The sequence below is a fragment of the Micromonospora violae genome, from assembly GCF_004217135.1.
Classification (GTDB): Bacteria; Actinomycetota; Actinomycetes; order Mycobacteriales; family Micromonosporaceae; genus Micromonospora; species Micromonospora violae.
Genome location: NZ_SHKK01000001.1, coordinates 5,378,016 through 5,835,016, shown reverse-complemented (window position 1 = coordinate 5,835,016; position 457,001 = coordinate 5,378,016). Strand labels below are relative to the sequence as shown.

Below are 457,001 nucleotides of genomic sequence, written 5' to 3'. Positions count from 1 at the left end.
AGCTTCGACAACGTGGTGGCCACCAAGACCATCAACGCCGCCGCCGGGCAGGCCGTCACCGGGCAACGGATCAGCCTCGCGCTCAGGGTCGAGGTGACGCCCAGCGCCACCCCGTCCGCCACTCCCGAGGCCACTCCCAGCGACGAGGTGACCGACGAGGAGGGCACCGAGGAGGAGCCCACCGAGGCGGCCAGCGAGGGCGCTCCGGCGAACGCGGCGAACACCGAGGACGGTGGCGGTCTCGGCAACTACATCATCATCCTGCTCGGTGGTCTTCTGGTCGCTGCCGGTGTCGGCACGATCGTGCTGCTCTGGATGAAGCGCAAGGAGAACGACGACGAGGACGGCGCTCCCGCGGCTGCCGGTGGTGGCGGCGTGGTGCCGCCCGCACGGGGCGGGTACCGCGGTGCCGACGACCAGACCCGGGTGGTCGGTGGTCGTCCCGGCGGAGCAGACCCGACGATGGTCGGCGGCGCGGCGCTGAGCGAGGCACCGACGATGATGCACCGCCCGGTGGTCGACGACGTTCCGCCGGACCCGTACGGGGCGCCTGCCCCGACGTACGGCGGCGCGGGTCAGCAGGGCTGGGGCGCTGCCGGCTACGGCGACGAGCCGGCGCCCGGTGGCTACGGTGCCGGCGGCTACGGCAACGCGCCCGCGTCGGGTGGCGGCTACGGCGCTCCGGCCGGCGCGGACGGTGGCTACGGCGCCGGTGCGGCTGGTGACGGTTACGGTACCGCACCCGGTTCCGGTGCCGGTTACGGCAACGCACCCGGTTCCGGTGCCGGTTACGGCAACGCACCCGGTTCCGGCGCCGGTTACGGCGGCGCGCCCGCGTCCGGTGGCGGTTACGGCAACGCGCCGGCCTCCGGTGGCGGCTACGGCGGTCGTGACTACGACGCCCCGGGCGGGACCACCGCCTACCCGCCGGCCCCCGCCGGCGGAGCGGCCTACGGCGAGCGGTTCGACGAGCCGACCGGCCGGTACTCCGGCGACAGCACCCAGTACCCGGCTCCGGCCGACCCGTACGCCACCGGCGTCTACCAGCCGGAGCAGGGGCAGGGGTACGGTCAGCCCGATCCCGCCCCGTACGGCGGGCGTGCTGCCGAGCCGACCGCGGGGTACGGCGGTGCCGAGGCCGGCGGCTACGACCAGGGCGGCTACGGCCAACCGGCCGGCGGGTACGACCAGGGTGGCGGCTACGGCCAGGAGCCCCCGCAGCAACGCGGCGGCTACGACGACCGGGGCTACGACCAGGGCAACTACGGCCAGCCCGCTGGCGGGTACGACCAGGGCGGCGGCTACGGCCAGGAGCCCCCGCAACAGCGCGGCGGCTACGACGACCGGGGCTACGACCAGGGCAACTACGGCCAGCCCGCCGGGCGGAACCGGTCGGACACCCCGCCGCCGACCGAGCGCGGCGGTCGCCGCCTCGACTGGCTCGACGACTAACCCACCACAACGCACGACGAAACGGCCACCCGGAGATCCGGGTGGCCGTTTCGTCGTGGCAGGTCCACTCGCGTTTCAGGAAGTCGGGGGTATCCCCCAGACCTGGACACCCCGATTTCTTGAAAGCCGAGTCGATCACAGCGCGCCGGGCGGGGGCGTGGGGTCAGGCGGCGGAGAAGACGCCCTGGTGGAGCACCGGCACGACGTCCGACACGCCGATCCGCACGGCGACGTCCACGTCCGCGGCGAAGCCGGTCTCGGTCAACTCCCGGCCGGAGACGCTGCCGCGCACGGCGGCGGGCACATCGGGGGTGCTCGCCAGCGCGGCGAGCGCCATGGCCGCCTCCACCGAGAGCCCACCCGGTACGCCGGAGAGGGCGTCCAGGACTGAGGCGGCGCCGAGCTGGTCCTCCACCGACGGGCGCAGCGACCCGTCCGGCCAGCGCTCCCCGGAGGCGATCACGCCGATCGGGGCGTTCACCGTGCCGTACCCCTGGCGGCGCAGCCAACCCCCGACGGCGCGTGCGTTGCGCAGGCACGCCGCGACCACCGGCAGGCCGGTGGCGCTGGCGGCGGCGCTGATGGCGGAGCCGTTCGGCGAGGGCAGCACCAGGTCCGCCACCACGGGGGCGCGGCTCAGGGCGGCGGGCGACAGCGACCACGGATGCTCCGGGGTCGTCTGCCGCCGCCCGACGGCGGCGGTCGCGCCGACCCGGACGGCGTACTCGGCGGCCTGCTCACCCCAGGGGAACGGGTGCACCCGCATGCCCCGGGCGACCGCCACCTCCACGGCGGTGGTGAACGACAGGACGTCCACCACCACCAACGCCGCGCAGACCCGACCGAGCTCGGCCGCCCCGGTCAGCCCCCAGTCGAACCGGGCACCGGATCCGGGTTGGCCGTAGACAGCGGCCGCCAACGCCTCAGCGCTCGTCAGCCGACGGCTCGGTGACACCGGGGCCGGACTCGGACGCCCCGTCGGGCTGCGCTGACCCGATCGGCTCGACCGCGCCGGTCTCCGGGGAAGGACCCGAGGAAGCGATCGGCTCGGAGACCACCTCGGCCGCGTCGACCGGCTCGGCCGGCTCCCCCGGCATCGGGACGGCCTCGACCGCACCCGCCACGCCAGCAGCCGGCGCCGGCACCTCGACGGCCGCCGAGCCGCCGAAGAGGCGCGGCAACGTCTCGGTGTGCGCGGCGCGCAGCTCGTCCAGGCCGATCCGGAACTGGCCGTGCACCTCGAGCGCCCCGCCGGACGGGTCGGTGACGCCGATCAACTCGAACGGCACGCCCCGCTCGGCGCAGAGCGCCGCGAACGCCTTGTCGTGACCGCGCGGCACCGAGACCAGCGCCCGCGTGGCGGACTCGCTGAACAGGTAGACGAACGGCATCGAGCCCTCGGCGAACTGCTCCGGCACTGCGACCCGGGCACCGACCCCGCGACGCAGGCAGGACTCGACCAGGCCCTGGGCAAGACCCCCGTCGGAGAGGTCGTGCGCCGAGCTGAGGTGACCGACGCGGGCGGCCTCGGCCAGCAGCTCGGCGAGCGCCTTCTCCCGTCCGAGGTCGACCTGCGGCGGAATACCGCCGAGGTGCTCGTGCGTCACCCAGGCCCACTCCGAGCCGGACAGCTCCACGTTCGTCTCACCGAGCAGGTAGAGCTGGTCGTTGTCGCCACCGGCACGCGGCACGAAGCCCATCGGCACCCGGTCGGCGACGTTGTCCAGCACACCCAGCACGCCGACCACCGGGGTCGGGTGGATCGCCGCGGCACCGGTCTGGTTGTAAAAGCTGACGTTGCCACCGGTGACCGGGATGCCCAGCTCCACGCAGCCGTCCGCCAGGCCGCGCACGGCCTCGGCGAACTGCCACATCACGCCCGGGTCCTCCGGGGAGCCGAAGTTGAGGCAGTTGGTCACGGCGATCGGCTTCGCGCCGGTCACCGCCACGTTCCGGTACGCCTCGGCCAGGGCCAGCTTCGTGCCGTTGTACGGGTCGAGCCGGGCGTACCGACCGTTGCCGTCCACCGACAGCGCCACGCCGAGACCGGTCCGCTCGTCGATCCGGATCACGCCGCCGTCCTCCGGCTGGGCGAGCACTGTGTTGCCCAGCACGTAGCGGTCGTACTGCTCGGTGACCCAGGTCTTGTCGGCCAGGTTGGGCGACGCGATCATGCGCAGCACGGTCTCCCGCAGCGCCTCCGGGTCGGCCGGGCGGGGCAGCGTCTCGGCCCGGTCGGCCTGGAGCAGGATCAGGTCGGCCGGCTCGCGCATCGGCCGGGCGTAGACCGGGCCGTCATCGACCAGCGAACCCGGCGGCACGTCGACGACCAGGTGGTCCCGCCAGGTGATCAGCAGTCGACCGGGGCTGCCGTCCGGCTCCGGTGCGGTGACCTCACCGATCGCGGTGGCGAGGACGCCCCACTTCTCGCAGGTCTTGAGCACGGTGTCGAGCTTGTCCGGCTCGACGACCAGCAGCATCCGCTCCTGCGACTCGCTGGCCAGGATCTCGTGCGGGTCCATCGACGGTTCGCGCAGCGGCACCCGCTCCAGCCAGACCCGCATGCCGGTGCCGGCGGCGGCGGCGGTCTCGGTGAGCGCGCAGGTCAGGCCGGCGCCGCCGAGGTCCTGGATGCCGACGACCAGCTGGCCGTCGTACAGCTCGAGGCACGCCTCGATCAGCAGCTTCTCGGTGAACGGGTCACCGACCTGCACGGCGGGGCGGCGAGCCTCGCTGCCCTCGTCGAAGGTGGCGCTGGCGAGCACCGAGACGCCGCCGATGCCGTCGCGGCCGGTCTTGGCGCCCATCAGCACGACAACGTTGCCCGGGCCAGCGGCGGCCTTGTTCTGCAGCCGGCTGACCGGCAGCACACCCAGGCAGAGCGCGTTGAGCAGCGGGTTGCCCTGGTAGGAGGGGTCGAAGACCAGCTCGCCACCGATGTTGGGCAGGCCCAGGCAGTTGCCGTAGCCGCCCACCCCGGCGACCACGCCGGTGAGCACCCGGGCGGTGTCCGGGTGGTCCGCGGCACCGAAGCGCAGCGGGTCCATCACCGCGACCGGGCGGGCGCCCATGGCGAGGATGTCCCGGACGATGCCGCCGACACCGGTCGCCGCGCCCTGGTACGGCTCGACGAAGCTCGGGTGGTTGTGCGACTCGACCTTGAAGGTCACCGCCAGCTCGTCGGAGACCTGCACGACGCCGGCGTTCTCACCGATGCCGGCGAGCAGCCGGTCGCTGTGCACGGCCTTCTCACCGAACTGGCGCAGGTGCACCTTGCTCGACTTGTAGGAGCAGTGCTCGCTCCACATGATCGAATACATGGCCAGCTCGGACTGCGTGGGCCGGCGGTCGAGGATCTGCCGGATCCGCTCGTACTCGTCATCGCGCAGGCCCAGCTCGGTGTACGGCTGAAGCTCGCCCGGGGTGGCACCGGCACGCGGCACGGTGTCCACGCCCTCGGTCCAGACGGCGGCGGCCGGCTGGGCGGGAGCGGCCGCCGGTGCGACCGGCTGCGCCGGGCTCGGCTCGGCCGGCTGCGCCGGGGCGGAGTACGCCTCCGGTGTGTCCCGTACCGGGTCCGGATGGGTGGTCATGACCTCTCCTCGCTGCGCTCGTGCCCGCCAGACCGGCGGTTGAGCTGACCGATGATCGTGCCGCCGGTCATGCCGGCGCCCCCACCAGGTGCTTGAGGGCCGACGTGAAGAAGCCGAGGCCGTCCAGCGAAGGGCCGGTGAGCGCCTCCACCGCGTGCTCGGGGTGCGGCATGATGCCGACCACGTTGCCGGCGGCGTTGGTGATCGCGGCGATGTCGCGCTGGGACCCGTTGGGGTTGCCGCCGACGTAGCGTGCGACCACCCGGCCCTCGGCTTCGAGCTGGTCCAGCGTCGCGGTGTCCGCGACGTAGCAGCCCTCACCGTTCTTGACCGGGATGAGCACCTCCTGGCCGGGCTGGAACACGTTGGTCCACGCGGTCCCGACCGACTCGATGCGCAGGACCTGGTCCCGGTTGCGGAAGTGCAGGTGCTGGTTGCGGGTGAGCGCGCCCGGCAGCAGGTGCGCCTCACACAGGATCTGGAAGCCGTTGCAGATGCCGAGCACCGGCAGACCACCCTGGGCGGCGTCCACGATCGTCTCCATCACCGGGGCGAACCGGGCGATGGCACCACACCGCAGGTAGTCACCGTAGGAGAACCCGCCGGGCAGGACGACCGCGTCGACGCCGTGCAGGTCCGGGTCGCCGTGCCAGAGCCGGACCGGCTCAGCGCCGGCGATCCGGACGGCCCGGGCCGCGTCCCCGTCGTCGAGCGAGCCGGGGAAGGTGACCACACCGACCCGGGCGGTCACGAGCGGGCGTCCGCGGTCTCGTCGGCCTCGACCAGGCGGATGGTGAAGTCCTCGATGACCGGGTTGGCGAGCAGTTTGTCGGCAATTTCCCGAGCGCGGTCGAGATCCGGTTCACCGGTGAACTCGATCTCGATCCGCCTGCCGATCCGAACCGAGGCGACATCACTGACGCCGAGCCGGGGCAGCGCGTTTGCGACGGCCTGGCCCTGCGGATCGAGGATCTCGGGCTTGAGCATGACGTCGACGACGACGCGAGGCACTGGGCACTCCTGACTGTGTACGCAGTTGGGTGCCGACCCACAATGGGCGAGCGCAGCCAGCGTACCTGGCAGATATCGCCGCGGACGCACCGGCCGGCCGCAGTTCAGACAGTGATCGACACTGCCGCCGCCCAGGATGACCCGTCAGGCGCGACAGGTGGCCTCAGCAGGACATATACGGCGTTGCTGGTAGCTGAATCGTTACATTGTCGAACCTCGATCAGGTTCTTGATAATGATCACTTCGGGCCTTACTCTACATCGATGTAAGTCGATTGAGGCGTCCACGGGAACCCCCGCTGCCGCCGCACCCGCACCCGGCGACCCCGGGCCCGCCCCCGTCCAAGGAGTCCACCCGATGCGCATCCGCTCCCTGCTCGCCGTCCTCAGCACCGCGCTGGTCGGCGCCCTCGGCGTCACGTCCGCCGCGTCCGCCGCACCCGCCGGCCCGCAACCCATCATCGGCGGCGGCACCGTCTCGTCCGCCCCCTGGGCCGCCGCCGTGCTCAGCAACGGTTCGTTCACCTGCTCCGGCAGCGTCATCGCCGCGCAGTGGGTGCTCACCGCCCGACACTGCCTCAACGGCACCATGTCGGTGCGCATCGGAAGCGTGAACCGCACCTCCGGCGGGGTCACCCGCACGGTCAGCGCCACCTACACCCGCTACGACCTCGCGCTCATGCGGCTCTCGAGCACCGTCAGCACCTCCGCGGTGAGCCTGGCCAGCAGCAACCCGCCGATCAACTCGACGAACTCGATCTACGGCTGGGGCATGACCTGCTACAGCGGCTGCTCCGCGTCCACCCAGCTGAAGACCGCCACCGTCCGGGTGACCAGCAACAGCGTCACCGACGCGTACGGCGGCCAGGCGATCCGCAGCACCCGGATCAACGGCAACGCCTGGCGCGGCGACTCCGGCGGCCCGCAGTTCTACAACGGTCAGCAGGTCGGTGTCGCCTCCACCGCCGACGGGTCGAGCATCCAGAACTACGGCAGCGTTGCGTACAACCGGGCCTGGATCACCTCGGTGGCCGGTGTCTGACGGTTAACGCCCGACGCGGCGCGGATGGCCGGCACCGTGCCGACCGTCCGCGCCGCGCTGTTTTGCAGCATCCGATCAGGTGAACAATGCACCCGATCGGGTCGCGCCACTCCTGACAGCATCGGAACCGTGCTGGTCGTGACGACAGAGCAACTGCCCGGCTACGAGATCCGCCAGATTCTCGGTGAGGTGGTGTCATCGATGGCCAGGACGCGCAACCCGTACCGCGAGGGTGTCAAGAACCTGCGCGGTGGCGCGTACGACCCGATGGCCCCGGACAACCTGACCCGGTGGCGTACCGACTCGGTGGCCCGCCTCGGCGAGGAGGCCCTGCGGCTCGGCGCGAACGCGGTGATCGGCATGCGGTTCGACAGTCGGGACTGCGGCGAGATGTGGATGGAGATCTGCGCGTACGGGACGGCCGTGGTCGCCGTACCCACGATGCCCGAGGTCATGCCGGCCGACCAGCCGGCGGTGGCGGCGGAGACCGCGGAGGTCGCGGGCTTCACCGGCTCTCCCGGTGGCATCGCCGAACCCGCCAGCGCCCCCAACCTCAGCTCCGCCGCCGAAACCCCGAACCCGTGACCGCACCTGTCAGCGGGCGACCGGAGGTGCGAACTTCACCTGGACGGCGTCCGGCAGGTTCGGCAGTCGCCGAACTCCGTTGAGCACCGGGTCGTACTGCCGCTGCCCCTGGAGGTGACGCAGGAAGAAGGCGGAGGCGTACGCGGTGGCGATCCGGCGCTGCTGCTCCTCGGTCAGGGCCTTCTGGTCCCGGTGCGAGTCGTCGCCGGGAAACTGGGACCGGCAGTAGCCGGGCCGCGACCCGGGTTCCGCGTCGTCCCGGCTGCCGACCTGCCCACTGCTCGGCGACCACTGGGTGTTGAAGGAGTCATGGTTGCCGCCGGTCAGGGTGTACTTGTAGATCGGCACCCGGTTGGCACCCACGTTGTCCTCGAAGTAGCTTCCGCTGTTGTCGCTGTCGCAGGTGCCCCACATCACGGCGAACGGCGTCCTGGTCACCGCCTCCCCGTTCCAGTTGAACACGGGCGCCAGGCCGAAGACGGCCTTGACCTGCACGCCGGCCGGCCACTGGTCGCGGCGGACATCCGCGGCCTGCTGCATGACCCCACCGCCGCCCCGGGAGTGGCCGATGGTGCCGACCCGGGTCAGGTCGACGTGCCCCCGGAAGTCGACATCGCGGTGCCGCCCGCTCTGCGGGTCGACGAAGCTGCCGCGCAGCGGCCCACGCCCGGTGGTGGAGAGTTGCTGCCACATCTCCAACTGCTTGTTGATCAGGGCAGCCCGGTTGTAGAACGTCGTGTCGGCCTGCCCGGGGTCGTTGGCGTTGATGCCGTTGGTGCCGATGGAGACCACGACGAAACCGGCGGCGGCGAGCTGCCGACCGAGGTACTCGTAGCCCACCAGGCTCGGCAGCTGCGGCACGCCGGACCGGCAGGGCCAGCCCCAGAGCCGGGCGGCCATTTCATTGATGATCTTTTCCTGCCGCTCGACCTCGGCGGTGTTGCCGGCCGCCGTCGCGGCGTCCCGGGCCCGGATCGCCGCGTTCTGACGTCGCTCGGCGTCCCGGTCGGCGCAGGTGCCCCAGTAGCCGTGCTCGATCATGATGAGCGGGTGGGTGCCCCGCCCCAGATCCTTGGGGTAGTAGACGACGCCGTTCAGCTCGTTGTCCCCGACGTAACCGATCTCCGCGGGCGGCTTGAACGCCTGGTCACCCAGGTTGTACCGGACCGACTCCACCCGTTGCGCGGCCCCCGGGGGCACACCGATGGAGACGGAGGAGGTCGAGGCGGCGCTGGCCGCCGCCGAGATCGGGTTCAACAGCGCCGCCGCTACCGCTGCGGTGGCGAGCGCCGCCAAGGTCATTTTTGGTCGCATGCGATGACGCTATGGACCGGATGTTCGGAAGCTGTCAGATCACCATGAGCGACCCAACAGCATCCAAGCTCAGAGGATCGGGGGCGGGCTGTAGGTGGCCGCCTCCGGGTGTGCCGTCACCACGTCGGTGATGCGACGGGTCACCGACGCCACCTGCGCCGGGGCGGCGCCGACGAAGGCGCTGCGATCGGCGACCAGGGTGTCGATGTCGGCGCGGGACAGGCCGAGCCGGCCGTCCGCCGCCAACCGGTCGAAGAGGTCGTTCTCCGGTGAGCCCTTCTCCCGCATCGCCAGCGCCACCGCGACCGCGTGCTCCTTGATCACCTCGTGGGCGACCTCCCGGCCGACGCCCCGGCGGACCGCCGCGACCAGGATCTTCGTGGTGGCCAGGAACGGCAGGAAGCGCTCCAACTCCCGGTTGATCACCGCCGGGTACGCGCCGAACTCGTCGAGCACGGTGAGGAACGTCTGGAACAGCCCGTCGGCGGCGAAGAACGCGTCCGGCAGCGCCACCCGTCGGACCACCGAGCAGGACACGTCCCCCTCGTTCCACTGGTCACCGGCCAACTCGCCGACCATCGACAGGTAACCCCGGATGATCACGGCGAAGCCGTTCACGCGCTCCGACGAGCGGGTGTTCATCTTGTGCGGCATCGCGCTGGAGCCGACCTGACCCGGCTTGAAGCCCTCCGTCGCCAACTCCTGGCCGACCATCAACCGGATCGTGGTGGCCAGCGACGACGGCGCGGCGGCGGTCTGCGCCAACGCGGCCAGCACGTCGAAGTCGAGCGAGCGCGGGTAGACCTGCCCGACGCTGTCCAGCACCCGCGAGAAGCCCAGGTGCTGGGCGACCCGCCGCTCCAACTCGGCCACCTTGTCGGCGTCCCCGTCGAAGAGGTCGAGCTGATCGGCGGCCGTGCCGACCGGTCCCTTGATCCCCCGCAGCGGGTACCGGGCGATCAGCTCCTCCAGCCGCTCGTACGCGATCAGCAGCTCCTCCGCGGCCGACGCGAAGCGCTTGCCCAGCGTGGTGGCCTGCGCCGCGACGTTGTGCGAACGGCCGGTCATCACCAGCTCGGAGTGCTCGTGTGCCAGCCAGGCCAACCGGGCCAGGGTGGCCACCACCCGGTCGCGGATCAGCTCCAGCGAGGCGCGCACCTGAAGCTGCTCGACGTTCTCGGTGAGATCCCGGGAGGTCATCCCCTTGTGCACGTGCTCGTACCCGGCGAGCGCGCTGAACTCCTCGATCCGGGCCTTCACGTCGTGCCGGGTGACCCGCTCCCGCTCCGCGATCGACGCCAGGTCGACCTGGTCGAGCACCCGCTCGTACGCCTCGACCACGCCATCGGGCACCGGCACGCCCAGGTCGCGCTGAGCGCGGAGCACCGCGAGCCAGAGCCGCCGCTCCATCCGGACCTTCTCCTCCGGGGACCAGAGGGCGACCAGTTCGGGCGAGGCGTAGCGGTTGGCGAGCACGTTCGGGATCGTCGTCACGTACCTCATTGTCCCGCACCCGCTGGTCGGGGCCGGGACCGGGCCGGGGTCGTCACGGCCGTCCGGGCCGGGTCAGCTCGTAGACGGTGACCGGGCCGGCGACCAGCCGTACCTGCGCCAACCCGGCCAGCTCCGCCGACACCGCGCCCGCCCTGCTGTCGGCGAAGAGCCACCGGACCCCGTGCTCGGTGCGGAGCCGGTCCAGGTTCGCCTGGGTCGGCGTGCTGAACACCCCGTCGTTGAGCGCGAGCAGCGCCTGGTCGGGGAAGTTCTGTCGGGCGTACCCGAGGTTCTCGACGCCGTGCGCGGCCACGACCGCGTCCGTGTAGCCCCAGCTCTCCACCACCGCGCGGTGCCCACCCAGGCCCGTCACCCAGAACGCACGGGCATCGCAGTGCGGGGTGGTCCGCACCGGCCGGCAGTGCACGTTGGTCGCGACCACGTCGTCGTCGGCGGCGTTGTCGTCCAGCCACAGCGCCGCGCGCATCTCGTCGACGGTCAGCGCGTACGGCTGCGGCCCGGTCACCGGCACCGGCTCGGTCAGCACCGAGCGGACAGTGCCGCCCACCACGACGGCCGCGCTGGCCCCGAGCATCGCCGCGGTGACCCCGGCCAGGGCGATCGTAGCCACCCGCCGACGACCTACCGGGGCGACCTGCACCGGGGGCGACGACCGGACGCGACCCCGCCACAGGGCGGCCACCCCGACGGCGAGCGCGGCGGCCACCGCCACGAACAGCACGTACCGGGCCGCCGAGAGACCCAGCACCCGCAGCCAACCCTCGATCGTCGAGGTGATGGGGGTGCCGGGACGGCTGATCCTCGGCACGGCGAAGCCCACCACCGTGCCTGCCGTGGCGAGCCCCGCCAGAGCGCCGGCCACGGCGGGCACCACCAGCACCGGCCAGGGCGCTCGGGCCTCGGCGAGGGACCAGGTGGTCAGTACGACACCGACCGGGATGACACCCATCCAGAAGTAGATCTGACTGATCGACGGGTGCTGGAACACCCAGGTGGCGCCCGCACCGGCCAGGACCGTGCCGGCGAGCAGCCAGACGGCCGGGTCGGCCCGGTGCCCCCTGTCGACGAGCAGGCTCATGCCCACCCATCGGGGCGCCTGACCCAGCACCCACCAGACGACCACGGCGAACGCCAGCAGCCAACCGAGAGCACCAGCGTCGTTGATCCCCGGCGGCAGCGGCGCACTCGGCCAGATGCCGTCACCCGGTCCGAGGGTCTCGGCGTACGGGGCGATGAAGTGCAGCAACGCCAACGCCTGCACGCGCAACGTACCCGCCCCGCCACCGGCGAACAGCCGGAAACCGAGCGCCATCGCCGCCACCAGGCAGGCCAGCGCCACCAGGGCGGGCCGCGGGACCTGCCGCTTGCGCCACCAGAACACGACGGCGGTGAGACCCAGGCCGGCGATCAGCGGAGGCAACGCGCTGGACTTCGCCCCGGCACAGACCAGCCCGAGCACCGGAACCAACGGCCAGGCCGCGCCGAGGGCACGCCCCCGGGCCACGTCGACGATGAGCCCGGCGAGCAGCAGCAACGGCACCAGCGCGTACGTCTGGGAAGGGCTCGCGTACGACAGCGGCATCTCGCCGGACACGCCGACCGGCGACCCGAGCGTGACGGTGGCCCCGGTGAAGGCGGCGAGGGCGGCCACCGGGCCGGCCCAGACGGCTCCACTCAGGTCCCGGGCGAGCCCGGCCGCGAGCAGCACGGCGGTTCCGATCACCGGCACCAGCCAGAGTCGCAGCAGCACCACCGCCGGCGAAATTCCGGTGATCATGCTGCCGCTGGCGATGTGCGCGTCGGACAGGTAGTGGTAGCGCAGGGCCTCCCCGGCGACGTGCGGCAACTCGAACGGCATCGCCCGGGTCAGCTCCTGCACCAGACCCAGGTGGTAGAGGATGTCCTGGTAGTAGCCGCCGTACACCGGGGGCAGCGGGACCGTCCGCCACTGGGTGTATCCCCAGGCCAGCACCACCAACAGCGCCGCGCCCATCGCCCAGTGCCAGGCCAGCGGCAGCGGACGGCGCTCCCCGACCCGCCAATGCCGGCGCAGCCCGGGAACGGCGGCGAACACGACGAGAACGGGCAGGGCCCACCACCGCAGCAGGGACTGCTGACCGGTCGCCGCAGCCAACGCCCACGCGATGATCTCCAGCAGCAGGCCGGTGGCCGCGCCGTAGCCGAGATCCTCCGGCAGGTTGCCCCGGCTGCCGCGCAACGCGCGGTACACCAAGGCCCCGGGGAGCACCAGTGCGAGGACCCAGTACGCGGAGAACCGCGCAATCACCGGGGCGGGCACGCTGCCGCGGGACCAGACCACGAGCAGCGCGACGATCACGAGCACCCACGGGAGCGTGCTGAGAACCGGCACGAGAGCACCCCGACGCGGGGCCGGGGTTGGGGTGTTGACCCGCTCGGCCAGCAGGGTGTCAGCCACGGAGGCCGACAACTTTGTCACCGACATGAGCACCTGCACCTGTCTCAGCGCCCGGGACCCCGTCCCGGGAGTCGAACCCGATGTGGAACGCGGGCCGGTTCTGCACGGTGGCGTAGATCCGGCCGACGTACTCGCCCAGCAGGCCGAGGCAGACCAACTGCACCCCGCTGAGCAACAGCACCGCGACGAACATCGAGGTCCAGCCGGGGATGGTGGCGCCGGAGACGTGCACGACCATGCCGAACACGATCAGGGCCAGGCAGAGCAGGAAGCTCGACATCCCCATCCAGGTGGCCAGGCGCAGCGGCGCGGCGGAGAAGTTCGCCGTGCTCTCCCAGGCCAGGGCCACCATCCGGCGCAGCGGATACTTCGTCTCGCCGGCCGCGCGGGCCTCGCGGTCGTAGCGCACCTCGGCGCTGGGGAAGCCGAGCGACGGCACCAGCAGCCGGTAGACCGGGGCGCGTTCGGGCAACCGGCGCAGCACCTCGATCACGTCCCGGCTGAGCAACCGGAAGTCGCCGGCCTGGGCGGGCAGGTCGACGCCGACGAGCCGGCGCATCGCCCAGTAGTAGCCACGGGCGGTGTTGCGCTTGAAAACCGTGTCGGTGCTGCGGTCGGCGCGAACGCCGTAGACGACATCCACCCCGTCCTCGCGGGCCACCCGGAGCATCTCGGCGATGGTCTCCGGCGGATCCTGGAGATCGGCGTCCAGGCTGACCACCCACTGGCCGACGGCCCGGTGCAGGCCGGCGGTCAACGCCGCCTGGTGGCCGCTGTTGCGTCGCAGCCGGAGCACCCGCAGCTGCGGCCAGGCCCGGCCGTGGTCAAAGAGCACCGACACGGTGTCGTCCCGGCTACCGTCGTCGACGGCGACCACCTCGTAGTCGACGCCGAGCGCGTCGAGCACCGGTCGCAGCCGGGCGACCAGCGCCGGAATGACCGCAGCCTCATTGAACATCGGAATGACCACCGAGAGGATGGTCGTCCGAGGAGAGATGGACTCCATGGTGATACGGCCCCGTTCCGCACGCAGGAGTGATCGAGGCGCGCCGAGGCGCGGTGACGATCACCGTCGCGTGTGAAACCCACCACCAGCGGACCAACTCCTGAACGGTCCGTTAACGCCTACCGGCGGTCGGCCCAGTAAGGGACGATCGCGCGTTCAACGCTCCAGGATGGCGGTCACGCCCTGACCACCGGCGGCGCAGATGGAGATCAACCCGCGCCCGCTGCCCCGCTCGGCCAACAGCTTGGCCAGGGTCGCCACGATCCGCCCGCCGGTGGCGGCGAACGGGTGCCCGGCGGCCAGCGACGAGCCGTTGACGTTGAGCCGGTCGGTGTCGATCGCGCCCAGCGGCGCGTCCAGGCCGAGCCGGTCCTTGGCGAACTCCGGCGACTCCCAGGCGGCGAGGGTGGCCAGCACCTGCGACGCGAACGCCTCGTGGATCTCGTAGTAGTCGAAGTCCTGCAACGTCAGCCCGGCCCGGGCCAGCATCCGGGGCACCGCGTACGCGGGTGCCATCAGCAGCCCTTCGTCGCCGTGCACGAAGTCCACCGCCGCCGTCTCCGACCAGCTGAACCAGGCCAGCACGGGCAGGTGGTGGGCCGCCGCCCACTCCTCGCTGGCCAGCAGCACGGTGGACGCGCCGTCGGTGAGGGGCGACGAGTTGCCGGCGGTCATGGTGGCCTGCTCGGCGTCCGGGCCGCGGGTGCCGAAGGCCGGCTTCAACGCGCCGAGCTTCTCCAGACTGCTGTCCGGGCGGAGGTTCTGGTCGCGGGTGAGGCCCAGGTACGGCGTCATCAGGTCGTCGAAGAAGCCCCGGTCGTACGCGGCGGCGAGTCGCTGGTGGGAGCGCAGCGCCAGCTCGTCCTGGGATCGCCGGTCGATCTGCCAGCGCAGGGCGGTGCGGGCGGCGTGATCGCCCATGGACAGGCCGGTACGCGGCTCGGCGTTGCGCGGGATCTCCGGCTTGAACGGCTGGAGTGGGCGCAACTTCGCCGCGATCTTGAGCCGTTCGCCCAGCGTGCGGGCCGAGTTGAGCTTGAGCAGCGTGCGCCGCATTTCCTCGTTGACGGCGAGCGGGGCGTCGGAGGTGGTGTCGACACCGCCGGCGATGCCCACGTCGAGCTGACCGAGGGCGATCTTGTTGGCGACCAGGATCGTCGCCTCCAGGCCGGTGCCGCACGCCTGCTGAATGTCGTAGGCGGGGGTGTGTGGGTCGAGCCGGGAGCCGAGGACCACCTCACGGGTGAGGTTGAAGTCGCGGGAGTGCTTGAGCACCGCGCCGGTCACCACCTCGCCGATCCGCTGGCCGGCCAGCCCGTACCGGGCGATCAGGCCGTCGAGCGCCGCGCCGAGCAGGTCGGCGTTGGACGCGTCCGCGTAGCGGGAGTTGGAACGGGCGAAGGGGATGCGGTTGCCCCCGATGACCGCGACCCGCCGGATGCTCTGCACGATCCGCCTCCTCGACATGTGTTGCTCGAACCCTACTCGCCAGTAGGCTACGCCCATGACCGACAGGTACGCGAGCTTCGTCCAATCGGCCGCCGGCCGCGCGCTGGTCAAGCGCCTCGGGCTGCCCGACCCGCCCCGACTGCGCCGGCACCGCCCCGGCGACCCGCTGCTGCCCGGGCCGGCCCTGCTCGGCGCGGCCACCGGCGGCCGGCTCGCCGAGCCGGTCACCACGATCCTGACCGCCGCCGGGGTTGAGCTGGCCGACCCGGCCGCCGCCACCGCGCCTGGCGACACCCCGCAGCGGTACGGGGCACTGCTCTTCGACGCCACCGGGATCACCGACTCGACCGAGCTGCGCCAGCTCTACGACTTCTTCCACCCGCAGGCCAGGTCGGTGCTGCCCAGTGGTCGGGTGATCGTGCTGGGCACGCCGCCGCAGGAGTGCGCGACACCCCGCGAGGCGACCGCGCAACGTGCCCTCGAAGGGCTGGTCCGCAGCATCGGCAAGGAATTCGGGCGGGGCAGCACCGCGCAACTCGTCTACGTGAGCGGTAACGCGGCCCACTCCGCCGGCACCATCACGAGCCTCGAATCGACCATCCGGTTCCTGCTGTCCGGCCGGTCGGCGTACGTGTCGGGGCAGGTCATCCGGGTCGGCGGCGGCGCGGCGGCGAGCGCCCCGGCCGACTGGGACCGCCCGCTGGACGGGCAGGTCGTGCTGGTCACCGGTGCCGCGCGGGGTATCGGCGCGGCACTGGCGAAGGTGCTGGCCCGGGACGGCGCGCGGGTGGTGGCCCTGGACATTCCGGCCGCCGGCGACGCGCTCGCCGCGGTGGCGAACGACATCGGCGGCACCGCCGTCCAACTCGACCTGACCGCGCCGGACGCGCCGACCCGTCTCGCCGAGCACCTGGCCAGCCGGCACGGCCGGGTCGATGTGGTGGTGCACAACGCCGGCATCACCCGGGACAAGACGCTCGGCCGGATGGACGCCGACCGGTGGGACCAGGTCATCGACGTCAACCTGTCCAGCCAGGAACGGATCAACGACGTGCTACTGGAGCGGGAGCTGATCCCGGCCGGCGGGCGGATCATCTCGGTCTCCTCGATCGCCGGGATCGCCGGCAACCGGGGGCAGACCAACTACGCCACCAGCAAGGCCGGCGTGATCGGGTTGGTCGACTCGCTCGCCCCGGCGCTGCGGGAGCGGGGGATCAGCGTCAACGCGGTGGCCCCCGGCTTCATCGAGACCCGGCTGACCGCGCGCATCCCGCTGGTGGTCCGCGAGGCGGGCCGGCGGATGAACAGCCTGGCCCAGGGCGGGTTGCCGGTGGACGTGGCCGAGACGATCGGTTGGCTGGCGTGGCCGGCCAGCGGCGCGGTCAGCGGCAACGTGGTCCGCGTCTGCGGCCAGAGCCTGCTGGGGGCGTGATGGGCGCGCAGCCGGAGTCGGGCGGTCGCACCCGGGTCGACCTGCCCCGGATGCCGGCGGTCGGGGCGCTGCACCGACGGGCGCTGCTCGGCGCGCTACCGGGCCTCGGCGGTGGGCGACGCGGGCCCGAACTGCCGGCGGTCGAGTTGACCGTGGGCGGGGTGACCGTCGACCGGGCGCAGCTGGCCGACTACGACCGGGTCTGCGGGTTCCGCCTCACCGATCGGCTGCCCGCGACGTTTCCGCATGTCATGGGCTTTCCGCTGGCCCTGCGCCTGATGACCGCGCCGGATTTCCCCCTTCCGCTGGTCGGTCTGGTGCACGTCGGCAACCGGATCACCGTGCACCGCCCGATCACCGCCGACCAGGCCCTCGACGTCACCACGTACGCGGAGAACCTGCGCCCGCACGACCGGGGGCGGCAGGTGGACGTGGTGCTGGTCGGTTCGGTGGACGGGGAGGAGGTGTGGCGCGGTGTCTCGACGTACCTCGGTCGGGAGCGCACGCCGGGCGGGCGCGAGCGGGGCGAACGCCCCGAGGCACCGGCCGCCACCGCCCGCTGGCGGGTGGAACCGCGCGTCGGCACGGAGTACGCGCGGGTCTCCGGCGACCACAACCCGATCCACACCTCCCGGCTCGGGGCGCGGTTGTTCGGCTTCCGCCGGCCGATCGCGCACGGCATGTGGAGCAAGGCCCGCTGCCTGGCCGCGGTGGAGGCCCGGCTGCCGGACGCGTACACCGTCGAGGTCGCCTTCAAGCTGCCCGTACCGCTGCCGAGCACGGTGAACTTCGCGCTCCTGCCGGACGGCGGGTTCGCCCTGCACGACTCCCACGGCCGACCCCACCTCACAGGTCTCGTGCGCTGAATCGCCGCTTGGCAGGCGCACACTTCTGCGCTAAGTTGTTCTCACAGCGAGATGTTCTCAAAGTGAGAGAGACATGATGAACGAGCAGGAGTTCCTGGCCTCGTACGACCCCCGGGCCTACCCGTCGGTCGCCGTGACCACCGACGTGGTGGCGCTGACCATCCGCGACGACGCACTGCACCTGCTGCTGATCCGGCGCGGCGAGGCACCCTTCGCGGGGCACTGGGCGCTGCCCGGCGGCTTCGTCCGTCCCGACGAGGACCTGACCGCCGGCGCCCGACGGGAGCTGGCCGAGGAGACCGGGATCGGCGGCGAGACGCTGGGCCGCGTACACCTGGAGCAGTTGGGCAGCTACGGCGCTCCCGACCGCGACCCGCGCATGCGTGTCGTCTCGATCGCCCACCTCGCGTTCGCCCCCGACCTGCCGGACCCGGCCGCCGGCAGCGACGCCGACGAGGCGATCTGGCTGCCGGTGGCCGCGTTGAGCAGCCGACAGCTCGCCTTCGACCACGGCCGGATCATCGACGACGCGCTGGAACGGGCCCGGTCCAAGCTGGAATACACGCCGCTCGCCACCCGCTTCCTCGCCGCCGAGTTCACCATCAGCGAGCTGCGCGCCGTCTACGAAACGGTCTGGGGGCACCCGCTGCACGCCGGCAACTTCCACCGCAAGGTGCTCTCCGTGCCGGGCTTCGTGGAGAGCACCGGCGGCAGCACCGAGCGCGGTGGCGCCCGCGGCGGCCCGCGCGCCCGGCTCTACCGGGCCGGCGACGCCCGGCTGCTGCACCCGGCGCTGCTGCGCCCCGCCCGCGAGGAGACGATCCGGTGAGGGCCGCGGAGGCCATCCGCCTGGTCGCGACCGCCCGCACCGACGCCGACCTGTTCGGCGCCGACGAGCCGGCCCGCCGCTACCGCGAGCTGGTCGCGGCCCTGCACCCCGACCGCCTGCCGACCGACCCGGCGGTACGCGCCGAAGCCCTCGACGCGTTCATCCGCGTCACCACCCGCTGGCAGGCACGGCGGGTCACCGTCCTCGGCGACTACCGGCTCGGCGCGCCGGTCTACCCGGGTGACCTGGCCGACCTCTACGACGTCGGCGACGACCGGCTGCTCAAGCTCCCCCGCCGGCCCACCGACAACGACCTGATGGCCCGCGAGGCGCACGCCCTGCGCACCATCGCCGAACGCGGCGACCCGCGCTACCTGCCGTACGTGCCCCGGCTCGTCGACGAGTTCCGGCACCGCGACGCCGAGACCGGGGCGGAGCGGCGGATCAACGTGCTCGCCACCGCACCCGGCCTGCACGACCTCGACGAGGTGCGGCGCGCGTACCCCGACGGGTTGGACCCCCGGGATGTGGCCTGGATGTGGCGGCGGCTGCTGGTGGTGCTCGGCCTGGCCCACCGGGCGGGCGTGGTGCACGGCGCGGTCCTGCCGCGACACGTGCTGATCGAGCCGGACGCCCACGGCGTGGTGCTCGTCGACTGGTGCTTCTCGGCGGCGGTCGGGGCCACGATCCCGGCGGTCGTGCCCGGCCACGGCTGGGACCCGGAGGAAGTTGTCACGAAACAGCCCTGCGGCCCGGGCACCGACATCGCGATGGCCAGCCACTGCATGAGCTGGCTGATGGGGCCACGCGCACCCCGCGAGCTGCACACCTTCGCGCAGGGCTGCCGGCAACGGTCGCTGCACTCCCGGCCGGACGACGCCTGGGGCCTGCTCCGCGAACTCGACCAGGTGCTGGACCGCCTCTACGGGCCACGCACCTTCCGACCCTTCACCCTCACCCCCTAAGGAGCTGTCATGGGCAGTGGAATCTGGTCCACCGACGTGTACGACGCCGCCGACCGCTACCGCCGGTCCACCGGCAAGAGCGCCTTCTCCTACAGCGACAGCGGAGCGCGCACCGTGCACCCCGCGCTCGACCCCCGGGGCGCGACCCGGGAGAGCCGCGACTCCGCCGAGCACCCCCGGTCGACGCCCGTCGCGGTGCTCTTCGACGTGACCGGCTCGATGCGCTCGGTGCCGCGGACCCTGCAGACCAAGCTGCCGCAGCTGCTCGGGCTGCTGCAACGGCAGGGCTACGCCAGCGACCCGCAGATCATGTTCGGTGCCATCGGCGACGCCACCTGCGACCGGGTGCCGTTGCAGGTGGGCCAGTTCGAGTCGGACAACCGGATGGACGACGACCTCGGCCGGATCGTCCTCGAAGGCGGTGGCGGCGGGCAGATGAGCGAGTCGTACGAGCTGGCCATGTACTTCATGGCCCGGCACACCGTCACCGACAACTGGGACAAGCGCGGTCGACGCGGCTACCTCTTCATCATCGGCGACGAGCTGGCGTACCAGCGGGTGAAGGCCCGGGAGGTGGCCAGCCTGATCGGCGACGGCCTGAGCGAGGACGTGCCGCTGCGGCAGGTCGTCGACGAGGTGACCCGCCGCTGGGACACCTACTACCTGCTCCCCGCCGGCAGCCACTACGCCCGGAACAGCAAGGTGCTCGACTTCTGGCGGGACCTGCTCGGGCAGAACGCCGTCGTGCTCGACGACCTCGACGCGGTCTGCGAGACCATCGCGCTCACCATCGGCCTCGGCGAACAGGCCATCGACCTGGACCAGGGCCTTCGCGACCTGGACCGCGCCGGCTCCGCCGCCACCGGCACCGTGTCGAAGGCGCTGGCCCGGCTCGGCCGGGAACGGCGGGCCGAGGTGTCGACGCTGCCGGCGTTCCGCGACACCACCAGCGGGGTGACCCGGCTGTGAGGCACGTGGCGGTGGTCGACCTCGGCTACGGCGACGCCGGCAAGGGCACGGTGGTGGACTGGCTCTGCGCCACCCGTCCCGTGCAGACGGTGGTCCGCTTCAACGGGGGCGCGCAGGCGGCGCACAACGTCGTGCTGCGCGACGGGCGGCACCACACGTTCGCGCAGTTCGGCGCCGGTACGTTCCATCCCGGTGTCGGCACGCACCTGTCCCGGCACGTGGTGGTGGACCCGTTGGCGCTGGTCGCCGAGGCCGACCATCTCGCCACGGTCGGGGTGCCCGACGCGCTCGACCGGCTGACCGTCGACGGGGACGCGCTGCTCGCCACCCCGTACCACCGGGCCGCGAACCGGGCCCGGGAGAACGCCCGGGGAGCCGACCGGCACGGCTCCTGCGGGCTGGGGGTGGGCGAGGCCGTCGCGTACGGCCTCGCCCACCCGGACGACGCGCCCCGGGTCGCCGACTGCCACCACCCCGCGCTGCTGCGCCGGCGGTTGACCACCCTGCGGGACCGGTTGACCGCCGAGCTGGGCCCGCTGGACGCGCCACCGATCGAGGGCTGCCTGCCCGCGTTCACCGCCTTCGCCGGTCGGGTCGACATCGTCGACGGCAACTGGCTCGCCACGGCGCTGCGTACCGGGACCTGCGTCTTCGAGGGCGCGCAGGGGGTGCTGCTCGACGAGTGGCACGGCTTCCACCCGTACACCACCTGGAGCACCACCACGTTCGCCAACGTCGACAGCCTGCTCGCCGAGGCGGGCCAGCCCGGCGAGGTGACCCGGATCGGGGTGCTCCGGCTGGTCACCACCCGGCACGGCCCCGGCCCGCTGGTGACCGAGGACCCCGCCCTGCCCTTCGCCGACCCGCACAACCCGACGAACCCGTGGCAGGGCCGGTTCCGGTTCGGTCACTTCGACGCGGTCGCCCACCGGTACGCCCTCGCCGCGGCCGGCGGCGTCGACGGCCTGGCGCTGACCCACCTCGACCTGGCCGGCCCCGGGCTGCGGATCTGCCGCCGCTACGACAGCACCGACCGGCTCACCCCGGGCCCGCCCGGCGACCTGGGCCGGCAGGCCGCGCTCACCGCCCGCCTGCTGCGCTCCCGCCCGGTGTACGACGACCCGCCGACGAACTGGGCCGAGGCGGTCCGCGCGGAGTTGGGAGCACCCGTGGTGCTGACCTCGCACGGCCCCACCGCCGACGACAAGAGGACGCACGGCCCGCTGCTCGCCCCACCGGCCCTCGTGCACGCCGACTGACAACCCCGGGGGATCTGGCGACTCGCCCACCGGGTCCGTCACGCCCGGCAAGCATGAGGGGCATGGACGCCCTGCTCGACCTCCTCCGTGGGACGGTGACGTCGCCGTGGGTCTACCTGGTGATCTTCGCGCTCACCGCGGTCGACGCGTTCTTCCCCGCGGTGCCGGGCGAGGCCGCCGTGATCACCGCCGGGGTGCTCGCGGCGGACGGCGGGCATCCCAACCTGACCCTGGTGATCGTGAGTGCCGCCCTCGGCGCGCTGGTCGGCGACCACATCTCGTACGCCATCGGGCAGGGCGGAGGCGCCCGCCGGCTGGCCCGCCTCCCGGACGGCAGCCGCCGGCGGGCCAGCTCCGAGTGGGCCCGCCGGGCCGTGGACCGGCGCGGCGGAATCATCCTGACCACCAGCCGGTACGTGCCCGGCGGGCGGACCGCCGTCACCCTCACCATGGGCGCGGTGCGCTATCCACGCCGGGCGTTCCTGCTGTACGACAGCATCGGCGCGGGCACTTGGGCGCTGTACTGCGGGCTGCTCGGCTACTTCGGCGGGCTGGCCTTCGAACGTGACCCGGTGAAGGGCGTACTGGTCGGTGTGGGGCTCTCGCTGATCGTCACGTTCGGCCTGGAGGGGATCAGGTGGCTACGCCGTCGGGCGCACCGCCGCGCCGCCGCCCGACGGTGACGGCCGCATCCGTCACAGCAGGTCGGCGTCGTGCACGATGATCGCCACCTGCACCCGGTTGCCCGCCTGGAGCTTCGCCAACGCCCGGCTGACGTGCGCCTTCACGGTGGCCTCGCTCATCGTCAACCGCCGGGCGATCTCCGCGTTGCCGTGCCCGCGCGCCACCTCCCGGACGATCGCCAACTCCCGCTCGGTCAACGGTGCGAGCCGCGCCCGAGCCGCATCTCGGCGGGCCGGACCCCGCTCGGCGAACGAGCTGATCAGACGCCGGGTGACCGTCGGGGCGAGCATCGCGTTCCCGGCGGCCACCGTGCGGACGGCCGCCGCCAACTCGCGGGGCGGGGTGTCCTTGAGCAGGAAGCCGACAGCGCCGGCCCGCAGCGCCCGGTGCACATAGTCGTCCAGGTCGAAGGTGGTCAACATGATCACCTTGGGTCCGGCGGCGACCACGTCGGGCGCGACGGTCAGCCCGTCGACTCCCGGCATCCGCACGTCGAGCAGGACCACGTCGGGGCGTAACCGCTGGGCCTGTTCCAGCGCGCCGGCGCCGTCCGCCGCCTCACCCACCACCGTGATGTCCTCGGTCGCCTCCAGGATCAACCGCAGCCCGGCGCGGACCAGTTGCTCATCGTCGACCACCACCACCCGGATCACGCCGCACCCGCCACCGGGATCAGGGCCCGCACCAGGAAGCCACCGTCCACGGGCGTCGCCTCCAGCCGGCCGCCGAGCACCTCCACCCGCTCGCGCAGCCCGAGCAGCCCCTGCCCGGCACCGGGCAGGGGCTGGCCGCCTCCGGATGGGCCGTTGCGGACCACCACCTCCAGCCCGTCGGACAGGTAGCGCAGGCAGACCGTCGTCTCGGCGTCGCCCGCATGCTTGCGCACGTTGGTCAGCGCCTCCCGGACCACCCGGTACGCCGTACGCCCCACCGTCGCCGGTAGGGCCGACGGAACACCCTCGTCCCGCCGGCACACCCGCAGCCCGGCGGCACGGGACTCCCCGATCAGCTCGTCCAGCGCGTCGAGCCCTCGCTCCGGCACCACCGCCGGACCGGCCTGTCGCAGCACGCCCAGCACCTCGCGCAGGTCGGTGAGCGCCTGCCGGCCGGTGGTGCGGATCAACGCGGCGGCCTCAACGGTCGCCGGGTCGGCCGCGGTCACCTCCAGCGCCCCGGCGTGCACCACCATCAGCGAGACCCGGTGCGCGACCACGTCGTGCATCTCCCGGGCGATCCGGGTCCGCTCCTCGGCGCGAACCCGATCGGCACGGGCCGCCTGCTCGCGTTCCAGTCGCTCGGCCCGGTCCCGCAGGGCGGCAAGGGTGTCCCGGCGCGCCCGCACCCAGAGGCCGAAGACCAACGGAAGCCCGACCAGACAGGCGGCGAGAAGCAGCACGTTGCCGGTGGAGGCGGTGGTCATCCGGCGTACGCCACCCACCGCCAGCCCGACCAGCACCCCGCCGGCCAGCACCACTGCCGCGCCGGCGAGGAAGCCGGCGAGCCGCCGACCACGCAGCCGCAGGCCCGCCTGGTACGAGGCGACCACCCCGGCCGCCGCGGCGGCGAGCACCCACCAGCCGACCGCCGCTACCAGGAACAACGGCCAGCGGCGGGTCCGGAGCATGCCGGCGGTCCAACCGGAGAGCAGCGCGAGCACCAGTGGGACGGCAGCCGGGAGCGGCGAGCGGACCCCGATGTCACCGGTCGCGCTGGCCCAGACCGCTGCCCCGACCGTGACGGCGAGCAGCAGCGGGCCGTACCGCTGAACGACCCGCCGGAGGGCGACGGCGCTGGAGGCCACAGAGCGAGCCTAGGGCTCGGCCGACGGATCGGCCCACCGCGCGCCGCCGGACCCGGGTGAGGTGGGGGATGACCCCGACCCGCGCTCCGGGCCGGACGCTACCTAAGTAGTGCCGCCCACCTGACCACTGGCCGATGTCGGCAGCCACCGCCCCGACGAGCATCAGGATCATGGAACTGCTCGACCTGCTGCACGAGACGATGTCCTCGCCCTGGGTGTACCTGGCGATCTTCGCGATCGCGGTGCTCGACGGCTTCTTCCCCGTGGTGCCGAGCGAGACGGCAGTGATCACCGCCGGGGTGTTCGCGGCCTCCGGGGCGCCGTACCTGCCCGCGGTGATTCTGGTGGCCGCCGCCGGGGCGCTGGTCGGTGACCACATCTCGTACGCCATCGGACGCGGCGGCGGCACCCGACTGCTCGACCGGCTGCCGCCCGACGGTCGACGTCGGGCCGCCGCCGACTGGGCCCGCCGGGGGATCGCGACGCGCGGCGGCCTGATCCTCACCGTGGCCCGCTACGTTCCGGGCGGCCGCACCGCCGTCACCCTCACCATGGGCGCGGTGCGTTATCCCCGGCGACGGTTCCTCGCCTTCGACGCGCTGGCCGCCGGCTCCTGGGGGATCTACTCGGCGCTGGTCGGCTACCTCGGTGGGCTGGCCTTCGAGCAGGACCCGCTGCGGGGTCTCCTGCTCGGTCTGGGTCTCGCCCTGACGGTGACGGTGGTCGTCGAGGTGGTCCGCTGGCTCCGCGACCGCCGCCGGTCGACTCTGCCGACGGCCGAGCCGGTGGATCGGCTGCCGGTGGGGTGAGGTCAGTCGGCCGGCGGACGCCAGGTGACGCCGTGTAGGAGTTGGGCGGCACCGAGCCAGGCCACGTTCATCATCCGGGTGGCCGTCTTCTCCGGGTCGGCCTCCGGGTGGTCGGCCAGCCAGTCGGCCAGCGACTCGGACGCGCCGACCAGGGCGTACGCGACGACCTCCAGGTCGAGGGCGGCGATCTCGCGGCCCTCGGCGCGCAGCGCGTGGTCGAGCATTCCGGCAACCACCTCGACCAGCCGGGTCCGCATGGTGGCCAGCTCGCCGGCGAACGGCTGCTCGCCCCGGGCCTGCCGGTAGAGCACCGCCCAGCCGTCCCGGTGGGCGCCCACGAAGCCGAAGAACGCCTTCAACCCGCGCCAGAGCCGCTCGTCGGCCGGTAGGTCGGGGGCCGTCGCAGCCCCGGCGATGGCCTGCATCATCCGGGTGCCCTCCCGGTGCAGGCAGGCGACGAAGAGCTCCTCCTTGGTGCCGAGGTACGCGTAGACCATGGGCTTGGAGATGCCGGCGTCCTCCGCGATCTCGTCCATGCTGGCGGCGTGGAAGCCGCGCCGGGAGAAGACCTTCACGGCCGCGTCGAGCATCTGCTGCTCGCGGACGGCGCGGGGCAGTCGCTTGAAGGCGGGAACGGTGGACACCTTGCGAGCATACCTACTCGTGCGTAGGGTTACGCGCGAGTAGCCAAATCTTCCGGAAGGCGCACCTGATGACTGACTTCGACCCGGCCACCTTCGCCAACGTCGGCCCCAAGGAGTTCGCCCAGCTGGTCAAGTCCACCCCGGACGACAAGATCGCCCAGGTGATGTCCGGCGACCTGCGCGGCAAGATCCTGGCAGAGGTGTTCGGCCGGATGCCGTCGCTGTTCCGCGCGGACCGGGCCGGCTCCACCAACGCGGTCATCCACTGGGTCATCACCGGTCGCCCCGACGGCGGCAGCGACACCTACGAGGTGGTCATCGCCGACGGCACGTGCGTGGTGAACGAGACCCCGCAGCACGACCCGAAGCTGAGCCTCACCATGGGCCCGGTCGAGTTCCTGAAGATCGTCTCCGGTGGCGCCAACCCGGTGATGATGTTCATGACCGGCAAGTTGAAGGCGAAGGGCGACCTGGGCCTCGCCGCCAACATCGCCAACCTGTTCGACATCCCCAAGGCCTGACATGGCTGAGTTCTCGCTCGACCTGAACGAGGAACAGCGGGACCTCCGCGACTGGGTGCACGGCTTCGCCGCCGAGGTCGTGCGCCCGGCCGCCGCCGAGTGGGACGAGCGCGAGGACACCCCGTGGCCGGTGATCCAGGAAGCCGCCAAGGTCGGCCTCTACGGCTTCGAATTCCTCGCCACCTGCTGGGCCGACCCGACCGGGCTCTCCCTGCCGATCGCCAGCGAGGAACTCTTCTGGGGTGACGCCGGCATCGGCCTGAGCATCTTCGGCACCTCACTCGCCGTCGCCGCCATCTACGGCGCCGGCACCCCCGATCAGATGGTCGAATGGGTGCCGCAGTGCTTCGGCGACGTCGACTCGCCGGCCGTCGCCGCCTTCTGCACCACCGAACCGGAAGCCGGCTCCGACGTCGGCGCGATGCGCACCCGGGCCGTCTACGACGAGGCCACCGACGAATGGGTGCTCACCGGCCAGAAGGCGTACGCCACCAACGGCGGCATCGCCGGAGTGCACGTGGTCACCGCCTCCGTCGACCCCACGCTCGGCTCCCGTGGCCAGGCGGCGTTCGTCGTACCACCGGGCACCCCCGGCCTGGCCGCCACCCGCAAGCTGCGCAAACTCGGCCTCCGCGCGTCCCACACCGCCGACGTCTTCCTCGACGGGGTACGCGTACCCGGCCGCTGTCTGCTCGGCGGACGTGACGCCCTGCTGGAACGCCTCGACCGGGCCCGCTCCGGTCAGCGGGCCACCGGACAGGCCGCGATGCGCACCTTCGAACTGTCCCGACCCACGGTCGGCGCCCAGGCGCTCGGCGTTGCCCGGGCCGCCTACGAGTACGCGCTGGACTACGCCAGGGACCGCGTCCAGTTCGGACGTCCGATCATCGAGAACCAGGCGGTCGCGTTCACGCTGGCCGACATGCGGATGGAGATCGACGCGGCACGACTGCTGGTCTGGCGGGCCTCCTGGATGGGCCGCAACAACCGCCCGTTCACCGCCGGCGAGGGGTCGATGTCCAAGCTCAAGGCCGGCGAGGTGGCGGTGTCGGTCACCGAGAAGGCGGTGCAACTGCTCGGCGGGGCCGGCTTCCTGCGTGACCACCCGGTCGAGCGCTGGTACCGGGACGCCAAGATCTACACCATCTTCGAGGGCACCTCGGAAATCCAACGACTGGTGATCTCCCGGGCGATCTCCGGGATGCAGATCCGCTGACCGCCTTTGCGGTCCGGCCCGGCACCACGGTCCGGCCCGGCGCCACGGTCCGGCCCTGCGCCACGGCCCGACCCTCCGCCACGGGTCGGGCCGCGGCCGCATTCCACGATCTGTGCCGTCTTCGTCACCCCACGCCGCCGCCAACTGGGCCTCCAGCCGCGCCCAGTGCATGATCAAGGAAAGAAGCCCTGATGGACGGGTGGGCCACCGCCCCGTCCGCGCACCACCCCGAGGAGGTCTGCGGCATGGACCTGCCGTTCTTCGTTGCCACGCTGACCCGACGCGGGCTACTCGCCCCCGGCGGCCCGATCCGGGTCGCCGCGCAGCTCAACGCGTTGCGAACGTGGGGGTGGAGCCTGGCCGGCGAGCTACGCCAAGCAGCCGCCCGCGACCCGGGCCGCCCCGCCGTCATCGACGAGGACGGCGTCGAGCTGACCTACCACGACCTGCTCGACCGGGCCGAACGGATGGCCCGATCGATGCGGGCCGGCCTCGGCGTACAGGCCGGCGACCGGATCGGCGTGCTCTGCCGCAACCACCACGGGCTGATCGAGACGATCGTCGCCGCCACCCTGCTCGGCGTCGACGCGGTGCTGGTCAACACCGGGCTCAGCGCCGCCCAACTGGGCACCGTCGCCGACGAACAGCGGCTTCGGCTGCTGGTGCACGACGACGAGTTCGCCGAGCGGGTCCTCGGCCTCCCCGCCGACCTGCCCCGGCTCGACGAACGCGCCCGCGAGGAGTTGGTGGCCGGCGCGCTGCCAGGTGACCTGCACCCGCCCGAACGCGACGGCCGGATCATCGTGCTCACCTCCGGCACCACCGGCACGCCCAAGGGCGCTCGCCGGCCGACACCCAGCGGCTTCGGCCCCCTGGTGTCCATCACCGACCGCATCCCCCTGCACGCCCGGGACCGGGTGATGATCGCCGCGCCGATCTTCCACACCTGGGGATTCGCCGCCCTCCAGGTCTGCCTCGCCCTGCGAGCCACAATCGTGCTGCACCGCCGCTTCGACCCGAGCGCCACGCTCGCCGCCCTGACCACGCACCGCTGCGACGCCCTCTTCGCCGTACCGGTGATGGTGCAGCGGCTGCTGGAGGTGCCCCCGCCAGACCCGCGCCCCCCGCTCAAGGTCGTCGCCGTCAGCGGCTCCGCCCTACCCGGCGGGCTGGCACCGAAGTTCATGGACGTCTACGGAGACGTCCTCTACAACCTCTACGGGTCCACCGAGGTCTCCTGGGCCTCCATCGCCGGCCCGCAGGACCTGCGTCAGGCGCCCACCACCGCCGGTCGTCCACCGCACGGCACCCGACTTGAGCTGCTCGGCGACGACGGCCAGCCCGTACCGGACGGACGGGTCGGGCGGATCTTCGTCGGCAACGAGATGCTCTTCGAGGGCTACACCTCCGGTGCCAGCCGGGAAACCCACGACGGCCTGCTCGACACCGGCGACCTCGGCCGGCTCAACGCCGACGGACTGCTCTTCGTCGACGGTCGGGCCGACGACATGATCGTCTCCGGCGGCGAGAACGTCTTCCCGTCCGAGGTCGAGGACCTGCTCGCGCAACTGCCGCAGGTCCGCGAAGCCGCCGTGATCGGCGTCCCCGACCCCGAGTACGGCCAACGCCTGTCCGCGTTCCTCGCTCTGCACCCCGGCGAGACGCTCGACCCCGAGGCGGTACGCGAATACGTCCGGCGCTTCCTGGCCCGATTCAGCGTCCCCCGGGACGTGATCTTCGTGAAGTACCTGCCCCGCAACGCCACCGGCAAGGTGCTCGCCCGCGAACTGCGCCGCTACTACGGCTGACCGCCGTTCAGGGATAGAGGGTCAGGCCCGGCGCCCGCGCCAGCTCGACCAGCTCCTGCGAGGTCAACAGCGCCTCCCGGGCAGCCAGATCGGCTGAACCGGTGTCCCCGTAGAGAAGATTACCTACGGTGATGGTTACCGACGTGCCGTCAACCCGCATGAGCTGCACCCAGCGAAGCGTGCCCCCGGCCGGGTCCGTACTGGTGCTGAGCATCGCCACCCCGTCGTCGCCCAGCCCCCACACCTCGCAGTTGCGGCCGTCAGGCGCGTTCGCACAGTCCGCATTCGCGTCGGCCGGCGTGGGATACACGGTCACCCTCAGATGGCTGCGCCGCCCGTCGCGGCTGAGGGTCGCGATCGTCTCGTACTGCCGGTAAGGAGGTTCGTACGCGAACTGCGGCCGATCGCACTCGGGCACCGCCCCGGTCACTGTGAGGTTCGTGGGCACGGTGCCGGCCAGAGCCGCCCGCAGGGCTGCGGTCAGCCGAGGTACGCCCGCCTCCGAAGGCTCCGTCGGGCGCACGCGCACCGTGTCGTACGTCTGCGACGACGGCTCCGGTCCACTGACCAACGGGATCGGTGCCGCGCAGAGCAACGTGTCGCCTGACCCGGAGCTCATCGGCGGCAGCGCCATCCCGCCTGGTCCCGGCCCGGCGACCAGGGTCGGAACCGCGACGGCGGCGACGGCCGCAGCCATCCCGGCACCGGTCAACGTCCACGCCCGCTGTCGACGGCGCTGCCGGTCGACGGCGATCAACCCGTCCAGATCGATCCGGCTCGGCGGCGACCCCGCCACGGCTTCCCGGAAGTACTTCGTCAGCTCATCCATCGGTCCGTACCTCCTCGATTCGAGTCGGCACGTCAACGAGGCGACCGCGCAGCGCCTCGATCGCGCGAGCCGACTGGCTCTTCACGGTGCCGACGGTGCAGCCCAACTCGCGGGCGGTCTCCTCCACGGACAGGTCACAGAAGTAACGCAGCACCAGGACCGCCCGACGACGCGGAGGCAACTCGGCCAGCAGAGCGAGGATGGTCAGTCGGTCGGCGGCGCCGTCCGTGCCGCCTGCCGCAGCCGGCCCTTCCGGCACCTCGGCCCAGGCGGCCTCGCGTCGCCACGGCCGGCGCCGCTCGTCCAGCCAGACCCGCAACAGGGTCCGCCGGACGTACGCGTCCGGGCTGTCCATCGCGGACACCCGCGGCCAATGCCTGAGCAGCTTGACCAACGCCATCGACACCAGATCGTCAGCCGTGTGCCAGTCACCGCACAACAGGTACGCCGTGCGACGCAACGGCTCCAGCCGCGCGCCGACGTAGTCGCGGTAGCCCTCGACATCGACCGGCATCCGCCACCCCCTCGCCTCACGGAACAAACGGAGTCGAGGCGGGCGAGGGTTGCCCGGCATCAGCCCGGAATCGTGATGTGCCCCTCGATCGCGGCGGCGGCGATGTCGGTGCGGTGCTGCGAACCGGCCAACTCCACCCCGTTGACCAGCGCGTACGCGGAATCCCGCGCGGCGGCCAGGTCGGAGCCGGTGGCCGTACCGCAGAGGACCCGACCGCCGGCGGAGAGCAACGCGCCGTCGTCGGCCCGCCGGGCGGTGCCCGCGTGGATGATGCCCGGACCCTCCGCGCCGGTAATCACGTCGCCGGTGCGCGGCGCGGCCGGGTAACCCGCGGAGGCGAGCACCACCGTGACGGCGCTGCCGTCCCGCCACCGCAGCGGCGGGTGCTCGGCCAACGTGCCGGTGGCCGCCGCGTTCAGCAGCCCACCCAGCGGGGTCTCCAACAGCGCGAGCACCACCTGCGTCTCCGGATCACCGAAGCGCGCGTTGAACTCGATCACCCGAGGGCCGGCCGCCGTGATCGCAAGCCCGACGTAGAGCAGGCCGGCGAACGGGGTGCCCCGGCGACGCATCTCCGCGAGCGTCGGGTGGACCACATCGCGCATGACCTCGTCGACCAGGCCGGACGGGGCCCAGGGCAGTGGCGCGTACGCCCCCATGCCGCCGGTGTTCGGCCCGGTGTCACCGTCGCCGAGCCGCTTGAAGTCCTGTGCCGGCAACAACGGCAGCGCGGCCTCACCGTCGGTGACCACGAAGAGGCTCACCTCCGGGCCGTCGAGGAACTCCTCGACCACGACCCGTCCACACTCCCGGGCGTGCGCCAACGCGGCGGACCGGTCGTCGGTCACCACCACGCCCTTGCCGGCGGCGAGCCCGTCGTCCTTCACCACGTACGGCGCGCCGAACTCGTCCAGCGCCTGGGCGGTGCTCTGCTCGTCGGTGCAGACGTACGCCCGCGCGGTCGGCACGCCAGCGGCGGTCATCACGTCCTTGGCGAACGCCTTGGAGCCCTCCAACTGGGCGGCCGCGCCGGACGGACCGAACACGGCGATGCCCTTGGCGCGTACCGCGTCGGCGACCCCGGCGACCAGCGGCGCCTCAGGCCCGATCACCACCAGGTCAGCCGCCGTCTCCACGGCCAACGCCGCCACTGCGGCCGGATCTGTCGCGGTGACCGTCCGCAGCTCAGCCACGTTGGCGATCCCCGGATTACCCGGCGCCGCAATCAGGGCGGAGACCGCCGAGTCCGCCGCCAACCCGAGCGCGAGCGCATGCTCCCGCCCACCACCACCCACCAAAAGAACCCGCACAACCCGGCATCCTACTGTCCCCCCCAGACGCTCCCGTTGATCATGAGGTTGGCGGGTCGTTTGATGATCCATCCGCCCGCTAACCTCATGATCAACCGGCTCACGATCAACGGGCACGGAGGGCTGCGATCGCTTGCCGGACCGTGTGCGGGATGTAGGCCGGGTGGAGGGTGTCCTGCCAGGTGAAACGGAGAATGGTCCAGCCAGCGTTGACCAGGAGATTCTGGCGACGGCGGTCGGCGTAGGCGGCCTCCGGGGTGCCGTGCGCGTCTCGGCCGTCCGCTTCGGCGATCAGCCTCGGGCCGCGCCAACCCAGGTCGCCGACGCCCAGCAGATAGCCGTCGTCGTCGCGCACTTCCAGCTGCAAAGCGTCCGGCGGCACCCTGCCGTCCACACACCGGAGCCGGGTGCGCGTCTCCAGCGGCGACTGCGCCCGGCCATCCGCCTCAGCAAGGTAGCGGCGGGCTGCGACGGCACCTCGTCGACCCCGAATCAGCGCCGGAACGGTTGCTAGACACTCGGCCGTGAGTAGTCCTCGGTTGAGAGCCGAATCGAGCACCGAGACCGCTGCGTACCGGTGCTCCCGCAGAATGATTTCGGCGACAGTCAACCGTGGCTCGCTCGCCGCGATCCCGCTCACCTGCACCACCGTGCCCGGCTGGTGTTCGAGCTGGTGCAGCACGATCGCCGGATCCGACACCCGCGCCAGCTTCGCCGCCCTGCCCGGCAACGCCACATGAATCTCGTCGCGACGCGGCAGCCCGGCGATGCCGAGCAACTCAGCGGCGGTGCCGAACACCACATGAGCCCCCGGGCCCAGGGAGAGCACTGCGGCGCGAATGCGGCACCGCCGAGGAGGTGGCTCACCGCGCGAGCCGTCCGTCAGATAGACCGCTCGAGCAAGTGGCCGCCAACGGCCCACCGCCACCAGGTGATCGATGTCGTGCCGGCTGAAGCCGGCTGCCAGCGCCTGCGCCCGGGTGATCAGGTCATCCTGGGCGGCAGCAATCGAGCGAACAAGCCCTGCGCGATCCACAAAGCCCACGCTGACCGCTCTTCCACCCAACCACCACCCCTGTGGATAACCCTGTGGACAACAAATGCCCCATCTCGTGATCATGAGGTTGACGGGACCTTTGTAGATCAAATACTCCGTCAACCTCATGATCACCGAAGAGGGCGGGGCCGGAGGGGGCCGAAGAGGGGGAGGGCCTGGGGTGGGGTTTAGGGGAGGAGGGGGTGGAGGTGGACGTTTTCTTCTCGGCCTGGGCCTACGCCTACGACGCTCACTCGGGTGTTGCAGAGTTCTTCGATCCTCGCGATGTAGCGACGGGCGTTCTCCGGGAGGTCGTCGATGCTGCGGGCCTTGGTGATGTCCTCCGACCAGCCGTCGAGCTCCTCGAAGACGGGCTTGGCGTGGTGGAAGTCCGTCTGGCTCATCGGCATGTCGTCGACCCGGACGCCGTTGATCTCGTAGCCGACGCAGATCGGCACGGTGGGCAGGCCGGTGAGCACGTCCAGCTTGGTGATCACCAGGTCGGTGACACCGTTGAGGCGGCACGCGTACCGGGCGACGACCGCGTCGAACCACCCGCACCGGCGTTCCCGCCCGGTGGTGGTGCCGTACTCCGCACCGATCTTGCGCAGGTGGTCGCCGTTGGCGTCGAACAGCTCGGTCGGGAACGGCCCTGCGCCGACCCGGGTGGTGTACGCCTTGCTCACCGCGATGACCTTGTTGATCGCGGTGGGCGGGATGCCCGCGCCCACGCAGGCCCCACCGGCGGTCGGGTTGGACGAGGTCACGAACGGGTAGGTGCCGTGGTCCATGTCGAGCATGGTGGCCTGGGCACCCTCGAGCAGCACCGTCTCGCCCCGGTCCAGCGCGTCCCAGAGCATCGCCCGGGTCTCCGCGATGTACGGCTTGAGCCGCTCCGCGTACTCCAGGTACTCCTCGACGGTCGCCTCAAGGTCGATCGCCTTGCGGTTGTAGACCTTGAACAGGATCTGGTTCTTCTCGCGCAGCGCGAGTTCCAGCTTCTTCCGCAGGATGCCCGGGTCGAGCAGGTCCTGGAGGCGGATGCCGATCCGGGCGACCTTGTCCCCGTACGCCGGGCCGATGCCGCGGCCGGTGGTGCCGATCCGGGACGAGCCGAGGTAGCGCTCGATGACCCGGTCCAGCGCCCGGTGGTGCGGCATGATCAGGTGCGCGTCACCGGAGATCCGCAGCCGGGACACGTCGACGCCGCGCTCGGCCAGGCCGTCGATCTCGGCGAGCAGCACCTTCGGGTCGACCACCACACCGTTACCGATGATGATCATCGCGTCCGGTGAGAGCGCGCCGGACGGCATCAGGTGCAGCGCGTACTTCTGCCCGTCCGGGGTGATCACCGTGTGTCCGGCGTTGTTGCCGCCGGAGTAGCGCACGACGTAGTCGACCCGCTCACCCAGCAGGTCGGTAACCTTGCCCTTGCCCTCGTCGCCCCACTGAGCGCCGATGAGCACGATCGCTGGCATCTTTTCCGCCTCCAGAAGGCTCGGGTGCCAGGTGGCGACCGCTCGGCGAGCCCGGGGTGTCAGGTTAACAAGTAGTGACGGCGTGCCCGGCAGGGGTCGCGCCGAGAGGCAGGAGGCTCCTTCCGTGTACGACGTGGTGCTGCTCACCCTCGGTTCGGAGCGGGACGCTCCCGGGGGCTGTGGCAACGGCGGGGCCTGCTGCGGCGGGGCGACCGGGGCCGACACCGACCCGACGAGCCAGACGACCGCTGGTCAGGCCGACACCGACCTGACGAACACCGGCCACACGGACACCGGCCGGACCGACGTTGAGCAGTGCGCGACGGAACGGCCACGGGTGCCGGTGCTGGCCTGCGCCGATGCGCTGAACGCCCGGGGCGCTCGGGTGGAGACGGTCACCGCCCGCTCCGACGCGGAGATCGACGCGGTGTTGGCCCGGTTTGACGGCCCAGCCCGCCCGGACGGCCTCACCTGGCCGGACTCGGACAGCAAGACCCGGCTGGTCGTGGCCACGGCCAGCGACGGACAGTTGCGCGCCGTGCTGCGCCGGCTGGTCCGGCGGTACGCCCCGGCGCCGAGCCGCCGCCCGGCGGACCTGCCCGCCAACCGGACCCTGCCCGACCTGCCACCGGTGGCCGTACTCCCGCTTGATCCGGCCCGCGGTGGCACCCACCGGGACCTGGCCGCGCAGCTCGGGCTGCCCCGGGACCCGGCGGCGGTGGCCGCGGCGGTGCTGGACGGCAAGCCACGCCGGCTGGACCTGCTCCGCAACGACGGCGGCTCGGTGACCCTGGACGGCGCGCTTCTCGGCGCCGCTGACGACGCCGGTCGGCCGCTGCACTGGCGCGCCCGGGTGGAGGTCGACGACGCGATTCTCACCGACGGTGCGGAACCGCTGCTGGCCTGCGCGGTCGGCAACGCCGGCGGGTACGCGACGCTCGACGACGTGACGCTGCTGACCGCGCCGGACCCGGCGGACGGGAAGGTCGAGGTCGCGGTGGCCGTTCCGGTGGTCGTCCGCTCGGCGTGGGGGCGCAAGCGGGTACGCCTCGAAGTTCGGCGGGCCCGTGGCCGGGCGGTCTCGGTGCTGCCCCGGGAGGGCAAGGTGCCGTACCTCGACGATGGTGTCGAGGGCGAGCTGACCCGCAAGCGTTCGTGGTGGATCGAGCCGGGTGCGTGGGCGGTCTGGTCGATCTGACCCGGACCACGCCGACCGCCCGACCTGCCTGCGTCGATCGGCCCTGCCCGGCGAATGGGCCTATCCTCGCAGGAGGACTGGGGAGGGCCGTAATGGACGAGAACGCCGACCGGGCGCAGGTGCCCGGCCAGCAGCCGGTGCCGGAGCGGGACATCGAACCACCCTGGCCGCCAGATTCGGGCGACCGGGGCGCGGTGCCACCCTGGGCTGCGGTCTCCGAGCAACGGGGCGGGCCGTCCTCGGTCACGTCGCCCGTCACGCCACCGGTGGCCGCGCCTCCGATCGGACGACCGCCGGTCCCCGGCCAACCCGGCTCTGCGGCGCTGCCGCCGCCCTCTCCCTCGGACTACCCGTCACTCAGCGACGCGGTCCCCGCGCCTGGGGGGTGGGGGCCGAACGGCCCGTCCGGGTCGGGTTGGGCCCCGGCGCAGCCAAGTTGGCCGCCACCGACCGACCCGGCCGTGTCATCACCGCCCGGACCGCCCGCAACCGGCGCGCAGCCGACCCCACCGGCAACCGGCCCCGACAGCAACGGCGGGCCAGTTGGTGCCGGCACCCCCGCCGCCACGGCGACACCGAACACCACCTCCGCGCCGAGGGACGGCCAACCAGCGGCGAGCGCCGCAAGCGCTCCGGCCGATGCCGCACCCGACGCGACCAGCAGGGCCGGCGCGGCGACGCCGGCACCTCCCGGCGACCGGGGTCCGACCGCCGTGCCGACCACCCCGGGTGGCGTGGACCTGGACCTACCGTTCACCTTGGATCGCCCCAGCGCCGCCACCGACCGCCCCGCCGCAGCGGTAGCCGCCGACCGCCCGACGGCGGCCGGACCGCCGCCGCAACCTGATGGGCCGGCGCCGCGGCCAACCACGCCCGGACCCCAGCCCGGCACGCCCGCGCCGCAGGCTGACGGGCCGTCCCCGCAGCCCGATGGGCCGGCGCCGCAGGCCGGTGGGCCGGCACCGCAGGCCGGTGGGCCGGCACCGCAGGCTGGTGGGCCGGTGCCGCAGGCTGGTGAGCCGGCACCGCGACCGACTGGTGGGGCCGGTGAAGACGGGCCGGCGCGGCCGATCGCCGAGTCGCCGTGGGCGTATCCGCCGCAACGCCCGGCCGGCGCGGCACCCGCCCAGGACGAGGTCAGCGCGACACCTCCGGTTCCACCGCCCCCGGTCGTCCCACACACCGGCCCCGCACAGGCACACCCCGGACAGGCACACAACGCACAGGCACAGGCCGCACAGGCACACCCCGGGCAGGCACACCCCGGGCAGTCGTTCACGCCGGCCATCCCCGGTCAGGCCGGCCCGGCGCAGATTCCGCCTCCTCCCGACCTGACGCAGTTCAGCACCCCGCCGCACATCCCTCCCGCAGCGCAGCATGCGCCCACGCAGGCCGGGCCGGCGACCCCACCACCCGGGCCGTTCCCGCCCTCGCCGGGTTGGTACCCCCCGCCCTGGCAGCAGGGCTCGCCCGGCGGCACGCCTGGGCAGCCGTACCAGGAGGCCGACGGGGTGGCCCGGGTGCCGGCTCCGCCGTACCCGGATGCGACCGCGTATCCGGATGCGAGCTGGACACCGGAGGAGACCGCCGCGCCGACCGCCGAGGACTTCGCCCGACGCCGCCAGGTCCGACCCGCCGAGCCGGTGGCGACCATGGGTGTACGCGCGGTGGTCAACAAGATGGGCCTGCTCCGGCTCTCTCCGGGGCGGCACGAGCAGGAGCTCAAGCGGGACATCGAGATGGTCCGCCGCAACTTCGGCGGTCTGCGGCAGGTGACCGTGGTCAACCCGAAGGGCGGCGCCGGTAAGACGGTGGCCATCCTGCTGCTCGCGATGACGTTCGGTCAGAAACGCGGCGGCTACGTGCTGGCCTGGGACAACAACGAGACCCAGGGCACCCTGGGGATGCGCGCCCAACAGGACTTCCACTCCCGCACCGTGCGGGACATGTTGCGCGACCTCGGGCAGTTCCAGGGCGCGCACGGGCGGGTCGGTGACCTGTCGCAGTACGTCCGTTCGCAGGGCGAGGGGATGTTCGACGTCCTGGCCTCGGACGAGTCGGCCACCGGTGGCGAGATGTTGACCGCCGCCGCGTTCGCCGAGATCCGTGAGGTGGTCAGCCGGTTCTACAAATTGATCTTTGTGGACACCGGGAACAACGTCCGGGCGCAGAACTGGCAGGCGTCGATGGACGCCACCGACCAGTTGGTGGTCACCATGTCGGCCCGTAACGACTCCGCTGAGACCGCCGCCCGGATGCTCGACCACCTGGAGCAGAGCGGCCGGCAACGGCTGGTCCGGCAGGCTGTGACGGTGGTGTCGATGCCGCCGTCCCGTAAGGAGATCGACCTGCCGGCCATCCAGGAGCACTTCGCGGCCCGCACCCGGGCGGTGCTGCTGGCCCCGTACGAGCGGCTCATCGACAGTGGTGAGCCGATCCGGTACGGCGGGCTCTCCTCGGCCACCCGGGACGCCTGGCTGAAGATCGCCGCCGCGGTCGCCGAAGGGTTGTAGCCCGCCGACGGCCGGCCCGGGGTCGGGCCGGCCGTCGGGGCGGGGTCAGTTACTCGCGAGCGCGTCCGCGGCTTCCGGGTCGCAGTCGCGCAGAAACTGGGCGCAGCGGGCCGCTTCGTCGGCCTCGCCGATCTCGTCGGCGGCGCGGGACAGCACGTACAGGCAGCGGAGGAAGCCCCGGTTGGGCTCGTGTGACCACGGCACCGGGCCGTGCCCCTTCCACCCACTGCGGCGCAGCTGGTCGAGGCCCCGGTGGTAGCCGGTGCGGGCGTACGCGTACGCCATCACCACCTGGCCCTCGGCGAACGCCCGGGCCGCGAGCTCCGCCCAGGCCGCGCTGTAGGTCGGGAAACCGGCCGCCACGTTGGCGTACGCCTCATCGGTGCCGGCCTCGGCGGCGGCGGCCAGGGCGGCGTCGGCCTCGTCGTTCACGGGCAGGCGGGTGGCCGGTGGCTCTGGCAAAAGGTTCTGCATCGCCCCATTCAACCCGCTGGACAGGGCGACACGCGAGCGGGTCGGCCAACGTGTTCCGCTGAACGGCTGAGGAGTTGGTCACGCCTGCGGCCTATGCCGCTGCCTGGTGTTTTCCACTACAACTAATGGTCCGGAGCCTCCCCAGGAACCGGTAATGCAGGAGCCCGGTGGCCACGACCGCCGGGCTCCTGTCCGTGCCACCCCCGGGCCCGAGGTTTGGCCGGCCCCGGCGCACGGGCAGGATGGCCGGGTGCCGACCCCACCTCCCGCGGACGTCATCGAGCCGCACCTGCATGCCGGTGAGATCCAGACCCGGGCCGAGTTCGACCAACAGTTGGCCACCGGCCGGTTGACCGGGCTGACCGTGCAGGGCCTGCGGCTCGATCTCGCGCCGGCGCCCGACCTGACCGGCGTCGACGTCGTCGGCACCCTCTTCGTGGGCTGCCGGTTCGCGTCCCGGGACGTGGGCGCCGACCTGGTTCGGCGGGGCGCGAACGTGGTGCCGCCGTTCTCGGGGTTGCCGTACCCGACCCAGCCGACCCACCTCTACACCCCGGAGGACCTGGCCGCCGGGTTCGCCGAGGGCGGGTTCACCGGGATGTACGACACCCGGGTGTACGACCACTACCGGGCGCACGGCGGCGCGCTTCCGGACGTGAAGGAGGCGCTGGGTCAGCGGCTGCACGACCACGGCGTGGACAACGCGCTGGGCGACGCCACCCGGGCGTGGCTGGCCGCGTACGGGCCGCAGTCGGTGGTGGGCATCATGGGCGGGCACGCGGTGCGGCGCGGCAGTCCCGCGTACCGGATGGCGGCCGTGCTGGGTTGGGAGCTGGCGCGGGCCGACCGGCTGGTGGTGACCGGCGGTGGTCCCGGGGTGATGGAGGCCGCGAACCTCGGTGCCTACCTGGCGGACCGGCCGGCCACCGATGTGACGGCGGCGATCGACCTGCTGGCCACCGCCCCCGACTTCACCGACCACCACCGGTACACGGCCACCGCGCTGACGGTCCGGCAGCGGTACGCGGGGGTTCCCCGGCAACGTGGTGACGAGTTGGGCTGGGCGCGGGCGGGTGGTCTGGCCATCCCGACCTGGCTGTACGGGCACGAGCCGGCGAACCTGTTCGCCGGGCGGATCGCGAAGTACTTCTCGAACGCGATCCGGGAGGACACCATCCTGCGCCTCGCCCGGGGCGGCATCGTCTTCGCGCCGGGGCGGGCGGGCACGGTGCAGGAGGTGTTCCAGGCGGCCACCAAGACCTACTACGGCACTGACGGCGCCAGCGGGGCGTACATCTTCCTGGACCGCGCCTACTGGACGCAGGAGTTGCCGGTGGAGGCGCTGTTGCGACCGTTGTTGGCCGCGTCCCCGATCGGTGACCTGTCGTCGACGATCCACCTCACCGACGACGTTCGCGAGGCGGTACGCCTGCTGACGACGTGACGACGACGGCCGGCTCCCCGGGTGGGGGGCCGGCCGTCGGGTGGGACGTCGTTACTTGGTCATCGTGGTGCCGGTCGAGCGCAGGTGCTCGCAGGCCTCGACGACCCGGGCGGCCAGGCCGGCCTCGGCGGCCTTGCCCCAGGCGCGCGGGTCGTACTGCTTCTTGTTGCCGACCTCGCCGTCGATCTTCAGCACGCCGTCGTAGTTGCGCAGCATGTGGTCGGCGACGGGGCGGGTGAAGGCGTACTGGGTGTCGGTGTCGATGTTCATCTTCACCACGCCGTAGTCCAGAGCCTCACGGATCTCGCTCAGCAGGGAGCCCGAGCCACCGTGGAAGACCAGGCTGAGCGGCTTGTCCTTGCCGTACTTGGCGCCGACCGCCTCCTGGATCTGGTTGAGGATCTCCGGACGGAGCTTGACGTTGCCCGGCTTGTAGACGCCGTGCACGTTGCCGAAGGTCAGCGCCGCCATGTAGCGGCCCTTCTCGCCGAGGCCGAGCGCCTCGACCATGGCCAGGCCGTCCTCGGTGGTGGTGTAGAGCTTGTCGTTGATGGCGTTCTCGACGCCGTCCTCCTCGCCACCGACGACGCCGACCTCGATCTCAAGGACGATCTTGGCCTTGGCGGCCTCGTCGAGGAGCTGCGCGGCGATCTCCAGGTTCTCCGCGACCGGCACGGCCGAGCCGTCCCACATGTGCGACTGGTACAGCGGCTCCTCGCCGCGCTTCACCCGCTCCTGCGAGATGCCCATCAGCGGACGGACGAACTTGTCCAGCTTGTCCTTCGGGCAGTGGTCGGTGTGCAGGGCGATGTTGACCGAGTACTTCTTGGCCACCTCGTGCGCGTACGCGGCGAACGCCACCGCGCCGGTGACCATGTCCTTGATCGACGGGCCGGAGAGGTATTCGGCGCCACCGGTCGAGACCTGGATGATGCCGTCGCTCTCCGCGTCGGCGAAGCCCTTGAGCGCCGCGTTCAGCGTCTGGGAGGAGGTCACGTTGATCGCGGGGTACGCGTACCGGCCAGCCTTGGCGCGGTCCAGCATCTCCGCGTAAGCCTCGGGGGAAGCGATGGGCATGTGATGTGCTCCTTACTTACCACTCTCGGCCGTGCTGGCCGCTGTTCTTCATTTGTGCGCCGGACCGCGCTGTCCTCCGCCCGGAAGTATCCCGTAGGTGAGGTGCGCCGGAACAACCGACCCGGGTGCTAGCCGTTCACCGCCGGTCCAGGTTGTCCGGCACGATGACGCTGATCAACCAGGTCACCACGGTCATCACGATGGCTCCCCAGAACGCCGCCCAGAAACCGTCCACCTGGAACGGCAGGTCGAGCCCGCGGGCGATCCGGTCGGTGAGCAGGAACAGCAACGCGTTGACGACCAGCGCGAACAGCCCCAGGGTCAGGAGGTAGAACACGCAGCCGACAACTCGGATCACCGGCTTGAGCACCGCGTTGATCACGCCGAAGATCAGCGCCACCACGATCAGGGTGAGGACGGTGTTGCCACCCGATCGGGCGTGCACGTCCACCCCGGGCACGATCAGCGTGGTTATCCACAACGCGACCGCGGTGATCGCCAGCCTGATGAGGAAGCCCACGGCACCATCCTGGCATCGGGCCGCGTCATCGAGGGCTGATTCCGCCTACTCCGCTTCCGGGCGGCACGCCCGCCGAGCCCGTACGGTGGGTGGGAACCGTGCTCCGAGACCCCGGGAGGGACGATGGGTCAGCCCGATGAGGACTTCACCCCCGGCGATCACCTCGCGCCCAACGAGCGCGACCCGGAGGCAAATCCGGCGGACGCGGTCGAGCAGGCCACCGTCGCCGGCCCCGCCGACGTCGACACCGAGCCACACCGCGGTCTGGAGGTCGACGACTGGGACGCGATGGAGCAGGCCCGGGTGGTCACCGGGGACGAGGACGACTATCGCTGACCCCGCCGCCGGGTCGGTTGCCCGTTGCGACAGGGGTGTTCAGCCGTTCGGCCCGTACGACAAATATCGATCCCAGAGGGTTACGGCGGGGCCGGACTCTCCCTAGGTTGGACGGGCGCCACGCGTACGCCCACGGGAGGACCCCCATGCTCAAACACTCGCTCCGCTGGCTGACCGGGCTCGGCGCCGCCGGCGCACTGGTCGCCGCCTCCGCCACCCCCGCCGTCGCCGCGGCCACCATCGAGCCCTACTTCCAGGACGCCACCCTGGCGGTCGGCGCGGCGGCAACCACCCGCGCGGTGTTCCTGTACGCCGACGAGCCGATGGTCCTCACCGACGTCTCCGTGCGGTACGACTACCGCTCCCTGTCCGGCACGATCACGGTGGCCCCGGCCGACGGGCAGGAGTGCGACGCACCGGAGCCGGGCGTTCTGGTCTGCACGGAGCCCGGCGAGGTCGCCCTCACCGAGATGCCACCTCTGGGCAGCGGGGTCTACCGCAACGCGGCCAAGCAGGTTCGCCTCGGCCTCACCGACGATGCGCAGCTCGGTGACTCCGGCGACGTCGTCGTCAGCTTCCAGGCCGCCGGCGGGCGACGGGGCAGCTACACCTCGCAGGTCCGGGTCGGCGAGGCGGTGGATCTCGCCGGCGGGCCGTACACCACCGTCTCCGCCAAACCGGGCGGGAAGTTCACCGTGCCGCTGGCCGTGGCGAACGCCGGCGACACGGCCGTCAGCGGATTCGTCGCGGTCTTCGACCTCGCCTACGCGATCCGGACCAAGGACCGGTTCAGCAACTGCCGCTACTCCGACGACCACCTGGTCTCCTGCCAGTTCGACGAGGAGATCCCGGTGGGCACCGCGCTCGTCGCCACGCTGAACCTCGAACTCGGCAAGGACACCTACGCGCCGACCAACCAGTCCGGCCACGCCCAGTTCATGACCACGGCCGACTTCGAGGACCTGACCCGGGTGCGGGAAGCCGTCGGCGCACAGACGGCCACCCCGGGTAGCGGCCCGAAACTGACGCTGACCGAGGTGCCCGGCAGGCTGCGACAGGCCGCCCAGACCGATGTCGGCCCGGGCAACGACCACACCGGCTGGATCGTCAAGGCCACCGGCACGAACGGCACCGACCTCGCGGCGATCGGCGCCACGCTCAAGGGCGGAGTCGGCGCCGTCGTCGCGGCCACCGTCGGATTCCGGAACAACGGCCCGGCGACGCTCGACAAGGTGAACGACGACTACGAGGCCGCCACCCACAGCACCGTCGAGTTGCCGCCGGGCACCACCGCCGTGGAGGTCCCCGACAGCTGCCAGTTGCGGCCGGGCACCCGCACGTACCAGTGCGCCTCGGAGATGCTCCTGGTGGCCGGGCGGAGCTACACCGTGACGTTCCGGCTCCGCATCGACAAGGTCGTTCCCAACGCCCGGGGCACGGTGTGGGTCAACGCGCCGTGTGAGTGCCCCGGCGGCGGCAGCTTCGAGGACGACACCAAACCGGCCAACGACCGGGCCACCATCGTGGTCAACGCGGCCCAGGGCGGCGGTGGCCACGATGATGGCGACGGTGGTGATGGCGACGGTGGTGGCGGTGGTGGTTCGCTGCCCATCACCGGCACCCCCACCACCCTGATCGCCGGCATCGGCGTCCTGCTGCTCGTCACCGGTGTGGCCGGCTACCTGTTCGGCCGACGCCGCCCCACCCGCCTCGGCGCCTGACCCCACCCCGTCCGACCGGTGCCCCGCCGCCCGAACCTGGCCGGCGGGGCACCGTCGCAAACTCCTCGGATCACCGGGTGCGGTTGACCTGCCCCGGGTGCTGCTCCACCCACTGCGCCAACCGGTCCTCGGCCAGCGCGGCGAGGAACGCCGGGCCCTGCTTCGGGTCCAGCGACAGCCGCGCGGCGTTGTCCCCGGACGGGCCGGCCGGGAGGCTGAGCCCCACCGGGTCGACGCTCTTCAGCTCGGGTAGCACCGCCGCCAGCTTGGTCAGCGGCAGGCCGTCGTCGTCGACCGTCACGTTCTTGCCGGCGGCCGACAGCAGCGCGGCGAGCCGGGCCGGATTGGTCAGCACGTCCTGCGCGACCACCCGGCGGATCAGCCCGTCGACGTAGCGCTGGGCGTTACGGTCCCGATCGAACGCGCCGTCGGGCAGGTACCGCCGCTGCCGCAGCAGGTCGACCGAGGCGGCACCGTCGAGCTGCTGACAGCCGGCCGGGAAGACCCGTCGCGTGTGCCAGGACCGCACCTCCTTCGGTAGGCAGACCTCCACCCCGTCGACCGCCTCAGTGATCTTGCGTAGCCCCGCGAAGGTCAGCACCACGCCGGCGTCGACGCGTACCCCGGTCAGATCGGCGACCACCTGGCGGGTCAGGTCGTAGCCGGCGTCCAGGTCGGGCCGGGGCGCACCGGCACCGTGGTAGAACGCGCTGTTGAGCTTGTCGGTTCCCCGGCCGGGGATCGACACCTCCAGGTCGCGCGGCAACGAGATGAGGTACGGCCGACTCCGGTCGGCCGGAATGTGCACCAGCAGAACGGAATCCGCCAATCGGTACGACGGTGCCTCGCCGAAGCCGTCCACACCGAGCAGCAGGACATTCAGCGCCTCGGAGCGCTCGCCCGCCGACTGCCCCGGCAACAACGGGTCCGCCGCCGGCCGATCGGGGCGCAGTTGCGGCACGCCGACTCCGAGCGCGGCCAGCAGCGCGAGCGCGACGCCAGCGGCCTGGAACCGCTGCCGGCGGCGACGGCGAACGGCGGCGAGCCGGTCGATCGCGGCTCGCAGCGGGCCGGTCGACGGGGTCAACGGCTCGTGCCGGGCGAACGCGGCACGCAGGTCATCTTCGATCATGTTCACGCCTCCACGTACTCGGCCCGGAGCGTGGCCAGGGCCCGGGAGATGGACGAACGGACGGTGCCGACGGCGCAGTCGAGGATGTCGGCGATCTCGACGTCGGGCAGGTCTTCGTAGTAGCGCAGCACCAGGGCGGCCCGCTGCCGACGCGGCAGCCGGGACAGCCAGGACCAGATCTGATCCCGGTCCACGGCAGACTGGGCATGGTCGGTGGGCGCCGGCACCGACGCGTCCGGCTCCCCACGCAACAGCACCCGGCGCACCCACGAGCCGCGCCGCCAGTCGACGTACTGATTGGTGAGCATTCGGCGTACGTACCGCTCGGGTGAGTCGGCGCGGGCGACCCGACGCCAGTTGACCTGGACCCGGACCATGGTGTCCTGGACCAGATCCTGGGCCTGGTGCGGATCGCCGGTCAGCATCACCGCGTATCTCAGTAGCGGGGCCAGCCGCGTGTCCGCGAACTCCTCGTACGTCACTGCACCTCCCGGGGGCTTCTGCCAGAGATGACGGAAGCGGACCGCCTGAACATTGCGGTGAGTCTGATCCACCCGGCACTGTCGTTGCGCCCCACGGCGCGGGCGGGTGGTGCCGGGCCGGTCCGGCGCGGCCGGGGCCCCGGGCTTCGGTACCCTTTGTGGCCGTGGACACAGCTGAGAAGACCCGCGCCCTCGTGGAGAGCGTCGCCCTGAACCCGCTCGATCCCAAGGAACTGTTGCAGACCTTCGGGCTGATCGGCGTGTGGGTGATCCTCTTCGCCGAGACCGGCCTGCTGGTGGGCTTCTTCTTCCCGGGCGACTCGCTGCTGTTCCTCGCCGGGGTGGCCTCGTCACCGGTGGCGGACGCGATCTTCGGCGACGGCACCCGGCTCTCCCTCGCCGGCCTGCTGATCGGTGGGCCGATCTGCGCGATCGTCGGCGCCCAGCTGGGGCACTGGCTCGGCGCGCGGTACGGCCGGCCGATGTTCGAGCGGCCGAACTCCCGACTCTTCAAGAAGGAGTACGTGGAGAAGGCCGAGTACTACTTCGAGAAGTTCGGCCCGGCGAAGGCCGTCGTGCTGGCCCGCTTCATTCCGATCGTCCGGACGTTCCTCAACCCGGTCGCGGGCGCGCTCGGCATGCCGGCCCGGAAGTTCCTGCTCTGGAACATCGTCGGCGCGGTGCTCTGGGTGGACGGCATCCTGCTGATCGGCTACCTGCTGGCCGAACAGATCTACCAGGCCATCGGCGACAAGATCGACCATTACATCCTGCCGGTGGTCGCCCTGATCATTCTGATCTCGGTGCTGCCGATCTTCTTCGAGTTCCTCCGGGACCGGCGGGCTCGTAAGCGCGGCGAGGCGGTCGCGGTGGTCGCGGCGGCCAGCGCCGCCGGCGCGGTGGAGGCGGCCCGCGAGGCGTTCGACCACGACCGGCACCCGCACGGCCACCAGCGCCCGGAGCACGGCCAGGACCGTTGAGGGGTACGACGACGGCCGGCCCCCTGGTGAGGGGGTCGGCCGTCAGCATGTCGAACCCGGCCTCCGGTGGTGCGACCGGGGACGAGCAGGTGTCACCCACCGGTGGCGCCACCCCTGGCTCGCCACCGGACGCCGTCCCGACTCAGGACGGCGTGTAGTGCCTACGTCAGCGGGCCTTCTTGGTGGCCCGCTTACGCGGCGGGGTCAGCAGGTCCGCGATCGTCGCGATCGCACTCGGGACCAGGCTGTAGTACGCCCAGACACCGCGCTTCTCCCGCTGCAACAAGCCGGCCTCGGTGAGGATACGCAGGTGATGACTGACCGTCGGCTGAGAGAGGCCGAGCGGCGCCGTCAGGTCACAGACGCACGCCTCGCCCTCGGGGGCCGACTGGATCAGGCTGAGCAGCCGCAACCGAGCAGGATCAGCAAGGGCCTTGAGGACCCCGGCGAGACGCTCGGCATCGGCACGTTCGATCGGCTCGCCGTTTAGCGGCGAGATCTGAGGCATAGTCATTTCGGCCAACGCAGTTCCCACGTATTCCATCCTTCCACCAGCAGCATCGATCCGCCTGCATATCAGCAGATCCGAATCGGCAGACTTTTACGCCACAAGGCCGAGGTCAGCCAACGTATAGGCCGCCCGGTACGGCAATCCGGCGGCTCGCACCGCGTCGCCGGCGCCTCGATCAACAATAACCACCACGCCCACGACTTCCGCTCCGGCCTCGCGAAGCGCCTCGACAGCGGTCAAAACACTTCCGCCCGTCGTGGATGTGTCCTCCACCGCCAACACCCGGCGGCCGGCCACCTCCGGTCCCTCGATCCGCCGCTGAAGACCGTGGGCCTTGCCCGCCTTGCGCACCACAAAGGCGTCCAGGGCCCGGCCGGTCGGAGCGGCGGCGTGCAGCATCGAGAGCGCCACAGGGTCTGCGCCCAGGGTGAGGCCCCCAACGGCGTCGAACTCCCAGTCGGCGGTGAGGTCCAGCAACACCCGGCCGACCAGAGGAGCGGCCCGGTGATGGAGCGTGACGCGCCGCAGATCCACATACCAGTCTGCTTCGCGCCCCGACGAGAGGACGACCCGGCCGTGGACCACAGCCAGGTCGGTAATGAATTTACGCAGGTCGTCGTGGTCCCCCATGGCGATAGAGGTTACTGCGCAAGTCTGAACGCCGCGTGCGGGGTCCACCCTGATCAGCCCCGGAGGGAACCGATGACTGGCGATGCTCGACTACGCTCAGCGACTGGCCTGACAGCGGCGCGCCAACGTTGTCCCGCCACTGCCTCGGGGTCGACGGGCCTGTCGAAGCTCAGCGCTCGTCGCGACCGATCCGGCCGCGGGTGTCCCGGGCGACCGCCTGGAGGAGTCGGCGCGGCGCGTGTCGCATACCGGCGACGACCACCTTGTACTTCCACGCCGGGATGCTGACCATCTTGCCTTTTCGCAGGTCACGCAGGGCTTCGTCGACCACATCCTCGGCCCGCAGCCACAGCCACTCCGGCGTCTTGGACATGTTGATGCCGGCCCGCTGGTGGAATTCCGTGCGGGTGTAGCCGGGGCAGAGAGCCATCACCTGAACGCCGAACGGCCGTGTCGACTGGCCCACGGACTCGCTGAAGTTGGTCACCCACGCCTTGCTGGCGGAGTACGTCGATCCGGGCATCGCCGTGCCGAAACCGGCAACGGAAGAGACATTTATCACTGCCCCATTTCGCCGTTCGGTCATCGGCCGCAGCGCCGCCAGGGTCAACCGCATGACTGCGTGCACGTTGAGCCGCAGCAGCCGCGCCTCGTCCTCCGCCGTGGAGCGCAGGAACGGTTTGTTCAGGCTGATCCCCGCATTGTTGACCAGCAGGTGTACCGGGCTGCCGTCGGCGAGCCGCTGCTCCACGGTGGCGCAGCCGTCGTCGGTGGACAGATCCGCTGGGATTGTCTCCACCTCGCGGCCGTACGTGGAACCCAACTCGGTGGCCAACTCGGTCAGCCGCGCCGCGTCGCGGGCAACCAGCACCAGGTGCCAGCCGTCGGCGGCCAGTCGCCGGGTGAACGCCGCGCCGATGCCGGCGGTGGCCCCGGTGATCAGGGCACGGCGCTCGGCGGCGGTGGGGTCGAGCGTCACGGGGGCGGTCCTCACCTGGGCGGGTACGGGGGCGGGTACGGGGGCTGGTGCGCGGCGGGCGGGAACATTGGCGGTGCGGTTGGCGTGGTCGAGCGGTGGCGACCGAACCAGTTGTTCGCCGCCGGCAACGCCAGCAGCAAAGCTACTACAAGGTAACCGAGCCCCTGCGCGACGGAAAGCCCGGCATTGAGTGGGATCCACCAGGACGGGTACGCGTCGCCGAGCAGACCCAGCACTTCGGCGAGGGCCTGCTCGTCGGAGCCCAGTTGCAGCGGGGCGGCGCGTTCCCCGACGACCACCGCCGCGCTGCAACAGCCGGCGAGCAGGCCAAGCCCGCTGACCACCCAGGTCGCCACCCGGACGCCGTTGCGACCGGTCAGCAGCCCGAGGGCCAGGCCGGCGAGCAGTGGCGCGGAGAGCGCCGCCACCACCGCCGCCAGCACCGCGGACGCGCGGAGCAGCGTCACCACGTCGTTGATCTGCTCCGGGCTGGCCGAGGTGTCCCGGGCGGCGGAGCGGAACGCGTCGACCGTCCCGCCCAGCACCACCAGGTCGACCACCGCGTACGCGAGCGCGGCGACCGCCATCACCAGCAGCACGGTCGTGGCCGACAGGACGGCGGCGGGCCGGCGGACCGGTGCCGATTCGGGGTACGACACGACGAATCCCTCCGGTAGGCGTCGGGTTGCAACCTACTCGGAGGGATCGTCGGCGTCGTGCTTATCGGGCCGTCAGCTCGACGGCGGAGTCGACCCGGGCCGGTCCGTCGGCGGCGTGTCGTCCGGCCGGTTCGTGGCCGGCGGCGGCGGGTAGCTGGGCTCCCCAGTCGACGGATAGCCCGGCTCGCCGGTTGCCTGCGGGTAGCCGGGCTGACCCGGCGCCTGCGGTTGACCCGGGTAGCTGGCGCCCGGAGTCGGCGGCTCCCAGGCTGCGGCCTGCTTGCGGAAGAACGGGTTCGCCTTCGGCAGCGCCAGCAGGATCAGCGCCGTGATCAGCGCGATCAGGCTGAGCACGCCGAGCAGGAGGCTGACCGGGGTGACCCAGTCGGGCAGGGCGTCCTCCAGGCGGCGCTGGACCTCCTCAGGGGTCGGCCCGTCGCCGCCGGTCCCGCCACCACCGGCGTTGAGACCGCCGGCCGCGTTGCTGAGCAGGCCACCGCCGACGCAGCAGACCATGATGCCGCCGACGATCCAGGTGGTGATCCGGGCACCGTTGCGGCCCTGGTTGTTGAACAGCGCGAGGACGCCCAGCACGACCGCGAGCAGCAGCAGGACGATGCTGCCGCCGATGCCGACGACGGCGAAGACGTCGGCCACCTGGTCGGCGCCCTCCACCGTGCTGTCCGCGTACGCGTCACGGAGCGCGTCGCGCGTCTTGCCGAAGGTGCTGAGCGTGATGATCAGACTGATCACCTGGAGCGCCACGAACAGGAAGAGCAGGTAACTGGAAATCGACACAATGGATGGCCGCTGACGGGCCGGCGTGCTCTGGGAATCGACCACGATTCTCCTTCCCTAAGATCGCGCCCACACCGTATCGACATCCGGCCAATTCGGCATGCCTCGACCAGCCTGGCGCGCCCGCCCGGTCCGGCTCAGGTGGCCTCAGGCGTGGGGGCGGATCGTCAGGTCGGCGGGGTCGAGCAGGTGACCGAGGGCCACCCTCCAACCCTCTTCGCCGTACGCCTCGAAGGAGAGCCGGGCGGCGCCACCGGACTGGTAGTCGTGGTAGCGCATCGTTCCGGTCGACGGCAGTCCGGTCTCGCCGGTGGCGGTGTAGCGGGCCTGCCCGGTCTCGGCCCAGGTGTAGCGCCGCCCGCCGAGTTCGATGGTCGGGGCGCCCGGGGTGACGGCGGCACCCGGTTCGGCGGTCCAGAGCACCAGTTCGAGTTCGGTGCCGTTCTCCACGGAGAGCCGGTGGCGGGTCCCGGAGTCGTCGTCGAGCAGGTGCTGCGCCCAACTCCAGTCGCCCTCGACGAGGCGGATCGTGCCGGTCACCGCGTACTCCTGCTCGCGAATCCGCACGCGGTCACCCGGGGCCAGACGCAGCGGGCCGCCGCGCGGCGACTCCGCCGGCCGGCCGTCCGCCCGGCTCGCCGCCCATCGGCGCGCCTGCACGACGATCACGGCCACCGCGACCACGGCAACAGCCGCCAGCAGGCACGTCACCAGCGTGTCCACCCGACCACCTCCCCAGGTACGTCGGCGCAGACGGTAACAACGCTCGGCACCAGGAAGACCCGTGCTGTGGCCGACAGCTCAGCTAGCGAAGGTGGTCGGGCGCGTCCTCCGGGGGCGCCGTCGGCGGTCCGGTCGGCCCGGGCGAGGTACCCGGGACGCCCGGCGTCAGGTGCGCGGCCGGGTCGGGGCAGATCAGGTAGCCGGGTGGGAGCGGCTGGTTCGGCGGCAGGAAGCCCGGCACGAACGGAGTCGTCGGGTATCCGTAACCGATCGGGGCGTAGGTGGGAATGGGCATCGCCCAGGTCGGGCCGGGCAACGTCTCGTTCGCGGTACGCGGCACGAACCAGCGGTTCGCGGGCGGCAACGCCAACAGCAGGACCACGGCCGCGGAGAGCATCAGAACGGTGAGCACGCCCACCCCTGCCGCGGGAAAGATCAGATCGTCCCAGGGGTCGGTGCCGGCGTAGAGCGTGTCGAAGAACGTCGACGTCTCCCACTCGTCGTCCCACTCCGGTGGCGGCTCGCCCCCGATCTCCGGGGCGGCCAGCAGTGGCACCACAAACGCTCCGGAACAGCACTGCGTGAAGCAGACGAGCAGCTGCGCGCCACTGGCGACGAAGACCAGGATCCGCGCGACGTTGGCGCCCCGCCGGACCGGCACGACGGTGGCCGCCAGCCAGACCGCGAGCAGCACCGCCGGTACGCCGAGGATCAGCGCCATCGCGATGTTGCCCTGCCGCTCGCCTGTCACCTCGTCCGGGTCGGCGTCCGGCACCAGTCGCACCGCGCGGTCGATCTGGCCGTCGAAGTGCACCGCCTGGACCACGGTCAGCGCGGCCAGACCGAGCAGCACCAGCACCACCGTCAGTTGCAGCCAGAAGGCGATGGTCACGGTAACCGGGCGGGGCGGACGCGGCGCGGTGGCGGGCGGGCTCATGGCTCGCAACGTACGGCGCGTTGTCGGCGACCGGCAGAACCAATCGGGCAGCACCGACCGGCGAATGGATCACGTCGCGGTGAGCCGCCCACTGGCGTACGTGCCAAGGGTTTCGCGGTCCATCACGCACCCGACGAAGGTGGTGAACTCACTCGGGTCGTCCCGCAGCGACGTCCAGGCCGCTCGGGCCGCTGCCGGGTCGACGCGCTCCAGCAGCGTGGCCGCGTACGCCCGGCCGGCGGGTGTGCCGTCGGCCAGCACCCGGTCGAGTTGGCGGCGTACCTCCTCGGGGTGGTCGTCGAGAGCGGCCGAGACCCGCTCGTACGCCTCGGTCACCGGCAGCAGTTTCCCGGCGATGCCGACTCCTCCGAAGGCGAGCGTGTCGGCCGTCAGCAATGTGTCAACGGCCGCACGGAGTTCCCGTTCCCACTTGTCTTTCCCAATCCCGAACATGTCCCAACTCTTTCCCCGCCCACCCCCGCCCCACCCTGTTGATCAAGAGGTTTGCGTCATGAGAAGACGCGGATCTGACGCAAACCTCTTGATCACCGCCTTAAGGGGTGGGTTTTAGGCGGGGGTTACTGAGAGGGTTTTGGGGTCGGGGGTGCGGTCCACCTTTACCGTGTCGCCGTCGCGGATCTGGCCGGCCAGGAGGGCCTTGGCCAACTGGTCTCCGATCGCGGTCTGGACCAGACGGCGCAGCGGACGGGCACCGTAGATCGGGTCGTAGCCGTGCTCGGCGAGCCACTGCCGGGCGGACTCGGTGATCTCCAGTGCCAATCGGCGGTCCGCAAGACGGTTCCGCATCCGATCCAGCTGAATGTCGACGATGGAGCGCAGGTCGTCCCCGCGCAGCGAGGCGAAGACGACGATGTCGTCGAGCCGGTTGAGGAACTCCGGCTTGAAGTGCGATCGGACCACGGCCAGCACGCCCTCGCGGCGCTGCTCGTCGGCGAGCGTCAGGTCGCTGATCACCGACGACCCGAGGTTGGACGTGAGGATCAGAATCGCGTTGCGGAAGTCCACCGTGCGGCCCTGGCCGTCGGTGAGCCGGCCGTCGTCGAGGACCTGCAACAGCACGTCGAAGACGTCCGGGTGGGCCTTCTCCACCTCGTCCAGCAGCACCACCGAGTACGGCCGTCGGCGCACCGCCTCGGTGAGCTGACCACCCTCGTTGTAGCCGACGTAGCCGGGTGGCGCACCCACCAGGCGAGCGACCGAGTGCTTCTCGCCGTACTCGCTCATGTCGATGCGGACCATGGCCCGTTCGTCGTCGAAGAGGAACTCGGCGAGGGCCTTGGCCAGCTCCGTCTTACCGACACCGGTGGGGCCGAGGAAGAGGAAGCTGCCGGTCGGCCGATCGGGGTCGGCGATTCCGGCCCGGGCACGGCGTACCGCGTCGGAGACCGCGCCGACCGCTTCGGCCTGGCCGACCACCCGGCCGCCCAGCGACTCCTCCATCCGCAGCAGCTTGGCCGTCTCACCCTCCAGCAGACGGCCGGCGGGGATGCCGGTCCAGGAGGCGACCACCGCGGCGATGTCGTCCGCGCCGACCTCCTCCTTGAGCATCGCGCCATCGGCCTGGAGCTGCGCCAGCTCCTCCTCGGCCTGCGTCAGCTCGACCTTGAGGGCGGGGATCCGGCCGTAGCGCAGCTCGGCGGCGCGTTCCAACTCGCCGTCCCGCTCGGCCCGCTCGGCCTCGCCGCCGAGGCGTTCCAACTCCTCCTTGGCGGTGGAGAGCTTGGTGATGTGGCTCTTCTCCGTCTGCCAGCGCTCGGAGAGCACGGTGAGCTGCTCGCGCTTGTCGGCCAGCTCCTGGCGGAGCCGCTCCAACCGCTCGGCCGAGGCGGCGTCCGGCTCCTTGGCCAGCGCCATCTCCTCGATCTCCAACCGGCGGACCGCCCGCTCGATCTCGTCCACCTCGACCGGACGGGAGTCGATCTCCATCCGGAGCCGGGACGCGGACTCGTCGACCAGGTCGATCGCCTTGTCCGGCAGGAACCGGTCGGTGATGTAACGGTCGGACAGTGTGGCGGCGGCGACCAGCGCGGCGTCGGTGATCCGTACGCCGTGGTGCACCTCGTAGCGCTCCTTGAGCCCCCGCAGGATGCCGATGGTGTCCTCGATGGTCGGCTCACCAACCAGGACCGGCTGGAAGCGGCGCTCCAGCGCTGGGTCCTTCTCAATGTGCTCGCGGTACTCGTCCAGCGTGGTGGCGCCCACCATCCGCAGCTCGCCCCGGGCCAGCATCGGCTTGAGCATGTTGCCGGCGTCCATCGAGCCCTCGCCCTTGCCGGCGCCGACGACGGTGTGCAGCTCGTCGAGGAACGTGATGACCTGCCCGTTGGAGTTCTTGATCTCCTCCAGGACGGACTTCAACCGCTCCTCGAACTGCCCGCGGTACTGCGCGCCGGCGACCATCGCGCCAAGGTCCAGCGAGATCAGCTTCTTGTCGCGCAGTGACTCGGGCACGTCGCCGGTGACGATCCGCTGGGCCAGGCCCTCGACGATCGCGGTCTTGCCGACGCCGGGCTCGCCGATCAGCACCGGGTTGTTCTTGGTACGCCGGGAGAGCACCTGGATGACCCGACGGATCTCGGAGTCCCGACCGATGACCGGGTCGATCTTGCCGTCCCGGGCGCTGCCGGTGAGGTCGACGCCGTACTTGGTCAGGGCCTGGTAGGTCTGCTCGGGGTCGGCGGTGGTGACCCGACGGTCCCCACCGCGCACGGTCGGGAAGGCACCGACCAGGGCTTCCTCGGTGGCACCGACGGTCTTCAGCGCGCCGGACACCGCCCCGCCCACCCGGGCCAGGCCGGCGAGCAGATGCTCGGTGGAGGTGTATTCGTCGCCCAACGGCCGGGCGATCTGCTCCGCGGCGCCGATGGCGTTGACGAACTCCCGGGCCAACGTCGGCTCGGCGATGCTGGAGCCGCGCGCGGCCGGCAGGTTGTCGACCGCGCGCTGGGCGGTCTGGCGCAGCTCGGTCGGGTCGGCCCCGACGGCGCGCAGCAGACCGGTGGCGGTCGAGCCGTCGGTGTCCAGGAGTGACAGGAGCAGGTGCCACGGCTCCACGGTGGCGTGCCCACGCTGGTTGGCCAGCGCGACAGCGCCCGTGATGGCTTCGCGGCTCTTGGTGGTGAGTTTCTCGGTGTTCATGGGCTCCCCCGGATCGGCGTTGTCCACTGGGTTGGACACAACCAGAGTTGAGCGTATTCCGCTCAACCTTAGCGCGTGACGCCCATCACTCCCGACGTCGCCACCGCCAGTCGAACTCGCCAGCCGCCGGGGGTGGGCCGGGCAGCGGGTCCGCGTCCGACCCCGTCGACAGGCCGGCCAGCAGGACCGCGAGTTGCCGGCGGCGCAGTTCGCGGGTCCGTTCCGGATCAGGGACCCGGACCGCGGCGCACGCCTCCAACACCAACCCCAGATCCGGTACGACCGCGTCGGCGCGCAGCCGTCCGCTGGCCCGGGCCCGCTCGAAGAGCAGCACGGCCAGGTCGTTGGCGCGCACCGCGTCCCGACCCATCTCCTCGGTCGGGGTGAAGGTGCCGGCGAGGTGGACGGTGAGCGAGTGCACGTCGGCGTCGACCACCCGGGCCAGGAAACCGGTGAACGCGGCCCAGTCGTCCGGCTCGGCGAGGGCGGTCTCGGCCTCCGCGACGTACCGGCGCAACCCGTCGTGGCAGAGCTGACGCAGCAGGTCCTCCTTGCCCGCGTACCGCCGGTAGAGCGCACTGATGCCGACGCCCGCGCGTTCGGCGACGGCGGCGATCGGGGCCTTCGGATCGTCGAGGAAGACGGCGCGGGCGGCGGCGAGGATGACCTCGTCGTTGCGGGCGGCCTGGGCGCGGCGACCGCCCAGCGCCTGACGGGAAGTCGGTGACATGTCGCCAGCCTAACAGTGGAACGGATCGTTCCGCTCTGCTACGGTGGTAGCAGAACGAAACATTCCGTTCCGAAGGAGTTCCGGCATGAGCGACACCGCGATCCGCCCGTTCCGCGTCGAGATCCCGCAGACCGCCCTCGACGACCTGGCCGCCCGGCTCGGCCGCACCATCTGGCCCGCCGACCTGCCCGGCACGGGCGACTCGTACGGGATGAGCACCGACCGGGTGCGCGCCCTCGCCGACCGGTGGCGGGGCGAGTTCGACTGGCGTGCCGTCGAGGCCCGCCTGAACGCCCACCCGCAGTTCGTCACCGAGATCGACGGCGAGCAGATCCACTTCCTGCACGTCCGGTCGTCCCGGCCGGACGCCACCGCGCTGGTGCTCACCCACGGCTGGCCCGGCTCGGTGCTGGAGTACCTCGACGTGATCGCCCCGCTCACCGAACCGACCGACCCGGACGCGCCGGCCTTCCACCTGGTCATCCCGTCACTGCCCGGCTACGGCTTCTCCGGCCCGACCCGCAGCGCCGGCTGGAACCGGTTCCGCACCGCCCGCGCCTGGGCCGAGCTCATGAACCGCCTGGGGTACGACAGCTACGGCGCGGTCGGCAACGACGCCGGCTCGATGATCGCGCCGGAGCTGGGCCGGGTCGCTCCGGAGCGCGTGCTCGGCGTACACGTCACCCAACTCTTCTCGTTCCCCTCGGGTGACCCGGCCGAGTTCGCCGGGCTCTCCGAGGCGGACCAGGCGGCGCTCGGGCACCTCCAGTGGTTCTACGAGAACAAGTTCTCCTTCAACCAGGTGCACAGCCAGCAGCCGCAGACCCTGGCGTTCGCGCTGGCCGACTCGCCGGTGGGGCTGCTCGCCTGGAACGCTCAGCTCTTCGACGAGAGCCTGGATGCCGACTTCATCCTGGGCAACGTGGCGCTCTACTGGTTCACCGGCACGGCCGCCTCGGCCATCCGGTTCTACTGGGAGGACGCGCACGCCGGCGAGCCGCCGACCGAGCCGACCACCGTTCCGACCGCGCTGGCCATGTTCCCCGGCGACTTCCAGTCCATCCGCCGCTTCGCCGAGCGCGACCACGCGAACATTGTCCGCTGGACGGCGTACGAGAGCGACGTCGACGGCCGCGGCGACGTCGGTGGCCACTACGCCGCCCACCAGGCCACCGATGTCCTGGTCGCCGACATCCGCGAGTTCTTCGCCAGCCTCCGCTGACCTCGAGGTCCGGTGCGACTGATCGGTGCCCGCTCCGCTCGACCGGGGCGGGCGCCGACGCTTGATCCACTCGACATCCACTCGACTTTCAGAAAGTCGGCGCGAGATGATCTCGCACTATGGCGTGTCCGCCGAGCCAGTCCGCTCAGCCCTGTTGATCCTGCAGGCCGAGGGCTTGATCGAGGGCCACCAAGGCAGGGCCACCAAGGCAAGGGCACGTACGTGGCCGAGAAGTAGATCTAGGCGCGAAAGCGCCCCCGGCGGGGCCGGATTCATCCAAGATCTCTCTCGGTGATCAAGTACTACACCGCTGCGTCCGGCGGAGTGGCCGTAGTCCGCCCCGCCCTTCGATCATGGAGTTGTGGCGGGTGACAAGTGCCAGCAAAAACCCAAACCAGGCACCAAAACTCCATGATCGACCGAACTCGGCCGCGATCTTGCGCCTTCTGTCCCGCGTAAGGGGGCATTCCGCGCAGGTCGGATCGTCGGTGGGGTCGTCAGGAGTTGTCGAGGATGATCTTCGTCCAGCGGCGCTCGGCCACCCGGCCGACGCCGAGCAGGATTCCACCGTCCCCGCCGACGGCCACGATCGTGCCGTCGGCCAGCACGGACAGGCTGCGCTCGGGGCCGATCGGCCAGAGCAACGTCGTGTAATGACCGTCCCCGACAGCCCCGGCGCCCCCAGGGCCGGTCACCGCGAGCAGCCCGCCGCCGATCGGCGCGACGGATTGGATATGCGGCGGATGCCCGTCGGCGCTGATCGGATCCCACCCTCGGCGCAGTCGCCAGAGCGCCGGGAAGGAATTGCGGTCCGGCCGCTCCCCGACCAGCCAGGCCGTCCCGTCCCGCTCGACCACGGCCCGCAGGACACCGACGCGCCCGTCGGGTGCCGGCACCGGGGTCTGCTGCCAGCTCCGCCCCCGGTCGAATGAGACCGCCGCGTACGGCTTCCCGTCCTTCTCCCCGGCCGCGACCACCAGCGGGCCGTCGCCCGCATCGACCGTGTTCAACCCGGGTACGCGCGGCTGCGCGGCCAGCGGGCGCAGCCGTTGGCCGTCCCACTCGCCGACCTGACCGCTGTCCTCGATCAACTGGACTCGACTCTGGGCGCCGACCCACTGCGGCGGTGGCCCGTCCAGCGCGTGCGTGAACGAGGTGCCACCGTCGGTCGAGGTCCACCAGCCGTGCGGCTCGCTCCACAACGTCAGAACCCCCGGCGCGGCATAGAGCTGGTGGTTCTCCGCCGCCGGGTGGGGATGTGGCACCTCCCGCCAGGACCGTCCGCCATCATCCGTGGCGAAGAGCCGCGCCGGACAGTCGTCGCCGGGCGGCGGCTCGCCGCAGTTGGCGAAGAGGGCGTAGCCGTGCTCGGCGTCGACGAACTCGACGTACGGCGGGGCGTACCGCTGTGCAACGGCGACCCGGACGCGGCGCACCTCAGCGACGGCGGCCGATGGAGGCGGCGCGGTGACGGTTGCTCGGGGCGACGCGGTCGGCGGTTCACGGCGGACATCGCCGATCGAACACCCAGCCAACAGGGGTACGAGCAGCAGCACCACCGCCCGACCCGACATCCGGCCGATCATCGGCGTCTCCAAGGGGGTAGCCTTGCCCGGGTGCGAGTACGTGTGGAACAGACTGCCTTACCGGGCATCGGCGTGCGTCACGATCTGGTGACCGAATCCGGGCGGCGGCTCGGCGTGGTTTCCCACCGCAACGGCCGACGTGATCTCGTCCTCTACGATCCCGACGACCCTGATGCCTGCCAGTCGGACATCCCGCTGACCGACGACGAGGCTGAGGCTCTGGCCGACATCCTCGGCGCCTCGCTGATGCTCGGTCAGCTGTCCGGGCTCCGCGAGCAGGCCGCCGGGCTCCTCACCGAGCAGATCGCCATCACGGCCGGTTCGCCGTACGTGAACCGGAAGCTCGGCGACACCAAGGCGCGTACCCGCACCAGCGCCTCCATCGTGGCGGTGCTGCGCGAAGGCGAAGTGATCGTTTCGCCACTCCCCTCCTTCCGCTTCGCCGCCGGCGACGTGGTGGTCGTTGTCGGGACCCGCAGGGGTCTCGACGGCGTGTCCGCCATCCTTGCCGACAGTGACCCGGACGGCTGAGGCGGATGCACGATTTCACCACGCTGCTCATCGAAGTCGGTGCGCTGCTGCTGCTGCTTGGGCTGCTCAGCCGGCTGAGCCGGCGCTTCGGCCTCTCTCCCATCCCCCTCTACCTGCTCGCCGGGTTGGCGTTCGGGCACGGCGGGCTGCTGCCGCTGGACGCCAGCGAGGAGTTCTTCGCGGTCGGCGCCGAGATCGGCGTCATCCTGCTGCTGGTGATGCTCGGCCTGGAATACTCGGCCAACGAACTGGTCGGCAACCTCCGGTCGGCGGCCCCCGCAGGGCTGATCGACGGCGTCCTCAATGCGCTGCCCGGGGCGGGGTTCGCCCTGCTGCTCGGCTGGGATTGGGTCGCCGCCCTGGTACTCGGCGGCATCACCTGGGTCTCCTCGTCCGGCGTGATCGCCAAGGTCCTCGCCGACCTGGGCCGGGTCGGTAACCGGGAAACCCCGGTGATCCTCTCGGTCCTGGTGATCGAGGACCTGGCGATGGCGCTCTACCTGCCGCTCGTCACCGCCGTCCTGGCCGGTACCGGCCTGCTCGGCGGCGGGATCGCGCTCACCGTCGCGGTGGGTACGGTGCTGCTCGTGCTGGTCCTCGCCATCCGGTACGGCCACCTCATCTCCGCCGCCCTGTCGGCGAAGGACCCGGAGGCGCTGCTCCTCGGCGTACTCGGTCTGACGTTGCTGATCGCGGGCATCGCCGCGTCGCTCCAGGTGTCGGCGGCGGTCGGCGCGTTCCTGGTCGGCATCGCCCTCTCCGGCCCGGTGGCGCACCACGCCACCGAGCTGCTCTCGCCGCTGCGGGACCTGTTCGCCGCGGTGTTCTTCGTCTTCTTCGGTCTGACCACCAGCCCGCAGGACATTCCGCCGGTGCTGCTGCCGGCTCTGGCCCTGGCCGTGGTCACCATGGCGACGAAGACGCTCACCGGTTACCTCGCCGCCCGCCGGGTCGGCATCGCGGAGCCCGGTCGATGGCGGACCGGCCTGGCACTCGTACCGCGAGGTGAGTTCTCCATCGTCATCGCCGGGCTCGCGGTGGCCGCCGGGAGCGTCGAACCACGGTTGGCAGCGCTGGCCGCGACGTACGTCCTGATCACCGTGGTGACCGGGCCGATCCTGGCTCGGCTGCCCGACTTCCCGTGGTTCAAGCGCTGGCTGCGCAACCGTGCGGCGGCCCAGCGGCCAGCCTCGATCCCGATCCACGACTGACGGTCGGTAACCCGCCCAACGGTTGCTGAATTGCTCCCCACGGGGACTACCGCAGCACCCGACGGCGGGTTACCGTTTCGCCCCAGCAGCCAGGGTCCGCAGGCAGCGTTGCCAGACGCGGGCGAGAGCGGAAGGTTGGCCGGTGAGCGTGCAGGAATCGACGTTCCACGGCTTCGCCAACCCCGTCGATCCGACTCCGGCGGAGTTGCGAGCTTGGGCCTACAAGCCCGATTCGGTGCCGTTGGCCTCGATGCCACCCGACTGGGACCTGTTGGTCTCCGGCGACCGGCTGGTGTTGACGCTCTTCGAGTTAGCGATGGATTCCACCTGCCCGGCCCGACGGTTCGCGCTGCACTGCCTCTACATCTACGCGGCCGACGGCATCCGGACGAACTTCCGCGCCCACCCCAAGCGTCGCTTCCGCAAGCTCGTCGAACAGGCCGAGCGTGACGGCGACGAGCTGATGAAGATCTGGGCGCACAACGGTCGGGTGCTGTTGGCGCGACCGGATCTCTTCGTCTACCGCGACTGGTGCGAGGGCGGCCTGGTCCGCGAGAACCGCCGCCTCGGCTGAGACCGAACTGATCGCCAGCGGGGTGTGGGTTCCTACGCCGCTGCGCTCCCCGCGTCCCGGCCGGCACCTGACGACAGGCGAACGGGCCGGGACCCCCCGTGGCTCCCGGCCCGCACGTCAGTCACCGATCAGTCCCGCTGGCGTTCCGGCTCGGCCCGGCTCCGCTCGTCGGCGTGGTCGCCGTCCTCAGCGAACCGGCCCGCGATGATCCGGTCCCGGTAGGTCCCCTCGGTCACCTTGTCGAACTTCTTGCGGATGGTCTCGGCCAGGTTCTCCAACCGGTCCTCCGTCTGCTGGGCCACCTTCTTCGCCGGCTCCGCCATCGCTCCCCCTCGCCATGCCGGTAGGTCCGGATTGAGCCGATTGGACCCTTATTGACAGGCTAACCGAGGCGGCCCGGGCCGCGCCGGGGAATCCCAGCGCGGCCCGGGCCGAGGAGACAGATCCGGGTGTGTGGCAGGTCAGCGATCGGGCGTGCGGCGAGGCCGCCACACCACCAGTGCGGTGGATGTACGGTTGGTCGGCACCAGGTCCCGGCCCGGGAAGCGGGCCAACGACTCCAACTCCGCCACCCGGCGGTACGCGGCGTCCAGCTCCGCCTCCAGTCGGGCCACCCGCTGCTGCGCCTGCTCCAACAGCCGTTCCAGCCCGATGATCCGCTTGACGCCGGCCAGGTTGATCCCGTCATCCTGGCTGAGCCGCTGCACCTCGCGCAGCAGCACCACGTCACGGACGCTGTAGCGACGCCCGCCACCAGCGGCCCGGCCGGGCTGCACCAGCCCCAGCCGGTCGTACTGGCGCAGGGTCTGTGGGTGCATCCCCGCCATCCGCGCCGCAACCGAGATCATCAGAACCTTGGCCTCGTAGCCAGGGTCGCCCGAACCGAGGAACTCGCCGGACATCCCGCTCACCTCCGCGTCCATTCCACCGGACTAACTGACTCGACGCACCCGTGCGTCCAGATGTTCCCGGCCCGCCGGCGGGGTCTGCTCGGCGAACGACTCCAGCGCCGTACGCGCCTCGTCCGACAACCGGGCCGGCACCACCACGTCCAGCGTGACCAGCAGGTCACCGGCCTGCCCATCGCGTCGAACCACACCCTTGCCCCGGGCCCGCAGCACCCGCCCGCTCGGCGTCCCCGGCGGAACCCGGAGGGTCACCGCCCCGTCGAGCGTGGGCACCCGCAGGTCCGTGCCGAGCACGGCCTCCGCGAAGGTGACCGGCACGGTCAGCGTCAGGTCGTCTCCGGTACGCCCAAACAGCTCATCCGGCCGAACCTTGACCTGCACGAAGAGGTCACCCGCCGGGCCACCGCGCTCGCCCGGCTCGCCGCGCCCGGCCAGCCGGATGCGTTGACCGTCGGCCACCCCGGCCGGGAAGCGCACGTTCATGGTGCGGGTCTTGGTGACACCGCCGCTGCCGTGGCACTCCGGGCACTTCTCCTCCACCACGGTGCCGACGCCCTGGCAGTTGCGGCACGGCTCGGAGAAGCTGAACGACCCCTGGTTGCGGGTGGTCACCCCGGCACCATGACAGACCGGGCAGGTACGCGGCTGGGTGCCGGGCTTGGCCCCGTTGCCATGGCAGGTGTCACAGACTCCGGGCGCGCGCAGCGTCAGGGGCAGCGTCACCCCGCGTACCGCGTCGCCGAAGTCCAGTGCCACCTCGGTCTCCACGTCCCGGCCACGGGCCGGACCGCGTGGCGCCGCCTGCCCGCCGGCCTGGCCGCCAGTGAAGATCGAACTGAACAGGTCCTGGAAGCCGGCGCCTCCGAAGCGGCGATCACCGCCTCCGCCGCCACCACCGAACATGTCGGAGACGTCGAACGGCATGCCGCCCGGCTGACCCCCACCCCGGGCGTTGCGGCGGAACGCGCCCGAGCCGAAGAGCGAGCGCATCTCGTCGTACTCGCGGCGACGGCCGCTGTCCGACAACACGTTGTACGCCTCGGACGCGGCCTTGAACCGCTCCTCGGCCTTCGGGTCGCCCGGGTTGTGGTCCGGGTGCGACTCCCGGGCCACCCTGCGGTACGCCTTCTTGATGTCATCCGCGGAGGCGGCCTTGTCCACGCCGAGCACGGCGTAGAAGTCCTTCTCGATCCAGTCCTTCGAACTCACCGGTCCACCTCCTTCCGACCCTGGTGGCCCGGCCGTCCCGCCCACCGCTGCGCGGCAGACGGGACGGCCCGGTCACTGTCTGGCACTATTCCGGATCCGCGACCGCGACCAGCGCGGGGCGCAGCAGCCGCTCACCGAGCTGGTAGCCGCGTCGCATGACCTGCACGCAGGTCGGCTCGCTGACGTCGGCCGAGGTCTGGTGCGCGACGGCCTCGTGCCGGGTCGGGTCGAACGGGTCGCCCTGCTCGCCGAAGGCGTTCAGGCCGAACTTGCCCAGCGCGGTGGTGAGCTGTTCCGCCACCGTGCCGAACGGCCCGACCAGGTCGCCATGTTCCCGAGCCCGGTCCAGGTCGTCCAGGATCGGCAGCAGCGCGGCGAGCACCGAACCGGTCGCCTGCTCCTGCACGAGGCTGCGGTCACGGTCGACCCGCTTGCGGTAGTTGGCGTACTCCGCCGACACCCGCTGCAGGTCCCTGGTCCGCTCGTCGAGCTCGGCCCGGAGCGCCTCCAGCTCGACGCCGAGCGGGGTGCCCGTGCCGCCGTCCACCGGCTGCGCCGGGGCGTCGACCACCGCCGGGCCGGACGGTTCCGGCCCGTCGGTGGAGTTGACCTCGACCTCGATCTCGTCGACCACGACCTCGGCGTCCTCGACCAGACCCTCGGCGGGCACCCCGGTCTCCGCGTCGGCGGCGGTCCCCTCCGGCTCGGCGGTGTCGACGAGCTTGCGGTTGTTGCGGATGACGACCCGCTCCCCGTCGCCGGTGGTCGGCTCCGTGGGCGCGGAGCCACCCGGCGTCGACCCGGTGTCGTCCGGGTCGGCGGCTCGTGGCTTCTGCGTCATGCGGCTACCTCATCCCCTTCGCGGTGGACACGTGTCGGAGACCGACGGTCACTTCTTGCCGTCCTCGTCCACGATTTCCGCGTCGACCACGTCGTCGGCGCCGCCGGCCTGCGCACCGGCCGCACCGGCCGCACCGGTCGCGCCGGCCGCCCCCGGGCCGGGCTCGCCACCCGGCTGCTGACCCTGCTCGGCCTGAGACGAGTAGAGCAGCGAGCCGGCCTGCTGGGAGACCTGCGCCAACTTCTCGTGCGCGGACTTGATCTTCTCAATGTCCTGACCGCCGAGGGCGCCACGCAGCTCGCCGAGCGCCTCGTTGAGCTGCTCACGGTTCTCACCGGGCAGCTTGTCGCCGCTCTCGGCGAGGAACTTCTCGGTCTGCCACTGGAGCGCCTCGGCCACGTTGCGGGTCTCGGCGTCGTCGCGGCGGCGCTTGTCCTCCTCCGCGTGCTCCTCGGCGTCCCGGCGCATCCGCTCGATGTCGTCCTTCGGCAGCGAGGAGCCGCCAGTGATCGTCATCTTCTGTTCCTTGCCGGTGCCCAGGTCCTTGGCGTGCACGTTGACGATGCCGTTGGCGTCGATGTCGAAGGCGACCTCGATCTGCGGCACGCCACGCGGCGCCGGCGGCAGGCCGGTCAGCTCGAACGTGCCGAGCTTCTTGTTGTAGGCCGCGATCTCGCGCTCACCCTGGAAGACCTGGATCAGCACCGACGGCTGGTTGTCGTCCGCCGTAGTGAAGACCTCGGAGCGCTTGGTCGGGATGGTGGTGTTGCGCTCGATCAGCTTGGTGAAGATGCCGCCCTTGGTCTCGATGCCCAGGCTCAGCGGGGTCACGTCGAGCAGCAGGACGTCCTTGACCTCACCCTTGAGCACACCGGCCTGGAGGGCGGCGCCGACGGCGACCACCTCGTCCGGGTTGACGCCCTTGTTGGGGTCGCGGCCGGTGAGCTGCTTGACCAGGTCGGTCACGGCGGGCATCCGGGTCGAACCGCCGACCAGGATGACGTGCTCGACGTCGGAGATCTTGATCCCGGCGTCCTTCACGGCCTGCTCGAACGGGCCCTTGCACCGGTCCAGCAGGTCCTGCGTCATCCGCTGGAACTCGGCGCGGCTGAGCGTCACGTCGAGGTGCAGCGGGCCGGCCGCGCCGGCGGTGATGTACGGCAGGTTGATGTTGGTGGTGGTGGCGGCGGACAGCTCGATCTTGGCCTTCTCGGCGGCCTCACGGAGGCGCTGGAGGGCCATCTTGTCCTGCGACAGGTCGATGCCGTGCTCACCACGGAACGTCTTGACCAGGTGGTCGATGATCCGCTGGTCCCAGTCGTCGCCACCGAGCTGGTTGTCACCGCTGGTCGACTTGACCTCGACGACGCCCTCGGCCAGCTCCAGCAGCGACACGTCGAAGGTGCCGCCGCCGAGGTCGAAGACCAGGACGGTCTGCTCCTTGGAGCCCTTGTCCAGCCCGTACGCCAGGGCGGCCGCGGTCGGCTCGTTGACGATCCGCAGCACGTTGAAGCCGGCGATCTCACCGGCCTCCTTGGTGGCCTGGCGCTGGCTGTCGTTGAAGTAGGCCGGGACGGTGATCACCGCGTCGGTGATCTGCTCGCCCAGGTACGCCTCGGCGTCCCGCTTGAGCTTCATCAGCGTCCGGGCCGAGATCTCCTGCGGGGTGTACTTCTTGCCGTCGATGTCGACGGACCAGTTCGTGCCGACCTCGCGCTTGACCGACCGGATCGTCCGGTCCGGGTTCGTCACCGCTTGGCGCTTGGCGACCTCACCGACGAGCACCTCGCCGTTGCGGGCGAACGCGACGATCGACGGAGTCGTCCGCGACCCCTCAGCGTTGGCGATGACGGTGGGCTCACCGCCCTCGAGAACGCTGACGCAGGAGTTCGTCGTGCCGAGGTCGATACCGACCGCACGTGCCATCTTCGCTTCCTCGCTTCGTAAGGTTGTGCAGGTGACGGGCGTCGCCCGTGGGCTGCTGGCGAGCACCGCCCGCAGCGGGCCCCACCACAAGTTGAGTGAACTTGGCTCAATAGTGCCACGCGTCAGCCAATCGTCAAGTTGACTTGAGCCAACCCGACGCAACCCAGCCGTTACTACCGTCCGGTTGTCTTCCCTTGCATCGGTCGGGCACGCTTTAGCGGTGACGACGCACGGCGATCCCGCCACCCGTTCCGGCGCGCCCGCCGTCGCAGCCCGCACCGACCCGCCGGACCCAGCGGGGGAGCCGCCCGCCCCGACCGGGGACGACAGCCTCCCCGGCGCGCTGTCGGGCCTCCGGGAGGCGATCGGCGCGACCCGGTATCCCCTCGCGCTGCCGTCGGCCAGCTCCGCCCGGCACACCGCCACCGCCCTCACCGACCAGCTCGACGACTACCTGCTGCCCCGGCTCGCCCGGCTCGACGCCCCGCTGCTCGTGGTGGTCGGCGGCTCCACCGGCGCGGGTAAGTCGACCCTGGTCAACAGCCTGGTCAAGGCCCGGGTCAGCGCCGCCGGCGTGCTCCGGCCGACCACCCGCTCCCCGGTGCTGGTCTGCAACCCGTCCGACGCGGCCTGGTTCCGGCAGGGTGACCTCCTACCCGGGCTGACCCGCACCACCGAGCCGAGCGAAGATCCACGCTCCCTGCACCTCGTCACCGCCCCCGCCCTGCCCGCCGGGCTGGCCTTCCTCGACGCCCCCGACATCGACTCGGTCGTCGACGCCAACCGGGCACTCGCCAGCCAACTGCTGGCCGCCGCCGACCTCTGGCTCTTCGTCACCACCGCCGCCCGGTACGCCGACGCGGTGCCCTGGGAGCTGCTGCGCAGCGCCCGGGCGCGCGGCACGGTGATCGCCATGGTGCTGGACCGGGTGCCCGCCGAGGCCACCGACGAGATCGCCGCACACCTGGCCGAGATGCTCGCCGAGCAGGACCTCGACCGGGCGCCACTGTTCGTGTTGCCCGAGACCTGGGTCGACGGTCAGGGGCTGCTGCCCGAGGGGGTGACCGCGCCGCTGGCCGACTGGTTCGCCCGGCTGGCCGCCGACGCGGACGCGCGGGCGGCGGTGGTCCGCCAGACCCTCGACGGGGCGCTGGCCGCGCTCCACCCCATCGTGGAAGATCTGGCCGACGCCGCCGACGAGCAGCTCGCCGCCGCCGACGGGCTGGACGAACGGGTCCGGGCCGCGTACCGGGGTGCCGAACGCACCGTCGAGCAGGGGCTCCAGGACGGCCGGCTGCTCCGAGGTGAGGTGCTCGCCCGCTGGCAGGAGTTCATCGGCACCGGCGAGCTGTTCCGCACGTTGGAGGCGCGGATCGGCCACCTCCGGGACCGGGTCGTGGCCGCCGTCACCGGTCGGCCGGCACCCGCCGTCGAGCTGCGCAACGCCATCGAATCACAGCTGGTGACGCTGCTGCGCGGGGTGGCTTCCGAGGCCGCCGAGTCGGCGTACACCGGGTGGAAGGCCCACCCGGCCGGTGCCGGGCTGCTCGACCCGGCGCTCGCCCACCCCAGCGACGACCTACCCGAACGCGCCGAGCGCATGGTTCGGGACTGGCAGCGCGGAGTGCTGGAGCTCGTCCGGGTCGAGGGCGGCGACAAACGGTTCGTGGCCCGCACCGCCGCGTACGCGGTGAACGCCACCGGGCTGGCCGTGATGATCGCCGTCTTCGCCTCCACCGCGTTCATCCCGACCGGGCTGGAGGTGGCCACCGGCGCCGGCACCACGGTTGCCGCGCAGGCCGTCCTCCAGGCGATCTTCGGCGACCAGGCGGTGCGTACCCTCGCCGCCAAGGCCCGCACCGACCTGCTGGCCCGGGTACGGACGCTGCTGGACGCGGAGGCCGACCGGTTCCTGAACCGCACCGCCGACGCCCGACCCGCCGTGGACGCCGGCGACGAGCTGCGCCGCGCCGCCGCCCGGGTCGAGCTGGCCCGGCACCGCAGTGGCCTGTCCGTCGGCGACGAGGAGGGCCTCCGGTGAGCAACATCGCCGGCCGGGTACGCGAGGTGTTCCGCGGCGACCAGCGGGTCGACCCGGACGCGCTGATCGCCCGGCTGGAGGCGGTACGCCGGTTCCTGACCGTGGTGGACGGTCTGCTCCCGGATTCCGACCTGGTGCCCGCGCACACCCTGGTCGAGCGGGCCGGCACCCGACTCGCGCTGTCCCGGGACCACACCGTGGTCGCCCTGGCCGGTGCCACGGGCAGCGGCAAGTCCAGCCTCTTCAACGCCCTGGCTCAGCTGGAACTCTCGCCGGTCGGGGTCCGCCGGCCGACCACCGGCGTCACCCACGCCTGCGTGTGGGGGCCGTTGGAGGGCGCCAACCATCTGCTCGACTGGATCGGCGTCCTGCCCCGACACCGCTTCGTCCGGGAGAGCGCCCTGGACGGGGACGACGAGACGGCCCTGCACGGGCTGATCCTGCTCGACCTTCCCGACTTCGACTCGGTGCAGCGATCGCACCGGCTTGAGGTGGACCGCCTCCTCGGCCTGGTCGACCAGGTGGTCTGGGTGGTCGACCCGCAGAAGTACGCGGACCGGGTCATCCATGACAGCTACCTGCGCGAGTTCCACCGGCACCGCGACGTCACAGTTGTCGTGCTCAACCAGGCCGACCGGCTGCCCCCGGCCGAGGTGCCCCGGGTCCTGGACGACCTGCGTCGGCTCCTCGACGCGGACGGGCTGACCGGTGTGCCACTGCTGGCCACCGCCGCCATCGATCCGGCCGGGATGGTCGGGCTGCGCGCCGCCCTGGAACGCACCGTCGCCGAGCGGCAGGCCGCGTTGCGCCGGCTCGCGGGTGACGTCGACACGGTCGTCGGCGGCCTGGACGCGCTGGTCGGTTCGGCCCGGCCGGCGGGTGGGCCGGACGACGCCGCCGTCGACGGGCTGAACCGGGCGTTGGCCGGGGCGGCCGGGGTGCCCGCGGTGACCGCGGCCGTGGAACGGGCGTACCGGCATCGGGCCGGCGCGGCCACCGGTTGGCCGGTGGTCCGGGGTTGGCGGCGGTTGCGACCCGACCCGCTGCGTCGGCTGCACCTGCACGGCCCGGCCGGCGACCAGGCCGACCCGGCGGAGAGCCTGGTCGCCGCCACCTCGGTACCGGACCCGACGGCCGCCCAGCGCTCGGCGCTCGGCCTCGCCATCCGCGCGGTGGCCGACCGGGCCGCCGCCGACCTGCCGGCCGCCTGGCCCGGCGCGGTGACCTCCGCCGCCCGGTCCCGCCTCGGCGACCTGCCGGACGCCCTGGACCGCACCATCGCCGGCACCGACCTCGGCCTCGACCGTCGGCCGCTGTGGTGGCGGTTCGTCGGCGGTACGCAGTGGTTGGTCACCCTCGCCGCCGTGGTCGGGCTGGGCTGGCTGGTGCTCGGCTACGCACTGCGGGCGCTCGGCCTGCCCGCGCTGGACAACCCGATGGTGGGTCAGGTGCCGCTGCCGACCCTACTGCTGCTCGGTGGCCTGCTGGCCGGCCTGCTGCTGGCGGCGGCGACCCGCCCGGCGGTGCGGTGGGCGGCGCGGCGCGCCCGGGTCCGCGCCGAACAGCGGCTGACGGCCCGGGTCGGCCAGGTGGGCGACGAGTACGTGCTGACACCGGTACGGATCGTGCTCGGCTCGTACGCGCAGGCCCGCGACGCGCTGCGGGACGCCGCGCGCCGCTGACGCTCCGCACGGCCCGCTACCGCTCTCGGTACGCCCACAGCGGCGTAGGGTCGGAGCATGGCCACGCCTCAGACCCCCTACGACGCGGTGCTGCACGCCGCACGCGACGTGACCAAGCTGGAGTCCGCCCTCGACGCCGAGATGCTCGGCAGTGCTCTGCTGGGCAGTGTCTACGCGATCGCGGAGACCGACCGCGACGCCGCCGTACGGGAGTTCGTCACCGGCTTCCTCGCCGCCACCTCCCGCCGCCGGATCGCGGCGGCCACCACCATCCGACAGGTCTTCGCCACCCTCGTGCCGACCGCCGGGGGCACCGAGCGGGTGCGGCCGGGCAGCCAGGCGCCCACCTGGACGACCCAGCTCGGCCGGGTGCACCTCACCGGCAGTTGGGCGTACGGCGACGTGTACGGCGATCAGACCTCCTACCTCGCGACCTTCGCCTACGACGATGAGTCCGGCGGCTCGGAGCACGCGTTGGTCGCCCTGGTGGACCACAACATCGGGATCACCAAGGACATCTTCGTGGGCGGGCCGGCCGAACGGATCCTGGAGCAGGTCCGGCAGATGTGCGCCGACGACGAGTTGACCTGGTTCCGTAGCGAAGATCCGTCCCGGCTCCGGGGTGAGGTGACCCGTCACCTGGCGGTCACCGACGACCTGGGCGAGTTGCCCGGCGAGGGGTCACTCGCCACCGACCGGGCGTTGGTCGGGGCCCGGCTGGCGATGCTGCCCACCGCGGCCGGTCCGATCGGCCTGGCGGAGGTCGAGCCGCTCTCCGCGGCCGAGCGCACCGACCTGGTCCGACGGTTCCTCGCCGCGCCGGAGGCCGTCCGCTTCGGTCTGGATGCCGTCGACGGCCCCGAGTTGGCCTCTCTGCACTTCTGCCTGAGCCTGCTGCTGGACCACTCGGCGAGCTTCCCGGACGCCGACCCGATGCGGTGGAGCCCTGCGGTGTCCGGGCTGTTCCTGCTCGACTGGGTGCACCGCCGCGCTGTGCTGGACATGGACGACGCGGCGATGCTGCCCCGGGTGCTGCGGGCCTGGGCGCGGTACGCGTCGCGCCAACGCGGGCTGCCCGAGGCGGCGGCGACGCGTACCGACGAGGCGATCGAGGAGATGGTGCCGGAGTTCGCCCGGCTCTACTCGACCGGTGAGCGGCGCAGCGCGGCCACCGCCGCAGTGGCGCAACTGATGGCCGACGGGGTGGACCCGGACGACCCGGCCGCACTGGACGCGTGGATCGAGGCGAACCGGCACCGCCTCGCCGACGACGGCACCTGACGTAGGCCGAGGGTGGGCGGCGGTCACGTCGCCCACCCCGGGCCGCGCCTGGCCCGCGCAGCGCCGCCTGCCCCAAGCAGTACAGCTAGCGCAGCGGGCCGAAGACCCCTGCGGCGATCAGCGCGCCGAGGGCGGCGCCGGCCACCACCTGTGCCACCGTGTGGTCCCTCAGCCGCACCCGCGACCAGCCGACCACCGCCAGCAGCGGTGCGGCGACGACAAGTCGCGTCCCGAAGGTCAGCGTCAGGATGACGAGCGTGCCGGCGGCCACCGCCGAGTGGATCGACATCTTCCACCAGTGGCTGACCGACACGGCCACGACGAGGCCGACCAGTCCGGCCACCGCGAGGGCCAGCACCGGGCGGGGCGCGCCGAACACGGCGAGCAGGGCGAGCCCGGCCGCGACGGAGCCGAGGCCGACCAGCAGCGGCGCCCGGCGCTGTTCCCGGCGGCCGACGTGGTGGTCGGTGAGCCGGCCACGGCGTACCCCGCCGACGATGTAGGCGAACGGGATGCCGGTGACGAAGAGGGTGGCGAGCAGACCCCAGGCCAGGCCCTGACCGGGGCGGCGGGCGCTGTGCCAGCTCACCGTGAGGATCAGCAGTGAGACCAGCACCGCCGGTGCGGTCAGCTCGGTGACCAGTCGGGCGAGCCGCGCCCCCGGGCCGGGTCGGGTGGTGACCGGGCGGAGTTCCGCACCGCCGCCCACGCCACCCCCTCCGGTACGTGCCTACCGCCGAACACCGCCGACGACGGACGGGCCGCGCCTGATCGTCACCGTACCGCCGGTGACGCCGTGGGGGGCGTCGGTCCGGCCAGCGGCGCCGGCCTGACGGTGGGCGTCGAGGCGACGGCCGACGGCGACGGGATCGCCGGGCTGGACCGGGGGGTCGGTACCGCGGGCGGGGTGGGTGTGGGAGCCGGCACGGACCGGGTGCTGGTCGGCACAGCGGTCGCGGTCGCGTCGCCGGTCGGCGCGGGTGTCGGGGCCGGCGTGGTTGTCGCGGCCGGCGTGGTTGTCGGGTCCAGGGTCGTGGTCGGATCGGGGTCGGCCGATCCGGTCGGGTCCGGGTCGGTGGCGTCCGGGTCGGTGGCGTCGGTGGGATCCGGGTCCGCCGGGTTGGTCGGGTCGGCCGAGTTGGTCGGGTCCGGGTCCGGCGGGTTGGTCGGGTCGGTGGGATCCGGGTCCGGCGGATTGGTCGGGTCCGGGTCGCTCGGCGTCGGCGACGGTGCTGGCGACGGCGGAACGGCCGGCGGGGGTACGGGCGGCGAGGTGCCCCGCGGGGGTTTCGGCGGCGTCGGCGGGGCGGTCGTCCGCCGGGTCGGATCGGGATCGGCCGCGGCGGGCCCGTCCAGTGGACGTCGTGGGGCGGCGGGCAGCCAGCCGCTGGTCGGGCCGACGCTGGGTGTGCCGAGGGGCGACGGCGGTAGTTGGCTGGTCATCGGCAGCGGGATCACCACCGGCCCGACGGACGGGGTCGGGATGAACGGGGTGCTGCTGTCCGGCAGGGCGGTGCTGCCCGGGGTGGCCGAGCCGGCGCTGATCGCGGCGAGGATCGGCATCGACGCGGTGCCGGCCAGCAGCGCGACGGTGAGCAGGTAACCGCGGGTGGGGCCACCGGCACCGGGGGCGCGGTGGACGCCGACCACCCGGCGGTAGCCGGGTGCCGACCGGTGCCGCCCAAGCGCTGGTGGGCCGGGACCGTCACCTGGCTCGTACACCGCACACCCCTTGTGGTCGACCGTCGAAGGACATGGATGGATGCGCCGGGAGCAGAAACCCGACGAATAGCCTGATAGGCGCGATCCAGTGGGAATTAGCCTGGCGCAATCACGCTGGGTCAGCAAACCTCCACCGCGTGTCGACACGCAGTGCTGCCCGAACGGTGACGAATCCCGTCGGAAGGCATGGTAAACGCGGGCCGGCATGATGGCGACAAACAGCGTCAAAGCATGAGCGGTCGGAATGCGGAGGCAGGCGTACTGTGGGCGCCCTCACCTGCTCTGCAAATATGGAGCACGACGGCAACGCAGCCGTGACCTCCGCGCACCCTCGCGGCAGGCGCGGTTGAGCGCCGGCGCTCCCGATCCGGGTTCGGCCAGAACCCGGTTCACGCCGTGCGGCAACCCCCACCGGGGCTAGGCGCGGCCGCCAGGAACCGGCCCGGCAGCAGCCGGGCAGGCGCACGAGTTGCGCGGCCGGGTGACCCCCCGGTGCCGACGCAGACACGACAGGGAGAGACCGATGGCAAAGGGCGACCCCGGGGGCACCACCCGCAGCAGGCGGGCCGCACCCCGCTCCAGGAAGGGCGCGACCGGCGACCCCGAGCTGGTGCAGCTACTCACCCCCGAAGGCGAGCGGATCGACAGCGTCACCGGGCCCGACGGCACCGAGTACCGCGTCGACTTCACCGACGAGGAGTACCGCGGGCTCTACCGCGACCTGGTGCTGGTCCGGAAGCTGGACGCCGAGGCGACCGCTCTCCAGCGCCAGGGCGAGCTGGGCATCTGGGCCAGCCTGCTCGGCCAGGAGGCCGCCCAGGTCGGGTCCGGCCGGGCTCTGCGTACCCAGGACATGGCCTTCCCGACCTACCGGGAGCACGGCGTCCTCTACTGCCGGGGCATCGACCCGATCATGCCGCTCGGCCTGTTCCGTGGCGTCGACCAGGGCGGCTGGGACCCGAACGAGTTCAAGTTCAACATGTACACGATCGTGATCGGGGCGCAGACCCTGCACGCCACCGGTTACGCCATGGGCATCACCATGGACGGCAAGACCGGCACCGACGACGGCGAAGCCGTGATCGCGTACTTCGGTGACGGGGCCACCAGCCAGGGCGACGTCAACGAGGCGTTCGTCTGGGCCGGCGTGTTCAACGCCCCGATGGTCTTCTTCTGCCAGAACAACCAGTACGCGATCTCCGAGCCGCTGGAGCGGCAGACCCGGATCCCGCTCTACCAGCGGGCCGCCGGCTTCGGCTTCCCCGGCGTACGGGTCGACGGCAACGACGTGCTCGCCACGTACGCGGTCACCCGCACCGCGCTGGACAACGCCCGGCACGGGCAGGGGCCGAGCCTCATCGAGGCGTACACGTACCGGATGGGCGCGCACACCACCTCCGACGACCCGACCCGCTACCGGATCGCCAGCGAGGTCGAGGCGTGGCAGGCCAAGGACCCGATCGCCCGGGTCAAGACCTTCCTGGAGAAGCAGAAGATCGCCGACGCGGACTTCTTCGCCGAGATCGACGAGCAGGCCCGCCGCGAGTCGGTGGACCTGCGCGAGCGGGTGCTCGCCATGCCCGACCCGGAGCCGGTGACGATGTTCGACCACGTCTACCCCAACGGGTCCCCGCTGCTCGACGAGCAGCGCGCGCAGTTCAGCCGCTACATGGAATCGTTCGAGGGGAGCGCCCACTGATGGCCACGGAGACGCTCACCATCGGCAAGGCCCTCAACACCGGTCTGCGCCGCGCCCTGGAGAACGACCCCAAGGTCATCATCATGGGCGAGGACGTCGGCAAGCTCGGCGGCGTCTTCCGGATCACCGACGGGCTCCAGAAGGACTTCGGCGACCAGCGGGTGATCGACACCCCGCTGGCCGAGTCCGGCATCATCGGCACCGCGGTCGGCCTGGCCATCCGCGGCTACCGGCCGGTCTGCGAAATCCAGTTCGACGGCTTCGTCTACCCCGCCTACGACCAGATCGTGTCGCAGGTGGCGAAGATGCACTACCGCTCCCGGGGCAAGCTCAGCATCCCCATGGTGATCCGGATTCCGTTCGGCGGCGGCATCGGCGCGGTCGAGCACCACTCCGAGTCGCCGGAGGCGTACTTCGCGCACACCGCCGGCCTGAAGGTGGTGTCCTGCGCCAACCCGCAGGACGCGTACGTGATGATCCAGCAGGCCATCGCCTCGGACGACCCGATCGTCTTCCTGGAGCCCAAGCGGCGCTACTGGGAGAAGGGGCAGGTGGACCTGGATGCGCCGCTGTCCGACGCGTACCCCCTGCATTCGGCCCGGGTCGTGCGGCCCGGCACCGACGTCACCGTGCTGGCCTACGGCCCAATGGTGCGGACCTGCCTGGAGGCGGCGACCGCCGCCGCCGAGGACGGCCGGGAGCTGGAGGTCATCGACCTGCGCTCGCTCTCGCCGCTGGACCTGTCCGCGGCGTACGAGTCGGTGAAGCGCACCGGCCGCGCGGTCGTGGTGCACGAGGCACCGTCCAACATCGGCCTCGGCGCCGAGTTGGCCGCCCGGATCACCGAGGAGTGCTTCTACTCGCTGGAGTCGCCCGTGCTGCGGGTGACCGGCTTCGACACCCCCTACCCGGCCGCCCGGGTGGAGGAGGAGTACCTGCCCGACCTCGATCGGGTGCTCGACGCCGTCGACCGCACCTTCGGTTGGTGAGCGACATGTCCCGGATCAAGACTTTCAACCTGCCCGACCTGGGCGAAGGGCTGACCGAGGGCGAGATCCTGGCCTGGCTCGTCAAGGTCGGCGACACCATCGAGCTGAACCAGCCGATCGTCGAGGTCGAGACGGCGAAGGCGGCCGTGGAGATCCCGGCGAAGTGGGCCGGGCAGGTGCAGGCGATCCACCACCCGGAGGGCACCACGGTCGAGGTCGGTGCGCCGATCATCGCCATTGACACCGACCCGGGGGCCGGCCCGCTGGAGACGACAGCCGGTTCCGGCGGCGACCTGCCCGCCCCGTCGGCGGCCTCGCTGGCGGCGGTGGAGGTGGCACCGGCCGAGGGCATGGTCGAGCCCGGTCTGATCGGTGGTCCGGCCCCTGGTGGGCGGACGGCGGTGCTGGTCGGCTACGGCCCGCGCACGACCACCGCCAAGCGCCGCCCCCGCAAGGGCGCCGTCCCCGCACAGCCCGCCGCCCCTACTGGCGTCGATCATGGAGTTGTGGTGGGTGACAAACCCACCGAGACCTCCACGATTCCGGCACCACAAGTCCATGATCGACGGGGCGAGGCGGGGCGGGGCGAGGCGGGGCGAGGCGGGGCGAGCCTCGGCGGGGGAGCTGTGCTGGCTAAGCCGCCGGTGCGCAAGCTCGCCAAGGATCTCGGGGTTGACCTGCGGACGTTGACCGGGTCGGGGCCGCTGGGCTCGATCACCCGGGAGGACGTGCAGCAGGCCGCGAGCGGCGCCGTGGCCGAGCCGATCGGAGCTACGGCGGTGGCGACGACCGCACCGAGCTTCGGCGCGGACCGGGAGCAGCGCATCCCGGTCAAGGGCGTCCGCAAGCTCACCGCCGAGAACATGTCCCGCTCGGCGTTCACCGCCCCGCACGTGACGGAGTTCCTGACCGTCGACGTGACCCGGGCGATGAAGGCCCTGGACCGGCTGCGCGGCCGGCGGGAGTGGCGCGACGTACGGGTCTCGCCGCTGCTGCTGGTGGCGAAGGCGGTGCTGCTGGCGGTGCAACGTCATCCGATGGTCAACTCGACCTGGGCGGGCGACGAGATCGTGGTCAAGGAGTACGTCAACCTGGGCATCGCGGCCGCCACCGAGCGCGGGCTGATCGTGCCGAACGTCAAGGACGCCGGCCGGCTCTCGCTGCGGGAGTTGGCGGACGCGTTGACCGATCTGGTGCAGACGGCGAAGTCCGGCCGCACCTCGCCGGCGGCCATGTCCGGCGGCACCCTGACCATCACCAACGTCGGCGTGTTCGGGGTGGACACCGGCACACCGATCCTGCCGCCGGGTGAGTCCGCGATCCTGGCGTTCGGCGCGGTGCGGGAGATGCCCTGGGTGCACAAGGGCAAGGTAAAGGTTCGCCAGGTCACCACGCTGGGGCTGAGCTTCGACCACCGGATCATCGACGGTGAGCTGGGCTCGAAGTTCCTGCGCGACATCGGCGACTTCCTCACGGATCCGGAGGCGGCGCTGCTCGCCTGGACCTGATCTGTCGAAACGCCAGCCACGGCCGGTGTGCCACGGGTTAACGCCCGGCACACCGGCCGTGTCCGTGGGGCGACAGAACCGTCAGCCAGACAGCTAGTTGACCTTTGATTGTTAGGCAGGTGTCTCAGCTCACCTAATAATCGATGGAAGTTCGCCGGCTTCTGCTGTTGAATAGATGCATCAAGGGCTGACAACCGAATAGCTAGGGAGACCCACCAATGAGCATGATCGAGCGAATCCGCAACCATCGCGACGCCACCCGCCGCGCCCGTGCCATCGAGCACGCGCTGCGCTCGGCGAACTCGCCGGCGGTCCGCGAGGAGATCCTCGTCATCGCCCAGCGTCACATGAGCTGATGCTCCACGACATTCCTCACCTCCTCCAGATCGATGGCCCACCCGGCCCACCGGGTGGGCCATCGGCGTTTCCGGACCACCCACCACCGGGATTCCGCCCTGCCGCAGCGCCCGGTACGGTGGGCTTCGGTCGCCGCCCGCCGACCCGGCAGAGGCCGAGCCGACAGAAGCTGCTCGACACCAACCGGCCACGGTGAGTGACGGCCAGTGCTCCTTGGACGTGTCGTGCCATCACCCGATACCGTGCGGGGAGCCGGCACAGCGGTACGCCGGTGACGCCGGCAGCCACGCCGAGGAGACCGATCGGCACCGGCGAGCCGACATGTGATGGAGGAGGCGCACCCATGACGTCCGAGGGCCCGCACCGCCCCGGCCAAGAGCCGGACGAGGTGTCACCGGGCGCCGGCGGACCGGCGCCGTACGGCGACCGCCCGGCGCAGCCGGACAACGGCCAGAACGCCGCCGGCCCCGACCTGGGCTGGGCACCCCCGCCCCCGACGCGGCCCAACCCGTCGGCGCCGGCATGGGCGGCCCAGCCCGAGCAGCCACCGGCCCCCGCCTGGGGTGCCGCCGCTGCCCCGCAGCCCAACGACCCGGCGCAGCCCGCGTGGGCCACCGGCGGTGGCACCACCGAGCCGCCACAGCAGCAGGCCGGCGCGTGGCCCGGCAACGATGGCGCGTCGGCTCCGCCGCAGCCCGACCCCTGGGCGGCGCAGCAGCAGGGCTGGACGCCCGCCGAGCAGAGCGCGCCCGCGCCATCCTGGACTCCGAACGCCCCCGCCGAGCAGCCGGACTGGGTGCAGGCCCAGCCAGCCGCGCGGGGTGCCGCACAGGTTCCCCCGGCCACCGCCGCCTGGCCCGCCCAGGAGAACCAGGCCGACGCCAACGCGAGCAGCTGGGGCGGCGCGGCGCAGGCCAGCCCGGCCGCCGGTGACTGGCGCGGGGCCGAGTCTCCGCAATCCGACGCACCGCAGGCCGCTGGCTGGTCCGGCGGCGCTGGGCAGGACCAGGCCGCTGGCAACGGCGGTTGGCCCGCCGGCGCCCGGGACGACCAGCCGGTGTGGACTCCGGCAGAGCAGTCGCCACCCGCCTGGGGTCAGCCCGCCGAAGCGACCGAGCAGGCCGCCCCCGGCTGGGGCCAGGCCGCTCCGCCGACCGCAGCTCGTGGCGCTGCCCAGGTCCCGGCCCCGACGACGAACTGGCCCGCGCAGGACGACCCGGCCAACTCCGGCGGGTGGGCCGCGCAGCAGCAGGCGCAGCCCGCTGGCTGGAGCGACGGCAACGACGCCCGACAGGACCAGCCCGCGCAGCCGGCCGCCTGGGGCGGCGGCGAGGGCCACCCGCAGCAGCCCGACTGGGTGCTCTCCCAGCCGGAGCAGCCGACCGAGCGGCCGGAGCAGACGGGGTGGACCCCGGTCGAGCAGAACAGCCTCCCCGCCCGGGCCAGCGCCAGCGTGCCCACCAGCGACGGCGCGCCCAACTGGACCGCCAGCCCGGACAACGCCGCCCAGGGCAACGCCGCCCAGGGCAACGCCGGCGGCCTGCCGGAGGCCGAGCCGTGGGCAGCCGGTGAGGTGTGGGGTCGCGCGGAGGCCGAGGCTTCCGCCCAGTCCCGTGGCGGCTGGGAGGCGGACCGGGCCGACGAGGCACCGGCCTACCAGCCCGCGCCCGCCCCGGGCATCTCGCCGGCGAACGCGGTGCCGCTGCCCCCGCAGGAGCAGCGCGTCCCGGGTGCCAGCCTGGCCGCCGCACCGCCGGCCGACTACGCGCCCCAGGCCCAGTTCGCTCCGATCCCCGAGCAGCCCGCCTACGCCGAGAAGGAGACCCCGGACGCCGCCGCGCAGTACGGTGGCCGCGCCGAGGACGTCTCCGCGAGCGGCGCGGTGGTGCCCGCCCCGCGTACCTCTCCGGAGTCCGGAGCGGGCCGTGCGGTCGTACCGGTGTCGTCGGAGGCCGAGTCGGCAGCCGGCGCGGCGGCCCGCGCCACGGCGAGCGCTTCGGTGCCGCTGGCCAGCCGGGTGATGCCCCCGACCGACCAGGACTTCCGGCCGGCCGGCACGGCCACACCGCAACCCCGGGTGTACGGCCGCCCGGCTCGACCGGAGCCGGAGGCCGAGCCGGAGCCGGAGGCGTTCCAGGGCGACCCGGCCACCGACCGCCAGGCCGCTCCGGAGTGGCAGAACGAGGGGCAGCGGCAGATCGCCCCCGACTGGCAGAACGACGTGCAGCGGCAGGCTGGGCCCGGCTGGGGCGGCGAGTCTCAGCCCGATCCGCGCTTCGACGACCGGCAGCCCGCACCGAACGCCTTCCACGAGGCCCCGGCGGCACCGCCGGCGTTCCCACCCGGCGTGCCGTCCTTCGTCGACGCGCCGGGCGACAGCAGGCCGGTGAACGGCGTTCGGCCGCACTCCGGTGCCGAGCCGACCTCGGTTGAGCAGTTCGGCGGCCCGGTGTCGCCAGCCGCCGGTGCCGCGACGGTGAACGGGACGTCGACCTTCGGCGCGCCGAACTTCGGTGGCCCGAGCTCCCCGCCGAACTTCGGCGGGCCGACCTTCGGCGCACCGGCCGAGCCGGTGCCGGGCGGCGGCTTCCCGCCGTCGTTCCCGCCACCGGCACAGCCCGCGCCGACCTGGGGCCAGGAGCCCGCCCAGGCGGACCAGGGCCGGTTCGACGCGTTCAAGCCGGACGCCGACGAGCCGAAGACGGAGGCCCCGGCCCCGAAGGTACGCAACGGCCGGGTGCTGGCCGCCGTGCTGATCGCCGCGGTGCTCATCCTGGCGGTGCCGCTCGGCCTGTTGCTGCTGCTCGGCAAGGTCGGCGGCGACGACGCGCCGGCGGCCTTCGACCCGCCGGTCGGCACCTGCGTGAAGCAGGCCGGGCAGGGCGGCGCGGCAGCGGCGGACTGCGGCGAGGCAGGTGCCTTCACGATCGTCTCGAAGGTGGACGCCAAGGAGAAGTGCGCCGACCCGACGCAGCCCCACGTGGTGCTGCCGGGTGACGGCGCCAACCGGGTGCTCTGCCTGAAGCCGGCCACGAAGTAGCTCGACCGACGGCGGGGTCACGGGCAACCGTGGCCCCGCCGTCGTGCTCACACGGCCCCTTGATCGCTGGCAGCTGAGCGATTCGACACGCCGAGCAATGCACCGCGGAGCTGCCAACGATCGTTGCGGTGGCACGCCCCCGTGCTGTTGTCGTCCGGGTCACGGCGATCGGGCCGCCGGGGCGTGGCAGGCTGGCAGGCATGGGATCGACAGCGCGTGTACGTGCCCCCGAGCTGCGGGGCCGGCAGTGGCTCAATACCGGCGGCCGGAATCTGACCTTGCAGGACCTTCGCGGCAAGATCGTAATCGCGGATTTTTGGACCTTCTGCTGCATCAACTGCCTGCACGTGCTCGACGAGCTGCGCCCGCTGGAGGAGAAGTACGGCGACGTGCTCGTCGTGATCGGCGTGCACTCGCCGAAGTTCGAGCACGAGAAGGACGCTGACGCGCTCGTCGCCGCCGTGGAGCGGTACGGGGTGCACCACCCCGTGCTCGACGATCCCGAGATGGACATGTGGCAGCAGTACGCGGCCCGGGCCTGGCCGACCCTGTCGGTGATCGACCCCGAGGGTTACGTGGTGGCCACCATGGCCGGCGAGGGGCACGCCGAGGGGCTGGCCCGCCTGATCGACGAGTTGGTCGCCACCCATGAGGCCAAGGGCACCCTGCACCGGGGGGACGGCCCGTACGTCCCGCCGCCGGCACCGGAGACCGCGCTGCGCTTCCCGGGTAAGGCGGCGTTGCTGCCGAACGGCAACCTGCTGGTCTCGGACTCGGCCCGGCACTCGTTGGTCGAGGTCGACTCGGACGGCGAGACGCCGGTGCGGCGGATCGGCTCGGGTGAGCGGGGCCGGGCGGACGGGCCGGCCGCCGCGGCGACGTTCTCCGAGCCGCAGGGGGTGTGCCTGCTACCGACGCAGGTCGCCGAGGTGGTCGGCTACGACCTGGTGGTGGCCGACACGGTCAACCACCTGCTGCGCGGCGTACGGCTGGAGTCCGGCGAGGTGGTCACCGTGGCCGGCAGCGGCCGTCAGTGGCGTGCCGAGGTCGACGACCATGCCCACGACGCGCTCGCCGTCGACCTCTCCTCCCCGTGGGACCTGGCCTGGTACGACGACAAGCTGATCATCGCGATGGCCGGCATCCACCAGCTCTGGTGGTTCGACCCGATCAAGCGGACCGCGGGCATGTACGCGGGCACCACCGTGGAGGCGCTGCGCGACGGCCCCCTGGCCGAGGCGTGGATGGCCCAGCCGTCGGGGCTCTCCGTCTCGGCTGACGGCACCCGGCTCTGGGTGGCCGACAGCGAGACCAGTGCCGTCCGGTACGTCGAGAACGGGGTGCTGGGCACGGCCGTCGGGCAGGGCCTGTTCGACTTCGGGCACGTGGACGGGCCGGCGGAGTCGGCGCTGCTCCAGCACCCGCTGGGCGTGTGCGCGCTGCCGGACGGCTCGGTGCTGATCGCGGACACGTACAACGGCGCGGTGCGCCGCTTCGACCCGGCCAGCAACCAGGTCTCCACGGTCGCCGACGGGTTGGCGGAGCCGAGCGATCTGGTGCTCACCCCGTCCGGTGAGGTGCTGGTGGTGGAGTCCGCCGCGCACCGGTTGACCCGACTCGCTCCGGGTGCCCTGTCGGCGGCGGGGGCCAGCACGGTGGACGGTCCTCGGCACCGTACCGAGCGCAAGCCGACCGACGTCGCGGCCGGCGAGGTCACCCTGGACATCGTCTTCACCCCGGCGCCGGGGCAGAAGCTGGACGAGACGTACGGGCCGTCGACCCGGTTGGTGGTCTCCGCCACCCCACCGGAGCTGCTGGTGGACGGGGCCGGCACGGGCACCGAGTTGTCCCGCCGTCTGGTGCTCAATGGCGAGGTCACCGCGGGGGTGCTTCAGGTGACCGCCCAGGCGGCCACGTGTGACGCCGACGTCGAGCACGCGGCGTGCCACCTGACCCGGCAGGACTGGGGCGTACCGGTCCGGGTGGTCGACGGTGCCGTGACCCGACTGCCGCTGGTGCTTCGCGGCCTGGACGCCTGACCTGACGTGCTCGGAGGGGCCCGCTGGGGCCCCTCCGATCAGGCGAACGGGGCCAGGGTGATGCCGGCGTCGATCAGGGTGGCGCGGACGAGTTCGGCGGCGGAGACCGCGCCCGGGGTGTCGCCGTGCAGGCAGATCGAGTCGACCGAGCAGGGGATGATGGTGCCGTCGACCGCCACCACGCTGCGTTGGGTGGCCATCCGCACCGCCCGTTCGGCCACCTGCTCCGGGTCGCTGATCACCGCGCCGGGGGTGCCGCGCGGCACCAGCGCCCCGGTGGGCAGGTAGGCCCGGTCGGCGAAGGCTTCGGCCACCACCGGCAGGCCCGCGCCGACGGCGAGTTGGGCGAGCGTCGAGCCGGGCAGGCAGAGCACGGGCAGTTCGGGGTCGTAGCCGCTGACGGCGGCGACCACGGCCGCCGCCTGCGATTCGTCGATGCTGGCCGCGTGGTAGAGCGCGCCGTGCGGCTTGAGGTAGCGAACGCGGGTGCGGAACAGCCGGCAGAACGCGTCCAACGCCCCCAACTGGTAGGTCACCTCGTCGCGTAGCTCGGCGAAGCCGTACGCGATGTGCCGCCGGCCGAAGCCGGCCAGGTCCCGGTAGCCGACCTGCGCGCCCACCGCGACCCCGCGGCGCGCCGCGCCCTCGCAGACCCGCCGCATGGTGGACGGGTCGCCGCCGTGGAAGCCGCAGGCGACGTTGGCGGAGGTGATGAGGCTCAACAGCGCCTCGTCGTCGCCGAGTCGCCAGATGCCGAATCCCTCGCCCAGGTCAGCGTTGAGGTCCATGGAATCTGACGGTAGTACCTGGCCGGGCCTGCGCGAGCGCTGTCACGTCGGTGACCACCCCGATGACGGGGTATCCGCCGGTGGTGGGGTGATCCGCGAGGAAGATCAGGGGTTGTCCGTCCGCCGGCACCTGCACCGCGCCGAGCACGATGCCCTCGCTGGGGAGTTCGCCGGCGACCGCGCGGGGCAGCGCCGGGCCGGCGAGGCGCGCGCCGACCCGGTTGCTCACCGGGCTGACGGTGTACGCGCTGCCGAAGAGCCGGGCCAGCGCGGTCGGCGTGAACCAGTCCTCGCGCGGGCCGGGGCGCACCGTCAGGTGCAGCTCCGACGCGGGGCTGGCGCAGCTGGTCGAGTCCACCGCCCCGGGTGGGTCGACCGGTTCGCCGAGCGGCAGCCGGTCACCGTCGCGCAACGGCTGTGGGCCGAGCCCGGAGAGGGTGTCGGTGGCCCGGCTACCGAGCACCGGTGGCACGTCGATGCCGCCCGCCACGGCCAGCCAGGTCCGTACGCCCCGTCGGGCGGGACCGATCCGCAGCACCGTGCCGGCCGGCACGCTGAGCGGGCGTCCGGTGTCACCGGGCCGGACGCCGGCCTGGACCGGTACCTCCGCGCCGGTGACCGCCACCGTGGTGGCCCGGGTCAGCCGCAGGGTGCAGCCGGTCAGGGTGATCTCCAGGCCGGCGGCGTGCTCCGGATTGCCGACCAGCCGGTTGGCCAGCCGCAGCGCGGCCGGGTCGAGCGCGCCGGATCGGGGTACGCCCAGGTGCGCCCAGCCGGGCCGGCCCAGGTCCTGCACAGTGGTGAGCGCGCCGGCGCGGAGCACCTCGATGGCAGCCGGGTCTGTCACGCCGCCACCATCCGGACGGTGGTGCCGGGACCGAGTCGGGCCGGCGGCTCGGCGGTCACGTCGAACAACACCAGGTCGGTTCGGCCGACGAGCAGCCAGCCGCCGGGGGACGCGCTCGGATAGATGCCGGCGTACGGGCCGGCCAGCGCGACCGAGCCGGCCGGCACCCGGGGCCGGGGGGTGTCCAGCCGGGGCAGCGCCAGCTCGGCGGGCAGCCCGGTCAGGTAGGGGAATCCGGGGGCGAAGCCGCAGAACGCGACCCGGAACCGGGTGTTGGTCAACCGGTGCCGTACCGCCGCGACGTCCACGCCCCAGTGCTGCGCCACCGCCGGCAGGTCCGGCCCGTCGAAGCGGACCGGTACGACCACGCCGTGGTCGGCGTCGTCGTGGACGGTAGTGAGGGTGGCCTGGTCGCGGGTGGTCGCTGCGACGACGGCGGGTGCCCAGGTGGACAGCTGCTGGGCGGTGGCGCTCGGGTCGGGCAGGCCGTCGAGCAGCACGGTCCGGGCCGCCGGCACGATCTCGACGGCGGTCAGGTCGCCAAGCTCCCGACGCCGCCACAGTTCGGCCCGCCACGCTTCGACGAGCGCGGCCTCGGGGAGGTCGGTGGGGGCGGTGCAGTCGAGGAGGAGGGCGTGCGCCCCGACGGGTCGGATCCGCATCCGTTCATCCTCGCCGATGTTGTGCCGATCCGGTGTTCACGGTGACGGTGCCGGGTGTCACCAACGCCACTACTTCCAAGTAACCTACGGTGTCGTAACCTGATGGGGTGAGCACCTCCGCCCCGCTTCGCCTGAAGCCGGTCGACATCGGCAAGCCCCGGATGCGCGGCTGGCTACACACGTACGCCTTCTTCGTCGCCCTGGTCTGCGGCATCGTGCTCTGCTCGATCGCCGCCACCCGACCGGGGTGGGCACCCCTGGTGAGCTGCCTCATCTACAGCCTCACGGTCTGCGGGCTGTTCGGCACGAGCGCGCTGTACCACCGTCGAGTGTGGTCGGAGCGCGGCTACCAGGTGATGCGCCGGATGGACCATTCGATGATCTTCGTGTTCATCGCCGGCACGTACACACCGCTCTGCGTGATGCTCCTCGCGCCCCGGCCGGCAACCGTGATGCTGGCCCTGGTCTGGGGTGGCGCGCTGGCCGGCGTGGCGGTCAAGGTGATCTGGCCGCACGCGCCGCGCTGGGTGTCTGCGCCGCTCTACCTGGCGCTGGGGTGGGTGGCGGTGGCGATGCTGCCGGAGATCCTGCACGGCGGCGGCGTCGCGGCGCTGGTGCTGCTGATCATCGGTGGTGCGATCTACAGCGTCGGGGCGGTCTTCTATGCGCTGCGCCGACCCAACCCGTGGCCGACCGTCTTCGGCCACCACGAGTTCTTCCACGCCTGCACCCTGCTCGCGGCGCTCTGCCACCACATCGCGATCTACTTCGCGCTGTTCGCCTGAGCGGCGGCCCTCGGGCCGACGCCGCGCGAGGTGGCGACCCCTGAGCATGCGCGAGCCGGGGCCCCGCCACGCTGCGGGACCCCGGAGTATGTGCGCGAGGGTCAGACCGGTCGGCCCGGCCGACGCACCTCGCGGTACTCCCGCGTGACCCGGTCGTCCTGGACCGGCACGACCCGGTCGGCCACCACGCGCTCCTCGCGTACCGGCGCGGCGACCACCGTGCTGCGGCGGCGGCTGCTCCAGAAGTAGAGGGTGGCGAGCAGGCCGGCGACGCCGGCCAGCATCAGCACCCAGCCGACCACGGCCAGGTCCAGCCAGCCCAGATCGGCCTCCACGGCGAACGCGAAGATCGCGCCTAACGCGATCAGGAAGATGCTGCCACCAATGCCCATGTCTCGCTCCTCGGCTCTAACCTGGCGTACCTCGCGCCGCGGCCGTCGGTAGGGGTGCGGCATCCATCGACTTACCCCGGCACGGAGATCGCCAATCGGGCAAGCTGAGGGCATGACGGACGCCGACCCCGACACGCGGACACTGGTGTTGCTGCGGCACGCGAAGGCTGAGCAGGGCAACGACGCGGCGGACGACGCCGAACGCCCACTCAGCGCACGCGGAAACGCCGACGCGGCCACGGCGGGCGCCTGGTTGGCGCACCACGGGCTGCTGCCCGACGTGGTGATCTGCTCGACGGCCCGACGCACCCGGCAGACCTGGCACGGGGTGGCGATGGGGATGACCGGTTCACCGCCGGAGGGTGGCCCGACCGGTCCGCGTCCGACCGTCCGTTATGAGCCGGGCGCGTACGACGCGCACCCGGAGGAGTTGTTGTCGTTGGTGCGCACGGTGGACCCGGCGGCCCGCACCGCGCTGCTCATCGCCCACAATCCGGGCATCTCGCTGCTCTCCGCGCTCCTTGACCCGGAGGGTGCGGACGAGGAGGGGTTGCGCACCGCCGAGTTGGCGGTGCACCGCTGCCCGCTGGGCTGGGCGGAGGTGAGCCGGGCGGGGGCACCGCTCACCGCCCGACACATCGCACGCGGCTGAGCCACCCACCGATGATCGGCAGGTGGCTCAGGGGTACGCGTCCAGGTCGCGCCGGGATCAGGACGGCGGCGCTGTCGGCGGCGGCGGGTCCGGCGGTGGCGGCATCATCGCGGTCGGATGAGACAGCCGGTTCTCCTCCACGATGAGGGTCCGGGCCCGCTTGCGCCGGTCCTGCCAGAACCAGAGCGTGGTCAGCAGTACGGCCAGCCCGGCCAGGATGAACACCCAACCGACCGCCCGTACGTCGATCCACCAGACGTTGGCTCTCAGCGCGAAGGTCAGAATCGCGCCGATCGCGATGAGAAAAATGCCGCTTCCTACACCCATGTGCGCTGCACTCCCCCGTGCGGTGGCTCTGGGCGTTCCCTTTCGAGGTCACGCGACGGTTACCCGCCACGCCACCGGCATACCCGACCGGGCTCGGCCAATACGTGCCAGCCGCCGGGGTGGGACGACCACGGCCGGCGGGGCGTGAGCCCCACCGGCCGTGGCCGTTCCGGGTGGTGCGACCCGGAACGGTCAGACGTGCCGTGGCGCGCTCAGAAGGCCTCCTCCGGGAGGTCCATGATGTCGAGGTCGGCACCCTCGATGATCCGCCGGTCGGCGCCGATGCGGGGCAGCACCTCGCGGGCGAAGAACCGGGCAGCGGCCACCTTGCCGGTGTAGAACGCCTTGTCGCTGGCGGAGACCTCACCGGCGAGCGCCTTCAGCGCCACGTCGGCCTGCCGCTGAAGCAGCCAGCCGACCACCAGGTCGCCGATCGCCAACAGGAACCGCCGGCTGCTCAGCCCGACCTTGTAGAGCGCGCGGGCGTCGCCGCCCTGCGCCTCGCCCAGCCAACCGGTCAGCACGCCGAGGATGTTCTGGATCTCGGCCAGCGCCTTGCCGAGCGCCTGCCGCTCCTCCTTGAGCTGGCCGTTGCCCGCCTCGGAGGTGATGAACTCCTGGATCTCGCCGGAGACCGCCAGCATCGCCTTGCCGTTGTCCCGAACGATCTTGCGGAAGATCAGGTCGAGACTCTGGATGGCGGTGGTGCCCTCGTACAGGGTGTCGATCTTGGCGTCGCGGACGTACTGCTCCAGCGGGTAGTCCTGGAGGAACCCGGAGCCGCCGAAGGTCTGCAGGGCCTCGTGCCCGAGCAGCTCGTACGCCCGCTCCGAGCCGACGCCCTTGACCAGCGGCAGCAGCAGGTCGTTGACGCGCTTGGCCAGCTTGGTGGCCTTCTCGTCGCCGGCGGCCTCGGCCAGCGCGACCTTGTCCTGCCAGGTGGCGGTGTAGAGGACCAGAGCGCGAAGGCCCTCGGCGTACGACTTCTGCAGCAGCAGCGAGCGCCGCACGTCCGGGTGGTGGGTGATGGTGACCCGGGGGGCCGTCTTGTCCGCCTGCTGGATCAGGTCGGCGCCCTGCACCCGGTTCTTCGCGTACTCGAGCGCGTTGAGGTAACCGGTGGAGAGGGTGGCGATGGCCTTGGTGCCGACCATCATCCGGGCGTACTCGATGATCATGAACATCTGCCGGATGCCGTCGTGCCGGTCACCCAGCAGCCAACCCTTGGCCGGCACGCCGTGCTCGCCGAAGGTCACCTCGCAGGTGTTGGAGACCTTCAGGCCCATCTTGTGCTCGACGTTGGTGGCGTAGACGCCGTTGCGCTCGCCCAACTCGCCGGTGGTCTCGTCGAAGTGGAACTTCGGCACCACGAAGAGCGACAGGCCCTTGGTGCCGGGGCCACCGACGCCCTCCACGCCGACCGGGCGGGCCAGCACGTAGTGCACGATGTTGTCGCTCAGGTCGTGCTCACCCGAGGTGATGAAGCGCTTCACGCCCTCGATGTGCCAGCTGCCGTCGGGCTGCTGGATCGCCCGGGTGCGGCCCGCGCCCACGTCCGAGCCGGCATCCGGCTCGGTGAGCACCATCGTGGAACCCCACTGCTTGTCGATGAAGAGCTTGGCCCACCGCTTCTGCCGCTCGTTGCCCTCGACGTGCAGCACGTGCGCGAAGGACGGGCCGGAGGCGTACATCCAGACCGGCGCGTTCGAGCCGAGCACCAGTTCGGCGAGCGCCCACCAGAGGGCACGCGGCGCGTTGGTGCCGCCCAGCGCCGGCGGCAGGTCCAGGCGCCAGAACTCGGATTCCATGAACGCCTGGTAGGACTTCTTGAACGACTCCGGCAGCGGCGCGGTGTGCGTGGCTGGGTCGAAGACCGGCGGATTGCGGTCACTGTCCGTGTAGCTGGCGGCCAGGTCCTCGCGGGCGAGGCGGTCCACCTCAGCGAGGAAGCTGCGGGCGGTGTCGGTGTCGAGATCCGAGTACGGATCCTGGCCGAACGCCCGGTCCGCCCCGAAGACCTCGAACAGGTTGAACTCGAGATCCCGCAGGTTGCTCTTGTAGTGGGTCATGCTCGCTGGCCCCGCTTCCGGACAGGTGTTACCGATCAGTAACCCCGACTGTATTACTCGTGGGTAGGCAGCGACAAGCGGATCACCCAAGTGACGGCGATTACACACTCCTGGGTACGCCGGCCGAGCTCAGCCGTCGGCGGCCCCGACCTCCCAGCTCGGGACGGCCACGGCCGCGCCGGTACGCGCACCGACATACTCCATGAGGACCAGCGCGATGTCGTCATCGAGCCGACCATGGACCCACTCGACCAGGGCGGTCTCCAGCGACGCCAGCCCGTCGGCGACCGTGCCGTGGCCGAGCAGTCGCCAGGCCCGGTCGGCGGTGGGGAAGAACTCGCCGTCGCGCCGCGCCTCGCCGAGGCCGTCCGTGAACAGCAGCAGCCGATCCCCGGGCTCCAGGCGTTCGACCCGGGGACGGACCACCGGCATGAACCCCAGCGGAGGTGCCGGAGCCGGCGGTTCCAGCGGGATCACCGCGCCCCGGCGCAGCAGCAGCGGCGGCGGATGCCCGCAGTTGACGATCGTGAGGGTGCCGCCGCGCTCCTCGACCAACGCCGCGGTGACGAAGTCCTCGTCGCCGACGTTGCGCGCCACCGCGCGGTCCAGGTCGGCGACGACGGCCCGCAGGTCGGACCGCTCGTACGCCACGTGCCGGTAGGAACCGAGCACGATGCTGGCCAACCGAACCGCGTCCAGGCCCTTGCCCCGCACGTCACCGATGATCATCCGTACGCCGTAGGGCGTGTCGATCGCCTCGTACAGGTCGCCACCGATCTCGGCCGTCGCGGTCGACGAGATGTAGCGTCCCGCGACCGAGAGGGTGCCCACCTGCGGCCCGAGCGGGCGCAACACCGCCTGCTGGGCCACCGCGGCGAGCTTGGTCAGCTCGACGATCCGCTCGGCCTGCCGCTGCCGAACCCACGCCACCGCCACCGCCAACCCGGTGACGAGCACGACCGCGACAACGTTGACCGAGGTGGCCAGCGAGACCTTCGGCGCGATCAGCGCGAAGCCGACGCCGATCACTGTCGCCGCGACACCCACCCCCAGGACCACCAGCCACGACGCCAGGGCGGCGGCGAGAACCGGCGCGGCCGCCAGGAGCGCGACGTAGTGCACCTTGCGGCCGTCAGCCGCCTCCATCGCCGACACGATCGCGAGCAGAACGAGGGCCGCGCCGAGGCCGGCGCGGGATCCGGGGCTCAGCGGGCGACGGCCCGACTGGAGGAGTCGCGTGGGTACGAGGGACAGTTTGCCTGATCCGGGTGAACCCGTGAATGAACCTGACCCGTCGTCCGAGCAGGTTCTGTCCGGCCGGCCCAGTCGGCCGGCCGAATCGACGTCGCCAGTCCCGGTCAGCCGAGGACCTCGTAGCGGACGGTGAGCGCGCCCACGTCGACCGAGGCGATGGTGGCGAAGGCGGCCCGGGAGAGGTCCAGGCAGCGGCCGTCGATGAACGGGCCGCGGTCGTTGATCCGCACCGTCACCGACTTGCCGTTGGCCGGGTTGGTCACCCGAACCTTGGTGTTGAACGGCAGCGTCTTGTGCGCGGCGGTCAGCGCGTTGGGGTTGAACGACTCGCCGTTCGCGGTGAGCTGCCCGTCAGAGTAGAACGAGGCGCCGCACGAGCCGCTCTCCAGCACCTTCACCGAGGCCGTGGTCTTCTTGATGGTCGGCTTCGGTTTCGGCTTGGGCGACGCGGTCCGGTCCCGGCCCCGGGAGGCGGCCTGCTGCGACCGGGTCGCCGACGGGCTGGCGGTCGCGCTGGGCGAGGCGCTGACGCTCGGTGAGCTGGGGGTGAGGCTGCTCGCGGCGGTGGTCGGGGTGAGTTCGAGAGCCGTCTGCCCCGACTGGTCGGAGCCGGAGGTCAGCTGCACGGCACCGACAGTGCCCCCGACGGCGAGGGCGACGCCGACCGCCGCGGTGGCCACGATGCCCGCCGGGGAGGAGAAGATGCGGGTACGGGAGTGCCTGCCTGCCACCGGCCCGGTCCTTTCGTCGTCTGAACAAACCGGGTCGGACCGTAACGAGAGAAGTACTTCGGACGTCAACCTGATCATTGTGGTATGCCCGTATTTGCCCAGGTACGTGTAGCCGATCATACGACCCCGGGTGGGCCAGCTGGCCCGGGTGCCGCCACGCCCACCGCCCGTGCCCCAGGATGAGCAGATGCCCGCTGAGCTGACCGAACGCCTGGCCGCCCTGTTCCAGTGGATCGACCCCGGCCCGGGCACCAGTCACCTGGTCAGCGACATCTCCGGTTGGTGGCGGGACCCGACGGTGCTGGCCGAACTGGGGCCGGCCCTGGTGGCGCCGTACCGGGCCGCCCGGCCCACGGTGGTGCTCGCGCCCGCCGTCACCGGGCTGCTGCTCGGGCCGTTGGCCGCCACCGCCCTCGGGGTCGGCTTCGTGGCCGCCCACAAACCCGGCGACGGGCGACTGCCGGCCGGGCCGCTGACCTGGGCGCAGAGCCCACCCGACTACCGGGGCCGACGGGTCGACCTCGCCGTACGCGACCGGCACCTCGGCCCCGACGACCGGGTGCTGGTGGTCGACGACTGGGTGCGTACCGGCGCGCAGCTACACGCCCTCTACGACATCTGCGCCGCGCGGGGCGCCGAGGTGCTGGGCACCGCCGTGGTGGCCGTGGACTGCCCGCCCGACGTCGCCACCGACCTACGGATCACCGGCCTGATCGACGCGGCGGATCTGCCGACTTGACCTGAAGCAAGGTTCAACACCGACGATCGGCGAATGAGCGACGGGATCCTCGAAGAGGCGTACGAGCGGCTGCACCGCACCGGACCGGAATATCAGGGCTGGCTCTCCAACCACGGACCGATGGCCGTCGAAGCGTTGGTCCGACACGGGCACCCGCACCGGGTGCACCGCTGGCTCGACGAGTACCTCGACCGCCTCGACGAGGTGCCCCGCGGTCTGCACCCGATCGACGACTGGCGGTCAGCGCTGGGTGATCCGAAGCGCGCCGGTGACTGGCTGACCTACTTCGACCGGCAACTGCGCGAACATCCGTGGCGCCAGGTGCTCGGCACCTGGTGGCCCCGGCTGCTGCCGGGCATCGCCGCTGGCGCCACACACGGTGTGATCAGGGTCGGGCACGCCGTCCGCGCGCTCGACCGGGACAGCGAGAACCGGCAGCGGCTCACCGAGCTGGGTCAGGCCCTCGGCTACTGGGCGGCCCGCTGGCAGCCGATCCCCGGCACCGACCAACTGTTCGCCGCGGAGACGCACCGGCCGGGCACCGACGACATCGACGTGGCGGCCGCGCTGGCCGGGCTGCCCCGGATCGACGACCAGACCGGGGGCGTCCGGGATCGGTTGGGCCGGCTTCCCGGCGTACCCCGGTGGGAGCCGGCACTCGCGACGCTGCGCCCCGCGCGCAGCCCGGCCGAGACGGAGCGCGGGCTCGCCACGCTGGTGCACCGCGCCAGCCTGGACTACCTGCGCTTCGGGCACGCCGCGCCGGTCATGCTGGTGCACGCGGTCACCGCGCCGACCGCCGTGCTGCGTACCCTGCCGGCACTGGACCAGGATCTGTGGGCGCCGAGCCTCGCCGCGGCCTGGGCCGCGACGGCCGCCATGACCTCCGTGTACGCCCCGATCGACGGCATCGCGCCACCGACCGTGGCCCCCGCGACGCCGGCCGAGGTCTTCGCCCGCGCGGCCCGGCACGGCGACGAGCACGTGGTGAAGCTTGCCGACGCGATCCTCGACGTGCACGCGGCCAGTGGTGACGACCGACTCCTCACCGCACCCGGCTACGCCGGCCAGCTGATCTGAGCGGGGAGACGCGTATTGCGACGGCGGTCCGGGTCGCACTGGCCTAGCCTCGGCAGGATGTGGCCACGGATCGGTGAACTGCGCGCCCTCGCCCTCGGCACCCCCGGCGAGCTGCGGGCAACCCTCAACACCCTGGTGCTGGCCGGCGTGAAGACCGCGACGGCCGGCCGGCTCGCCGAGTACGCGGAAGAGGGCGAGGAGCTGGAGCACGTCGGCGAACGCCTGGCCCTGGTCGACGACAACAACGCACTGGCCGGCGTCGTGGAGATCGCCGGAGTCGAGGTGGTCCGCTTCGCCGACGTGCCCTGGGACTTCGCCCGCGCCGAGGGCGAGGGCGACCGCTCGATCGAGGAGTGGCGGGCCGGGCACTCGGCCTACTGGGCGAGGCTCGGCACCCCGGTCGACGACGACACCCCCATCGTCTGCCTCCGCTTCCGGCTGGTCTCCGGCGGCGAGGGCGGTGTGGCCAGCGGCGACCTCGGCACCTGACCCGGCAGCCCGAGCCGGGTAGGTGCGGCGGACGCGGCGCGGCTGCGGCGGGTGGGGCGGCGTCAGCCGCGCAGTTGTGGCAGCAGCCGCGTCGCCACGTCCACCAGGACGGCCTCGTCACCGGCGTACCAACTGCTGGCGCGCGGCCAGTGCGTCACCACGTCGGTGAAGCCCAACTCGATTGCCCGGCCCACCTGATCGGCGAAGAAATCGGCGCTGCTCAACGAGAAGACCGGTGCCGCGTCCAGCGAGAGGTAACGGTCCAGGCTGGCCGGATCGCGGCCCGCCTCGTCGAGGGTGCGGTCCATCCGCAGAGACAACGCCGCCACGCTGGCCCACCAACCCGACAGGTCGGTGTCGTCCCCGGTGCCGGTGGTCACCCACCCCTGCCCGAAGCGGGCCACCAACCGCATCGACCGGGGCCCGTTGGCCGCCACCACGAACGGCACCCGGGGCTGCTGCACGCAGCCGGGGTTGTTGCGGGCGTCCACGGCGGAGAACCAGTCACCCCGCCAGGTGGTGCCGTCCTCCCGCAGGATCAGGTCCAGCAGTTCGGTGAACTCAGCGAACCGGTCGACCCGCTGCCGCGGGGGCAGCGTCTCACCGCCCAGCACCGCCGAGTCGAAGCCGATGCCGCCCGCGCCCAGGCCGAGCAGCAGCCGACCGGCCGAGACGTCGTCCACCGTGGTGATCTGCCGGGCGAACGCGGCCGGGTGCCGGAAGTTCGGCGACGCCACCAGGGTGCCCAACCGAATTCGCGAGGTCACCGTGGCGGCGACGGTCAACGTGGCCATCGAGTCGAACCACGGGCCGTCGACCAGGTCCCGCCAACCCAGGTGGTCGTACGTCCAGGCATGGTCGAAGCCCCACTCGTCGACCTGCCGCCAGCGACGCTGCGCCTCCGACCACCGCTGGTCCGGCAGGATCACGATGCCAATCCGCATGATCGTCAGCCTAGTCGGGCGGGACCCCGGAACCGCCCGACGTTGGCTACCGTTTCATCGTGGACACACGGCCTCGACGGACCGACACGGTACGAGCGTTCGGCACCCTGTCCCTGGTGGCGGGTTTCATGACCTCGCTCTTCAGCATCTCGGCCGACGGCATAGGGCTCAGACCGCAGATCCTGGCCGCGTTCCTCATCCTGACCGGCCTCGGCCTCCGGATCGAAGCGGCGATCGACGACCGAACGTCGTAGGTCCACCGCTGCCGCCAGCCCGTACCCTCCGGGCATGTCCACCGAAGCAGCTGCTGCCCGCGTATCCCCGGATCGCCGGACGCGCCGGGTCCGCATGCTCCGCACGGTGGCGTTGGTGGTCGGGGTGATGGCCCCGTCGATCGTCCTCCGCGAGCTGATCGAGACCCGGTTCGGCCCCGGGCCGGCGGCCGACCTCAGCACGGTCGCGGTGCCGATGGCGGCGACCGCGTGGCTCGCGCCGTACGCCTCCTACCGGCGACGCGACGCCCTGCTGTGGCTGGTCGGGCCGGGCCTCTACATCTTCGCGGTGATCGCCTGGCGGGTGGCCCTCGCGCCCTACCGGGACTGGCGGCCCCGCCCGGAGGAGAAGCCCCGGATGCGGTGGTCACGCGACCCGGAACGCGCCGGGACGTGGTACCTCGCCAAGCCGACAGGTGACGCGCGTCACACCGCAGCACGGTAGGGACATCGCATTCGGCTCCGACTCCTCGGGGAGCGGCACCCAGACGGGGTGTCGCCCGAGGAGAGGACCAAGCCCGATGACGAAGGTGACCGCACAGCTGTCGGTGTCGATGGACGGCTTCTACGCCGGCCCACAGTTCGACGGCAACGGCGACTGGATGAACTCGACGGAGAGCGCGAAGTTCTTCCGCATCACCCGCTGGGCGACCGAAGCGGCCGCCTGGCGTGAACGGCAGGGCTTCGCCGGCGGGGAGCAGGACACCAACTCCGAGGTGATCGCCGAGTCGTTCGGGGCGGCCGGCGCGTACGTGATGGGACGCCGGATGGCCGACGGCGGTGAGATTCCCTGGGGTGCGGAGCCGCCGTTCCGCGCACCGGTCTTCGTCGTCACCCACCGACCCCGCCAGCCGCTGCTGAGAGAAGGGGGCACCAGCTTCACCTACGTCACCGATGGCGTGGCCAGCGCCGTCGAGCAGGCGCGCGCCGTGGCCGGGGGCAAGAACGTCGCCGTGGCCGGAGGCGGCAGCCTGGTGCGGCAGGTACTCAAGGCCGGTCTGCTCGACGAACTGGAGCTGCACGTCGTACCGGTGGTGCTCGGCACCGGCCTGCGGCTCTTCGACGCGGACCTCGACCTGGGCGACCGGGAGGGGATCGAGCTGACGCCGACCCGCGTGCTGGCCACCCCACAGGTGACCCACATCCGGTACGCGGTGCGCGGTCGCGCCCCGCTCGTGCTCGACGACCGGGGCCGCGGCGGCGGCCCGACGGTCATCGCGAACTGAACCCCGACCCATCGACGGAAGGAAGAAGAGATCATGCCGCAACTACTGCGGGTGCAGTGCTTCAACGTCTCGCGCGACGGGTTCGGCACCGGCGAGGGGCAGAGCCTGGAACGGCCCTTCGGCCACGCCGACCCCACCCCGCTGTTCTCCTGGCGTGCCGCCACCGCCAGCTTCGTGTACCGCACCGAGCCGGGCGGCAGCCGCGGTCTGGACGACTACCTGACCCGCGACGCCGAGTGCAACATCGGCGCGGAGATCATGGGTCGCAACAAGTTCGGCCCCCAGCGTGGCCCCTGGGAGGACCATGAGTGGCAGGGGTGGTGGGGGGACAACCCACCGTTCCACACGCCGGTCTTCGTGCTCACCCACCACGAACGTCCGTCGTTCACCCTGGCCGACACCACGTTCCACTTCCTCAACGCCAGCCCGGCCGAGGCACTGGCCCAGGCGAAGCAGGCAGCCGCCGGTCGGGACGTACGCCTCGGGGGTGGGGTGGCGACGATCCGCGAGTTCCTCGACGCCGATCTGGTCGACACGATGCACTTCGCTGTCGCGCCCGTCGACCTCGAACGAGGTGAGCGCTTGTGGGACAGCCCCGACGAGCTGCTCGACCGCTTCCACCTCGAGTCGGTGCCCAGCACCAGCGGGATCACCCATCTGCTGTTCTGGCGACGATGACCATCCTGCACCGAGAGTTTCCGTTGGGAGGGCCCGACCTCAACCATTGCCGTGCCGGGTGGCGTTCTACCTGTCGAGGGGGTGGGGATGACCGAGACGTTCCACGAATTCGTGGTGCACCGCACGCCGGCGCTGTCCCGGACGGCCTACCTGCTCACCGGCGACCACCAGCTCGCCGAGGATCTGTTGCAGAGCGCCCTCGCCCGCACCTACCGGCACTGGCGGCGGATCCGCGACGGCGACCCCGAGGCGTACGTGCGGCGGGCGATGTACCACCAGCAGGTCTCCTGGTGGCGGCGCCGCCGGCTGACTGAGCGCCCGGAGGCACAGCCCACCGAACGGCCCGGTGACGACCACTCCGAGGCGACCGTGCTGCGGCTGAGCCTCATGGACGCGCTGCGCGGGCTCACCCCTCGTCAGCGCGCCGTGATCGTTCTGCGGTTCTACGAGGACCTGACCGAGGCCCAGGCGGCCGAGGTGCTGGGCTGCTCGGTGGGCACCGTCAAGCGGCACGGCCACGACGCCATCCGTCGGCTGCGTGCCACCACCCTCGACCTGGTCGACCCGACGGTGGAGAGGAGCCAGCGGTGACCGCCCGACTCCGCGAGACGTTGCACGCCGCCGTGGCCGACGTTCCCACCTACCCGGTCTACGAACGAGCGCTCACCACGGCCCGCCGTTCCCGCCGCCGGGCCGTTGTCGCCGCCGTCGTGGCGCTCGTGCTCGTCGCGCTGACCGGGGCTGTGCTCCCGCTGACGCGTACACCTGCCGTGGATCCGGCGGCCGGCGCGGACGCCGCGCTGCCCGACCGGATCGCGCTGCCGCCGCTCGGGACGTTGCACGCCACCGACCGACCCCGGCTCGGGCCCGCGTCGGTCATCTTCAGCGGTCAGGCGCCACGCCTTCAAGGCTGGGACGAGGACGGCATCGTCGGCGTGGTCAGCGCCAACTCCGACCGCTACCGGATCTTCTCGATGGGTTACGAGGCACCCGTCGGCGAGCAGGTGATCCTCTCGCCGGACGGCCGGTACGTGGCCCGGCCCGCCGGCCTCTCCGACAACGGTCGGGTCGACGTCATCGACCTCGTCACCGGTCGTACCCGGCGACTGCACAGCAAGGTCACCGACAGCGTGGGGACGAGCCCCAGGGCCTGGTCCCCGGACGGCAGGCAACTGGTGGTCGACGACACCGTGCCGACCGACCCGACGCGCAGCGGCTACCGGCGGGTGCTGAGCATCGTCACGCTCGACGGCGAACGCTGGACCCAGCTGGCTGACGCCGCTCAACAGCCGATCTTCGGCTCGTCGGTGGCCTTCGCCCCCGGAGGTGGACGTCTCGCGTACCAGATCGGTCGGACCGTGACGGTCGTCGACCCGGACGGCCGGACGGTGTCCACCTTCGAACTGCCCGACGAGAGCTGGTTGGCCGGCAAGGGGGCGTGGACGACGGACGGAGCGCTGACGCTGATCAGCCGGAAGGCCGGCAGCACCGACTGGAGTCTGCGCCGGGTCGACAGCGCCACCGGCCGGGACACCGCACCGCTGCCGGTGCCCGGCGTCACCGGCGTGACCGCCATCCGGCTGCTCGGCTGGGGCCCGGACGGGTCCGCGCTGGTGGTCGCCTACCAGCCCGAACCCCTCAGCCCGGACCGGTTCGACCAGCCGCTGGAGCTGGACCAACGCACCGCCTACCCCAACGTGCGCAGCGTACGGGTGTTGGCGCTGACACCCCACGCCACCGCACCCCGAACCCTGCTGACCGCCCCGGAACAGATCCTCGCCGTCGACGTCGCCGACACCGTGATCAGCGCTGGTCGGACCCGCGACGCGTACCCGCCCGGCGGGGTCGGTGGTCGATTCTGGGGCTGGGGGGTTCTGATCACCCTCGTGATCGCTGGCATCGCCGTCTTCCTCGGTCGCGACAGGCTGGCGCTCTGCCTCGACGACAGGCGCGTCAAGCGGAGGCGCTGACACTGCCGAGGGGGGCCTGACGGGGTTGAACCCGGTGTCAGTGGCCGTGTCAGGGCCATGGCAGTGGGGTGACAGGCCGGCCGCCGATGGTGGACCGCATGACGAGTTCAGCGATTGCAGTCTCCGGTCTGCGAAAGGCATACAAGGACAAGGTCGTGCTCGATGGCATCGACCTGGATGTCCGGACGGGCACGATCTTCTCCCTACTCGGCCCGAACGGGGCCGGCAAGACGACCACGGTGAACGTGCTGACCACGTTGGTGAAGGCCGACGGTGGATCGGTACGCGTCGCCGGACATGACGCCGCCACCCAGGCCAAGGCCGTCCGCGCGGCGATCGGAGTCACCGGCCAGTTCGCAGCGGTGGACGAGTTGCTGACCGGTCGGGAGAACCTCCAGCTGATGGTGGATCTCAGCCCAGTACCGGCCAGGGACGGCAAGCGGGTCGTCACGGAACTGCTGGAGCGGTTCGATCTGGTGGCGTCGGCACAGAAGCCGGTGTCGACCTACTCCGGGGGGATGCGCCGCAAGCTGGATCTGGCGATGACCCTCGTCGGCGACCCGCGGATCATCTTCCTCGACGAGCCGACGACGGGGCTGGACCCGCGCAGCCGCCGCACGATGTGGTCGATCATCCGTGACCTGGTTGCCGACGGGGTGACGATCTTCCTCACCACGCAGTACCTCGAAGAGGCCGATCAGCTCGCCGACCGGATCGCCGTACTCGACCAGGGGCGTCTGGTCGCCCAGGGCACTCCCGAAGAGCTCAAGCGCCAGATCCCCGGCACCCACGTCCGGCTCCGGTTCACCACCGTCGCCGAACTCGATGCGGCCGCCCGGGTGCTCACCGACTCCACGCGAGACGACGAGGCACTCGCCCTGCGGGTGCCGAGCGACGGCGGCACGGCCTCGCTGCGGGCCCTGCTGGACCGGCTCGACGAGTACGCGATCAGCGCCGAAGGGTTCTCCGTGCAGACGCCGGACCTCGACGACGTCTTCCTTGCCCTGACGGGCACCCGCACCCAGGAGGTTTCCGCGAAATGAGCGCCAAGTCCCACTCGATCGTCATGCTGCGCCGCAACTTCAAGCACATCGCCCGCAACCCGACCTCGGTGTTCAACGCGGTGCTGATGCCGATCGTGATCATGTTGATGTTCGTGTACATGTTCGGCGACGCCTTCAGCGTCGGTGTCGACTACATCGACTACGCGACTCCCGGCCTGATGCTGCTGGCCGTCTGCTACGGGCTGGGGGCCACCGCAACGGCGGTGAACTCCGACATGACGAAGGGCATCATCAACCGCTTCAAAGTCATGCACGTCTCCCGCGGTGCGGTGCTGACCGGTCACGTCGTCGCCAGCGTGCTGACCAACCTGGTCGCCATCGCAGCCCTCGTCGGGGTGGCGTTCCTGCTCGGATTCAGCCCGTCGGCGACCCTCTTCGGCTGGCTCGGCGCGATCGGCATCATCGTGCTGCTCGGCTTCGCCGCAGGCTGGCTCACCGTCGCGCTGGGCCTGTCGGCGAAGTCGCCGGAGACCGCCGGGCTGGCCTCCGTACCGCTGGTCATGCTGCCGTTCTTCAGCAGCGCGATCGTGCCGGCGGACAAGATGGGGCCGGGGCTCCGGGAGTTCGCTGAATACCAGCCCTTCACGCCGATCATCGAGACCCTGCGCGGGTTCCTGAACGGCACGCCGTCCGCCGGCGACGTGATCCCCGCTCTCGTCTGGTGCGTCGCCATCGCGCTCGTCGGCTACCTGTGGGCACGGTCCACGTTCACGAAGCGAGCGTGACCGCGACCAACTCCCTCCAGTTCTTCCCAGTGCCCTCCAGCGCCGCCTCTGCGAATTTCCCATCGCCGAGGCGGCGCCGCACTGTCTGCTCGATCCGGTCCACGTCCGGGTGCGAACGATCCGGCCGTCCGCGGACGGCGGTGCTCGCCGCGAGCAGCCGCGCGGCCTGATCGAACTGGTCACAGCGTAGGGCGAGGTCCGCGACCCCGACGAGCACCTGCGCGATCGTCGGCGCGTGCCCCGTCTCGGCCGCCGCCGCACACGCCGAGGAGCGGTGCCGACGGGCCTCGTCGAGATCATCGGCGAGATACCCGAGGAGGTCGTGCGTCACCGCGACGATGTGCGCCTCTTCGGCCTCGTCGCGCAACAGGCCGGCCGCGACACCGATCTGCCGGGCCACCTCCTCCGCGTCGCCACGCCAGCGGGCGAGTTCCGCCTGCGACAGCGCCAGGACGGCCAACGCACCCGGCCAGGTGACCCGACTCGCGTACCGCCGCGCCTCGGCCAGCGCGGAAGCGCTGGACTCCTCGTCGCCCAACAACCAGTACAGCTGAGCCTGCCGCGAGAGCATCCGGATGATGTCCTCGACGGTGCCGACCTCGGTCACCACCGCGATCGCCTCGTCGTAGTACGCGCAGGCACGGGCGAACTCGCCGCGTACGGCGATCAACTCCGACAACTCACCCAGGGCGAACGAGATCCCGAACCGCTCACCGAGGGCCCGGAACTCGGCGAGCGCCGACTCGAGATACGCATCCACCTCCGGCCCGTGCTGGCCGAGAAGGGTCCGCATCTTCCCGAGTTGCAGCCGCGCCAGCGCGCGTACCCAGGGATCCTGGTCGTCGAGCAGCGGCTCCCACGCGGCCAGGATCGCGGCCGGATCCCGCAGCATGCGTTCCAGCGGTACGACGAGCGCCACACCCGGGTGGCTGCCGCGACTGCGCCGGCTGACCTCGTATGCCTTGTGGATCCACTCCGCCGCCTGGCGCTCGTCGCCCGGCCCGGAGTTGAGGAAGAGCACGACGAGTGCGTACACAGTGGCCCGGACCTCGTCGTTCACCTCGCCGGGCACCTCGGTGGCCGCCGTGATCAGCTCCATGCCCTCAGTCCGGTGACCGCCGAGCCACCAGTACCAGCCAGCGCACGCAGCCAACCGCATCGCGGCGTCCGCCTCGCCGGCGGTGAGCGCGCCGCGCATCGCGGCACCGATGTTGTCGTGTTCGAGTGCGAGGGTGGCGAGCCACCTCACCTGGTCGGCGCGGCGAAGGTGCGGCTCCGCCGTCTCGGTGAGATCGGTGAAGTAGGCCAGGTGCGCGTGGCGCGCGAGATCCGACTCGCCCGCCTCGGCGAGCCGCTGCGCGGCGTACTCCTTGATCGTGCCGAGCATCCGGTAGCGCGGGGCGTCGTCGCCCTCGGCGACCAGCAGTGACTTCTCGGCGAGCGCGGTGAGCAGTTCGAGCATCTCCTCCCGCTCGACCACGTCGTCGGCGCAGACCCGTTCGGCAGCTTCCAGACTGACCCCGCCGGAGAAAACCGAGAGCCGACGCAGGACCGTCCGTTCGGCGTCGGTCAGCAGCTCCCAACTCCAGTCGACGACGGCGCGCAGCGTCCGATGCCGGGGCAACGCGGTACGGCTGCCGCCGGTCAACAGGCGGAAGCGGTCATCCAGCCGCCTGGCGAGCTGGTCGACGGACATGGTGCGCAACCGGGCCGCGGCCAGTTCGATCGCCAGGGGCATCCCGTCCAGCGCCCGACACACCCGCGCCATCGTCGACGACGTGTGGGCGTCGACCGCCAGATCCCTACGCACCGCACCCGCCCGGTCCCGCAGCAACCGGACCGCGGGGGACGATTCGATCTCAGCGGGGTCGGCGCCGAGGGCCGGCAGGGCCAGCGGCGCGACCGGCCACAGCGCCTCACCGGTGATGCCCAGCGGCTCCCTGCTCGTCGCCAGGATCCGCAGCCGCCGACACTCCCCGAGAAGCCGATGGGCGACCACCGCCGCCGACTCGATCACGTGCTCGCAGTTGTCCAGGATCAGCAGCGCCTCCCGCTCTCGGATCGCGGCGACGAGCCGGTCGATCAGCTCCATGCTCGGCGCCTCGCCGAGCAGAGCATCCCGGAGCCCGAGCCCGGCGAGCGTCGCCTGCACCACGTCACCGCCAGCGCCGATCGCGGCGAGCTCGACCAGCCAGACCCCGTCCGGCAGGTCGCCGAGCATCTGTCGCGCGGTCTCCGTGGCCAGCCGGGTCTTCCCCGAGCCGCCCGGTCCGATCAGTGTCGTGAGCCGGTGTTGGGCGACGAGCGCACCCACCTCGGCGACGGCGTCGTCCTTGCCGACGAAACTGCTCAACTCGGCCCGGAGGTTGGTCTTGCGGTTCTCCTCCCGCCGCCCCAACTCGCCCCGCAGCAACGCGACGTGCAACGCCGAAAGCTCCGGCGAGGGATCGACGCCCAACGTGTCGGCCAGAGCCTCGCTGGTGCGTTGATAAACCAGCAGGGCCTCGTTGTCCCGACCGCCTGCGGCGAGCGCACGCATCAACAACATGACGAGTCGTTCCCGCACCGGGTGCGCGGCCACCAGGTCGGTCAGCTCCTCGACCACCTCCGGACCGTGACCGAGGCTGATCTCCACGTCGAAGCGATCCTCCACGGCGGTCAGGCGCAGCCTCTCCAGCCGGGTGACCACCGCCTCGAACGCCGCGCTGTCGGTCACGCCGACGTCCTGCATGGCCGCACCCCGCCACAGGGAGAGGGCCTCGCGGAGCCGTCGGACCCGCTGCGGACCCTCGTCATCGCGCGCCTGACCGACGAGGCGCTCGAACCGTACGGCGTCGACGGAATCGGGCACCACCGTCAACTGGTAGCCGTCGGTCTGCCCCTCGATCGCGCCTTCCGGCAGCAGCTTCCGCAGCCGGGACACCAGGCGGTGCAGGGCGTTCGCCGCATCGGTGGGTGGGTTCTCAGCCCAGATCCAGTCCACGAGAGTCGCCTTCGGGACCACGTGCCCCGGGTTGAGCGCGAGGACTGTCAACAGCCCGCGCAGGCGAGCGCCCGGTACGTCGGTGAGGGTTCCGTCGCCCGTGCGAACTTCGAATGGACCGAGTAACCCGACCTGCACCTGGCAGATCTTGCCATGAAGATGAGACGCATTTGTGTTGCCCGTACCTGCACCACAGCCAGCCAGCCGCCGAGTCGTTCCGCTTGGTCGACGCCGCCGTGGTTCTCCTGGAACCTGTCACAAATGAGATGCGCACCGGCTGGCAGACCTGTTGGATCTCGACATGGTGCATGAGCTTGTTCGTCCCCGGAAGGCGCAACCCGGTGACCACCTCGCGGTCCTTTCGCCGTCCTTCGCTGCGGCTGGTGCCTATCCAGCGATTCACGAGCAGGCCATGCGACGCCTCGCCGACCTGACCGGCCTCGTTCCGGTCGAATACCCCACCACCCGCCAGGTGGGTGCGAGCGCGGCAGCGCGTGCGGCGGACATCAACGCCGCCTTCGCAGACCCCCAGGTACGCGGCATCCTCGCCGTCGTCGGGGGCGAGGACCAGATCACTGTCATCCCCCACCTGGACGCCGACCTGGCCCGAGCCGACCCGAAGCCGTTCCTCGGCACCAGCGACAACACCAACCTGCACCACTGGCTCTGGGGCCACGGCATCGCCAGCTTCTACGGCGGATCCTCCCAGGTGCACCTCGGCCCCGGGCCGGCCGTGGACGACGTTCACGTCCGGTCGCTGCGGGCCGCACTGCTCACCGGGGAACGACTGGAGATCACCGATCCGGGTGAGTCCGAGGACGTCGGGATCGACTGGGCAGACCCGCAGGCGTTGAAGTCCTTCGGAGAGCGCGAACCAACCGAGCCGTGGAGCTGGCACGGGCCCTCCCGCACCGTTACCGGCCCCAGTTGGGGCGGCTGCCTGGAGGTCATTCAGTGGGTCCTGACGGCAGGGCGCTTCCCGTTCCCCCCGGAGGTACTGCACGGCGGGGTGCTGATCATCGAAACGTCGGAGAAGCTCCTCCCCGCCCGCGAGGTCGGCTGGATCGTCCGCGCACTGGGCGAACGCGGCCTGCTCAGCGCCGTCGACGCGGTCCTGGTCGCCCGTCCGCCGGTCTCCGACCACACCCGTCGCCCCCCGGCTGCTGATCGGGCACGGCTACGCGAGCAGCAGCGGGACACCGTCGTCGACGTGGTGACCCGCTACAACCCGGAAGCCGTCGTCTGCGTCGGCGTCCCGTTCGGCCACACCAGACCGCAGTGGATCCTTCCCCACGGCGGCCCGGTCACCGTCGATGGCGTGGAGCGTCGGATCTACGCCGACTACCGATAGGGGCCGCAGCGCTCGCAGGTGCGAGCGCTGTCTCCGTCCGGGGATGCAGGCCGCCGCAACGTCGAAGGCCCCGGCTCGGGACTGTCGTCCTGGCCAGGGCCTTCGCGGTGGAGCGGGTGACGGGAATCGAACCCGCACTGTCAGCTTGGGAAGCTGATGTTCTGCCATTGAACTACACCCGCAAGCGGCACCACTGTACCCGAGTCGTCGTGCCCGTGCACCCAGGTACCCCTGCCGGCTGGAGGTGTCCACATACCGCACGACCCGGGGCGGCCCGGGTTGGTCCACTCGACTTTCTGAAAGTCGGGGTGTCCGGAGCGCTGGGACACCCCGACTTCACGGAAACCGAGTGGATCATGGCGTGGTCAGGCGGCTGTGCACTGGACGTCGCGGCTGAGGCGGGTCGGGCGCGCCTGCGGGACGGCGAGTGGGGCGGCGGACGCCGACGGGGCGTGGGGGTCGAGCCAGACCCGAACGGCCGGTCGACCCGGCGCGCGGCCCGGAATGCCCGTGATCTGCTGCTCACGGCGGGTGAGCATCGCCACGTCGACGGTGAACTCGAAGAGCCGCCAGTCGGCCTGCGGCTCGGCCCGGGCGCTCTGCGCCAACTGTGCCACCCGGACCGGATCGGTCACCGGACGGGCGCGCCCCGCCACGTACGCCTCGTCGTCGCTCTCCTCCGGGGGGAACGAGTGCAGCGCGTAACGGCCGTCACGTTCGAGGTCGCGGCGCTTGGGAGAGTCGATGATGAAGCAGAACAGCCCCTCGGCGGTGATGACCGGGGAGACCGGATGGACGCGGGGCCCGCCGTCGGCACGGACCGTGGCCAGGTAGCCAAAGCCCGGCCCGTACTGCTGGAGGAGAACGCGGATCCCGTCGGCGAGTCGGGGCTCGTCGGCGGCGAATTCGGACCAGGAAGCCATGTGGGCATTCTATCGAACAAATGTACGACCAGCGACCTCGACGCGCTGGTCACCGGCACCGAATCTGGCGACTTTTGGCAACGCGGCTATGGTGGTCCGATGCTGCTCTCCGACCGCGACCTGGTCTCCGAGATCAAGGCCGGCACGCTGGGCCTGGAGCCGTTCGAGCCCACCCTGGTTCAACCGTCCAGCATCGACGTCCGACTCGACCGGCTGTTCCGGGTCTTCAACAACCACCTCTACACCCACATCGATCCCGCCATGCAGCAGGACGACCTGACGTCGGTGGTCGAGGTCCCCGACGGCGAGCCGTTCGTGCTGCACCCGGGGGAGTTCGTGCTCGCCTCGACACTGGAGGTCATCTCGCTGGGTGACCAGCTCGCCGGCCGCCTGGAGGGCAAGAGCTCCCTGGGTCGGCTCGGGCTGCTCACCCACTCCACCGCCGGCTTCATCGACCCGGGCTTCTCCGGCCACGTGACGCTGGAGCTCTCGAACGTGGCGAACCTTCCGATCACCCTGTGGCCGGGCATGAAGATCGGGCAGCTCTGCATTTTCCGGCTCTCCTCGCCGGCCGAGCACCCGTACGGCTCGGTGGTCTACGGCTCGCGCTACCAGGGTCAGCGGGGGCCGACCCCCAGCCGCGCCTGGCAGCACTGGCGCACCTGGCCAACGCGCTGAGGCCCACCCGCTGAGGCCCACCCGCTGACACACCAGAACGACGAGGGCCCGCCGCGACGGATCGCGACGGGCCCTCCGGTCATCCGGGGTCAGCCTGGACGGCCGTAGCTGTGGATCGGGCCGTCGTCGACCTTCTTCATCTTGACCGGCTGCCCGGCCTGCGAGGCGTGCACCACCCAGCCGCCGCCGACGTACATGCCGACGTGGTGGATGTCGCTGTAGTAGAAGACCAGGTCGCCGGGGCGTAGGTCGCCCCTGCTGACGTTCTTCGTGACCCGGCTCTGCGCGGCGGCGTTGTGCGGCAGGGACACGCCGGCCTTCGCCCAGGCGGCCAGCATCAGCCCGGAGCAGTCGTACGAGTTCGGGCCCTCGGCACCCCAGACGTAGGGCTTGCCGATCTGCGCGCAGGCGAACTTGACCGCGGTGCCTGCGGCGCCGCCGGGGTAGCTACCCGGGCAGGGTGCCGGGCGCAGCGGACCGCCGCCGCCGTTGCCGTACACCTTGAGGCGCAGCTTCTGCAGGCGGTCGATCTCCTCGTTGATCTGCTTCTTCTTCGCCGCCAACTGAGCTTCGGTACGGGCCAGCTGGGTCACCATCTCGTCCAACGGCGCCTTCTGCGCGGCCAGCTGGTCGCGCAGGTCGGCCACCTGGCGTACGTCCTTCTGCTGGTTGTGCGCGAAGCGGTCGAGCATTTCGAGCTGGCCGACCACCTCGCTGGGCGACCGACTGCCCAGCACGGCGTTGACGGTCGAGACGTTCTCACCCATGTAGGCGCGGGCGGCCAGGGCACCGACCTTGTCCATCGCGGCGTCGACCTGGCGCTCCAGCGGAGCGATCCGGGCGGCCAGCGCGTCGGCCTGCTTGCGCTTCGCGGCGAGGTCGGTGCGGGTGGCGTTGTGCCGTTCGATGATCGGTTCGAGCTTGTTCCAGTCGGCGTCGATCTGGCGTTCGATCTCGGCGACCGACGGGTCGGCGTGGGCCGCCGTGGCACTGCCGGTCAGGACGACGGCGACGCCGGCCAGCGCGGCGAGAGCGGTGGTGAAGCGGGACCAGCGTGGGCGCGGCGCGATCGACGACGGGCCGGCTGATGCCGGCCGCTCGGACGACGGCCGCGGGGCATGGAGTGCCACCGGGGTTCCGTACTCCTTCTTCCTGACCGCCTACCGGGTTAGCTGACGGGTTCGGGCGGGAAGTCGGCGCCCTACCGCAGTGGCTGCGGATTCACCCCGAGGGACGTGGGTCCCCGGTTCGTTCGGAAACGACTCGGCGGTGTCGGTCCGTTACCGCCCGGGCTGGGCGGAGCTGCTGTCGGGCCGACGAATGACCAGAGTAGAGACGCTCGTTACCGATCCGCAACCCGTGCGGCCGTGACACTCCGTACCGATTGGGCGAGGTCACCGACCGTGTGTGAAGAATTCTTTCCGCAAACTTCGATAAATAGAAAGGTATTGACCTGAGCTCCCGGGCGGCGCGATGGTGACCTGACCGCACTCCGCGAGAATCTAGGGGGTTCGATGCACCATCCCACCCTGTCGACGGGTTGGCGCGCACTGCTCGCCGCCACCGTGGTCGCCGCCGCGACCACGGTGCCACTCTCCGTCGGCCCGGCCACCGCCGCGCCCACCATCGGCCGCCAACAGCAGTACGCCGACGCGGCCACCGAGTACGGCGTGCCCAGCGTCGTCCTGCTCGGCGTCTCCTACCTGGAGTCCCGCTGGGACACCAACGCCGGCACACCCAGCACGAGTGGCGGCTACGGCCCGATGCACCTGACCGACGCGCGGCACGTGACCGCCCTGCCCGGGCGTGGTCACCACGACGCCGGTGCCGAGGACCCCCGCGGCGACGACTCCCGTCCCGCCCGGGTGCCCGCACCCCGGCCCGTGGCCGCCCCCGGGCCGTCCACCGCCGCGTTGCAGACCGTGGATGCCGCCGCCACGCTGACCGGCGTCGCCCCTGAGGCGCTGCGCGCCGACGCGGGCCTCAACATCCGGGGTGGAGCCGCGCTGCTGGCCGCGTACCAGAGGGATCTGGGCGCGCCGGTCGGTGCCGACACCGACCCGGCGACCTGGTACGGCGCGGTGGCCCGGTACTCCGGCGCGGACAGCGCCGACGCGGCCGCGGCCTTCGCCGACGAGGTCTTCACCACCATCGGCGCGGGCGAGTCCCGGGTGACCGACGACGGCCAGCGGATCACCCTGCCGGCCCGTACGGTGCGGCCCGAGCGTTCCTGGTTGGACCGGCTGGGCCTGCGCCGGCTGGCCCGCCCGGACGGGGTGGAGTGCCCACGCACCATCTCCTGCGAGTGGATCCCGGCACCTTACGAGGCGTTCGGCGACGGGGACTACGGCAACCACGACCTCTCCGACCGGCCCGCCCGGCAGAAGATCGAGTACATCGTCATCCACGACACCGAGGCGAGTTGGGCGACGACCCTGCAACTCGTCCAGGACCCGACCTACGTGAGCTGGCACTACTCGCTGCGCTCGGTCGACGGGCACATCGCCCAGCACGTGAAGACCAAGGACGTCGGCTGGCACGCCGGCAACTGGTACGTGAACGCGAAGTCGATCGGGCTGGAACACGAGGGCTTCGCGGCGCAGGGGACCTGGTACACGGAGGCGATGTACCGGACCTCGGCGAAGCTGGTCCGGCACCTGGCGCTGCGGCTGGGCATCCCACTGGACCGCCAACACATCATCGGCCACGACAACGTGCCCGGCACCATCGCCTCGACCGTACGGGGAATGCACTGGGATCCGGGGCCGTACTGGGACTGGACGCACTACTTCGACCTGCTGCACGCACCTCGACTGGACACCGGCACCCCGGCCACCGGGCTGGTCCGGATCGACCCGGACTTCGCCACCAACCAGCCGGCGTTCACCGGCTGCGTCACCGCGGGTGTGCCGTGCGCGCCGCGGGGCTCCTCAGCGGTGGTGCTCCGCAGCGCGCCGTCCGCGGACGCACCGCTGGTCAACGACATCGCGCTACGCCCGGACGGCAGCCCGAACACGATGGTCGTGTCGGACCACGGGGCCCGGGCATCCGCCGGGCAGACGTACGCGCTGGCCGGGCGGCAGGGCGACTGGACGGCGATCTGGTATCTCGGGCAACGGGCCTGGTTCCACAACCCGGCGTCCGCCCCGACCGCCAGCTGGACCGTCGGCGTCGTGGCCACGCCGAAACCCGGACGGGCCACCGTCCCGGTCTACGGACGGGCGTATCCCGAGCAGTCGGCGTACCCGGACGGGGTTCCCTACCAGACGATCTCGCCGTTGCAGTACACCCTGGCCGCCGGGCAGCGGTACGCCGTCGGCGCGGTGCTGGCCGGCGAGTACTACCGGGCCACCACGTTCGACGGCTCCTCGCCCGGTGACTGGACGGTGATTCGCGGCAAGAACCGTTACGCGCAGATCCAGTTCGGCCACCGGATCATGTACGTCGACCTCGCCGACGTGCAGCTGTTGCCGTCGCCGGTGGGCGCGCCCCGCTGAGAAACCGCGACGGCCCCCGGTCGGTGACCGGGGGCCGTCGTGATGCGCGGGGTGGATCAGCCGGGTCTACGGAACCCGGCGACGGGCATGGTGTTGATGCTGGACACCTGCACCGGTTTGCCGGCGCGTGGCGCGTGCACCATCTGGTTGTTACCCAGATACAGCCCGACATGACTCAGGCCGGAGAAGAAGAAGACCAGGTCACCGGGGCGAGCATCGGCTCGCGCGATGGCCTTGCCCTCGTTCCACTGGTCACCGGTGTGGTGGGTGAGGTAGATCCCGGCCGCCTTGTAGGCGAACTGGGTCAGCCCCGAGCAGTCGAACGAGTTCGGACCGGTGGCGCCCCAGACGTACGGCTTGCCGACCTTCCCGCAGGCGGTCTTGATCGCGGTACGGGCCGCCTCGCTGACCACTCCGTTGATGGTCGGGCAGGACGCCGTCTTGACCGTGGTCTTGGGCATCGCCGCCTCGAGCTGCTTGATCTCGGCGTCGATCTGCTTCTTCTTGGCCGCCAGCTCGTTCTGCTGCCGGGTCTGGGTGACGATCAGCGTGTCCAGCTTCTGCTTCTCGCCGTCGTACTTGGCCCGCACGGCCAGCACACCCTCGACCTCCTTGCGCTCCTGCGCGGCGAGCCGGTCGAGAATGGTGAGCTGCTCGGTGAGCGTGTCCGGCTTGGCGCTGACCAGCAGCGCGCCGATGTCGTGCGACGGGCCCGAGATGTAGTAACGGGAGGCGAGGTCGCCGACCCGGTTGAGCGCCAGCTCGCTCTGCAGGGCCAGCGGCTCGATCTTCTTCTGCAGGTCCGCCGACTTCTTCCGGTTTGTCTTCAGCTGCGCCCGGACCTTGTTGTACTGCTCGATGGTGGGCTCCAACTGCTCCCACTTCTTGTCGATCTGCGCCTCGATCTCGTCGACCGTGGGCGCGGCATGCGCCGGTGCGGTCAACAAACCGGCGCCCACCGCCGCGGCGGCGACCAGGACAAGCACCCGGTGGGCGGCACGACGCAGGCCACCGGAGCGAGCAGACGCAGACAGGTCGTGACGATGAGGGGGCATGGTTGCCACCGGCACCGACTCCTTTGCAACCGACCGCCGGGCGCCTCGCGTGAGGGAAGGGCCGAGGCAGACGACCCACAGCGGTCGGTGCCCCACATTAGGGAAGCTCGAGGCGGTAATCAAGGCGAGCGCGGTAACCATCACTGTCGTGCAACCGCTTGCACACCAAGGGTATTGACCCATCACCCAACGATTGCGGTCAATACATCGTCAAGGGTGACCACACCGAGCGGCCGACGCCCGTCGCTGACCAGCACCATGTGCCGCCGCTCGCGACGCATGGCCAGCAGCAGATCGGCCAGCGTACGCTCCGGCGGCACCACCGCCAGCGGCCGGTAGACATCAGCCGGTACGGGGGACCGGCGACCCTGCCCGGCGTACCCGAGCACGTCCTTGACGTGCACAAAGCCGAGCACCCGACGGGTCGACCGCTGCACCACCGGGAAGCGGGACCGGCCGGTCCGGGTCGCCAGCACCTCCAGTGACGCCGGCGAGACGTCCTCGGCCACCGTCACCACCGTCGACCACGGTTGCAGCGCGTCCGCCGCCGTCCGGCTGTGCAGGGCCAGCGCGCCGGTGATCCGGGCGTGCTGCTCCGCGTCGAGCAGTCCCTCGGTCCGCGCCTGTGAGACCAGCCCGGCCAATTCCTCGGCGGTGAACACCGTCTTCACCGCCTCGGACGCCTCGATCCGCCAGAACGCGAGCACCCGCCGGGCCGCCCATTTCATCGCGAGCAACAACGGTTTGGTGGCCACACAGAACGCCAGCATCGCCGGGCCGAGCCAGAGGGCGGAGACCTCCGGACCGGCCAACGTGATGTTCTTCGGCACCATCTCCCCGACGACCGTGTGCAGAAAGACCACCACGCCCAGCGCCAGCACGAACGCCACCGGGTGCACCGCCCGCTCCGGCAGGCCGGCCGCGTGGAACGGCGGCTCCAGCAGGTGCGCCAGCGCCGGCTCGGCGATCGCGCCCAGGCCCAGCGAGCAGACCGTGATGCCGAGCTGCGCGCCGGCGATCATCAACGGGATCTGGTTCATCGCCGACAACGCCCAGCGGGCCCGCTTCGAGCCGGTGGCCAACGGCTCGATCACCGTCCGGCGGGACGCGATGAGCGCGAACTCGCTGCCCACGAAGAACCCGTTGCCGAGCAGGAGCAGCACGGTCACCAGCAGCTCAGTCATCGTCGTCCGGATCCGCCGGGCGCAGCACCCGGACCTGCTCGATCCGGTGCCGCTCCACCTCGACCACGGTGAACTCCCAGCCGTCCGCCTCCACCGTCTCGCCGGCGACCGGGATGTGCCCGAGCTGGGCCATCAGGAAGCCGGCCAGCGTCTCGTACGGGCCGTCCGGCAGCCGGAAGCCGGTCTGCTCGGCCAACTCGTCGGAGCGGAGCACACCGTCGACCAGCACGGTGCGCTCACCGCCCGGCACGGTCAGCTCCACCGGCCCGTTCTCGTCCACGTTCGCCGGGTCGAACTCGTCGGCGATCTCTCCGACCAACTCCTCGACGAGGTCCTCGACCGTCACCACGCCGTCCGTGCCGCCGTACTCGTCGACCACGATGGCCAGGTCGGCCCCGGCCGCCTTCAGCGCGGCCAGGACGCCGTCCAGGTTCAGGCTCTCCGGCACGTACACCGGCTCGCGGGCCACCGAGCCGACCCTCGTCGACGCCCGGTCGGCCAGCGGCACGCCCAGCGCGTCGGGCACCGCGGCCACACCGGTCACCAGGTCCAGGGTCTCCTCGTACACGGGGAACCGGGTTCGCCCGGTCCGCCGCGACTCCTCCAGCAGCTCGGCCACGGTGGCCGTGACGCGCAGCGCGACCACGTCCACCCGGGGAGTCATCGCCTCCGCTGCCCGTTTGTCACCGAAGCGGATGGTACGACGCAGCAGCATCGCGGTGTCCGTGGGCAGCGCGCCGGCCCGCGCCGAGATGCCCGCCAGCAGACCCAGCTCCTCGGGCGAGCGGGCGCTGGCCAACTCCTCCTGCGGCTCGACGCCGAGCGCCCGGACCAGTCGGTTCGCCGAGCCGTTCAACCCCCGGATCAGCCAGCCGAAGGTTCGGGAGAACGTGTGCATCGGGCCGGCCGTGGCCAACGCCGCCGGCATGGGCCGGGCCAACGCCGCGTTCTTCGGCACCAACTCGCCGAAGAGCATGGAGATCAGCGTGGCCAGGGCCAACGCGAAGAACGGGGTGATCCGCTCGGTGCTGTCACCGACCAGCGGGCGCAGCAGCGGGGTGAAGAGGCGAGCCAGCGCCGGCTCCGCCAGGTAGCCGGTGAGCAGCGCGGTGATGGTGATGCCGAGCTGCGCCCCGGAGAGCTGGAAGGAGAGTTCGCGCAACGCTGTGCGTACCGTCAGGGCGGCCTGGTCGCCCGCGCCGGCCCGCCGGTTGATCTCCGCGCGGTCGACGGTGACCAGGGCGAACTCGGCCGCGACGAAGAACGCGTTGCCCGCGGTCAGGGCTACGAAGCCGACCAGGGGCAACAGCGTCGTCAAGAGTAGGCCGTCGATGTCGCCTCACCTCGGCGAGATTCTTGCACGACGACGGCGGCCCGCAGGGGGCCGCCGTCGTCGATGAACAGATCCCAGGAGTACGCGTCTCAGCCGCCGATCGGCGCGGTCTCCTTGCCGCCCTGCGGCTGCTCGGGCTTGACCGAACGGAGCAGCACACTCGCCACGTCGATCACCTCGACCTGCTCGCCGGCACCCTTGCCGTTGACCCCGTCGTTGAGCATGGTCGAGCAGAACGGGCAGCCGACCGCCACCGTCTTCGCCCCGGTGGCCATGGCCTCCTCGACCCGGTCCACGTTGATCCGCTTGCCGATCTTCTCTTCCATCCACATCCGGGCGCCGCCCGCACCGCAGCAGAAGGAGCGCTCGCTGTTGCGCGGCATCTCGATCAGGCCGCTGTCGCGGCCTGCACCGGACCCGATGGCTGCGTCACCCCGGCCATCTCCGGCTCCGCCTCCGATGGCGTTACCGAGGACCTCGCGGGGGGCCGCGAAGATCCGGTTGTGCCGGCCCAGGTAGCACGGGTCGTGGTAGGTGACGCCGCCGTCGACCGGCTGGACGGGCGTGAGCTTGCCGGTGGCGACCAGGTGCGCGAGCAGCTGGGTGTGGTGGACCACCTCGAACTCGCCGCCGAGCTGCCCGTACTCGTTGCCCAGGGTGTTGAAGCAGTGCGGGCAGGTCGCGACGATCTTGCGCTTGGCCTTGTCCCGGCCCTCGAACGCCTCGTTCAGCGTCTCCACGTTCTGCTGGGCGAGCATCTGGAAGACGAACTCGTTGCCGATCCGTCGCGCCGGGTCGCCGGAGCAGGTCTCGCCCTCGCCCAGGATCGCGAACTTCACGCCCGCCTCGTTGAGCAGCGTGGCGACCGCGCGGGTGGTCTTCTTGGCCCGGTCCTCGAACGCGCCGGCGCAGCCGACCCAGAACAGGTACTCGAAGTCGTCCACCTCGCCGACCCGGGGCACCTCGAAGTCCAGACCCTTGGTCCAGTCCTCGCGGGTGTTCTGCGGAGCGCCCCACGGGTTGCCCTTGTTCTCCAGGTTGCGCAGCATCACCCCGGCCTCGGAGGGGAAGCTCGACTCGATCAGCACCTGGTACCGACGCATGTCGACGATGTGGTCCACGTGCTCGATGTCCACCGGGCACTGCTCGACGCACGCGCCGCAGGTGGTGCAGGACCAGAGCACGTCCGGGTCGATGACACCGCCCTCCTCGGCGGTGCCGATCAACGGCTTGTCCGCCTCGGCGAGGGCCAGCACGTCCAGGTGGGCGAGCTGCGCCTGGGTGGCCTTCTCCTCACCGGTCAGGTCCTTGCCGCCGCCGGCCAGCAGGTAGGGCGCCTTCGCGTACGCGTGGTCGCGCAGGCTCAGCACGAGCAGCTTCGGCGACAGCGGCTTGCCGGTGTTCCAGGCCGGGCACTGCGACTGGCAGCGGCCGCACTCGGTGCAGGTGCTGAAGTCCAGGAGGCCCTTCCAGCTGAACTGCTCGACGTGGGCCACGCCGAACTGGTCCTTCTCCGGGTCCGCCTCCTCGAAGTCGAGCGGCTTGCCCTGGCTCGTCATCGGGCGCAGCGCGCCGAGGCCGGAGCCGGCCGGCTTGGCCGGCTCCCGCTTGAAGAAGATGTTGGGGAACGCCAGGAAGCGGTGCCAGGCGACGCCCATGGTGACGTTCAGGGAGATGACGATCAGCCACGTCATCGAAATGATGATCTTGATGACGGCCGCCACGCTGACGCCGTCCGCCCAGTCGGGCAGCACCGCGCCGACCGCGTGGCTGACCGGGGTGGCCCAGAACGGGAACTCGAAGTGGTCGGTGGCGACCTTGAAGCCCCGGATCACGAAGCCGAAGATCAGGACCAGCAGGACGATCCACTCGACGAAGTAGCCCTGCCACATGGTCGAACCGGTGAACCGGGACCGCCCACCCGGGCGGGTCGGCCGGTTGCGCAGCCGGATCGCCATCAGCACCAGGATGCCGACCAGACCCAGCACCCCGATGATCTCGGTGACCAGACCGAAGATCGTCCAGTGCCCGATGATCGGCAGACCACCGTCGGTGGTGACCACCTCGAAGTACGCCTCGAGCACCAGCAGCGACAGCACGATGAAGCCGACCATCACGAACCAGTGCGCGGCGCCCACCACGCCCCACTTGAACATCCGGGTGTGGCCGGCCGTCTCCACCAGCATCGTCCTGGTGCGCGCGACCTTGTCCGTGAACCGCTCCGGCGCGGGTTGCCCGAGCCGAATGACTGCCACCATCTTCAGGACCGCACGCACCGCAAGCCACACCGCCACGGCGGTGATGGCGGCCGCGAGGATCGTGGTGACGATCTGGACGCTGCCCATCGAGTTGGCCTCCCCGGTCTGCTGCCTGATGACCTCGCTGCGCTCGGTCATGCAGTGCAGCCTACGCGAAGGTTACCCAGCGGTAACGTGAGTCATCTCGCAGTAGGCCACGCTGCCTGCGCACACCATAGGGGGCCCCACCCGATCCTGCCGGGCAGGGGCTCGACGGGGTGACGTGAGACCGCCGACGTGGCGGTCGAGGCGGGTCAGCGCCAGCGGGAGAGCAACGCCAGGGAGGCGACCATCGCGCCGAACCCGACGGCGAGGTTCCAGTAACCCCACGCCATGACCGGGTACTCCTGCTCGGACAGGTAGTAGAGCACCAGCCAGCCGATGCCGACGACGATCAAGGCGACCGCGGTGATCGGCAGCCACACCGGGCTAGGCTTGCGCGACGCCGCCGTCGTCGTCGGACGGACGTCCGTCGGCGGGGTGTACACCTTCTTCTTACGGACCTGAGACTTGGGCACGGCGCTCTCCAGAGGGGTGACGACCTCGTCCGGCCTGACAACCGGGCACGGGGGCGACGGTCCATGGCCAATAATGTTCGAGAGCTAGCGTAGTCCCGATTGCCCGCCCGGACCACGAATGGGGTCAGGCCGGTGCACGGAGTGACCGAAAGAGGCGGGACTGTTCGCACCACCGGCCCGGCCGGCGCGCACCGATCCCCGACACGTGGAAGGAACGCTCGGTGGAGTACACATCCGGCGCAACCTCCTGGCAGAAGGTCCTCCGACGGGCCGCCGCCGGGCTGCTGCCCCGGCGACCACGGCAACGTCGTCCCGGCTGGTCGATCGGGGTGCCCCTGATCGCCGCAGCCGCCGGATTACTCTTCACCACCTCCGCGACCACCGCCGACGGCACCGCTCTCCGGGAAGACCGGCGACCCCAGCTCAACCAGCTCATCGAGGACCGACGCGAGCAGGTGGCAGCCAGCGAACGCCGCGCCGCCACGCTCCGCAGCGAGGTCGAGCAGCGCACCAACACCCTCGCCGGCTCGGACGCCCCGATCAAGGAGCAACAGAATCGCGCCCAGGGCAGCCTCCAGGACGCCGGCTTCACCGCCCTCGCCGGGCCCGGGGTCACGGTCGAACTGAACGACGCGCCGCAACTCGACCAGACGCACCCGGACGCCAGCAACGACGACCTGGTGGTGCATCAGGGGGACGTGCAGGCGGTGGTCAACGCGCTCTGGGCCGGCGGCGCCGAGGCCATGTCAATCATGAACGTCCGCGTGCTCACCACCAGCGCGGTACGCTGCGTCGGTAACACCCTGCTACTGCATGGCCGGGTGTACTCCCCACCGTTCAAGATCGTAGCAATCGGCGATCCCGCTGCCCTCCAGCAGGCCCTCGCCAGCTCTGAGGGAGTCCGGTTGTTCAAGGACGCGGTCGACGACTACCAGCTCGGCTACAACGAGAAAGTCTCCACGGTGCGAGTTCCCGCATTCGAGGATTCCACCGCCCTGCGCTCGGCGACGGTGCCCAGATGAGCGGGCCGGACGAGCGACGCGACGGGCGACACCGGGACCAGACCGACGAGCCCACCGCCTTCCTGCCGAAGGTCAACCGGCCCGAGTCGGCACCCGACCGACCGACCCCGGCCAGCAAGTGGCCCGAGCCGGTGCTGCACGCCCCGCGAACCGAGCAACCGCAACCGAGCGCCAGCCGAGCCGAACCGCCCGAGACCCCGGTCCGCCGGCCCGTCGAGCCTCCACCGCCCTGGCCGGGCACCGCAGCTCCCGCGCCGGGCCCGCACGCCGGTGCCGGAGCTCCCCCCACGAGCACCCCCAACCAGGGCCCGGTTCGGCCAGCCGCCCCCGGCAACGCCCCGACCCGACCCGCCGCACCCGCCGGGCCGCCCGCGCCCGCACCCGCACCCACCCGACCGGCCGCACCCACCACCGGGCCCTCCCAACCGGCCGCGCCCGGTGCCGCGCCGAGTCGACCGGGCTCTTCCGGCCCTTCGACGCCGCCGCTGGCCGACTCGCCGACCGCGTACATTCCGCAGGTCACCCCACGGCCCACCGGCTCGCCAGCCACCCCGGTCTCCCCGGCCGCCCCCGACCGCGTCGCAGCGGCCGGGCCGAGCCGGATGCCAGCGAGCGGTCCCAGCCCGGTCCCGCCGACCGGTCCGAGCCCGGTCCCGCCGACCGGTCCGAGCCGGGTGCCGCCGAGCGCTGGCGGGGATCGCGTCGCGGACCCGGCCGCCACCGCGCTGATTCCGGCAGTGCCCGCCACGCCGGCCGCCAGGCCGCCGACAATTGACTCCACCGCGCTGATGGGTGCCGTCCCCCGCACGGCGGTCCCCGATGAGCCGACCGGCGGCAACCCCGCCGACCCTCCCCAACCCCGACGCGGCGAGCGGGTGGTCCAACTCCGCCCGCACCAGACCGGCGAGGGCTACAAGAGCGTCTACTCCGAGCTCACCCGTCCGTCGTTCGCCTCGCGACTGCGCACCGGCGTCCGCGTCACCGGCGAGGTCCTGATCACCTTCGGCCTGGTGGTCCTGCTCTTCGCCGGCTACGAGGTCTGGGGCAAGTCGGCCATCGTCGACGCCCACCAGAACGACCTCAACAACGAGCTGACGCAGGCGTGGGCACCCACCGACGACCCGACGGTCGCCCCGTCGGCGGGCCCGAGCGTCAAACCATCGCCACCGGTACGCGGCAAGCCGCTCGCCGGCCTCTACATCCCCACGCTCGACAAGAACTGGGTCGTCGTCGAGGGCGTCACCCAGCAGGACATCCGCTTCGCCCCGGGCCACTACCCGACCAGCGCGCTCCCCGGTCAGGTCGGCAACTTCTCCGTCGCCGGGCACCGCAACCGGGCCACCTTCTGGCGGCTGGACGAGCTGAACGAGGGCGACCCGATCGTGGTCGAGAGCAAGACCGACTGGTACGTCTACCGGGTGTCCCAGACCCGCATCGTGAAGCCGACGCAGGTCGAAGTGGTGGCGCCGGTGCCCGGCGAGCCGGACAAGAAGCCGACCAAGCGGATGCTCACCCTCACCACGTGCAACCCGAAGTTCGACAACTACCAGCGCCTGATCATCCACGCCGAACTGGACCGCACCCAACCCAAGTCCGCGGGCCGCCCGGCGGAGCTGGGAGGCTGACCCGATGTACGCGTTCATCTGGCGCAAGCTGCCGTTCGGCCTGGTCGGAAAGCTGACCGGCTCCGTCCTGCTGGTGGCCGCCACGGTGGCCCTGCTCTGGTACGTCGCCTTCCCGTGGGCTGAGCCCCTGCTGCCCTTCGACGACGTGCAGGTCGAGTCCGGCGTACCCGCCGAGACGGGTGGCGGCGACCCGGTGACCGGGGAGACCCCGGCCGGCGACGAGCACGAGTTGCCGTACGACACCGACCAGAACAACCCCGCTCCCCCCTCCCCGAGCAGGTGACCATGCGCGTCCTGGTGATCGACAACTACGACTCGTTCGTCTTCAACCTCGTGCAGTACCTGGGCCAGCTCGGCGTGGAGTGCGAGGTCCGCCGCAACAACGAGATCGACGTCGCCGAGGTGGGCACCGTCGGCGCGGACGGCATCCTGCTGTCACCCGGGCCGGGCAGCCCGGACCGCGCCGGCATCTGCCTGGACGTCATCCGGGAGTACGCGGGCAAACTGCCGATCTTCGGTGTCTGCCTCGGTCACCAGGCGATCGGCGAGGCGTTCGGGGCGACCGTGACGCGCGCTCCCGAGCTGCTGCACGGAAAGACCTCCGAGGTGCGGCACCAGTCGGTCGGCGTACTCGCCGGCCTGCCCGACCCGTTCACCGCCACCCGGTACCACTCACTCGCCGTGCTGCCCGAGACGCTCCCCGACGAGCTGGAGGTGACCGGCTGGACCGGCTCCGGCGTGGTGATGGCGATGCGACACCGGACGCTGCCCATCGAGGGTGTCCAGTTCCACCCGGAGTCGGTGCTCACCGAGGGCGGTCACCTGATGCTGGCCAACTGGCTGGCCAACTGCGGTCACCCCGAGGCGTTGGAACGCGCGCCCGCGCTCGCCGCCGAGGTCGATGCCCGTCGTCGCGCGGCCTTCGCCACCGCCTGAGCGCGCCGGACCGTCCGGACCGTCCGGGCGCACCCGCCGGTCGGGTCAGCCCCGCAGCGCCTCCTGGATCGCGGGATCCGCGGGCGAGCGCACCGCCGGCGGTCGGCCCCGGACCGTGTCCCACGCCGCCTTGCCGCTGGCGAAGTAGTCCCGGATCGACTTCTCGGCGAGCAGGGCCGGGCCGCAGCCGTCGCAGCGGGCGGCCACCCCGTCGACGTCGAGGCCGAGCTGCCGGCACAGCGTCACCGCCCGGGACAGGTGGTACGACTGGGTGACGATCAGGGCCCGCTCGACGCCGTACACGTCCCGCGCTCTCGCGCAGCTGTCGTAGGTGTCCAGGCCGAACGGGTCGGCCACCACCCGGCGCCTGTCGACACCCCGCTCGGCGAGGTAGGTCGTCATCACCGTCGGCTCGTCGCCCGACGCGCCGCCGCCGTCGCCGGACACGAGGACGACAGTGGCCCGACCGCGGGCCACCAGCTCTGCGGCGGTGTCCAGGCGGCCAGCGAGGCGGTCCCCGGGGCGCTGCCGATCAGCTGCCACCTCGGTGCCGAGCACGATCACCACGTCGGCGGCCGGCGCGTCGGCCTCGTCGTAGAGGTGGCCGCGGGCGGCGAGCGTCGTCCACAGCCACGGCAGGCTGGCGAGCAGCAGCGCGGCGATGCCCGCGACGGCCAGGAGGCGGACGCGTCGGGGCCACCGCCGCACCGGCGTGATCGGAGACGTTCCCGGCTCAGTCATGCCGATGCCCCAGGGCCGGGCTAATCCTCGGTTAGCCGGCCCGGGGGATTGAGCGGCAGACCGATGCCACCCCCGTTGCCGGGGGTCGGCGTGCCGGTGGGCGTACCTGTCGGCGTGCCGGTGGGCGTCTCATCGACCTCCGGCTCAGGCTGACTCACCTTGATGACCACCTTCGTGCCGGTGGGCTTCTTCTCCTTGCCGTTCGGGCTCTGGTCGGTGACCTTCCCCGCCTCGTCGGCCGGCACCTCCGGCCCGTTCTGTACGACGGGGATGAAGCCGCGGTCCTTGATGAGCCGGCTGGCGACGTCCTGGCTCAACCCAACCACGTCCGGCACCTCGCGGACCTTGCCGTTCGAGACCGTGAGCGTCACCTTCGTGTTCTCCGGGACACTCTCGCCCTCCGGCGGCTCGACTTTGAGAACCTCATCCTGGCTCGCTTCGTCGTCCACCGTTTTGATGTCGTACCTGAGCTTCGCCTCGTTGAGCCGGGCGATGGCGCTCTCCCGCTTGCTGCCCTTGAGCCCAACCGGTACGAGCACCTCGGGCGCGCCTCCACAGACCTGGATGGTCACCTGGCTGTTCTGCGCCAGCCGGGTGGTCGGTGCGGGGCTCTGCTTGACGACGGTGCCCTTCGTGCAGTCGCTCGCCAGGAATGGCTCGCCCACCTGCGGGGAGAGCCCGGCGTTGCGGATCTCGTCGATCGCGGCGGCCTGGCTCTTGCCGGTGAGGGTGGGCACCGACTTCAGGGCCTTGTCCTGCTGCTGACTCCAGAGCAGGGCGGCGACCAGGGCGATCACCGCCAGCACGCCGACCGCGCTGAACGTCGCGATCAGCCAGGAGGACGCCTTGCGCTGACGCGGGTCACCCACCCGGGCCGGGATCTGCCGGGTCTGCCCACCGGTGGGAGCCGGGTAGCCGCCTCCACCCCCGGCCGGGGCCATCGCCACCGTCTCCGCCTCGCGCAGCACCGGGGTGGCCAGCACGGGCCGGCCGGCGGCGGCGCGGAGCAGGTCGGCCCGCATCTCGCCGGCGCTCTGGTAGCGGTTGAGCGGGTTCTTCGACAGCGCCTTGAGCACGATCGCGTCGACGGCCGGGTTGACGTCCGGGTTGATGTCGCTCGGGGTCGGCGGCGTCTCCCGTACGTGCTGGTACGCGACGCTGACCGGGCTGTCCCCGACGAACGGCGGGTGCCCGCAGACCAGCTCGAAGAGCACACAGCCGGCCGCGTACACGTCGGAGCGCGCGTCGACGGCCTCGCCACGGGCCTGCTCCGGGGACAGGTACTGGGCCGTGCCGATCACCGCGCTGGTCTGCGTCATGGTGGTCGCGCCGCTGGCCAACGCCCGGGCGATGCCGAAGTCCATCACCTTGACCTGGCCGGTCTGGGTGAGCATCACGTTGCCGGGCTTGATGTCCCGGTGGATGATGCCGTGCCGGTGGCTGAACTCCAGTGCGGCGCACATGTCGGCGCAGATCTCCAGCGCCCGACGTGGCTGCAGCCGCCCCTCGGCGCCGAGGACCTCCTTCAAGGTCCGTCCGTTGACGAACTCCATGACGATGAACGGCAGCGTCTCGCCGGTCGGCGCGGTCTCCTCGCCGGTGTCGTAGACCGCCACGATGGCCGGGTGGTTGAGCGAGGCGGCGTTCTGCGCCTCCCGGCGGAACCGCATCTGGAACGTCGCGTCCCGGGCGAGGTCGGTGCGGAGCATCTTGATCGCGACGTCCCGACCGAGCCGGAGGTCGCGACCACGGTGCACCTCGGCCATGCCGCCATAGCCGAGCAGCTCGCCGACCTGGTACCTGCCACCGAGCAGGCGGGCCTGCGCTGTCATCGCGTCTGTCGTCCTTCGCTCGTCGTCGTCCCGCCGTCGCCCGGCTGGAGTCGTACCTCCCGACGGTACGACGTCCGGGTCGGATCGTCGCGCCCGTCGAGTCGTAGCGCGCCGGACGCCACGGTGCGCGGCGCCAGCTCGGCGGATGCACCGTCCTGCTGCAGCTTCCGCAGTTTGTAGGAAATCACGCCGGAACAGAGCAGGACCAGTACGGCCAGCAGGACGGCGAGAAGCACCATCCCGGGCCGGGACCGCTGGGGCTGGGGTGACGGCATCGCCGGGCCGGCCGGCCGGGCGTACGCCGGTGGGTGTTCCTGCCGGGGCGGCGCGGACGGCACCGCCGCGGCACCGCGCGGGTAGCCGTTCGGTGCGCCCTGCGGCCGGGTGGGCTGGACGGCCGGCGCGACGGCGGTGGGGCGGGGCTGTTGGGCGGGCGCGACCGCGGTCGGTCTCGGTGCCGCCACCGGAGGGCGGGCGGCCGGCGGTCGCACCTGGTGCGCCTGCGGCACCTGGGCCCGGCCGGGCGCGGCGGGTGAGGCGGGCGCGGCGGAGACCGGCCCGGGGTTGTTGCCGCCGGCCCGCGCCTGCTGGGAGAGCACGGCCTTGAGCTGACGGGCGACCCCGGCGAGGGCTGCGGCGCTCGGCCAGCGGGCGGCCGGGTCCTTGGCCAACGCCCGTTCCACCAGGGCGCGCACCTGCGGGGGGATGTCGGACGGCAGTGGCCGGGGTGTCTCCCGGACGTGCCGCATCGCGATGTCGAGGGGGTTGTCGCCCTCGAACGGCCGGCGGCCGGCCAGGCACTGGTAGGCGACCACGCCGAGGGCGTACACGTCGGATGCCGGGGTGGCCACGCCACCGGTGGCCTGCTCCGGGGAGATGTACGAGGCGGTGCCGAGCACCGAACCGGCGGCGGTGAGTTGGCCGACCAGGTCGGAGCGGGCGATGCCGAAGTCGGTCAGCACCAGCGTGCCGTTCGGCCGGACCAGCAGGTTGCCCGGCTTCACGTCGCGGTGCACGATGCCCTTCTCGTGCGCGGCGTGCAGCGCGTCGGCGGCCTGCGCGACGAGGGCCATCGTCCGGGCCGGCGTGAGCCGGCCGACCCGGCTCAGCGTGGACGACAGGGCGTCACCCTCGATGTACTCCATGACCAGGAAGGCGATCTGCTGGTCGTTGCCGAAGTCGTAGACGTCCACCACACCGGGGTGATTGATGGTGGCCATGGTGCGGGCCTCGCCGCGGAACCGCTCGCCGAAGTCCGGGTCGTCGAGCAGGGCGGGGAGCAGGCTCTTCACCGCGACCGTCCGGCCGAGCACCTGGTCGGTGCCGCGCCAGACGTCGCCCATGCCGCCGCTGGCGATCCGCTCGTCGAGACGGTAGCGGTTGCCGAGCTGCACGCCGGGGCTGAGCATGTCAGCGGCCCCCTGGGTCGTTGATGGCGGCCTTCATGATCTGACCGGCGATCCGGGCGGCCTCGCTGCTGCCACCGGGGCCGGCCTGCTCCAACATGACGCAGACCGCGGAGACCGGGTTGCCGTTCTTGTCCATGGCGAAGCCGATGAACCAGCCGTGGTCGGGCCGGTCCGGAGCGGATTGGGCGGTGCCGGTCTTGCCGCCGACCGTGTACCCGTTGATCGCGGCCTTTCGCCCGGTGCCGTTCTGGACCACGCTGACCATCATCTCGCGCAGGTCGGTGGCGACCTGCGGCTCGACGGGTTGGCGCAGCTCCCGTGCCTTGGCGGTGTAGTAGCTGGTGGTCCGGTCCGGAGCGAGCAGCTGCCGGACCAGGTACGGCCGCATCTGGCTGCCGTTGTTGGCGATCGAGGCGGCGATCATGGCGCCCTCGAGGGGCGTCATCCGGACGTTGTTCTGGCCGATCGAGGACTGGGCCAGTGCGGCCTGGTCGGTGCTGCCGTCCGGGTTCTGGATGTCCCCGGTCCGGCTCGCCGCCGTGGGCAGGCCACCCTCGCCGAGTTGGCCGACGGTCAGGTCCTCCTGCTCGAAGCCGAACTGACGGGCCTTCTCCTTGATCGTCTCAGCACCGAGGCGCACGCCGAGCTGGGCGAAACCGGTGTTGCACGACTCGGTGACCGCCTCCAGCAGGGTGACCTGCCGCCCCGGGCAGATCGACGGGTCGGCGTTCTTGATCGGGGTGCCCGAGGTCGGCGCGGTGTAGCTGGGACCGGCCGGGATCTGGGTCGTCTTGGTGACGCCGTTCTCCAGCGCCGCCGCTGCCACCACGATCTTGAAGGTCGAGCCCGGCGGCAGCGTCTCGGCGAGCGCGCGGTTCTTCAACGGTTCGGCCGGGTCCTGTTCCAGCCTGTTGTACGCCGCCGCCGCCTCGTTCGTGTTGTGGCTGGCCAGCGGGTTCGGGTCGAAGCTGGGCATGGAGACCAGCGCCTGGATGGCGCCGGTACGCGGGTCGATGGCGATCGCCGCGCCCCGCTTCGCGCCCACCTCGTTGTTGCGCAGCTGGTCGTACGCCGTGTCCTGCGCCCGCTTGGAGAGCGTGAGCAGCACGTTGCCGCCGCCGGTGTCGTCGCCGGTGAACATGTCCTTCAACCGGTCGCCGATCAGCTGGTCGCTGGTCCCGGCCAGGAAGTCGTTCTCCACGCGTTCGATGCCGGTTTCGGCCAGGTTGACCGGCTTGTAGCCGAGCACGTGCGCGTACTTGGCGCCACCCGGGTAGGTGCGCAGGAACTTCAGCTTGCCGGTGGTCTCCTTGCTGGTGGCCACGGCGGTGCCGCCGGCCTCGATGTTGCCGCGCTTGCGCTTGTAGTCGGCAACCTGGACCCGGCCGTTGTAGTCGCTGGTGCGGTACTCGTCGGCCTTCTGGAACTGAATCCAGTTGAGGTTGGCGAAGAGCAGGCCGAACAGGACCATGACAACGACGCCGACGCGGCGCAACGGTGCGTTCACGGCTTGATCACCTCCGTGGGAGCACCGTGCAGCTGCTCGGGCGGGCCACCGCTGGGACGAACCGCCTTGCCGCCGCCCCCGCCGGTCACCGGTCGGCGGGCGCCGTCGGAGACCCGCAGCAGCACCGCGATGAGCAGCCAGTTGGCCATCAGCGACGACCCACCGGCGGAGAGGAACGGGGTGGTCTGACCGGTCAGCGGGATGAGCTTGCTGATCCCGCCGACGATCACGAAGACCTGAAGGCCGAGGGTGAACGCCAGACCACCGGCGAGCAGCTTGCCGAACGAATCCCGTACCGCCAGCGCGGCCCGCAGCCCGCGCTCCACGATCAGCAGGTAGACGACCAGCAGCGCGGAGAGACCGAAGAGGCCGATCTCCTCACCGATGCCGGCGAAGATGAAGTCGTTCTGCACCTCGGGCAGGATGTCCGGTTGGCCGCCGCCCGGCCCGGCACCGAAGAGCCCGCCCGTGCCCAGGGCGAGGAGGCCCTGCACGAGTTGGTAGCCCTTGTCGGTCGGGTCGGCGAACGGGTCGAGCCAGATCTCCGCCCGGACGTAGAAGTTGGCGAACGGCCCACCGACCGTCGAGCCGAGGAAGTAGGCCAGGAACGCCCCGCCGAAGAAGAGCACCAGGCCGATCAGCAGCCAGCTGACCCGTTCGGTGGCGATGTAGAGCGTCACCACGAACATGCCGAAGTAGAGCAGCGAGGTGCCCAGGTCCTTCTCGAAGACCAGCACCAGAACGCTGATCACCCAGACGCCGACCACCGGGCCGAGGTCCCGGCCGCGCGGGAAGTCGATGCCGAGGAAGCGCCGGCTGGCCAGCGACAACACCTCACGCTTGCGCACCAGGTAGTAGGCGAAGAAGACCAGCAGCGCCAACTTGGCGAACTCACCCGGCTGGATGGAGAAGCTGCCGACCCGGATCCACAGCTTCGCGCCGTTGATCTCGGAGATGCTGGACGGCAGCACCGCCGGGATCATCACCAGCACGATGCCGGCCAGGCCCAGGGTGTACGCGTACCGCGAGATCGACCGGTGGTCGCGCATGATGACGAGCAGGCCGGCGGCGAGGATCACCGCACCCAGCGTCCAGGCCAGCTGCCGCCCGCCCTGCCCGGCGAAGACGGCCAGGCTCTCCCGCTCGGCCACCGGGGCCTCGCCCAGGTCGATCCGGCGGAGGAAGCCCACCCCGAGCCCGTTGAGCAATGCCACCGCCGGCAACAGCGCCGGGTCGGCGAACGGGGCGAGGAACCGGATCACCAGGTGCAGGCCGAGGAAGACCGCACCGAGCGCGGCGGCCGGCATCCAGAAGTCCGAGGTGACCGTGTCCAGCAGGCTCGCCTCGACGGTCGCCCCGTACGCGGCAACCAGCACCATCGCGAGCAGCAACAGGGACAGCTCGGCGTTGCGGCGCGACCGCGCCAGGCGTACGCCGGACTGCTCGCCCGCGGTGGCGGGCGAGGATGCCGGTGTGGCCGCTACGGTCACGGGTGGGGTCCTCAGAATCTCAGCCGACGCTCACTCGGGAGACCGGCAACCGGCCGGGTCGAGCGCCGGCGGGGCCGAGTCGGAGGGCGTGACGTCGGGTGTGGTGGTCGCACCGGCCCCACCGAGAGCGGTGGTGGCACCGGCGGTCGGGCTTGCGCTGCCAACCCCGTTGGGGGGCGGCGACGCGTCGAGGCTCGGGCTGCCGTTCGGGGTCGGCGTCGAACCGATCGCCGGCGGCGTGGGGGTGGGCGTGCTGCTCGCGATGATGCTCGGGTCGAGCGGGCAGAGCGGCTTCAGGTTGGGGTTGTTCGGCGTGTCGCTGGTCAGCTCGGCGAGCTGACGCTCGGCGTCCGGCTCACTCTTGGCGCGGATGCCGACCTTGACGGTGTCCTGCGCGGCGACCGTGAGGTCGTCCAGGCGGGTGCCGCTGCGGCGGTGCACGCTGGACAGGTCCATCCCGGCGATCTGACCCTGGACGCCACGGAAGACGGCGACCTGGCCTTCTTCGGTGGCTCCCACGTAGTACTGCCGCTGGGTGTACGTCCAACCGCCGAACGCCGCACCGCCGACGATCACCAGCAGGGCCAACGCCATGGCGGCGGTCCGGACCGGGCGTCGCTTCGGCCGGTCCGCGTCGTCGTCGTCGGAGGCCACCGGCTCCTCCGGCGCGGCCGGGCGCGGCGCGGAGAGCGCGGAGGCTCGGGCGGCCGGGGTCGAGTCGTCGGCGGAGGTCGCCATGCCCCGGTCCCGGGCGGCGGCGCCGCCCACGATCGGGGTCGCCTCGACGATGTCCTGATCCGTGGCGTCGGCGATGATCACCGTGATGTTGTCCGGCCCACCGCCGCGCAGCGCGAGCTGCACCAGCCGCTCGACGCACTGCTGCGGGTCGGTGTACTCCCGCATGGTCTCACCGATGGTCTCGGCGCTGACCACGCCCGAGAGGCCGTCGCTGCAGATCAGGTACCGGTCGCCGGGCATGACCTGGCGCACCGAGTATTCCGGGTCGATGTCCCGGCCGTCGAGGGCGCGGGTGAGCAGCGACCGCTGCGGGTGACTGCTCGCCTCCTCGGCGCTGATCCGACCTTCGTCGACGAGCATCTGGACGTACGTGTCGTCCTTGGTGATCTGCGCGAACTCGCCGTTGCGCAGCAGATAGGCCCGCGAGTCGCCAATGTGGACCATTCCCAGCTTGGTGCCGGTGAAGAGGGTCGCCGTCAGCGTGGTGCCCATCCCCTCCAGCTGTGGGTTGGCGTCCACCGTGTCGCGGAGTTGTTGGTTGGCGGTGCCCACGGCCGAACGCAGCGCATCGACGAGAGCGTCCCCCGGGACGTCCTCGTCGAGCGGCGCCATGGCACCGATGACGATGTTGCTGGCGACGTCACCGGCGGCCATACCGCCCATGCCGTCGGCAACGGCGAGTAACCGCGGCCCGGCGTAGACGGAGTCTTGATTGCCGTCTCGGATCAGACCGCGGTCGCTGTGGGCCGCATAGCGCAGGGTCAGAGTCATGGCCGTAATTCGAGGGAAGTGCGGCCGATCCGGATCGGCACGCCGAGGGGGACGGGGGTTGGTCCGGAGACCTTAGCGCGATCGAGGTATGTGCCGTTAGTCGAACCAAGGTCCTCGACGTACCACTGCCCGTCACGCGGCACGAGCCGGGCGTGTCGCGCGGAGGCGTAGTCGTCGGTGATGACCAGGGTGGAGTCCTCAGCCCGACCGATGGTGATCTGCGCTTCACCGAGAGTGATCCTGGTGCCGGCCAGTTGACCGGCAGTCACCACCAGCTGGTGCGCCGCCCTGCCCCGCTTCACCTTCGCCGGCTTGGCCGCCTGCCCCGTCGAGGCGCCCACCGCGCGCGGCGCGGCCACCAGGCGACCGGACCGGGCGCCCGCGAAGAGGTCCCGGCGGATCACACCGACCACCGTGAACACGAAGATCCACAGCAGGATCAGGAATCCGAACCGGGCAACGGTGATGACCAGTTCCGGCAAGGCGGGTCAGCCGTCCACGCGGAAGGTCAGCGTCGTCGTGCCGAGCTGGACCATGTCACCGGGGTTGAGCGCGACCGCGGAGACCCGCTGCCCGTTCACCATGGTGCCGTTGGTCGAACCCAGATCGGTCAGCACGACCTGGCCCCCGTCGAAATCCAGCCGGGCGTGTCGCCGGGAGATGCCGACGTCGGGCAGGCGCAGGTTGGCCTGGTCGCCGCGACCGATCACCGTCGACCCCATCTGGAGGGGGTAGGTGCGACCGTCGCCGGAGACCAGCCGCACGTTGCGACCGCCACCGTGCCCGGGCGGCGGGCCGTAGCCACCACCCTGGTCGTACGCGGGGTAGGCGGGCGGGCCGGCGTCGTAGCCGGGTGCCGACACCGGGGCGACCTCGCCGCCGGTGTAGACCTCGGCCGTGACACGGAACATGCCCGTGTCCAGACCCTCGCCTCGCTCGATCTCGACGATCACGTCGCCGTAGACCGTCCACGCCTGCTCGCCGATGAACTCCGCCTGCGACTGGGCCAACTCCTGGGCCAGCGCGGCGGCGTACGGCGCCAGCCGACTGTGGTCGAACGGCGAGAGATCGATCACGTAGCGGTTGGGCACCAACGTGCGCCCACCGGCCAGGATCGCCTTGTGCGCCTCGGCCTCCCGCTGCATGGCGTTGAGGATCTCCACGGGGTGGACCACCCCTTTGAAGACCTTGGCGAAGGCCCCTTCGACCAGGCCTTCCAGACGCTTCTCGAAGCGTTGCAGCACGCTCACCGGCTCCTCCTCGGGTCCCGAGGACATGATGGTATCCGGCCGGCGCGCGCGCAGCTCACACGCCGCTCGGCCGGCTGCTCTCGGCCCGTTCGGAAGGGCCGGGACTGTCGTGCTAATCTTTCGTCCGCCACGAACGGTAATCGCTCGTGGCGAGCGCCAGGGACAGCGTAGTATTCCCGGGGCCCGTTGGAGACAGCGGGGCCGGGGCGGCTACAGTGTTCCGGGTCGTGCCACGGGGATGTGGCGGAATGGCAGACGCGCACGGTTCAGGTCCGTGTGCCCGAAAGGGCGTGGGGGTTCAACTCCCCCCATCCCCACCACCGACGAGGGCTCCGCTTTGCGGGGCCCTTCCGTCATATGGGGCTGTGCCGGACGTCACGCTATGCTCCGATGGATTCTGCCTCCGATGGACCAGGAGTGGCGTGTGAGTGTCGCGTTGGTGACAGGGTCGGGTGGCCTGATCGGCTCCGAGGCGGTCCGGCATTTCGCCGGCCTCGGTCTGGATGTCGTCGGCATCGACAACGACATGCGCCGGTACTTCTTCGGCGAGGACGGCTCCACCTCGTGGAGCCTGGAACGCCTCAGCCGTGACCTGGGTAGCGCGTACACCCACTTCGCGGTCGACATCCGGGACCGCGACGGCCTGGAGCAGGTGTTCAAGAAGTACGGCTCGGACATCGCCGTGGTGATCCACAGCGCTGCGCAGCCGAGCCACGACTGGGCGGCCAAGGAGCCGTACACGGACTTCGACGTGAACGCCGGCGGCACGCTCAACATGCTGGAGAACACCCGCCGCCACGCGATCGACGCACCGTTCATCCACTGCTCGACCAACAAGGTCTACGGTGACCGGCCCAACGGCCTGCCGCTCAGGGAGCTGGAGACCCGGTACGAGCTGCCCGAGGATCACCACTGGTACCAGGGCATCACCGAAGAGATGTCGATCGACCACTCGCTGCACTCGGTCTTCGGCGCCTCCAAGGTCGCCGCGGACGTGATGGTCCAGGAGTACGGGCGCTACTTCGACATGAAGACCGCCTGCTTCCGGGGCGGCACGCTGACCGGTCCGGCGCACTCCGCGGCTGAGCTGCACGGGTTCCTGGCCTATCTGATGCGCTGCGTCATGGAGGGCCGGACGTACAACCTGTTCGGCTACAAGGGCAAGATGGTCCGGGACGCGATCCACTCGCACGACGTGCTGACCGCGTTCGAGGCGTTCTTCCGGGCCCCGCGATCCGCCGAGGTCTACAACCTCGGCGGCGGCCGGCACTCCAACACCTCGCACATCGAGGCGTTCCGGATCGCGGAGGAGATCACCGGCCGCGAGGCGCGGATCAACTACGTCGAGCAGAACCGCACCGGCGACCACCAGTGGTACGTCAGCAGCATGGCCCGGTTCGAGGCGCAGTACCCGGACTGGAAGATCACCTACGACGTGCCGATGATCCTGCGCGAGATCTACGAGGCCAACGTGGACAAGTGGGTTGCCCAGTCATGAGCGCCCGGACCAAGCGCAACGTGCTCGGCGTCCTGGTCGACGCGACCGACTACGCCACGGCGACCGACGCCGTGGTCACCGCGGCGCACGAGCGGCGTCCCCTGGCGTTGACCGCGCTTGCCGTGCACGGGGTGATGACCGGGGTGCTCGACCCGGCACACAACGCCCGGCTCAACTCCTTCGACGTGGTCACCCCGGACGGGCAGCCGGTGCGGTGGGCGCTCAACCTGCTGCACCACGCCGGGCTCAGCGACCGGGTGTACGGGCCGACCCTGACCCTGCACGTGCTGTCGCGCTTCGCCGACGAGGGGCTGCCGGTCTACCTGTACGGCTCGACCGAGGAGACCCTCGCCCGGTTGATCCCGGCCCTGGAACGGATGTTCCCCGCGCTGAAGATCGCCGGGGTGGAGCCGTCCAAGTTCCGTGCCGTCCAGCCCGGCGAGGACGCCGAGATCGCCGACCGGATCCGGTCCAGCGGTGCCCGGCTGGTCCTGGTCGGGCTCGGCTGCCCGCGCCAGGAGGTCTTCGCGTACGCCATGCGGCCACTGCTCGACATGCCGCTGATGGCGGTCGGCGCGGCCTTCGACTACCACGCCGGGCTGCTGCGCCAGCCTCCACCGTGGATGCAGCGTGCCGGCCTGGAGTGGTTCTGGCGTCTCGGTCTGGAGCCGAAGCGGCTCTGGCGTCGCTACGTCATCCTCAACCCGGCCTACCTGAGCCGGCTCGCCGCGCAGAAGATCGGCCTGTGGAAGGCCACCCCGCCGGCACCGGCCAGCGAGCGGCCGGCCACCTTCTCGGTCTGAGCCCGATCCGTACGACGCGAGGCCCCACCCGGCGCACCGGGGTGGGGCCTCGGTCGTGCGAGGCCGGTCAGACGGTCAGGGTCCAGGTGTTGAGGTAGCCGGTGTCGGCCGCGTAGACGTCCCGCACCTGAAGTCGCCAGATGCCGTCGGCCGCCTCACCGGAGACGTTGACCGTGTACGTGGTGTTCACGTTGTCGGCGCTGTCCGAGCTGCTGTTGTTCTTCAACCGGTACGAGCTGCCGTCCGGGGCGAGCAGATCGATGACCAGGTCACCGCGGTAGGTGTGCACGATGTTCACCGCCACGGTGGAGGCCGAGGAGGCGTTGCGACCGCAGCCGGAGATGGTGATCGAGCTGGTCACCGCCGAGCCGGCGTCCGGGATCGACACGTCGGTGCCGTTGGTGCCGGTGCAGCCGGTGGGCGGCGGCGGGGTGCTGCCGGTGCCCACGTAGAGCAGCAGGTTCGGCGAGCCCGAGCCAGGGCTGCCCACCACGTTGGGGGTCGCGTTGGCCACCAACTGGTTGCGGACCTGAGCCGGGGTCCAGCTCGGGTTGGCGCTGGCCACCAGGGCCGCCGCTCCGACCACGTGCGGCGTGGCCATCGAGGTGCCGCTGATCGTGTTGGTCGCGGTGTTGCTGGTGTACCAGGCCGAGGTGATCGACGAGCCGGGCGCGAAGATGTCCAGGCAGGTGCCGATGTTGGAGAACGACGACCGGGCGTCCGAGCTGGTCGTCGAGCCCACCGTGATGGCTTCCGTGGTCCGCGCCGGCGAGGTGTTGCAGGCGTTCGCGCCGTAGTCGTTGCCGGCCGCCAGGCCGTACGTGACGCCCGAGGCGATCGAGTTGCGGACGGCGTTGTCCAGTGAGCTGTTCGCGCCACCGCCGAGGCTCATGTTCGCCACCGCCGGCTTGATCGCGTTCTGGGTGACCCAGTCGACGCCGGCGATCACGCCAGCGTTGGTGCCGCTGCCGGAGCAGTTCAGCACCCGTACGCCGACGAGTTGGACGCCCTTGGCCACCCCGTACGCGGACCCACCGACGGTGCCGGCCACGTGCGTGCCGTGTCCGTTGCAGTCGTCGGCCGATCCGCCGTCCACCGCGTCGTAGCCGGAGGTGGCCCGGCCGCCGAAGTCGTTGTGGGAGAACCGGATGCCGGTGTCGATGATGTAGGCGTGCACGTTGCTCGCCGTGTTCGGGTAGGTGTAGGAGCTGTCCAACGGCAGGTTGCGCTGGTCGATCCGGTCGAGGCCCCAGGAGGGCGGGTTGGTCTGCGTTCCGGAGATCGAGACGGTGTGGTTCTGCTCGACGTACGCCACCGCCGGGTCGGCCGCGATGCGGGCGGCCGCGCTCGCGCTCACCTTGACCTCGAAGCCGCGCAGCGCCGCACCGTAGGTGCGGGCCACCGTGCCGCCGTGGCGGCCGGAGAGCCGCTTCGCGGTGTCGCCGACCCGGTCCCGGGCCACGGCGCTGTCCTTGAGTACGACGATGTAGCTGTCCGGCACGGCGGTGGCGCCGCCGGCGGCCCGAACCACACCCACGGGTTCGGCGGCCAGGGCTGGGGTGCCGACGGCCAGCACGGTGGCCGCGGCCACCCCGATCAGCACGGACCTTCGTGGAAGACCCATCTCCTACCTCCCTCTGACCGGTGGTGGAACGTGACCACCGGTCCCAACATCAATCGACACTCGCCGATCTAGCTGAGGGTAAATCAGCCGTCGTGCAGTTGGACATGCCGAAACGTCCATACCTTCAAGTGATGACCCCTACGGGCCCAGCGTCCGGGGCGAGCGGGGGACGGGCCCGGATTCGCCTCGCCGGGATTCGGGAAAGACTTTCGAACATGGAGAGTCAGCTCACCATCCTGCTCCCGGTCGCCGCCGTCTGGCTGGCCGCCGGTGTCGTCGCAGACGGGCTTCCCCGACTGGGCAACACCCGCACGCTGCGTCGGCGTACCGGAGGGTTGCTGGCATTGGTCCTCACCGGCGTGGCGCTCACCGCGGCCGTACTCGGCGGGGGGCTGCTCAGCGCCGGCACCGCGCCGGTGGACCGGGCCGCCGCCGGGCTCACCCTGGCCGCCGCTCCGGCGCTCGTGGCGACGATCTGTTCCGTACGACGGATCCGCCGGCTGCGGGCCGGTGCGGGCGCGTTCGCCAGCGCCCCCGCCACACCCGCACCGCACGGGCTGCGCGCCGCCGCGGCCCACCCGCTCGTCGGGCTGCCACTCCAGGTCACCGCCCTGGCCACGGTGCCGGCGGTGATCGCGGCGGCCGGCACCGACCTCGGAGCCGACCCCGGTGTCACCGGGCCGGCGATCACCGTGGGCGCGCTCGCGGTGCTCGCCATCGGGGTCCGGCACGCACTCCGCCACAACCGCCTCGCCGAGCAGGCTCAGCCCACCCCACCGTCAACGCGGACGGTTGGCGCTCTGCACGTATAGCAACTCCAGGATCGACCTGGTCGCCTCGAACCAGCGGTCCAGCCAGTCCTGTGAGGGCACGGTGCCCTTCGGTGGCAACTCCATCAGCAGGCCACGCAGCAACGGGTGGTCAGCCAGGGACTCCGGCGGCTCCATCGGCCAGCCCGTCGGCGGGAACGACGGTTCGATCAGCGGGTTCGGGTCCAGTGACGGCAGCGAGAGCGGATGATCCGTCGTCTCGGCAGCACCCTCCCGCCCGCTCGACTCCTGGTCGGTCGAGACCACCTCGGTCAGAACCGTGTCCCGACGAGCGCCGCGGTACTTGCCACCGAACCGCTCCGGCTTGCCCGGACCGGTGGTGAGATTGTCTGAACCGATCGTCGTCATCCGTCTCGCCTACTCGCTCGGTTGCGGGTCGGTGCGGCGGGTCGTCGACCAGCGCCGTACCGACCGGTTCAACGAGACGGGGGCGCTGTGGCGACGGGAATCCCGACGGAACCTCGCCGACCACCGGCGCGGCGCGACCGCCGGCCGCGCCTTCCGTCCGGGTGACACGACGAAGTCCCCGTCCGGCGAACCGGACGGGGACTCCACTGACCACTCGGTCAGACCGCGCCGAACACACCACCCCGGGTGCCGGCGACGAAGGCGTGCCAGTCACCCGGTGCGAAGACCAGGGCGGGGCCCGCCTTGTCCTTCGAGTCCCGCACTCCGACCGCCCCCGTCACGTACGCCACCTCCACGCAGTTGTCACAGTTCGGCCCGCTCTTCGAGCTCTTGAACCATGCTGCCTGCGTCAGGTCCACGGGGAACCTTTTGGTCGCCATTTCCACAACGGCTCCTCTGCCAGTTTTGCGATGTGTGCGACGGACTCCTCCGGACGTATGGCCGCAGCGCGGATGTGATCGAAGATGAAGCTGTACTTCTGTAGTTCGTCGCTCTTCTCCAGGAAGAGCCCACCCGTGGCGTTCTCCGCGTACACAACATCCGGATCACCGGGCTCAGGGAAGCTGAGGATCGTGAACGTGCCGTCCATGCCGGCGTGCGCACCCACCTCGAAAGGCAGGATCTGCAGCGTCACGTTCGGCAACTCGGCCACCTCGACCAACCTCCTGAGTTGGCCGCGCATCACCTCGTCCCCGCCCACCGGCCGACTTACCACCGCCTCATCGAGCACCACCCACAGATCGACCGGATCGTCCTGGGTCAATAACGACTGACGGCCCAGACGGACACGCACTCTCTGGTGCACCTGATCGGCGGTGAAGTCCGGCCGCGCGGCGCGGATCATGGCACCGGCGTACTCCTCGGTCTCCAGAAGGCCCGGAACGACCTGCTGTTCGTACGCCCGGATCGAGCTCGCCGCCGCCTCCAGCCCGACGTACGCGCCGACGAGCACCGTGCTGTAGGGGTGCCACCAGCCTTTCTGGCGGGCCTCCCGGGCGATCTGCACGAGCTCGTCGCTCTCGGCGCCGACCACGCCGTAGATCCGCAACATGTCCCGCACGTCGCGGGGGGTGGCCGTGGTGTGGCCGGTCTCGATCCGGGACACCTTCGACGCCGAGCACTCCAACTGTTCGGCGACCACTTCGATGGTGATGCCGGCGGACTCCCGCTGGCGGCGTAGCTCGGCCCCGAGCCGCCGCCGTCTGATGGTGGGACTGCGCCGTTCACTCATCGCGCAACCCGTGAGTCACTGGTCCCCGCCGCTGGCTGCTCGACCCCACTCGGGCTACCTCCGGTAACGCGCCACTGGGTGACACCCGCCGGGGGCGCGATCGTCGACCGGCGAGCGTTCGCGACAAGGGATGGTCCCGGTCCTCGGCCGGCCGCGACGGGCGAAACCGGCCCTCAGTGTGCCGTCCGTACGCGGATGGCTTCAATAGGCCTTTCGCGCGACACGCTCACGTATCGGCAAAAGTCGACGTGCAACTTGCATGAAGCACGTCCCTGATGCACTCTGTCCGTATGGCACGGATCACTCAGCGTCTTCGCTTGATCCCTCGGAGTGGTGACCCCACCGATCCGGGGCGGCCGGGCAGGACGCGGGCCCGGCCGGCGACAACGAGACCTGCTCCGGGGTAAGGACCCCGCCGCTGCAAGCCGGCAAGCTGCGGCGGCGGGCGCGGTTCCCGGAAGCAACCGGGTGGTGGTCGGGTGGCGGCACGCCACCAGCGGGGTACGGCCCGACCACCGCCATCCGCACCACCGGTTCACGAGGCACGACCCCGTCGCCGGCCGAGACGTCCCCCGTTCAGGCACCGCCGGCGCACGCCGGCCGACCCTCCCCAGGAGCCCATGTGCTTCCCCGCACCGGTGACGTACTGCACGTGACTCGCGCGGCGAGTGTCCAGTTCCTCAGGCCGATCAAGTTCCGGGTGATCCGGGTGCTCGACTGGCCGACCTATGACGGCTGGCTCTGGCTCGACGGCTACGAGTTGAACGCCGCGGGCGACGCGGTCACCCGACGGTCGATCTTCGTCCAGCGGGAAGGGCTGCAACAGCTGCAGGCCGCCCCCGAACCCCGCCCACACACCGTGCGGGCCCGCCGCCCGGTCGCGCGTACCCCGGTCCGGGTGGGCTGACCGACCCGATCCGCCGCCGGTGGGCGTGCCGTCGCCATAGAATTGGTACGCCCACCCCGGCACCGTTCCACCCGCTCGTCCAGGACCCTGACCCTGGGATGGTCATGGTCAATCAGCCCGCCCTGCGGCGGCACCACCGCTCCCGTATCGCCTACGCCTTCGGACTCCTCGCCCTCCTCGGGGCGATGACGACACTCCTGGTCCTCGTCCGCGACCCGGCAATGTCGTCCACCCGGCTGACCACACCGGTGCCCGCACCGGAGATCACCGTGCTCGACCCTGACTCACCGACAGGCGACGGCCAGTCGGTGTACGACGGGCCCGACTGGATCGACACCTACGCCCCGACCGACCAGGCCGGCGGCACCGACCCGACCGACGCGGTATCCGGCCTGGGTGCCGGCGGCCAGGCCGCCGGCCGTCAGGAACTCACCGAAGCAGCCCCGACCGGGCAGAGCGACGCGGACATCCGCCGCTCCCTGTTCTGGTCCGGCATCTTCGGCCTCGCCATCTCGCTGGCCGGCGTCGGCCTCGTCAGCACCCGCCGCAGAATGTGGTGACCGGCGGTCACGACGTGCTGGTCACCGTGGGGCTCGGCGTGGTCGGGCTCGTCCCGGCCGGCGGCTGGGCCTGCGCGATGATCAGCAACACCTCGTCGTCGGTCGACACCGATGTGCCCGCCTCCGGCTCGGTGCCCACCACGGTCCCCGGCGGCAGCTCCGACGGGCGGTACACCACCCGGTAGGTCAGGCCGAGCCGCGCCAACAGCCCTTCGGCGGTCGCCTGCGGCAGGCCGGTGAGCGGTGGCACCGGCACCTCGTCCGGCGTACTCGTGGTCGCCGGGCTGCTGGGCGACTCACTGGTGGGCGACGCCGACGTGGGGGCTGCGCTGGTCGGCGGGGCGGTGGGGGCACTGGTCGGCGGAAGTGACGGGGTGGGCCCCGGGTCGTCCCGGTCGTCATCCTGCTGGCCGCGCAGAACCCAGAGCGCGCCCCCGAGCAGACCGGCGAGGAGCAACGCCAGTACGCCCCACAGAATCGGCAACCACCACCGCCGACCACCCTGCTCCTCGATGTACCACTCGCTGGAGGGGTCATCCGGTCGGGGCGAGCGCACCTCGGCCCGCCCGGACCACGGCGGCGGTATCGGTGCCGTGTCATCCGGGTCGGTGCCGGCTGGCGTCGACCCCGGCCGGTCCGCAGCGGGTTCCGTCGGCTCCGGCCGATCGCCAGCGGGGGGCGGCAGGGGGCGGGTCCGGTCGTCGTCGTGCTCGCCGGCGGGAGGCTCCTGGCGGTCGTCGCTCATCGCACGTCCTTTCCCGAACCCGGACGGGCGTCATGGCCCTCGACCGCCAACCTAGTCGCCCACCCGGCCATCGCTGGGGATCAGCGTGTCGAGCCGCGCCGGTTGTCGGCGAGCCAGAGCGGCGGGGTACGACGCGGATGGCCGCGCGGCTGCCGACGGCGCCGGCAGGCCCGAACCGGCCGGCGAGGAATCAGGGCGTGGGCTTCGTGGTCGGCTGCTCGACGGAATCCGCCCCACACCAGATGCTGACCTGGTCGTTCCACCGGGCCGGGCCGTCCTCGGCGGGCTCCTGTCGGCTGACCTTCCCACTGCGCCCGCTGGCGTAGCGCGGGTAGAGGCCCTCGTCGACCAACTCGTCGGCGGCGTCGGCGCAGCTCTTGCCCACCACGTCCGGCACCTCGGCGGCCGGTGCCGGCCCGGCGACCTGTAGTTGGACAGTCGTCCCCCGGACGACCTCGGTGCCCACCTCCGGGGTGGTGCCCTCGACCGTACGCCCGACCCCGCCACCGAAGACCAGCCGCCAACCCAACCGCTGCTTACGCAGCATCTCCCGGGCCTGCTCGAAGTCGGTGCCGATCACCGGCGGCACGGTCAGGCCGGCCCCCTTGGTCGAGGTGACGGAGGGCTGGACGGCCGACGGCGTCGGTCGTCCACTGCTCGGTCGGGGGGCGGTGGCCCGGCTGGTCGGCACGCCAGTCGTGGTCGCGATGGCCAGCGGATCAGCAGAGGGTGTGTCGTCCTCGCCGGCCAGCACCCAGCCGCTGGTCGCACCGACGGCGGCGAGCAGCACCGCCGCCAACCCGCCACCGAGCACGACGCTGGCCCGGCTCGCACCACCACCGGCGGCATTCTGCTGCCCCGTGTCCGTGTCCGTCATAACGCCCACCGCCTCATCACCGGCGACCGTACCGCCCGCCGCCCAATCCGCCGCACTGCGGGCCGTTACGACTCGCCGCGCCGACGACGGGACGCTACGCTGCCCGGCATGGCCAGACAGGGCTGGGGAGTATCGATCGCGACGGCGATCGGGATCGCCGCCGGCGCGGGTGCCGCACAACTGGGCTTCGGCTACGGGCTCGGCGTCATCACGTGGACGCCCACCGATGCCGGTGTGACCGACGCAGCCTGGGCGGACGGCCTCGCCTGGGCCACCTGGCTCGCCGCCAGCTCGACCGTCCTCGGCGCGGTCTGCGCGCAGCGGCTCCACCAACGGAGCGCCCCAACCACGACCGTGGTCCCGCCGGAGCACGACCCCCAGGTTGATGGGCGGCCACCGACGACCGACACCGCACCGCCGAAGGTGACGGACACCTCACCGCGAGTGGCCGAGGTGCCACTTCCCGACCGGGGTGGCCTGCTGCGGCGGGTGGCCCTGGCGCTCGCCGCCGGGGTGGGCGGGCTGGTCACGGTGTTGCTGATCGCCGTACCCGCGCGGGTCGCGACCGGCGCGGACACCGGCGCACCGCAGCGGACGGCCGCCATCCAGGCGACGCTGGGCATCCTGATCGGCGTCCTCATCGCGATCTGGGCGCTTCGCTCCCGAGCCGCCGCGGTCAACGTGACCGCGACAGCCGCCTGGCTCTGGTTGCTCGCGGTGATTTCGGTGATCGACGGGGTACGCGTCGGACGAGGGCTGACCGGCGCGCAACTCGGTACCTGGCAGTTCGAGCCGGACCACGCCCGGTACTGGATCGGAGGCCAGCTCTACTGGCCCGGCGCGCTGCTGGCACTGGTTCCCGCGCTGCTGATCGGTGTCCTGGCCGCCCGGAGGGCCGCCCGTTCGGGTGGGCACCGGGTGGGTGCGGCGGCCTCCGGCGCGGTCGGCCCGCTGCTCGTCGCGCTCGCCTACCTGACCACCCTGCCGCACTGGTCGACGTTGGGCCCCGCGCAGCTCTCCACCCAGCTGATCGCCCCGTACGCGGTGATCGCCGGCATCGGCGGCTCGGTGCTGGCCGCCCTCCTCGGCGCGCGAGCCGAGCGGAACCGTTCGGGCAAGTGGGACCGTTCGGGCGAGCGGGAGGTGGTTGCTCGGGACACCGCAGCCGACCCGGCCGCCGCGACCGAACCCGAGTCGCCGATCACCGGCTCGACGACCGGAACCACAGCCGCGACGGCCGGAACCGCCGCCGCGACGGCCGGAACCGCCGCGCGCCGCCGCAGGACCGAGTCCCCGGCGCAGACACCCGGGCCGGGCTCCTCGTCGGGCGAGACCGCCGCCGCACCGCAGGTGCCCGCACCGCGTACCGACCCGGACCGCACGGTTCCGCCCCGCCCCACCGAGGCCGCGACGGAGGCCCCAACTCCAGCCACCCGACGCGCCCGACCACCCCGCCGCACCCCCACCACCGACTAAACCCGCCCCTCTCCCTCTCCGACTCCGGGGCGTGCGGGGACCGGGGGTCCGGGGTGGGGTTAGGGGATCGGCCAGGTGTGGACGGGTTGGTTGGTGCACTGGAGTTCGGCGTAGCGCTGGACCATGTGGTGCAGCGCCGCCGTCCGGCCCATGCCGTGGTGCCGTTCCGCCGCCCAGACCGCCTCGGTCTGCCAGACGGCACCGTTGCGGCCGGTACGGCAGCGCTGCTCGATGATGCCGAGCAGCCGATCCCGCTGCGCCGGGGCGACACCGAACCCGTCCAGACCGGCGGCGGCGATGGGCAGCAGTCGGTCCAGGACCAGCTTCGTCACCGGCACGTCGCCGAGCCCGGGCCAGTGCAGCACGGCGTCGAGACCACGTCGGGCGGCGGCGTGGAAGTTCTCCTCGGCCGAGCTGAAGGTGAGTTGGCTCCAGATCGGACGGTCCGCCTCGGCCAGACCGCGTACCAGACCGAAGTAGAAGGCCGCGTTGGCCAGCATGTCCGCCACGGTCGGGCCGGCCGGCAACACCCGGTTCTCCACCCGCAGATGCGGGCGGCCGTTCATGATGTCGTAGACGGGACGGTTCCACCGGTAGACCGTGCCGTTGTGCAGCCGCAACTCCCCGAGCTGTGGCACACCACCGGCGTGCAGGACCTCCACCGGGTCCTCGTCCTCGCAGATCGGCAGCAACGGCGGGAAGTACCGGACGTTCTCCTCGAACAGGTCGAATATCGACGTGATCCACCGTTCGCCGAACCACACCCGCGGTCGTACGCCCTGGGCCTTGAGTTCGTCCGGACGCGTGTCGGTGGCCTGCTGGAACAGGGCGATCCGCGTCTCGGCCCAGAGTTGGCGGCCGTACAGGAAGGGGCTGTTCGCTCCGACCGCCACCTGCGCGCCGGCGATGGCCTGGGAGGCGTTCCAGTAGTCGGCGAAGCTGTCCGGGGCGACCTGGAGGTGGAACTGGAGGCTCGTGCAGGCGGCCTCGGGGGCGATCGAGTCGGTGTGCGTCCGCAACTGTTCGACGCCGCGGATGTCCAGTTCGATGTCCTCGCCCCGGGCGCCGACGATCTGGTCGTTGAGGACCCGGTAGCGCTCGTTGGTGGAGAGGTTGTCCTCGACCAGGTGACCCTCGGTGAGGGTGGGCAGGATGCCGACCAGGACGATCTTCGCGTCGGATCTGGCGGCCCGCTCGTCGGCCCTGGAGAGGCTGCCGCGCAGGTCGTGCTCGTAGTCGGCGAAGCCGGCGCCCTCGATCAGTCGAGGCTCGGCGTTGAGTTCCAGGTTGAACTGCCCCAACTCGGTCTGGAAGAGGGGGTCAGCGATGTCGGCGAGGATCTCCTCGTTGCGCATCGCCGGCTCGGCGGCGGAGTCGACCAGGTTGAGTTCGATCTCGAGGCCGGTCATCGGCCGGTCGGCGTCGAAGCCGAAGTCGTCCAGCATCAGGGCGAAGACGTCCAGGCATCGCCGCACCTTCTGTCGATACCGGACCCGATCATCCCGGGTGAAGGCGCCCTCTGAGACGTCCCTGCCCATGTGTCCTCCCGACGGCCGGCGCGGTCGGGATCATGCCGTCCCGGAAGCGCTTTGTGAAGCATCCACGGTAAGAGCGCCCACCTGACCGGGGCCAGAGGCCGACGGCGGTGATCCGACGTCGACCGGCGCGGACGCGCTCGTGGCGCCCTCTGTACCCCGTCGCCGGCCAGCTGGACCCGAAGGCGGTGCGAACAAAGTCGTGACGATCACCACCACCGGCGGAGACGACGCGGGGCCCGCGCCGATGAACGGCGCGGGCCCCGCGTTCCGGATCACCGGGAGGATTCCCCCTGGCCCTCCGGCGATCCCAGGGAATCAGGCCTGACGGACGGCCTCGCCCTCGATCTCAATCTTGATCTTGCGGCTGACCAGCACGCCCCCGGTCTCCAGGGCGACGTTCCAGGTCAGGCCGAACTCCTCGCGGTCGATCTCGGTGCTCGCGGAGAAACCGAAGATGTCCTGGCCGAACGGGCTGCGGCCGACGCCCTCGAACTCCACTGCCAGCTCGACCGGGCGGGTGACGTCCTTGATGGTCAGCTCACCGGTGAGCACGAACTCGTTGCCGCTACGGGACTTGACCCCGGTGCTGCGGAACTCGAGCGTCGGGAACTTCTCGGCGTCCAGGAACTCGGCGCTGCGCAGGTGCGCGTCCCGGTCGGCCTGGGTGGTGTCGACGCTGGCGGCCTGAATGGTGGCGACGACCGACGACTGCAGCGGGTCCTCGGCGATGGTGATGGTGGCGGTCGCCTCGTTGAACTCACCGCGAACCTTGCTCACCATCATGTGCCGGGCAACGAAGCCGACCCGCTTGTGCGCCACGTCCAGCGCGTAGGTGCCGGCCGCCGGGATGGTGAGGCCGTCCCAGTCGCGGGTAACCGCATCGATGCTGCTGGTCATGCTGCTGTCCTCCAGAAGATTGTTGAGTAGCCCAACGACTGCTTGAGCAACTATAACTTCAACAATATTCCGCGTGTCAAGCACTGGTATGATGAACAGGTGACCAACGTCTTCGACGATCCCCGGATCACCGCCGTCGGCCTGCTCTTCGAGGCACACGCCGGGCTGTCCGCCCGGTTCAACGCCCAACTCGAGGAGCATGGCCTCTCCGCGGTCGAGTTCGAGGTCATCACCCGACTGGCCCGCTCGCCGGGCAACCAACTACGCATGACCGACCTCGCCGCCCAGACCTCCCTGTCGACCAGCGGAGTGACCCGGGTGGTGGACCGGATGGAGCGCGACGGGTTACTCACCCGCCGGGCCTGCCCGAACGACCGCCGCAGCTCGTACGCGGTGGTCACCGCCGCTGGGATGCAACGCCTCAACGAAACGCTACCCGGGCACCTGCAGATGATCGAACAGTGGTTCACCGGGCAGCTCGACCCCGAGGCGCTTGCGGCCCTCCTGGACGGGTTGCGCCGGGTCCGCGACGCCGCGCACCCGTGCGCCACCGCAGGTAGCGACGACGTCGACCCGGAGCAGCCCGCCCCCACCGACAGCGGCGGCCGACGGCACTGAGTGGCCCCCGCTGCCGGCGGCGACAGCGGCAGAAAGACCGGCAGAACTGACCCAGCCAAGCTGGAGGATTCGGGTCAAGCCGACTTTCTGCCACCGCGCCGGTGGCAGGCTTCCTGCACCGGGGATCACCGGGGGGTGACGGCGCGGGCGATCAGCGAGGGGTAGCACCAAAGGGGGCTCTTCGCCCGCGCCACTCTCCCGAGGCACCGCGCGGGCACTCGATGTGTCGCGGCTATCGCGCCGGTCCACCCCGGACGGCGATCAGCGCGTAGAGCAGGCCCGACTCCTGCGGCAACAGCCGGATGCCGCTCTCCGCACAGACCCGGTCCAGTCGATCGAGCACGGCCGGGTCCGCCGTACTCGCCGCCAGCCCCACCAACGCCTCCACCACGTCGCGGCGCTCCTGCCCCGGATGGTCGGCGGCGGCGGCGAACCACTCGGCGGCCAACTCCCGGTCACCCCGGTGCAGCGCCAGATTCCCCTCGATCAGCGCACAGAGCCCGACCTCCGGCCCGCCCCAGGCCAGCGCCGCGTCGCCCGAGCGTGGTCGCGGCACGGTCGGACGCGCCGGCATCGCCTCCACGCCTCCGGCGCGTAACTCCCTCAGCACCTCGGTCGCCTCGGCGACCCGCCCGTCCTGGGCGAGCGCCAGCCCGACGGTCCCGAGCACCCGACGACGACGCCCGGGATCACCCAGCTCGGACAGGGCCGCGATCACCCTTCGGCCACGATCGATGGCGTCCGCGTACCAGCCCTCCAGGCGGGCCACCTCGGCACGATTGGCCCAGCCCAGCACCCGCAGTCGCTGCTCCCCGCTCTCGGCGGCGAGTCGGTCCACCGCAGCGAGCCGGCGGCGGGCCGCAGCCAGGTCACCCCCGCGGATCTCGTGCCAGGCGAGGCTGTTCTGGGCCACCGCCAGATCGCGGGTCCGACCGTTGCGGGCGGCCAACCGCAGCAGCGCCTCGGCCTGCTCGCGAGCCTCGTCCTGCCGCCCGACGGCGAGCAGCAGCGTGCCGAGGACGTTCCGCGCCTCCAGCTCCCCGGTGACGTCGCCGGCCTGCCGGAAGGTGTCCAACGCCGCGTGGGCCGTCGACAGCTCCTCGGCGCCCGCGCCGTGCTCGGCCGCGAGCCGGGCGACGCCGAGCGCGGCCCAGGCCCGCAGGACCGGATCGGCGTCGGCGGTCCGCGGGTCCGCGAGCAGCCGCCGCAGCCACTGCCGCCCGGCGACATCGCGTCCGCGGAACCGCCACCAACGGGTCAGGCAGGCCGCCAGCCGCAGCGCGGTCAACGGGTCGTCGGTGGCCGCGTGGGCCAAGGACGAGCTGATGTCACTGCTCATCTCGTCCAGCCGGTGCACCGCGTCGGGTAGCCGTGGGCCGACCAGGTCGCTGGCGGTCCGTGCCACCAGGCGCGCGATGACCTCCGCATGTCGACGCCGGATGCAGGTCAGCTCACCCTCACCGGCCGCCTGCTCGACGGCGTAGTCGCGGACCGCGTCGAGCAGCCGGAACCGGAACGGTCTGCTGCCGCGTACGCTCAGCAGCCCCAGTTCGACGAAGCGGTCCAACAGCGGCACCGGGTCGATCGCCACCGTGCCGTCCCGGTCGGCCTCGTCGGCGAGCATCTCCTCGGCCAACTCCACCGACCAGCGGTTGCCGAAGACCGCCAACTGCCGCAGCGCGGCCCGCTCGTCCGGTGCCAACAGGCGATAGCTGAACGCCACCGCCTCGCGCAGGGTGACCGCGACCGAGGCCACCGCACGGGTGTCCGGTCCGCTGGTGCGGGGGGTGAGCGGATCCGGTGCGTCCCAGCCCGGATGGGCGGTCGGCTCGGCGGGGGTGGCCAGGTCGAGCACCCGGTCGCCGTACCGGTGCAGCAGTTCGGTCAGGTCGAGGAGTCGCCCCCGGGCGGCCATCAGCTCGATGGCCAACGGTAGCCCTCCCAACCGGCGCACCAGCGCGGCGAGCGCCGGCAGCTCAGCCGGGGTGGGCGGCTCCCGGCGGACCTGAGCGAGCCGGGCGGTGAACAGCGCGACCGCCGGCCATGATTCGAGCTCGGAGTGCTCGGCCTCCGGCGGTGGCACGTCGAGCGGCGCGACCGGCCAGACCCGCTCGCCGGGCAGCCCGACCGGGTGCCTCCCGGTGACCAGCACCCGCAGCGAGGGCAGTGCGCCGATCAACCGGTGCAGGGTCGCGGCCACCGGGCCCGGGGAGCGTTCCACCGCGTCCATCACCAGCAGCGCCGGCCGCCCGGCGAGCAGGGCCACGAGTTCGGGCAGACGCGCCACGCCGAGCACGGACATCGAGGCGGCGAGCACGTCCGGGCCGTCCGCGCCCTCGCCGACCAGCACCCCGGCGACACCGGCCGGGTGGGCGGCGGCCACCAGGTGCGCCACCGACGTCGCCAGGGCGGTCTTGCCGACGCCGGCCAACCCGACGAGGCTCACCAACCGGGGCCCTCGCTCCGCGGTCAACATCCCGGCCAACTCGGTGAGGTCGCGCTCCCGGCCGATCAACGCGACCGGCGGCGGAAGCGCGACCGGCGGGTCGGCGGGTGCGGCCGTCGACCCGGTGTTGCCGCTGACCACGAACGTCGTCGAGGCGGCGTCCGGCGGGGCCGGTTCGGCACCGGTGCCACGGGCCGCGGCCAGGAACGCCGTTCGGCTCGTGCCGGTCAGCCCCAACGCCCCGGCGAGCAACTCGACAGTGGTGCGCTGCGGCCGGATCGACCGACCGCGCTCCAGGTCACGCACCGTCCGCACACCCACCCCGGCCCGGGACGCCAACTCGGCCTGGGTCAGGCCGGCGGCGCGCCGATGCCCGCGGAGCAGCTCCGGCAGAGTGGTACGTCCAGCCGGGCTCCGCGACCGGTCATGATCCGGAGTCATGGGCACGAAGAGTACGGATCGACTCCGACCATCGGCAGTCGAACGTCGGGCTACTGACGCCCGCTCGCCGATATCCGACAGCCGTACGGACAGCCCATCCGCAACGACTGGCCGATCAGGTGGATGGGGCCACTCAGAGACCCAGATCCCGGGCGATGATCATGCGCTGCACCTCGCTGGTGCCCTCGCCGATCTCCAGGATCTTGGAGTCCCGCCAGAACCGGGCCACCGGGTACTCATTCATGAAGCCGTACCCGCCGTGGATCTGGGTGGCCTCCCGGGCGTTGTCCACCGCGATCGTGCTGGCGTGCAGTTTCGCGATGGCGGCCTGCCGCTTGAACGGCTCGCCGGCCAGCATCCGGGCGGCGGCGTCGTAGTAGGCCAACCGAGCGGTGTGCGCCTTCAGCTCCATGTCGGCGATCTTGAACTGGATGGCCTGGTTCGCGCCGATCGGCTGACCGAAGGCGTGCCGCTCCTTCGCGTACTTGATCGACTCGTCGACGCAGCCCTGGGCGAGGCCGACGGCGAGCGCGGCGATGGCGATCCGGCCCTCGTCGAGGATGCGCAGGAACTGCGCGAAGCCTCGACCCCGCGCGCCGAGCAGGTTGGCCGCCGGCACCCGGCAGTCGTCGAAGGTCAGCTCGTGGGTGTCCGAGGCGGTCCACCCCACCTTGGAGTAGCCGGGCGCGACGGCGAACCCGGGCGTGCCGGTCGGCACGATGATCGTCGACAACTCCTTGGAGCCGTCCGGGTTCGTGCCGGTCACCGCGGTGACCGTGACCATCGCCGTGATGTCGGTCCCCGAGTTGGTGATGAACGCCTTCGAACCGTTGATCACCCACTCGTCGCCGTCCAGCACCGCGCGCGTCTGCGTGCCGGCGGCGTCCGACCCGGTGCCCGGCTCGGTCAGGCCGAAGCCGGCCAGCGCCTCGCCGCTGAGCAGTCGCGGCAGCCAGGTCGCCTTCTGCTCCTCGGTGCCGAAGCGGTAGATCGGCATCGCGCCCAGCGAGACCGCCGCCTCCAGCGTGATGGCCACACTGGAGTCGACCCGGGCCAACTCCTCCAACGCCAGGCAGAGCGCGAAGTAGTCGCCGCCCATACCGCCGTGCTCCTCGTCGAAGGGCAGGCCGAAGAGGCCCATCTTGCCCATCTGCCGGATCACCTCGTACGGGAAGGTGTGCTGCTCGTAGTGCTCGGCGATGACCGGGGCGACCACCTCGCGGGCGAATTCCCGCACGCTCTCGCGCAGCGCCGTTTGTTCGTCGGTGAGCCGGAAGTCCATCTCATCCTCCTGTAAGGACGGTCCGCCGCGCGGCGCTCGTGACGCCGGAGGCGGGTCGCTGTGCGCGCCTGAGTCGGTGCTCAGACCGGGGTGACGCCGTGCCGGCGGCGGGAGAAGTGCCGATCCTTGGTACGCGCCGCCGCGAACCGGCGGACCAGCTCGCCGCGCAGGTCAGGTGGCTCGACGATGGCGTCCACCACCAGTTCGCTGGCGAGCCGGACGACGTCGATGTCCTGCTCGTACTCGGCTCGCTTGGCGGCGACGAAGGCGGCTCGCTCGTCCTCGTCCGCAATGGCGGCGATCTTGTTGGCGTAGACCGCGTTCACGGCCGCCTCCGCGCCCATCACGGCGATCTTCGCGGTCGGTAGTGCGATCGTGGCGTCCGGCTCGAACCCGGGGCCGGCCATCGCGTAGAGACCGGCGCCGTACGCCTTGCGGACCACCACGCAGATCTTCGGCACGGTCGCCTCCGAGATCGCGGTGATCATCTTGGCGCCGTGCCGGATGATGCCCTGCTTCTCCACCGCGCTGCCGACCATGAAGCCGGGTACGTCGCTGAGGAACAGCAGCGGCACGTTGAAGGCGTCGCAGAGCTGCACGAAGCGGGTGGCCTTGTCGGCCGAGTCGACGAAGAGCACGCCGCCCTTGAACATCGAGTTGTTGCCGACCACGCCGACGACCTGGCCGTCGAGACGGCCGAACCCGATGGTCAACTCCTTGGCCCAGAGCGCCTGGATCTCGAAGAACGAACCCTCGTCGAGCAGGCCCTTGACGTACCGCCGCATGTCGAACGCCTGCCGCTCGCTGGCCGGCACCAGCGCGGCCAGGTCGGCCTTCGCGGGCGCGGGAACCGCCGGCACGGTCGGCGGCGCCTGGGTCCAGTTCGCCGGCAGGTACGACAGGTAGGTCTTCACGACGTCGAGCGCGTCGGCCTCGGTCTTGCAGAGGAAGTGGCCCACGCCGGATTCGGTGGTGTGCACCTTGGCCCCACCCATCGCCTCCAGGGTGGTCTTCTCACCGGTGACCATCTCGACCATCCGGTCGGAGCCGAGATACATGCTCGCGTTGCCGTCGACCAGCGCCACCACGTCGCAGAACGCCGGGATGTACGCCCCACCGGCGGCGCTCGGGCCGAACAGCGCGCAGACCTGCGGGATCGAGCCCGAGGCGCGAACCTGGTTCCAGAAAATCTTGCCGGCACCCCGCCGGCCGGGGAAGAGGTCGACCTGGTCGGTGATCCGGGCGCCGGCCGAGTCGACCAGGTAGACCATCGGCACACCGGCGCCGTACGCCCGCTCGATGATCCTGATGATCTTCTCGACGGTGCGGGCACCCCAGCTGCCGGCCTTGACGGTGGAGTCGTTGGCCATCAGGCAGACCTGCCGGCCGTCGATGGTGGCGGTGCCGGTCACCACGCCGTCGGCGGGCAGCCCTTCGGCGAGCGCGTTGGCGTAGAGGCCGTCCTCGACGAACGAGCCCTCGTCGACCAGGAGCGCTACCCGCTCACGGGCGAAGAGCTTGCCCTTGGCCGCGTTGGCCGCGTGGTACTTGTCCGCGCCGCCGGACCGGGCCCGCTTGCGCAGCTGCTCCAGTGCCTCACCGTCGAGCGTCACGCCGACTCCTCCGCCCTGCTGACCTGAACGATCGTTAGGCTAGCGCATCGGCGGCGCTGTCGGCGACCTACGAGCGAACCAGACAGTCGCGCCGCCAAACAAGACATTGAATAACTTGAATGGATGTCGCTAGGCTCCTGGCACCCCTCCTCCCGGATTGGAGTCAGCGATGACCTCACGACTCAATCGGCTCGCGGTCGCGTTCCTCGCGACGGCACTCGCCACCGTCGGCGTCACGGTCGCCAACCCCGCGCCCGCGTCCGCCGCAATGACCATCTGCTACAACACCAGCCAGGCGGGCAGCTACGCCAGCGTCGCCAACCAGGCCGCCACGATCTGGAACAACGCCACCGTCAACCTGACGCTCTCGGCGAACTGCGGCTCGAACCTGCGGATCTACCGGATCACCGGCGGCGGCTCGTACGCCGTCCGGACCAGCCTCGGCAACGGCCGGGTCTACATCGACACCCAGCAGGCCGCCCAGTACAGCGTGCTGCGGATCATGACGCACGAGATCGGGCACATCCTCGGCCTCCCGGACAACTACAACGGGAACTGCTCGCTGCTGATGTCCGGCGGCAGCGCCGGCACCAGCTGCACCAACCCGTACCCGAGCAGCGCCGAGGCGAACCGGGTCAGCAACCTCTTCGCCGGCACGTTCAGCGCCACCGACCGCAGCGCGGACATCTTCCGCGACAGCTGGCCGAGCGTGCTCACCCCGGTGGGCTGATCGACCTGGCAGATGGAAGGGGCCGGCGCACGCGCCGGCCCCTTCGTCGTCCCCGAACGCTCAGCTCGGCAGCGGCGTCAGCCGGGTACGCGGGCCTGCCCGCAACACACCCGACGGCAGCTTCTTGCCGAGCAATTCCTCGGCCAACTCCGCCACCTCGATGAGGGCCGCAAGGTCGATGCCCGTGTCGATGCCCATGTCGTGCAACATGTGCACGGCCTCCTCGGTGGCCAGGTTACCGCTCGCCCCCGGCGCGTACGGGCAGCCACCCAGCCCACCGACGCTGGCGTCGAACTCCGTCACCCCCAGCTCCAGCGCGGTCAACAGGTTGGCCAACGCCGTACCCCGGGTGTTGTGGAAGTGCAGCAGGACCGGCACGTGCGCGTTGCGGTCGCGTACCGCGGTCAGCAGTTCGCGGACCCGGCGCGGCGTGCCCATGCCGGTGGTGTCGCCGAACGCCACCCGATCCGCGCCGTCGCGGACGACCCGGTCCACGATCCCGGCCACCCGCTGCGGGTCGATGTCCCCCTCGTACGGGCAGCCGAAGCTCGTCGCCACGATCACCTCGACCCGCGCCGAAGCGCCGTGCAGCAGGTCGATCAGCTCGGCGATGTCGTCCAACGACTCGTCGGTGGACCGGTTGACGTTGCGCCGGTTGTGCGTGTCGCTGGCCGAGACCACCACCTCGATCTCGGTGAACCCGGCCGCGAGGGCCCGCTGGGCGCCCCGGGTGTTCGGCACCAGCGCGGAGTACCGCACCCCGTCGGCGTGCGCCGCGCGTCGCCACACCTCGTCGGCGTCGGCCATCTGCGGGATCGCCCTGGGGTGTACGAACGACACCGCCTCGATTCGCCGTACGCCGGTGCCGGAGAGGGCGTCGAGCAGCCGCACCTTGGCGTCGGTCGGGATCGGGTCCTCGTTCTGCAACCCGTCCCGTGGCCCGACCTCGCGAATCGAGACGAAATCTGGCAGTTGGCTCATCAGTCACCTCACTGTGACGTCGGATCGGGACAGGGTGTCGGCCCCTTTGCTCTGCTGCCGAATATGCACCAGTCACTGTCCGTCATCCAGACGACCGCTGGCGCATATAGGGCAGCAGAGCAAAGGGCGGGTGAACCAGTCTGCCTTGCCAGACCGCGGGGCCGCCGGGGCGGCGGGCCGCCGGATCACCAGGCCGCGGGGCCGCCGGGCCACCAGGCCGCGGGGCCGCCAGGCCGACGGGGCGGCGGGACGCCGGAGCGGCGGTCTGGCCGGTCAGCGCATCCGGGAGACGATGCCCGTGTCGTAGGCGCCGGAGCGGAACTCCTCGTTCTCCAACAGCTCGGCGAAGAAGGGGACGTTGTTCTTCGGGCCGGCGATCTGGAAGGCGGCGACCGCATCCCGAGCGCGTTCGAGCACCTCGTCGCGGGTCGCGCCGCTGACGATCAGCTTGGCGAGCAGGCTGTCGTAGAACGGGGTGACCGTGTTGCCCTCGGTGTAGCCGGAGTCCACCCGGACACCCTCGCCCGTCGGCTCCACCCACGTCTTGATCACCCCGGGGCCGGGCAGGAACCGCTTCGGGTCCTCCGCGTTGATCCGCATCTCGATGGCGTGGCCACGCGGGGTCAGCGCGTCCGGGTCGAACGTCGGAGCCAGCCCGGAGGCCACCCGTAGCTGCTCCTCCACCAGGTCGACGCCGTACACGTACTCGGTCACCGGATGCTCCACCTGCAACCGCGTGTTCATCTCCAGGAAGAAGAAGTCCTCGGAGCCGGGGACGTCACCCTTGGCGTCCTGCTGACGCGGGACCAAAAGGCACTCCACCGTGCCGGCGTTGCGATAGCCGACCGCCTCACCGGCGCGGACCGCCGCGGCCAGGAGACGGGAGCGCAGCTCCGGCGAGACCGCCGGCGACGGCGACTCCTCGACCAGTTTCTGGTTGCGCCGCTGCACCGAGCACTCCCGCTCACCGAGCGCCACCACCCGGCCATCGGCCAGGCCGAGGATCTGCACCTCGACGTGCCGCACCCGAGGAAAGTACCGCTCGATCAACACCGAACCGTCGCCGAACATCCGCTCGGCGAACGCGCGTACCTTGTCGTACTCGATGCGCAGCGCGGCCTCGTCGATGGCCACACCCATGCCCATGCCGCCACCGCCGGCGGCGGCCTTGACCATCACCGGGTAGCCGACCTCGGCGGCGGCCGTCACCGCCGCGTCCAGGTCGGCGGCCGGCTCGGTGGTGCCGGGCGCGACCGGAACACCGGCCACCGCCATCAGGTTCCGGGCATTGATCTTGTCGCCCATCGCGGTGATCGCGTCCGCGTCCGGTCCGACCCAGATCAGGCCGCTCGCCTCGACGGTACGGGCGAACTCGGCGTTCTCCGACAGGAAGCCGTAGCCGGGGTGGATGGCCTGCGCACCCGTCGACTTCGCGGCGGCGAGGATCGCCTCGGTGTTGCGGTAACTCAGTGCCGGGTTCGGTGGGCCGATGAGGACCGCCTCGTCCGCCTCCACGACGAACGGCAGATCCGCGTCGGCCTCCGAGTGCACCGCGATCGCGCGGATGCCGAGCCGCTTGGCGGTCCGGATGATCCGGCGTGCGATCTCGCCCCGATTGGCGACCAGCAGTGACTCGATCATGTTTCCTCCCGGCGTCCGGATGGTGGGACGATGTCAGGGAATCATGACCGGCACGCTCTTGACGAGTCCGCTCAGGCGAGCAGCGCGGCCAGGGTCGCGCCGCGCAGCAGTTCGGCGCGGCGTCGCCGGTCCACCTCACCGCCGAGGAACGGTGTCGAGTTCATCAGGCCGAACGCGGCGTGCGCGAGCACCCGCGCCTCACCGTCGGGCATGCCCGGGTGCAGCGCGGTGAGCACCGTCACCCACTCCTCGACGTAGAGCCGTTGCAGGCGACGAATCCGCCGCCGCGGCTCCTCGGGCAGGCGGTCCAGCTCGTGCAGGTGCAACGCGATCACCGCCGGGTTGGCCAGCGCGAACTCGACGTGGAAGTCGATCAGCGACTCCAGCACGCCGCGCGGGTCGTCCGAGCGGCCGGCGGCGCGTTCCCGCCCACCGGCCAGCAGCCCCTCACTGACCGGAATCAGCGCGGCGGCCAGCATGGCCTCCTTGCCGGCGAAGTGGTGGTAGAGAGCCGGACCGGTCACCCCGGCGGCCGCGCCGATGTCGTCCATCGACACGCCGTGGTAGCCGCGCGCCGCGAACAGACCTACCGCGATCTCCAGGATCTCGTCCTTGCGGGACCTGCGCCGGCCCGCACCCGCCGCACCCCGTGCCTGCTGCTCCACCGTCACCAGTCAAGCCTAGACCGCGTGCAGCCCGCGATGGTTACCGGTCAGTTCCGTCCGCCGCCGAGCTGGGCCGCCCCTGACCAGGTCAGGGGCGGCCCGCGACGGTCAGTCGTCCTCGTCCAGGTTGTGCTCCACGCGCAGTGCAGCCGCCTCCGCTGGCCGATCGAGCAGGTTCAGCACCCGAACCAGCAGCCAGGCCGTCTGGCGGACCTGCCGCGAGCCGGCCGGCAACCCACCGAGTACGCGGCGCAGCAGCGGCTCCGCCTCGGCCGGCCGTTCCAGGTACAGCAGCAGCTCACCGACGAGGATCTCCACCTGGGCGGCCTCACCGAACGCCTCGATCGACCGCAACCGGTCCGGCACCCCGGTAAGCCGGCCCAACGCCTCGTCCAGCCGGTTCTCCCCGGTGAGCACCCGCGCCCCGGCCTCGGCCGCCATCGCCAGCTCGTACGTCACCGCCGGTTCGGCCTGCCCGGCCAACTTCGCCGCCAACCCGTCCATCACCTCGACGGCGCGCAACGCCGCGTCCCGGTCCTCGGCCCAGAACCAGGCGTAAACCTCCCGCCGGCGGGCGCGCAGTTCGTCCAGCGGCAGGTCGCCGAGCCGGTACGCCTCAGCCGCGGCGGCGAACCGCTCGCCCGCCGCCGCGTCCCGGTCGGCGTCATAGAGGACGCCGCCCGCCTCCTCCAGCACCTGTGCCCGGTGCGGGAGGTTGTCCGGTCCATCCAGGTTGCTTGCCAACTGCTCCAGCAGGGCCAACGCCGGGTCGATCTCGCCGAGCCCCGCGTAGACCCCGGCCAGCAGATGCCGGCAACGGTCGGCCTCCGCCTGGGCGCCCAGCCGGTCCAGGCCGAGCACCGCCTCCTCGGCGACCTCGGCGGCTTCGGCGAGCCGGCCCACCACCCGGTACGCGTTCGCCAGCTCCCACCGCAGGAACGCGTCCCCCTCGGCGCCCCGCTCCACGCACAGCGTCACCGCCTCGACGAAGTCGTCCACGGCGTCGACGGCCTGTCCGGCCGACAGCAACGCCCGGGCGCGGGCGACCCGGACCGGCAGTTCCGCGTCCGCCGGTGCCCACTCCAACGCCTCGTCGCAGGCGGCCACGGCATCCGCCGGATCGTCGACCAGCCGCGCGTACGCCAGGCAGGCGCCCGTGACCACCTCGCCGACGCCCAGCTCCCGGCCGATCCGGCGAGCCTCGTCGACGGCGACGCGGGCCTCTTCGAACCGGTTCAGCTGCTCCAACAGGTGCCCTCGGTGCAGCGCGACCCGGGCCGCCAGGTGCCGATCGCCGCCCGCGTCGGCCGGTATCCGGTCGAGCGCGGCGAGGGCGTCCGCCCACCGCTCGCGGTGCAGCAGCGCCAACGCCACCCGGTCGTGTCCGGCCGCCCGCTGCCGAGCATCGCCGAGCCGGTCCAGCACCTCGGCCGCCTCGCGGACCAGCAGCAGCCCTTCCTCGCTGTCCTCGTCGGACCGGGTCAACAGCACGCCGAGCCGCCCGGCGACCGTCTGGGCGGCTACCTCCTCGCCCGCCTCCCGGTACAGCTCAAGCGCCGCCCGACCCAGCTTGATCGCACCACCGATGTCGTCCTCGTCGCCGCGCTCCGCCGCGCGCAGCGCCAGCCGGTGTGCGGACGTGCGGGCGGGCAGCTCGGCGGAGGCGAACCGGTCGTCGAAGGCGGTCAGCGCCGCCCGGAAGGTGGCCCGGTCGTGCCGGCCCCAGCTCTGCTCGGCGAGGTCCAGCAGGTCGTCCGGGCTGGCGTCGGCCGGCATCGTCACGGTGGGTCGTTCACGCGGGTCGACTCGCACTCGCGGGGCCCGGCCCGGCTCGACGACCGGCTCGTCCCCGGCCGGACGGGTCGGGCGGGTCGCCCGGCGGCGCACGCTCGCCGACAACGGCACGTGCTCCCCGCTCGCCTGCACCGCCAACCGGCGGCCGATCCGCTCCGACTGGTGGGTGGTGCCGTTACGCGCGTCGAAGCGGGCGGCCAGAGCGGTAGCGGTCTCCGTCAACTCGTCCGCCAACGACGCCGCCGCCACCTCGGCCGCCGGCCGGCCCTCCGCCGCCCGACGATAGAGAGTCGACTCGCCGGCCTGGCGCAGCGCTGCCGCGGCGGCCGCCGCGAAGTGCATGGCGGCGGCCGGCGACGGCGGCCGGTCCAGCCAGTCCAGGTGCCGCTCGACCAGCTCGACGGCCCGCGCCTCGTTGCCGGTCAGCGTGCAGAACTCGATGTGGTCCCCGATGTCCCACAGGTCGGCGAGGTTGCCCCGCAGCCGGCGGTACGCCTCCCGGTGCGCGTCCCGCGCCTCCTCGGCCCGGCCGGTGCGCAGGTACGGCAGGAGCAGCGCGGTGAGGATCGCCTGCGGCTGCTCGGTGCAGGTGAGGCGACCGGCGAGCACCGGCTCGGCCAGCGCCACCGCCTCGGCGTCCCGCCCGGTGTCGGCGAGGTAGCCCACCTGGCTCGTCGGATCACAGCCGGCGCAGTCGGACAGTTCGTCGCGTGGGGTGGTCTGCCAGAGCCGGTACCAGTGCGCGGCGGCTTCGACGTCACCCACGTGCTTGGCAACCCGGAACCGGTGCTTGTGCACGGTCTGCAGGCTGTGCCCGCCGGCCCGGTAGCGCCGCTCCATGTCGTCGAGCACCGCGTACGTGCGGTCCAGCGGCACCTCGGGAAACTTCAACAGGCCGGACACCATGTACTTGAAGTGCCACAGCAGGTGGTGCAGGTGGCGCTGATGGTAGGGCTGCGGGTCCCGGTCGAACTCGGAGAGGCACCAGGAGAAGGTCACGAAGGACTTCGCCGGCTCACCGCCGTAGATGTAGCCGGTGGTGGCCTGCATCCGGGTGACGAACGCGAGGTGCCTGTCGTCGGAGGCGTCCACCCTGCGCAGCAGCTGCTCCAGCGCGGCGATCTGCCCCGCCCCGTACGGCATGTCGGTGACGCCGCGCAGCACCCGCCACAGATCCTCGTCGCTCATGCTCACTCCCGTCCCGGGACAGCCCGGCCGAGCAGGCCGAGGAAGGAATCGTTCAGAAGCGCGGCGTCGGCCGCGCGGATCGGATGGTGGCCGAGCAGCAGCGCCTGCCCGTACAGCGCCTCGACGGCGAGGCCGACCAGCTCCGGGTCGCTGAGCATGGCCACTCGTCGTACCAGCGGGTTGCGGTGGTTGAGCACCAACTGCGGACGGTCTGGCGGGGCGGTTGCGGCGAGCGCGTCGAGCACTCCACCCCACAGCTCGTCGGCCCGGTCCCGGCTGGCCGCCAACTGGTCGTTGAACGCCGCCGACCGGCTGACCAGGTAGAGCGCGGGCAGCGAAACCGGGTCGTACGCCCGGATGACCACCTCGCAGCCGGACCGCTCGACGGCCCGCTGCGCCGCCGCGAGGAACGGTCGCAGCGCCAACTCCACCTGCGGGTCGAGCGCGTCGAAGCGGGTGGTGAGGTCGCTCGGCTCCAACCGTTCGATCAGCACGGAGCGGTCCACCGCCGGCAGCCGCTCGATCAGCTCGGTGTCGTACGTGTAACCGGCGTTGACCACCGCCAGGTCCTGCGCGGCGGCCACCGCGGCGAGCTGGCGGAACTCGTCGAGGCTCGCCGCGTAGCGGACCACGCCGTAGCGCTCGCGGAACTCGGCGAGGGTGAGCGTGCCGACGTTGGTGTCCATGGGCCACCACCTGTCGACAAGTCGGAGCATCTCGTCGTCGTGCAGCGCCAGGGCCTTCACGCCGAGGTGGTGCACCTGGAGGAACTCGGCCAGGCGGTGCGGGTCGTGCCGCGCCAACCGGACCAGCCAGCCGCGCACCTGGTCGCCGAGTGCTTCCCGGGTCGCGGTCAGCAGAGTGTCCTCGTAGAGGGCCTCCCGGCTGGCGGTCGGGCGCAGCTCGGTCGCGTCCACCACGCAGTGCGCGAAGAACGCCCACTCCGGCAGCAGCCCATCGGCGTTCTCGGTGAGCAGCATCCGCTTGAGGTAGACGCGGTGCCCGGCTCGGGCCGCCGGGTTCACCGGGGTCGGCAGGATGACGGCCACGCCGGTCAGCCCGGCCTCCGGCACGGCCAGCGGCAGGACGTCGAACGGGTCCACGCCGAGGGTTTCCCGGGCGTACCGGATCAACGCCGCGCGGTCCAGCGGCGCACCTGGCGTGGTCGGCCAGGGCGGTTCCCCGGTGGTGGTGACGACGTCGCCGACGCGGACGGTGACCGGCAGCAGCGCGCCGAAGATCCGGGCCAGGTCGGTGACGGTCGGGGTGGTGAACCACTGGTCCGCGTCGCGGCGGGGCACCAACGTGACGGTGGTGCCCGGCTCGGCGCGGGCTGCCTCGGGTGGGGCCACGGTCACCGCGTAGCGGCCGTCGGCGTACCCGGTCCAGCGCACGGTGGGGTGGTCGCCGTGCCGGGTGAGCACCTGGATCTCGTCGGCCACCAGGAAGCAGGAGAGCAGGCCGATGCCGAACTGGCCGAGGAATTCGTGCCGGGAGAAGCCCAGCTCGTCGCGCTTCGAGCTGCGACCGATGGTGGCCAGCAGCTCGTGCACCTGCGCCTCGGTCAGGCCGATGCCGGTGTCGTGCACCCGCAGCGTGCCGTCGCCGGTGCTGTCCTGGGGTTCGATGCGGACCAGCGCCGGCGCGTCCGGCTCGACCCGTCGTCGGGCGGTGATCGCGTCCACCGCGTTCTGGAGCAGCTCGCGGACGTAGACCCGTGGGCTGCCGTAGAGGTGATGACTGAGCAGGTCGACCACGCCCCGTAGGTCGACCTGGAAAGTGTGATCCACGCCTGATTTCTCCCCGGTCCCGATGCCGGCGCCCACCGTACCGATGATCACCGACAGGCGTGGCCCCCTTTTTGCCGGCGGCTTGACCCTCGACCCGGTCGAACCGGCACGGTCGCCGGCATGACACCTTCCGTGCTGGGCCGGGACTTCCGGCTCCTCTGGTCCGCCGCCGTCTCGTCGCGGTTCGGCGACGCGCTGCGTACCCCCGCACTGGCCCTGTTGGCCGCGACCGTGACCCGCGACCCCCGGGTGATCGCGGCGGTCACCGTGGCCGGCCAGGTGCCACCGCTGCTCTTCGGTCTGCTCGGCGGCGTGTACGCGGACCGCTGGGATCGCCGGCGGACGATGGCCCTGGTCGACGGGGTACGGGCCGCCGTGGTGGCCGCGTTGGCCGTGGTGGTCGCGCTCAACCAGGTCAGTGTCCTGGTGTTGCTGGTGGCGGCGTTTGTGTTGGCCGCGTTGGGCACCCTCTTCGACTCCGCCTCGTTCGCGCTGCTTCCCGCGTTGGTGCCGCCGGACGCGCTGCCTCGGGCGAACGGCCGGCTCCAGGCGGGGTCCGCGGTGGCCGGTGGCTTCCTCGGGGCCCCTGCCGCCGGTGTCCTGTTCGCCGTCGCCCCGGCCGTCCCGTTCGCCGTCGACGCCGTCACCTTCGCGGCGGCCGCCCTGCTCGTGCTGGCCCTCAGCCCGCCTGCCGCCGCAGGAGGGCCTGGGACGGCACGGCCGCGCGGCGCGGTGTGGAGCGAGATCGGGGCGGGACTGCGCTGGCTGCGCGCGCACCGGACCCTGTGGCGGGTCACCCTGCTCGCCGCCGCGAGCAACCTGGCGATCAGTGGAATCATGGCGGTGCTGGTGCTCTACGCGCTGGAGGTGCTGCGGGTGCCGCCGGCCGGCTACGGGCTGTTCGCCGCCGCCGCCATCCTCGGGGGCGTGGCGGGGGCGCTCGGGGCGGCGCGGCTCGCCGTCTCGCTCGGCACCGTCGCGGCGCTGCGCGCGGTGCTGGCCGCGCAGACCGTGGCGTTGACCGGCTTCGCGCTGGCCCGACACCCGGTGCCGGGTGGTATCGCGCTGGCTGTCTTCGCCGCCGGCACGGTGGTGTGGAACAGCCTCTCGGCGTCGTACGGGCAGCGGCACGTGCCGAGCGAGCTGCTCGGCCGGGTCGGTGCGGCCCAGCGGATGGTCGGTCTGCTCACCGCCCCGCTCGGGGCGGCGCTCGCCGGGCTGGCCGCCGCGGCGTACGGCACGGTGCCGGTGGCGGGCGCGGCGGCGGGGACGTTCGCGCTGGTCACCCTCGTGGCGTGGCGGACACTGCGGCCTGCCGCGCCCGCCGTACTGAGCCGCAGCGGAGCTGCCTAACTCGGCGTTGGCGCACGGTGGGACAACCCGGACAGGCGCAGCGCGATCCGCCGTCGGACCGGTGGGACGGCACCGACCAGTCGGAGCAGCACGTCCCGGGCCGGTCGGCCGGCCGGGGAGACAGCGGCCATCCTGGTCAGCCCGGCGGCGAAGCTCAGCACGTCCTCAGCCATCGGCCGCTGCCGGGCGTTGTAGTCGTCGAGCAGCGTCTCGGGCCCACCGTCGAGCACGTCCGCCACGGCGGTGCCGAGCGCTACCGCGTCGCAGATGCCGAGGTTCATGCCCTGCCCACCGGCGGGGCTGTGCACGTGCCCGGCGTCCCCGGCCAGCAGCACCGGCCCGGCCCGGAAGGTGTCGGCGATCCGGTGGTGCACCCGGAATCGGGAGCCCCAGAGCACCTCGGTCACCCGGTCGGGTCGTCGTGCCGGGCCGCGTTCGTCGAGCAGCGCCTGAAGGTAGGCCGCGTCCGGCTCGACTGGGGCGGTCTCCACGGCGGCGACCAACCGGACCACGCCGTCGGGGAGTGGTGCCCAGACCAGTGGCCCGGAGCGGGCGAGGAAGAGCGCCGCCTCGTCGCGGGGCAGCACGCTGCGCACCCGCACGTCGGCGAGGACGAAGGACTCCTCGTCGCTGCTCCCGGTGAAGCCGATGCCGGCCAACTGTCGGACGGTGCTGTGCAGGCCGTCCGCGCCGACCACGAACCGGGTGCGCAGCTCCTCCCCGTCGACCTGCGCGAGCATGCCGTCACCAGCGCGGCTCAGCCCGGTGAGCTGGCGCGACCGTCGTACCTGGACGCCGAGCTCGGCCAACTGTTCGGTGAGCACGGCTTCGGTGACCGCCTGGGAGATCAGCAGCGCGTAGGGGAAGCGGGACGGCAGGTCGTGGAACGGCACCGACAGCAGCAGCCGGTCCCGGTCGCGCACGGTGAAGCGCGGCGTCCGCACCGCCTGGGCGATCAGCGGCGCCGCGGCGCCGATCCGGTCCAGCACCTCCAGGGTGTACGCGTGCACGACGGCGGCGCGGGAGGTCGTCGGCGGCGCGGCCAGCCGGTCCAGCACGGTCACCTCGACTCCGCGCCGGGCCAGCGTGAGCGCGGTGGCGAGACCGGTGGGGCCGGCCCCCACCACCAGGACGTCGGTGCTCGTGGGCAGCATGGCCACCTCCGGAAGACCGTTGCCAACATATGTTGGCAAACACTTGTTGGCAACGTTAGGACCCTCCCGATTGCGTGTCAACACTTGTTGGCATACGGTCGTTGGCATGACCTCGTCCGTCCCGTCGACCCAGCCCCGCCGATCCGACGCCACCCGGGCGGCGATCCTGCGAGCGGCCCGCGAACGGTTCGCGGCGGACGGCTACGAGCGCGCCACGATCCGGGCCATCGCCGCCGACGCCCAGATCGACCCGTCGATGGTCATGCGCTACTACGGCAGCAAGGAAGGGCTCTTCGCGGCGGCGGCCGAGTTCGACCTCCGCCTGCCCGACCTGACCTCGGTGCCGCCCGCTCACCTCGGCGAGGTGCTGGTCCGGCACTTCCTCGCCCGCTGGGAGGGCGACGAGACACTGGTGGCGCTGCTGCGGGCCGCCAGCACCAATCCCGGCGCGGCCGAACGCATGCGCGGCATCTTCGCCAACCAGCTCACCGCCGCGGTCGCCACGTTCGGCACCGACCCGGCGCTGACCGCCCGACGGGCCGGCCTGGTGGCCAGTCAGATCCTCGGCCTCGCCTTCACCCGCTACATCGTCCGGCTGCCGCCCATGGTGGAGACCAGCCCGGACGAGTTGGTCTCGTGGGTCGCGCCGACCCTCCAGCGCTATCTGACCGGAACGCCACCGAGCTGACCCAACCTTTTCCCACCTCCCATGCGTCTGCCAGTTGACGCGCACACCGCGACGGCCGGGAGGAGGGCGGATGGCGCCGGCGAAAGACGACGGACGCGACGGTTACCTCGCCTTCGTGGAGACCCACCAGCACCGGCTACTTCGAGCGGCCTACCTGATCTGCGGCAACCAGCATCAGGCCGAGGACCTCCTCCAGGACGCGCTGCTGAAGCTGGCGCTGCGCTGGTCCTCGGTCCGCAACGGCGACCCCTCCGCGTACGTGCGGGCCATCCTCTACCGCGACTCGGTGTCGTGGTGGCGTCGCCGGCGGCGGGAGTGGCTCAGCGCGGCCCCGCCGGACCAGGTGGCCCACGACCGGGACGGCGCGCTACGGCTGACGATGCGCAGCGCGCTGGGTCTGCTGCCACCACGGCAGCGGGCCGTGCTGGTGTTGCGCTACTACGAGGACCTGACCGAGGTCGCCACCGCCGAGGCGCTCGGGGTGACCGTCGGCACCGTGAAGAGCCAGTGTCACGCGGCTCTGCGCCGGCTCCGCGAGGTCGCCCCCGACCTCGCCCGCGACGCCCGACCGAGTCAGGGCTCGGCCGATCTGGCCAGCGGTCTGGAGGTGAACCCGTGAACGAGCAGGATCTGCGCCGACTGTTGACCGTCAGCGTCGAGGACGTGCTGCCCAGCCAGCCGGCCGCCGCCGGATGGGAGCGGGCTCGACGGACCCGGCGGACCCGGCGGGCCGTCGCAGTGGTCGCCGTGGCCGTGGCACTGGTCGGTGGCGGCACGGTGGCGGCGCTGCGACCACCCGCCGATCCAGCACCGGTCGGCCCGACGGCGACCCCGACCGCCGACCCCACCCACGCGGGTCCGGTGCAGAAGCCGCCCGCCGAGCTGACCTACCCGCCCGATCCGCTGGCCCGGCTCGGCGCCCCAGCGACCGTGCCGCTCTCCGAACGACCGGTCCAACGGGCGTTGGCGCTGTTCCAACCGGTCGACGAGGAGAACCGCGCGGACGGCCCGGTCCGGGTGCTCGGCAACGACGGCGTGGTGCGCAGTCTCGATGTGGTGGCGGTGAAACCGACCCGGGACGCCAGCGGCAACGAGGCACCCGCGCTGAAGCCGGGAGTGCTGTCGCCGGACGGCCGGACGGCCGCGTTCGCCCAGTACGGCGAACTGGTCATGGTTGACCTCACCACCGCGGACGTCCGCCGGATACCGCTCTACGGCTACCTGGAACTGGTGGTGTGGGCGAACGACCGGGTGCTGGTCGGGGGCGACGACCGAACGTACGCGGTGGACCGGGTCACCGGGGAGGCCAGCACGATCGACGTGTTGACCTGGGAGTTGATCGCACCCGACCCGGCCGCCGGCGCGCAGGCACCGCTGATCGATGTGTACGGCGAGCGGACCAGCCTGAAGTTGCAGAGCCGGACCGCCCGGGACGGCCAGCTCCGCTCCGAACAGCCGGTCACCACCTCGGCGCTGCCCTCTCCCTACCAGATCAACGAGTTCTACGGCCGGGGCTGGTTGCACGGTGAGCGCCTGGCCCGCGCCGCCTGGATCACCAACAGCGAGATCGACGGTGCCGAGGCGGCAGCGGTGCTGGACGCGCGGACCGGTGCCGTGCTCCACGTGCTCGACCTGGGTCGCGATCGCGGCAAGGGCTGCTGCGAGGTCCTGGGCTGGGACAACAAGGGTGCGGTGCTCCTGCGGCTGGAACCGGCCGCCCTGGCGCGTTGGCACCCCGAGACCGGCGAGATCACCGGCATCGTCCGCGACCTGCGCGGCAGGATCGCACTCGCAGGCTGACCACCGCGCAGGCGGCGGCGTCTCGACGTGATCGACCGGTGGCCCGGCGGTCAGGCCGCCAGGCCGCCGGGCTGATCGCCCTTGACCACGGGTGCCCGGACCAGATTGCCCCACTCGGTCCACGAGCCGTCGTAGTTGCGCACCTGCGGGTAGCCCAACAGGTGCCGCAGCACGAACCAGGTGTGGCTGGACCGCTCGCCGATCCGGCAGTACGCGATCACATCGTCGTCCGGGCTCAGCCCGAGCTGGTCGGCGTAGATCGCCTTCAGCTCGTCGGCCGACTTGAACGTGCCGTCCTCGTTGGCGGCGGACTTCCACGGCTTGCTGACCGCGCCCGGGATGTGCCCGCCGCGCAGCGCACCCTCCTGCGGGTAGTCCGGCATGTGCAGCATCTCGCCGGTGTACTCGCCCGGCGACCGGACGTCGACCAGCGGCCGGCCGGCGGCGACGTGCGCCATGACCTGCTCGCGGAAGGCCCGCAGCGGCGCGTCGTCCCGCAGCGGCACCGGGTAGTCGGCGCGCGGACGAGCCGGCTTGTCGCGGGTCAACTCGCGCCCCTCGGCAACCCACTTCTGCCGACCGCCGTCGAGCAGTCGCACATCGGCGTGGCCGAAGAGCGAGAAGACCCACAGGGCGTACGCGGCCCACCAGTTGAAGTTGTCGCCGTAGAAGACGACCGTGTCGCCCCGACCGATGCCCTTCGCGGCGCACATCTCGGCGAAGCTCTTGGCGTCCAGGTAGTCCCGGGTCACCTGATCGTTCAACTCCAGGTGCCAGTCGACCTTGACGGCACCGGGGATGTGACCGGACTCGTAGAGCAGCACGTCCTCGTCGGATTCGACGACGACGAGGCCCTCGTCGCCCAGGCGCTCGGCCAGCCACTCGGTGGTGACCAGCCGCTGCGGGTCCGCGTACGAATGGAGGCGGGGATCGGGATCGTTCGGCACAGACATGATCCCCAAGGTACGCCGGATCGCCGCTGACGACCGCTGTAACGGGACCGGCCCACCACCCGCACGGGATGGTGGGCCGGCCGATGCAGGCCGCTCGGTTACCGCCCCGACTCGGCCTGGGGAGCTTCGACCTGGCCGGGGCCACCCGCCGGGCTGCTCGGCGGCAGGTCCCCGACGAGGATGAGGAAGCTGGCCGAGTCGGACTGGGTGCCGTCCCGGTCGACGCTCCAGACGGTGAGCGGGGCCAACCCCGCCTTCGTCGGCGTCCAGGTCACCGATGCGGTGCCGTCGGCCGCCGCGGCCACGGTGCTGGTCACCGTGCCGAAGCGGTAGCGGTAGCTGACCACGTCGGATTGGCGCGGGGTGAAGGTGAAGACCCCGGGAATCCCCGGGCCGCCGCTGGTGACACCCGGCTGGTAGACCGTCGCGGAGATCTTTGGCGCCGTGCTCAGCCGGAAGGTGCGCACCGCCGTCGCGGTCACACCGGTGGCCGTGACGCTGGTCACGGAGAGCGTCCGGTTGCCTGCCCGGGTGGCGGTGACGGTCAGCGTGGCGGTGCCGTCGGCCGCTGCCTCGACCGTCTGCTCCGGGTCGCCGTCCAGCTGGAACCGGTAGCGGACCACCCCGGGCATCTGCGGTTGGACGGTGAACGTGGTCGGCACCCCGACCTCGGTGAGTGTGCCGGTGATGGTCGGGGCGACGTCGCTGGCCCGGAATTCGTACCTCGCCTCGGGCGACCGGTTTCCGGCCGCGTCGAGGCTCGACACCACCAGGGCGTGCGGCCCGTCATCAGGGCTGAGCGTGACCGTGGCCGAGCCACCGGCCCGGTCCGCCGAGACCGTCCCGACGACGCCGCCGTCCAGTTGGTAGCGGAAGCCGACCGCGTCCGGAGTCGCCGCGGCGTCGAACGTGAACTGACCGGGCAGGGCCGGGTGCCAACCTTCGGTGGGGAAGTCGGTGGAGGTGACGATCGGCGCGACCGCCGGGCCCTCGAAGTCGGTCCGGAAGTAGCAGAGGCCACTCCACTCGCCGGTCGCCCGGCTGTCCGCCGCCCGTACCTGCCACGCGTAGACCCGGTCGTGGGTGAACGTGTCGCTGGGGAAGACCGCGGTGTCCCGCTCGCCGTCGTGACCGAACCCGGTCCGCTCGACCCGGGCCGCCGGCTCGGCCACCGGCCAGAGCGCGAAGGTGGTGTTCAGCAGGTCGCTGCCAGCGTCCTCCTGGTGGTTCTGGTCGTGCAGGACGGCGGAGAGCCTCAGGTCGTCGCGGAGCTGAAGCTGGTACGGCTCGGTGGTCGTGCACGGCTTGTCGGAGGTCTGCAGATCGGTCGGCACGCCCGGCGGGTGGTTGTAGTCGACCGAGATGCCGACCGCGCTCGCGTACCGGCGGCTCAGCGTCGGATCCGCCTCGGCACCGGCTGGCAGCCGAAGCGCGAGGGTGAGCGTCGACGCGCCCTCGGCCAGCGCCTGCCGCAGCCCTTCGGCCGCATCCCACTCCACGTAGGGCGCGGGGCAGTCGGCGTCGGCCGGCACCGTCGCCGTGGCCAGCTTCGCCAACTGGGCTGGCGGCTTCGCCCAACTGGACTTCGCGGTGTACGGCGCGGTGCGCCACAGCTCCACGCCCGGACGCGTGGTGCAGTCTACGGCGGAGGTCTCCTCGGCGGTGAGGAACGCCCCCTCGATGTCGGCACCCCGGTAGCGGGTGATGTCGAACGTGAAGTAGGCACGGGACGTGTGTCGTCGCCCGCGATCGTCTTTCCAGGAGCCGACCGGCACGTCGCCGGCCTGGTCGATGGTGATCTTTGTGGGCCGGTGTGCGTCGGTGTAGGCCCAGGAGTTGTTCGGCTCGTACCGCACGTCGTTCGCGGCGGCCGGCCCGGTCGTGAGCGTGAGCGCCCCGGCGGCGACCGCCACGGAAAGCCCCATGGCCAGCAGTGCCCGACCCGGTCTTACGGATGTCGTCGTGCCAGGTATGAGGGTCATCCCTCATCCACCTCCCCGTTGTCCCCGCCTTCGGATCAGCGGGGGCAGCGGATGCTATCGAGTAGGGCGGACATCGGGCGACCCCGATTTGGGCAAAGGCGCTCCACAAGGGAGGCCATCCCCGGTCAGGCGCGGCGGTGGACGATCCGGCCGGCGACCACTGTGACCAGACAGGTGCCGTCGACGCCGTGCACCGCGAGGTCGGCCCGCCCGTGTGCACGCAGCGCCGGCGGCACGGCGGTGGGCAGCACCAGCAGGTCGCTGCGCTCGACGGCGGCCCGCAGCGCCGGGTCGGCCAGGTGTTCCGCCAGCACCGCGGTCACCCCGGTACGCAGCAACGCGTGCACCCGCTCGCGCGGGGTTGGCGCGGGCGGCAGCGGACCGTCGTGCAGCAGACCCGGCCCCAGCGTGCCGGCCCAGCGGCGAACCCGGGCACCGGCGTACGCCGAACTCAGCTCGGCCAGCGGGCCGACGGCCTCGACCCGGTCGCCACTGACCAGCACGGCGTGCTCCGGCACCGGTTCGCCGTCCTGGTCGACGCGCAGCAGTGCCGCGGTGTGCAGGGTGAGCACGGTCAGTCGACGAACGGGCTGAGTTGCGGACGCTTCGCCGTCACCGTGTCGCCGGACGACCGCCCGGTCAGCCGCCGCTTCACCCACGGCGCGAGGTGCTGCCCAGCCCAGCGCAGGTCGGCGGCGCGGGCGGCCAGCCACGGCGACGGTGCCGGGTGCGGCGGGACCATCAGCCACTCCTCGTCGCAACCGACCCCGAGGGCGTTCAGCACCTGCCCGGCAACCCGCCGGTGGCCGGCCGGGGAGAGGTGCAACCGGTCGGTGCTCCAGAGCATCGGGTTGAGGAACGTGTCGTCGGCGTACAGGTCGACCATGATGGCGCCGTGCCGCTCGGCGGTCTCACCGACCGCCTGGTTGAGCAACTGCACCCGGGGGGCGACGAGGCGCTGACCGGGCAGTCGGGCCATCACGTCCGCGAACCGGAAGAGGAGCACGTCCGCGCCGCCCGAGCGCAGTTGCCGGACGACCTCGTCGAAGCGGGCGACCAGCGTGTCCGGGTCGAAGGTGCGGCGCAGCACATCGTTGCCACCGGCCGCGAAGCTGATCAGATCCGGCTTCATCGCCACCGCGGAGGGCACCTGCTCGGCGACCACGCTGGGAAAGAGCCGGCCCCGGATGGCCAGGTTCGCGTACCGGAAGTCGGGCCCGGCCTCGGCGGCGAGCCGGGTCGCCACCAGGTCCGCCCAGCCCCGGAAGGTGCCGTCCGGGTACGCGTCGTCCATACCCTCGGTGAAGCTGTCCCCGACCGCGACAAAACTGCGCCAGCGCACCCGCGCCTCCCTCACCCCACTCGTTGCCTGCGGCGACCAGTCTGTCACCGCCGCAACGGCCGGTGCCGCCCGAAAGGTGTGGGCCGTGCCACCCGGGGGCGGGGCCAGAACCGCCGGACGAATTGCGTCGCCGGGCCGCCACGACGGGCCTAGGCTTCGCGGATGCTGCTACGTATGTCGACCCTGTTGCTGCGGACTCTGCGCGAGGACCCGGCCGACGCGGAGGTGCCGAGCCATCGGCTGCTGCTGCGCGCCGGCTACATCCGTCGTGCCGCACCGGGCGGCTACACCTGGCTGCCGCTGGGCAAGCTGGTGCTGGATCGGATCACCGATGTGGTGCGTGGTGAGCTGTTCGCGATCGGCGACCAGGAGGTGCACTTCCCGGCGCTGCTGCCCGCCGAGCCGTACCGGACCAGCGGCCGCTGGGCGGAGTACGGCGACCTTCTCTTCACCCTCGCCGACCGGCGCGGTGCCGAGCACCTGCTGGCGCCCACCCACGAGGAGATGGCGGCGCTGCTGGTCAAGGATGTGTTCACGTCGTACCGGGACTTCCCGGTGACGCTGTTCCAGGTGCAGACGAAGTTCCGGGACGAGGCGCGGCCCCGGGCCGGTGTGCTGCGCGGCCGGGAGTTCCTGATGAAGGACGCGTACTCCTTCGACCTGGACGAGGCGGGGCTGCGTGCGGCGTACGCCCGGCATCGCGCCGCGTACCAGCGGATCTTCGACCGGTTGGGTCTGGACTACACCGTGGTGCACGCGATGTCAGGGGCGATGGGCGGCTCCGCGTCGGAGGAGTTCCTCGCCGCGACGCCGGTCGGTGAGGACACCTTCGTGGGTTGCACGGCCTGCGACTACGCGGCGAACACCGAGGCGGTGGTCACCCGCGCGCCGAGCGCCGGTGACCCGAACGCGCAGCCGGCCGTCGAGGTGCACGACACTCCGGAGACCCCGACGATCGCGAGCCTGGTGGAGTTGGCGAACGCCCGCCGGTTGGGCGGGCGGGACGGCTGGACAGCCGCCGACACCCTGAAGAACGTGGTGCTGTCCGTCCGTCAGCCGGGTGCGGACCGGGCCGAGCCCCTGGTGATCGGGCTGCCCGGTGACCGGGAGGTCGACCTCAAGCGGGTCGAAGCCGCCCTGCACCCGGCCCAGGTGGCCGTCTTCGAGGAGTGGGCCGAGCATCCCGAGTTGGTGCGCGGCTATATCGGGCCGCAGCTGCTCAACAAGTTGGGCATCCGGTACCTGGTCGATCCCCGGGTGGTGGTCGGGTCAGCCTGGCTGACCGGGGCGAACGAGCCGGGCCGACACGCGACCGACGTGGTGTGCGGACGGGACTTCACCCCCGACGGCACCATCGAGGCGGCCGACGTCCGCGCCGGCGACCCGTGCCCCGACTGCGACGCGGGGGAGCTGACCATCCGGCGGGGCATCGAGATCGGGCACATCTTCCAGCTCGGCCGCCGCTTCACCGACGCCTTCGCGGTCGACGTGCTCGGGCCGGCCGGCAAGCCGGTCCGGCCGACCATGGGTTGCTACGGCATCGGGGTGTCCCGGGCGGTCGCGGCCGTCGCCGAGCAGCACCACGACGACCGGGGTCTGGTCTGGCCGGCGGCGATCGCGCCGTGCGACGTACACCTGGTGGTGGCGGGGAAGGGCCCGCAGCTCGACGCGGCGCTGGAGCTCGGCGGGCAGCTCGCCGCCGCCGGCCTGCGGGTGCTGGTCGACGACCGCACGCACGTCTCGGCCGGGGTCAAGTTCACCGACGCCGAGCTGATCGGCATCCCCCGGGCCGTCGTGGTCGGCCGCCGACTCACCGAGGGGTACGTCGAGCTGCGCGAGCGGGCCGGCGACGGGCGCACCGAGCTGCCGCTCGACGGTCTGGTGGACCGACTCGTCCGCGAGGTGCGCCAGGACCGTGGGAATCTGGTGTAGCGGCGGCGTCACGGGGTAGTGCAGTCGGATCGGGTGGAACGTCTGTGGAGGCTCTCATGTCCGGTTACCGGGTCAGTGACGTGATGACCAAGCAGGTCGTGTACCTGCCGGCCGAGACCACCCTGGACGAGGCGGCCAGGGTGATGAAGGAGGCCGACATCGGTGATGTGGTGGTCACCGACGGCGCCAGCCTCGCCGGCATGCTCACCGACCGGGACATCGTGGTGCGGGCCGTGGCGGAGAACAGCTCCCCTGCGGCCACCACCATCGGCGCGATCGTCACCCGTGAGGTCGTCATGATCGAACAGCACTGCACGGCGGGCGAGGCGGCGGCGCTCATGCGGGAGCGGGGCATCCGACGGGTGCTGGTCTGTGACAGCGACCGCAAGCTGGTCGGGATCGTCTCGCTCGGCGACCTGGCCATGCAACTCGACCCGACCAGCGCGCTCAGTGAGATCAGCGAGCAGTCGCCCACGGTGTGACCGGGCCGCCCGCCCGGCGGCGGTAGCCTCGACGCATGGCTGACATGCCGGCCCGACTGGCCGAGATCGTCGACGAGTTCGCCGCCGCGCCGCGCGACCTGGTGCTGGAGATGCTCCTGGAGTACGCGGACGTCATCCCGGTGCTGCCGGAGGGCACCGTCGAACGCGAGGGCATGGAACAGGTGCCCGAGTGCCAGACGTCGTTCTTCCTGCGCGCGAAGGTGACCCCGGAGGGCACCGTGACGACGATCTTCGACTGCCCGCCGGAAGCGCCGACCACCCGGGCGTTCGCCGGGATCCTCGCCGAAGGGCTGGCGGGCGCGAGCGCCGAGCAGGTGCTGGCCGTACCGGACGACCTCTACCAGCGGATGGGTCTGGCGCAGGCGATCAGCCCACTGCGCGTACGCGGTGGCACGGCGATCCTGGGTCGCCTCAAGCGGCAGATCCGGGAACAACTCGGCTGACCTCGAAGTTGCCACCGATCATGGAGATCGAGATCTACGCGGACGTGATCTGCCCGTGGTGCTACATCGGCAAGCGCCGCCTGGACGAGGCCCTCGCCAGCTATGCGGGTGAGGTGACGGTCCGCTACCGGCCGTTCCAGCTCGACCCGTCGCCGGTGCCCGAGCCTCTTCCGCTGGTGCAGGCGTTGGCCGGCAAGTTCGGCGGCCCGGAGCGCGCCCGGCAGATGGTCGCCCACGTGACCCAGGTCGCGGCGGCTGACGGGCTACGACTCGACTACGACCGCGCGGTGATCGCGAACACCTTCGACGCGCACCGACTGGTCTCCTGGGCGACCGACCAGGGCAAGGCGGCCGAGATGGTGGAGGCGCTCTACCAGGCGCACTTCAACCAGGGGGTCGACGTCGGGTCGCGCGAGGCGCTGGCGACCCTGGCCGGTGAGATCGGCCTGAACGCCGCCGACGCGCGCCGATTCCTCGACTCCGACGAGCGCGTGGCCGACGTCGCGGGCGAACTGGCCGCCGCGCGGGACCTCGGCATCACCAGCGTGCCGACCTTCGTCCTGGCCGGAAAGTACGCGGTCTCCGGCGCCCAGGAGGTGCAGACCCTGCTCGCCGCGCTCACCGAGGTCGAGCAGCGCGAGGCCGCCGCGCGCTGACCAGATCGACATCGGTGATGTTTCACGTGCAACAACATCGATGTCGGTTACTGGTCAGGCCGGCTTGGCCAGGCCCTCCACCACCTGCGCACCGGGCAGTGCGCCCAATGCCGGCCCCGGCAGCGCGATCTTGCTGTGCCGTACGCCGGACCCGACGATCACGTGCGGGGTGGCGACCACCCGCGCGTCCACCAGGATCGGCCACTGCGCCGGCAGCCCGATCGGGGTGATCCCGCCGTACTCCATGCCGGTCAACTCGACCGCGTCCGCCATCGCGGCAAAGCTCGCCTTTCGGACGTCCAGCGCCCGGCGGGCCACCCCGTTCACGTCGGCGCGGGTGGTGGCCAGAATGATGCAGGCCGCATAACGGACCACGCCGTCACGCTTGCCCGCGACCACCACACAGTTGGCCGACACGTCCAACCCCACCTCGTACGCCGCGCAGAACGCCGCCGTGTCGGCGAGGTCGGCGTCGATCGGCGCGACCAGCACCTCGTTGACGTCCACCGGCGCGTCGGCCGGCCACTGCGCGATGGCCTCCGCGACCGGCGGGGCGAGTAGGTCCAGGCGGGTGCGGGCCGGTTCGGTCTTCAGCGTTCCCATCACGGGTGCGATCTTCGCATCCGTGATGCGGAACCGCCCGACGGCTCCCCGGCCGCCCGGTGACGCCACCGGCCCGGGCCGGATCGATCCGGCGCTCAACTGCCGGCGAGGAACGCGTTGTCGCGCATGAAGGAGCGGTCGCGGGCTGCCGCCAACTCCTCTTCGCGCTGGGCCTTGGCCCGTTGCAGCTCCAGATCCTCGAACGCGTGCCGGACACCCAGCCGGATCACGCCGTAGAGGAAGACGAAGCCGAAGACGTAGAGGATCACCGTGGTGACGACAGCGAACATGGCGTCACGGTAAGACGAACGTGAACCGTTGTTGCTCTCATTTCTGGCCGGTTCCCCCATACGTGTTCGGGCGGCTCAGCCGGATCGGATCAGGTCCAGCACGGTCAACAACGCGAAGAACGCGATCACGATCTCGTTGACGATCCAGGCGTGTCCCTCGGCCCATTCCCGCATCCGGGTCAACACCCGCGCCGCCCGACTCCCGAGCAGCAGCAACGCCAGTAGGGGCAGCGCCAGCAGCAGCAGGGTGAGCAGCACGAACGGCACCAGGTGCCACCACGGCAGGTTGTGGCGGGCCACACTCGCCCCGACCGTGGCCATGGTCAGGTCGTCGGTGGGCGTCGCCACGAAGAGCAACGCACCCAGCCGCAGCGCCTGAAGCGGACCGGCGTGCTCGATGCTCCCCAGCCAGCGCGGAGGTCCGGAGCGGTTGCGGCGTACCCAGATCAACACGGCCAGAATCACCAGCAGGGCCAGCACCACCAGGTCGATGGCGGGGCCACGGTCGACCTTCCCGGCCACGGCGCTGGCGTCGGCGGCCACTCCACCCACCAGCCGGGTCGCCAGCCACGCTGCCGTCACCCCGGCGGCGATCACCAGCCCCGCGCCGGTGAGGAACCCCAGCGACGCCACCCGGGGCCGATCCGACGAGGCGAGGAAGACCGCCACCACCAACTGCGTCCCGGCCACCATGACCACGGCGAGCGGCAGAATGGTCACGAGGTTCATCGCCCGCCATCCTTCCCGTACGAGCGGGTGGGACGCGGCCGAACCCACGGATCAACTGCCGTGTCGCACGCCCCCGCCCAGGACGACACGGCCGGCCAGCAGCGCTCCGAGCAGCGCCAGCGCGGCGGCCACCACGAGCGTCGTCGTGTAGCTGGCCGGGCCTGGCGCGCTTCCCGTCGCCAACACGGCCCCGGTCAACGCGAGCACGGTCGCCGCGAAGAGCGAGTCGCTCAACTGCAGTGACGAGCTGTTGCGGCCCTGCTCACCCGGCTCGGACAACTCCAGGGTGAGCACCGACAGCGACGGATAGAGCAGGCCCATGCCCAGCCCTGCGACCGCCCAACCGACCACGGCCACGGTCACCGGCAGTTCGGGCCGGACGGCCAGGGCCACCGTGGCGGTGCCGACCGTGATGCAGCTCAGCCCGGCGCGCGGCAAGCTGGCCCTCGACGCCGGCACCGGGATCCGACCCTGCAACCAGGAGCCCGCCGACCAGGCCAACGCGCCGACGGTGAGGACCAGCCCGGCCGCCGTCGGCGAGAGGCCCCGCTCCCGGGAGAGCATCAGCGGAATGACCACCTCGGCGCCGACGAAGGCGGCCGAGGCCAGACCCCGCAACCCGACGACGGTGGGCAATCCTCGCGCGGCGCGGAGAAACCCGGCCGGCAGCAGGCGCGGGGCACAGACCAGCAGGCCGCCCACGGCGACCGCGACCAGCACCAGTGCGGTGGCACCGCGCTGCTGTCCCCCGATGTGCAACAGCGCGGCGCTCACCGCGGCCCCGCACGCCCAACCGATCCGCGCGGCCGCACCGGCCGACGGGCTCGTTGCCGCACTCCGGCCCAGCGACCGCAGGCCGGGATGGATCAGCAGCACCGCCGGCACGGCCACCGCCGGCACCGCCAGGAAAACCCACCGCCAGCCCAGGTACTGCACGATCAGGCCGGCAACCGCCGGCCCGACCAGCGACGGGACGACCCACGCCGCCGCGAACGCCGCGAAGATCCGCCGGTGCAGTTCCGATGGGTACGCCTGCGCGACGATCACGTAGAGCGCCACCGACAGCAGCCCGGAGCCGAAACCCTGCACGACCCGCCCGACGACCAGCGCGCTCATCACGGGCGCGGTCCCGGCGATCAGCAGCCCGACCACGAACCAGGCGACGCCGTGCCACATCGGCCCTCGGGGGCCGCGGGCGTCACACCAGATCCCGGAGACCACCATGGCCAGCACACCGGTGGCGAACGGGCCACCGAAGGCGATGCCGTAGAGCGCCAGCCCGTCCAGGCTGCGGGCGACGGTCGGCATCGCCGTACCGACCGCCAACGCCTCGAAGGCGAGGAGTGAGATCAACGCGACGCTGCCCACCGTCATCGCGCGTAGCCGGGGTGCGAAGAGTCCCGGTGCGGTGGGTTCGCTGATGACGGCTGTGCTCGGCATCGACCGAGCATGCGACCTCAACCCTGATTCAGGTCAACGGCCCAGTGACCCAGCTCTCGTCAGGCGTCCTGCAACGCCTCCCCAACTCCACGGACCAACCCGGAAAAATGCTGGTCTGCCAGCAGATGGCCGGCGGTGACCACCACCGCGATCGGCCATTCGATGACCTGTAGCGCGGCGAGCACCCCGAGCCCGGCGTAGTAAGCGACCTTGTCCGGTGGCGGCACCGCCACCTCACCCAGCATCGGCAGTTGCACCCGCCGGCCGTACATCTGGACGTTCTCCCGCGAACCGTTGAGATGTCGCGTCAGCGTGCTCATGCCGGCCTCCCCATGTCCGGTGATGGTCGTCGGATTCCACCGTCGACCCGGTCCATGCACTCGCGACGGCGGAAAATTCCGCTGCTCAGGGGGCATAACGGATGACAGGTCGGGAAGCCAGGCCGCCGGACGTCAGCGCGGTGGGAGGACGACATGGCCAAGGTCAGGACCAGCGGCAACAGGGGCCCGTCCAGCCGTACGCCTCGATGACGGCCGCGGGTCGCGCTGCCGGCCGCATCCTGCCGTCCTTCGGCGTGCCGCACCTGGTCGGCGAGGCGTCTCGGACGGTCGGCTCGGCCGCGACCCGGCTGGCCCGAACGGCGGGGCTGACGCGGCGTCGGGTGTGGTCCCGGCCCGGCCGACACCACATCGAGGTGCACGGTGTCTGCCAGGACGGCGGCAATCGGCTCGCCCGTCAGGTCGAAGGCGCCCTGGAGCGGATGCCCGGGGTCGCCTGGGCCCGGGTCAACGCACCCTCCGGGCGGGTGGTGGTCGCCGTCCAGGCCCCCGAGCCGAAGCTGCGCGACCTGATCACCACGATCGACCGGGTCGAGCGGACCTGCGACCACGAACCCGACCCGGAGATCCCACCGCCGCACCCACCGGAGGAGGGGCCGCGAACCCCGCGCACCCTGGGCGCGCTCGCCTCGGACGCGTTGGGCCTGACCATCTCGGCGGCCACCCGGGTCCTACCGTTCGCGCCACTGCCCGGCGAGGTGTCCGGCCTCCTCTCCGCAGTGGATCTTCAGCCGAAGCTGCACGGCTTCATCGGCAAACGGCTGCGCTCCGACCCGCGCGCAGACATCCTGTTTCCGCTGGCCGAGGCGGTGGTGCAGGGCTTGACCGGGCGCTGGACGGGGATCGTCCTGGACGGTGCGCAGCGGGTGGTGCAGTGGGGCGAGGCGCGGGCCCAACTCTCCGCCTGGGAGCGGGCCGAACCGCGACTCACCGGCGACGCGGAACGCGCCACCGCCCGGTGGCCGGTGATCGAGCGCCCCCGCCCGAAGCCGGACGGCCCGGTCGAGCGGTACATCAACCGGATGCTCGCGGCGGGCGCGGCCGCCGGCGCGGCGGCGGTGCCGTTCGCCGGGCCGAAGCGGGCCGCCGCGCTGGGCCTGTCCGCGCTACCCAAGGCGCCCGGCAGTGGCCGCGAGGGGTACGCGGCCCAGCTCGGCCGGATGCTGGCCCGGCGCGGCGTTATCGCGATGGACCGCAGTGTGCTGCGCGAACTCGACCGGATCGACACGCTCGTGCTCGACGCCGCGGTGCTCGGCTCGGACCGGGGCGTGCTGGCCGACCTCGCGCCGGCACCCGACGCGGACGTCGACCAGGTGGCCGAGCGTGCCTTCGCGTTGTTCGACCCGGACGACCCGACCGCTTCCCGCGCGGCGGACGGCTGGCGGCTCGCACCGCTGGACCGGATGCCCGCGAGCGACCCGGACCACATTCCGGACGCGGCCCGGCTGCGCTCCGCCTGCGGTCAGCTCCTCGGCCTCGCCCACGGCGACCGGCTCGCCGCACTGTTGCGGGTCGAACCGGAACCCGCGCCCGGCGTCGACGGTCTGCCCGCCGCCGCCCGGCACGCCGGTCTGCGGCTGGTCGTCGCCGGCGGCGACGAGCAGCGGTACGGCTTCGCCGACGCGATACTCCCCGGCGGGGACCAGCTGACCGAGTCGGTACGTGCATTGCAGCGCGACGGCGCGGTGGTGATGCTGGTTTCCGCGGACCGCAAGGCGCTCGGCGCGTCCGACTGTGGTCTCGGGTTCGCCGCACCGGAGGAGCTTCCGCCGTGGGGGGCGCACCTGCTGGTCGGTGCCGACCTGCGGGTGGTGGCACTGGTGATCGAGGCGACCGGGGTGGCCCGCCGCACCGCCCAGCAGAACATCCGGCTGGCCATGGCCGGCACCGGCCTCGGGGCGCTGGGCGCGTTCACCGCCCCACCACCCCAGTTGCCGCACCGAGCGCTCGTCGCGGTCAACAGCGCGGCCGGGTTGGCCTTCGCCAACGGGGTCTGGCAGGCCCGCCGGTTGCACGATCAGTCGGACACCCCGGCGCCGGTGGCGACCGCCTGGCACCTCATGCCCGTCGGCACCGTGCTCGACCACCTGCGCTCCACCCCGGACGGCCTGTCCAGCGCCGAAGCACAGCGTCGACGCCACGCCACCGGTGGCGACGGCGGCACAGCCGGCGGCGGGCTGCTGCGCGCCTTCGTGGACGAATTGTCGAACCCGCTCACTCCGGTGCTGGCCGCCGGGGCGGTGCTCTCCGCGTCGTTCGGCTCACTGGTCGACGCCGCCCTGGTCGGCGGCGTGGTCGGTGGGTCCGCCCTGATCGGGGCGGTGCACGAACGCAACACGGAGCGGTCGCTGGCGGAGCTGCTGTCGCGCTCGGCGGTGACCGCACGGGTCCGCCGGGACGGTGCCGAGCAGGTTCTCGCCGCCGAAGATCTGGTCCTCGGGGACGTCATCGCCCTCGAACCGGGCGACTCGGTGCCCGCCGACTGCCGGGTGCTGGAGTCGGTGGGCCTGGAGGCCGACGAGTCGTCACTGACCGGCGAGTCGCTGCCGGTCGCCAAGTCCAACCGACCGGTGGTCGCCGCCGCCATCGCCGACCGACACTCGATGCTCTACGAGGGCACCACCGTGGCCGCCGGGCACGGCACCGCCGTGGTGGTGGCGACCGGCAACGACACCGAGGCCGGGCGCAGCCTGGCGTTGGTGCGGCAGGCACCCCCGACCAGTGGGGTGGAGGCTCGGCTCAGCTCGTTGACCAGCGCCGCCATCCCGTTGGCTGCCGGGTCCGCGGTGGCGGTGGCCGGCGCGGGCCTGCTTCGGGGCGTACCCCTGGCCGAAACGGCGGCGACCGCCGCGAACCTCGCCGTGGCGTCGGTGCCGGAGGGGCTGCCGTTCCTGGTCAGCGCGGCGCAACTGGCGGCGGCCCGGCGGCTGGCCGAGCACGGCGCGTTGGTCCGCAACCCGCGCACCATCGAGGCGCTGGGCCGGGTGGATGTGCTCTGCTTCGACAAGACCGGCACCCTCACCGAGGGCCAGTTGCTCCTCGCCGGGGTCGGCGACGGCGTCGGCGAACGGTACGCCCCGGTCGACCGGTTGGACGACCGGCTCCGGATGACGCTGGCCGCGGCGCTGCGGGCCACCCCCGCCGCGAACGATCCGGAGGAGTTGGCGTTGCAGACCGACCGGGCGGTCCGGCGGGGTGCCGGGGAGGCCGGGGTGGTGGAGCAGACCGGTGCCGCTGGCTGGCGGGCGGCCGGCGGTCTGCCGTTCGAGCCGTCCCGTGGTTACCACGCGAGCATCGGACAGACCGACGGTCACCTGTTGTTGAGCGTCAAGGGTGCCCCGGAGACGGTGCTGCCGCGCTGTTCGTCCCGCCGCACCGACGGTCGTCAGGAACCGCTCGACGACGCCGGCCGGGCGGAACTGGAACGGATGCTCGCCGACCGGGCCGGTGCCGGAAACCGGATCCTGGCCGTCGCGGAGTGCCCGGTCAGCGACCCGAAGGTGACCGACGGGGACGTTCGAGGGCTGACCTTTGTGGGTTTCCTGGCCCTCGCCGACGGTGTACGGGAGAGCGCCGCCCCGGCGGTGCGCCGGATCCGGCAGGCCGGCGTGCACACCATCATGATCACCGGCGATCATCCGGCCACCGCCGAGGCGATCGCCGCCACCATCAGCGAGCACGACGAACAGCGGGTGGTCACCGCCGGTGAACTCGACCAACTGGACGACGACGCGCTCGCCGAGCGGTTGGCCAACACCGATGTGGTGGCCCGCTGCACCCCCACCCACAAGGTGCGGATCATCCAGGCGTTGCAGAAGTGCGGGCGGACCGTGGCGATGACCGGCGACGGCGCCAACGACGCCCCGGCCATCCGGCTGGCCGACGTCGGCATCGCCCTCGGTCAACGGGGCACCCCGGCCGCCCGCGCCGCCGCCGACCTGGTGGTCACCGACGACCGGTTGGAAACCATCATCGCGACCCTGATCGAAGGGCGGGCGATGTGGTCGTCGGTGCGGCACGCCCTCAGCATCCTGGTCGGCGGCAACCTCGGTGAGATCGCGTTCAGTGTGCTCACCGCCGCGGCGACCGGCCGCTCCGCGCTCACCGGGCGACAGCTGCTGCTGGTCAACCTCCTCACCGACCTGGCACCGGCGCTGGCCATCGCGGTCCGGCCACCCGCGTCGGACCGCGCCGACGCGCTGCTCCGGGAGGGCCCGGACACGGCGCTCGGCGAAAGTCTCACCAGGGAGATCGGTCTGCGGGCGGCAGCCACCACGCTGGGCGCGACCACCGGCTGGACGTTGGCCCGCTACACCGGACGCCGCCAGCGGGCCGGCACCGTCGCCCTGGTCTCCCTTGTCGGCACCCAGCTCGGGCAGACCATCCTGGCCGGCGGCACCAGCCCGACCGTGTTGGCCTCCACGGCGGCGTCACTGGGCGTGCTCGTCCTGGTGGTGCAGACGCCGGGAGTGAGCCAGTTCTTCGGCTGCACCCCGCTCGGGCCGGTCGGCTGGACCATCGGGGCCGGGTCGGCGCTCGGCGCGACCTTCGCCAACGGTGTGCTCACCAGGCTGATGGAACGCCTCCCGGAGGCGCACCCGCCGCACTCCGCCCAGAGCTGAGGCGGTTCCGAGCTGTTCCCTGCTCCGGCGGCCTCTCCGAAACTGCCCTGTCGTGGTGTCGGCGCGTGTGTGGTGGAGACGGCACTGGGGCTCGGTGGCAACCACCTCGACGTCGGACAACTCCCCGAGGAAGGGCACATCGTCCTGACCAATCCCGAGGGCGACGAGTTCTGCGTGGGTCGGTACGTTCGGTCATCGGTACGAGTAAAAACTGAAAAGCTGGAGCCCATCCACGTGGCTTCGTTATCCCCGTGCTTGCCGCACTCCTCCGCGCTGGGTTGCGTCACCACCTCGTGCACGGGAAGGGTGGGCTGTGCGGCAGATGGTGCTGATGTCGCTGTCCTGGATCACAATCGGTGTGGGAGTTGTCAGCTCAGCCTCGATCGTCGTCGACATCCGCGTCCACAAGTACCGCCAGCTACTCAAGAGCGAGGAGTTCGTCTGGCCGGTGACCGGGCTCTACCTCGGCCCAGCCGCCGTTGTGGCGTACCGCCGTTGGATCAGGCCCCATTCCCCCAGGTGGCAACAGAGACACGGCAGGCCACCGAAAAAGCCCCAGCAACTAGCCATCCTGACCGGGGTTTGTCAGTGCGGCGCCCACTGCGCTCTGGGCGTCGTCCTCGGTGAGGTGTTCGTCTTCGCAAGTGGCATCAAATTAGCGGGTGAGACGCTGTGGGCCTCGTACGTCAGCGACTACCTCGGGGCGGTCGTCGTCGGGGTGACATTCCGCTACTTCATTTCGGGTCGCAGGGGCCGGCACCGGATCTGGGATGCGATAGTGACCGTCGCCAAGGCCGACCTGCTGACCGTGACCGTCTTCGAGATGGTGCTGTTCGTCTGGTTGGCGTTGTCACACCACGTCATTGTCCCGGAGCCACCATTGAACCCGGCCACCCCGGCCTTCTGGTTCTTCACCCAGATCGGGCTGGCCAGCGGCTTCATCGCCGCCTGGCCCGCGACCGCCTGGCTGATCCGGCGCGGGATCAAAGTAGAGCCACAGCCCGCGCAACTTCGATAAACGGAGGTACTGCCCGGCGACCGAGGGTTATGAGATCAGGCTTCGTCGTCCGGTGACCTGAAGCCGGGCTGGAACCGCTCGGACGGCGCTCAGACCTCGGCCCACCAGCGCCCGCGGCGCACCTCGACACCGGGAACGTCCGCCAGCACCTGGTCAGGATCGACCAAGCTGGCAACCGACTGCTCCAAGTCGGTTCGCAACTCAGCGACCGCCTCTTCGAGGGTGTTCTGCTCGCTCGGCCAGTCGATGTTGGCACTCCGCAGCCGCCGCTCGGCAGCCTCGAACAGAGCGTCCGGGTTGTCGACTGTGATCTCAAGACGGCAGTACAGCTGCACAACGATCGGCTTCGCGTCTTCCACTCGCGAGAGCGTTCCACACGCCACGCCTCAGGCATGGCTTCAGTTCCCTCGCCGTCGACGAACCCATTGCGGGACTAAATGCGGACCGTCCGCAGCTAGCAGGCAAAGTTCTGCACGAAGGTCTCGCGTTCCCCAGTGTCCGGGTCGTCGGCCCAATGCCACCGGCTCACGTCCCCCCGCCAGCCGCGCTGAGTGTTCACCTCAAGGTTTGCTTGGGCATCCTTCATCCTCAGAATCAGCTGGCCGTCCGCTGCCACATCGCCCGGGCGCAGCCGACCGCTCCCGGAAACCGTGTCCGTAGATTCGCCCGCAGAGATCGCGGGCTGGCCGGCCTGTCCAAAACGCCTGGGGGCCGGGATGTCATGGTGCCCGATTGTGCCCCGTCGCTGACCGCTGGCGGTCCTGGCTTCTGATCCGTATCTGGCCCAGCCTCTGGAAGCACTCGCCGACGCTGTGGCAAGATCCCTCGATGGCTTCACCGAACGAGAGGGCACGTCGCAAGCAACTCCGCGACGCCTACAAGAAAGCCGACCGAGAGGCTCGATCCGCGCTGCTCCCCATCAACCGGGACCAGCTGGCGGCACTCGTGGAGTTCGTCGACGCCCACGTCCTAGCCGATGGCTGCGACCACACCACTAGGCATGGTCAGCAGTGGGCCGACGAGCAAGGCATCAGGTGGGAAGCACTCGGCGAGGGCCTACGCCAGTTGGGTGGCTGGTGTGATTGCGAGGTCGTCATGAACTGTCATCCCGAGGAGATCTTCCGCTAAGCACCAACGGGCAACGGTCGACATGCTGCTCGCCTTGCTGAGGGGCTACGACATCACCGGGGATGACGCGATCCACGCGGTACGCGCGATACGCGTGGTCCTGCAAGGGTTCGTGACCCTGGAGGCGGCCGGCGGGTTCGGGCTGCCGCAGTCCCTCGACGAGACGTTCGACCGGCTGGTCGACTCCCTGGACGCTACGTTCCGCGCCTGGGCGGCTGCATCGATCGCGCGCTAGGCGAGGAGAAACGGCGTGACCGCCTGGCTGCACTCGGAGCGCGATCAACCAGAGAAAGTGCTGGTGGAGCCCAGGGGACTCGAACCCCTAACCCCTGCCTTGCAAAGGCAGTGCTCTGCCAGTTGAGCTAGGGCCCCGTGAGTGGCCGCGGCGTCGATCGTTCCCCGCCGGACCGAGCGTCAGCGGAGGTCGGGCGACGTGGTCGCCTCGTGCCACAGGGCACGCTCGTCGTTCGACGCCTTGATCTTGTTGAACACGACGACGCCCACACCGACGACGCCAGCCAGAATCAGCAGCTTCTTGAACATGGGGCGACCCCTCGCGCTCGACTATCGTCGGACGACATGCGGTGGGGCTAGATGGAATCGAACCATCGACCTCAGAGTTATCAGCTCTGCGCTCTAACCGACTGAGCTATAGCCCCGCGTTGCGACGAGCAAGATTAACCCATCCGCTCGGCTGGCCCCAAATCGGGGTCCGCGTCTGCGAGCCGGGCCCGTCCACGCCCGCAAAACCTACCCGAGTACGGGACGCCGGAGCGACCGCTTTCCACGGTGCCCCGGCGTCCCGGTCACTCAGTCCCGCTCGGCGAGGGTCAGCTCGATCCCGCCGACCAGGTCGGCGCAGACGTTGTAGACGAACGCACCGAGCGTGGCCAGCGCGGTAAACAGCACCACGTTGACCAGGCCGATCAGCGCCGAGCTGAGGATCACGCCCTTGGCGGTGATCTGGAAGCCGCTGGTGCTCTGACCGCCGCCGGCGTTGACCAGGTCGCTCAGGCTCTCGTTGACGCTCTGGAACACGCCCATCGCGTCCAACGCCAGGTAGAGCACCGAGGTGGCCACCACCACGACGATGAAGAGCACCACCGAGACCGCGAACGCGAACTTCATCACGGACCACGGGTCGATCCGCTTCAGGTTCAGCCGGGCCCGGCGCGGCCCGCGGGAGGCGGCCGAGCTGATCGACGTACGCGCCGCACGCACCGCGTCGCCGACGCGGGCGGCCCCGACGGCGGACGCGTTGCCGATCCCCGGTGGTAGGCCACCGCCGCTGGCCGGGCGGCCGGTGGCGGCAGCGGTACGCGTCGCGTCCGGCTGCGGCTGGGTCATGCCGGGCGTGATCCGCGGCTGGGTGCCGGTGGACCCGGTTGACGCGGCCTGCCCGGGCCGGACACCGATCGGCTGGGTGGTCGCCGGACGGTCCGAGGGTGCCGCCGCCTTACCCGGAGGGTTGGCGGCGGCCGACGTCGGCGCCTCGGCGCTGGACGCCTCGGTCTTGTCGCCCGACCCGCCGTCGTCGCCTGGCTGCTCCGGCGGGGGTGTCATACCTGGAGCCCTGGTGAACTTCGGGGCAGGCGCGTCGGCGGGGACCGTCGCCCGGCCCACGGCCGCGCGGCCGGTCGCTGGTGTGCCGCCTTTGGCGGCCTCCTCGTCGACCGGGTTGGCCGAGGTCCCCGTGTTCCCCGACTTCGCCTGTGTCTCCGTCATTCAACTAGTCCTGTTCGTCAGGCTCGTCGGCATTGCGAGCAATCGCCACGATAGTCACGCCGTCCGGGAGGTCCATCAGTTTGACCCCCATTGTGTTCCGGTCGCGCGTACGGCGTACAGGCTTCACCGGAGTCCGAATGACACCACCATTGCTGGTGATCGCGAACAGCTCGTCGTCCGGATCGATCACCACCGCGCCAACCAGACCACCGCGCCGTTCGGTGATCTTCGCAGTCAACACGCCCTTACCTCCCCGGCCCTGCACCGGGTATTCCTCGATCGGGGTGCGCTTCGCGTATCCCCCGTTCGTGGCCACCAGAACGTCCAAACCTTCCCGCACGACTTCCATGGCGAGCAGGACGTCGTCGTCCGTGAAGCGCATGCCGATCACGCCCGAGGTGGCCCGGCCCATCGGCCGCAGCGCCTCGTCCGAGGCGTTGAACCGGATCGCCTGTGCCTTCTTCGAGACCAGCAGCAGGTCGTCCTCCGGAGCAACCAGCGCAGCACCGACCAGCTCGTCCTCATCGCGCAGGTTGATCGCGATGATGCCGCCGGAACGGTTGGAGTCGAACTCCTCGAGCCGCGTCTTCTTCACCAGGCCGTTCTTCGTGGCCAGTACCAGATAGGGGGCTACCTGGTAGTTCGGGATCTCGATGATCTGCGCGATCTGCTCGTCGGGCAGGAAGGCGAGCAGATTGGCCACGTGTTGGCCCTTGGCTACCCTACTGGCCTCCGGCAACTCGTACGCCTTGGCCCGGTAGACGCGCCCCTTGTTCGTAAAGAACAAGATCCAGTCGTGGGTCGAGCAGACGAAGAAGTGGCTGACGATGTCGTCCTGCCGCAGCGTGGCGCCACTGACACCCTTACCGCCGCGCCGCTGCGAGCGGTAGAGATCGACCTTGGTCCGCTTGGCGTACCCGGTCCGGGTGATCGTGACGACCACGTCCTCGCGGGCGATGAGGTCCTCCATCGAGACCTCGCCGTCGAACGGGACGATCTGCGTCCGGCGGTCGTCGCCCCACTTGGCGACGATCTCGCCCAGCTCCTCCGAGACGATCTTCCGCTGCCGCTCCGGCTTCGCGAGGATGTCCTTGAGGTCGGCGATCTCCAGCTCGAGCTTGGCCAGGTCGTCCACGATCCGCTGCCGCTCCAACGCGGCGAGCCGGCGCAGCTGCATGTCCAGGATCGCGGTCGCCTGGATCTCGTCGATGTCGAGCAGCCGGATCAGGCCCTGCCGCGCGTCTTCCACGGTCGGCGAACGCCGGATCAGGGCAATCACCTCGTCCAGCGCGTCCAGCGCCTTGCCCAGGCCGCGCAGGATGTGCGCCCGCTCCTCGGCCTTGCGCAGCCGGAACGCGGTCCGCCGACGGATCACGTCGATCTGGTGCTCGACGTAGTAGCGGATGAACTGCGCCAGGTTGAGCGTGCGCGGCACCCCGTCGACCAGGGCCAGCATGTTGGCGCCGAAGGTCTCCTGAAGCTGGGTGTGCTTGTAGAGGTTGTTCAGCACGACCTTCGCGACGGCGTCGCGCTTGAGCACCAGCACGATCCGCATGCCGGTACGCCCGGAGGACTCGTCGCGGATGTCGGCGATGCCGGCGAGCTTGCCCTCCTTGATCAGCTCGGCGATCCGCTCGGCGAGGTTGTCCGGGTTGACCTGGTAGGGCAGCTCGCTGACGACCAGGCAGGGGCGGCCCCGCTTGTCCTCCTCAACCTCCACCACGGCGCGCATCCGGATCGAGCCGCGACCCGTGCGGTACGCGTCCTGGATCGCCGTCGTGCCCACGATCAGGCCGTGGGTCGGGAAGTCCGGGCCCTTGACGATGCCGAGCAGGGCTTCGAGGGTGGTCTCCTCGTCCTCATCCGGGTGCTCCAGGCACCACTGCACCGCCGCACCGATCTCCCGCAGGTTGTGCGGCGGGATCTTGGTGGCCATGCCGACCGCGATGCCCTCGGAGCCGTTCACCAACAGGTTGGGGATCCGCGACGGCAGGATGGTGGGCTCCTTGGCCCGGCCGTCGTAGTTGTCCTGCAGGTCGACGGTGTCCTCGTCGATGTCCCGCAGCATCTCCATGGCGAGCGGGTCGAGCTTGCACTCGGTGTTGTGGCTGACGAAACCGTCGGAGACGAACGAATGGTCGTCGGTGTCGACCCGGACGCTGTAGACCGCCTGGACGCCGGCGTCGGTGATCTGCGCCACCTCGGCGTAGTAGAAGCGGCCGTCGACCAACGGCTCGACCACGTCGAGCACCTCAGTGTTGGTGATCCGGGCGGCGATCTCGTCGCGGTCCCGCTCCCAGCGCTCCACCCGGTCCACGTTGTGCCGGCGCAGCCAGTCCAGCTCGGTCCAGCGCTGCGCGCCGTGCTCGCGGATGAAGTCGCCGACCAGCGGCACGTGGTCACTGGAGAGCGCGGTGCTGCTCGCCGGCACCTGGGCCAGCTCGGCCTCCAACTTGGCCTGCTTGCGGCCGAGGAAACCGACGTGCGCCGCGAAGATCCGGGCGTCGCGGCGGTTGGTCACCACGACCTTGATCTCGCCGTCGTCGTAGCGGGTCTGCCGGCTGATCACGCCGAACTCCAGCAGCAACTGCTGGACCTCGGCCGCCAACCGCTCGCTGCGCGTCGAGTACGAGATCTGCATGGTGTTGCGCGGCAGCAGCGAGGACGAGCCGTCGCCCTCGAAGAGCGCCTGGAGGAACGCCCGCTTGACGGCGGCCGGCCCCTGCCAGACGAACTCGGGTACGAACTTCGCGGCGCTCCGGGCACCCATCATCTCGCCCAGGAGGCTCCCGCGCAGCGCGGTGAGGTCCTGCACATCGAGTTCGTGCAGGGTGCTGCCAGAGGCGATGGCCCGCTCGCCGACGTAGCGCGGGCCACCGACGGCGAGGTCGTAGGCCGTCAGAACCCGGACGAAGAATTCCCGGTCGACGTTGTTGAACCCGGCACGACTCGGGGAGACCCAGCCCTCACTCACGAATGCACCCGCGAGGACGGCCGCCTCGACGTGCTCCAGCATCGGGTAGCCGATCTCGTCCGGCACTGAGCGCTGAAGAACGACCCGGTCGCCGGGGGAGATCTCGGCCAGCAGCTTCCAGAGCAGGGTCGGCACGCCGGCCACGTCCACCAGGCAGAGCACCGGGTGGTTGTGGGTGCCGGTCAGCTCGTACCCCTCGCGGGTTCGCAGCCGCAGCGTGGGGTGCTCGCCGGAGTGGAAGAACTTGGTGGCGCGGACCAGGTCGCCGTTGCGGTCGCGGACCTTGAGGTCGATGTCGGTCTCGCTGGACGGCGCGGCGTCGGCCACCACGTCCGCGATCCGCACGCTGCCGTCGGCGGTACGAATACGGACATTTCCTGATATGCAGTATCGCATGGCCGCAGCTGGATCATTACCCGGTGAGCCGAAGTTGCCGTTGCCGTCGACCAGCGGGTAGCGCAGCGACCAGGGCTGCGCCATCCGGACCAGCGCGTCGTAGATCGCCGAGTCGCCGTGCGGGTGGAACTGGCCCATCACGTCGCCGACGACGCGGGAGCACTTCACGTACCCCCGGTCCGGACGGTAGCCGGAGTCGAACATCGCGTACAGGATCTTGCGGTGGACCGGCTTGAGGCCGTCCCGGACGTCCGGCAGCGCGCGACCGACGATGACGCTCATCGCGTAGTCGAGGTAGGAGCGCTGCATCTCCACCTCGAGCCCGACCGGTTCGATCCGGTCGTGCGCGACCACCGCGGCGATGGCCTCGGCGGGGACCTCGGGCTCGTTCGGTGTGGACTCGGGAGAATCGGTCACTGTTTACCCTTATCAGACTCAGAGTCGTTTTCGTGCTGTGGATAACGGCTGTGGATACCGGCCAAGCTGTGGATAACTCTGTGGACCGCTGGATCGGCCGGGCAGTACCCGGCCGATCCAGCGCAGTCCGTCAGATATCCAGGAACCGAACGTCCTTGGCGTTGCGCTGAATGAACGACCGGCGCGCCTCGACGTCCTCACCCATCAGCACACTGAACAACTCGTCGGCGGTCGCCGCGTCGTCGAGAGTGACCTGACGCAGGGTACGCGTCGCCGGGTTCATCGTGGTTTCCCACAGCTCGGGATAGTTCATCTCGCCGAGGCCCTTGAAGCGCTGGATGTCGTCCGGCTTGGCGTTGGCCTTCTTCTGCTGGCGCAAGGCGATGAGCCCGTCCCGCTCGCGGTCGGAGTAGGCGTACTGCGCGTCGTCACCCTTCTTGTTCCACTTGATCTTGTAGAGCGGCGGGGCGGCCAGGTAGACGTGCCCCAGCTCGACCAGCGGACGCATGAAGCGGAACAGCAGGGTCAGCAGCAGGGTCTGGATGTGCTGGCCGTCGACGTCCGCGTCAGCCATCAGCACGATCTTGTGGTACCGCAGCTTCTCGATGTCGAAGTCGTCGTGGATGCCGGTGCCGAGCGCGGTGATCAGCGCCTGGACCTCGTTGTTCTTGAGGACCCGGTCGATCCGGGCCTTCTCCACGTTGAGGATCTTGCCGCGGATCGGCAGGATCGCCTGCGTGCGCGGGTCCCGGCCCTGCTTGGCCGAGCCGCCGGCCGAGTCGCCCTCGACGATGAAGACCTCGGACTCGCGCGGGTCGGTGGACTGGCAGTCGGCCAGCTTGCCGGGCATCGAGCCGGACTCCAGCAGCGACTTGCGCCGGGCCAGCTTGCGGGCCTGCTGGGCGGCGATGCGGGCGCGGGCCGCCTGGGACGCCTTCTGGATGATCATCTTGGCCTCGGCCGGGTTGCGGTCGAACCAGTCGACCAGCCGGTCGTTGCAGACCCGCTGCACGAAGCTCTTCACCGGCGTGTTGCCGAGCTTGGTCTTGGTCTGACCCTCGAACTGCGGGTTGGTCAGCTTGACCGAGATGATCGCCGCGAGCCCTTCGCGGATGTCCTCACCGGAGAGCTTCTCGTCGCCCTTGAGCAGCTTCTTGTCGGCGCCGTACCGGTTGACCACGCTGGTCAGCGCGGACCGGAAGCCCTCCTCGTGCGTGCCGCCCTCGTGGGTGTTGATGTTGTTCGCGAAGGTGTAGACCGACTCGCCGTACGACTCGTTCCACTGCATCGCGATCTCGAGCGACATGCCCTCCTCCTCGGCCCCGAACTCCACCACCGTCTTGTGGATGGGGTTCTTGGAGGCGTTGAGGTGCCGGACGAAGTCGGCGATGCCGCCGTCGTAGCGGAAGGTGACCTCGCGGGGCTTGCCGTCCTCACCCTCGGGGACCCGCTCGTCGAGCAGGTGGATGGTGAGGCCGCGGGTGAGGAAGGCCATCTCCTGCAGTCGCCGGTAGATGGTCTGGAAGTCGAAGTCGACGGTCTCGAAAACGTCCGCGTCCGGCCAGAAGGAGACCGCCGAGCCGGTGCGGTCGGTGGTCTCGCCCTTCTCCAGCGGAGTGGGCTTGGAGTTGTGGTACTGCTGCCGCCACACGAACCCGGACTTGTGGATCTCCACAGCCATCTTCGTGGAGAGCGCGTTCACCACGGACACGCCGACGCCGTGCAGACCGCCGGAGACGGCGTACGCCTTGCCGTCGAACTTTCCACCGGCGTGCAGCACGGTGAGCGCGACCTCGACACCCGGCTTCTTGAGCTTCGGGTGGAGGTCGACCGGGAAACCACGGCCGTTGTCGGTGACTCGGACGCCACCGTCGGCGAGCAGCACCACGTCGATGGTGTCGCAGTATCCGGCCAGCGCCTCGTCGACCGCGTTGTCGACGACCTCCCAGACGAGGTGGTGCAGACCGCGCTCGCCGGTGGACCCGATGTACATACCGGGCCGCTTGCGAACCGCCTCCAGCCCCTCGAGAACGGTGATCGACTCTGCGCCGTACTCCTGCTTGTCCTGCGCTGCCACCCTCGGCCACTTTCTCGCGTCCGCCGCGCCGGTAGGGGCGCGTCGGGCGCGGGTTCGGCGGACAGGACGCGACGTCGGCGCGCGGACCGGCACCGGAGACCTCCGGACAGCGGGTCGAACGCGCCGGTCGCCGCGGTTGCCCGCGGATCGCGATCGGCTCGACCCGACATGGAGAATGGAGCTGGGCCATCGGCCCCGTCCCACTCCCGCACCGGGTCTTCGTCTCGCTGTCAATCCTACTGTGCGCGGAGGACAGAACCACCACTCGGCACCCTCAGCGAGGCGGCTGAGAAGTCCATAGCCGGCAGAACCCCATCGCCCACGACTCCCCCCACACGCCAGGCTCCCATCGCACGCGCCGCCCCGGAACGGGTTGACCCGCGGTCGGGCGGGTCGGGGGTCGCGGCCGAAGCGTCCGTGCCGTACGTTTGCGGCGCCCCGGAACCAGCCTTGATCTTTAGCGGTTGGAACCGGGACGATCGACCCGATCGACCCGACACGTGCTCTTTAAGAGGTGACAGATGGGGCTGGACAACGTCGCGGTGCACTGGCCGCGGACCGGCCGCTTCTACGATCCGGTCGCGCCGGCCGAGTTCGTCGACTTCGGCGAGATCGTCGACCTGCCGCGCATCTCCGCGCCGACCGCGGCCCTGGCCGAGCTGATCGCGAAGACCGGCACCATCCGGGCGACCGCGTACACCGAGTTGGTGGATCTCCTGCTCGGCCTCGAAGGTGTGTTGTACGCCACAGACGCCGCCGCCGAGGACGAGGACCCGGTGATCGACCCGGACGGCTGCTCCTGGATCGCCAGTGGCATCGAGAGGTTCGTGGCCGCGCACCGCGCGACCAGCGAAGCGGTCACCTTCGAGACGGTGAGCACGGTGCTGCGCTCGCTCCTCGGCGACGGCAGGCTGGCCGAGCAGCAGCTGCGCTGGCTGGAGAGCCGGCTCGACGCGCTGCGCGACGAGCGCGGCGACCCGCCGCAGTGGAACTTCACCTGCGCCGAGCTCGGCGTGCTGGCCGCGTTCTACCGGCGCTGCGCCGAGCGCGGGTTCGCCGTCTACGCCGACGCCTGAGCCGCCGGGTCAGACTCCGAGGCGGCCGGCCGGTTGGCGGCCGCGATCACCTGCGTGAGCACCGTGTGCAGGTGTCGCAGGTCCTCGACGGGCAGCCCGAGACGGTCAACGATCGCGGCCGGGATCAGCTCGGCCTGACTCCGTAGCGCGGCGCCGCTGGCGGTGAGGGTGACGGCGAGGCTGCGCTCGTCGTTCGGGTCGCGTTCCCGGCGCAGGTAGCCGGCCGCCTCCAGCCGCTTGAGCAGGGGCGACAGCGTGCCCGGATCGAGCTGGAGCAGGCGGCTGAGGTCGCGGCCGGACAACGGCGCGTGCTGCCAGAGCGCCAGCATCACCAGGTACTGCGGGTGGGTCAGCCCCATCGGCTCCAGGAGCGGCCGGTAGACGGCCACCACACTGCGCGCGGCGACCGAGAGGGCGAAACAGACCTGCTGCTCCAACGCCAGCGGGTCGACGCCGTCCGGTCGTTCGCTCATCGGTTGCCCTCTCCACGCACGATGACTATCGTACCGATCATTGGCACACCAACCATTGGTGCCCCAATGATCTGCTCGTGCGACGGGCCGGGCGGCGAGGCGACGCGGGGAAGAGGCGGCAGATGAGCGAGGACGACGCGGTCACCAGGGCCCCGGGCGAGGGGGGCCGCTTGATGCGCTGGGCCTTCCGGCACCTCGCCGGCCCGGCCGAGGGCGTGCAGGGTGCGGTGCAGGGCGGCTCGACCGAGGCCCGCGAGGCGTGGAAACGCGACCTGGCCGAGCGCAAACGCTTCACTCGGGAGCAGCGCGAACGCAAACGGGCAGCCCGCGAGGCCGACCGGCGCGGCTGAGCAGTCGGCTCAGCCGTACGTGTCGCGCGGACCCCGCCCGCGGACCCGGCGTGGTCCCTTCCCCCAGGACGGCGCGGCCGGGCCGTGAATGTGCAGCTTGCGCACCACGTTGTGACCGACCTCGCTGGCGATCTGCTTGAGCAGCGAGCCGGCGAGCAGCCGCAACTGGGTGGCCCAGGCGGTCGAGCGCGCCTCAACGGTCAGCTCGCCGTTCTCCAACTTCACCGGCCGGCTGTTCTGCGCGACCTCGGGGCCGACAACCCGCTCCCAGGCGCCGAACACCGTGGCCTCGGCCGCCGGCTGCTGCCAGCCACGCGCCTTCACCAGCCGGTTGAGCACAGCGCCGAGCGGCTGCGGGTCGCGCGGGTCGGGGCCGGGACCGGAGTAGCCGCGCAGCCGCCGCCCCGAGCCGCCGGCACCGTCGCCGCTGCCAGGCGTACGCCGGGCGCGTGCTGCCGCCTGCCGCCGGGACAGCGCCGCGTCGAGCACCGCCCGCGCCAGCTCCGGCCCGCTGGGGGCCGCCGCCGGCTCACCGCCCGCCGAATCCGCCGCCTGCTTCGGGGTACGCGCGGCCGGGCGGTCGCCTTCCGCCGCCCGACGTGGGCGTGGCTCATCCGACACGGCGTACCGTCCCTTCGCCGACCTGATAGCGAGTGCCGCGCAGGGCGGCCGGCACGTCGTCGTCCACCGCGCAGGTGACCAGCAACTGACTCGCCCCACCCACCAACTCCGCCAACCGCTCCCGGCGGCCAGTGTCCAACTCCGCGAAGACGTCGTCGAGCACCAGCACCGGCTCGATGCCGTCGGCGCGCAACAGGTCGTACCCGGCCAGCCGCAGCGCGAGCGCGAACGACCAGGATTCGCCGTGGCTGGCGTAACCCTTGGCGGGCAGTGGACCGAGACTCAGGGCCAGCTCGTCCCGGTGTGGCCCGACCAGGGTCGTGCCCCGCTCGATCTCGGCGGAACGGGACGCGGCCAGCGCCGCCGTCAACGCCTCGGCCAACGCGCCCCGGTCGGTGGTCGGCTCGGCCAGGTCGATCGAGGGTCGGTAGGCGATGCTCGCCGCACCCCGACCGGCGGCCACCGCGTCGTACGCCTTCGCCACGTGCGGCGTGAGCGCGGCCACCAACTCCAGCCGGCCGGCGAGCAACTCCGCACCGTGCTGGGCCAGGTGGGTGTCCCAGACGGCGAGGGTGCCGAGGTCGCCGCCCCGCGACCCACCGGTCTTGCGGGCCAGGTACGCGGTGCGCAGCAGGGCGTTGCGCTGCTTGACGACCCGCTCGTAGTCGGCCCGCACCCCCGCGTACCGGGGCTGTCGGTTGACCAGCAGGTCATCCAGGTAGCGGCGGCGTTCGCCGGGGTCACCCCGGACCAGCTCAAGATCTTCCGGGGCGAACAGTACGAGCCGGAGCGCCCCCAGCACGTCCCGGGCCCGCCGCGCCGGCGAGCGGCCCAGACGGGCCCGGTTGGCCTTGCCGGGCACGATCTCCAGCTCGACCAACAGCTCGCGGCCGTCGTGCACCACCGCGCAGCGGATCACCGCGGACGCGGCGCCCATCCGGACCAGAGGCGCGTCGGTGGCGACCCGGTGTGAGTCCAGGGTCGCCACGTAGCCCAGCGCTTCGACGAGGTTGGTCTTACCGACGCCGTTGGCACCGATCAGAACATTCGCCCCCGGCTGGAGGTCGACGGCCACCCGCTCGTACGAGCGGAAGTCGACCAGTTCCAGCCGGCGAACGTACACAGGTTGTGGATACCGCTCAGCGCTTGTGGACGGCGTGGCCACCGAACTGCTGACGCAGCGCGGAGACGGCCTTCATGGCGGGCGAGTCGTCCTGCCGCGAGGCGAACCGGGCGAACAGCGACGCGGTGATGACGTTCAGCGGCACGGCCAGCCGGACCGCCTCGTCGACCGTCCACCGGCCCTCGCCGGTGTCCTCGGTGTAGCCGCTCAGCTCGGCCAGCTCCGGGTCCTCGTCGAGCGCCCGGTCCAGCAGGTCGAGCAGCCAGGACCGGACGACAGTGCCCTCGCGCCAGGACTTGATGACGCCCGGCACGTTGGTCACCAGCTCCGAGGCGGCCATCAGCTCGTAGCCCTCGGCGTAGGCGTGCATCAGGCCGTACTCGATGCCGTTGTGCACCATCTTCGAGTAGTGCCCGGCACCAACCGGACCGGCGTGCACGAAGCCGAACTCACCCTCCGGCTTGAGCGCGTTGAAGATCGGCATCAGTCGGTCGACGTGTTCCTGGGCACCGCCGACCATCAGCCCGTAGCCGTTCTGCCGGCCCCAGACGCCGCCGGAGACCCCGACATCGATGTAGCCGATGCCCAGCTCGTTGAGCCGCTCGGCGCGCGGGGCGTCGTCGCTGAAGCGCGAGTTTCCGCCGTCGATGATGATGTCGCCCTCGCCGAGCACCTCGGCGAGCTCGTCGATGGTGGCGTCGGTGACACCGGCGGGCACCATGACCCAGACCGCGCGCGGGGACTCAAGCTTCTCCGCCAGGCCCGCGAGGGACGTGACGTCGCTGATCTGCGCGTTGTGGTCGAAGCCGACCACCTCGTGCCCGGCCGAACGCAACCGCTCCCGCATGTTGCCGCCCATACGGCCGAGTCCTACTAGGCCGAGCTGCATGTGTTCCTACCTCCGTGGATCTGGGTGTTGCTGCGCGCGATCAGCGCGAGACGCGGATCGGCATGATGAGGTACCGATACCCCGGAATGACCTCGCCATCCTCGCCGGCGGGCGAGATCACCGCGGGCTTGAAGGCGTCGACGAACGAGAGCACGGCCGTCTGGGATCCCAGGTTTGCCAGACCGTCGATGAGGTACTGCGGGTTGAAACCGATGGTGAGCGGGTCACCGGTGAAGGTGGCCTCCATCGCCTCGCTGGCGCGGGCCTCCTCGGAACCGCCGGCCTCGACCACCAGGCCGTCGGCGCTGAAGCTGAGCAACACCGGCGTGGTGCGTTCGGCGACCAGCGCGACCCGCTTGACCACCTCGATCAGCGTGCTGACCGGGACTCGGGCGGCGGCGTTGTGGGTGGCCGGGAAGAGCGACCGCACCGGCGGGTAGTTGGCGCCGTCGAGCAGCCGGCTGGTGGTGCGTCGGGTGCCGCCCGCGAGACCGACCATGCCCTCGCCCGCAGCGCCCTGGGCGAGGGCGAGGGTGACCTCGCCGCCCAGCGGGCCGAGGGCCTTGGCGGTGTCGTTCAGGGTGCGAGCCGGCACCAGGGCGTTGATGCTCACCTCAGGGTCGTCCGGCCGCCACTGGATCTCGCGCAGCGCCAACCGGTAACGGTCGGTGGCGAGCATCGACAGCGTGTCGCCGGACAGCTCGACGCGGACCCCGGTCATCATCGGCAGCGTCTCGTCACGACCGGCCGCGATGGCGACCTGGGACACCGCCGTGGCGAACGCGGCGGCGTCGACAGTGCCGGCGCTCTGCGGCATCTCGGGCAGCGCCGGGTAATCCTCCACCGGCATGGTGGGCAGGGTGAACCGGGCGCTGCCGCAGACCAACTCGAGGTGCGCGCCGACCGCGGCGATGTCGACCGGCTTGGCCGGCAGCGCCTTGGTGATCTCGGCGAGCAGACGGCCGGAGACGAGCGCGGCGCCGTCGGCGTCGCCCTGCACCTCAACGGTCACCTGGCTGGAGACCTCGTAGTCGAACCCGGAGACCCGCAGGTTGCCGTCGGTGACGCGGAGCATCACCCCGGCGAGCACCGGTACGGATGGCCGGTTGGGCAGGCTCTTTGCGGTCCACGCCACAGCCTCGGCGAGCGCGTCACGCTCCACTCGGAACTTCATCAATGCCTCCGCGTCGACGTCAGCGACAACTCTCTCATGCCGACCGCTGCCTACCGTCCCGCCCGACCGTGCGGGTACCCATCGCACCTTAGGGCGCGGGGACATCGGCTGTGCGCCCGACCCCATGGATCGTGTCGATGCTGACGGGGTTGATCCGGCAGCGTTCGGCCCGATCCACAGAAAGCCCAACGGTGATGATTGGTTTTTGTTCTCTTAGAAGAGATAACTCATCGTCTTCATCGCACCTGTGCAAACTGTGGAGAACCGGGGTTTGCGCAGCTCAGACAGGCTATCCACCGGTGATTTAGCTGTGGAGAACCGGGGGTACAACCGGCTTGTGTGTCCACAGCCCGGCCGCGCCGGCCAGTTGTCCACCGTTGTCCACCGGTTATCCACCGGTAATCCACCGACTTTCTCCCCAAGCCTGTGGATCGCGGGGAAGATCACCATTGCCGTCATCCCCAGAACCTTCAACAGCTCGTACACAGGTTGATCGTGATCGGTGGAAAACGTGCCCGTCGTCCCCAGGCGTCCACAGCCTCGTGCACAGGGTTTCTCCACAGCCTGTGGGTAACCGGTGAAGGACGGACCGTAGTTATCCACCGGCGGTGGACAACGAGCTGTGGACAACGAGTGGACGACGAGGCGGTCACGGCCTCAATGCTGTGGTCTCCACCATGTCGAGAGTCCAGTCGGCGGACCAAAAACAACGCCCGGCCGGAGATCCGGCCGGGCGTGTCCCGGGCTGGGTACCGCCGCGACGGCGGCCGTACGCCTCAACTGTTCTGCTTGATCCGGTTGGTCAGCTCGGCGATCTGGTTGTACAGCGAGCGGCGCTCCGCCATCTGCTGCCGAATCTTGCGGTCGGCGTGCATCACGGTGGTGTGGTCCCGGCCACCGAACGCCTGCCCGATCCGGGGCAGCGACAGCTCGGTCAACTCCCGACACAGGTACATGGCCACCTGCCGGGCGTTGACCAGTACCCGGGACCTGGACTGGCCGCGCAGGTCCTCCAGGCTCACCCCGAAGTAGTCAGCGGTCGAGGCCATGATCTGGTCCGCGTTGATCTCCGGACCGGCGCCGTCCGGCATGAAGTCCCGAAGAACCTCCTCAGCCAGTGACAGCTCGACGGTCGACCGGGTCAGGCTCGCGAACGCGGTCACCCGGATCAGCGCGCCCTCCAGCTCCCGGATCGAGTTCGACACCCGGGAGGCGATGAACTCCAACACGTCCGGCGGCGCGTACATCCGCTCCTGCGCAGCCTTCTTCTGCAGGATCGCGATCCGGGTCTCCAGATCCGGCGGCTGGATGTCGGCCAGCAACCCCCACTCGAACCGGGTTCGCATCCGGTCCTCAAGGGTGGCGAGCTGACGCGGCGACCGGTCCGAGGTGATCACGATCTGCTTGTTGGCGTTGTGCAGGGTGTTGAAGGTGTGGAAGAACTCCTCCTGGGTGCGCTCGCGGTTCTCCAGGAACTGGATGTCGTCGATCAACAGGATGTCGACGTCGCGGTAGCGCCGCTGGAACGCGCTGGTCTTGTCGTCCCGGAGCGAGTTGATGAAGTCGTTGGTGAATTCCTCGGTCGAGACGTACCGGACCGAGCGGGCGTTGCCGAGCGTGGTGGCGTAATGCCCGATGGCGTGCAGCAGGTGCGTCTTGCCCAGCCCGGAGTGCCCGTAGATGAACAGCGGGTTGTACGCCTTGGCCGGTGATTCGGCCACCGCCACGCTCGCGGCGTGGGCGAAGCGGTTGGACGAGCCGATGACGAACGTCTCAAACATGTACTTCGGGTTGAGCCGGTTGCCGCCGGTGTCGGCGCCGGGCAACCGGCGGTCGTCGCGGCCACCGCTGCGATGGTCCACCGCGCTGCGACCCGGGCCGCTGTCCGTTCCGCTGTCCCGCGGGAGCGCACGGATCACGTGCTGGTCGCGCGGCGACGCCGAGTCGTCCCGGTAGCGCGGCTCGTAGGGCCGGGTGTCCGGGCCGGAGGGGTCCAGGCGGGCGGCCTGCTCGTCGTAGCCGCGTCGGTCCGCGCCCGGTCGGGGCGGCCGCAACGGCTCCGCGAAGGCGGTGCTGAACAACGCCTCCTGCCCGTCCCGGCTGGCCGGAATCAACCCCGGGCGGTGCCCGTCGACGCCCGGCGCGAGCGGCGGACCCGCCGGCGCGGGCGGTGCCACCGGATCGGACGTACGCGCCGGGGACTGCTCAGGGATCATCGTGTCGGCGTGCGGGCCGGTGCCCTGGTCGTCGTCGAACGACGAGACACCCGGACCGTCGAGATCGAGCTGCCCGGTCTCCGGGCCACTGCGGTAGACGGTGCCCGCTGGTCGGCCGGCGGCGTCCTCGGCCACCCGCACGGTGACCGCGACCTGAATCGGTCGACCCAACCGGCGGGTGAGCGCCTCGGTGATCGCCGGGCGCAGCCGTGACTCGATCACGTCGCGGGTGAACGCGTCCGGAACGGAGAGCAGCGCGGTGTCCTCGACGATGGCTCGCAGGCGGGTCAGTCGGAGATACGCACGCTGCTGAGCGGAGATGATCTCGTCGGCTAGCTCGTCGGTCGCCGCTAACCACACTGCGGCAAGGTCGGTCGTACCGGCCACCGTCGTGCCACCCCCCTCGCTTCTGCTCCCCGGCCGCCGCTGTCTGCCAGCCGGCCGTCCCGGGCCCGCCGCGTTCGCGGGTGGAACAACACCCACCCGGACGATCGACCGGTGGTCATCCACAAGTTATCCACAGCCTGTGTACCGACCAAATGTGGCCGCCACCGGACGGGGGTGGGACCTGCCCCTGCCTGAACGGGCGCTGAAGCGGGTTCACCGTGCCGAACGATTCACTGCCTTGTCCGGTCTTGCCTGTGCGACGACCGGAGCTTGAAGACGCTCACCGCAATCGGGCACGGTAACAGCGTTGTCCCTGCGCCATCAACCGGCGACGCGACGGCGCCCTTGTCGGCATCAGCGAAAACCGCCGTCCGGCCTCGGGCGCGTCCCGTTGTCCGCCGCTCGGGGTGTTTGACGGTCATTGCCCCCCTGCGTAGGCTGGAACGGCTGCTTTCTCGCCCTCTGCTAGGGTGATGGGTGCTTGCTGTCCACGGTCGCATCCCCGCATCGCCGAGGCCCCGCTCCGCCGGACAGCACCGATCGTGGGCCACCGTCGAGGTGGCCTGGACCACCACACGACCCCGGCGATCCCGTCGCGCGGGGCGCGTACGAAAACGGAGAGCCTGACGTGAGCAAGCGCACCTACCAGCCGAACAACCGCCGGCGCGCGAAGACCCACGGCTTCCGGCTGCGCATGCGCACCCGTGCCGGCCGTGCCATCCTGTCGAGCCGTCGCGCCAAGGGTCGCACCACCCTGTCGGCCTGAGCCGACCGGGCCGGTCCAGGGGACGTGGGCAGTCGTGCTGGCCGCCGCACAGCGACTGCGGCGCAGCACTGACTTCGCCGCAGCGGTTCGCGGTGGCCGACGCGCCGGACGTGGAGCCGTCGTGGTCCACCTGGCCGTGCCGGTGACCCCCGACCCCAGCACACCGACCTCGCCGGAGCCGGCACAGGACACCAGTGCGGACCAGTCGTCCGCGCCGTCCCGTGCCGGCTTCGTCGTGTCCAAGGCGGTCGGCAACGCGGTGACCCGTAACCGGGTCCGACGCCGACTGCGCGCGCTGGTCCGGGAACGGCTGACCGCCCTGCCTGCCGGCAGCACCCTCGTGGTGCGGGCGCTCCCCGCCGCGGCGCAGGCGTCGTACCCTCGGCTCGCCACCGACCTGGACGCCGCCATCGCGGTCGCCCGGTCGCCCCGCGAGCGGCGGTCCCGATGAGCGGCACCGAGCAGACCAGCCCACGCCCGTCGACAACCGGTGCCAAGGTGCTGATCGCGCCTATCATCGCGTACCGTCGGTGGATAAGTCCGGCACTGCCGGCTCGCTGTCGGTTCTACCCGTCGTGCAGCGCGTACGCCCAAGAGGCGGTCGCTCGGCACGGCGCGCTTCGGGGAGCTGTGCTGGCGGTCCGGCGGTTGTTGCGCTGCCACCCCTTTCACCCTGGTGGATACGACCCGGTGCCGGAGCCGGGCGGCCGCCGTCGTGCTGATGTGACTGGAGCCCCGAATTGAGTCTCGACTGGATCTACTACGCGATTTCGTGGATCCTGCTGACCTGGCACTCTGCTTGGGACGCCATCGGGGTGCCGGTCGGCGCGGTGCTCGGCACCAACTTCGCCTGGATCCTGGCCATCGTCTTCCTGGTGGTCACCGTCCGGGTGATCCTGTTCCCCGTCTTCGTCAAGCAGATCAAGTCGCAGCGGGCGATGCAGGCGCTCCAGCCCAAGGTCAAGGAGCTTCAGGAGAAGCACAAGGGTGACCGGGAGACGCTCCAGAAAGAAATGATGGAGCTGTACAAGAAGGAGAAGGCCAACCCGCTGATGGGTTGCCTTCCGATGTTCCTTCAGATCCCGGTCTTCCTGGGCCTCTTCCACGTGCTGCGCCGCCTCGACCCGGACAAGCAGAACAAGACCCTCTACGGCTGGACCGTCGACCAGTTCCAGAGCGCCTCGCAGGCGAAGCTCTTCACCGCCCCGATCGCCGGCAAGTTCGGCTCCACGGCCGACGAGCTGGCCAGCCTCGGTGCCAACGGCAGCACCGTGAAGGTCATCGCCGGTGTCCTGGTGCTGGTCATGATCGCGACCACCTACCTGACCAGCCGTCAGATGATCCTCAAGACCGGCTGGGCGGAGGACCCGCAGCAGCGGATGATCCAGCGACTGATGCTCTACGGCATCCCCGCGTCGCTGCTGATCTCCGGCGCGATCTTTCCGATCGGCGTCATCATCTACTGGGTCACCAACAACCTCTTCACCCTCGGCCAGCAGCAGTGGGTGCTGCGGAAGTTCCCGCCGCCGGTGACGGCCAAGAAGGCCGTCGCCCCCGCCGCCTCCCGTAACCCGGTGCAGCCCGCCAAGTCCGGTGGCCTGTTCGGCCGCGGCAAGGCGGCCCCGCCGGCGCCGGTCAAGGCGGCCGCGCCCAAGGTGGCCGGGCCGAAGCCGGGCGCGAAGCCGGTGAACAACCCGAAGAAGAGCCGCCCCGCCAAGCGGCAGGGCTGATCCGCGAGGGCCGCCGCCGGACCACCGGTGGCGGCCCGTTCCGCACCGCGCAGCCGCCGTACGGCCGGCGCCGGGTGGAACCGACCGCGCGCCGCGCGGCCACGGGCGACACTGCCCGTACAGACGTGCCCGTGGGCACCGGCGACCTCCCGCCGGCCCCGGGAAACCAGTCGGACCCGACGGTCCGGCCGAGCGATTACGGAGATGAGACCGTGACCGAGACCAGCATCCCCCGCGCCGAGCAGCCCCTGGACGAGGAGGAGACCCCCGCGCTCGCGGTGAACGACGACGACACCGACGCCGACGACGCCGAGGTGGACGACGACACCGACACCGCCGCTGGCACCCGGGCCAAGAAGGCGGTGGGCGAGGGCGACCTCTTCCGGCAGAGCGAGATCGCCGCCGACTACGTCGAGGGCCTGCTCGACATCCTCGACTACGACGGCGACATCGACGAGCTGGTCGCCGCCGGCCGTCCGATGGTCGAGGTGGTCGGTGAGCGGCTGCAGAATCTGGTCGGTCAGCGTGGTGCCACCCTGGAGGCGCTCCAGGAGCTGACCCGCCTTGCCGTCTTCCGGCAGACCGGTACGCCGAGCCGTCTGCTGCTCGACGTCGGCGGCTACCGGGCGAACCGCCGCAAGGAACTCGCCGCGGTCGCCAAGAACGCCGTCGAGAAGGTCAAGGAGTACGGCGAGCCGGTCCGCCTGGAGGCGATGTCCGCGTTCGAGCGCAAGTGCGTGCACGACGTGGTCAACGCCATGTCCGGTGTGGCGAGCGAGTCCGAGGGCGTCGAGCCGAACCGGCGCATCGTCGTACGGCCGGCGGACTGACCGGGTGACCCACGACGACAACACGGCTGACGCCGTGTCCGGCCCGGGCGGCACGCCGCCCGGGCCGTCCGCTGTCCACCCCGCCACCGCCGACCTCGACGCGGAGTCGACCGGGCGCGACACCGCCCCGGCCGCGACCGATGCGGCGTTACCGCCGGAGCTGGCGCCGGCCGCGCTGACCCTCTTCGGTGATCGTCTCGACCTGGCCGCCGCGTACGCCGAACTGCTGGCCACCGACGGGGTGGTCCGCGGGCTGATCGGCCCCCGGGAGGCACCCCGCATCTGGGATCGGCACCTGCTCAACTGCGCTGCGGTCGCCGAGCGGATCCCGTCCGACGCGACGGTGCTCGACGTCGGCTCCGGCGCTGGTCTGCCGGGTCTCGTGCTGGCCATCGCCCGCCCCGACCTCACGGTCACCCTGATCGAGCCGCTCGCCCGACGGACGTCGTTCCTGATCGAGGTGGTCGAGCGACTTGGCCTGGCCAGGTCGGTACGGGTGTTCCGCGGCCGGGCCGACGAGGCAGCCAGCGGATCGAGCGGTCGGGAGCCGATCAGCGGAGACGTGGTGACCGCGCGTGCGGTCGCCCCCCTGGACCGACTGGCGGGTTGGAGTCTCCCCTTGGCGGTTCGCGGTGGCCGGCTGCTGGCGCTCAAGGGCTCGTCCGCAGCAGCCGAGATCGAGGAGCACGCCGAGGTGGTGGCGCGGCTCGGCGGCGGCCAGCCGACCGTGGAGCTCTGCGGCGTCGGGGTGATCGACCCGCCCACCACAGTTGTGGAGATCGTGCGGGAGCGGATGATCGGCCCACCCCGCCCGGCCGCCAAGAAGCGCGCCCGGAGTGGCCGCCCCCGCCGAGGTTGACACGTCGCGCCACCGGGCTTCCGGCCGGTGGGTTGCCTCGTTGTACCGGTACGGATGGACGAGGGGATGAGAACCCGACGTGGACCGGCCGCGCCCGTCCGCCGTAGGCTGACCGCGCGTCGATAGTGTGGAGCGGGTGACGGACGTCGCGGGTCTCCGACCGCTCTCGTGGGCCGTACGCTCTGAGATGCGGGCGTGGATGCGGCCAAGTTGACCGGGGCGCGGACCGACCATCCGAAGCGGGCAGGGATGACAGGTGCATGACGACGGCAGGTATGACGATCCACGCGTGACCGGGTCGACCAGTGATCCCGTTTCACGTGAAACCGACTACCCCAGCTGGTCGCCCAGCGCGACCGGGCCATCAACCCGACCTACGGACAGCGATCCGCCGGCCGCGCTCGACCCCCCGTCGGGCTCTGGTCGGCCGGAGAGCTCAACCACTCCGGAGCCGGCGAGTGCTCGTCGGTCGCCGGAGGCGCTGAGTCGGCCGGTCAACGCCGCCGAGGTGCGGCCGACCTCCGGTCGCCGCAACACCGCCTCGGCGGTCCGCTTCGAGCCGGCGGTCCCGCACCAACCCACCGCAGCCGTCGTTCGGGATGCCACGCCGGTGGTCGTCGACGTGCCGGTCGCTTCGACCGAGTCGTTGGCGGCCGTGGCGGCGGACCCCACGTACGTTTCACGTGAAACCCCGACGCGCGAAGAGGATGACCCACCGTTGGCTATGGAGGCGATGCGCGCCGTGCAGATCCTGAATCCCAGTGGCGAGGTGACCATGCCTCGGCCGGACCGGACCCGGGTCATGTGCGTCGCCAACCAGAAGGGTGGCGTGGGTAAGACCACCACCACCGTCAACCTTGCGGTGGCGCTCGCCCTGCATGGCAACCGGGTGCTCGTGGTCGACCTCGACCCGCAGGGCAATGCCTCGACCGGGCTCAACGTCCCGCACCACACCGGAATCCCCGACGTGTACGACTGCCTGATCAACAGCGTGCCGCTGGCCGAGGTGGCACAGGCGGTCGAGGGCATCCCCAACCTCTGGTGCGTACCCGCGACCATCGACCTGGCCGGCGCGGAGATCGAGTTGGTGTCGGTGGTGGCCCGGGAGTCGCGCCTGGACCGGGCGATCGCCGCGTACCCGGGCGAGTTCGACTACGTCTTCATCGACTGCCCGCCGTCGCTCGGTCTGCTCACGGTCAACGCCCTGGTTGCCGCGCAGGAGGTGCTGATCCCGATCCAGTGCGAGTACTACGCGCTGGAAGGGCTCAACCAGCTGATCAACAACATCAACCTGGTACGCCAGCACCTCAACCCGAAGCTCGACGTCTCCACCATCCTGCTGACCATGTACGACCGTCGCACCCGGTTGGCCGACGCCGTCGAGCAGGACGTCCGGAACCACTTCGGCGACAAGGTTCTTCAGGCGGTCATCCCCCGCAACGTCCGGGTCTCCGAGGCACCGAGCTACGGCCAGTCGGTGATGACCTACGATCCCGGTTCGCGGGGTGCCACGAGTTACTTCGAGGCCGCTCAGGAAATCGCCGAGCGGGGCGTCAAGGAGCCGGTGGGCCGGAATGCGTAGTGCGGACGAGTCGCTGGGAGGCGTGGCATGAAGAACCGTCCTCGGGGCGGTCTGGGTAGGGGCCTGGGGGCGCTGATCCCGACCGGGCCGGCGCCGGGTGCCGCGGGCACCGCGACGGCCGAGCCGGAGAACGAGCACGCGGCCGAGGCGAGCACCGTCGCCGTTCCCGCGGTGCCCGCCGGAGCGCCGGTCCGCGAACCGGAGCCCGTGCTCAGCCCGGTGCCTGGTGCGCGATTCGCCGAGATCCCAGTCGACGCGATCATGCCCAACCCGAAGCAGCCCCGCCAGGTCTTCGATGAGGAGGCGCTGGAGGAGCTGAAGACCTCGATCCAGGAGGTCGGCTTCCTTCAGCCCATCGTCGTTCGCCAACTCGACGACGAGAAGTACGAACTGGTGATGGGCGAGCGGCGCTGGCGGGCCGCCCAGGCGGTGGGGCGGGAGAGCATCCCGGCGATCGTCCGGGACACCCGCGACGACGCCATGCTCCGCGACGCGCTGCTGGAGAACATTCACCGGGCCAATCTGAACCCGCTGGAAGAGGCAGCGGCCTACCAGCAGCTGCTGGAGGAGTTCGGGGCCACCCACGAGGAGTTGGCCCGGCGGATCGGTCGGAGTCGGCCGCAGATCTCCAACACGATCCGACTGCTGAATCTGCCCGCGCAGGTGCAGCGCCGGGTCGCCGCCGGCATCCTGTCGGCGGGGCACGCCCGCGCCCTGCTGAGCCTCGACGAGGCGGAGGCGCAGGAGCAGTTGGCCCTGCGAATCGTGGCCGAGGGGCTGTCGGTTCGGGCGACCGAGGAGATCGTGGCCCTGACACTGAACGACGGGCCGGCGAAGGGGCAGGCCGCGAAGCGGCGACCCAAGGCCCACGCGCCGGCCCTGACCGATCTCGCCGACCGGTTGTCCGACCGGTTCGACACCCGGGTGAAGGTGGACATCGGCCGGAGCAAGGGCAAGATCACGATCGAGTTCGCCACGGTCGACGACCTTGAGCGGATCGTCGGGATCATCGGCGTGCAGCAGGAGGAGGAGAACGGCGACTGACCCCGCCCGTTCGCCGACGGCCGCGCTACCCGCAGGGGGCGCGGCCGTTCTGCGTTCCGGGCCGCCCCGTTTCACGTGAAACAGCCGACCGTCACGGCTCTGGCGGACGGACCGGTTCACCGCGAAGGCGGACGGTTGGGTGGTGCCCGGCTGGGGGATTGCGGGTGGGCGATCGCCGACGGGTGCGTACGAGCGCGTGGCGGGCTGGCGGGCAAGGGGCGCGGTGGGCAAGAGGCGCGGTTGGGCAAGGGGGCGGCGCGGCGAGCGAGGGTGAGGCGACGAGCGCGGGCATCGGGCGCGAGGCATCGGGCGCGGGGCATCGGGCGCGGGGCATCGGGCGCGGGGCATCGGGCGTGGGGCGGCGAGCGCGGGGTGCAGTGCTGGCCGAGGCGACCCAGTGATCCCCTACGCGCCCCACAGAACGCTCCGGGACTGCCCGGTCGACCTGAGCCACCCCCTGCCCCGCGTGAAGCGTCAGCGGCCCGCTCAGTGGGCGCAACGCACCTTGGTAGCCAACCCCTCGGCCGCGAGCCCTTCACCGCGGTTCGCCAAATCCAGTCGAGCGGCGGAACCAGCGCCGGCTGTGCCGAGCGCCCCGGCGCGGCTCGGTTTCACGTGAAACCGAGTGATCGTGCTGGCGCGTTGAACAAGCCCTTCCGTCCTGAGTGGCCCGGCGTGGAGTCGCCGCCGCATCTCGGACCGGCGACATCGGTGCTGCGATCTCTCTCGGCGGTCCGGAGCGTGCGGGGCGGAGCGTGCGGGGCGGAACACCGGACGGCTGAGGCCGTCCGGAGGCGTCACGCGATGCGCCTCCGCCGCCGGCCCGGACGGCCATCAGACCCGCCAGCCCGGCGGCCATCGAACCCGCCGATCCGGGCGGCTGCGGACAACGAGCGACCGGTCGAAAAGTTATCCACACCGGTTGTCCACAGGCACCCCCCGTTTCACGTGAAACAGCGCGTGGGAGCGGGTGCAAGCCTGTGGATGACCGCCTGTGTTCAGGATCTCGGCAGGCTGTGGATATCGCCTCTCGACGCCGACGGGACCGTGTCGGCCGGGCCGGCTGACGGGACCCGATCCGGCGGTCCGAGACCGCTCAAACAGGTAGGGACAGCGGTGCCAGACTCGGTTAGGGTCAGCGTCGTGCACGACACCCCTCCCTCAGTCCCGGACTTCACCCAGTGGCCGTCGTTCCCCTTCGAGGGCGACCTCCACGTGAAGCAACTCGATGATCCGGTCCCGGTCGAACCGCCCCGGAAGGGCGAGGGTCTCCGGGAATGCACCGCCTGCAACGCGCCCGACGACGCCTACATCTGGGTGGGAGAGCGGTGGCGGGTCCGCGCGATGGACCGACCCACCGGTCTGCCCATGGTGTTGATCCTGGAGTCACGGACGCACCTCGACCTCGGTGATCTGCCGAACCTGCTCGCTGCCGAGTTGGGGGTCATGACGGTACGTCTGGAGCGGGCCATCCGATCGCTCGACGGCGTGGCGCGGGTGCACGTCAATCGCTGGGGCGACGGCTCCGCCCATCTGCACATGTGGTTCCTCGCCCGTCCGTACGGGCGTCTTCAACTGCGGGGCACGTTCCTGTCCCTGTGGGATTCGATCCTGCCGCCGATTTCCGAGGAGCAGTGGCGGGAGAACCTGGCCCTGGTCGCCGCCTGGCTCGCTGAGTTCGGTGGCCGCCCGCTCGCCGAGCCGCCCCGCATCCAGTGGCAGGCACCGTCCAGCCTGCTGGCCCAGTCCGCCGCCGCAGATGCTGCGGCAGCAGCGGACGCCGCAGCAGCAGCGGACGCCGCAGCAGCAGCGGAGGCAGCGGCAGCGGCGGACGCGTTCTCGGTGATCGAGGCTGCTGCGGAGATTCCGGAACCGGCGCTCGACTCCCACTCCGCGTCTGCTGACGCCGGCAGTGTGTCGCCGTCGGTCGAATCGGTCGTGGGCGTCGACGCGGGCTCGACGGCGGGCACCGTCACCGAGCGGACGGCTGAACCCCCTCGGACGGCATCGACCGCCACCCTGCCCGGCAGCCCGGCTGCCACCACCGCCAGTACGGCGGGAACGCCCACCGACGGATCTCGGGTCGGCCCGGCGGAGGTGCCCAGCGACGAACCAGGCGTCGGCCCGGCAGCGACGCCCACCGCCGTCGACGCCGCCAGCGGGAGCACCAACGAGACCCCCTCGGATCCGGCCGACCCGGCTGCCGCCAACCCCGGCAACGACCCTGGCGTCGGGGTGGCCGTCCGCAGCGCGGTTCCCACGATCGGCGTCGAGGACACCGGCAAGCCGGGCGTAGCGCGCACCGACGGCAGTGAGCCACCCGACGCACGCGCGAGTCGCTGATCGGAATCTGACCATGAGGCTGGCCTCGACCGGCCACCCTCATGGTCGACCGGCGGGCGGGTGCCGCTCGGCACCGATGGGCTGGCGGCGTAGGTCAGTGAGTGGTGAGACGGGCCGCCGCTCGGGCGACCAGGGTGCCGAGGAGTCGGCCGAAGTCCAGCCCGGCCGCCTGCACGGCGAGCGGCAGCAGTGACGTCTCCGTCATGCCCGGCGAGACGTTGACCTCCAGGACGTGCGGCTGGCCAGCCGCGTCCACGATCACGTCGACGCGCGAGAGGTCCCGCAGACCGAGCGCGGTGTGCGCGGCGAGGGCAACATCGGCGACCGTGGCAGCCACCTCCGGCTCCAGCCGGGCCGGGGCGTGCCAGGTGGTCCGTCCGGCGGTGTAGCGGGCGGCGTAGTCGTACACGCCGTTGCGCGGCACGATCTCCACCGGCGGCAGCGCCCGCGGGCCATCGCCGAGGTCGACGACGGAGACCGCCACATCGATCCCCGGCACGTACCGCTCCACCAGCGCCGTGGAGTCGTACGCGAAGCAGCCGACCATCGCGGCGGGCAGCGCGGCGGCGTCCCGGACGACCGCTGCGCCCAGCCCGGACCCGCCCTGCGCCGGCTTGACCATCAGGGGTACGCCCAGACGGTCGACGATGCGATCCAGGACGGCGACCGCGCCGAGCTCGGAGAAACGATCGTGCGGGAGCGCCACCCAGTCCGGGGTGGGGATGCCGGCCTCGCGGAGCACCGCCTTGGCGGAGGGCTTGTCCCAGGCGACCCGGGAGGCCCGAGCGTCGCAGCCGACGTACGGGATGTCGCACAGATCCAGCACCCCGCGCAGTGAGCCGTCCTCACCGGTGGCGCCGTGCAGTGCGATCACCACCGCGTCCGGCGGGTCGGCCGCGAGCGCCGGTAGGAGCGCCACGTCCGCGTCCCGCAGCTCGGCCTCCACCCCGACGGCGCGCAGCGCGTCGAGCACCCGACGACCGGAGCGCAGCGACACGTCGCGTTCGTAGGAGAGCCCACCCGCGAGCACCACGACGTGCAGGTCGGCCGAGACGGCGGAATCGGTCACGAGGAGGTGCTCGGCGGTCGTACCCATGCCGGCATCATGCCAAGTCGGGCCCTGGCACGTCGGAGCCGGCCTGCCCGCGTCGGCCGGCGGCGCCGCGCACGGCACCGAAGACCCGGCGCATGGCGATCTCCTGTTCCATCACGCCGGCCAGCCGCCGGACGCCCTCGCGGATCCGCTCTGGCGGCGGGAAGCTGAAGTTGAGGCGCATCGCGCCGGTGCCGGTGCCGTCGGCGTAGAAGCCGGTGCCGGGGACGTAGGCGACCCGGGCGGCGACAGCGCGGGGCATCATCGCCTTCGAGTCGAGCCCGTCCGGCAGGGTGGCCCAGACGAACAGACCGCCGGCCGGCGTGGTCCAGTTGGTGCCCTCGGGCATCAGGTCGGCCATCGCGTCGAGCAGGGCGTCCCGGCGTTCCCGGTAGACCTCGCGGTAGACCTTGAGCTGCTGCCGCCACGGCATGGTGCCCAGGTAGGTGGACACGGCGGCCTGGGCGAAGCCACTGGGGCACAGGATCTGCGCCTCGCTGGCGATGACCAGCTTGTCGCGGACCGCGTGCGGCGCCAGGATCCAACCGACCCGCAGCCCGGGGGCGAAGGTCTTGGAGAAGGTGCTGAGGTAGAAGACGCCATCGCGGCGGCGGGCCCGCAGGGGGGCTGGCGCCTCACCCTCGAAACCCAGCTGACCATACGGGTCGTCCTCCACGACGAGCAGGCCGGCGCGCTCGCAGATGTCGAGCACCCGCTCGCGGCGCTCCTCGCTGAGCGTCACGCCGGTCGGGTTCTGGTAGGTGGGGATGGTGTAGAGGAACTTGACCCGTCGGCCCGCGCGGGCCAGGTCGGCGATGGCCGTCTCCAGCGCCTCCGGGATCAGCCCGTCGGCGTCCATCGGGACGTGCACCACCTGCGCCTGGGCGGCCTGGAAGACACCGAGCGCGCCGACGTACGTCGGGCCCTCGGCGAGCACCACGTCGCCCGGGTCGAGGAAGAGCCGGGCGACCAGGTCGAGCGCCTGCTGCCCGCCGACGGTGACCACCACGTCCTCCGGTGAGGCGCCGCAGGCGGCGTCGATGCCGGAGAGCGCCATCACCTCGCAGATGCGTTCGCGCAGTTCGAGGGTGCCCTGACCGATGCCGTACTGGAGGGTGGCCACGCCGTGCTCGGAGCCGAGCCGGCCGAGCATCTTGCCGACCGCGTCGAGAGGCAGCGCGGCGATGTACGGTGCGCCGCCGGCGAGCGAGACGACCTCGGGACGACTGGCCACCGCGAACAATGCTCGGATCTCGGAGGCGGTCATCCCGCGGACCCGCCGGGCGTACCGGTCGGTGTAGTCGTCGAGTGTCGTGCCGGTCATGACCTCACCTCGATCACTGCTCGGGTGGTTCCCGCCCCCGGGTACCCCGCACACCGCTGACCATGGCGACGGGCACACCGAATGTCGATCCTAGTCCGCCAGAGCCCCGCCGCCGCCGTACCGAGGCAGATCGACCACATGGCGGACCGTCCTCGGCGTCCCCCACTGAGGTGGGCGTTTGCGAGTCCCCTCCCGTATCGCCGATCGGCGGCGTACGATCGCTCGTCGGGGGCAGGAAGGCGGCGCTGTCGTTCCATGCCGGTCTCACCACCGAGCCTATTGTGGGGATGCGCCAATGTCGCGACGTCTGGTCAGCCTGACCCTCGACACGTTGGAGGATCTTCCGCTCCCGTGCCGGCAGTGCGTCTACTGGGAGCTCGATCCGGTCTCCGCGGACCGGGCCTGCGCTGCCGGCGACCCGGGCCTGGAGAAGGAGGCGTGGGTCTCCCAGACGCTGCTGGAGTGGGGCTCCTGCGGCAAGCTCGCTTACGTCGACGGCATGCCGGCCGGCTTCGTGATGTACGCCCCGCCCGCCTACGTGCCCCGTTCGATGGCGTTCCCGACCTCACCGGTCTCCGCGGACGCGGCACTGTTGATGACCGCCAACGTGGTCGCCCCGTTCGCCGGCGGCGGGCTGGGCCGGATGCTGGTGCAGGGTGTCGCCCGGGACCTGACCAAACGCGGGATCAAAGCCATCGAGGCGTTCGGGGACGCCAAGTTCGGCGACGCGGACGACCCTGCCGGTGGTTGCGTCGCCCCGGTCGACTTCTTCCTCTCCGTGGGCTTCAAGACCGTACGTCCGCATCCGCGTTTTCCGCGGTTGCGCCTTGAGTTGCGTACGGCGCTGAGCTGGAAGTCCGACGTCGAGTACGCGCTGGAGAAGCTGCTCGGGTCGATGAGCCCGGAGACCCTGCTCCGGCCGGTCCGTCCCGCCCCGGCCACCCGCTCCACCAACGGCTGACGGCTGACCGCGCGGTGAGCGTCGGCCCGGCTGCGGGTCAGTCGACCACCGTGCCGGCGGTCACGACGGCGCGCAGCTCGCTGACGTCGAGCGACCCGGTCGGGACGTCTCGTTCGATCGGGTAGTACATCCGCTGCACGGCGGCCACGATCGCCTCCACCACCCGGTCCCGGAACCGGGGGTCGACAAGGCGGGCGCGGTCCGTCGGCGAGGTGAGGTAACCGACCTCGACCCGGACGGCGGGCATCCGCGTCAGTCGCAGCAGCTCCCACGTCTTGGCGTGGGTACGGCAGTCCCGCAACCCGGTGCGCGCGACGATCTCCCGCTGCACCAACCCGGCCAGGCGTTCACCCGTCGCTGACACCCCGTTGTCGGTGCCGTAGTGGTAGGTGGCGACACCCTCCGCCTCCGGGTTGGCGTGGCCGTCCAGGTGCAGCGAGATGAACACGTCGGCGCCGAGGGAGTTGGCGAGCAGGGCCCGGTCGGTGTCCGGCAGGCAACTGTCCGGCGACGGGCCCCGGGTGAGCTGCACCCGCACCCCGGAGGCGGCGAGCCGCCCCTCCAACCGGCTGGCCAGGTCGTGCACCAGGTCCGCCTCCGTCCAGCGCAGTGAGCCGTCGGGCACCACCATCCCGGGGTCGGTGCCTCCGTGCCCCGGGTCGATCACGACGGTCTTGCCGACCAGCGCCGGCCCGGACTGCCGGATCGCGTCGGATTCGCGGAGCCACTGCGGCCGGCCTCCGACCACCTTGCGACCGATGCGGCGCAGCGCGTTCATGGTGTGCGGGCCGCAGGAGCCGTCCGGGGTGAGCCCGACCTCGCGCTGGAACTGGGCCACCGCCCGCGACGTCCGGACACCGTAGATCGCGTCGGCGCGGCCCACGTCGTACCCCATCTCCAGCAGTCGTTCCTGCAACGACCGGACGTCCTCGCCGCTGAGCGGCTCGGGGACCGCGTGGTAGAGGGTGCGGGCGCCGAGCCGCCAGCGGGCGGCATCCAGAGCGCGCCAGGTCTCCGCTCCGACCCGGCCGTCCACGCTGAGCCCCCGCGACTGCTGGAACGCGCGGACCGCCCGCTCGGTGTCGAGATCGAACTCGTCGGTGTGTGGGCCGGCGGCGGCGAGCAGGTCGAGGCCGGTCAGGACGGTACGGATCTCCGTGACCGCGGGTCCCCGGTCACCGGGTCGGATCGGACGCACGCACGACCCCCTCTGCACGACGCTGGCTGGCCGGGCGGCCCAGGCTTGAGGCTATGCGTTCCGGGGCGGCGAGGTGGCTGGGCCGAGAAATACGTCGACGCCGTGGCCGAGGAGACGTCGAACCCCGCACCCGGCGAGCGGGTACGGGGTTCGGTTGGTTTTTCTGCTGGTCAGAGGGCCGATTCGATGAGCCGGACCAGCTCGCCCTTCGGCTTGGCACCGGCGATCGACTGCACCGGCTCGCCGTTCTTGAAGACGGTGAGCGTCGGCACCGACATCACCCGGTACGCCCGAGCGGTCTCCGGGTTCTCGTCGATGTTGAGCTTGACGATGGTGACCTGGTCACCCATCTCCCGGGCGATCTCCTCGAGCAGCGGCGACACCTTGCGGCACGGCCCGCACCACTCCGCCCAGAAGTCCACCAGCACCGGCTTGTCGGCCTGCAGCACGTCAGCGACGAAGCTCTTGTCCGTGACCGCCTTGGTTGTTCCCACTATGCCCCTCCTCCGGGATCTGTTCTGTGTTCAGCTGAGCGTCGCGATGAACCGTTCGGCGTCGAGCGCGGCGGCACAACCGGTGCCGGCCGCGGTGATCGCCTGACGGTAGGTGTGGTCGACCACGTCGCCGGCAGCGAAGACACCGGGCACGTTGGTGCGGGTGCTCGGGGCGTGGACCTTCACGTAGCCCTCGTCGTCCAGCTCGACCTGGCCCTGGAACAGCTCGCTGCGGGGGTCGTGACCGATGGCGACGAAGACGCCGGTCACATCCATCACCCTGGTCTCGCCGGTGTGCACGTTACGGACGCGTACGCCGGTGACCTTGCCGTCGTCGCCGAGGATCTCCTCGACGGTGCTGTTCCACTCGACCTTGATCTTCTCGTTGCTCAGCGCCCGGTCGGCCATGATCTTGCTGGCCCGGAACGAGTCGCGGCGGTGGATGATGGTCACCGACTCCGCGAAGCGGGTGAGGAAGGTGGCCTCCTCCATCGCCGAGTCGCCGCCACCGACGACCACGATGTGCTGGTTGCGGAAGAAGAAGCCGTCGCAGGTGGCACACGCGGACACGCCGTGGCCGAGGTATTCCTGCTCACCGGGCACGCCCAGCGGGCGCCAGGCCGAACCGGTGGAGAGAATGATGGATCGTGCCCGGTAGGCGGTCTCGCCAACCCACACGGTGCTCACCGCACCGGAGCCGGCGTCGCCGGTGTCCACCAGCTCGACCCGGGTCACGTCGTCGGTGAGGAATTCGGCACCGAACCGCTCGGCCTGCTTGCGCATGTTGTCCATCAGCTCGGGGCCGAGGATGCCGTCAGCGAAACCGGGGAAGTTTTCCACCTCGGTCGTCGTCATCAGCGCGCCACCGGACTGCACGCCCTCAATGATCAGCGGCTTCAGGTTGGCACGTGCGGCGTAGACGGCCGCTGTGTAGCCAGCCGGCCCGGAGCCGATGATGATCAGGTTGCGGACCTCGTCCACTGCCGTCTCCCGAGTTGTGTGTGTTCGGCGTCGGCGCGAGCACCGATGCTGATCCGAGTTGCCGACGCCTGGGTGGGGCCGGCAGCTGACTTCCAGAACGTCATCGTACGAACCGGGGATTCCCGAGCCGGGCATCCGGTGGGTCAGGTCACGTGGGCGGTCATCGTGCCATTGACCGTGGATTCACCCTACCCGCGCCCAATACCTGCTGTCCGAGCCGGACCCGGGCACTCCGCACTCCGGGCCGCTCACCCAGGCCCACCGGACTCCGTTCGCATCGGTGAAGCGGATGATCAGCGCCTGCTCGCCCTGGAACCGCGCGTAGTCGATCAACTCGACCATCAGCGGGGCCGTACCGTGCTCCGTCGCGATGCTGGCCAGGCAGGTGGTCAGCGCGGTCTCGTCGGTCAACCGGGCCAGTTGGTCCGAGCCGGTGGGAGAGGGCCGGCGTTCGCCCTCGGCATCCACCTCCGGCTGCTGACTGGGGGTCGCACCGGTCGCCCGGCTGGTAGCCGGTGTGCTCGAAGCGTCCGTGCGGTGGGCGCTGCCGAGGGTCTCCGGGGTGTAGTTCGTACCGCTGCGCAGTGCCGACGCGGTGGTACGGAACGGCGCGGCCCCCGCCGCGGCATCGGGCGCGTTGACCGGCTGGTCCATGGCGCTGGTGCCGCCGGCGTCCTCCGACCCGCGCGAGAGCTGGTTGAGGCCCAGTGAGACGGCGAGGACGGCGATCACGGCGGCGGCCACGGGTGCGCCACGGCGGGCCCAGCCGCTTCGGCGACGGCCCGGACCGGTGGACGCCCAACGCCCCGACCGGACGGGCGTCGGGGCGGCCGGTCGACGACCGCCCTGCGCCGGTACGACCACCGGCGTCGCCGCCTCGCCGCCCGGAGCGACGCCGGGCGCCTCCTCGGTGGAGTCGTCGTTCGTCGGCTCTGCGGCCAGCGCGGCCAGGAGACGGTCGGTGATCGCCGACGGCATCTCCGGGGACGGCTCGGCCCAGCGGGCCAGGTCCGTCCGGACCTCGGCAACGGCGGGGGCCAGCAGCGCGTACGCCTCGGCCCAGGACGGGTCCGCGGCGACCAACTGGGCGACCTCGTCCTGCTGCGGGGTGCCGTCCAACGCCCCGCCGAGGTAGTCAGCGAGGAGGTCGACGTCGACCTCCCGGAACCCCTCGGTCGTCACGTGTCCTCCTGGTTGGCGTCCCACCGGTACCGGCCTGACCCTGATCCGACGCCCTCCACCGTGCCCGGGTTCCCCGGCGTGACGCCGGGCACGCCGGGGACCGGGGCGGCCGGTGCCGGTCGGGTCGACGGCGTCGCGACGGCGGTGGGACGGAGATGCCCGAGCAGCACGGCCAACCGGGCCCGACCCCGGGCGCACCGGCTCTTCACCGTCCCCTCGGCCACGCCGAGGATGCGGGCGACCTCGGCGACCGGATAGCCCTCCACGTCGACCAGCACCAGCGCGGCGCGTTGCTCGACGGGCAGCGCGGCGAGCGCCTCGCGGACCACCAGCACGGTGTCGTGGTCGGCTGCCGGTGCCGCCGGTTCCAGCCCGCCGGTGCCCGATCCGTCCTCGGCCCGGTTGCCGTCCGGCAGCGGCACGGTGGGGTGCGCCTGCCGGCGGCGGATCCGGTCCAGACAGGCGTTGACCACGATCCGGTGCAGCCAGGTGGTGACGGCGGAGTCGCCGCGGAACCGGCCCGCCGCCCGATGCGCCGACAGTAGGGCATCCTGGAGTGCGTCGGCTGCCTCCTCGCGGTCGCCGAGCGTCCGCAGGGCCACCGCCCACAACCGGTCACGGTGCCGGTGGAACAGTTCGGCGAAGGCGTCCCGGTCCCCGGCGACGTGCGCGCGCAGCAGCTCCAGGTCCCCCGCGGCGGCGCGCCCGTCCATCACCGCGTCCAGCGGATGCGGTGCCCGAATCGTGGTGCCCGACTCACGAACCCTGGACCGTAATCTCCTGAACCCCCAGCTTGAACCCACCCTCGGACGGGGGCAACTCGGTGATCCAGAACAGCAGGTACTGGTATTTCTTGTCGGCGTCGAAGCCGTTGAACGTCATGGTGGTGCCGTCGTGGTCCTCGAACGGCTGGCCGATGGCGGTCTTGTAGTTCGCCACCAACTGCTTGTCGCCGTTGCTGCTGGACGGCGGGTTGATCGTGCCGGCGAGCAGTTGGGCGGACGCGTTGGTGGCCGACAGCACCGCCTGCACCGACTTGACGGTGTGCGGCTCGCCGAGGTCGATCCAGACGCCCATGCCCTTCTTCAGGTTGCCGAAGTTGGGCCGGTCCCGGTAGGTCTCGGTCTCCCAGCCCTTGTCCTCGTCACCGTCGATGACCTTCTCAGCGCCGTCGATCTCCGTGCGGTCCTTGCTGTCCGGGTCGATGATCCGGACGTTCTTCACGGTCAGCTTGCGTGCCGTCGCGGCGGCCGGGGTGGCGTCGCCGGCCGGGGCGCTGGAGCTCGGCGCGGCGACCGGGTTGGACTGCGGGTCCTCGTCGTCGCCGCCCAGCGAGATGATCCCGATCAGCAGACCGACCAGGGCGACGGCCAGCAGACCGGCGATGCCGACGGCGACCTTGCGACCCCCGGCCGCGGCCAGCGGCGACGGCTCTTCCTCGGTGTCGGCGGCGAACCGCAGCGGCCCGCTGTTGTCGAGGTAGTGCTCTTCCTCGGCCGGCACGTCGAGGCGCGCCAACTCGGCGGCGAGCACGTCGGAGGAGGGCGGGGCGATCTCGGCGTCGAGCAGATCCATGGTCAGGTCGTCCAGGTACGCCGGGACGCCCGCACGAACCTGGCGGGGTGCCGCGAGGGCACCCGCAGCGTCCCGGACAGCGTCCGGGATGGCGGCGCGGCCGTGGCCGGCGGTGGCGCCACGCAGCGGTGCCTCGGCGTGCGGCCAGGAGCCGGTCAGCGCGAAGTAGAGGACTCCGCCGACCGCCCGGATGTCGTTCTCCTGGCTGTCCGCGCCGTCGGTGCGGGCGTCGGCCAGAACCACCCGGCCCTCGTCGCTGATCATGACGGTGCCGGGGTGGACGTTGCCGTGCACCATGCCGGTGGCGTGCACCGCGGCGAGCGCGCTCGCGACGGCGTTGCCGATGGCGGTGGCCCGAGCCGGGTCCAGAGGGCCGTCGTTCGCCAGATCCCGCAGGGACTGCCCGTCGACCCACTCGCGCACCACGTACGCCCGGTCGGCCTCGTCGATCGCGTCATAGACGCCGACCAGATTGGGGTGGATGACCCGGCTGGCCGCGACGGCGGCCTGAAGCATCTCGGTGGCGGAGTCGCCACCCGGGTAACGGAGCACGACGGCAACGGGACGGCGCAGGATGACGTCGACCCCGCGCCAGACCAGCCGACCCGCACTGTCGTTGTTGATGTGCTCAACCAGTTCGTACCGCTCGGCGAGGACTTCACCGGCCGTGGGAGCACCGAAGGTCATGACCGGAGGAGCGCTTTCGTCCGCCTCCTGACCCTCGCCGACCTGGGTCACCCGTCCTCCCTCGGTGATCGTGTCGATCGATGAACCCGAACTGCTGGGCATGTGGCTTCCCGCTCTGCCGTTGAAGGAACCGGCCGACCGGTGTCGACGCCCAGCGTCGACCCCTGCCGTACCCGTCGAGAGCGACCTTACCCGGGTTGCCCGTCTCTCCGACATGTCATCTTCCCGCCGTACCTGGCAGGGTTCCGGCAGTCGGTGAACTCGTCCGGTTACGACCGTTGTCAGCCACGTTGCTGGCACATGTACTAGCTAATCTACGGCTTCACCGCAAGTGACCGCCGTCGGGGCTGGGCCGGCCCGATACTCCCGTCGCCTCGTACGTTCCCACCGATCGGGTCGCCACCCTCAGCCGTACGGTTGGTTATCCACAGGCCGAAGCGGCATCTGACCGGCGAATCGCGGAGTTATCCACAGGAGCATCCCCAGCCTGGTGATCCACGGTCACGATCCGTATGAGTGTCAACTTGTTGTAATCGGATGCTGGCGTTCAGCGACCGAGTCGCCGGCGAACCATCCCGACCACCTCGGTGATCTCCCCGATCCGCAGCAGCATCGCCAGACCCAGGTAGGTCCCGCCGATCACCGCTCCGCCGATCACCAGTTGGATGACGGCCTGGGCCCAGCTTGGCGTGTCACCACCGGGCAGCAGGTTGATCACGAGTAGGCCGACCAGCGCGGCACCGAGCGCGGCGACCAGGACCCGGCCCAGGGTGCGCATGATGTGGCCCAGCCCGATCCGGCCGACCCGCGGACGGAGCAGCCAGGCGGAGCCGATCGCGGCCGCCAGATACGAGACAGCGTTACCGATCATCATCCCGGCCGCTGCGAAGTGGGCGGCGAACGCGGCGAACAGCACGATCTGCACGCCGATCCGCAGCGCCACGACCGGAATGTTGATCAACGCCGGGGTGCGGGTGTCCGGCAGGGCGTAGAAGGCGAAGGTGAAGAGCTGGCTGATCGCGAACGGCACCAGGGCGAGCGCGGCCAGCAGCAGCACCAGCGAGGTGTCCGCGGCGTTCTCGTCGCTGAACGCGCCGTAGCGGAACAGCACCACCGCCAGCGGGGTGGCGAGCACGGCGTAGCAGACGGCGATCGGAGCGAGCACCGCCGAGACGGTGCGGGTGCCCCGGGACAGGTCGGCGGCCACGTCGGCGTAGCGGCCGTCGGCGGCAGCGGCGCTCATCCGGGGCATCAACGCGGTGATGATCGAGACGGCGATGATGCCGTGCGCCATCATCAGCAGCAGGAAGACGTTGTTGTAGATCAGGGCGCCGGCGTCCCCGTCGCCCGCCCGGTTGAGCAGGTTGAACAGCACGATCAGGCCGACCTGGCTGACCGCCACGTAGCAGAACATCCAGCCGCCGAGCCGGCCCAGCTCACGCAGGCCGAGCGCGCGGAAGTCGAAGCGGAGCTTCCACCGGAAACCGACCTTGCGCAGCGCCGGCAGCAGGCCGGCGGCCTGGATCGCGACACCGAGCAGGGTGCCACCGCTGATCAAGAGGATCCGGCCGGTGGTCATCTCGTTCGGCTTCACGATCTCCGCACCGAAGATCGCGATGTAGAGGCCGGCGGTGGCGATCACCACGATGTTGTTGAGGATCGGCGCCCACATCGGGGCGGCGAAGTGACCCCGGGTGTTGAGTACCGCGCTGATCAACGCGCTGAGGCCGGTGAAGAAGATCATCGGCAGCATCAGGTACGACAGTCTGGTGACCAGCTCCTGGTAGTCCTCACCGCGGTTGTCGCTGGTGTAGAGCTGGGTCAGCAGCGACGCGGCGATCACCGCGACCAGCGCGGCCACCGCCAGGGTGACCACCGCCAGGGTCAACAGCCGCTGGGCGTACGCCTGGCCGCCGTCGGTGTCGACCTTGCGCCGACGGACCAGCACCGGGATCAGCACGCTGGTGAGGATTCCGCCGAGGAGGAACTCGTAGACCATTCCGGGCAGGATCTGCGCGGTGGTGTAGGCGTCACCGACCAGCGCGCCACCGAGCGCGGCGGTCAGCACCAGGGTCCGCAGGAAGCCCGTACCCCGGCTGACCAGGCTGCCGATCGCCATCACCGCGCTGTTGGCCGCCGCGCTCGCCTCGCCCACCTGCTCCTGCGGCGGCGCGGTCGACTCCATGGCCGGCTGGTTCAGCGGCTCGGCGGAGATGAAGGTGGCACCGTCCCCGGGACGGGGTACGGCCCCGCCGTCGTTCGCGGCGTTGGCGCTGCGGTAGAGCCCGCCGCTCATCTCCAGCCTCCCAGGGGTACGTCGGGTCGGACACCGACCCGCACGCCACAGACCATAGTCAACCCCCACCCGTTACCCGCGCCCGGCGGATCGGATCACACCCCGGCCCGATAAGCTGGCGATCCCATGTCCGAAGCCTCCGCACCTCACGCCGCCGACCGCCGCGAACTCACCGCCGCGCAGCGCAACGCCGTCGCCGAACTGCTCCGGGTCTCCCCGGTCGCCGACGAGTTGGGCCGCCGGTTCGTCCGCGCCGGTCACGAACTGCACCTGGTGGGCGGTTCGGTCCGGGATGCCCTGCTCGGTCGACTCGGCGACGACCTTGACTTCTGCACCGACGCGCACCCCGACGAGACCCTGGAGATCATCAAGGGCTGGGCCGAGGCGATCTGGGAGACCGGTCGGGAGTTCGGCACCATCGGCGCCCAGCGCGACGGCCTGCGGCTGGAGATCACCACGTTCCGCGCGGAGTCGTACGACCAGGTCAGCCGCAACCCGGTGGTGGTGTACGGGACCAGCCTCGACGAGGACCTGAAGCGGCGTGACTTCACCATCAACGCGATGGCGGTCAGCCTGCCGGACCACCGGTTCACCGACCCGCACGGCGGGTTGGACGATCTCTCGGCCAAGGTGATCCGTACGCCGAGCACGCCGGCCGAGTCGTTCGGTGACGACCCGCTGCGGATGCTGCGGGCCGCCCGGTTCGCGGCGCAGCTGCGTTTCGCCGTACACCCGGATGTGCACCTGGCGATGACCGAGATGGCCGCCGACCTGGACCGGATCACCGCCGAGCGGGTCCGCGACGAGTTCACCAAGCTGCTCTGCGGCGCGGACCCGATCACCGGGCTGCGGCTGCTCGTCGACACCGGGCTGGCCGAGCGGTTCATGCCGGAGCTGACCGGGCTGAAGCTGGAGATCGACGAGCACGCCCAGCACAAGGACGTCTACGAGCACACCTTGACGGTCGTCGAGAACGCCATCTCCTACGAGGAGGAGGGCTGCGACTTCATCCTGCGGATGGCCGCCCTCCTGCACGACGTGGGCAAGCCGGCGACGAAGGCGGTCGGGTCCGACGGCCGGGTCAGCTTCCACCACCACGAGGTGGTCGGCGCGCGGCTGACCAAGGCCCGGATGAAGGCGATGCGGTACCCGAAGGAGGTCACCGCGAAGGTGACCGCGCTGGTCGCGTTGCACCTGCGCTTCTACGGGTACGGGCGGGGCGAGTGGACCGATTCGGCGGTGCGCCGCTACGTCGCCGATGCCGGTGACCTGTTGCCCCGCCTGCACAAGCTGACCCGTTCCGACTGCACGACCCGGAATCGGCGTAAGGCCGCCCAACTCGCGGCCGACTACGACGCGCTGGAGGATCGGATCGCCCGGATCGCGGCCGAGGAGGACCTGGCCCGGGTCCGACCCGACCTGGACGGCAACGCGATCATGGAGTTGCTGGGCGTACCGCCGGGGCCGGTGGTCGGGCGGGCGTGGAAGCACCTCAAGGAGCAGCGCCTCGAGCACGGCCCGCTGGACCGCGACGCCGCCGAGGCGGAGCTGCTGCGGTGGGCCCGCGCCGAGGGCCTGATCGAGTAGCGAGCCCCAACGACGCGACGGGCGCCACCCCCATGGGGAGCGGCGCCCGTCGGCGTACGGAGTCAGCGGCTTTCGACGGCCTTCCCGTCGACGGCCGCGGTGCCGTTGCCGGCCGGGGCGGATGCCGCCCCGAGCCGCGCCAGCAGACCGGGCAGGTCGATCCCGGTGAGGTCGCTGCCGAGCTGGAGACCCTGGGCCACGTTGCCGGCCACCGACTTCGTCAGTGACGACGCGCCGTCGGTGGAGATGACCGTCATCTTGTCGATCGCCCCGATCGGCGCGCTGGCCGCCTCGACCACCTGCGGCAGCACCTTGACCAGCAGGTCCAGAACGGCCGCCTCCCCGTACGCGGCGAACGCCTCGGCCTTGCGCGCCATCGCGTCCGCCTCGGCCTCACCCTTCGCCAGGATGGCCGCGGCTTCGGCCTGACCTTCCCGCTCGACCGCCTCGGCGATGGCGGAGCGCCGACGCTGCTCGGCCTCACCTTCCTTGGCGCCCTCGATGGCGTTGGCCTCGGCGAGCGCGGCCCGGCGGGCCCGCTCGCCCTCACCGGTGAGCCGGGCCTGCTCGGCGGAGGCCTGCGCGGCGGCGATGACGGACTGCCGCTGCGCGTCGGCGTGCAGCACCGCCGCGTTGCGGGACGCCTCGGCCTCCTGCTCCACCTTGTACCGGGCCGCGTCGGCCGGCTTGCGAACCTCGGTGTCGAGTTGACGCTGCTTGAGCTCTGCGTTGCGCTCGGCCACCTTCTGCTGCTCGGAGAGGATCGCCTGGTCCCGTTCGGCCTGAGCGAGCGGACCGGCCGCCGCGGACTTGGCCTTCGCCGCGTCGATCTCGGCCTGGATGCCGGCCTGCTTGAGGGCCAGGTTGCGGTTCGCCTCGGCGATGGCCTCCTCGGCGAGCAGCCGCTCCTGCTCGGCCTGCTGCCGGGCCCGTGCCTCGGCGATCGCCGCGTCCTTGAGCACCCGGGCGGCCTCGGGCCGGCCCAGGTCCTGCAGGTAGGAGCCTTCGGCGAGGATGTCCTGGAGTTGGAACGTGTCCAGCACCAGGCCCTGGTTGGTCATCGAGTGTTCGGCCTCCTCGGCGACCGCGCTGGCGAACGCCGCCCGGTCCCGGATGACCTCCTCGACGGTGAGCCGGCCGACGATCGAGCGCAGCGCGCCGGCCAGCACCTCGCGGGTGAAGTTGTCGATCTCGTCCTGTTGGTGCAGGAACCGTTGCGCGGCGGCCCGAATCGCGTCCTCGGTGCCGCCGACCTTGACGATCGCCACGCCGTGCAGGTCGGCCCGGATGCCCTGCTTGCTCACGGCACCCCGGATGCCGACGTCGATCCGCCGGCTGGACAGGTCGAGCGACTGGAGCTTCTGCACCACCGGCAGGACGAAGACCGAGGCGCCCAGCACGACCTTCTGCCCGGAGGTGTCGGTGGACCGCCCACCGTCGGCGGTCTGCGTGGTGCGACCCTTGCGACCGGTGACGATGAACGCCTCGTTCGGGCCGGCCACCTTGATCCGGGAGAGCACGAAGAGCACCAGGATGAGCACGAGGAGGACCGCGCCACCGATGGCGATGAGGAGGGCCATATAAAGGAGTCCCGTCTATGAGGGGGTCAGTAGGTCTCGACGTGCACACTGGTCTCGCTGAGCGCCTGCACGACGAAGACCTGGGCACCGATCGGGATCGGCTGGTCCGCGCGGGCGCTGAGCTTGACCGGTTGGCCGGCGAGGCGAATGCGAACCTCGCCGTACCCGTTGGCCGGCACCGGGGTCACGACCAGGCCGAGGGCCCCGACCAGGTCGTCACGGGTGGGGGTGGGGTCGGTGCGCATGTCGCGCGCCGACCGGCTCAGCCGGGACGCCAACCAGGCGGTGGGCACGGCCGCGAGCACGCCGCCGACCACCGCCCCGACGACCATGCCCGGGGTACGCGCACCGAGTAGTTCGTTGACGATGGCACCGCCGAACCCGAACGCCCCGGCGAAGCCGGCGACCGTCTCGACCGAGATCGGGCCGTCCACGTCGGGGTGCCCGAGGTGGAACAACTCGGTGCCGAGCAGGGCGAGCGCGAGCACGCCGATGCCCGCCCCACCGATGATCAGAAAAATGAGCGTCCCCGTTGCCACGACCTGCACGGTATCGACGTGGCGCAACATCGGGCGGTCGCGTAAGAGGCAAAGATGATCTTCCGCTGATGTTGATCAAAAAGGGACAGTGCCCGGTGGCACGGGCGCACGCCGAGCGAGCCGCAGCGGCAGAGGCGGTCCGGGCCGCCGAGGAGTGGCGTTCGACCCGACGCTGGTAGCCGTGCCGGCAACGTCGCCCGGGTCGGGGAGAATGGGCTGATGCGCTGGACCGTGCTCGACTCACCGATCGGCGAGTTCTCCGTCGCCAGCGACGGCGCGAACGTCTGCGGTGCCGCCTTCGGCCGGGTCGACGCAGCGGCCGACGAGCCCGGCGACGCGTTGTCCCGGCAGGCGGTGACCGAACTGCGGGCGTACTTCGCCGGTGAGCTGACCGCGTTCACCGTCCCGGTGTCGATGCCGCGCGGCTCCGACTTCGAGCGGGCCGTGTGGCGGGAGATGACGAAAATTCCGTACGGGGAGACGCTCACCTACGGCGAGGTGGCGCGCCTGGTCGGCGATCCCGGGGCGGCCCGGGCGGTGGGAGTGGCCTGCAACCGCAACCCGGTTCCGGTGATCGTGCCGTGTCACCGGATCGTCGGCGTGGGCGGCAAGCTGGTCGGCTTCGGTGGAGGTCTGCCCCGCAAGGTCACGCTGCTGGAGTTGGAGGCCGGGGTCGCCCTGCGGCACGCCTGGTCCTGAGTCGTCCCGCAGTGGCTGGCCGTCCCCGGTGGGCCCTACCCGGCCCCGGTCGACCCTTCCGGGCCGACCGCCGTCGTGGACCTCGGCACGACGTCACCCGAGTGGGCGGGCCACGCCGGGTCGACTGACGGCCTCGACCGGAAGAAGCCGTTGGCCGGTGGCAGGGCCAGCAGGACCAGCGCGACGGTTATCGCCACCGGCGCACCCAGACCCAGGGTGAGCAGCAGGGGCTCCAACCAACCCGGCATGGCATCCCGTGCCATCGCGGTGATCCGATCGATGTCCTCTGGGGAGTAGACGGAGTAGAGCGGGCGCGGGGACCGGACCGCCCCGACGGTGGCGCAGCAGGCGAGGAACGGTGCGGTGGCCCAGGACGCGATCCGCGCGCCGTTCGCACCCGCGAGGTTGGTGGCGGCCAGCGCGAGGAGTACGAGGGACAGCAGCGCCGTCAACAGGTCAGCCGCCAGCTCGGCGGTGCTGCCCAGCGCGGCGAAACTCACCCCACCCGTGGGCGTGAAGGACCTGGCGGCCTCGTGGAAGAAGTCCTGGTGCCAGTAGGTCAGTGGCAGCGCGGCCAGGTGCGCGACGGCGGCCAGGGCCAGCAACAGGCAGGCCGTCGCGACGCTGCGGGGCCGAGGAGGCCGGCCCGGGTGCGGGACCGGCGCAGTGGTGCCGGTGGGGGAGATCATGTATCGATTATCGATATCCTCCCGGCTTTCCGTGGTCCCGGAAACGGTGGCGGGGGTCACGGGACAGCTCTCGTACCCCAGGTGCCGATCGACGTCGAAGGGCCGGGTCCGCACGGACCCGGCCCTTCGACCTGCTTGATGATTCAGCGCGTCAGCGCGCAACCTCACCGGCGATGAACTCCTCGACGGCCTGGTGGGCGTCGTGGTCGGCGTACTGCACCGGCGGGGACTTCATGAAGTACGACGAGGCCGACAGGATCGGGCCGCCGATCTTCCGGTCCAGGGCGATCTTCGCGGCGCGGACCGCGTCGATGATGACGCCGGCCGAGTTCGGGGAGTCCCACACCTCGAGCTTGAGCTCGGCGTTCAGGGGGGTGTCGCCGAACGAGCGGCCCTCCAGGCGGATGTACGCCCACTTGCGGTCGTCCAGCCACGGCACGTGGTCCGACGGGCCGATGTGCACGTCGCTCTTGCTCATCTCGTGCGGGATCTGCGAGGTGACCGACTGGGTCTTCGAGATCTTCTTCGAGACGAGCCGCTTGCGCTCCAGCATGTTCATGAAGTCCATGTTGCCGCCGAAGTTGAGCTGGTACGTGCGCAGCAGCTCGACGCCGCGGTCCTCGAAGAGCTTCGCGAGGGCGCGGTGCACGATGGTGGCGCCGACCTGGCTCTTGATGTCGTCGCCGACGATCGGCAGGCCAGCGTCGGTGAACTTCTGCGCCCACTCCGGGTCGGAGGCGATGAAGACCGGCAGGGCGTTGACGAACGCGCAGCCGGCGTCGATCGCCGCCTGGGCGTAGAACTTGGCGGCCTGCTCGGAGCCGACCGGCAGGTAGCAGACGACGACGTCGACCTGCGCGTCGCGCAGCGCCTGCGCCACGTCGACCGGGGTGGCGTCCGACTCCTCGACGATCTCGCGGTAGTACTGGCCCAGACCGTCGAAGGTCGGACCGCGCTGCACAGTCACGCCGGTCGGCGGCACGTCGCAGAGCTTGATGGTGTTGTTCTCGCTGGCGACGATCGCCTCCGCGAGGTCCATGCCCACCTTCTTGGCGTCCACGTCGAATGCCGCGACGAACTCCACGGCGTTGACGTGGTAGTCGCCGAAGGCGACGTGCATGAGACCCGGGACGCGGTCGTTCGGGTTGGCGTTCCGGTAGTACTCGACGCCCTGAACCAGGGACGAGGCGCAGTTACCCACACCGACGATGGCGACGCGGACGGAGCCCATAGCGTCTGCCTCCTTCTTTTCTGTCACGGCCGCTCATTCCTGGTCTCTCCAGGCGGAGGCGGGCTGTTGTCTTCTCGTCGGCCGCCGGCTGTCCCGATGTTCGGGACCGTCGGGGCTCGGCCGGAGCGCTCGTTGGCGATGAGCTCCTCCAGCCAGCGGACCTCGCGCTCACAGGCATCAAGACCGTGGCGCTGCAGTTCCAGCGTGTAAGCGTCGAGGCGCTCGGCCGCCCGGCCCAGCACGTCACGAAGCCCTTCGCGACGCTCCTCGATCTTGCGGCGGCGACCCTCCAGAATGCGCAGTCGGGTCGCCTGGTCGGTCCGGGCGAAGAACGCGAAGTGCACCCCGAAGCCCGTGTCGTCGTACGTCTCGGGCCCCGCCTGTGCGATCAGCTGGGCGAAGCGTTCCTTGCCTTCCGCGGTGATTTTGTAGACCACCCGACCTCGTCGGCTGGTCAGCGCGGGAACCTCCTCGGCAGTGGCGGGTGTCTCAGCAGCTTCGGTTATCCAACCCGCCGCTTGCAGCCTGCGTAGCGTTGGGTAGAGCGAGCCGTAGCTGATCGCCGCCCGGATCGCGCCGAGCTTGGCGGCCAGCTCCTTGCGCAGCTCGTAGCCGTGCATCGGAGACTCCTGCAGGAGGCCGAGGATGGCGAACTCAAGCACTGGCCACCCTCTCTTTACCCTCCGGCGGGGAGCGGTAACCGCCGCGATGTATCGGACCGATACATCGCACGTTAGCGGTTCGCGTGAGCCAGGGCAAACCCCCGTTTGGAGATGCTGTCGTCACGGATTGTGAGCATGGTCGCCTGCTCGGGCCGGACCGCGTACCCTTCTCCGCATGCGTACGCAGCGCCAGGTCGTCGACTACTCGCTTCAGAAGCGAGCAGTGCTGCGTGAGCTCCTGGCCGGTCGAGTCGGCACGTACGACGTCTGCGACGCATCGCCGTACCTGAAGAATGCCGCTCGGTTCCACGGCGAGCCCACCGACCGGCGCTGCCCCATCTGCCGCAGCGAAAACCTGACCCTCGTCCACTACATTTACGGTGACGAACTCAAGCAGTCCGCCGGACAGGCCCGGACACTGGCCGAGTTGCCCGTCCTGGCGATGACGCTGCGTGAGTTCCAGGTCTTCGTGGTGGAGGTGTGCCTCGGTTGTGACTGGAACCATCTCGTCGAGCAGTATCTGCTCGGCCGGGACGGCCTCACCGGTGACAGCGACGCCACCGGCGAGCAGGACGCGGCGGGCGCCGAAGGCGCCGGTCGGCGGAGGCGAGAGGCGCAACGGTGATCTCAACTGGTTGGACCGGCCCCGGAGCCGCAGACGGAACCCGGGACGGTCGACCGCTTGTTGGTCCGATTGGCCCGATTGATACGGCAATGACCTCGGTCGCCGGGCACCCCCGTGCCGGCGTTCCGGGTGAAGCAACTCACGGCAACCCGGTGGCGGCGCAGTCGCGTCCCACCGCGACCGGCAGGGTGTGAGGAATGAACTCGTACGGCGATCCCAGTTCTGCGCGCGGACGGGCCCAGCACTCGGGCCCAGACGGTGAGCCCGGACCGGGCGCGGACGACGCGTACCGCAGACCCGGCGGTAACTCCGGCGGGAGCGGCTGGTCAGCTTCGGGCGGCGGCGCGGCGACCCCGGGTCGTGCCTCGGTGACGCCGCGGGCTGCCGGTGGTCGTGCCACGGTCGGCGGCTCCGCCTCGGTGCCGTCGCGTGGTGGCGCGGCCGCCGGGTCCGCCTCGGTGGGTTCGGCAGCGGCCGGTCGGGCCGGTCGGGCCTCGGTGCCGGTCTCGCCGGCACCGGGTGTGGCCGCAGGCCGCGCCGGCGCAGGTCGGGCCTCGGTGCCCGTCTCCCCGGCGCCGGGCGCACCGGCGGGCCGGGCCTCGGTCGGTGCCGCCGCCGTTGGTGCCGCCTCGGTCGGCACCGCCTCGGCGGGTCGGGCCAGCGTCGGCTCCGCGTCGGTCGGTGGTCGTGCGGCGGTCGCCCGGGCGAGCGTCTCGCCGGTCTCCGGTGGGCCAGGCGGCCCCGGAGGACCGGGTGGGCCGGGTGGTCCCGGTCGGGGCGGTCGTGGTGCGGGCAGCTCGGGTGCCGCGGCGCGGGCGAAGAAGCGCAAGCGGATGAACCTGCTGATCGCCGGGTTCGCCGTCTTCATCATGCTCGCCGGCATCGGGGTGGTGGGGTTCACCTACTACTCGACGAACGTGGTCATGCCGAACGAGATGCCGCTGCCGCTGTCCACCACCGTCTACGCCAAGGACGGCAAGACGCAGCTCGCCAAGCTGGGCAGCGAGAACCGTAGCTTCGTCACCATCCAGCAGATCCCGCAGCACGTGCAGGACGCGGTCGCCGCCGCGGAGGACCGGAACTTCTACCGGCACTCGGGCGTCGACTACAAGGGCATCGTCCGGGCCGCGTGGAACAACGTCTCCAACGGCGACAAGCAGGGTGCCTCGACGATCACCCAGCAGTACGCCCGCAACGCGTTCGAGAACCTCCAGGACGACACGTACGGCCGGAAGGTGAAGGAGGCCATCCTCGCCTCCAAGCTGAACGACAAGTACACCAAGCCAGAGATCATGCAGCACTACCTGAACGTCATCTACTTCGGTCGTGGCGCGTACGGCATCGAGGCGGCGGCGCAGACCTACTTCGGCAAGTCGGCCATCAAGCTCAGCCCCGGCGAAGGCGCGGTGCTGGCTGCGCTGATCAAGCAGCCGCAGGCGACCGATACCCACCGGGGCTACGACCCGTCGGTCAACCCGACCGACGCCAGGTCGCGGTGGGACTACGTGATCGACGGCATGAAGAAGGAGGGCTGGCTGGACTCCCCCAACCACCCCCCGGCGCCCACCGAGTACCCCAAGGTGCTGCCGCCGAAAAAGGGAGGCAACGGCTTCGGCGTCGACACCCCGCGCGGCAACGTCATCAACTACGTCCGTCAGGAGATGGACCAGATGGGTCTCTGCTCCGACACCGGTGCGGAGGGCAAGACGAGCTGTGTCGACGCGCTGCGCGACGGCGGCTACCGGATCACCACCACCATCGACCCGAAGCTCCAGACCGCCGCCGAGAACATCGCGATGCAGTCGAAGAAGGGCTCCCTGCTTTACGACCAGCCGAAGAACCTGATGGCGGCGGTGGTCTCGATCGACCCGAAGAAGGGCCGCGTGCTCGCCTACTACGGCGGTGACAGCGGCGCCGACTTCGACTACGCCGGCAAGAACATCGACAAGAACGGCAACCTGGCCGGTGGTCATCCGCCGGGCTCGTCGATGAAGGTGTACACCTTGGCCGCCGCGATCGAGGCCGGCATCTCCGTCAAGTCGCACTGGGACCCCACGCCGTACAAGCCCGAGGGCTCCAAGGACACGATCGGTAACGCCAACCGCACCAACCTCAAGTGCGGCAAGTACTGCACCCTCGAAGAGTCGACGGTCCAGTCGTACAACGTGCCCTTCTACTGGGTGGCCGACACGATCGGCGCCGACAAGGTCGTCGACATGGCCCGGAAGGCGGGCGTGACCACCATGTGGGGCGTCGACCCGCCGCAGGCCTACGACCTGTCGAAGAAGGGGCGGACCCCGTTCGACAACTACACCGGTTTCGGTAAGTACCCGTTGACCGTGTTCGACCACGCGAACGCCATGGCCACGTTCGCCAACGACGGCAAGTACATCAAGGCCCACTTCGTCGTCAAGATCGAGCAGCAGGAGAAGGACACCGGCAAGTGGAAGGTGGTCGGCAGCGAGCGCATCAAGCCGGAGGAGCGGATCCCCAAGAAGGTCACTGACGAGGTCACCGGCGTCCTGAAGCAGATCCCGCGGCCGAACAACATCTCCCTGGAAGACGGACGTCAAGCTGCCGCCAAGACGGGCACCTGGGAATGGAACAGCAAGGACAACGCGCACGCCTGGACGGTCGGCTACACACCGCAGAACGCCACGGCGGTGTGGGTGGGCAGCCGGGACATCACCAAGCCGCAGATCAAGCTCAAGAACGGCAAGGACATCGGTGGTTCGACGCTCCCCGGTCCGATCTGGGAAAAGTTCATGAACACCGCGCTCAAGGGCCAGGAGGAGATCTCCCTGCCCACCGTCACCGGCGAGGGTGATGTCACGAAGGGCAACGGCGAGGAGCCGCCGCCGCCACCGCCGCCGACCAACCCGGGCCAGGGGGGCAACCCCCTGTGCAATCCGCTGATCGACCTGTTCTGCAACCCCGGCGGCAACACCCCCGGCGGTAACCCCGGGGGTGACCCTGGCGGCAATCCTGGCGGCAACCCCGGTGGTAATCCCGGCGGAGGCGACGGGAGAGGCGGTGGGCTGTTACCCAGCCTGCCTCCCGACCGGAACTGACCCGGGCCACCGCACCACGCCGCCGCCGGCCGGACGACCTGTCCGACCGGCGGCGGCGTTTTCGTACCCGGAACTCCGCGCCGGGACAGGACGGGCACCCCCGTCGTACGGCAGGATGCCTCTTCATGAGCACCCAGTCGACGCCCGGCATCGACGACGCCGGAACCACCGATCACCCGTCCCGTTCCGACGGGTTCGTCCGCGGCCTCTCCAGCGTCATCGGTGGCCCGCTCGGCGACCACGCGACCGCGCTGGACCGGCCGGTCGGTCGGGAGCGTCGCTTCTGGACGGCCGTGCGGATCGTGCTGGCACTGGTGTGCCTCACCCTCGCGCTGCACTGGGTGCAGAAATCGCCCTGCCAGAGCGGCGCCTGGCAGAACAACATCCAGTACACCCGGTTCTGCTACACCGACGTCCTCGCCCTTTATTACGCCGAAGGGCTCAACGAGGGCAAGGTGCCCTATCGTGACCACCCGGTCGAGTACCCGGTGCTGACCGGCTACTTCATGGGGGCGCTGGGTCTGCCGGTGCACGCCGTCGGTGCCGACGACCCGAGCATCAACCAGGGTCAGTGGTTCTACAACCTCAACGCGCTGGTGCTGGGCGCGCTCGCGGTGGCCACGGTGGCGGTGATCCTGGCGTTGCGCCGCCGACGACCCTGGGACGCGGCGCTGTTCGCCCTCGCCCCGGCCCTGCTGCTCACCGCCACCGTCAACTGGGATCTGCTCGCCATCGGCCTGGCCGCCTTCGGCCTGCTCGCCTGGGCCCGAAAACGACCGGGGGTGGCCGGCGTGCTGCTCGGGCTCGCCGGCGCGGCGAAGCTCTGGCCGCTGTTCCTGCTCGGGCCGATCCTCATCCTCGCGCTGCGGGCCGACCGGATACGTGCCGCGCTCGTCGCCGTCGGTTCAGCGGTCGCCGCCGTCGTGCTGGTGAACCTGCCGGCCGCCCGGGCGTACCCGGAAAACTGGGACCGGTTCTTCGAGCTGAACACCACCCGGCCGATCGACTGGGGCACGCTCTGGTACATCGGGCGCTACCTGGACGGCAAGGTCGGCAACGACCCCACCCAGCTCGGCCCGTTCGAATGGCTCAACGCCAACATCCCGACCCTCAACACCCTGTCGTACGCGCTGTTCGGGCTGGCCTGCCTCGGCGTGGCCGTGCTGGCGCTGCGGGCACCGCGCCGGCCCCGGCTGGCCCAGCTCGGCTTCCTGGTGGTGGCGGCGTTCCTCATCTTCAGCAAGGTCTGGTCGCAGCAGTTCGTCCTCTGGCTGCTTCCGCTGGTGGTGCTGGCCCGCCCGAAGTGGGGCGCGTTCCTGGCCTGGCAGATCGCCGAGGTCTGCTACTTCGTCGCCTTCTACGGGGAACTGCTCGGCGCGGCAACCAGCCGACCGGTCTTCCCGGAGGGGGTGTTCGTGCTGGCCTCGACGCTGCGGCTGACCACTGTGGTGGTGCTCTGCGTGTTCGTCGTCAAGGAGATCCTGCACCCCGAGCAGGACGCGGTGCGGGCCACGTACCCGGACGACCCGGACGGCGGCGTCCTCGACGGCGCACCAGACGCCTCCTGGATAGACCGCTGGCGCCGCCAACCGTTGACCGACGAACCGTCACGCGAGCCCGCAACCGCCACCTGACCCCCCAGGCTGACGCGGCCTGACCACGTCAGGGTTTTCGGGGGAGCCCGCCCGGCGCAGGGATCAAGCCTGACCGCCCGGAGCCGGGTGGGCTCCCCCGAAAACCCGCCTTAGAGAGCAGCCGCGACGAGCCGCCAGAGCTTCACAGGCGATAGACGACAGCGTCGCCGACCTCCTGGCGCGTGATGCCGAGCGACTCGACCGGCGCGTCGATGCCGATCTCCCACGGCGTGTCGGCCACTTCACCGCGCAGCAGCACGACCGTGCGGACGCCGAGCGTGCGCAGGTAGTCGACGCTCGTCTGGTCCGGGAACGACTGGCTCACCCGGCGGACGTCGTCGAGCTGGCGCGGCGTGAAGCCGCTACCGCCGTTGACCACGTCGGGGAACCCGTCGGTCGACCAGAGCATCACGTGCTGGTCCAGGCTCTGATTGCTGGGCAGCACCAGCAGTGGCCCCTGCGCCGACCGCATCGCCGCCGGTGGGGTCGGCACCACCGGATGTGGAGTGGTGTTCAGGCCCTCGACGGTGACCAGCAGCAACGGCAGCAGGGTGGCCATCCGCAGCCAGGGCCCCGGCCACGACGGAATCCGCTGCGCCGTCAACTCGCGGACCCGGTCGGTGAGGGCGGTGACCGCGCCCGCCGCGAGCAGGCCGAGCAACAACGTGGTCCAGAGCATCAACCGGCCGGGGGTACGCAACGCGCTCCAGCCCGGCAGGTGCTCGAACAGCGGCACGTAGGTGAAGGTGCCGTCGAAGAACCGGGTGCCCATCGCGAAGGCCATCGTCACCAGCACCCCGGCGAGCAGCAGCAGTCGGTGCCGCAGCCGCCAGACCGAGAAGAGCAGCCCACCCGCGGCGAGCGCGTAGAGCACGAAGCCCGGCAGCAGGGTCATCTCCGGATGCCAGGGCAGCGCCTCCCGGGCCCCCTCGTGCAGCCCACCCCAGATCCGCGACTCCCCAGGTGCCGTCACGAAGCCCGACGCCGGCGGCGAGAAGATGCTGATGTCGCCGATGGTGCGCTCGGCGTACGGGTGCAGCTCGGTCACCTTGAAGAACGGAAACGCCATCAGCAGACCGACACCGGCGAACAGCACCCCGCCGAGCACGTCGGCGGCGAACAGTCGGCGACCGAACGGAATGGCCTGCCCGCTGCGCAGCCGCCGCACGAAGAACAGAACGGCAGCGACCAGCACCGCGCCGGCCAGGAAGTACGCGAACGGCAGCCCGATGCCGAAACCGAGGCTGAGCTGCCAGGCCGCCACCAGCCAACCGGCGTAGACCCAGCCGTCATGGCGGCGGTCCGGCCGGTAGCCGTGCCGCAGCGACCACCCGTGCCCGCGCGCCAACATCGCCAGCGCCAACGGGATCCCGCCGTTGGAGAGCACGTGCAGGTGCCCGGCCTGGGCCAGCAGCCACGGCGCGTAGGTGTAGCTGACGCCGGCGACGGCCGCCCCGATCCGGCCGGCCCCGAGCTGTCGGGCCAGCGCGTACGCGCCGAGCGTGGCGAGCGCGTGGGCCAGGACGAACATGATGTTGTAGCGGAGTATGGCGTCCTCGGGACCGCTGCCGAGCATCCCGGCCGGGGCGTACCCGAGCAGCGTGTCGGAGAACGCGAAGCTCCACAGCTCGGGGAAGAAGGTGTTGGACTGCCACAGACGGGCCGGGTCGGCCAGCAGGATGTGCCCGGACCAGGCCATCTGCCAGGCTTGCAGGCTCGGGTCCCAGTAGTCCTGCGGGAGGGTGTAGCGCGGATAACGCAGTGTCGGCCAGGTCATCAGCACGGCCAGTGCCAGCGCGCCGAGGGTGGCCAGGGTCCACTCGTGGATCAGGAACCGACCGACAACGCGACCGGCCCGGCTGAGGATGGGGGGTTTCGGCTCCGGGGCAGAGGCGAATGCCTCCCACCGCTCCGGGCCGATCGCCTTCGTCGTCTTGTCAGCCGCGTCCGGACCGTCGGCATCGCTCGACTTCTCACCCTTGGCCGGGTCGTCGCTCTTGGCCTGGTCGTCGTCTTTTCCCGCGCCGTCGTCCTTGGCCGGGTCGTCCGTCGCGCTGCTGGCCTTGGGCGCGTCGTCCGTCGCGCTGCTGTCCTTGGGCGCGTCGTCCTTCGCGGGGTCGTTCTTCGCGGTGCCGTTCTTCGCGGTGCCGTTCTTCGCGGTGCCGTTCTTCGCGGTGCCGTTCTTCGCGGTGCCGTTCTTCGCGGGGTCGGGCTCGGGACCGCCGGTCGTGTCGCCGTCGCCCCGGGGCGGCTGGCTCACCGTGGTCCCCGCGGGGGCCGTGCCGGAGGTGCGAGCTGGTGGGGCGGAGGTGCCCGCGTCCGTGCCGGTGGGGGTGGGCCGGGCGTTGCCGGTCCCGGGCTGTCCGCTCGTCATGCTGCCGAGCTCTCCGCTCCGAGCTGCTCACGCAGGAAGTCGATATCGGCCGCCTGTCCGGTCACACCGCCCGGTGTCTCGACGACCACCGGTGCGCCGGCCGCCCGGATCACCGCCACCACCAACTCCGGGTCGATCGTCCCGCCGCCCAGGTTGTCGTGTCGGTCCTGGCCGGAGTTGAACGCGCCCTTGGAGTTGTTGGCGTGCACCAGGTCGATCCGTCCGGTGATCGCCTTGACCCGGTCGACCAGGCCGAGCAACTCCTCGCCACCCGCGTACGCGTGGCAGGTGTCCAGGCAGAAGCCGACCTCGTAGTCACCGATGGCGTCCCAGAGGCGGGCGAGCGCGTCCAGCCGTCGGGCACAGGCGTTGTCGCCACCAGCGGTGTTCTCGATCAGGACCGGAACGCCGAAGCCGCCGGAGTCGGCCGCGTACGCGAAGGTCTTGCGCCAGTTGTCGAAGCCGACGGCCAGGTCGTCGCCGGCGTTGACGTGCCCGCCATGGACGATCAGGCCCTTGGCGCCGACGGCGGCGGCCGCGTTGGCGTGCCCGAGCAGCAGCTTGCGGCTCGGAATCCGGATGCGGTTGTTGAGCGTGGCCACGTTGATGACGTACGGCGCGTGCACGTACAGGTCGACCTCAGCGGCGCGCAGCCGCTCGGCGTCTTCGCGGGGCTTGGGCGCCTTCCAACCCTGTGGGTCGGCGAGGAAGAACTGCACGGTGTCGGCGGACCGGGCGGCCGCCTCCGCCAGCGGGTCGGTCGAATCGACGTGGGCTCCGATACGCATGCGAGCGAGCCTACGTCGCGACCCCGACGGCCGGGGCGACGGCCGGGGCGGTGTCGCGTCACCGGACGGACCGACGATCGTTGATGGGTGTGAAACCGGCGACCAGCCACCCGGTGCCGCCAGCGGCGCGAGCGTCGCACCCAGCGACCGGTGGTCGACGGCCGACAGCGAGGTCACCCCCGCCGCGCGGCCCGGCGCAGCGGGGGCGGCCCCATCGCCCAGCGCCCCATCGCCCCGCAGGTTCCGATCGATGAAGAATCTCGGAAAATTGTGCTTTTTCCCCCGACAAGGTACGAGTGCTGTTGTACCGTCAGATAACAACACGATAAAGCTCCGCGGGGCGTCTTCGGTCCAACCTCATCGGTGTGGTCGTTCCTCCCCAGGTCCCACCCAAGGAATGCGGACCAGACGCCCCGCGGCCTTGTAGACGGGGGTCCATCACCGGCCGATCGACGGCCGCGCGGTGGGCCCCCGTCGGCATGTCCGGATGGGCACCCGACCACTCCGGGCATGATCGTCCGGACCGGGTATCCTGGTCAGGTTGTCCGCGTCCGGCCGGGTTCCCTCGGCGCGTGCGGGCAGCGACACAAGACCTCCTGCCACGGAAGGACCGTGGCCGCTTAGCCCACAGGAGGTGAGCACGTCTTGCGTCATTACGAGATCATGGTGATCCTCGACCCCAGCCTCGAGGAACGCACCGTCGCCCCGTCGCTCGACACGTACCTGAACGTGATTCGGACCGCGGGTGGCTCGGTTGAGAAGACCGACGTATGGGGCCGCCGGCGCCTCGCGTACGAGATCAACAAAAAGGCAGAGGGCATCTACGCCGTCGTCGACCTGCAGGCCACGCCTGCTGCGGTCGCCGAGCTGGACCGTCAGCTGCGACTCAACGAGTCCGTGCTGCGCACCAAGGTCCTCCGACCGGAAATGCGCTAAGCCTTCAAACCCCCGGTTCGTCCGGATCAGCCTCCGCGACTCTGTCGTAGGGCTCTGCGAGCCTGTACGACGAGACGCTGAGTGCGCGAGGAGATGGTCATGGCAGGAGACACCACCATCACGGTCATCGGCAATCTGACCGATGACCCCGAGTTGCGGTTCACGCCCTCCGGGGCTGCGGTCGCCAAGTTCCGAGTCGCTTCGACGCCCCGATACATGGACAAGGCGTCGAACGAGTGGAAGGACGGCGAGCCGCTGTTCCTCGCTTGCACCGTCTGGCGTCAGGCTGCTGAGCACGTCGCCGAGTCGCTGCAGCGTGGCGCTCGGGTGATCGTGTCGGGCCGGCTGCGTCAGCGGTCGTACGAGACCCGCGAGGGCGAGAAGCGCACCGTCATCGAGCTTGAGGTCGACGAGATCGGCCCGTCGCTGCGCTACGCCACGGCGAAGGTGCAGAAGATGTCCCGCTCCGGCGGCGGTGGCGGCGGCTTCGGTGGCGGTGGTGGTGGCAACCAGGGCGGCGGCGGAGGCAACTTCGACGACCCCTGGGCTTCGGCCGCTCCCTCTCCCGCGCGTGCCGGTTCGGGCGCCAATTATGACGAGGAGCCACCGTTCTAATGGCGCCGAGCGCCCGCGATCGCAAACCAGGAGCACGTGCAATGGCCAAGGCTGCGGCACTTCGCAAGCCGAAGAAGAAGGTGAACCCGCTCGACAAGGACGGGATCACCTACATCGATTACAAGGACACCGCGCTGCTGCGCAAGTTCATCTCCGACCGCGGCAAGATCCGCGCTCGTCGGGTGACCGGCGTGACCTCGCAGCAGCAGCGGCAGATCGCCCGCGCGGTCAAGAACGCCCGTGAGATGGCGCTCCTGCCGTACACGGCCACCACCCGCTGAGAGGAGGCACCGATATGAAGATCATCCTGACTCAGGAAGTGTCCGGCCTCGGTGCCCCGGGCGACATCGTCGAGGTCAAGAACGGCTACGGCCGTAACTACCTGCTGCCGCAGGGCTTCGCGATCGCCTGGACCAAGGGCGCGGAAAAGCAGGTCACGGTCATCAAGCGGGCCCGTTCGGCCCGCGAGATCCGCGACCTCGACCACGCCAACGAGGTCAAGGCTCAGCTCGAGGGTCTCAAGGTCAACCTGAAGGTCCGCGCCGGCGACGGCGGACGGCTCTTCGGCTCGGTCACCCCGGCCGAGATCGTCGACGCCGTCAAGGCGGCCAGCGGCCCGGTCCTCGACCGGCGTCGGCTGGAGGTGCCCGGTCACATCAAGTCGACCGGCACCTACCCGGTGAAGATCAAGCTGCACCCTGAGGTGACCGCGTCCTTCGACCTGAACGTCGTTCAGGGCTGACGTCCGCAACACCACCACGAGGGCCCGCACCGAGCGATCGGCGCGGGCCCTCGTGCGTATGTGGAACTGCCGGCAGCTGCGGTAGCCCCGCCCCGCCGACTGCTCACCCGATGGGCTGGCCCGTCACCGCGCTGATCAGCACCGTGGAGAGGCCACCGCCCACCACTGCGGCGGCAACCGCGATCGTCGCCGAACGCCACGTCGTACCGACCCTCCGCAGCAGCGCCGCCACCACCAGACTGCTCAGCAGCGCCAACCCGAAACGCGGCGAACCGGCGAGCAGTGACGCCAACGCACGGGACCGGGCCGAGTCGCACCCACCCCCACTGATGTCGGTCACACAACCAGCCGGCGCCTGGCTGTCCAACGTCAACAGCCAGACGAAGATCAGCATCGCCGGCACCAGGTAACAGGCCGCCGTGTACAACAACGGCCGGATGGACCCACCCGGGTCCGGATCCAGCAGGTCGTCCTCCAGCCGCCGCGCCCACGCACCCGTGGCCGCCGACTCGACCCGTCGACGTACCGACGCCGTTCCCACCGCCGGCCGGTCCGCCCGACGCCGGGGCGCACTCGGACGCGGCGTAGGGGCGCTGCGCGGTCGCGGGGCGGTGTAACCCACCACCGGAGAACGAGGCGCCGACGTCGGAGGGCCGATCCATCGCGGGTCGTCATCAGCCAACCGGGTGCCGGACCAGAACCCGTCTTCCCGACTCGGCCACCCCTCGGCCGCCACCGAACGATCCGAGCGCGGCGCCAGCGTACGGTCCCACTGGTCATCCTCGATCGCGGACCGCTCCCACTGGCCGGTACGGTCCGACCGCTCCCAGCCACCGACGCTCTCCACCGCCGACCACTGCTCGCTCAGGTCCCCGCCGTCCGCACCGGTCACCGGCGGCCACGCGTGCACACCCGACGCGTCCCACGGGTCCACCGCCGGCGGGTACGACGGCTCGGGCTCCGCCACCCGCTCCGATCGGCGGGCCCACGGATCGGCCACCGGACGGGACCAGGAATCCTCCGCCGCACGACGGCTACGCCGGCTGGGGCGGCTCGGCTCCTGCTCCGGCACCTGCTCGGGCGGGGCGGACTCCAACTCCCCGCCCGACCAGATCACCTGGGGACGGCCAACGGGCGCGCGGCGGGGACGCCGCTCCGAGACAGCGCCGGAGACCGGCTCGTCCTCCCCGGAGTCGGCCCGTCGGCGGCCGGCGTACCCCTGATCCTGCGGCCGGTCGAGCGTCCACTCCCGGGTGTGGTCCGAGTCGGGTGCCGGGCCGATCGCCGCCTGCTCCCGCCGACGCGTCTCGTCGCCCCGACGCCAACCACCCGATGACTCGATGGACCGCCGGCCGGTGCCGTACGTCGACCGCTGAGGCTCGTCGTCGTCCTCGTCCGGTGCCGCGTGACGACCGCCGCCGTCGGCGTGCCGGACCCCTGACTCCAGCGCCCACCGGGGCAGGTAGGCGTCGACAGGCTCATCCTGGCCACGGTCCAACGCGCGCCGTCGGCTGGAGGTGCGGTAGCGCCCGTCCTCGTCGTACGGATCAACCGGAACGGACGCCGCGTGCTCACTCCACGAGGCGGTTGGCTGGCGCTCGCGCGGGCTGCTGTCGCCGCGTCCCCAGTCCCGGTAATTCACGGCCGGAGTGTGACCCTTCTGAACCGAAAGCGGAATCCGCTGTCCAGGTGTAGCCGTTCGCTGGAGATAGTACGGGACGATCGTGTCACAGGCCCGACCGAAATATTCTCCTCCACAGGCTGGGGAGCATGTTTCCGCAGGTCAGCGCCTTTTGGCCGAGAATTCCCCAGTGGTTTTCCACAGGCTGTGCACACGCTGCGCACACGCTGTCCACCGGGATCCACAGGTTGTCCCGAGGCTCGTCCACCGGCCTTGTTGAGTCTCTGACCTCGGGGTCCGTATGGTTGGCCCTCGACCGCCGGCGATGGCCCCCGATCGACCGGCCCGGTCGGACGGAAGTGTCGTACCCCAGCGGTAGAGCTGGGTTGGACCCGGCGCAGTGGAGGGGGGACCCGTGTCGGTCACCGACGACATGCGGGCAGAGCCACGCTCCGGCGCAGGCCAACCACCCGCGCAGCGGGATGGCCAGTTCGACAAGACCCCGCCCCAGGACGTCGCCGCCGAGCAGTGCGTCCTCGGCGGCATGCTGCTCTCCAAGGACGCCATCGCCGACGTCGTCGAGATCCTCAAGACCAACGACTTCTATCGGCCGGTGCACGCCACCATCTTCGACACGATCCTCGACATCTACGGTCGCGGCGAGCCGGCCGACCCGATCACCGTGGCCGCCGCGCTGACCGACTCGGGTGACCTGGCACGTATCGGCGGCGCGCCGTACCTGCACACGCTCATCGCCAGCGTGCCCACCGCCGCGAACGCGGCGTACTACGCCCGGATCGTCAGCGAGCGGGCGGTGCTGCGCCGGCTGGTCGAGGCCGGCACCAAGATCGTGCAGCTGGGGTACGGCACCGCCAGCGGCGGCAGCCGCGACGTGGACGACGTCGTCGACCTCGCCCAGCAGGCCGTCTACGACGTCACCGAACGTCGCGTCAGCGAGGACTTCGCGGTCCTGGCCGACATGTTGCAACCGACGCTGGACGAGATCGAGGCGGTGGGCGCGCAGGGCGGTGTGATGACCGGCGTGCCCACCGGCTTCAGCGACCTGGACCGGTTGCTCAATGGTCTGCACGCCGGCCAGTTGATTATCGTGGCCGGCCGGCCTGGTCTGGGAAAGGCGCTCGCACTCGACACCCCGCTGCCGACCCCGGATGGCTGGACCACGATGGGCGAGGTCAAGGCGGGCGACCAACTACTGGCTGCCGACGGCTCACCGACCACTGTCACACGCGCTTTTGACGTGATGCACGACCGTCCCTGCTACGAGGTCGAGTTCTCGGACGGCACCGTGATCGTGGCGGACGCGGAGCATCTGTGGAAGACGACCACCCGGGCGAGCCGGCGGCAGAGCCCGGCACGGCAGAGGCGGCACTGGTCCGAGTCGTCGCTGGCCAACGTACGTGTGGCCCACAAGGCGCTCAGCGCCATGCGAAACCAACCGATCACCCTATTCGACACGATCCAGCAGGTCGGGCCGGAGTTCCGGCATGTCCTGCACACGGTCGCCCGTGAGGTCGGATCGATCGGCCGGATCGGCCGCCCCATCGTCCGCAACGGCAGAACCCAAAACTGGACTGCACCTGGCTACCCGGCCGGTCCGCTGCTGACCGCGCTTCTTGAACGAGCCGAGCGGGAGATGAACGCCGGCAGCAGGGCCGCCCATGACGGTGTCGTCACCACTGCTGAAGTCGCGGCCACGCTGCGTACCGATACCGCCCAGCCGCGGCTCAACCATGCGGTACGGAACTGCGCACCCATCAAACTCCCAGACCGGGAGCTGCTGATCCCGCCCTACACGTTGGGAACGTGGCTCGGTGACGGGCACTGCAACGCCAGCCGCTTCACCACCGCAGATCCGGAGATGGTCACACACGTCGAGGCGGACGGCTTCGTCGTGCGGCCCAGCGGGCCGATGGCTTACACCATCCTGCTGCAGTCCACGTCCACGTCCGCTGCTCCGGGCAACGGCGTCTGCGCGGACTGTGGCGGTTCCACCAGGGCGTTGCGGGAGAACCCAGCGACCAGGAAGTGTGCCGGCTGTCGGCACCGGAACGGCTCCTTCCTCGGCTTGTTGCGCCAGGTCGGCGTAGCTGCCAACAAACACATCCCGGTCTCTTACCTGCGGGCCTCTGAGGCTCAGCGCAGAGCGTTGCTCGCTGGGCTGATGGACACCGATGGGACCGTTGCCCCCGCCGGCAACCTCCAGTACACGTCGACTTCGAAGCAGTTGGCTGATGACGTACGCGAGCTGATCGTCAGCCTCGGCTACCGCTGCACAGTCAACGCAAAGCCGGTGCGCGGCCGTACCCGCGAATCGTCAACCGCGTACACCTTGAACTTCTCCACCCCGGATGTCATCTTCCGGCTCAAGCGGAAGCAAGATGCGCACGCCGAACGCCGCCGGACCACCTCCGATGTTCGGACGACCTCGCGGTTCATCGTCGACGTCCGGCCGGTTCCCAGCGTTCCGGTTCGGTGCGTGACTGTCGACAACGACGAGCATCTGTACCTGGCCAGCCGGGCGATGATCCCTACCCACAACAGCACCGCTAGCATGGACTTTGCCCGAAATGCTGCGATTCGCGCCAACCAGGCCGCAGCCATCTTCTCGCTGGAAATGAGCAAGGTCGAGATCGTCATGCGGCTGCTCTCCGCCGAGGCGCGGGTGCCGCTGCACGTGCTGCGCAGCGGTCAGCTCTCCGACGACGACTGGACCAAGCTGGCCCGGTGCATGGGCGAGATCAGCGAGGCGCCGCTCTTCGTCGACGACACGCCGAGCATGAACCTGATGGAGATCCGGGCCAAGGCCCGGCGGCTCAAGCAGCGGCACGACCTCAAGATGATCGTGGTCGACTATCTCCAGCTGATGACCTCGCCGAAGCGCACCGAGAGCCGCCAGCAGGAGGTCGCCGACCTGTCCCGTGGCCTCAAGCTGCTGGCCAAGGAGGTCGAGTGCCCGGTCATCGCGGTGAGTCAGCTGAACCGTGGCCCCGAGCAGCGCACCGACAAGCGCCCTCAGCTGTCCGATTTGCGCGAATCTGGCTCAATTGAGCAAGATGCCGACGTTGTCATCCTTCTGCACCGCGACGACTACTACGACAAGGAGTCGCCGCGGGCCGGGGAGGCGGATTTTATTGTTGCCAAGCATCGGAATGGCCCCACCGACACCGTGACCGTCGCGGCCCAGCTGCACCTGTCCCGCTTCGTCGACATGGCCATCGGCTGACCTGACCGGCGCAGAACCTCGTCGTCGGTCAGCCGAGCAGTGGGAACCAACCCGCTGACTCGCCCAGCTCCAGTCGGTCCCGGTCGGTCAGCGGGACGCGTCCGGTGGCCTTCAGCAGGAAGTCGTGGTCGTCCCACGCGGTGGGTCGAACGGTGTCGTCGCTGAGCAGGCCGTCCATGGTGGCGACCGCGACGCGGACCGCCAGTGCGCCAGGTGGGGGCGCGTCGGGCAGTTCCAGCATCAGGTCCAGGTGGTGGACGACAGCCTCGGTGGTCAGGGTGGCGAGGAAATCCGGTACGCGCAGCACGTGTCCCTGGGTGGTCACGTACCCCTTCAGGTCGGCTGATGCGGCGGCCCGGACCGCCGCCGGGGCGGTGTCCTGCCAGAGCTCGACGATCGCGGTCGGACGGTCGAAGGCGGCAGCCGATCGGCGGACCCACCAAGCGTGCCGGGCGGCCTCGCCACCGCCGCCGGGAAAGTCACGCCAGTAGCTCACGTCGTCGACGTCGGCGGGGCCGGCCACGGGGCTGGCCAGGGTGACGAGCGCCCGTTGGGCGTCGCCGAGCACGTGCAGGAGCAGGTCAGCGACGAGCCAACCCTGGCAGCGGGTGGCGCGTTGCAGGCCGGCGTCGTCCAGGCCACCGACCACCGCGGTGATCCCGTGGTACGCCTGGGCCAGCGCCTCCTCCGGTCGCATCGCGGTCATGCGATTCAGCCTCGCACGACGCGGGGCACCCGCCAACGATCAATGGTCTGGGTGAGGTGCCCGGGTCGACGCGTGGATCGACCCGGGCGGACGGTCGGCCTGGGATCACCCGAACATCTCGTCGAGGAAGCCCTTGCGCTTCTTCTTCCGGTAGTGGCCGTGGTAGCCGTAATGCTGCTGCTGGTGGCCGTAGGCCGGCTGCGGCGGGTAGCCGTGGGCGGGCGGGGGCGGCGGCGGGACGGCAGCGTAGCCGGGCTGGTGCGGCGGAGGCGGCGGAGGCGGGTAGCCGGCCGGCTGTTGCGCGGGCTGCGGCGGCGCACCGGCAGCCTGCTGGCTGCTCCAGTTGGCCTCCGCCTCGAACAGCTTCTCCAGTTCACCACGGTCCAGGAAGATGCCTCGGCACTCCCCGCACTGGTCGATGACGACGCCGCTGCGCTCGTACTGGCGCATTTCTCCGTGACACTTGGGACAGGTGAGGCTCATCTCCCGACGGTACCCGGTCGACCTAAGCGGTTGCTGTGAGCGCCTCGGTGACTTCTTCGTCGGACACCTCGTGGAAGTCGTCGTAGTAGACGCTCACCGCGCCGAAGTCGGGTGGCCGCTGGGCGCAGATGACCTGGTCGGCTTCGGCGGTCAGCAGTTCGTACGCCTCCTGTGCGCCGACCGGGACGGCGACCACGACCCGGCGCGCCCCGAGTTGGCGGACGACCTCGACGGCGGCGCGGGCGGTCGCTCCGGTGGCGAGGCCGTCGTCGACGATCACCGCGGTTCGTCCGGTGAGGTCCAACTGTGCGCGACCGCCCCGGTAGAGCCGTTCCCGGCGTTCCAGTTCGGTCTGTTCCCGATGGCTGACCTCGGCGATCTCGTCGCTGCTGAGTCGGCTCGCCACCGCGTCGTTGAGCACCTGGACACCGCCTGGCCCGAGTGCGCCGAAGGCGACCTCCCGGGCCCACGGCATTCCGAGCTTGCGGACGACCAGCACGTCCAGTGGCGCGCCGAGCCGTTCGGCGACGACCCGGGCGACCGGTACGCCGCCACGGACGAGGCCGAGGACGACGACGTCCGGTTCGCCGATGAGTGCGGTGAGCCGTTCGGAGAGCATCCGGCCCGCATCGGCCCGGTCGCGGTACGTCGTCATGCTTCAGGTCTACGCCCTGATGCGCTGTTGCGCCCGGGAGTTACGCCGATGTGGCCCGACTGGATCGTTCGTCGGTCACCGGGCGGCTGGTGTGTCGACCGGGGGATGTAGCGCGGGTGCCCAGGTCAGCAGGGCCAGTGGGTACAGCAGGTAGCCGAAGCGGGTCGAGGGCATCAGGGCGATGGCGGCGAGTAGCCCGTACCCGCAGATGAGGGCGGTGGCGGCGGCGGTGCGGGGCGGACGGCGGGTGAGCCGGACGGCGATGGCCACTCCGGCGGCGATCAGCAGCGCGGCGGCGACGAGCCGGCCGGCGGGTAGCGCGCTGGAGATCAGGTAGCCGGGGAACGGGGACTGCGCGGGGCTGGTGACCAGCCCGTGGCCGAGGGGGAAGCGCAGCACGTTCTCGGTGAGGGCGTCGCGGTCGACCAGCAGCGCCGGCAGGAGTGCGGCGATGGGCAGGCCGATGGCACCGACGGCGACTCGGGTGCCGGCGCGTCGGGTGAGTCCCCAGGCGATCAGGACGAGGGCGACCGGCCAGGCGAAGAGCTTGAGTGCGCCGGCGAGCCCGACCGCGAGGCCGGCCCGGCCGGGTCGGTCGGTGGCGGCGAACGCGAGGGCGAGCAGGCAGAGCGCGAGTACGGGTAGGTCGTCGCCGCCGGTGGCGAGGGTGAGGGCGCAGATGGGCAGGACGGTGGCGGCCTGCACGCCGCGGAGCAGGGCGGCGTCTCGCCGGTGGGTGGTGGCGGTGGCCTGGCCGGCGGTGGCCGGTGTTCTGCGCAGGGCGGCCACGGCCAGGGCGAGTGCCAGTGCGGTGCCGACCGCGAACCAGACCCGGGAGTCGGTCCACCAGGTGTTGAGCAGTGCTCTGGGCAGGCCGAACATCGCCATGCCGGGCTGGTACGGGGTGTAGCCCATCAGTTGGTCGCCGGGTGGCAGGGCGGCGATGGCGTCGGGTCCGAGGTAGGGGGTGCCGTGCTCCAGGAGGCGGCTGCCGGCGTGCTCCACGACCAGCACCTCCTCCTGGGCCCGGTCGGTGCGCCCACCGGCCCGGTCGATGCTCTGCCAGGCCAGCGGCAGCAGTGCGGTGGCCGCCCAGGCGAGTCCGGTGACCGCCCAGCGGGCTGGTAGGCCGGTCAGCCGGGAGGTCGGCATGCGTCGACGCAGCAGGATTTGGGCGATCACCGTCAGTGTCGCGAGCAGGTAGCCGACGGCGGCGACAGCGCCCCAGGCGCGGTGCGGCAGCAGGGTCGAGGTGACCGCGGTGATCGCGGCGAAGGTGGCCGAGACGGCGTAGAGGCCGAGGTCGAGGGCGAGCCCGCCGGCGGCGTTGTCGAGCGTCCGCCAGTGCCAGCGACGGCGGCGGGCGGTCGGGTCGTCGACGATCACGCGCGCCAGTCTGGCAGACCGGGCTGCTTGCGCGGCGGGCCGATGCCCGCTCAGGCGGGCAGGTGCGGGAGGCGGTCGGGCCTGGACCGGCCGGCCTGACGCCGGTTCTGGCTGAACCGGATCACCGCCCCGGCGTCGTGCAGCGGCGCGGCGAGGCTGCCCGGTCGGCCGCCGGAACCGCGCTGCATCGCCGCGAGGAGGGTGCCGGACGGCATCGGTCGGGCGAACAGGTGCCCCTGGCCGGCGACGCAGCCCAACTCCCAGAGGGCCCGCCGCTGGGGTTCGCTCTCCACCCCCTCGGCCACGACGTCCAGGTCGAGGCTGCGACCCAGGTCGAGGGTGGAACGGATGACGGCGGCGGCCTCCGCCGAACTCTCCATCGTCGTCACGAAGCTTCGGTCGATCTTCAGCTCGTGTACCGGGATCCGGGAGAGCAGCGAGAGCGAGGAGTAGCCGGTGCCGAAGTCGTCCAACGCCAACCGGACTCCTTCGTCGCGTAGTCGGCTGAGCACCCGGTCGACGACGTCGAGTTGGCTGAGGGTCAGCGTCTCGGTCAGTTCCAGGACCAGCCGGTCCGGTGGTAGGTCGTGGGCGCGGAGGTGGGCCAGCACCGAGCCCGGGAACCGCGCGTCGAGCAGGCTGCGCGGGGACACGTTGACCGCCACCGGTACGTCGAAGCCGGCGTCGCGCCAACCCACCGCCGCGATCAGTGCCTGGTCGAGGATCGCTTCGGCGAAGGCCGGTAGCAGGCCCGACCGTTCCACCGCCTCCAGGAACCGCAGCGGGTCGATCATGCCGTGGGTGGGGTGGTGCCAGCGGGCCAGCGCCTCCGCGCTGGTCACCTCGCCGGTGCCCAGGTCGACGATCGGTTGGAAGTTGACCACGAACTCGTGGTCGGCGACCGCGCGCGGCAGGTCACCGCCGAGGGTGAGGCGGCCGAGGTCGGCGGTGTCCCGGGTCGGGGCGTACGTGGAGATCCGCTGCCCGGCCCGCTTCGCCTGGTACATGGCCACGTCGGCGCGGCGCAGCAGTTCGGCCATGCCGCCGTTGGACGGGGCGGCGGAGATCCCGCCGCTGGCCTCGACGCTGATCCGCATGCCGTCCAGTTCGAACGGCTCGTGCAGGGCGGCGAGCAGCGTCTCGGCCCGGTGCGCGGCCACCGCCGGGGCCGGCAGGCCACGCAGGAGTACGGCGAATTCGTCGCCCCCGAGGCGGGCCACCAGGTCGGTCGCCTGGGCCGCGCCCCGCAACCGGTCGGCCACCTGCACCAGCACCTGGTCGCCGGCGGCGTGCCCGAGCGTGTCGTTGACCTCCTTGAAGTGGTTGAGGTCGATCAGCACCAGCGCGGTGACCCCGTCGGCGTGCCGGTTGCTCAACTGCTCGGTGCCCTCGTCGAGGAGGTGTCGGCGGTTGGCCAGGCCGGTCAGCGCGTCGTGCGAGGCCGCGTACGCGTGCTCGTCGGCGACCCGGGCCAGTTCGGCGTACGCCTGGGCGTTGCGGACGGCCGTGCAGAGCGCGGAGGCGAAGGTGCGCAGGGTGTACCGCTCCCGCTCGGAGAGCTGCACCGGGCCGCGGAAGCGCAGCCGGAGCACGCCGACGTCGACGGTGCGGTCATGGCCTTCCAGAGGCGTGGGGACGACGGTGCCGGCCACGTCGGTGGGGGTGCCGGTCGGGCCGTCGAAGGTGATGCCGCCGGTGCCGCCGCGTACGGTGCGACCGCCGTCGCGCAGCTCGATCTCGACCTCGTCGGCGGAGAACAACTCGGCGGCCTGGGTGACGGCGGTGGTGAGGACGTTGTCCAGGTCGACCACGTTGAGCGCGTCGGTGGTGCGGGCCAGCCGCTGCCACGCCTGCTGCTCGGTGCGGCCCCGGATGCGTGCGGAGTAGGCCAGGTGCAGGCTCAGGACCAGGGGTGGGACGGCGAGTAGGAGCCGGGGGTCCATCTGGAGGGTGAGCAGGGTCAGGGCCGCCACCACGAAGCGGACCACGTAGCCGGCCAGCCGAAGATCCAGGTTGCTGCGGAACTGGGTCGAGATCTTGGTGCCGGAGGCGAGCGCGATCACGGGGATCGCCAACAGCTCGTCGAGGAGTGCGGCGAGAAGGTACGCCACCGACAGGATCCCCACCAGGTGTGGGGCCTGCATGACAGGCCAGGTCCAACCGAGCAGTGCGAAGGTGATGCCTGCTCCGGCCGCGACGAGGATGTTCTTGCCGACGCCGAAGACCAGCTTGATCGGGGGTAGGCGGGCCGAGGCGATGGTGATCCCGATGCAGGTGCAGAGGACCACCCAGGGAACGGGGGCGGTGGCGGCCGCGATGACGATCGCCGCCTCGCTCCAACTGATCAGGTGCACCGCGGACCGGACCCGTACGCGCGTCTTGACGAACGCGCCCAAGGCGATCATGGCGGTCAGCGTTACCAGGGTTGCTCCGTCGGGCGTCGGAGCCTTGGTCGCGGGGAAGGTCAGTCTCAGCGAGGCGAGCGCAACGACCGTGGCCGCAACGACGAGGAGACCGACGAGCAGCCGTAGCCGTCGATCGGTCCCGTCATCGCGTCGTTGTGAAGAGGTCACGCAACTCCTGGTTTACCTCGCCTGCCGTGCTCTCGCCACCATATCGCCGGGCGATGCAGAAGTCCTGCACCGATGTCAGCCCCACTCGTTTCCGCGCATTTCACCCACCCTCTCCCTCGTATGGTTGTCGGCCTCTGTTGGCGCCGGCTCTCTACGAATGGAGCTTAAATGGGTTTGGCCCTACTTAGGGACGATAAATGTCGTTATCCTCAACATTAGTTAATCCCGTCCCTATAAGTGACATTCTGTTTGCGTTCCGGTGCGGAGAGCGCTGGGATGCTCGCCTGCTGCACCCGGTCCGTTGCGGAATGTCGCGGGCCGTGTCGACTGATTAGACCGCGCCCTCAGTGTGGGTGCTGGCGTGCCACAACTCATCCGCCGATTTGGTCAACCGCTCGCCAGCTTCAGTCAAGAGTCCCCTCGTCGACAGTGGTCGCAACCGTGCGCGGATGGACATTGATGGTGGTGGCGCTGCCCCGGGTCCTTCCCGGCGGTGGGCCGGGGTCGAGGACCGGGTACGGAAACCAGTAGTTGAGGGCTTTCGCTCCTTCTTTCCGTGATGCGACAGGAGTGGAGAACGCTGAGACGACAGATGGTTCTTGCAATGTTCGCATTGCACTCGTTGACCCCGTCGCACCGGACGGCGCGGGAGTGTTCGCATCGGCTGGTTGATTGGCCTTGGGCGTTACCGGTGCCCGTAAGCTTCTTTGCGTGATCGGCTGAATACCCCGCTGGAGCAGGGGGACGGGTGGAGATTCAACTTCTGGGCGGCCTCTCGGTGCGACTGCCCGCTCGCAAGCTGCACCTGGGGACGCCCAAACAGCAGGCTGTCTTCGCGATGCTCGCGGTCCAACCCGGGCAACTGGTGACTCTGAACGACCTGGTCGACGAGCTGTGGCCGGACGGCCCACCGCGCTCTGCCGTGGCGAACATCCGGACCTACGCCGCGAACCTGCGCCGAACCTTCGAGACGTACGAGTCTGGTCGGGGTGCCATCGTCCGGCAGCAGAGCGGTTACCGACTCACCGTCGAGTCGGAAGCTGTCGACGTGTTCCGCTTCGAGATGGAGTGCGCCGCGGGCCGGGAAGCCCTGATCGCCGGCCAGGTTCACCGCGCCCTGAATCTGTTGGGGTCCGCCGTGGCGCGCTGGCGAGGGGCGATGCTCGCCGGCATGTCGCTCGGGCCCGTGCTCAGCGCGCGGGTGGTGGCCGCCGAGGAGGAGCGTCTGCTGGCCGTGGAACTCCTCGCCGACGCGCAGCTCAGAGCGGGGCGGAGCGACCTGGCGATCCCCCTGTTACGGGAGGCCGTCGCCCGTCATCCCCTCCGGGAACCGGCGTACGTCCTCCTCGCACGGGCGCTGCACGAGCGTGGCGACCACATGGGCGCGCTCGTCGCGTACGACGAGGTCCGGGCGAAGCTGATGGCCGAGTTCGGCGTCCTCCCGGGCTCCGACCTTCAGGCGCTCTACCGCAGGATCGTCTCGGCGGCGTCCTCCCCGCAACCGACGAACCGTGTCGCACCCCGTCCGGTCGACCAGAGCGCCCGCTCTGGTGCGAACACACCTGCCCCAGTTGGGGTCCTGGTTCCTGCACCAGCACCTCGGCCCGACCCAGTGGACCACCTCCCCCGAGCGGTCACCGACTTCGTCGGCCGGGAGGACGTGGTGTCGCGGCTGCTGGCGGAGACGTGGCGGGTCGAGAAGCGGGTGCCAGCCGTGCACATCATCGACGGCATGGCGGGTAGCGGCAAGACCACCCTCGCCGTGCACCTGGCCCGCCGGCTGTCCGATCGGTACCCGGACGGCGCGCTCTTCATCGACCTGGGCGGGCACGGCGAGAAGAACCGGGTTGAGCCGGCGGGTGCCCTGGTCACCCTGCTTCGACAGTTGGGCGTTCCGGCTAGTCGGGTACCGGTTGAGTTCGACGACCGGGTGGAGCTGTGGCGACAGGAGTTGGCTCGCCGGAGGTCGGTGGTGGTGCTCGACAACGCGGCGAGCAGCGAGCAGATCATGCCTCTGCTGCCGGCCGAGCCGACCACCGTCGTGCTGGTGACGTCGCGGCGACGTCTGTCCCACCCGGATGTCGGGCCGTCGCAGACGCTGCCGGTGCTGAGCCCGCAGGAGGGTGTGGATCTGCTCGGCCAGAGCGTCGGTCGGGACCGGGTCGAGGCCGAGCCGGAGGCAGCCGCCGAGGTGGTCCGGCGATGTGGGCACCTTCCCCTGGCGATTCGGCTGGCCGGTGCCCGACTGGCGCACCGCCGCGGCTGGCGGTTGGCGGACCTCGCCGACCAGATGGCTGGCGATGCCCCGGCGCTGCACCACCTGGCGCAGGAGGACAGCACGGTCACCGGTGCCTTCGCCGCCTCCTACGAGCCTCTCCCGAATTCGACCAAGCGTGTCTTCCGGTTCCTGGGTCTCTATCCGGGTAACCGCTTCAGCCTCCCGGCGGTCGCCGCGCTGACCGGCCTGACCATTGCGGAAGCTCGCGAGGCGCTCGACGACCTCGTCGACAGGAACCTGGTGGAGGACCTGGACTCGACGCGGTACCGGCTGCACGATCTCATGCGCCAGTACGCCGTCGAGCTGTGCTCGCGTACCGACTCTGCGAGCGATCGAAGCGTCGGGCTGGCTCAGCTGTTCGGCTTCACGCTGGAGGTGGCGCTGAGGGTCGCCGAGACGCTGGAGCCTGGCATCGCCCATTCCCAGGTCCAACGGGTCGCGTTTCCGCGGCCCGAGCTGGTCGACGCCATCGGCGACCCCACCGCCGACTGGTTGGAGGCGGAACGGACGGATTTGGTGGCGATGGTGTCGGCAGCGCTCGATGAGGGTTTTCACGAGCACTCCTGGCGACTGGCCCGTGCCCTCTGGCGATTCTGTTACATCCGCGGATACTTCGAGGACATCATCGTCACTCACCGTCGGGCGCTGATCGCGGCGGAGGCATCCGGGGACGTCGGTGCACTGGCATTGATCAACAACTACCTCGCCTCGGGTTACGTCCGTACCGGCGACAGCCGGCGAGGCCTCGACCACCTGACCCGCGCGGTCGCCCTCGCCCGCGATTCGCGGGACATGCTGAGCACCGCGCGGTACCGCGCGAATCTCGCGGCCGTCTACTACTGGAGCGGCAACCTTGCCGAAGCGGTCGCGGTCGGTTCGGAATGCCTGCGCGACTACAAGGGGTACGGCACGGTCAGGGTGCCGATGGTGCTGCCGAACCTCGGCATGACGCTGACGTCGTTGGGTCGCTACGAGGAGGCGTTGCGCCTGCATCGTCTGCACCTGGCGTGGGCGCGGACGAACTCCGACAAGTTCCACACGCTCAACGCGCTCAGTCACATCGGCGCCGTACGCCTGCGCATGGGTGACATTCCGCAGGCGATCCGAATCCTCCTGGCCTCGTTGGCCCTACGCGATCGCACCGGCCACCGGTACGCCGAGGCCGAGGTACGCAACGACCTCGGGATCGCCTATCGCGGTCTGGGTCGTCTGGTGGAGGCCGAGCGGGAACACGAGCTGGCCAGACAGCTGTCGATCAGCTCGGGGGAGCGGCACGTGGAGGCGGCCGCGCTGAACGAACTCGGGCGCACCCTGCTGGCGCAGGGGCGCTACGGCGAGGCGTACGAGGTGCACCAGGAGGCCCTGCGGTTGGCTACCCGCATCGCGCACCCCCACGAGCAGGGTCGAGCCCTGGCCGGGCTTGCCGAACACTTCGCCCGGGTGGACCCGGTCGAGGCCCGGCGGCACTGGGAGCGGGCGTTGGCGATCTTCCGACGGATGGGTGTGCCGGAGCGCTTCGAGGTTGAGCGCCGCCTCGCCGAGTTGGCTGACGCAACCCTGGTTGCGGAGCGCTGACCAGCGGGAACGTCGCTTATCGATTTCTTATCGGCAGGCCCGGTAACTTCTCTGCCGTATCGGCGAACGGGGGAGGTTCTGCCCCTGGGCAGAACCGGGTCGTCGACACGCGCCCGCCGCCAGGTCCCCCCAGCGACCTCGGCGGTGGGTCGGTGAGGAAGGAGCGGCGTCGTCCGTTGTGCCGTCAGCACCCGGTGTGGTCGGTGTGACGCCGCTCCTTCCGACCGCCGTCGTACCGCACCGATAGGCTCACGACCGTGACCGAACCCGCGCAGCTCAGCCACGTCGACCGCGCCGGCGCGGCCCGCATGGTCGACGTCTCCGCCAAGGCGGTGACCGGTCGGTTGGCCGTCGCGGCCGGCCGTCTGCGGACCACCCCCGAGGTCATCGACCTGCTGCATCGCGACGGGCTGCCCAAGGGTGACGCGTTGGCCGTCGGCCGGCTGGCCGGGATCATGGGGGCCAAGCGCACCCCTGACCTGATCCCGCTCTGTCACCCGATCGCCCTGCACGGCGTCGCCGTCGACCTGCGGTTGACCGCCGACACCGTGGAGATCACGGCCACCGCCCGCACGGCGGACCGGACGGGGGTGGAGATGGAGGCGCTCACGGCGGTCGCGGTCGCCGGTCTCGCCCTGGTCGACATGGTGAAGGCGGTCGACCCGGCGGCCTCGGTGGAGGCGGTCCGGGTGTTGCGCAAGGAGGGCGGCAAGACCGGCGAGTGGGTTCGCCCGGAGGACCGGCCGTGATCCGAGCTCGGGTGATCGTCGCTTCCAACCGGGCGGCGGCCGGTGTCTACGCCGACACCAGCGGTCCGCTGCTCGTCGCCGGTCTGCGCGAACTGGGCTGTCAGGTCGACGAGCCGGTGGTGGTGCCCGACGGCGAGCCGGTTGGCGACGCCCTGCGGGCCGCCCGCACCGACGGTGTCGACGTGGTGCTGACCAGCGGTGGCACCGGAGTGACCCCGTCGGATCGGACCCCGGACGTGACCCGGGGCCTGCTGGATTACGAGATCCCCGGCATCGCCGAGGCAATCCGCGCGCACAGTCGTGACCGGGTGCCGACGTCGGTGCTGTCCCGCGGCCTGGCCGGGGTCGCCGGCCGGATGCTGGTGGTCAACCTGCCCGGCTCGACCGGGGGTGCCCGCGACGGCCTGGCCGTTCTCGGGCCGATCCTCGGGCACACCGTCGACCAGCTTCGCGGCGGGGACCACTGACCACCTCACGACGGGTTCACTGACCGCCCCACGGCGGGGAACGCTGGCCGGTGCACGCCAGGCCCGGGCGGGTGTCGGTCCGTGCCGATAGGCTCGGCCGGTGAGCACGGAAACCGCACCCACCGCGGATCGGGTCACCGCACCCCCGCCAGCCGAGTGGGAGGAAGCGCGTTCGCGGGTCTACGCCGTCGGTCTGGCCGCCGCGCTGCCCGCCGTCGCCCGACCCCTTGTCGACACCGACGGGTCGACCCTGGCCGAGCCGTTGACCACCCGCACCGACCTGCCGGCGTTCCCGACGTCCAGCGTCGATGGCTGGGCGGTGCGCGGCCGTGGGCCGTGGCGCGTCGTCGGCCGGGTTCTGGCCGGCAGCACTCCCGCGCCGCTCACCGAGGACGACACGACAGTCGAGATCGCCACCGGTGCGATGGTGCCCGAGGGTGCCACCGCCGTGCTGCGGGTGGAAGAGTCGACGAGCGCCGACGGCCTGGTGAGCGGCGTTCCCCGGGAGGCACCCGAGTGGCGGAAACCCGGCGAGGAGGCGTACGCCGATGAGGAGTTGTTGCCGACCGGCACGCCGGTCGACCCGGCGGTGATCGGCCTGGCTGCCGCCTGCGGGCACGACACGCTGCGGGTCCGGCGGGCACCGCGGGCCGCGTTGCTGGTCTTCGGCGACGAACTGCTGACGGCGGGTCCGCCCGCGGCCGGTCGGGTCCGCGACGCGCTGGGCCCGGCGGTGCCGGCGTGGCTGCGGCGCTACGGCTGCCAGGTCCGCCTATCCGACGTGATCGGCCCGGTGGCCGACACGCTGCCCGCGCACGTGGCGGCCCTGCGCTCGGCGCTGACCACCGCCGATCTGGTCTGCACCACCGGCGGCACGATGAACGGCCCGGTCGACCACCTGCACCCGACCCTGGAGGCGCTCGGCGCCGACTACGTGGTCAACACGGTGGCGGTCCGCCCCGGCTTCCCGATGCTGCTGGCCCGGCTGACCGGCCCCGACGGGCGTGCCCGGTTCGTGGCCGGGCTGCCGGGCAACCCGCAGTCCGCCATCGTCGCGCTGGTGTCGCTGGTCGCCCCGCTGCTCGCCGGCCTCCAGGGCCGGTCGATGCCGGTGCTGCCGCAGGTCACGTTGGCGGAGGCGGTGCCCGGTCGCGGTGACCACACCCACCTGGCGTTGGTCCGGGTGGACCGGGCCGCCGGCGTCGCGTTCCCCGTCCGCCACGTCGGCTCGGCGATGCTGCGTGGCCTGGCCGGCGCGGACGGGTTCGCGGTCATCCGACCCGGCACCAGCGGCGGGCCGGGCGACCGGGTGCCGATCGTGCCACTGCCGTTGTTTCCCGGGGAGCGTGCGTCGTGACCGCACCAGCGATCACCTTCGGCGAGGTCACCGACCAGCCGCTCGACCTCGCCACGCACGAGGCGGCGGTCGCCGACCGCCGGGCCGGCGCCGTGGTGTCCTTCCAGGGCGTGGTCCGCGACCACGACCATGGCCGCCAGGTCACCAGCCTGGAGTACGAGGGGCACCCGAGCGCCGCGCAGGTGCTGCGCGAGGTGGCCGCCGAGATCGCCGCGGAGCCCGACGTCTACGCGGTGGCGGTCTCGCACCGGGTCGGTCCGCTGGCGATCGGCGACGTGGCACTGGTCGCCGCGGTGAGCACCGCGCACCGGGCGGCGGCCTTCGCGGCCTGCGCCCGGCTGGTCGACGAGGTCAAGGCACGACTACCCATCTGGAAGCGGCAGGTCTTCACCGACGGCACCGAGGAATGGGTCAACTGCCCCTGACCTGACCGCTCAGCGGTGGTTGTTGACCACCACGGCCCGGGCGAGTCGGTCGCCGTAGAACGCCGGCTCCGCACCCGGGCGCCAGGGCAGCGCGGCGACCAGCACGATCAGCGCGACCGCCAGCGAGTTCTCCATCAGCGCGCCGAACAGACCATCCTGGTAGTGCGACATCTCCGGCAGTTGGTGTTCGTACGGCCAGATCGGAGAGATCAGGAAGAGCAGGTAGAGCCCGATCGCGGCGACACCGTGGCGGAGCCCGGTCAGCGTGGGGTACCAGATCGGCGGACGCAGCCCGTTGAGCCCGGGTAGCCCGCCGAAGGCCGACCCCTGACCGGTGCGCTGCGGTATCCCCCGGCTCGCCTCGCGGCGGCGTACGGCGGCGTCGGCCAGCACGATGATCGCCGGGATCACCCAGACCAGGTGGTGCGTCCAGGAGATCGGGCTGATCACGTTCGCGGTAAGACCGACCAGCGTGAAGGCGGTCAGCTCGTCACCGTCGGCGCGGGAACTGGCCGCCCGGGACAGGCCCAGCGCCAGGACCAGCACCGAGAACGCGAGCCACAGCAGCCCCGGGGTCTCGATCGAGTCGTACAGGCGGGCGAGCAGACCGGCGAGCGACTGGTTGGGGGTCATGTCCGCGGCACCGACCCGTTCGGTCTGCCACAGCACACTGCCGAAGTAGGTCCGCGACTCGGCACCGACGATCGCGAAGGTTCCCACCGTCACGCCGATCGTGGTGCCGATGGCGGTGGCCGCCACCCGCCACTGGCGGGTGATCAGCAGGTACGCGATGAACAGCGCCGGAGTGAGCTTGACCGCGGTGGCGAGGCCGATACCGGCCCCGGCCCAGGCCCCGCCGTAGATGAAGCGCAGCAGCGGGCCGTCGGTGGCGGCGTAGTGGGTGCCCCGGCGCGACCGCCAACGAAGGCCGATCAGGTCAGCCATGATCAAGGCGAACAGCAGGATGTTGACCTGGCCGTAGCCGAGCGTCTCCCGGCCTGGCTCGATGGCGACCGCCAGGGGCACCGCCACGGCCACCGTGAACCACAGTGGCCATCCCAGCCGGTCCACGATGGGTCGGAGCAGCCCGGCCAGCACCAGCGCCAACGCGGCGATGCTGGCGGCGGCGTTGACCAAGCCGGCCGCGCCGATCGGCAACTGGGCCATCGGCAGCATGACCAGCCCGGCGAACGGTGGGTAGGTGAACCCGAGTGTGGTTTCGGGCGCGATGAACTCGTAGAGCTCGTGACCGCTCGCCCACCACACCACGGCACCGTGGTAGATCTTCATGTCGAAGAAGTTGTACGGCCGCCCGAAAGTGCCGATGGCGAGCCATGCGGCATAGGCGACGGCGGCCACGATGGCGCACCGTACGACGTTCCTGCGATCGATCCCGCGCGTCACGCGGTCGATCCCGCGCGTCACACGGTGGATTGGGGCGAGGCGGTCCGCCCGTCTACCGACAGCCGTCGGCATGGCGTGGCCACCCCCGTACCAAGGTCGTCCTACCCGTCCAGGTCCTGCACGGAGCCTAGAACGGCGCCTCACGTCAGTGCCTCCCGCGTTATGCGACCGTGTCCGATCCCACACATGTTTTTGACATTTCCACCGCGTTAACGCCTACCGGGTGGTTCAGGTAATTCGTCGCCTTAACGGGGGGTGGGGGTGAGTCTGAGACGGATCGACGCAGGTCAGCCGGGGAGTCGGCGTGCGGTGGACGCGGAGCGGACGGCGATGCGGGCCTCGCGTCGGGCGGTGCGGACGGCGCGCTGCATGGAACGTCGAGAGTGGCCGATGCGATGACCCGTCCGCCACCGCAGACCCGGCTTGCCGCCGGTGTCCGCCGCGGCGAGCAGCAGACCGCCGAGGAGCCCGACGTTCTTCAGGACGTGGATCTGGTTGTTGTTCTTGGCGATCGGGTCGTCGTTGTTCCAGAAGGGATGCCCGGCGATGGTCACCGGGACCAGGGTGCCGGCGAGGACCAGCGCCGCCGGTCGGCTGAACCGGCCGGTGGCCAGCATCAACCCGGCGCCCACCTGCACGGCGGCGTTGAGGCGGATCAACGTCTCGGTGTCGGTGGGGAAGTTCGGGTGCGCCTTCTTCAGCATCGGCGCGACCTTGTCGGTCACCGGCTTGGCGGCCGCCGTCAGCCGGTCGGGGTTGCGGAGATTGCGATACCCGCTGACCACGAAGATGCCGCTCAGCATGGCGCGGGCGAGGGAGCGTACGGGCGTCATAGGTCAGTCATACCCCGTCGCGGCGTTTGCTACCCCGGCAACCGCCGGATCGGATTGGTGTTCGTACACGTACGCCACGCCGAATCGAGCGACAGTCACTGATGGACGGGCGCTGGCGGGTAACGTCGCGCGGGTGACCACGCTGCGGCTACGTCCCGAGGATCCGGCCGACGCCGGCCCGGTCCGCCGGGTGCTGGCCGCCGCCTTCGCCCGCCCGGACGTGGTGACGCCGCCGGAGGTCGGCCTGGTCGACGAGCTGCGCGACACCACCGCCTGGTTGCCGCAGCTGGCCATGGTCGCCGAGTACGGCGGTGAGGTGGTCGGTTACGCGCTGCTCACCAGGGCGCGCCTGCGGCCGGAGCGAGGCTCGGACGTGCCGGTCCTGGCGCTCGGCCCAGTGGCGGTCGCGCCGCACCGACAGCGGGTGGGGCACGGCACGGCGGTCGTGCAGGCAGCCCTGGACGCCTCCACCGAGCTGGGCGAGCGGCTCGTCGTCGTCCTCGGTGCCCCGGCCTTCTACCGCCGGTTCGGGTTCGGCCCGGCGAGTGAGCTGGGCCTGACCGGCCCGTGGGCGGGCCTCGGTGAGCCCTGGCAGGCGCTGGTGCTGCCTCCGTCCACCAGTGAGGAGGGCCCGCCGCCGCGCGGTGAGGTGCTCTTTCCGGCGCCCTGGTCGAGGGTCTGACCAGGGTCGACGCGGCGGGTGGCGGTCAGGCCGGTTGGGTTCGCAGGTACCGGCCGAAGTGCGGGACCGTGAAGGCGACAGTCCCCCGCTCACCGGAGTAGATCAACCCTTTCTTGATCAGCGCGTCCCGGGCTGGGGACAGGCTGGCCGGCTTGCGGCCGAGGGCGCGGGCGATCTCCGCGGTGGGTACCGCCGCGTCCATGTCGTCGCGGACCACCGCGCCGGCCTCGCCCTCGACCGCGGACATCGTGGCCATCGCCCGCATGTACTCCCGTTCGGCGGGAGTGGCCCGTTCGAACCGGGACCCGAAGAAGCCGACCGCCAGCTCCGCCTCCGCCTCCGGCGCGGCGACCCGCACATCGGCGGCGGTGATCGGCGAGCGCGGCGCGTGGTCCCAGGTCGCCTTGCCGTACGCCTGGACGAAGTACGGGTAGCCGCCGGACTTCTCGTAGAGCAGGTCGAGGGCCTTCTGCTCGTACTCGACCTCCTCGCGTTCGGCGGGCGCGCAGAGCGCCCGGTCGGCGGCGATCCGGTCGAGCCGGTCGATGCGCTGGTAGCGGAACAACCGTTCGGAGTACGACTTGGCGGCGCTGAGCACCGCCGGCAGGTGCGGCAGGCCGGCGCCGACGACGATCAGCGGCGCGCCGAGCTGGGACAGCTCGTGGCAGGCGGCGCAGAGCGCCGACACGTCCTCCGGGCCGAGATCCTGCATCTCGTCGATGAAGATGGCGATGCCGGTGCCGACGTCGCTGGCCACGGCGGCGGCGTCACTGAACAGCTCGACCAGATCGATCTCGATGTCGCCGGAGTCGGCCCGACCGCTGGTGGCCGGCACGTCGATGCCGGGTTGCCACCGGTCGCGCAGCTTCGTGGCACCGGCCCGGCCGGTCGGAGTGGACCGTTGGGCGAAGGCCTTGAGAACGCCGAGGAACGCGTCGATCCGGTCCGGCGCGCGGTGGCGGGGGGCGAGTTCCCGGACCGCCATGTGCAGCGCGGCGGCGACCGGCCGACGCAACGACTGGTCCGGACGTGCCTCGATCTTGCCGCTGCCCCAGAGCCGGTTGATCGCCTGCGATCGGAGGGTGTTGAGCAGAACCGTCTTGCCGACGCCCCGCAGCCCGGTGAGCATCAGGCTGCGCTCGGGTCGGCCCCGGGCGATGCGTTCGAGCACGATGTCGAAGACGTCCAGTTCCCGCCCCCGCCCGGCGAGTTCGGGCGGGCGCTGGCCGGCGCCCGGCGCGTACGGGTTGCGGACCGGATCCACGCATCGCAGATTATCGGGCCATCTAGCTGCGAGGCTAGACATGGATAGATGGGGCTACCGGCGTGTCGAGACCGTCGACCACAAACTAGCGCTGTCTAGCGTGGACGCTAGACAGCGCTAGTTTTGGCAATCGGGCTACGGTTCCCCGATCGGGCTATGGTTCCCCGATCGAGCTGTCGTCCCCCCGATCGGGCTACCGCTCCTTCAGGCAGAGGACGTAGTCGAACAGGTCGACCGAGTTGTCGTGCACGTAGTTCGCGGTCGCCTGCGGCGCGAGCGTCTCGCACCGGTCGCCGTCGGTGGTCGCCGGAATCCGCAGCAGCACCTGATAGGTGTTCGGGCCGCACGGCACCTTGCGCAGCTCCGCGTCGTCCTCGCTGCCGTCGTTCACCACACAGTCACCCCGCGCGAACTGCTCCTCCGGGGTGGGCGCGGCCGACGTCGGGGCGTCGCTGGGCAGCCCGGGCGGAACGACCGGGGCGCTCGTCGACGGGGCGCTCGTCGCGTCGCTGCCGGCGTCGGCGAGCCTCCAGACCGCCCAACCGGCCAGGCCGAGGCACGGACACAGCACGAGCAGCACCACCACCGTGATGATGAGCGCCACGGTGCGGCCGGTCCTCTTCCCTGGCGCGACGGGCGGCATCGGGTAACCGCTGGGAGGCTGCTGACCCCACGGCGAGGGCGGCTGACCCGGCGTCGGCCCGGCCGGTGGGAAGGGACCGGGCGGTGGGTATCCCGGGCCTGAGGTGGGCGGTGGCGCCCACCTGGGTGCCGTCGGTGGCTCCGCGCTGGCCGGGGGCTCCGCGCCGGCCGGCGGCGGACCCCACTGCTGCCGGGTCGGGTCCTCCGCCGGTGGTGGGGCACCCCACTGGGGCACTGTCTCATCGAGCGGTGGCGAGCTGGGCGGGCGCTGGTACGGATCGTCCGGCTGATCGGAACCCGTAGGTCCGTAGGTCGTCATGTCATCCCCGGGGGTGGGTGGTCTCAGCGTTGCTTGAGGCAGAGGACGAAGTCGAGGGTGTCCAGCTCACTGTCGAAGAAGTACCAGTTGGTGTAACCCTCGACCTTGCCGCACTTCGCCTCGGCGTCCCGCTCACCGCTGGTCGGGCCGTCGATCCGGCGCAGCACCTCGTACGACTTCGCGGTGCAGCCGCTGATCAACAGCTTGGGTTTGTCGCCGGCGGCACCGTCGTTGCGGACGCACTGGCCCACCTTGACGAACCGGGGATCGGCCGACGACTCCGGCGCGGCGGCGCTCGGCACGGGCTCGACCGCGTCCGCGCTGGGCTCACCGGCAACGGCCGAGCTGCTCGGCGCGGCTGCGGGCGTCGGGTCGCTCTGCCCACGGCGGAACCAGAAGGTGCCCGCGACGGCCACCACCAGCAGGACGACGGCGAGTACCGCGATCAGGGGCCCCCGACCACGCCGGCCCGGTGCCGGATCCCCGCCGTACGGGTCGTCCGGTTGGTACGGCGGCCCGCCGTACGGGTCGTCGGGCCGGTAGGGCTGCCCGCCGTACGCCGGGCTCGGCGGGTACGAGTCGCCGTAGGGCGCGTGGGGCTCGTGGCCGTAGGGCGCGGAGGGTGGGCCGCCGTACGGACCGGGTTGTCCCGGCGTCGCGGGCGGGTACGACGGGACCGCCGGCGGGTAGGGCTCCGGCGCGGGCGGGTAGGGCCGCTGCACCGGGCGACCCGGCGTCTCGTCGGGTCGCTGCCCACGCCACGGCCCCGGGGGGCCGCCCCCCGGTTGCCCGTAGTTCGTCATGCCGCCCCTCCTGCACGAGTGGTGAGAGGCCGGCCACCAAAGCGCGACGCGGACTCCGAGGTCACCGTAGCGTGGTCCCCCTGATGAGCTCACCTTCACCGAGCGTCACGGCCGTCGCCGGCCGTCGCGCCAGCAGCACGCCGACCCTGATCTGGACCGCGTTGATCGTGGTCTACCTGCTCTGGGGGTCGACCTATCTGGCCATCCGGATCGCCGTGGAGACGCTGCCCCCGTTGCTGTCGGCCGCCCTCCGATTCACCGTGGCGGGCCTGATCCTGGCGGTGGTGCTGCGCCTGCGTCGAGGCCCCGGCGCGTTGCGGGTGGACCGCCGGCAACTCGGCTCGGCCGCGTTGGTGGGGGTGCTCCTGCTCGCCGGTGGCAACGGCCTGGTGGTGCTCGCCGAATCGGGACCGCCGGGCGTGGCGGTGCCGTCCGGGATCGCCGCGTTGCTGGTCGCCACGGTGCCGCTGCTGGTGGTGCTGTTGCGCTCGGCCACCGGGGACCGACCGCCGATCTGGACGTTCGCCGGGGTCACCCTGGGCTTCGTCGGCCTCATCCTGCTGGTGCTGCCGGGTGGTAGCTCGGCTGCGGTGCCGCTGCTCGGCGCGTTGACCGTGGTCGCGGCGGCCACCTCCTGGTCGGTCGGGTCGTTCCTGTCCGGACGGATCCGGATGCCCGCCGACCCCTTCGTGGCCACGGTGTACGAGATGGTCGCCGGCGCGCTGGTGCTGGCGGTCGTCGCCGCCGGTCGGGGCGAACTGGCCGACTTCCACCCGCAGGCGGTCAGCACCCGGTCCTGGTTGGCGCTGGGCTACCTCATGGTGGCCGGCTCGCTGGTGGCCTTCACCGCGTACGTCTGGCTGCTGCACAACGCGCCGATCTCGCTGGTGTCGACGTACGCCTACGTGAACCCGGCGGTCGCGGTGGCGCTCGGCGCGTTGCTGGTGGCCGAACCGATCACCGCGCAGGTGCTGCTCGGCGGTGCGGTCATCGTCGCCGGGGTCGCCCTGGTGGTGACCACTGAACGGCCGCGTCGGGTGGGCCCGGGATCACGATCGGGGCGCACGCTGGCGCGCGACCGCCAGTAACGTCCGGCCCATGTCGGCCGCCGCGCTGGTGTCGATCGCCCTGCTCGGCACCCTGGTCGGTGTCGTCGTACCCCGGTTGGCCCGGCGCTTCGCGACCCCGCCACCCCGGCGCGCAACCCTGCCACCCGGGCGCTTCGCGGCCCTGCCTACCCAGGGCCTCGCGAGCACGCCGCGCCGGCTGCGGCGTGGTGCCTGGCTGAGCCCGTCGGTGGCGGCCGTGGTGTTCGTTGGGCTCGCCGCCGCGCGGGGTGCCGATCCGGCGTTGCCGGTCTTCCTCGCCGTGGCGGCGGTGGGGTTGGTGTTGGCCGGGGTCGACCTGGCCTGCCTGCGGCTGCCCGACCCGCTGGTCCTCGGTGCGGGGCTGCTGGCCCTCGGGGGTCTGGCCGCCGCGGCGCTGCTGTCCGGCACTCCCGGCCGACTGCTCGGCGCGCTGGCTGGTGCGACCGTCGCGGGTGCGGCGCACGTGCTGCTGGCCCTGTTGCCCGGTTCCCGGCTGGGCTTCGGGGACGTGAAACTCGCCGCCGTCCTCGGCCTGCCGCTCGGCTGGTTGGGGCGGGACGCCCTGGTGGCGGGGGTGCTCCTGCCGCACGTCCTGCACGGCGGCCTGGTCCTCGGCCTGCTCGCCGCTCGGCGGGTGCACCGGAACACCCTGCTGCCGCTGGGCCCGGCACTGCTGGCCGGCGCCTGGCTCGCTGTTCTCCTCGGCTGACGCCGCCGACCTTGGCTGACGCCGACCTCGGCTGACGCCGACCTCGGCTGACGCCGACCTCGGCTGACGCCGACCTCGGCTGACGCCGACCTCGGCGGCAGGCAGGCCGGGGGAGAATCAGATCAGCCGGAGTTGGCGGTCCCTGGGGCGGCGGGGTTCGGCTTCGCCGAAGCGTTCGAAGAGGCCGGGGTCGATGGCACCGAGGAACGGCGAGGGGGTGCAGTCGCGCTCGCTGCCGTGACGGGTGCGGCGGGCGGCGTGACTGACGTACAGGCGGTCCTGGGCCCGGGTCAGGCCGACGAAGAAGAGCCGGCGCTCCTCGGCCACGGCGTCCTCGTCCGGCGTCGAGCCCGGCCAACGCAGCGGCAGCAGCCCGTCCTCGACGCCGACCAGGAAGACCACCGGGAACTCCAGCCCCTTCGCGGCGTGCAGGGTGAGCAGCGTGACCGCTTCGGCACGCGGGTCGAGCGCGTCCACCTCCGCGCCGGTGGCCAGCTGCGACAGGAAGGCCTCCAGGTCGTCACCGCAGCGACGCGCCAACGGGGTCAGCAGATCCACGGCCGAACGGACGTCCTCGGGCCGCACCGCGCTGCTCGCGCCGTCCAGGGTGGGCACGGCGAACCGCTCCGCGACCACCTGACCCGCCAGCCGCACCCGGGCGGCCAGTGGGCCGGCCAGACCGCCGGCATGCCGCAACTCGCGGGCGATGGCGGCCACCCCGGGCCGATCCCGCAGGCGGTCGTGGGAACGCTTCTGTACGGGGATGTTGGCCCGGGTCAGGGCGTCCACGATCGGGGCGGCCTGCGCGTCGGTGCGGTACAGCACGGCGATGTCGGAGAACGACAGCGAGGTGGACCGGCCGTCGATGCGACCCGAGTCCAGCGAGCGGTGCGACAGCCCGCCGACCAGGTCGTCGACGGTACGCACCACGAAGTCGGCCTCCTCGGCCACCGACGCCGCCGGGTAACGCCCGACCAACGGGACCTCCGGGTCGAGCCGCGCCGGGTCCAGCCGTCGGCCCCGGACCAGCGACGACGGCGCGATGGCCTGCACGGCGGCCGCCAGGATCGGAGCCGACGAGCGGTAGTTGCGGTTGAGCCGGACCAGGCGGGCGTCGGTGAAGTCCTCGGAGAAGCGCAGGAAGTAGCCGACGTCGGCACCCCGGAACGAATAGATCGCCTGGTCCGGGTCGCCGATCGCGCAGAGGTTCCCGTCGGCGGGGCTGAGCAGCCGCAGCAGCTCGTACTGCACCTCGTCGACGTCCTGGTACTCGTCGACGAAGATCCACCGCCAGCGGTCCCGGTACCGCTCGACCAACGTCCGGTCGGCCCTCAGCAGCTCCACCGGCAGGGTCACCAGCTCGTCCAGGTCGACCAGGTCCTGCTTGCGCAGCAGCGACGTGTAGGCGGCGCTGTCGTCGCCGGCCTCGGTGCGGGCCGCCGCCCGCTCGGCGTCGTCGGCGATCCGGAAGCCGGCCGGGAGGCCCGCCGCGTCGGCGTTCTCCCGCAGGATGGTCAACCCCAGCGCGTGGAACGTACCCACTGTGACGTCCTCGGCGACAGGGCCGAGCAGGCCGTCGAGGCGGTGCCGCAGTTCCTCGGCGGCACGGCGGGTGAACGTGATCGCGAGGCAGTGCTCGGGAAAGACGTTCAGCTCCGCGCAGAGGTACGCGATCCGATGGGTGAGCGTCCGGGTCTTGCCGGTGCCCGGACCGGCCACGATGAGCAGCGGGCCACCTGGTGCGGAGGCCGCCACCCGCTGCATGGCGTCCAGCCGGTCCAGCAGGCCGGTGCCGACCTCCTCCATCCCGGAGAGCATCGGCTCGAACGGCTCGTGCGGAGACGGCGGCGACGCGATCGGCGGCGCGGGCGTCGGGGTCGGCTTACGCTTCGGCTCGGCCTTTGCCGCCGCCGGGCGCTTGGCCGCGACCCGGGGAGCGGGCTCTGTGGGCCGTCGCTGCGCCGGCACCGGTACGTCGAACAGCGTCTCCTGCGCGCCCAACTCGGCCGGGTCGAAGAGGGTGATGACGCCGTACTCGCCGTCGTAACCGGGCACCCGGCGGACGTCGCCGCGGCGCAGCCGCCCGATGCCCTCGGCGAGCAGCTCACCACCGGCCTGCGCGATCTCGGCCAACGGTGTCGTGGTGAGGATCTCCAGCTCGGGGCCGAGTGCGGACAGCAGTTCGTTGAGTCGGCCCTCGACCTTCTTCGACCGGGCACCCACCTTGTTGATCTCGCCGAGGATCTCGGCCAGCGGCACCAGGTGGGTGACGTCCCGGGCGTGCGCCGGCCGGTGCCCGTCCGGGCGGTCGGCCAACTCCTCGACCCGGCTGAGGACGCCCACGGTGAGAGGTTTGCCGCACTCGGGGCAGCGCCCGTCGGCGGCCCGGGTGCGCTCCGGAGACCAGTTGACCCCACACAGCCGGTGCCCGTCCGCGTGGTACTTGCCCTCCTCCGGGAAGAACTCGATCGTGCCGGCCAGGCCGTCGCCGGTACGCAGCGCCTCCCGAACGGCGAAGTAGTCCCGTTCGGCGGTCAGCACGGTCGCCTCCCGGCCGAGCGCCGGCGGCGAGTGCGCGTCCGAGTTGGACACCAGTTGGTAGCCGTCCAGGCTGCCGACGCGCCAGTTCATCGCGGGGTCGGAGGAGAGCCCGGTCTCCACGGCGAAGATGTGCTCGGCCAGGTCGGCGTAGCAGTCCGCGATCGCGTCGAAGCCGGACTTCGAGCCCAGCGCGGAGAACCAGGGCGTCCAGATGTGCGCCGGCACCAGGTAGCCGTCCGGGCTGGCCTCCAGGGTGATCTCCAGCAGGTCGCGGGAGTCCAGTCCGAGGATCGGCCGGCCGTCCGAGCCGAGGTTGCCGATCCGGCCGAGGGCGGTGTTGAACCGGGCCACCGCGTCCAGATCCGGCAGGTAGATCAGGTGGTGCACCTTGCGGGTCCGGTCGTCCCGCTTGTAGATGGTGGAGATCTCCACGCTCAGCATGAACCGGACCGGGTCCGCCTCCGCCGTCGAGGCGAGCCGGGGTGGCAGCCGGCGGGCGATGTCCCGTTCCGCCTCCGGGTCGAGGCGGTAGAGCCCCGGCTCGGCCGGGCGCAGCGTCTCCCGCAGGTGGTCGTACCAGGCAGGGTGGGTGAAGTCGCCGGTGCCGAGCAGGGCGATGCCCTTACGCCGGGCCCACCACGCGAGGTTCGGCAGGGTGAGATCACGGCTGCACGCGCGCGAGTACTTCGAGTGGATGTGCAGGTCCGCGACGAATGGCGGTAGGCCACCGGGGGGTACGGCGCTGAACGGGGGCACGCCGCATCCTGTCACGCCCGCCGCGCCGGCCACCCGCCGCCACGCGCGGACGTGACGTCCGCTATGCCGAGCGCAGCTCGACCAGACTGATCTGCGGCTCCGCACCGACCCGGACCGGCGGCCCCCAGAAGCCTGCGCCGTTGGTCACGTAGACCTTGGTGCCGTCGACCTCACCGAGCCCGCCGACCACCGGCTGCTCCAGCCTGACGGCCAGGTTGAACGGCACCATCTGCCCGCCGTGGGTGTGCCCGGACAGTTGCAGGTCGACGCCGTAGCGGGCCGCCTCCTTGGCCGCCACAGGCTGGTGCGCGAGCAGGACCACGGGCCGGCTCGGGTCGCGGTCACCGAGCGCGGCGGCGAAGTCCGGACCGGCGGCCAGGCCGGTGCCGGCCGCGGTGAGGTCGTTGACGCCAGCAAGGTCGAGCACACCACCCCGGGCCTGGATCTCCTGCCGCTGGTTCTGCAGCACCCGCAGCCCGAGCCGGTCGACCTCCTGGACCCACTCCTCCACGCCGGAGTAGTACTCGTGGTTGCCGGTGACGAAGAAGCTGCCGTAGCGGGAGCGCAGGTCGCGCAACGGCGCGGCGGCCGGGCCGAGCTCGGCCACGGAGCCGTCGACCAGGTCACCGACGACCGCGACGATGTCCGCGTCGAGCCGGTTGATCGCGGCGACGATCCGCTCGGTGTGCGCCCGGCCGCGCAGCGGCCCGAGGTGGATGTCGGAGACGGTGGCGATGCGCAGACCGTCCATGCTGCGGGGGAGTTTGGCGAGCGGAATCCGTACCCGGTCCAGCTGTGGCGGGCCGAGGGCGGTGCGGACGCCGTACCCGGTGATGCCGGCGGCGGTGAGGCCGGCGAAGATGGCCGCCCCGCGGGCCAGCAGCAGCCGGCGGGACGGGTCGTGGTCCGGGGCGGCGACGGCGTCGGCGGCCGGTGGTTCGGCCGGACCGGCGGCACCGACCAGCACCGGTTCGGGCGCGGCGGTGGTGGGCTCCGCGGCAACCACCCGGCGGCGCAGCACCAGCCGGGTGACCAGCATCGGCACTTCCAGCACGACCAGGACGACCAGCAGGTAGAACATCAGCGCGAGCCACAGGTAGCCCGGCCAGGCGAGCCAGTAGAGCCCGGCCTGCGTCCCGGCGAGGGTGACCGGCACGAGCAGGGCCAGCACCAGGGCGGCGATCCCGCCGATCCGTCGCCAGCGGCCCGGCGCGGTGGTGTCGCGGACGAGCCGCTTCCACAGGTAGAGGTGGATGAGGCCGGTGACCAGAGCCAGGACAGCCACGAACCCCAGAACCGCCATCATCTGTGCGCCTCCCTCAGCCGCCCGCGAACGGGGGCAGGACATCGATCGTGGCCCCGGCTGGCAGGGGTGCCTGACGATCATGACAGGTGACGCCGTTCACGAGGAAACTCGCCACTCGCAGCACCGGGGCGAGTCGGTCGCCGTGGCGTCGGGTCAACTCGGCCGTGAGGTCGTCGAGTGACCGCCCGGCCGGGATGGCCTCCTCGGCCCGGCCGGCGGCGGCCCGGGCGCCCGCGAAGTAGCGGACGGTCAGCGGTGTCCCCTCCATGGTCAACCCCCGATCGCGGACATCGGGCGGGTCGGCTGGAGGAAGGTGGGGTCGTCGATGCCGTGCCCGGCGCGCTTGCCCCACATCGCGGTACGCCAGCGTCGGGCCAACTCGTCGTCGTCCGCCCCGGTGCGCAACGCGGCGCGCAGATCCGATTCCTCGGTGGCGAAGAGGCAGGCGCGGACCTGGCCGTCGGCGGTCAGCCGGGTGCGGTCACAGTCCCCGCAGAACGGGCGGGTGACGCTGGCGATCACACCGACCCGGGCCGGGCCTCCGTCGACCAGCCAGGTCTCCGCCGGAGCGGCACCGCGCTCGGCCGGGTCGGGGCTCAGGTCGAAGGCGGTACGCAGGGACGCCAGGATCTCCTCGGCGGTGACCATGGTGTCGCGGGCCCAACCATGCTGGGCGTCCAACGGCATCTGCTCGATGATCCGTAACTGGTAGCCGTGATCGAGGGCGAAGCGGAGCAGCGCGGGCGCCTCGTCCTCGTTGACACCGCGCATCAGCACTGAATTGATCTTCACGGGGCTGAGCCCGGCGGCCGCCGCTCCGGCGAGCCCGGCCAGCACCGCGTCGAGGCGGGGGCGGCGGGTGAGCCTGGTGAACCGGTCCGGGTCCAGGGTGTCCAGCGAGACGTTCACCCGATCCAGCCCGGCCGTGCGCAGGGTCGGGGCCAGCCGATCCAGACCGATGCCGTTGGTGGTCAGCGAGACCCGGGGACGGGGCTCGAGGGCGGCGACCGCCGCCACGATGTCGACCAGCCCGGGTCGGATCAGTGGCTCACCGCCGGTGAACCGCACCTCGGTCACGCCGAGCAGCTCGACCGCCACCCGGACCAGCCGGACGATCTCCTCGTCGGTCAGCAGCTCGGGGCCGGCCAGCCAGGGCAGCCCCTCCGCCGGCATGCAGTAGGTGCAGCGCAGGTTGCACTTGTCGGTGAGGGACACGCGCAGGTCTCGGGCGACGCGGCCGTACCGGTCGACGAGGACGCCGTCGGTCCCCGGGGCGGCGCTCACCTGTCGACCGTAGCGCGCTCGGCCCGGCCCAGGACGGCACGGGCGGTCTGGACGACCACATCTCGGTAGCTGCCGCCGAAGAGCGCGGTGTGCACGAGCAGGAGGTGCAGTTGATGCAGCGGCACCCGTTCCCGCCAGCCGTCCGCCAGCGGCCAACTCTCCTGGTAGGCGGCGAGCACCCGACCCAGGTGGGGGATGCCGCCGAAGAGGGCGAGCTGGGCGAGATCCGTTTCCCGGTGCCCACCGTGCGCCGCCGGGTCGATGAGCCAGGCCCGGTCGTCGGCCCCCCACAGCACGTTGCCCGGCCACAGGTCGCCGTGGATGCGCGCGGGCGGCTCGTCGCCGCCGAGCCCGTCGAGGCGACCGATCACCTGCTCGACCACTGTCGCGTCGGCGCTGGTCAGCGCGCCACCGTCGACCGAGCGCCGCAGGTGGGGGGCGAGGCGTCGCTCAGCGAACCACGTCGACCAGCGTCCGTCGGTGAGGGTGTTGTCCTGAGGAAGGGCGCCGATGAAACCGGGCCAGGTCGCGCCGAAGGCGGTGGCCCCCGCCCGGTGCAGCTCGGCCAACTCCCGGCCGAAGCGCTCCGCGGCCTCCGGCGTCGGATCGCCGGGCTCCACCCAGTCGAGCGCCAGCAGCTCCGGCAGAACCACGATCACCTCGGGTACGCCGACCGCGCCCGCCTCCCGCAGCCAGCGCAACCCGGCGGCCTCGGCGGCGAAGAAGCCCTCCGGCACCGGACGGTCGGCGCCCTCCGGCCAGGACTTGGCGAAGACGGAGTGACCGTCGTCGAGGGTGAGCCGGGCGGCGGCGCAGATGTCGCCACCGGCGACCGGCGTCTCCCGGAGCCGCTGATGGGTCCGGAAGGTCGGGAGGTGTGCCGGATGCGCGCGTAGGTACGCCAGGTCCATCAGCGCACGGTAACCGCTGCGTGCGACAGCCAGGTGTCGCCCGCCGACATCGGCGCTCTTTCCGCACTCGTAGGTGTGGCCTGAGCAGGGAAAACACGCTCAGTAACTGTGGATAAGCCGCGTGTCGTCCACAGGGGTGGCCCGACCCGGCGCCCCCGCCGCAGGCTTCCGACATGACCTCGACCGAACGCCCTCAGCTCGCCGTCCGCTCACCCGCCGACCTGATCGCCGCGGTGCCGTACCTGCTCGGGTTTCATCCCACCGACAGCGTGGTCGCCGTGGCGCTGGTCGGCCGACAGATCATCTTTGCCGCCCGGATGGACCTGCCTGACCCGACCGACCTGGGCGGGTTCGCCGAGCACCTGGCCGGGGTGATCCGCCGGCAGGGCGCGGAGGCCGCCACCGTGGTGGGTTACGGGCAACCGGAGCGGGTCACGCCGGCCGTGGACGCGGTGCGCGACACGTTGAGCGACGTCGGGATGCACGTGCTCGACGCGCTGCGGGTGACCGATGGCCGCTGGTGGTCCTATCTCTGCACCGAGCCCGACTGCTGCCCGCCCGAGGGCCGCCGCTACGACCCGACCGTCAACCGGGTGACCGCCTCGGCGGTCTTCGCCGGCCAGGTCGCACTCCCCGACCGCGCCGCCCTGGTGGCGCAGGTGGCACCGGTGGACGGCCCGGCCCGGGACGCGGCCCGCGCGGCCACCGCCCGCGCCCAGCTCAGACTGGCCGAGCTGGTCGGGCAGGCGCCTGAGAGCGACCTGCTCGGTGCTCGCGCGCTGCGCGCCGCCGGGGTGGCCGCGGTCCGCGAGGCCCAGCGCCGGCAGCGGCGTGGTGAGCGGCTCGACGACGACGAGGTGGCCTGGCTGAGCCTGCTGATGACCCACCTGCCGGTCCGCGACCACGCGTGGGAACGCACCGACGGCCGGGACCGGGACATCGCCCTCTGGACCGACGTGCTGCGCCGGGCCGAACCGGAGATGGCCGCGGCTCCCGGTGCGCTGCTGGCGTTCGCCGCCTGGCGCGCTGGGCAGGGCGCGTTGGCGGCGGTCGCGCTCGAACGCACGCTCGACGTGCACCCCGACTACTCGCTCGCTGTGCTGCTGGACGACCTGCTCCGGCGCGGCGTGCCCCCGGCCGAACTGGACGGCTGGCCGTCGGTCGGTATGCCCGGGGTCATCCGCCCCCGGAAGAGGAGCCGACGTGGCCGCCGCTGACAAGACTCTCCGGCCTGGTAATACCGTTGGTGCTACCAGAATTGGTAGGCTGGCGGACGTGACCGTGAAGCGCTCCGTGAGCCTCCCCGACGACGTCGCGGAATGGCTCGACCAGCAGCCCAACGTCTCGGCCGCCATCACCGCGGCGGTGCGGGCCCAGATGGGCCGGACGCACCTCGACGAGGTGCTGCGCCGAGCCGGCATCGAGGTGACCGAGGCGGGCCGGGCGCGGTGGCGGGAGCGCCTGGCGACGCCGATTCCGGCGGACGCCCTGGCCGAGGGGCGTCGGATGTTGGGGCGTGCCGGATGAGCGATGAGATCGCGGTCGTGCTCGACGCGTCGGCGTTGACGGCCTACCTCGAGGGCAACGTCTCGGTGGGGGAGTTGATGCTGGAGGTCGCCGACGAGGGCCGGCAGATTGCTGTCCCAGCGACCTGCCTGGCGGCGGCCTTCACGAGCGTGGTCGACGAGGTCGATGCCGCGCTACTGGCTCTGATGATGAGCGCCCCGATGATCCGTCTGCTGCCGCTCGACGCCGAGGACGTGCGAGACACCGGCACGTTGGCCCGCGCGGTGGACGGGGACATCTCGTTCGGCCATGCCGCCCGCGCGGCACTCACCCACGAGGCGCACTACGCGACCGTGCAGCCCAAGGTGGCGGCGAAGGTGCTCCCTACCAACTGGAGCATCCTCGAACTGACCTGACGGGTGACCGGGCGAGCCCTAGCCGACGGGGCCGATCTCCCTCGCCAGCCGGACGAAGCCCGCCCAGGCGGCCGGCTCGAACGTCAGCGTGCCGCCGTCCCGGTCCTTGGTGTCGCGTACGAGCACGACACCCGGCAGGTTGTCGGCCACCTCGACGCAGTTGCCACCGTTCGAGCTGCTGCGGGTGCTCTTGCGCCAACGGGCGCCGGTCAGGTCATCCATGCTCGCGCTCTCATCAGGTCGATGGTCAGGTCTCGCGGTAGCGCTAACGACCTCACGCTATCCCAGACCGCCCAGAGCGGAGCAACGTCATTACTGAGGCGTCCGGCCGCCTGGTCGTCGAGGTAGCCGACGTCGCCGCCGTCCGGCGTGCTGGCGATGACGAACGGTCCGGCCTGGCCGGGGTGGAAGCCAGCCGTCAGGGGGAGGACGTGGATCATCACGGCCGGCCGCTCGGCGAGCGCGATCAGGTGGTCGAGCTGCTCGGCCATGATGTCGGGCCTGCCCCGGCGCAGCGCGGCCTCGTCGATGACGAAGACGCTCAACGGCGGGCGGGGCCGGTCGAACACGGCGGCCTGGCGGCGGAGGCGTGTTTCCACGTGCGCTTCCAGGTCGTCGTCGGCCCAGAGCCCGCTGCTCAACACCGCTCGCGCGTACGCCTCGGTTTGCAGCAGGCCGGGAATGACTGCCGACTCGTAGTACCGCAGCCCCACGGCCTCGCGCTCGATGTCCGTCCACGGCCGGAACCACGCCGGCTCGCGCCGCTTGTACAAGTCGGGCCAGAGGTCCTCCTCGTCGCGGCCCAGAACCTCGGCGACCTTCGACCGGTGCCGCGTCTGCGGAATCCGTCCAGGGTTCGCCCACTTGGCCGCCGTCTTGGGATCAACCCCGATCTGGGCGGCGAGACTGTCGGCGGTCAGGCCGGATTTTGACATCGCTTCAGCGACTGCGCGATTCATCCGTGTCCCCTCCAGTTCGTCCGAGACGTCCACAGGAGATATTGCTACGCAGTGTATTCGGCTGACAACCCTTGGAAGTGTGTGTCTGAGACGGCGCGGCCGGCAGGGACTACCCGAGACCCGGCGGTCGCGTACGTGCCGGGGCCGCCTCATGGGCGAGCACTCAGAGGCGGCCCCTCCCAACGATGAGGGGGAAGCCATGCCGGACAAGCCGAAGCCCACGACGCGACGCGCACCAGTGCGGGCCGGCCGATGACCGAGAACGCGGAACACCCGCTGGTCAAGCCGGCGTGGCGCTGCCGCACCTGCGGGATCGCCTGGCCCTGCTCGGTCGCCAAACTGCGCCTGCTCGGCCGTTACCGCGGTCGACCCGACGAGTTGGTCGAGCACCTGAAGGCACTGCAAGCCGAAGCAACCGAACACCTCACTGAGCTGTACGGCGGCAAGACTCCGGATGGCCTGACCGAACGTTTCACCGGCTGGGTCAAGGCTCGATAGCCCACCGATTCCCGCCCTGGCGCTGATCCCTCGTCCCCCGAGGTCGATCGCCCGGGGCGGGTTCCTCCGGCGACGCCCTCCGTCAAAGGATGTACGCGTCGCTCCTGACCACGGCCGACGCAACCCGGTCACCACCGCCAGAGAATTGTCTTCGTGTCCGTTCTCCCTGGTGGTATGACATGACCCCCGAGTTGCTGCTGTCGCTGGCCGGGCTGGCGTTGATCGACAGCACCAGCATCGGCACCCTCTTCATCCCGGTCTGGCTGCTGCTCGCCCCCGGGCCGGTCAACGCCCGTCGGATCCTCGGCTACCTCGCCACCATCGCGGCGTTCTACCTCGCGGTGGGTCTGCTGCTGGTCCGGGGCGGCAGTAGCTTGGGTGACGCGCTGGGCGGCGCCCTGGACAACCGGGGTGTCCTCTGGGCGCAACTCGTCCTGGGTGTGGGAATGCTGGCGCTCAGCTTCCGCTACGACGGCAAGCGACGTCCCCGTACCGGTGGTGTGTTGCGGTGGCGGGACCGGGCCACCGCCGGAGATTCGTCGGCCCGCTGGTTGGTCGGGCTCGCGCTGCTCGCGGCGCTCGCCGAGGTGGCGACCATGCTCCCGTACCTCGGAGCGGTGGGCCTGTTGGCCACCTCGGGGGTCGGAGCGGCGAGCGTGCTGGGGCTGCTCACCGGATACTGCCTGGTCATGGTGCTGCCGGCGGTGTTGTTGCTGGGTGCCCGGGTGGCCCGCCCGCGACTCGTCGAGCCGGTGCTGGCCCGCCTGAACACCTGGATCGTCACGAAGGCGGGCGGCGCGTTGGGTTGGGTCCTCGGCATCGCCGGTTTCCTGATCGCCCGCGACGCCGCCGCCCGGCTGGACCTGTTCAGCCTGCTCGATCGTTGAGCGTCAGACTGGCTGCTCCACGGTGATCCGGTGCGGCCCGGCGTAGACGTTCATGGTTCGGCCGCGCAGGAAGCCGACGAGCGTCATCCCCGCCTCGTCGGCCAGTTCGGCGGCGAGGGTGCTCGGGGCGGAGACCGCGGCCAGCAGCGGCAGACCCGCCATCCACGCCTTCTGGGTCAGCTCGAAGCTGGCCCGTCCGGAGACCAGCAGCAGGTGCCCGGCGAGCGGTAGCCGGCGTTCCCGTACGGCCCAGCCGACCACCTTGTCCACGGCGTTGTGCCGGCCCACGTCCTCCCGTAGCACCACCAGCTCGCCGTCGGGGGTGAACAGCCCTGCCGCGTGCAGCCCGCCGGTCCGGTCGAAGCCGCGCTGGGCGGCGCGCAGCCGGTCGGGCAGGTCGACGAGCAACGTGGCCGGCACGCTGAGCGGATCCGCCGAGACCGGGAAGAGCGACCGGGTCCGTACCGCGTCGATGCTGGCCTTGCCGCAGACCCCACAGGAACTGGTCGTGTAGAAGTTCCGGGACGGGTCGGTGGTCGGTTCCGGTACGCCGGGGGCGAGCACCACGTCCACCACGTTGTACGTGTTCGGCGTCTCCGCGCCGGCGCAGAGCTGCGCGGTCAGCACGTCGTCGGTCGACCGGATCAACCCTTCGGTCAGCAGGAATCCGATGGCCAGGTCCAGGTCGTCGCCGGGGGTACGCATCGTGACGGCGAGGGGCCGGCGTCGACCGGGACCGGCCGCGCCGACCCGGATCTCCAGCGGCTCCTCCACGGCGAGCGTGTCCGGTCGGCGGGCCAACCCACGCCCGGTGGTCACCGCGTCCAGGTCGATCCGGAGTACGCCACGTCGATCAGTTGCCCGTCCCATTCCGCCATCCTCCACCCCGCGCCGGCACGCCCGCACGGCCACTGGCCATCGGAAGGTGATCCACTCGTGCTTCTTGAAATCGGGGTGTCCCCGGCGCCGGGACACCGCGATTTCAGCAAATCCGAGTCGATCATGACAGTCGTCCGCCGTGCCGGGTTGGCGCAGTCGCCGGACACCTGGCGTGGACTGGTCCCGGCTACCGTGGCCGGGTGGAGACGTACGCCGCTGTGGTGCTCGCGGGTGGGGCCGCCCGACGGATGGGCGGGGTCGACAAGCCTGCGCTCCCGGTCGGCGGCCAGCCCATGCGCGACCGGGTGCTGGCCGCCGTCGCCGACGCGACGTCGCGTGTGGTTGTCGGTGCAGCCGATGCCGTGCCGATGGGTGTCCGGGTGGTCCGGGAGGATCCGCCCGGCGGGGGCCCGGTCGCCGCAGCCGCAGCCGGCCTGGCGCTGCTGGATTCAGACACCAGCCTTGTCGCGCTGCTCGCGGCCGACCTGCCGCTGCTCACCCGGGCCGCCATCGGGGACCTGCTGAAACACCTCGACCAGCAGACCCCCGACACCGAATCGGCGGGCGGCGGCCCCGCGCCCGCACCACCGGCCCGCGGCGACCTCGCGCCGGCCCGCGGCGACCTCGCGCCGGCCCGCGGCCACCTCGCGCCGGCCCGCGACGACCTCGGCGGCGGCGAGCGGCAACCGGACGGGGCGTGTTTCGTGGACGGGGACGGGCGGCGGCAGTCGCTCTGCGGTGTCTGGCGGGTCGCCGCACTGCGGGCGGCGTTGAATCGGTTGACGGTCGAGCGGGGCGGCAGCCTGTCCGGAGCCCCGGTCCGGGCACTGCTCGCCGGTCTCGTCGTGCGGGAGGTGCGCTGGTCCGGCGAGGGCCCGCCGCCGTGGTTCGACTGCGACACTGACGAGGACGTACGCCGGGCAGAGGAGTGGGCGCGATGACGGTGATGGACGACTGGGTCACGGCGGTCTGCGCCGAGTTGGATCTGGACCCGGCCTCGGTGCCGGTGCCGGCGGTGCTGGATCTGGCCCGCGACGTCGCCCACCAGGTGCTGCGCCCGGGGGCGCCGGTCACGGCGTACCTCTTCGGGTTGGCGGTTGGCCGGGGTGCGGAGCCGGCGGACGCGGCGGCCCGGCTCAGCGCGCTCGCGGGCACCTGGCCGGTCGAGTTGGGTGCCGAGCCGGTGGATCCGACGGCCCCCTGACCGCCGCTGTCCGATCCCGGTCCGGGCTGATCGAACCCGCCGGCCGCGTGGGTAGGGTGATCGGAACGGACGGAGGCGATCATGACGGCTGACCACCCCTCGGCCCCGCACGGTGAGCTGCCCGGCGCTTCGACGGAGCCGGCGGAATCGATCCTGCTCGGCGAGCCCAGCACCACCGACCTGCGGGCGAAGGTGACCGAGGCGTGGCGGGAGTTCGCTCGCGCGCTCGCCGTACGGCTGCCGGAGCTTCCCGTCGGCGCGCACCTGGACGTGACCCTGGACCCCACCGCCTCCGGCACCGGGGACGCCGTCTATTCGATCAGCGTCGACGTGGACGCGGACCGGGTGTTGTCGGCCCGGGCCGTCGGGAACGCCGCGCTTCCGGCCGGCTACCGACTGGATCGGGGCGCGGTGGCCGACATGGTCGCGCTCGGTTGGTCCCCGCCCGGTGTGGTCGCCGGCTCCGGCGGTTCCTTCGGGCTGAGCGCCACGGCGGCCGAGTCGACCCAGGTCGCCACGCTGCTCTCCCGCACGCTTCGGGACGTCTACGGTGCTCCGCACCCGGCGTTCCTGGTCTACCTGGTGCACGACGCCGAGGGCGAGCCGTTGGCCGTGGGCCCGCTGGGCACCGCGCGCAGCGAGTTCGGTCCGGACGCCGACGTGGAGGCGGACCTGGAGGAGGCGTTGGCCGAGGCGGCCGCCGGCCAGGTCGAGCGGGACGACGTGCTCGACCTGGCCGATCGGGTCCGCACCGTGGTCTCCACCATGTTGAAGTCGGACACCGACCAGTTGCAGGTCGACTCGGACGGCGACATCAACATCCGCGCCGGCTCGGCGATGGTCTTCGTGCGGGTGCGGGACAATCCGCCCCTGGTGGACGTCTTCTCCCCGGTGCTCACCGAGGTGGAGCCGACCGAGCGGCTCTACGTCAGGCTCTCCGAGCTGACGAACCGGATGCCGATCGGCCGCCTCTACTGCGCCGACGACACCGTCTGGGCGTCCATCCCGGTGTTCGGCCGCAACTTCCAGGCGACCCATCTGATGTTGGCGGTGCAGGTGATGACCGGTCTCGCCGACGAGTTGGACGACCGTCTGCACGGTGAGTTCGGTGGCAAGCGGTTCTTCGGTGAGGGTGACAAGCCGGTCCGGCGTGACGAGTCGGAGCACCGCACCGGCATGTACCTCTGAGCCCGATCAGGCCACGTCCAGCAGGGTCTTGCCGACCGTCCCACGCGCCTCGATGGCGGCGTGTGCGTCGGCGGCGCGTTCCAACGGGAAACGCTGGCCGATGAGCGGTCGCAAGCGGCCGGCCGCCGCGTCCGAGAGGGCCTGTTCGGTGTACGCCCGCAGCCGGGCCGGTGGCACGTCCGGCCGGATCAGGGTGACCTGCCGCGCCGTGGCGGCCTCCGCCGACACCGGGGACCACTCCCCGCTCGCCAACCCGAAGCTGACCATCCGACCGCCCGGCAGGAGCAGGTCGAAGGCGGCTCGGGCCACCGCGCCGCCGACCCCGTCGAACACCACGTCGACCCCGCCCACCGCAGCGCGGACCTGCTCGGCCCAGTCGGGCAGCAGGTAGTCGACGGCCACCTCGGCGCCCAGGTCGGGTAGCCGGTCCACCTTGCGTCGCCCACCGGCCACGCCGATCACCCGGGCCCCGGCGCGGGCCGCGAGCTGCATCAACAGGCTCCCCACGCCGCCGGCCGCGGCTTCCACCAGCACCCGGTCACCCGGACGGACGCCGACCGCTTCGATCAGCATGGTGGCGGTCCGTCCGTCGGCCAGCAGCGCGACCGCCGCGTCGAGCGCCAGCCCGGCCGGCACCGCGATCGGCGCCGACGCGTCCACGGCCGCGCGTTCGGCGTAACCGCCGGAACCTCCGGTGGCGCTGACCACCCGCCGTCCGATCAACGCCGGGTCGACGTCCGACCCGACTGCCGCAATCACCCCGCCGATGCCGTTGCCGGGAATCAGTGGTGGGGTGAGGCGGAACGGGCCGGGGTGACCGGCGCGCAGTTGCGTCTCGATGAAGGTGATGTTCGCGTGCGCGACGTCGATCAGCACCTGGCCGGGGCCGGGCACCGGGTCGGGTGCGGGGCCGGGCACCAGCACCTCGGGTCCGCCGAACTCGTGTAGCCAGATCGCCCGCATGACAGCCCCTCTCGGTCTCGGTGGACCGCCTGGCCCACTCGGGGTCAGTCGATCTGCTCAACCCGAGTTGAGGTCAAGAGGTGCTGTGGGACGGGCCGACGCCGGGCGATTCGACCAGCCGCGAGAGCACGATGGTGCTGCGGGTGGAGGTCACGAAGGACTCGGCGCGCAACCGCTCCAGCGCCGCCTCCAGGTGGGCGATGTCGGCGGCGCGCAGATGCACGAGCGCGTCCGCCTCCCCGGAGACGGTGTACGCGCCGACCACCTCGGGGTGTCGGCGGGCGGCCACGCCGATCTGCGCCGGGGTGGTCCGCCCGGCGCAGAACAGCTCGACGAAGGCCTCCGTCGTCCAGCCGACGGCGGCCGGATCAACGACGGCCGTAAATCCCCTGATCACGCCGGTGGCGCGCAGTCGGTCGACGCGACGCTTGACCGCCGGGGCGGAGAGTGACACCCGCGCGCCGATGTCGGCGTAGGACGCACGGGCGTCCGCGACGAGTAACGCAATGATCCGCTGGTCTACCGCGTCAATCTGCAACGTTCCGCCTCTGGGAAGCAACACTTGTGGCTGTTTTCAAAGTTCCACGGTACCTACTCTTGGTGACCGTGAACCAGCAGCGTTTCCCGCGAAAGCGGACATATCTCATGTGCTCGCCGGAGTACTTCGCGGTCGAGTACGCGATCAACCCGTGGATGGACGTGACCACCCCGGTCGACCGCGACCTGGCCGTGAAGCAGTGGGACCGGCTGCGCGAGACGCTGGTCGGCCTCGGCCACGAGGTGCACCTGCTCCGCCCCGAGTCGGGCCTGCCCGACATGGTCTACGCCGCCAACGGCGGCTTCGTGGTGGACGGGAGCGTCTACGGCGCCCGGTTCAAACACGAGCAGCGGGCCGCCGAGGCGGCCGCCCACCACGCCTTCTACGAGGCGCAGGGCTGGCGGTTCATCGCACCCAGCGAGACCAACGAGGGCGAGGGCGACTTCGCGTACGTGCCGGAGGCGCACGGCGGTCTCATCCTGGCCGGGCACGGCTTCCGCACCGAGCTCCCGGCGCACGCGGAGGCGCAGGAGGCGCTGGGCCGCCCGGTGGTGTCGCTGCGCCTGATCGACCCTCGCTTCTACCACCTGGACGTGGCGCTGGCGGCCATCGACGACGCGAACGTCGTCTACTTCCCGGGCGCGTTCTCGGCGGCCAGCCAGCGGGTGCTCACCCAGCTCTTCCCGGACGCGGTGATCGCCGACGACGAGGACGCGATGGCCTTCGGGCTCAACCTGGTCAGTGACGGCGCGAACGTGGTGCTCAACAGCGAGGCCACCCGCCTGGCCGGCAAGCTCAAGGCCGCCGGTTACACCCCGGTCCCCGTCGAGTTGGCCGAGCTGAAGAAGGGCGGCGGCAGCGTGAAGTGCTGCATCGCCGAGCTGCGGCACTGACCCACGAACGTCTCGGGGCCGGCCTCCCACTGGGAGGCCGGCCCCGAATCGTGCTCCGGGTGGGCGTTCAGCCCAGCGTGGCCAGCTCGTTGATCAGCACGTTCGACAGGACGCGACCGTCGCGCTGCACCTCGCGCAGGTACCACTTCTGCTGCGGGGTACGCGGCTGGTTGAACTGCCAGATGCCGCGCGGGCTGTCGATCTGGCCGATCTTGCCCAGGGCCAGGTTGACCTGCTGCGGGGTGGGCTTCCCGCCGGCCAGCTGGATGGCCTGGTCGAGGACCTGCGCCGCGTCGTACGACGCCATCGCGTAGGTGGTGGGGGTGACCTGGTGCTTCTTGCGGTACGCCGAGGCGAAGACCCGGTTCGACGTGTTGTTCAGGTCGGCCGAGTAGTTCAACGCGGTCTGGATGCCCAGCGCATTGTCTTTCAGGCTGTCCAGCACGGCGCCCTCGGTGAGGAAGCCGGGCGCGTAGATCGGCCCGGCGTACTTCTCCCGCAGCTGCTTGATGAACTCCACGGCGGCCGTCCCGGCGAAGAAGCAGAAGACCGCCGTGGGCTTCTTGGCCAGGGCCTTGGAGATGTCCGAGGCGTACGTCGTCTTGCCGGGGTTGGCCGTGGCGCTGGTGTAGGTCACCTCGTCGCGGATCCGGGGGTCGGACGTGCCGAACTCCTGCCGGAAGCCGCGGACCACGTCCGGGCTCCCGACGTTCTCCGGCATGATGATCGCGACGCGACCGTTCGCCGGCAGTTGGTCACGCAGGTAGCGGCCCAGCGCCTTGCCGGCCTCGTCGAGCACGTACGACGTCCGCCAGATGTAGAAGACGCTCTGCAGGCTGCTCGGTGAGGCGTTGGAGCCGATGAGCGGGACCCGGGCCTGCTCCACGGTGTCCCGGATGCCGACCATCACCGCCGAGTTGACCACGCCGGTGAGCGCCAGCACGCCCTGCTTGAGCAGGCCCTCGACGGCGGCCTTGCCGGACTTCGCGGTGTCGCCCTCGTCGGCGGTCAGCAGCTCCACCGGGTGGCCGCCCAGCTGCTGGTCGTTCAGGTCCAGGAAGAGCTGGAAGCCATTGGTGATGTCATCGCCGATGCTCTTGAAGCCACCGGCCTGGGGTGTGATCAGCCCGATCTTGACCGGGCTGCGGTTGGCGTTCGGTTCGGTGTCACTGTCTGAGCCACACCCGGCGACGAACCCGGTGGTACCGAGCGCGGCCAACAGTTGGAGCGCCCGTCTGCGATTCATCTGCGACACCGAGTTCCTTCCGAGGAGCGTTGCAGGGCCGAACACCACCCCTTCGGCGTTCTACCTGGTCCGCGACGCTGCGTCAATGGCTAGTGATCATCGTGCAGGGACCGCAACACAGCACGGACCTGGGGCCAGGCGAAGGACTCCGGGTCGATCAGCCCGAAATGCTCGCATCCAGGAAGTTCAACAAGGGAAATATCGGAACCTGCGCCACGAACCGCCGCGACGAAATCCCTGCTCATCTCCACCGGAACCTGGAGATCGTCCGAGCCGTGCACAACTACCGTGCGTGTTCGCGCCGGTACCAATATCCGTGGATCCGCTGCCGCGTACCGGTCCGGGACCTGCTCCGGTCCGCCGCCGAGCAGCGCGGCGACCGCCCCGGAGTCCAGGTCACGCCGGTACGCCTCGCCCAGATCGGCCACCGGGGCCAGGGCGAGCACCCCACCCACCGTCGCCGGGGCGGTGGCCGCCACATACAGCGCCAGGTGACCACCGGCGGAGTGCCCGACCAGGATCGGCGCGGCCCGGCTCACCCGGCCGGGCAGCGCCTCGGCCGCCAGCACGGGCAGCTCGGCCACCCCGGTCAACACGTCGGTCAGGGTGCCCGGCCACCCACCACCGGGTTGCCCGGTGCGGCGGTATTCCAGCTGCGCCACCGGGTAGCCCTCGGCGGCGAGGGCGGCGGCCAGCGGGCCGGTGTGCCGCCGGTCGTACTCGGCCCGCCAGAAACCGCCGTGCAGGACGACGACCAGCGGTCGGGCCGGCCCCACTCCCGCCGGAAGGCGCAGATCGGCCACCTGGTTCGGGTCGTCCCCGTACGCCACGGTCCGGTCGGGCTCCGGTGCGGGCCGGGTCAACACTGCGCGTGGGTCGACGGGCATGGGGGCGACGGTAGCGCGCCCCGCCCGGGTGGTTCGGCCCTGGGAGTCGGTCCCGGGCGGCATGGCTCGCGCCCACTGGGTAAAGATGGACCCCATGACCGAAGCGCGCTCCGCTGGACAGAACGACGAGCCCGGCCCCGACGACTCCGGCCAATCCGGCACCGTTGTGGTGGTCGGCCCGGACGGCCGGCCGATCGGCACGATGCAGACCGACGAGGGCCAGGGTGAGGACCCGACCCGTCTGGTCGAACAGCCGGCCAAGGTGATGCGGATCGGCAGCATGATCAAGCAGTTGTTGGAGGAGGTGAAGGCCGCGCCTCTCGACGACGCCAGCCGCAGCCGGATGCGGGAGATCCACGAGCGGTCGATCGTCGAGCTCAAGGAGGGTCTCGCGCCCGAGCTGCGGGACGAGCTGGAGCGCATCTCGCTGCCCTTCGCCGAGGACAAGGCCCCCAGCGAGGGCGAGCTGCGCATCGCCCACGCCCAGCTCGTCGGCTGGCTGGAGGGCCTGTTCCATGGCATCCAGGCGGCCCTGGTGGCCCAGCAGATGGCCGCCCGGGTGCAGTTGGAGCAGATGCGCGGCGGCCGGCAGGCGCTGCCCAGCGGTCCCGGCGGGATCGTCCCCGGGATGCCGGGCATCGGCCAGCCGGGTGGCGGCGAGAGCCACAACACCGGTCAGTACCTCTGACCTCAGTCCACCCCGAAGATCTTCTCCAGGTACGTCGCCACGCCGTCCTCGGTGTTCGCCGTCGTCACGTCGTCGGCGACCGCCAGGACGGCTCGGTGCGCGTTGGCCACCGCCACGCCGCGTCCGGCCCAGGTCAGCATCGGTACGTCGTTGGGCATGTCGCCGAAGGCCAGCACGTCCGCCGCGGCCACCCCGAGCTGGTCGCAGTACCAGGCCAGCCCCGCCGCCTTGGTCACCCCGGCCGCGGAGATCTCCACCAGCCCCGAGGACGACGAGTGGGTGGCCTCGGCCAGCCCCGCCACCGCCGTGGCGATCAGCTCGGCGAAGGCGTCCGGGTCCTGTTCGCCCGCTCGGGCCAGGAGCTTCACCGCCGGGGCCGACAGCAACTCCTCCGGCGTCTCGATCGGCCGAATGCCGTCGGTCTCGACGTCCCAGCGCAGCGGATAGTGCGCCTCGTGCCGCATCTCCCGGCTGTCCAGGATCTCCACGGCGAAGCTGATCCCCGGCACCTCGGCCCGTAGCCGCCGCGCCACCTCGGCCAGGTGATGTGGTGCGAGCGGGTCGGCCCGCACCACCTCGTCCTCGAACGGGTCGTAGACCACGGCGCCGTTGGCGCAGACCGCCGGCAGCGGCCGGGCGAGCTGGTCGTACACCATCTTGAGCCAGCGGACCGGACGGCCGGTGACCAGAACGACCGGCGTGCCTCGCGCGGAGATCCGCGCGAGCACGCCGGCGGTGCGAGGGCTGACGGTCTGGTCGTCGTGGATCAGTGTGCCGTCGATGTCGGTGGCGATGAGCCGGGGTGGGTCTCCCATCACCTGGACAGTAGCCGGTCGAGATACACCGCCACCCCGTCGTCGTCGTTGCGCAAGGTCACCTCGTCGGCGGCGGCGCGCAGAGTGGGGTGTGCGTTGGCCACGGCCACCCGCGACCAGCCGGCCCACTCGAACATCGGCAGGTCGTTGGGCATGTCGCCGAAGACCAGCACATCGGCCGGGTCGACCCCGAGGGTTTGTGCCACCACAGTCAGCCCGGTCGCCTTGTCCACGCCGGGCGGGCAGATCTCGATGAAGCCGAGCCCAGCCTGGGTGAGCGTGGCGACCTGCGGCGGAACGACCCGGCGGGCCACCGCCAGCAGCTCGTCCACGTGGTGGTCGGCGGTCCGGGCAAATGCCTTGATCACGTCGCCGGCGAGGCACTCGTCACGGGTGCGCGCCTCGAAACGGTCCTGGTAGGGCCAGCTCTCGTGGTAGTCGCCCCACAGCGGGGCGTCGTGCTCGTCGGACGCCTCGACCATCACGGTCAGCGGGCCGACCGCCAGCTCCAGGTCGGCGAGCAGCCGGGCCAGCACCTCGGCGGGCAGCCGCTCGTCGCGGAGCACCACCGGGCCGCTGGGGTCGCTCTGGTCGACCACCCGACCACCGCCGGCCATCACCAGGAAGTCGGCGGCGCGGATGTCGTTGCGGGTCAGCTCGGTCAACCGAGGGCCGCGTCCGGTCGCGCCCACCACCGGAATTCCGGCGGCGCGCACCCGGTCGAGCACCCCATGGGTGTACGCGGAGACGGTGTCGTCGCTGCGGACCAGCGTCCCGTCGAGGTCGGTTGCGATCAGCTTGGGTAGTCCCGGGCGGGTCATCGTTCCTCCTTCGCCCGCCGCCGTCGCACCTGCCGTGGCCGACGAAACAGTGGCCCGGCGTGACGGCGGGCAGCAACCGTACCTCGCGGAACGGGTCGCATCCATGGCTTCCAGGCGAATCGGACGCCAACCCCCAGCGCCCGCAAGATGTCCCCGCCGCCCCTGTCCCCGGCCCTGTCCCCGGCCCATCCCCAGCCTCTCCCCGGTCGATCATGGAGTGGTGGTGGGCGGTCTATCCGCTTGTGCGACTTGTGCAGACCACCACAACTCCTTGATCGGCAAGGTGGCGGTGGGGGAGGGAGGGGTGGGTCTAGGGCTGGAGGTCGGGGCGGGCGAAGGGGGCTGCGGGGGTGACTGTCAGGTCGGCTGGGCCGGGTAGGCCGTCCTCGATCAGGTCGTGATCTCGGCGGCGCCGCCGGGGTCGTCGCGCTGGCGGGTCGGCGGGGCCGTCAGCGTCTGGTGGGCCGAACACCCCGGGGGGTGCGACAGGCACCAGCCGCAGGGCGGCCGCGAACAGCACACAGGCGGCGAACGCCATCACCAGCCCGCGGCCGTACTCGGTCTGGTAGCCCTCCTCGGGCGGGTAGAAGAAGTCTCGCTGACGGGGGTCGTCGAGGGTGGCCGTGGCCGCGACCAGAAGCGCCAGCAGCGCGCCGGCCAGGGTGAGACCGGCCAGCCGGGCGTTCGGCCGCACGGCCGGCGTACCGCGCAACGCCAGCGCCACGGTGCAGACGAGGGCGAGGAGCCCGACCAGGTAGCCGACGCCGAAGCCACCGACCTCGGACACCCCGGCCGGCACCTGGATCGTCATGTTCCCCTCGGGCCCGCCGTTCGGCAGGCTCATCACCAGCCATTCACCGACGAGTGAGGCGACCGCGGCCACCGCGCCCAGACCGGCGAGCAGCAGTGGCAGCCGGGGATCGTGCGCGAAGTCGGCCAGGGACCAACCGAACCGGCGTCGCGGGGCCGCCTCGTCGGCACCCCACTCGATCACGGCTGGGCCATCGGATGGGTCGCCCTGCCGTGGGATCGGAAGCTCCTCGGACATGGCCATCCTTCCGCCGACAGGGACCTGGGTCGCATCATGGCACAGCAAGCTGGTGGTGACCGGGATCGCAGGGCTGGCGAGCGCGCCGGTCTGTCGCCCGACCCTCGCCTTTCCGCTAGCGTTTGCCTCATGCCAATCCGTACCGCTTCAGCACAATGGCAGGGCAATCTCACCGAGGGCGCGGGCACCGTCCGCACCGGCAAGGGCGGCCTGTCCGGCAACTACTCCTTCAAGTCGCGCTTCGAGGAGGGGGAGGGCACCAACCCCGAGGAGCTGATCGCGGCCGCGCACGCAGGCTGCTTCTCGATGGCGTTCTCCAAGGCGCTCGCCGACGCGGGTTCGACGGCCACCTCGGTCGAGACCACCGCCAAGGTGCACCTGGACAAGACCGATGCCGGCATGACCGTGACCCGGATCGACCTGGAGACGGTCGGCCAGGTCCCAGGGATCGACGACGCCGAATTCCAGAAGCTCGCCGAGGCCGCCAAGGCCAACTGCCCGATCTCCCGCCTGCTGTCGCCGGGTGCCGAGATCACCCTCAGCGCCCGCCTGGCCGCCTGAACGAAACGACCCACACCGTACGTCCACGGAAGGAGCCTCCGCCCGGTCCCCGGGTGGTCGCTTCTTCCGTGCCGTGCGGCTGAACGGCCACGGCCGTCGCGCACGAACGGGTCGCGGGCGCCCGCGTCGGGCACAATGGGCGAGGTGCCGGTGGAGATGAGCCGCGAGCGCTTCGAGGAGTTGGTCGGCGAAGCCCTCGACGAGGTGCCCGAAGAACTGCTCGGCCTGATGAACAACGTGGTGATTCTGGTCGAGGACGACCCGCCGCCGGGCGAGGTCGACCTGCTCGGCCTCTACGAGGGGCATGCGCTCACCGAACGCGGCTGGGACTATTCCGGCGTGCTGCCCGACCGGATCTTCATCTACCGTCGCCCCATCCTGCGGATCTGTGACAACGACGAGGACGTCATCGACGAGGTGGCGGTGACCGTGGTGCACGAGATCGCCCACCACTTCGGCATCGACGACGCGCGACTGCACGCGCTCGGCTGGGGCTGATCCCGCCGCTCACCGCACGACCGGCCGATGCCCGGTGCTTGCCGGGGTCGCCTACCGTCGGTGCAGCGAACGCGACCCTATTCAGGAGGCCCTTCATGCGCAGCGAGCTGTTCTCCGCGGGGAATCTGGAGAAGGAGTCCGCGCAGCCCGGCATGCGGTTGCAGAACTCCAAGATGTTGAAGATCGAACTCAACGGCGAGGCGATGGCCCGGGTCGGGTCGATGGTCGCCTACCAGGGAAATGTGCAGTTCGAGGCGCTGGGCTCGGGCGGGCTCGGCAAGTTCCTCAAGCAGAAGCTCACCGGCGAGGGCGTCCCGCTGATGAAGGTCTCCGGTCACGGTGACGTGTTCCTCGCCGAGTTGGCCAAGGACGTGCACATCATCGACCTGGAGCCGGGCGACGCCCTCTCCATCAACGGCAGCAGCGTGCTCGCCTTCGACTCCACCCTCCAGTACGACATCCGGATGGTCGGCGGTGCCGGGATGGCGTCCTCGTCCGGCCTCTTCAACTGCGTGTTCAGCGGTTACGGGCGGATCGCCATCACCACCAAGGGCACGCCGGTCGTGCTCAACGTGGACGCCCCGACGTACGTCGACCCGCAGGCCGCGGTCTGCTGGTCCGCCAACCTCCAGACCGGCTACCACCGCGCCGAGCAGCTCGGCCTCGGCACACTGCTCGGCCGCCGCACCGGTGAGTCGTTCACCATGAGCTTCGCCGGTCAGGGCTTCGTGGTGGTGCAGCCATCCGAGGAGCCGCCGGTCATGGGCAGCGGCCAGCAGCAGCAGGAGGGCGGCCTGCTCGGCGGTCTGCTGAGCTGACCGCAGCGGCGCGGGCGCCCCTGATCTTCGGGGCGCCCGGCCTGATCAGGTCAACTCGCCGGTGCGAAGTCGGGCCAGCCAGGCCGCCGCGTCGGCGTAGTCCACGTCGGAGAGGCCCGCTGGCGCGGGCACCGGGCGCTCGCCCGCCGCCTCGGCCCACCGGTGCCGGGGATAGGAGCCCAGGAAGCGGACGTCGGCACAGACCCGGCGGAGCCCCTGCAACGCCTCACCGAGGCGTACGTCGGCCACGTGGCCGGTGCAGTCCAGGAAGAAGACGTAGCGGCCCAGCGCCTCGCCGGTCGGACGGGACTCGATCCGGGTCAGGTTGACCCCACGGACGGCCAACTCCATCAGCACGGACAGCAGCGCGCCAACCCGGTCGTGGGCGATGTAGACCGCCAGCGAGGTGAGGTCGTCACCGGTCGGCGGTGGTGGCGGCCCGGGGCGGGACACCAGCGCGAACCGGGTCACCGCGTCGGGGTGGTCGGCGATCTTGTCGGCGAGGGTGGTGAGTCGGTGCCGCAAGGCCCCGATCGGTGCGCAGATCGCCGCGTCGTACTCGCCGGTGCCGGCACCGGCGGCGGCCGCGCCGTTGGAGAGCACGTCGACCACCACGGCGTCGGGCAGGTGGTCACGCAGCCAACCTCGGCACTGGGTGGACGCCTGTGGGTGGGCCGCCACGGTGCGGATCGAGCTCAGCGAGGTGCCGGGCCGCGCGGCGAGGACGAACTCCACCGACAGGATCACCTCGCGGGTGATCACCAGTGGTTCGCCCTCGGCCATCTCGTCCAGCGTGACGCCGACCGCGCCGCCGATCGAGTTCTCCAGTGGCACCAGCGCGGCGTCGGCGTCGCCGGCGCGGACGCTGTCCAGTGCCTCTCCGACACTGCGAGCGGGCGTACGGGTGCCGCGCTCGGCGGCGGGTACGGAGCGCAGGGCCTGCTCGGCGAAGGTGCCCTCCGGCCCGAGGTAGACGAAACGCGTCGGCGGTGTTCCCGGCATGCCGATCAGCCTACGCACCCGGTCCGTTGGCCGGGCCGGCGTCGCAGGCGAGGCTGCGGATCCCGGCCGGGCTGGTGGCGCGTACCTCGATGGTGCAGACGTCCGTCCCGGCGGTGACCAGCGTCGGGGCGCTGGGTTTGCCCCGGGTGATCACCTGGAGTTGCTCGTGCCCGGTCACGTCCAGCACGGTGAACTGCCAGTCGCCGGCGCAGAGCGGCCCGGTGCGGACCTGGACGCGGACGTTCGCCGGCAGCACACCGGCCCGGCCGCGTAAGAGTTGCAGGACCCGCTGCCCGGTCGGCCCGTTGCGGCAGGCCGTGGCGACCAAGCCGGCGTCCGGGGTGGGCGTCACCGTGGCGGGATACGGTGCGCTGGCCGGCGGGGTCGGCGGTGCGGTGCTCGGGGCGGGCGTCGTCGGGGTCGCGGTGTGGGTGGGCACGCCGGTCGGCTCCCCCAGCCCGGGTGGGGCGCCACAGCCGGCCAGCACCGCGACGGCGAGCGCCACCGGCAGCAGTCGGGCGACGGCCCGGGCCGGCACGCGATCAACTGCCCGGCCAGGCGTCGCCGGTGGGGTGTGGATCGTCGCCCGCGGTGAGGGGGACGCGGGGTGGGGTGGGGTGAACGGCACTGGCCGATCCTCGGGACATCGGGGAATTCGTCGCGGCCGGGGGTGGCCGAGCCCATCGTAGGGTGAGCGGCTGATCGGGTGAAGGTCAGCCGGTGACGCGGTGCCCGGCGCGCTGGAGCGCGGTCGTGCCCTCGGTCAGCCGGACGGTCGGTACCAGCAGGTAGTCGGTGTCGAAGGTGGAGAAGGTGACGGTGCTGACCCGCGCCTCGGCGAGTGGGTCGACGAGCGCGGCCAGGCTGCCGGTGCCGGCCAACGCCGCCGGGGCGGTGACCCGCAGACAACGCCAGGTCGTCTCCATCACGGCCTGCGCCGGCGCCCGGTCGGTCGGGCAGATCACGGAGATCCCGTCGGAGGTCCAGCTCACCGTCACCACGTCGGCGTCGCGTAGCCCGCTCGACAGCGCGTATGGCAGGGTGGCCCCGGCGGCCAACCGGCACACAGCGTATTCCCCCGGCAGCAGAGCGATATCGAGCATGAGGGCACCCTACGGCTTTTCCGTGGGCCCGCCCCGGTAACGCCGCGAGCGGTGCGGGACACACCCAGCCGCAGGTCAGACCTCGGAGAAGAAGGTGAGTGAGCCGGCGACCGAGCCGTCGGTGAGCACCGGGGTGGAGATCGCGTCGACTGTCGCGTCGGAGCTGTTCGGCGAGGCGGCCTGCACCCGGAGCAGCCCTCGGGCGAGTCGGCCGGAGGAGAGCGCCAACAGGGGTGGGATCTTGTCGATCTCGGCTTCGGTCAGCTCGCCCCGGTTGGCGGTGAAGTCGAGCAGGCGTAGCCCGCCGTCGAGGAGTGGCCGCCCGATCAGCCGGTCCGGTTCACCGAGGCAGAGCAACTCGCAGCCGGCCGTGGAGATCGCCACCACCCGGGTGTCGGCGTCGATCAGCAGACACGGTTCGTCGGCCCGGGAGACTGTCGACGACCATTGGCCGACGTTGTCGGACTCCGGCTCTGTCGAGGCCCGCGCCGCCGGCACGAACGCTTCCGAGAGCGAAAGTTCGACGTGGGCCACCGCGCCTCCTATGTGCACCGATCGACTGTCCACGCTAGCGGGTCGCCGACGGAATCACCGAGCGCACCGGGTCACCGGGCCGCTCGGCGTTAACCGGGGCGACCGGTGACGGCGCGGGGACCGGTGAGGTGGGGGGACCGGAGCCGCGTGGCGTCGCCGGTGACGTTACCGGCGGTGGGCCGGCTTGTCAGCGGCCGTTCGGCCCTCGTCGTACCACCGGTAGTCGGCAGTTGGACGGTAAGTGCCGTTCAGCCAGGTGCCGGGGTGCTGCGCGACCCGGGAAAGCTTCTCGGCGGTGGCCGGGCTGATCCGGCTGCCACCGGCCACGAGCAGCCGGTCCAGTTCCCGGTGGGTGGCCATCAGGCAGTCCTTGGGAAGGCCGTAGACGCTGATCACGCCGGAGCCGACGAAGGTCAGCACCGGCGTCACCGGAACGGGCAGCCCGACCGCGTCGGAGAGGGCCTTGCTGGCCCGCTTGGCGTCCCGGCGGGACTCGGCCACGTACGGGGGACGCTTGCCGTTGATCTGCACCACGTCTCCGGCGACGAGCACCCTGGCCCGGCCGTGGTCGGCGATGGTCACGGCGAAGAGGCCGCTCGGCCCGATGGCGAGGAACCCGGCTCGCTCGTCCTGACCGCGGTCGAGGACGTCTGTCACGTCGGTGCGGGGCCACTCGATCACGTGCCAGGAAGGCCCGAGGTGGTCGAGTTGGCCCAACGCCCGCGCCCCGGCCGCCTCCAGGCGGCGCGCACCCCGCTCGGCCCGACGACGGCGGGCCCATTCGAGCGGTGTCGGACGGACCGGATCGAGAACCCCTGGCGCCTCGACGCGAGGGTGGGGCACCGCGACGGGCGGCAGTGCCCGAGCGGACGGTACGGCTCGTCGTGCGGGAAAGACAGTCATCGCGACCTCCGGCAAAAGGTCCCTCGAAGTTATGTCCTCACTACCCTACGTTGCCACTACCGGTGTTCGGCAAGCCGGAGCGCCGGAGTGACTGTGGATGAATGCCATATTCATCCACAGTTCTTTTTCTCGGATGCCGCTAAACCCTGCCCTACGCTGCGGGAGTGACCCACTACGTCGACAGTGAAGTCGGGCGGCTCGGCACCGTACTGCTGCACCGGCCCGGCCCCGAACTGGCCCGGCTCACCCCCCGCAACAACGACTCGCTCCTGTTCGACGCGATCCCCTGGGTGGGGCGCGCCCAGGAGGAGCACGACGCGTTCGCCGCCGCCCTGCGCGAGCGCGGCGTCGAGGTGCTCTACCTGGCCACCCTGCTGGCCGAGACGCTGGCCGTCGCGGACGCCCGCGCCGAACTCACCGAGGAGGTGCTGCGTTCCCGACGGCTCGGCGACACGCTGCGCGCCCGCGTCGCCGATCACCTCTCCTACCTGGACCCGGCCGCGCTGGCCGACGTGCTCACCGCCGGGCTGGCCCACGAGGAGCTGCGGATCAGCTCGGAGCGACCGGGCGGACTGGTCTACACGCTGATGGACCGACAGGATTTTGTCATCGATCCGTTGCCCAACCTGCTGTTCACCCGCGACTCGTCGCTGTGGATCGGCGACCGGGTCGGTGTCACCAGCCTGGCCATGCCGGCCCGCCGCCGGGAGACCACCCTGACCGACGCCATCTACCGCCACCACCCCCGGTTCGCCGGCACCGAGTTCGTCTACCGCCCGCACCTGGAGCACCTGGAGGGCGGGGACGTGCTGCTGCTCGCCCCCGGGGTGCTGGCGGTCGGGGTGGGCGAGCGGACCACACCGGCCGGGGCCGAGCGCCTCGGCCGGCAGGTCTTCGCCGCCGGCCTGGCCCACACCATCCTGGTGGTGCCGATCGCCCAGAAGCGCGCCACCATGCACCTCGACACCGTCTGCACGATGGTCGACGTGGACGCCGTGCTGATGTATCCCAACATCGCGAGCAGCCTGTCCGCGTACACGGTGATCGCCGGCGCGGACGGCGAGGACCCGCGGGTGGACGGGCCGGCCCCGTTCCTGCGGGCCGCCGCCGACGCGATGGACCTCGACCTGCTCCGGGTCATCGACACCGGGCTGGATCCGGTCACCGCGGAACGCGAGCAGTGGGATGACGGCAACAACACGCTCGCGCTGGCCCCCCGACTCTGCGTCGGCTACGAGCGCAACACCGAGACCAACGCCCAGCTGGAGCGGGCCGGCATCGAGGTGATCCCGATTGCCGGCTCGGAGCTGGGCTCCGGCCGGGGCGGACCGCGCTGCATGTCCTGCCCGATCACCCGCGACCCGCTCCCCGTCGCCGGGTGAGCGGGCCGGCGACCCGGCTCAGCGCAGGGTGAGCTGGCGGCCGAGCAGCCCCTGCCGGGCCCGACGGCCGGCGGCGTCGAGAGGCTCGGTGACGGCGAGCGCCTCCGCGTACCGCTTGGCGAACTGCGCCACCGGCTCCTCCCACTCGGCAGCCGGGGTCTCCTCCGGCAGGTCCCAGACCGGCACCAGTCGACCGTGCGCGCGGAACATGCCGGCGAACTTGGTCTGCTCGCCGAGCGTCAGCGTGCCGGCCGCGCCGAGTCGGGCCAGCGCGTCGAGGGCGGCGTCCTCGTCGTCCGGCAGCACCCAGCGCACGTGGGCCTTCTCCGGGACCTGACACCAGTACGCGGCCTTCGCCGCGCTCAGCCGCACCGTCGGGTAGATGGCCGCGTTGGCCCGCTCCAGCGACGCCTGGACGGTCGGATCGTCGGCGGCCCCGGGGTCGAGCCAGAAGTCGAAACCGTCGTGCATGGTGATGTCGAGCGGACCGTCAACGAGGATGTCCTGTAGGCGGGGCCCGGGGCCGGGCAGCGGCGCCACCGCAACCTGACCGCCCGGCTCGGTGCGCAGCGCGCTGAGCAACGCGTCGGCCAGATCCCGGGAGACGTCGCCGGACTGCTGATGCCGCTGGAGACCGATGAGCACGCGGCCGTCCGGCTTGGTGATCGCCGGGGCGGCCATCGGCAGCACCGTGGCGAGCGTCGCCTCCCGGTCACCGAACTCCTCGACCAGGGCGGGTACCAGCCGCAGTGGGGCGGAGGCGGCGGGCACCAACTCGCGCAGGGCGATCCACTCGGACTCGTCGGCCAGCCCGTCGAACGGACGCGGCACGAAGACGTCCCGCACCTTGTCGCGGCGGGGGGTGGTGTCGGCGGCGGTGCGCTGGCTCTTTCGACGCTTGCTCACGGCGTCACAGCCTAGAGCCCCGGGCGGCTCGCCGTGGCCGGGACCCGCCCGACCCGTACTCAGCCCGCCCGCACCAGGTCGGGTCGGGGTGCCGGCACCGGGTCGAACTCCGCCCAGACGCGCTGGCCCATGCCGTCCTGCTCGACCCCCCAGCGGCTGGCCAGGCCGGCCACGATGTGCAGCCCGCGCCCGTCCGCCGCGTCCGGGCTGGCCGTCCGGAGCCGTGGCCCGGTGCGCGCGCCACCGCCATCGGTGACGCACAGCTGGATCAGCGCGCCGTCGGCCGAGGGCCGCAGCCGCCAGGCGACCCGGATCACGCCGCCGGGCAGAGGCCGCGCGTGCCGCACCGCGTTGCCCACCAGCTCCGCGAGGACCGCGATCAGGTCCGCGAGGAGCATCGGGGGTACGACGTCCGCCAGCTCAGCGGCGAGCCGGTGACGGGCCAGCCGTGCCCCGCCCGGGTGGTGGGGAACCACCACGCACCAGGCTCGATCCCTCGCCGCCGTTGCCGCTGCCACCGTCGCCTCCACGTCGCGCCACCCTTGGTCAACCGCGTGGTAGCCGCACCTCTGCGACCGTACCGCCGCCGACCCTCGGACGTAGGGATACCCATCCATTCTGTTGTTCAACGATCCGGCGGACGAGATAGAGGCCGAGCCCCGCCCCGGGGTAACCGCGACGGTCGCCGGACTCGCCCTGCCAGAACCGGTCGAACGCCCGTTCCACGTGCTCGGGTCGGATGCCGATGCCCTGGTCGCTGACCCGGAACGCCACCAGTTGACCGTCGCCCGAGGCGGTGATCTCGATGGCCGAGTCCGGTGCCGAGTACTTACCGGCGTTGGTGGTCAACTCGGTCAGCACGGTGGCCAGGCTGGGCCGGTGGCCGAGCGCCTTGGGCAGATCGCCCGGGAGGCGGAGCACCAGCCGGCGGCGCAGCTCCGCCGGCAGGTCCACGACAGCGGCGCGCAGCGCCTCGCCGAGGTCGAACGGCATGGGCGGGTCGTCGCCCGGGCCCACCTCGGCCGCGGAGCTGAGGAGACGGTCGACCAACCGGGCCAGCTCGTTGGCGCGTTGCCCGATCACCCGGGCCGCCTGCCGTCGATCACCATCGGTCAGCGACTCCCAGTGGTCGGTGAGGGTGTCCGCGTACCCCTTGATGACGGTGACCGGGGTGCGCAGCTCGTGGCTGGTCACCGCGACGAACAGCTCCCGGTCGTGGTCGCGGCGCTGCTGGTCGGTGATGTCGCGGAAGGTGACCACCCGCAACGTGCCCGGCCCGGGCAGATCCCCGGAGGTGATCCGCAACCAGCGGCCGTCCGGCATCCGGTGGTCCCGAACCTGCCCGGAGGGCGGCAGTGGGAACGGCAACGGGCGGCTCAGCGCCTGCTCGACCGTCCGGCCGGTGACCTGCGCGGCGGCCGGGTTCCAGAGCCGCACGTGCTCGTCCCGGTCGACGACGGCCAGCCCGTCGGCGAGGGCCGCCACCACCGGCCCGTCGCCGTGCACCGGCAGGCCGCTCTGGTCGCCGTACATGTGCGCGACGCAGGACGCGAGGTAGCCGACCACCCCCTGCTGCTCGGCCCCCGGCTCCTCATCGCCCGGATAGAGCGCGTGCAGGCTGCCGACGGTGTGCCCGCCGATCTCGGCCCGGGAGACCGCCATGCGGCGTAGGCCGCTGCCGGCCAGTTCGGCGGCCAGCTTGCCGTTGAGGTCACCCACCCGCACCTGGGTCACCCGTGGCCCGGAGAGCAGGCAGACGGTGTCCGGGTCGTCGACCGCCAACGGTCGACCGAGGGCCCACTCCGCCGCGCCGGTCGCGGCGATCACGCGTCCGCCGGTCGGACCGAACTCGACGAACGCCATCCCGGCCGCGCCGAGCGCCGGCTGGGCCACCCGGAGCAGTTGGGTGAGGACCGGCAGGCCGGCGTCCCCAGAGTTGATCATCTCGATCACGACGGTGTGGCCGGCGAGGAGAGCGGGGAAATCGATACGCTCCGGCATGTGCCGAGTCTGCCCCGCCGACCCGGTTTTGGGCACCCCTGCCCGGCCGATGGGGTCAGCGGTCCAACCGGGCGAGGGCGTACGCCGGCCGGTCGGTGATGATCCCGTCCACCCCGGCGGCCAGCACCAGTTCCAGGTCGATCGGTTCGTTGACCGTCCAGACGTACACCTGGTTGCCGGCCGCGCGCAGGGCGGGCAGCAGCTGCGGGCGGGCCCGGACCAGGCCGATGCCCGGCCCGGCGATCCGGGTGCCGAACGGCAGCCGGCCCAACCGCAGCCAGCGCGGCAACACCTCCAGCAGCAGCACGGTGGGCAGCGTCGGGGCCAACTCGCGGACCCGACGGACCGCCAGCGGGGAGAACGACATGACGGTCACCTGCACCGGGTCGTCCGGGCCGGGGTCGGCCAGCCCGTACTGGCGCAGCAGCCTTACCAGCCGCCGTTCCACGTTCGAGCCGTAGCGGGACGGGTGCTTCGTCTCGACCAGCAGCCGGACCGGCCGGCCCGCCGCGAGCACCGCGTCCAGCAGCCGGGCCAGGGTCAACAGCCGGGTGTGCGAGTCGTCCGGCGGCAGGTCGCCGTCCGACGCGCTGCCCGGGTGCCAGGAGCCGAAGTCGAGGGCGTCCAACTCGGCGAGCGTACGCGCGCTGACCAGACCGCGACCGTTGCTGGTGCGGTCGAGTCGTCGGTCGTGCACGCAGACCAGGTGCCCGTCCCGGGTCAGCCGGACGTCACACTCCAGGCCGTCCGCACCCTCGTCGAGAGCGCGCAAATACGCGGCGAGGGTGTGCTCGGGTAGGTCGAACGAGGCGCCGCGGTGCGCGAAGACCAGTGGCCCGCCCATGTCGCCGGCCTCAGATGACCTGACCGGGCTGTCCGTTCGCGTCGACCACCGGTCGGCCGACCGCAGCCCACTGGCGCATCCCGCCGTCGGCGTTGCGCACCTGCTCCCAACCGTTGTTGATCAGGTAGGCGACGACCTGGGCGGAACGCCCGCCGGAACGGCAGACGACGGCCACCTCCCGGTCGGTGGGCACCTCGGCCAGCCGGGCCGGCAGCTCCATCATCGGCAGGTGGTGAGCGGTGGGCGCATGGCCGGCCGCCCACTCGTCGTCCTCCCGCACATCCAGCAGGTAGGTATCGTCGGCGATCTCGGTCACGGGCACGGTGGGAACCTGGGGTCCGAACACAGGAAGCAACACTAGATCCTCGTGGCCCGGTTTGCCGTCGACCGGGCCGTCGGCACCATCACAACCGGGTCACCCATCGGGGGTTGGCCCGCGCCCAGGCGGGCACCCGGGTGCCGCGAAGTGCCTCGAAGAGCCCGTTGCCCCCGTTGTCCAGCACCACGTACGAGACCTCGTTGATGGTCTGCGGCGAGGAGGGCACCTGGACGCCGCGCATTCCGTCGGGCGGCAGCGCGCGGAGCGCGAGGAGCAGGTCCTCCAGGGGTACGCCGTTGGTGTCGACGGTCAGCGAGCCGCCGACCGCCCGGAGCACCTGGTCCAGCTTGACGGGGTTGCTGCGCAGGTCCGCCCGGCCGGCGCTGTCCAGCATCGCCCGGAGCAACTGCTGCTGGTGGTGCTGCCGGTCGTAGTCCCCGCCGGGCAGGTCGTAGCGCTGGCGGACGTAGTCCAGCGCCTGCGCCCCGTCCATCTGGTGGCAGCCGGTGGGGAAGACACGGTTGGTGTGGATCGAGCGGACCTCGGTGTCCACGCACATCTCCACTCCGCCGAGCAGGTCGATGACCTGCCGGAAGCCGGAGAAGTCGATCAGCGCGGCGCCGTCGAAGCGGATGCCGGTGAGCCGGTGCAGGGTGGCGGAGAGCAGTTGGGCACCGGCCTGCCCGCCGCCGCCGTGCTCGTACGCCGCATTGATCTTGTCTTGACCGCCGCCGAAGCCGTTCGCGGGTGGGATGGCGACCAGCAGGTCGCGTGGGATGGAGACCAGGTACGCCTCCCGCTGACCGGCGGGGACGTGCACGATGAGGATGGTGTCCGAGCGCTGGTCCGGGCCGCTGTCGCCGGGACGCCGGTCGGAGCCGACCAGGAGATAGTTGAGCGGCCCGTCGAGGTCGGTGCGGGTGGTGCGGGCGTCGGGGTCGAGCAGTTGCTCCTTGGTCACCGTGCGGTCGTACCGGTGGCCGAGCATCTTGATGCCGGCCACGGCGAGCCCGGCCAGCAGGACGAGGGCCAGGCCGACGCCGAGCAGGATCCGCGACCCACGGGCGCGAGGCGGCCGGGCGGGTGGGGCTCCGGCCCGGCCCGCCGCGTTCCGTCCCCACCTGGACGTGTCCGCCTCCCCGCAGCCGATACGTGAAACCTGCTCACGTCAGGCTACGGGCGGTGAGGACGCCGTCGCTGGCTTTCCGCGACTACCGGCCCTACTTGCGGGTGGAGATCACCTCGGGGTGGGTGAAGACGAACTCGGCGAGTTTGTCCTGCTTGACGGCCCGGAACATGGCCATCGTCTCTTCGTTCAAGCCCTCGGTGTTGTTGCCGTTGGCGTTGAAGGTGCCGTTGTTGGTCTTGAGCATGGTCAGCTCGTTGCCGGTGACGCCACGCATCGTGAAGATGAACTTCTCGATCGCCACACCACCGGTGTCCAGCACGAACGCCTTACCCGCAGCCTTGATCAGGTTGTTCATCTTGGCCGGGTTGGACAACATCCCGCCCTCGGTGGCCTTCTTGGCCATCGCCTTGATCAGCTGCTGCTGGTTCGCCTGCCGGTCGTAGTCGCCGTTCTTGAGGGACTTGCGCTGCCGGGAGTAGTCGAGGGCGGCCCAGCCCTCCATCTCCTGGCAGCCCTTCTTGTGCACCACCGGGGTACGCGGCTTGCCGGTCTTCTTGGCGTCCGCGTTCCACATCGGCTTGCCGTCGACGTACGACATGTGCAGCGACTTGACCTCCTGGCTGACGCAGATCCGCACCGTGCCCAGGGCGTCGATGACGTTCTTGAAGCCACCGAAGTTGATGATCGCCGCGCCGTCGAAGCTGATCCCGGTGAGCCGCTTGATCGTCTGGGCCATCAGCTGGGCGCCACCCTCCCAGCCGCCGCCGTTGGCGGCACCGGCCTGGAACGCGGCATTGATCTTTCCGGTGCCGCCGCCGTAGCCGCTCTTCTTGAACGGCGGGATCTGCGCCTCGGTGTCCCGGGGGATCGAGATCAGGTACGCCTGGTCGTGCGTGGCCGGAATGTGCAGGATGATGATGCTGTCCGAGCGGACGTCGTCGGCGGCCCAGCGCTCCCGCGCGTCCACCCCGAGCAGCAGCATGTCGATCGGGCCGTCCAGGCTCGCCCCGCCCTCGGCGTCGGACTTGCCGGCCTCACCCAGCAGGTTGCCCTTCGCGATGCCACCGGTCGCCTGCCCGATCAGCACCTTGCTGCCGACGATGGCCACGCCGCTGCTCAGCATCAGCACGGCACCGAACACCACGGTGAGCCTGGCCCAGAGCGGGTCCTTGCGCTTGGTCCGCTTCTTCGACCCACCGCCGCCCGTGCGGTCGCCACCGCCACCGCCACCTGGCGGGCGGGCACCCGGCCCGCCCCCCGAGGGGCGTGTCTGCGCGGGAATGGCCGCAGCGACCCGGCCGCTGGGGGCGGCGGACCCGGGGGAGGAAGGGCGACGACTGGCCTGAACCGGCATGCGTGCTCCAGCTCGTGATCAGGAGGGGGCGGCACCACTGTACGTACATCAAATCGACTTGGCGAGTTCATCCCGGGTCAATCCGGACGTCGAATTTCGCAGACTCAGTCGATCGGCGCGACTCGATAATCCGAACGGCTGGTGCTCCCCGGAGCGCGGTCAGCCGCCGTCGTTGCTCTTCGGCGGGTTGGCCTTGACCCAGTCGGCCATCGTGTCCGCGGACATGGCCTGGTACATCGCGAGCGCCTTCTCCCGGTCGGACACCACCACCGACTCGCCGTTGATCGTTTCGCTGCCCGAGTTCGGGCTGGTCACAAAGGTGAGGTTCTGGCCGCGCAGGTTACGGAACTGCAGCGCCATGTCTGTAACCGAGAAAGTCTGGTCGACGGTTACGGCCGCGGTCACCGACTTGAGGAAGTCGTTGAGCTTCTTCGGGTTCGCCAGCGTGCCGGTGCTGGCCGCCTTGTCCATCAGCGCCCGAAGAAACTCCTGCTGGTGCCGCATCCGGGCGAAGTCCCCGTCCGGGAACTGCTTGCGCTGCCGGATCCAGTCCAGCGCCTCCGCGCCGTCCATGTGGTTGGTGCCCTTGGTGAATGTCCGGTACGGCTTGTGGATCGAGGTGATGGTTCGTTCCACCTTCAGGTCCACCCCGCCGAGCGCGTCCGTGACCTCCTTGAAGCCGCCGAAGTCGATCGCCATCACGTGGTCGATCCGCACGTCGGTGAAACACTCCACGGTGCGTACCGCCAGCGGCAGTCCACCGAACGCGAACGCCGCGTTGATCTTCGCGCGCGAACCGGAGCCGCAGTCGGCGCCGGCGCTCTCCGGGATCGGCACGTACAGGTCCCGGGGGATGGAGACCAGGTAGGCCTCCTGGTGGTCCGCCGGGATGTGCATGACGATGATCGTGTCGGCGCGCCACTGACTCTTGGTGTCGACCGGCGCGTCCGGATCCCGCGAGTCGCTGCCGACCAGCAGGATGTTCAGCGCGCCATCGACGGTCTTGGCGGGCCGACCACCGGTGATCTCCGCGAACGGGTCGGTGCGGGCCAGGTCGTTGTTGAGCCCACGGGCGTACAACCACGCGCCGACGCTGCCGAGCAACGCCAGCACCAACACCGCGACCCCGGCCACCAGGGCGATCCGACCCCAACGCGGGCGCGGGCCTCGTCGCCCCGACCCACCGGCGTCACCCGGGCCGCCAGGTCCCGTGGGCCCCGCCGGGCCACCGGAGCGGGGCTGATCCTCGTCGTACGACGGGTAGAAGCGCCCCTCAGTGGGACGGGCGCGCCCGGAGGCGCCCCGGTCGGGGCCGGGCACCGACGCGCGCCCGGCGCTGCGGTGCAGATACGGATGCGGGACGCCGTCAGACGAGGTCGCGGACATGTAACTCAGGGTACGTAGCGAGAGCCACTGCCGCCTTCAGGCGACACTCAGCGGCAGGCGGTACGGAAAGATCCGGCTACCCTAGCCGGGTCCGGAAGTACTCGATCGTGCGTCGAAGGCCATCTTCGGGCGCGACCGACGGCTCGTACCCGAGCAGCTCACGAGCGAGCGTGAGATCCGGGCGACGCATCTCCGGGTCGTCCGAGCTGCGGGTGACATAGGTCACCTTCGAGGTGCTGTCGGAGAGCGACACGATCAACTCGGCGAGTTGGCGCATGGTCAGCTCGTGCTCGGTGCCGCAGTTGACCGGGCCCGTCTCGGTCGAGTCGAGCAGCAGCAGGATGCCGCGCACCAGGTCCTCGACGAAGCAGATGGACCGGGTCTGGTTGCCCGTGCCGTGCACGGTGATCGGCTCGCCGCGCAGCGCCTGTGAGATGAAGGTGGGGATGGCGCGGCCGTCGTCCGGGCGCATCCGCGGGCCGTACGTGTTGAAGATCCGGACGATCGCCGCGTCGAGCCCGCGGTAGCGGTGGTACGCCATCGTCGCGGCCTCGGAGAAGCGCTTGGCCTCGTCGTAGACGCTGCGTACCCCGATCGGGTTGACGTTGCCCCAGTAGGTCTCCCGCTGCGGGTGCTCCTTCGGGTCCCCGTACGCCTCGGAGGTGGAGGCCATCAGGAACCGGGCGCCGTCGGCGACCGCGCGCTCCAGCAGGTGCAGGGTGCCGACCGAGCCGACCCGGAGGATCTCCACCGGCAGTTGGGCGAAGTCGGTGGGGCTGGCCGGAGAGGCCATGTGCAGGATCGCGTCGAACCGCTCGGCCAGCGCCGGGTGGTGGGTCGGCAGGCCGTCGGAGATGTCCGCCTCGACGAGGGTGAAGGTTGGCCGATCCAGCAGGTGGGCGACGTTCTCCTTGGAACCGGTCACGAAGTTGTCCAGCGCCACCACCGTGCAACCTCGGGCGATCAGGGAGTCCACCAGGTGCGACGGGACGAAGCCAGCTCCGCCGGTGACGAGGACGCGGTGACCGGGACCGAAGCGCTCAGCAACCTTCATGGCGCTCAGCCTACCGACCGCCGAAATCGCGGAAGGGGTCCCCTGTTGACGACACGCGTCAACAGGGGACCCCTGCCCAGGGGTGGCGCGATCAGTGGGCGCCAGCGCCGGTGAGGGAGCGCACCTCCAACTCCGCGTACTTGTCCTCGTCGTGCTCCTTGGAGATGACAGTGCCGATCCATCCGCAGAGGAAACCGAACGGGATGGAGAGGATGCCCGGGTTGGACAGTGGGAACCACTGCCAGTCGTGGTTCGGGAACATCGAGGTCGCCGCGCCGGAGACCACCGGCGAGAAGAACACCAGCAGCACGGCCGAGATCAGCCCGCCGTAGATCGCCCACACCGCGCCGGAGGTGTTGAACCGCCGCCAGAAGAGGCTGTAGAGGATCGCCGGCAGGTTGCCCGAGGCGGCGACCGCGAAGGCCAGCGCCACCAGGAACGCCACGTTCAGGTTCTGCGCGTAGATCGACAGGGCGATCGACACCGCGCCGATCACCAGGGCGGAGATCCGGGCGACCCGTACCTCCTGCCGCTCTGACGCCGCACCCTTCTTCAGCACGTTCGCGTAGAAGTCGTGCGCCAGGCTGGACGACGAGGCGAGCGTCAACCCGGCGACCACCGCGAGGATGGTGGCGAAGGCGACCGCTGCGATGATCGCTAGCAGGGCCGCCCCACCTAGTTCGCCGCCGAGGAAGTCGATGCCGAGCGCTTCGGCCAACTGCGGCGCGGCAGTGTTTCCGGCCTTGTCCTGCGCCGTGATGGCCTCGCTGCCGACCAGTGCCGCCGCGCCGAAGCCCAGGGCCAGGGTGAGCAGGTAGAAGGTGCCGATGATGCCGATCGCCCAGAGCACGCTCTTACGGGCGGCCTTCGCGGTCGGCACCGTGTAGAAGCGGATCAGGATGTGCGGCAGACCGGCGGTGCCGAGCACCAGGGCGATGCCGAGCGAGAGCAGGTCCATCTTGCTGTAGAAGGTCTTCAGCGCGTCGCCTGGTGTCTCCACCCCGTAGCGGAGCCCGGGTTCCAGGAAGGCGGCTCCCTTGCCGGAGGCGTCCGCGGCGTCGCCGAGCAGCGAGGAGAGGTTGAACTTGTACTTGGCGAGCACCAGCAGCGTCATGATGATCGCGCCGCCCATCAGCAGGAACGCCTTGACGATCTGCACGTAGGTGGTGCCCTTCATGCCGCCCACGGTGACGTAGATGATCATCAGGGCGCCGACCATGATGATGGTGGCGATCTTCGCGGCGTCCGCGTCCATGCCGAGGAAGGTCGTCCCCGGCTTGATCCCCAGCAACAGCGCGACCAGCGCACCGGCGCCCACCATCTGGGCGAGCAGGTAGAAGATCGACACCGTGATGGTGGAGACCGCCGCCGCCGTACGCACCGGACGCTGACGCATCCGGAAGGCCAGCACGTCCGCCATCGTGTACCGGCCCGAGTTGCGCAGCAGCTCCGCGACCAGCAGTAGGGCCACCAGCCAGGCGACCAGGAAGCCGATCGAGTAGAGGAAGCCGTCGTAGCCGTAGAGCGCGATGATGCCGGCGATGCCGAGGAACGAGGCGGCCGACATGTAGTCGCCGCCGATCGCCATGCCGTTCTGGAAGCCGGAGAAGGACCGGCCGCCCGCGTAGAAGTCGGTAGCCGTCTTGGTCTGCCGGCTGGCCCAGATGGTGATGCCCAGGGTCACCGCCACGAAGACCAGGAACAGCGTGATGGTCAGGTTGCGGGCGGTGTGGTTGCCCGCCTCAGCCGCGAGGAACGTCTCAACCGCGTGGACCGTGCTCATGGGTCACCTCCCCGATCTCGGCGCGGATCCGGTCGGCGATGGGGTCGATCTTCCGGTCCGCGTACCGGGAGTAGAACCAGGCGATCAGGAACGTGGAGACGAACTGGAGCAGGCCGAAGATCAACGCGACGTTGATGTTGCTGCCGAAGAGCTTCGTGCCCATGAAGTCCCGGGCGTACGCGGAGAGAATGACGTAGAGCGCATACCACAGGAAGAACGCGACGGTCATCGGGAAGACGAAGCCGCGCAGCGTACGCCGCAGCCCGGCGAATTCGTCCGACCGTTGTACGGCCAGGTACTTGTCCGACTCGGAAGCGGCCGGAGCGGGTGTGTCCGTGGACATCTGTGGATCACCACCTTCACAGGCGTCAGAGGAGTTTCGCGCACGGTAAAGAGCGCGCTCCCCGGCAGGGAAGGCTGAGATCGACGTCGGTCGGCGAGTGCGCCGAGCGGTTGGCTGGCTGCGCCAAGTGACTCAGATCACTGCGATGATCGGTCGAGCCGAGCGGGGTGTCCGCTCAGGCCGGCAGCTCGTGGTAGCGACCGCGGTAGTGCAGCAGCGGGGCGGCCTCCTCGGCCAGGTCGACCGCCTCGATGGTGGCCTCGACCAGCAGGCCCCAGCCGTACTCCCGGGCGGTGTCCAGCCGGCATCCCGCCCAGCCCCCGGCGTCCGCCGGGACCGGCCCGTACGGCGTCTCGACCCACTCGCCGCTGGCGAAGAGCCCGCCCGGGGAGGGGAAGAGGCCGGCGAACCGGTCGGCGAGTTGCCGGTGCGGCGGCCCGAGCGGTGTGACCACGAACCGACCCACCTCCTCGACGGCCGCCCACAGGTCGGACTCCGGGTCGACCAGCCCGAGCAGCCGGTCCGGTTCTCCCTCGGCCACCAGGGTGGACGAGACGGTCAGCCCGGCCGGGCCGGGCGCCGTCCAGAGGGTCACCGGTGCGGCGAGGCGACCACGCAGCCGGCGTACCGGCGACCGCTGCCCGGCCGGCACCGCGAACGGATCGGTGTGGTGGATCTCGGCACCCGGCTCATGATTCACGTGAAACATTGTGCCGTCCCGGACCCTCGCCCAACCAAGGAAGCGCTCGTGCAGGTCGGCGGGCCGTCCGGGGCGGTGGAGTCGCCCGGCTCCGGCGTGCTCCGCTCACCGGAGGGCGATGCCCGAACGACTGTGATGCCGCTGAGTCATCTTGATGACTCAGCGGCATCACGCTCGTGGTGACACGTCGATCCCTGCGGCGATGCGCCGTCCGGTCGCTTGCGTGGTGTGAGGCCCGATCCGGCTGCCGGGCCGACGAGCCGGTTAACGACGCGGTGTGACAGTGGCCAGCAGCTCCGGCTGGCGTCGGTCCAGCACGTCACCGGCCAGGTACGCGCCCAGCAGCGCCGCGCCCACCCCGTAGGCGGCACCGACCGGCAGGGCCAGCCAGAGCCAGGCGTCACCGAGCAGCGCGGCGGCCACCACCATCGGCACCGCGGCGACGGCCGAGGCGAGCATGGCCAGCAGGGTGAGCAGCCCCTTCGCCATGCCCGCGCCGCTGTTCATCGCGAACGGGTTGCTCGTCTCCGGCAGCGAGTACGCCCCGAGCACCGAGACCAGGCTGTTCACCGCCAGCCCGGCGCCGTAGGTGGCGACCAGGGTGCCGATCGTGAGCCCGATCCAACCCGGTCGACCGAGCAGCACCGACAGCACCACCGCGACGATCGCCAACATCGGCAGCACGTACAGCGAGAAGGCCGTCATCCGGGCCCGCAGCTCGACCCGGCCGGGCACCCCGGCCACGACGTGCGCGGCGTACGCGCTGCCGTCGAACCCGAACTGATTGGCCAGGGTGACGGCGGCGAGCACACCCACGAAGAGCATCGAGATGGTGACCACGACCGGCGAGCTGTCGTTGGCCGCCGCTGTGAACCCCGCCTCGCCCATGGCCGCGAGGTCCCCGCCGGTAACGTTGATCATCACGGGCACGAAGATGCCGACCACCGCGATCGTGATCAGGTTGGCTCGGCGGCGGGCGTCCCGCCACCAGTAGCGGGCCTCCCGGGCGACCAGGGCACCGAACCGGTCCCGGCCGGCCCACCCGGCGACCCGGGGAAACAGTTGGGCGACCGCGCCACCGGCGACCGCGCGTCGCGCCGGGGCCTTACCGCTGCTCGCCGCACCCACCATCGCCGACTCGAGCGACCGGGACCACCAGGCCAGCAGGGCGCCGAGCGCCACCACCGTGATCAGCAACTTGACCGGTGCCGCCCACACCCGCCCCTGGGCCACGTCGATGCCGACGGTCCACGGAGCGCCCAACGGTGTCCAACCGATCACCGTCGCCATACCGGCCAACCGCGCCCAGTCCGCCTCCCGCAGCGCGGCGAGGCCGAAGACCTGCAACGGGCCGAGCAGCGCGGCCGTCACCGCCAGCAGCACGGCCGCCAGGTCGCGGACCCGGCGGGACCGCAACATGGTGGCGAAGGCACTGGTCACCGCCCGGCTGGCGGCCACACAGAGCAGCAGCCCGCCGAGCACACCCACGACGGCGAGCAGCCCCGCCGACCAGCCACCCAGCGACCAGGCGGTCAGCACCAGCCCGAACGACGCGATGAGCACCGCCAGCACCGGCACGCTGATCAGGGCGGCGGCGAACAGGCCGGTCACCAACGTGCGCCGGGGCAGCGGCAGCAGCGCGAACCGGGCCGGGTCCAGGGTCTCGTCCACGCCGAAGAAGACCAACGGCAGAAGCAGCCAACCGAGCACCAGCAGACCGCCACCCCCCGCCGCGATCAGCACCGCGTACGTGCCGTTGCCAGCCAGGCCCGGCGCGGCGAAGAGGAAGAAACCGCTGGCGGCGAACCAGAGCCCGAGCAACACGCCACCGATGAACAGGGCGATCCGCCAGCCCTGACCCCGAAAGCTGTTGCCCATCACCCGCAGCTTGAGCCGCACGAAGTGCCGAGCGGAGACCGGCCGTACGGAGGCGGCGGGGGTGGTGCCCGCGCTCACCGGGAGAGCCACGACAGCTCCTCGCCGGTCGCGGTACGCCCGCCGACCACCTCGACGAAGACCTGCTCCAACGAGCGGTCGCCGCGGACCTCGTCGATCGTCCCGACCCGCTTGATGGTGCCGCCGGCCAGGATCGCCACGTGCGAGCAGAGCCGCTCGACGACCTCCATCACGTGACTGGAGAACACCACCGTGCCGCCGCCGGCCGCGTAGCGGGTGAGGATGTCCCGGATCAGCGCGGCGGAGACCGGGTCGACCGCCTCGAACGGCTCGTCCAGCACCAGCACCCGAGGGCCGTGCAGCAGCGCGCAGGCCAGGCCGATCTTCTTCTTCATGCCCGCCGAGTAGTCCACCACCAGCGTTCGACCGGCGTCGCCGAGGGCCAGCACGTCCAGCAGCTCGGCAGCCCGCTGGTCGACCACCGTCGGGTCCATCCCCCGCAACAACCCGTTGTACGCCAGCAGCTCCGCCCCGGTCAGCCGGTCGAACAGCCGTACCCCGTCGGGCATCACGCCGAGCAACTGCTTCGCGGTGATCGGGTCCTGCCAGACGTCGTGCCCGAGCACCCAGGCCGAGCCGGCGTCCGGTCGCAACAGCCCGACCGCCATCGACAGGGTGGTGGTCTTGCCAGCGCCGTTCGGGCCGAGCAGGCCGTAGAAGGAGCCGGCGGGGACGTCCAGGTCGACGCCGGCCACCGCGATCGTGCCGTCGAACCGCTTGGCCAGGCCGCGCAGTGCGAGTGCGGAGTGCTCAACAGTCATGCGCCGACGTTATCCGCCGATCGCCAGTCCCGACGTCCGGCGGCGGACGGACCCGTGGTCCTCCCCGAGGCGGATTCCTGCCACCGGTCTCCGGGACCGTTGTGATCACTGCATGCGGAGGGCTTCCGGGGTGTGGAGGCGGAGCATGGTGGCGGCGACGTCCGTCGGGGCACGTCGGCGGGTTGCCATCGACACGGCGACCATCACGGTGAAGGCCAGCGGCACCGTCCAGGCGGCCGGCTGCGCGATGAGCGTGGCCGGCCAGCCGGACAGCGGAGGGCCGAGCACGGTGATCAGCACCGCGCCGATCGCGGCGCCGCCGCCGACCACCACACCGGCGGCAGCGCCCACGTCGGTCAGCCCGCGCCACCAGATGCCGAGCACCAGCAGCGGGCAGAAGCTCGACGCGGCGACCGCGAAGGCCAGCCCGACAACCTGCGACACGTCCAGGCCGGAGACGTGCAGCGCCAGCACCGCCGGCACACCACCGGCGATGACGGTGGCCAGCCGGAACCCGTGTACCGAGCCCCGACCGAGCACGTCCGTCGAGATCACCCCGGCGACGCTGGTCAACAGCCCGGACGAGGTGGAGAGGAACGCCGCGAACGCTCCTGCGGCGACCAGCGCGGCAAGCAGCCGCCCGACCAGCCCGTCGCCCAGGGCCGCGCCGGGTAGCAGCACCACCACCGCGTCGGTGTGGCCAGTGACCAGCAGTTGTGGGGTGTAGATCCGACCGAGGACCCCGTACAGGGTGGGCAGCAGATAGAACGCGCCGACCAACGCCAGCACGACCAGGGTGGTCCGGCGGGCCGCCGCGCCGTCCGGGTTGGTGTAGAAGCGCACCAGCACGTGCGGCAGGCCCATGGTGCCCAGGAAGGTGGCCAGGATCAGCGAGTACGTGGCGAACAGGCCCCGGTCGTCGTCACCGGCGGCGCTGGGCAGCAACCAGTCGTTGGCGTCGGTGGCCACTCCGGACACCTCCGGCACCGGATCACCGGCGGCGAAGGTCAACTCGTCTCCGGGGCGTACCTCTCGAATGTCACCGTCGGGCAGGGTGAGGGTCGCGCGGTGCTCGACCACGACGGTGGTCGCGGTCCGGAACGTCGGCCCGTCGGGTGGGGTCACCGCCGGGCGGCCGTCGGCCTGCCACTGAAGGGCCAGGAAGATCACCGGTACGGCGAGAGCTGTCAACTTGAGCCAGTACTGGAACGCCTGCACGAAGGTGATGGCGCGCATGCCGCCCAGCGCCACGTTCGCGGTGACCACGCCGGCCACCAGCAGGGCACCGAGCGGGTACGGGGAGCCGGCCACCGTGGCCAGGGTCAGCCCGGCGCCCTGGAGTTGCGGCACCAGGTACAGCCAACCGATGAAGATGACGAAGGCGGTGGCCAGGATGCGGAGTCGACGCGACCCCAGCCGCAGCTCGCAGAAGTCGGGCAGGGTGAACGCCCCGGAGCGGCGCAGCGGCGCGGCCACGAAGAGCAGCAGCGCCAGGTAGCCGGCGGCGAACCCGACCGGGTACCAGAGCACATCCACGCCGTACTTGAGGACCAGCCCCGCGATGCCGAGGAAGCTCGCCGCCGACAGGTACTCCCCGCCGATGGCGGCGGCGTTCCAGGTCGGACTGATCGCCCGGGACGCCACCAGGAAGTCGGACGTGGTCCGGGCCAACCGCAGCCCGTAGAAGCCGATCCCGACGGTGACCAGGGTGACCGCGACGATGGCCGGGACCACGAACTCGTTGCCCACCTCAGCGCTCCGGCCGTTGCACCAGGTCGGTGAAGTCCTGCTCATTGCGCTCGGCCAGCCGCACGTACGCCCAACCCACCGCGATCAGGAACGGGAAGGAGAGCACCCCGAGCAGCAGCCACGGCAGATTGACGCCGGCGACGGTGGTGCGGCCGAGCGACGGCGCGATCGCGAACAGCCACGGCAGCCCGCCCAACCCGATGGCCACCACCAGGGACAACCGCACCGCCAACGCGAGTTGGGCCCGAACCAGGCCCCGGACCAGCGCCTCACCGACCTGGGTCTGCTGGGCCAGCTCGGCGCGGGTCCGCTCGGCGCGGGTCCGCTCGGCGCGGGTGTCCTGCCGGGTGATCTCGGCCAGCACGATCCGCGACCGCCGGGTCGGCGGCACCGCAACGCCTGACCCCACCTCCGGGAGTTGCTTGGCCACCCCGGCAGTCTCGCCCGCCGCACACGATTGTCAAGCAGCGCACGCCCGGCAGCATTGTGCACAGCGCCGGGCGGTGTTGTGCATAACCTGTGGAGAACGGTTCACGCCTGTGGATAACTCGGCGTCAATGCAGGCTGGCCTGTGTTAACTCCCGAGGTTCGTTGTGGACGAACGGCGGAGCTGTCAGGGTGTTCCGGTAGAGAGGAGGTGTGACGGTGACCAATCCTGCCCGGCCCGGCTGGGGCGACGCCTGGAGTGTTGACGACCTCCAGAGCCTCCCCGAGGACGACCAGGTCTACGAGATCTTCGACGGGAGCCTGCTCGTGTCCCCCCATGCGGACGTCTTCCACGGTGCGGTCGCCAACCGCCTCCGTCGGCTCCTCGACCGGCAGGCTCCCACCGGCGTGCTCGTCGGTCAGGACATCGGGGTGAGCGCGAAACGCTCCTCGTACTTCGTGCCCGACCTCTTCGTCGCACATGAGAGCGCACTGGACAGCGGCGGTGCCGCGCTCGACCCGGCCGACGTGCTCCTCGTCGTCGAGGTCATCTCGCCGAGCAACGCCGGCCGCGACCTGGTGCTCAAACGCCACGAGTACGCGGCGGCCGGCATCCCGTTCTACTGGCTGGTCGAGCCGCGAAAGCAGACCCTGACCGTGCTGGCCAACGGCGCGGGCGGTTACCGCGAACAGGCCGTCCTTGCGGCCGGCGAGGTCTACCGCACCGAGCAGCCGTTCCCCCTCGCCCTGCCGCTGGCCGACATCTTCTGACCATCTTCTTCGGCGCCGGGCTTGATCCACTCGATGTGCTGAAAGTCGGGGCATCCGGCCTCCTGTGATGCCCCGACTTTCAGGAATTCGAGTCGATCAAGGGGTTGTCGACAATTCCAGGCCGACGCGCTCCGGCCGGGCCGAGGCGGAGCCGAGCCAGGTGTGCGGGTTGCCGTACCAGCACCAGCCGAGCTTGGGTGCGCCCTGGCTGATCCAGAGCGCTGGCACCCGCTTGTCGCCGCAGCGGGAGCCGATCAACGAGAAGCACCGGTTGCTCGCCAACGAGGCCGGGTGCAGCGTGATGAAGGCGAGCCCTTCGTCGATGGTGAGCGGCAACCGGCCCTGGGCGGTGATCCCCTCCAGGGCCGTGCCCGGGGCCAGGTTGCGGAACTCCTCACCCCGGTCGACGTCGAAGAGCAGGTACGCCGGCCCGGCCGGCACCTCCAACTCCTTGATCGGGTCGAAGCGGGGCAGGTCGTCCTCGGCGTAGTTCCGGTCGACGACACCGGGCTTGCGCTTGCCGGCCAGGGTGGCCAGCGCCAACCGTTCCGGCACACCGATCAGATCCCGGGTGGTGACGAGCAGGAACGGCACCCGGGCGTCGGTGGGGGCGGGCAGCCCGGCGGTGCCCTCGACCGCGCTGGCCCGCAGCGGCGCGACCAGGTCGCGGAAGGCGCTCTCGGTCAGCCCGGCGAGGGTGGGGTAACCGAGCTGCACCAGTCGGTCCAGTTGGCTGTCGAACTCGGATGCGGCGTCGAACAGGGTTTCGGTCACGGCAAGCCTCCCGGAAGTCGTACGGCTTAGCGTACAACGTACGGTAGGGCTGTTCCCATTCCCGGTTCAGCGACTCCAATCCTGTTTCGCGGCCCTGACCAGCTTGTCCTTCAACTCCCTGGTGTGCCGCCGGCTCACCGGCAGCTCGGTCGAGTCGATCACCACCACGTAGCCGGAGTTGACCAGCCGCAACTCCGCGATCAACTTCAACTGCACCAGGTACGACCGGTGCACCCGGACGAACCCGGCATCGGCCCAGCGCTCCGCCAGGGTGGCCAGCGAGACGCGCACCAGATGCGACCCCTCCGCGGTGTGCAACCGGGCGTAGTCGCCCTGCGCCTCCACCCACCGCACCGCCGAGCGAGGCAGCATCCGGGTGGTGCCGGCCAACTCGATGGGGATGGTCGGGTCCTCCTCGGCGCGGGCCAGCGCCGCCGGGTGCGACGGCACCACCCGCGAGCCGATCACCCGGCGCAGCGACTCGGCCAGCCGATCGGCGCGGACCGGTTTCCGGACGTAGTCGGTGGCACCCAGGTCGAAGGCGTCCACCGCGCCGTCGTCGTACGCGGTGACGAACACGATCGCCGGCGGCCGGGCGAAACGCCGCAGCACCCGGGCCAGCTCCATGCCGTCCAGGCCGGGCATCCGGATGTCCAGGAAGACCACGTCCACGTCACCATCGCGCAGCAGCCGCAGCGCCTCGGTGGCATCCCCGGCCGTGTGCAGCCGGGCCACCCGGGGGTCGGCCCGCAGGTGGTACGCCAACTCGTCGAGCGCGGGAGGCTCGTCGTCCACCGCGAGGACGCGCAGGAAACCGGACGCGTTCACCACGCCCGTCCCGCTCCGCTCGCTCACGACCCGGCCCGCACGCCCGGGTGGAACTTCGGCACCCGCATGCTCACCTTCGTGCCCGAACCCAGCCCGGTCTCCACCACCAGCCCGAACCGGTCGCCGAAGACCGAGCGCAACCGCTCGTCCACGTTGGAGAGGCCGACGTGCTGGCCTGTGTCGTCACCCGGGTCACCGGTGCCGTGGGCCAGCTCGGCGATGCCGGCGGTCAGCGTGGTCGGATCCATTCCCACTCCGTCGTCCTCCACCGTGATGTGGCATTCGGCGCCCGCGTCCCGGGCCTCGATGCTCACCATGCCCGTGCCCGGCTTGCGGGACAACCCGTGGCGAACCGCGTTCTCCACCAACGGCTGGAGGCAGAGGAACGGCAGCGTCACCGGCAGCACCTCCGGGGCGATCTGCAACCGCACCTGCAACCGGTCACCGAACCGGGCCCGCTCGATGGTCAGGTAACGGTCGATCGACCGCAGCTCCTCGGCCAGGGTGGTGAACTCGCCGTGCGCCCGGAACGAGTACCTGGTGAACTCCGCGAACTCCAGGATCAACTCCCGGGCCCGCTCGGGATCGGTGCGTACGAACGAGCCGATCGCGGTCAGCGCGTTGTAGATGAAGTGCGGGCTGATCTGCGCCCGCAACGCCCGGATCTCGGCGCGGGCCAGCCGCTCCCGCGACGAGTCCAGCTCGGCCAGGGCGAGCTGCGTGCCCGCCCAGTGCGCCGTCTCCAGGGTGGCCTGCACCAACCCCGGCAGCGGTGGGCTGTCGGCCACCGCCACCAGCGCACCCACCACCCGGGCGTCCGCCCCCAGCAACGGCGCGACCACCGCGCCGCGGATCGAGCAGTCGACCCGGTCGCAGTGCAACTCCTGCTCACCCAGGACCGTCGAACGACCGGAATCCACCGTCCGCCGGGCCGCCACGAGCAGTTGCTCCCCGTGGTGCGTGCCGCGCCCGTCGAGGGCCAGCAGCCGGTCGGCGTCGGTGAGCGCCAGCCCGGCCGCGCCCACCAGCGCCCGCAGATGACGTACGGCCTTCGCCGCGCCCGCCTCGCTCAACCCGGCCCGCAGCGGCTCGGCGGCCAGGCCGGCGGTGTGCAGCACCTCGTAGGTGGCCCGCTGGGTGGCGGTGGCGATGCCCCGGCGGGCCCGCAGCCGCAGCACCGCCAGCAGGGCCGCGGTCAGAGCGGTGACAAGTGAGACGACGCCGACCACGGCGGAGAGGTTGGCAGCCACGCAGCGATCCTCGCGCCTGCGAGCCGGCACGCCAACCCTCTAGTACGCGCCCTTGCGGGCGAGCACCACCCCGACCGTGCGCCACAGGATGCTCAGGTCGTACGCGAGCGACCAGTTGTCGACGTAGTAGAGATCCAGTCGAACCGACTCGTCCCAGGACAGGTCGGAGCGGCCGGAGACCTGCCACAGGCCGGTCATGCCGGGGCGGACCAGCAGACGGCGGCGGACGTCACCCAGGAAGTCACCGTCGTCGGCCGGCAGCGGGCGGGGCCCGACCAGCGACATCTCGCCCCAGAGCACGTTGATCAGCTGCGGCAGCTCGTCCAGCGAGGTGGCCCGGAGGAACCGACCGACCGGGAAGACCCGGGGGTCCTCCTTCATCTTGAACAGCATGCCGTCGGTCTCGTTGCGGTCCACCAGGCTGGCCAGCCGGTCCTCGGCGTTGACGTACATGGTCCGGAACTTCCACACCCGGAACGTGCGTCCCTCGTGCCCCACCCGGGGCTGGCGGAAGAAGACCGGCCCGGGGTCGGAGATCCGGATCGCCACGGCGATGGCCACGAAGAGCGGGATCAGCAGCAGCAGGCCGAGCCCGGCGGCGACCCGGTCCATCAGGTTCTTGGCCAGCAGCGCCGGCCCGGAGAGGGTCGGCTCCTCGACGTGCAGCAGCGGCAGACCCTCGATCGGCCGGATGTGCACCCGGGGCCCGGCGATGTCGGTCAGCTGCGGGGCGACCACCAGGTCGACCCCGGAGCCCTCCAACTGCCAGGCCAGCCGGCGCAGCTCGCCCGGCTCCGCGCTGGCCGACCCGCAGACGGCGATGGTGTCCCCACCGACCTCGCGGACCAGGGCCAGGACGTCGCGTCCGGCGTACACCGGAACGGGGGTCGGCATGCCCCGGGCCGCCGCGTACCCGTCGGTGATGTGGATGGCGACCGGCATCAACCCGGCGGCCGGACTGCGGGTGACCGCCGCGTAGACCTCCAGGCACTCGGGCAGGGTGCCGACCAGCACCATCCGGTGCGCGGCCTGACCGGCCCGCCGCCGGATGTAGTGCAGCGCCCAGCGGGCCACGAAACGGCCCCAGAGGATCAACAGCAGCGCCCCGAGCAGCGCCGTACCGACCGTCCAACGGGACAGCGCGGTCTTGGTGGCGAACGCGAGGAACGAAACGCTCGCGGCGACGGTCACCGCGGCCCGGATGACCCGCTTGAACTCGTCCGGGCCGAGGCCCAGATAGCGCCGGTCGTACGCCCGGTTGCTCCAGAGGATGACCACCCACCCGAGCGGGAGCAGCAGGTAGGAGACGGTGTGGAACCAGGTCGGGTCCTGCTTGAGGTCGGAGAACCCGGAGGCGGCCTGGTCGAACAGCTGGATCGCGATCCAACTGGCGAACGCCGCCGCGCCGAAGTCGAGCAGCAGCAGGATCGCCGTGTAAGGGCGGTGCCAACGGGAGACGCGGCGTCGCGCCCGGGCCCAGGCCGACCGGGGTACGCCGTTGTGCGACGGCGGCGTCGGCGGCTGGATCTCGAAGCTGTCGACGTGCCGCACGAGTCTGCTCCGGCCTTCGTTGGTTACCGGGCGCTGGAGGCTTGCCGTCACCTCACCCATGTCCTCCCGCATGACACGGGCCGCTCACTCGGCGTGAGGGCCCGGTCGCCCACCGTCCCAGTCTCCCACGCGGGCTCCGACCGGTCGCCGCCCCGAAGGAGATTGGCGGCCGACGGTGCTGGTGGGACCTGGCCGGCTCCGCACCATTTCAGAAGCCGGGGACCGGGCCACTATACCGATGGATGCGCGCCTGGCGAGAACGGCGGACCGGAGCTTCCACTCAGCGAGGGCGATTCCACTCCGTAGTCGTGGAGTGGAATTACTCACCGTACGAGACGAGACAACCGACGGTCAGCGAGGGGCTTGCCGCCGGTCTGGCAGGTTGGGCAGTACTGGAGGCTGGAGTCGGCGAACGACACCTCGCGCACGGTGTCCCCGCAGACCGGGCAGGGCAGCCCGGTGCGGGCGTGCACCTTCAACCCGGAGCGCTTCTCACCCTTGAGCTCCGCGGCCCGCTGGCCGAGAGACCGCTCCACCGCGTCGCCGAGGACCTGTCGGGTGGCGGCGTGCAGGGTGGCGATCTGGGCGTCGGTGAGCCGATCGGTGATCGCGAACGGGGACAGCTTTGCGGCGTGCAGGATCTCGTCGGAGTACGCGTTACCCACCCCGGAGAGCACCGACTGGTCGGTCAGCACCCCCTTGACCTGCCCCCGCCGGCTCCGCAGCCGCTCGGCGAAGGTGGGCAGATCCGCGGCGAGCGCGTCCGGGCCCAGCTTGGCCACCCCGGGGACCGCCGCGAGGTCGGTGACCAGGTACGCGGCCAGCTTCTTCTGGGTGCCCGCCTCGGTGAGGTCGAAGCCGGAGCCGTCGTCGAGGCGTACCCGCACCGCGATCGGTCCCTTGCCCGGACGCAACGGGGTGGTGGCCGGGAACGCCTCCCGGTAGTGCAGCCAGCCGGCGCGCGCCAAATGCACCACCAGGTGCAGATCGCCCTCGAAGCGGACATCGAGGAACTTGCCCTGCCGACTGGCGTCGACCACCGTCCGCCCGGCGACCTCGGTCGGCGCCGGTTCGTACGTCTTCAGGGCGCTGATCGCGGCGATCTCCAGCCGATCGACACGCCGCCCCACCGCGCGCTGACGCAGGTAACCCGCGAGCGCCTCAACCTCCGGTAGTTCGGGCACGACACAACGGTAGCCTTCTTTGCCGTGAGCGTGAGGAATGAGCTTGCGAGTCCCGCAATCGCGAACGAAAGGCGAGCTCCGTGAGAATCGTGGTGGCGCACAACCGGTACCGGGAAGCCCAGCCCTCCGGTGAGAACACGATCGTCGACTCGGAGATCGCGCAGCTCACCGCCGCTGGCATCGAGGTGCTGCCCTTCATTCGCAGTTCGGACGAGATTCCGTCGATGTCGAAGGCGGCGAAGGCGCTGCTGCCGATCTCGCCGATCTGGGCTCCGCGCGCCCAGCACGACCTGAGCCGGCTGCTCACCGAGCACCGACCGGACGTTCTGCACCTGCACAACCCGTACCCCCTGCTCTCGCCCTGGGTGGTGCGGACCGCGCACCGGCACGGCGTGCCGGTGGTGCAGACGGTGCACAACTACCGGCAGGTCTGCTCGTCGGGGATCTACTTCCGCGACGGGATGATCTGTCAGGACTGCAAGGGCCGGGCGTTGGGGGTGCCGGCGATCAAGCACCGCTGCTACCGCGACTCGGCGGCGCAGAGCGCTCTGATGGCGACCACCCTGGCCGTACACCGGGGCACCTGGCGTTCGGTGGATCGGTACATCGCGCTCACCTCGGCGATCGCCGATCACCTCCGCGATTACGGCATTCCGGACGAACGCCTCGTGGTGAAGCCGAACTCCGTACCCGACCCGGGGCGGCCGGCCCCGCTCGGTGACGGGTTCCTCTACATGGCCCGGTTCTCCCCGGAGAAGGGCGTCGACCTGCTGCTGGACGCCTGGCGGCGGCACCCGGTGGGTGCGCTGGGCACGCTGCGGGTGGCCGGCGACGGTGAGCTGCGCCCGCTCGTGGAGGCAGCCGCCGCCGAGCGACCCGACGTGGTCTACCTCGGTCAGCTCGACCGCGCCGGGGTGCAGGCCGCGGTCGAGGCGAGCGCCGTGGTGATCGTCGCCGCCATGTGGCACGACGTGCTGCCCACCGTGATCATCGAGGCGTTGGCGAGCGGCCGGCCGGTGCTCGGGACGGCGCTGGGCGGCATTCCGTACCTGGTCGGTGCCGACGCCCCGCACGAACCCGCCGGCACCGGCCCGGCCGAGATCGCCTCCGCGGTCGCCGGGGGAGGCGGGTCACCCATGCCGGCGGGGATCGGCCTGGGCGAGGCCGGCTGGGTGATCGCCCCGGAGCCGGCCGCGCTCGCGGCCGCGCTGCCGGTCGCCCGGGCCGGCGCGTCCGGGCTGACCCTGGCCGCCCGCGCTCGCTACGAGCGCACCTTCCACCCCGACGTGGTCACCAAGCAGCTCATCGACATCTACGCAAGCCTGTCCCAAACCACCACCCACGCCTAAAACCGGCCCCCCTGCCTGCGCCCGCGCCCCGCCCCGCCCCGCCCCACCCCGTCCGCCCCACCCCGTCCGCGTCGATCATGCAGTTGTGGTGGGTGACAAAACACCTACGAAGGTCCAAAAAGGGCACCACAAGTCCATGATCGACCCGGCAAGGGGCGGCGCGGCAGGGCACGGCGCGGCGCGGCGCGGCGCGGGGTGGGGTGGGGTGGGTTAGCGCAGGGAGGCGCGGGCGGAGAAGGCGATGCTTGCCAGTAGGAAGCCGCCGTTGACGATGGTGAAGGCGACCAGCACCCAGAGGATCAGCGCGGGGGCCACGGCGAGCACCAGGGCGGCCACGAAGATCACCGCGCCGTAGTCGCGGACCAGTTTCACCAGGCGCACCGGCAGCGAGGTCGAGGTGACCATGCTGGCCGCGTTCGGGCCGGCCTGCATCACCGAGGTCACCAGGTTGACCATCCAGGTGCCCGCGAAGGTCGCCACCAGCCAGGTCGGCGTGGCCGGCTCCTGCGCCACGGCGGTGGCGGCCAGGGCGGCCACCAGGGCGATCTGCGCGGCCACGTCGCAGAGCACGTCGATGCGGGCGCCGGCCGCGCTGCCCTGGCCGGTCACCCGGGCCAGTTGCCCGTCCGCGCAGTCCAGGGAGTACGCCACCTGCCAGCCGATCAGGGCGAGCAGACCGACCACCCAGGCCGGTACGTCCCCGGCGGCGACCGGGCCGGCGAGCGCCACCACGGTGACCGAGGTGGCCAGCCCGAGCACCAGGTTGGTGATGGTCAACGCGGTCGGGCGCAGCCCGAGCCGCTGGGCGACCAGCGCGAAGACGGCTCCCAGCCACTGGCTGATCGACTCGCTGAAGAGGCCGCCGCCCCGGTTCACCCGGTGGAAGTCGGCGACGGTGGGACGGGGGTCAGCCAAGCTGGTCGCGGATTGCACCGGCGTAGTCTGCCAGCCGGTCCCGGGTCTCGGTAGGCGACAGTGCCAGGTGTTCGAGGATGGTGTACCGGTCCGGTCGGGTACGCGGCGCGAACTGCACCGCCTCGATGAACTGGTCGTCGGTGAGCGCCACCTCGGCGGGGAGCCGGGGCAGATTGTGCCGGGCGAGGCAGGCGGACATCTCCCCGAAGCGGCGTAGGTCTCCGCGCAGCCAGGTACAGAACAGCGCGCCCAACCCGGCCAGCTCGCCGTGTGAGGCGGTGCCGGGGAAAAGCGAGTCGACCGCGTGCATGATCTCGTGGCAGCCGCCGCTGCACGGGCGGCTGGTGCCGTCGACCGCCATCGCCAGGCCACTGGAGATCAACGCCTCGGCGAGGACGGTCACGAAGGCGTCGTCGCTCATGTCGCCCGGGTGGTTGAGCACCGCTTCGGCACCCGCCCGCGAGAGCGAGGCGGCCAGCCCGTCGACCGGCTCACCGCGTACCTGCCGGGACAGCTCCCAGTCGGCCAGCGCGCTGATGTTGCTGATCACGTCGCCGATGCCGGCCCGGTTGTGTCGGTCCGGGCCGCTCTCCACGAAATCCAGGTCGACGATCACCCCGATGGGGATGTGTACGCCGTAGGAGCCCTTGATCCCGTCGGTGATCAGGCTGGCCACCGGGGAGGCGATCCCGTCGTTGGCGAGGCTGGTCGCCACCGACACCATCGGCAGCCCTCGGCGGGTGGCCGCGTACTTGGCCACGTCGATGGTCTTGCCGCCGCCGATGCCGACCACCGCGTCGTACGACCGGGCGCGGAGTTTGCCGCCCAGGTCGTCGGCGGCGTCCAGCGTTCCGCCGGACACGGTGAACACGTCCGCCGAGCGCAGCGACGGTCGGATCAGCTCCGCGATCTGGGCACCCTGACCCGGGCCGACCACCACCGCGACGTCGCCCCCGGAGGAGATCCGCCCGTCGGCCAGGATCGCGCCCAGATCGGCGACCGCCCCGCGGCGCACGTCGATGTGCAGCGGGGTGAGGACGCTCCGAGCTAGTAGTGGCACGCGATCTCCCGTGCGCGGGCCAGGTCGGCGTGGTTGTCGACCTCGACCCACGGGACGTCACCGATCGGCGCCGCCCGCACCTCCCCGCCCCGGTCGGAGAACTCCTGGTAGCCGTCCTCGTAGTAGAGGTTCGGGTCCCGTCGCCAGGTCGCCTCCAGCGCGTCGGCGAGGGCGTCGGCGACCTGCGGCTCGATCAGCGTCGCGCCGATGTACTCCCCGTACGCCTCGCCCGGGTCCATCAGCTTGGTGATCCGGGTGAGTTGGCCGGCGGCGTCGAAGGTGGTCTTCATCTCCTCCTCGGCCAGCGGCTTGAGGGTGTCCACGGCGAGCAGGATGCCCGGCCCACGCTCGGCGAGGAGCGTCTTCTCCACACTCACCGGGTGCACGGTGTCTCCGTTGACCAGCAGCACCCCGCGCGCGAAGTACTCCCGGGCGAGCCAGAGCGAGTAGGCGTTGTTCCACTCCTCGGCCTTGTCGTTGTGCACCAGGGTGAGCGTGACCCCGTACTTCTTCTCCAGGTCCGCCTGCCGGGAGACGACCGCGTCCGCCGCGTAGCCGACGACGATCACGATGTCGGTGAGCCCGACCTCGGCGAGGTTGCCCAGCGCGATGTCCAGGATCGTCGTCTCGCCGTCCACCGGCACCAACGCCTTGGGCAGGGTGTCGGTGTACGGGCGCAGCCGTCGTCCCGCGCCGGCCGCGAGCACCATTCCGATCATCGCGACATCCTCCCTCGTCCTGCTCCTGTCACCGCTGGAGGATAGCCCCGGCTGGGTGTGCCGCTCCGGCCAACCGGGTCAGCTGGTCAACGCGGCCAGCTCGACGGTGTTCACAGACCGATCGACCGCAGGACGGCGAAGCCCTCGTCCGCGATCCGCCGGATCAACCCGTCGTTGACGTCGCGGTGCTCGTCGAGCACGGTGAGTTCGTGCTCGGCCAGCCAGCGGTGCTCGGTGTGCTTGCCGGCCTCCAGCGTCGGACGGTCGAGGTCACCGTCGACGCGGACCAGGAAGTCGTACTCGGTCCGGGCCAGGCCGTCGTCGCCGACGTAGCTGTACTCGCCCACCTGGCCCAGGACGTGCGAGAGGACCCAGCCGGTCTCCTCGGTGATCTCCCGGCGGAGCGCCTCGTCGATGTCCTCACCCGGCTCCAGGTGGCCGCCGACGATGTCCCAGCAGTTGGGAAACAGGCGTCGGTGGGGGGAGCGGCGCTGAAAGAAGATGCGGCCGTCATGGTCGACGATCAGCGCGCCGGCGCAGCGCAGGGGCTCGGTGGACACCATCCGACAGTAGCCAGCGTCCGCAGTATGTGCGATGCCGCTCTTGTCCCGGAAACATCCACCGACCACCATGTCCGTACCGAATGCCACCGTCCCAAAGGGGTGATGCGTGATGCAGGTACGGGATGCGATGTCCAGCCAGGTCCTCGTCGTCGGTCCGGAGCACACGCTCCGCCAGGCGGCCCGGATGATGTCGGCCCGCGGTGTCGGGTCGGCGGTCGTGATCGACCCGGATTCCGAGGGCGTGGGGATCATGACCGAACGCGACGTGTTGAAGGCCATCGGCGCAGGCCTGGACTGCGACGTGGAACGCACCGGCGCCCACCTGACCTGGGACGTGGTCTACGCCGGGCCGGAATGGACGGTGGCCGAGGCTGCCGCCGCGATGGCCCGGGGTGGGTTCCGGCACCTGGTGGTGCTGGACGGTCGGGAGGTGGCCGGTGTGATCTCCGTCCGGGACATCATGCGGGTCTGGTCGGAGAGCCAGGCGGTCGCCACGACCTGACCGGGGGTGGTGTGCCGGTTCGGATCGATGGGTAGACATCCCTTGCGGGCGCGGAGGTGCCGTGGCCCGTGGGGGAGGTCCCGATGCGCGACGCGGAGCGGCTGGTCGAGCAGCAGTACGCCATGCTCCTGCGTCGGGACGTGGCCCGTCTGCCGGATCTGTACGCCCCGGAGGCGTTCTACGCCATGCCGGGTGTGACGGTCCGCCCCATCGAACTGCCCGCGCTGCTGCGTACCTGGACCGGCGCCTTTCCGGATCTGCGGGTCGACCCGTTGGGCGCGGTCCGCACGGGCGGCGGCGCCGCGGTCGAGCTGCGTCTGACCGGCACCCACACCGGCACCCTGCATTCGCCGTACGGCACCGTCGCGCCCACCGGCCGCCAGGTGAGCTGGGAGGTGGCCGACGTGGTCCGGGCCCGCAAGGGTCGGATCACGGCCTGGCGCTCCTACTTCGATTGGAGTCAGCTGCTCGACGCGCTCGGCGTGCAGCTGGAGGGACTTTCCCGGGCCGCGCAGCACGACGCGCTCGCCCTTCCGGTCTGATCTGCCGCCGTCCGGTCCAGTGGAGTCACCCGACCCGGTGGCTCAGGATGCGGACATCGCCGTGCCGACGGCGCGTTCCCCGCTGCCGCCCGTACGCTCAACATCCATGACCGCCGAGCAGTTGATCTCCTTTGCCCGTGGGGCTCCCTCGTTGGACATCGTCGATGTCGAGGGGCTCAAGGCCGCCGCCGTCCGCGCCTTCGACGCCGACCCCGCGGGGGTGACGGCGTACGGCACCTCCGTTGGCTACCGTCCGCTGCGCAAGTGGATCGCCGAGAAGCACGGGGTCGAGGCTGACCAGGTGCTGGTCACCAACGGGTCGCTCCAGGCCGACGCGTTCCTCTTCGACCACCTGGTCCGCCCCGGCGACGCCGTGGTGGTGGAACGCCCGACGTACGACCGGACGCTGCTCAACCTCCAGCGGATGGGCAGCGAGCTGCACGGCATCTCGGTCCAGCCGGATGGCCTGGACACTGCCGAGCTGCGCAAGCTGCTGGAGTCCGGGGTCCGGCCCCGGCTGGCGCACGTCATCCCGAACTACCAGAACCCGGCCGGCATGACGCTGTCCCTGGAGAAGCGCCGGGAGTTGCTCGACCTGGCCGCCGAGTACGAGTTCACGATCTTCGAGGACGACCCGTACGCGGACATCCGCTTCCGCGGCGAGGCGCTGCCGTCGATGCTCTCGCTGGACACCCGCAACGTGGTGGTGCACGCGTCGAGCTTCACCAAGACGGTCTGCCCGGGTGTGCGGGTCGGCTACCTGGTCGGCCCGGCCGACCTGATCGCCTCGATCGCGAAGAACGCGACGAGCCTCTACATCTCCCCCGGCATGGTGTCCCAGGCGATCGTCCACCAGTTCTGCGTCTCCGGTGACATCGACCGCTCGATCGAGACGGTCCGGGCGGCGTTGGGCGAGCGGGCCCGGGTGCTCGCCGAGTCGTTGCGCCGGCACCTGCCGCAGGCGCGGTTCGTGGAGCCCGACGGTGGCTACTTCCTCTGGGTGGAGTTCCCGGAGGACGTGCTGGTCGACCGGCTCGCGCCGGCGGCGGCCGAGCGTGGGGTGGCCGTGGTCAAGGGCAGCGACTTCGTGCTGGACGGCGGGCGACACGCGCTGCGGCTGGCCTTCTCGGCGGTGACCGCCGATCGGATCGACGAGGGCGTCCGGCGGCTCGCGGAGGCCGTCGAGGCTGTCCGCAGCTGAGCTATCTGTCGGGTTTCTGACAGAACGACGATGTCGGCCGCTCCGGGGCTCCCCTCCGGGCGGCCGGCTGGCCCACAATGCTGCGAGCGTCACACCAGCTGCGGAGATCACCGCCCGGCCTCCGGGCTGGCCCCGCCGGGGGTTGACGCGGCAGCACAACCTCCCGCCCCCACAGGTGCCGGGTGGGCCGTGTCGTCCCCGCACACCCCCCGATGCGGCCCGGCCCGCCCGGCGCCGCCCCCACGCGACCGCCGTCACACCGGTCCTCGACCACAGTCGGCGTAGCCTGCAAGCCGCAGCTGAGCGCGGGAGGTGACGCGATGACGGATCGGACAGAGCGGGACCGGACGGCACCGTCGACCACCGGTCGGGGCCTGCGACCTCGGGCGTGGCCCTCCCCGGTCCGGGCGATGACCCGGATCCTCAACGCCGACGGCTCGCCGCCCGCCTCGGCTCCGACCGGCACCGGCCGCAGCGCGGTGGTCGACTGCGCGCTCTACGTCGACGGCAAGCGGCAGGCCGGCGACTGGACGTACGCGGAAGCACTCGCCGCAGCCCGCCGCGAGGAGCACGGCTTCGTCTGGATCGGCCTGCACCAGCCGGAGCTGGCCGAGATGACCGCCATCGCGGAGACCTACGGCCTGCACGAGCTGGCGGTCGAGGACGCGGTCAAGGCAGAGCAGCGCCCCAAGCTGGAGCGGTTCGGTGACGTCGTCTTCCTGGTGCTGCGTACCGCCCGTTACTGCGAGCACACCGAGCTGACCGAGAACTCCGAGGTCGTGGAGACCGGGCAGGTGATGCTCTTCATCGGCCCGAACTTCGTGATCAGCGTCCGGCACGGGGACGCCTGCCGGCTCGCCCCGATCCGCGCCGACCTGGAGACCAAGCAGGAGCTGCTGCTGCACGGCCCGTGGGCGGTGGCGTACGGCGTGACCGACCGGGTGGTCGATCTCTACCTGGAGGTGGCCGAGCAGATCGAGGACGACCTGGACGTGTTGGAGGCGGAGGTCTTCGACCGGCACAGCCACGGGCGGATCCAGCGGATCTATCAGATGAAGCGGGAGTTGGTGGAGTTCAAGCGGGCGGTGGTGCCGTTGCAACGGCCGCTGATGACGCTGACCTCCCAGGTCAACCGGGACGTCCCCCAGGAGATCCGCCGGTACTTCCGGGACGTGCAGGACCACCTGAGCCGCACCGTGGAGCAGGTGAACTCCTACGACGACCTGCTGAACTCGATCCTCCAGGCCCGACTGGCGCAGGTCACCGTCGACCAGAACAACGACATGCGCAAGATCGCCGCCTGGGCGGCCATCGCTGCGGTCTGGACCTCCATCGCCGGCGTCGAGGGCATGAACTTCGACAACATGCCCGAGCTGAAGATGACGTACGGCTATCCGGTGGCGCTGGCCCTCATGCTCGGCATCTCGCTGGCCCTCTACCGCTGGTTCCGCCGCAACGGTTGGCTCTGACCGCGTTGGCTCTGACCGCGTTGGCTCTGATCGCGCGGCGGAAGCGCCGGCCCGCCGGTGCGCACCGGCAGCCGACGCGGAAGCGCCGACGAGTGGGGGTGAGCCCATTCGTCGGCGCTTGATGCGCTGCCGCTGACCTCAGCGGCGGCCGTTGGTGCGGGCCGTGTCCTTGCCCAGCGCCTTGGTGAGGTCGTCGGTCGGCCGACCGGAGACGTCCGTGGCGCCCTCGGCGACCGACGGGACCTTGTCGGTCGGGCGGACACCGGTCTGCTTGGCCGGGCCGGTGGTGCTGGCGCTGGAGCCGCCGGCCACCGCCGAACTGCCCGCGCCGGTCATCCCCGCCGCGCCGGTCATCGCGGAACCGTCGGACCCCCGAGCGGTGGACGGCGTACGCACCTCGATCGAGTCGACCTCGTCGTGCATCGGCTCCAGGGTGCCGCGGGTCGGGTCGTACTCGGCCCACTCCTGCTGCTCCCGGCGACGACGCAGTGCGACCGCGCCGGCCAGACCGGCGATGACACCCGCCGCCAACAGGCCGGTCATCATCGAGCCGCGACGGCGCGGCTGCTTCTTCTTACCGGTGATCCGCATGGTCTTCGACTTGGCCTTCCTGGTCATCGGCCCTGCCTGCGCGGCGCCGTCACGAGCAGCCGCCGCCAGCGGTGCCAGCGTGGTGAGAGTCGTCCCCCAGCCGGTCGCCGCACGGTCGCGAACCATCGCGGCGGTCGGACCGACGTAGCCCCGGGCCACCTGGACCCGCGGGCCGACGGTCGCGCCAGCACCCTTCGCGGCATGGTTGGCTGCCAGCATCAGGTGGTTGATGCTCTGGTTCAGCTCGGCCCTCGCCAACTGCCCCTGGGACTTACGCCGCCCGAATCCAAACACGGTCCTACCTCCTGGGAGTTGTTCCTTCGTCATCCTCCACCTTCGGATGCCTCCGCGATGCCAGATCGGGCACATGGGAGGATCCGCATGGAACTGACCAACGAGTGAGGAGTACCCGTGGCCGAGGCTGTCTACGCCACCCTGCACACCAACGCTGGCCCGATCCGGCTGGAGCTCTTCCCCAACCACGCGCCGAAGACCGTCCGTAACTTCGTCGACCTGGCCGAGGGCAACCGTGAGTACACCGACCCGCGCACCGGTCAGCCGGGCAGTGGTCCGTACTACGACGGCACCATCTCGCACCGGGTGATCAGCGGTTTCATGGTCCAGATGGGCGACCCGACCGGCACCGGTCGCGGCGGCCCGGGCTACAAGTTCGCCGACGAGTTCCACCCGGAGCTGCGGTTCGACCGTCCCTACCTGCTCGCGATGGCGAACGCCGGGCCGGGCACGAACGGTTCGCAGTTCTTCATCACCGTGTCCCCGACGCCGCACCTCAACAACCGGCACACCATCTTCGGCCAGGTCGCCGACGAGCAGTCGGTGAAGGTCGTGGATTCGATCGCGAACACCCCGACCGGCCCGAGCGACCGTCCGCTCCAGGACGTCGTCATCGAGCGGGTCGAGATCGAGCGGTCTGCTTCCTGAGTGACAGGCGAGGTACCTTTGCTCGCATGATTGAGCGCTCCGGAGCACGGCCGGTGGACCGCGCGGTGACGGGCGGAGGGTCGGCCGGTGAGTGAGTCTCCGCCGACCACCCCGGTCTGTTACCGGCACCCCGGCCGGGAGACCTACGTTCGATGCACCCGTTGCGACCGGCCGATCTGCCCGGACTGCATGCGGGAGGCGTCGGTCGGGCACCAGTGCCCGGAGTGCGTCAACGAGGGACGTCGCAGTGTCCGGCCGGCCCGTACCGCCTTCGGTGGCGGCACGGCTGGCCGGCACGGCTATGTCACCAAGGGGATCATCGCGCTGAACGTGCTGCTCATGGTGCTGTCCATCGCCTCGGACCGGGGTGGGGACGCGGCGGTGGGCGGTTCCGGCTTCGGCGGGCTGATGGGTGGCAGCACCCCGCTGACCAACTGGGGTTCGGTGCTCGGGCTGGCGGTCTTCCCGGACGGCACGCTCGGTGGCATCGCCGACGGTGAGTGGTACCGGCTGGTCACCGCGATGTTCCTGCACTACGGCGTGATCCACCTGCTGCTGAACATGTGGGCGCTGTGGGTGCTCGGCCGGTCGTTGGAGGCCAACCTCGGGCCGCTGCGTTTCGGCGCGTTGTACCTGATCGCGGGCTTGGGCGGCAACGTCGCCGCCTATCTGTTCAGCGCGCAGAACTCGGCCACGGCCGGCGCGTCGACGGCGGTCTTCGGCCTCTTCGCCGCGCTGATCATCATCGGACGCAAGATGGGCCGGGACGTCTCCCAGGTGCTCCCGATCCTGGTGATCAACCTGGTGTTCACGCTGACCGTTCCGGGCATCTCGATCCCCGGGCACCTGGGCGGCCTGGCGTTCGGCGCGCTGATGGCGTTGGTGCTGGCGTACGCGCCGCGTGGTCGGCGCACGCTGGTGCAGGTCGCCGGCGGGGCGATCATCCTGGTGGTGCTGCTCGCGCTGGTGCTCTTCCGGACCGCCCAGCTACTCAGCTGACCGGGCGGGCGGCCCGCAGCGCGGCGGCCACTTCTTCCGGGGTGGCCCCCAGGTCGTACCGGCCGAACAGGTGCAGCGAGCTGCCCGCGTCGATCTCCAGGGTCTCGCTGGTCAACCCCAGCCGGGGCCGCCGGTCGACGGCGATCGTCTCGACCGCCGACCAGGGCAGCAGGCGCCGGCCCGCGAAGCCCTGGATGACGGTGAGCCCGGCCGGGTCCACCGCCAGGCGGACGGGCGCGACCAGGTCACGTACCGCCCAGCCGGCCAGGGCGACGGCGGCCAGGACGGCCACCGCCACGCGGACCGGGTCGCCGTCGGCGAAGAGCAGCCCGAGCGCGACGAGCAGGACGGCACCGGCCAGCTTCGCCGCCGGCAGCCCCGCCGGCACCCGCCACTGTAAGGACCCGCTGGTCTCATCCACCCGCCCAGCATGCCAGCGGTCCGCCGGATCGCAGCCCCCGCCCGCGCCCCGCCCGCGTCCCGCCCGCGTCCCGCCCGCGTCCCGCCCGCGCCCCGCCCGCGCCCTGCCCGCGCCCCGCCCGCGTCGATCATGGAGTTGTGGTGCCCCACAAAAGGCGCGAAGCGGGATCTTATGCCCACCACAACTCCATGATCGACGCCAGCGGGGGTCCGGGGTGTCCGTGATCGACGCCAGCGGGGGTCCGGGGTGTCCGTGATCGACGCCAGCGGGAGTCGGGGCCCGTGATCGACGTCGGCGGGGGTGGGGATCGAGTGGCGTAGGATCGGGGTCAGCCTAAGTTACCGGGGAGTAGTTATGAGTGACGCGGTCATTGTCGGCGCGGTACGTACCCCGGTCGGGCGGCGCAAGGGCAGCCTCGCCAGCGTCCACCCGGTCGACCTCTCGGCGCACGTGCTGCGCGCCCTCGCCGAGCGCACCGGGTTCGACCCGGCTCAGGTCGACGACGTCTTCTGGGGTTGCGTGTCCCAGGTCGGCGAGCAGTCGTGGAACATCGCGCGCAACGGCGTACTCGCCGCCGGCTGGCCCGAGACGGTCCCCGGCACCACCCTGGACCGGCAGTGCGGCTCCAGTCAGCAGGCCCTGCACTTCGCCGCCGCGACGGTGCTCTCCGGCCAGGCCGACCTGGTGGTCGCCGGCGGCGTCGAGTCGATGACCCGGGTGCCGATGGGCTCCAGTGTGGCCGACGGCATGCCGTTCAGTGACCAGCTGCGCGCCCGCTACCGGGGTGTCGAGGGCTTCGCCGACGACGCGCCGCTGCCGTTCAACCAGGGGGTCGGGGCCGAGCTGATCGCCGAGCGGTGGCGGCTCTCGCGTACCCAGTTGGACGAGTTCGCGTTGGCCAGCCACGAGAAGGCGGCAGCCGCGCAGGACGCCGGGGCGTTCGATCCGGAGCTGACCCCGGTGCCACTCGGCGACGGTGGCAAGTTCGCCGCCGACGAGGGCATCCGCCGGGAAACCTCACTGGAGAAGCTCGGTGAGCTGGCCACCCCGTTCCGTGCCGACGGTGTGGTGACCGCCGGGTCCGCGTCCCAGATCTCCGACGGTGCCGCGGCCCTCGCGGTGACCACCTCCGACTGGGCCAGTCGGCACGGCCTGCGCCCGCTGGCCCGGATCCACACCGCCGTGGTCGCCGCCGACGACCCGGTCACCATGCTCACCGCGCCCATTCCGGCCACCGCGAAGGCGCTGCGCCGCGCGGGGCTGGGCATCGAGGAGATCGGGGTGTACGAGGTGAACGAGGCGTTCGCCCCGGTGCCGCTGGCCTGGTTGGCGGAGACCGAGGCGGACCCGGAGCGGCTCAACCCGCGCGGCGGTGCGATCGCCCTCGGTCACCCGCTCGGTGGCTCCGGTGCCCGGATCATGACCACCATGCTCCAGCACATGCGGGACAACGGCATCCGCTACGGCCTCCAGACCATGTGCGAGGGCGGCGGCATGGCCAACGCCACCATCGTCGAGCTGGTCTGACGCGGGGCGGGAAAACGCCTCGCCTCGACGCGGAACGGCCGCCTAAGGTGCCCAGCGTGACGACGATCGCCGACGAGCAGGCCCCCGACTGGTCCAGTGAGCAGTGGCAGATGCGGGCCCGATCCTGGGTCGACGCGCAGCTGAGCCGGGCCGGCCGACGGGTGACCGGGTTGGTGGAGCCTCGACTGCGGCCCTGGTCGCTGGTCTGGCGGGTGCCCACCGACGACGGGCCGGTCTGGTTCAAGGCCAACAACCCGGGCACCGTGCACGAGGCGGTCCTGATCGCGGCGCTCGCCGAGGTGACGCCCGACCGGGTGTTGACACCGATCGCGGTGGACCCGGCGCGGGGCTGGTCCCTGCTGCCCGACGGTGGCGAGTCGTTGCGCGACGTGCTGGGGCGTGACCCCGACCTGGCGCACTGGGAGCGGGCGCTGCCCGGGTACGCGGCGCTGCAACTGGCGAGCGCGTCGCGCGCCGCCGAGCTGGTCGCCCGGGGCGTGCCGGATCACCGTCCGGAGGTGCTGGCCGACCTCTTCGCCGAGCTTCTCGACGATCGTGAGGCTCTGCTGATCGGTGCCGAGGGCGGGCTCAGCCCGGAGATGCACGAGCGGCTGCGGGCCGAGGTGCCGTCGTACGCGCAGCGGTGCCGCCGGCTCGCCGACATCGGCATCCCGGCCACTGTGCAACACGACGATCTGCACGACGGCAACGTCTTCGCCGGTGCGGGCGGCTACCGCTACTTCGACTGGGGTGACGCTTCGGTGGCGCACCCGTTCGGCACGCTGCTGGTGACCCTGCGTTCCATCCGGTACGCCAGCAAGGGCGCCGCCGACGACGCCCAGTTGGCCCGGTTGCGCGACGCGTACCTGGAGGCGTGGACCGACCGGTACGACCGCCGGACCCTCGTGGAGGCCGCCGACCTCGCGATCAGCCTGGGGCCGGTGAGCCGTTCGCTCTCCTGGCGTCGGGCACTGGACACCGCCGAGGCGTCCCGCGCCGAGTACGCCGACGCGGTGCCCGGCTGGCTGGAGGAGCTGTACGCCGCCAGTCCACTTCAGCCCGACGCCTGACCACGATCCGTCCGAGTCGGAAGTCGGACAGGCAGTGCGACGGGCGGCGTGGAACTTCCAAAAATCCCGCGTGACCCACGTCACCCCGCTGGGGAGGTCGTTGGGCAGGTCATGGACGTCTTCTCCCGAACGTTCCTCCCGGCCGCCGCTGAGGCTGGCCTGGCCATGCAGACGGTGAGCCGGCACATGCCGGTCTTCCGACGCTGCGTCGGCTCCGGTGACGCCACCATCCTGGTCACCCGTTGCAGCCGCCCCGACCGTCCGGTCACCGGCGACTACCTGTTACTGCTCACCCACCGCCGGCTGGTGGTGACCCAGCAGACGCGCCTCCTGCACCGACTGCGCCTGCACCTCAACACCGAGCTCCGCGAGCTGAGCAACGTCACCTGGAGCCCGGACCCGCGGCTCCAGTCGGTCGAGATGGCGGCCACCGCGATCGACGGGATCCGCGAGCGGTTCCTGATCCGGACCAGCCACCCGAAGCAGGTCTGGCAGCTCGACGCGTTGCTCAACCAGGCGTTCCGCACCCGTCTGCGGCCCACCGGCGCGCGGGTCGTCGCCAGCATCCGTGACACACCGGCCGTCGCGCGGCCCGAGGTGTTCGCCCCGTCCTGGTGAGCTGACACCTCATCGGGCGGCGCAGCGCCTTTACCGAACCCGAACACGCGCCGATCGCGCCGCGCCGACCGGGTCGGCAATCATGGGCCGGTGACCGTCGAACCGCCGCATCGCGGGCTCGTCCTCGTCGTGGAGGACGAGCCGGCCATCGCCGACCTGGTCCGGCTCTACCTCACCCGGGACGGGTTCGGCGTCCACCTGGAACGTGACGGCGAGGGCGGTCTGCGCGCGGCCCGCCGGTTGCGCCCGGTGGCCTGCGTCCTGGACATCGCGCTGCCGGGTCTGCCCGGCACCGAGATCTGCCGGCGGCTGCGCGAGGCCGGCGACTGGACCCCGGTCATCTTCCTCACCGCCCGGGACGACGAGGTGGACCGGATCGTCGGCCTGGAGTTGGGCGCCGACGACTACGTCACCAAGCCGTTCAGCCCACGGGAGCTGGTCGCCCGGGTGCGCGCGGTGCTGCGCCGATCCGCCGGCGGTCCGGAGGGCGCGGACCGGCCACGTGTCGTCGGCCCGGTGACGCTCGACCCGGCCCGCCGCACGGTCACCGCCGCCGGCGCCCCGGTGCACCTCACCTCCACCGAATTCGACCTGCTGGCCCACCTGATGGCCCGGCCCGGCCGGGTCTTCACCCGGGAGGAGCTGCTGGCCGGGGTCTGGGGTTACGCGGCGCACGCCGGCACCCGGACGGTGGACGTGCACGTCGCCCAGGTACGCGCCAAGCTCGGCCCAGCGAGCGTGATCCGCACCCATCGCGGCGTGGGGTACGCGGTCGATGCCTGACCAACCCCGGCACGTCGAGTCGCCGACCATGGCCCTGCCGGTGGTCGGCACCGGCGCACCCCGACGAGGCCGATTCGGTCGTACGCTCACCGCCCGCGCGGTGCTCGTCACCTGCACGGTGGCGCTGGTGTCGGTGCTGGTCACCGCCATCGTCGCGGTGCCGTTGGCAATCCGTGGCGCGGAGCGTAGCGAGCAGCGGGCCCTCGCCGCCCAGGCCCGGCTCGCGGCCGAGGTGCTGCGGACCCGCCTCGACCGGGGCCGCACCACCGACGAGGAGCGGCTCATCCAACAACTGCGTGACCAGGGCATCGACGCGTACCTGATCCGGAGCGGTGCGGTCGATCGGCCGGGTCTGCCACCCCGGGTGGTGCAGCGGGTCGGGCAGGGCCGCAACGTGTCGGCCCGCCGCTCGGTCAACGGCGCGCGCGCCCTGGTCGAGGGTCGGGCGCTGCCCGGCGGCAACGGGGTGGTGCTCTCCCGCCCCCTGGCCACCGGGCTGGGGGCCCGGGTGCTGCTCAGTCTCTGGTTGCCGCTGCTGGCCGGTTTGACCGCCGGTGTGGTGGCCGGGCTGCTGCTGGCCCGCCGGCTGGCCCGGCCGATCCGGGTAGCGGCCACCGCCGCCGCCCGACTGCGCGCGGGTGATCGGGCCGTCCGGGTGCCGGTCGAGCCGCCCGATGAGGTCGCCGACCTGGCCGAGGCGTTGAACGGGCTGGCCGCCGCGCTGGCCACCAGTGAGGGCCGACAGCGGGAGTTCCTGCTCTCCGTCTCGCACGAGCTGCGCACCCCGTTGACCGCGATCCGGGGGTACGCCGAAGCGCTCGCCGACGGGGTGCTCGGTGCCGACGACACGGTGGACACCGGTCGGACGGTGCTGGCCGAGGCCCAACACCTGGACCGGCTGATCGGTGACCTGCTGGCACTGGCCCGGCTGGAGGCCGTCGACTTCCCCCTCGAACCGGTGCCGGTGGACCTGACCCAACTGGCCCTGGACGCGGAGCCGACCTGGTCCGGCCGGTGCGCCGCGGTGGGTGTGCCATTGCGGGTGGAGACGCCCGGTCGGCCGGTGCCCGCGTACACCGATCCGGGGCGGATCCGGCAGGTGCTGGACGGGCTGCTGGAGAACGCGCTGCGGGTCGTACCCCCGGGGTCGCCGGTGGTGCTCGCGGTCCGCCCGGTCGGCGCGGACCCGGCGCACGGCGGCGTGGTCGAGGTCCGCGACGGCGGGCCCGGCTTCACCGACGACGACCTGGCGGTGGCGTTCGAGCGCGGTGCGCTGCACGAGCGTTACCGGGGGGTGCGCAAGGTGGGCAGCGGCCTGGGGTTGGCGCTGGCCGCCGGCCTGGTCCGTCGCCTGGGCGGGGAGATCGCCGCAGGACACGCGCCGGAGGGTGGTGCCGCCTTCACGGTCCGGCTGCCCGGTGATCCTTACCTGACCCGAACATCGGCTTGACGCTCCGCTCGTCGTTGCCGGGGAGGCTGAGGCTCCACTGACAGAGAGGGAGAGTCATGCCACGTTGGGGTATCGCCACCGGCACCACGGCACTGCTCGCGGCCGTCGCGCTCGGCGTCAGCGGCTGCGGCGCGGCCGAGGTGGCCAGCCAGCCCGCCCGGGAGACCGCCGTCGAGGTCGCCGCCGCCATGGGGGTCGAGGGTCAGGCGCTGACCGCGATGGGCTTCGACGCCGACGACCTGGACGTGCAGACCGTCGCCGCACCGGCCACCCCGACGCCGGGCGCGTCCCCCACGGCGCAGGAGAAGGCCCGGGAGAAGCGCGGCGAGGAGTGGCGCAAGCGCCGCCAGGCCCGGGTGCTGCTGCGCCGGAACACCCTGCACGGCGAGGCGGTGGTGAAGACCAGGGACGGCGGTACGCAGACCGTCGCCGTGCAGCGCGGCGAGGTGACCGCCATCGACGGCGACTCGATGACCGTCACCTCCACCGACGGGTTCACCATGACCTGGACCTTCGGTGACGACCTGCGGGTGGTCGAGCGCCGGGCCACCGTGCAGGCCAGCGACGTGAAGGTCGGTACGACGCTCGGCGTCGCCGGGGCGAAGGACGGCGATAAGGGCGTGGCCCGGCTCATCCTCATCCCCCGCGCCAAGTGAGCGCAGGGGCCCTGGTGGACGCCAGGGCCCCTGCCCTCGTCAGTAGACGCGGGAGCCGATGAAGTCGTCGTGACCGTAGCCGACCGGGTTGGCGGCGGTACGGGCCTCGTACGACCACTGTTGCCGGGTGCTGCTTCCGCAGGTGGCCAGCCGCAGCCGGGAGCCGCCCAGCAACGGGTTGTCGAACGCCACGCAGAGGTTGGTGGCGTTCGCCGGCCTGATCTGGTTACCCATGAAGACGAACTGCTGTGCGCCGGTTCCGTTGCAGTTGTAGATGTTGACCGCGGTGCCGGCGGTCATCGCGCTGTTGGCGACGTCCAGGCATCGGTCGTGGGACAACTCCGAGTGCAGCGAGCGGCGTGTCGAGTCGTACCAGAACCCCTGGTTACGCCCACCGTGGCAGGAGTACGGCTGTTGGATGGTGCCGTTGCGGGAGTCGTACCCCTTGCCGTCGACGCAGGTGTTGGTGGCGAGGTTGCGCAGTTGCTTGAACTCCAGCAGCCCCGGGTAGAGCACGCCACTGCCGGTGCTGGCCGGGTCGACGCAGCTGGCCCGCGTCTGCCCGGAGTTCCAGAACTGGGTGATGCACTGGGCGAACATGCCGTGCCCACGGGCGTTGGGGTGGAACGACTGGCGGGCGGCGTTCTCGTTCCAGATGCCGACCTCGATGTAGAGACCGCGGACCGAGGTGTTGTCGGTGCACACCTCGTGCCCGTGGAAGAGGCGGCTGGCGTCCAGGTAGCGGGTGCCGGTGTTCGCCGCGGCGGAGCGCAGCGCCGACTCGAACATCGGCACCGCCTTGTTCCGGGCGAACGCGGCGTCGGCCAGGTAGAGCAGGCAGCCGCCGGAGTACCAGCCGGGGAAGTTCGGGTTGTCCTCCACGTCCGGGCTGCCGGGGCTCGGGTACGACATCAGCACCAGTTCGTAGTCCGTGCGCAGGTAGCCGGCTCTGGTCATGGTCTGCCGGATGTCGGTGAGCGCCGCCTCGACGGCCTGCCGGCTGCCGTCGGTACGGATCGACCACTGGTCGGTGTAGGTGGGGTAGCAGGCGCCCTGGAAGAAGACCCGGCGGATGGCGCAGTCGGTGGCGACCGGACCGAACTGGATGGTGCCGTCGCCGTTCGCGCCGACCACCACCCAGATCAGCTTCACGTGCGTGTTGCGCGCCTTGATGCCCAGGTAGTCGCCCTGGTTCAGCTCGTTGTGCTGGGTCGGTCCGCCGGCGATCAGGTTCCAGGGAGTGGCGCCGGAGCAGGCGATGTTGTACTGCGCGTCCGAGGTGATGCCGGTGCGGAACAGCGCCTGGTCGTACGAGCGGTCGCACCAGTTGCCGTCCTGGTGGGTGCCGGGGACGTAGTTGCCGACCCCCTCGCCGGAGATCTCGCTGTCACCCATGGTGATCAGCGAGGTGCGGCGCTGTTCGATCGGGCGGATCGCCGGGCTGCCGTAGAGGGCGGTCGCCTCGGTGGCCCGGATGGCTTCCAGGTTGGCGGGGAGTGGTTGGACGGTCGGTCGGTCGGCGGCGGTGGCGGGGGTGGCCGGTCCGGCGAGCATCGGTAGGACGAGAGCGGCGACGGCGACGGCGACGGTAATGGCCCGTCGTCGGGTCGCGCGTTCGGGCCTGGCGGGGGTAGCAGGCATCGACGCACTCCTTTCGGCTCAATCGCGGGACGTCGATTGAGTTACCCGACGGTAATGTGCGGATCAATAGATGTGAATGCGCCTCAGATCCTTGCGCGCGGGCTGCAGAACCGCTCGGATCGGACTATCCGGGCGGCAGGGCGTAGCCGACGTAGTCCCGGAACTCCAGCCGCCAGCCGGCCGGGACGAGTTTGGCGCACGCCGTCCTGCTGCCGGTGCAGACGATCGCGTCGACCGAGGAGGGATCGGCGGGCGGTCGTTCCGGCAGCACCGACTGCAACGCCACCAGGTCCGGTGCGCCACCGTCGGGCTGCCGCAACAGCAGCCACCACGGGTACTCCCAGTTGTCGTTCTGCTGCACCAGCCCGATCCGCCGTGCACCGCTGTTCCGCACCGCCTCGGCCGCCCAGCGGAACTCGTCGGCCCACTGTGGGCGTCGCAGGAACCGGGTGTCCCAGTCCGAGGTGGTGAAGACCGAACCGGCACCGACCAGCCGGCGCGGGAACCCGTACGACAGCGCCAGCACCCCGGCCAGCGCCGAGGCGGCCAACATGCTGACGGCCACCACGACGGCCACCGAACGGCCGCGGCCAGCGGTTGCCGCACCCACTGCCGGTACGGCGTCATCCGCGCGGCGGCGCAGTAGCGCGTCCAGCCAGAGGCCGGCGACGGGCACGGCGAGCACCACCGCGTAGAGCAGCAGCCGGTTGCCCCACGGCTGCCACTTGATCATCGCGGTGTGCAGCAGCGCGGCGGTCAGCATCACCACGGCGTACGCCCGCAGCGACCCGGCCCGTTCGGGCGCGATCCGTCGTGGTCGGGCGAGCGCGATCACCACGCCGATCACCGCCAACGCCCCGGCCAGCGGAAACGCCACCCGGTCCTCGTCCGGATACCAGGCTGGCTCCGGGAAGAGCTCTCGACCGAAGGTGATGGCGCGGTCCTGCGGGTCGACCCCGATCGCCTCCGCGCCGCTGATGATCACTTCGGCGCCGGTCCGGCGCAGGGGCGCCAGCGGCGTGTCGAACGCGGTGTGCCCGATCCGCAGCGCGTTGACGACTATCGACGCCGGGTCGTGCCGTTCCATCGGAATGGACTCGCGCAGTCGCGGAGGCCCCAACGGGTGCCCGAACTCGGCGGTCACCCGGGCCAGGAACGGGCCGACCACCACGGCCGTGACCGCCAGGATCAGCACCGAACCGCCGACCGTACGGGCCAGCCCGCCGACCGACCAGGACCGCCGACCCCGACCCGCCGCTGCCGTGTTCGTCGCTGCGGCCTGCTCGTTCCGGGCCAGCCTGAGCTGGGCCAACCCCCAGAGCACCAGCAGCGGACCCACCGCGATCAGGCCGCTGGTCTTGGTCACCGCGGTCAGCCCGGTGGCCGCCCCCAGCCCGAGCAGCGTGCCCCAACCGGTCCGTCGCCGCAGCCCGTCCAGCACCAGGGTCGCGGCGCAGGCCACCCACGCCGCGCAGATCAGATCGGTCTGCGTGCTGGTCGCCTGGAGCACCACCATCGGCGTGGTCGCCAGCACGAACGCGGTGAGCAACTGGGCCCGGCGCCCCCCGCCGAGCTGCGCGGTGATCCGCGCGGCCACCAGGAGGCAGACCACTCCGGCCGCCCACTGCACCAGGTTGTGCAGGTGATCCCCGCCGGTGAGCAGACGGAGGTGCAGCAGCAGGTACTCGGCTCCGGGTGGGATGGTCACCTGCCGATGGATGGCGGTGGGCCAGAAGTCCAGGTCACCCTGGGCCACCCAGTGCTCGACCTTGGGCAGGTGATAGGTCTGCGAGTCGAAGTTGTTCGGCTCGGCCAGCACCGCGACCAGCAACTCCACCAGAACCAACCCGGCGATCGTGCCGGCGAGGAGCCGCTCGCCCGGTCGGGCCGTACGCCAGGCGTCGACCGCCACGGCCAGCAGGCCGGCTGGCCGGCGGGCCGGCGCGGGGTCGGCTGCGCCCGCACCGAGCCCGGCGGACGGAGCGGACACGTCGGCACTGCCACCGGACACCACCGCGCCGACCGGCACCGGCGCAGCACCGACCGGCACCGGCGTAGCGCCGACAGATCGGGGTGCGGCGGCGGGCGGCTGCCCGAGGCGGGTCCCCCGTCGCCAGCGCAGACCGGCCGCCGTCGCGGCAGCGGCGAGGAAGAGGAGCCAGGCGACGGCGAACGCCGGTCGGGTCAGCGCGTGTGCCGCGCCGAGCACCTCGACGACCAGCACGGCGTAGGCCCCGCTGAGGAGGACGGCGCGCACCACGGCGAGCCGCAGTGGTGCCACCGCCCGAGCCTCGCGGGGCCTCGCCGCGACGGTGAGCAGGAGCACTGCGGCGGCGGGAACCGCCGCGAGCAGGGAGCCGGCAGCCGACATGGCGGAAGTAAACACCATTGATCTGAACTCGCCGCATCGACTGCCCAGCGGTGGCGGTACGCGGTGAACAAACCAACCAGGCTAGGCTATGCCCGACGTGTTGCCGCCACCGTGGAGATTCCCGTGAAGCTCTCGATCCTCATGCCGGTCTACAACGAGGAAGAACGCATCGCGGATGCCCTCAAGCAGGCACTGGCGGTGGACTACCCCTGCGAGATCGAGCTGGTCGTCGTCGACGACGGCAGCCGGGACGGCACCGGCGAGGTCCTCGGTCGCGCCGACGACGCGCGCCTGCGGGTCATCACCCACCAGCGCAACGCCGGCAAGGGTGCCGCCATCAAGACGGCGGTCGACAGCGCCGAGGGCGACTACATGGTCATCCTCGACGCCGACCTGGAGTACGACCCGCAGGACATCCCCAAGCTGCTCGACCCGGTGCTCGACGGGCGGGCCACGGTGGTCTACGGCAATCGCACCTTCGGCAGCCACAGCGCCTACAGCTTCTGGTACGTGATGGGCAACAAGGGCGTCACGATGGCGGCCAACGTGCTGTTCAACTCGTACATCGGTGACCTGGAGACCTGCTTCAAGCTGATGCCGGTGGCCCTCTACCGGTCGCTTGAGGTGCGCTCGCGCGGCTTCGGCATGGAGGCTGAGGTGACCGGCAAGCTGCTGCGTCGCCGGATCCGCCCGTACGAGGTGCCGATCAGCTACCGGGCGCGCGGCCGGGAAGAGGGCAAGAAGATCACCTGGAAGGACGGCGTCGAGGCGATCTGGATCCTCGGGCGTGAGCGCGCTCGCCGCCGCCCTGTCGCCCCAGCCGCCAACTGATCCGCAGGCACGCGCCGGCGCTGCTGTCGGTGGTCGGTGCCCCGGTCCTGGCACTACTGTTTGAGTTGAAGTCCACTTCAACTCAAGGACCTGGTGATGCCGGAATCGTTGACGATCGGTGAGCTGTCCGCTCGCTCCGGGGTGGCGCCGTCGGCGCTGCGCTACTACGAGCGACTCGGGCTGATCCGCGCCGACCGCACCGGCGGCAACCAGCGCCGATACGCCCGCGCCGAGCTGCGCCGGGTCGCCTTCATCCGGATCTCCCAGCAGGTCGGCGTGTCGCTCGACGAGATCCGGGCGGCACTGGACTCGCTCCCCGAGGCCCGCACGCCCAGCCCGCAGGACTGGGCTCGGCTCTCGGCGAGCTGGCGTACCCGCCTGGACGAGCGGATCCGACTGCTCACCAGGCTCCGCGACGACCTGGACGGCTGCATCGGCTGCGGCTGTCTGTCCTTGCAGCGCTGCACCCTCAACAACCCGGGCGACACGCTGGGCGGTGAGGGTCCGGGCGCCCGCCTGGTGCTGCCCCGACCGGAAGAGGATCCCACCCCAGCGGGCTCGCTCACCTGACCGCCGACCCGCCCGGCGGGCGGCGTCCTCAGCTGACCGCCGACCCACCACCCGGCGGGCGGGTGAGCAGCACCTTGCCGAAGTGATCGCTCGACTCGACGAGCCGGTGCGCCTCCGCCGCCTCGGTCATCGGCAGCCGCCGGTCCACGATCGGCCGGATCCGGCCCGCCTCGACCAACGGCCACACCTCGTCCCGTACGCCCTGGACGATCTCCGCCTTCTCAGCGAGCGGTCGGGACCGTAGCGACGTCGCGCTGACACTCGCCCGCTTGGCCAACAACGCGCCGAGATCCAACTCGGCCTTGCGCCCACCCTGCATCCCGATCACCACGAGCCGACCGCCGGTCGCCAGCGCGGAGACGTTCCGCCCCAGGTAGGACCCGCCCATGATGTCGAGAATGACGTCCACGCCGCGCCCGTCGGTGACCCGCCGAACCTCCTCGACGAAGTCCTGCTCCCGGTAGTCGATCAGGTGTGCCGCGCCCAGCTCGCGCAACCGGGCGTGCTTGTTCTCCCGCGCGGTGGTCAGCACGGTCACGCCGAGCGCCGCCCCGAGCTGGATGGCGAAGGTGCCGATCCCGCTACCACCGCCGTGCACCAGCAGCGTGTCGCCGGTGCCGAGCCGGGCCACCTGGATCAGGTTCGACCAGACCGTACAGGCCACCTCCGGCAGCGCCGCCGCGTCGACCGGGTCGCACGCTGGCACCGGCAGCAACTGCCCGGCGGGGACCGCGACCCGCTCCGCGTACCCGCCGCCGGCCAGCAGCGCGCAGACCTGCTGCCCGACCGCCCACCCGGCAACCTCCGCGCCCACCACGGTGATCACCCCAGAGCATTCCAACCCGGGGTACGCGGACACTCCGGGCGGGGGCGGGTAGTGCCCCTGCCGTTGCAGCAGGTCAGCCCGGTTCACCCCACTCGCCCGCACGTCTACGATCACCTCGTTCGGGCCCGGCTCCGGGTCGGGCACCTCGGCCCAGACCAGCGCGTCGGGTCCACCTGGCTGCGGGATGGTGATGGCTCGCATGAGGCCAGTCTTCCCGATCTCACCGGGTGCCGCAGGCGCACCGTCCGGCCCACTGTGGACGTGCCCGACTGCCCGGGCCGGCGCACCGGGGAGGGACGCCGAGCCGCCCGGAGCGAGCCGTGGCAGACTGTGCGTGGCCGTACGCCTGCGGGTGGCGGCCCAGGAGGGTTCGCCTAGTGGCCGATGGCGCTGGTCTTGAAAACCGGTAAGGCAGCGATGTCTTCGTGGGTTCGAATCCCACACCCTCCGCCACCAACCGGGGTTGATCGACTCAGGTTTCAGGATGTTGGGGTGCTCGCGCTGTGCGGATGCCGCGGTTTCCTGAGAGTCGACTCTGAGCGGCCTGGTCACTGCGGCGGGTCGGTGGTCCCGCGTTCCTGGCGGATCGTCTCCTCGGCCAGTCGCTCGACCGCGCGTCGGCGTTCGTCGGCGATGGCTCGCTCGTCCCGGCGGCGGAACGCGGTGAGGACGGCTACCACGAAATCCCGCCAGATGCCGGCCACGATGTCCCCCTGAGGACGTTGCCCGAACTCCACCGTAGCTCCGGAAAACCACCGTGCTGGTCGTCGGAACGGACACAGCGGGGTAAGAAGGGGCTGGTATCTCCGCACATCGGAAGGACGCGTCCCCATGACCCTGGAACGACCGATCGCCCCGGACCCGTACGAGCTGCTGCCGACGCTGCCCTCGTTCACGCTGACGAGCGACGACGTGCAGAACGGCGAGCCGATGGACGCCCGGCACGCCCATGGCAGCACCGGGGGTGACAACGTCTCGCCGCACCTGACCTGGTCAGATTTCCCCGCCGAGACGAAGAGCTTCGCGGTGACCTGCTTCGACCCGGACGCGCCGACCGGCAGCGGTTTCTGGCACTGGGTGCTCGTGAACGTGCCGGCCAGCGTCACCCAGTTGCCCAGTGGTGCCGGTGGCGCGGCGGGCAGCGACCTCGGCGGGGCGTTCTCGGTTCGCAACGACTACGGCGAGCAGGGTTACGGCGGGGCGGCTCCGCCGGCCGGCGACCGCCCGCACCGGTACGTCTTCGCCGTGCACGCCCTGGACGTCGACCGCCTGGACGTGACCCCCGACGCCACCCCGGCCTACGTCGGCTTCAACCTCACGTTCCACACCCTGGCCCGAGCAGTGATCCGCCCGACCTACCAGATCAAGGGCTAACCCCGCCCGCCCCACCTCGCCCCCGCTCTGGTCGATCATGGAGTTGTGGTGGGTGACAAAAAACCTGTCACGCACCAAACCGGGCACCACAACTCCATGATCGACCCGGGACAGGGGGTGACCCGGTGCAGGGGGCGGGGCGGGGCCGGGGACGGCGCGGGGGCGAGGCCGGCGCTGGGGTTCGGATTTAGGCGGGGACGCGGGCTACGGCGAAGACGGACTGGCCGAACGGCGGAAGGACGAGCTGCTCGGCGGCCTTGGTGGCGGGCAGGACGATGGTGTCGTACACCTTGACCATCGGGCCCTCCTTCGGCATCAGCCGGAAGACCTTGGTGGCCATGAAGTAGCCGATCAGCCCGAGCGCGTTGGCGTAGTGGATCTTCTCGACGGTCAGGCCGGCTTCAGTCATCGCCGCGCTGAGCGTCTTCTTCGTGTAGCGGCGGACGTGCCCGGTGGCGATGTCGGCCGGGCCCATCGCGAACTGGAACGCCGGCACGATGATGATCACGTTGCCGCCGGGCCGGACCAGGTCGCGCATGCTGCGCAGCGCGCCCACGTGGTCCTCGATGTGCTCCAGGACGTTGTACGACACTGCGGCGCTGTAGTCGCCCTGGTCGTTGTGGGGCAGCAACATCTGTCGGACGTCGATGTTCGGGCGGTCGGCGAGGCGCTCCTTGAGCTGCACCAGCCGGTCCGGGTCAGCCTCGGTGGCGGTGAACCGGGGCAGTCGCTCCGACCATTCCAACGCGTAGTCACCAAGGCCACTGCCGATCTCGATCGGGTCGTCGCCGAGGTAGGGCACGGCCAGCTCGATGAACCAGCGGCGGTGGTTGACAGCGGTTGCCAGGCCTTCCAGCACCTCGGACTGAACGCGCTGATCCCCAGTGATTTCTGCCATGCGTCGATTCCTCACGATATGAACTCGACCCGTGCCTGGACCGACAGAGTGAATCATCCGCTGGGACGGCGAAAGAATCGGGGCATCGGGGTGGCCGAATTGTGGTCGGGGGGTGGGGTTCGTGATCGGCGGTCGGCGAACCCGGCACATAGTACGGCAGTACCCCGAAACATGTCACGTCGGTGCCATACGCTGACTACCCTATGAATTGTCATGACTACTCCTGAACCGGACGTGCCCAGCGACGGCGACGAGCCGGCCGCCGCGCCGTCGACGGAGGGGGTCTCCCGTGCCGTTCGGCCTTCCCGCAGGGGGAAGTGGGTCGATCTGGTTGCGGTGCTGAGCTTCGTGGTGCTCGGCTTCTGGGTCACCTGTCGACTGTGGTTGGACCCGGGCAGCGATGTACGGGACAACCAGACCGATCAGTCGCAGTTCGAATGGATGATGGCCCACGGTACACGAGTCGTCACGCACTTTGCGTATCCGTTTCACTCCAATCAGATGAACGTGCCAGACGGCGTGAATTTAATGGCTAATACGTCCGTATTATCCATTTCATTGCCAATGACGCCGATCACCCTACTATTTGGACCGCGCGCAGCATTCCTGGTCTTTCTCACCGCTGGCATGATCGCCACCGCCACGGCCTGGTATTTCCTGCTCTCCCGGGTTCTGATCGGCAGCCGGGGGCCGGCATGGCTGGGCGCCGGCTTCTGCGCGTTCGCGCCGGCCATGGTGTCGCACGCCAATGGACACCCGAACATCGTGTCGCAGTTCGTCGTCCCGTTGATCATCTGGCGCACGCTGCGGCTCGGCGATTCCGGCCGCTGGCTGCGCAACGGGGTCCTCCTCGCGCTGGTCATCGTCTGGCAGGCGTTCCTCAACCTGGAGATCCTGCTGATGACCGCGATCGGGCTCGGCGTGATCGTCGTTGTGCTCGCCCTCGGCCGCCCGGAACTGCGGGCGCGGGCCCGGTCCTTCCTCGCCGGGCTGGCCGTCGCCGCCGTGGTCGCGGGGCTCCTGCTGGCGTACCCCCTCTACGTCCAGTTCTTCGGACCGGACGCGTACTCCGGGCTGTCCCGCCTGATCCGCGGCTACTCCAGCGACCTGGCCTCGTTCGTCGCGTACTCCCGGGAATCGCTCGCCGGGAGCGCGCGCACCGCCGCGGGCCTGGCCAAGAACCCGACCGAGGAGAACAGCTTCTTCGGTTGGGCGCTGACGGTGCTGGTGATCGCCCTGGTCTGGTGGCTGCGCCGCTCGATTGTGGTGCTCGCGCTGGCCGCGCTCGGGTTGCTCTTCGCGGTGCTCTCGCTGGGTCGGGAGGTCCGCTTCGACAACCGGGGCACCGGTGTGCCGGGCCCGTGGGCGGCGCTGGAGAACCTGCCCATCCTGCACTCGGTGGTGCCGACCCGCTGGGCGCTGGCGATCACCCCGATCATCGGGCTGCTGCTGGCCTACGGCGCCGAACGTGCCCGCGAGTTGGCCGGCGCGCACCCGATCGCCCGGGGGCAGGTCCGCTTCGTCGCCGCCACGGTTCTCACGATGGCCCTGTTGCCGCTCCTCCCCACTCCCCTGCCGGTTGCTCGCCCCGACCCGATCCCCACCTTCGTGACCAGTGGGGCCTGGCGGCCGTACGTGGCGGGTGGGCGCAGTGTGGTGGCCCTGCCGTTGCCGGACAGCACGTACGCGGAGCCGCTGCGCTGGTCCGCGGCGACCCGGTTGGACATGCCGCTGGCCCGCGGTTACTTCCTCGGTCCGGACACCCGACCGAGCGCCGACCCGCCGAAGGTCGCGCTGTTCGGTGCGGTTCCCCGCCCCACCAGCAGCTTCTTCGCCACCATCCGGCGCACCGGTGCGGTGCCGCCGATCACGCCGCAGAGCCGGGTGCGAGCGGTCGACGACCTGCGCTACTGGAGGGCCGGGGTGGTCATCCTCGGGCCACGCGAGCACGAGGGGGCGCTGCGCCGGGGCATGACCGAGCTGACCGGGATCCAACCGGTCTTCACCGGCGGCGTGTGGGTGTGGGACGTCCGGTCGTTGACCGACTGAGCCGGGCGGGCCCGGCTAGCGGACGCAGCAGCCCTGGCAGACCTTCGGCCGGGGCAGGGTGAAGGCGAGGCAGCAGGTGCGGCGCTGCACGGTCGGCTCACCGGCCGGCCCGGGCACCAACTCGATCAGGTCGGTCAGGTCGAGCGCGCCGAGCAGGGTGTCGATGCTCTGCACCGTGGATCCGGGCAGACCGTCCGCGGCCCGCAGGATGCCGTGCGCGATGCCGGAGGCGACCGAGCCGAGCAGCGTCCGGGTGCCTACCCGAACCTCGGACTGGATCGCGGTGATGAGCGGCGCCAGGTGGGCGTCGAGCAGTGACCCGCGCAGTGCGGCCAGCAGCTCGGCCTCGTCGGCGACGACCCGCACCTCTGGCAGGCCGGCGAGCGCCAGCGGATCGTTCGGCAGCACCGCCACGGTGGTGCCCCGGCGCAGGCCCATGGTGAGCAGCTGCCGGTGGTCCTCGAAGTGGATCAGCAGGTCAGTTGGGTGGAGCAGCGGCACCCTCCTGGCGGACGCCCAGCCGAGCACGACCGGCAGCGCGGCCCAGTAGCTGTACGACTTCCAGGCCAGCGCGGCGCAGGCGTGCGGGGTGCCGCCCCAGCGGACGGCGGCACCGCGCAGCAGCTCCGGCAGGCGACTGCCGTCGATCAGGGTGGTGGCGGGCGTCCAGCCGAACTCGTCGTCGACCAGCAGGCCCCGGGCGAGCCCGGGGAGGTCGTCGGTGCCGAACATGGCCCGGAGCGCTGCGGTGATGGGGGCGAGCGGCGCGGTGGCGGCCTGCTGCCGTGGCATCACCGCTGTCACCTGAGCGCCCCCCGTCTGTGTGACCGAGGAGTGTGCCCCGGCGGACGAACCAGTGCCGTCCTGAGCTAAGGCTAGCCTAACCACGCCGTGACGCGTAAGGGAAGCCTGGCCTTGGTCACATTCGAGAAGCCCAGGTCACCGCGCATTCGACGGGTAGTGCTCCGGGTACTACCCGGAGTCGGTGCTGGGAAACGCCGTCGCACAATCGATGGTCATCGGTGAATTGTCAAGCAGTGTGTCGAAAACATGCCACATGCGTGTGCGACCGGGTACGGAACGTGAAACTTATAGCCCCGGCCACGAGGAAGCTGATGACGACCTCACCCCTCGAACGGGCTGCCGACTCCTTCGCGGCCGAGCTTGCCCGACAACGGACCGGGCGCGGGCTGTCCAAGAAGCAACTGGCCGTTCTGATGGGGTTCGACCCGTCCTACGTCAGCCACGTCGAGGGGCGCCGACATCGTCCGACCGAGGACTTCGCCCGCCGCGCGGAGGCCGTCCTGGAGGCCAGCGGAGCGATCTGGCAGCGCTTCCGGGAGTACGACGACCTACGGCACGCCCGGGCGGGCCAGCCGCACCGCGAGGCGTACCTGCCGGGGCAGTGGCTGCCACCCGGCACCGGCCTGGTCGTGGAACGGGAGCTGGCCACCCTCACCTACGGAGACGACGGCTACCGGTGCGTCATCCACCGGGAGCTGTACAACGCCGGCACCGAGCCGGTCACCCGGTACCTCGTCCGGGTCGCCGTCGACCGGTACCCGAACGACCCCGGCCGCTCCAACCGGCACCACCGGGAGCACCCCCTCACCTTCGCCGAGCTCCAGATTCAGGCCCACCGGGACGACGGCGGCGGCGACCCGGAGCCGATGCACTGGCGAGCCAAGCACGATCGGGACGCGTTCAAGGAGATCTGGCTGCTCTTCGAGAACGGGGAGCGGCGCTTCCCCCTCTACCCGGGCGACCGGGCCACCATCGAGTACGCGTACAGCGTCGGGCACGACAAGTGGGGCCCCTGGTTCCAGCGGGCCGTCCGGCTGCCCACCCGGCAGCTCGCCGTACGCCTGGACCTGCCTGCGGCGCTCGACCCGCAGGTCTGGGGCGTGGAGACCTCGCTCAGCGCGGAGGAGGGCCCGCTGCGCACGGCGCCGCAGCGGCACGACGAGGGCGACCGGGCGATCTACGACTGGCAGACCGACGACCCACCGTTGAACGCCCGCTACCGGATGCAGTGGCGTTTCCGCGCCCGCCCGGACACCGAGCCGGACAACCTCCCCGGTGGCACCCGGGTGCGACCCAGCGACCGGATGCGCGGCCTCGGCATCGTGCAGCGCGGCGACGACCTGCTCCGTCAGCGCGCCCGCCCGTTCGTCCTGCCCGCCGAGGAACAGGTCGCCCGGGACGTGGTCGACCGGCTCACCATGGCCCTGGCCCGGCTCGACGAACTGCACCCGTTCAGCAAGGGGGTGGGCGTCGCCGCGCCGCAGTTCGGCATCGGCCGCGCGGCGGCGGTGGTGCGGCCCCCCGACCGGTCCGCGGAGCCGGTCGTGCTGATCAACCCCCGGGTGGTCGACGCCGACCCGGACACCGACGAGCAGTACGAGGGCTGCCTCTCCTTCTTCGACCACCGAGGGCTGGTGCCCCGGCCGCTGCGCCTGGACGTGGAACACGCCCAGTGGGACGGCAGCCGGGTCATCACCTCGTTCGAGTTCGGCATGGCCCGGCTGGTCGCGCACGAGATCGACCACCTGGAGGGCCGGCTCTACGTCGACCGGATGGCACCCGGGGTGCCGTTGGTGCCGGTGGAGGAGTACCGCGAGACCGGGCGGCCCTGGCGGTACTGACCAACGAGGGACCGGGGCGCGTGCCCCAGGGGGCAGGGGCACGCGCCCCGGTATGGGGGGAGGAACGTCTAGAGGTCACCGAAGGTGTCGTAGCGGATGTGCGGCGGCGGCACGTCGTCCGCGGCGAGGACCCGCAGGGTGGACCGGACCATCCGGGCGGCACCGGAGACGTAACAGTCGTGCGTCGTCCACGGGCCGTACCGGGCCACCACGTCCGGGACGTCGCCCTGCTCGCCGTCGAAGTCCGGGTCCTCACTGCACGACGGGGTGACCGACAACCACGGGTGTACGGCCACCAACTCCTGCAACCCGGCCAGGCCGTACAGGTCGGCCGCCTGCCGAGCCCCGTAGAAGACGTGCACCCACCGGGTGCGGTTGAAGGTGGCCAACTCCTCCACCAGCGCTTTGATCGGCGCCAACCCGACGCCGCCGGCTACGCAGAGGATGTCCCGTTCCGAGGTGCGGTCCAGGGTCATCGACCCCATCGGTGCCGCCAGCCGGAGCAGGTCACCCGGGCGCACCCGACGCACCAACGCGCCGGACACCCAGCCGGCCCCCGGAGACCGCACATGGAACTCCAGCACGCTGTCGTCGTTCGGGGCGTTCGCCACCGAGTAGTTGCGCCACACCCGGGGGTGGTAGCGCGGCACCTCCAGGCTCACGTACTGCCCCGCCTGCCAGCGCAGCGGATGCTGCAACGCCCGGCAGGTCAGCACGGCGGTGTCCGGGCCGTACCGCTCGTGGGTCAGCACCTCGGCGTGCCAGAACGGCGGGTCGTCGTCGGCCGCCGCGCCGGCCACCATCAGGGCGGCGATCGCCGCGTACGCCTCCCGCCACGCCTGGTCGTACTCCAGGTTCCAGCCGTCGCCGGCGGTGCTGCGCAGCGCGTCCAGCAACGCGACGCCCATCGTCGCGTAGTGCTCCTCGTCGACGTGGTACTTCCGGTGGTCGCGGCCCAGCGCCCGCAGGAACTCGTCGAAGCTCTCCGGGTCGTCGACCGTGTGGATCGCCGCGACGATCGCTTCGAGCAGGCGGTCGCCCTGGCCGGTCATCTGCACCGGGAAGAGCTGCCGCAGGGCGGGGTCGAGCAGGAACAGCCGAGCGTAGAAGTGACCGCTCAGCCGGACCCGGTCGTCCTCGACCAGGGTCCAACTCTCCTTCAGCAACCGCGCGATGTTGTCCACGGACGCTCCTTCTCCAGACGGCAACGGATCGGGCGCCCATAGAATCTCCACGGAGAGTGTCGACTGGTCGCACAGAATGTGCGATCGGCTCATGCTGACCCGTCGGCCGTGCCACCGGTATGGCGCGTCGGGCAGAGTGGTGCGGTGACCGTTGAGCTGACCCGCCCGGTGTCCCGCCGACTGCTGGGCACCGAGACGCTGCTGGTCCTCGGCCTCTCCCTCGGCCAGTCCGCGATCTACGCGATGGTCTCGATCATCGCGAAGTTGACCGCCGACGGTCCGCTCTCCAAGCAGACCGCCTCGCTGAACACCTCGGCTTCGGCCCGCCCCTGGCTGGACCTCACGTACCAACTGCTCGGCATCGTGTTCGCGCTGCTGCCGGTGCTGCTCGCCGTACACCTGCTCAGCCGTGACCCCGGCGACCCGGCGCGGACCCTCGGCCTGGACGCCCGGCGGCCCGGTCAGGACGTGGCGCGCGGGGCCGGCCTGGCGGCGCTGATCGGCCTACCCGGGTTGGCGCTGTTCTGGGTGGCGGCCCACCTGGGCCTCAACGCCACGCTGGTGCCCGCCTCGCTACCGGACGTCTGGTGGGCGGTCCCGGTGCTGATCCTCGCCGCCGTGCAGAACGCCGTGCTGGAGGAGGTGATCGTGGTCGGTTACCTGGTCACCCGGCTGCGTCAGCTCCAGTGGCGGCTGGCCGCCGTCATCGCGGCGAGCGCGCTGCTGCGCGGCTCGTACCACCTTTACCAGGGCTTCGGCGCGTTCGTCGGCAACGCGATCATGGGCGTCGTGTTCAGCCTCTTCTACCTGCGTACCCGGCGGGTGATGCCGCTGGTCATCGCGCACACAGTGCTCGACGTGTTCGCTTTCGTCGGCTATGCGCTGCTGCCCCGGGAGTGGTTCGACTGGCTCTGACCGGTCAACGCCGGTCGGGTCGATAGGCGGACACCGCTCGGGCCGCGAGCCGGTCGGCCGCCGCCGCGTCGCCCAGCGCCGCCGCGAGCACCGCCGCGCCCGGCAGCAACCGGGCCACCAGCCGCAACGCGACCCAACCACCGGCCTGCGCCGTGAGCGGAGCGGCCAACCGCCAGGCCGCCTCCGCGGCCCGTGGCCACGCCCCCTCGACCGGGTCGCCCGTCGACTCGGCGGCGGCCAGGGCCGCCACCGCGCTGGCCCGATCCGGGTGCACCTGGGTCAGCACCAGCAGGTCGACGGCCCGATCGGGGTGCGTCGGATCCTTGCCGTACGCGGCGGCCAGGTGCAGCACCAAGTCCGAATGCGTCCACAGCACCGTGGCCAACTCGGCCAGCGGCGCGAAAAAGCCGGCCAACGCGGCGGTCGCCCCGCCCGCACCCGCCGAGCGGACGAAACGCCGGGTCGCCAACCGGGCCAGGCCGTCCGCTGACGCGTCCGGATACCGGGTGCGCAACCGCGCAGCCCACCCGGCCGCGCCGGGCCCGAGCGCCCGCACCGCGGCCAGAGCCAACAGCTCCGGCGCGAAGCCCGGGTGGTCGAGCACGCGCGCGGCGACCGCCCGCAGCTCCACTTCCGGGGTACGCCCCAAAGCCAGCTCAGCCTGCCGCGCGGCGGACTCCGCCGGGGCCGCCTGCTGCTCGGCGGGTGCCGGCTGCTGCCCGGCGGGTGTCTGCTGTTCGGCGGGTGTCTGCTGTTCGGCCACGGGTTCGGGGGCAGGCTCGGGCGGTCTGGTGGTCTTGCGTGGGGTGGTGGCCCGCTTGGTGGTCTTCACTGCCTTGACCGGGGTCGCGGTGCGCTTGCGGGGTGCTGGTGTGGTGGGTGTCACCTCGGCGGGCGTCTCGGCTGCTTTCCGGGACGCGGCCTTGCGAGCGGGGGTGGTGCGCGCCTTCGGCGCTGCCGGTGCCACATCTGCCGCTGCACCTGCTTGATCGCCACCGGGCTGGTCGGGCTCCTGGGCGCTCGCGTCCGTGGTCGGCTCCGCGCTCGCGTCATTGGCTGGCTCGGTCCGCGCGAGCCGAGGCTGCCGGGGCAGGGGGCGGTCCGGCTCCGGGGGCTGGAAGAGCACCGCCGGGGCCGCCTTGGCCCGGCGAGGACGCGGGCTCGCCGGCGGTGCCGCCGGCTCCACCGTCCCGGGGCGCTCGTCGGCTGCGGTCGGCTCGGTCACGGTCGGTTCGGCCACCGTCGGCGGCCGGAAGGTCGCCCGTGGGGAGCGCCGACGCGCTCTCTCAGCAGGCTCTCGGCGGGTCGACTCGCTGGGTGGCTGCTCCTGCATATCGATGGAGCGTAGTCCGGATCACGCCGCCGCACAGCGTGGAGACACGGGGGCGGGCGGACCTTGGTGGGCGTACACCGGAAGTCGTTTTGCTCCCAGTGGGTGGCGACCTGTATCCTCGGGCGCGGTGGTCTGAGGATCACCAAGGGAGACTTCGCCTAGTCTGGTCTATGGCGCCGCACTGCTAATGCGGTTGGGGTCTTAAAGCCCCTCCCGGGTTCGAATCCCGGAGTCTCCGCGCGAAAGCCGGGTGTGTACACTGGCTGAGCACAAGCGCCCGTAGCTCAATGGATAGAGCATCTGACTACGGATCAGAAGGTTAGGGGTTCGAGTCCCTTCGGGCGCACCACTGAAACAGGGAATATGGCCGACCGGCCATATTCCCTGTTTTTGTCTGAGTCGTCGGCGGGTAGCCGACCACGTACCTCTGGCCCATGCTCGGATCGCGATATTGTGGGCGCGGGCAGTGCGCCTGCCCGCGCCTCGGTGTGACAGCCCACGCCTGAGCACACACAGGGCCAAGAGTCGCCGACTCCGCGCAGACGTGATGAGCTTCGGCGTGCCGGCTGCGCCGCCTGTTCGGTGGAGGGCGTGGGGCTGCACCGGAGGCGTCATGACTGATGAGCAGAATCCGCGTCGGACTCCCCGATCGGGTCGTGCCCGGAAGCGAGCAGTTCGAGCTCAGGCGGCCCGTGCCGGTGTCCCGTACTCAGTGGCGGCCCGGCAACTCGAGGCAGTCGGGCTGCAACCGGGCGAGACACTTTCCAGCTATGGGCGGACGATCTACCCGGTCGTCTTCGACTCGCACCGGGAGCTGATGATCAGACGTCGCGAACAGCGTTCGTTCGACGAGCGGGTCCTGGACAACCGGCGAGCCGCGACCCTGCCGGACGGCCGTGCCCAGCATCTCGTCGAGCGCTTTCCACCGACGCGGGGTCGAGACGGCACCGGGGTCGGCCCGCTCTATCACGGTGAAGGGCGTCAGGAACTCCTGGCCATGCTGTACGTCGTCGTCGCGGCCGAGTCACCGGGGCTGCTGCCGGCCGTCGGTGACCTCGTCTGGATCGCGGAGATGGGGGAGGAAACCGCCCTCGACATGGCGTGCGCCGAACTGGACCGGGAGGCGCGGCGGCTGCTCGACCGCGACCCGCCGGATCCTGGACGCGCTGCTCATCGTCGCCGACGACGGACACGCCCCGGGCACGCGGGTCCGCCTGCTCCGGAATCCACACGAAAGTTCCCATGCCACCATCACCGGCGCCCTGTGGGGAAGTTCCGGTCCTCCCCTCGGATACCTCATCTGGCTCGACGAGACGAAGACGGCCGAGTCCGTACGTGCCGATGAGCTGGCGGTGCTCGCCGACCAGGAGTCCCGACCGCGCTGATTTTCGACGGCGTCAAGGCGGCGCAGCGACCCTGATCCACTCGTGTTTCATGAAGTCGGGGTGTCCTGGCCCGAGGGATGGCCCGACTTCATGAAACCGGAGTGGATCACGCCAGGCGGCGATGCCTGGTCGCGTGTGCCGGAACCGCGTGGAGCCTGCGGGCCCCCAAGTGGGCGCGGCCGGTGCGGCTCGTCGTCCCTGCCGCTCGTCCGTGCCAGTCGCCGCCGCTCGCTGCTGGCGCTTGACGCGGGCCAGATCAGCGACAAGAATTTACGTTAATCGCTGTTAGCGTTAACAAACCGTCCCAGTGCTGCGACGGCATCGTCAAGCCGATGTGGCGGTGCCGCGACGGCCTGACCCCTCGTACAGCACTGCCACGCAGGGGAGAAATCTATGCGAACCAGGGCAAGATGGCTCGCGGCGACCGCCGTACTCGGTGTCGTCCTCGCCGGGGTGCTGACCTCGACCGGTCCGGCCAACGCGGAATCCAACGGCGGCGTACGGGTGATGCCGCTCGGCGACTCCATCACCGAGGGCACCCAGGTGCCGGGCGGGTACCGCATCGGGCTCTGGCAGCGCCTCGCCAACGGGCGGTACACCGTGGACTTCGTCGGCTCGCAGTTCAACGGGCCAGGCAGCCTGGGTGACCACGACCACCAGGGGCATCCCGGCTGGCGCATCGACCAGATCGACGCGAACATCGTCAACTGGCTGAACACCCAACGGCCGCGGACCGTCCTGCTGCACATCGGCACCAACGACATCCTGCAGAACTACAACGTGAGCACCGCGCCGAACCGGCTCTCGACCCTGATCGACCGGATCACCGCTACGGCTCCCAGCGCGGACGTGTTCGTCGCGCAGATCATCCCGCTCTCCAACAGCAACCAGGAGGCGGCCGCCCGCACCTTCAACGCGGCGATCCCGGGCATCGTGCAGGCCAAGGTGAACGCCGGCAAGCGGGTGCACCTGGTCGACATGCACAGTGCCCTCACCACCGCCGACCTGATCGACGGCATCCATCCCACCTCCGGCGGCTACGACAAGATGGCCGCCCGTTGGTACAGCGCGTTGCAGTCGGTACCCGGCACCATCGGCGACCCGGGCAGCGGCGGTGGCGGACAGACCACGGCGATCGTTGGTGCCCTCTCCGGTCGCTGCGTCGACGTCCCCGGTGCCGCCACCACCAACGGCCTCCAGCTGCAGTTGTGGGACTGCCATGGCGGCACCAACCAGCGGTGGACCTACACGAGCGGCAAGGCGCTGACCGTGTACGGCAACAAGTGCCTCGACGCCGCCGGCTATGGCACCTCCCCGGGCACCCTGGTCACCATCTACGACTGCCACGGCGGAACGAACCAGCAGTGGAACGTCAACGCCAACGGCACCATCACCGGGGTGCAGTCCGGTCTCTGCCTGGACCCCTACAACATGGGTACCGGTAACGGCACGAAGCTCGTTCTCTGGACCTGCACCGGCCAGACCAACCAGCAGTGGAGCCGCCGATAGCCCGGCCCCCGTATCCACCCGTCGGCTACTGCCGAAACAGCGAAGGGCCGCATACAGTACGGGCTCGGCGCTGCCGGACAGCAGCTGAGGGCCAAAACGGGGATGGTTATGGGCAGGCAGTCGTTGGGGCAGTCCGTGCTGGGCGGGTTCGGGTGGAGGCTGCCCACGTTGGCAGATCGGTTCGACGCTCGCGCCAACAGCATCGGGCTGCTGCGGATGGTGCTGGCGTTCGCGGTGCTCGTCGCGCACTGCTGGCCTCTCGCGCTGGGTCGGCCGATGCTCGGCAGCAGCGAGACCCTGCGGCAGGCCGATGTCGGCAAGCTCGCGGTGTACGGCTTCTTCGTGCTCTCCGGCTTCCTCATCACCAGCAGCGCCCTGCGCTTCAGCCCGGTGCGGTACCTCTGGCACCGGGCCCTGCGCATCCTGCCGGCCCTGTGGGTGTGTCTGCTGGTGACCGCGCTGGTGATGGCCCCGGCGATCGCCTACTACGAGCGCGGCACCCTGGACGGCTTCTGGGGGCACCCGCAGGGCCCACTGCAGTACCTGCGGGCGAACTGGCTGTTCGCCATGGACCAGTGGACGATTTCCGGCATTCTGCGGGACGTGCCCTACGGCCGGGGCATCGAGGGTGGCGGCCCGCTGAACGGCTCGTTGTGGACGCTGCGGTACGAGGTGGTCTGCTACTTCATGCTCGCTGCCCTGGCGGCGACCGCGGTGCTGGCCCGGGCGCGTGCCGCCATGGTGTTGCTGCTGCTCGGGGTGTACGCGGTCGTCGTCGAGGACTTCGTCCGAGGTGACGGGCTCGCCGTCCTGCCGGCCAAGCACGGCGTCCTGGGCCCGTACCCGCTCGTCGGGACCTTCGAGAAGCAGCTCGTCATCTACCTGACCTTCGCCTTCCTCCTCGGTGCGGTGGCTAAGTTGTACGCCCACCGGGTGCCGATGACCGGCTGGCTGGCGGCTCTCGCCGCGGTCGGGGTCGCGGTGACCGCACGGTTCGGTGGCTTCTATGTCCTCGGGGTGCCGCTGCTGGCGTTCCTGCTGCTGTACCTGGCGGTCGGGCTACCCCGTTGGTTTCACTCGGTCGGCCGCAAGCGGGACTACTCGTACGGGGTCTACATCTACGCGTTTCCGGTCCAGCAGGTCGTCGCCCTGCTCATCGGCGTGCGGTACGGCTTCGTCACGTACCTGGTGGTGGCGTCGGCCGGCACTCTGGTCCTCGCGGCGCTCTCCTGGCATCTGGTGGAGCGCCCCGCCATGGCGCTGAAGGATGTGGCCGTGCCGCTGGCCCGGCGCGGCGGGGATGCCCCAGCCGCTGCGGGCCCCGACCTCGGGGCCGTCGCGCGGCCGACCGGGTCGCCTGCGGATGCGCCCGCTCGACCGGTCGTCACCGCGCCCGTACCTCAACCGGCCGACGTGTAGGGCTGAGTTCACCGGCACCGTGGTCGATGGGCAAACATCGATGTTAACGCGCGCGCAGCGCGCTCCTCAAGGGTGCGGTGGTGGTCCGCGTCGGGGTCTGAGGCGATGCCTGCGGGAAGTCGGTGGGAGGCGTTTCGCCTCAAGATCCGGGGTTCGACGGCCGCAGATGTTCCCAGCACATTACGTCTTGACGAACGGCATGTTATCGCTCACAGTCGATGCCTAAGGACGACGACATCTTGGCTTTCCGGGCAAGCCTTGCCTCGTCGATCTCGAATCAGGCGTGCGCTTGGGCATGCAGGTGTCTTGTTAACGCTAACGTGCTGACGCCTGCGCTCGGCCACGTGTCGCGGTACGCCCATCCTCGGGCAGGCCGTTCGGCTCTTGGTCACTGGAGGAGGATCATGTCTGCCCTAGATAGGTCTCCATCGATCGCACCCCCGTCGCGACGGCGACGTGGGTGGTTGCCCCGCATCCTCGCCGCCGGCGCGGCGGCGTTGATGGTCGGCGGCGTCGGCGTAGCGGTGGTGTCGACACCCGCCGCCGCGGCCACTGTCGACACGAACGCGTGGTACGTGTTGATCAACCGCAACAGCGGCAAGGCCCTGGACGTCTACAACCTGGCCACGAATGACGGTGCCCGGATCACGCAGTGGGCCCGCAACAACGGTAACCAGCAGCAGTGGCAGTTCGTCGACTCCGGTGGCGGCTACTACCGCGTGAAGTCGCGGCTGTCCAACAAGGTGCTGGACGTCACGGGCTTCTCAACCGCCAACGGCGCCAGCATCGTGCAGTGGACCGACAACAACAGCAGCAACCAGCAGTTCCGGTTGGCCGACTCGGACAGCGGCTACATCCGGTTGATCAACCGGAACAGCAACAAGGTGGTGGAGGTGCAGGGCGCCTCGACCGCCGACGGCGGAAACATCGTGCAGTACGACGACTGGAACGGCGCGAACCAGCAGTGGCAGTTCGTCCGCGTCGGCGGTGGGACCGACCCCACCACGCCGCCGCCGACCGGCACCTGTGACCTTCCCTCGACGTACCGGTGGTCGTCGACGGGTGCGTTGGCGCAGCCGCGGTCGGGTTGGGTGTCGTTGAAGGACTTCACGGTTGCTCCGTACAACGGTCAGCAGCTCGTCTACGCCACCACCCACGACTTCGGGTCCAGCTGGGGTTCGATGAATTTTGGGTTGTTCTCGAATTATTCGCAGATGGGTTCGGCGAGTCAGAACGCGATGAACTCGGGGACGGTGGCGCCGTCGTTGTTCTACTTCGCGCCGCGCAACATCTGGGTGTTGGCGTATCAGTGGGGTGGGCCGGCGTTCTCGTACCGGACCTCCAGCGATCCGACGAACCCGAACGGGTGGTCGTCGCCGCAGACGTTGTTCAGTGGGAGCATCACCGGGTCGGGTACGGGTCCGATCGATCAGGCGGTCATCGGTGACAGCCAGAACATGTATCTGTTCTTCGCCGGTGACAACGGCAAGATTTACCGGGCGAGCATGCCGATCGGGAACTTCCCGGGCAGCTTCGGGTCGAACTACACGACGATCATGAGTGACACGACGAACAACCTGTTCGAGGCGGTGCAGGTCTACAAGCTGCAGGGTCTGAACAAGTACCTGATGATCGTGGAGGCGATCGGGTCGCAGGGTCGGTACTTCCGGTCGTTCACCGCGACCAGCTTGGGTGGGTCGTGGACGCCGCAGGCCACCAGTGAGAGCAACCCGTTCGCGGGTAAGGCGAACAGTGGTGCGACCTGGACCAACGACATCAGCCACGGTGAGTTGCTGCGGACCAGCGCGGACCAGACGATGACGGTCAACGCCTGCAACCTGCAACTGCTCTACCAGGGCCGTTCCCCCAGCTCCAACGGTGTCGACTACGGTCTGCTGCCGTACCGGCCGGGCCTGCTCACCCTGCAACGCTGACCAGGTTTGATCAAGCTCGACTGACACTGGACGGGCGGGCTCGGCGCAACGCCGAGCCCGCCCGGCTCATGTCGACGCGGCGATCAGCGCGGACTCACCGGATCGGCGTGCCGGTGACGCAGGTCAGCACCTGGCCCTGACCGCGAGTGGTGCGCGATGTGGTCGTGGTGAAACCGTGTGTCTCGAGCAGTACCTCGGTCGCGGTGAGGTTCGCGGTGGAGTGCGCGAGGGTCGGTCGCTCGCCGAAGACGTAGAGCCGCCCTCCCGGTGCCAGCAGGTTGCGTATCCGAGCGATCTGCTGCGCTGCGTCACCCAGCCAGAAGAGGCTGACGTTCACGGCGAAGATCTTGGTGAAGTGCTCGGGGGGAAGGTCTGCCGACTCGAACCCGGCCCGCCGAATCTCGGCTCTGCCGGCGTCGATGTGGCGCGTGTTCCGTTGGGTCGCCAGCCGCACCATCGTCGCGGCGGGGTCGATGGCGACGATCCGGCCGGTGGTGAGCTGACCGGCGACCAGGGAAACGGCCGCTCCCCGACCGCACCCGATCTCCAGCACCTGGTCGTCGGGTGCGACAGCCATGGTCTCCACCGCCCAGCGCTGCCGGTGGGCGGCCGTGGGCGTCGCGCCAGCGCTGGACGGGCCCGGATCGCGGGTCGGCACCGTGGACCTCACCACGTCACCTGCCGATACCTTCTCGCGCACACCTCTGATTCCACCCTCTCGGCGGAGTCGGTGCATCGTGTCCTCGGTCACCGTCCGATCGACATCAGTGCACGGGTGCCGGTGTGACGTCCCGGAGGGCGTCCGTCGGGGCCGGGACGTGCTTCGGAGCGCCGGCGTTCACCATGGTCGCGGAGACGATGGCGGCGGCGACCACGAAGCCGACGGCGACCCAGTACGCGACCGAGTAGCCGTGCATCAGCGCCTCGTTCCGCACCTGGGCTTGCGCTGCCGGGCCGCCGTGCGAGAGCAGGTAGGTGGCGGCCGAGCTGGTCGCGATGGTGTTGAGCAGCGCGGTGCCGATCGATCCGCCGACCTGCTGCGACGAGCTGATCATCGCGGAGGCGACACCGGCGTCCTTGGGCTCGACGCCGTGGGTGGAGATGCTCATCGCGGGCATGAAGGCGGTGCCGATGCCGAGGCCGATCACGGCTTCGGCGAACGCGATCTCCAGGAAGCCGCTCTCCGCGTCGAGCAGGGCGAGTAGCACCAGACCGACCGCGGCGACGAGGTAACCACCGACCATGATCGGCCGGGGGGCGATCCGGTGCGCGAGTCGCGCGCCGATCTGCGTGGCCCCGATGGCCTGCGGCACGGCCATCGGCATGAACGCCAGCCCGGCCAGCACCGGCGACCATCCCTTGACCTGCTGGAAGTAGTAGCTGAGCAGGAGGAACATCCCGAACATGCTGACGATGGCAAGGGCGACCGAGAGGTACGCGGCGGCCCGGTTGCGTTCGGTCAGGACGCGCAGTGGCAGCAGCGGGGACGTGACCCGCGCCTGCACCACCACGAAGGCCGCCAACAGCAGCACCCCGGCGGTGAACGACCCAACGGTCACCCTCGCCGACCATCCGTGGCTCTCGGCGACGCTGAACCCGTAGACCAGGCCGACGAGCCCCGAGCTGGCCAGCAGGACGCCGGGGAGGTCGAGGGGGGCGCGATGCCGCTCGCCGTCGTCGTGGATGGTGCGGCTGGCGCCAAGGATCCCGATGACCGCGATCGGTACCAGGACGAACATCGCGAAGCGCCAGTTCAGGTACTGGGTGAGCAGCCCTCCCACGATCAGGCCGACAGCGCCGCCAGCGATCGAGACCGCGCTGAACACGCCGAACGCCTTGGCGCGTTCTCTCGGCTGGGTGAAGGACAGCGAGAGCAGCGAGAGCGCGGCTGGCGCGAGCAGGGCCGCGAAGACACCCTGTAGTGACCGTGCGACCAGCAGCATCGCGGCGTTGACGGCCAGGCCGCCGATGGCTGACGCGATCGCGAAGCCGGCCAGCGCAGTCAGGAAGGTGCGCTTGCGCCCGACCATGTCACCGATCCGGCCGCCGACCAGCAGCAGACCACCGAAGGCCAGACCGTACGCGGTCACCACCCACTGCCTGCTCCCGTCGGTGAAGTGCAGAGCCTGTTGTGCCGACGGGAGCGCGATGTTCATGACCGCCCCGTCGAGCACCACCATCAGTTGAGCGATGGAGATGAACAACAGGGCCTTCCACCGCTGGGACTCCGGGGTGGTGCGACCTGTGGGCATGTCTGTTCCTCAAGGGTGATGTGCGCGGATTCGTTTCGACTCACCAACGCTAACGACGTTATGGAACGACCACCAAAGAATGTGCCTGCTGTTACAACGCGAAGCTGGCCGGTTCTTATGGCGTTTTGATACTGATAGCGAAGAACGCCCGGATCAATAGGGGGCTGCCTCGGGAGAGAGCCCCGCCCTTGTGAGGGCTGTTACTTTGTCGAACGTTCCAGAAATGACTAGCGTTCCGTCTTGCGAAGCCCCGCGGTTCCGCGGCGGCTCACCAGTCGAGTGGATGTGAGACGGGATGTCTGGACGGTTGGAATCAAAGGTGCTGCTCGTGACCGGCGGAACGCAGGGCATGGGCCTGGCGTTCGCCCAGCGTGCGGCCACGGAGGGGGCTCGCGTCGTCATCGGCGCCCGGGACAAGGACCGGGGCGAGGAGGTCGCCGCGCAGATCAGGAGCGCGGGCGGTAGCGCGCTCTTCGTGCCCACCGACGTGACGGTCGAGGAGGAGATGGCGCGGCTCGTCGACGCCGCGGTGACGGAGTACGGGCGACTGGACGGCGCGTTCAACAACGCGGGTGGTGGCCCGATGGCCAGCGTGCGGGAGACCGACAGCGACAACTGGCACCAATCGCTCGCCCTCAACCTGACCAGCGTCTTCTACGGCCTCAAGTACGAGCTCCCGGCGATCATCGCCGCCGGTGGTGGCGCGATCGTCAACAACGCCTCGGTCTCCGGCGTGAAGGGTGACGGGGCCCAGGCCGCCTACAACGCGGCGAAGCACGGCGTCATCGGTCTGACCCGCTCGGCGGCCCTCGACGTGGCGCGCTCCGGTGTGCGGGTCAACGCCCTGGTCACCGGCCTGATCGACACCCCGCTCTGGCAGAACGTGGTCAGCCAGGCCCCGGAGGTCGCCGAGCGTTACCTGTCGGCGCAGCCGACCGGGCGTGCCGGCACCTCCGACGAGGTCGCCGCGCTCACCGCGTTCCTGCTCAGCGACGAGGCCACCTTCATCAGCGGCGCGTCCATCGCCATCGACGGTGCCCTCACCGCCTGAGGCACCGAGCACGTCCGTACCGCCTGAGGCGTCAAGGACCACGTCCGTGGCTGCCCGGTTGCCCGGGGCGGCGGCTCCAGCAGCCGCCACCCCGGGCCAGGCAACGCGTCAGGCGATCCGGTAGGCCCGCTGGATCGTCTGCGTGACCGTGTTACCGGCGGTGTCGGTGGCGGTCAGTCGCAGCGAGACGAACCCGGCCCGGCGCGGATGACTGATCAGAGCGACGTTCCGGAGCACCGGCACCGCCACCCATGTCCTGCCGTCATCGAACGACGCGGACACGCCGAGCGTGCGGTTGGGCGCGGCCGTCGAGCCGGCCTGCCGGTCCAGCACCATCGGCATCGGCATGGTCCGACCCTTCCGGGCCGTGTTGGTGTCGTCGAGCACTGGCGTCGGGCGAGCCGTCGTCAGGGGCAACCGCTGCGGCGACGTCGTGTGCGCCGAGGTGAAGGTCCAGGCCACCGAGACCGACGTCGACAGGGTGTCCGGTGCGCCTCGGGTGGCGGTCGCCTCCAACCGGTAGGTGGCCTTCCCGGCGGGCACCGCGAACTCGGCCCACGGGCTGTCCGAGGTGCCGATCTCCTTACCGTCGCGCAGCAGCCGGAACCGCACCGGCAGGTCGTCGCGGCTCGCCGGGCGACCGGCCGCGTCCCCGAACAGGGGGACCGACGCGATCGAGATGGTGTCGCCGTCGCGGCCCGCGTAGCCCAGGGGTGACAGGGTCGGCGCCTGCGCCACGGTCGGCCCGAAGGGTGCCGCGTTCCAGGTCTGGTGGTACGTACGACCCGACGTGAAGGTCGAATCCTGCGTCGTGAGGTTGTCCCCCTCGACGAACGTGGACGTCCAGACGATGCCGCCGTCGGTGTTGTAGTACTCGGTACCCGTGAACGGCAGGTCGATCGGCGTGTTCGACCCGATCGGGCCCGAGCCGCCGGGCGCGGACGCGCGGTGGAACCGGGTGGCCGTCGTCGTGGTGGACTGGCTGCGGTAGGTCGCGTGGACGGTGGCCAGGTTCTTCGGCGACAGCTTCCGGGTCAGGCCGGTGAACATGTCGCCCTTGCCGACGTACGCCAGGTCGTAGGTGTAGGGGCTGTTCCGGAAGGTGCCGTCCCTGCCCGGTCGCGCGAGCCCGACGCCCAGGGTGGCGGTGAACTCGGGTGCCGCTACGGCGGGCCCGAGCCGGCCGAAGAAGACCTCCGCGACCGAGTCGCCGCTGAGTTGGACGCCCGGGTAGCGCAGGCCGTCGTCCCAGTTGGCGCTGACGTTGATCGAGATCGGCGCGGCGTCGCGCTGCGGCACGGTCACCGCGACCGGCTTGGCGCTGCGGGCGTCGACCGCCTCGGTGACCGGGCCACGTACGTCCAGGACCGGCTGTGCGAGCAGGGTCGACACGTTCCCCTCGTGGATGGTGCTGTACAACGCGTACCGACCCTTGGGCAGCCGCAGGACGCCGCCGCCCGGTGTCGTGGCGAGGGTGGAGAACTCGCCGGTGGTCAGGTTCGCCGCCACGGTGGTGTACTCGGTGGCCGGCTTGCCGTCGCGGCCGGTGTGGGGAAGCCGTACGTCGTAGCTCTCGATCTCACGGTTCAGCGCGAAGGGCGTGCGTACCCGCAGATCGCCGGCACCGGTCGCCGTCAGCGCCCCCTGGTAGACGCCGTCCGGGGCGTCCACCCGGGTGTCCACCGTGATCGTCGCCTCGGCGCGGCCACCGGCGGGCACCACCAGCGTGGCCGGGCTGACGGTGAGCATGCCGGCCGGGGCCGGCGCGATGGCCAGCGTCAGGGTGACCGGCGCGGTGCCCGTGTTGCGGTAGCCGACGACCTGGGTGATCGGGCTGTCGTCGGCGTGCGGCCAACGCTGCACCGGAAAGTCGATGGCGGCCACGTCGGTGGTGACCGGCTGGGCGACCGCGCGGGCGATGTCGACCCGGCCGGCGCCCTGCTCGTAGATGGTGTCCGCGCCGGTCGGCTTGGCCGAGCCCATCAGGGCTGCCTTGAGCTGCGGCCCGGTCCAGTCCGGGTGCTGACCGACGAGGATCGCGGCGGTGCCGGCGACGTGCGGAGTCGCCATCGACGTACCCGACATGGGGGCGTAGTCGCCGCCCGGAGCGGCGGCCACGATGTCGACGCCCGGCGCGCTGATCTCGGGTTTGATGTGGTTGTCGCCGATGCGCGGGCCCCGGCTGGAGAAGTAGGCCCGCTGGTCGTCGGCGTCGACTGCGGCGACGGCGAGAGCGTCGTCGGCGGAGGCCGGCGAGGAGACCGACTTCGGCTTCCCCTCGTTGCCGGCCGCGACCACGAAGAGGGTGCCGTACCGGTGGCTCAACTCCTGGACGGCGGTCTCCAGCGGGTCGAGTCCGGGCGCGTCGTCACCGCCCAGGCTCACGTTGACCACCCGGGTCTGCGGCGCGAGCCACTGCATGCCGGTGATGATGTCCGAGTCCTGGCATTCGGTGGTGGCGCAGACCTTGCCGACGAGCAGCTTCGCCCCCGGCGCGACCCCGCGGTACCTGCCGCCGGAGGCGGCTCCGCTGCCGACGATCGTCGACGCCACGTGGGTGCCGTGGCCGACCGAGTCGCTGGGGTCGCCGCCGCCGGTGAAGTCCCGAACATCGGCGAGCCGCCCGGCGAAGTCGGGGTGGCTGGCGTCGATCCCGGTGTCCAGCACGCCGACGGTGACACCGGTGCCGTCGAAACCGGCCTGCCACGCCGCCGGGGCACCGATCTGCGCCACGCTGTGGTCGAGGGAGACCGTGCGCTTGCCGTCCAGCCAGATGTGGGTGACCCCGTCGGTGAGGGTGCGTGCGGACGCCGTAGCGCGGGTGAGCGACGTCCAGAGTGTCACCCGGTCGTCCCGGTCCGCCCGGACCGCGAGCGCGTGGGCGGCCGGCAGATCGGCCCGCACCCGCCCGGCACCCCCGGTGGTCGCGGTCCGTGCCCGCGCCGCCATGTTCTCGGGGTACGCGACCAGCAGCGGCAACTCGGCTGCCCGGTCGTCGTAGCCGAACTCGGCCAGCGTGGTGAGGTCGAACAGGCGCCGGTCGAGCCGGCCGTCCCGCACCAGCGGCATCGCGTCCACCGGGATGACGTACTGGTGGCCGTCCTTCCGGCTGCTGACGAACCGCATGGCGGCCCGCCCCGGCCCCCGCTGGATCTGTGGGCGACCCGCCGCGTCCAGCGACACCCGGTCTCCGGTGATCAGGGTGAAGCCCTCGGAAGTGCCGGGGACGGTGGCCGCCGGCCTCTCCTGCGCGTTCGCCGGTTGGCCGGTCAGGCCCGCCGCAACCAGCGCGGTCGCGAGTACGCCGGCTGTCAGGGCGCGTCGTTGCCGTCGTCGCACATCGTCCTCTCCGCCACGGGCGTCTCCCGGGTCGGCACGATGACGCCTGGCCAGGTCGTTGGGTTGATCACTGCGCTGTGACGCAGGCCACAATCTCACCCCGCGCCGACGCGACCGGTCCCCCCGGGCGAGTTCCATGCGGCGGTGACCAGGGGACGAGGCGTTGGAGGGCACCGGTCCGATGCGTGACGCGGAAGAGTTCGACGCCCTCTACGCGGCCTGCGCCGGTCGGGTCGTGGGTCACGTGTACGCGCTCACCGGCAACCGCGCCGAGGCCGAGGACGCCGTCGCCGAGGCGTTCATGCGGGCCTGGCAGCGATGGAGGACGGTACGGGAGACGGACAGTCCGGAGGCGTGGGTCCGCCGGGTCGCCTCCCGGATCGCGGTGAGCAGCTGGCGCAAGGCGTTCAACCGGGTACGCGCACACCGCCGGGCCGCCGTCGACCAGGGCGTACCCGGCCTGAACGAGGACCACGTCGCCCTGTTGCAGGCGTTGCAACGGCTCAGCCCCAACGAGCGGCGGGCCGTCGTGCTGCACCACCTCAACGATCTCAGCGTCGCGGAGGTGGCAGCCGAGATGCAGGCCCCGGTCGGAACCGTGAAGACGTACCTCGCCCGTGGTCGGAGAGCGATGGCCGGGCTGCTGACCGATGCGCATCAGGAGGAGACCTCCCATGGCTGATCCGCGCGATGATCTCACCGCGATCGTGGCCGAGGTCCGGCGCGTCACCACGCTGCCGGGGGCACAGACGTTGCGCCGCCGCAGCGACCGGCGTCGGCGGCGTCGGGCGGCCATCGGGGCAGCGGGGCTGGCCGTGGTGGCCATCACCGCCGGCGCCACTCTGGTGCGGGCCCGCAGCGTCGTCGACACGCCGGGCGTCGACACATCGGGCGTCGGTCCGGCCAGCCAGATCGCGCCGTCCGTGGTCCCGTCCGCGACCGCCTCGGCGGGACCGCAGGACATCCTCGCCGGCCGGCGGCAGGTCCAGATCGTGCTGCCCGGTATGCGCGGGGCCACCCTGGCGATCGACCGCGACGGCGATCAGGTGCGGGCCACCACCGAACAGGGCATCGACGATCGGGCGCTGTGGGTGCTGCGCCCCGAGGGCGACAGGTACCGGATCCTGCTGGCGTCCGGTGCCAACGCGGTCTGCATGACCGTCGTGCACGACGCCGCGCCGGGCAGCGTACGCGGTCGGGCGTGTGATGCCGCCGCCTCGACGCAGCTCTTCCGGATCGATCAGGTGCCGGACGGCAGTTACTCGATCTTCCAGGGGAAGCGTTACGTCCAGGTCGTGGACGGCACCAACGCCCTGGTCCCCGACCTGCCGGAGGGCCTCACCACCACGTACGAGTTCGAGGACCGAGGGCCGGCCCCGCGCTGAGCGCGGGGCCGGCCGGGTTCGCTGTCGGCCCGGTCAGGTCGGGGGAAGTCGCGGTGTCGACCACGGCTTGTCCGGGTCGAACTTCGGCCGGTGCGGGAGCCGAATCATCCGGTCGACCGAGACGGCGGCCGAGGTGACGGTGGTCGAGGTGTAGCGGTCCCGGCTGGCCTTGACCGAGACCGTCAGCCGCTGCCCGAGCAGCGCCACCGGGATCGTGAACGTCGAGTCGTTCGCGTTCCAGATCTCGACGCCGTTCGCCGACCACTGGTACCAGTAGTGTTCCGCGCTGGGCGTCCATTCGCCCGGGGTCGCCGTGACGGTGCCACCGGCCGCCACCGTTCCGCTGATGGTGGGTGGCTTGACCGACTGCAGTGCGGGGGGCGGGCCGATCGTGAACGCGTTGGCCAGGACCACCGGTTTGAGCGTTCCGTACGGGTGCAGGGTCAGGGTGGCCGGCCCGAGCACTGCGTGGCTGAGATCCACCTCGGCGGTAAGCGTCCTGCGGTCCGGCGAGACCGTCTTCACCCAGGCCCGGATCGGCACCGTGCGGTAGGGGCTCACCTCGACCTTGTCGTCCTGGTGCAGTTGGGTGCCGTGAATGGTGATCGTTCTCAGGTCGCCGGACGGCACGGTGCCCGGAGCGACGGATGCGACAGTGGTGACAGCGTTGGCGACCGCGAACCGGTAGTCCATGAACGTCCGGGACCAACTGTTGTCGGCTTTGATCCGCAGGACCCGCAGGCGGTGGGCGCCCTCGGCCGTCGGCGTCCAGGTCACCTGCGCGGTGCCGTCGGCGCGGGCGGGGATGGTCACGTCCGGCCCGCTGTTCATCGAATACCGGTAGCCGACCGTGTCGGGCAGGTACGAGCTGAAGGTGAACGTGCCGGTGGCGAGTCGGCCGCTGCCGTTCTCCGGGAAGTCGACGGAACTGACCTGCGGCTCGTCCGTCGTCGTCCAGACTTGGGTGCCCTCATCCGTCTGCACCGCGGCGGCGTTACGGGCGATGACGCTGACGTAGTTGTGGCCGATCACCATCGTGTGGAAGCTGAAGGTGACCTTGCCGTCGGCAGCCGGACGGAGCACCTGTTGCGTGCTGTCGTCGCCGTTGAGCGTCGCCACGTACTCAGCGATGTTCGCCATCCCGCTGTGCGCGGTGAAGGTGGACGAGGTGCCGGCCGCGGTGCTGCCGGTGCGGGTCACCGTCGGCCTCGCCCCGTCGACCGAGACGTTCAGCCAGCGGGGGGTGGACAGGGTGCCGTCCGCGCTCCGGCTCTGGATCCGCAGACCGTCGACGCGGGTCTCGGTGGCGGTCCAGACGAGGTCGGCGCTGCCGTCCGAGCGGGCCGGGACCGTGGTCGTCACCACCGGCCGCTCGTCCAGGCCCGAGTATTCCGGCCAGTACAGGTACTCCACCACCTGCGGCGCGCGCGGAGCGAGGTGGATGGTGAGCGAGGAGCCGATCGTCACCTCCCCACCCGTGTCACCGGTGAGGACCGGGGCGTTGTCCACGGTGAAGGAGTAGGCGCGCGGGGCGTGCGCGGTGCCGTCCTGGGTGACGCTGTGGACGTACAGGGTCTGCCGGCCGCCACGGGTCGGGGCGATCATCGCCGTCGCCTTCCCGTTGGCATCCGCCGGCACGGTGCCGGACGGTCCGCCCTCGTCGATCCGCCACGCGAAGGACGCCGTGCCGGCGACCGTGGCCCGGAAGTCGAACGCACCCGGTACGCCGACGTTGTAGTCCTGGTTGGGCATCGACTCCGGGTACGCGGCGGAGAAGACCTCCGGTCGGGTCTCCTTGACGTAGAACGGGTGAGTCGTCCGCTCGGACCTGTTTCCCGCGCGGTCCACGGCATAGACCGTCAGTGAGTGGGAAGTGGCAGCCTTGGGCGTGAACGTGACGACCGCCGGCCCCCCGAGCCCGACGGCGTCCACACTGGATTCCTGGTACTCGTCGGGCAGTTCAGCCGAGTAGAACTCGTACAGGTAGCTGACGGTGTCGGCGGAGGCCGAGGTCAGGGTGAACGTGCCGGGGACACCGATCGCGCCGGTGCCGCCCCAACTGCTGACGGGGTAAACGGTCGAGGTGACCGTGGGTGCCTCGCCCCCATCGCGGTCGACGGTGAAGTGGCACGTGTTGCTCCACGGCGACGCGTCCGCGCCGTCGAGGACACGCACCCGCCAGGCGTACGTGACGCCGTCGAGCTGCCGCGACTCGTCCTCGAGTTGGACGTAGACGGTGTTGCTCTCCTCGCCCATCTCGACGAGCCACTGCTGCGGTCGTGCCGGGTCGGTGACGTCCCACACCTGGAAGTCCGCCTGCCGTCCGCTCCGGGGCGTACCGCTGTGGGTGCCCTGTAGCGAGACGGCCCCGGCCATGTTGAGGCGCTGCGGGCTCAGGTACGGCCCGGGGGCGGCGCCGGCGCAGGGACTACCGGCGGTCTTGAGGTCGGTCGGTGCGCTCGCCGCCGCGCTGGCGGTGGCGGAGGTGAGCCCCACCGCCGCGCCGCAGACGAGCGTCACGGCGACGCCCAGCGACACCATCCGTCGGTGAATACGCGAAGCGGTACCCAAACCCTGCCTCCACTACCGGTCCCGATCATGATCAATCGGTAGAGGATCGCACGGCGGACCAATCGATCGCAGCTCGTCTTTCCGGCGGGAAGATCATCCGAACGGATGCGGCGACCGGGGTATCCCTGCGGCAGCCCTTCGATGTCAGAGCCAGACCACGATCCCGGTCAGGTCGTTGAGCACCGCGGCCACGCCGGCCCGGATCGCCGCCGCGCAGCGGTCCGGGGTGAACGAGTTCGGGTCGTACGTCGAGGACATGCCGAGCCCTTCACCACGGAACGACGCGCCGTCCCAGTCGACTGCGGTGACGTTGTGGGTGGGCTCGGCCAGTTCCGCGCCGACCACGAGGAACTTCTCGTCCAGGTGGTTCGGGGTGACCAACGCGAGCGCGTCGATGAGGTCGTTGCCGGCGCTGACGATGAGATCCGGGCCCATCTCCATCGCCTTGCTGATGCTGGGAACGGCGTCCTGCGCGCCGCCGACGGTGATCGTCCGGAGGTCGACGTGCTCGTCGTCCGCCCACTCCTTGACCGCCGTCACGAGGGCCTTGGTCGGGTTGTCGTCGCCGCTGGTCAGCAGGACGACCCGGTAGTCCTTCGGCGGGTGGACGCCGGCCCACGAGCCGGGCTGCGGCGTGATGGTCGCCTCCGGCGCGGGTTTCGTCGAGGGGTCGACGAAACCTGGGCCGAGCGAGCCGATGGCGCTGGGCGCCGGATGTGGCTCCGACCAATCATTGCTGGAGCTACAGGCAGTGACCAGCGCGGCGGTCGCGGCCAGCATGGCAACGGCCCGAAGCGGGGGGCGCAAGGTGATCGTCCTCCGGGTGGTGGCGGTGGGTGCGCGTACGTCTTCGTATTCCTATCTCAATTCCGGTCGCCGGCGATCGGTGGGCGGCCGTTCGGCGGTTTTGTTCTCCGGCGGTTCGCCGGTGCGCGGGTTGCTGTTCACCCACGACATGCAACGTGCACTGGCCAACTGAGGGAGTCGAATGTCAGGCCGCATCCGCCGTACCGTTATCGTCGCCGCTGTCGGTTTCGCCGCAGCGGTTGTTCCGTTTCTGGCCGCCGAACCGGCGTCCGCGCACGGCTTCTCATCGACTGTGTACGCGAAAATCGCGGCGGGAGATGAGGGTCACATTCGGACGGGGTTGGAGCTCGAATACGACCTCCTCATCGTTTCCGCCGCGGATGCCGGCCACGATGATCCGCTCTTCCAGGCCGGAACCGCCGCTTTCGAGGCGGGTGACCCCGCGGCCCAGGCCGCCGCGCTGAAGAGTCACGCGTCGACGGTCCTCAAGTACGTCTCCGACCGTTTCTCGGTGACCTCGCGGGATACGGCCTGCCAGCCGACGCAGGTGGGCGACGCGACGATCAGCGAGCGTGACGGCGTGCCGTACGCGAACCTGCAACTGGACTGGACCTGCCCCGAGCGGGTCGACGAGCACGTGGTGCGCAGCAGCCTCTTCCCCGATGACGAGGACTACGTCAAGGGCACGAAGACGATCGTCACCTACGAGATCGACGGCCGCTCAGGCAGTGCGGCACTCGACGCCGCCAACCCGTCCTTCTCCACCGCGCAGGCGTGGTACCAGCGGTTCGGCGAGTTCTTCCTCCTGGGCGCCGAGCATCTGCTGGGCGGGATCGACCACATTCTGTTCCTGCTGGCGCTCATCGCCGGGTCGCGGCGGCTCCGGGAGATCGTGCTCGCGGCCACCAGCTTCACCCTGGCGCACTCGGTGACGTTCATGCTCGCCGCGCTCGGCCTCGTCGAGGTGCCGGGGGTGATCGTGGAACCGATCATCGCGCTGTCGATCGCCGTCGTCGCTGGTTGGCACCTGTGGGGGATCTGGCGGCGCGGTGAGCACGCGACCGACCTGGAGACGGCCGGGGACGGTCATCTCAGCCTGGACCGGGCCGGCTGGATCCGCCTCGGTGTGGTGTTCTGCTTCGGGCTCGTGCACGGTCTGGGCTTCGCGGGCGCACTGGGCATCGACGAGGCGTGGTCGTGGACCCTGCTGTGGTCGCTGCTGGTGTTCAACATCGGCATCGAAGTCGTTCAGTTGACGATTATCGCGGTTGTCTTCCCGCTGCTGTTCGTGCTGCGCCGTCGCGCGCCGAAAGCCGGGCTCTGGGCGACCGGGGCCGTTTCCGCCGGCGTGTCCATTATGGGTTTGATCTGGTTCGTCCAGCGCATTTTCGGATCATGAGCAACGCTAAGTAGTTCGCGACGTGTGTCTTTCGCAAGATCACGTTCATGATCGGTTCACCGGGCGGCGAAAGCGTGTAATCGCTTCCCCGGCGTCGGGTGAAGGCACAATCCACTTCTCTATTTGAAAAGGGAACAATGTCGATGACATTGAGCAGCTCGACACGGGCCTCCGCGCTCGTGCGGCGGCGCCTGGTCGCCGGGGTCGCAGCCGGCTTCCTGGGCATGGGCGCGGCCCTCGGTAGTGGCCTGATGGCCAGCGCGAGCGCGGCCGAGTCCACCACGATCACCGGTGTGGTCCTCGGCGTCGGCGCCAACGAGACCCAGCGCATCGTCACCTGGTACTCCTCCGCCGACACCGCGCAGAAGATCCAGCTCGCCCCGACCGCCGAGATCGTCAACGGCGAGTTCCCGGCCAGCGCCATCAGCTTCGACGCTGTCGGTGGGGCGAACACCTCCACCACCGGGTTCAACCGGCACGCCACGATCAGCAACCTGCGTGAGAACACGGCGTACTCGTACCGGGTCGGCTCCGAGGGCAACTGGTCCCCGGCGTACGCCTTCAAGACGCAGGACTTCGAGGGCGACTACAACTTCCTGTTCTTCGGTGACCCGCAGATCGGATCCTCCGGCGACGTCGCGAAGGACCAGGCCGGTTGGGCCGAGACGCTGCGGGTCGCCACCGCGGCGAACCCGGACACCGAGATGCTGGTCTCCGCCGGTGACCACGTCGAGTCCGCGAACAACGAGGCTCAGTGGGACGCGTACCTCTCCCCGGAGCAGCTGCGGCAGTACCCGACGGCGGCCACCATCGGTAACCACGACGTCGGCGGCAAGTCCTGGGAGCAGCACCACTTCACCCCGAACACCGACCGTTCGGCCCAGTACTACACCGGGGACCAGGCCACCCGCTCCGGCGGCGACTACTGGTACATCTACAAGGACGTGCTGTTCATCGACCTGAACAGCAACAGCTACGTCAACCCGGCGGACGGCTCCGCCAGCGGCGGCGACGCGGCGCACGTCGCCTACGTCACCGACGTCGTCAAGAAGCACGGCTCCGAGGCCAAGTGGAAGGTGCTGGTCTACCACCACTCCATCTACTCGGCGGCCAGCCACGCGACCGACTCGGACAACAAGGAGCGGCGCAAGGACTTCACGACGGCCTTCTCCGACCTCGGCATCGACATGGTGCTGCAGGGTCACGACCACGTCTACACCCGCAGCTACTCCATCAAGAACGGCCAGAAGGAGAACGCGGCTGAGAAGCCGGGCGCTGCCGACGTGTTCCCCGGCCCGGGCGGCGTCATCTACGTGACGGCGAACTCGGCCTCGGGCTCGAAGTACTACGACATCAAGAAGCCGGACAACACCGGCACCGGCGTCACGGGCCTCGGCCCGGACCCGCTGAACCCGAACAACTACTGGTTCAACTCGGTGCAGAACCAGGAGCACGTCCGCAGCTACGTCAAGGTGCAGGTCAAGGCCGACAAGCTGGTGCTCCAGAACATCCGCAGCGGCACCTGCGCGGCGCCGAACGCGGCCGTCGAGAAGGGTCTGTCCTGCACCAACACCGCCGAGGGGCAGCCGGTTGGCTCGATCGTGGACAGCACCACGATCCACCCGTACCACGGTGACGGTCAGGCCATCCAGGTCAACGTGCCGAACCCGGCTCCGGGCGAGTTCGGCTGGACGATCGACGGCTACAACGGTCTGGTCGACCTGGGTACCGCGCAGGAGCGCAACGGCACCTACTTCCAGGCCAACGGCAAGATCAACCCGATCCTCGTGTCGGACAGCCGCCGCTCGCTCGCCCCGTGGTCGATCTCGGCCAACGTCGGCGACTTCACCGACGCCGACAAGACCTTCTCCGGCTCCTACCTCGGCTGGAACCCGTACGTGCTCGACGCCGGTGCGGGCGCCGAGGCCGGTGCCCCGGTCCTGTCGTCCTACGACGACCAGGGCAAGGGCCTCTCGGTCTCCAGCGCCCTCGCCGCGGCCGCGCAGGGTCACCCGCGTGGCGGCGCCAAGCTCGGCGCTGACCTGGACCTGAAGATCCCGGACAGCATCGCCAAGGGCAACTACCGCACCACCCTCACGATCACCGCGCTCAGCAGCTGATCGAACAGTTCCACCGGGCGGGGTAGGCACCTTCGGGTGCCTACCCCGCCACCCATTTGCCACCTTCCAAGATCACCTCAAGGAACCGACATGTACCCGTCCGTAACGCGCTGGAAGACCACGCCCGCCGCACTCCTCCGTACGACCGCACTGTCCCTGCTCGCCGTCGTCGCGGCCGTCGGTGTCGGTACCGGTCCCGCCCACGCTGCGGACGGTAACGTCGTCTGGACGGTCCGGACGGCCTCCAACAGCTACGGCGAGGCCCGGTCCAGCTACAGCTACAACGTCAACCCGGGTGGTGCCGTCGAGGACGCCATGGTCGTGGCCAACCGTGGCCCGGCGCCGCTGACCCTCGCCGTGTACGCGGCCGACGGCTTCACCACCGACGCCGGCCAGCTCGACCTGCTCCCCAAGGACAAGAAGTCGATCGCGATCGGCGCCTGGGTGAAGCCGAACGCCGGCAGCGTCGTGATCCAGCCCGGAAAGACCGCCCAGGTCCCCTTCACGGTCAGCGTTCCGGAGAACGCCACGCCCGGTGACTACGTCGGCGGCATCCTCACCACGCTGACCCAGACCGACCAGGCTGAGGGGATCAACGTCGACCGGCGGCTCGGCATCCGGATCAAGATGCGGGTCGGCGGCGAGCTGAAGCCGAACCTCGCTATCGAGAACCTGCACGTGAAATACGCCGGACCGACCAATCCGTTCAGCAAGGGCGACGCCACCATCAGCTACACGATCCACAACGTCGGCAACGCCGCCCTGTCCGGAAACCAGGCGGTGACGGTCTCCGGCCCGTTCGGCCTGCTGCGGGTACGGGCCGCGGACGTGGCCGCGCCGCCGGAGCTGCTTCCGGGCGAGAGCTGGGACGTGTCGGTGCCGCTACACGGGGTGGCTCCCACCATCTCGCTGGCCGCGACCGCGACGCTGACCCCCCTGCTCACCGACGCCTCGGGCTCCACCACCCCGCTCAAGCCGGTCGAGGTCACCGCGCACGGCTGGGCCCTGCCCTGGACACTGGCGCTGGCGCTCGTCGTGCTGATCGCCGCGCTCGTCGGGGCGTACCTCTACCGGCGTCGTAACCAGACGCAGCGCAAGGCACGCGAGGACGCCCGCGTACGCGACGCCGTCGAGCAGGCGCTTCGTGGCCCGGAGCCGCAGACCTCCTGATCGCCGCCCCGGTCACCTCGGCTGGCTTCGGCCGGCGGCGGTTCTCGCCCGCTGGGTCAGACTGATCGCGAACGCGATCACGACGACCACCAGCACCGCCGCCGGCACGGATGCCCAGCTTGGGGCCGTACGCAGCAGCACCGTGCCGAGCACGGCGCCCACCACCAGCCCCGCCAGCCGGCCGACGCCACCCACGTCGGCGAACCGGTGCGGGTCGACGACGCGCCGCCGGACCAGCTCGGTCAGCGAGCCGGTCAGGTAGGTGGTCGACGCACCCCGTATGCCGGTAGCCACGGTGATCACGCTCTGGATGCCGCTCGACACGGCGGCCATCGCCAGCAGCACGAGCCCGAAGCCGTAACCCGGACGCGCCGAGCAGGCCAACCAGCCCACCGTGAAGCCGAGCAGCAGCGCCGCCTCGGCGGACGTCACCACCGCGGTACGGCGGTTCCACCCCGGCGGGGTGTGGCGCAACGGCACCGTGGCGGCGGCCACGCCCACCGCGTACCCGCCCACCGCCACCACCGCCCCCGCGAGCGAGCGGGCGTTGGCCGTGGCGAGCGCGTGGCCGAAGTGCACCAGGTTGCCGGTGATCACACTGGCGAAGTAGCCGTTGAGCCTGGTCAGGCAGATTACGTCGATGAAGCCGGAGGCCGCGGCGAGGGCAACCAGGAGCCAGGCCGTGGCCCGCGTCGACGGCGCGTGCACGATGCCCCTTCCGTCGATCCTGCGGCCAGCGCACCCATCCCGGCGCGGTACGCGGACATTCCCGTGCCCGCCCCGGCTACGCCCGGCGGGGGCCGCCGAGCGGCGGCGTTCGTCCTTGTGGGTGAACGACGTTCAGCTCCGGGCCACGGCTGCCGCCCAGCCGGCATGCTGCGACGGTGACGCCGGCGCGGAGAGGGAATCCACATGGTTGACGGGGATGTGCCAGAGCGGATGCAGGCCGCGGCCTTTGACGGGTTCGGTGGTCCGGAGGTGATCACTCTGCGGAAGCTGCCGATCCCGGAGGTCGCCGACGACGAGGTGTTGATCAAAGTGTGGAGCGCAGGCGTCGGGGTGTGGGACGCGTACGAGCGCGAGGGTGTGCTGGTGCCGGAGGGCTCGACGCTCCCGATCGTGCCCGGCTCCGACGGTGCCGGAACCGTCATCGCAACCGGCGGCAAGGTGACCAACCTGGCGGTGGGCGACCTGGTCTACGTCTCCGCCACCACCCGGCCGAAGGGCGGCCTCTACGCCGAGTACGCGTCGGTCAAGGCGGAGTACGCGGCGAAGGTGCCCGACGGCGTGCCCCCCGAGCACGCCGGTGCCATGCCCACCGATGCGCTGACCGCGCTGGCCGGGCTCGACGCGCTCAGCCTGTCGGCCGGCGCCTGGCTGCTGATCTTCGGTGCGAGCGGCGGTCAGGGCCACCTGGCCGTGCAGTTGGCGAAGCGGCAGGGGCTGAACGTGATCGCCGTGGCGTCCGGGGCGGACGGCGTCGCGCTGGTGACCCGGCTCGGAGCCGACGTGTCCCTCGACGGCCACGGCGACCTGACCGAGGTGTTGGCCCGGATCCGGGACGCGGCGCCGGGCGGGGTGGACGCCATCCTGGCGATGGCCGGCGGCGGAACGCTGGACCAGCTCACCGAGGTGCTGGTCGACGGCGGTGTGGTCGCGTTCGCCCACGGGGTGCGGCCGGAGCCGCAGGAGCGGCCGGGCGTCACGGTCCGCGCGTACGACGGCGAATCGAGCCCCCGACAGCTACAGCGCCTCAACGAACTCATCGAGGCGGGGCCGTTCGTGGTGCACGTCGCGCAGACGTTCCCACTGGGCAAGGTGCGGGAGGCGCACCAGCGCCTACAGACGTCCTACGCCGGCAAGCTCCTGCTGACCGTGGCCTGACACCTCAGGGCGTGCGCTGCTGCGGCACCCGTACCGATGCCATGCCGGCCGCCGTCGCCGCCTGAATGCCCAGGTCGGTGTCCTCGAAGACCAGGCAGGACTCCGCGGGTACGCCGAGCTGCTCCGCCGCGAGCAGGAACGCCTCCGGGTCGGGCTTGGCCCGGGTGTAGTCGTCGGCGCAGACCAGCACGTCGAACCGGTCCAGCAGGCCCAGCGCGCTCAGGGAGGCGGTGACCGACGCGCGGGTGCTGCCGGAGACGACGGCGAACGGGACCCGCCGGTGCGCGTCGTGGATGTGCGCCAGAACCTCGGGCACGGCCGCGAGCTGCGGCAACAACTCCTGGTAGTAGCTCTCCCGCCGCTCGACGACGGTCGCCACCGGCATGGACAGACCCTGCTGCTCGTTGAGCGCGACGATGATGTCGGCGGTGGGCCGTCCACCCCAGGCGTAGAAGAGGTCCTCGGGGAACTCGCAGCCCCACTCCTGAAGGGCCCGCTGCCAGGCCAGGTAGTGCAGCGGCATCGAGTCGACGATGGTGCCGTCGCAGTCGAACAGGTACGCGGCGAACGGCCCGGGAGGCAGCGGCAGACTCACCCGGGAAGGCTACCGCTCACCGGCGGCCCGACTGCGCCGACGTCCGTCGTTCGTCGCGGTGGTCCGTCCGTCGTTCGAACCAGGTCACCCCGATCAGGAAGGCGGTCAGCAGGGTGAGCGCCGCCAGCGGCGGCAGGGACCGGCCGATCGGCAGCAGGGGCAGCGGCAGCAGCGCGGCGACGACCTGCGCCCGGTACACCACGCGAATGGTCAGCCGCCGGAACACCAGCCTGCTGAGCAGATAGAGGGCGGTGCCGCCGTAGAGCGCCGTCGCGGCCTCCCAGCCCAGCCGGCCGGAGTGCGCCGACTCCTCGGTGAGCTGGGCGATCACCTCCTCGATGCCGAGCGCGACGTAGATGGCGCCGATGATCAGCGTGGCGTGCCCGAGGCCGTACGCGTCGCCCGCCACGTTGGCCTGTCGGTCAGCCGGCAGGTTGCCGACGGCCTCCCGGGCGGCGGGCGCCAGCCGATCGAAGTACAGCCACCACAGGCACACCGTGCTGGTGAGACCGAGCAGCGCGGCCAGCAGGGCGGAGCCGACCGGCGCCATCGTCCTCGGGCCCGCGCCGGCCGAGATCAGGGACTCCCCGAGCGCGATGATGAGCACCAGACCGAACCGTTCGGTGAAGTGGTCCACGCTGCGCAGTCGCCACGGCCGGAAGGTGGACGCGATCCGGGCACCGCCGATGTCCAGCAGCAGCGCGACCGTCCAGAGCACGGTCTGGGCCGTATCACCGAGGAGGGCGCCGATGATCAGCGGAACCCAGCCCAACACCACGGGCACGGCGAAGAACCGCAGCGTCGAGCGCAGCGCCGGGTTCGTCGCGCTCGCCCAGAACAGAATCACCAGCTGCACGGCCCGGCCGACCACGTAGGCCAGCGCGAGAGTCAGCGGCGCGTCGAACAGCTCCGGGCTCTGCCGCCACGCGTCCGGCAACACCAGCGCGGCCACGAAGACCGCCGCCATCGCGACCAGGGTGGCGGCGCGGACCGGACCGACGTCCGGCCGGACCAGGTTTCCCACCCAGATGTACGGCGCCCAGGAGTAGAGCAGCAGCAGCAGGAGGAGCAGCCCCTGGGCCAGGGTGAGCGCGCCCGACGAGCCCGCCATGAACGTGATGACCCGGGTGAGGGCGAAGACGAAGACCAGGTCGAAGAAGATCTCGAACATGGTGGTCCGGTGCGTCACCTCCGCCGGCACCGGTTGGAAGCCGAGAATCCCCCTCATTCTCGCATTCTGCTCTATATCGGTCGACGGTTCGTGCGGCTCCGCTCAGCCCGGCGCCGCACCTGCTGGTACGCGCCGGTCAGCCCCATCGCCCGGCGTACCTCGAGCACGGTCTGGCGTACCTCCTGGCGGGTCCGTTCCGTGCCCTCGACGATCAGCCGGTCGACCAGACCCGGTCGGCTTCGATCTCGGCCCGACGCTGCCGGATCGGCGCCAGGAACCCCTCCAACGCGACGACCAGCCGCTCCTTGACCTCCACGTCGCCCACCCGACCCGCCCGGTAACGCTGGGCCAGGTCGGCGACCTCGTCGCGGTCCGGATTGAAAATCTCGTGGTACGCGAAGACCGGGTTGCCCTCCACCGTGCCCGGCACGTCGGCCCGCACCCGGTTCGGGTCGGTGTACATGCCGAGCACCTTGCGACGCACCGTCGCCGCGTCGTCGGAGAGCGCGATCGAGTTGCCCCGGCTCTTGCTCATCTTGGCGGCGCCGTCGGTGCCCACCAGGCTCGGCGTGTCCGCTGGGATCAACTCGGGCACCGGGAAGACGGGTCCGTACAGGTAATTGAAACGACGGGCGATCTCCCTGGTCACCTCGACGTGTGCGGCGTTGTCCCGGCCGACCGGGACCACCTCCCCCTTGACGCAGAGGATGTCCGCGGCCTGGAGGACCGGATAACCCAGCAGCCCGTACGGCATCTCCTCCTTGCCCGCGTCGCGGGCCATGTCCTTGAGTGAGGGCACCCGTTCCAGCCGGGGGACGGTCACCAGGTTCTGCAGGAGGGTGTTGAGGTCACCGACCTCGGGAATGGCCGACTGGAGGTAGAAGGTGGCCCGATCCGGGTCGACTCCGGCGGCGAGAATGTCGGTCACCATCTCGCGGGCGTTACTGGAGACCTGGTCGATGTCCTCCCGGCGGTTGCGAGTGGTGAGCATGTGCAGGTCGGCGATGATGAAGAAGCTCTCGTAGCTCCGGTGCAGCCGTACCCGATTGGCGATGCTGCCGACGTAGTGGCCGAGATGCAGGCGGCCGGTGGGCCGGTCGCCGGTGAGCATGCGTGCGACGGACATGGTGGTGCCTCTCGTATCCGAAGGTGGGTGACGCGTGGGCGCGCGCCGAGCAGGGCTGGCTCAGCCCTGTCGGTTCAGCGGGATCGACTCAGCGAGCCGTCCGCCATCGCGCGCCGGCGCGGAACCGCAGGCCACCGGCACGGAGGACGTTCAGAAGTTGCTCCCGGCCATCGCCGGAGCTGGGAGGGGTCACGGGCACGGCACCGAGGAAGAAGCCGTCGACCAGGTCGACCGCCTCGGCTGCGCAGCTGCCCGTCCGGACCACGGCCTCAGATTACCCGCGGGAGGCCGCGGGGTGGGGAGAGGTAGCAGCGGTGCGTTCGCAGCGCCGGCCTGGTGAGCAGGGGCGCTGGCATACTCGGCTGCCATGGTGCTGTCGCGAGGGTGGAGCCTCTTCCTGGTCGGAGTCGGCGTCTGGACCTGGGTGATCTGGCCCAGGTTCGCGGTGGCGATCTGGCAGGACCCGCGGTCCTGGCAGTCCGGCACAGTGGCCGACGGCGCGGCTACCAGCTTTCTGTGGGTACACGCGCTCCTGATCGCCGCGTCGCTGGCGATCGGCACCACCGCCGGCGCGCTCGGCGTCCGGGCCTGGCTCGCCGCCCGACGGCGCAAGACGTCCTGATCGTCGGCGCTGGCCCGGAGGATCGGGGCCTTTCCGGGGTACGACGACCCGCGCCCTGCGGGCAGCGCCGTGTCCACCGTCGCGCCCGCAAGCCGCTGACCTGGGGAAACTCCTCGGGCGGGCGAGTGTGACGCGCGCCGCTACCCGTGGATTTGACGATCAAACCCGCAGACGCGTAACTTTCTCTCTGCCAGCGCGGAACGGGGCAAACGGGACGAAGGTCCTAGAGCACCGGAACGGGATGGCAACCGGGTCAAGTAGGGGTTCACTCCTACGAGACACGGTCCGGGCGGGGCTTGCCGGATCGGCCGCGAGGCGGATTTGGTGCGGCGAAGCCGACCGGGTAAGGTTCACGACCGGCAGGGCACCGGGCGAGACTGCGGGAAACCGCAGCGGCCGGCTTGCCGAATCCGACGACCTGACGCAGCGGTTCGCTGCTGCGTGAGTGCGCCGGCGCTGACCCGTACGAAGCATGACAGACCGGGACACACGGTTTGACACAGCGCAGACGGTAAGGTAACGTAGTAAAAGTGCCCGGCGCGAGAGCGACGGGGGCGCGGAACGAAAAGCCCCGGGATGGGTGCCGCTGTGTGTGGTGCTTTGATCGGTGTGTGGTTGTTCTTTGAGAACTCAACAGGGTGCTTGTAAAGCCAGTGCCAATTATGATTTATACCCCGGACTGGTCAGGCTTCGGTTTGGCTGGTTGGGATTCCTTTGGCAACAATTTGTTTGTTGTCAGGATTGTTTTCCAATTTTTTGTTGGAGAGTTTGATCCTGGCTCAGGACGAACGCTGGCGGCGTGCTTAACACATGCAAGTCGAGCGGAAAGGCCCTTCGGGGTACTCGAGCGGCGAACGGGTGAGTAACACGTGAGCAACCTGCCCCAAGCTTTGGGATAACCCTCGGAAACGGGGGCTAATACCGAATATTACTGCTGGTCGCATGGCTGGTGGTGGAAAGTTTTTCGGCTTGGGATGGGCTCGCGGCCTATCAGCTTGTTGGTGGGGTGATGGCCTACCAAGGCGACGACGGGTAGCCGGCCTGAGAGGGCGACCGGCCACACTGGGACTGAGACACGGCCCAGACTCCTACGGGAGGCAGCAGTGGGGAATATTGCACAATGGGCGGAAGCCTGATGCAGCGACGCCGCGTGAGGGATGACGGCCTTCGGGTTGTAAACCTCTTTCAGCAGGGACGAAGCGAGAGTGACGGTACCTGCAGAAGAAGCACCGGCCAACTACGTGCCAGCAGCCGCGGTAAGACGTAGGGTGCGAGCGTTGTCCGGATTTATTGGGCGTAAAGAGCTCGTAGGCGGCTTGTCGCGTCGACCGTGAAAACTTGGGGCTCAACCCCAAGCCTGCGGTCGATACGGGCAGGCTAGAGTTCGGTAGGGGAGACTGGAATTCCTGGTGTAGCGGTGAAATGCGCAGATATCAGGAGGAACACCGGTGGCGAAGGCGGGTCTCTGGGCCGATACTGACGCTGAGGAGCGAAAGCGTGGGGAGCGAACAGGATTAGATACCCTGGTAGTCCACGCTGTAAACGTTGGGCGCTAGGTGTGGGGGGCCTCTCCGGTTCCCTGTGCCGCAGCTAACGCATTAAGCGCCCCGCCTGGGGAGTACGGCCGCAAGGCTAAAACTCAAAGGAATTGACGGGGGCCCGCACAAGCGGCGGAGCATGCGGATTAATTCGATGCAACGCGAAGAACCTTACCTGGGTTTGACATGGCCGCAAAACCTCCAGAGATGGGGGGTCCTTCGGGGGCGGTCACAGGTGGTGCATGGCTGTCGTCAGCTCGTGTCGTGAGATGTTGGGTTAAGTCCCGCAACGAGCGCAACCCTCGTTCGATGTTGCCAGCGCGTTATGGCGGGGACTCATCGAAGACTGCCGGGGTCAACTCGGAGGAAGGTGGGGATGACGTCAAGTCATCATGCCCCTTATGTCCAGGGCTTCACGCATGCTACAATGGCCGGTACAATGGGCTGCGATACCGTGAGGTGGAGCGAATCCCAAAAAGCCGGTCTCAGTTCGGATCGGGGTCTGCAACTCGACCCCGTGAAGTCGGAGTCGCTAGTAATCGCAGATCAGCAACGCTGCGGTGAATACGTTCCCGGGCCTTGTACACACCGCCCGTCACGTCACGAAAGTCGGCAACACCCGAAGCCGGTGGCCCAACCCTTGTGGAGGGAGCCGTCGAAGGTGGGGCTGGCGATTGGGACGAAGTCGTAACAAGGTAGCCGTACCGGAAGGTGCGGCTGGATCACCTCCTTTCTAAGGAGCACCTTCCGACGAAAGTCGGTAAGGAGCCCGCGCTGCCCGAATGTGGTGGTGGGGTGCTCAGATGGCGGAGACACTGGCAAGTTTTTCCTCGGCAACGGCCGGGTTCCTTCTAGTACAGCTGCTCTTCGGGGTGGTGGGAACGAAGCCCTGGTGCGGCTGAGGGGGGATGTAAGCACCCTGTTGGGTCCTGAAAGAACAACCAGTGGTTGTTGTTTCAGAGACTTGGCCAGCCTCCTGTGTGGGGGCTGGGAGTCTGCCAGGCATGGCCTGGCCTCGCATACCGCCAACTGTTTGTTGGGTTTGGTGTGGGGCTGTTGGGGTTGTGGGTTGGTCGTTTGTTGAGAATTGCACAGTGGACGCGAGCATCTTTGTGGTCAAGTTGTCAAGGGCGAACGGTGGATGCCTTGGCACCAGGAGCCGATGAAGGACGTGGGAGGCCGCGATAGGCCTGGGGGAGCTGTCAACCAAGCTGTGATCCCAGGGTGTCCGAATGGGGAAACCTGGCACCAGTCATGTGGTGTCACCCACACCTGAACACATAGGGTGTGTGGAGGGAACGCGGGGAAGTGAAACATCTCAGTACCCGTAGGAAGAGAAAACAATTTAGTGATTCCGTGAGTAGTGGCGAGCGAAAGCGGATTGAGGCTAAACCGGCTGCGTGTGATACCTGTCAGGGGTTGCGTGGTCGGGGTTGTGGGACCCTGCTGAGTGTACTGACATGCACTCGAGAAGTTACAAAGTCAGTGGCTAGTCGAACAGTCTGGAATGGCTGACCGTAGACGGTGAGAGTCCGGTAGGTGAAAGTTGCTGACCTTCTGTGGGTGTTCCCGAGTAGCGGCGGACCCCTGAAATCTGCCGTGAATCTGCCAGGACCACCTGGTAAGCCTAAATACTTCCTGGTGACCGATAGCGGACGAGTACCGTGAGGGAATGGTGAAAAGTACCCCGGGAGGGGAGTGAAATAGTACCTGAAACCGTTCGCCTACAATCCGTCGGAGCCTTGCGGGGTGACGGCGTGCCTTTTGAAGAATGAGCCTGCGAGTTAGTGGCATGTGGCGAGGTTAACCCGTGTGGGGGAGCCGTAGCGAAAGCGAGTCTGAATAGGGCGATTCAGTCGCGTGTCCTAGACCCGAAGCGGAGTGATCTAGCCATGGGCAGGCTGAAGCGCGGGTAAGACCGCGTGGAGGGCCGAACCCACCAATGTTGAAAAATTGGGGGATGACCTGTGGTTAGGGGTGAAAGGCCAATCAAACTCCGTGATAGCTGGTTCTCCCCGAAATGCATTTAGGTGCAGCGTCGCGTGTTTCTTGCCGGAGGTAGAGCACTGGATGGTCTAGGGGGCCCACAAGCTTACCGAAATCAGCCAAACTCCGAATGCCGGTAAGTGAGAGCGCGGCAGTGAGACTGCGGGGGATAAGCTTCGTAGTCGAGAGGGAAACAGCCCAGATCACCAGCTAAGGCCCCTAAGCGTGTGCTAAGTGGAAAAGGATGTGGGGTCGCATAGACAACCAGGAGGTTGGCTTAGAAGCAGCCACCCTTTAAAGAGTGCGTAATAGCTCACTGGTCAAGTGGTTCCGCGCCGACAATGTAGCGGGGCTCAAGCACACCGCCGAAGCTGTGGCATTCACATTTTATCCTCGCTTGGACGTGATTCCTTGTGCAGGTGTGTGGATGGGTAGGGGAGCGTCGTGCCGCGAGTGAAGCAGCGGGGTGACCCAGTTGTGGACGCGGCACGAGTGAGAATGCAGGCATGAGTAGCGAAAGAAGGGTGAGAAACCCTTCCGCCGGATGACCAAGGGTTCCAGGGCCAGGCTAATCCGCCCTGGGTGAGTCGGGACCTAAGGCGAGGCCGAGAGGCGTAGTCGATGGACAACGGGTTGATATTCCCGTACCCGCGAAAGAGCGTCCCTGATGAACCTCGTTGTGCTAACCACCCAAACCATCCAAGACCTTCGGGTTGAGGGTGGGGAGCGTGGGAACCTGGCGGGTAGTAGTCAAGCGATGGGGTGACGCAGGAAGGTAGCTGAGCCCGGCCGGTGGTTGTGCCGGGGTAAGCGTGTAGGCCGTGGTGTAGGCAAATCCGCACCACATGAAGGCTGAGACGTGATGCCGAGCCGATTCAGGTGAAGTCAGTGATCCTATGCTGCCGAGAAAAGCCTCTAGCGAGTTCTTAGCGGCCCGTACCCCAAACCGACACAGGTGGTCAGGTAGAGAATACCGAGGCGATCGGGCGAACTGTGGTTAAGGAACTCGGCAAATTGCCCCCGTAACTTAGGGAGAAGGGGGGCCGGAGACGTGAAGCCCCGCGCGGGTGGAGCGTTGTATGGCCGCAGAGAGCAGGGGGAAGCGACTGTTTACTAAAAACACAGGTCCATGCGAAGAAGTAATTCGATGTATATGGACTGACGCCTGCCCGGTGCTGGAACGTTAAGGGGACCTGTTAGCTCTTCGGGGCGAAGCGGAGAACTTAAGCGCCAGTAAACGGCGGTGGTAACTATAACCATCCTAAGGTAGCGAAATTCCTTGTCGGGTAAGTTCCGACCTGCACGAATGGCGTAACGACTTCCCCACTGTCTCAACCACAGGCCCGGCGAAATTGCAGTACGAGTAAAGATGCTCGTTACGCGCGGCAGGACGGAAAGACCCCGGGACCTTTACTATAGCTTGACATTGGTACTCGAATTAGCTTGTGTAGGATAGGTGGGAGCCGGTGAAGTCCATACGCCAGTATGGGTGGAGGCAATCTTGAAATACCACTCTGGTTGATTTGGGTATCTAACTTCGGACCGTTATCCGGTTCAGGGACAGTGTCTGGTGGGTAGTTTAACTGGGGCGGTTGCCTCCTAAAAGGTAACGGAGGCGCCCAAAGGTTCCCTCAGCCTGGTTGGCAATCAGGTGTTGAGTGCAAGTACACAAGGGAGCTTGACTGTGAGACTGACAGGTCGAGCAGGGACGAAAGTCGGGACTAGTGATCCGGCACTTGCGAGTGGAAGCGGTGTCGCTCAACGGATAAAAGGTACCCCGGGGATAACAGGCTGATCTTCCCCAAGAGTCCATATCGACGGGATGGTTTGGCACCTCGATGTCGGCTCGTCGCATCCTGGGGCTGTAGCAGGTCCCAAGGGTTGGGCTGTTCGCCCATTAAAGCGGTACGCGAGCTGGGTTTAGAACGTCGTGAGACAGTTCGGTCCCTATCCGCCGTGCGCGTAGGATACTTGAGAAGGGCTGTCCCTAGTACGAGAGGACCGGGACGGACGAACCTCTGGTGTGCCAGTTGTCCTGCCAAGGGCACGGCTGGTTAGCTACGTTCGGAAGGGATAACCGCTGAAAGCATCTAAGCGGGAAGCCTGCTTCAAGATGAGGTATCCCACCCACTTTGGTGGGGTAAGGCCCCCAGCTAGACGACTGGGTTGATAGGCCGGAAATGTAAGCCCGGTAACGGGTTCAGTTGACCGGTACTAATAGGCCGAGGACTTGACTACTAAGCTGCTACGCGTCCACTGTGCAACTCTGAACGAGCGAACACCCACGTGATGTGTGCCCGAGGGGTTGTTTGATATGTTCATAGAGTTACGGCGGTCATGGCGGAGGGGAAACGCCCGGTTACATTCCGAACCCGGAAGCTAAGCCCTCCAGCGCCGATGGTACTGCACTCGTGAGGGTGTGGGAGAGTAGGACGCCGCCGGACAATCTTCCAGGAAAGGCCACCCCATTTGGGGTGGCCTTTCCTGCGTTCCCCGGCGGCCCGGGTTGATCGACCTGTCTTCTGGTGTGCTGACTGGAAGCCGTTGGTAGCTTGATCAACATGAGTCATGGCCAGGTGCTGGAAGCCTTTCGTCTCGAAGCCGGGGCGCTGTCCCGGGCGGTTGCCGGCCTGTCGGAGGCGGACTGGGATCTTCCAACGCGCTGCGAACCATGGTCCGTGCGAGAACTGTTGGGCCATGTACGCGTGGTGATCGCCTGGTTGCCGGGCATGCTGGATGCTCCGCCACCGGACAAGGCCGAGGTGTCCGCAGTCGAGTACTACCGGCCCGACGACCGTTTCGCCCCGCAGACCAACACGGCCCGTATCGCCTTGGCCCAGGACCACGCGGCCGGGCAGTCCAGTGGTGCCGCGCTCGCCGGCGACTTCGCCGCGACCTGGCAGCGGGTGGATCGGCTGTGCTGTGCCGAGTCCGAGGACCGCGTCGTGCGTACTCGTCACGGGGATGCGATGCTCCTGTCGCAATTCCTGCTCACCCGGGTGGTCGAGGTCGCCGTCCACGGTTTGGACCTGGCCGAAGCGCTGGGGCGTGAGCCGTGGCTGACCCCGCAGGCCGCAGATGCGGTGCTGGAGCTGCTGCTCGGCCCGGACAAGATGACGGCGACGCTGGAACTCGGCTGGGACCAGCTCACTTTCCTGCGCAAGGTCACCGGGCGCGAGCCGCTCGATGCGGCGGAGACCGCGCAGGTCGAACAGCTTGGCATTCGGTGGCTCACGCTTGGCTGACACCGCGAAAACGTATGGCGGAGGCGATGGGGCCAGACGGCGAGATCAGGGCGTCTTCGGCCCGCAGACGTAGCGGGGCTCGGCGTCGTAGCGCCAGGTGAACTTCTCCCGCTTGACGACCACGCCACCCTTCTTGATGACGCGGAAGGCGTCCTGGGTGAAGCCGTTGATGCCGTTGGTCTCGATGCACGACGGGCCGGCAGCGAGCTGGATCTTCTTCGGCGTCGTGATGTTGCGGCGCGGCCCGTACTCCGTCTTCACGCTGTCGTAGATCTTGGTGCTCCAGATCGACACGGTGATCGTGCTGGAGGTGTACGACGTGTCGATGAGAACGCCGTACTCGGTGTTGTTGCGGAACTTGAAGTCCAGGTTCGGCCAGAAGATGGTCGACTCGATGACCGCCGGGTACCTGTCGAACCAGTACGAGTGCGGTTTGTGCTCGACGTCCTCCAGGCCGGCGTAGTAGGTCGCGTTGAACAGCGTGGTGGTGAACTGCGAGGTGCCGCCGCCGACACCGGGCACGAGCTTGCCGTCGAGGATCACGGGTGCGTCCCGGTAGCCCTGGGCGTAGCCGCGTTCGCCCGTGTGCCCGTTGAGCGAGAACGTCTTCCCGGGCAGCACCACCGTGCCGTCCACCTTCCGTGCGATGGTCGCGATGTTCTGGCTGCGCGACGAGGCCATGCCGCCGGTGAACCGGGTGGTGAAGGTGGACACCCGCTCCTTGATGCCCAGGCCGGCGAGCTTCTCCCCGGTCAGCTGCGGCGGCGCCGGCTTCAGCTCACCGGTCACCTCGCGGCCGTCCGACTTCGGGAGCACGGCCAGCAGGTCCCGACTGAGTGCCGCCGTGTCCAGCTGCTGCCCGGACCGTCCCTCGGTGACCGTGGGTCGGCCACCGGAGATCGTCATCGTGGCGTCCTTCGGCGGCACCTCGATGGCGGTCAGGCCGTCGCCGAGCGCGGTCCGCAGCCGCTTGACGTCCACCGCGGGGGTCAGCTTGCCGGTCTTGTCGGCGTTGAACCGCAGACTCTTCGCGATCGCGGCGGGCGGGATCTTCACCGAGCCCTTGCTGGTGCGCAAGGTCACCGGCGCGGCGACCGCGGGCTTCGCCAGCTCGCTGACCAGCCGGTCCAACTCTTCCGGGGTGGTTGCCGGGTGGGTCTCCACCAGGGGCACGGTGACCGGCGCGCCGGCCAACCAACCGGCCCGGACCACCTCGGCGGAGCGCTGCGGATTCAAGGCCAACCCGGGTTTGGGTTGGACGACCTTCGGCGTGGTGCCCTGATAGGTGATCGCCGGCATCGTCATGCCCTGGGCCTGGTCGCCGAGCACCTTACGGAGCGCCTCGTCCAACCGGCCCTCGTCGAGGGTCACCACCGGCTGGACGGTGCGGGAGCCGACCAGCCGGCTGACCGGGTGCGCGTCGGCCTCAGCGGCTGCCGCGACGGTCGCCGGCACGTCGACGGCGAGCCCCACGTCGGCGGGGTTGATCTCGGCGGTACGCCCGTCGACGGTGACCTTCAGCGGCGTGGCGAGCGTCGCCGCCCGCCGGGCCAGCTCCGCCCGCAACTCCCGATCGGCGTCCGCGCGGCTCCGGCCGCCCAACTCGGTGCCGAGCACGCTGGTGCCACGGGGAACGTCACCGGCGTACGCCCAGGCGCCGGCACCCGCCACGGCGGCGAGGACGCCACCGGTGATGCCGGCGGCGAGCAGCACCCGCACCCGACGTGGGCGGCGCGATCCGTTGTCCGGCTCGCCGGGAGCGGCTGTCGTGACCGGCGTGGACCCATCATCCGGCCAGGTGACCGCGGTGACCTGCACGGTGGGCCGGTCGTCGGCGGGTGGACTCTTTTCGCCGTACAGCGTCACTGCAACCTCGATCGCCAGGGTGCCGCAGGAGGTCCTCCCTCCCGGAGGCACCTACGGTAACGAATGCCCGGCCGTCGCCGTGGGCTGAGCCCACCAGGCACTGCTACCGCGTGTCGTTCGGCGTGTCGCGCCGCTGTGGGGGCGGTGCCGGCGACGGATCACCGACGTGGCACGGTGGCCGGGTGGACACTGCGGAGCGGGTGTTGGCGTACGGGGGCGGTTGGCTGGACCGGGCGGGCCTGTTGCGTACCGATCCGACGCGGTTGACCGCGCTGCTCGCGGAGCCGACCACCGTGCTGGTGCCGATGTGGCGGGACCGCTGTCTCGTCGACGGCCACGGGCCGGTCCGGCTCAGCGCGGATCGTGCGGCGCTGGTCCGATCCGCCGCGAGTGACACCGTCTTCCTGGGGCTCGACGCGGAGGTCGCGGTGTTCGCCGCGGACCTCTCCGCACTGCCCGAAGCCTCTGCCGTGGAGATGGCCGGTGCGGTGCGGTCCGTGGACGTGCGGGCGCTGGTCGGGCGGCTCGAACCCGGTGACGCGGCCGTCCAGGCGTACGGCAGGGGTCTGCTGCACTGGCACCGGCAGCAGCGGTTCTGCGGGACGTGCGGTTCGCCGGCCGTCGCCGGCGGCGGTGGGCACCTGCGGACCTGCACCGGCGCGGAGTGCGCACGCCTGCTGTTCCCCCGGATCGAGCCGGCGATCATCGTGTTGGTCGAGGCGCCCGGGCGGCCGGGGCGCTGCCTGCTGGCCCGGCACGCGGGCGCGGCGGAGGACGCGTACTCGACGCTGGCGGGCTTCGTCGAGGTCGGCGAGAGCCTGGAGGACGCGGTCCGTCGGGAGATGGCGGAGGAGGCGGGCGTGACCGTCACCGACGTGACCTACCAGGGGTCGCAGGCGTGGCCGTTCCCCGCCGGTCTGATGGTGGGCTTCCGGGCCACCGCCACGTCCGAGGAGATACGCGTCGACGGCGAGGAGTTGCTGGAGGCGCGTTGGTTCACCCGGGCGGAGCTGCGGGAGCGGGCGGCCTCGGGGCGTCCGCTCGGTCGGGTGGACGCGATCGACCACCGCCTGCTGGCGGACTGGCTCGCGGAGAGTTAGTCGGGCTCGACCACCGGGGTCCGAGCGGGCCGACGGGCCGCCACCGCCATCATCGCGGTGGTGCCGATGGCGGTGCCCAGTGCCGCGAGGAGGAGACCAGGGACGGTGTGCGGCCGGAGGGCAGCGGTGACGGCGACCAGGCCGGCCATGCCGATCCACAGCGGTGCCGCCGGCCACCGTGCACCGGCGGCGAGGCGGTCGTTGAGCAGCACGAACGTCACTGCGTAGAGCGCGCCGACCGCCGCGAAGAGGGGCGCGTACCGGCCGAGGTGGTCGTAGTCGGGTCCACCGGCGAGGCGGAAGGCGAGCCCGCCGGCGAGCGCCGAGGTGAGCACCAGCACCCCGCCGCACGCGCCGGTCACCACGAGCGCCACCGACCGGCTGCGCCGGTCGCCGCGTGCCAGCCGCGGAAGGGCGAGGACGGCGGCGACCTGCGGCGCCCAGAGCGCGCCCTTGCTCAGGACGGTGCCGACCGAGTACGCCCCGGCGTCCGACGGGGACAGCAGCTGCCGGGCCAGGAGCAGGTCGGCGTAGGAGACGACGAGCATCGCCAGGGTCGCGCCACCGCCGGCGACGACCTGAGCGGCGGTCAGCCGTGGTGCGGTGGACTGTCGCTCCGGCTCGCGGGCGAGTCGGGCCAGGACCACCGGCGTGAGCGCGGCGGTCAGCGCGCCGACCGCCAACGCGCCGGTCGGTCCCGTACCGAGCAGCAACCCGGCGATCACGCCGCCGTAGCGGCCGGCCGCGAGCAGGGCCATCCCGATGGCGAGTCGGACGAAGCGCTGTCCACCCTGCAACTCCCCGAGGGACCGGGAGCAGAGCACGATCGCGGCGGTGGTGACCGCCAGCAGCGCGGGCATCTCGACCGGGAGATCCAGGGCGGTGACCAGCAGTGGCGTCGCCGCGATGAGGGTTGCCGCGCAGACGGCGGCGGTGACTGCGGTGAGCCGCCGGGTGTCGGAGGGTCCGTGTCGGGCGTGGTGCACGGCGACGGCCAGTTGCAGGCCGAGCCCGGGCACACCGACGATGGCCACCAGACCGAGGGCGGCGGCGAGCGCGCTGAGGTCGGCCGGGTCGAGCCGCCGGGCGGCCAGCACCGGCACCAGGTAGGCCAGGCCGTTGACGAGAATCCCGGCCAGGGTGACGCTGATCCCGGCGGTGCCGAGGCTCGTGCTCCATCCGCGGGTCAGCTCCGTCTGGGCCGTCCCCTCCGGACCGACGGCTCGTCGCGGGCTCACGTGATCTCGGAGAAGGTCGGAAGCTGCCCGTCGGCCGGTCCTGCCCGCTCCGGCGGTGATGTCTCGGCCTGGTCGGGCTGGGTCGGCGTGGCCGGTTCCGGGGTCGGGTTCGCCGGGACCGCCGGGACCGAGGTCACGACGGTCGGCGTGGCCCGGCGTACCGGCCGTCGTCGGGCGGCGGTGGAGAGCCAGAGCGCACCCAGGGCGACGACGATCGTGAGTTGCAGCAGCGCGTCGGTGTTCCGCCGCGTCGAATCGAGGTACAACCATCCGGCGACCAGGACGAGCGCGCCGGGGAGCCACGTCTCGACGGCCCGGCTGATCGTCCTGGCTCGACGCGGGTCGGCCGGCCAGAGCAGGCGACGTGGGCCGGGAACCGCCAGCATGAAGCCCGCCGCGACCAGCAGAGCGCCGATGAGGCCGCTCCACAGCACCAGCGCGGCGGCCCCGACGGCCAGCAGCGGCAGCGAGCGGGTGACCCGGCGCCGGCCGCGCGGTGCGGCGGCAGCCGCGGTCCGCCCGGCGGGTTGTCGGGCGGGCAGCACCGCGAGCAGGACCACCACCGCGAGCAGGATGCCACCGAGGAGCAGCCCGGCCCGGTACGTGGTGTCCGGGGCGAAACGCAGCAGCACCTCCCCGGAGGCGCCGGCGGGCAGGATCCAGCCCTGCTGCCACCCGTCCACCACCAGTGGCTTCAGCGTCCGCCCACCGATGGTCGCCTGCCAGCCGGTGTTGGTGTTCTCCCGTACGGCGAGGACCCGGTCGACGGGGTGACCGGCCACCCGTACCCGTCGTTCGGTGGCCGCCCAGGACTCGATCACCGTGGCGCTGGCGGTCGCTGAGGGCCGCGTGGGCGTCCGAGGCACCAGGGCGACGGTGGTGGGCGCGGCCAGCTGGCCCGGTGTGGCGACGATGCGGTGCTCACCGCGGCCCAGGTCGAGCTGCCGGGGTGTGTCCGGGCCGCACAGCGTCACCGGCATCTCGCGCATCTCCAGCAGGTCGCGGAGCGTGCCGCGCAGCGAGGTGGTCACCCGCGCCGCGCCGACCTGGAGCGTGGGACCGGATCCGCACGCCAGCGACAGGGGTGCGTCCAGGCGCCGTCCGACGGTGGGTGCTCCGGGGAGCACGGTCACCTCACCGACCGCGATGGGCAGCCGCTCCGGCAACCGCAGCTTGTACGGGTCGGTGCTGGTGGCGGACGGCTTGTCGAGGAACTGGATGGTGATCTCGTCGGTCCGCATCGGCGGGTCCAGGCGGAGCAACCCGTCGTCGCCGAGCAGGCTGCTGCGGAAGCCGTCGTCGCCGACGACGCGCACACTGCCCAGCCGGGTGGCGGCCATCTTGTCGTCGACCGCGAAGCGGAGCCCGGTGATGGTCTGCCGCTTGAGCCACTTGAGCCGCAGGATCGGTGCTTCGTCGTCGGTCGCCGGTGACCAACTGGTGGCCGGGTTCCCGTCGAGCGCCGCGCCGGCCCGGCCGGTCGGGTCGGGCACGGCCGTCGAGGAGGCGCTGATCTGCGCCGCGAGGCGCAGCGGCTGCGCGTCGGTCACCAGCTTGTCGAGGGCGTCGTTCAACTCGGGGCCGGCCGTCGGGCGTGCCCACAGCTTGGCGTCGTACGCCCCGGCCGCCGGCAGGGTCAGGGTCCGGTCGATGGTGGACCCGTCCTCGGAACCACGGATGGCGTCGGTGGAGCAGCGCGGGTGCCCGTCGACGGTGAAGCAGGCCGGGGTGGTGGGTGCTGCCGACACGACGACGGTCGCCGGCCGGTCGGTCACCGGTGCGGCGGGGAGGACCAGGGTGCGGCTGGTGCGGATGCCCGGAATCTTGATCTCGGCGATGCCGACCGAGCCGTTTCCGAACGGACGGAGGTCGTACGCCCCGTCGACGGAGACCCGGACTTCCCGGGTGGCGTGGACGCCGGGCAGCTCGAACACCATGTGATCGGTGAACTGTTCGACGGTGCTGCTCTCGTACCCGGCGCTGACGGTGACCGTCGTGGGCAGGGCATCGGCTTTCAGGTCGAACCACACCTCGACCCGGGTGACCGTCGTCGGGTTGGCGAGGCCCACCTCGATCCACTGACGGTCGCTCGGCGCGTACGGGGCGGACTGCCAGGAGGTCGCCTGGTTGCCGTCCATGGCCGCGTACGGCTGGTGCTCCGGGCGGGCACCGCCGGGGGAGTCCACCTGCGAGCGGGCGGTGGAGGTGCGGATCGCGCTGATGCCCTCGAAGCGGGCGACCGTGGAGTGCTCCGCCCCCCACTCGGGCAGGTAGTCGTGGGCGGGCGCGGCGACCTCGAAGGTGTCGTCGGCGGTCAGCGTCTGGGAGGTGTTGTCGCGCAGCCCGCCGAACGACACGTCGCGTCGACGCAGCCCGTCGGTCATCGCCACCGGCCCGCCGACGCCGGCGGTCGGTGCGTCGCCGGCCAGGACGGTGGGCGCCGAGCCGAGCTGCCCCGTCGCGGCGAGATCGAGGAGTGATTCGGGGCCGCCCACCACGGTGGTCACGTCGGTGCTGTCGTAGGCGACCACCGGGTCGACCGGCCGGTCGACCCGGTAGACCTCCAACGCCCGGACGGGCACGTCGAGCCCATGGTCGCGGAACTGGTCGGGGGACGAGGGCCCGCCGCGGAGAGGGCCGAAGGAGGTGGCGAGGGTCAATCCGGGTGAGCGCTCCAGCGCCTGACGGACCACCGCCGGGCGGGCCGTGTCCGAGCGGCCGTGGTCGAGGTCGGCCCGGAACAGGACGTGGCTGATCCCGGATCGGGCCAGCAGGTCCGCCAGGCCGGTCGACCCGGAGCCGGTGGCGAGCGTCGACTCGATGACGTCCAGCAGCCGGATCGTGGTCGGTGGGGTGAACGGGATGGCGTTGCGCACCGCCCACCGGCTGTTGAGCAGCGGCTGGGTGATCTCGTCGGTGGTGCTGCCCCAGTCGTACGACGGGAAGCGGGCCCCGGGCACGACGAGCACCCGCCCGCGCCCGGTGTTCGCGTCGAGCCAGTCGGCGGCCTCGTGCCAGTAGCCGGGCACCTCCTTGACACTGCCCGGTGTGGCGAGACCGCCGGCGAGCGCGGGCGTGGCGACCGCCGTGACGGCCACCATGGCGGCACCGGCGGTCAGCCAGGCGCGGGTGACGGTTCGCGGACGGTGCTGCGCGGGCGCGGTGCGCGCCGCCCGGACGGCCAGGCCGATCAGGTGTGCCATGCCCAGGCACAGGGGGAGGCGGAGCAGGACGTCGAACTTGTGCACGTTGCGCAACGGTGCGCCGAGACCGTCGAGGAACTCCCGCTGCGGCCCGGCGAGGATGTTCGGCAGGTCACTGGCGTGCCCGAGACCGACGAGTGCGACGCCGAGCACCACACCGGTGACGAGGAACCGGCGGTGTGGCATCCCGCGTCGGGACAGCCCGAGGACGCCGAGGGCGGCGACCGCCAGGGTGGCGGCGACCAGGACCGTCTCGTTGGCGAGTCGCGCCCCGGACGGGATCGTCGGTCCGAACGGTGAGGCCAGGTAGGCGACCCAGTAGGAGGCACCGCGCAGAGTGGTCACCGCGTCGGTGACGCTTGTGGTGTGTCGGGCGGTCTCGATGTAGTCCAGGAAGGGAGGGCTGTATCGGCCGAGCACCAGCAGCGGGATCAGCCACCAGGCGGTGGCCAGGGCCACCGCGCCACACCAGGCGGCGAGGGCGGTGACGCGGCGGCGTACGGGCTGGAGGGTGCCGAGCCAGAGCAGGGCGAGTGGCACCACCGCGAAAACGGCCGTGGCGTTGACCCCACCGGCGCAGGCGACCGCGACGGCCGACCCGGCGACAGCACGCCGCAGGTTCGTGCCGGCGGCGAGGCCGACCAGCGGGATGAGGACCCAGGGGGCGACGGCGCTGGGCCAGGCCTCCACCGACGACCAGCCGAGTTGGGTGAGGATGCGGGGTGACAGGGCGAAGGCGACGCCGGCGATCATGCGGCCGGCGGGCGTGCCGATGCCGAGCCTGCCGGCCAGCCGTACCGCGCCGAGGTAGGCGACGCAGAAGAGCAGGGCCCACCACAGCCGCTGCACCACCCACGGCGCGAGACCAGCCTCCGATCCGAGCAGGAAGAACGGGCCCATCGGCCAGAGATATCCGTACGCCTGGTTCTGGAGCTGGCCGAAGGTGCCGGTGGGATCCCAGAGGTGCAGCGAACGAAGCAGCCACCCGGCGGGGTTGACGTTCAGGTCGACCTTGGTGTCGGGAACGACCTGGCCGGGGGCCTGCTGAAAGGCGAGGGCGGTGAGGGCGATGCAGATGACCAGGTGCCGAAACCGGCGGGCCGTGTGCCGGCTACGGCTGGACCCTGGATCGGCGTCACTGGCCACCTCTGCACGCATGTCGGCTCCTGTCTGCACCGGCCGGACGCGCACCTGCAGCTGACGACTGTCGCGCGGCGTTGTCCGGACCGGGCACGGACGGGCGACCAGGGGCGCTGCGGTGGCGTTATCGGGAGAACGGCCGTCCCCACGGCGTGTAAGCGTGTGGCAGGCTGCCGACCATGTCAATGCCAGAAGCTGAGGTCGAGTCGCATCCGGAACGCGTCGCGTCCGGTGGCGACGGGCCGGGGCCGATCGGCCGATGGCTGCGCGCCGACCCGATCCGGGCCGTGGCGATCGCCCTCATCGCCGTCTCCGTCGCCTGGCGCGCCGGCCTCGCCAGCCGGGGCTGGTTCTCGCAGGACGAGTTCGTCATCGCCGCCCAGGTTCTCGACACCGGGCTGGATCCGGACTATCTCCTGCGGACGTTCAACAACCACCTCATGCCCGGCGGGCTGTTGGTGGCGTGGGTGATGGTGCGGGCGGCGGCCTTCGCCACCTGGCCGTGGGTGTTGCTGCTGGCAGTTGGCCAGGCGGCGACCGGGATCGCCGTGTACCGGCTGCTGCGTGCGCTGCTCCGGCCCGGCTGGGGCCTGCTCATCCCGCTGTGCCTGTTCGTGTTCAGCCCGCTGACGCTTGAGGTCTCCTCGCTGTGGTTGGTCGGGCTGCTCGTGCTGCCGATGCAGTTGGCCCTGGTGCTGGCGGTGGCGGCCCAGGTCCGGTACGTGCGGACCGGTCGCCTGCGGCACCTGGTGATGGTCGCGTTCTGGGTGTTGTTCGGCCTGCTCTTCGACACCAAGTCGCTGCTGATCGTGCCGTTGCTGTTCCTGCTGACCGTCTTCCTCTTCACGTCCGGTGGGGTGTGGCGCAGCCTGGTGACGGCGATCCGTCGGCACTGGCCGGCCTGGCTGCTGCTCACCGCGCTGTCGGGCGGGTACCTGGCGTTCTACCTGACCCGTCCCTCGGGTGAACTGAGCGACCCACCCTCGGTCGGTCAGGTCCTCGCCTTCCTCGGTGACCTGGTCGGCAAGACCGTGGTGCCGGGTCTGCTCGGCGGCCCCTGGCGGTGGTCCTACGCCGGGGACGGCCCCCCGCTCGTCGACCCGTACGACATCGCCAAGTGGTTGTCCTGGGCGGTGTTGGCGACGCTCGTGGTGGTGACCGTCCGGCGGCGTCCGTCGGCCGGCCGGGCCTGGCTGCTGCTCATCTCCTACCTCGGGCTGGTCACCGCGCTCTTCGCCGTGACCCGGCTTGGTGCGCCGCTCGGCCCGCTGATCGGTCTCGTCCCCCGGTACGTCGCCGACGTGGTGCTGGTCGCCGCGATCTGTGTCGGCGCGGCCCTGCTGGGGATCAGGGACACCGATGAGGACGAGGTGTCGGCGTGGCCGGTGCCGACGGTTCTGCGGGAGCCGGGGGCCTTCGCGGTGGGCCTGGTTTCGATGATCGTCGTGCTGGCGACCATCGGTGTGGGCGCCCTGTGGAGCACGGCCCGTTTCGGGGACAACTGGAGTACGAAGTACGGGCGGGAATACCTCGCGACGGCGCAGGCCGAGCTCGCCGCCGCGCCGCCGGGCACCGTCTTCCTGGACAACACCGTCCCCGAACGCGTCATCGCCAGCTATTTCTGGCCGGACAATCTCCAGTCGCACTTCTTCCGCCCGGCCGAGCGGCGGCCCACCTTCGTGACCGAGGCTGCGAAACCGTCGACGTTCGACGACCTCGGCCGGATCCGTCCGGTGGTGGTCGAGGGGAGGAAGGTCCTGCCCGGCCCGGTGGACGGCTGCGGGCACCTGGCGGAGGGCGGTCGGCCCACCCGGATCCCGTTGGACGGGTACCTGGTGGAGTGGCCGTACGTCGTGCACTTCGGCTACCTCAGCTCGGGTGACTCGACGGCGCTGTTCCGGCTCGGCGACGCCACCCGGGAGATCACCCTGCGGCGCGGGTTGAACGACCTGTTCTTCCTGCTGGAGGGTTCCGGGGATGCCGTCGAGGTCACCGTGCGGACGCCCGGGGTCGGAGTGTGCACCCAACTGATCACCGTCGGCCGGGTGGTGCCGGCATCGTGAATGGTTGAGCCGACCGACGGCGTCGGGGCCACCCCGGTCCGACGGTCGCGTGACACGCTGCCGCTGTACGCGGTGGCGGCGGCGGTCACGGTGCTGGTGCTGGCCCCGCTGGCGGCACCCGGTTACGCGTTGCTGTACGACCTGGTGTTCGTACCCCGGCAGCCGTTGACCTGGGATCTCGTCGCCCCGGCGCAGAGTCTGCCCCGGGCGGTGCCGATGGACGCGTTGGTCTCGCTGGTCACCCACCTCGTGCCGGGTTGGTTGGTGCAGCGGGTGGCGCTCGCCGGGGCGATCTTCCTGGCCGCGGTCGGCGCCGGCCGGTTGGTGCCGACCGACCGGCGCGCGGTGCGGCTGTTCGCCGCGTTGGCGTACGCGTGGACCCCGTACCTCGCCGAGCGGCTGCTGATCGGGCAGTGGGGGCTGCTGCTCGCGTACGCCGCGTTGCCCTGGCTGGTGCGGGCGGCGCTGAACCTGCGGGCGGGGCGCGACGGCGCGCTCGCCCGGGTGGTGCTCGCGGCGGCGCCCGCCGCCATCACGCCGACCGGCGGGTTGATCGCGTTGGGCACGGTGCTGGTGCTGACGTCGGACCGGATGCGCGCGCCTCGGTCGCCGCTGGTGTCGCAGCGGATGCATCCGATCAGGTCCCGGCAGGCGGTGGCCGCGGTCGGGGTGCTCAACGCCCCATGGGTGGTCGCCGCCCTGGTCACCGGTGCCGGAGGTTCCTCCGACCCGGCGGGGGTGGCGGCGTTCGCGGCGCGGGCGGAGAACTGGGCCGGTCCGCTGGTGGCGCTGGCCGGCACCGGCGGCGTCTGGAGCGCGCAGGCCACACCTGCCAGTCGCGCCACGCCGTTGGTGCCGGTGGCGACCCTGGTGGTGCTGATCCTGGCCGGTGTCGGTGCGGGTCTGCTGCGGCGTCGGCTGCCGCCGGGTGGGGCGGCGCGGCTGGCGGTGCTCGCCGGGATCGGGTGTCTTCTCGCCGCCTTCGGGGTGCTCCCCGGTGGGGACGCGGCGCTGCGCTGGGCGGTGGTGCACGTGCCGGGCGCGGGGCTGCTGCGAGACGGCCAGAAGTTCCTGGCCCCGTACGCCCTGCTGCTGGTGCTGTGCGCCGCGGTGGGGGCGGAACGGCTGGTGGCCCGGGTCGACCGGGAGGTGGCCGGCGTGGTCCTGGTCGGGCTGCTGTTGCTGCCGGTGGCCGTGATGCCGGACCTCGCATTCGGCGGTGCCGGCCGGCTTCGTCCGGTGAGTTACCCGGCGGACTGGCAGGTGGTGGCCGCGCACATCGACGAGGAGCCGGGGGAGATCCTTTCGTTGCCGCTGAGCGCCTACCGCGCGTACTCGTGGAACCCTGGTCGCGTCGTCCTGGACCCTGCGCCCCGCTACCTGCCGGGGACGGTGCTGACCGACGACACGCTCCGGGTCGGTGACGTCGCGGTGGCCGGCGAGAATCCGCGCGTCCGCGAGATGCGCCGGGCGCTGGCCGAGGGGCGGCCCGTCTGGACCACCGGGGTGCGCTGGGTCCTGGTGCAGCGCGAGGTCTCCGGCGAGGTGGACTCGCAGATACTCGGCGGCCTGGTGCTCGTCCACGACGGACCGTTCCTGAAGCTGTACCGCAATCCGGAGACCGTGCCGGAACCGAGCGGTTCGGGGCCGGCCCGGCTGGCCGTGGTGACGGCGCTCGGCGCTGCCCTTCTGGTGGTCATCGCTGCCGCCGTTTCGGCACTACACCGGCGACCTACCGCGTGGTAACGTCCGCTCGCACGTCTCGCCATTGGAGGATTGGCATGCGTAGAGCTCTGACCCTGGCCGTGTCTGGCCTGGTGGCGGCGTTGCTGGGGATCCTGGCTCTCGGCGGGATCTCGGCCGCCGCGACCGCCACCGACGAGGAGGCCGCGAACGAGGCCAAGCTCGTCTCGGAGGCGGCCAAGCGGGCCGGAAAGAAGGACCCGTACGCTCCCGCCGTTTACGGCGACAGGTAGGACGGCTCGCCCCGCCGCGGCACTGGGCGGGGCGACTCCACACCCCTGAGGATCGCCTCGAAGCGTCCGCCGGCCGCCTGCCAGGTGAAGCTCGCCGCGTGCTCCCGGGCCTGCGCGCCCATCTCCCGCCGCAGCTCATCGCGGTGCAGGAGGGTGCGCACCTTCATCAGGTAGTCGTCGATGTCGTCGGCCAACAGGCCGGTGCGCCCGTCGACGACCGCTTCAGCGACCCCGCCCGCCTCCCGGAACGCCACCGTCGGGGTGCCTGCCGAACCCGCCTCCACGATCGTGAGCCCCCAGCCTTCCTTGAGTGACGGGGTGAGGGCCACCCAGGCGGAGGCCAGCAGGGCGGCCTTCTCCTCCTCGGTCACGAAGCCCCGGAAGTCCACCCGCTCGGTGATGTCGAGTTCCGTGGCGAGTTCCCGCAGGTGCGACTCCCACCAGCCCTGGCCGGCGACGACCAGGCGGAGTTGGGGCAGCTCGTCGGCGAGGGCCGCGACGGCCCGCAACGCCACCTCGACGCGCTTGTGGGGCACCAGCCGGTTCAGCGTGACCAGCAGCGGGAACGTCGCCCGCTCGACGTCGGTGTCCGGCAGTGTCGGGGTGCCGTTGTGCACCACGGAGACCTGCTCGGGCGGTACGCCGAGCTGGGCCAGCTCGCGGCGGGTCGCTTCGGAGACGGTGACGTACCGGCACCGCCGGTAGAGGCGTACGGCGAGCGACGATTCGATCCACCAACCGAACCGGGCCGCCCACTGTGGAAGGACCACCGGCCACTGTTCGCGGTGTACGTGGTGGATCAGCTTGACCACCGGGCGTCGCGCCCACAGCGGGGCGAGGAACGGCAACCCGTTGCAGACGTCGACCAGGACGTCGGGCCGGCCGCCTCGGCGGGAGGCCAGCGGGCCGATGCCCAGCGCGCCCGCGACGTAACAGAATGCCGCCCAGAGGTAGACGGTGTGTCGCCCGCCGCGCCGCACCAGCCGTACGCCCGCTTCGTTGATCTCGTCGGCGGGAGCCTGGCTGTGGGCGGCGCAGAAGAGAGTGGCGCGGAAGCCGCGCGCCACCAGCTCGGCGGCGATTCGTTCGACGTACACCTCGGAACCGCCACCCTCGGGGTTGCGGGTGTCTCGCCAGTTGAGGAACAACACGTGTCCGGGCATGCCGAAGCGACGCTCCACGCGAACCCTACTCTCAAGTAATTTAGCGACGCGCGTCACATTAGGGGCTGGTGTGCCGGCCGGCAATGCCCCAATGGGCCAGCGCTGAGCGCTACCCGCCGACCGTGGGCATCGGCGTGCCAGCCGCGACGGTCGACGGTGTGGTGGCCGGTGCGGCCACGTCGGTGGCGGGAGTCCCGGACGTCGGTCCAGCCCCGGACGGTCGGCGTCGCCGTTGCGAACCGAGCAGTTGCAGGGGCCGCTCGACGCCGTAGTAGCTGACCGCGGCGTACACCAGACCGAAGGCCATGGTGAGGGCGAAGGTGTTGAGCAGCCCGCCGGAGAAGAGCGGTCGGTCGTCGACCAGGTAGATGAGTTCGATGACCATGGGGTGCCACAGGAACAGCCCGTACGACACCGCGCCGAGCCACCGGGCGGACGAGCTGCCGAAGATCTCCTTGGTTCGACTCGGCCCGCCGAAGGCCACCGGGATCAGGATCAGCGCCGCGATCATGAGGTACAGGGCCAGCTTCACGCCGAACTCGGCGGCTGTCGGCTCGGTGAGGTCGCGGGGTCCGGCGACCGGCGTCGTCGCGATCGCCATCAGCCCGACGGCGGCGGCCCAGCAGGTGACCGGCGCGGAGGCCAGGTCGTCCAGGACCCGGAAGGCCGCGGGCGCGGTCCCGGTGCGCAGGGCGACGTGCGCCGCCGCCAGTGCCATGCCGGTGCCGAACCAGGCGGCGTACGAGGGGAGCCACATGGTGTGCAGGGCGGCGTTGAGCCCGCCGAGCCCCAGCAGGGTGAGCCACCCCGCGGTGATCAGCACGCCCCCGCTGACGATCAGGACGGTCCGGACCGGACGCCAGGACCGCCCGACGGCGAGCACGGCGACCAGCGGCAGGATCAGGTAGAACACGACCTCGGTGGCGAGACTCCAGGTCTGGCTGAGCCCTGAGCGCAACTGCCCCGGTTGGTAGATCTGCGTGAAGGTGAGGTGGCGGATCCAGTCGCCGACGGACGCCTGGTTGTTCTGCGGCAGGACGGTCAGGCACACCACGATCGCCAACCAGTAGGCGGGCAGGATCCGCAGCGCGCGCCGCCACAGGTAGCGCTCGGCGCGGGGGCGGGCCCGGCCCGTCGCAGCGTTGAGGGCCCACGGCCGGAACAGTAGAAACCCGGACAGTACGAAGAAGATGGCGACGCCGACGTCCAGTCGAGCCAGCCAGCCGCCCCAGGTGGTGTTCATGGTGACGGCGGTCTGGAACCCGACGTGGTGACCGACGACAGCCACCGCGCCAATTGCTCGCAGCGCGTCGAGGGCGGGAAGTCGGCCGGTTACCGAAGGCTCCGAAACTGTTGGCGCGGCGGCTGTGGACATCTGGACATCCAGGGGGTCGCTTTGAAGGTGACCGGGGAGTAACCTCCCGCCATGTTAAGGATCGGGTGCCCCGGACAACAGGTCGTAGGGCGGCAGGTTACAGGAGGATGAGTGAAGCTTCGCGTGGGCGCCGCGCTCTTCGGGCTTGGCGTCTTATTGCTGGTCTTCGCGGCCGGGCTGCCGTTTTACGTGGCCCCTGCCGTGACCAAGCTCCCCTACGATCTTGAGCCGACGACATCGGTCGCCGAGGCGAAGAATGCCAGGTTCCTGAAGATCACCAGGGTTGGCGACTCGGTGACCATCGAGGTTCCGCAGGCCGATCTGGTGTCCAATGTCGAGGTCATTCCACAGCCTGACGACACCAAGGACCGGCTGCCCAAGGAGCTCAAGGGCGACGCGGTGATCTGGGACGTCTACCAGACGGTCAGGCGCACCGACAACCAGGACGTGGTCAGCCAGTACAGCACCGAACTCGCTCTCGACCGGATCTCCGGCGCCGCCGCGTCGTGGAAGGAGCAGTGGCTCAACGAGACCGGGGCGGACGGAACTCCGGTCGGCAATGTGAAGTACACCGGCCAGATCTACAAGTTCCCGTTCGGCACTGCCAAACGTGACTACCAGATTTTCGACCGCGATCTGAAGCGGGCGACTCCGGCGAAGTTCCTCGGCACCGAGAAGATCAAGGGCATTGAGGCGTACCGCTTCGAGCAGCGGATCGATAACGAGGTGCTCAACACCCCGGAGAGCAGCATCCAGACGCTGGTCGGCAAGTTCGCCCCCGGCGCGGCCGGCGGCCAGATCGTCTACAGCAACATCCGTACGGTCTGGGTGGACCCGGTCACCGGCGCCTTTGTGAACGTGCGGGAGCAGCAGCACAAGGAGTTGCGCCCCACCACCGGCACCCCCACCGTGCTGCTGGACGCGGACTTCAACTACACCGATGACACGGTCAGCCGCAGTGTCGAGACGGTGAAGGACAACCGCTTCAAGATCGGTCTGATCAGTTTCTGGGGTCCGATCGTCGCTGGCGTCCTCGGCCTGCTCGCGGTCATCTTCGGCGTGTGGCTGGTGACCCGACCCGAGGGCGGGGCGGCCCGGCACCGCGCCGACCCGACGCCGACCCGGGTGGACCAGGAGCCGGTACGCGACTCGGACACCGCCGAGCAGCCCGGGGTGCTGACCGACGAGATCCCGCCGGCTTCGACGAACTGGAAGTCGGAGGACCCGACGGTGCCGACCCAGCGTCCGGCTCCGGGCGAGGTGGAGCAACGCTGACGCGCGTACGACGTACGACCGAGGGGGTGGACCGCGACGCGGTCCACCCCCTCGCTCATGAAGCAGTCCGACTGACCTGCGTGCTTTACATTTGTTACTCGATTGTAATTAGTCAATGTAGCCTCACCCTGTGCTGAATCCGTTGCCGCGACGCGCCTGCCTTGTGGCTATATCGGAGGGTTGCGGGCGCACTCCTGTTGACGGCCTGTGACATCGCACCTTCGGCGGGTTGCCCGTCCGTTGCCGCCAGGTAGGTGGGGGGTTGTGACCTGCGCCGCAACGGGTGCACCATCAAGCCCGATGGTTACCAGCCGGTAACACAGCACGGGCTCCCAGTGCGGGCCGCCCGTCCAGGACCGGCCACTCGCGCGCATCGACCCGAGGAGGAACCCGTGCAGGATCGGTTTGACAGTCAGGGTCGTACCCGATGGCGGCGGTTCGTCGCCCTGCTGGTGCCCGCCACGGCGGCTGCCGGCGCCATCCTGTTCGGAATGTCGACCGGCGCGATCGCGTCCGACATCACGGTCTCCGGGCAGACGTTCAAGATTGGCGCCGACCGCCTTGAGGGAGACGGCTTCAGGCAGTACGGCGGCATCGTCCGCGAGAAGGGCAAGGACGGGAAGCCCGGCCAGGTCCACCCGGTCGCGCTCTCCGAGATCAGCAGCGCCGAGCTGTACAGCCTCTGCCAGTCCGTCCGCGCCGACCTGCCGGGCCTGCCGGTGGTGCTCACCATCAACGCCGGCGACGGCAAGGAGCCCGCCCGCGCCAAGGACCTGCTGATCGCGATGGACACGTTGAACGGCAACGCGACCTTCACCAACATCAAGATCGGTCGGGACGCCACCGACCTGAACCCGAGCGCGCAGGCCGGCTCGTTCGGCCAGAACTCCGAGCACGTCACCATCACCAACCTGCGACAGGTGTCCCGCTACACGACGGCGGCCACGTTCAACCTGGTCGGCCTCCGACTCAAGGTCAACGTGGGTGACGACGCCAAGGGCAAGGAGTGCTTCTGACCTGAGCCGCGGCCCGCGGTGTTCACCACCGCGGGCCGGGCCACGTCCCCGTTCCCGCCCGGACCCACCCCCGCTCGGTCCCGTTCCTGCTCGGCCAGGAGGAGTACGTGACAACCGCGAACCCGTCCCACGCCCGGCCCGGTGGCCCGGCCCAGGCGTGGCGGCTCTTCCGCCGCTGGCAGCGCAGCCGGCCGTTCTGGGGCGGACTGCTCATCGCCCTGGCCGGGCTGGAGATGTTCGCCTCCACCCGGATGACCCTCAACGGCCTCAGCTTCCACAGTGGCGCCACCGGCCTGCTCTCACTGCTGATTCCGGTCATCCTGGTGACCTGTGGCCTACTGCTCTGGTTCACCCCGGCGCAGCGGTTGTTCTACTCGATCGTCGCGGCGGTCACCGCGGTGTACTCGCTGATCGGGCTCAACCTCGGCGGCTTCTTCGTCGGCCTGCTGCTCGGCATCGTCGGCAGCGCCCTCGCCTTCGCCTGGACGCCGATCCGTCCCGCGCCGCCCGAGCCGGTTGAGGCCGACGCGTCGAGCCCGGGGCAGGAGCCACCCGAGCGGGCGGCCGACGAACAACAGGCCATCCCGCAGCAGCCAGGCCCCGAACCGGCGGTTTCCGAGCCGGCGCGGGCGGAGGGGCCGGGGCACGCGGCTGACCCGCGTACCTTCGGCATCGTCCTGGTGGTGATCGGCCTCGCCGTTGGCGGGCTGGCCTCCCAGCCGCAGGCCGTGCAGGCCGCGTCGACCCGACCGGCCGTGACCGCCTGCCCCACCCCCTCCCGGACCGCCACCCCGTCGCCCAGCGGCAGCGCGGCCACGCCCACACCGACTCCGAGCCCGACGCGGGGCAGCATCATCGGCGGCATCCTGGACCGAATCGGTGACCTGCTCGCGGGTGGCGACGAGGAGGAGAGCGCGACGCCGTCGCCGGCCCCGACCTCCCGACCGAGCGCCACGCCGACGACCCGGCCCAGGCCGATCACCTGCCCGTCCCCGCCGCTCGGGAAGCCGGGGACGCCGGGCAAGCCGGGGAGGGTGGAGCCGGGCAAGCCGTTGCCGCGCATCGCCGACGACCCGAACCTGCCGACGGTCGCACGGACACCGTCCAAGCTGACCGGGTCCTCGGTGAAGATGACCCAGCTGCGGTTCGAGGGAATCACCGACCTGCACACGGTGAAGGGCGACCTCAAGGTGCTGAAGTTCAGCATGCGGGAGGCGGTGACCGACGACTTCCTGCTGCGCGCCGACGGCCCCGAGGGCCGCAACCAGCGGTACGCGACCGACCGGTTGACCGTCAGCGGTGACGTGGCCTTCTACGCCACCCGGTTCGTCGGCAAGCTGCTCGGCATCAAGGTCACTCTGACTCCGGACCTGCCGTTTCCGGACGGCATCCCGATCACCGTGCCCTTCTCGGTCACGTTCACCGACCCGGTCATCGACCTGGCGTACGTCACCAGCAACACGCTCACCGCGCGGCCGGCGCTGGCGCTGACCCTCGGCTGAACGCGCGGCTGCGCACGACGGCGGACTCTTCGTACCGCCGGCGTGCGCAGCCGCAGCCCGATCAGAGCCGGGCCAGCGCCCGACGCAGCGGGTCGAGGCCCAGCGCGCCCAGGTCCAACGCCTGCCGGTGGAACTCGCGCAGGTCGAAGTCGGCGCCCTTGCGGGCCTTGGCGTCCTCGCGGGCCTGGAGCCAGATCCGCTCACCCACCTTGTACGACGGTGCCTGCCCCGGCCAGCCCAGGTAGCGGTTCAGCTCGAAGCGCAGGTTTTCGTCCGGAACCCGGCAGTGCGCCCGCATGAACTCCCAGCCCAACTCGGGCGTCCACCGCTCGCCCGGGTGGAAACCGAAGGGGTTGTCCTTCGGGATCTCCAGCTCCAGGTGCATGCCGATGTCCACGATCACCCGTGCCGCACGCATCGCCTGGCCGTCGAGCATGCCCAGCTTGTCGCCCGGGTCCTCCAGGTAACCCAGCTCGTCCATCAGCCGCTCCGAGTAGAGCGCCCAGCCCTCGCCGTGCCCGGAGACCCAGCAGAGCAGCCGCTGCCAGCGGTTGAGCAGGTCGGCCCGGACGGCGGTCTGCGCCACCTGGAGATGGTGCCCCGGCACGCCCTCGTGGTAGACCGTGGTCACCTCTCGCCAGGTGGAGAAGTCGGTGATGCCCTGCGGCACCGCCCACCACATTCGACCCGGGCGGGAGAAGTCCTCACTCGGGCCGGTGTAGTAGATGGCGCCGTCGCTCGTCGGGGCGAGGCAGCACTCGATGCGGCGGACCTGCTCCGGGATGTCGAAGTGGGTGCCGTGCAGCTCGGTGATCGCCTTGTCGGCCAGCGACTGCATCCAGTCACGGAAGGCCTCCTTGCCCTGGATGGTCCGGGCCGGGTCGGCGTCCAACGCGGCCACGGCCTCGTCGACCGTGGCGCCGGAGCCGGCGATGCGCCCGGCCACCACCCGCATCTCGGCCTCCAGGCGGGCCAGCTCCGCGAAGCCCCAGGCGTACGTCTCGTCCAGGTCGACCTTGGCACCGAGGAAGTACTGCGAGGCGAGTTCGTAGCGCTCCCGGCCGGCGGCCTGCTTGTCCCGCCCGTGCGGAGCCAGTTCGGTACGCAGGAACTGGCCGAACTCGGCGGTCGCCGCGGTCGCCGCAGCCGCGCCCCGACGCAGCTCCGAGCCGAGCGTGCCCTCCGCCCCCAGCCGCTCGACCAGCCCGTGGAAGAAGTTGTCACCGGTCGGGTCGACCCAGATGTCGCACTGCTTGGCCACCTCGACCAGCTGCACCTTGGAGCTGACCTCACCGGCGGCGAGGGCCTCACGCAGCGTGGTCTTGTAGCCCTCCAGCGCGGCGCTGAAGCTGTTGAGCCGGGCGGCGATGTTGGCCTGGTCGTCGCTGGTCGCGGTGGGCATCAGGTCGAACACCATGCGGATCTCGTGCAGCCCACTGGTGATCACGCTGACCTCGCTGGTCACCTCGCCCGCGTCGTACCGGGCGAGGTCCAGGCCGAGTCGTTCCTGCATGGCCTCCTTGGCGGTCCGTTCCGATTCGGTCTCCGGCTCGGTCACCTCCAGTTCGGCGAGGGTCCGGCGGGTGAGGTCGGCGCGGGCCCGGTAGCCGTCGGGGGAGAGGTCGTCGAGTTGGTGGTCGTGGCCGGCGATGCCGACGAAGGTCGCACCGGTGGGGCTCAACGGCGCCCACTCGGCCACGTAGCGGTTGGCGAGTTCATCAATTCGTCCCACGCTGCGACCCTACGTGACCACCCCACCCCCCTGTCGCCGACGTTTGTCGAGTTCGAGCTGCGGCTCCGGGCACGGCGTGACGCCGAAAAGGGGCGCGACTTTGTCGTACGGTTACGGCAGAGTGTCAGGGGTGACCACCGATACCACTCCTGACAAAGCGCCGGTCCGCGCCTGGCTGCCCGGCTTCGTCGCCCTCGCCGCGATCTGGGGTTCCAGTTTCCTCTTCATCAAGGTCGGGGTGGCCGAGCTGCACCCGGTTCAACTCACCCTCTACCGGGTCGTCGCCGGTGCGTTGACCCTGCTGGTGGTCCTCGCCGTGCTGCGCGACCGGCTGCCCCGCGAGCCCCGCGTCTGGGCACACCTGACCGTCGTCGCCGCCTTCGGCGTGGCCGTGCCGTTCACCCTCTTCGGCTACGGCGAGCAGCGGGTCGAGTCGATGCTGGCGGGCATCTGGAACGCCACCACGCCGCTGATCGTGCTGCCGCTGGCGGTGCTGGTCTTCCGCACCGAGCGACTGACCCTGCGCCGCGCGGTCGGGCTCGGGCTGGGCTTCGTCGGGGTGCTGGTGGTGCTCGGGGTCTGGGAGGGCATCGGCGGGGCGCACTTCACCGGGCAGCTCATGTGCTTCGGTGCGGCGGCCTGCTACGGCGTGGCTATTCCGTACCAGAAGCGGTTCGTCGCCGGCAGCGCACACTCGGGTCTGTCGCTCTCCACCGCGCAACTGCTGCTCGCCGCCGTGCAGTTGGCCATCGTGACCCCCTTCGTCGCCGGCCTGCCGCCGCTGCCCACCGAGTTGTCGGCGAAGGTGGTGGCAAGTGTGCTGACCCTCGGTGCGCTCGGCACCGGGCTCGCCTTCGTGATCAACATGCGCAACATCCGGGTGGCAGGTGCGAGCACCGCCTCCACCGTCACGTACCTGATCCCGATCTTCGCGGTGTTGATCGGTGCCCTGGCGCTGGGCGAGCGCCTCAACTGGCACCAACCGGTCGGCGCGCTCATCGTGCTGCTCGGGGTCGCGGTCTCGCAGGGCGTTCTCGGCCGCCGCCGGACCAGCCCGGTGGCCGGCGTCGGGGCTCCCGCCGCCCCGGCCGCCGAACCGGTCCGCTGATCAGCCGCGCGTCCAGGCCACCAGTTGCTCCGCCGACCAGGTGTTGACCACCCGGTCGGCGGGGACACCGCAGAGTGCCGCGCGTTCGCAGCCGAACCGTTGCCAGTCGAGCTGGCCGGGCGCGTGCGCGTCGGTGTTGATGGCGAACCGGCAACCAGCCTCCAACGCGCGGCGGATCAGGCGCTTCGGCGGGTCCTGCCGCTCCGGCCGAGAGTTGATCTCGACGGCGGTGTCGTGCTCGGCGCACGCCGCGAAGACGGCGTCCGCGTCGAAGTCGCTCTCCGCCCGGGTACGGGCACGGTGCCCCCGATCGCCCGGACCGGTCACCCCGGCCGGACGCGACGACACCATCCGGCCGGTGACGTGGCCGAGGATGTCCAGGTGCGGGTTGGCGACCGCCTTCACCATGCGCCGGGTCATCTTCGACCGCTCGTCCTTCAGGCCGCTGTGCACCGACCCGACCACCACATCGAGCCGCGCCAGCAGGTCGTCGTCCTGGTCCAGGGAACCGTCGGCCAGGATGTCCACCTCGATGCCGGTGAGAATCCGGAAACCCTCCGGCAGGGCCGCGTTGACCTGCGCCACGTAGTCGAGCTGCTGGCGCAGCCGTGCGGCGGTCAGCCCCCGGGCCACCGTCAGCCGGGGTGAGTGATCGGTCAGCACCAGATACTCGTGGCCCAACTCCACCGCGGCCAGCGCCATCTCCTCGATGGGCGAACCGCCGTCGGACCAGTCCGAGTGGGTGTGACAGTCGCCGCGCAGGGCGGCGCGCAGCGCCGTGGCCTCGGCGTCCAGATCGCTGCCCTCGGTCGCCACCAGTCGGCGGAGATAGACCGGCTCCTCACCGGCGAGGGACTCCGCCACGCAGCGGGCCGTGACGTCACCGACCCCGGCCAACTCGGTGAGCGTGCCATTGCCGGCCCGCTCGGTCAGCTCAGCCGTGGACAGCCCGGCCAGCGCCTTCGCCGCCGACCGGAACGCGCGTACCCGATAGGTGGCCTCGTTCGCCCGCTCCAACAGGAACGCGATCCGGCGCAGATCGGCGATGGGATCTCTCGCGTCAGCCATCTCAGGGCGCCTTCGGGCAGCCGTGCTTGCGGTGCCAGGCGGTCACCTCGGCGGCCGGTTCGCGATTGCCGCCGCGCCGCCACGAGTCCAGATAACGCGCCGGCCAGATCACCCCGCGCCGGATCCACCAGCCGTCCTTGCCCGCGCACGCCGGCGAGATGCCGAAGTGCACGTGACAGACGTTGTTCGCGTTGCCGGTGCGGCCCACCTTGCCCAGTTGCTGCCCGGCGCGGACCCGCACCCCGGCATCGACGCCGCTGGTCACGGCACTCAGGTGCGAGCCGTAGTAGCGCACCCCGTCGTCGCCGAGCAGCGAGACCGACAGGCCACCGTTGTCGGGGCCCTGCGGCCCACGCTTGTGGTACCGGTCGACGCGGCTCACCTCCAACACCGTCCCGTCGGTCACCGCCACGAACGGCTCACCACAGTCGGCGAAGAGGTCCGTCGCCGGGTACGCCCCGTGCGTCGGGTGATAGTCGACGTTGTCGGCGCGTACCGGAAAGACATGCTTCAGCCCGGTGCGGGGCGCCGTCGCTGACGGCCCGGCCGACGACGACACCGGCGGGCTGGGCTCGGTCACCGTCGGCGTGGGGGTCGGCGACGCCGGCTGGTCGGCGGTCGCCCAGGCCGCCGGTGGTGTCGGCGCGACACCGTCGGACGGCACCCCCGGCCGGGTGGTCGCGCAACCGGCCGCCAGCACCGGGGCGAGCAACAGCAGGATCGGGTACGCCGGACGAGCGCGGCGGCTGATCGTCGGCGAGGACATCCGGTCATCCTGGCAGAGCCGGTACCGTGGGCACGAGCGGCACGCGTGAGAGAGGGCAGCGACGGTGACCATTGCCCGACCGGAACCTGGCCCGGATTTCGGGGCCGCCCGCCCGCTGCCACGTACCCCCTCGGGGCTCTTCCCCTCCGGGCCACCGGCCCGGCCCACCTACCGCGAACCGCACCCGGTCAGCGGCGGTGGGGTCGCCGCCGGCGGCGGCACGGCGGCCGGTTGGCTGCTCCTGTTCGGGCTGCTCGGCACCGACCTGGCCAGCTACGCGTGGTGGACGGTGATCGCCGGCCTGCTGGCCTGGGGCACCGCCCTGGTGCTGGTCCGCTACGGCGACCGGGGGGTGGCCACCGGGGTCGCCCTCGTCACGGCGGGTGGCTGGAGCATCGCCGCCGCCGTGGTGGCGGTCCGCTGGGCGACCAGTGGTGACTGGCCGCTGTGGTGACCGGCACGCACAGGCTTCGGAAACGGCGTTCGGTGACTGCGCCCTGTGCCCGGTTGGCTGCGTAGCGAACGCCGTCTTGACGTGGCCGCCGAGACTCGGCACGCTCGGAACCATGGCCTGGACCACCCCGCGGCAGGATCCCGATCGCAGCCGCCGCCGCCTGCAGTTGCTGGCCGAGTTGGCGGGCGCCCGGGCGGTCCGCCAACGCAGCCGACCCCAGCGGCAGCGCACCGAACGTCTGCGCCAGCTCATCGCCACCCGCCGTCGAGTCGCCAGCTGATCCGACTTTGTCAGGAATGACCCGCCCTTCGGGGCGTTGACGGGTCGCCTGCCGACCCGACCGGCTAACGTGCACGCGTAACGAGTCGACGCTGTGTCGAGGGCTATTGGGGGGACCGTGTCGTACTTCGCTGCGGCCGTGGTGCGCGACGACAGTGGCTGGACCGCCGCCGAGGTGAGCCTGCGTGGCGCCACCGACATCGACGAGGTCGCCGACCGGCTGCGTGACGTCGACCAGGAGGCCGACGTGTCGCTGCTGTTCGTCGAGGCCGACGACGCGTATCTGGTGATCCTGCGCCTCGACGAGGGCGAGGATCTGCGGGTGTTCGGTTCGGACTCCGCGTACGCCGAGGAGTCGCAGCTGGGGGCGCTGCTGGTCGGTGACCTGAAGACCTCGGTCACCGGGCTCGACGGCGACGACGAGCCACGCCCGGTCACCAGCGGTGACGACGAGAGCGAGCAGCCCGTCGTCGACCCGGAGGCCGACCCGGTCGGTGACGCGGACCTGCTGGCCAACCTGGGCATCTCCGCGCAGAAGCTGCTGACCTTGTGCACCCACGAGGGAATGCTGCCGGCGGACGTCACCGCCGAGATCTGCCAGGTGCTCGGCTGCGTCGACGAGGTCGAGGAGCTGCGTGAGGTCTGAGCCGGCCGACGCCACCGATCCGTCGTTGGCGTCGATCCGGCCGGGACAGCCGACCCCGGGTGCGGTGGGCCGCGCCGGGCCCGGTGCCCACGAGGGCCTGGCCGAGCTGGGTGAAATCGGCCGACGGCAACGGCACGAGCTGTGGATGCGCCGCGCCCTGGAGATCGCCGTCACCGGCCCGCCCGTCGACGACGCGGTACGCGCCGATGTCGACGACGTGCCGGTGGGTGCGGTGCTCTACGGTCCGGACGGCACCGAGTTGGCCACCGGACGCAACGAGCGGGAGCTGACCGGCGACCCCACCGCCCACGCCGAGGTGCTGGCCCTGCGCCGAGGCGCCGAGCGCGCCGGCCGGTGGCGACTGGACGACTGCACCCTGGTGGTCACTCTCGAACCGTGCACCATGTGCGCCGGGGCGCTGGTGCTGGCCCGGGTCTCCACCGTCGTGTTCGGCGCGTGGGAACCCAAGACCGGCGCGGCCGGGTCGCTGTGGGACGTGCTGCGGGACCGTCGGCTCAACCACCGACCCGAGGTCTACGGCGGGGTGCTGGAGGCCGAGACCGCCGCCGTCCTGCGCGCGTTCTTCCGCTGAGACAGGTCGCCGGTCAGGCCGGCGGCAGGGTGACCGTGACGATCAGGCCGCCGGCCGGGCGGGGTTGCGCCTCAGCGGTCCCGCCGTGGGCCCGGGCGACCGCGCGGACGATGGACAGCCCCAACCCGAAGCCCCGCGCGCCAGCGACCCGCTCCCGCGACAGCCGGCGGAAGGGCTGGAACATCGTCTCGACGTCGTAGCCGGGGATGACCGGGCCGGTGTTGATCACCGTGAGGGTGGGTCGGCCGTCAACCAGCCCGGTACGCACCTCCACCCACCCGTCGGCGGGCAGGTTGTGGCGCAGCGCGTTCTCCACCAGGTTGAACGTGAGCCGCTCCAACAAGACCGGGTCGCCGCTGGTCGGCGCCGGGGCCAGAGCCCGTCGTACCGGCACACCGGGCGCCTGCCTCCCGGCCTGATCCGTCGTGTGCGCGCAGACCTCGGCCAGGTCGACCGGCGTCCGCTCGGTCAACTCGTTCTCCGAGTCGGCCAGGGTCAGCAGGCCGTCGATCAACCGCTCGTGGCGTTCGTTGACCGCCAGCAGCGACTCGCCCAGTCGCCGGGTCTCGGCCGAGGCGTCCGGGCGGGTGACCGCCAGCTCCACCAGGGCGCGGTTGAGCGCCAGCGGGGTACGCAGCTCGTGCGAGGCGTTCGCCACGAACCGGCGCTGCCCGTCGAAGGAGCGGTCCAGCCGTTCCAACATCTCGTCGAACGTGTCGGCGAGTTCGCGTACCTCGTCCGGAGGGCCGGTGAGCGCGATCCGCTCGTGCAGACCACGGCCGGCGGTGTCCGCGCCGGCGATCCGTCGGGCCGTGCCGGTGATCTGGTGCAGTGGCTGCAACGCCCGGCCGGCCAGCAACCAGCCGAAGGCGATCGCCACCGTCGACACCACGATCAGTGCGATGCCGCCCTGGGTGAGCAGCGACTCCAGGGCGTTGCGTTTCGCCTCGTCCTGCACCTCCTGCACCAGGGTGCGCAGGTTGTCGATGTTCTGCCCGCTGGGCGTCGTGGGGGTGGTCTTCGGCAGGTCCCGCAGGCTCACCCCGAACGGCTGCGGCATCCGCTGATCCACCAGCACGTACGTGACGGCGAGCAGGACCACGCCGGCCAACAGGAACAGCCCCCCGTAGATGAGGGTCAGCCGGGCGCGGATCGTCAGGCGTTTCATCGGATCTGGTACCCCGCTCCGGGGACCGTTTCGATCACCGGCGGGTCGCCGAGTTTGCGGCGCAACTTCATGACGGTCACGCGTACGACGTTGGTGAACGGGTCGATGTGCTCGTCCCAGGCGCGTTCCAGCAGGTCCTCGGCGGAGACCACCGCGCCGTCGGCGCGGAGCAGCTCGGCCAGTACCGCGAACTCCTTGCGGGACAGCGCCACGTGCCGGTCGTCCCGGCGCACCTCGTGTCGGGCCGGGTCGAGCTGGATGCCGGCGCGACGTAGCGTCGGCGGTGCCGCCGGACGGGACCGGCGGGTCAACGCGTGCACCCGAGCCGACAGCTCGACCAGGGCGAACGGCTTGGTCAGGTAGTCGTCGGCACCGAGCGCCAACCCCGCCACCCGCTCCCGGACCGCCGCCGACGCGGTCAGCATCAGCACCCGGGTCTCCCCGCCCGCGTCCACGATCGCCCGGCACACGTCGTCGCCGTGCACCACCGGCAGGTCCCGGTCCAGGACCACCACGGCGTACTCGTTGACCCCGAGCCGTTCCAACGCGGCGTCCCCGTCGTACGCCACGTCGACCGCGAACGACTCCCGACGCAGCCACTCGGCGATGGCGTCCGCCAGCACGTTCTCGTCCTCGACCACCAGCACTCGCACCCCTCCATGGTGCTCGGGGTGCGGTAACGGCGGCATAACCGCCGACGGTAACGCCGGAGATACGCCCGCTGCCGTGCACTGGGTGCCACGTTCGGCGAACCGCGCCGGACCGGAGCGGAGGTGGACACCATGCGACGACAGGTGCTCGCGATCCCCGTCCTGCTCGCCCTGGCGCTGGCCGGGTGCGGCGCGGGAAGCGACGACGGCGGCGGGGTCGCGACCGCCGGCGGGGCGAAGGCCGAGGCCACGGCGAGCGGCACGCCGGTCAGTGACTCGGACCGGCAACTCGCCTTCGCCCGGTGCATGCGGGAGAACGGGGTGGACCTGCCGGACCCGACGGCGGGTGACCGACCCGGCTTCCGGTTCGGCGCGGACGTGGATCGGCAGAAGGTCCAGGCGGCCATGGAGAAGTGCCAGGACAAGCTGCCCAACGGCGGGCAGGGACCGCAGCTCAACCCCGAGCAGGCCGAGCAGATGCGCACGTTGGCCAAGTGCATGCGGGAGAACGGGGTGCCCGACTTCCCGGACCCGGACGCCGACGGGCGGGTCCGGATCGGGGCGGGGAACAACGCGATCAACATCGGCGATCCGGCCATGAAAGCCGCGCTGGAGAAGTGCCGGCAGCACGCACCGCAGTTCGGGGGTGGCCGGTGACCGGCACCACCCGACGTTCGCGGCTGCGCGCCGCCGTCACCGGAGGCGTCGTTCTGCTGGTCGCCGCCGTGGCCGTGGTCGCCGCGGTGGGCTTCGGCGGCGGGCCCGACGGGGGCCCCGCCCAGGCCGGAGGCGCACCACCCGCCACCGCCACGGTCACCCGGCAGACCCTCGCCGACTCGGAGACCGCCGACGGTGAGCTGGGGTACGGCACGACGCGTACCGCCACCGCGAAGCTCAGCGGCACCATCACCGGGCTGGCGGCGACCGGGTCGACGGTGCGCCGCGGTAAGGCGCTCTACCTGGTCGACAACGAGGAGGTGGTGCTCCTCTACGGCGGGTTGCCCGCGTACCGGACCCTCGCCCCCGGGGTGGAGGGTGCCGACGTCGCGCAGTTCGAGCGGAATCTCGAAGCGCTGGGCTACACCGGCTTCACCGTCGACGACGAGTACACCGGTGCCACCGCCGACGCCGTCCGGGAGTGGCAGGAGGACCTGGGTCTGCCCGAGACCGGTCGGGTCGAGCCGGGTCGGATCGTGTACGCCGACCGGGAGGTGCGGGTGGCGAGCCAGATCGCCGACGTCGGCGATCTCACCCAGCCCGGCCAGGCCGTACTCACCTACACCGGCACCAGCCGGGTGGTCACCGTCGAGCTGGACGTGGACGACCAGCGGCTGGCCAAGCGCGACGCAAAGGTCTCCGTGAAGCTGCCGGACGGCCGGGCGGTGGCGGGCACGATCAGTACCGTCGAGACGGTCGTCCAGCCCGGCTCGACCGGCGCCAACGGGCAGTCCGGCGACGCCGAGACGAAGATCGAGGTGACCGTCGCGGTGACCGACCCAAAGGCCCTCACCGGCTTCGACCAGGCCAGCGCGGACGTCACGTTCACCGTCGCGGAGCGCCGCGACGTGCTCACCGTGCCGGTGGCGGCGCTGTTGGCGCTCGCCGAGGGCGGCTACGGCGTCCAGGTCGTCGAGGGCGGCGCGAGTCGGATCCTCGCGGTGACCACCGGGTTGTTCGCCGACGGCCGGGTGGAGGTCACCGGCACCGGCGTCACCGAGGGCGCGACGGTGGTGATGCCGACGTGAGCGGCGAGGTGATCGTGCTCGACCGGGTCAGCAAGCGGTACGCCGGCGGTGTCGTCGCGTTGGATGACGTGTCGCTGCGGATCGGCCACGGCGAGTTGGTCGCGATCGTCGGCCCGTCCGGATCGGGTAAGTCGACCATGCTGCACCTGATCGGCACCCTGGACCGGCCGTCGTCGGGCAGCGTGCTCATCGACGGGTACGACGCGGCGACGCTGACCGACCGGGAGCTGTCCGCGTTGCGGGCCACCCGGATCGGCTTCGTCTTCCAGCAGTTCCACCTGGCGCCCGGCGTTCCGGTCGTGGACAACGTGGCTGACGGGTTGCTGTACTCCGGCGTACCCCGCAGGCGGCGGCGCGACCGTGCGGAGGCCGCGTTGGTCCGGGTTGGCCTGGGCCACCGGCTGGGGCACCGGCCGCACGAGCTGTCCGGCGGTGAGCGGCAGCGGGTGGCCGTGGCCCGCGCGGTGGTCGGCGAGCCGGCGGTGCTGCTCGCCGACGAGCCGACCGGCAACCTGGACTCCCACTCCGGGGCCGGGGTGTTGGAGTTGCTGCACGATCTGCACCGGGCCGGCACCACCGTCGTGGTGATCACCCATGATCGGGAGATCGCGGGGAGCCTGCCCCGGCAGGTGCGGATGCGCGACGGCGCGGTGCGGCACGATTCGGCCCTCGCGTCGGGCGGGGTCGGCTGATGGCGACGTTGACCCCGGCCCGGCTGGGACCGGCGGACGTCCTGCGCGTCGGCGGGGTGGGGCTGCGGACCCGTCCGCTGCGGGCGTTCCTCTCCGCGTTGGGCATCGCGATCGGGATCGCCGCGATGATCGCGGTTGTCGGGATCTCCTCGTCGTCCCGGGCCGAGCTTGACCGGGCGCTCGACGCGCTCGGCACCAACCTGCTCACCGTCGAGCCGGGCAACACCCTGTTCGGCGCGGACGCGCAACTGCCCGAGGAGTCGATCGCGATGATCGGGCGGATCGGCCCGGTGACCGAGGTGTCCGCGACCGGTCAGGTCTCCGACGCCAAGGTGTACCGCTCCGACCGGATTCCGGCGGCGGAGACCGGTGGCATCGCCACCCGGGCGGCCCGACTGGACCTGCTCGGCACCGTCGGGGCCGAGGTGGCCACCGGCACCTGGCTCAACGAGGCGACCGCCCGCTACCCGGCGGTCGTGCTCGGCGCCACCGCCGCGCAGCGGCTCGGCATCACCACGGCGGACCCGCGGGTGCAGGTGTGGCTGGGCGGGCGGCCGTTCACCGTGGTCGGAATTCTGGCCGCCACACCACTCGCCCCGGAACTGGACACCTCGGCGTTGGTCGGCTGGCCGGCGGCGACCGAATACCTGGGCTTCGACGGCCACCCCACCACCGTCTACACCCGGGCGCAGGAGTCGCAGGTCGAGGCGGTCCGGTCGGTGCTCGGCGCGACCACCAACCCGGCGGCGCCGAACGAGGTGGAGGTGTCCCGGCCCTCGGACGCGCTGGCTGCCGCCGAGGCGACCGACGACGCGTTCACCGGTCTGCTGCTGGGCCTGGGCGCGGTCGCCCTGCTGGTCGGTGGGGTCGGTGTGGCGAACACCATGGTGATCTCGGTGCTGGAACGGCGAGCCGAGATCGGCCTGCGTCGGTCACTCGGGGCCACCCGCGGTCAGGTCCGGACCCAGTTCCTCGCCGAATCGCTGCTGCTCTCCGCGCTCGGCGGGATCGGCGGGGTGGTGCTGGGCATCCTGGTCACCTCGGGCTACGCCCTGTCGCAGAACTGGCCGACCGTGGTGCCGGCCTGGGCGATGCTCGGCGGGGTGGGCGCGACGCTGGTCATCGGCGGTTTCGCGGGCCTCTACCCGGCCGTACGCGCCGCCCGCCTCGCACCCACCGAGGCGCTGGCCGCCGTCTGAGCGGGGCGCGTGGCCGCCGTCTGAGCGGAGGGCTTCGCCGTCTGAGCGGGGTGGCGGGGACGAGCGTGATGACTGTCAGGCATCTTGATGCCGCACAGTCATCACGCTCGTCGCGGTGCTCCCGCCGAACAGGTCAGGCGATGATCGTGTCGAGGGCGATCTCGACCATCTGGCTGAAGGTCTGCTCGCGCTCCTCCGAGGTGGTCTTCTCGCCGGTCTTGATGTGGTCGCTGACGGTCAACACGGTCAGCGCGCGGGCCTTGAACCGGGCGGCGATCGTGTACAGCGCCGCCGACTCCATCTCCACCGCCAGCACGCCGTAGTCGGCGAGGGTGTCGTACAGGTCCGGCCGGTCGGTGTAGAAGGCGTCCGCCGCCAGGATCGGCCCGACGTGCATGCTGATGCCGCGCCGCTCGGCCACCTCGACCGACGTACGCAGCAGCCCGAAGTCGGCCACCGGGGCGTAGTCGATCAGCCCGTCGAAGCGCATCCGGTTCATGTTCGAGTCGGTGGACGACCCGATCGCCGCCACCACGTCGCGCAGTTGCAGGTCGGTGCTGAGGGCGCCACAGGAGCCGACCCGGATCAGCGTCTTCACGCCGTACTCGTTGATCAGCTCGTGGGCGTAGATGGAGGCCGACGGCATGCCCATGCCGGAGCCCTGGACGGAAACCTCGACACCGTTCCAGCGCCCGGTGAAGCCCAACATGCCCCGAACCGTCGAGTAGCAGGTGGCGCCCTCGAGGTAGGTCTCCGCGATCCACTTGGCCCGCAGCGGGTCGCCCGGCATCAGGACCCGCTCGGCGATCTCGCCCGGCTTCGCGCCGATGTGCGTACTCATGGCAAAGATCCTGCCAGGCCGGCCCGGGCGATACCGGTTCGGCGTCCGAACCGGCGGTCCTGTACCCTCGTCGGCGGTGGCGTGTCCGAGCGGCCTAAGGAGCACGCCTCGAAAGCGTGTGAGGGTTAACGCCCTCCGAGGGTTCAAATCCCTCCGCCACCGCTCTGTAGTGCAGAAGCGCCCGGTTGATCCGCGAGGATCGACCGGGCGCTTTCGTATGGGACGCCCTCGTTGACCGGTTCGTCCGTGTCGTCAGCAGGGGCCGGCGCCTTCGTCGAAGAGGCGGCGGGCCCAGTCCGCGTACCCGGCGATGGTTTTCCGGACCGTGCGCCCGTCGTGCAGGAACAGGTACGCGCGGTCGCCGCTGCGGGCGAGTAACCCGTCGAGGCGGTGCGTCCCCTGTGGAGCCTGGAGTCGGCTGACCTCCGGATAGCGGTCCCAGACTTGGCCGACGGGCGAACCCGCCGTTATGCCCTCCGGTGTCCGCATCGGGTCGCCGACCCAGAGCAGCACGAGTTTGTCCTCCATGAAGACCGGGCTGACCGTGTCATGGCCGGCGAGTATTGGCCCGCAGGCATCCAGGCTGGTCCGCAGGATGCCGCGTCGGGTCAGCTCACCCTCGGTGACACCGAACTCGATGTTCTGTAAGCCGTTCAGGTTGATGATCTCCACGCTGCCGGCGGGCCGACCCGCCGGGGTCGGCCCGGTTGGCGGTACGCCGCTGCCAGCAATCGAGGCAGCCGTCATCAGCGTGGCAATAAACGCAAATTGTCGCAATTTCATGGAATCCCCCCGTCCCCCAACGGAACGGGAGCGTTTCGGTTGCTGCCGGCGGCCGAATTACTGGTTTTCCCACTGTTCGACCAGCTCATCCCAGTAGTCGGCGCTGAGTCGACGGCGCCCGTGCGCCAGCCAGCCGTCGGTGTTCCGCTCCAGGTGCAACCCCAGTTCGGCGAACGGGTCGATCCACGTGCCGGGCTCCACACCGAGTCGGGTCAGCGCGCCGTTGATCGGCCACTGCTCGCGCGGCGCATCCAACTCGTCGTCGAAGCACGGACCCCAGGACAGCGCCCCGCCCAGCCACACCGCCGCCGACTGGTAGCCGGCACCGCCACCGAACTCCGCCTCCAGGTAGGCCACCGGCCCCGACTGTGACCAGCGGGCCAGCACCTCGACCAACGCCGTCGACAACACCAGGTCGAACGGGTGCGCGGCGCTCCGGTCGCCCGGCGCGAAATCCGGCAACGAGCCGGTCAGCTCGATCACCAACTGCGGGGTGACCGGCAGCAGCGCGAAGTCCTGGCGCAGCTCCCCGAGGATCGCGTGATCCAACCCGGCAACCTGCTCGCGGAGCAGCTCAGCGTCCGCGACCACCGCGCTGAGCTGGTAACCCATCGAACCCTCCGCCGTCCACAACCTGTGGATAGAACATGTGTACGACGGCGGCAAGGGCCGCCGGCTCTCGGACCGTACCCGCCCTTCGTGTCCAGCCCTCCAGCCGACTGCCCGTTCGTCTCATATCGACGACCTGATACCGCGCCTATGGTGTCCAGGCGCCTATCGAAACGGGGGCCCTATGCGGCGAAGCGCATCTTTTCTCGTCCTTTCCACCGTCCTCGCCAGCCTGGTAGTCAGTGCACCGGCGAAAGCTGCGGAAGGCGTCCGGACCATCACCCGGGACGGCGTCGTTCTTCAACACCACCAGATCTCCTGGATGAAGACGACGACCCGGTTCCGAGGTACGGGTGCCAGCCGCTCCGACTTCGACGGCGACGGCGTCGACGACATCGCGGCCACCGGCGACCCGTTCAACACCAACTCGCCGTTGTCCCCGTCCGGCGTGGTCAACGTGCGCTACTCCTCGGCCCCGAAGGTCGACTACTTCCTGGGCGTCATGCCGGAAGACGGCGGCTGCGTCTGTTTCGGGTTGGCACTCGTGACGGGAGACTTCAACGGCGACCGTTACGACGATCTGGTAATTGGCGACCCTGACGAGGCGGATCCCAAGAACAAGACCCACGCCGGCGGAGTCTGGGTCATCCCCGGCAGCGGTCTCGGCCTGGTGGTCGACGCGGCGATTCACTTCAACCAGGATTCACCGGGTGTTCCGGACAGCCCCGAGGTCTTTGATCAGTTCGGTGGCGCGCTCGCAGCCGGTGACATCAACGGGGACGGCCGCGACGACCTTGCCATCGGTGCCTGGGGAGAGGCGATCGGCAGCAAGGCGATGGCCGGTGCGGTCACCGTCCTCTTCGGCGGGTCCGCCGGTCTCACCGCCACCGGAGCGCAGCACCTCCAGCAGGACCTGGCCTGGGTGCCCGGCGCGGCGGAGGCCAACGACCAGTTCGGCTACACGCTCGCGATCGGGAAGGTCGACAACAACGGCTACCACGACCTGGTCATCGGCGCTCCTCGGGAGAACGACGGCGTGAGCTGGAACGGCAGTGGCATGGTCACCCTGATGTGGGGCTCGCCGAGCGGCGTGTCGTCCACCGGCGCCACCTCGGTCACCGGTGCGGTGGTGCAGACGAACGATGGGACCGACACTGTCGCGTGGTATCTCGGTGACGCGCTCGCGATTGGTGACGTGAACGGCGACGGGTTGGGCGAGGTGATCGTCGGTGCCCCCGGTGCCCAGACCCCGCACATCAATGGCGGTCTCATCGCGGCCTTCCCCGGCCGCGCCGGCGGCCTGTCCGGCAGCGGCGTGCAGATCATCACGCAGCGTACGGCCGGTGTGCCGGGCGATCCCGGGAATGACGACTACTTCGGTGGTGCGCTCGCGGTCGGTGATGTGACAGGTGACGGCAGGGCCGACGTGCTGGTCGGTGCCCCCGGTGACCAGATCGGCTCCCGAGCCGGGGCCGGCAGCGTCACCCTGCTCAAGGGGTCCGCCAGCGGGCTGACCGGGTCTGGCGCGCAGGCGTTCGACCAGAACCATTCGGCCGTCCCGGACGCGTCCGAGGCCGGCGACAAGTTCGGCTCCTCCGTGGCACTGCTGAACCTCGACCGCACCGCCGGGCTCGACGCCCTCGTGTCCTCGCCCGGGGAAGAGGTACCTGGTGACCAGGCCGGATTTGGGTCCGGGGTCATCAACCCGTTCTACGGTTCCAGTGGCGGGCTCGTCCCGCAGAACAAGACGTGGAGCGGTCTGTCGGAGCGAACCGAGGTCGTCTGGCCGCAGCGTTTCGGCCTCCGGATCGCCGGGCCGCAGAGTGGCGGCCTGCTGTTCTGAGCTGTGCACCGCAACGCCCGGCGGGTCTGCCACGACCCACCGGGCGTTTGCGTGAGTGCCGGCCGGAGGGCGCGACGGGTCGTCGGGGCCGGTTCAGGCCCGCCGGGCGAACTCGGTGACGAACGCGCGCCAGGCCGCGGGCGCGAAGGTGAGCGCTGGGCCGGCCGGGTCCTTTGAATCCCGTACGCCCACCACGCCGGGCAGGTTGTCGGCGACCTCGACACAGGCGCCGCCGTTGCCGCTGCTGCGGCTGCTCTTGCGCCACCGGGCGCCGTTCAGCTCCATGACTCCGCCACTTCCTCAATGAGTTCGACCGACTGCCGGTGGGACAACGCCTCCCCCCGCACGTTCTCCCATGCCGCCATCATGGCCGCGATGTCCTCGGGGTCGCTAGCCACTTGTCCCTGGAGTTGGTTGTCGAGGTAGCCGGCGACCCGGTGATCGTGGCTGTGCGCGATCACGAACGGCCCGTTCAGGCCGGCGTACGCGCCGACCGTGCTGGGCACGACGTGCACCCGGATGTGCGGCTCGGCGCACGCCGCCGCGACGGCCAGCAGTTGCTCGCGCATGGTCGACGGGCCGCCCACCGGGCGGCGGATGACCGCCTCGTCGACCACCGCCGTGAACTGCGGCGGGTCGTCGCGCCTGAGCACGCCCTGCCGGCCGAGTCGGACCGCGAGGTGCCGCTCAATCTCGCCCCGGGGGATCAGGCCTGCGCCGCCCAGCACCGCGCGGGCGTACGCCTCGGTCTGGAGCAACCCCGGTAGCACGGTCGACTCGAACCAGCGCAGCGACACCGCCTCGCGCTCGATCTCCTGCCACGGACGGAACCAGATGGGGTCACGACGTCTTGAAGTGTCCGGCCAAATGTCTGACACGTCCTTGTGGAGCGCCTCCGCCGCCGCCAGTCGGTGCCGCGGATGCGGGATGCGGTCCTCCGTCAACCAGCGCCCCACGGTCTTCGGGTCGACGCCGACGGTCTCGGCGAGGGATTCGGTGGTGTGCCCGGTATCGCTGAGCGCCACCCGAAGCGCATCGTTCACGACGCCTCCATCAGATGTCCTGAATATCTGAAAACCATATCGCTACGCGGTGTATCTGTCTCGTAACTCGCCCGAGGGTGGTCCACAGAAGACGGCGCGACCGGTGGAGGCGCAGGAGCCCGGCGGCCGGCGTCAGTCCGGGGGCCGCCCCGACGGGGAGGCGGGGCGACCCCCGTCCACCGCGAAGGAGGTCCGCTGTGCCCCGCCGCCGCTACCGGAACCACCTGCCGACCCGACCCACCTGGCGCTGTGCCGCGTGCGGCATCGCCTGGCCCTGCTCGGTGGCGAAGCTGCGGCTGCTCGGCGAATACCGGCACGACCGGCTCGCGTTGACCGTCTACCTGGCGACGCTGCAAACAGAGGCCAGCGAACAGCTCACCGACATCGACCCGGCCCAACTGACCGAACGCTTCCTCGCCTGGGCCCGCGCCCGCGCCTGACGCGTCGGCCGGGAGGACCTCGGCCCGCAGGTGGACAGTTGCGCAGACGCTCTCATGTTAATCTCGCTCAGCTAAGCATGATCACCTTGAGCGACCGAGGGGACACATGACGGCCGAGGTTCCACACGCGGGGGGGCTGCTGGACCCGGGCGGTGCCATGGATCGGCTCGCCGAGTGGAAGGGCCGCCTGGATCAGTTGGCGACCGCCACCGACGCGATGAGCGAGCGGATCCAGGAACTGCGGGTGACGGTCGCCGACGGCAACGGGCTGGTCGAGGTCACTGTCGACTCCGTCGGCGCGCTGGTCGACCTGCACCTGGGCCAGCGGGTGCAACGCGTCGCCCCCGATGTCATCGCCCGGACCATCATGACCACGATCGCGGCGGCAAAGCGGCAACTGGCCGACCGCGCTCAGGAGATCATCGGCGATACCCTGGGCAGCGATTCGTCCGCCGCGCGGGCGGTCGCCGAGCGTGTGGGCCAGCAACTGCGCGACGCCGAGCCCACCGTCGGTGGCCCGGACGAGCAGCACGGCCGGTGGTGAGTCGGTGAGCGCCGGGTTCGAGGTCGACGCCGAACAGATCCGCCAGCACGCCCGCAACATCGAGGCGTTGCGCGCCCGCTTCGGCGCGGTCAAGGACGCCAGCGCGCACATCACCCAGGACGACGCGGCGTACGGGCTGCTGTGCGGGTGGATCTCCGGGATCCTGGAGGGTCGGCACACTCGGCAGGACGAGCTGATCGCCTACGCCGAGGAGAACCTGGCCCTGGTCGTGAAGGGGTTGGGCACCACCGCGGACAACTACGCCAACGCCGACGCGGACTCCGACACCACAATCCGCAAGGTCGGTAGCCAACTGGATGCGACCTTATGACCGACGCGTCGCTGATCGCGGATGTCCAGTCGACCCGCAAACCCTGGACCGGCGCGGCCGCCGCGGACAGCTTCCAAGGTCTGGTCGACGCCATCCACAGTGAGGGCTGGGTCGATGACCTCCTGGCGGGCGCGGCGTTCGGCGTCGAGGCCGTCGCGACGGTGCTGGACCCCTTCAGCGCCCTGCTCGCCAACGGGCTGGGCTGGGCGATGGAGTACTTCGAGCCGCTGCGCGAGATCCTCGACCAACTCACCGGGATGCCCGACGTGGTGACCTCACACGCGTCGACCTGGAACAACATGGCCGCCGAGTTGGAGAGCATGGCCACCGACCTGAAGACCAGCCTCGGGGTGGACCTGCCCGGCTGGCAGGGGCAGGCCGCCACGGCGTACCAGGAGCTGATGGCGCACAACGTCACGGGGATCGACGCGTTGAGCGGCATCTCCGCGGCGATGGCCGCCGCGACCCAGGCCGCCGGGAACCTGGTGGCGTTCACCCGCGATGTCGTCCGCGACCTCATCGCCGACCTGGTGGCGCGCGTGATCGTGTGGGCCGTCGAGGCGATCTTCGTCGTCACGATCCCGGCGATCGCCGCGTCGATCGTGGCGGCCGTCGTCAAGTGGGCTGGACGCATCCTCACCTACGTCGGCGCACTGATCGCCAGCCTCACCAACCTGTCGAAGCTGCTGAACGGCTAGGGCGCAGACGATGGCGAAACCCAAGACGCCCCCCGGTGGCAACGGTGACAGCGGAACGCCGTCGCGTCCGGGTGACGGCGACAGCGACATCCCGGGACAGCGGCGTCGCAGCTCCAGCGAGGTGCCGGAAACCGTCACCGCCGGGCAGGACTTCGCCACCGAGGAGCTCAAGCTCGGTCGGCCGGGCGGCGACTCCGGCGACCCGCCGGGCCGCCCGCCCGGCGGGGACGACGGGTACCAGAGCCCCAAGCCCGGCACCCCCGAGTACGAACGGCGGTTGGAGGAGCTCGCCGCCGACCCGGCCCACAACGGCAACATCAGCCCGAAGTCCCGGATCGAGGCCGAGGTCGGGCTCGCGGCCGAGGCGGCCGGGAAGATCCCCGGGCCGATCCGGCGGGCCGAAATCGACAACACTGATCCCGCATTCCAGAAGGATCAGGGCGAGTTCTTCGATTCCAACGGGGGGAACTGGGACGTCAAGGCGCCCAATGATTTGTTCCCGGCCGGGCGGCGGGCTGGTGAGCCGATGCCCGAGGGCATGAAGGGCCGCTACGATGGCGAGGAGTTCGAGCAGAAACTCGCCGACGAGGTCGCTGGTGGACAGAACGTCCTTCTCAACACCCGGAGTCTGTCGCCGAGTGCGCTGGCCGATCTCAAGGCGCGCGTCGCTGGTCGACCGGAGTGGGACGGCAAGGTGGTATTCGACAAATGAGTAAATACAAGCGGACCAGCGGCGATGTGATCCGCTGGCCAGACAGCCCGGACGCGCGGGAAGCGCTGGAGGAGTGGTTCGCCGACGCTTCGGCCACGGCGTACCTGTCCGGGGATTTTCTTGATTTTCGCGGTGCGGACCTCAGCCGTCTCGACCTGACCGGCGCTTATCTCGCCAATTCCCACCTGGTCGGCGTGCGATTCGAGGAGGCCAACCTCGGTGACGCCAACCTGACCAACGCCGAGTTGCAGGGCGCGGATTTCTCCTTCGCCGACCTGGCCAAGGCGGAAATGGTCGGCTGTTCGGCCGGTAAGGCGTTGTTCCGTTCGGCTCGGCTGTTCGCGGTGCAGCTCGACGACGCCGTTCTGGAAGGGGCGGATCTCCGCCACGCCATACTCAATTCGGCCAAGCTCTACAAGACCGACCTGCGCGGCGCCAATCTTGAGTTGGCCAGCCTGCGTTGGTCCACGCTCGGCGGTACGAGCATGCCAACGGTGCTGACCGGCGCGAGGATGTTCGGCTGCCAGTTCGAGGGCGCGAAGGGCGCCGTCGTCGGCCCGGTCCTCGTCGACGAGGGCGCGACCCGGTCCCTCGGCGGCGCCGAGCTGGAGGCGTGGTTCTCCGGGCAGGGCGCCGAGCACGTCCAGGTGGTGGGCTGACGCCACCGAGATCGCGCGACCACAGGTGAGGGGCCTTGTCGGCACCATGGCCGGCAAGGCCCCTCACCTGTCGTCAGAAGACGATGACGGGGCGGCCCCGCACACCTCCCGCCTCCAGGAAGGCATGTGCCTGCGCGGCCTCTTCGGGGGCGAAGGTGGCGGCGACGCGCAGCGTCAGAACCCCGGACTCCGCATGATCGCGCAGCGTGTTCAGGACGCTGGTGTCGCCCGAGTACTTGATGACGTTCACATCGCCGGAGCGCACCCCACGGTCGGTCGCGGCGTTGACCGCCGGACGCAGGGTGGCGATCACTGCCCCGTCTCGAACCGCGGCGGCGGAGGCCCCGGTGAACTGCGCGGTGTCGATCAGCCCGTCCACGCCGTTCGGCCGCAGGCGCAGAACGGCCTCGACGAACCCGTCTCCCCGTGGCACGACGTGGTCCGCGCCCAGAGCGGCAACGAGGTCACGATCCCGCTCGGCCGCATCCGCGATCACGGTCAGCCCTGCGGCCCTGGCCAACTGCACCGCGTACCCGCCGACTGCTCCGGAGGCTCCGATCACCGCGACGGTCGCGCCCGGCGTGACCTCCAGCAGTTCCACCGCGTGCCACGCGGACACCCCGTTCATCAGCAGGGTGGACGCAGCCGCCAGCTCGATGCCCTGCGGCGCCCGTACCACCGACTCCGCCGGGGCCACCAGGTACTCCGCCTGCGCACCGAGCGCCAACCGTGGGACAACGAGCGCGAGCGCGGGCGTCCCGACGGTCAATTCCGGGCGTACGCCCTCGCCGACCTCGTCGATCACGCCTGCGGCATCCCACCCCACGACGTACGCGTCGGACGCCGGGAACGCCCCGGGCATGAGCTTCCGGATGACCCCGGACCGGAAGGCGATGTCGGACGGGTTGATGTCCGCCGCCCCGACCTTGATGCGTACCTGTCCCGGACCAGCGTGCGGCTCTGGCAGCTCCAGCACCCGCATCACTTCCGGGCCTCCGAATTCGGTGAACCCGACAGCTCTCATAGCGCACCTCCGTGATCGTGATCGGCAGGCCGCGAAATCGCGGGCCCGGTGGCCACGGGAGAACCACTGCACCGAGGTTCACACCGCCGGAACCGGGGCGCCAGGGAGGGAAGTCCCTAGCCGGTGCGAGGCACGCACCCCTCCCCGGTGTGAAACTGAGGGCACGGGATTCGCGCAGCGCAGACAGTGACGACAACGAGCTGGGCCAGTTCCTGCGTGCCTGTCGTGCCGCGCTCCACGCGGCCGGGCCGGGCTCGGAAAAGCTGTAGGGCCCCCTCGCGAACGAGGGGGCCCTACGACGTCTTGCCCGGTGCGGGCAGTGGCGGAGGATACGAGATTCGAACTCGTGAGGGTGTTAACCCAACACGCTTTCCAAGCGTGCGCCCTAGGCCTCTAGGCGAATCCTCCGCGAGCCAGGATACAGGCCCCGCTCGGCCGGGCCACCCCACCACCCCCTGAAGATCGACGGGCGGTCGGGTAGGCTGGGCGTCACCTCCCGTGCGGCGGTATCTCGTGAACCTCCCCAGGGCCGGAAGGCAGCAAGGATAAGCGAGCTCTGCCGGGTGCACGGGAGGCCTTTTTGTCTGTGGGCCGGTTGATCCACTCGGCATCCGTGATGTCGCGGTGTCCCGGTCACGCGGACACCGCGGTTTCCAGGAACCCGAGTCGATCAAGCCCGCGGGTCCAGGCGCCCCGGCGGGGTGGGTGGTCACCCGCGCCCGACCGGCGCAGAATGGCTCGGTCGAGAGGAGGCGGGACGAGTGACGCTGGCGCTCTACCGCAAGTACCGGCCGCGTACCTTCGCTGAGGTCATCGGTCAGGAGCACGTGACCGAGCCGTTGTCGCAGGCGCTGCGCAGCGGACGACTCAACCACGCCTACCTCTTCTCCGGCCCGCGCGGCTGTGGCAAGACCACCAGCGCCCGGATCATGGCCCGCTCGCTCAACTGTGAGCAGGGCCCCACTCCCGAGCCGTGCGGCAAGTGTGACTCCTGCCGCTCGCTGGCCGTCGACGGTGCCGGCTCGATCGACGTGATCGAGATCGACGCGGCCAGCCACGGCGGTGTCGACGACGCCCGCGAGCTGCGCGAGCGCGCCTTCTTCGCGCCGGCCAGCAGCCGCTTCAAGATCTACGTCATCGACGAGGCGCACATGGTCTCGACCCAGGGCTTCAACGCCCTGCTCAAGCTGGTCGAGGAGCCCCCGGAGTACGTCAAGTTCATCTTCGCCACCACCGAGCCGGAGAAGGTCCTCGGCACGATCCGGTCGCGCACCCACCACTACCCGTTCCGGCTGATCCCGCCGAAGGTGGTCCGCCCGTACCTGGAGCAGCTCACCCAGGCCGAGGGCGTCGCCGTCGAACCGGCGGTCTTCCCGCTGGTGGTCCGCGCCGGTGGCGGCAGCATGCGGGACAGCCTCTCCGTGCTCGACCAGCTCATCGCCGGGGCCGGTCCGGAGGGCGTCAGCTACGCACGGGCCGCCTCCCTGCTCGGGGTCACCGACGCCGCGTTGATCGACGAGATGTGCGACGCGTTGGCCGCCGGGGACGGTGCCGCCGCGTACGCCACCGTCGACCGGGTCGCCGAGGCCGGGCACGACCCCCGCCGGTTCGCCGCCGACCTGCTGGAGCGGCTGCGCGACCTGATCGTGCTCCAGCAGGTGCCGGACGCCGCCGCGAAGGGTCTGATCGACGGCCCTGCCGACCAGATCGAGCGGATGGCCGCCCAGGCCTCGCAACTCGGTCCGGCCACGCTCTCCCGCTGCGCCGACATCGTGCACGACGGCCTGGTGGAGATGCGTGGCACCACCGCCCCCCGCCTGCTGCTGGAGCTGATCTGCGCCCGGATGCTGCTGCCCGGCGTGGACGACTCCGCCGGAGGCCTGCTCCAGCGCCTTGAGCGGATGGAACGTCGGCTCACCCTCGGCGGCACCGACGCGCCGTCGGCCGCCGCCGGCTCCGCGCCGGCCACCAACCCAGGGGTACGCCCACAGCCAGCCACCCCGGTCCCGGCTGCCGCCACCCCGGCGAACGCCCCGACCTCCGCACCGCCGTGGGCGGTCGACCCGGCAGCGTCCCCGACTCGAAGCGCCGCGGCCTCGGGTGCTTCCGCCCCGGCCGCTCCGGTCACCGGGGCGCTTGCCTCGCAGGCTCCGACCTCCGGTGCACCGGCCTCGTACGACTCGCCGATCCCGGCGTCCCCCAGCGCGTCGACCGGGTCGGCCCCCGCTGACCAGGCGTCCGTCTCGCCCGCCGGGGCGGCCCCGCGTCGCGTGGTGCCACCGTCGGCGGTGCTTCCCGACCCGGCCACGCCCGCGCCGCCCCGACCGGGAGCGCCGGCCGCCGCGCTGGACGCGGTCGCGGTCCGCCGCGTCTGGCCCGACGTGGTCGGCAAGGTCAACCGGACCAACAAGCGGATCGCGGCCCTGATGCGGGACGCGGTGGTCCGCGAACTCGACGGCGACATGCTGGTGCTGACGGTGAAGTCCACCGTGCTGGCCAAGATGATGGCCGACCACGCGGCGGTGCTCACCGACGCGCTCTACGAGGAGTTGGGCGGGCGCTGGCAGATCCGGTGCGAGGTGGCCGGCGAGCGCGGTGGCGCGTCCCTGCCCGGCCCCCCGCGCGCGCAACCCGCCGCACCGGCCCGGCCCGCCGTGCCGCCCGCCGCGACGAACGCCACGCCCCCGCCCGTCGCCGCCGGCCCGCCGAGCACGCCGCCCCCCACCGCGACCTCGAACGCCGCCGGCCCGAACGCCGCCGGCCCGAACGCCGCCGGCCCGAACGCCGCCGGCCCGAACGCCGCCGGCCCGAACGCCGCGAACTCGGACGCCGCCGGCCGGAACGCCGCCGGCTGGAACGCCACGAACCCGAGCGCCCCGACCTCGAACGCCGCGACCTCGAACGCCGCGCCTGGCTCGAACGCCTCCGCTGGGCCGGCGAGCGCGGCGGACCCGACCGGAGCCGCCGGCCCGGCGTCGCGCGACGGGGTCGGCGCGGGTTCCGGCGGTCACGGTGCTGGTCGGCAGGGCGCAACGCCGTCCGCCCCGGCTGCGGACGACGAGGACGACTGGCCGGAGGCGGCCCGCCCCGGCGGTGGTGCCCCGGCCGCCCCGGCGACGGATGACGAGGACTGGCCGGAGGCCGCCCGACCCGGCGGCGCGTCGGCCGGGAACGAGTCGAGCCCTGGCGGCTCCCACTCCGCGCCGGCGTCGACCGGCAGCCCCGCGACCGGGATCGGCACCAACGGCGACGCCACGAACGGGATCGGCGCGAACGGCAGCGGACCGGGCGGTTCGGGTGGTTCCGGGGCGGCGGCCGGTGGCGGCAAGCCGGGCGGGCGGGGTAACCCGACACCGGCGGCGCGGCAGCCGGCGACAGCCGGTGGTGCCCCGGTGAGCAGCGCCATCGCCGCGGCTCGCGCGGCGGCGGCGGGGCGCGGTACGCGTACCGGAGCGGCGGCCCGGCCCATCGCGGACGCCGAGTGGGCCGGCGAGCCGCCCTACGACCCGGACTTCGACGGCCCGGCGCGGGCCGGCGGTCGGCCGGGCGGCGCGGCACCGGCGGCTCCGGCCTACGAGGGGTTCGACCCGGGCGACGAGCCGTTGGACGAGGTCATCGACGAAAAGACGGCGCGGGAGTCGAGCGAGGAGCAGGCGGTACGGCTGCTCCGGGAGACGTTCGGCGCCGAGAAGATCAACGAGATCGACGCCCGCTGACCCCCGCACCGTCGATCATGGAGTTGTGGTGGGTGACAAACCGCCCGTTGCCGATCTATTCCGGCACCAGAACTCCATGATCGATGCGGGCGGGGGCCGTACCCGGGAGGCTCGGCGTGGGCGTACGCACCGGGCGGGGCAAGGTCGGTCCCAGCGGATAGGCTGAGCGGCGGTCGAGCAGACGAGTGCGAGAAGGAGCCATCCCGTGCGCCCAGGTGGACAGCCGAACATGCAGCAGATGCTGAAGCAGGCGCAGAAGATGCAGCAGCAGATCGCCGCCGCCCAGGCCGAGCTGGCCGAGGCCGAGCTGACCGGCACCGCCGGTGGTGGGCTGGTCACCGCGACCGTCTCCGGTGCCGGTGAGCTGAAGGCCATCAAGATCGACCCGAAGGCCGTCGACCCGGAGGACGTGGAGACGATGGAGGATCTGGTCGTCGCGGCCGTGCACAATGCCGCCGAGGCGGCCCGGGAGCTGACCGAGCGCAAGATGGGCCCGGTCGCCGGCGGCATGGGCGGCCTCGGCCTGCCCGGTTTCTGAGCCGGCAGATGTACGAAGGTGCCATCCAGGATCTGATCGACGAGCTGGGTCGGTTGCCGGGCGTGGGCCCGAAGAGCGCTCAGCGGATCGCGTTTTACGTCCTCTCGGCGGATCCGGCCGACGTCAACCGGCTGGCCGGCGCGCTGCGCAAGGTCAAGGAGCTGGTGCGGTTCTGCACGACCTGCTACAACGTGGCCGAGTCCGAGCAGTGCCGGATCTGCCGCGACCCGCGCCGCACCGACGAGGTGCTGTGTGTGGTGGAGGAGCCCAAGGACGTGGTGGCCATCGAGCGGACGGGTGAGTTCCGCGGTCGCTACCACGTGCTGGGCGGCGCGATCAATCCGTTGGAGGGGATCGGTCCGGACAATCTCCGCATCCGGGAGCTGATGGTTCGACTCGGTGGCGGTGGGGTGCGGGAGTTGATCCTGGCCACGGATCCGAACACCGAGGGCGAGGCGACCGCCACCTACCTGGCGTTGATGGTGAAGCCGATGGGCATCGCGGTGACCCGGTTGGCCAGCGGGCTGCCGGTCGGTGGCGACCTGGAGTACGCCGACGAGATCACCCTCGGTCGGGCCTTCGAGGGGCGTCGCGCGGTCTGATCCCCTGATGTGCGTCCGGTGGTCGGCACCCCTGTGGGTGCCGGCCACCGCTGCGTCCCGGCCCGGAAGTGATCTGACACCTGTGCCCTCATCGGGGCTGTTCGACGTAACAGTTTGGCATCGTGGACGCAGATTGATCGGTTTTCGACGCTGTTTACCTACGAATCGAATGTCAAGCGGCGGTTGAGGCACGATCCGATACCAACCGTCCACCTGACGGTTTCCGGGTGGACGCAACGAGAGCTATGGTCACCGCCATCGGTGACCCCTGTCACCACGTTGTCCGTACCCCCAAGGACGAGGTGAAGCACACATGCGTGCACCCAGGCCGAAGGTCGCGATCGCGGCCGTCGCGGTCGCGGCCCTCGCGGTAGCAGGCTGCGCCGAAAGCAACCGCGACGACAAATCCGGTGGTAGCAAGAAGGACACCCTCGTCTTCGGCGTCGCCGGAGACCCGAAGGTGCTCGACCCGAGCTTCGCCAGCGACGGTGAGTCGCTGCGCGTGGCGCGTCAGGTCTTCGAGACCCTGGTCCGACCGGAGGAGGGTGGCACGAAGGTCACCCCCGGCCTGGCCGAGTCCTGGACCCCGGACGCCGCCGGCACCACCTGGACCTTCAAGCTCCGCTCGGGCGTGAAGTTCCACGACGGCACCGACTTCAACGCCGAGGCCGTCTGCGTCAACTTCAACCGCTGGTACAACGCCAAGGGCCTCATGCAGAGCCCGGACGTGACCGCGTACTGGCAGGACGTCATGGGCGGCTTCGCCAACAACGAGAACGCGGACCTGCCGCCGAGCCTCTTCAAGTCATGCACCGCCAAGGACGCGACCACTGTGGACCTGGCGTTCTCCCGGGTCTCCAGCAAGATCCCGGCCGCGCTGATGCTCCCCTCGTTCTCCATCCACAGCCCGAAGGCGCTGCAGGAGTTCGACGCCAGCAACGTCGCGGGCACCGCCGAGGACATCAAGTACCCGGCGTACGCGACGGAGCACCCGACCGGCACCGGCCCGTTCAAGTTCAAGGCCTGGGACGTCGCGAACAAGACGCTGACCCTGGAGCGCAACGAGGACTACTCGGGCCCCAAGGCCAAGCTGAAGACCCTCATCTTCAAGACGATCTCGGACGAGAACGCCCGCAAGCAGGCGCTGCGCTCCGGTGACATCCAGGGCTACGACCTGGTCGGCCCGGCGGACGTCGAGCCGCTGAAGGCCGAGGGCTTCAACATGCTCACCCGCCCGGCGTTCAACGTGCTCTACCTGGCGATCAACCAGAAGGGCAACCCGAAGCTCGCCGACATCCGGGTCCGGCAGGCCATCGCGTACGCGCTCAACCGTCAGCAGCTGGTCACCTCCAAGCTGCCGCCGGGCGCCAAGGTCGCCGACAACTTCATGCCGGACACCGTCGAGGGCTGGAACGGTGACGTCACGAAGTACACCTACGACCCGGCCAAGGCGAAGGCGCTGCTGGCCGAGGCCGGTGCGTCGAACCTGACGCTGAAGTTCCACTACCCGACCGAGGTCACCCGGCCGTACATGCCGAACCCGAAGGACATCTTCGAGCTGCTCTCGGCGGACCTGAAGGCCGTTGGCATCACCGTCGAGGCGATCCCGCTGAAGTGGAGCCCGGACTACCTGAACGCCACCACCTCGGGTAGCAAGCACGACATCCACTTCCTGGGCTGGACCGGTGACTACGGCGACGCCTACAACTTCATCGGCACCTTCTTCGACCGGCCGAAGGACGAGTGGGGCTTCAACAACAAGGCCCTGTTCGACCAGTTCAAGGACGCGGACACCACCGCCGACATCGCGGCCCGGACCGAGAAGTACAAGGCCCTGAACAAGTCCGTGATGGACTTCCTGCCCGGTGTGCCGATCTCGCACTCGCCGCCGGCGATCGTGTTCGGCAAGGACGTGACCGGCGTCAAGGCGAGCCCGCTCACCGACGAGCGGTTCTCCACCGCCGAGTTCAAGTAAGTCCTGATCTGACGCAGCAAGGAACGCGGGCGGGCGCTGTCGCACAGCGCCCGCCCGCAACCCTCCGCACCCCTTCGAGGCCGCCGTGTTCCGGTTCATCGTCAGGCGCCTGCTTCAGCTGATACCCACGCTGTTCGGGCTCTCCCTCCTGCTCTTCATCTGGCTCCGCCGGCTCCCCGGCGGCCCCGAGACCGCCATCCTCGGCGAGCGCGGCACGCCCGAGATGCGTGCCGCCATCCGTCACAACATGGGGCTCGACGAGCCCATCCTGGTGCAGTACGGCCGTTTCGTACGGCGGATGATCAAGCTCGACCTGGGCACGTCGACCTCCACGAAGCGGGCGGTCACCACGGAGTTCATCGAGCGCTTCCCCGGCACCGTCGAGCTGACCATCACCGCGATGATCATCGCGATCGGCGTCGGCATCCCGCTCGGCTACCTGGCCGCCCGTCGTCGCGGCCGCTTCCTGGACCACGCGTCCGTGGGCGGCTCGCTGATCGGCATCTGCATCCCGGTCTTCTTCCTGGGCTACGTGCTCAAAGCGATCTTCTCGGAGAACCTGCACTGGTTCCCGTCCAGCGGTCGGCAGGACCCGACGCTCGGGGCGACCCGGGTGACCAACTTCTTCGTCCTCGACGGGTTGATGACCCGCGAGTGGGACGCCGCCGCCGACGCCCTCTGGCATCTGGTGCTGCCCAGCATCGCGCTGGCCAGCATCCCGCTGGCGATCATCGTCCGGATCACCCGGGCGAGCGTGCTGGAGGTGCTGAACGAGGACTTCGTCCGCACCGCCGAGGCGAAGGGCCTGACCGAGCAGACGGTTCGTCGCCGGCACGTCCTGCGCAACGCGATGCTGCCGGTGGCCACCTCGATCGGTCTGCTCGCCGGCGGCCTGCTCTCCGGCGCGGTGCTGACCGAGACCGTCTTCGCCTTCAGCGGCATCGGAGCGTTCGTCGCCGAGGCCATCGGCCAACGCGACTATCCGGTGCTGATGGGCTTCATCCTGATCATCGCGGTGGTGTACGTGCTGGTGAACCTGCTGGTCGACCTCTCCTACAGCTTCATCGACCCGAGGGTGAGGGTGCGATGACACTCAGCCCGGGCAAGAAGCGCGAAAAGATCGACCGGCTCTCCGAGTTGGCCGCCCGTGACGACGAGCGGGGCGTCAGCCTCTGGCAGGAGGCGTTCCGCCGGCTGCGCGGTAATCCGGCCGCGATCGTCGGCGCGATCATCCTGGCGATCTTCTTGCTGGTCGCGATCGTCGGCCCGTTTCTCGTGCCGTACGCGCCGACGGACACGATCGGCATCCGGGAAGGGCTGATCAAGCCGGGTGTCATCCCCGGGCCCGACGGCGATCACTGGTTCGGTTACGACCACCAGGGCCGTGACGAGTTCAGCCGGATGATCGTGGGGGCCCGCCAGACCCTGCTGGTCGGTGTGGTCTCCACCCTGATCGGTCTGGCCATCGGCGCGCTGATCGGTGGTGTCTCCGGTGCCGCGGCCGGCCTCGGTGGCCGGTGGGGACGGTGGATCGACACCACCCTGATGCGCTTCATCGACATGCTGCTGGCGATGCCGAGCCTGCTGCTGGCGGTGAGCATCGCCGCCCTGCTCGGGGCCAGCCTGACCACGGTGATGATCGCGGTCGGCGTGGTGTCGGTGCCGGTGTTCGCCCGGCTGCTGCGCGGCTCGATGATCTCCCAGGCCAACAGCGACTACGTGCTGGCGGCGACCTCGCTCGGCGTGAAGAAGTCGAAGATCGCGCTGACCCACGTGGTGCCGAACTCGCTCGCCCCGGTGATCGTGCAGGCCACGCTGACCCTGGCCACCGCGATCATCGAGGCTGCGGCGCTCTCCTTCCTCGGCCTCGGTAACCCGGACACGGCCGTACCGGAGTGGGGGGTCATGCTCGCCGACGCGCAGCAGTACCTCGGCATCCGGCCGTCGCTGGCGATCTACCCGGCTGTCGCGATCATCATCACCGCGCTCGGGTTCACCCTGCTCGGTGAGGCGATGCGTGAGGCCCTCGACCCGAAGCTGCGGAAGTAGGCCCCGATGCGTGAAGCGCGAGGAGTGAGCTTGCGAGCCCCGCAGTCGCGAACGGAAGGTCGGTAATGGCACTGCTCGAAGTTGAAGATCTCTCCGTCACGTTCGCGCGGCGCGGCCAGCGGGCCGTGCACGCGGTCGACGGGGTGTCCTTCTCGGTGGACGCGGGTGAGGTGGTCGGCCTGGTCGGCGAGTCCGGCTGCGGCAAGAGCGTCACCTCGCTCGCGATCATGGGTCTGTTGCCCAAGCAGCCTGGCCTGCGGGTCGGCGGTAAGGCCGTCTTCGACGGCACCGACCTGCTTCAGCTCGACGACCGGTCGCGGCGGGACATCCGGGGCCGGGACATCGCGATGATCTTCCAGGACCCGTTGTCCTCGCTGAACCCGGTGATCCCGATCGGGTTGCAGGTGACCGAGGTGCTCACCCGGCACCGGGGGATGAAGGGTGAGGCCGCGGCGAAGGAGGCGGCGGCGCTGCTGGACCGGGTCGGCATCCCCGACCCGAAGCGGCGGCTGAAGGAGTACCCGCACCAGCTCTCCGGTGGGATGCGTCAGCGGGCGCTGATCGCGATGGCGGTGGCCTGCCAGCCTCGGCTGCTGATCGCCGACGAGCCGACCACCGCGCTGGACGTCACCATCCAGGCCCAGATCCTGGAACTGCTCAAGGAGCTGGTCCGGGACTCCGGCACCGCGCTGCTGATGATCACGCACGATCTGGGTGTGGTGGCCGGCATGTGCGACACCGTCAACGTGCTCTACGGCGGCCGGGTGGTGGAGACGGCCCGCCGTCGTCCGCTGTTCCGGCAGCCGCGTCACCCGTACACCGTGGGTCTGCTCGGTTCGGTGCCGCGCCTGGACGCCGGGCGGGGCGAGAAGCTCAACCCGATTCCCGGTTCGGTCCGCGACCTATTGCCCTGGCCGGACGGTTGCGCCTTCGCGCCGCGGTGCGCCCGACGTACGGACGAGTGTGTGGGTGAGCCGCCGGAGCTGGTGCACGCGCACGACGGACGGAGCTACCGGTGCGTCAACCCGGAGCCGGTGCCCGGCCTGGTGCCCGCCCCGCGCGAGGAGGAAACAGCGTGAGTGAGAACGACATCCTCGTCGAGGTGCGTGACCTGAAGGTGCACTTCCCGATCAAGCGGGGGGTGCTCTTCGATCGGGTGGTCGGCCAGGTGAAGGCCGTCGACGGGGTCGACCTGAAGATCGCGCGGGGCAAGACGTACGGCCTGGTGGGTGAGTCCGGCTGCGGCAAGTCCACGTTGGGCCGGGCGCTGCTCCAGCTCACCCCGCCGACCGCTGGCGAGGTCAACTTCGACGGCGTCGAGCTGACGACGCTGCCGGCCGGCAAGCTGCGCAGCATGCGTCGCCGGATGCAGATGATCTTCCAGGATCCGATGTCCAGCCTCGACCCCCGGCAGAACGTCGAGTCGATCCTGACCGAGGGCCTCCAGACCCACGGGATCGGCACCGACCGCACCGACCGTCGACGGATCATCGGTGAGACCCTGGACGCGGTCGGGCTGCCGCGCTGGGCGCTGTCCCGGTACCCGCACGAGTTCTCCGGTGGGCAGCGGCAGCGCATCGGCATCGCCCGCGCGCTGGTGCTCGGGCCGGAGCTGATCGTCGCCGACGAGCCGGTCTCGGCCCTCGACGTCTCGATCCAGGCCCAGGTGGTCAACCTGCTGGACGAACTCCAGGACAGCCTGGGGCTGACCTACCTGGTGATCGCGCACGACCTCGCGGTGGTCCGGCACATCTCCGACACGGTCGGCGTCATGTACCTGGGGGCGCTGGTCGAGGAGGCGCCGAGCGACCGGCTCTACACCGAGCCGCTGCACCCGTACACGCGGGCGCTGATGTCGGCGGTGCCGGTGCCGGACCCGGATGTGGAGGACCGCCGGGAGCGGATCCTGCTCGCTGGTGACCTGCCGTCGCCGGCCAACCCGCCGTCCGGCTGCCGCTTCCACACGCGCTGCCCGTGGGCGCAGCCCACCCGCTGCGCCGACGAACGGCCGGTGCTGCGGGAGATCGGCACCACCCGGGTGGCCTGCCACTTCGCCGAGCAGATCGCCAGCGGCGAACTGCGCCCGCACGGGGTCGCCGCGCAGATCGTCCGCCCGGAAGGCGAAGGGGACGCACCGGGCGTGGTCTCCGCGCCCACCGAGCCCGGCTCGTACGTCTGAGACTGGACGCGGTGCCGGCGTCAGCCCTCGGGACGGTTCAGCAGACCGACCGCGACGCCGTGCACCGCGTCCAGCCCGGCCGGATCGGCCAGGGTGACCGAGGTGCCGGTCACCGCGTACCACTCGTCCGCGTCCTTGTACTGCACCCGCACGGTGACCTTGCCGTCCGCGTACTCGGTGCGCAGCGTCAGGTCACCGGTGACGACGCCGACCTCGTCGGTCATCACGCCGCCGGGGCCGGGCACGATGTCGGTGGTGCGGCTCTGCGGGCCGGCCGCGCCGCCCGAGTCCGCGACCATGCCGGCGCCCGGCACGGCGGCGGGGGTCTCGGCGGTGCCGTCCGCGGTCATGCCGGCGGCGGACGGGCCGCTCTCCCCGGCGGCGGCGGTCACGAGTCGCTCCCCATTCAACAGCCCTCCAACATGTCGGTCAGGGCGGCCTTCTCGGCGCTGGTCACCGTGAGCCGCCAGTAGTGCTTGACCGCCACCCAGTCCTGGGCGTATTTGCACCAGTACGATCGATTTGCCGGCTTCCACTGGGACGGGTCCTGGTCACCCTTTGCCCGGTTGGAGGAGGCGGAAACCGCGAACAGCTGCGGACGGGTGGTGTCGTTGGCGAAATCGCCGCGCTTCGTGTTGTCCCACTCGTCGGCACCCGAGCGCCACGCGTTGGCCAACGGCACCATGTGGTCGATGTCCACGTCGGAGGGATCCGAGAAGCTGCGACCGTCGTACACGCTCTCCCAGCGCCCACCGACCACGTTGCAGCCGGAGAGCTTCACGTCCTCGCCGTCGCGCTGGAGGATGGTGTCCCGGATATCGCAGTTCTTGCCGGTGTTCCGCCAGTGTGGGAAACGATCTCGGCTGTAGCCCTTCATCGAGCCGGCCGTGGCGACGGTGAGCTGGCTCAGCTGCTCCACGGCGTTGCCGCCGTCGCTCGTCGGCGGCGACGCGGTCGGCTCATCCGGCGGGACACAACCGGCCACGCCGAGCGCCAGCGCCGCCGCGAGCACGGCCACCGCCGCTCGCGGTCCTGATCTGGTACGCACAGACGACACCTCTCCAGCTTGGGGGCTCCCGGCGATTGCGCACAGTACCCGGGAACGGTTTTGGCGTTTCGTGGCGTCTCCCACATCACGCAAGGCAGATTGGTGGGATGACCGCACCCGTACCGGCGTCCGCCCTCCGAATGGGCACCACCGCCGGCCGGGGCACGCTGCTCGCCGCCGTACTCGCCTCTGGCATGGTCTTCCTCGACAGCACTGTCGTCAACGTGGCGCTGCCGAAGCTCGGGCAGGACCTCGGCGCGAACGTGGCCGATCTCCAGTGGACCATCAACGGCTACCTGCTGATGCTGGCGGCGTTCGTGCTGCTCGGCGGTGCCCTCGGGGACCGCTTCGGTCGGCGACGCATCTTCCTCATCGGCGTGGTCTGGTTCACCGCCGCCTCCGTGCTGTGCGGGCTGGCCCAGGGCACCGGTTGGCTGATCGGGGCCCGGTTCCTCCAGGGTGCCGGCGGTGCGCTGCTCACACCCGGCTCGCTCTCGGTGCTTCAGGCCAGCTTCCACCCGGACGACCGGGGCCGCGCGATCGGCGCCTGGGCCGGGCTGTCCGGAGTGTCCACCGCGCTGGGTCCGTTCATCGGGGGTTGGCTGATCGACGCGCTCTCCTGGCGCTGGATCTTCTTCCTCAACCTGCCGATCGCCGTGCTGGTGGTGCTGGCCGCCGGTCGCTGGGTGCCGGAGAGTCGGGACGAGAGCGCCTCCCGGACCCGGGGACGGGGTCGGGCCCGACGCCGGTTCGACGTCGCCGGGGCCCTGCTCGGGGCGCTCGCGCTCGCCGGTGTCACCTACGCGCTGATCGACGCGCCGGCACGCGGGTTCGACTCCGCCGAGGTGCTGATCGCGGCAGCGATCGGGGTGCTCTCCGCGGTGGCCTTCGTGCTGCTGGAGCGGCGGCGCGGCGACACCGCGATGCTGCCCACCGGGCTGTTCAGCAGCCGCCTCTTCTCGGTGCTGAACCTGTTCACCGTGGTCGTCTACGCGGCGCTCGGCGGTTTCACCTTCTTCTTCGCCGTCTACCTGCAGAACGTGGTCGAGTGGTCGGCCTTCCGCACCGGCATCGCGTTGCTGCCGATGACCCTGCTGCTGTTGGTCGGATCGGCTCGGGCCGGCGCGCTGTCGGCACGGATCGGCCCACGGCTGCCGCTCACCATCGGACCGGTGGTCGCCGCCGTCGGTCTGCTGCTGCTGCGCGGCGTCGGACCGGGCGCGTCGTACTGGCGGGACGTGCTGCCCGGGGTGCTGCTCTTCGGCATCGGGCTGACCCTGGTGGTGGCACCGCTGACCGCGTCGGTGCTGGCCGCCGTCCAGGACCGGTTCTCCGGGGTGGCCAGCGGCTTCAACAACGCCGCCTCGCGGGCCGGCGGCCTGCTCGCGGTGGCCGCGCTGCCGCTGCTGGTCGGGCTGTCCGGCGGCGGGTACGCGCAGAAGACCGAGCTGACTGACGCGTTCCGAGGCGCGATGGAGTGGTGCGCCGGGTTGCTCGTGGTCGGCGCGCTGCTGGCCCTCGTGCTGGTCCACCGACCGCCCCGGGAAGCCCCGCCGTCTCAGCCCTGCCACTCGCTGCCCGCCGCCACGCCCCCGAGGTAGCGAACCACCTCGGAGACGCGACGCCTGGGATCAGCGGCGGGCGCGGTTGACGGCGCTGGTGACCGCCTTGATCGACGCGGTGACGATGTTGGCGTCGGTGCCGACACCCCAGACCGTCCTGCCGTCCACCTCGCACTCCACGTAAGCGGCGGCCTGCGCGTCACCACCGGAGGAGAGCGCGTGCTCGTGGTAGTCGAGCACCCGTACGCCCACCCCGACCGACTGGAGCGCGTTGACGTACGCGTCGATCGGGCCGTTGCCGACCGCCGCGAGCGACCGCTGCTCGCCGCCCACACCGACCTGGGCCTCGATCTCGACCTTGCCGTCCGCCGTGCCGATCGTGTAGCCGGCCAGCTGGACCGTCGGGTCGGGCTGGTGGTCGAGCAGGTAGTGGGTAGCGAAGATCTCCCACATGGCGGTCGGGTCGACCTCGCCGCCGTCGTGATCGGTGACCTGCTGCACCACCCCGGAGAACTCGATCTGGAGCCGGCGAGGCAGGTCCAGTTGGTGCTCGCTCTTCATGATGTACGCGACGCCGCCCTTGCCGGACTGCGAGTTGACCCGGATGACCGCCTCGTAGGTGCGGCCCAGGTCCTTCGGGTCGATCGGCAGGTACGGCACCGCCCAGGTGTGCTCGTCCACCGGCACGCCGGCGGCCTTCGCGTCGGCGGCGAGGGCGTCGAAGCCCTTCTTGATGGCGTCCTGGTGGGAGCCGGAGAAGGCGGTGTAGACCAGGTCACCCGCGTACGGGTGGCGCTCGTGCACCGGCAGCTGGTTGCAGTATTCGACCGCCCGCCGGATCTCGTCGATGTTCGAGAAGTCGATCATCGGGTCGATGCCCTGGGAGAAGATGTTGAGCCCCAGGGTCACCAGGTCGACGTTGCCGGTGCGCTCACCGTTGCCGAACAGGCAGCCCTCGATGCGGTCCGCGCCGGCGAGCAGGCCCAGCTCGGCGGCGGCCACGCCGGTGCCCCGGTCGTTGTGCGGGTGCAGGCTCAGCACCACGCTGTCCCGACGGGGCAGGTGCCGGTGCATCCACTCGATCGAGTCGGCGTACACGTTGGGGGTGGCCATCTCGACGGTGGCCGGCAGGTTGATGATCAGCGGCCGGTCGGGGGTCGGGTCGATCACGTCGATCACCCGGGAGCAGACCTCCAGCGCGTACTCCAGCTCGGTGCCCGTGTACGACTCCGGCGAGTACTCGTAGAAGATCTCGGTGTCCGGGGTGTGGATCTCCGCGTACTTCTGGCAGAGCCGCGCGCCCGTGGTGGCGATGTCGGCGATGCCGTCCTTGTCCAGGCCGAAGACCACCCGCCGCTGGAGCGTGGAGGTCGAGTTGTAGAAGTGCACGATGGCCCGCTTCGCGCCGCGCAGCGACTCGAACGTCCGGTCGATCAGGTGCTCCCGGCACTGCGTCAGCACCTGGATGGTGACGTCGTCCGGGATCATGTCCTGTTCGATGAGCTGCCGGACGAAGTCGAAGTCGGTCTGGCTGGCCGACGGAAAGCCGACCTCGATCTCCTTGTAGCCCATCTGCACCAGCAGCTGGAACATCCGGCGCTTGCGCTCCGGCGACATCGGGTCGATCAGTGCCTGGTTGCCGTCGCGGAGATCCACCGCGCACCAGCGGGGGGCGGCCTCGACAGTGCGGGTGGGCCAGGTGCGGTCCGGCAGGTCCACCCGGAACTGCTCCTGGTACGGCTGGTAGCGGTGGTACGGCATCCGGCTCGGGCGTTGCCGGGCGATCGGATCGGTCTCAGCGTCGGTGACAGGTTGAGCCATCTCAGAGTGCTCCCTGGAACATGTGGCGTCAGCAGATCGGAAGGTGTCGGCGGATTGCCGGGCGACGGTGCGCGGCGGTGCCGAGGGGAAACTCAGATGTGCTGGACGGCGCGATGCGACTCCGCGACGAGGTGCCGGCCGGTCAGGCCTCGTCGCGGCGGCTAAGGAGGAGAAGCGCCTGCCACATGACCAGGTCACCCTACGTGATGGAAAGGGGCGTGGGAAGGCTGGTCCGGACTATGGGACCGACATCATCGTCGGCTCCGGGGCCTGGGAACCCAGCCTCGGCGTCCGTTCGGCCCAGGCCACGGCGGGCACGATCGCCGCTGCGACCAGCACGAAGATCGCTGCCGTCGGTAACCAACCCCAGCCGCCGGTGCTCACCCCGAGCGCGGTCAACCCGGCGGGGGCGATCAGGTACTGCACCTGCTCGCCGAGCCGCAGCGCACCGACGTACGCGCCGCGCTGGTCGTCCGGCGGAAGGGTGGCGGTGAGCCCCCAGGCGCCCGCCGACTGGATCAACTCGGCGAGGATCAGCAGTGTCGCGGCGGCCACCAGCACCACGACGGTGAGCGCCCCCCGGGTGATCCCGGAGATCGGCAGAACCAGGCAGGACAGGGCGATCAGCAGGCCACCGCGGCGGGAGGCCCGCGCGGCGCCCGCGGCGGTGTCGGCGCCCCGGCTGACGCGTACCTGGAGCAGCACGATCAGGATCGTGTTGAGCAGCACCAGGGCGGCGATCACCGTCTTCGGGGCGTCGGTGTGGGTGAGGATCCAGAGCGGCAGGACCGTCAGGTAGAGGACCCCGTGCGCGGTGAGCAGCCCGGACAGCAGGGACACCGCCATGAACGGGCGGTCTCGCAGCACCGCGAGCCGATTCATCGGCTCGGTCGGCCGGCTCACCTGCGGCAGTCGGGGCAGTCGCCGCACGAACAGCGCCGTCACCAGGCTCACCGTCGCGATGAACCAGACCATTGCGTGGTACGCCCCGATCGTGTCCACCGCCAGCACCAGACCGCTGATCACCGCGCCCAACCCGAAGCCGACGTTCAACGACGACCGCTGGTAGGCCATCGCCGTGACCCGTTCGGCCGGGGCGAGCGCGTTGATCGAGTAGACCTGGCGGGCCACGCCGGTCGCCGTGTCCGCCGCCCCCAGCGCCACCACCACGGCGAGGAAACCGACGAAGCCCCCCACGAACGGGTACGTCGCGAAGAGCAGCGCGTTGAGCGTCAGCCCGATCGCCCAGACGCGCTGCGGCCCGTACCGGTCGGTGAGCCCGCCCAGCGGCACCGTGCCCAGCAGTGACACCCCCGCCGCGATGGACAGGCCCAGCCCGACCTGGGCGGCGCTGAGCCCCAGCGCCCGGGTGAAGAAGACGGCGCTGCCGGCGTGGAACAGGCCGCTGCCGACGGCGTAGACCATGGCCTGCACGGCCAGCGCGCGGGTCAACCCGGCCGGCGGTACGACGTTCGCCACGGCGGTACGGATGGTGTCTCTGGCTCCCATGGGCGGGAAGTGAACCGGGCACCCAGGACAGCGGTCGAGCCTTTTAGGCTGGGCCGAATCCTGCTCCCGGGGGAGGGCGTGTGTCCGAGTTGCGGTTCAGTCTGGCCGACGTGGCGGGCGTCCGGCTGGCGGTGTCGCCGGTCAACGAGACGGTCATGAGCATGTGGGCGGTGGCGAGCCCGGTTTACTATGCGGTGCACCTGCCCTGGATCGACCGGGCCCGAGTGGCCATGCGTCGTCCCGAGGTGGCCGACCGGGTCCGACCGCTGGCGGAGCTGGTCCGTCCGAGTTCGTGGCTGCCCGACTTCCTCACCCCGGCGCCCCGGCCGAACGTGGAGATGGCCGAGCAACTCGATCAGATCGCGGCCACACCGCCGGACGTGGTGGTCCGGGATCTGCTGGCGACCACCCCGCGCCGGCCGTTGGGTCCGTTCGGGCAGGCGCTGCTCGCCGACCCCCGCGGGCTGCTGCCGCAGCTCGTCGACGCGCTACGGGTCTGGTACGACGAGGCGATCGCCCCGGACTGGCCGCGGATCCGGGCGCTACTCGACGCCGATGTGGCGTACCGCGCCGCTCAGCTCGCCGAGAGCGGCGCCGGTCGGTTCTTCGAGCAGCTCCACCCGAGCCTGCGCTGGCACGGCGACCGGGTGGTCAGCGACGACCCGTTCGAGCGGGACTTCGACCTTCGGGGTCGCGGGCTGGCGCTGAATCCGAGCGTGTTCACCAGCCGGGGGGTGTGTTGGAATCTGCTGGAGGATTCGCTGCCGGTCGGGGCGTATCCGGTCCGTGCCGTCGGCACGCTTTGGGAGGCGGCCGCGCCGCCGCCGGGCGATCCGCTGGCGCGGGTGATCGGCCCCGGCCGGGCCGCGCTGCTGCACCTGCTCGACACGGCGATCACCACCACCGACCTGGCCCGGCTCACCGGCATGTCCGCCGGAAACGTCTCCCAGCACCTGGCCGCACTGCACGCCGCCGGACTGGTCGGCCGGTCCCGACAGGGGCGGCACGTTCTCTACCGCAACACCGACGCCGCTGGGGTTCTGCTGCGGGCCAGCCGCGGCGGGTAAATCGGTGACCGGTCAGCCGAGCAGCAGGTCGGCCAACGGTCGGCGGCGGCGCAGGCCGGTCTCCTCCGCGACGAGGTCCGCCGGCAGGCTGAGCGGGTCGCCGAGCTGCCCGACGACGAGCACCGCGTACGGGCGCACGTCGATGGGGAGGTGCAGGTCGGCGGTGAGCCCGCCGCGGTCCACGGTCAGCACCTGCCGGACATGCAACCCCAGCGCGGTGGCCTGCACGGTGAGGTGAGCGACCGCCTGGCCGAGGTCGTAGGCGATTCCGTCGGCCGGCGCGGCGTCCGGGTCGACGTGCGCGGCGAGCAGCAGCGCGGCGGCCCGGTGAGCCCAGCGTTGGTCGCGCTCGGTCAGGTTGACCAGGATGCGCTTCCAGGTGTCGTCGTTGCGGTAGCCCACCGTGAACCGCCAGGGCTGGCGGTTGGCCAGGGAGGGTGCCCAGCGGGCCGCCTCCAGGAGGGAGGACGCGTCGGCGGCGCTCAGCTCCGCGGTGGGGTGGAAAGCCAGCGGACTCCAGCGGTAGGCGAGCAGCGGGGTGAGGTCGGCCATAAGGCAGATCGTCCCGTATGGGTGATTCGTCGCTCAGGATGGGGTGGTGAAATGTGGGCAAGAGCACCCGTAACGGGACGAAGATCAGGACGTTCCCGCGCCCGGGCTGTCCGACGGATCAGGGGTTGGTGGCGCCGCGGTCTCCAGCGGTTCCCGGTCGGCCACCACCGGGCCGGCCAACTGCACGGTGGCCGGTGCCGGGCCGGGTGCGGCGGCCAGTCGCAGCGTCCCGGCCCCGGTCCGGACGCCGGTCGGTGTGCCGTCCCGGTCGTAGCAGTAGATGCCCACATCCAGCGGGGCGTTGAGTGACGCCGACGTGGAGTCCACCGAGTAGCAGGTGCCGGTGACGCCCTCGGGCGCGGTGGCCGGGCTGACCGCCAAGGGGGCGCGTCGGTCGGTGAGCACGTCCAGCCAGTCGGTGAGCGGGTGCTGGACCCGGGGGTCCGACCGGCGGGGGATCGCGTCGTCGCGGTCACCCAGGCGTACGCAACTCGCCGACTCGGCATGACCGGCCGACGGCAGGGCGCACTGGAACAGCCCGTCGGCCGTGGCGGCCATCGACACATCGACGGTGCCACCCAACGCGCCGCCCGGCACGTCGACGCGCCAACTGCCGTCGTTCGCGCTGGTGAACACGATGGTGCGATCGGGTTGGTCCGGCTGGCTGTACACGTACTGGGCCACCAGGTGCCGGTCCTGCGCGGCGGCCGCCAGCGCGGCCAGCTCATCGCGCGCGGCGTCCACCTCGACCGGCCCCGGATCGGCGGGCGGCGGAGCCGGAGGCTGCTCACTGGTGCAGGCGGCCAGGAGGGGCATCAGGGCGAGGACGAGCGGCCCGAGCACGCGGCCGGCCGAGCGGAGGAGGACGGGCACCGGCCCATTCTGGTGGGTGCGGGCGGTCGGTGGGTGGCGACGCGTACCAGGCTCGTCCCGGCGTGTCGGACGGGGCCGTTTCCGCGTACCGCCCGACCTGGTGGGACCGGCCCGCACGGCCCCGGGCGGGCCGGATGGTGGGATCACCTGACCCGGCGTCGTTACCCGCCGGATACCCTCAAGGGGTCTGACACGCGCCGCCGGCCCCGGTTCCGGCGGCGTCGGCACGCTCAGGGTCGCTGGGAGGGAGTGCACCGTCGTGGCACTCGTGGTGCAGAAGTACGGCGGGTCCTCCGTCGCCAATGCCGAGCGGATCAAGCGGGTGGCCGAGCGCATCGTCGCCGCCCGCAAGGCCGGCGACGACGTGGTGGTGGTGGTCTCCGCGATGGGCGACACCACCGACGAGCTGCTCGACCTGGCCAACCAGGTCAGCCCGCTGCCGCCGGGCCGCGAGCTGGACATGCTGCTCACCGCCGGGGAGCGGATCTCCATGGCCCTGCTGGCCATGGCCATCCACAACCTGGGGTACGAAGCCCGCTCGTTCACCGGCTCGCAGGCCGGCGTGATCACCACCTCGGTGCACGGCCGGGCGCGGATCATCGACGTCACCCCCGGGCGGCTCAAGGGCGCGCTCGACGAGGGGTCGGTGGTCATCGTGGCCGGCTTCCAGGGCGTCTCGCAGGACACCAAGGACGTCACCACGCTGGGCCGCGGTGGTTCGGACACCACCGCCGTGGCGCTCGCCGCCGCCCTGAACGCCGACGTCTGCGAGATCTACACCGACGTGGACGGCATCTTCACCGCCGACCCGCGGATCGTGCCCAACGCCCGGCACATCCAGCACATCACCTACGAGGAGATGCTGGAGCTGGCCGCGTGCGGCGCGAAGGTGCTGCACCTGCGTAGCGTGGAGTACGCCCGGCGGGCGGGGTTGCCGATCCACGTCCGTTCGTCATACTCGACCAACACCGGCACGATGGTCACCGGATCGATGGAGGACCTTTCCGTGGAGCAGGCACTGATCACCGGGGTCGCGCACGACCGCAGCGAAGCCAAGATCACGATCGTCGGGGTGCCCGACGAGCCCGGTGCCGCCGCGCGGATCTTCGACACCGTCGCCGGTGCCGAGATCAACATCGACATGATCGTGCAGAACGTCTCCACCGAAGGCACCGGCCGGACGGACATCTCGTTCACCCTGCCCAAGGCCGACGGCCCGACCGCGATGGCGGCGCTCAGCAAGATCCAGGAGCCGGTCAAGTTCAAGGGCCTGCTCTACGACGACCACGTCGGCAAGGTCTCGCTGATCGGCGCCGGCATGCGCTCACACCCCGGTGTGGCGGCCGGCTTCTTCGCCGCGCTCGGCGCGGCCGGGGTCAACATCGAGATGATCTCCACCTCCGAGATCCGGGTCTCCGTGGTCTGCCGGGACACCGACCTCGACGCCGCCGTCCGCGCCATCCACGACGCGTTCGAGCTGGGCGGCGACACCGAAGCCGTGGTCTACGCGGGGACGGGTAGGTAGCGCCGATGACGGCGCTGCCCACCCTCGCCGTGGTCGGAGCGACAGGTGCCGTCGGCACCGTGATGTGTGAACTGCTCACCGGGCGGCGCAACGTCTGGGGTGAGATCCGGCTGCTCGCCTCCGAACGCTCCGTCGGGCGTCGGGTGCGCTGCCGGGGCGAGGAACTCGTCGTCCAGGCGTTGACCCCCGAAGCGTTCGACGGGGTCGACGTGGCCATGTTCGACGTGCCCGACGAGGTCTCCGCCGAGTGGGCACCCATCGCCGTCAGCCGGGGCGCGATCGCGGTCGACAACTCCGGCGCGTTCCGGATGGACCGCGACGTCCCGCTGGTCGTTCCGGAGATCAACCCCGAGCAGGTCCGTAACCGGCCCCGGGGCATCATCGCCAACGCCAACTGCACCACCCTCGCGATGATCGTCGCGGTCGCGCCGCTGCACCGCGAGTACGGCCTTCGAGAGCTGGTGCTCGCCTCCTACCAGGCGGTCTCCGGTGCCGGTCAGTCCGGTGTCGACATCCTGCACGACCAGCTCACCAAGGTCGCCGGCGATCGGGCGCTCGGCTCGCGTACCGGCGACGTACGTCAGGCGGTCGGCGACGACCTGGGCCCGTTCCCGGCACCCATGGCGCTCAACGTCGTCCCCTGGGCCGGCTCCCCGGCGGACGGCGGCTGGTCATCGGAAGAGATGAAGATCCGCAACGAGTCCCGGAAGATCCTCGGTCTCCCCGACCTCAAGGTGTCCGCCACCTGCGTCCGGGTGCCGGTGGTCACCGCCCACTCGGTGGCCGTGCACGCCGTCTTCGCCACCGAGGTCGACGCCGAGGGCGCCCGCGAAGCACTCCGCAACGCCCCCGGGGTGATCCTGGTCGACGACCCCGCCGCCGGTGAGTTCCCGATGCCGATCGACGCCGTCGGCACCGACCCGTCCTGGGTCGGCCGGATCCGCCGCGCCCTCGACGACCCCCGCGCCCTCGACTTCTTCGTCACCGGCGACAACCTCCGCAAGGGCGCGGCCCTCAACACCGCCCAGATCGCCGAACTCCTCGCCAAGGAACTGAAAAACGCCTGATCCCGGCCTGGCCCCGGCCTGATCCCGGCCTGGCCCCGGCCTGATCCCGGCCTGGCCCCGGCCTGATCCCGGCCTGGCCCCGGCCTGATCCCGGCCTGGCCCCGGCCTGATCCCGGCCCGGCCCTGCGGCGCCGGCCCGGCCCTGCCGCGCCGGCCCGACCCCCGCCCGGCCCGGTCCTGCCGCGCTTGGCGATCGTGCGCGCACCGCCGTGGGCCGCCCGTGCGTCCGGCGGTGACGTGTTGGGGCTTTTGAGTCTGTTTCATCGGGGCGGTCAGGTGGCTGAAGGTACCCGACCTGTAGATCTTGGACACTTTCCGTTCGGACGGAACGGAAAGTGTCCAAGATCTACGCTGAGAGGTCCCGCGACCGCTGGTGGCCATTGAACTGATCTAGTGGCTGCCGCCCGGCGCGCCCCTCTGGCTGGTAGCGCCGGCACGACCCCTGCGCTTGCGGTGGTCCGCCCGGCCAGCATCGGCACCCTGACCGACCGCTTCTCAGGCAGGCTGCGCCCTGCCACACGCGGGCAGCGCGGACGTGCGCAGCGGCCGATCAGGCGGCGGAGAGGTGTACGCCGTCTCGGCCCTGGCGTTTCACCGCGTACAGGGCCTGATCGGCTCTGCGGAGGGTGCGATCCGGGGTCTCGCCGGGGCGGGGCAGCGCGACGCCCACGCTGATCGTGCGGCCGATCCGGCGGGCCGCCTCGGTCAGCCGTTCGGCGATCCGGACCGCCTCCTCCGGGCGGCTCACCTCGATCACCGCCACGAACTCGTCGCCGCCGATCCGGTACAACTCGTCGCCGGCTCGCAGCGCCCCCTCCAGGGCCCGGGCCAACCCGACCAGCACCCGGTCGCCGGCCTGGTGGCCGTACGTGTCGTTCACGCTCTTGAAGCCGTCCACGTCGATCGCCAGCAGGGCCGTACGCCCGGGGGTGGCCGCCGCGATCCGCTGCCCGAACGGGCCGGTGTGCCGCAACCCGGTCAGCGGGTCGGAGCTGGCCTGCTCCCGCAGCCGGGCCAGTGTGCGCAGCCGGTCCACGCTCGTCCAGGCCTGCCCGGCGAGCAACTCCATCAGGCTGACAGTGGTCGGGTCCGGGCGCAGCGCCCGTTCGTCGGCGACCAGCAACACCCCACCGGCGTCGGTCGGCCCGACCGGCACCGCGACCAGTGTCTGTACGCCCGCCCGGGTCAGCGGGCGGTAGTCCTCGGTCGGGGGGTGCCCGGCCTCGCCCAGCGTGTACCCGGCGCCGTACCGGTGTGCCCGGTCGACCATCCGGTCCAGGGCGGCCGGATCTGCCCCGGCCAGCTCGGCACGGATGTGGGTTTCCAGATCGCTCGGCGTCGCCGGGGACGGGCCGAGTTGACCACCGATCAGCAGCAGCGCGGTGGAGAGCGTGGAGACCTCCCGAGCGGCGTGGGCCGCCGCCCCCATCACCTCCCCCTCGGTCGCGGCGGAGGAGAGCGCGGCGGCGTGTCGGAGCAGTTTCTCGCTGCGGCTCTCCGCTGGCGGGCCGCCGAGGGCGGCGATCCGCGCGCCGAGCCGGTCGGCCAGAAGCTGCGCGGTCTCCCGCCACGGCTCCAGGTCGGTCGGCTCACCCCACTGCAGGTCGAGGACGCCGATCGCTCGGCCCGCCGGGTCCAGGACCGGAACGCACAGCTCGGCGGTCACGTCCGGGCGTACCGGTAGGTAGTCGGGGTCGACGGTGACGTCCGGGACGACGGCGGGGGCGCCGGTGGCGTACACCCGGCCGACGATGCCGGTCCGGGCTGGCACGGTGGCGAAGACCTGCCAGGCTCCGGTCGCCGCGACGCAGCGCAGGCGGTCGTGCACCGCGAGCAGGACGGAGATGGTCGCCGGGGTGTGCCGGGACAGCGCGGTGACCGCCCACCGGCACGCCTCCGGCGTGGTCGACGCCATCGGCAGGCGGACGGTGACGTCACGGATGACTCGCTGATGATCCACTCGCACGTCGTTCCAGGTAGGGGAGGGGCCCGGCCGACGCCGAACCGCTCGATCAAGCGTACTCACGGTGGCGGGGAGCCTCCGGTCTTCGTACACACGTGCTATCCACAGGCTGTGGACGCGGCCTGTGGACGCCTGCCCCCCGAGATGCCGGGCCCGGCGATAGCGTGAAGCAACCCGGCGCCGAGGAGGCGAGCCCATGCTCATCGCCCAGCTCAGTGACCCGCACCTGACCACCGGCCTGCTCGCCGCCGAACCGGCCGCCGGGCTGCACCGAGCGCTCGGCCGGGTGCTGGCGGTGCGGCCCCGACCGGACTGCGTGGTGATCAGCGGCGACCTCGCTGATCACGGCCAGCCCGACGAGTACGCCGCCCTACGCGAGGTGATCGGTCGGTTCCCGCTGCCGGTGCACCTGGCCACCGGCAACCATGACGACCGGGAATCCCTGCTCGACGCGTTCGGCGGCACTCCATGGCTCGGCGGCGGCTTCTCGGCCTATTACCACGTCGACCACGAGGCGGCGACCGTCGTGGTGCTCGACTCGCTCGTCCCCGGCAGCGACGGCGGGCAGCTCGGCGAGGATCAGCTCGGCTGGCTCGACGGGGTGCTGGCCGGGCGGCCCGAGGTGCCTGCCGTGATCTTCCTGCACCACCCGCCGGTCGCGGTCGGCATCCCCGTGGCGGACGCCATCCGGCTCGCCGACGGCGACGCGCTCGCCGAGGTGGTCGGCCGGCACCGGCACGTCGTCCGGGTCGCCGCCGGGCACCTTCACCGCCCGGTCACCACGGCGTACGCCGGCACGGTCCTCACCGTGGCCCCCAGCACGTGGAGACAGAGCACGCTCACCATGAGCGCCGACGAGCAGATCGGCTGGGTCAACGAGCCCACCGCCTTCCTGCTGCACTCGGTCGAGGCCGGTGGCTGCGTGACCCACACCGTGCAGGTGAGCCACTCCGCCGGGCAGACCTGCGGCTTCTGACGGCGTGGGCGGGCGGTGTGCCGTGGTGTGCGTCAACCGAGCAGGAACTCCCGCAGCACGGGGGCCATCGTCGTCGGCGGCACGTCGTGGTAACCACCGTCGAGGCTGACGGACCGACCGCCCGGGACCGCCTCGGCCGCGACCCGGCTCGCGTCGCGCAGCCACTGTGGACTGCCGGTGCTGTCCACCCCGAGGGTCGGCGCGGTGATGGTCGCCAGCTGGTCGGCGGGGAATCGCCCGCCGGCGGTGACGATCGCGTCGTACACCAGGGTGTGCGCGACCGCCGTCAGACCGCCCCACATCGGTTGGGACCGCATCCCGCTGATCTGCTCGGCCGGCAACCCCACCGAGACGCTGAGGAAGGTCTCCACCGCGCCGTCCCGGTCGTCGGCGGCGATCAGCTCGATGAGCTGCGGGGTGACGTCCTTGCCGACGCCCACGTGCGTGCCGACCCGTAGCGGTGGCTCGAACATGACCAGCTTGGTCACCGGCAGGCCCTGTGCGGTGGCGAGGGCGGCCAGGACAGCGCCGGAGGAGATGCCGTAGAGCGCGGCGGAACCACCCGCAGCCGCGATCAGGGCGGCCAGGTCGTCGATCTCACGCCCGACCTCGTACGGTGCGGTGTCGCCGCTGAAGCCCCGACCCCGCCGGTCGTAGCTGAAGGCGGTGAAATCCGGTGCCAGCGCCGCGCCCAGGTCGCGGGTCGCGTTGCGATCACTGAAGGCACCGCCGACCAGGATGATCGCCGGCCCGGCACCGGACCGCTCGAACCCGATGGGCGTGCCATCCGCCGATCGCACCTGCTCCACCACCGGTGTCGCCTCGCTCACGATGCCGCCTCCGTCCGCGTTGGCTGTCCCGTCCTTTCTAGACCGTGGGTCCGACGTTGTCCGCCAGACCGGGTAAACCGTGATCGATCACTGACCCGCGTACGCGCTGCTCCGATGTGCTGCTCGGGTCGACCGGCCGGCCTTCGGATGAGAGGCTGTCGGGGCGGGGGCCATGCTCAACCGCCGCCATCCGCGACCCTTCCGACGGCGTCCGTCGGCGGCCCGGTCGACCCAGAGGCCGGGCACCGTACGCGCCGATTCTCACAAGGAGATCCATGTCCATACCCGGGATGCGTCGGGCCGCTGTCGGCCTGACCGCGCTCGCGGTGGCCGCCCTCGGCGCGGTCGCCACCAACCCTGAGCAAGCCGACGCGCGGCCGAAGCCGGTCGACGTCACCCTGCTGGCCCTGAACGACTTCCACGGCAACCTCGAACCGCCGAGCGGGTCCAGCGGCACCATCGCCGGGCAGACCGCCGGCGGTGTCGAGTACCTCGCCACCCACCTGGCCGAGCTGCGCGCCGCCGCCAAGAAGAAGAACACCATCACGGTCGCCGCCGGTGACCTGATCGGCGCCTCCCCGCTGCTCTCGGCGGCGTTCCACGACGAGCCGACCATCGAGGCGCTCAACATGGCCGGGCTGGACTACGCCAGCGTCGGCAACCACGAGTTCGACGAAGGCGCCACCGAGCTGCTGCGGATCCAGAACGGCGGCTGCCACCCGGTGGACGGCTGCGTCGACGGCACCCCGTACCGGGGGGCCGACTTCCAGTACCTGTCCGCGAACGCCTTCAAGACCGCGACCGGCAAGCCGCTGATGGCCCCGTACGCGATCCACAAGGTGCAGGGCGTCAAGGTCGGCTTCATCGGCATGACCCTGGAGGGCACCCCGCAGATCGTCAGCCAGCAGGGTGTCGCCGGCCTCAGCTTCGCCGACGAGGCGGACACCGCCAACCGGTACGCCCGTGAGCTGCGCCGCAAGGGCGTGGAGGCGATCGTCGTTCTGCTGCACGAGGGCGGCACCCAGGCGGCGACCGGCGGGATCAACGACTGCGTCGGCATGACCGGTCCCATCGTGGACATCGCCAACCGGATGGACCCGTCGATCGACGTGGTGGTCAGCGGGCACACCCACCAGGCGTACAACTGCGACATCAACGGCAAGCTGGTCACCAGTGCCAGCTCGTTCGGTCGCCTGGTCACCGACATCGACCTCAAGATCGATCGCCGGAGCGGGGACGTGCTATCCGCCGCCGCGAACAACGTCGTGGTCACCCGCGACGTGGCCAAGGACCCGCGGCAGACCGCGCTGATCAACCGGTACAAGACGGTGCTCGGCCCGGTCGCCGGACGCCAGGTCGGCGTGACCAACCAGGCGATCACCCGGAGCCAGGAAACCCTCTTCGGTACGAGTCTGGGGGAATCGCCGCTGGGCAACCTGATCGCCGACGCGCAGCTCGCCGCCACCGACGACGAGCAGAACGCGGTCGCCGCCTTCATGAACCCGGGCGGGGTCCGGGCCGACCTCGACGCCGGCCCGGTCACCTACGAGGAGGCGTTCACGGTCCAGCCGTTCGCCAACAACCTGGTGACGCTCGACCTCACCGGCGAACAGCTCTACTGCCTCCTGGAGCAGCAGTTCGTCACCGGCCGGACCCTGTACCCGTCGGCCACGGTGGGCTACGTGGTCGACCCGGACGGCACCACCGGCACGGTCGACGACCCGTGCGCCGGCACCCGCGTGGTCCGCGGCAGTCTCACCTTCGCCGGCACCCCGGTCGACACCACCGCCACCTACCGGGTGACGGTGAACAACTTCCTGGCCGGCGGCGGTGACGGCTTCAGCGTCCTCACCGGCGGCACGAACCTGGTCACCGGCCAGATCGACCTGGACGCGTTCGTGGACTACCTGACCGCCCAGTCGCCGGTCTCCGCACCGACCCTGGACCGGATCCGCACCACCGCCGAGGTCCCCGCCGCCTGACGGCCGACCCCGCGACGTCGGGCCCCGGAGCACCAGCTCCGGGGCCCGACCCACGCCGGCCTCGGGCGAGGTCGTGCCGGGTGCCGGGTGCGGGTCTCAGGCGAGGGCGGGCGTGGGCGACGCCGGGGCCGGCGTCGCGCGGCCGTCCTGCTCGGTGGTGAGCAGCCGGCGCAGGGAGAGCGCGACCAGCGAGGCGACCAGGCAGCCGCCGACCACGAACGCCACCCAGACCATGCCATTGGCGGCGCCGATGAGCGGGCCGGCGGTCACCGGGCCGATCACCCCGCTGATTCCGAAGATCATCGAGCTCATCGCGTTGTACCGACCGCGTAGCTCGTCGGTGGCCAGCGCGTTGGTCAGCGCCGGCATCACCGGGGACAGCATCGTCTCGCCGAAGCCGAAGATCGCCGAGCAGAGCACCACGAAGAGAGCGGCCAGTACGGCACTCGCACCACTGACCAGACCGGCCGCGCCGAGGACCAACCAGGCGGCGGCGAACACCGCCCCCACCACGGCCAACGCCCGGGTGCGGCTGCGCCCCTCGATGCGGCGGATCACCACCAGCTGTGCGAGCACGATCATCACGGTGTTGGCCGCGAGCGCCCAGGCCACCACCCGCGGGTTCACCTCGGCCACCCGTACCGCGAACGCGGCGAAGCCCACCTCCACCTGCGCGTACCCGCAGGTGGTGAGGATCAGCCCGAAGATCACCAGCCGCCGGAACGGGCGGTCACGGAGCACCGTCAGGTAGCCGCCGGGCGACGGCTCGTCGACGCCTCGACGCTTGCCGAGCCGGTGGCCCACACCGGGCAGGGTGAGCAGGATCAGCGCCGGCATCAGGTAGGTCACCGCGTCCAGCAGGTAGATCGTCTGGAAGGTGCCGGGCCGGGCGGTGTCGACGATCGCGCCGGAGGTCATGCCGCCGATGCCGATGCCGAGGTTGAGCAGGGCGAAGTTCAACCCGAAGACGCGCTGCCGCTCATCGTCGTCGGTCAACGACGCGAGGATGGTGTTCTGCCCGGACCAGATCGCCGAGCTGCCGATGGCGATCACCGTCATCACCAGCAGGGCCGAGCCGGTCGAGTGGACCAGCGCGAGCGAGCCGGTGCCGATCGCCTCGATCAGCAGGCAGGGCACCACCACCCGGCGGGCGCCGATCCGGTCGATCAACGTTCCGCCCAGCGGCGACAGGGCCAGCGTGACCACGCCGTACCAGCCGATGACGAGCCCGGCGCGGGTGTCGGTGAGCCCGCGTACGTCGGTCAGGTAGATGAACAGGAACGGCAGGGTCAGACCCCGCCCGACCGCCGACAGGAGAGTGCCGAGGAGGAGTCGGCGAGCTTCCGAACGGCGGGGCAGGGCACGACGCAGCATGCCAGCATTCTGTTCGGTGGGTCTGACGCCGCGCGAATCGTTTTGCCCACATCTCGTGCTCACCCGGGCCGTCGGGTGACCAATCCCACCTCGATCCACTCGCCGTGGTCGCGGTCGGTCGGTGTCCGCCAGGTCTGCGATGCTGGCCCGATGACCGGCACCTGGCGACACCTGCCCGCTACCGCCCGCGCCATCGCGGTGACCGCCACCACGGCCGTCGCCGCCGCCCAGGCACGCGACGCTGAGGCGTACGACGAGGCGGTCAGCGGTCTCGCCGCAGACGAGCGTTCCGGCCTGGTGCTCGGCGGGGTGGTCCGGTTGCTGCTGGAGGAGAGCCATCCGGACGGGTTGACCGGCGACGACATCCGGCAGGTGCTGACCCACTGCGTGCAGGAGTCCGTGCGGTGGCGTGCGGATGTCGACCCGCACGTGGTGCTCGTCCTGCTGGCCGGCGCGCTGGGCGTGTACGACCCCGACGGCGACGAGTCACCTCCGGACGCGGGGGCTCTGGCCCGACACGCCCCGCTGCTCGTGGCCGACCTGTTGGCGGCGACGAGCGTGCCGTTGGCCGACTATCTGGCCGCCGCGTTCGCGGAGATCGAGCGGACCGAACGGCAGGACTGACCAGCCCGCGTCACCTCGACCGGCGCCGCACGGACAGACGTCCGGCCGGGTGGGTGGGGTTCGCCGCGCCACGATTTCAGACGGACGCGCCGGCGCTGGCTAGGGGGGCGGTGCTCGCGGTCGTGGCAACCCAGATCAGGAACACGACCGTCGCGACGACCCCAGCGAGTGCGACCAGACCGGTCAGCAGGGCCGCCCGAGGCGAGTTGCGTCCGCGCAGTTCGAAAGCGGCGGTGATGGTGAACAGCAACGCGAACACTTCAAAACCAGCGAGCCCGACCAGCCCGACGAAGCTCAGCAGGCCCTCAACCATGTCGCGGCCCAGATAGATCGCCCGTGCGCTGTAGGCCGCTCCCGCCCAACACACCGCTCCCAGGCCGGCCAACACGTACACGGCCAGAAAGGAGACGGCGGCGGCGGGGCCGGTCCCCGGGGGCGCAAGCGGTGCTCCTGTCGGACCGTCGGATGGTTGAGGCGTCTGCGGGTGGGCCATACGCGGACGCTAGCCACGCGGCGCTGACACGGGAATGGGTCGACTGTGCTCGCCGGTGCAGACAAAAAGGCCAGGTGAGAGAAAATCTCACCTGGCCTTTTACCTCTGGTCGGGGTGGCCGGATTCGAACCGACGACCTCTTCGTCCCGAACGAAGCGCGCTACCAAGCTGCGCCACACCCCGAGGCGTGCCGACAAATAGTAGCCCACCCGCCCCGATGGTCAAACTCGGTACCCCCGCCGCCCGGCCCCGCCCAGTGTGATCGCGGGCCGGGCTGGGCCGATGATCGACTCGGGTTCAAGGAAGTCGGGCTGTCGACGTGACCGGGACTCCCCAACTTTCAGGAACCCGAGTCGATCAACGACCGCCGCCCGGTCCTGCCGCAGCGGCGGGCGGTGGGGCGGTGGGGCGGTGGGCGGGCTTCAGCGGGGGATGAGGGTGAGGATGCTGGCCTCCGGGGGGCAGGCGAAGCGGACCGGGGCGGTGGGGTGGGTGCCGAGGCCGGCGGAGACGTGCAGCCAGGAGTCCGAACCCGGCCACCGGTGTAGACCCTTCGCCATCGAGCGGGGCAGGCCGCAGTTGGTGACCAGCGCCCCGAACCCCGGTACGCAGACCTGACCACCGTGGGTGTGCCCGGCCAGCAGCAGTCCGAAGCCGTCCGCCGCCATCTGGTCGAGCACCCGTGGCTCGGGTGAGTGCGACAGCGCGATGGAGAGGTCCGCCGAGGAGGACACCGCGCCGGCCACAGCGGGGTAGTCGTCCCGGTCGATGTGCGGGTCGTCCACGCCGACCAGGTCGACCTGTCGGCCGCCGGCCTTCACCGTCGTCCGGACGTTGTTGAGGTCCGCCCAGCCAGCGCCGGTGAAGACCTGACGCAGCTCCTCGTAGGGCAGCTCGACGCCCTCGGTGTACTCCCGGTCGGGCAGGAAGTAGGTGAAGGGGTTCTTCAGCACCGGCCCGGTGTAGTCGTTGGAGCCGAACACGAAGGCACCCGGGTAGTCCAGCAGCGGTTGTAGGGCCCGCAGCACCCCCGGCACCGCGCCCGGGTGGGCCATGTTGTCGCCGGTCACCACCACCAGGTCGGGGTCGAGGGCGGCCAGTGACGCCACCCAGCGCTGCTTGCGCGCCTGGTCGGGCATCATGTGCAGGTCCGACAGGTGCAGGACGCGTAGCGGCTCCGCGTCGGCCGGGAGCACCGGCACGTCGTACCGCCGCAGGGTGAACATGTTGCGCTCGATGAGCGATGCGTACGCGAGCGTGGCCGCGCCGATCGTGGCGGTTCCGGCGGCGAGCCGGAATAGTGTGCGCTTTCGCATGGCGTTCAGGGTAGTTTGACCGTCCATGAGCACGCTGAAGGACCGCCTCACTGCCGACATGCGTTCCGCGCTCAAGGCGCGCGACGAGCTGACCACCTCCACGCTGCGGATGGCCCTGGCCGCCGTCGGCACCGCCGAGGTCGCCGGCAAGGCCAAGCGCGAGCTCACCGATGACGAGGTGCTCGCGGTGTTGACCAAGGAAGCCAAGAAGCGTCGGGAGGCGGCGACGGCCTTCGCCGACGCCGGCCGCGCCGAGCAGGCCGCGAAGGAGAGCGCCGAGGGTGAGGTGTTGGACCGCTACCTGCCCAAGCAGCTCCCGGACGCCGAGCTGACCGAGCTGGTGTCGGGGGCGCTCGCCGCGGGCGGCTTCACCGGCAAGGCCCAGATGGGCCCGGCCATGAAGGCGGCCCAGGCCGCGGTGGCGGGCCGGGCCGAGGGTGGCCGGGTGGCCGCCGAGGTACGCCGGCAGCTCGGCCTCTGACACGGCAGGGCGGCCGTCGCAGCCGCTCGCTGGTCCGGCCAGACGACGAACGGCAGACGACGAACGGCAGATGACGAACGGGCGGGCACCCGAGGAGGGTGCCCGCCCGTTCTGCGCTACTCGTCGGCTCAGCCGCCGGGACGGCCGCCGTTGCCGGGTCGACCGGGCGGGTTGCCGGGCTGATTGCCCGGAGTGCCATCGTTGTTGCCCGGCGTGCCGCCGCCGCCACCGCTGCTGACCTGGATGGTGACCACGCCACCCTTGATCGTGCGTCCGTCCGGGCTGGTGCCGGCCGCGTCGCCCGCCTTGCAGGAGGACGGCACCTTGGTGCTGGAGACGACCGGCTCGAAGCCGGCGCCCTTGAGCCGGGACTTCGCCTGATCCACCGAAATGCACTTCACGTCGGGGATGCTGCGCTGGTCACCCTCGGAAATCTTCTGGCCAGGCTCGTCGAACTTGATCCGCGGTTTGTTCTTCATGGCGTCCCGCAGGGTTTCGTACACCGGCGGGTTGATGCCGTCCTTCTCTTTGTGTTTCATCTTGACGTTGGTCTGCGGCCAGTCCGGGTCGGCCATGATGCCGGCCACCGAGTACTGCTTGGTCATGGCGACCAGCGCGGCCGTCTTCTCCGAGTCGGTGGTGCCGGACTTGCCGGCCACCGGCGCGTCGACGATGTTCTTCACGACGGCGGCCGTACGGCTGCCACCGCACCTGCTGGTCTTGGAGTTGTCGCCGACCGGGCAGCGGGCAGCGTCCACGGCGGCGCGGGCCACCTCGGTGCTGAACCGCTTCTCACAGCGCGGGTTGGCGATGTCCAGCTTGTTGCCCTCCGGGTCGCGGATCTCCTGCACCGGGATCGGCTCGCAGTACTTGCCGTCCGCCGCGAGGGTCGCGTACGCGTTGGCCAGGTCGAGCGGGGTGGTGGAGGAGACGCCCAGGGTGAAGGCGCCCCACTGGTGGGCCGCTTCCTTGGTGGCGGCGAACTTGGCGTCGTTGCTCGCCCGGAACTGGATGCCGGCCCGTCGGGCGGCGTCGACCACGTTCTCCGCACCGACCTGCTGTTGCAGTGGAACGAAGTAGGTGTTGATCGAGGCGCTGAAGGCGCTCCACATGTTCTGCACACCGCCGGCCTTGAGGCCGGAGTTGGTCGGGCAGTAGAAGTGGGTGCCCTTGCAGGCCGCCGGACTGCTGCTGCTGATGATGTATTCCGACTTGAACTGCTGTGGCGCGTTGATCGTGTAGCCGAGCGGGATGCCCTTTTCCAGCGCGGCGAGGATGCTGAAGATCTTGAAGGTCGAGCCGGCCTGGTAGCCGGTGATGCCGTTGCCGCCGGTGAGGAGCGGGTTCACGGTCGCCGGGTAGTTGCCCCGGATGCCCTTCTTCTTCTTCGCCGGATCGCTGGACAGCTTGTTCTTCGGGTTCTTCGGGTCGTCGAGCTTGAACTGCCGGTTCACCGCGAGCGCCCGCACCCGACCGGTGCCCGGCTCGACGACCGCGACCATGGCGGCTTCCTTGCTGTTCACGCTCTTGGCCTTACGGACCGCCTTGTCGGCTCCCCGCTGCGCCTGCACGTCGAGGGAGGTCACGACGGTGTAGCCGCCGCTCTTCAGCCGGCGCTCCCGGTCGTACGTGGTCGAGCCGAACGTCTCCTGATCCATCCACCAGCGGTAGAAGTAGTCGCAGAAGAAGCCCCACTCGTTGACGTTGGCGGCGACGCAGCCGTTGGGGGTGCGCTTGTCCTTCACGACCAGCTTGGTCGCCTTGGCGGCGTCCGCCTCCTGCTGGGTGATGGCCTTGATGTCGACCATGTTCTGGATGACGTAGTTGCGTCGATCCAGCGCGAGCGGGTAACCCGCCTCGGTGGTCGGGTCGTTCGTCGTCGGCGCCTTGACCATGCCGGCGAGCAGCGCCGCCTCTTCGATCTTCAACTTGCTCGGCGGCTTGCCGAAGTAGACCTGGCTGGCGGCGTAGATGCCGTACGCACCGTTGCCGAACGAGGCGAGGTTGAGGTAGCGGGTGAGGATCTCGTCCTTGGAGAATTCCTTGTCGACCTGGAGGGCCAGCCGCATCTCGCGGAGCTTGCGGGCGCTGGTGTCCTCGGTCGCCGCGACGACGTCCGCCGGGTGGCTGGCCGAGTAGGCGATGGCCAGCCGGACGTACTGCATGGTCAGCGTCGAGGCGCCCTGCCGGCCGGCGGAGCCCTCGTTCTGGTTGTTGACGAACGCGCGGGCGACACCGTTGAGGTCGACGCCGTTGTGCTTGTAGAAGTCGTGGTCCTCGGCCGCGATGATGGCCTTCTGCATGGGCACCGAGATGTCGGCGAGCTTGACGTCGCGGCGGTTCTCGTCGTACATCGTCGCGAGCGGTGTCTTGCCGTCCGAGGCCAGCAGGTAGCTGATCTGTGGCGCGCGGGCCACCGTCAGCTCCGTGGGCAGGGCACCGAATGTCTTGGCGCCGGCTTTCGCAGCCAGGCCGGACATCGCTACCGCAGGGAAGGCCGCCGCAGCGACCACCACGCCGGCCAGCAGGCCACACACGAGCAGCGATGCGGCGTTGGTCAGCACATTGTGGTCACGTTTCCGCATCCAGGTCACCTCGACAGGGTACGCGAGTAGGGAACGAGGGGCGCTGGGGCGTTCTTTCCCCATTTCCTGCGCGCGCTGCCCTCGTTGTGCTAAACGCACGACCCCCGGTACTTGGTTGCGTGTGACCTGGCGTGAGTCTCCTCCGATCAGGGGAGGCGGCGCAGCGTTATCGCTGACCTCGGCGGGGTAACCGGCGGTCGAAGGCCCGGGAAGCCGGGACTGTCCGAAATGATGGATTTAGCCGACAACGTTGCGTAATCAGTCGACTACAGAGCATGATGGGGGCGGCGACAGCGCCACATGTCGTCCGCGCCGCCTTGGGGAAGGCGGGCCGGGCGATCGGGGGGAATTGCCGGCTGGCGTGCATCGACGAGGTCGGTAGGTACTGCAAGGGGGGACGTGTACACATGGGCATGATCACTGACTGGCCGTCACTGGCGGCATGTCAGAACGGGGACCCGGACGCGTTGTTCGTACAGGGCGCCGAACAGAACGTGGCGAAGCGGATCTGCCGGAGCTGCCCAGTTCGGTACGAGTGCCTGGCCGACGCGCTGGACAACCGGATCGAGTTCGGTGTGTGGGGCGGCATGACCGAACGCGAACGGCGGGCGCTCCTCCGTCGTCACCCGCAGGTGACGAGCTGGCGCAAGATGTTCGAGGCCGCGATGAAGAAGAACAGCAAGGACAAGGCCGGCAAGGACAAGATTCTCGTCACCGCGGCCAACTGACGCCGGTCACGGCCGGCTGATCGCCGCGCCGATCGTCCGTAGCCCGTCGACGTCGTGCACGTCGGCGGGCTGCGCCGTAACCGACACCGCCGGCACGGCCGGGAACGCCTCGGTGAAGCGCGCCGCGACCTGCTGCTCGCGTACCGCCTGGCGAGCCAGCGCCGCGTGCGCCCGCAGCACGTCGGCGGTGGCCTCATGCCCACCCAGCTCGGTCAGCCGCTCGGCGGCGGCCCGGCTCTGCTCGGCGTCCAACGACGGGACGGCCGGGCGGTGCACCCGGTTGAGCACCAGGCCCGCCAGCGGCATCCGCTCGTCCCGCAGGCGACCCGCGAAGTAGGCGGCCTCCCGGACCGCGTCCGGCTCCGGCGCCGCGACCAGCAGGAAGG

General features: G+C 71.1%; 411 protein-coding genes, 10 tRNA genes, 3 rRNA genes, 1 other RNA gene, 4 pseudogenes and 1 riboswitch (2 of these 430 cut by a window edge). Of the genes and pseudogenes, 201 read left to right on the top strand and 228 right to left on the bottom strand.

Annotated features, from left to right (window positions below; genetic code table 11):
• Positions 1-1,452, top strand: the 3' portion of a protein-coding gene (locus EV382_RS26240; protein ID WP_130409211.1) for a carboxypeptidase-like regulatory domain-containing protein. Its footprint begins 519 nt before the window's first position; the window shows 1,452 of its 1,971 coding nt (coding positions 520-1,971); its start codon lies off the left edge, out of view; its stop codon occupies positions 1,450-1,452.
• Positions 1,453-1,615: 163 nt separating this feature from the next.
• Here the strand turns inward: EV382_RS26240 and EV382_RS26235 are convergent, their stop codons facing one another.
• From EV382_RS26235 to purS, 4 genes are all read right to left on the bottom strand, one after another.
• Positions 1,616-2,371: a 2-phosphosulfolactate phosphatase gene (locus EV382_RS26235; RefSeq protein ID WP_130409209.1), complete on the bottom strand. Its 756-nt coding sequence runs from the start codon at positions 2,369-2,371 to the stop codon at positions 1,616-1,618.
• Between the two features lie 4 nt (positions 2,372-2,375).
• A complete protein-coding gene (gene purL, locus EV382_RS26230) occupies positions 2,376-5,045 on the bottom strand; it encodes a phosphoribosylformylglycinamidine synthase subunit PurL (protein ID WP_130406143.1) in 2,670 nt (889 codons plus the stop codon).
• 67 nt (positions 5,046-5,112) lie between these two features.
• Positions 5,113-5,796 carry a phosphoribosylformylglycinamidine synthase subunit PurQ gene (gene purQ / locus EV382_RS26225; RefSeq protein WP_130406141.1) on the bottom strand — a complete coding sequence of 228 codons (684 nt, stop codon included), beginning with the start codon at positions 5,794-5,796 and terminating at the stop codon, positions 5,113-5,115.
• Complete coding sequence (gene purS, locus EV382_RS26220; RefSeq protein ID WP_130406139.1) at positions 5,793-6,056, bottom strand: phosphoribosylformylglycinamidine synthase subunit PurS; 264 nt, start codon at positions 6,054-6,056, stop codon at positions 5,793-5,795. The genes purQ and purS overlap by 4 nt, the downstream gene beginning before the upstream one ends.
• 357 nt (positions 6,057-6,413) lie before the next feature.
• Here purS and EV382_RS26215 point away from each other — a divergent pair, with 357 nt between their 5' ends.
• Complete coding sequence (locus EV382_RS26215; RefSeq protein WP_130406137.1) at positions 6,414-7,097, top strand: S1 family peptidase; 684 nt, start codon at positions 6,414-6,416, stop codon at positions 7,095-7,097.
• 24 nt (positions 7,098-7,121) lie between these two features.
• Positions 7,122-7,682: a YbjQ family protein gene (locus EV382_RS26210; RefSeq protein ID WP_130406135.1), complete on the top strand. Its 561-nt coding sequence runs from the start codon at positions 7,122-7,124 to the stop codon at positions 7,680-7,682.
• 9 nt (positions 7,683-7,691) lie between these two features.
• On the opposite strand, the gene EV382_RS26205 is transcribed toward EV382_RS26210, so the two are convergent.
• The 5 genes from EV382_RS26205 to EV382_RS26190 form a co-directional block, all read right to left on the bottom strand.
• A complete protein-coding gene (locus tag EV382_RS26205) occupies positions 7,692-8,996 on the bottom strand; it encodes an alpha/beta hydrolase (protein WP_130406133.1) in 1,305 nt (434 codons plus the stop codon).
• 69 nt (positions 8,997-9,065) lie between these two features.
• Positions 9,066-10,490, bottom strand: coding sequence for an adenylosuccinate lyase (gene purB, locus EV382_RS26200; protein ID WP_130406131.1), 1,425 nt, complete (start codon positions 10,488-10,490; stop codon positions 9,066-9,068).
• A 52-nt stretch (positions 10,491-10,542) separates the two neighbouring features.
• On the bottom strand, positions 10,543-12,948 hold the full coding sequence (locus EV382_RS32925) for a hypothetical protein (RefSeq protein ID WP_165435869.1): 2,406 nt from the start codon (positions 12,946-12,948) through the stop codon (positions 10,543-10,545).
• Positions 12,941-13,918: a glycosyltransferase family 2 protein gene (locus EV382_RS26195; protein WP_341870174.1), complete on the bottom strand. Its 978-nt coding sequence runs from the start codon at positions 13,916-13,918 to the stop codon at positions 12,941-12,943. Before EV382_RS26195 ends, EV382_RS32925 begins: the two co-directional genes overlap by 8 nt.
• A 192-nt stretch (positions 13,919-14,110) precedes the next feature.
• Entirely contained in the window at positions 14,111-15,403 is a 1,293-nt protein-coding gene (locus EV382_RS26190; RefSeq protein ID WP_130406127.1) for an acetyl-CoA C-acetyltransferase, read from the bottom strand.
• A gap of 55 nt (positions 15,404-15,458) precedes the next feature.
• Here EV382_RS26190 and EV382_RS26185 point away from each other — a divergent pair, with 55 nt between their 5' ends.
• From EV382_RS26185 to EV382_RS26155, 7 genes are all read left to right on the top strand, one after another.
• Positions 15,459-16,835 (top strand): 3-oxoacyl-ACP reductase, encoded by a 1,377-nt coding sequence (locus EV382_RS26185; protein WP_130406125.1) that lies wholly within the window; start codon positions 15,459-15,461, stop codon positions 16,833-16,835.
• On the top strand, positions 16,835-17,701 hold the full coding sequence (locus EV382_RS26180) for a MaoC/PaaZ C-terminal domain-containing protein (protein WP_130406123.1): 867 nt from the start codon (positions 16,835-16,837) through the stop codon (positions 17,699-17,701). Before EV382_RS26185 ends, EV382_RS26180 begins: the two co-directional genes overlap by 1 nt.
• Positions 17,702-17,774: 73 nt before the next feature.
• Positions 17,775-18,530: an NUDIX hydrolase gene (locus tag EV382_RS26175; RefSeq protein ID WP_244236817.1), complete on the top strand. Its 756-nt coding sequence runs from the start codon at positions 17,775-17,777 to the stop codon at positions 18,528-18,530.
• Positions 18,527-19,495 (top strand): BUD32 family EKC/KEOPS complex subunit, encoded by a 969-nt coding sequence (locus EV382_RS26170; protein ID WP_130406121.1) that lies wholly within the window; start codon positions 18,527-18,529, stop codon positions 19,493-19,495. Before EV382_RS26175 ends, EV382_RS26170 begins: the two co-directional genes overlap by 4 nt.
• 9 nt (positions 19,496-19,504) lie before the next feature.
• Complete coding sequence (locus tag EV382_RS26165) at positions 19,505-20,464, top strand: hypothetical protein (protein ID WP_130406119.1); 960 nt, start codon at positions 19,505-19,507, stop codon at positions 20,462-20,464.
• A complete protein-coding gene (locus tag EV382_RS26160) occupies positions 20,461-21,723 on the top strand; it encodes an adenylosuccinate synthetase (RefSeq protein WP_130406117.1) in 1,263 nt (420 codons plus the stop codon). The genes EV382_RS26165 and EV382_RS26160 overlap by 4 nt, the downstream gene beginning before the upstream one ends.
• 62 nt (positions 21,724-21,785) lie before the next feature.
• Positions 21,786-22,406, top strand: a complete 621-nt coding sequence (locus EV382_RS26155; RefSeq protein ID WP_130406115.1) for a DedA family protein — start codon at positions 21,786-21,788, stop codon at positions 22,404-22,406.
• Between the two features lie 12 nt (positions 22,407-22,418).
• Here the strand turns inward: EV382_RS26155 and EV382_RS26150 are convergent, their stop codons facing one another.
• Together EV382_RS26150 and EV382_RS26145 are read right to left on the bottom strand one after the other, a co-directional pair.
• Positions 22,419-23,060: a response regulator gene (locus EV382_RS26150; RefSeq protein ID WP_130406113.1), complete on the bottom strand. Its 642-nt coding sequence runs from the start codon at positions 23,058-23,060 to the stop codon at positions 22,419-22,421.
• Complete coding sequence (locus tag EV382_RS26145; RefSeq protein ID WP_130406111.1) at positions 23,057-24,208, bottom strand: sensor histidine kinase; 1,152 nt, start codon at positions 24,206-24,208, stop codon at positions 23,057-23,059. Before EV382_RS26145 ends, EV382_RS26150 begins: the two co-directional genes overlap by 4 nt.
• 170 nt (positions 24,209-24,378) lie before the next feature.
• Here EV382_RS26145 and EV382_RS26140 point away from each other — a divergent pair, with 170 nt between their 5' ends.
• Positions 24,379-25,017 (top strand): DedA family protein, encoded by a 639-nt coding sequence (locus EV382_RS26140; protein ID WP_425271937.1) that lies wholly within the window; start codon positions 24,379-24,381, stop codon positions 25,015-25,017.
• 2 nt (positions 25,018-25,019) lie between these two features.
• Here the strand turns inward: EV382_RS26140 and EV382_RS26135 are convergent, their stop codons facing one another.
• Positions 25,020-25,661, bottom strand: coding sequence for a TetR/AcrR family transcriptional regulator (locus EV382_RS26135; protein ID WP_130406109.1), 642 nt, complete (start codon positions 25,659-25,661; stop codon positions 25,020-25,022).
• Between the two features lie 68 nt (positions 25,662-25,729).
• On the opposite strand from EV382_RS26135, the gene EV382_RS26130 reads away from it, so the two are divergent.
• The 3 genes from EV382_RS26130 to EV382_RS26115 all read left to right on the top strand — a co-directional run bounded on the left by EV382_RS26130 (position 25,730) and on the right by EV382_RS26115 (position 29,206).
• A complete protein-coding gene (locus EV382_RS26130; protein WP_130406107.1) occupies positions 25,730-26,182 on the top strand; it encodes an SCP2 sterol-binding domain-containing protein in 453 nt (150 codons plus the stop codon).
• 1 nt (position 26,183) lies between these two features.
• Positions 26,184-27,398 (top strand): acyl-CoA dehydrogenase family protein, encoded by a 1,215-nt coding sequence (locus tag EV382_RS26125; RefSeq protein WP_130406105.1) that lies wholly within the window; start codon positions 26,184-26,186, stop codon positions 27,396-27,398.
• Positions 27,399-27,643: 245 nt separating this feature from the next.
• Complete coding sequence (locus EV382_RS26115; protein ID WP_130409203.1) at positions 27,644-29,206, top strand: AMP-binding protein; 1,563 nt, start codon at positions 27,644-27,646, stop codon at positions 29,204-29,206.
• Between the two features lie 7 nt (positions 29,207-29,213).
• On the opposite strand, the gene EV382_RS26110 is transcribed toward EV382_RS26115, so the two are convergent.
• From EV382_RS26110 to EV382_RS26085, 5 genes are all read right to left on the bottom strand, one after another.
• Complete coding sequence (locus EV382_RS26110) at positions 29,214-30,035, bottom strand: hypothetical protein (RefSeq protein WP_130406103.1); 822 nt, start codon at positions 30,033-30,035, stop codon at positions 29,214-29,216.
• Positions 30,028-30,549 carry a SigE family RNA polymerase sigma factor gene (locus tag EV382_RS26105; protein WP_130406101.1) on the bottom strand — a complete coding sequence of 174 codons (522 nt, stop codon included), beginning with the start codon at positions 30,547-30,549 and terminating at the stop codon, positions 30,028-30,030. Before EV382_RS26105 ends, EV382_RS26110 begins: the two co-directional genes overlap by 8 nt.
• Positions 30,550-30,608: 59 nt before the next feature.
• Entirely contained in the window at positions 30,609-31,859 is a 1,251-nt protein-coding gene (gene purD, locus EV382_RS26100; RefSeq protein WP_130406099.1) for a phosphoribosylamine--glycine ligase, read from the bottom strand.
• 106 nt (positions 31,860-31,965) lie between these two features.
• The gene (locus tag EV382_RS26095) at positions 31,966-33,024 is read right to left on the bottom strand and encodes a type IV toxin-antitoxin system AbiEi family antitoxin domain-containing protein (RefSeq protein WP_244236816.1); all 1,059 of its coding nucleotides are present in this window, start codon (positions 33,022-33,024) and stop codon (positions 31,966-31,968) included.
• Between the two features lie 59 nt (positions 33,025-33,083).
• On the bottom strand, positions 33,084-34,373 hold the full coding sequence (locus EV382_RS26085) for an adenylosuccinate synthase (protein ID WP_130406097.1): 1,290 nt from the start codon (positions 34,371-34,373) through the stop codon (positions 33,084-33,086).
• Positions 34,374-34,497: 124 nt separating this feature from the next.
• Between EV382_RS26085 and EV382_RS26080 the strand changes: the two genes are divergently transcribed.
• Positions 34,498-35,571, top strand: coding sequence for a diacylglycerol kinase family protein (locus EV382_RS26080; RefSeq protein ID WP_130406095.1), 1,074 nt, complete (start codon positions 34,498-34,500; stop codon positions 35,569-35,571).
• A gap of 758 nt (positions 35,572-36,329) precedes the next feature.
• The gene (locus EV382_RS26075; RefSeq protein ID WP_482806123.1) at positions 36,330-38,084 is read left to right on the top strand and encodes a MinD/ParA family ATP-binding protein; all 1,755 of its coding nucleotides are present in this window, start codon (positions 36,330-36,332) and stop codon (positions 38,082-38,084) included.
• 45 nt (positions 38,085-38,129) lie between these two features.
• On the opposite strand, the gene EV382_RS26070 is transcribed toward EV382_RS26075, so the two are convergent.
• Positions 38,130-38,558, bottom strand: coding sequence for a DUF3151 domain-containing protein (locus EV382_RS26070; RefSeq protein ID WP_130406091.1), 429 nt, complete (start codon positions 38,556-38,558; stop codon positions 38,130-38,132).
• 250 nt (positions 38,559-38,808) lie between these two features.
• Between EV382_RS26070 and EV382_RS26065 the strand changes: the two genes are divergently transcribed.
• Positions 38,809-40,002, top strand: a complete 1,194-nt coding sequence (locus tag EV382_RS26065; protein ID WP_130406089.1) for an LOG family protein — start codon at positions 38,809-38,811, stop codon at positions 40,000-40,002.
• 51 nt (positions 40,003-40,053) lie between these two features.
• Here EV382_RS26065 and fbaA read toward each other — a convergent pair whose 3' ends face one another.
• On the bottom strand, positions 40,054-41,079 hold the full coding sequence (fbaA, locus tag EV382_RS26060) for a class II fructose-bisphosphate aldolase (RefSeq protein ID WP_130406086.1): 1,026 nt from the start codon (positions 41,077-41,079) through the stop codon (positions 40,054-40,056).
• 136 nt (positions 41,080-41,215) lie between these two features.
• Positions 41,216-41,599 (bottom strand): phage holin family protein, encoded by a 384-nt coding sequence (locus EV382_RS26055; RefSeq protein WP_130406084.1) that lies wholly within the window; start codon positions 41,597-41,599, stop codon positions 41,216-41,218.
• A gap of 123 nt (positions 41,600-41,722) precedes the next feature.
• On the opposite strand from EV382_RS26055, the gene EV382_RS26050 reads away from it, so the two are divergent.
• The gene (locus EV382_RS26050) at positions 41,723-41,935 is read left to right on the top strand and encodes a hypothetical protein (protein ID WP_130406082.1); all 213 of its coding nucleotides are present in this window, start codon (positions 41,723-41,725) and stop codon (positions 41,933-41,935) included.
• A 146-nt stretch (positions 41,936-42,081) separates the two neighbouring features.
• Positions 42,082-43,656 (top strand): LPXTG cell wall anchor domain-containing protein, encoded by a 1,575-nt coding sequence (locus tag EV382_RS26045; protein ID WP_130406080.1) that lies wholly within the window; start codon positions 42,082-42,084, stop codon positions 43,654-43,656.
• 70 nt (positions 43,657-43,726) lie between these two features.
• On the opposite strand, the gene EV382_RS26040 is transcribed toward EV382_RS26045, so the two are convergent.
• Together EV382_RS26040 and EV382_RS26035 are read right to left on the bottom strand one after the other, a co-directional pair.
• Positions 43,727-44,788 carry an LCP family protein gene (locus tag EV382_RS26040; protein ID WP_130406078.1) on the bottom strand — a complete coding sequence of 354 codons (1,062 nt, stop codon included), beginning with the start codon at positions 44,786-44,788 and terminating at the stop codon, positions 43,727-43,729.
• A gap of 2 nt (positions 44,789-44,790) precedes the next feature.
• Complete coding sequence (locus tag EV382_RS26035; RefSeq protein ID WP_130406076.1) at positions 44,791-45,270, bottom strand: SigE family RNA polymerase sigma factor; 480 nt, start codon at positions 45,268-45,270, stop codon at positions 44,791-44,793.
• A 158-nt stretch (positions 45,271-45,428) separates the two neighbouring features.
• On the opposite strand from EV382_RS26035, the gene EV382_RS26030 reads away from it, so the two are divergent.
• Positions 45,429-46,250: a DedA family protein gene (locus EV382_RS26030; RefSeq protein ID WP_130406074.1), complete on the top strand. Its 822-nt coding sequence runs from the start codon at positions 45,429-45,431 to the stop codon at positions 46,248-46,250.
• Positions 46,251-46,416: 166 nt separating this feature from the next.
• Here the strand turns inward: EV382_RS26030 and EV382_RS26025 are convergent, their stop codons facing one another.
• From EV382_RS26025 to EV382_RS25980, 10 genes are all read right to left on the bottom strand, one after another.
• Entirely contained in the window at positions 46,417-46,794 is a 378-nt protein-coding gene (locus EV382_RS26025; protein ID WP_030332125.1) for an ArsR/SmtB family transcription factor, read from the bottom strand.
• 57 nt (positions 46,795-46,851) lie between these two features.
• Entirely contained in the window at positions 46,852-47,391 is a 540-nt protein-coding gene (gene pyrE / locus EV382_RS26020) for an orotate phosphoribosyltransferase (protein ID WP_112586136.1), read from the bottom strand.
• Positions 47,392-47,560: 169 nt separating this feature from the next.
• Positions 47,561-48,370, bottom strand: coding sequence for an SDR family NAD(P)-dependent oxidoreductase (locus EV382_RS26015; protein ID WP_130406072.1), 810 nt, complete (start codon positions 48,368-48,370; stop codon positions 47,561-47,563).
• Positions 48,371-48,381: 11 nt separating this feature from the next.
• Complete coding sequence (locus EV382_RS26010; RefSeq protein ID WP_130406070.1) at positions 48,382-49,029, bottom strand: hypothetical protein; 648 nt, start codon at positions 49,027-49,029, stop codon at positions 48,382-48,384.
• Positions 49,030-49,101: 72 nt separating this feature from the next.
• A complete protein-coding gene (locus EV382_RS26005) occupies positions 49,102-49,872 on the bottom strand; it encodes a hypothetical protein (RefSeq protein WP_130406068.1) in 771 nt (256 codons plus the stop codon).
• Between the two features lie 102 nt (positions 49,873-49,974).
• On the bottom strand, positions 49,975-50,550 hold the full coding sequence (locus tag EV382_RS26000) for a DUF4178 domain-containing protein (RefSeq protein ID WP_130406066.1): 576 nt from the start codon (positions 50,548-50,550) through the stop codon (positions 49,975-49,977).
• Between the two features lie 82 nt (positions 50,551-50,632).
• A complete protein-coding gene (locus EV382_RS25995) occupies positions 50,633-51,487 on the bottom strand; it encodes a hypothetical protein (protein WP_130406064.1) in 855 nt (284 codons plus the stop codon).
• A 69-nt stretch (positions 51,488-51,556) separates the two neighbouring features.
• A complete protein-coding gene (locus tag EV382_RS25990; RefSeq protein ID WP_130406062.1) occupies positions 51,557-51,940 on the bottom strand; it encodes a hypothetical protein in 384 nt (127 codons plus the stop codon).
• A 114-nt stretch (positions 51,941-52,054) separates the two neighbouring features.
• Positions 52,055-54,646, bottom strand: a complete 2,592-nt coding sequence (gene clpB / locus EV382_RS25985; protein WP_130406060.1) for an ATP-dependent chaperone ClpB — start codon at positions 54,644-54,646, stop codon at positions 52,055-52,057.
• A gap of 85 nt (positions 54,647-54,731) precedes the next feature.
• Positions 54,732-55,376 (bottom strand): TetR/AcrR family transcriptional regulator, encoded by a 645-nt coding sequence (locus EV382_RS25980; RefSeq protein ID WP_130406058.1) that lies wholly within the window; start codon positions 55,374-55,376, stop codon positions 54,732-54,734.
• 85 nt (positions 55,377-55,461) lie between these two features.
• Between EV382_RS25980 and EV382_RS25975 the strand changes: the two genes are divergently transcribed.
• Both EV382_RS25975 and EV382_RS34010 read left to right on the top strand, forming a co-directional pair.
• Entirely contained in the window at positions 55,462-56,598 is a 1,137-nt protein-coding gene (locus EV382_RS25975) for an epoxide hydrolase family protein (RefSeq protein WP_130406056.1), read from the top strand.
• 106 nt (positions 56,599-56,704) lie between these two features.
• Entirely contained in the window at positions 56,705-56,893 is a 189-nt protein-coding gene (locus EV382_RS34010) for a GntR family transcriptional regulator (RefSeq protein WP_130406054.1), read from the top strand.
• Between the two features lie 202 nt (positions 56,894-57,095).
• On the opposite strand, the gene EV382_RS25965 is transcribed toward EV382_RS34010, so the two are convergent.
• The gene (locus EV382_RS25965; protein WP_130406052.1) at positions 57,096-58,196 is read right to left on the bottom strand and encodes a beta propeller repeat protein; all 1,101 of its coding nucleotides are present in this window, start codon (positions 58,194-58,196) and stop codon (positions 57,096-57,098) included.
• An 18-nt stretch (positions 58,197-58,214) separates the two neighbouring features.
• Between EV382_RS25965 and EV382_RS25960 the strand changes: the two genes are divergently transcribed.
• From EV382_RS25960 to EV382_RS25950, 3 genes are all read left to right on the top strand, one after another.
• The gene (locus tag EV382_RS25960; RefSeq protein ID WP_030332098.1) at positions 58,215-58,715 is read left to right on the top strand and encodes a cation:proton antiporter regulatory subunit; all 501 of its coding nucleotides are present in this window, start codon (positions 58,215-58,217) and stop codon (positions 58,713-58,715) included.
• A gap of 5 nt (positions 58,716-58,720) precedes the next feature.
• The gene (locus EV382_RS25955; RefSeq protein ID WP_130406050.1) at positions 58,721-59,926 is read left to right on the top strand and encodes a cation:proton antiporter; all 1,206 of its coding nucleotides are present in this window, start codon (positions 58,721-58,723) and stop codon (positions 59,924-59,926) included.
• A 142-nt stretch (positions 59,927-60,068) separates the two neighbouring features.
• Complete coding sequence (locus EV382_RS25950) at positions 60,069-60,500, top strand: hypothetical protein (RefSeq protein ID WP_130406048.1); 432 nt, start codon at positions 60,069-60,071, stop codon at positions 60,498-60,500.
• Between the two features lie 128 nt (positions 60,501-60,628).
• Here EV382_RS25950 and EV382_RS25945 read toward each other — a convergent pair whose 3' ends face one another.
• From EV382_RS25945 to dnaK, 5 genes are all read right to left on the bottom strand, one after another.
• Positions 60,629-60,823: a hypothetical protein gene (locus EV382_RS25945; protein WP_130406046.1), complete on the bottom strand. Its 195-nt coding sequence runs from the start codon at positions 60,821-60,823 to the stop codon at positions 60,629-60,631.
• Between the two features lie 138 nt (positions 60,824-60,961).
• Positions 60,962-61,402 carry a heat shock protein transcriptional repressor HspR gene (locus EV382_RS25940; protein ID WP_130406044.1) on the bottom strand — a complete coding sequence of 147 codons (441 nt, stop codon included), beginning with the start codon at positions 61,400-61,402 and terminating at the stop codon, positions 60,962-60,964.
• A gap of 30 nt (positions 61,403-61,432) precedes the next feature.
• Entirely contained in the window at positions 61,433-62,617 is a 1,185-nt protein-coding gene (gene dnaJ, locus EV382_RS25935) for a molecular chaperone DnaJ (RefSeq protein ID WP_130406042.1), read from the bottom strand.
• Positions 62,618-62,702: 85 nt separating this feature from the next.
• Positions 62,703-63,458: a nucleotide exchange factor GrpE gene (gene grpE / locus EV382_RS25930; RefSeq protein ID WP_130406040.1), complete on the bottom strand. Its 756-nt coding sequence runs from the start codon at positions 63,456-63,458 to the stop codon at positions 62,703-62,705.
• 48 nt (positions 63,459-63,506) lie between these two features.
• Entirely contained in the window at positions 63,507-65,384 is a 1,878-nt protein-coding gene (gene dnaK, locus EV382_RS25925) for a molecular chaperone DnaK (protein ID WP_130406038.1), read from the bottom strand.
• 220 nt (positions 65,385-65,604) lie between these two features.
• Between dnaK and EV382_RS25920 the strand changes: the two genes are divergently transcribed.
• From EV382_RS25920 to EV382_RS25910, 3 genes are read left to right on the top strand one after another with little or no spacing between them, the layout of a single operon-like run.
• Positions 65,605-67,425 (top strand): GTPase family protein, encoded by a 1,821-nt coding sequence (locus EV382_RS25920; RefSeq protein WP_130406036.1) that lies wholly within the window; start codon positions 65,605-65,607, stop codon positions 67,423-67,425.
• Positions 67,422-69,107, top strand: a complete 1,686-nt coding sequence (locus EV382_RS25915; protein WP_130406034.1) for a GTPase — start codon at positions 67,422-67,424, stop codon at positions 69,105-69,107. The genes EV382_RS25920 and EV382_RS25915 overlap by 4 nt, the downstream gene beginning before the upstream one ends.
• A gap of 57 nt (positions 69,108-69,164) precedes the next feature.
• The gene (locus EV382_RS25910) at positions 69,165-70,388 is read left to right on the top strand and encodes a hypothetical protein (RefSeq protein ID WP_130406032.1); all 1,224 of its coding nucleotides are present in this window, start codon (positions 69,165-69,167) and stop codon (positions 70,386-70,388) included.
• Between the two features lie 85 nt (positions 70,389-70,473).
• On the opposite strand, the gene EV382_RS25905 is transcribed toward EV382_RS25910, so the two are convergent.
• Positions 70,474-71,097, bottom strand: a complete 624-nt coding sequence (locus EV382_RS25905; RefSeq protein WP_130406030.1) for a phosphatase PAP2 family protein — start codon at positions 71,095-71,097, stop codon at positions 70,474-70,476.
• A gap of 65 nt (positions 71,098-71,162) precedes the next feature.
• Complete coding sequence (locus EV382_RS32920; protein WP_165435867.1) at positions 71,163-72,110, bottom strand: hypothetical protein; 948 nt, start codon at positions 72,108-72,110, stop codon at positions 71,163-71,165.
• A gap of 523 nt (positions 72,111-72,633) precedes the next feature.
• On the opposite strand from EV382_RS32920, the gene pdhA reads away from it, so the two are divergent.
• From pdhA to EV382_RS25875, 6 genes are all read left to right on the top strand, one after another.
• Complete coding sequence (gene pdhA, locus EV382_RS25895; RefSeq protein WP_130406028.1) at positions 72,634-73,809, top strand: pyruvate dehydrogenase (acetyl-transferring) E1 component subunit alpha; 1,176 nt, start codon at positions 72,634-72,636, stop codon at positions 73,807-73,809.
• Complete coding sequence (locus tag EV382_RS25890) at positions 73,809-74,798, top strand: alpha-ketoacid dehydrogenase subunit beta (protein ID WP_130406026.1); 990 nt, start codon at positions 73,809-73,811, stop codon at positions 74,796-74,798. The genes pdhA and EV382_RS25890 overlap by 1 nt, the downstream gene beginning before the upstream one ends.
• A 5-nt stretch (positions 74,799-74,803) precedes the next feature.
• Positions 74,804-76,306, top strand: coding sequence for a dihydrolipoamide acetyltransferase family protein (locus EV382_RS25885; RefSeq protein ID WP_130409197.1), 1,503 nt, complete (start codon positions 74,804-74,806; stop codon positions 76,304-76,306).
• A 218-nt stretch (positions 76,307-76,524) separates the two neighbouring features.
• On the top strand, positions 76,525-76,662 hold the full coding sequence (locus tag EV382_RS32915) for a hypothetical protein (RefSeq protein ID WP_165435866.1): 138 nt from the start codon (positions 76,525-76,527) through the stop codon (positions 76,660-76,662).
• A gap of 344 nt (positions 76,663-77,006) precedes the next feature.
• Entirely contained in the window at positions 77,007-79,703 is a 2,697-nt protein-coding gene (locus EV382_RS25880) for a hypothetical protein (protein WP_130406024.1), read from the top strand.
• Between the two features lie 200 nt (positions 79,704-79,903).
• The gene (locus EV382_RS25875) at positions 79,904-81,742 is read left to right on the top strand and encodes an NHL domain-containing thioredoxin family protein (RefSeq protein ID WP_130406022.1); all 1,839 of its coding nucleotides are present in this window, start codon (positions 79,904-79,906) and stop codon (positions 81,740-81,742) included.
• Between the two features lie 38 nt (positions 81,743-81,780).
• Here EV382_RS25875 and EV382_RS25870 read toward each other — a convergent pair whose 3' ends face one another.
• From EV382_RS25870 to EV382_RS25860, 3 genes are read right to left on the bottom strand one after another with little or no spacing between them, the layout of a single operon-like run.
• Positions 81,781-82,530 (bottom strand): LamB/YcsF family protein, encoded by a 750-nt coding sequence (locus EV382_RS25870; protein WP_130406020.1) that lies wholly within the window; start codon positions 82,528-82,530, stop codon positions 81,781-81,783.
• Positions 82,514-83,476: a 5-oxoprolinase subunit C family protein gene (locus EV382_RS25865; RefSeq protein WP_425272003.1), complete on the bottom strand. Its 963-nt coding sequence runs from the start codon at positions 83,474-83,476 to the stop codon at positions 82,514-82,516. The genes EV382_RS25870 and EV382_RS25865 overlap by 17 nt, the downstream gene beginning before the upstream one ends.
• Positions 83,374-84,039 carry a 5-oxoprolinase subunit B family protein gene (locus EV382_RS25860; RefSeq protein ID WP_130406016.1) on the bottom strand — a complete coding sequence of 222 codons (666 nt, stop codon included), beginning with the start codon at positions 84,037-84,039 and terminating at the stop codon, positions 83,374-83,376. The genes EV382_RS25865 and EV382_RS25860 overlap by 103 nt, the downstream gene beginning before the upstream one ends.
• Positions 84,040-84,146: 107 nt before the next feature.
• Here EV382_RS25860 and trhA point away from each other — a divergent pair, with 107 nt between their 5' ends.
• Positions 84,147-84,824, top strand: coding sequence for a PAQR family membrane homeostasis protein TrhA (trhA, locus tag EV382_RS25855; protein ID WP_130406014.1), 678 nt, complete (start codon positions 84,147-84,149; stop codon positions 84,822-84,824).
• Positions 84,825-84,925: 101 nt separating this feature from the next.
• On the opposite strand, the gene EV382_RS25850 is transcribed toward trhA, so the two are convergent.
• Positions 84,926-85,216, bottom strand: coding sequence for a DUF6458 family protein (locus tag EV382_RS25850; RefSeq protein ID WP_130406012.1), 291 nt, complete (start codon positions 85,214-85,216; stop codon positions 84,926-84,928).
• A 112-nt stretch (positions 85,217-85,328) separates the two neighbouring features.
• Between EV382_RS25850 and EV382_RS25845 the strand changes: the two genes are divergently transcribed.
• Positions 85,329-85,868 (top strand): SixA phosphatase family protein, encoded by a 540-nt coding sequence (locus EV382_RS25845; RefSeq protein ID WP_130406010.1) that lies wholly within the window; start codon positions 85,329-85,331, stop codon positions 85,866-85,868.
• Between the two features lie 57 nt (positions 85,869-85,925).
• On the opposite strand, the gene EV382_RS25840 is transcribed toward EV382_RS25845, so the two are convergent.
• From EV382_RS25840 to EV382_RS25825, 4 genes are all read right to left on the bottom strand, one after another.
• A complete protein-coding gene (locus tag EV382_RS25840; protein ID WP_030332052.1) occupies positions 85,926-86,195 on the bottom strand; it encodes a DUF6458 family protein in 270 nt (89 codons plus the stop codon).
• 212 nt (positions 86,196-86,407) lie between these two features.
• Complete coding sequence (locus EV382_RS25835; RefSeq protein WP_130406008.1) at positions 86,408-88,264, bottom strand: acyl-CoA dehydrogenase; 1,857 nt, start codon at positions 88,262-88,264, stop codon at positions 86,408-86,410.
• A 129-nt stretch (positions 88,265-88,393) separates the two neighbouring features.
• A complete protein-coding gene (locus EV382_RS25830; RefSeq protein ID WP_130406006.1) occupies positions 88,394-89,518 on the bottom strand; it encodes a PP2C family protein-serine/threonine phosphatase in 1,125 nt (374 codons plus the stop codon).
• A 104-nt stretch (positions 89,519-89,622) separates the two neighbouring features.
• A complete protein-coding gene (locus EV382_RS25825) occupies positions 89,623-90,249 on the bottom strand; it encodes a septal ring lytic transglycosylase RlpA family protein (protein WP_208758499.1) in 627 nt (208 codons plus the stop codon).
• Between the two features lie 187 nt (positions 90,250-90,436).
• On the opposite strand from EV382_RS25825, the gene EV382_RS25820 reads away from it, so the two are divergent.
• The 3 genes from EV382_RS25820 to EV382_RS25810 are packed head-to-tail and all read left to right on the top strand — an operon-like array spanning position 90,437 to position 92,557.
• Positions 90,437-90,988, top strand: coding sequence for a phosphoribosyltransferase family protein (locus EV382_RS25820; RefSeq protein ID WP_130406002.1), 552 nt, complete (start codon positions 90,437-90,439; stop codon positions 90,986-90,988).
• A 33-nt stretch (positions 90,989-91,021) separates the two neighbouring features.
• On the top strand, positions 91,022-92,068 hold the full coding sequence (locus EV382_RS25815; RefSeq protein WP_130406000.1) for a questin oxidase family protein: 1,047 nt from the start codon (positions 91,022-91,024) through the stop codon (positions 92,066-92,068).
• Positions 92,069-92,125: 57 nt separating this feature from the next.
• Positions 92,126-92,557, top strand: a complete 432-nt coding sequence (locus EV382_RS25810; RefSeq protein WP_130405998.1) for an ASCH domain-containing protein — start codon at positions 92,126-92,128, stop codon at positions 92,555-92,557.
• 62 nt (positions 92,558-92,619) lie between these two features.
• On the opposite strand, the gene EV382_RS25805 is transcribed toward EV382_RS25810, so the two are convergent.
• Complete coding sequence (locus tag EV382_RS25805; protein WP_130405996.1) at positions 92,620-93,501, bottom strand: LLM class flavin-dependent oxidoreductase; 882 nt, start codon at positions 93,499-93,501, stop codon at positions 92,620-92,622.
• A gap of 59 nt (positions 93,502-93,560) precedes the next feature.
• On the opposite strand from EV382_RS25805, the gene EV382_RS25800 reads away from it, so the two are divergent.
• From EV382_RS25800 to EV382_RS25765, 8 genes are all read left to right on the top strand, one after another.
• Entirely contained in the window at positions 93,561-93,755 is a 195-nt protein-coding gene (locus tag EV382_RS25800) for a hypothetical protein (protein ID WP_130405994.1), read from the top strand.
• A 34-nt stretch (positions 93,756-93,789) separates the two neighbouring features.
• Entirely contained in the window at positions 93,790-94,218 is a 429-nt protein-coding gene (locus EV382_RS25795) for a hypothetical protein (RefSeq protein ID WP_130405991.1), read from the top strand.
• A 76-nt stretch (positions 94,219-94,294) separates the two neighbouring features.
• Positions 94,295-94,999, top strand: coding sequence for a dihydrofolate reductase family protein (locus tag EV382_RS25790; RefSeq protein ID WP_130405989.1), 705 nt, complete (start codon positions 94,295-94,297; stop codon positions 94,997-94,999).
• Between the two features lie 33 nt (positions 95,000-95,032).
• Complete coding sequence (locus EV382_RS25785) at positions 95,033-95,677, top strand: dihydrofolate reductase family protein (RefSeq protein ID WP_130405987.1); 645 nt, start codon at positions 95,033-95,035, stop codon at positions 95,675-95,677.
• Between the two features lie 87 nt (positions 95,678-95,764).
• On the top strand, positions 95,765-96,268 hold the full coding sequence (locus tag EV382_RS25780) for a SigE family RNA polymerase sigma factor (RefSeq protein ID WP_130405985.1): 504 nt from the start codon (positions 95,765-95,767) through the stop codon (positions 96,266-96,268).
• Entirely contained in the window at positions 96,265-97,647 is a 1,383-nt protein-coding gene (locus tag EV382_RS25775; RefSeq protein ID WP_130405983.1) for a WD40 repeat domain-containing protein, read from the top strand. Before EV382_RS25780 ends, EV382_RS25775 begins: the two co-directional genes overlap by 4 nt.
• Positions 97,648-97,745: 98 nt before the next feature.
• Positions 97,746-98,690 (top strand): ATP-binding cassette domain-containing protein, encoded by a 945-nt coding sequence (locus EV382_RS25770; RefSeq protein ID WP_130405981.1) that lies wholly within the window; start codon positions 97,746-97,748, stop codon positions 98,688-98,690.
• The gene (locus EV382_RS25765; RefSeq protein ID WP_130405979.1) at positions 98,687-99,436 is read left to right on the top strand and encodes an ABC transporter permease; all 750 of its coding nucleotides are present in this window, start codon (positions 98,687-98,689) and stop codon (positions 99,434-99,436) included. Before EV382_RS25770 ends, EV382_RS25765 begins: the two co-directional genes overlap by 4 nt.
• Here the strand turns inward: EV382_RS25765 and EV382_RS25760 are convergent.
• Positions 99,420-102,557, bottom strand: a complete 3,138-nt coding sequence (locus EV382_RS25760) for an ATP-binding protein (RefSeq protein WP_130405977.1) — start codon at positions 102,555-102,557, stop codon at positions 99,420-99,422. The two genes, EV382_RS25765 and EV382_RS25760, sit on opposite strands and share 17 nt — an antisense overlap.
• Positions 102,558-102,831: 274 nt before the next feature.
• Between EV382_RS25760 and EV382_RS25755 the strand changes: the two genes are divergently transcribed.
• Entirely contained in the window at positions 102,832-103,770 is a 939-nt protein-coding gene (locus EV382_RS25755) for an LD-carboxypeptidase (RefSeq protein WP_244236815.1), read from the top strand.
• A gap of 108 nt (positions 103,771-103,878) precedes the next feature.
• On the opposite strand, the gene EV382_RS25750 is transcribed toward EV382_RS25755, so the two are convergent.
• Positions 103,879-103,952, bottom strand: a tRNA-Gly gene (locus tag EV382_RS25750).
• Positions 103,953-104,135: 183 nt separating this feature from the next.
• The gene (locus EV382_RS25745; RefSeq protein WP_130405973.1) at positions 104,136-104,693 is read right to left on the bottom strand and encodes a pyridoxamine 5'-phosphate oxidase family protein; all 558 of its coding nucleotides are present in this window, start codon (positions 104,691-104,693) and stop codon (positions 104,136-104,138) included.
• Positions 104,694-104,792: 99 nt separating this feature from the next.
• Here EV382_RS25745 and dcd point away from each other — a divergent pair, with 99 nt between their 5' ends.
• Complete coding sequence (gene dcd, locus EV382_RS25740) at positions 104,793-105,371, top strand: dCTP deaminase (RefSeq protein ID WP_089018323.1); 579 nt, start codon at positions 104,793-104,795, stop codon at positions 105,369-105,371.
• 89 nt (positions 105,372-105,460) lie between these two features.
• Here dcd and EV382_RS25735 read toward each other — a convergent pair whose 3' ends face one another.
• Positions 105,461-106,501 carry a C40 family peptidase gene (locus EV382_RS25735; RefSeq protein ID WP_130405971.1) on the bottom strand — a complete coding sequence of 347 codons (1,041 nt, stop codon included), beginning with the start codon at positions 106,499-106,501 and terminating at the stop codon, positions 105,461-105,463.
• Between the two features lie 13 nt (positions 106,502-106,514).
• A riboswitch (cyclic di-AMP (ydaO/yuaA leader) is annotated at positions 106,515-106,650 on the bottom strand.
• A 235-nt stretch (positions 106,651-106,885) separates the two neighbouring features.
• On the opposite strand from EV382_RS25735, the gene EV382_RS25730 reads away from it, so the two are divergent.
• Positions 106,886-108,868: an N-acetylmuramoyl-L-alanine amidase gene (locus EV382_RS25730; protein WP_130405969.1), complete on the top strand. Its 1,983-nt coding sequence runs from the start codon at positions 106,886-106,888 to the stop codon at positions 108,866-108,868.
• Positions 108,869-108,924: 56 nt separating this feature from the next.
• Here EV382_RS25730 and EV382_RS25725 read toward each other — a convergent pair whose 3' ends face one another.
• The 5 genes from EV382_RS25725 to EV382_RS25705 form a co-directional block, all read right to left on the bottom strand.
• A complete protein-coding gene (locus tag EV382_RS25725) occupies positions 108,925-109,938 on the bottom strand; it encodes a C40 family peptidase (protein ID WP_130405967.1) in 1,014 nt (337 codons plus the stop codon).
• 167 nt (positions 109,939-110,105) lie between these two features.
• Positions 110,106-111,107 (bottom strand): hemolysin family protein, encoded by a 1,002-nt coding sequence (locus tag EV382_RS25720; protein ID WP_130405965.1) that lies wholly within the window; start codon positions 111,105-111,107, stop codon positions 110,106-110,108.
• Positions 111,100-112,425, bottom strand: a complete 1,326-nt coding sequence (locus EV382_RS25715; RefSeq protein ID WP_244236814.1) for a hemolysin family protein — start codon at positions 112,423-112,425, stop codon at positions 111,100-111,102. The genes EV382_RS25720 and EV382_RS25715 overlap by 8 nt, the downstream gene beginning before the upstream one ends.
• A gap of 104 nt (positions 112,426-112,529) precedes the next feature.
• Positions 112,530-114,785, bottom strand: coding sequence for a (Fe-S)-binding protein (locus tag EV382_RS25710; protein WP_130409193.1), 2,256 nt, complete (start codon positions 114,783-114,785; stop codon positions 112,530-112,532).
• 206 nt (positions 114,786-114,991) lie between these two features.
• On the bottom strand, positions 114,992-115,255 hold the full coding sequence (locus EV382_RS25705; protein WP_130405963.1) for a cell division protein CrgA: 264 nt from the start codon (positions 115,253-115,255) through the stop codon (positions 114,992-114,994).
• A gap of 221 nt (positions 115,256-115,476) precedes the next feature.
• On the opposite strand from EV382_RS25705, the gene EV382_RS25700 reads away from it, so the two are divergent.
• Genes EV382_RS25700 through EV382_RS25685 form a run of 4 tightly spaced genes read left to right on the top strand, consistent with a single transcriptional unit; the run spans position 115,477 to position 118,838 of the window.
• Positions 115,477-116,277, top strand: a complete 801-nt coding sequence (locus EV382_RS25700) for a DUF881 domain-containing protein (RefSeq protein WP_130405961.1) — start codon at positions 115,477-115,479, stop codon at positions 116,275-116,277.
• Positions 116,274-117,902: a class E sortase gene (locus tag EV382_RS25695; protein WP_130405959.1), complete on the top strand. Its 1,629-nt coding sequence runs from the start codon at positions 116,274-116,276 to the stop codon at positions 117,900-117,902. The genes EV382_RS25700 and EV382_RS25695 overlap by 4 nt, the downstream gene beginning before the upstream one ends.
• A 4-nt stretch (positions 117,903-117,906) precedes the next feature.
• A complete protein-coding gene (locus EV382_RS25690) occupies positions 117,907-118,185 on the top strand; it encodes a hypothetical protein (RefSeq protein WP_130405957.1) in 279 nt (92 codons plus the stop codon).
• A 2-nt stretch (positions 118,186-118,187) separates the two neighbouring features.
• Positions 118,188-118,838 carry an aminodeoxychorismate/anthranilate synthase component II gene (locus tag EV382_RS25685; RefSeq protein ID WP_130405955.1) on the top strand — a complete coding sequence of 217 codons (651 nt, stop codon included), beginning with the start codon at positions 118,188-118,190 and terminating at the stop codon, positions 118,836-118,838.
• Positions 118,839-118,883: 45 nt separating this feature from the next.
• Here EV382_RS25685 and EV382_RS25680 read toward each other — a convergent pair whose 3' ends face one another.
• Genes EV382_RS25680 through EV382_RS25645 form a run of 8 tightly spaced genes read right to left on the bottom strand, consistent with a single transcriptional unit; the run spans position 118,884 to position 128,603 of the window.
• Positions 118,884-119,579: a SanA/YdcF family protein gene (locus tag EV382_RS25680; protein ID WP_130405953.1), complete on the bottom strand. Its 696-nt coding sequence runs from the start codon at positions 119,577-119,579 to the stop codon at positions 118,884-118,886.
• 20 nt (positions 119,580-119,599) lie between these two features.
• A complete protein-coding gene (pknB, locus tag EV382_RS25675; protein ID WP_130405951.1) occupies positions 119,600-121,411 on the bottom strand; it encodes a Stk1 family PASTA domain-containing Ser/Thr kinase in 1,812 nt (603 codons plus the stop codon).
• On the bottom strand, positions 121,408-122,820 hold the full coding sequence (locus tag EV382_RS25670) for a serine/threonine-protein kinase (RefSeq protein ID WP_130405949.1): 1,413 nt from the start codon (positions 122,818-122,820) through the stop codon (positions 121,408-121,410). The genes pknB and EV382_RS25670 overlap by 4 nt, the downstream gene beginning before the upstream one ends.
• 1 nt (position 122,821) lies before the next feature.
• Positions 122,822-124,327, bottom strand: coding sequence for a peptidoglycan D,D-transpeptidase FtsI family protein (locus EV382_RS25665; RefSeq protein ID WP_130405947.1), 1,506 nt, complete (start codon positions 124,325-124,327; stop codon positions 122,822-122,824).
• Positions 124,324-125,817, bottom strand: coding sequence for an FtsW/RodA/SpoVE family cell cycle protein (locus tag EV382_RS25660; RefSeq protein WP_130405945.1), 1,494 nt, complete (start codon positions 125,815-125,817; stop codon positions 124,324-124,326). Before EV382_RS25660 ends, EV382_RS25665 begins: the two co-directional genes overlap by 4 nt.
• A gap of 30 nt (positions 125,818-125,847) precedes the next feature.
• Positions 125,848-127,326: a PP2C family protein-serine/threonine phosphatase gene (locus EV382_RS25655; RefSeq protein WP_130405943.1), complete on the bottom strand. Its 1,479-nt coding sequence runs from the start codon at positions 127,324-127,326 to the stop codon at positions 125,848-125,850.
• On the bottom strand, positions 127,323-127,808 hold the full coding sequence (locus tag EV382_RS25650) for an FHA domain-containing protein FhaB/FipA (protein WP_030331975.1): 486 nt from the start codon (positions 127,806-127,808) through the stop codon (positions 127,323-127,325). Before EV382_RS25650 ends, EV382_RS25655 begins: the two co-directional genes overlap by 4 nt.
• A gap of 6 nt (positions 127,809-127,814) precedes the next feature.
• A complete protein-coding gene (locus EV382_RS25645) occupies positions 127,815-128,603 on the bottom strand; it encodes an FhaA domain-containing protein (protein WP_007454122.1) in 789 nt (262 codons plus the stop codon).
• Positions 128,604-128,810: 207 nt separating this feature from the next.
• Here EV382_RS25645 and EV382_RS25640 point away from each other — a divergent pair.
• The 3 genes from EV382_RS25640 to EV382_RS25630 all read left to right on the top strand — a co-directional run bounded on the left by EV382_RS25640 (position 128,811) and on the right by EV382_RS25630 (position 130,877).
• Positions 128,811-128,896: transfer RNA gene (locus tag EV382_RS25640), tRNA-Leu, on the top strand.
• A gap of 62 nt (positions 128,897-128,958) precedes the next feature.
• Positions 128,959-130,074 carry an NAD-dependent epimerase/dehydratase family protein gene (locus tag EV382_RS25635; RefSeq protein ID WP_208758498.1) on the top strand — a complete coding sequence of 372 codons (1,116 nt, stop codon included), beginning with the start codon at positions 128,959-128,961 and terminating at the stop codon, positions 130,072-130,074.
• Positions 130,071-130,877 carry a WecB/TagA/CpsF family glycosyltransferase gene (locus EV382_RS25630; protein ID WP_130405939.1) on the top strand — a complete coding sequence of 269 codons (807 nt, stop codon included), beginning with the start codon at positions 130,071-130,073 and terminating at the stop codon, positions 130,875-130,877. Before EV382_RS25635 ends, EV382_RS25630 begins: the two co-directional genes overlap by 4 nt.
• Positions 130,878-130,944: 67 nt before the next feature.
• Here the strand turns inward: EV382_RS25630 and EV382_RS25625 are convergent, their stop codons facing one another.
• Complete coding sequence (locus EV382_RS25625; protein WP_130405937.1) at positions 130,945-132,501, bottom strand: S8 family peptidase; 1,557 nt, start codon at positions 132,499-132,501, stop codon at positions 130,945-130,947.
• 215 nt (positions 132,502-132,716) lie between these two features.
• Here EV382_RS25625 and EV382_RS25620 point away from each other — a divergent pair, with 215 nt between their 5' ends.
• Positions 132,717-133,313: a hypothetical protein gene (locus EV382_RS25620; RefSeq protein ID WP_130405935.1), complete on the top strand. Its 597-nt coding sequence runs from the start codon at positions 132,717-132,719 to the stop codon at positions 133,311-133,313.
• Here the strand turns inward: EV382_RS25620 and EV382_RS25615 are convergent.
• The 3 genes from EV382_RS25615 to EV382_RS25605 form a co-directional block, all read right to left on the bottom strand.
• Positions 133,281-133,679, bottom strand: a complete 399-nt coding sequence (locus tag EV382_RS25615; protein WP_130405933.1) for a hypothetical protein — start codon at positions 133,677-133,679, stop codon at positions 133,281-133,283. The genes EV382_RS25620 and EV382_RS25615 overlap by 33 nt on opposite strands.
• A gap of 218 nt (positions 133,680-133,897) precedes the next feature.
• Complete coding sequence (locus EV382_RS25610) at positions 133,898-134,119, bottom strand: DUF397 domain-containing protein (RefSeq protein WP_130405931.1); 222 nt, start codon at positions 134,117-134,119, stop codon at positions 133,898-133,900.
• Positions 134,089-134,970, bottom strand: coding sequence for a helix-turn-helix domain-containing protein (locus EV382_RS25605; RefSeq protein ID WP_130405929.1), 882 nt, complete (start codon positions 134,968-134,970; stop codon positions 134,089-134,091). Before EV382_RS25605 ends, EV382_RS25610 begins: the two co-directional genes overlap by 31 nt.
• Positions 134,971-135,592: 622 nt before the next feature.
• Here EV382_RS25605 and EV382_RS25600 point away from each other — a divergent pair.
• On the top strand, positions 135,593-135,877 hold the full coding sequence (locus EV382_RS25600; protein WP_124775688.1) for a hypothetical protein: 285 nt from the start codon (positions 135,593-135,595) through the stop codon (positions 135,875-135,877).
• A 98-nt stretch (positions 135,878-135,975) separates the two neighbouring features.
• A complete protein-coding gene (locus EV382_RS25595; RefSeq protein WP_130405927.1) occupies positions 135,976-136,437 on the top strand; it encodes a hypothetical protein in 462 nt (153 codons plus the stop codon).
• Between the two features lie 7 nt (positions 136,438-136,444).
• On the opposite strand, the gene EV382_RS25590 is transcribed toward EV382_RS25595, so the two are convergent.
• Together EV382_RS25590 and EV382_RS25585 are read right to left on the bottom strand one after the other, a co-directional pair.
• A complete protein-coding gene (locus EV382_RS25590) occupies positions 136,445-137,182 on the bottom strand; it encodes a PASTA domain-containing protein (RefSeq protein WP_130405925.1) in 738 nt (245 codons plus the stop codon).
• A gap of 190 nt (positions 137,183-137,372) precedes the next feature.
• Positions 137,373-138,059, bottom strand: a complete 687-nt coding sequence (locus tag EV382_RS25585) for a PASTA domain-containing protein (protein ID WP_130405923.1) — start codon at positions 138,057-138,059, stop codon at positions 137,373-137,375.
• A gap of 108 nt (positions 138,060-138,167) precedes the next feature.
• On the opposite strand from EV382_RS25585, the gene EV382_RS25580 reads away from it, so the two are divergent.
• Positions 138,168-139,535, top strand: a complete 1,368-nt coding sequence (locus tag EV382_RS25580; RefSeq protein ID WP_208758497.1) for a hypothetical protein — start codon at positions 138,168-138,170, stop codon at positions 139,533-139,535.
• Positions 139,536-139,594: 59 nt separating this feature from the next.
• Here the strand turns inward: EV382_RS25580 and EV382_RS25575 are convergent, their stop codons facing one another.
• Both EV382_RS25575 and EV382_RS25570 read right to left on the bottom strand, forming a co-directional pair.
• A complete protein-coding gene (locus tag EV382_RS25575) occupies positions 139,595-141,073 on the bottom strand; it encodes a glutamate-cysteine ligase family protein (protein WP_130405921.1) in 1,479 nt (492 codons plus the stop codon).
• A 315-nt stretch (positions 141,074-141,388) separates the two neighbouring features.
• Positions 141,389-141,970, bottom strand: coding sequence for a YceI family protein (locus tag EV382_RS25570; RefSeq protein WP_130405919.1), 582 nt, complete (start codon positions 141,968-141,970; stop codon positions 141,389-141,391).
• Between the two features lie 99 nt (positions 141,971-142,069).
• On the opposite strand from EV382_RS25570, the gene EV382_RS25565 reads away from it, so the two are divergent.
• On the top strand, positions 142,070-142,588 hold the full coding sequence (locus EV382_RS25565; protein ID WP_130405917.1) for a MarR family winged helix-turn-helix transcriptional regulator: 519 nt from the start codon (positions 142,070-142,072) through the stop codon (positions 142,586-142,588).
• A 232-nt stretch (positions 142,589-142,820) separates the two neighbouring features.
• Here the strand turns inward: EV382_RS25565 and EV382_RS25560 are convergent, their stop codons facing one another.
• From EV382_RS25560 to EV382_RS25550, 3 genes are all read right to left on the bottom strand, one after another.
• Positions 142,821-145,475 carry an ATP-binding protein gene (locus EV382_RS25560; RefSeq protein WP_130405915.1) on the bottom strand — a complete coding sequence of 885 codons (2,655 nt, stop codon included), beginning with the start codon at positions 145,473-145,475 and terminating at the stop codon, positions 142,821-142,823.
• A gap of 133 nt (positions 145,476-145,608) precedes the next feature.
• Positions 145,609-146,757, bottom strand: a complete 1,149-nt coding sequence (locus EV382_RS25555) for an acyl-CoA dehydrogenase family protein (RefSeq protein WP_130405913.1) — start codon at positions 146,755-146,757, stop codon at positions 145,609-145,611.
• 80 nt (positions 146,758-146,837) lie between these two features.
• Positions 146,838-148,370 carry an acyl-CoA carboxylase subunit beta gene (locus EV382_RS25550; protein WP_130405911.1) on the bottom strand — a complete coding sequence of 511 codons (1,533 nt, stop codon included), beginning with the start codon at positions 148,368-148,370 and terminating at the stop codon, positions 146,838-146,840.
• A 169-nt stretch (positions 148,371-148,539) separates the two neighbouring features.
• Between EV382_RS25550 and EV382_RS25545 the strand changes: the two genes are divergently transcribed.
• Positions 148,540-149,100 (top strand): snapalysin family zinc-dependent metalloprotease, encoded by a 561-nt coding sequence (locus EV382_RS25545; RefSeq protein WP_130405909.1) that lies wholly within the window; start codon positions 148,540-148,542, stop codon positions 149,098-149,100.
• Positions 149,101-149,160: 60 nt separating this feature from the next.
• Here the strand turns inward: EV382_RS25545 and EV382_RS25540 are convergent, their stop codons facing one another.
• The 5 genes from EV382_RS25540 to EV382_RS25520 all read right to left on the bottom strand — a co-directional run bounded on the left by EV382_RS25540 (position 149,161) and on the right by EV382_RS25520 (position 157,159).
• Positions 149,161-150,081: a hydroxymethylglutaryl-CoA lyase gene (locus tag EV382_RS25540; protein WP_130405907.1), complete on the bottom strand. Its 921-nt coding sequence runs from the start codon at positions 150,079-150,081 to the stop codon at positions 149,161-149,163.
• Positions 150,082-150,354: 273 nt separating this feature from the next.
• The gene (locus EV382_RS25535; protein ID WP_130405905.1) at positions 150,355-151,722 is read right to left on the bottom strand and encodes an acetyl-CoA carboxylase biotin carboxylase subunit; all 1,368 of its coding nucleotides are present in this window, start codon (positions 151,720-151,722) and stop codon (positions 150,355-150,357) included.
• A gap of 71 nt (positions 151,723-151,793) precedes the next feature.
• Positions 151,794-152,393 (bottom strand): TetR/AcrR family transcriptional regulator, encoded by a 600-nt coding sequence (locus EV382_RS25530; protein ID WP_030331931.1) that lies wholly within the window; start codon positions 152,391-152,393, stop codon positions 151,794-151,796.
• A 102-nt stretch (positions 152,394-152,495) separates the two neighbouring features.
• Positions 152,496-155,369, bottom strand: coding sequence for a hypothetical protein (locus EV382_RS25525; RefSeq protein WP_130405903.1), 2,874 nt, complete (start codon positions 155,367-155,369; stop codon positions 152,496-152,498).
• A gap of 2 nt (positions 155,370-155,371) precedes the next feature.
• A complete protein-coding gene (locus EV382_RS25520; protein ID WP_130405901.1) occupies positions 155,372-157,159 on the bottom strand; it encodes an HSP90 family protein in 1,788 nt (595 codons plus the stop codon).
• Between the two features lie 120 nt (positions 157,160-157,279).
• On the opposite strand from EV382_RS25520, the gene EV382_RS25515 reads away from it, so the two are divergent.
• Positions 157,280-158,512, top strand: a complete 1,233-nt coding sequence (locus EV382_RS25515) for an MFS transporter (protein ID WP_130405899.1) — start codon at positions 157,280-157,282, stop codon at positions 158,510-158,512.
• Here EV382_RS25515 and EV382_RS25510 read toward each other — a convergent pair.
• Positions 158,509-159,666 (bottom strand): FAD-dependent oxidoreductase, encoded by a 1,158-nt coding sequence (locus EV382_RS25510; RefSeq protein ID WP_130405897.1) that lies wholly within the window; start codon positions 159,664-159,666, stop codon positions 158,509-158,511. The two genes, EV382_RS25515 and EV382_RS25510, sit on opposite strands and share 4 nt — an antisense overlap.
• 106 nt (positions 159,667-159,772) lie before the next feature.
• Between EV382_RS25510 and EV382_RS25505 the strand changes: the two genes are divergently transcribed.
• The 3 genes from EV382_RS25505 to EV382_RS25495 all read left to right on the top strand — a co-directional run bounded on the left by EV382_RS25505 (position 159,773) and on the right by EV382_RS25495 (position 162,154).
• On the top strand, positions 159,773-160,354 hold the full coding sequence (locus EV382_RS25505) for a TetR/AcrR family transcriptional regulator (protein WP_130405895.1): 582 nt from the start codon (positions 159,773-159,775) through the stop codon (positions 160,352-160,354).
• A gap of 70 nt (positions 160,355-160,424) precedes the next feature.
• On the top strand, positions 160,425-160,973 hold the full coding sequence (locus EV382_RS25500; RefSeq protein ID WP_130405893.1) for a SigE family RNA polymerase sigma factor: 549 nt from the start codon (positions 160,425-160,427) through the stop codon (positions 160,971-160,973).
• Positions 160,970-162,154, top strand: coding sequence for a hypothetical protein (locus tag EV382_RS25495; protein ID WP_130405891.1), 1,185 nt, complete (start codon positions 160,970-160,972; stop codon positions 162,152-162,154). Before EV382_RS25500 ends, EV382_RS25495 begins: the two co-directional genes overlap by 4 nt.
• Before the next feature lie 50 nt (positions 162,155-162,204).
• On the opposite strand, the gene EV382_RS25490 is transcribed toward EV382_RS25495, so the two are convergent.
• The 4 genes from EV382_RS25490 to EV382_RS25475 form a co-directional block, all read right to left on the bottom strand.
• Positions 162,205-163,107: a sulfurtransferase gene (locus EV382_RS25490; protein ID WP_130405889.1), complete on the bottom strand. Its 903-nt coding sequence runs from the start codon at positions 163,105-163,107 to the stop codon at positions 162,205-162,207.
• Positions 163,108-163,205: 98 nt separating this feature from the next.
• Entirely contained in the window at positions 163,206-165,089 is a 1,884-nt protein-coding gene (locus EV382_RS25485; RefSeq protein ID WP_130405887.1) for a hypothetical protein, read from the bottom strand.
• Positions 165,090-165,214: 125 nt separating this feature from the next.
• Positions 165,215-165,661 (bottom strand): imidazolonepropionase-like domain-containing protein, encoded by a 447-nt coding sequence (locus EV382_RS25480; protein ID WP_130405885.1) that lies wholly within the window; start codon positions 165,659-165,661, stop codon positions 165,215-165,217.
• A 2-nt stretch (positions 165,662-165,663) separates the two neighbouring features.
• Positions 165,664-166,431 (bottom strand): SGNH/GDSL hydrolase family protein, encoded by a 768-nt coding sequence (locus EV382_RS25475; protein ID WP_130405883.1) that lies wholly within the window; start codon positions 166,429-166,431, stop codon positions 165,664-165,666.
• Positions 166,432-166,593: 162 nt separating this feature from the next.
• On the opposite strand from EV382_RS25475, the gene EV382_RS25470 reads away from it, so the two are divergent.
• The 4 genes from EV382_RS25470 to EV382_RS25455 are packed head-to-tail and all read left to right on the top strand — an operon-like array spanning position 166,594 to position 169,965.
• Complete coding sequence (locus EV382_RS25470) at positions 166,594-168,363, top strand: proline--tRNA ligase (RefSeq protein WP_130405881.1); 1,770 nt, start codon at positions 166,594-166,596, stop codon at positions 168,361-168,363.
• A gap of 56 nt (positions 168,364-168,419) precedes the next feature.
• A complete protein-coding gene (locus EV382_RS25465; protein WP_130405879.1) occupies positions 168,420-168,845 on the top strand; it encodes a CBS domain-containing protein in 426 nt (141 codons plus the stop codon).
• A 35-nt stretch (positions 168,846-168,880) separates the two neighbouring features.
• Positions 168,881-169,309, top strand: a complete 429-nt coding sequence (locus tag EV382_RS25460) for a SufE family protein (protein WP_130405877.1) — start codon at positions 168,881-168,883, stop codon at positions 169,307-169,309.
• 20 nt (positions 169,310-169,329) lie between these two features.
• A complete protein-coding gene (locus EV382_RS25455) occupies positions 169,330-169,965 on the top strand; it encodes a DsbA family oxidoreductase (RefSeq protein WP_130405875.1) in 636 nt (211 codons plus the stop codon).
• A gap of 54 nt (positions 169,966-170,019) precedes the next feature.
• Here the strand turns inward: EV382_RS25455 and EV382_RS25450 are convergent, their stop codons facing one another.
• From EV382_RS25450 to EV382_RS25430, 5 genes are all read right to left on the bottom strand, one after another.
• Entirely contained in the window at positions 170,020-170,568 is a 549-nt protein-coding gene (locus tag EV382_RS25450) for a YbaK/EbsC family protein (RefSeq protein ID WP_130409191.1), read from the bottom strand.
• A 95-nt stretch (positions 170,569-170,663) separates the two neighbouring features.
• Positions 170,664-170,858, bottom strand: a complete 195-nt coding sequence (locus tag EV382_RS25445; protein WP_030331904.1) for a hypothetical protein — start codon at positions 170,856-170,858, stop codon at positions 170,664-170,666.
• Positions 170,859-170,933: 75 nt separating this feature from the next.
• Entirely contained in the window at positions 170,934-171,587 is a 654-nt protein-coding gene (locus EV382_RS25440) for a GAP family protein (protein ID WP_130405873.1), read from the bottom strand.
• 51 nt (positions 171,588-171,638) lie between these two features.
• Positions 171,639-173,027: an MFS transporter gene (locus EV382_RS25435; RefSeq protein ID WP_130405871.1), complete on the bottom strand. Its 1,389-nt coding sequence runs from the start codon at positions 173,025-173,027 to the stop codon at positions 171,639-171,641.
• Between the two features lie 59 nt (positions 173,028-173,086).
• Positions 173,087-173,347: a hypothetical protein gene (locus EV382_RS25430; RefSeq protein WP_130405869.1), complete on the bottom strand. Its 261-nt coding sequence runs from the start codon at positions 173,345-173,347 to the stop codon at positions 173,087-173,089.
• Positions 173,348-173,553: 206 nt separating this feature from the next.
• Between EV382_RS25430 and EV382_RS25425 the strand changes: the two genes are divergently transcribed.
• Positions 173,554-177,987: a cation-translocating P-type ATPase gene (locus tag EV382_RS25425; RefSeq protein ID WP_130405867.1), complete on the top strand. Its 4,434-nt coding sequence runs from the start codon at positions 173,554-173,556 to the stop codon at positions 177,985-177,987.
• Positions 177,988-178,309: 322 nt separating this feature from the next.
• Positions 178,310-179,005: a DUF4396 domain-containing protein gene (locus EV382_RS25415; protein WP_244236995.1), complete on the top strand. Its 696-nt coding sequence runs from the start codon at positions 178,310-178,312 to the stop codon at positions 179,003-179,005.
• Positions 179,006-179,094: 89 nt separating this feature from the next.
• On the opposite strand, the gene EV382_RS25410 is transcribed toward EV382_RS25415, so the two are convergent.
• Complete coding sequence (locus EV382_RS25410) at positions 179,095-179,364, bottom strand: hypothetical protein (RefSeq protein WP_130405863.1); 270 nt, start codon at positions 179,362-179,364, stop codon at positions 179,095-179,097.
• A gap of 469 nt (positions 179,365-179,833) precedes the next feature.
• On the opposite strand from EV382_RS25410, the gene EV382_RS25405 reads away from it, so the two are divergent.
• Both EV382_RS25405 and EV382_RS25400 read left to right on the top strand, forming a co-directional pair.
• Positions 179,834-180,133, top strand: coding sequence for a DUF2695 domain-containing protein (locus EV382_RS25405; protein ID WP_130405861.1), 300 nt, complete (start codon positions 179,834-179,836; stop codon positions 180,131-180,133).
• A 22-nt stretch (positions 180,134-180,155) separates the two neighbouring features.
• Entirely contained in the window at positions 180,156-180,368 is a 213-nt protein-coding gene (locus tag EV382_RS25400) for a TetR-like C-terminal domain-containing protein (RefSeq protein WP_130405859.1), read from the top strand.
• A 61-nt stretch (positions 180,369-180,429) separates the two neighbouring features.
• On the opposite strand, the gene EV382_RS25395 is transcribed toward EV382_RS25400, so the two are convergent.
• From EV382_RS25395 to gyrB, 6 genes are all read right to left on the bottom strand, one after another.
• A tRNA-Ala gene (locus tag EV382_RS25395) sits at positions 180,430-180,505 on the bottom strand.
• A gap of 42 nt (positions 180,506-180,547) precedes the next feature.
• Positions 180,548-180,676, bottom strand: a complete 129-nt coding sequence (locus EV382_RS33600) for a DLW-39 family protein (RefSeq protein ID WP_244236813.1) — start codon at positions 180,674-180,676, stop codon at positions 180,548-180,550.
• A 42-nt stretch (positions 180,677-180,718) separates the two neighbouring features.
• Positions 180,719-180,792 (bottom strand) — tRNA-Ile (locus tag EV382_RS25390).
• A gap of 151 nt (positions 180,793-180,943) precedes the next feature.
• Complete coding sequence (locus EV382_RS25385) at positions 180,944-181,858, bottom strand: DUF3566 domain-containing protein (protein ID WP_130405857.1); 915 nt, start codon at positions 181,856-181,858, stop codon at positions 180,944-180,946.
• A 4-nt stretch (positions 181,859-181,862) separates the two neighbouring features.
• Positions 181,863-185,645: an intein-containing DNA gyrase subunit A gene (gene gyrA / locus EV382_RS25380; protein WP_130405855.1), complete on the bottom strand. Its 3,783-nt coding sequence runs from the start codon at positions 185,643-185,645 to the stop codon at positions 181,863-181,865.
• Positions 185,646-185,775: 130 nt separating this feature from the next.
• Positions 185,776-187,722 (bottom strand): DNA topoisomerase (ATP-hydrolyzing) subunit B, encoded by a 1,947-nt coding sequence (gyrB, locus tag EV382_RS25375; RefSeq protein ID WP_130405853.1) that lies wholly within the window; start codon positions 187,720-187,722, stop codon positions 185,776-185,778.
• A 521-nt stretch (positions 187,723-188,243) separates the two neighbouring features.
• Here gyrB and EV382_RS25370 point away from each other — a divergent pair.
• A complete protein-coding gene (locus tag EV382_RS25370) occupies positions 188,244-188,798 on the top strand; it encodes a hypothetical protein (RefSeq protein ID WP_130405851.1) in 555 nt (184 codons plus the stop codon).
• On the opposite strand, the gene EV382_RS25365 is transcribed toward EV382_RS25370, so the two are convergent.
• Positions 188,783-189,271 carry a MarR family winged helix-turn-helix transcriptional regulator gene (locus tag EV382_RS25365; protein WP_130405849.1) on the bottom strand — a complete coding sequence of 163 codons (489 nt, stop codon included), beginning with the start codon at positions 189,269-189,271 and terminating at the stop codon, positions 188,783-188,785. The genes EV382_RS25370 and EV382_RS25365 overlap by 16 nt on opposite strands.
• Before the next feature lie 122 nt (positions 189,272-189,393).
• Here EV382_RS25365 and EV382_RS25360 point away from each other — a divergent pair, with 122 nt between their 5' ends.
• The gene (locus EV382_RS25360; protein WP_130405847.1) at positions 189,394-189,621 is read left to right on the top strand and encodes a hypothetical protein; all 228 of its coding nucleotides are present in this window, start codon (positions 189,394-189,396) and stop codon (positions 189,619-189,621) included.
• 9 nt (positions 189,622-189,630) lie between these two features.
• Here EV382_RS25360 and EV382_RS25355 read toward each other — a convergent pair whose 3' ends face one another.
• From EV382_RS25355 to dnaA, 5 genes are all read right to left on the bottom strand, one after another.
• Positions 189,631-190,242, bottom strand: coding sequence for a DciA family protein (locus EV382_RS25355; RefSeq protein WP_244236812.1), 612 nt, complete (start codon positions 190,240-190,242; stop codon positions 189,631-189,633).
• A complete protein-coding gene (recF, locus tag EV382_RS25350; RefSeq protein WP_130405845.1) occupies positions 190,232-191,365 on the bottom strand; it encodes a DNA replication/repair protein RecF in 1,134 nt (377 codons plus the stop codon). Before recF ends, EV382_RS25355 begins: the two co-directional genes overlap by 11 nt.
• Before the next feature lie 16 nt (positions 191,366-191,381).
• A complete protein-coding gene (gene gnd, locus EV382_RS25345; protein ID WP_130405843.1) occupies positions 191,382-192,254 on the bottom strand; it encodes a phosphogluconate dehydrogenase (NAD(+)-dependent, decarboxylating) in 873 nt (290 codons plus the stop codon).
• A 40-nt stretch (positions 192,255-192,294) separates the two neighbouring features.
• Positions 192,295-193,428 carry a DNA polymerase III subunit beta gene (gene dnaN, locus EV382_RS25340; RefSeq protein WP_130405841.1) on the bottom strand — a complete coding sequence of 378 codons (1,134 nt, stop codon included), beginning with the start codon at positions 193,426-193,428 and terminating at the stop codon, positions 192,295-192,297.
• A gap of 776 nt (positions 193,429-194,204) precedes the next feature.
• Positions 194,205-196,004: a chromosomal replication initiator protein DnaA gene (gene dnaA / locus EV382_RS25335; RefSeq protein WP_425272002.1), complete on the bottom strand. Its 1,800-nt coding sequence runs from the start codon at positions 196,002-196,004 to the stop codon at positions 194,205-194,207.
• Between the two features lie 655 nt (positions 196,005-196,659).
• Here dnaA and rpmH point away from each other — a divergent pair.
• The 9 genes from rpmH to EV382_RS25285 all read left to right on the top strand — a co-directional run bounded on the left by rpmH (position 196,660) and on the right by EV382_RS25285 (position 205,185).
• A complete protein-coding gene (rpmH, locus tag EV382_RS25330) occupies positions 196,660-196,797 on the top strand; it encodes a 50S ribosomal protein L34 (protein ID WP_007453904.1) in 138 nt (45 codons plus the stop codon).
• Between the two features lie 34 nt (positions 196,798-196,831).
• A complete protein-coding gene (rnpA, locus tag EV382_RS25325; RefSeq protein WP_130405837.1) occupies positions 196,832-197,248 on the top strand; it encodes a ribonuclease P protein component in 417 nt (138 codons plus the stop codon).
• Positions 197,245-197,541, top strand: coding sequence for a membrane protein insertion efficiency factor YidD (yidD, locus tag EV382_RS25320; RefSeq protein WP_130405835.1), 297 nt, complete (start codon positions 197,245-197,247; stop codon positions 197,539-197,541). The genes rnpA and yidD overlap by 4 nt, the downstream gene beginning before the upstream one ends.
• On the top strand, positions 197,538-198,527 hold the full coding sequence (gene yidC, locus EV382_RS25315; protein ID WP_130405833.1) for a membrane protein insertase YidC: 990 nt from the start codon (positions 197,538-197,540) through the stop codon (positions 198,525-198,527). Before yidD ends, yidC begins: the two co-directional genes overlap by 4 nt.
• A 212-nt stretch (positions 198,528-198,739) precedes the next feature.
• Positions 198,740-199,357 (top strand): Jag family protein, encoded by a 618-nt coding sequence (locus EV382_RS25310; protein ID WP_130405831.1) that lies wholly within the window; start codon positions 198,740-198,742, stop codon positions 199,355-199,357.
• Between the two features lie 160 nt (positions 199,358-199,517).
• Entirely contained in the window at positions 199,518-200,216 is a 699-nt protein-coding gene (gene rsmG, locus EV382_RS25305) for a 16S rRNA (guanine(527)-N(7))-methyltransferase RsmG (protein WP_244236994.1), read from the top strand.
• A gap of 256 nt (positions 200,217-200,472) precedes the next feature.
• Positions 200,473-201,798 (top strand): ParA family protein, encoded by a 1,326-nt coding sequence (locus tag EV382_RS32910; RefSeq protein WP_130405827.1) that lies wholly within the window; start codon positions 200,473-200,475, stop codon positions 201,796-201,798.
• Positions 201,799-201,825: 27 nt separating this feature from the next.
• On the top strand, positions 201,826-202,842 hold the full coding sequence (locus tag EV382_RS25295; protein ID WP_130405825.1) for a ParB/RepB/Spo0J family partition protein: 1,017 nt from the start codon (positions 201,826-201,828) through the stop codon (positions 202,840-202,842).
• Between the two features lie 1,368 nt (positions 202,843-204,210).
• Positions 204,211-205,185 carry a hypothetical protein gene (locus EV382_RS25285; protein ID WP_425272001.1) on the top strand — a complete coding sequence of 325 codons (975 nt, stop codon included), beginning with the start codon at positions 204,211-204,213 and terminating at the stop codon, positions 205,183-205,185.
• Between the two features lie 94 nt (positions 205,186-205,279).
• Here the strand turns inward: EV382_RS25285 and EV382_RS25280 are convergent, their stop codons facing one another.
• Positions 205,280-206,281, bottom strand: a complete 1,002-nt coding sequence (locus tag EV382_RS25280; protein WP_130405821.1) for a D-alanine--D-alanine ligase family protein — start codon at positions 206,279-206,281, stop codon at positions 205,280-205,282.
• 7 nt (positions 206,282-206,288) lie between these two features.
• Entirely contained in the window at positions 206,289-207,602 is a 1,314-nt protein-coding gene (locus EV382_RS25275; protein WP_130405820.1) for an aminotransferase-like domain-containing protein, read from the bottom strand.
• A 295-nt stretch (positions 207,603-207,897) separates the two neighbouring features.
• Between EV382_RS25275 and EV382_RS25270 the strand changes: the two genes are divergently transcribed.
• Positions 207,898-208,563 carry a GNAT family N-acetyltransferase gene (locus EV382_RS25270; protein ID WP_130405818.1) on the top strand — a complete coding sequence of 222 codons (666 nt, stop codon included), beginning with the start codon at positions 207,898-207,900 and terminating at the stop codon, positions 208,561-208,563.
• A gap of 37 nt (positions 208,564-208,600) precedes the next feature.
• On the opposite strand, the gene EV382_RS25265 is transcribed toward EV382_RS25270, so the two are convergent.
• From EV382_RS25265 to murJ, 7 genes are all read right to left on the bottom strand, one after another.
• Positions 208,601-209,761, bottom strand: a complete 1,161-nt coding sequence (locus tag EV382_RS25265; protein WP_130405816.1) for an N-acetylmuramoyl-L-alanine amidase — start codon at positions 209,759-209,761, stop codon at positions 208,601-208,603.
• A 170-nt stretch (positions 209,762-209,931) separates the two neighbouring features.
• On the bottom strand, positions 209,932-210,255 hold the full coding sequence (gene trxA / locus EV382_RS25260) for a thioredoxin (RefSeq protein ID WP_130405814.1): 324 nt from the start codon (positions 210,253-210,255) through the stop codon (positions 209,932-209,934).
• 30 nt (positions 210,256-210,285) lie between these two features.
• Complete coding sequence (gene trxB / locus EV382_RS25255; protein WP_130405812.1) at positions 210,286-211,236, bottom strand: thioredoxin-disulfide reductase; 951 nt, start codon at positions 211,234-211,236, stop codon at positions 210,286-210,288.
• A 183-nt stretch (positions 211,237-211,419) separates the two neighbouring features.
• Positions 211,420-212,418 (bottom strand): hypothetical protein, encoded by a 999-nt coding sequence (locus EV382_RS25250; protein WP_130405810.1) that lies wholly within the window; start codon positions 212,416-212,418, stop codon positions 211,420-211,422.
• Entirely contained in the window at positions 212,415-213,131 is a 717-nt protein-coding gene (sigM, locus tag EV382_RS25245; protein WP_130409189.1) for an RNA polymerase sigma factor SigM, read from the bottom strand. Before sigM ends, EV382_RS25250 begins: the two co-directional genes overlap by 4 nt.
• A gap of 43 nt (positions 213,132-213,174) precedes the next feature.
• Positions 213,175-214,782: a protein kinase family protein gene (locus tag EV382_RS25240; RefSeq protein WP_130405808.1), complete on the bottom strand. Its 1,608-nt coding sequence runs from the start codon at positions 214,780-214,782 to the stop codon at positions 213,175-213,177.
• A gap of 445 nt (positions 214,783-215,227) precedes the next feature.
• Positions 215,228-216,976, bottom strand: coding sequence for a murein biosynthesis integral membrane protein MurJ (gene murJ / locus EV382_RS25235; protein WP_130405806.1), 1,749 nt, complete (start codon positions 216,974-216,976; stop codon positions 215,228-215,230).
• A gap of 126 nt (positions 216,977-217,102) precedes the next feature.
• Here murJ and EV382_RS25230 point away from each other — a divergent pair, with 126 nt between their 5' ends.
• Positions 217,103-218,563, top strand: a complete 1,461-nt coding sequence (locus EV382_RS25230) for a CCA tRNA nucleotidyltransferase (RefSeq protein ID WP_130405804.1) — start codon at positions 217,103-217,105, stop codon at positions 218,561-218,563.
• Between the two features lie 62 nt (positions 218,564-218,625).
• Here the strand turns inward: EV382_RS25230 and EV382_RS25225 are convergent, their stop codons facing one another.
• Positions 218,626-220,143, bottom strand: a complete 1,518-nt coding sequence (locus EV382_RS25225) for a flotillin family protein (RefSeq protein WP_130405802.1) — start codon at positions 220,141-220,143, stop codon at positions 218,626-218,628.
• A gap of 26 nt (positions 220,144-220,169) precedes the next feature.
• Complete coding sequence (locus EV382_RS25220; RefSeq protein WP_130405800.1) at positions 220,170-220,712, bottom strand: NfeD family protein; 543 nt, start codon at positions 220,710-220,712, stop codon at positions 220,170-220,172.
• Between the two features lie 189 nt (positions 220,713-220,901).
• Between EV382_RS25220 and EV382_RS25215 the strand changes: the two genes are divergently transcribed.
• Positions 220,902-221,381, top strand: a complete 480-nt coding sequence (locus EV382_RS25215) for a methylated-DNA--[protein]-cysteine S-methyltransferase (RefSeq protein WP_130405798.1) — start codon at positions 220,902-220,904, stop codon at positions 221,379-221,381.
• A gap of 35 nt (positions 221,382-221,416) precedes the next feature.
• Here the strand turns inward: EV382_RS25215 and EV382_RS25210 are convergent, their stop codons facing one another.
• The 3 genes from EV382_RS25210 to EV382_RS25200 form a co-directional block, all read right to left on the bottom strand.
• Positions 221,417-222,070, bottom strand: a complete 654-nt coding sequence (locus EV382_RS25210) for a hypothetical protein (protein ID WP_130405796.1) — start codon at positions 222,068-222,070, stop codon at positions 221,417-221,419.
• A gap of 151 nt (positions 222,071-222,221) precedes the next feature.
• Positions 222,222-223,301, bottom strand: coding sequence for an inositol-3-phosphate synthase (locus tag EV382_RS25205; RefSeq protein ID WP_030331825.1), 1,080 nt, complete (start codon positions 223,299-223,301; stop codon positions 222,222-222,224).
• Positions 223,302-223,324: 23 nt separating this feature from the next.
• Complete coding sequence (locus tag EV382_RS25200) at positions 223,325-223,963, bottom strand: PadR family transcriptional regulator (RefSeq protein WP_130405794.1); 639 nt, start codon at positions 223,961-223,963, stop codon at positions 223,325-223,327.
• Positions 223,964-224,138: 175 nt separating this feature from the next.
• On the opposite strand from EV382_RS25200, the gene EV382_RS25195 reads away from it, so the two are divergent.
• Complete coding sequence (locus tag EV382_RS25195; protein ID WP_130405792.1) at positions 224,139-224,588, top strand: DUF5318 domain-containing protein; 450 nt, start codon at positions 224,139-224,141, stop codon at positions 224,586-224,588.
• 139 nt (positions 224,589-224,727) lie between these two features.
• Here the strand turns inward: EV382_RS25195 and EV382_RS34005 are convergent, their stop codons facing one another.
• On the bottom strand, positions 224,728-225,459 hold the full coding sequence (locus EV382_RS34005) for a hypothetical protein (RefSeq protein WP_425271933.1): 732 nt from the start codon (positions 225,457-225,459) through the stop codon (positions 224,728-224,730).
• Between EV382_RS34005 and EV382_RS25190 the strand changes: the two genes are divergently transcribed.
• The 3 genes and pseudogenes from EV382_RS25190 to EV382_RS34000 all read left to right on the top strand — a co-directional run.
• The gene (locus tag EV382_RS25190) at positions 225,422-227,659 is read left to right on the top strand and encodes a transglycosylase domain-containing protein (protein WP_425271932.1); all 2,238 of its coding nucleotides are present in this window, start codon (positions 225,422-225,424) and stop codon (positions 227,657-227,659) included. The two genes, EV382_RS34005 and EV382_RS25190, sit on opposite strands and share 38 nt — an antisense overlap.
• 125 nt (positions 227,660-227,784) lie before the next feature.
• A complete protein-coding gene (locus EV382_RS25185; protein ID WP_130405788.1) occupies positions 227,785-229,293 on the top strand; it encodes a glycosyltransferase family 87 protein in 1,509 nt (502 codons plus the stop codon).
• Between the two features lie 499 nt (positions 229,294-229,792).
• Positions 229,793-231,445: pseudogene (locus EV382_RS34000) on the top strand (hypothetical protein); the annotation flags it as partial.
• Between the two features lie 218 nt (positions 231,446-231,663).
• Here EV382_RS34000 and EV382_RS25175 read toward each other — a convergent pair.
• Entirely contained in the window at positions 231,664-232,455 is a 792-nt protein-coding gene (locus EV382_RS25175; RefSeq protein WP_130405786.1) for a deoxyribonuclease IV, read from the bottom strand.
• Positions 232,456-233,100: 645 nt separating this feature from the next.
• On the opposite strand from EV382_RS25175, the gene rpsF reads away from it, so the two are divergent.
• The 4 genes from rpsF to rplI all read left to right on the top strand — a co-directional run bounded on the left by rpsF (position 233,101) and on the right by rplI (position 234,748).
• On the top strand, positions 233,101-233,391 hold the full coding sequence (gene rpsF, locus EV382_RS25170; RefSeq protein ID WP_036411437.1) for a 30S ribosomal protein S6: 291 nt from the start codon (positions 233,101-233,103) through the stop codon (positions 233,389-233,391).
• Positions 233,392-233,472: 81 nt separating this feature from the next.
• Positions 233,473-234,006 (top strand): single-stranded DNA-binding protein, encoded by a 534-nt coding sequence (locus EV382_RS25165; protein WP_208758496.1) that lies wholly within the window; start codon positions 233,473-233,475, stop codon positions 234,004-234,006.
• Between the two features lie 41 nt (positions 234,007-234,047).
• Positions 234,048-234,287 carry a 30S ribosomal protein S18 gene (gene rpsR / locus EV382_RS25160; RefSeq protein ID WP_013289355.1) on the top strand — a complete coding sequence of 80 codons (240 nt, stop codon included), beginning with the start codon at positions 234,048-234,050 and terminating at the stop codon, positions 234,285-234,287.
• A gap of 14 nt (positions 234,288-234,301) precedes the next feature.
• On the top strand, positions 234,302-234,748 hold the full coding sequence (gene rplI, locus EV382_RS25155; protein WP_130405782.1) for a 50S ribosomal protein L9: 447 nt from the start codon (positions 234,302-234,304) through the stop codon (positions 234,746-234,748).
• A gap of 103 nt (positions 234,749-234,851) precedes the next feature.
• On the opposite strand, the gene EV382_RS25150 is transcribed toward rplI, so the two are convergent.
• Positions 234,852-236,390 carry a hypothetical protein gene (locus tag EV382_RS25150; RefSeq protein WP_130405780.1) on the bottom strand — a complete coding sequence of 513 codons (1,539 nt, stop codon included), beginning with the start codon at positions 236,388-236,390 and terminating at the stop codon, positions 234,852-234,854.
• A gap of 394 nt (positions 236,391-236,784) precedes the next feature.
• On the opposite strand from EV382_RS25150, the gene dnaB reads away from it, so the two are divergent.
• On the top strand, positions 236,785-239,613 hold the full coding sequence (gene dnaB, locus EV382_RS25145) for a replicative DNA helicase (RefSeq protein ID WP_130405778.1): 2,829 nt from the start codon (positions 236,785-236,787) through the stop codon (positions 239,611-239,613).
• Between the two features lie 28 nt (positions 239,614-239,641).
• Here dnaB and EV382_RS25140 read toward each other — a convergent pair whose 3' ends face one another.
• From EV382_RS25140 to EV382_RS25120, 5 genes are all read right to left on the bottom strand, one after another.
• A complete protein-coding gene (locus tag EV382_RS25140) occupies positions 239,642-240,319 on the bottom strand; it encodes a maleylpyruvate isomerase N-terminal domain-containing protein (protein ID WP_130405776.1) in 678 nt (225 codons plus the stop codon).
• Positions 240,320-240,424: 105 nt separating this feature from the next.
• Positions 240,425-240,802 carry a TFIIB-type zinc ribbon-containing protein gene (locus EV382_RS25135; RefSeq protein ID WP_130405774.1) on the bottom strand — a complete coding sequence of 126 codons (378 nt, stop codon included), beginning with the start codon at positions 240,800-240,802 and terminating at the stop codon, positions 240,425-240,427.
• Positions 240,803-240,824: 22 nt separating this feature from the next.
• Positions 240,825-241,457, bottom strand: coding sequence for a phosphoribosyltransferase (locus EV382_RS25130; protein WP_130405772.1), 633 nt, complete (start codon positions 241,455-241,457; stop codon positions 240,825-240,827).
• A 75-nt stretch (positions 241,458-241,532) separates the two neighbouring features.
• Complete coding sequence (locus EV382_RS25125; RefSeq protein ID WP_130405770.1) at positions 241,533-242,843, bottom strand: glycosyltransferase 87 family protein; 1,311 nt, start codon at positions 242,841-242,843, stop codon at positions 241,533-241,535.
• 50 nt (positions 242,844-242,893) lie between these two features.
• Complete coding sequence (locus tag EV382_RS25120) at positions 242,894-245,416, bottom strand: putative bifunctional diguanylate cyclase/phosphodiesterase (protein WP_165435863.1); 2,523 nt, start codon at positions 245,414-245,416, stop codon at positions 242,894-242,896.
• 748 nt (positions 245,417-246,164) lie between these two features.
• Here EV382_RS25120 and EV382_RS25115 point away from each other — a divergent pair.
• From EV382_RS25115 to EV382_RS25095, 5 genes are all read left to right on the top strand, one after another.
• A complete protein-coding gene (locus tag EV382_RS25115) occupies positions 246,165-249,269 on the top strand; it encodes an AfsR/SARP family transcriptional regulator (RefSeq protein ID WP_130405766.1) in 3,105 nt (1,034 codons plus the stop codon).
• Between the two features lie 257 nt (positions 249,270-249,526).
• On the top strand, positions 249,527-250,018 hold the full coding sequence (gene moaC / locus EV382_RS25110; RefSeq protein WP_112601287.1) for a cyclic pyranopterin monophosphate synthase MoaC: 492 nt from the start codon (positions 249,527-249,529) through the stop codon (positions 250,016-250,018).
• On the top strand, positions 250,015-250,485 hold the full coding sequence (locus tag EV382_RS25105) for a MogA/MoaB family molybdenum cofactor biosynthesis protein (RefSeq protein WP_130405764.1): 471 nt from the start codon (positions 250,015-250,017) through the stop codon (positions 250,483-250,485). The genes moaC and EV382_RS25105 overlap by 4 nt, the downstream gene beginning before the upstream one ends.
• 100 nt (positions 250,486-250,585) lie before the next feature.
• Complete coding sequence (locus EV382_RS25100) at positions 250,586-251,842, top strand: molybdopterin molybdotransferase MoeA (RefSeq protein WP_130405762.1); 1,257 nt, start codon at positions 250,586-250,588, stop codon at positions 251,840-251,842.
• A complete protein-coding gene (locus tag EV382_RS25095) occupies positions 251,839-252,267 on the top strand; it encodes a molybdenum cofactor biosynthesis protein MoaE (RefSeq protein WP_130405760.1) in 429 nt (142 codons plus the stop codon). Before EV382_RS25100 ends, EV382_RS25095 begins: the two co-directional genes overlap by 4 nt.
• Positions 252,268-252,276: 9 nt before the next feature.
• Here EV382_RS25095 and EV382_RS25090 read toward each other — a convergent pair whose 3' ends face one another.
• Both EV382_RS25090 and EV382_RS25085 read right to left on the bottom strand, forming a co-directional pair.
• Complete coding sequence (locus EV382_RS25090) at positions 252,277-253,743, bottom strand: glycosyltransferase 87 family protein (RefSeq protein ID WP_130405758.1); 1,467 nt, start codon at positions 253,741-253,743, stop codon at positions 252,277-252,279.
• A 215-nt stretch (positions 253,744-253,958) separates the two neighbouring features.
• Positions 253,959-254,504: a DoxX family protein gene (locus tag EV382_RS25085; protein WP_130405756.1), complete on the bottom strand. Its 546-nt coding sequence runs from the start codon at positions 254,502-254,504 to the stop codon at positions 253,959-253,961.
• 133 nt (positions 254,505-254,637) lie between these two features.
• Between EV382_RS25085 and EV382_RS25080 the strand changes: the two genes are divergently transcribed.
• A complete protein-coding gene (locus EV382_RS25080) occupies positions 254,638-255,186 on the top strand; it encodes a GNAT family N-acetyltransferase (RefSeq protein ID WP_130405754.1) in 549 nt (182 codons plus the stop codon).
• Between the two features lie 25 nt (positions 255,187-255,211).
• On the opposite strand, the gene EV382_RS25075 is transcribed toward EV382_RS25080, so the two are convergent.
• The 3 genes and pseudogenes from EV382_RS25075 to EV382_RS33585 form a co-directional block, all read right to left on the bottom strand.
• On the bottom strand, positions 255,212-256,450 hold the full coding sequence (locus EV382_RS25075; RefSeq protein ID WP_130405752.1) for an ATP-binding protein: 1,239 nt from the start codon (positions 256,448-256,450) through the stop codon (positions 255,212-255,214).
• Between the two features lie 193 nt (positions 256,451-256,643).
• Positions 256,644-257,093 carry an LppU/SCO3897 family protein gene (locus tag EV382_RS25070; RefSeq protein ID WP_130405750.1) on the bottom strand — a complete coding sequence of 150 codons (450 nt, stop codon included), beginning with the start codon at positions 257,091-257,093 and terminating at the stop codon, positions 256,644-256,646.
• A 341-nt stretch (positions 257,094-257,434) separates the two neighbouring features.
• Positions 257,435-257,926, bottom strand: a pseudogene (locus tag EV382_RS33585) (LppU/SCO3897 family protein); the annotation flags it as partial.
• Between the two features lie 371 nt (positions 257,927-258,297).
• Between EV382_RS33585 and EV382_RS25060 the strand changes: the two are divergent.
• Positions 258,298-259,302 carry an EamA family transporter gene (locus EV382_RS25060; protein ID WP_208758494.1) on the top strand — a complete coding sequence of 335 codons (1,005 nt, stop codon included), beginning with the start codon at positions 258,298-258,300 and terminating at the stop codon, positions 259,300-259,302.
• 10 nt (positions 259,303-259,312) lie between these two features.
• Positions 259,313-260,011, top strand: a complete 699-nt coding sequence (locus EV382_RS25055) for an A24 family peptidase (RefSeq protein WP_208758493.1) — start codon at positions 259,313-259,315, stop codon at positions 260,009-260,011.
• Positions 260,012-260,128: 117 nt separating this feature from the next.
• Here EV382_RS25055 and EV382_RS25050 read toward each other — a convergent pair whose 3' ends face one another.
• From EV382_RS25050 to EV382_RS25030, 5 genes are all read right to left on the bottom strand, one after another.
• On the bottom strand, positions 260,129-263,308 hold the full coding sequence (locus tag EV382_RS25050; protein WP_130405746.1) for a UvrD-helicase domain-containing protein: 3,180 nt from the start codon (positions 263,306-263,308) through the stop codon (positions 260,129-260,131).
• 61 nt (positions 263,309-263,369) lie between these two features.
• Positions 263,370-264,614, bottom strand: a complete 1,245-nt coding sequence (locus EV382_RS25045; RefSeq protein WP_130405744.1) for a metallophosphoesterase — start codon at positions 264,612-264,614, stop codon at positions 263,370-263,372.
• Between the two features lie 13 nt (positions 264,615-264,627).
• Positions 264,628-264,882 carry a MoaD/ThiS family protein gene (locus EV382_RS25040; RefSeq protein WP_130405742.1) on the bottom strand — a complete coding sequence of 85 codons (255 nt, stop codon included), beginning with the start codon at positions 264,880-264,882 and terminating at the stop codon, positions 264,628-264,630.
• Positions 264,883-264,884: 2 nt separating this feature from the next.
• Entirely contained in the window at positions 264,885-265,898 is a 1,014-nt protein-coding gene (gene moaA / locus EV382_RS25035; protein ID WP_130405740.1) for a GTP 3',8-cyclase MoaA, read from the bottom strand.
• Positions 265,895-266,809, bottom strand: coding sequence for a fructosamine kinase family protein (locus EV382_RS25030; protein ID WP_130405738.1), 915 nt, complete (start codon positions 266,807-266,809; stop codon positions 265,895-265,897). Before EV382_RS25030 ends, moaA begins: the two co-directional genes overlap by 4 nt.
• 173 nt (positions 266,810-266,982) lie before the next feature.
• Here EV382_RS25030 and EV382_RS25025 point away from each other — a divergent pair, with 173 nt between their 5' ends.
• The 3 genes from EV382_RS25025 to EV382_RS25015 are packed head-to-tail and all read left to right on the top strand — an operon-like array spanning position 266,983 to position 268,731.
• Entirely contained in the window at positions 266,983-268,026 is a 1,044-nt protein-coding gene (locus EV382_RS25025) for a DUF4192 domain-containing protein (RefSeq protein WP_130405736.1), read from the top strand.
• 58 nt (positions 268,027-268,084) lie between these two features.
• Positions 268,085-268,336 carry a hypothetical protein gene (locus tag EV382_RS25020; RefSeq protein WP_130405734.1) on the top strand — a complete coding sequence of 84 codons (252 nt, stop codon included), beginning with the start codon at positions 268,085-268,087 and terminating at the stop codon, positions 268,334-268,336.
• Entirely contained in the window at positions 268,333-268,731 is a 399-nt protein-coding gene (locus EV382_RS25015) for a hypothetical protein (RefSeq protein ID WP_130405732.1), read from the top strand. Before EV382_RS25020 ends, EV382_RS25015 begins: the two co-directional genes overlap by 4 nt.
• Before the next feature lie 18 nt (positions 268,732-268,749).
• Here the strand turns inward: EV382_RS25015 and EV382_RS25010 are convergent, their stop codons facing one another.
• Together EV382_RS25010 and EV382_RS25005 are read right to left on the bottom strand one after the other, a co-directional pair.
• The gene (locus EV382_RS25010; RefSeq protein WP_130405730.1) at positions 268,750-268,953 is read right to left on the bottom strand and encodes a DUF397 domain-containing protein; all 204 of its coding nucleotides are present in this window, start codon (positions 268,951-268,953) and stop codon (positions 268,750-268,752) included.
• On the bottom strand, positions 268,941-269,690 hold the full coding sequence (locus tag EV382_RS25005) for a Scr1 family TA system antitoxin-like transcriptional regulator (RefSeq protein WP_130409183.1): 750 nt from the start codon (positions 269,688-269,690) through the stop codon (positions 268,941-268,943). Before EV382_RS25005 ends, EV382_RS25010 begins: the two co-directional genes overlap by 13 nt.
• Positions 269,691-269,942: 252 nt before the next feature.
• Between EV382_RS25005 and EV382_RS25000 the strand changes: the two genes are divergently transcribed.
• Together EV382_RS25000 and EV382_RS24995 are read left to right on the top strand one after the other, a co-directional pair.
• Positions 269,943-270,188: a flavin reductase gene (locus tag EV382_RS25000; protein ID WP_130405728.1), complete on the top strand. Its 246-nt coding sequence runs from the start codon at positions 269,943-269,945 to the stop codon at positions 270,186-270,188.
• Between the two features lie 179 nt (positions 270,189-270,367).
• Complete coding sequence (locus EV382_RS24995) at positions 270,368-271,075, top strand: GAP family protein (RefSeq protein ID WP_130405726.1); 708 nt, start codon at positions 270,368-270,370, stop codon at positions 271,073-271,075.
• Between the two features lie 3 nt (positions 271,076-271,078).
• Here the strand turns inward: EV382_RS24995 and fdhD are convergent, their stop codons facing one another.
• On the bottom strand, positions 271,079-271,945 hold the full coding sequence (fdhD, locus tag EV382_RS24990; RefSeq protein ID WP_130405724.1) for a formate dehydrogenase accessory sulfurtransferase FdhD: 867 nt from the start codon (positions 271,943-271,945) through the stop codon (positions 271,079-271,081).
• Between the two features lie 209 nt (positions 271,946-272,154).
• On the opposite strand from fdhD, the gene mobA reads away from it, so the two are divergent.
• The 3 genes from mobA (at position 272,155) to EV382_RS24975 (ending at position 274,346) form a co-directional block, all read left to right on the top strand.
• Entirely contained in the window at positions 272,155-272,895 is a 741-nt protein-coding gene (gene mobA / locus EV382_RS24985) for a molybdenum cofactor guanylyltransferase (RefSeq protein ID WP_165435862.1), read from the top strand.
• A complete protein-coding gene (locus EV382_RS24980; RefSeq protein WP_130405722.1) occupies positions 272,892-273,158 on the top strand; it encodes a DUF6457 domain-containing protein in 267 nt (88 codons plus the stop codon). The genes mobA and EV382_RS24980 overlap by 4 nt, the downstream gene beginning before the upstream one ends.
• Before the next feature lie 81 nt (positions 273,159-273,239).
• Positions 273,240-274,346, top strand: coding sequence for a T3SS (YopN, CesT) and YbjN peptide-binding chaperone 1 (locus tag EV382_RS24975; RefSeq protein WP_130405720.1), 1,107 nt, complete (start codon positions 273,240-273,242; stop codon positions 274,344-274,346).
• Positions 274,347-274,352: 6 nt separating this feature from the next.
• Here EV382_RS24975 and EV382_RS24970 read toward each other — a convergent pair whose 3' ends face one another.
• Together EV382_RS24970 and EV382_RS24965 are read right to left on the bottom strand one after the other, a co-directional pair.
• Positions 274,353-275,309: a zinc-binding dehydrogenase gene (locus EV382_RS24970; RefSeq protein ID WP_130405718.1), complete on the bottom strand. Its 957-nt coding sequence runs from the start codon at positions 275,307-275,309 to the stop codon at positions 274,353-274,355.
• Between the two features lie 73 nt (positions 275,310-275,382).
• Entirely contained in the window at positions 275,383-275,847 is a 465-nt protein-coding gene (locus EV382_RS24965) for an Lrp/AsnC family transcriptional regulator (RefSeq protein WP_130409178.1), read from the bottom strand.
• A gap of 59 nt (positions 275,848-275,906) precedes the next feature.
• Between EV382_RS24965 and ddaH the strand changes: the two genes are divergently transcribed.
• On the top strand, positions 275,907-276,740 hold the full coding sequence (gene ddaH / locus EV382_RS24960) for a dimethylargininase (protein WP_208758492.1): 834 nt from the start codon (positions 275,907-275,909) through the stop codon (positions 276,738-276,740).
• A gap of 67 nt (positions 276,741-276,807) precedes the next feature.
• On the opposite strand, the gene EV382_RS24955 is transcribed toward ddaH, so the two are convergent.
• Complete coding sequence (locus tag EV382_RS24955) at positions 276,808-277,995, bottom strand: ABC transporter substrate-binding protein (protein ID WP_130405716.1); 1,188 nt, start codon at positions 277,993-277,995, stop codon at positions 276,808-276,810.
• Positions 277,996-278,075: 80 nt separating this feature from the next.
• Positions 278,076-278,873, bottom strand: a complete 798-nt coding sequence (locus EV382_RS24950; protein ID WP_130405714.1) for an alpha/beta hydrolase family protein — start codon at positions 278,871-278,873, stop codon at positions 278,076-278,078.
• A gap of 85 nt (positions 278,874-278,958) precedes the next feature.
• On the opposite strand from EV382_RS24950, the gene EV382_RS24945 reads away from it, so the two are divergent.
• Entirely contained in the window at positions 278,959-279,561 is a 603-nt protein-coding gene (locus EV382_RS24945) for a bacterial proteasome activator family protein (protein WP_130405712.1), read from the top strand.
• Positions 279,562-279,563: 2 nt separating this feature from the next.
• Here the strand turns inward: EV382_RS24945 and EV382_RS24940 are convergent, their stop codons facing one another.
• The 3 genes from EV382_RS24940 to EV382_RS24930 all read right to left on the bottom strand — a co-directional run bounded on the left by EV382_RS24940 (position 279,564) and on the right by EV382_RS24930 (position 282,245).
• The gene (locus tag EV382_RS24940) at positions 279,564-280,376 is read right to left on the bottom strand and encodes an HAD family hydrolase (protein ID WP_130405710.1); all 813 of its coding nucleotides are present in this window, start codon (positions 280,374-280,376) and stop codon (positions 279,564-279,566) included.
• Positions 280,376-281,197: an HAD family hydrolase gene (locus EV382_RS24935; RefSeq protein WP_130405708.1), complete on the bottom strand. Its 822-nt coding sequence runs from the start codon at positions 281,195-281,197 to the stop codon at positions 280,376-280,378. The genes EV382_RS24940 and EV382_RS24935 overlap by 1 nt, the downstream gene beginning before the upstream one ends.
• A gap of 310 nt (positions 281,198-281,507) precedes the next feature.
• Positions 281,508-282,245 (bottom strand): hypothetical protein, encoded by a 738-nt coding sequence (locus tag EV382_RS24930; RefSeq protein WP_130405706.1) that lies wholly within the window; start codon positions 282,243-282,245, stop codon positions 281,508-281,510.
• 129 nt (positions 282,246-282,374) lie between these two features.
• On the opposite strand from EV382_RS24930, the gene EV382_RS24925 reads away from it, so the two are divergent.
• The 3 genes from EV382_RS24925 (at position 282,375) to EV382_RS24915 (ending at position 284,122) form a co-directional block, all read left to right on the top strand.
• Complete coding sequence (locus EV382_RS24925) at positions 282,375-282,806, top strand: OsmC family protein (protein WP_130405704.1); 432 nt, start codon at positions 282,375-282,377, stop codon at positions 282,804-282,806.
• A gap of 150 nt (positions 282,807-282,956) precedes the next feature.
• Complete coding sequence (locus EV382_RS24920; RefSeq protein WP_196924705.1) at positions 282,957-283,304, top strand: metallopeptidase family protein; 348 nt, start codon at positions 282,957-282,959, stop codon at positions 283,302-283,304.
• A gap of 95 nt (positions 283,305-283,399) precedes the next feature.
• Positions 283,400-284,122: an AIM24 family protein gene (locus EV382_RS24915; RefSeq protein WP_130405700.1), complete on the top strand. Its 723-nt coding sequence runs from the start codon at positions 283,400-283,402 to the stop codon at positions 284,120-284,122.
• Between the two features lie 45 nt (positions 284,123-284,167).
• Here the strand turns inward: EV382_RS24915 and pheA are convergent, their stop codons facing one another.
• The 5 genes from pheA to EV382_RS24890 form a co-directional block, all read right to left on the bottom strand.
• Positions 284,168-285,124, bottom strand: coding sequence for a prephenate dehydratase (gene pheA / locus EV382_RS24910; protein WP_130405698.1), 957 nt, complete (start codon positions 285,122-285,124; stop codon positions 284,168-284,170).
• 10 nt (positions 285,125-285,134) lie between these two features.
• Positions 285,135-285,662: a hypothetical protein gene (locus tag EV382_RS24905; RefSeq protein WP_244236809.1), complete on the bottom strand. Its 528-nt coding sequence runs from the start codon at positions 285,660-285,662 to the stop codon at positions 285,135-285,137.
• A 175-nt stretch (positions 285,663-285,837) separates the two neighbouring features.
• Complete coding sequence (locus tag EV382_RS24900) at positions 285,838-286,227, bottom strand: ACT domain-containing protein (protein ID WP_130405696.1); 390 nt, start codon at positions 286,225-286,227, stop codon at positions 285,838-285,840.
• Between the two features lie 75 nt (positions 286,228-286,302).
• A complete protein-coding gene (locus EV382_RS24895; RefSeq protein ID WP_130405694.1) occupies positions 286,303-286,761 on the bottom strand; it encodes a hypothetical protein in 459 nt (152 codons plus the stop codon).
• Positions 286,762-286,926: 165 nt separating this feature from the next.
• Positions 286,927-287,664, bottom strand: coding sequence for a hypothetical protein (locus tag EV382_RS24890; RefSeq protein ID WP_130405692.1), 738 nt, complete (start codon positions 287,662-287,664; stop codon positions 286,927-286,929).
• A gap of 164 nt (positions 287,665-287,828) precedes the next feature.
• On the opposite strand from EV382_RS24890, the gene EV382_RS24885 reads away from it, so the two are divergent.
• The gene (locus EV382_RS24885) at positions 287,829-289,046 is read left to right on the top strand and encodes an arginine deiminase (RefSeq protein WP_130405690.1); all 1,218 of its coding nucleotides are present in this window, start codon (positions 287,829-287,831) and stop codon (positions 289,044-289,046) included.
• An 18-nt stretch (positions 289,047-289,064) separates the two neighbouring features.
• On the opposite strand, the gene EV382_RS24880 is transcribed toward EV382_RS24885, so the two are convergent.
• The 16 genes from EV382_RS24880 to EV382_RS24805 form a co-directional block, all read right to left on the bottom strand.
• Positions 289,065-289,952: a DUF5926 family protein gene (locus EV382_RS24880; protein WP_130405688.1), complete on the bottom strand. Its 888-nt coding sequence runs from the start codon at positions 289,950-289,952 to the stop codon at positions 289,065-289,067.
• 59 nt (positions 289,953-290,011) lie between these two features.
• On the bottom strand, positions 290,012-290,431 hold the full coding sequence (locus EV382_RS24875) for an ATP-binding protein (RefSeq protein ID WP_244236992.1): 420 nt from the start codon (positions 290,429-290,431) through the stop codon (positions 290,012-290,014).
• 67 nt (positions 290,432-290,498) lie between these two features.
• Complete coding sequence (locus tag EV382_RS24870; protein ID WP_130405684.1) at positions 290,499-291,953, bottom strand: sensor histidine kinase; 1,455 nt, start codon at positions 291,951-291,953, stop codon at positions 290,499-290,501.
• Between the two features lie 55 nt (positions 291,954-292,008).
• Positions 292,009-292,797, bottom strand: coding sequence for a glycerophosphodiester phosphodiesterase (locus tag EV382_RS24865; RefSeq protein WP_130405682.1), 789 nt, complete (start codon positions 292,795-292,797; stop codon positions 292,009-292,011).
• A 10-nt stretch (positions 292,798-292,807) separates the two neighbouring features.
• A complete protein-coding gene (locus tag EV382_RS24860; RefSeq protein WP_130405680.1) occupies positions 292,808-293,143 on the bottom strand; it encodes a rhodanese-like domain-containing protein in 336 nt (111 codons plus the stop codon).
• Positions 293,144-293,201: 58 nt separating this feature from the next.
• Positions 293,202-294,119: an LCP family protein gene (locus tag EV382_RS24855; protein ID WP_435819351.1), complete on the bottom strand. Its 918-nt coding sequence runs from the start codon at positions 294,117-294,119 to the stop codon at positions 293,202-293,204.
• A gap of 217 nt (positions 294,120-294,336) precedes the next feature.
• Positions 294,337-295,599 carry an LCP family protein gene (locus tag EV382_RS24850; protein WP_130405678.1) on the bottom strand — a complete coding sequence of 421 codons (1,263 nt, stop codon included), beginning with the start codon at positions 295,597-295,599 and terminating at the stop codon, positions 294,337-294,339.
• A gap of 159 nt (positions 295,600-295,758) precedes the next feature.
• On the bottom strand, positions 295,759-296,985 hold the full coding sequence (locus EV382_RS24845; protein ID WP_130405675.1) for an LCP family protein: 1,227 nt from the start codon (positions 296,983-296,985) through the stop codon (positions 295,759-295,761).
• A gap of 76 nt (positions 296,986-297,061) precedes the next feature.
• Entirely contained in the window at positions 297,062-298,039 is a 978-nt protein-coding gene (locus EV382_RS24840) for an NAD-dependent epimerase/dehydratase family protein (protein ID WP_130405673.1), read from the bottom strand.
• A gap of 91 nt (positions 298,040-298,130) precedes the next feature.
• On the bottom strand, positions 298,131-299,822 hold the full coding sequence (locus EV382_RS24835; protein WP_130405671.1) for a solute symporter family protein: 1,692 nt from the start codon (positions 299,820-299,822) through the stop codon (positions 298,131-298,133).
• Positions 299,800-300,165 (bottom strand): DUF485 domain-containing protein, encoded by a 366-nt coding sequence (locus EV382_RS24830; RefSeq protein ID WP_130405669.1) that lies wholly within the window; start codon positions 300,163-300,165, stop codon positions 299,800-299,802. Before EV382_RS24830 ends, EV382_RS24835 begins: the two co-directional genes overlap by 23 nt.
• Before the next feature lie 175 nt (positions 300,166-300,340).
• Positions 300,341-300,919 (bottom strand): flavin reductase, encoded by a 579-nt coding sequence (locus EV382_RS24825; protein ID WP_130405667.1) that lies wholly within the window; start codon positions 300,917-300,919, stop codon positions 300,341-300,343.
• A gap of 210 nt (positions 300,920-301,129) precedes the next feature.
• Positions 301,130-302,833: an ABC transporter permease gene (locus EV382_RS24820; protein WP_425271929.1), complete on the bottom strand. Its 1,704-nt coding sequence runs from the start codon at positions 302,831-302,833 to the stop codon at positions 301,130-301,132.
• Entirely contained in the window at positions 302,818-303,582 is a 765-nt protein-coding gene (locus EV382_RS24815) for an ABC transporter ATP-binding protein (RefSeq protein ID WP_130405665.1), read from the bottom strand. Before EV382_RS24815 ends, EV382_RS24820 begins: the two co-directional genes overlap by 16 nt.
• A 105-nt stretch (positions 303,583-303,687) precedes the next feature.
• Positions 303,688-305,331 (bottom strand): sodium/solute symporter, encoded by a 1,644-nt coding sequence (locus EV382_RS24810; protein WP_130405663.1) that lies wholly within the window; start codon positions 305,329-305,331, stop codon positions 303,688-303,690.
• Between the two features lies 1 nt (position 305,332).
• Positions 305,333-305,761 carry a DUF485 domain-containing protein gene (locus EV382_RS24805; RefSeq protein WP_244236808.1) on the bottom strand — a complete coding sequence of 143 codons (429 nt, stop codon included), beginning with the start codon at positions 305,759-305,761 and terminating at the stop codon, positions 305,333-305,335.
• A gap of 215 nt (positions 305,762-305,976) precedes the next feature.
• On the opposite strand from EV382_RS24805, the gene EV382_RS24800 reads away from it, so the two are divergent.
• The gene (locus EV382_RS24800) at positions 305,977-306,528 is read left to right on the top strand and encodes a Uma2 family endonuclease (RefSeq protein ID WP_165435860.1); all 552 of its coding nucleotides are present in this window, start codon (positions 305,977-305,979) and stop codon (positions 306,526-306,528) included.
• Positions 306,529-306,624: 96 nt separating this feature from the next.
• Here the strand turns inward: EV382_RS24800 and EV382_RS24795 are convergent, their stop codons facing one another.
• From EV382_RS24795 to EV382_RS24775, 5 genes are all read right to left on the bottom strand, one after another.
• Positions 306,625-307,302 carry a DUF5701 family protein gene (locus EV382_RS24795; protein ID WP_130405659.1) on the bottom strand — a complete coding sequence of 226 codons (678 nt, stop codon included), beginning with the start codon at positions 307,300-307,302 and terminating at the stop codon, positions 306,625-306,627.
• A 66-nt stretch (positions 307,303-307,368) separates the two neighbouring features.
• Complete coding sequence (locus tag EV382_RS24790) at positions 307,369-308,130, bottom strand: LytR/AlgR family response regulator transcription factor (protein ID WP_088950711.1); 762 nt, start codon at positions 308,128-308,130, stop codon at positions 307,369-307,371.
• Positions 308,131-308,153: 23 nt separating this feature from the next.
• Positions 308,154-309,380, bottom strand: a complete 1,227-nt coding sequence (locus tag EV382_RS24785) for a sensor histidine kinase (RefSeq protein ID WP_130405657.1) — start codon at positions 309,378-309,380, stop codon at positions 308,154-308,156.
• A gap of 39 nt (positions 309,381-309,419) precedes the next feature.
• Positions 309,420-310,991, bottom strand: a complete 1,572-nt coding sequence (locus EV382_RS24780; protein ID WP_165435938.1) for a sugar transferase — start codon at positions 310,989-310,991, stop codon at positions 309,420-309,422.
• Positions 310,992-311,254: 263 nt separating this feature from the next.
• Positions 311,255-312,115 carry an Fpg/Nei family DNA glycosylase gene (locus EV382_RS24775; protein ID WP_130405653.1) on the bottom strand — a complete coding sequence of 287 codons (861 nt, stop codon included), beginning with the start codon at positions 312,113-312,115 and terminating at the stop codon, positions 311,255-311,257.
• 80 nt (positions 312,116-312,195) lie between these two features.
• Between EV382_RS24775 and EV382_RS24770 the strand changes: the two genes are divergently transcribed.
• Entirely contained in the window at positions 312,196-313,464 is a 1,269-nt protein-coding gene (locus EV382_RS24770; RefSeq protein WP_130405651.1) for a glycosyltransferase family 4 protein, read from the top strand.
• A 210-nt stretch (positions 313,465-313,674) separates the two neighbouring features.
• On the opposite strand, the gene EV382_RS24765 is transcribed toward EV382_RS24770, so the two are convergent.
• The 4 genes from EV382_RS24765 to EV382_RS24750 all read right to left on the bottom strand — a co-directional run bounded on the left by EV382_RS24765 (position 313,675) and on the right by EV382_RS24750 (position 316,721).
• Complete coding sequence (locus tag EV382_RS24765; RefSeq protein WP_130405649.1) at positions 313,675-314,397, bottom strand: CDP-alcohol phosphatidyltransferase family protein; 723 nt, start codon at positions 314,395-314,397, stop codon at positions 313,675-313,677.
• Positions 314,372-315,439, bottom strand: a complete 1,068-nt coding sequence (locus EV382_RS24760) for an iron-containing alcohol dehydrogenase family protein (protein WP_130405647.1) — start codon at positions 315,437-315,439, stop codon at positions 314,372-314,374. Before EV382_RS24760 ends, EV382_RS24765 begins: the two co-directional genes overlap by 26 nt.
• Entirely contained in the window at positions 315,427-316,158 is a 732-nt protein-coding gene (locus EV382_RS24755; protein ID WP_130405645.1) for a phosphocholine cytidylyltransferase family protein, read from the bottom strand. Before EV382_RS24755 ends, EV382_RS24760 begins: the two co-directional genes overlap by 13 nt.
• A gap of 110 nt (positions 316,159-316,268) precedes the next feature.
• A complete protein-coding gene (locus EV382_RS24750) occupies positions 316,269-316,721 on the bottom strand; it encodes an NUDIX hydrolase (RefSeq protein ID WP_208758653.1) in 453 nt (150 codons plus the stop codon).
• A gap of 109 nt (positions 316,722-316,830) precedes the next feature.
• Here EV382_RS24750 and EV382_RS24745 point away from each other — a divergent pair, with 109 nt between their 5' ends.
• The 4 genes from EV382_RS24745 to corA all read left to right on the top strand — a co-directional run bounded on the left by EV382_RS24745 (position 316,831) and on the right by corA (position 320,435).
• Entirely contained in the window at positions 316,831-317,223 is a 393-nt protein-coding gene (locus EV382_RS24745; RefSeq protein WP_030487774.1) for a CBS domain-containing protein, read from the top strand.
• Positions 317,224-317,306: 83 nt separating this feature from the next.
• A complete protein-coding gene (locus tag EV382_RS24740; protein WP_130405641.1) occupies positions 317,307-317,765 on the top strand; it encodes an ester cyclase in 459 nt (152 codons plus the stop codon).
• A gap of 106 nt (positions 317,766-317,871) precedes the next feature.
• Positions 317,872-318,966 (top strand): aminotransferase-like domain-containing protein, encoded by a 1,095-nt coding sequence (locus EV382_RS24735; protein WP_130405639.1) that lies wholly within the window; start codon positions 317,872-317,874, stop codon positions 318,964-318,966.
• A gap of 320 nt (positions 318,967-319,286) precedes the next feature.
• Positions 319,287-320,435: a magnesium/cobalt transporter CorA gene (gene corA, locus EV382_RS24730; RefSeq protein ID WP_130405637.1), complete on the top strand. Its 1,149-nt coding sequence runs from the start codon at positions 319,287-319,289 to the stop codon at positions 320,433-320,435.
• A 138-nt stretch (positions 320,436-320,573) separates the two neighbouring features.
• On the opposite strand, the gene EV382_RS24725 is transcribed toward corA, so the two are convergent.
• Positions 320,574-321,353, bottom strand: coding sequence for a hypothetical protein (locus EV382_RS24725; RefSeq protein WP_130405635.1), 780 nt, complete (start codon positions 321,351-321,353; stop codon positions 320,574-320,576).
• An 84-nt stretch (positions 321,354-321,437) separates the two neighbouring features.
• Here EV382_RS24725 and EV382_RS24720 point away from each other — a divergent pair, with 84 nt between their 5' ends.
• Entirely contained in the window at positions 321,438-321,968 is a 531-nt protein-coding gene (locus EV382_RS24720; protein WP_130405633.1) for a peptidylprolyl isomerase, read from the top strand.
• Positions 321,969-322,055: 87 nt separating this feature from the next.
• A complete protein-coding gene (locus EV382_RS24715) occupies positions 322,056-322,967 on the top strand; it encodes a rhomboid family intramembrane serine protease (protein ID WP_130405631.1) in 912 nt (303 codons plus the stop codon).
• Here EV382_RS24715 and EV382_RS24710 read toward each other — a convergent pair.
• The gene (locus tag EV382_RS24710) at positions 322,960-323,388 is read right to left on the bottom strand and encodes a PH domain-containing protein (protein WP_130405629.1); all 429 of its coding nucleotides are present in this window, start codon (positions 323,386-323,388) and stop codon (positions 322,960-322,962) included. The genes EV382_RS24715 and EV382_RS24710 overlap by 8 nt on opposite strands.
• A gap of 354 nt (positions 323,389-323,742) precedes the next feature.
• On the opposite strand from EV382_RS24710, the gene EV382_RS24705 reads away from it, so the two are divergent.
• The 6 genes from EV382_RS24705 to EV382_RS24680 all read left to right on the top strand — a co-directional run bounded on the left by EV382_RS24705 (position 323,743) and on the right by EV382_RS24680 (position 329,492).
• Positions 323,743-324,915 carry a thiolase family protein gene (locus EV382_RS24705; RefSeq protein ID WP_130405627.1) on the top strand — a complete coding sequence of 391 codons (1,173 nt, stop codon included), beginning with the start codon at positions 323,743-323,745 and terminating at the stop codon, positions 324,913-324,915.
• A gap of 56 nt (positions 324,916-324,971) precedes the next feature.
• Positions 324,972-325,985, top strand: a complete 1,014-nt coding sequence (locus tag EV382_RS24700; RefSeq protein ID WP_130405625.1) for a phosphotransferase family protein — start codon at positions 324,972-324,974, stop codon at positions 325,983-325,985.
• A gap of 111 nt (positions 325,986-326,096) precedes the next feature.
• The gene (locus EV382_RS24695; RefSeq protein WP_130405623.1) at positions 326,097-326,603 is read left to right on the top strand and encodes a hypothetical protein; all 507 of its coding nucleotides are present in this window, start codon (positions 326,097-326,099) and stop codon (positions 326,601-326,603) included.
• A gap of 90 nt (positions 326,604-326,693) precedes the next feature.
• Positions 326,694-327,386 (top strand): response regulator transcription factor, encoded by a 693-nt coding sequence (locus tag EV382_RS24690; protein ID WP_130405621.1) that lies wholly within the window; start codon positions 326,694-326,696, stop codon positions 327,384-327,386.
• A 28-nt stretch (positions 327,387-327,414) separates the two neighbouring features.
• Positions 327,415-328,836 carry a sensor histidine kinase gene (locus EV382_RS24685; protein WP_244236991.1) on the top strand — a complete coding sequence of 474 codons (1,422 nt, stop codon included), beginning with the start codon at positions 327,415-327,417 and terminating at the stop codon, positions 328,834-328,836.
• 56 nt (positions 328,837-328,892) lie between these two features.
• On the top strand, positions 328,893-329,492 hold the full coding sequence (locus EV382_RS24680; protein ID WP_130405617.1) for a hypothetical protein: 600 nt from the start codon (positions 328,893-328,895) through the stop codon (positions 329,490-329,492).
• 39 nt (positions 329,493-329,531) lie between these two features.
• Here the strand turns inward: EV382_RS24680 and EV382_RS24675 are convergent, their stop codons facing one another.
• Positions 329,532-331,133, bottom strand: a complete 1,602-nt coding sequence (locus tag EV382_RS24675) for a ricin-type beta-trefoil lectin domain protein (RefSeq protein WP_130405615.1) — start codon at positions 331,131-331,133, stop codon at positions 329,532-329,534.
• A gap of 124 nt (positions 331,134-331,257) precedes the next feature.
• Complete coding sequence (locus EV382_RS24670) at positions 331,258-333,504, bottom strand: ArnT family glycosyltransferase (RefSeq protein WP_165435859.1); 2,247 nt, start codon at positions 333,502-333,504, stop codon at positions 331,258-331,260.
• A gap of 123 nt (positions 333,505-333,627) precedes the next feature.
• Between EV382_RS24670 and EV382_RS24665 the strand changes: the two genes are divergently transcribed.
• Positions 333,628-334,335 (top strand): glycosyltransferase family 2 protein, encoded by a 708-nt coding sequence (locus EV382_RS24665; RefSeq protein WP_130405613.1) that lies wholly within the window; start codon positions 333,628-333,630, stop codon positions 334,333-334,335.
• Between the two features lie 96 nt (positions 334,336-334,431).
• Positions 334,432-334,905: a redox-sensitive transcriptional activator SoxR gene (gene soxR, locus EV382_RS24660; protein WP_130405611.1), complete on the top strand. Its 474-nt coding sequence runs from the start codon at positions 334,432-334,434 to the stop codon at positions 334,903-334,905.
• A gap of 28 nt (positions 334,906-334,933) precedes the next feature.
• On the opposite strand, the gene EV382_RS24655 is transcribed toward soxR, so the two are convergent.
• A complete protein-coding gene (locus EV382_RS24655) occupies positions 334,934-335,932 on the bottom strand; it encodes an NAD(P)H-quinone oxidoreductase (protein WP_130405609.1) in 999 nt (332 codons plus the stop codon).
• A gap of 162 nt (positions 335,933-336,094) precedes the next feature.
• On the opposite strand from EV382_RS24655, the gene EV382_RS24650 reads away from it, so the two are divergent.
• Positions 336,095-336,184 (top strand) — tRNA-Ser (locus EV382_RS24650).
• A 95-nt stretch (positions 336,185-336,279) separates the two neighbouring features.
• Here the strand turns inward: EV382_RS24650 and EV382_RS24645 are convergent.
• Positions 336,280-336,435: a hypothetical protein gene (locus tag EV382_RS24645; RefSeq protein ID WP_165435858.1), complete on the bottom strand. Its 156-nt coding sequence runs from the start codon at positions 336,433-336,435 to the stop codon at positions 336,280-336,282.
• Between the two features lie 127 nt (positions 336,436-336,562).
• Between EV382_RS24645 and EV382_RS24640 the strand changes: the two genes are divergently transcribed.
• Entirely contained in the window at positions 336,563-337,105 is a 543-nt protein-coding gene (locus EV382_RS24640; protein WP_130405605.1) for a YbhB/YbcL family Raf kinase inhibitor-like protein, read from the top strand.
• A 187-nt stretch (positions 337,106-337,292) separates the two neighbouring features.
• Here the strand turns inward: EV382_RS24640 and EV382_RS24635 are convergent, their stop codons facing one another.
• Positions 337,293-338,003: a class I SAM-dependent methyltransferase gene (locus tag EV382_RS24635; protein ID WP_130405603.1), complete on the bottom strand. Its 711-nt coding sequence runs from the start codon at positions 338,001-338,003 to the stop codon at positions 337,293-337,295.
• 213 nt (positions 338,004-338,216) lie between these two features.
• On the opposite strand from EV382_RS24635, the gene EV382_RS24630 reads away from it, so the two are divergent.
• Positions 338,217-340,052 carry a DUF6311 domain-containing protein gene (locus EV382_RS24630; RefSeq protein WP_130405601.1) on the top strand — a complete coding sequence of 612 codons (1,836 nt, stop codon included), beginning with the start codon at positions 338,217-338,219 and terminating at the stop codon, positions 340,050-340,052.
• A 15-nt stretch (positions 340,053-340,067) separates the two neighbouring features.
• Here EV382_RS24630 and EV382_RS24625 read toward each other — a convergent pair whose 3' ends face one another.
• On the bottom strand, positions 340,068-340,844 hold the full coding sequence (locus EV382_RS24625) for a ferric iron reductase (RefSeq protein WP_130405599.1): 777 nt from the start codon (positions 340,842-340,844) through the stop codon (positions 340,068-340,070).
• Positions 340,845-341,167: 323 nt separating this feature from the next.
• Between EV382_RS24625 and EV382_RS24620 the strand changes: the two genes are divergently transcribed.
• Complete coding sequence (locus tag EV382_RS24620) at positions 341,168-342,697, top strand: peptide deformylase (RefSeq protein WP_130405597.1); 1,530 nt, start codon at positions 341,168-341,170, stop codon at positions 342,695-342,697.
• Positions 342,698-342,765: 68 nt separating this feature from the next.
• Here EV382_RS24620 and EV382_RS24615 read toward each other — a convergent pair whose 3' ends face one another.
• Positions 342,766-343,881 carry a globin domain-containing protein gene (locus EV382_RS24615; protein ID WP_130405595.1) on the bottom strand — a complete coding sequence of 372 codons (1,116 nt, stop codon included), beginning with the start codon at positions 343,879-343,881 and terminating at the stop codon, positions 342,766-342,768.
• Positions 343,882-344,025: 144 nt separating this feature from the next.
• Between EV382_RS24615 and EV382_RS24610 the strand changes: the two genes are divergently transcribed.
• Positions 344,026-344,796 (top strand): CPBP family intramembrane glutamic endopeptidase, encoded by a 771-nt coding sequence (locus EV382_RS24610; RefSeq protein WP_130405593.1) that lies wholly within the window; start codon positions 344,026-344,028, stop codon positions 344,794-344,796.
• A gap of 4 nt (positions 344,797-344,800) precedes the next feature.
• Here the strand turns inward: EV382_RS24610 and EV382_RS24605 are convergent, their stop codons facing one another.
• A complete protein-coding gene (locus tag EV382_RS24605; RefSeq protein ID WP_244236807.1) occupies positions 344,801-346,021 on the bottom strand; it encodes a hypothetical protein in 1,221 nt (406 codons plus the stop codon).
• A gap of 255 nt (positions 346,022-346,276) precedes the next feature.
• On the opposite strand from EV382_RS24605, the gene EV382_RS24600 reads away from it, so the two are divergent.
• The 5 genes from EV382_RS24600 (at position 346,277) to EV382_RS24580 (ending at position 352,376) form a co-directional block, all read left to right on the top strand.
• Positions 346,277-346,367 (top strand) — tRNA-Ser (locus EV382_RS24600).
• A 35-nt stretch (positions 346,368-346,402) separates the two neighbouring features.
• Positions 346,403-346,478: transfer RNA gene (locus tag EV382_RS24595), tRNA-Arg, on the top strand.
• A 1,429-nt stretch (positions 346,479-347,907) separates the two neighbouring features.
• The gene (locus EV382_RS24590; RefSeq protein ID WP_130405591.1) at positions 347,908-349,023 is read left to right on the top strand and encodes a ricin-type beta-trefoil lectin domain protein; all 1,116 of its coding nucleotides are present in this window, start codon (positions 347,908-347,910) and stop codon (positions 349,021-349,023) included.
• A gap of 168 nt (positions 349,024-349,191) precedes the next feature.
• Positions 349,192-350,442, top strand: a complete 1,251-nt coding sequence (locus EV382_RS24585) for an acyltransferase family protein (protein ID WP_165435857.1) — start codon at positions 349,192-349,194, stop codon at positions 350,440-350,442.
• Positions 350,443-350,846: 404 nt separating this feature from the next.
• Complete coding sequence (locus EV382_RS24580; protein WP_130405587.1) at positions 350,847-352,376, top strand: non-reducing end alpha-L-arabinofuranosidase family hydrolase; 1,530 nt, start codon at positions 350,847-350,849, stop codon at positions 352,374-352,376.
• Between the two features lie 94 nt (positions 352,377-352,470).
• Here EV382_RS24580 and EV382_RS24575 read toward each other — a convergent pair whose 3' ends face one another.
• A complete protein-coding gene (locus tag EV382_RS24575; protein ID WP_165435856.1) occupies positions 352,471-353,046 on the bottom strand; it encodes a class I SAM-dependent methyltransferase in 576 nt (191 codons plus the stop codon).
• A 94-nt stretch (positions 353,047-353,140) separates the two neighbouring features.
• Complete coding sequence (locus tag EV382_RS24570) at positions 353,141-354,628, bottom strand: MFS transporter (protein ID WP_130405583.1); 1,488 nt, start codon at positions 354,626-354,628, stop codon at positions 353,141-353,143.
• Between the two features lie 295 nt (positions 354,629-354,923).
• Between EV382_RS24570 and EV382_RS24565 the strand changes: the two genes are divergently transcribed.
• A complete protein-coding gene (locus EV382_RS24565) occupies positions 354,924-355,679 on the top strand; it encodes an SDR family NAD(P)-dependent oxidoreductase (RefSeq protein ID WP_130405581.1) in 756 nt (251 codons plus the stop codon).
• A 108-nt stretch (positions 355,680-355,787) separates the two neighbouring features.
• On the opposite strand, the gene EV382_RS24560 is transcribed toward EV382_RS24565, so the two are convergent.
• Entirely contained in the window at positions 355,788-359,018 is a 3,231-nt protein-coding gene (locus EV382_RS24560; RefSeq protein ID WP_165435855.1) for a S8 family peptidase, read from the bottom strand.
• Between the two features lie 181 nt (positions 359,019-359,199).
• Between EV382_RS24560 and EV382_RS24555 the strand changes: the two genes are divergently transcribed.
• Both EV382_RS24555 and EV382_RS24550 read left to right on the top strand, forming a co-directional pair.
• Complete coding sequence (locus EV382_RS24555) at positions 359,200-359,700, top strand: sigma-70 family RNA polymerase sigma factor (RefSeq protein WP_130405576.1); 501 nt, start codon at positions 359,200-359,202, stop codon at positions 359,698-359,700.
• Positions 359,693-360,403: a hypothetical protein gene (locus EV382_RS24550; RefSeq protein WP_130405574.1), complete on the top strand. Its 711-nt coding sequence runs from the start codon at positions 359,693-359,695 to the stop codon at positions 360,401-360,403. The genes EV382_RS24555 and EV382_RS24550 overlap by 8 nt, the downstream gene beginning before the upstream one ends.
• 33 nt (positions 360,404-360,436) lie before the next feature.
• Here EV382_RS24550 and EV382_RS24545 read toward each other — a convergent pair whose 3' ends face one another.
• Both EV382_RS24545 and EV382_RS24540 read right to left on the bottom strand, forming a co-directional pair.
• A complete protein-coding gene (locus EV382_RS24545) occupies positions 360,437-362,944 on the bottom strand; it encodes a hypothetical protein (protein ID WP_130405572.1) in 2,508 nt (835 codons plus the stop codon).
• A 174-nt stretch (positions 362,945-363,118) separates the two neighbouring features.
• Positions 363,119-363,781 (bottom strand): type 1 periplasmic-binding domain-containing protein, encoded by a 663-nt coding sequence (locus EV382_RS24540; protein WP_130405570.1) that lies wholly within the window; start codon positions 363,779-363,781, stop codon positions 363,119-363,121.
• Position 363,782: 1 nt separating this feature from the next.
• Between EV382_RS24540 and EV382_RS32905 the strand changes: the two genes are divergently transcribed.
• The 4 genes from EV382_RS32905 to EV382_RS24525 all read left to right on the top strand — a co-directional run bounded on the left by EV382_RS32905 (position 363,783) and on the right by EV382_RS24525 (position 368,470).
• The gene (locus EV382_RS32905) at positions 363,783-363,953 is read left to right on the top strand and encodes a hypothetical protein (protein ID WP_165435854.1); all 171 of its coding nucleotides are present in this window, start codon (positions 363,783-363,785) and stop codon (positions 363,951-363,953) included.
• A 168-nt stretch (positions 363,954-364,121) separates the two neighbouring features.
• Positions 364,122-365,180: a HupE/UreJ family protein gene (locus EV382_RS24535; RefSeq protein WP_244236805.1), complete on the top strand. Its 1,059-nt coding sequence runs from the start codon at positions 364,122-364,124 to the stop codon at positions 365,178-365,180.
• Between the two features lie 143 nt (positions 365,181-365,323).
• Complete coding sequence (locus tag EV382_RS24530) at positions 365,324-367,300, top strand: purple acid phosphatase family protein (protein WP_130405566.1); 1,977 nt, start codon at positions 365,324-365,326, stop codon at positions 367,298-367,300.
• Positions 367,301-367,390: 90 nt separating this feature from the next.
• Positions 367,391-368,470, top strand: a complete 1,080-nt coding sequence (locus EV382_RS24525) for a COG1361 family protein (RefSeq protein ID WP_130405564.1) — start codon at positions 367,391-367,393, stop codon at positions 368,468-368,470.
• A 12-nt stretch (positions 368,471-368,482) separates the two neighbouring features.
• Here EV382_RS24525 and EV382_RS24520 read toward each other — a convergent pair whose 3' ends face one another.
• Positions 368,483-369,178: a YoaK family protein gene (locus EV382_RS24520; RefSeq protein WP_244236804.1), complete on the bottom strand. Its 696-nt coding sequence runs from the start codon at positions 369,176-369,178 to the stop codon at positions 368,483-368,485.
• A 204-nt stretch (positions 369,179-369,382) separates the two neighbouring features.
• On the opposite strand from EV382_RS24520, the gene EV382_RS24515 reads away from it, so the two are divergent.
• Positions 369,383-370,354, top strand: a complete 972-nt coding sequence (locus tag EV382_RS24515; RefSeq protein ID WP_208758491.1) for an NADP-dependent oxidoreductase — start codon at positions 369,383-369,385, stop codon at positions 370,352-370,354.
• Positions 370,355-370,358: 4 nt separating this feature from the next.
• Here EV382_RS24515 and EV382_RS24510 read toward each other — a convergent pair whose 3' ends face one another.
• From EV382_RS24510 to EV382_RS32900, 4 genes and pseudogenes are all read right to left on the bottom strand, one after another.
• A complete protein-coding gene (locus EV382_RS24510) occupies positions 370,359-370,949 on the bottom strand; it encodes an HAD family hydrolase (protein ID WP_130405560.1) in 591 nt (196 codons plus the stop codon).
• 16 nt (positions 370,950-370,965) lie between these two features.
• On the bottom strand, positions 370,966-372,177 hold the full coding sequence (locus EV382_RS24505; protein ID WP_130405558.1) for a low temperature requirement protein A: 1,212 nt from the start codon (positions 372,175-372,177) through the stop codon (positions 370,966-370,968).
• A gap of 14 nt (positions 372,178-372,191) precedes the next feature.
• Positions 372,192-373,246, bottom strand: a pseudogene (gene trpS / locus EV382_RS24500) (tryptophan--tRNA ligase).
• Positions 373,247-373,334: 88 nt separating this feature from the next.
• A complete protein-coding gene (locus EV382_RS32900; RefSeq protein WP_165435853.1) occupies positions 373,335-373,511 on the bottom strand; it encodes a hypothetical protein in 177 nt (58 codons plus the stop codon).
• Positions 373,512-373,613: 102 nt separating this feature from the next.
• Between EV382_RS32900 and EV382_RS24495 the strand changes: the two genes are divergently transcribed.
• The 5 genes from EV382_RS24495 to EV382_RS24475 all read left to right on the top strand — a co-directional run bounded on the left by EV382_RS24495 (position 373,614) and on the right by EV382_RS24475 (position 380,637).
• Complete coding sequence (locus tag EV382_RS24495) at positions 373,614-373,868, top strand: SCO4848 family membrane protein (protein ID WP_130405556.1); 255 nt, start codon at positions 373,614-373,616, stop codon at positions 373,866-373,868.
• A 756-nt stretch (positions 373,869-374,624) separates the two neighbouring features.
• A 16S ribosomal RNA gene (locus EV382_RS24490) occupies positions 374,625-376,139 on the top strand.
• 381 nt (positions 376,140-376,520) lie between these two features.
• Positions 376,521-379,630 (top strand): 23S ribosomal RNA (locus EV382_RS24485).
• Positions 379,631-379,719: 89 nt separating this feature from the next.
• Positions 379,720-379,836, top strand: a 5S ribosomal RNA gene (rrf, locus tag EV382_RS24480).
• Together the 16S, 23S and 5S rRNA genes form the textbook arrangement of a ribosomal RNA operon.
• Positions 379,837-379,953: 117 nt before the next feature.
• On the top strand, positions 379,954-380,637 hold the full coding sequence (locus EV382_RS24475) for a maleylpyruvate isomerase N-terminal domain-containing protein (protein WP_130405554.1): 684 nt from the start codon (positions 379,954-379,956) through the stop codon (positions 380,635-380,637).
• Positions 380,638-380,682: 45 nt separating this feature from the next.
• On the opposite strand, the gene EV382_RS24470 is transcribed toward EV382_RS24475, so the two are convergent.
• Complete coding sequence (locus tag EV382_RS24470; RefSeq protein WP_130405552.1) at positions 380,683-382,503, bottom strand: VanW family protein; 1,821 nt, start codon at positions 382,501-382,503, stop codon at positions 380,683-380,685.
• Positions 382,504-382,685: 182 nt separating this feature from the next.
• On the opposite strand from EV382_RS24470, the gene nudC reads away from it, so the two are divergent.
• Positions 382,686-383,603: an NAD(+) diphosphatase gene (gene nudC, locus EV382_RS24465; protein ID WP_130405550.1), complete on the top strand. Its 918-nt coding sequence runs from the start codon at positions 382,686-382,688 to the stop codon at positions 383,601-383,603.
• Here the strand turns inward: nudC and EV382_RS24460 are convergent.
• Positions 383,600-384,841: a polysaccharide biosynthesis protein gene (locus tag EV382_RS24460; RefSeq protein ID WP_425271927.1), complete on the bottom strand. Its 1,242-nt coding sequence runs from the start codon at positions 384,839-384,841 to the stop codon at positions 383,600-383,602. The two genes, nudC and EV382_RS24460, sit on opposite strands and share 4 nt — an antisense overlap.
• Entirely contained in the window at positions 384,838-389,202 is a 4,365-nt protein-coding gene (locus tag EV382_RS24455) for an alpha-(1->3)-arabinofuranosyltransferase (RefSeq protein ID WP_130405548.1), read from the bottom strand. The genes EV382_RS24460 and EV382_RS24455 overlap by 4 nt, the downstream gene beginning before the upstream one ends.
• A 167-nt stretch (positions 389,203-389,369) precedes the next feature.
• Here EV382_RS24455 and EV382_RS24450 point away from each other — a divergent pair, with 167 nt between their 5' ends.
• Genes EV382_RS24450 through EV382_RS24440 form a run of 3 tightly spaced genes read left to right on the top strand, consistent with a single transcriptional unit; the run spans position 389,370 to position 393,223 of the window.
• Positions 389,370-391,247, top strand: coding sequence for a hypothetical protein (locus tag EV382_RS24450; protein ID WP_425272000.1), 1,878 nt, complete (start codon positions 389,370-389,372; stop codon positions 391,245-391,247).
• Positions 391,248-392,993, top strand: coding sequence for an MmpA family trehalose lipid delivery protein (locus EV382_RS24445; RefSeq protein ID WP_130405544.1), 1,746 nt, complete (start codon positions 391,248-391,250; stop codon positions 392,991-392,993).
• Positions 392,994-393,028: 35 nt separating this feature from the next.
• Positions 393,029-393,223: a hypothetical protein gene (locus tag EV382_RS24440; protein WP_130405542.1), complete on the top strand. Its 195-nt coding sequence runs from the start codon at positions 393,029-393,031 to the stop codon at positions 393,221-393,223.
• Here the strand turns inward: EV382_RS24440 and EV382_RS24435 are convergent.
• Together EV382_RS24435 and EV382_RS24430 are read right to left on the bottom strand one after the other, a co-directional pair.
• A complete protein-coding gene (locus EV382_RS24435; protein WP_130409158.1) occupies positions 393,208-394,386 on the bottom strand; it encodes a glycosyltransferase family 4 protein in 1,179 nt (392 codons plus the stop codon). The genes EV382_RS24440 and EV382_RS24435 overlap by 16 nt on opposite strands.
• Before the next feature lie 109 nt (positions 394,387-394,495).
• Entirely contained in the window at positions 394,496-395,761 is a 1,266-nt protein-coding gene (locus EV382_RS24430) for an acyltransferase family protein (RefSeq protein WP_130405540.1), read from the bottom strand.
• A gap of 111 nt (positions 395,762-395,872) precedes the next feature.
• Here EV382_RS24430 and pgfA point away from each other — a divergent pair, with 111 nt between their 5' ends.
• The 3 genes from pgfA to EV382_RS24415 all read left to right on the top strand — a co-directional run bounded on the left by pgfA (position 395,873) and on the right by EV382_RS24415 (position 399,554).
• A complete protein-coding gene (gene pgfA, locus EV382_RS24425; protein WP_130405538.1) occupies positions 395,873-397,036 on the top strand; it encodes a cell envelope lipid trafficking protein PgfA in 1,164 nt (387 codons plus the stop codon).
• Between the two features lie 392 nt (positions 397,037-397,428).
• A complete protein-coding gene (locus EV382_RS24420; protein ID WP_130405536.1) occupies positions 397,429-398,052 on the top strand; it encodes a DUF6230 family protein in 624 nt (207 codons plus the stop codon).
• Between the two features lie 107 nt (positions 398,053-398,159).
• Complete coding sequence (locus EV382_RS24415) at positions 398,160-399,554, top strand: DUF6114 domain-containing protein (protein ID WP_130405534.1); 1,395 nt, start codon at positions 398,160-398,162, stop codon at positions 399,552-399,554.
• Between the two features lie 61 nt (positions 399,555-399,615).
• Here the strand turns inward: EV382_RS24415 and EV382_RS24410 are convergent, their stop codons facing one another.
• Positions 399,616-401,286, bottom strand: a complete 1,671-nt coding sequence (locus EV382_RS24410) for a DUF885 domain-containing protein (RefSeq protein ID WP_130405532.1) — start codon at positions 401,284-401,286, stop codon at positions 399,616-399,618.
• Positions 401,287-401,416: 130 nt separating this feature from the next.
• On the opposite strand from EV382_RS24410, the pseudogene EV382_RS24405 reads away from it, so the two are divergent.
• A pseudogene (locus EV382_RS24405) lies at positions 401,417-402,506 on the top strand (DMT family transporter); the annotation flags it as partial.
• On the opposite strand, the gene EV382_RS24400 reads toward EV382_RS24405, so the two are convergent.
• Entirely contained in the window at positions 402,395-403,462 is a 1,068-nt protein-coding gene (locus EV382_RS24400; protein ID WP_130405528.1) for a PHP domain-containing protein, read from the bottom strand. The pseudogene EV382_RS24405 and the gene EV382_RS24400 overlap by 112 nt on opposite strands.
• Position 403,463: 1 nt before the next feature.
• Entirely contained in the window at positions 403,464-404,228 is a 765-nt protein-coding gene (locus tag EV382_RS24395; RefSeq protein ID WP_130405526.1) for a M23 family metallopeptidase, read from the bottom strand.
• Positions 404,229-404,292: 64 nt separating this feature from the next.
• Between EV382_RS24395 and EV382_RS24390 the strand changes: the two genes are divergently transcribed.
• The 4 genes from EV382_RS24390 (at position 404,293) to EV382_RS24380 (ending at position 406,199) form a co-directional block, all read left to right on the top strand.
• A complete protein-coding gene (locus EV382_RS24390) occupies positions 404,293-404,682 on the top strand; it encodes a hypothetical protein (protein WP_208758490.1) in 390 nt (129 codons plus the stop codon).
• Between the two features lie 112 nt (positions 404,683-404,794).
• Positions 404,795-404,962: a hypothetical protein gene (locus EV382_RS32895; RefSeq protein ID WP_165435851.1), complete on the top strand. Its 168-nt coding sequence runs from the start codon at positions 404,795-404,797 to the stop codon at positions 404,960-404,962.
• A 117-nt stretch (positions 404,963-405,079) separates the two neighbouring features.
• Entirely contained in the window at positions 405,080-405,607 is a 528-nt protein-coding gene (locus EV382_RS24385; protein WP_130405524.1) for a tRNA adenosine deaminase-associated protein, read from the top strand.
• A gap of 145 nt (positions 405,608-405,752) precedes the next feature.
• Entirely contained in the window at positions 405,753-406,199 is a 447-nt protein-coding gene (locus EV382_RS24380) for a nucleoside deaminase (protein WP_208758651.1), read from the top strand.
• A gap of 13 nt (positions 406,200-406,212) precedes the next feature.
• Here EV382_RS24380 and EV382_RS24375 read toward each other — a convergent pair whose 3' ends face one another.
• Both EV382_RS24375 and EV382_RS24370 read right to left on the bottom strand, forming a co-directional pair.
• Positions 406,213-407,367, bottom strand: coding sequence for a sensor histidine kinase (locus EV382_RS24375; protein ID WP_130405520.1), 1,155 nt, complete (start codon positions 407,365-407,367; stop codon positions 406,213-406,215).
• Positions 407,364-408,020, bottom strand: a complete 657-nt coding sequence (locus EV382_RS24370; RefSeq protein WP_181518658.1) for a response regulator transcription factor — start codon at positions 408,018-408,020, stop codon at positions 407,364-407,366. The genes EV382_RS24375 and EV382_RS24370 overlap by 4 nt, the downstream gene beginning before the upstream one ends.
• 129 nt (positions 408,021-408,149) lie before the next feature.
• On the opposite strand from EV382_RS24370, the gene EV382_RS24365 reads away from it, so the two are divergent.
• The 4 genes from EV382_RS24365 to EV382_RS24350 are packed head-to-tail and all read left to right on the top strand — an operon-like array spanning position 408,150 to position 411,653.
• Complete coding sequence (locus EV382_RS24365; RefSeq protein ID WP_130405518.1) at positions 408,150-408,674, top strand: hypothetical protein; 525 nt, start codon at positions 408,150-408,152, stop codon at positions 408,672-408,674.
• Positions 408,671-409,762: a peptidoglycan-binding protein gene (locus EV382_RS24360; protein WP_130405516.1), complete on the top strand. Its 1,092-nt coding sequence runs from the start codon at positions 408,671-408,673 to the stop codon at positions 409,760-409,762. The genes EV382_RS24365 and EV382_RS24360 overlap by 4 nt, the downstream gene beginning before the upstream one ends.
• 8 nt (positions 409,763-409,770) lie before the next feature.
• Positions 409,771-410,454: an ABC transporter ATP-binding protein gene (locus EV382_RS24355; protein ID WP_208758650.1), complete on the top strand. Its 684-nt coding sequence runs from the start codon at positions 409,771-409,773 to the stop codon at positions 410,452-410,454.
• Positions 410,454-411,653, top strand: coding sequence for an ABC transporter permease (locus EV382_RS24350; protein WP_130405512.1), 1,200 nt, complete (start codon positions 410,454-410,456; stop codon positions 411,651-411,653). The genes EV382_RS24355 and EV382_RS24350 overlap by 1 nt, the downstream gene beginning before the upstream one ends.
• A gap of 133 nt (positions 411,654-411,786) precedes the next feature.
• Here the strand turns inward: EV382_RS24350 and deoD are convergent, their stop codons facing one another.
• Positions 411,787-412,494, bottom strand: a complete 708-nt coding sequence (gene deoD / locus EV382_RS24345; protein WP_030328147.1) for a purine-nucleoside phosphorylase — start codon at positions 412,492-412,494, stop codon at positions 411,787-411,789.
• A gap of 75 nt (positions 412,495-412,569) precedes the next feature.
• Between deoD and EV382_RS24340 the strand changes: the two genes are divergently transcribed.
• A tRNA-Ser gene (locus EV382_RS24340) sits at positions 412,570-412,656 on the top strand.
• Positions 412,657-412,746: 90 nt separating this feature from the next.
• Here the strand turns inward: EV382_RS24340 and EV382_RS24335 are convergent.
• Together EV382_RS24335 and EV382_RS24330 are read right to left on the bottom strand one after the other, a co-directional pair.
• A complete protein-coding gene (locus tag EV382_RS24335; protein ID WP_208758489.1) occupies positions 412,747-413,241 on the bottom strand; it encodes a hypothetical protein in 495 nt (164 codons plus the stop codon).
• Between the two features lie 93 nt (positions 413,242-413,334).
• A complete protein-coding gene (locus EV382_RS24330; RefSeq protein WP_130405507.1) occupies positions 413,335-413,889 on the bottom strand; it encodes a hypothetical protein in 555 nt (184 codons plus the stop codon).
• 37 nt (positions 413,890-413,926) lie between these two features.
• Between EV382_RS24330 and EV382_RS24325 the strand changes: the two genes are divergently transcribed.
• Complete coding sequence (locus EV382_RS24325) at positions 413,927-415,729, top strand: integrin alpha (protein ID WP_244236803.1); 1,803 nt, start codon at positions 413,927-413,929, stop codon at positions 415,727-415,729.
• Between the two features lie 93 nt (positions 415,730-415,822).
• On the opposite strand, the gene EV382_RS24320 is transcribed toward EV382_RS24325, so the two are convergent.
• Entirely contained in the window at positions 415,823-416,014 is a 192-nt protein-coding gene (locus EV382_RS24320; RefSeq protein WP_130405505.1) for a DUF397 domain-containing protein, read from the bottom strand.
• Complete coding sequence (locus EV382_RS24315; protein WP_130405503.1) at positions 416,005-416,772, bottom strand: helix-turn-helix domain-containing protein; 768 nt, start codon at positions 416,770-416,772, stop codon at positions 416,005-416,007. The genes EV382_RS24320 and EV382_RS24315 overlap by 10 nt, the downstream gene beginning before the upstream one ends.
• Before the next feature lie 197 nt (positions 416,773-416,969).
• On the opposite strand from EV382_RS24315, the gene EV382_RS24310 reads away from it, so the two are divergent.
• From EV382_RS24310 to EV382_RS24285, 6 genes are all read left to right on the top strand, one after another.
• Positions 416,970-417,212, top strand: a complete 243-nt coding sequence (locus EV382_RS24310) for a flavin reductase (protein WP_130405501.1) — start codon at positions 416,970-416,972, stop codon at positions 417,210-417,212.
• 106 nt (positions 417,213-417,318) lie between these two features.
• On the top strand, positions 417,319-417,756 hold the full coding sequence (locus EV382_RS24305) for a YbaB/EbfC family nucleoid-associated protein (RefSeq protein ID WP_130405499.1): 438 nt from the start codon (positions 417,319-417,321) through the stop codon (positions 417,754-417,756).
• A 4-nt stretch (positions 417,757-417,760) separates the two neighbouring features.
• Positions 417,761-418,087 (top strand): hypothetical protein, encoded by a 327-nt coding sequence (locus EV382_RS24300; RefSeq protein WP_130405497.1) that lies wholly within the window; start codon positions 417,761-417,763, stop codon positions 418,085-418,087.
• Positions 418,084-418,785: a WXG100 family type VII secretion target gene (locus EV382_RS24295; RefSeq protein WP_130405495.1), complete on the top strand. Its 702-nt coding sequence runs from the start codon at positions 418,084-418,086 to the stop codon at positions 418,783-418,785. Before EV382_RS24300 ends, EV382_RS24295 begins: the two co-directional genes overlap by 4 nt.
• 10 nt (positions 418,786-418,795) lie before the next feature.
• Entirely contained in the window at positions 418,796-419,497 is a 702-nt protein-coding gene (locus tag EV382_RS24290; protein ID WP_130405493.1) for a hypothetical protein, read from the top strand.
• Positions 419,494-420,156, top strand: a complete 663-nt coding sequence (locus EV382_RS24285; protein WP_130405491.1) for a pentapeptide repeat-containing protein — start codon at positions 419,494-419,496, stop codon at positions 420,154-420,156. Before EV382_RS24290 ends, EV382_RS24285 begins: the two co-directional genes overlap by 4 nt.
• A 73-nt stretch (positions 420,157-420,229) precedes the next feature.
• Here the strand turns inward: EV382_RS24285 and EV382_RS24280 are convergent, their stop codons facing one another.
• Positions 420,230-421,180, bottom strand: coding sequence for an NADP-dependent oxidoreductase (locus EV382_RS24280; protein WP_130405489.1), 951 nt, complete (start codon positions 421,178-421,180; stop codon positions 420,230-420,232).
• Positions 421,181-421,500: 320 nt separating this feature from the next.
• Positions 421,501-421,588 (bottom strand) — tRNA-Ser (locus EV382_RS24275).
• An 82-nt stretch (positions 421,589-421,670) separates the two neighbouring features.
• Between EV382_RS24275 and ffs the strand changes: the two genes are divergently transcribed.
• The 9 genes from ffs (at position 421,671) to EV382_RS24230 (ending at position 432,239) form a co-directional block, all read left to right on the top strand.
• Positions 421,671-421,760, top strand: an RNA gene (ffs, locus tag EV382_RS24270) — signal recognition particle sRNA small type.
• A 181-nt stretch (positions 421,761-421,941) separates the two neighbouring features.
• Entirely contained in the window at positions 421,942-424,896 is a 2,955-nt protein-coding gene (locus EV382_RS24265) for a DNA polymerase III subunit gamma and tau (RefSeq protein WP_130405487.1), read from the top strand.
• Positions 424,897-425,125: 229 nt separating this feature from the next.
• A complete protein-coding gene (locus EV382_RS24260; protein WP_244236990.1) occupies positions 425,126-425,434 on the top strand; it encodes a YbaB/EbfC family nucleoid-associated protein in 309 nt (102 codons plus the stop codon).
• An 8-nt stretch (positions 425,435-425,442) separates the two neighbouring features.
• Positions 425,443-426,036, top strand: a complete 594-nt coding sequence (gene recR, locus EV382_RS24255; protein ID WP_130405483.1) for a recombination mediator RecR — start codon at positions 425,443-425,445, stop codon at positions 426,034-426,036.
• A 313-nt stretch (positions 426,037-426,349) separates the two neighbouring features.
• On the top strand, positions 426,350-428,011 hold the full coding sequence (locus EV382_RS24250) for an ABC transporter substrate-binding protein (RefSeq protein ID WP_130405481.1): 1,662 nt from the start codon (positions 426,350-426,352) through the stop codon (positions 428,009-428,011).
• An 85-nt stretch (positions 428,012-428,096) separates the two neighbouring features.
• On the top strand, positions 428,097-429,101 hold the full coding sequence (locus EV382_RS24245; RefSeq protein ID WP_130405479.1) for an ABC transporter permease: 1,005 nt from the start codon (positions 428,097-428,099) through the stop codon (positions 429,099-429,101).
• The gene (locus tag EV382_RS24240; RefSeq protein ID WP_130405477.1) at positions 429,098-430,060 is read left to right on the top strand and encodes an ABC transporter permease; all 963 of its coding nucleotides are present in this window, start codon (positions 429,098-429,100) and stop codon (positions 430,058-430,060) included. The genes EV382_RS24245 and EV382_RS24240 overlap by 4 nt, the downstream gene beginning before the upstream one ends.
• A gap of 65 nt (positions 430,061-430,125) precedes the next feature.
• Positions 430,126-431,139, top strand: a complete 1,014-nt coding sequence (locus EV382_RS24235) for an ABC transporter ATP-binding protein (RefSeq protein WP_130405475.1) — start codon at positions 430,126-430,128, stop codon at positions 431,137-431,139.
• On the top strand, positions 431,136-432,239 hold the full coding sequence (locus tag EV382_RS24230; protein ID WP_130405473.1) for an ABC transporter ATP-binding protein: 1,104 nt from the start codon (positions 431,136-431,138) through the stop codon (positions 432,237-432,239). Before EV382_RS24235 ends, EV382_RS24230 begins: the two co-directional genes overlap by 4 nt.
• Before the next feature lie 20 nt (positions 432,240-432,259).
• Here EV382_RS24230 and EV382_RS24225 read toward each other — a convergent pair whose 3' ends face one another.
• Positions 432,260-432,652, bottom strand: coding sequence for a hypothetical protein (locus EV382_RS24225; RefSeq protein WP_130409152.1), 393 nt, complete (start codon positions 432,650-432,652; stop codon positions 432,260-432,262).
• The gene (locus tag EV382_RS24220; RefSeq protein ID WP_130405471.1) at positions 432,646-433,287 is read right to left on the bottom strand and encodes an HNH endonuclease family protein; all 642 of its coding nucleotides are present in this window, start codon (positions 433,285-433,287) and stop codon (positions 432,646-432,648) included. Before EV382_RS24220 ends, EV382_RS24225 begins: the two co-directional genes overlap by 7 nt.
• 107 nt (positions 433,288-433,394) lie before the next feature.
• Between EV382_RS24220 and EV382_RS24215 the strand changes: the two genes are divergently transcribed.
• Complete coding sequence (locus tag EV382_RS24215) at positions 433,395-434,888, top strand: MFS transporter (protein WP_130405469.1); 1,494 nt, start codon at positions 433,395-433,397, stop codon at positions 434,886-434,888.
• 30 nt (positions 434,889-434,918) lie between these two features.
• On the opposite strand, the gene leuA is transcribed toward EV382_RS24215, so the two are convergent.
• Together leuA and EV382_RS24205 are read right to left on the bottom strand one after the other, a co-directional pair.
• Positions 434,919-436,670 (bottom strand): 2-isopropylmalate synthase, encoded by a 1,752-nt coding sequence (leuA, locus tag EV382_RS24210; protein WP_130405467.1) that lies wholly within the window; start codon positions 436,668-436,670, stop codon positions 434,919-434,921.
• Positions 436,671-436,907: 237 nt separating this feature from the next.
• Positions 436,908-438,179, bottom strand: a complete 1,272-nt coding sequence (locus EV382_RS24205) for an MFS transporter (protein ID WP_130405465.1) — start codon at positions 438,177-438,179, stop codon at positions 436,908-436,910.
• An 80-nt stretch (positions 438,180-438,259) separates the two neighbouring features.
• On the opposite strand from EV382_RS24205, the gene EV382_RS24200 reads away from it, so the two are divergent.
• On the top strand, positions 438,260-439,246 hold the full coding sequence (locus tag EV382_RS24200; RefSeq protein ID WP_130405463.1) for an ArsR/SmtB family transcription factor: 987 nt from the start codon (positions 438,260-438,262) through the stop codon (positions 439,244-439,246).
• Positions 439,247-439,258: 12 nt separating this feature from the next.
• Here the strand turns inward: EV382_RS24200 and EV382_RS24195 are convergent, their stop codons facing one another.
• Together EV382_RS24195 and EV382_RS24190 are read right to left on the bottom strand one after the other, a co-directional pair.
• Positions 439,259-439,798 (bottom strand): nitroreductase family protein, encoded by a 540-nt coding sequence (locus EV382_RS24195; RefSeq protein WP_130405461.1) that lies wholly within the window; start codon positions 439,796-439,798, stop codon positions 439,259-439,261.
• Positions 439,799-439,882: 84 nt separating this feature from the next.
• Entirely contained in the window at positions 439,883-440,671 is a 789-nt protein-coding gene (locus EV382_RS24190; RefSeq protein WP_244236802.1) for a hypothetical protein, read from the bottom strand.
• A gap of 259 nt (positions 440,672-440,930) precedes the next feature.
• Here EV382_RS24190 and EV382_RS24185 point away from each other — a divergent pair, with 259 nt between their 5' ends.
• Both EV382_RS24185 and EV382_RS24180 read left to right on the top strand, forming a co-directional pair.
• Positions 440,931-442,196: an aspartate kinase gene (locus EV382_RS24185; protein ID WP_130405459.1), complete on the top strand. Its 1,266-nt coding sequence runs from the start codon at positions 440,931-440,933 to the stop codon at positions 442,194-442,196.
• A 5-nt stretch (positions 442,197-442,201) separates the two neighbouring features.
• Positions 442,202-443,263 (top strand): aspartate-semialdehyde dehydrogenase, encoded by a 1,062-nt coding sequence (locus EV382_RS24180; protein WP_130405457.1) that lies wholly within the window; start codon positions 442,202-442,204, stop codon positions 443,261-443,263.
• 550 nt (positions 443,264-443,813) lie between these two features.
• Here EV382_RS24180 and EV382_RS24175 read toward each other — a convergent pair.
• Positions 443,814-445,223 carry a sensor domain-containing diguanylate cyclase gene (locus tag EV382_RS24175; RefSeq protein WP_130405455.1) on the bottom strand — a complete coding sequence of 470 codons (1,410 nt, stop codon included), beginning with the start codon at positions 445,221-445,223 and terminating at the stop codon, positions 443,814-443,816.
• A gap of 199 nt (positions 445,224-445,422) precedes the next feature.
• On the opposite strand from EV382_RS24175, the gene EV382_RS24170 reads away from it, so the two are divergent.
• Positions 445,423-446,202 (top strand): phosphodiesterase, encoded by a 780-nt coding sequence (locus tag EV382_RS24170; protein WP_130405453.1) that lies wholly within the window; start codon positions 445,423-445,425, stop codon positions 446,200-446,202.
• Positions 446,203-446,234: 32 nt separating this feature from the next.
• Here the strand turns inward: EV382_RS24170 and EV382_RS24165 are convergent, their stop codons facing one another.
• A complete protein-coding gene (locus EV382_RS24165; protein ID WP_208758488.1) occupies positions 446,235-447,032 on the bottom strand; it encodes an alpha/beta fold hydrolase in 798 nt (265 codons plus the stop codon).
• A gap of 275 nt (positions 447,033-447,307) precedes the next feature.
• Here EV382_RS24165 and EV382_RS24160 point away from each other — a divergent pair, with 275 nt between their 5' ends.
• Positions 447,308-449,014 (top strand): bifunctional metallophosphatase/5'-nucleotidase, encoded by a 1,707-nt coding sequence (locus EV382_RS24160; protein WP_130405451.1) that lies wholly within the window; start codon positions 447,308-447,310, stop codon positions 449,012-449,014.
• Between the two features lie 96 nt (positions 449,015-449,110).
• On the opposite strand, the gene EV382_RS24155 is transcribed toward EV382_RS24160, so the two are convergent.
• Complete coding sequence (locus EV382_RS24155; RefSeq protein ID WP_130405449.1) at positions 449,111-450,388, bottom strand: MFS transporter; 1,278 nt, start codon at positions 450,386-450,388, stop codon at positions 449,111-449,113.
• A 150-nt stretch (positions 450,389-450,538) separates the two neighbouring features.
• On the opposite strand from EV382_RS24155, the gene EV382_RS24150 reads away from it, so the two are divergent.
• The gene (locus EV382_RS24150; RefSeq protein ID WP_130405447.1) at positions 450,539-451,012 is read left to right on the top strand and encodes a hypothetical protein; all 474 of its coding nucleotides are present in this window, start codon (positions 450,539-450,541) and stop codon (positions 451,010-451,012) included.
• A gap of 76 nt (positions 451,013-451,088) precedes the next feature.
• On the opposite strand, the gene EV382_RS24145 is transcribed toward EV382_RS24150, so the two are convergent.
• The 3 genes from EV382_RS24145 to EV382_RS24135 form a co-directional block, all read right to left on the bottom strand.
• Positions 451,089-451,505, bottom strand: coding sequence for a hypothetical protein (locus EV382_RS24145; RefSeq protein ID WP_130405445.1), 417 nt, complete (start codon positions 451,503-451,505; stop codon positions 451,089-451,091).
• A gap of 106 nt (positions 451,506-451,611) precedes the next feature.
• Positions 451,612-451,688 (bottom strand) — tRNA-Pro (locus EV382_RS24140).
• Positions 451,689-451,927: 239 nt separating this feature from the next.
• Complete coding sequence (locus EV382_RS24135; protein ID WP_130405443.1) at positions 451,928-452,821, bottom strand: metallophosphoesterase; 894 nt, start codon at positions 452,819-452,821, stop codon at positions 451,928-451,930.
• Between the two features lie 25 nt (positions 452,822-452,846).
• Here EV382_RS24135 and EV382_RS24130 point away from each other — a divergent pair, with 25 nt between their 5' ends.
• A complete protein-coding gene (locus tag EV382_RS24130; protein WP_130405441.1) occupies positions 452,847-453,302 on the top strand; it encodes a GatB/YqeY domain-containing protein in 456 nt (151 codons plus the stop codon).
• A 128-nt stretch (positions 453,303-453,430) separates the two neighbouring features.
• On the opposite strand, the gene EV382_RS24125 is transcribed toward EV382_RS24130, so the two are convergent.
• Positions 453,431-455,887 (bottom strand): penicillin-binding protein, encoded by a 2,457-nt coding sequence (locus EV382_RS24125; protein WP_130405439.1) that lies wholly within the window; start codon positions 455,885-455,887, stop codon positions 453,431-453,433.
• Between the two features lie 407 nt (positions 455,888-456,294).
• Here EV382_RS24125 and EV382_RS24120 point away from each other — a divergent pair, with 407 nt between their 5' ends.
• Complete coding sequence (locus EV382_RS24120; RefSeq protein ID WP_130405437.1) at positions 456,295-456,615, top strand: WhiB family transcriptional regulator; 321 nt, start codon at positions 456,295-456,297, stop codon at positions 456,613-456,615.
• Between the two features lie 6 nt (positions 456,616-456,621).
• On the opposite strand, the gene bagB is transcribed toward EV382_RS24120, so the two are convergent.
• On the bottom strand, positions 456,622-457,001 hold the end of the coding sequence (bagB, locus tag EV382_RS24115; protein WP_130405435.1) for an ArsA family ATPase. Its footprint extends 772 nt past the window's final position; only the last 380 of its 1,152 coding nucleotides appear in the window; its start codon lies beyond the right edge, outside the window — the gene reads right to left on this strand; it ends in the stop codon at positions 456,622-456,624.

What these genes read in the sequence shown, in the direction of transcription:
- purL (WP_130406143.1), bottom strand. Translation starts at nt 5,045, where the DNA reads ATGACCACCCATCCGGACCCGGTACGGGACACACCGGAGGCGTACTCC.
- EV382_RS26215 (WP_130406137.1), top strand. Translation starts at nt 6,414, where the DNA reads ATGCGCATCCGCTCCCTGCTCGCCGTCCTCAGCACCGCGCTGGTCGGC.
- EV382_RS26210 (WP_130406135.1), top strand. Translation starts at nt 7,122, where the DNA reads ATGGCCGGCACCGTGCCGACCGTCCGCGCCGCGCTGTTTTGCAGCATC.
- EV382_RS26205 (WP_130406133.1), bottom strand. Translation starts at nt 8,996, where the DNA reads ATGCGACCAAAAATGACCTTGGCGGCGCTCGCCACCGCAGCGGTAGCG.
- EV382_RS26185 (WP_130406125.1), top strand. Translation starts at nt 15,459, where the DNA reads ATGACCGACAGGTACGCGAGCTTCGTCCAATCGGCCGCCGGCCGCGCG.
- EV382_RS26180 (WP_130406123.1), top strand. Translation starts at nt 16,835, where the DNA reads ATGGGCGCGCAGCCGGAGTCGGGCGGTCGCACCCGGGTCGACCTGCCC.
- EV382_RS26175 (WP_244236817.1), top strand. Translation starts at nt 17,775, where the DNA reads ATGATGAACGAGCAGGAGTTCCTGGCCTCGTACGACCCCCGGGCCTAC.
- EV382_RS26165 (WP_130406119.1), top strand. Translation starts at nt 19,505, where the DNA reads ATGGGCAGTGGAATCTGGTCCACCGACGTGTACGACGCCGCCGACCGC.
- EV382_RS26155 (WP_130406115.1), top strand. Translation starts at nt 21,786, where the DNA reads ATGGACGCCCTGCTCGACCTCCTCCGTGGGACGGTGACGTCGCCGTGG.
- EV382_RS26140 (WP_425271937.1), top strand. Translation starts at nt 24,379, where the DNA reads ATGGAACTGCTCGACCTGCTGCACGAGACGATGTCCTCGCCCTGGGTG.
- EV382_RS26130 (WP_130406107.1), top strand. Translation starts at nt 25,730, where the DNA reads ATGACTGACTTCGACCCGGCCACCTTCGCCAACGTCGGCCCCAAGGAG.
- EV382_RS26125 (WP_130406105.1), top strand. Translation starts at nt 26,184, where the DNA reads ATGGCTGAGTTCTCGCTCGACCTGAACGAGGAACAGCGGGACCTCCGC.
- EV382_RS26115 (WP_130409203.1), top strand. Translation starts at nt 27,644, where the DNA reads ATGGACCTGCCGTTCTTCGTTGCCACGCTGACCCGACGCGGGCTACTC.
- EV382_RS26110 (WP_130406103.1), bottom strand. Translation starts at nt 30,035, where the DNA reads ATGGATGAGCTGACGAAGTACTTCCGGGAAGCCGTGGCGGGGTCGCCG.
- EV382_RS26105 (WP_130406101.1), bottom strand. Translation starts at nt 30,549, where the DNA reads ATGCCGGTCGATGTCGAGGGCTACCGCGACTACGTCGGCGCGCGGCTG.
- EV382_RS26095 (WP_244236816.1), bottom strand. Translation starts at nt 33,024, where the DNA reads ATGAGGTTGACGGAGTATTTGATCTACAAAGGTCCCGTCAACCTCATG.
- EV382_RS26085 (WP_130406097.1), bottom strand. Translation starts at nt 34,373, where the DNA reads ATGCCAGCGATCGTGCTCATCGGCGCTCAGTGGGGCGACGAGGGCAAG.
- EV382_RS26070 (WP_130406091.1), bottom strand. Translation starts at nt 38,558, where the DNA reads ATGCAGAACCTTTTGCCAGAGCCACCGGCCACCCGCCTGCCCGTGAAC.
- fbaA (WP_130406086.1), bottom strand. Translation starts at nt 41,079, where the DNA reads ATGCCCATCGCTTCCCCCGAGGCTTACGCGGAGATGCTGGACCGCGCC.
- EV382_RS26050 (WP_130406082.1), top strand. Translation starts at nt 41,723, where the DNA reads ATGGGTCAGCCCGATGAGGACTTCACCCCCGGCGATCACCTCGCGCCC.
- EV382_RS26045 (WP_130406080.1), top strand. Translation starts at nt 42,082, where the DNA reads ATGCTCAAACACTCGCTCCGCTGGCTGACCGGGCTCGGCGCCGCCGGC.
- EV382_RS26040 (WP_130406078.1), bottom strand. Translation starts at nt 44,788, where the DNA reads ATGATCGAAGATGACCTGCGTGCCGCGTTCGCCCGGCACGAGCCGTTG.
- EV382_RS26025 (WP_030332125.1), bottom strand. Translation starts at nt 46,794, where the DNA reads ATGGAATACGTGGGAACTGCGTTGGCCGAAATGACTATGCCTCAGATC.
- pyrE (WP_112586136.1), bottom strand. Translation starts at nt 47,391, where the DNA reads ATGGGGGACCACGACGACCTGCGTAAATTCATTACCGACCTGGCTGTG.
- EV382_RS25995 (WP_130406064.1), bottom strand. Translation starts at nt 51,487, where the DNA reads ATGAGCCCGCCCGCCACCGCGCCGCGTCCGCCCCGCCCGGTTACCGTG.
- EV382_RS25990 (WP_130406062.1), bottom strand. Translation starts at nt 51,940, where the DNA reads ATGTTCGGGATTGGGAAAGACAAGTGGGAACGGGAACTCCGTGCGGCC.
- clpB (WP_130406060.1), bottom strand. Translation starts at nt 54,646, where the DNA reads ATGAACACCGAGAAACTCACCACCAAGAGCCGCGAAGCCATCACGGGC.
- EV382_RS25980 (WP_130406058.1), bottom strand. Translation starts at nt 55,376, where the DNA reads ATGTCACCGACTTCCCGTCAGGCGCTGGGCGGTCGCCGCGCCCAGGCC.
- EV382_RS25975 (WP_130406056.1), top strand. Translation starts at nt 55,462, where the DNA reads ATGAGCGACACCGCGATCCGCCCGTTCCGCGTCGAGATCCCGCAGACC.
- EV382_RS34010 (WP_130406054.1), top strand. Translation starts at nt 56,705, where the DNA reads ATGATCTCGCACTATGGCGTGTCCGCCGAGCCAGTCCGCTCAGCCCTG.
- EV382_RS25955 (WP_130406050.1), top strand. Translation starts at nt 58,721, where the DNA reads ATGCACGATTTCACCACGCTGCTCATCGAAGTCGGTGCGCTGCTGCTG.
- EV382_RS25945 (WP_130406046.1), bottom strand. Translation starts at nt 60,823, where the DNA reads ATGGCGGAGCCGGCGAAGAAGGTGGCCCAGCAGACGGAGGACCGGTTG.
- EV382_RS25940 (WP_130406044.1), bottom strand. Translation starts at nt 61,402, where the DNA reads ATGTCCGGCGAGTTCCTCGGTTCGGGCGACCCTGGCTACGAGGCCAAG.
- grpE (WP_130406040.1), bottom strand. Translation starts at nt 63,458, where the DNA reads ATGACGCAGAAGCCACGAGCCGCCGACCCGGACGACACCGGGTCGACG.
- dnaK (WP_130406038.1), bottom strand. Translation starts at nt 65,384, where the DNA reads ATGGCACGTGCGGTCGGTATCGACCTCGGCACGACGAACTCCTGCGTC.
- EV382_RS25910 (WP_130406032.1), top strand. Translation starts at nt 69,165, where the DNA reads ATGGCCACGCCTCAGACCCCCTACGACGCGGTGCTGCACGCCGCACGC.
- pdhA (WP_130406028.1), top strand. Translation starts at nt 72,634, where the DNA reads ATGGCAAAGGGCGACCCCGGGGGCACCACCCGCAGCAGGCGGGCCGCA.
- EV382_RS25890 (WP_130406026.1), top strand. Translation starts at nt 73,809, where the DNA reads ATGGCCACGGAGACGCTCACCATCGGCAAGGCCCTCAACACCGGTCTG.
- EV382_RS25885 (WP_130409197.1), top strand. Translation starts at nt 74,804, where the DNA reads ATGTCCCGGATCAAGACTTTCAACCTGCCCGACCTGGGCGAAGGGCTG.
- EV382_RS32915 (WP_165435866.1), top strand. Translation starts at nt 76,525, where the DNA reads ATGAGCATGATCGAGCGAATCCGCAACCATCGCGACGCCACCCGCCGC.
- EV382_RS25880 (WP_130406024.1), top strand. Translation starts at nt 77,007, where the DNA reads ATGACGTCCGAGGGCCCGCACCGCCCCGGCCAAGAGCCGGACGAGGTG.
- EV382_RS25875 (WP_130406022.1), top strand. Translation starts at nt 79,904, where the DNA reads ATGGGATCGACAGCGCGTGTACGTGCCCCCGAGCTGCGGGGCCGGCAG.
- EV382_RS25870 (WP_130406020.1), bottom strand. Translation starts at nt 82,530, where the DNA reads ATGGACCTCAACGCTGACCTGGGCGAGGGATTCGGCATCTGGCGACTC.
- EV382_RS25860 (WP_130406016.1), bottom strand. Translation starts at nt 84,039, where the DNA reads ATGCGGATCCGACCCGTCGGGGCGCACGCCCTCCTCCTCGACTGCACC.
- EV382_RS25850 (WP_130406012.1), bottom strand. Translation starts at nt 85,216, where the DNA reads ATGGGCATTGGTGGCAGCATCTTCCTGATCGCGTTAGGCGCGATCTTC.
- EV382_RS25845 (WP_130406010.1), top strand. Translation starts at nt 85,329, where the DNA reads ATGACGGACGCCGACCCCGACACGCGGACACTGGTGTTGCTGCGGCAC.
- EV382_RS25840 (WP_030332052.1), bottom strand. Translation starts at nt 86,195, where the DNA reads ATGGGTGTAGGAAGCGGCATTTTTCTCATCGCGATCGGCGCGATTCTG.
- EV382_RS25835 (WP_130406008.1), bottom strand. Translation starts at nt 88,264, where the DNA reads ATGACCCACTACAAGAGCAACCTGCGGGATCTCGAGTTCAACCTGTTC.
- EV382_RS25820 (WP_130406002.1), top strand. Translation starts at nt 90,437, where the DNA reads ATGCCCGCTGAGCTGACCGAACGCCTGGCCGCCCTGTTCCAGTGGATC.
- EV382_RS25815 (WP_130406000.1), top strand. Translation starts at nt 91,022, where the DNA reads ATGAGCGACGGGATCCTCGAAGAGGCGTACGAGCGGCTGCACCGCACC.
- EV382_RS25810 (WP_130405998.1), top strand. Translation starts at nt 92,126, where the DNA reads ATGTGGCCACGGATCGGTGAACTGCGCGCCCTCGCCCTCGGCACCCCC.
- EV382_RS25805 (WP_130405996.1), bottom strand. Translation starts at nt 93,501, where the DNA reads ATGCGGATTGGCATCGTGATCCTGCCGGACCAGCGGTGGTCGGAGGCG.
- EV382_RS25795 (WP_130405991.1), top strand. Translation starts at nt 93,790, where the DNA reads ATGTCCACCGAAGCAGCTGCTGCCCGCGTATCCCCGGATCGCCGGACG.
- EV382_RS25790 (WP_130405989.1), top strand. Translation starts at nt 94,295, where the DNA reads ATGACGAAGGTGACCGCACAGCTGTCGGTGTCGATGGACGGCTTCTAC.
- EV382_RS25785 (WP_130405987.1), top strand. Translation starts at nt 95,033, where the DNA reads ATGCCGCAACTACTGCGGGTGCAGTGCTTCAACGTCTCGCGCGACGGG.
- EV382_RS25780 (WP_130405985.1), top strand. Translation starts at nt 95,765, where the DNA reads ATGACCGAGACGTTCCACGAATTCGTGGTGCACCGCACGCCGGCGCTG.
- EV382_RS25770 (WP_130405981.1), top strand. Translation starts at nt 97,746, where the DNA reads ATGACGAGTTCAGCGATTGCAGTCTCCGGTCTGCGAAAGGCATACAAG.
- EV382_RS25765 (WP_130405979.1), top strand. Translation starts at nt 98,687, where the DNA reads ATGAGCGCCAAGTCCCACTCGATCGTCATGCTGCGCCGCAACTTCAAG.
- EV382_RS25755 (WP_244236815.1), top strand. Translation starts at nt 102,832, where the DNA reads ATGCGACGCCTCGCCGACCTGACCGGCCTCGTTCCGGTCGAATACCCC.
- EV382_RS25745 (WP_130405973.1), bottom strand. Translation starts at nt 104,693, where the DNA reads ATGGCTTCCTGGTCCGAATTCGCCGCCGACGAGCCCCGACTCGCCGAC.
- dcd (WP_089018323.1), top strand. Translation starts at nt 104,793, where the DNA reads ATGCTGCTCTCCGACCGCGACCTGGTCTCCGAGATCAAGGCCGGCACG.
- EV382_RS25730 (WP_130405969.1), top strand. Translation starts at nt 106,886, where the DNA reads ATGCACCATCCCACCCTGTCGACGGGTTGGCGCGCACTGCTCGCCGCC.
- EV382_RS25720 (WP_130405965.1), bottom strand. Translation starts at nt 111,107, where the DNA reads ATGACTGAGCTGCTGGTGACCGTGCTGCTCCTGCTCGGCAACGGGTTC.
- EV382_RS25710 (WP_130409193.1), bottom strand. Translation starts at nt 114,785, where the DNA reads ATGGGCAGCGTCCAGATCGTCACCACGATCCTCGCGGCCGCCATCACC.
- EV382_RS25695 (WP_130405959.1), top strand. Translation starts at nt 116,274, where the DNA reads ATGAGCGGGCCGGACGAGCGACGCGACGGGCGACACCGGGACCAGACC.
- EV382_RS25690 (WP_130405957.1), top strand. Translation starts at nt 117,907, where the DNA reads ATGTACGCGTTCATCTGGCGCAAGCTGCCGTTCGGCCTGGTCGGAAAG.
- EV382_RS25685 (WP_130405955.1), top strand. Translation starts at nt 118,188, where the DNA reads ATGCGCGTCCTGGTGATCGACAACTACGACTCGTTCGTCTTCAACCTC.
- EV382_RS25680 (WP_130405953.1), bottom strand. Translation starts at nt 119,579, where the DNA reads ATGACTGAGCCGGGAACGTCTCCGATCACGCCGGTGCGGCGGTGGCCC.
- pknB (WP_130405951.1), bottom strand. Translation starts at nt 121,411, where the DNA reads ATGACAGCGCAGGCCCGCCTGCTCGGTGGCAGGTACCAGGTCGGCGAG.
- EV382_RS25670 (WP_130405949.1), bottom strand. Translation starts at nt 122,820, where the DNA reads ATGCTCAGCCCCGGCGTGCAGCTCGGCAACCGCTACCGTCTCGACGAG.
- EV382_RS25655 (WP_130405943.1), bottom strand. Translation starts at nt 127,326, where the DNA reads ATGACTCTGACCCTGCGCTATGCGGCCCACAGCGACCGCGGTCTGATC.
- EV382_RS25645 (WP_007454122.1), bottom strand. Translation starts at nt 128,603, where the DNA reads ATGTCCTCGGGACCCGAGGAGGAGCCGGTGAGCGTGCTGCAACGCTTC.
- EV382_RS25635 (WP_208758498.1), top strand. Translation starts at nt 128,959, where the DNA reads ATGCTCCGATGGATTCTGCCTCCGATGGACCAGGAGTGGCGTGTGAGT.
- EV382_RS25630 (WP_130405939.1), top strand. Translation starts at nt 130,071, where the DNA reads ATGAGCGCCCGGACCAAGCGCAACGTGCTCGGCGTCCTGGTCGACGCG.
- EV382_RS25625 (WP_130405937.1), bottom strand. Translation starts at nt 132,501, where the DNA reads ATGGGTCTTCCACGAAGGTCCGTGCTGATCGGGGTGGCCGCGGCCACC.
- EV382_RS25620 (WP_130405935.1), top strand. Translation starts at nt 132,717, where the DNA reads ATGGAGAGTCAGCTCACCATCCTGCTCCCGGTCGCCGCCGTCTGGCTG.
- EV382_RS25615 (WP_130405933.1), bottom strand. Translation starts at nt 133,679, where the DNA reads ATGACGACGATCGGTTCAGACAATCTCACCACCGGTCCGGGCAAGCCG.
- EV382_RS25610 (WP_130405931.1), bottom strand. Translation starts at nt 134,119, where the DNA reads ATGGCGACCAAAAGGTTCCCCGTGGACCTGACGCAGGCAGCATGGTTC.
- EV382_RS25605 (WP_130405929.1), bottom strand. Translation starts at nt 134,970, where the DNA reads ATGAGTGAACGGCGCAGTCCCACCATCAGACGGCGGCGGCTCGGGGCC.
- EV382_RS25595 (WP_130405927.1), top strand. Translation starts at nt 135,976, where the DNA reads ATGGTCATGGTCAATCAGCCCGCCCTGCGGCGGCACCACCGCTCCCGT.
- EV382_RS25590 (WP_130405925.1), bottom strand. Translation starts at nt 137,182, where the DNA reads ATGAGCGACGACCGCCAGGAGCCTCCCGCCGGCGAGCACGACGACGAC.
- EV382_RS25585 (WP_130405923.1), bottom strand. Translation starts at nt 138,059, where the DNA reads ATGACGGACACGGACACGGGGCAGCAGAATGCCGCCGGTGGTGGTGCG.
- EV382_RS25580 (WP_208758497.1), top strand. Translation starts at nt 138,168, where the DNA reads ATGGCCAGACAGGGCTGGGGAGTATCGATCGCGACGGCGATCGGGATC.
- EV382_RS25575 (WP_130405921.1), bottom strand. Translation starts at nt 141,073, where the DNA reads ATGGGCAGGGACGTCTCAGAGGGCGCCTTCACCCGGGATGATCGGGTC.
- EV382_RS25570 (WP_130405919.1), bottom strand. Translation starts at nt 141,970, where the DNA reads ATGACCAGCAGCATCGATGCGGTTACCCGCGACTGGGACGGCCTCACC.
- EV382_RS25560 (WP_130405915.1), bottom strand. Translation starts at nt 145,475, where the DNA reads ATGACTCCGGATCATGACCGGTCGCGGAGCCCGGCTGGACGTACCACT.
- EV382_RS25555 (WP_130405913.1), bottom strand. Translation starts at nt 146,757, where the DNA reads ATGGACTTCCGGCTCACCGACGAACAAACGGCGCTGCGCGAGAGCGTG.
- EV382_RS25545 (WP_130405909.1), top strand. Translation starts at nt 148,540, where the DNA reads ATGACCTCACGACTCAATCGGCTCGCGGTCGCGTTCCTCGCGACGGCA.
- EV382_RS25540 (WP_130405907.1), bottom strand. Translation starts at nt 150,081, where the DNA reads ATGAGCCAACTGCCAGATTTCGTCTCGATTCGCGAGGTCGGGCCACGG.
- EV382_RS25535 (WP_130405905.1), bottom strand. Translation starts at nt 151,722, where the DNA reads ATGATCGAGTCACTGCTGGTCGCCAATCGGGGCGAGATCGCACGCCGG.
- EV382_RS25525 (WP_130405903.1), bottom strand. Translation starts at nt 155,369, where the DNA reads ATGAGCGACGAGGATCTGTGGCGGGTGCTGCGCGGCGTCACCGACATG.
- EV382_RS25515 (WP_130405899.1), top strand. Translation starts at nt 157,280, where the DNA reads ATGACACCTTCCGTGCTGGGCCGGGACTTCCGGCTCCTCTGGTCCGCC.
- EV382_RS25510 (WP_130405897.1), bottom strand. Translation starts at nt 159,666, where the DNA reads ATGCTGCCCACGAGCACCGACGTCCTGGTGGTGGGGGCCGGCCCCACC.
- EV382_RS25505 (WP_130405895.1), top strand. Translation starts at nt 159,773, where the DNA reads ATGACCTCGTCCGTCCCGTCGACCCAGCCCCGCCGATCCGACGCCACC.
- EV382_RS25500 (WP_130405893.1), top strand. Translation starts at nt 160,425, where the DNA reads ATGGCGCCGGCGAAAGACGACGGACGCGACGGTTACCTCGCCTTCGTG.
- EV382_RS25490 (WP_130405889.1), bottom strand. Translation starts at nt 163,107, where the DNA reads ATGTCTGTGCCGAACGATCCCGATCCCCGCCTCCATTCGTACGCGGAC.
- EV382_RS25485 (WP_130405887.1), bottom strand. Translation starts at nt 165,089, where the DNA reads ATGACCCTCATACCTGGCACGACGACATCCGTAAGACCGGGTCGGGCA.
- EV382_RS25470 (WP_130405881.1), top strand. Translation starts at nt 166,594, where the DNA reads ATGCTGCTACGTATGTCGACCCTGTTGCTGCGGACTCTGCGCGAGGAC.
- EV382_RS25465 (WP_130405879.1), top strand. Translation starts at nt 168,420, where the DNA reads ATGTCCGGTTACCGGGTCAGTGACGTGATGACCAAGCAGGTCGTGTAC.
- EV382_RS25460 (WP_130405877.1), top strand. Translation starts at nt 168,881, where the DNA reads ATGGCTGACATGCCGGCCCGACTGGCCGAGATCGTCGACGAGTTCGCC.
- EV382_RS25455 (WP_130405875.1), top strand. Translation starts at nt 169,330, where the DNA reads ATGGAGATCGAGATCTACGCGGACGTGATCTGCCCGTGGTGCTACATC.
- EV382_RS25450 (WP_130409191.1), bottom strand. Translation starts at nt 170,568, where the DNA reads ATGGGAACGCTGAAGACCGAACCGGCCCGCACCCGCCTGGACCTACTC.
- EV382_RS25445 (WP_030331904.1), bottom strand. Translation starts at nt 170,858, where the DNA reads ATGTTCGCTGTCGTCACCACGGTGATCCTCTACGTCTTCGGCTTCGTC.
- EV382_RS25440 (WP_130405873.1), bottom strand. Translation starts at nt 171,587, where the DNA reads ATGAACCTCGTGACCATTCTGCCGCTCGCCGTGGTCATGGTGGCCGGG.
- EV382_RS25435 (WP_130405871.1), bottom strand. Translation starts at nt 173,027, where the DNA reads ATGCCGAGCACAGCCGTCATCAGCGAACCCACCGCACCGGGACTCTTC.
- EV382_RS25430 (WP_130405869.1), bottom strand. Translation starts at nt 173,347, where the DNA reads ATGAGCACGCTGACGCGACATCTCAACGGTTCGCGGGAGAACGTCCAG.
- EV382_RS25425 (WP_130405867.1), top strand. Translation starts at nt 173,554, where the DNA reads ATGACGGCCGCGGGTCGCGCTGCCGGCCGCATCCTGCCGTCCTTCGGC.
- EV382_RS25415 (WP_244236995.1), top strand. Translation starts at nt 178,310, where the DNA reads ATGGTGCTGATGTCGCTGTCCTGGATCACAATCGGTGTGGGAGTTGTC.
- EV382_RS25405 (WP_130405861.1), top strand. Translation starts at nt 179,834, where the DNA reads ATGGCTTCACCGAACGAGAGGGCACGTCGCAAGCAACTCCGCGACGCC.
- EV382_RS25400 (WP_130405859.1), top strand. Translation starts at nt 180,156, where the DNA reads ATGCTGCTCGCCTTGCTGAGGGGCTACGACATCACCGGGGATGACGCG.
- EV382_RS33600 (WP_244236813.1), bottom strand. Translation starts at nt 180,676, where the DNA reads ATGTTCAAGAAGCTGCTGATTCTGGCTGGCGTCGTCGGTGTGGGCGTC.
- EV382_RS25385 (WP_130405857.1), bottom strand. Translation starts at nt 181,858, where the DNA reads ATGACGGAGACACAGGCGAAGTCGGGGAACACGGGGACCTCGGCCAAC.
- EV382_RS25370 (WP_130405851.1), top strand. Translation starts at nt 188,244, where the DNA reads ATGGGGCTGGACAACGTCGCGGTGCACTGGCCGCGGACCGGCCGCTTC.
- EV382_RS25365 (WP_130405849.1), bottom strand. Translation starts at nt 189,271, where the DNA reads ATGAGCGAACGACCGGACGGCGTCGACCCGCTGGCGTTGGAGCAGCAG.
- EV382_RS25360 (WP_130405847.1), top strand. Translation starts at nt 189,394, where the DNA reads ATGAGCGAGGACGACGCGGTCACCAGGGCCCCGGGCGAGGGGGGCCGC.
- gnd (WP_130405843.1), bottom strand. Translation starts at nt 192,254, where the DNA reads ATGCAGCTCGGCCTAGTAGGACTCGGCCGTATGGGCGGCAACATGCGG.
- dnaN (WP_130405841.1), bottom strand. Translation starts at nt 193,428, where the DNA reads ATGAAGTTCCGAGTGGAGCGTGACGCGCTCGCCGAGGCTGTGGCGTGG.
- yidD (WP_130405835.1), top strand. Translation starts at nt 197,245, where the DNA reads ATGAGCGGCACCGAGCAGACCAGCCCACGCCCGTCGACAACCGGTGCC.
- EV382_RS25295 (WP_130405825.1), top strand. Translation starts at nt 201,826, where the DNA reads ATGAAGAACCGTCCTCGGGGCGGTCTGGGTAGGGGCCTGGGGGCGCTG.
- EV382_RS25285 (WP_425272001.1), top strand. Translation starts at nt 204,211, where the DNA reads ATGGTGTTGATCCTGGAGTCACGGACGCACCTCGACCTCGGTGATCTG.
- EV382_RS25280 (WP_130405821.1), bottom strand. Translation starts at nt 206,281, where the DNA reads ATGGGTACGACCGCCGAGCACCTCCTCGTGACCGATTCCGCCGTCTCG.
- EV382_RS25275 (WP_130405820.1), bottom strand. Translation starts at nt 207,602, where the DNA reads ATGACCGGCACGACACTCGACGACTACACCGACCGGTACGCCCGGCGG.
- EV382_RS25270 (WP_130405818.1), top strand. Translation starts at nt 207,898, where the DNA reads ATGTCGCGACGTCTGGTCAGCCTGACCCTCGACACGTTGGAGGATCTT.
- sigM (WP_130409189.1), bottom strand. Translation starts at nt 213,131, where the DNA reads ATGGACGGGCGCGCCGCCGCGGGGGACCTGGAGCTGCTGCGCGCGCAC.
- EV382_RS25240 (WP_130405808.1), bottom strand. Translation starts at nt 214,782, where the DNA reads ATGCCCAGCAGTTCGGGTTCATCGATCGACACGATCACCGAGGGAGGA.
- murJ (WP_130405806.1), bottom strand. Translation starts at nt 216,976, where the DNA reads ATGAGCGGCGGGCTCTACCGCAGCGCCAACGCCGCGAACGACGGCGGG.
- EV382_RS25230 (WP_130405804.1), top strand. Translation starts at nt 217,103, where the DNA reads ATGTCCGAAGCCTCCGCACCTCACGCCGCCGACCGCCGCGAACTCACC.
- EV382_RS25225 (WP_130405802.1), bottom strand. Translation starts at nt 220,143, where the DNA reads ATGGCCCTCCTCATCGCCATCGGTGGCGCGGTCCTCCTCGTGCTCATC.
- EV382_RS25220 (WP_130405800.1), bottom strand. Translation starts at nt 220,712, where the DNA reads ATGTTGCGCCACGTCGATACCGTGCAGGTCGTGGCAACGGGGACGCTC.
- EV382_RS25215 (WP_130405798.1), top strand. Translation starts at nt 220,902, where the DNA reads ATGCGCTGGACCGTGCTCGACTCACCGATCGGCGAGTTCTCCGTCGCC.
- EV382_RS25210 (WP_130405796.1), bottom strand. Translation starts at nt 222,070, where the DNA reads ATGATCTCCCCCACCGGCACCACTGCGCCGGTCCCGCACCCGGGCCGG.
- EV382_RS25205 (WP_030331825.1), bottom strand. Translation starts at nt 223,301, where the DNA reads ATGGGCTCCGTCCGCGTCGCCATCGTCGGTGTGGGTAACTGCGCCTCG.
- EV382_RS25195 (WP_130405792.1), top strand. Translation starts at nt 224,139, where the DNA reads ATGCGTACGCAGCGCCAGGTCGTCGACTACTCGCTTCAGAAGCGAGCA.
- EV382_RS25190 (WP_425271932.1), top strand. Translation starts at nt 225,422, where the DNA reads ATGAACCTGCTGATCGCCGGGTTCGCCGTCTTCATCATGCTCGCCGGC.
- EV382_RS34005 (WP_425271933.1), bottom strand. Translation starts at nt 225,459, where the DNA reads ATGATGAAGACGGCGAACCCGGCGATCAGCAGGTTCATCCGCTTGCGC.
- EV382_RS25185 (WP_130405788.1), top strand. Translation starts at nt 227,785, where the DNA reads ATGAGCACCCAGTCGACGCCCGGCATCGACGACGCCGGAACCACCGAT.
- EV382_RS25175 (WP_130405786.1), bottom strand. Translation starts at nt 232,455, where the DNA reads ATGCGTATCGGAGCCCACGTCGATTCGACCGACCCGCTGGCGGAGGCG.
- rpsR (WP_013289355.1), top strand. Translation starts at nt 234,048, where the DNA reads ATGGCCAAGGCTGCGGCACTTCGCAAGCCGAAGAAGAAGGTGAACCCG.
- rplI (WP_130405782.1), top strand. Translation starts at nt 234,302, where the DNA reads ATGAAGATCATCCTGACTCAGGAAGTGTCCGGCCTCGGTGCCCCGGGC.
- EV382_RS25140 (WP_130405776.1), bottom strand. Translation starts at nt 240,319, where the DNA reads ATGACCGCGATGCGACCGGAGGAGGCGCTGGCCCAGGCGTACCACGGG.
- EV382_RS25135 (WP_130405774.1), bottom strand. Translation starts at nt 240,802, where the DNA reads ATGAGCCTCACCTGTCCCAAGTGTCACGGAGAAATGCGCCAGTACGAG.
- EV382_RS25130 (WP_130405772.1), bottom strand. Translation starts at nt 241,457, where the DNA reads ATGACGACGTACCGCGACCGGGCCGATGCGGGCCGGATGCTCTCCGAA.
- EV382_RS25090 (WP_130405758.1), bottom strand. Translation starts at nt 253,743, where the DNA reads ATGCCGACGGCTGTCGGTAGACGGGCGGACCGCCTCGCCCCAATCCAC.
- EV382_RS25085 (WP_130405756.1), bottom strand. Translation starts at nt 254,504, where the DNA reads ATGACGCCCGTACGCTCCCTCGCCCGCGCCATGCTGAGCGGCATCTTC.
- EV382_RS25070 (WP_130405750.1), bottom strand. Translation starts at nt 257,093, where the DNA reads ATGCCGCCCGTCGCGCCAGGGAAGAGGACCGGCCGCACCGTGGCGCTC.
- EV382_RS25060 (WP_208758494.1), top strand. Translation starts at nt 258,298, where the DNA reads ATGAGCTCACCTTCACCGAGCGTCACGGCCGTCGCCGGCCGTCGCGCC.
- EV382_RS25055 (WP_208758493.1), top strand. Translation starts at nt 259,313, where the DNA reads ATGTCGGCCGCCGCGCTGGTGTCGATCGCCCTGCTCGGCACCCTGGTC.
- EV382_RS25045 (WP_130405744.1), bottom strand. Translation starts at nt 264,614, where the DNA reads ATGATGGCGGTTCTGGGGTTCGTGGCTGTCCTGGCTCTGGTCACCGGC.
- EV382_RS25040 (WP_130405742.1), bottom strand. Translation starts at nt 264,882, where the DNA reads ATGGAGGGGACACCGCTGACCGTCCGCTACTTCGCGGGCGCCCGGGCC.
- EV382_RS25030 (WP_130405738.1), bottom strand. Translation starts at nt 266,809, where the DNA reads ATGGACCTGGCGTACCTACGCGCGCATCCGGCACACCTCCCGACCTTC.
- EV382_RS25025 (WP_130405736.1), top strand. Translation starts at nt 266,983, where the DNA reads ATGACCTCGACCGAACGCCCTCAGCTCGCCGTCCGCTCACCCGCCGAC.
- EV382_RS25015 (WP_130405732.1), top strand. Translation starts at nt 268,333, where the DNA reads ATGAGCGATGAGATCGCGGTCGTGCTCGACGCGTCGGCGTTGACGGCC.
- EV382_RS25010 (WP_130405730.1), bottom strand. Translation starts at nt 268,953, where the DNA reads ATGGATGACCTGACCGGCGCCCGTTGGCGCAAGAGCACCCGCAGCAGC.
- EV382_RS25005 (WP_130409183.1), bottom strand. Translation starts at nt 269,690, where the DNA reads ATGAATCGCGCAGTCGCTGAAGCGATGTCAAAATCCGGCCTGACCGCC.
- EV382_RS25000 (WP_130405728.1), top strand. Translation starts at nt 269,943, where the DNA reads ATGACCGAGAACGCGGAACACCCGCTGGTCAAGCCGGCGTGGCGCTGC.
- EV382_RS24995 (WP_130405726.1), top strand. Translation starts at nt 270,368, where the DNA reads ATGACCCCCGAGTTGCTGCTGTCGCTGGCCGGGCTGGCGTTGATCGAC.
- fdhD (WP_130405724.1), bottom strand. Translation starts at nt 271,945, where the DNA reads ATGGGACGGGCAACTGATCGACGTGGCGTACTCCGGATCGACCTGGAC.
- EV382_RS24980 (WP_130405722.1), top strand. Translation starts at nt 272,892, where the DNA reads ATGACGGTGATGGACGACTGGGTCACGGCGGTCTGCGCCGAGTTGGAT.
- EV382_RS24975 (WP_130405720.1), top strand. Translation starts at nt 273,240, where the DNA reads ATGACGGCTGACCACCCCTCGGCCCCGCACGGTGAGCTGCCCGGCGCT.
- EV382_RS24970 (WP_130405718.1), bottom strand. Translation starts at nt 275,309, where the DNA reads ATGCGGGCGATCTGGCTACACGAGTTCGGCGGACCCGAGGTGCTGGTG.
- EV382_RS24950 (WP_130405714.1), bottom strand. Translation starts at nt 278,873, where the DNA reads ATGCCCGTCGACCCACGCGCAGTGTTGACCCGGCCCGCACCGGAGCCC.
- EV382_RS24945 (WP_130405712.1), top strand. Translation starts at nt 278,959, where the DNA reads ATGGACCCCATGACCGAAGCGCGCTCCGCTGGACAGAACGACGAGCCC.
- EV382_RS24940 (WP_130405710.1), bottom strand. Translation starts at nt 280,376, where the DNA reads ATGGGAGACCCACCCCGGCTCATCGCCACCGACATCGACGGCACACTG.
- EV382_RS24935 (WP_130405708.1), bottom strand. Translation starts at nt 281,197, where the DNA reads ATGACCCGCCCGGGACTACCCAAGCTGATCGCAACCGACCTCGACGGG.
- EV382_RS24930 (WP_130405706.1), bottom strand. Translation starts at nt 282,245, where the DNA reads ATGTCCGAGGAGCTTCCGATCCCACGGCAGGGCGACCCATCCGATGGC.
- EV382_RS24925 (WP_130405704.1), top strand. Translation starts at nt 282,375, where the DNA reads ATGCCAATCCGTACCGCTTCAGCACAATGGCAGGGCAATCTCACCGAG.
- EV382_RS24915 (WP_130405700.1), top strand. Translation starts at nt 283,400, where the DNA reads ATGCGCAGCGAGCTGTTCTCCGCGGGGAATCTGGAGAAGGAGTCCGCG.
- pheA (WP_130405698.1), bottom strand. Translation starts at nt 285,124, where the DNA reads ATGCCGGGAACACCGCCGACGCGTTTCGTCTACCTCGGGCCGGAGGGC.
- EV382_RS24900 (WP_130405696.1), bottom strand. Translation starts at nt 286,227, where the DNA reads ATGCTCGATATCGCTCTGCTGCCGGGGGAATACGCTGTGTGCCGGTTG.
- EV382_RS24890 (WP_130405692.1), bottom strand. Translation starts at nt 287,664, where the DNA reads ATGACTGTCTTTCCCGCACGACGAGCCGTACCGTCCGCTCGGGCACTG.
- EV382_RS24870 (WP_130405684.1), bottom strand. Translation starts at nt 291,953, where the DNA reads ATGCCGGAGCGTATCGATTTCCCCGCTCTCCTCGCCGGCCACACCGTC.
- EV382_RS24865 (WP_130405682.1), bottom strand. Translation starts at nt 292,797, where the DNA reads ATGGGCGGGCCACTGGTCTTCGCGCACCGCGGCGCCTCGTTCGACCTA.
- EV382_RS24850 (WP_130405678.1), bottom strand. Translation starts at nt 295,599, where the DNA reads ATGCCGGTTCAGGCCAGTCGTCGCCCTTCCTCCCCCGGGTCCGCCGCC.
- EV382_RS24845 (WP_130405675.1), bottom strand. Translation starts at nt 296,985, where the DNA reads ATGTCCGCGACCTCGTCTGACGGCGTCCCGCATCCGTATCTGCACCGC.
- EV382_RS24840 (WP_130405673.1), bottom strand. Translation starts at nt 298,039, where the DNA reads ATGAAGGTTGCTGAGCGCTTCGGTCCCGGTCACCGCGTCCTCGTCACC.
- EV382_RS24835 (WP_130405671.1), bottom strand. Translation starts at nt 299,822, where the DNA reads ATGAGCACGGTCCACGCGGTTGAGACGTTCCTCGCGGCTGAGGCGGGC.
- EV382_RS24830 (WP_130405669.1), bottom strand. Translation starts at nt 300,165, where the DNA reads ATGTCCACGGACACACCCGCTCCGGCCGCTTCCGAGTCGGACAAGTAC.
- EV382_RS24815 (WP_130405665.1), bottom strand. Translation starts at nt 303,582, where the DNA reads ATGACTGTTGAGCACTCCGCACTCGCACTGCGCGGCCTGGCCAAGCGG.
- EV382_RS24780 (WP_165435938.1), bottom strand. Translation starts at nt 310,991, where the DNA reads ATGGGTGAGGTGACGGCAAGCCTCCAGCGCCCGGTAACCAACGAAGGC.
- EV382_RS24755 (WP_130405645.1), bottom strand. Translation starts at nt 316,158, where the DNA reads ATGATCGGAATGGTGCTCGCGGCCGGCGCGGGACGACGGCTGCGCCCG.
- EV382_RS24750 (WP_208758653.1), bottom strand. Translation starts at nt 316,721, where the DNA reads ATGGTGTCCACCGAGCCCCTGCGCTGCGCCGGCGCGCTGATCGTCGAC.
- EV382_RS24745 (WP_030487774.1), top strand. Translation starts at nt 316,831, where the DNA reads ATGCAGGTACGGGATGCGATGTCCAGCCAGGTCCTCGTCGTCGGTCCG.
- EV382_RS24740 (WP_130405641.1), top strand. Translation starts at nt 317,307, where the DNA reads ATGCGCGACGCGGAGCGGCTGGTCGAGCAGCAGTACGCCATGCTCCTG.
- EV382_RS24735 (WP_130405639.1), top strand. Translation starts at nt 317,872, where the DNA reads ATGACCGCCGAGCAGTTGATCTCCTTTGCCCGTGGGGCTCCCTCGTTG.
- corA (WP_130405637.1), top strand. Translation starts at nt 319,287, where the DNA reads ATGACGGATCGGACAGAGCGGGACCGGACGGCACCGTCGACCACCGGT.
- EV382_RS24725 (WP_130405635.1), bottom strand. Translation starts at nt 321,353, where the DNA reads ATGACGAAGGAACAACTCCCAGGAGGTAGGACCGTGTTTGGATTCGGG.
- EV382_RS24705 (WP_130405627.1), top strand. Translation starts at nt 323,743, where the DNA reads ATGAGTGACGCGGTCATTGTCGGCGCGGTACGTACCCCGGTCGGGCGG.
- EV382_RS24695 (WP_130405623.1), top strand. Translation starts at nt 326,097, where the DNA reads ATGGACGTCTTCTCCCGAACGTTCCTCCCGGCCGCCGCTGAGGCTGGC.
- EV382_RS24685 (WP_244236991.1), top strand. Translation starts at nt 327,415, where the DNA reads ATGGCCCTGCCGGTGGTCGGCACCGGCGCACCCCGACGAGGCCGATTC.
- EV382_RS24680 (WP_130405617.1), top strand. Translation starts at nt 328,893, where the DNA reads ATGCCACGTTGGGGTATCGCCACCGGCACCACGGCACTGCTCGCGGCC.
- EV382_RS24675 (WP_130405615.1), bottom strand. Translation starts at nt 331,133, where the DNA reads ATGCCTGCTACCCCCGCCAGGCCCGAACGCGCGACCCGACGACGGGCC.
- EV382_RS24670 (WP_165435859.1), bottom strand. Translation starts at nt 333,504, where the DNA reads ATGTCGGCTGCCGGCTCCCTGCTCGCGGCGGTTCCCGCCGCCGCAGTG.
- soxR (WP_130405611.1), top strand. Translation starts at nt 334,432, where the DNA reads ATGCCGGAATCGTTGACGATCGGTGAGCTGTCCGCTCGCTCCGGGGTG.
- EV382_RS24655 (WP_130405609.1), bottom strand. Translation starts at nt 335,932, where the DNA reads ATGCGAGCCATCACCATCCCGCAGCCAGGTGGACCCGACGCGCTGGTC.
- EV382_RS24640 (WP_130405605.1), top strand. Translation starts at nt 336,563, where the DNA reads ATGACCCTGGAACGACCGATCGCCCCGGACCCGTACGAGCTGCTGCCG.
- EV382_RS24635 (WP_130405603.1), bottom strand. Translation starts at nt 338,003, where the DNA reads ATGGCAGAAATCACTGGGGATCAGCGCGTTCAGTCCGAGGTGCTGGAA.
- EV382_RS24630 (WP_130405601.1), top strand. Translation starts at nt 338,217, where the DNA reads ATGACTACTCCTGAACCGGACGTGCCCAGCGACGGCGACGAGCCGGCC.
- EV382_RS24625 (WP_130405599.1), bottom strand. Translation starts at nt 340,844, where the DNA reads ATGCCACGGCAGCAGGCCGCCACCGCGCCGCTCGCCCCCATCACCGCA.
- EV382_RS24620 (WP_130405597.1), top strand. Translation starts at nt 341,168, where the DNA reads ATGACGACCTCACCCCTCGAACGGGCTGCCGACTCCTTCGCGGCCGAG.
- EV382_RS24590 (WP_130405591.1), top strand. Translation starts at nt 347,908, where the DNA reads ATGCGAACCAGGGCAAGATGGCTCGCGGCGACCGCCGTACTCGGTGTC.
- EV382_RS24580 (WP_130405587.1), top strand. Translation starts at nt 350,847, where the DNA reads ATGTCTGCCCTAGATAGGTCTCCATCGATCGCACCCCCGTCGCGACGG.
- EV382_RS24570 (WP_130405583.1), bottom strand. Translation starts at nt 354,628, where the DNA reads ATGCCCACAGGTCGCACCACCCCGGAGTCCCAGCGGTGGAAGGCCCTG.
- EV382_RS24565 (WP_130405581.1), top strand. Translation starts at nt 354,924, where the DNA reads ATGTCTGGACGGTTGGAATCAAAGGTGCTGCTCGTGACCGGCGGAACG.
- EV382_RS24555 (WP_130405576.1), top strand. Translation starts at nt 359,200, where the DNA reads ATGCGTGACGCGGAAGAGTTCGACGCCCTCTACGCGGCCTGCGCCGGT.
- EV382_RS24550 (WP_130405574.1), top strand. Translation starts at nt 359,693, where the DNA reads ATGGCTGATCCGCGCGATGATCTCACCGCGATCGTGGCCGAGGTCCGG.
- EV382_RS24545 (WP_130405572.1), bottom strand. Translation starts at nt 362,944, where the DNA reads ATGGTGTCGCTGGGCGTCGCCGTGACGCTCGTCTGCGGCGCGGCGGTG.
- EV382_RS24530 (WP_130405566.1), top strand. Translation starts at nt 365,324, where the DNA reads ATGACATTGAGCAGCTCGACACGGGCCTCCGCGCTCGTGCGGCGGCGC.
- EV382_RS24525 (WP_130405564.1), top strand. Translation starts at nt 367,391, where the DNA reads ATGTACCCGTCCGTAACGCGCTGGAAGACCACGCCCGCCGCACTCCTC.
- EV382_RS24515 (WP_208758491.1), top strand. Translation starts at nt 369,383, where the DNA reads ATGGTTGACGGGGATGTGCCAGAGCGGATGCAGGCCGCGGCCTTTGAC.
- EV382_RS24505 (WP_130405558.1), bottom strand. Translation starts at nt 372,177, where the DNA reads ATGAGGGGGATTCTCGGCTTCCAACCGGTGCCGGCGGAGGTGACGCAC.
- EV382_RS24495 (WP_130405556.1), top strand. Translation starts at nt 373,614, where the DNA reads ATGGTGCTGTCGCGAGGGTGGAGCCTCTTCCTGGTCGGAGTCGGCGTC.
- EV382_RS24475 (WP_130405554.1), top strand. Translation starts at nt 379,954, where the DNA reads ATGAGTCATGGCCAGGTGCTGGAAGCCTTTCGTCTCGAAGCCGGGGCG.
- EV382_RS24455 (WP_130405548.1), bottom strand. Translation starts at nt 389,202, where the DNA reads ATGCGTGCAGAGGTGGCCAGTGACGCCGATCCAGGGTCCAGCCGTAGC.
- EV382_RS24450 (WP_425272000.1), top strand. Translation starts at nt 389,370, where the DNA reads ATGCCAGAAGCTGAGGTCGAGTCGCATCCGGAACGCGTCGCGTCCGGT.
- EV382_RS24445 (WP_130405544.1), top strand. Translation starts at nt 391,248, where the DNA reads ATGGTTGAGCCGACCGACGGCGTCGGGGCCACCCCGGTCCGACGGTCG.
- EV382_RS24440 (WP_130405542.1), top strand. Translation starts at nt 393,029, where the DNA reads ATGCGTAGAGCTCTGACCCTGGCCGTGTCTGGCCTGGTGGCGGCGTTG.
- EV382_RS24435 (WP_130409158.1), bottom strand. Translation starts at nt 394,386, where the DNA reads ATGCCCGGACACGTGTTGTTCCTCAACTGGCGAGACACCCGCAACCCC.
- EV382_RS24430 (WP_130405540.1), bottom strand. Translation starts at nt 395,761, where the DNA reads ATGTCCACAGCCGCCGCGCCAACAGTTTCGGAGCCTTCGGTAACCGGC.
- EV382_RS24400 (WP_130405528.1), bottom strand. Translation starts at nt 403,462, where the DNA reads ATGGCTGACGCGAGAGATCCCATCGCCGATCTGCGCCGGATCGCGTTC.
- EV382_RS24395 (WP_130405526.1), bottom strand. Translation starts at nt 404,228, where the DNA reads ATGTCCTCGCCGACGATCAGCCGCCGCGCTCGTCCGGCGTACCCGATC.
- EV382_RS32895 (WP_165435851.1), top strand. Translation starts at nt 404,795, where the DNA reads ATGGCCTGGACCACCCCGCGGCAGGATCCCGATCGCAGCCGCCGCCGC.
- EV382_RS24380 (WP_208758651.1), top strand. Translation starts at nt 405,753, where the DNA reads ATGCGCCGCGCCCTGGAGATCGCCGTCACCGGCCCGCCCGTCGACGAC.
- EV382_RS24375 (WP_130405520.1), bottom strand. Translation starts at nt 407,367, where the DNA reads ATGAAACGCCTGACGATCCGCGCCCGGCTGACCCTCATCTACGGGGGG.
- EV382_RS24365 (WP_130405518.1), top strand. Translation starts at nt 408,150, where the DNA reads ATGCGACGACAGGTGCTCGCGATCCCCGTCCTGCTCGCCCTGGCGCTG.
- EV382_RS24350 (WP_130405512.1), top strand. Translation starts at nt 410,454, where the DNA reads ATGGCGACGTTGACCCCGGCCCGGCTGGGACCGGCGGACGTCCTGCGC.
- deoD (WP_030328147.1), bottom strand. Translation starts at nt 412,494, where the DNA reads ATGAGTACGCACATCGGCGCGAAGCCGGGCGAGATCGCCGAGCGGGTC.
- EV382_RS24335 (WP_208758489.1), bottom strand. Translation starts at nt 413,241, where the DNA reads ATGACGGCTGCCTCGATTGCTGGCAGCGGCGTACCGCCAACCGGGCCG.
- EV382_RS24330 (WP_130405507.1), bottom strand. Translation starts at nt 413,889, where the DNA reads ATGGGTTACCAGCTCAGCGCGGTGGTCGCGGACGCTGAGCTGCTCCGC.
- EV382_RS24320 (WP_130405505.1), bottom strand. Translation starts at nt 416,014, where the DNA reads ATGGAGCTGAACGGCGCCCGGTGGCGCAAGAGCAGCCGCAGCAGCGGC.
- EV382_RS24305 (WP_130405499.1), top strand. Translation starts at nt 417,319, where the DNA reads ATGACGGCCGAGGTTCCACACGCGGGGGGGCTGCTGGACCCGGGCGGT.
- EV382_RS24295 (WP_130405495.1), top strand. Translation starts at nt 418,084, where the DNA reads ATGACCGACGCGTCGCTGATCGCGGATGTCCAGTCGACCCGCAAACCC.
- EV382_RS24290 (WP_130405493.1), top strand. Translation starts at nt 418,796, where the DNA reads ATGGCGAAACCCAAGACGCCCCCCGGTGGCAACGGTGACAGCGGAACG.
- EV382_RS24285 (WP_130405491.1), top strand. Translation starts at nt 419,494, where the DNA reads ATGAGTAAATACAAGCGGACCAGCGGCGATGTGATCCGCTGGCCAGAC.
- EV382_RS24280 (WP_130405489.1), bottom strand. Translation starts at nt 421,180, where the DNA reads ATGAGAGCTGTCGGGTTCACCGAATTCGGAGGCCCGGAAGTGATGCGG.
- EV382_RS24260 (WP_244236990.1), top strand. Translation starts at nt 425,126, where the DNA reads ATGCAGCAGATGCTGAAGCAGGCGCAGAAGATGCAGCAGCAGATCGCC.
- recR (WP_130405483.1), top strand. Translation starts at nt 425,443, where the DNA reads ATGTACGAAGGTGCCATCCAGGATCTGATCGACGAGCTGGGTCGGTTG.
- EV382_RS24250 (WP_130405481.1), top strand. Translation starts at nt 426,350, where the DNA reads ATGCGTGCACCCAGGCCGAAGGTCGCGATCGCGGCCGTCGCGGTCGCG.
- EV382_RS24240 (WP_130405477.1), top strand. Translation starts at nt 429,098, where the DNA reads ATGACACTCAGCCCGGGCAAGAAGCGCGAAAAGATCGACCGGCTCTCC.
- EV382_RS24235 (WP_130405475.1), top strand. Translation starts at nt 430,126, where the DNA reads ATGGCACTGCTCGAAGTTGAAGATCTCTCCGTCACGTTCGCGCGGCGC.
- EV382_RS24215 (WP_130405469.1), top strand. Translation starts at nt 433,395, where the DNA reads ATGACCGCACCCGTACCGGCGTCCGCCCTCCGAATGGGCACCACCGCC.
- leuA (WP_130405467.1), bottom strand. Translation starts at nt 436,670, where the DNA reads ATGGCTCAACCTGTCACCGACGCTGAGACCGATCCGATCGCCCGGCAA.
- EV382_RS24205 (WP_130405465.1), bottom strand. Translation starts at nt 438,179, where the DNA reads ATGGGAGCCAGAGACACCATCCGTACCGCCGTGGCGAACGTCGTACCG.
- EV382_RS24195 (WP_130405461.1), bottom strand. Translation starts at nt 439,798, where the DNA reads ATGGCCGACCTCACCCCGCTGCTCGCCTACCGCTGGAGTCCGCTGGCT.
- EV382_RS24180 (WP_130405457.1), top strand. Translation starts at nt 442,202, where the DNA reads ATGACGGCGCTGCCCACCCTCGCCGTGGTCGGAGCGACAGGTGCCGTC.
- EV382_RS24170 (WP_130405453.1), top strand. Translation starts at nt 445,423, where the DNA reads ATGCTCATCGCCCAGCTCAGTGACCCGCACCTGACCACCGGCCTGCTC.
- EV382_RS24160 (WP_130405451.1), top strand. Translation starts at nt 447,308, where the DNA reads ATGTCCATACCCGGGATGCGTCGGGCCGCTGTCGGCCTGACCGCGCTC.
- EV382_RS24155 (WP_130405449.1), bottom strand. Translation starts at nt 450,388, where the DNA reads ATGCTGCGTCGTGCCCTGCCCCGCCGTTCGGAAGCTCGCCGACTCCTC.
- EV382_RS24150 (WP_130405447.1), top strand. Translation starts at nt 450,539, where the DNA reads ATGACCGGCACCTGGCGACACCTGCCCGCTACCGCCCGCGCCATCGCG.
- EV382_RS24145 (WP_130405445.1), bottom strand. Translation starts at nt 451,505, where the DNA reads ATGGCCCACCCGCAGACGCCTCAACCATCCGACGGTCCGACAGGAGCA.
- EV382_RS24135 (WP_130405443.1), bottom strand. Translation starts at nt 452,821, where the DNA reads ATGCGAAAGCGCACACTATTCCGGCTCGCCGCCGGAACCGCCACGATC.
- EV382_RS24130 (WP_130405441.1), top strand. Translation starts at nt 452,847, where the DNA reads ATGAGCACGCTGAAGGACCGCCTCACTGCCGACATGCGTTCCGCGCTC.
- EV382_RS24125 (WP_130405439.1), bottom strand. Translation starts at nt 455,887, where the DNA reads ATGCGGAAACGTGACCACAATGTGCTGACCAACGCCGCATCGCTGCTC.
- EV382_RS24120 (WP_130405437.1), top strand. Translation starts at nt 456,295, where the DNA reads ATGGGCATGATCACTGACTGGCCGTCACTGGCGGCATGTCAGAACGGG.